Genomic DNA, 461,373 nt, shown 5'->3' on the forward strand with positions numbered 1-461,373 from the left:
CCTTCGGCACGTAATTTATCAATATAATTTACAAGCGTATTTTTAATCTCAGCATCAACACCGGGGCTTGACAGCGCTTCTTGCAGGTAAGCTATCTTTTTTACACCCGGCGCTTTAATTTCTTTACTGAACGATGGAACGGCAGTGCTTGATAAAGTGCCGTCATACTCATCATTACCGGCCATAACTTCCAATAAAAGCGCTGCATCCTCTACCGACCTGGTGATGGGACCAACCTGGTCAAACGACGAAGCATAAGCAATTATACCATGCCTTGAAATGCGTCCATAAGTTGGCTTTAAACCTACCAGTCCGCAAAACGCAGCCGGCTGCCTTACAGAGCCACCGGTATCGGTACCTATTGCAGCGTGGCACATATTTGCCTGAACCGCCACCGCCGAGCCACCTGATGACCCGCCTGAAACCCTGGTTTCGTCAGCGTGGTTTTTTACCGGGCCGAAATACGAATTCTCATTAGCCGCGCCCATGCCAAACTCATCGCAATTGCAGCGTCCAATTATCACCGCATCTTCGGCCAATAAGCGCTCAACTATAGTTGATGAGTAAACAGAAGTAAAATCTTTTAAAATTTTTGAGGAGGCCGTTACTTTATGCCCTTTGTAGCAGATGTTGTCCTTTATGGCAATAACCATACCGGCCAGCTTGCCGGCAGTACCTTGCCCAATACGGGCATCAATTTCTATTGCTCTGGTAAGCGCTTCATTTTCAAATACTTCATTAAAAGCATTTAAATGCGAATTTGCTGTAATGTTAGCTATGTAGCCTTGTACCAGTTTTTCGACCGTAATTTTTCCAATTGCAATCTCGCTCTTTATCTCGCCTAACGAGGTATAAGATTTAGTCATGGGCCTAAAATAAAAAACTTATCCGTTGAATGTATAAATAATCAACAGATAAGTTCATATTATAAAACATTGATATAGCCAGTGCCGGATCTGCCGGACCGTTTTACAACTTAAACTTTTGGTTTTTCTTCGGTATTGCTTGTTGAACCTGAAGTTGTTGTAGTTGTGCCTTCGCCGTTTTGTGCATCCTTAAATTCTTTCATGCCTTTGCCTAAACCTTTCATTAGTTCAGGAATTTTTTTACCGCCAAACAGTATTAAAATTGCAATGATGATCAGAATAATTTCTGGTGCGCCTAATCCACCCATGATTTTTTATGTTTAATTATGATTAATATTCTTATTTCGTGTTCTTTGTAATTTCAGGTGTTTCGTGCTCTGAAACTTCTGAATGTGTTACCGGCTCATGTTTTGTAAAATCGATAGTATGCTTTTCAGCAACAGTTTCAGTAGCTACCTCTTTATGCTCTTCAGCTACAGGGCTATCACTTGTTGTAAGGTGACTATCATTTACCGGTATGGTATTTTCAACAGGTGTAAAACCTTCGGGATAAGAAGGGAGTTCTTTTTGAGCAGCTTCATGCTCCGCAGCCTGTTCATTTAGTTTGGTTTCTTCTCTCTTTTCCTCGTAGCTATTTATCTGGTTGTTTATTTCGCGTTTAACCCCTTCAGAGGCATCTTTAAAGTCACGGATTCCCTTCCCAAGGCCACGCGCAATTTCGGGTAGCTTTTCGCCGCCAAAAAGCAACAGGGCAACAAATACTATAAGGACCATTTCTGATGAACCAATGTTCAAAAATCCCAATACTAAGCTATGCATACGGATTATTAATTAAGCCTACAAATATAGGTAATTTAAAATTTATAAAGTCCAAACTAATTTGGTGCGAGCCAAATTTTAGGATTAACTGCGGTAATTCCCTTATATAACGAAAAACTTACAATAGCCTCACCTGTTGATGAATCAGTAGCAACCGTGCCTATAACCTGTTTGGTGCTTACTTTTTGCCCGGCCCTAACACTTACTGATTTAAGGTTGGAGTATGCAGTAAAATACTCACCATGCTTTATTACTACCAGGTAGGTTCCGCTTACGTCTTTAACATTTGACACCTCGCCCTGGAACACCGCCCTTACCGAAGCACCGGGATTTGTTTTAATATCCCAGCCAAGGCTTTCATTTTTTATCCGGGTTTCATCGTAATAAATTCCGAAACCCTGCTTAACGCTTCCGTTTGTAACCGGCCAAGGCAGCGCTCCCCTGTTATCTAAAAAGTCGCTCGATAATTTAGCAGCCTCAGGAGTTGCATTTAAAACCTCGCTGGTGCTTGAGTTTTTAGTTATCGTTCTTACCTTAGGTACTACCGCCACATCCTTGTTCTCGGCTTTAGCTTTTGCAGCAGCGGCAGCAGCAGCCCGTGCAGCGGCTCTTGCTTCTTCTTCGGCCTTGCGCCTTGCTTCTTCAATCTCCCTCCGAATGGTAGCTGCAATTTCCTTATTTTTCTTAGCTATTTTCTTTTGAATATCCTGCTGTTGCTGCTTTAACAGCCCCTCATGCTGTGAAAGATCGGCTACAACCTGTACCTGTGCATTTTTTTCAGCACCCAGGGTCTTCTTTTCCTTTTCCTGGTCTACAAGCAGGTTGTTTTTTTCTTTTTTATTCTTATCAAGCTCATTTATCTTAACATGCAGCTCGGTTTGTGTTTCCTGGATGTAGCCTGCCTGGCGTTCCCTGTATGTCCCTATTTGCTGTAAATATTTTAAACGTTTATATGCCTGGTTAAAGTCTTTAGCTGCAAAAATAAACATCAGCTTATTATAGGCGCTTTGGTTTCGATAAGTGAACAGCACCATTGCTGCATATTCCTTTTTAAGCTGATCAAGCTGTGATTGTAAATTATGTACGAAATTATTGCTCTCCGAGATCTGGTTATCCAGGTTTCTTACCTCGGAGTTTATATTGCTGATCTTTTGTTCGCGGATGCTGATCTGCTGCTTTAATAAGGTAAGCTGCTTTAAAGTAGTTTTTTTATTGTTTGCCGTTTCCTGGTATTCATGGTTAAGCTGTTCCAATTGTTGTGTTAATGCTTCACGCTGGCGTTTTAATTCAGCGCTGCTTTGTGCATGTACGCTAAATGCTGCAAAAACTAAAACCAAAAAGAATACTGCTTTAAAAAATCTCATTTACTTTTACTAATTGTTAATCTGCAGGTTGATATCTCGACGGAATACTGAACGGATATTCCTGCGGCTGATCAAAGTCTGCTTTTGTATAATGCAAATTAACTTGTATTTTTTTATCTTTTACTACAGAAGCCATATCTATTTGCGAAGGCATGACCCTATTGGTAGCCTGGATAAAGGCGCTGTTTGTAACCTGCAATGTTTGCGCAGCGCTTTGGTTTGCCAAATTTGTTTGGGTGGTTTTCATATCCGGGCCCAATATAAGCTTATAAATTACATCGTTTAAATTACCGCTTAAAGTGGTATTGCCGTTGGCCGAAAGAAATTCCGCATCCTCAGTTAGTAGCTCAGGTATAGCGTTACCTATCAGTATTGATTCCAGCGTTTTATAATTAACCTGTTTACCTGCAAATTTATTTAGGTAGCTAAAAGGCTTGCGCACATATAAGCTTTGCAAGCGGTTAATCAGCATAATGCTGTCGGGCGTTATTACTGCCCTGGCAACTTCAATACCTGCAATAGCAGTAACCGAAACCCAAATCTTTTTATCTTTCTGGATCCTGATGTTCAGGGTAACGTCATTGCTGCTGCCACTGATATCGAGTTTGGTTTTGGCCTTACCCGAAAATGTATTAAAATTGGTTTGTTTAGCCCTTATAACCGTTAATTTGGCTGCTTTGGTATCAACCGGTTTAATGGCCGCCGTACTATCGGCAACTACTCTTTTAACTATAACCTGCTTACGGCTTTTACAGCTAAAAACAAGCAACAGGCAACAAATTGTTATCAATTTTATATAACCATTGGCAAATGAAGCCCTGCTATATAAAGTATTATTCAATGTATTTCTTTTCATTTATTTTCCGTTCCAAAACCGGCGACTTATCGCCTTTGTCCTTAGCTTTCTTCCAATTGTCAACTGCTCCGTCAACATCCCCTAAATAAAACAGGATATCGCCGTAATGTTCTATTTTTCCGGCGCTTTTAGTTGTATCGTTTGCCAGTGCTTTGTCTATCCATGTTTTAGCACCCTTATAATCTTTTTGTTTAAATAATACCCAGGCGTAAGTATCTTCAAACGATGCATTATTTGGCTGTAATTCATTTGAACGCTTTGACATTTTTTCTGCCTTGTCCAACTGTTCACCGGTTAACGATAGGTAATAAGCATAATTGTTTAAAGTAAATGCGTTGTCGGCATTATAGGTTAAAGCCTTATCATACGCCTCATAAGCACTTTTATTATCTTTTAAATCATGATAACAATCGCCCAGTGATGAAAAGCTTTGCGAAAGTAGGTCCTTATCCTGAAGTTCTAATGAAGTTGCATTTTTAATGTAACCCACGGCCTTATGGTAATCTTTTTTCTGCAGCCAGGCAACACCAACAAGATAATTCATCCAGGCCTGGTTAGGAAAAAGCGATAGTGAATTTTCTCCGTCTTTTATTGCGCCTTCAATATCATTGTCACCCAGCTCAATGCGGACCAGCTGTTCCTGTACTTCATAAACCTGGCTATTTAACGCAACCGACTTTTGGTACATTGCCTTGGCATCTTTCAATTTTTCATTTTGCAGCAGCATATCGCCATAAATGGCATAAGCTTTAGCATCCTGAGGATGTGCAACAGTAAGTATGCGGCTTAGCTCAAGCGCGCTGGCTTTGGCATTAGGATCAGGGAATTGAGGAAGATACCCTAAAACGATCTTTATTTTTTGTTCGATGTCCAGGTCAGGAATGGCAAAGGCCAATGTTAGTTCGTTATAACTGGCTTCAACATTTTTTTTATCCCTGTAAACATCCGCAAGGGCCAAATGGACCAAACCGCTATTGGGTTTTATTTTTTCGGCAGATAGTAAAACTTTAAGCGCTTTATCAGTAAAATTATTTGAGCTGTAAAGCTGTGCCAAAAACAGGTAATATTTTATTTGCGATGGGTCAGCGGTTATCATTTGCTCCAGCTGCTGCGCTGCAAGATCCACTTTACCTTGTTTAAGGTAAATTTTTTGGCGGTTGGCCAGCAGGTCATCAGTTGGACCGGTTAACTCTTCAATTTTATCATATACCTTTAAAGCATCATCATACTTATTCAGATAAAAAAATGCATTTGCCTTATCATAATAATAATCGGGCTTATCCGGGTGAATCCTTATTAATTCATTAAATACGTTGTCCAGCTTATCAATGCCATTGTTTTTTTCATAACAATCAGCCAGGGCTGTCCAATACCATTCATTATCCGGATTAACGGTTACCGCTTTTTCAAGCAGGGTTTGGGCATCGGCATAATTATTTTTTGTTTTTTTAAGGATAGCCAGCTCGTACAATGATGCGTCATTTGCAGGATCTAACTGGGTAACCCGCTCAAAAAGTTCAGAAGCAAGGGTGGTATTTTCAATTGTTTTTGCACTAAGGGCCGAAAAGAAGAGCTGCTTTACCATTGCGCTGTCGGTTGCTGTCATAGGTCTTCCTGCTACAACAACTATTTTGCTTTTATTTTGAGCAAGTGTGGTTAGCGTCAAGAAGCAAGAGACAAGAATCAAGAAAGCGCGGGTAAGCCGTATCCTGTTACAGTTACTAATACTTCTGCTGCTTGTTTGTTCGTTTCTCATCTAATCCTATTTCTATCTTGATTCCTGATTCTAAAAGTCTTGATTCTTCACTAAACTCCCGTATGTCCGTAACCGCCTGCTCCTCTTGTAGTTTCAGTTAATAGCTCAACCAGCTCCCAGCTAACCTGTTCATGCCGTGCAACTATCATTTGCGCTATCCTGTCGCCGGTATTGATCTCAAAATGCTGATCTGAATAATTTATCAGCAGCACCTTAATTTCACCGCGATAATCAGCATCAATAGTCCCCGGCGAATTTACTATCCCTATACCATGTTTAAAAGCTAACCCGCTTCTCGGGCGGATCTGCGCTTCAAAACCTACTGGTAATTCAATATATAACCCTGTTGGGACTAATTTACGCTCCATTGGTTTAAGCGAAATTATTTCTTCCAAATCAGCGCGAAGATCCATGCCTGCGGCATGCAAAGTTTCGTAAGCAGGCAAGCTATTTTTTGACTTATTAATTATTCTGATGTTCATCGCTTATTGAATATTGCCTTAAGTTCTTTCTTCTCTGTATAAAAAGCACCTGCTACAAATAACAGTAACAGCCCATTACCTGCAAATATATTACGTTTAAATACATAGAAAGATAAATAAACGAATACAACTGAAATAATAATATAAGCCAGGTTCTTTTTTAAATTATACGGGATAGGATAATTTTTTTGTCCCCATAAATAGGATAGTACCATCATGGTTGCGTAAGCTGTTAAGGAGATCCAGGCAGATGCCATGTAACTATATTTAGGAATAAATATTACGTTGAGGATAATGGTAAGGATTGCGCCTACCCCGGATATATAAAGGCCGTATTTGGTTTGATCAGATAGTTTATACCACACAGAAAGATTCATGTAGATCCCCAGGCTTACGTACCCAAAAAGCAACAATGGCACTACCCGTAAACCAGACCAATACAAAGCGGTTTGCGTAGCATCCCTGCCTTTTATAAAGTATTTAAGCAGATCAATATTAGCTACCAGCGCCACAAATATCATACACACCGCAATTACAAAATAATTCATAATACGGGCATATGTTTGATTTGCGTTTTTGCTGTTAGCATGGCTAAAAAAGAAAGGTTCGGCGCCCAGCCTGAAGGCATTAACAAATATGCTAAGGAAAATAGATATTTTGGCACAGGCCACATAAATCCCCACTTGTGTTGCGCTTTCCTTTACCGGAAGTAATTTTCCTAACAATATTTTATCAAGGTTTTCATTAATGAGGAATGAAAAATTTGCAATTAGTACCGGCCAGCTATACAGCAACATTTCGGCAAACAAAACGCGGTTGAATCTGGGCCTTAGTTTAACAAGTTCGGGCAGCAGCATTAATAAGGTTATTATACTGGCAATGAGGTTCGAAAGAAATACATAACCAAGCCAGCCATGTTTAAACCATGGGGTTATTAGCGCAGTGCCCGGCAAGTTATGTTTAACCACGTAAGGCAGCACATAAATAAAGGCCAGATTAAGCCCAACAAAAATGATGATATTGAACAGCTTAATGGCTCCGTACCTGCCCGGCCGGCCATCAGCCCTGATCTTGGCAAACGGAATTACACATAGGGCGTCAATTACCAAAATCCCAATAAAGTACCTTGTATATTGTACATATTCGGTAAAAGGAGTGTTAGGGTCTATTTGGATCCATCTTGTAATTAAACCGCTTAGCGGGAATGTAACGAGCAGGAATATAACTGATACAGTAAGGATAGCGCCAAAAGAATTATTATATACAACATTCTTATCATCTGGCCTTTTATTAAGATACCTAAAAAAGGTAGTTTCCATGCCAAATGCCAGCAATGCATTAAGCATAGACGCATAACTGTACATATTGCCAAATATGCCATATACTTTGGTAGAGTATGCACGGGTGTAAACCGGGGTAAGGAAAAAGTTAAGCACCCGGCCGGCTATTGTACTTAAGCCATATAAGGCCGTTTGCCCGGCGAATTTTTTAGCGGTTGACAATACTTAGATGATATTAATTTAAAGCTTATAGCTGTTGCCGGCTATTTTTTTACTACTTCAAAATTACGATAGTTTTTCAATTCGCCCTCATTGGTTTCAACAGAAGTTACAGTGGAGTGCTCTGAGCCTTCATTGCACCATTCCAAAAACATTTCAAGCGAAAGATTATCGCCCTCAGCAGCTATGAACACATCACCATTGGGTTCATTTTTTACAGTGCCCTTTACACCGATCTGGTCGGCAACAGCTTTTGCAGCAGCCCTGAAAGAAACGCCCTGCACGCTGCCTTTTATTATTATATCGAGGTGTTTCATGATTAGTTGATTGGGTTGACTGAGTTAGATTAAGTTGATTGGGTTGAAAAATCCAAAATTAGCAATTAAGAAAGTTGATTGGTTTGATTTTCTTAAATAAGTTGAATTTATTGGAATTGTACTTTAATAACTCAATCAACCACTCACTTAATCAACTAAATCAACCTCTTCACCCTTGTGTCTGGTGTAATTTTCAGGCCATCAAGGCCGGTTATCAGGTTTAAGCCGGGGGTTTTGCCGGGTTCAATAGTGCCATTTTCATCATCAATGCCTAAATATTTAGCACCGTTAAGGGTCCCCCACTCTATTAAAAGCTGTGTGCTTATTGACGGGAACTTAGCCTGTATGGTGCGCATTTCGCTTAAAATGCATAATTTATTGTTTGATGCCAGACTATCGGTACCCAGGGTAATGTTGTATCCCTGGCCTATAAATAATTCAATTTTTGGTAGCATGCCTTCAATATACAGGTTAGCATTCGGGCAAAAACAAAAATGGATCTTACGATCGAACCGTTTGATGAAATATATATCTTTTAAATTGGTACAGGTATTATGCACCAGTAAAATTTCTTGCTTCGTGGTTAACAATGGCAATATTGACTGAAGAGAATTGCGTGCCTGCGGTTTAAAATGGGAAATATCCATTCCAAAATGCGCATATAGGTCATTAAAGTTGCCAAGCTTATACCTGTAAAACTTATTTTCGTCCTCGCATTCCTGGTTATGAATACTGATGAGGTTATGCCCGCTATCACTATATTTTTGGATCAGCTTAAACAACTCCTTTGATACCGAATATGGCGCATGCGGAGTTATTGAACAAGGCAATGGCTTAAATTCATTCAATAAGGAGAATGCATTATCAAATACTTCTGTTGCCCTGCCGGGTAAAAAGCCAAAAGTTTCAATAAAGCTATGGTAATATAATTTACTGTTTTTCTTGATATCGATAGTGCTGTTAGTGTTTGAGATATCGCCAACGGCAACAATACCATTCTCAAACATTTCATTGTCAGCCCTGGTGGCAGCATCCAATACAAGAGCACTATCGGCGCCGCGGTTTTTTTGAAGGTCAATAATAAAATTAACCAAACCGGTGCGTTGTTTAACTTTTTCCTTTAGGTGTGAGAGTTCAAGATGGCAATGGGTGTTAATAAAACCGGGGCAAATAATGCCGCTAACCTGTTCAACAGGGGCATTATAAGTTTCAGGCAATAAACTGGGATCAATAACGGCTGTTATCTTCCCAAAATCATCAACAGTAACTATTCCATTCTTAATTGGATCGGCACAAACAGGGTAAACGTAATCGGCTTTAAAACTTTTCATTCAAGTATTTAGTAACACTTCGCGCAAAATTCTTTAACTAATCCAACTATACCTAATACACTTAACTTTTAGTTATTGTTTTTAAATATAAAAGAATGTCATTTAAAAAAAGATAGTTTTTTTTATTTAGTACTTTTGCATCGTGATTAATACAAAAGGAAAAATTGACATCCGCAGCCTAAGCCTGAGCGCTTTACAGGAACATTTTATCCGAATGGAGGAAAAAGGGTTCAGGGCAAAACAAGTTTATGAATGGCTATGGAAGAAATCATGCTTTTCTTTCGACGAGATGAGTAATATTTCAAAAGAACTGCGCACTAAACTTAATGAAAATTTTATTATCAACAACGTTAAAATTCATAACTCACAGTTCAGCGCGGATAAAACTATAAAAAATTCTTTTATTTTACACGATACTCATTTAATTGAAGGCGTTTTAATTCCAACTCCCGGCCGCATGACTGCCTGTGTATCATCACAAGTGGGCTGCAGCTTAACCTGTAAATTTTGTGCTACAGGATACATGGATCGCAAACGCAACCTGAACCCGGATGAAATATATGACCAGGTAGTGCTTATTGATAAGCAGGCCAGGGAAAATTACGGGATCCCGCTTTCAAATATTGTTTACATGGGTATGGGTGAGCCATTATTGAATTATAAGAATGTACTGGACTCTGTTGAAAAGATAACGTCGGAAGAAGGGCTTAACATGGCGGCCAAAAGAATAACGGTGTCAACTGCCGGCATCGCCAAAATGATAAAAAAATTGGGCGATGACCAGGTAAAATTTAACCTGGCGCTATCACTACATGCCGCTAACGACGAAAAGCGGAATACCATAATGCCTATAAACGAGCAAAACTCGTTAAAGGCGTTGGCCGAGGCTTTGAAATATTACTACGCAAAAACCAAAAACCCGGTAACATACGAATATATTATTTTTGATGGCTTTAATGATAATATTGAAGATGCTGCCGAGCTTGCCCAGTTTTGCAAACACCTGCCCTGCAAGGTTAATATTATTGAATATAACCCCATATCAATGGCTGCGTTTGTTAATGCGGGCGAAGATAAGGTAGAAGCATTTGCTGATTACCTGAAAAAACAAGGCGTGAATGTGCATTTACGCCGCAGCCGGGGCAAAGATATTGATGCTGCTTGCGGACAGCTGGCGATAAAGGAAGAAGCTAAAGCTTGATGTGCGGATGTTTAAGCCAACTATACAAGCTATGGCCATAATAACTTAAAACATGAACCTGCAACGCAGTTACCTGGCTGATTTTGTTTCACTATTATTTCCTGAACTTTGCGCTGCCTGCCGGGAAAGCCTGGTAATAAACGAGCATTTGCTTTGTACTGATTGCCGCTATAACTTACCTTATACCAATTTCCATTTACAGCCCGATAATATTGTTGCCCGGCAGTTTTGGGGTAAAATTAAGCTGGAAGCCGCCTTTGCATTGTTTTACTTTAATAAAGGCGGAAAAATCCAAAACCTGATGCACCAGTTTAAATATAATGGCATGCACCAAATTGGTAACCTGTTAGGGAACATAGCTGCAGAACAGGTGATTAAAAACGATTTGTTTACTACAGTAGACTTTATAATTCCTGTTCCGCTGCATACAAAAAGATTAAAGGACCGCGGTTACAACCAAAGCGCCTGCTTTGCCGAAGGATTGGCTGATAAAATGAATGCTGTTGTTGAAGATAATAATTTGGTAAGGGCAAAATCTACCGAAACCCAAACCCATAAGTCGCGCTTTGCAAGGTTTGAGAACATGCAGGAAGTTTTTGCAGTTAATAATCCTGAAAAGCTAATAAATAAACATGTTTTATTGGTTGACGATGTTATTACAACCGGATCAACGCTTGAGGCTTGTGGTGAACAATTACTTAAAATTGAAGGATTGAGGCTGAGTATAGCTACAATTGCTTATGCGGAATAGTTCATAGTTGATGGTTCATAGCCGGAAAGAGGGCTCCCAACTAATCTCTGGTCTCTAACCTCTAATCACACTTTCTGATAAGCGCTCAATTTTTCGAATAAATTCTTCGGATCGAATGGTTTAAGGATATAATCGTTCATGCCGGCATCTTCAATCTGGTTTCTTTCGCTGCTTAACATTGATGCCGTAAGGGCAATGATGGGTAACTGCTGAAAGTAAGGCTCCTGCATCGCACGGATCAGCTGGGTAGCTTCAATGCCTCCCATTTCGGGCATGTAAACATCCATCAAAACAACATCATAATTTTGATTGTTCGTTATCTTTTCAACGGCTTGTAAGCCATTTTCAGCAAAATCGGCACGTGCCCCCCACCTGGTGAGTACTTTGTTAATTAAAAGCCTGTTTATGTTGTTATCATCAACAACCAGCACATTTATATTTAATTCAGTTTCCAATTGTTTAAATTTAGTAGCTGTAAATTATAAGCCCTTATACGTTATAACATTCAAAAGGTTATGAAAAGATTGTGGATAGACGCAACATTTGCGTCTATCCACGTGCACCTAATCTATTTCTGAATGTTTTATACGATAAAGCGGGTAATCGTGCATAAGCTTATGCACTTTTTTCCGTACTTTTTTCAAATTGTCCTCATTTTCAGGGTCATTAATAACCTGGTCTATCAACTCAACAATATCTTCCATTTGTTTTTCCTTCATCTCACGTGTTGAAATTGCAGCCGTACCTACACGGATACCGGAAGTAACAAATGGTGATTTATCATCATAAGGCACCATGTTTTTATTCACGGTGATATCGGCAGCCACTAAAGCATTCTCGGCAGCCTTACCTGTAATATTTTTATTGCGAAGGTCGATCAATATCAAGTGATTATCAGTACCGCCCGAAACAATTTCATACCCCCTGTCGGTAAATGCTTTAGCCATTGCTGCGCCATTCTTTTTTACCTGTACTATGTATTTCATATAGTCATCGCTCAAAGCTTCGCCAAATGCAATAGCTTTTGCAGCAATAATATGCTCAAGCGGACCACCTTGTGTACCCGGAAAAACAGCCATGTCCAATAAAGCCGACATCATCCTGATCTCGCCTTTTGGAGTTTTAAGTCCCCACGGGTTTTCGAAATCTTTTCCTAAAAGGATCATTCCACCGCGAGGGCCGCGTAAGGTTTTATGGGTTGTTGTGGTAACAATATGGCAATGCGGTAGCGGGTCGTTCAATAAGCCACGAGCTATAAGGCCTGCAGGATGCGAGATATCAGCCAATACCAAAGCACCAACTTCGTCAGCCACTTTACGGATAAATTCATAATCCCAATCGCGTGAGTAAGCCGAAGCGCCACAGATGATTAGCTTTGGTTTTTGTTCTAGAGCTACTTTTTTAAGCTGCTCATAATCAACCAGGCCTGTTTCTTTCTTCACCCCATAAAAATGAGGCTCATATAACTTACCTGAAAAGTTTACTGCGGAGCCATGTGTTAAATGACCGCCATGCGACAGATCAAAGCCTAAAATTTTATCTCCCGGTTTCAAAACCGCCAGCATAACTGCGGCATTAGCCTGTGCACCTGAATGCGGCTGAACATTTGCCCACTCGGCGTTAAACAATTGTTTGGCTCTGTCAATAGCTATAGTTTCAATTTCATCAACAACCTGGCAGCCACCATAGTAGCGTTTCCCTGGTAATCCTTCGGCATATTTGTTAGTAGCTACCGATCCGGCTGCTTCCATAACCTGCCTGCTTACAAAATTTTCAGATGCGATTAGCTCTATGCCTTCTTCCTGGCGTTCCTGCTCCTCATCCAATAGCTTAAAAATTAGTTTATCTCTTTTCATGGTGTGGTTAAATCGGGGCAAAGGTAGGAAAAAGAGATTAGAGATTGGAGGTTAGAGATTAGTTGAAAATTGAAAAAATTAAAAATGTAATATTTCTAAATACAATTCCATTCCATGGATACAAATTATTGCTCTGTTTGTTTCTTTAGGTAAGTTATGTACCCGTTTATCATCCTCATGCATTCTTCACAATCTTGCTTTAAGGTTTCCACAGTTTGCTCATCTATAAATTGATTATCAGATGCAATAATCAGGTGATCAATTGTTTCTGCAGCTGAACCGCGGGCATTAATCAAAAATCTGGAAGCATCATTATAATGGAATCTGCCATGCCCTTCAGCAATATTATTCCCTATTGATCTTGATGACCGAATAATCTGGTCTGTTAATCTGAATTTTTCTTCATTTGGAAATGTTTTAACCAACACAGTTATATTATTCCTTAAAATCCTTGCCTTTTTCCAAACTTCAAGGTCAGTAAATGCACCCATTATATTATATTCTTTTCTAACTAAACTCTTATCTCTAACCTCTAATCTCTGCTTTAGCACTTATCCAAAAATTATTATATCCCAACCCTACCTGGATCTCTATCAGTTCCTGTTGCAGCATTTCGAGCACCGCTAAAAAATTATAAACAAAATGCACCTTGTTTTCCGACTGACCGGCAATGGCTTTAAAATCCATCATTTTGTTTATCCGCAATAAATCGCTGATGGTCTTCTTTTGCTGCTCAATGGTGTATGGATATTGTACAACTGTGTGTGTTACTTCTTCGGTACGGTTAAGGAAACGTTTCATCAACCGGCCATAAACCATCATTAATTTATAAAGATTTAATTCTGAAAGTTCTTCACCCGGCAGTGCAACAGCTTCGGTTTGTTCTATATCAAATTTTATATTACCCCGCTTCTCCTGCATAAACCGCTCATCTTCCAGCGGATGCAGTTCTTCACACACCTCTTTGAATTTTTTATATTCAATCAGTTTACGGATCAGATCTTCCTTTGTGTCAGTTTGATTGCCATCATCTTCGGCTTCGTATCGCGGCAGCAGCATTTTAGCCTTGATCCGCATCAGCGTAGCCGCCACAATAATAAATTCGCTGGCCAGCTCCATGTTAAGGCTGGTCATTTGATGGATATAGTTTAAAAAATCATCTGTGATCCTTGCAATAGGAATATCATGGATCTCGAGCTCATCCCGCTCGATAAAAAAAAGCAACAGGTCAAACGGCCCTTCAAACTGGGGCAACTTTATTTCAAAATTTTCTTCGACCATCATTGGTTCAAAAATAGGTAAAAAGTAAGGGTTGTAAAAGTTGGAAATGTTGTAGGAGTTGAAATTGTGGTTAATACTTTGAAATTAACCCGAATATGGTAATTCTCTTGGCATATTGGTGCGTATGCTGCCCCCACTAAAAATGCTGTCCTTCCGTCATTATCAACATCTCTTATTTAATGTTCAATAATTATTCAAAAAGTTTAGCTATTAATTTATAATAAATTGCCGTACTTTGTAAGTTAAATATTTAAGGACTTAAATGCAGGTACCAGCAGGCCATTTACTTCAAAAAATCAATACCCCGTCTGATCTAAAACAGCTTAAAGAGGATGAACTTAAACAGGTTTGCCAGGAGTTGCGTCAATATATTATTGATGTGGTTTCGGTAAACGGCGGGCATTTTGCAGCCAGTTTAGGTGTTGTTGAATTAACAGTTGCACTACAATATGTTTTAAATACGCCTTATGATCAATTAGTATGGGACGTTGGTCACCAGGCTTACGGACATAAAATACTAACCGGCCGCCGGGATCTTTTTCACACCAACAGGGTGCATGGCGGCCTAAGCGGGTTCCCAAAACGTTCAGAAAGCGAGTACGATACTTTTGGCGTTGGCCATTCATCAACTTCAATTTCCGCCGCCTTGGGTATGGCTGTAGCTTCGCATTATAAAGGCGAAACTGACAGGCAACATGTCGCGGTAATTGGCGATGGCTCCATGACGGCAGGGATGGCTTTTGAGGCGTTGAACCATGCGGGGATTGAAAACTCAAACCTGCTGGTTATACTGAACGACAACAACATGTCTATCGACCCAAATGTCGGGGCTTTAAAGGAATATTTAACTGACATTACCACATCAAAGCCTTACAACCGTTTCAGGGACGATATTGCACATATACTTGCCAAAATATCGGCAATAGGGCCTGATGCTTTTAAGATTGCCCAAAAACTGGAAAAAAGCATTAAAGGCACACTGCTTAAAAAAAGCAACTTTTTTGAAGCGCTTAAATTCAGATATTTCGGCCCCATTGACGGGCATGATGTGGAACACCTGGTAAAAGTATTACGTGATCTGCGTAATATTCCCGGGCCCAAGATTTTACATTGTGTTACAGTAAAAGGCAAGGGCTATGCCTTAGCCGAAAAAGACCAAACCAAGTGGCACGCCCCCGGCTTGTTCGATAAGATAACCGGCGAAATAAAAAAATCAAAATCAGATAAACCTCAACCGCCAAAATACCAGGATGTATTTGGACATACGATTATTGAGCTTGCGGAGCAAAACCCTAAAATAATGGGAATAACGCCTGCTATGCCTTCAGGATGTTCATTAAACCTGATGATGAAGGCGATGCCTAACCGCGCCTTTGATGTGGGTATAGCCGAACAGCACGCCGTAACATTTTCGGCAGGCCTGGCTTCACAGGGATTAATTCCGTTTTGCAATATATACTCCAGCTTTATGCAAAGGGCTTATGACCAGGTGATACATGATGTGGCTATACAGAACCTTAACGTGGTATTTTGCCTTGACAGGGCCGGTGTTGCCGGCGCAGACGGACCAACACATCACGGTGCTTATGACCTTGCCTTTATGCGTTGCATCCCTAATATGACGGTTTCGGCGCCAATGAATGAAGAGGAATTGAGAAACCTGATGTTTACTGCACAACAGGACGACATGGGACCTTTTGTTATAAGATATCCGCGCGGTAATGGTGTTATGGTTGACTGGCAACGGCCTTTAAAACCTATAAAAGTAGGTAAGGGGCGTAAGATCTGTGATGGCGAAGAGGTGGCTATACTATCAATAGGACATATTGGCAATGAAGCTGTAAAAGCTACAGCCGAGTTAAATGCAGAAGGCTATTATCCTGCTCATTACGACCTGCGTTTTGTGAAACCTTTAGACGAGACCTTATTACATGAGGTATTTACAAAGTTTAACAAGGTAATTACCGTTGAAGATGGTTGTCTTGAAGGCGGCATGGGAAGTGCAGTACTTGAGTTTATGGCCGATAATAATTATCAATCACAGGTTGTACGTTTAGGGATCCCCGATCAGATTATTGAACACGGTGAACAACCCGAGCTATGGGCTGAATGCGGTTATGATGCCGGCAGCATAGCGGCAAAAGTGAAAAGTTTAGGCATAAAGCAAAATAAGCATATTATAGCTTCATGATGTGCGGATTTCGGATGTGCGAATATGCAGATGAAGAAATTTGATGATTTGATGATGTGTCGATTGAAGATAATAAAATCATTTTAGTGCACTAGTAAATCAGATATGCGTTTTTTTTCATCCGCACATCTGCATATTTGCACATCCGCACATCATCTTCCCCTCATCCGCACATCTCCTCAATGAGCTTTATAGCTCGCCAAATCGTTATACAAGCTGCGGAATGAGCTGCGGAGCCCGAGGGTTATCATTGTGGTTTTATTGTTAAACTGGCTGTTCTTTTCATTCCTTAACAGGCCGCCAAGCTCAATCCGTAAGTTATATTTAGGATTTAGCAAATAACCTGCTTTCCCTTCTATATAAACCATATTGGTAGTAAGCCCCTGCCCTATATAATTACCATAAACCCGTACAGGATTATTATAATTCTGGAATGGGTCTTTCCCGTAATTTAGCCCGTTAACATCCAATCCGTAATGACCATAATCAACCTCTCCTGAAAAATCAAATCTTTTGTAGGAGTAATTTAACAAGCCAACCACCTCTCTGAAATTAGCGCCCCATGGATGGCCTAACGGTTCACCATTTTCGGTATAACTGATGATCGGGCTGGTTTCAGAATAGGTATAAGGTTTTGAATTATTGTTTTCAAGCAGCCAGTTCAGCCCTTTTACATTGAAAAGATCAGTTCCTCTTAAACCCAGCTGCCAGCTATATTTATTACGAAAACTGCCCTTACTTGAGAAAAAGTTTGAGGATTCAAATTCATCCAGCGCAAACTGGCCGTACGCTGTAACACCGTCTGTGATTTTATATTTACTGGTAAAACCGATCAATGCATTATCAGGCGAGCCATTTAATGCTTCAACCGGCCTTAAAAATATTATCGGATTTATGTATGAAACATCAAAGGGGCGTGAGTGCCCCGCTTCATCCTTACTATACCATATAACCGCATCAAAAAGTCCAACTGAAAACCTGTTACTCACATTCCAATCTAAGTAATGAAAAACCCCACCTTTTTTTCGGTCGTTTCCATTGGCATCCAAGTCAATAGGGTCATTAAAACTGGCCCACATTACCATATATCTTACATTACCCAGGGTTGCTGTTAGCTTAAAAAACGGATATGGCGAAGCAGCATCTGATAACAACAAAGAGCGATAACCATCACCAATAAAAGTTTTATCGCGCCCGGCAGAAATATTTAAAAACTTTATTGGCGTGTATGATGCCGTTGCGGTTATATAATCCCAATCATAACCATTGCTGCGATAAGTTTTGGCATACGCCTGCCCTGGCACAATACCTACCTGGTTTATATAGGTAGAAAGGTATTCAGGAAGCACAGCACTGTTTTCATAACCAGCCACACTATAATAGAACTTGGTGCCAACTGTCCCTCCAAATTGTACGCCCAATGAAGTTGTGCTTGTGGTTAATTTACCGGAAAAGTCTCTTCCGATACTAAAGTCAGGTAACAGATCTGCATAAAACGTGGAATTTTTACCTTTTACATCAATCAAATGCTCATTAAAAAGTTTCCGGTAAAGCCAGCTATGCTGTTTGCCATCAGAGCCGTAATTCATCAATGAATCATAATGATGTTTTAATAATGAATCGTCTGTAAAAAATGGCTTTAAAGAACTATGCTGCCTTGTTTTTGTAGAATAAATATCATCATTAAGTTTTTGATAAAACTGGTAAGAATATGGCTGGTATATTGATTGCGAATGGGCCACGCCAAGTATAGAAAATAGGAATAGTAAAATGCTAAATATTTTCTTCATAATGCAGTCTCTAATTATTCAAAATAATTAAGTGTTTTAAATCCGCCCTTTTTTAAATAATCGTCTTTTTTTACCAGATGCAGATCAGATTGCATCATATCACTTACCAATGCCTGTAAATTATATTTGGGCACCCAGCCCAGTTTTTCTTTTGCTTTGGTTGCATCACCAATTAACAGATCAACCTCTGTTGGCCTGAAATATTTAGGATCAATCTTAACCACGGTTTGCCCAAACTTTAAAGCTTCGGCATTCAGCCCTAATTCTTCAACCTTTTGCTGATCGATATCAATGATCACACCGCGCTCGTTTTCATCTTTTCCGCTAAACTCAACCTCAATACCCAGCTCGTTGAATGCCATTTTTATGAACTCTCTAACCGTAGTGGTAACCCCGGTAGCAATAACAAAATCTTCAGGCGTATCATGCTGCAGCATCAACCACATGGCTTCAATATAATCTTTTGCATGCCCCCAATCGCGCTGGGCCGATAGGTTACCAACATACAGGCAATCCTGCAAACCCATAGCAATTTTCGAAGCCGCACGGGTAATTTTACGGGTAACAAATGTTTCGCCGCGTACCGGGCTTTCATGGTTAAATAAGATGCCGTTACAGGCAAACATGTTATAAGCCTCGCGGTAGTTAACAATTATCCAGTAGCCATATAGTTTAGCCACTGCATAAGGCGACCTTGGATAAAATGGCGTGGTTTCACTTTGGGGAACAGCCTGTACCAAACCATACAACTCAGACGTTGAAGCCTGGTAAATACGGGTCTTTTTCTCCAATCCTAACAACCTTACGGCTTCCAATATTCTTAAAGTGCCGATACCATCTGCATTGGCTGTGTATTCGGGCGTATCAAAACTCACTTTAACATGGCTTTGCGCTGCCAGGTTATAGATCTCATCAGGCTGAATTTCCTGAACCAGCCTGATTAGGTTGGTTGAATCGGTTAAATCGCCGTAATGAAGCTTCAATTTCACATTAGGCTCATGCGGATCGTGATACAAATGATCAATCCGGTCCGTGTTAAATAATGACGATCTTCTTTTTACACCATGTACCTCGTAGCCTTTTTTTAGCAAAAACTCTGCTAAATAAGCGCCATCCTGTCCGGTAATCCCTGTTATTAAAGCAACTTTCATTAAAAATATCCTCTAATATTTATACAATTACAATAATATCCAATTTAATTGTAAAAGTGGCTATTTGAAGAGATGTAGAGTGATTTTTTTGTTGGACGCTTGATTAAGATTTAAGAGATTTAATTGTAAATTTGGATATGGACGTGAAAACAGAAAAGATAGAATTAGCTAAACGCTTACTCGAAACCGAGGATGAAGCTATATTGATTCAAATAAAAGAAGTTTTCGAAAATCATGATAGAGATTTTTGGATTGAATTGCCTGAACATGTAAAAGCGGGAATTGCAAGGGGACAAAAACAAGCCGCTGAAGGTAAGCTTACCCCGCATGACGAGGTTATGAAAAAATATGCCAAGTATTTATGAGCCTCGGAGTATCCTGGTCTGATGAAGCTATTGAAACCTTTGATAGCATCGTTTTATTCATTGAAGAAAAATAGGGAGAAAAGCATACGAAAATATTTGTGAGTCACACTAATAGAATCCTCAATTTAATTTCCAGCCAACCGTACATGTACAAATCTTTTATTGGCACTAATGTGAGGCAAGCGGTTATCAGTCCTCAAACTTCGATATATTATGAAATACATGAAGAGTTTATAACATTATTATTCTTTTGGGATAACAGGCAAGAGCCTATTTTGTAGATTCTGCTTCGGGACTATTATTTCAAATATAATTACTATGAAAATTGTGCCGGTGGTTCGAAAAATCGTATTAAAAGAAATTGACGAGAGTTATGAGGATATGCTTTATTGGCTATCGAAAACACCGCAGGAACGTATGGCTGAAGTGACCAGATTACGTTCACATTTTTTAAAGCCAGGACAGCGTTTAGATAAAACGGTGGTAATAAAAAGGCAATTACATCCATGACGCTCGATAAAGATTTTGAAGAGGATAATTAACTTTTTATTAAAAAGTCAAAAAAAAGTTTTCTGGTTGGGCCAAAAAATTCCTTATATTTTTCTGAATCTAATGTATAACTCTTGTCGTTATTGCAGTAATAGCATGCCAATACGCAATTAGATGGCCTATATCCCAAATCGTTGTTCATTTTATCAATTTCTAATATTGGCCCTCTAAATCCATGCCCGATTTTTCTCTTTTTTAATTTTTCCTTTTCCATTAATTCTCTTATGTCAAATATTGAAGTCTCACAGTAGTAACATTTAAAATCTTGTTTATTAAGTTGATTTATAAACCACTCCATAAACTTATATTTAGATTGAAAACCCTCAATATGTTTTTGTGACGTATAAAGTTTTAAAACCCTTATCTTTTCGTTTTCTATGAAGTCTGTTCTATTCATTAAGGTAATTGCCGATTAATAGATTCGAAACGTAATTATAGTGCTTTTCCTTACCTTTACCTTACAATGATTCCATCTACCTTAAATAAATATAACGAAAAATTTCAGCAGGCGCTTGCTCAACTTAACCCGGAGCAATTGGCTGCCGTTAATAAAATGGATGGCCCTGTTTTGGTTATTGCCGGTCCGGGAACAGGTAAAACGCAGATCCTGGCCGCCCGGATTGGTAAAATATTAACCGAAACCGATGCCAGCGCACATGAAATTTTATGTCTTACCTATACTGATGCCGGCGCGGTAGCCATGCGCAAAAGGCTTTTTGAATTTATTGGCCCCGATGCTTACCGCGTTAATATTTATACTTTCCATGCTTTTTGTAATGAGATTATACAGGAGAACCTTGATTATTTTGGCAAGCTCAACATGGAAGCATTATCCGACCTGGAATCGGCTATGCTTTTCAGGGAGTTGGTTGACGAGTTTTCAAACGATCATTTATTAAAGCGTTTTACCGGCGAGATCTATTTTGAAGCGCCAAGGTTAAAAAGCCTTTTCTCCACCATGAAAAGTGAGGGCTGGGATGAGAAGACTATTGAAAAAGCGGTAAATGAATATTTGGAAGATCTCCCAAACCGCGAAGCGTTCATCTATAAAAAAGCAAACATTAAAGCGGGCATAAAAGCCGGTGATCCTAAGCAAAAGGACATTGACAAGGCGCACGACCTGATGAAAAAACTACTTGCGGCCGTGAGCGAATATCGGAACTTCGATAAAAAAATGAAGGAAAAAGGCCGATATGATTATGACGACATGATCATTTGGGTACTTAATGCTTTCCGCGAAAATGAGGAACTGTTGCGCCGTTACCAGGAGCGTTACCAGTATATTTTAGTGGATGAGTTCCAGGATACCAGCGGATCGCAAAACGAGTTGTTAAAGTTCATCCTTAATTATTGGGAAACGCCTAACGTGTTTGTTGTAGGCGATGATGATCAGTCGATCTTTAAGTTTCAGGGGGCAAACATGAAGAACATCCTCGATTTTGCCAATGACTATGTGAACACGCTGCAAACTGTGGTATTGAAACACAACTACCGCTCTAACCAGCAAATTCTTGATATATCAAAAGCACTGATCAACAATAACCACGAACGCTTAACTGCTCAGCTGGCTTTGGATAAAAACCTGGAAGCCGCACATCCGCGTTTTGATGAACTGGCTGTTGCGCCCGTTATAAACGAATATGAAAACCCTGGCAAGGAATTGGTAGATATCGCCACAAAAATTAAACAACTACTTACAAACGGCACTGAACCTAGCGAAATTGCGGTGATATACCGGAACCACAGCCAGGTTGAAGAACTGATCCAATACCTGGATACACAAAACATTGCTGTTAACACCAAAAGGAAACTTGATATTTTCACCTTACCTTTTGGTGAAAAGATTATCAACATCATGCGTTACCTGGCCATGGAAATGGATTCGCCCTACAGCGGGGACGAGTTGCTGTTCGAGATAATGCACTATGATTTCTTCGACATCCCTCCCATTGAAATTGCCAAAGCAAGCGTTGCAGTAGCAAAGGAAAATTATGCTACTTCAAGGAATAATGAAGTTAAAACCTCACTGCGCCGTTATATCAGCGAGATAAAAGTGCCTGTTCAAACCGGGTTGTTTGATGAAGCAAAAAATCACCGGATGAAATTCCTGGTAAGCGATATTGATTACTTGCTAACCTATTCGGCAAGCAATACGTTACAGCAACTTTTTCAGCAGCTGATAGCTAAAATGGGGATTCTTAAATATATAATGCAACAACCAGATAAAGGCTGGTATATGCAGGTGCTCACTAATTTTTTTGATTTTTTGAAGGATGAAAGTCGTAAAAATCCGGAGATAAAACTGGCCGACTTGGTTGCTATCATCAAACTGATGAAGGAAAACAAGATCAGGCTTGCGCTTAACCAGGTTATATTTTCGGAGAACGGTATTAATTTTTTGACCGCCCATGGCTCAAAAGGATTGGAATTTGAGCACGTATTTTTAATTGGCTGCACAAAGAAGATCTGGGATGGCAAAGGTCGTAATTATGGTTTCAGCTACCCGGATACCTTAACACAAGCCACAGATGACGATATAGCGCAAAAAGAAGAATCGCGCAGGTTGTTTTATGTTGCTATCACCCGGGCAAAACAACACTTGTTTATCTCTTTCGCCAGCCAGGATAAAAACGGTAAGGACCAGGAAGCATCACAATTTGTAGGTGAAATTTTAGCAGATACAGATTTGCCGGTAAAACATCCGCAGGTAGATGCAGAAGCCATGATAGCTTTTACCGCATTGCAATTCAGCGAAGCCGATAAGCCAAAGGTTGAATTGCTCGACAGAAATTACATTAACCTTTTATTGCAGGATTATACGCTTTCAGTAACGCATTTAAGCAATTATCTGGATTGCCCGCTTAAGTTTTATTTTCAGTGTTTAATTAGAGTACCATCTGGAAAAAGCCCTTCGGCTACGTTTGGGCAAGCGGTACACTGGGCGTTGAATAAGGTTTTCAGGAACCTGAAAGATGATGGCAATGAGTTCCCGCTTACTGATGATTTTATGAAAGAGTTCCGCTGGTACATGTACCGCAACCGCGACTCGTTCACCAAAGAGGATTTTAAACTACGATTGGATTATGGCGAAAAGATCCTGCCTGCTTATTATAACCAAAACATAACCATTTGGAACAAAAATGCAGTTACCGAACGCAGCATAAAAAATGTTGAGGTTGCCGGTGTGCCTATAAAAGGGAACCTGGATAAGGTGGAGTTTAATGACAAACTAGTAACGGTTGTGGATTATAAAACAGGCAAGCTAAAATATGCCAAAGACAAATTTTTGCGACCAACTACCGATGAGCCAAATGGTGGTGATTATTGGCGACAAGCCGTTTTTTATAAAATTTTAATTGATAACGACTATTCCCTTGACTGGGAAGTGGTAAGCACCCTGTTTGAGTTTGTTGAACCTATTAGCGAAGGTGAATATCACAAAGAGAAAGTGGTGATAACATCTGAAGATACTGAAGAAGTAACTGAACAAATAACGACAGTTTATAAAAAAATAATGGCCCATGATTTTAATACCGGCTGCGGCAAAAAAGAATGCGACTGGTGCCATTTTGTAAAAAGTAATTTCAAACAAGTTGGGGATATTATGCAGGAGGAGAACGCGGATTAAACCATCACAAAAATCAATCATGAAAAAACTTTTACTTATTATTCCCGTGCTTTTTATTTTACAGGTATCGGCGCAAACCACCATTAAACAGGATGCGGCAATTAACCAAATGGTTGATGAAGTATCATCAAAAAACATTGAAGCAAACATCCGTAAGCTGGTGAGCTTTAAAAGCCGCCACACCCTGAGTGATACCACCAGCAAAACCGAGGGAAGTGGTGCAGCACGTAACTGGATAAAGGCCGAAATGGAGAAGTATGCGGCAGAATCGCAGGGCAGGATGACCGTTCAGTTTGATACATTCACCCAACCCAAAGGCGAACGGATTGATAAACCCGTGCATCTTAAAAACATACTGGCTACTTTAAAAGGAACCGACCCAAATGATACCAGGGTTTATATTGTATCCGGGCATTATGACTCACGGGTAAATGATGTGATGAATGCCAATGTTATTGAACCGGGCGCTAATGATGATGCTTCGGGATCGGCGGTATCAATGGAGCTGGCGCGGGTAATGAGCAAATGGTCGTTTCCGTCAACCATTATATTTATGTGTGTGGTGGGCGAAGAGCAGGGACTATATGGTTCAACAAATGTTGCCAAACGTGCAAAATCTGAAAAATGGAACGTTGATGCCATGCTGAATAACGATATTGTTGGCAATACCCACGGCATGGAAACCGATCTAAAAGATAACCGCAGTGTACGGGTATTTAGTGAGGGGGTCCCGTCAACTGCGGCAGGCAATGAAAAAGAGATCCGGAGTTTAATATCATTAGGTGGTGAGAATGACAGTCCATCGCGCGAGCTAGCCCGGTATATTAAGGAAACTGCTGAGCGCTACGTTGATCAGCTTGATGTAAAACTGATTTATCGCAGAGACCGTTTCCTTAGAGGCGGCGACCATGTACCTTTTTTACAGCAAGGGTTTACTGCGGTGCGTTTTACCGAAATGAATGAGGATTTCAACCGCCAGCACCAGGATATCCGCACCGAAAAGGATGTTGAATATGGCGATCTGCCCGATTTTGTTGATTTTAACTATGTACAAAAGGTAGCCCGAATGAATCTTTCCGTTTTGGCAAATCTGGCCTTTGCCCCTGCCGAACCAGAAAATGTTGGTATAGTTACCAGCGGTTTAACTAATAAAACAACCTTAAAATGGGAAACGCCAAAAGCAGGCAAAAAGCCGGCAGGCTATTATGTGCTAATGCGCGAAACTACAAGCCCCTACTGGGAAAAGAAATTTTATGTGGAAGGTGCCGGTTTAACGCTCAGCTACTCAAAAGATAATTACTTTTTTGCCGTACAATCTGTTGATGAAAAGGGGCATGAGAGCTTGCCGGTGTATCCGAAGCCCATCAGGTAGAGACGCAATACTTTGCGTCTAAGTTTATACAAGCCTAAAAATCTTCAAAGACGCAAAGTATTGCGTCTCTACAATCATTTCACACTCTTTTTCATCACAATAAAGTATCCGGCAATAAAAACCACCACTGCTATAATGAGGCTTATCCCGGTATCTTTTGTAAACAAGTCAATGGTAAGGTTCGGGTTTATGGGTGATGGGTGATCACCACCTTTGGGCTGCCCCTGGGATAAAGCACGCATGGCCATCATGGGGTGCGAGTAGGGAAAAAGATAAGCATATTCCCAATTGTTTGAAGCTAAAATACTGCCTGTTATAGTGCACACAAAACCAATACCCATGGGCTTTAAAAAGTCGCTGAATAAAAGGCTCAGTAAAAACTGGATGGAAAGAATGCCTAATGAGGCCAGGAAAAATTTTAAATAAAGTTGTGTTAAAATGCCGGCTACATTGTATTCACCAAACTTTAATTGCGGTTTAACCAACCCTAATAAATTACCAAAACCAAGGGTAAACACAACAAATAAAGCCAGGCAAAAGAATATAAGAAAGAATGCGTAAAAGTATTTGGCAGCATAAACTGATAGTTTTGGAATAGGCAGGCTAAACAAGGTTTTCCAGGTATCGGCCTTGTGCTCAACATTATTAACTGAATAAGCAATAAAAATTATCAGCATAGGCAACAGCAACAAGCCCATAATGCCCAATATAGCACCTGCCAATTGAAACCATAGTATCATTGCAGGTGTGTTGATCATACGGTCGGCTTTTACAAAAAAACCTATAAAAAGCATCAGGCAAAGCAGCAGTGGCAGTAAAACAGCGCTCCAAAAACCCATGGTTTTACGCGTTTTATAAAATTCAGACCGGAACGATAGTATAAATCCTTTCATATTGGCTTAGGCGTTTTGAGTGATGGCTAAAAATAATTTCTCCAGGTCCTGCTGTTGTTTGTTTATGCTGTATATGGTGTAGCCGTTTTGGTTCAGCAGTGCGTTTATTTCACCCATGTTTTCTTTCGAAGTAAAGGGAACAAACAAATGATGGTCATTAACTTCAGAAACTGCGAAGTTGTTCTTCTTTAAAAAATTAGCAGCTTCAACGGTGCGGTCGGCTTCAATTTGTATGGAAGGCTTATTTAACGCTTCCAACTCCTGGATACTTCCCTGGAACATGAGTTCGCCAAAATTAATGATTCCGACATGAGTAGCCATCTTTTGAATTTCGGCCAGTAAATGGCTCGATATAAAAACGGTTTTTTTATACTCTCCAGTAAGCTTCATTAAAAGCTCACGGATCTCTATTATTCCGTTAGGGTCAAGCCCGTTAGTGGGCTCATCAAGTATAAGCAGCTTCGGGTCTGACAGTAGTGCCAGGGCAATTCCCAGGCGTTGTTTCATACCCAATGAATATTGGCCTGCTTTTTTATGTGCGGCATCCTGTAAATGCACCAGGGTAAGCATCTCATCAACCCTTTTTTCTGGAATCTGTAATAATAATGCCCGGTTAAGCAGGTTTTCTTTCCCGGTAAGATGAAGATATATAGCAGGCTGCTCAATAAGCGAACCTATTTGCGACAGAATTTTTATGCGGTTGCTTTGCAGCTCGAGGTCAAAAATATTAATGCTGCCTTCCTGCGTTTTCAGCAGGTTAAGCAGCAATTTTATTGTAGTGGTTTTTCCGGCCCCGTTTGGGCCAAGGAAACCATATATACTTCCTTCCGGAACTTGTAGCGATAATGATTTGACAACTGTTTGATTGCCAAACGTAAAGGTTAGGTTATTGGTACTAATTACCATACTTTTTCTTTAGCTACAGCGCATACAGTTTTTACTAAACTAACACTTTTATAAAAAAGAGAGGTAGCATGGGCTGTAGTACCAACTATAGCTTCTCTTTTATGTTGAAACTGGTAACTAACACCCATTACAAGGGCAAACAATACCGGAACCAGTAATAAGATAAAAGGATTTGAGTTTTTAATAAGCGTTTTCATTGTGATTGCTTTTGATGATACAAAGAAATATCAAAAAAATGACCTGCTAAAAACATTTAGACCAACACACAGGATTCATAGATGAACAACTATATAAGCAATTCAGCCTGTTCGTCGGAGAATTCAGCCAGTTTATCGACAAAAGCCGATACTATATATAATATTAATACTTTAGCCCCCTGTAAATATTAATTTAGGTGTGATGAAAAGCCGTTGGCAAATATTCTGGCATGTATTTTTTTGGGTCGTAATGATCTCATTTTTAATTTTCATCTCTCAACTTGATGAAAAGAAAATAGATGTTAATGAGATTCTTGTAGTATTTGTCTTATTCCCTTTTATAAATATCACCCTGTTTTATATCAATTACCTGATTTTGCTACCCCGTTTTTTTCATAAAAAGCGATATACTGTTTACGTAATAATCATTGCTATAATTGTTGTCTTATTCGGACTTGGTAAATATGGCATCGGGCTTATTTTTAAACAATATGTACTGGTTCATGGTAATGGCCACGTAGTTGGTTTTGGCACATATTTTATAGGCACAGCGTTTACCAGCCTGTTCTTTTTATTTTTAAGCACCGCATTAAAATTTGCTATTGATTGGTTTTTAAACGAGCGCATTCAGCGGGATTTGGAAAACCAGCGTTTAAGCGCCGAACTGGCTTTTCTGAAATCGCAGATCAATCCGCATTTTCTGTTCAATTCATTGAACAGTATTTATTCGCTAGCTTATCAGCGGTCGGCAACTACGCCAGAGGCTATATTGAAGCTATCCGAAATTATGCGTTACATGCTTTATGAATGTAATGATAATAAGGTTGATTTGGCCAAAGAGCTTCAATACCTTCAAAATTATATCGACCTTCAAAAAATAAGGTTCAGCAATAAAGCCTATATTGATTATAAGGTTGAAGGGAAAATACAAAACCAGCAAATAGTACCGTTATTGCTTATAGCATTTATTGAAAATGCTTTTAAACACGGTGTTGCAAATAATCCGCTTACCCCTATCCGGCTATTAATTGACGTTGATGAGGAGCATTTGCATTTTTACATACAAAATAAAAAACACAATAATAACCGCGATGCCTCAGGCGGAATTGGTTTGAATAATGTTAAACGCAGGCTAAATTTGCTATATCCAAATAAATATAATTTGGATATAAACGATGAAACAGATACCTACACAGTTGAATTATCTTTAGTTTTATAAAATGATCAGATGCCTTATTGTTGATGACGAGCCTTTGGCACTGCATATACTGGAAGACTATATTTCAAAGATCCCGTTTTTGCAATTGGTTAAGGCCACAACAAACCCTATTGAAGCACTTACACTGGTACAGGAAAAACTTGTAGACCTTGTTTTTTTGGATGTACAAATGCCTGAGCTTACCGGGATCCAGTTTTTACGCATAGCAAACGGCAAGGCAAAAGTTATTTTAACTACAGCCTACCCGCAGTATGCCCTTGAAGGTTATGAGCTTGATGTAATTGACTATTTGCTTAAGCCAATAGCGTTTGATCGCTTTTTTAAATCGGTTCAAAAAGCGCAGGCTGTTTTACAACCCGCTGCGGCCCCTGTTCAATCCGAACCTGCTCCACAACAAAAACAGCAGGACCTGTTAAGCGATTTTATTTTTGTAAAAACAGAGCATAAAATCCAGAAAGTATACCTGAATAATATCCTTTTTATTGAAGGCCTGAAAGATTATATTTCGATATTCACTCCAGCCGAGCGGATCATCACCCTTCAAAATATGAAGAAGATGGAAGACGCGCTGCCCGAAAAGCATTTTATCCGCGTACACAAATCATACATCGTATCTATCAATAAGATTGATAGTATTGAACGCAGCCGCATTTTTATTGGCGATAAGGTGATACCGGTAGGCGATACTTACAGGGAAGAGTTTTTTAAGATAGTTGACGGGAAGAATATTTAGGCCAGGCCCCCCGGCCCCTTAAAGGGGGAGTGCCTATAACATTAAAGATTATTAAACCCGTTATAATTCCCCCTTTAGGGGGCTAGGGGCTACCTGGTTTAGCGCTTCCTTTATCCTTATCTCTGCTTCTTTAACCAATTCCTCTGCCGGTCTTCCGTTTGGCTCAATGGGTTCAAGTACCTCCCAGGTTGCTTTTGTGAATGTATTGAGCGGGTAAAATCCATTTTGAGTTAGCTTCCATGAGTTATTGATAGCTATGGGTACCAATAATGCTTCCGGGCATTTTTTCAGTATGGTTGCAATACCACCAACCTGGAATGGTTTTACTATTCCATTTTTTGAACGTGTGCCCTCCGGAAAAATAACAGTTGACCACTTATTTTCTTTCATCCGGGTAGCCAGTTTAACTAATTCGGTAACGGATTGCCGTGAATCATTACGGTCGATATTGGCGCCCCCGCCATATTTTAAGTTGTATGAGATAGATGGAATGCCTTTGGTGAGCTCAATTTTTGAGATGAATTTAGCGTGATACTTACGCAGGTAATAAATAAGCGGCGGAATATCTGCCAGGCTTTGGTGATTTGCCATAAAAATTATGGGGCGGCCAATCGGCAGGTTTTGTTTATTGATAAATATTACCCGGTTACCAGTCAGGTAAAAAGTCCGCAGAAGGCATAAGTTCAAAAAATCAACTACCTTTTTATGTGCTGCATAACCAAAAAGTTTATAAGCAATCCATTGTAACGGGTGAAAAATAAGTAGCGCCAGGAAAAACGCAACAATAGTAAGCGGCGATAAAATATATCCGAAAAGCTTTCTCATAAAGTTTTCAAAGTTAATTATTTCAGTTGAATGGTTGATTGAGTTAGATTAAGTTGAATGAGTTAAAAATAGTCCGAAAGTCGGGAAAGTCCGGAAAACCGTAAGAAGCTGCATATGCTTATACAAACTTAATCACTCACTTAACTTCTCCTCTAATATCAATAATTGCACTCTTAATACTGCCGCTACGGTCATTGCATCTGTAATGACACCATCGCAAACCATTTGATAAACTTCTGCAAAGGGTAGCTTATGAATTATTAACTGTTCGGTATCTTCAGGTTCGGCTTCAAATTGTTGCAGGTTACGGGCCAGGTAAAGAATGCTGAGTTCATCGCTTACAGAATTGGAAAGATGCAGGCGCTGGATCTCTGTCCACTTTGAGGCTTTAAGGCCGGTTTCTTCAAGCAGTTCGCGTTTTGCAGATTCGAGGGGGTCAGTACCAACGGGGCCACCTCCTTCGGGCATTTCCCAGCTGTATTGTCCCAATGCAAAGCGGAATTGGCCAACCAGGTAAGTGTTCAGCTCCTCGTCCAAAGGCAATACACCAATGGCTATATTTTTAAAATGGACTTTGCCGTAAATCCCGGGGTTGCCAGACGGGTTGATAACCTGGTATTCGGTTACATTGATCCACGGGTTATCATAAACAGCTTGGTCAGATGTTATTTGCCAGGGGTTTTCTTCGGGGTGGTACATAGGGTAAAAATGCTGAAAATATGTGAAATATAAACTTATAGTAATTATAATCAAACACCCATTTTTTGGTGTCAATTTGGCCTATAAAAAGTTCATTGAACTTTAAATTCAGTTGTTCTTTATATAGATTTACAGTGATGAATAACGACAGATATGATAATATAGAAATTGCTCCAAATTTTAGATTTTTTACATTTGTCAGTCAAGGTATACATGGTCGGTTAATCAAAGTTGTAACTTTTACTGATTTTCTAAGAGTAGAAAACACATTCAATTTATCGTTAGGTACTTTACTTCCTAATGGGAAAATAGACTATGATACTATTACAAATAATGGAGACCGTAATAAAATCTTGACAACCGTAGCCTTGATAATTGGCATTTTTATTCAGCAACATCGTGGAATCAGCGTATACGTTACAGGAAGTGATAAAAGGAGAACCTTGTTATACCAAAGAGCAATAACTTATGGGTATGAAGAGTTAATAGAACTTTTTAATATTTACGGTGATTTCTCTTCGGAATCGGAAGAGAGCAAATTTGAACCATTCGATAGTTCAAAAAATTATTCAGGTTTTCTAATCCAGGAGAAATAATCAGTGTGCCGATTCTTTTTTAAAAGATTTAAAATTCAATTCAGATTGTTTGCTGAATTTCTTTTCGATCTTATCCATTTTTTCAGGTCTATATTCAGGGCCAGTATATTTGTTAAGGTCCTCATTTATGACCAATGTCATCCCAAACGTATTTTCAATGTGCAGCTCTGTATTTTTCTTTTGGTCTTTCATCTTGAACTTTCTAATTGCCTCGCCACCCTTATCCACACAAATATAATCACAATTATTTAAAATAGTTCTCTCTAATAAGTCAAAGTTTTATCTCCCAAATGCCCAAATCAAAAACTTAGGCATGGCTTTGGCCCAGGTTTCAGTGTTGTGGGTGCCGCCTACCATTTCAATATACTGAACATCCGCAGGGCGGGTAAAGCCTTTATTTTCCAGTTCTTTTATCAGATCCACAGTATCATCAATAGAATCAATGATCCCGTTTTTGTTGCGGTCGCTGGTTTCATCTTTCGTGCCGGTCTGCAGCCAGATTTTGATATTGGGTTTAACAGCGGTGTCTTTTATTATGTTGTGCATAATCCGGTCACCTTCAGTATATCCTTTAGCAAGATCCTTGCTGCGCCACCAGAAAGAACCCGAGAATACACCAACCTTATCAAAAAGGTCCGGGTTATTCCAGGTTATATCCAATGCAGATAATCCACCTAAGGAAAATCCGGCATAGGCTGTTGAATTGAATTTCTCAATGCCTGTCAATTTGGTAATTGCAGGCAACAGCTCGGTTTTAATAAATGCTGTATATAATGCAGCCTTCGATCCCCTCTTTTTAAAATCAGGGTTGCCGGCAGTTCCGTATTCCAGCAGGCGTTCATCGCCGGCATGTATAGCGACAACCAATACAGGTTTTATCCTGTTAATACTGGTTAAATCCTGTAAGGTTTCTTTTAACTTAAGGTTTTCGGCTTCCTGCCCGTCATTCAGTAATAATAAATTCAGGGGTTCTGTTATTTCATTGTCTTCAGGCATTAGCAATGTGCATTCCACATCGCGCTTAAGCACATCAGACTTTATTGTTATATTATTTTCAGTGATAGTTATCTCCATCTCCTGCCAGCTCACGTACATCTCTATTTTAATTTAATTAAGGCCGCAAATTTACGGTTATCATTTTACAATCGGAAAATTTGGCGATTTGATGATCTGGAAATGATAAAAGCCCATCCTTTTACCCCTGAATTGCCTGATTTTCAAATCTTCAAATTAAAACCTTGAATTTTTCAAACAAACAAGTTATCTTACAATCATAAATAAACCCAAATACTTTGACAGAAAAATATCACCGCTGGTATTCACAAAATCTTGGACTTGATGTAGAGATGCTGGTTTTTGGCGACCGCGGCTACCCGGTTATACTTTTCCCTACTTCGCAGGGGAAGTACTACCAAAATAAAGATGAAGGGCTTATTGAAAGTGTGCGATGGTTTGTTGAAGAAGGCCTCGTAAAAATTTACTGCCCGGATAGCTTCGACTGGTTAACCTGGTACAATAAGAGTATTAGCCCGGCAGAGCGGGCACACCGTTATTCCTGGTATGATAAAATGCTTACTGATGAACTGGCGCCCTGGGCTATGTACGAAACCGGGGTTAGTAAAGTAGCTACTGCCGGCTGCAGTTTTGGCGGGTATCACGCGGCAAACTTTGCATTAAAGCACCCAGACAAAGTGGGCAACCTGTTTAGCATGAGCGGGGCCTTTGATATGAAGCAATTTACCGATGGCTTTTATAATGATGATGTGTTTTATAATAACCCGGTTGATTTTTTGCCGGGCAGTACCCAGCATGATCTGTGGCATATGAATATTATTCTCGGTACTGCGGAGCATGATATTTGCCTGGAAGATAACAAACGGATGTCAAACATTATGAACCAAAAGCATATTAACCATTGGTTGGATGTACGCCCATTTGCCAGCCATGACTGGCCGATATGGAAGGAGATGTTTCCGCATTATTTATCAACAATAAGATAGGTGATAGAGATTAGAGGCTGGAGATTAGAGATTAGGCAGCGACAGTATAGGAATAAAAGAAGCTAGAATTAAGAACCAGAAAAATACATAACTACCATGAAAAAAATAGGAATCTTATTCGGACAGGAAAAATCATTCCCGCAGGCATTTGTTGACCGCATCAATCAAAAGGCTGATAAAAATATAAGCGCTGAGTTCGTTCGCATTGATAAGGTGATGCAAGCCGAACCATTGGATTATGCAGTAATTGTTGACCGGATATCGCAGGATGTGCCTTTTTACAGGGCTATGCTTAAAAATGCAGCCATTTGCGGCACTGCGGTAATTAACAACCCGTTTTGGTGGAGCGCTGATGAAAAATTCTTTAACAATGCACTGGCGGTTAAAATTGGAGTGCCGGTACCAAAAACGGTGATCCTGCCATCGAAAGACCTACCGGATGATACTACCGATCTGTCATTCCGGAACCTGGCCTATCCTTTGGATTGGGAAGGAATTTTTAAATATGTGGGCTTTCCGGCCTATATGAAGCCTTTTGACGGCGGCGGCTGGAAAGAGGTTTACCAGATAAATAACCTTGACGAGCTTTGGGATAAATACAATAAAACCAAACAATATGTGATGATGCTGCAGGAGGAAATTATTTTTGAAGATTATTTCCGCTGTTACTGCATTGGCGGCAAGCATGTGCGCATTATGCAATATGAACCGCGTAATCCGCACCACCTCCGCTATGAGCATGGCAAGGCCCCGGCAGCTAAAAAACTATTGGAAACTGTAAAGAATTATGTAATTAAGCTCAACAAGTATTTGGGCTATGATTTTAATACGGTTGAATTTGCAATAAGAGATGGTGTACCTTATGCCATTGACTTTTGCAACCCCGCTCCTGATGCTGAAGTAACCAGCGTTGGTCAGGAAAATTTTGAATGGGTGGTTGAAACCGCGGCAGATTATGCCATTGAACGCGCCAAAAAGCAAAAAGACGATAGTGATAACCTTACCTGGGGTGAATATGTAAAAACAGGCGCCGCAGGTCATCACCTTTTATCATCAGAGAAAAAAGTAGAGAAAAAGGCGGAGAAAAAAGAAGTAAGCGCAGGTATTATTGACCATGATATTGCTGCGGATAAAAAAGTTGCAAAGCCTAAAAAGGCCGTGAAAAAATAACCCTTTGTCATTCTGAACGAGAGCGAGGAATCTTCTAAGCAAAGCACGAACGCTGTAAAAGTATGGCGCAGGCAGATCAAATGTATAAGATTCTTCACTGCATTCAGAATGACAAAAATGATGAACCAACCAATTATAAAAGGCTAAATAAAATGAACGAGTTTACCTTAGGTGTTGAAGAAGAATTTATGGTGATTGACCCTGTGAGCAGGGAGCTAAAATCGCATGAGCAAAAAATTGTTGACAGCGCCCAAAAGATCCATGAGGACCAGGTAAAGGCCGAAATGCACCAGGCAGTAGTTGAGGTGGGCACTCACATTTGCCACAATACGGATGAAGCCCGCAAGGAAGTGGGCAAGCTGCGAGGAACTGTTGCCCAATTAGCCGGCGATATTGGCTTACGCATAGGTGCTGCGGGCACGCACCCGTTTTCGCACTGGCAGCACCAGTTGATAACAGACCACCCAAGATATTTTGAGATTGTGGATGAACTACAGGAAGCAGCCCGCTCAAACCTTATTTTTGGACTGCATGTGCATGTGGGCATCCAATCCCGCGATATGGCCATTCATATTGCTAACCAGGTGAGGTATTTTTTACCTCACGTTTATGCATTATCAACCAACTCGCCATTTTGGGAAGGGCGCAATACCGGTTATAAATCATTCCGCACCAAGGTGTTTGATAAATTTCCGCGCACTGGCATTCCTGATTATTTCAGTAGCATTGAGGAGTATGATAATTATATAAAGCTGCTTGTAAAAACCAATTGTATTGATAATGCCAAAAAGATCTGGTGGGATATCCGCGTTCACCCGTTTTTTGAAACCATTGAGTTCCGCATTTGCGATTGCCCTATGCTGATTGATGAAACCATGACCTTTGTAGCACTCTTCCAGGCATTATGTGCTAAATTGTATAAGCTGCGCCTGCAAAACATGTCATTTATTAATTACAATCGCGCGCTCATCAACGAAAACAAATGGCGCGCAGCCCGGTATGGCATTGATGGTAAAATGATAGATTTTGGTAAAGAGATGGAAGTAAATACCCGGGGGTTAATACTGGAGCTGCTGGATTTTATTGACGATGTGGTTGATGACCTTGGCTGCCGCGAGGACCTGCAATATGTACATAAAATACTGGAGCATGGCACCGGAGCCGACAGGCAGTTAGCAGTTTACGCGCAAAATAATAACTTTGCAGATGTGGTTGACTATATTACGTCACAAACGTTAAAAGGAATTTAGTAAGAGAGATGATACAAACAGAAAAACCGGAAATTAAAGTTGCCATTCTTGACCTCTATGATGGGATAGCCAACGAAGGAATGCGCGGTTTCCGCGAGATCTTAGATAGATACAAGATAAAAACCGGGCTTAATTTAAGTTACGAGGTATTTGATATCCGTAAAAAAGTTGAAGTGCCCGGAACTGATTTTGATATTTATATTTCAAGCGGCGGCCCCGGTAGCCCGATAGATAGTGAAGGTACTGAATGGGAAAAGAAATATTTTCAGCTGATAGACAAGCTGGAAGATCATAATCTTTCAAACACCTCACAAAAAAAATATGGCTTTTTTGTTTGTCACTCGTTCCAGTTAATGTGCCGCAAGTACCAGCTTGGCGATATAAACATGCGGCGCTCAGCCTCTTTTGGGGTGCTGCCCGTTCATAAAACACATGCTGCAATAAATGAGCCTATATTTGATGGTTTGGCTGATCCTTTTTACTCGGTTGATTCCAGGCTTTGGCAGGTGATAAACCCCGACGAGAAGCGCTTTACTGAGCTGGGCATGCAATTGCTGGCCATTGAAAAAGAGAGGCCGCATGTTGATCTGCCCCGGGCTATGATGGCTATCCGTTTTAGCGATTACTTTTTTTCGACCCAGTTTCATCCAGAAGCTGATGCCAAAGGTGTAAAATCACTTTTGCTAAAGGAAGAAAAAAAGAAAGAGGTAGTAGCTGAGCACGGCCTTGATAAATACAATGAAATGCTTGACAGGATTGAGGATCCAGATAAAATAACACACACCCAAAATACGATGATCCCTAACTTTTTGGATCAGGCTGTTTTGAGTTTGCAGGAAGCCTTATAGCTTGTCATTGCGAGGAACGAAGCAATCGCATGCTATACAGGGCGACGTGAAAAGTTCGCGATTGCTTCGTTCCTCGCAATGACAAGAGAGTTAATTTAGTATATTCCTATGAACCCATCTGCCAGAAAAAACTACAACACCAATTTCACCAAAGAAAAATATAAAAACTTTCTAAGCGATCTGAATGCAGGTCTGCGCGAACCCATTGCTTTTCGCGTTGCTGAAACACCTATTTTTTTAACGGATGATTTTCGGGATAAACTGATCTTGGCAGGGGATAATATTGTTGATACTATCCTTCAGCCTGATTTCAAAGAAATAACAGAACGCGCCATTCCAGAAAAATGGCGGGTGGCTAATGAAAATAGCCACCCGCATTTTATTGCGCTTGATTTTGGAGTTTGTAAGGATGAAAACGGCAGCATTGTACCCAAATTGATAGAGTTACAGGGTTTCCCTTCACTATATGGTTTCCAGGTAAACCTGGCTGATACCTACAGGGATAATTTTGAGATCCCAAATGATCAAACTGTATATTTTAGCGGGCTTGATAAATCGTCCTACATCAACCTGTTAAAAAAAACTATTGTTGGCGATTTTGAGCCAGGTGAAGTTGTATTAATGGATGTTAATGCACCCGAACAAAAAACAGCGGTCGATTTTTATTTAACGGAAAAATTTATTGGTACTCCTGTTGTTTCATTAAGTGACTTAGAGCAGGAAGGCGATCAGCTTTTTTACCGGGTTAACGACGAAAAAAAACGGATCAGGCGGATCTATAACCGGTTGATATTTGATGAGATAGAGGGAGACCCAAAGGCGTTTGAAAAGGTTGTAGATATAAGGCAGCCGCTGGATGTGGAATGGATAACGCACCCAAACTGGTTTTATCGCGTCAGCAAGTTTACCATGCCATTTTTAAAGGGCGATTACATCCCTAAAACTCAATTTTTACACGATCTGAAAGAAATCCCCGCCGATTTGGAAAACTATGTGCTTAAACCGCTGTTTTCATTTGCAGGGCAAGGGGTAATAATAGACGTTGTAAAAAATGACATTCAAAATATAAAGGATCCGGAAAACTGGATCCTGCAGCAAAAGGTAAATTATGAGCCGGTAGTACAAGCACCCGATGGTGGTGTTAAGGTTGAAATAAGGTTATTATACCTTTGGCCAAATGGCGATAAAAAGCCTACTTTAGCCATAAACCTTGCCCGTTTAAGCAGAGGTAAAATGATAGGTGTACGCTATAACCAGGATTTTGACTGGGTAGGTGGTACAGTTGCGTTTATGGGAGTTAGTTAATTAGAGATTAGAGACTGGAGATTAGTTGAATGTGGTAAAGCGTAAGCATTGCCCGCTTAGTCATTTTCCTAATCTCTAATCTCCGGTCTCTAATCTCTAACGTTAAACCAAATACTATTTCGGTTGTCTCTAACGTATATATATAAATTGTATTAAATTTGTGACATGAATATCCAGGTAATTATAATAGCTATACTATTTGCAGCAGCAGTTTTTTATGTTTGCAGACTTGTTTATAAAAACTTGTTTACGAAAAAAAGCTGCGGAAGTAACTGTAAATGCGGCGTGGATTTTTCGGCTATTGAAGCCGGTAAATCAAGCAAATAAAATAAACCATTTATATCCTTATAAAAGCAAGATAGTATTTTATTTAATAGAATTTAATGTCCAATAAACAGGTTTTTCAAACTGATACCCCGGGTAGATGGATCCGTTTTAAGTGGCTTAGCCGCGTCATTATTATTGTACTGGTTGCCAGTGTTGTTGCTGCCGCAATTACGGTAACTTCAAAACAATACCCAAGTCTACCAAACTTAAATCCTGCCCCAAAAAAACTTACTAAAGAAGAGCTTGATCAATTAAAAAAATCCAAAAAATATAAAGATTTTAAAATTGATAAACGCCAGATTCAAAAACTGGCAATAGCGCGTCATTTACACCAGCTAAAGCGCCCCAATAACAAAGACCGGATAAATGCTGCCTTTTACAGGCCATGGGAAGCACAGGCCTATTATTCGCTTGCTGAGCATATTGCCAAACTGGACATGATTGTAAGCGAGGGCTTTTTTATAAAGCCCAAAAGCGATACCATTGTTGCCAATGTTGATACAGGGCTCATCAATCTGAATAAAAAATATAAAAAGCCTGTGTTGATGACGTTATCAAACTACGTTAATATTAACAATGCTAATGGCGGATATGATAGTAAAGATGTTGAGCGCATTATTAAAGTTAAAAAGCTTCGTGTTGAGTTTATACAAAGCATTGTTCGTCAGCTAAAAAGATTTAATTTCCAAGGCGTTAACCTTGATTTTGACGAAATTAAAGACCGCAACAGCAAAAATTATATTGCCTTTGAAAATGACCTGTACGCCATATTGCACCCTGCCGGCCTTTTGGTAACCCAAAACGTAATTCCGGACGATGAGCAATTTAACCTTGAGCGCCTGCAGCATGTAAACGACTTTTTGTTTGTTATGGCTATTGATCAGCATAACGAAAACAGCAATGCCGGCGATCTTTCAAACCAACACTGGGTTGAAAAAATACTAGATGATGTTTGTACCCGCATTCCAAGTGAAAAAGTAATATTAACTGTTGCAGGCGGTGCATATGACTGGCCCGAAGGCAGCATTGGCAAAGCGATAGGTTATCCGCAGGCCATAAGTGTTGCACAGGAAAATAAGAGCAAGATTACCTTCGACCCGATGTCGGCAAATCTTCATTATACCTATTTTGATGATGACAGTTTAGAACATACCGTATATTTTACAGATGCCGTTACTAATTTTAACATTATCCGCCAAGCTGATGACTGGGCTACTGGTGGTGTTGCTTTGTGGCGTTTAGGATCGGAAGATCCCCGTTTATGGACATTTTTTCAGAAGAATCTATCGATTGATTCATTAAGAAAAACAGGGATCGATGTAAAACGATTAACCACCGTAGGCTCAAACAATAAGATCAACTATGATGGTGACGGGGAAGTACTTGACCTGATAACCACTCCAACTACAGGGCTGATTGATGTGAGGATGGATACAACTAATTTTGTTATAATCAGCCAAAACTATCTCAGGTTACCAACCAAATATGTAATAAAGAAATATGGCTATGCACCTGGTAAAATAGTTTTAACGTTTGACGATGGCCCCGACCCTGATTATACACCCCGCATTTTAGATATTTTAAAACGTGAGCATGTACCCGCCGCATTTTTTGTAGTAGGCTCAATGGCCGAAAAAAATATCTCCATCCTCCGCAGGGAGTATGAAGAGGGGTATGAAATTGGGAATCATACTTTTTTCCACCCTGATATTTCTACTGTTAGCATACAAAGGGTAAATCTTGAGCTAAATGCCACCCGGAAGCTAATTGAATCGGTAACCGGCAGAAGCACCATATTGTTCCGGCCGCCATTTAATGCCGATGCCGAGCCGCAAACCCTTGCCGAGGTTATCCCGGTAGAGGAAAGCCGTAAACAAAGCTATATTAACATCGGTGAATCAATTGACCCATGGGATTGGCAGCCAGGCGTAACTGCTGACAGTATTATTGCCCGCACCATCAGGCAAAAAGATGCGGGGTCCATGCTATTGCTGCATGATGCCGGGGGCGACACCCGTGAAGAAACTATAAAGGCATTACCTGAAATTATACATTTTTTCAAAAGCCACGGTTATAAATTCACCACTATAGCCGCTGTTTTAGGCAAAACCAAGGATGATCTGATGCCGCCAATTAAAGACGATGCTAATTCAGGTGTGTTGGGTTCGTTATATAACCTGCTGATCCAGTTTTATTTTTACGGTAACTGGTTTTTACTTTACCTTTTTCTGTCCGCTATTTTTCTTGCCGTTGGCCGCGTGATACTTATTGGAGTACTCGCAGTAAGGCAATATAGCGATGACAAAAAAATAAACCGTACCGTTGTCGATCTATCCTCGCTGCCACCCGTAAGTATAATTGTGCCGGGCTATAATGAGGAGGTTACCGCTATAAAAACCATTCAAAGCTTACTTAAAACGGAGTATAATATATTTGAGATAATTTTTGTTGATGACGGATCAAAGGATAAAACCTTTGAGCTTGTTAACGATGCTTATGGAAAGCATCCTTTGGTTAAAGTATTAACAAAACCAAACGGAGGCAAGGCATCGGCATTAAACTTTGGCATTAGCCATGCCCAATATGAATTTGTAGTTTGTATTGATGCAGATACGCAGTTAAAAGACGATGCCATATATCATTTAATGACCTATTTTACTGATGATGAAATTGGTGCGGTTGCAGGTACGGTTAAAGTAGGCAATGAAAATAACCTGATTACCCGCTGGCAGTCTATCGAATATATTACTGCCCAAAATATGGATCGTCGCGCTTTTGACCTGATCAATAGCATCACGGTTGTTCCGGGCGCTATAGGAGCATTCCGCAAGTCGGCTATAGATAAAGCCGGCGGCTTTACTTATGATACCCTGGCCGAGGATTGCGACCTTACCATGCGCATATTAAAGCAAGGCTATATAGTTAAAAACTGTGCCGAAGCGATTGCTTATACTGAAGCTCCTGAAACGCTTAATGGTTTATTAAAGCAACGTTTTCGCTGGAGTTTTGGCGTAATACAAAGCTTTTGGAAAAACAAGGATGCACTTTTTAATAAAAAATATAAATTTTTTGGCATGGTTGGTATGCCGAACATCCTTGTCTTCCAAATCGTTTTGCCTTTATTCTCCCCCATTGCCGACCTGACAATGATATTTGGCTTAATGAGCGACAAACCCGGTAAGATCCTGATATTTTACGCAGCATTTGTAGTGGTAGATCTGATAGTAGCTATTATTGCATTCCGGATGGAAAAGGAAGACTACAAAAAACTCATATACATTATACCGCAACGCTTTATATGGCGCCAGCTGATGTATTATATATTATTCAAATCAATACGTAAAGCCTTAAAAGGCGAGCTTAGCGGCTGGGGCGCATTAAAGCGTACCGGGAATGTAATTATTAAGAAGGATGTGCCTGTTAACAGTGATTAGAGACTGGAGATCAGAGGTTAGTTGCACATCAAACTGTTTCTGGAGCATAGATAGGGACGATAAATCAGTTTATTTATGGAAACACCATTGCTTACTGTAATTGATATTAGCGGCAAAACAGCCGAAATCAGCGACTTATATAAAAACCTGCCGCTTACTTTTATTAATGACCATGTGATAAGGGTCAGTGTTATGACTCAGCCATTTTACTGGCATTTACATCCAAACTCCGATGAAAGTTTTTTAGTTATTGAAGGCTCCCTGCTTATTGACCTGGAAAATACCACGATAGAATTGTTACCCGGGCAATTATTTACTGTTCCAAAAAACACCAATCATCGTACAAGGCCGGGTGGGAGCAAGTCAGTAAATCTCACATTTGAGCTTAAGGACATAGAAACTATAAAGACCGATGATCCGGAATATATTACCGGATCTTAACCTGCCTGTCCGCGAACTAAGCCTTCTCTATCAAACATACAGCGTAGGCAACAACGCCTTCTTCGCGGCCTATAAAGCCCAGTTTTTCGTTTGTGGTGGCTTTTATGGAGATGTCATCAGCATCGATACCCGCTGCCTGGGCTATATTGGCTTGCATAGCAGGGATGTGCGGGTTTATTTTTGGCGCTTCAAGGCATACCATAGCATCAATATTATTTATTTCCCAGCCTTTTTCTCTTAACAGTTTCATTACGTGCTGTAGCAGCACCAGGCTGCTGATACCACGCCACCGTTCATCCGTATTTGAAAAATGGTGACCAATATCGCGCAGATTAGCTGCTCCTAACAATGCGTCGCAAATTGCGTGTAACAATACATCGGCATCCGAATGTCCAAAAGCACCTGAATGATGCTCTAAATTAACTCCGCCTAAAACAAAGGGATGCTGTTCTTTTAACTGGTGTACATCAAACCCAAATCCTACTCTTATTTTCCCCATTATCTTTTACGGGAGTTTTTATCACCGCCAAAGCTGGCTGATATGGTAAAACGTAAAGTATTTGCCAATGGACTATTTTGCTGACTGGCAGCAAGGTATGAAAAGTCGAAAGTGTAGCTATCATACTTTAAACCTATGCCGGTAGTTAAATAATGCGCTCCGCCTTTGCTGGCATTTTGATAAAAATAGCCTGCCCTTATTGCAAATAGCTGGTTATACCAGTATTCAAAACCGGGTGAAATGGTGATCTCTTTCAATTCTTCGCTAAAGCCGCCGGGGGCATCGGCAAATGAGCCAAAAATACCGGCAGGAACTGAAATATTATCATCCTTACCCTTTATAATATTTCCATCAGCGTCGCGTATTGGAGGGGTTGGCACTAAAAGCTTATTAAAATCAACTGTAAAGGTTATTTGGTTATAATCATCAAGGTTTATGGTGTTGGCCACGCCTATTTTTAAATTAGCAGGCAAAAAATATTTAGGACCGGCATCGCTATAGCTGATCTTTGAACCAATGTTTGAGATATTTGTACCAAAGGCAAAAATGGCATCCGTTCCAAACTCCTGTAACGGTTTGTGGTAATACAACGATATGCCTGCTGATAATGCATTACCCGCCTTGGCCTGCTGCCCGGATCCTGTTGCGAAATATGCGTTTGAGAGACTGGAATGGATAAAACCAACGGTTAACCCAAGCGAAAGGCTTTCGCCAAACTTACGGGCGAAAGAGGTGTTTATTAAAAATTCATTGGGCGTATAGGTACCCTGGTTATTCTGGCTATTGTCTGTAAGCTGGATGCTGCCATAATTAAAATAACGTAATGATGCGCCAATGGTATTTCGGTCATCAATCTTATGTGCATAACTTAAATAAGATAAACTGATGTCAGGGACCAATTGCCGCAGCCATGGGCTGTATGATAAAGAAACATTATCATTATTTTCAAGATAAGCCAGCTTGGCCGGGTTCCAGTAGTTGGCGTTCACATCAGGCGTTAATGCAACACCTGCATCTCCCATTGCTCCTGAGCGCGAATCGGGCGTAATATTTAAAAAAGGTACTGCCGTAGGTATAGCTGTTGAGTAATTTGAGCCATTGGAGCTTGTTTGTGACATTGCCAACACAGGCATTAAAACCGAGGCACTAACAATAAGGGCTTTGCTGTATAAAAACTTCATTTGAGAAATTTACGCTTACTTTTAAAGTAATAAATATATGCTAATTGCAATCTATTACGTACAAGTGTACAAATAAGTTTTCCACCAAAATATTTAATGAAAACGCAACTCATAGCTAAAGTTTTTCGTTTAAAAGGCGATAAAGTTTTAATTTCTTTTAAAGATTAGGGTTAAAAAATTAGCATTTTAGGCAAAATGTTTTAAATTTACCCTTTAAATTAACTGTAAGAACATGAAAGTATTTTTTACTAAAACTGCGATAGTACTGTTGGGCGTAGGCACGGCGTTGAGCAGCTGCAGTAAACATCAGCAATCTGAAAAAACCGGGATGGCTTATAACGACAAAACAAATGGTGGTTATGAGCGGTTCAGGCAAACACACCCCTCACCAGGACCTGGGCTTATCCCTATTGAAGGTGGTACTTTTGTGGTAGGTGGCAGTGCAGATCAGGATGTTACTTATGACTATAATAATGTAAAACGCAGGGTAACTATCCCTTCTTTTTACATGGATGAAACAGAAGTTGCCAACCAGGACTGGCTTGATTACCTGCACTGGATAAATATTACCTATCCGCAGGATCATGAATTGTATTACAATGCCATTCCGGATACATTGGTATGGCGCAAGCCCCTGTCTTATAATGAGCCCTATGTTGATAACTATTTAAGGCACCCGGCCTTCCAGGACTACCCGGTTGTGGGTGTTACCTGGGATCAGGCACAGGATTATTGCCAGTGGAGAACCGATCGTACAAACGAAAACATTTTGCGCGAACGTGGAAACCTGGTAGCATGGAAAGATATGGGTGGTACAGGCAAAGGTAAAAATGCTACCCCTGCCCCTACAAATAAAGAGCCTTTTAATACTGATGTATATTTAAACGGACAAATAAGAGGCGCCGGAGTTGACGGTAAAAAAATGTTGCCTGATTTGAGCCCTAATGCAAAAGCAGCAGTTGGCGCCAATGGTAAAGGCGGTGGCAAGGCCGTAAGGCCTGTACGCCTGGAGGACGGGATCTTAAAACAAGGTTATCGTTTACCATCAGAAGCTGAATGGGAATATGCAGCGCTTGCCCTAATAGGCAATACTCAATTTGAAAACATTGACGATAATAAAGTTTATCCATGGAATGGCTTAGGCGTAAGATCATCAAAAAAAGCTACCCGCGGCTTAATATTGGCCAACTTTAAACGTGGCCAGGGTGATAATGCCGGTGTTGGCGGATACCTGAATGATAAGGCAGATATTACTGCTCCTGTAAGGCAATATCCACCAAATGATTTTGGTTTGTATAACATGGCAGGAAACGTAAATGAATGGGTACAGGATACATACCGTCAAACCTCATTTGAAGAGTTCGATGATTTTAACCCGTTCCGTGGTAATGAGTTTACCAATAAAAGGTTAGCTGACCCTACAAAAGGCCTTTATGCTAAAGATAAATATGGCAAGCCCATTAAGGATCCATCAAAATCAAATAAAAAGATGAAGTACAGCGAGCTGATTGCCTTACAACAGGCACAGGCTACTGGAACTGATCCAAACGCAGCGCCCGGCACTGCCGCCGCCGCACCTGCAGGAACAGCTCCCGGTGCTCCTGGTGCTACCACAGCGGCTTCGGCTATACCTGGCCAAAAGAATGATTTAGCAGGCAAACCTTATAATGCAGATTACAGGGGTTATAATGATACTGTGAACACCGCATTATATGGCAAAACCACGTTGGTTAATGACCATTCAAAGGTTTACAAAGGTGGTTCATGGAATGACATGGCATTTTGGTTAAACCCTGCAACCCGCCGTTTTATGAATGAAGATGATGCAAGTGCCGAAGTTGGTTTCCGTTGCGCAATGACATTGGTTGGCGCTCCTGAAATTCACCCTGAAGGTAAACCACACTACAGCGTTAAAAAACCAAAGCCTTATAAAGCTACCCGATAACATTTGGGAAAATACTAAACAAAAAAAAGCGCTCCAAACGGAGCGCTTTTTTTTTGTTTGTCTTTGAGCTATCAAAACATCAATAAAACCTGCCCTTTTTCAACTTTATCACCGGGTTTTATTTTAACCGTTTTAACCACAACATCGGCTGCAGCTTTAATAATATTCTCCATTTTCATGGCTTCCAGCACAAAGAGGTTATCGCCCTTTTTAATTTCCATCCCTTCGGTAACAAAAACTTTAAGCACCATACCCGGCATCGGTGCTTTTACTTCGCTAACCTTTGCGGCATTTAAACTGCTCAAGCCCAATTTATCAAGCAAAATATCAAACTGGTCTTTTGCTGTAACGGTGTAAGTATTGTTATTTACTTTAATTTCCGCAGTTTTCTCAGCAATATTAAAGTTAACCACCTCTGCATTGTACGATTGCAGGTTATTTATTACGTGAAATGTAGAAGGATTTAATTGCTGGATATCAGCATTTATTTTTTCACCATTTATAAACAGCGCATCCCCATCTTTGGTTATATCATAGCTGTATTTGTCGTTCGCTTTTACCTGGAGCATATTTAGATTTGAGATGTTAGATATGAGATTTGAGATTACCAATTAATGATAAACATAATCAAAAAATCAGCGAAATCATGTTAATCATTAAAATCAGCGGTCCTTATTGCGTTAACACATACTGGATCATATTGGCGCCCATTTTAAGGGCCTTCAGGCGATTTTCCTGGGTATCATTAGCGTAGGTGCCATAATCTTCCCAACCGTTGCCTAAATCGCACTCATAGGTATAAAAACACACCAGCCTGCCTTTGTAGATCAGTCCGAAACCCTGGGCTCTTTTACCATCATGCTCATGAATTTTTGGCAAGCCGTTAGGGAAGGGAAATTTTTGATGATAGATAGGATGATTTAATGGCAGTTCTACAAAATCAAGCTCAGGGAAAACCTTTTTCATTTGCGGGCGGATAAACTGATCCAGTCCGTAGTTATCATCTATATGCAAAAAGCCACCGCCGGTTAAGTACTTCCTCAGGTTCCTAACATCCTGGTCTGAAAAGATAACGTTCCCGTGCCCGGTCATAAAAATAAAGGGATAGTTAAAAATCTCCGAGCTACCCACCTCCACCACTTCGTCTTCCTGCTGGAAATTGGTTTTTAAATTATCATTGCAGAATTTGATCAGGTTGGGCAGCGCTGTCCTGTCACCATACCAATCGCCGCCGCCGTTGTATTTTAGTTTGGCCATTTTGTAGGTGGGCGCGTTGAAGCTGCTGATCGCTATCAGTAAGACAAAAGCACCAATTGCACAAACAAGTTTTTTCATATAATCAGTTTAACCTATTCAACAGGATGGGTTTAAAGCAATAAGCATTCGAAACCCTAAATACCCCCCCCGTCATGCCGAATTTATTTCGGCACCCCACGGGACATTCCAGCAGGCATGGTGTACACTTAGCACGTGGGGTGCTGAAATAAATTCAGCATGACATATTTATTATTTCGAATATTCAAGGTTTAAATCTATCGTTATAAAACTCCCCTATTTAAAAAATTCACTTCAAAACAAGCTTCCAAAGCGGCTGTCTCTGTTCTTAAACGACTTTCCCCTAAAGTTATGGCTTTGAAATCATTTTTTAAAGCATCATTAATTTCTGTAGGCGTAAAATCACCTTCGGGGCCTATCAGTATTAAATAATTACCGTTTGTAACGAGTTCATTTTTGAGACCAGTTTTCTCACCTTTATCACAATGCGCTATAAACTTTTGCCCGGTAAACGGTTTTGCCAATAATTGGTTAAAAGTCATCGGCTCATTCAAAACCGGGTGGTATGCTTTTATAGATTGTTTTATTGCCGATGTTATAATTTTATTAAGCCGTTCAACCTTTGCCTCCTTGCGCTCCGATCGCTGGCAAATTATTAACGAAATTTCATCAATGCCTATCTCTGTGGCCTTCTCCAAAAACCACTCGGTACGTTCAATATTCTTTGTGGGGGCTATTGCTATATGCAAATAATGGTTCCGCTTATTAAATGCTGTGGTAATTGAATTTATTTGAAGGATGGTTCTTTTTGGATGGGCGTCCAATATGCTGGCAGCATAAAGGCCGCCCTTGCCATCAATTAATTGTACCTCATCGCCTTTTTCAAGCCGCATTACCCTTATGGCGTGCTTACTCTCCTCTTCATTAAGAAAATACTGCGGATGTGAGGGGTCTATATCAGGTGTATAAAAAAGCTGCATATTTGAGCAAAAAGCCGAAAGCGTAAAGCTAAAAGGTATAAATTAAATATCCGAATTTATGCCCGATTAATTACTCAACACTTTCGGCTATGGACTATGGTCAATCGTCTATGGACTCTCTTCTCAGTGTAAATCTACAGCATCTTCTTCATTTATCAGCAGTTCAAGCTTAACCGCTTCAATGTTTTGGTCTGATTTTTTGAGCACAGTGATGTTATAGCCGTTTGATTCTTTTTGTTCGCCAACGTCAGGGATCTTTCCAAAAATATCGCCTAACCAGCCTGATACCGTATCAAAGTCACCGTCTTCGGGTAGGTCATGCGGTAAATGCTCGTTTACGTCATATATGGGCGCAAGTGCATTTACAATAAACTCCCGGTCGTTCACTTTTTCAACTATGGGCTTTTCTTCATCATACTCGTCCTGGATCTCACCAACCAGCTCTTCAACAATATCTTCCAGTGTAACCATTCCGGCTGTACCGCCAAACTCATCAGATACAATAGCAATCTGGATGCGTTTTTGCTGCAGCTCGGCCATCAGGTCATTGATCTTCTTGGTTTCAGGAATAAAATAGGGCTTACGGATGATATCTTTTAATACGATACGTTCATTACGGGCAAGCAAGGGCAAAATATCCTTGGCATGAACTATTCCGATTATTTTATCAATAACATCATCATATACCGGCATGCGTGAGTAGCCTTCGGTTATGATCATTTGTACCAGTTCATCCTGTTCGGTATGGATTTCGACACCTGAGATCTTGGTACGGGGAACCATTATATTTTTAACTACACGTTCGTTAAAATCAAACACATTCTGGATCAGTTCATGCTCGTTTGAGTCAAGCGCACCGGTTTCTTTTCCCTGTTCGAGCAAGTATTGCAGCTCTTCAGAACTATGGCTTGTTTCGCCTTGTACCGGATTTATGCCGATAAGCTTTAATACAAAATTTGCAAAACCGTTTAACAGCCATATGATAGGCTTAAAAACAGCAAAGAAAACGCGCAGCGGTAAAGAAATGGCCATCACCGTACGTACCGATCTTTGGATAGCTATTGATTTAGGAGCCAGCTCGCCGAATACAATATGGAATACGGTGATAGATGCAAACGCTACAAAATGACTGGTATCAACAATAAGCCCCGATTGGATATTTAATCCAAAAAATAAGAAAACCCTCAGCATTAAAGCTGTTACCACCGACTGACCAACCCAACCCAAAGCAAGTGAAGCTATGGTAATACCTAACTGTGTAGCAGCAAGATAACCGTCCAGATTATGCATAATGGTGCGTGCAACCTTTGCCACCTGGCTACCCGATTTTGCTTTAAGTTCAATCTGCGATCCGCGCACACGTACCATAGCAAACTCCGCGGCCACAAAAAAGCCGTTAAGCAACACCAGGAAAAGGGTAAGGAAAAGATATAAACCGTTTATTTCAAGCTCGGGGCCCATATATTAATTATTGGTACACAGGAAAAGTAGACTTATACAATTCCATACTCTCAGTTATTACTTTATGTGCATATCGTAAGCCCAGCAAATGTTCAATAGTTACGTTTTTACCTTCCAGCTTTTTGTAATCCTTAAAAAAACGAACGATCTCTGTCATGGCATGCGGAGGCAGTTCTGCAAGGTCATTGATATAATTTACCGACATGTCGTTTTTTGCTACCGCAATGATCTTGTCATCCTGTTCACCATTATCAACCATGTGCATAACGCCTACTACCTTAGCTTCGATGATCGACATCGGGAAAACATCAATGGAGCAAAGAACAAGGATATCAAGCGGGTCATGATCATCGCAATAAGTTTGCGGGATAAAACCATAATTAGCAGGATACATTACAGAAGAAAACAAAACACGATCAAGCTTCAGCAAGCCTGATTCTTTATCAATTTCATATTTAGCCTTTGAACCTTTTGGTATTTCAATAATAGCGTTAACAATTTCAGGAACATTATTACCAGGAGAAACCTGGTGCCATGGATGTTGTGTACTCATTTAATTTTTTTATTTTAACTCCTTAACACTTCGCTTGGTTACCATTTGCTTTATAAAAGCTATAACCAGCGGGATTGTTGTAATTACTATCAACCCGATAATAATATACTCCATATAATCTTTTATCTGCGGATACTTTCTGCCCAGGAAATACCCGGTTAAGGTAAAAGTATTTACCCATGCAACACTGCCGATAATGTTATACAGTGTAAACTTTTTCAGATCAACTTTAACAACACCTGCAAAGATAGGTGCAAAAGTTCTAATTATTGGGAAAAATCTACCTAAAACCAATGCCATGCCGCCATATTTTGTGTAAAAATCTTCTGCAAGCTTTACATAACGTTGTTTAAAGAATATAGAATTGTTTTTGCTGAACAGTTTTGGCCCCGTTCGGTAACCAAACCAGTAGCCGGTATAGTTACCTAAAACCCCTGCTGCTATCAATGAAAATATGAGCGTATAGATGGATACGTTGAGCCTGCTGCTGGAGCATAAAAGGCCGGACATAAACAATAGATAGTCGCCCGGTAAAAAAAAACCGAAAAACAGGCCGGTTTCAGCAAATACAACAATAAGCAAAAAGTAAAACCCTAAGCTTATGATGGATTGAGCGTCCGTTAAATTTTGAAGGTATTCCCAAAAATTGTCCATTCACTATATCTGTAAAGCTACAAATATTATCTTAATTTGTAATACTTGTGTTACAGATTATATCAATTGTGAAATAAACCCGGGATAAATCCCAATAAGGATAGTTACCAATGCTGAAAAGCCAAGCACCAATTTGTAGTACACAGGGATATTAAGCTCGGCACGGTCAGCATCTCTAAAATACATGGCCACAATTACCCTGAAGTAATAGAAAATGCTGATGATGGCATTAACAACAGCTAAAATAACCAACCAGACCTGGTAATGCTTTAAAGCAGACGAGAACATAAAGAACTTACCTATGAAACCCGCAGTTAAAGGGATGCCCGCTAATGAAAGCATGGCAATAGTTAACACAAGGGCAAGGAAAGGATTCTTTTTTGAGAGGCCGTTAAAGCTTTCAAAGTTATCGCTGCCTGATTGTTGCTGAACCAGGATCAATGCGCCGAACGCTATAATAGATGCGATAGAATATGCGGTAGCATAAATTAATACGGAGCTTCCTGAACTTGCTCCTAACGCCACTATAGCAAACAGTAGGTAACCCGCATGCGAGATGCTTGAAAACGCCAGCATCCGTTTAAAGCTTTGCTGGTAAAGGGCAGTTATGTTGCCAATAAATAAGGTAACTATTGTAATTACCAGCAGTACCGGTACCCAAAAATCTGAAAGTGGTGCAAAGCAGGAAGAGAACAAACGTAAAAATGCTGCAAAGCCGGCTGTTTTTACTACTGTTGACATGAAGGCAGTAATAAGGGTTGGCGAGCCTTCATATACGTCGGGCGTCCAGAAATGGAAAGGTGCCGCACCAACTTTAAAACAAAGGCCTACAATAATCAGCAGGATGCCTGTGTAAAACATTGGCGTAATATCTTTTGCATGGGGATGTTCCAACACCCAGTCGCGGATAACTTCAAGGCTAAACGAGCCGGTTGCGCCATAAATAAGAGCAATACCAAACAATAAAAACCCTGTTGAAAAAGCGCCCATCAGGAAATACTTTAAAGCGGCCTCATTTGAAGCAAAATCGCTCTTTTTTATACCTGCCAGGATATACAAGCTTACCGACATGATCTCGATACCTATAAACAGCATGGTTAAGTTATAGAAAGAAACCATAACAATGATCCCTGCCAGCGAAAACAGGATAATGGCATAATACTCGGCAACATGACTGCTTATCCGCTCAAAATATCCTCTTGATAAAAAGATGATCAGGATTGTTGATATAATGGTAACTCCTGAAAATGCTATGGAGAAATTATCAAACAGCATCATGCCATGATAAATGGGCACCGCACTATCGTTCCATTGTGAAACTGCAAAACCCAAAGCTGCCAGCAAACCAATAATAGTAACCGGTAACAAAGCTTTTTGAGCCTTGTATAAACCTAGATACAGAAGTACGATAGGTAAAACGGATATGATAATTAACGTATTCATTATTTTAGTTGCGGAAATTTAGGATTCACTGTATTAAACAAGTGGTTAACCGCAGCTTCAGATATATGAAGAATTGGCTGCGGATAAATACCAATAATTATTATTAAAGCGCAAATGATAGAAAGCGCCAGTGTTTCTGAACCGCTAATATCGGTAAAAGTTACAGTTAAGGTATTTGTTGGGCCATGCATTACTTTTTTATACATGCGCAACATATAAACAGCGCCAAATATCATAGTTAAGCCTGCGGCGGTAACCATCCAGATATTCCATTGAAAAACACTGCTCAGTAATAAAAACTCGCCCACAAAACCATTGGTTAAAGGTAAAGCTACGGTACCAAGCACAATAATTAAAAATGCCACGGCAAACTTAGGCGCAACTTTAGCTATGCCACCCAGATTACTGATCTCGCGGGTATTTAAACGCCTGCTGATGATATCCCAAATAAAGAACATCCCGATAACGTTAATACCGTGGCTCAGCATCTGGATCATGGCGCCCTGCAGCCCTTCAATCGTCCATACAAAAATTCCGGCAGCTATCAGGCCAACGTGTGCTATTGATGAGTAAGCAACCAAACGCTTACCGTCGTTTTGTTTAAATGCGATGATGGAAGCATAACCAATTCCGATAACGGCCAGCATAATACACATACTTTGCCATTCAAAAAATCCTAAAGGCGCATTCGGGATCATCCAACGGATTACTCCGTAAATGCCCATTTTAAGCATGATGCCTGATAATAACATGGTACCCGCTGTTGGCGCTTCGGTATAGGTATCGGGCTGCCAGGTGTGCAAAGGGAATAATGGCATTTTAATGGCGAAGGCTAAAAAGAACGCCCAGAAAACAAATACCTGGCTGTGCGTATCAAGGCCGAGCTTATAAAACTCAAACAAGTCGTATGTTTTTGATGGCGTTTGCAGGTAGAGGTAGATGATTCCCACCAACATAAACAACGAGCCGGAAAAAGTATAAATGAAAAACTTAAGCGTAATCCGGATGCGGTTTTCGCCGCCCCATAATGAACAGATAAAGTAAATAGGGATCAGCGCTGCTTCCCATCCTACGTAAAATAAAAATCCGTCTAATGCAGTAAACACAACCAGTAACCCAGCCTGCATAAATAATATCAGCGCGTAAAAAGCGCCTGCATTTTTATATTGATGTTTGTACGTTGTTAAAATAATAAGTGGCACCAATACTGTGGTAAGCAATACCATCATCATGCTGATCCCATCAATACCCGCATTAAAATAGATACCTAATTTAGGAATCCAGGGCTCATCAACCACAAACTGGATAGCAGCATTGGGCACAAATCCTGATAATAAGAATAATGCTATTGCCAGCTCGGCAACAGAAAAAGTTAACGCCGCATGCTTAGCTGCATTGTTTTTAAACAATAAGACAGCAAGGGCTGCAATTACCGGTAAAAAAATTAAAATACTAACCGTCATTTTATGTTGTAAACGCTAATCGTTTTTTATGCTTTAATTAAAATGTACATTAATATGGAGATGATACCCACTACCATCATAAATATGTAAAACCCAACATTACCCGTTTGCAATAAGCGTAAGCCTTTGCTAGCCTCAATTGATCCCTTACCCAGCCCATTAACAAACCCATCAATACCTAAACGGTCAACAACTTTGTAAAAGAATACTGATAAAGCATCCAATGGCTTACGGATAACAGCATCATACAATTCATCTATATAAAACTTATGATATGATATATCAACCAGTGCCGGGCGCTCTTCCGTATCCTTAACCGGCACATGCGCATTTTTTATATATTTAACATAAGCATACAATATTGCCAGCAACGCGCCGCCGACTGATATGCACATTAAAGTAATTTCCGTGCTTTTTGACAGCTCAGGCACTACCAGCAGCGCGGTTGATTTTTCAAATACCGGCGCTAAAAAATGTTCGAGCCAATGATGACCGCCCAGTGCTTCGGGAACACCGATGAAACCACCAACTATTGATAAAATTGCCAGGATAACCAATGGAATGGTCATTGATGCCGGTGATTCATGTAAATGATGCTCCTGCTCATGTGTGCCGCGGAACTTACCGAAGAAGGTAAGGTACATCATGCGGAACATATAGAACGCGGTGAACATAGCGGTAACAACACCTATAACATACATTGGCGTGCTGTGCATGAAAGTATGCGCCAAAATTTCATCTTTTGAAAAGAAACCTGCAAACGGCGGGATCCCCGAAATAGCCAGCGTACCGATCATCATGGTGATAAAAGTTATTTTAAGCTTGCCGCTTAAGCCGCCCATATTGCGCATATCCTGTTCACCGCTTACTGCGTGAATTACAGAACCTGCACCAAGGAATAACAATGCCTTGAAAAATGCATGGGTTAATACGTGGAAAAACGCCCCGGTATAAGCGCCAACACCTAAACCTAAAAACATATAACCCAGCTGTGATACGGTTGAGTATGCCAGCACCTTCTTAATATCTGTTTGTGTTAATGCTATTAATGCTGCTAAAACGGCAGTTGTTAAACCAACCACAGCTATAATATGCATGGTAGCAGGTGCCAGTGTAAACAATATGTTTGAGCGGGCTATCATATAAACACCTGCCGTTACCATTGTTGCCGCGTGTATTAATGCAGATACAGGCGTTGGACCGGCCATAGCATCAGGCAACCAGGTAAATAGTGGCAGCTGTGCCGATTTACCTATTGCACCAACAAATAGCAGGATAGTGATTAACGTGTATGGCGCTGATGCAAAATCCTTTGTTCCGGCAAGTTTAAAAATATCAGCAAAGTTGGCGCTGCCAAATATTATCATTATAATGAATATGGCTATAATGAAACCCAAATCGCCAATCCGGTTCATGATGAATGCCTTTTTAGCGGCATCAGCATAATCTGGATTAGTGTACCAGAAACCGATAAGCAGGTAGGAACAAAGCCCCACTCCTTCCCAGCCAATGAACATAATAAGGTAGTTTGACCCCATTACCAGCAAAAGCATAAAGAAGATAAACAGGTTTAAATAAGCAAAGAACTTACCGAACCCGGCATCATCCTTCATATAACCCACAGAATACAGGTGGATCAAAAAGCCTACCCCCGTTATAATCAGCAGCATTAATGCGCTAAGCTGATCGATCAGAAATGCAAATGAGATCTTTACAGAACCCGCAGCGAACCAGTTAAAAAGGTCAACATTAATTGCCTTGTGCGTATCATTGATCTGTAAAAAGAGGCCTACACTTATACCAAAAGAAATTAATACCAATGAGCTACCGATAAAACCGATTACCGCTTTTGATAAGGTATTACGACCAATGCCGTTAATAATAAAACCGGCTAACGGTAAAATAGGAATAAGCCAGATATATTTGTCCATGTTAAATAGTTCTCTTTTAAATCTGCATGTCCGATACACCTATCGGAGTTTGCTTCGTACCTTGCAATGACGCGTTATTATTTAAATTCCGAAATCGAAAATCCGACTTCCGAAATCAATCTCCTACCATTTTAACCTGTTCAGCACATTGATATCTACAGAGTTTGTATTTCGATAGATCATTACAATGATTGCCAAACCTACGGCAACCTCTGCAGCTGCCAGCGCCATAATAAAGAACACAAAAACCTGCCCGGTTGCATCTCCCCTGTAAACAGAAAAGGCAGTAAGCAGCAGATTTACCGAGTTAAGCATCAGCTCAACCGACATAAATATTACGATAGCATTGCGGCGAATTAATACCCCGATAACCCCTATCGAAAAAATGATAGCACACAATAATATGTAGTGGTTAAGCGGTACGCCCTGTATAGTTTTTGTTAGTGTATCCATCAGGCTGTTTTAGGGTCTTTAGTTGCCAGTAAAACCGCACCCACCATTGCCGATAACAGCAATATGGACGACACTTCAAATGGCAGTAAATATTCGTTAAACAATATTTTTCCAAGGTTTTTTACTAAACCTAGGTTTGGGTCATTAAGTACTACAGGGTGTGATGTGCCCCACGCTTTTAATGCTGCAACAATAGTTATTAAAAAGCAGGCGCCGCCTACAAAACCAGCTATTTTAACCAGGTTTGATTTACGTGGTTCCGATTCTTTATTCAGGTTGATGAGCATCAGCGTGTATAAAAACAATACCAGGATTGCCCCCATATACACTATAAAGTTAACTACTGCCAAAAACTGGGCATTCATTAAAATATAATGGACGGTGAAGGTAGAAAAAGTGAGTATAAGGTATAAAATACTGTGTACAGGATTTTTTGCAGTAATAACCAGTATTGAAAAAAATACAGACAGAAATGCGATGAAGTAAAATGTACTCATGGTTTATATTTCAAAATACCTTTACCCCTTTAAAAGAGCTGGGCAAAGGTATAAAACTTCTTTATTGATTTAAGGGAGCTTCTACTAATTTGTCTTTACCGTAAATAAAATCTTTCCTTAAATAGTCTGAAGGCACATGCGGGCCATCCAAATAGATAGCTTCTTTAGGGCATGCTTCTTCACAAAGGCCGCAAAAAATGCAACGCAGCATATTTATTTCATATACGGCAGCATATTTTTCTTCGCGGTATAAATGTTCCTCGCCTTTCTGGCGCTCGGCAGCTATCATGGTAATGGCTTCTGCCGGGCATGATAATGCGCAAAGTCCACACGCTGTACAACGTTCCTTACCGTTCTCGTCACGTTTAAGCGAGTGCATGCCGCGGAAATTTTCAGAATATTCGCGTTTTTCCTCAGGATAGCTGATGGTTACAGGTTTCCTGAAAAAGTGTTTCATGGTAATTGCAAGGCCCTGTGCAATTGCAGGCAGATAAGCCCGCTCCAAAAAGTTGAGCGGCTTTGATTCAATTAATTTACGTTTATTAGTTAACGATTCCATCTGTATCCTCTTATTTAATAAATGTAATCCAAAGTCCTGTTACTATTATGTTGGCAATTGCCAATGGGATCAGGATCTTCCAGCCCAGGTCCATTAACTGATCGTAACGGAAACGGGGGATCGTCCAACGTACCCACATAAAAAAGAATATAAAAAGAAATACCTTGGCAAACATTACCGCAGTGCCAATAAGCGGACCAATTGCAGGGCCGGTATGTGCAAGCACCCAATCCATACCCGGGTAGTTGTAGCCGCCCCAATATAAAGTAGCCATTACTGCCGATGAAATGAACATGTTGATATATTCAGCAAACAGGTAAAAGCCCAGTTTCATTGATGAATACTCGGTATGATAACCACCAACCAACTCGGTTTCGCACTCGGGCAGGTCAAATGGTGTACGGTTTGTTTCGGCAAATGCACATATGATGAACAACAAAAAGCCAACCGGTTGGTAAAGCACATTCCAGTGCCAACCGTGTTGTTGTTCAGCAATTTCTTTAAGGCTTAATGTTCCGGTTACCATCAGCAAAGCGATGATAGAAAGGCCCATTGAAATTTCGTAGCTGATATTTTGTGACGCTGCGCGGATAGCGCCAAGCAACGAATATTTGTTATTTGATGCCCAGCCGCCTATCATTACGCCATAAACACCTAATGATACAACGCCAAATATATACAGGATGCCCACATTAATATCAGTAACCTGCAGCGGAATAACATATTTGCCTATGGTTATTTGCTGCCCCCACGGAATAACTGCCGACCCTATACAGGCCGTAAGAATAGCCAGTGAAGGACCCGCTATAAACAGGAACGGACTGGCATTGGTAGGGATAATTTCTTCCTTTAAAAACATCTTGCCACCGTCAGCCAGGGGCTGTAAGATCCCCCATGGACCTGCACGGTTAGGGCCCACCCTGTCCTGGAAAAATGCTGCTATTTTACGTTCAGCATAGGTAGAATACATGGCAATAACCAGGCTGATAGCAAAAATAATCACTATCAATACAAATTTAATTACTATATCTGCTACTCCCATTATAAGCGTGTGTCTCGTTCAAATTGTTCTTTATTGGCTTCCATTAATACCGGATTGGTTTTAACAACCGGCAATGGTTTAAAATCGTAGTGGTTGGAACTGATAACCGACTTGTTTGATACTTTACGCGGTCCTTCAATTACCCAATCAGCAGTTTTCTTTTTATCAAAGCGGCAGGTATTGCAAATAAATTCCTCAACCTCGCCATATTGATCTTTGCGCGCAGTTACGCGTAATACTTCTTCACCTTTATACCAAAGCGTAACCTTACCATTACAACCCGGATGGTCGCAATCACGATGTGCATCAACAGGCTTGGTAAACCAAACGCGGTTTTTAAAACGGAAGGTTTTATCTGTTAACGCCCCTACTGGGCATACGTCAATTACGTTTCCCGAAAAATCGTTATCAACTGCCGCAGTAATGTAGGTTGAGATCTCTGAATGATCTCCACGGTTTAGTATACCATGGATGCGGTGATCTGTGATCTGGTCGGCTGTGAAAACGCAGCGATAGCACAGGATACAACGAGTCATATGCAGCTGGATCTTATCGCCAATATCAATTTTCTCAAAAGTACGGCGGTCAAACTCGTAGCGGGTTTTTGCTGCGCCATGTTCAAAACCAAGGTTTTGCAGATCGCATTCACCTGCCTGGTCACAAATCGGACAATCAAGCGGGTGGTTAAGCAATAATATCTCAACAATGCCCTTACGCGCCTCAATTACCTCTGGTGAAGTGATATTTTGCACTTCCATTCCATCCATTACAGTGGTACGGCATGATGCTACCAGCTTTGGCATTGGGCGCGGATCTTTTTCCGATCCTTTGCTAACCTTAACCAAACAGGTACGGCATTTACCGCCGCTATCCTTTAGTTTGGAATAATAGCACATAGCAGGCGGAACAATATCGCCCCCTATTTGCCTTGCGGCATTAAGGATAGTTGTTCCTGGTTCTACTTCAACGGGGATTCCGTCTATTGTTACTTTCATTGACATTTATATGTAGTCAAACTTGTATTTATATTCTACTTTGTCATTGCGAGCGCAGCGTGGCAACCTCGTCGGATGCTTGGCTATTCGCCCTGTACAGTTCGCGGTTGCTTCGTTCCTCGCAATGACAGGAGGCAAAGCAATCTAACAACTTTCTTATGCTACCGTTTCTTCCTTCTTCGGCAACGGATCAGCGTAATGTGCCAGTCCAAAATTACGGGTTATAGCTTCGGCGCCATTGGTTACGTGCCACTCAAACTCATCCCTGAAATGGCGGATCGCACTGGCCACCGGCCATGCTGCTGCGTCACCCAGGGGACAAATAGTATTTCCTTCAATTTTTTTAGATACATCAACCAGCAGGTCCATGTCGCTCAATTTACCGTGACCATGCTCTAAACGGTGCAATACCTTCTCCATCCATCCTGTACCCTCGCGGCATGGCGAACATTGGCCGCAGCTTTCATGGTGATAAAAACGGGTAAAGTTCCAGGTATTGCGCACAATGCACTGATCTTCATCATAAGCAATAAATCCGCCCGATCCCATCATGGTACCACTAACAAAACCACCATCAGCCAATGATTCATAGCTCATCAGGCGGGGCTCGTTATTGATCGTTTTAAGGAACAGGTTAGCCGGAAGGATCGGTACTGATGAACCGCCCGCAACAACTGCTTTTAAACGTTTGCCATTGGCAATGCCACCGCAAAATTCGTCAGAATATAAAAACTCTTCAACCGGTAAGCCTAAGTCAATTTCATATACACCGGGGTTTTTAACATTACCACCAGCTGAAATTAATTTAGTACCTGTACTGCGGCCAATTCCTATTTTAGCATACTCGTCTGCACCGTCATTAATGATCGGTACAACGGCAGCAATAGATTCAACATTGTTTACTACTGTTGGGCAGCCATATAAACCTGCAATAGCAGGAAATGGCGGTTTAATGCGCGGGTTACCACGTTTACCTTCCAATGATTCAAGCAGGGCAGTTTCTTCACCGCAGATGTATGCACCACCACCCGGTTGTACGTACAGCTCCAGGTCATAACCTGTGCCTAATATATTTTTACCTAAAAATCCTTTTGCTTTTGCTTCCGCGATGGCTTTTTCAAGAATCCTGATCTGCGGCATCATTTCGCCGCGAACATAGATATATGATGTTTTTGCGCCTAAAGCAAAGCTTGCTACTATCATTCCCTCAATTAATAAGTGAGGGATATAGGTCATTAAATAACGATCTTTAAAAGTGCCGGGCTCCGATTCATCGGCATTGCAAACCAGGTAACGGGCAACACCTTCGGGCTTGGCCAAAAAGCTCCACTTCATCCCAGTAGGGAAACCTGCACCGCCACGACCGCGTAAGCCTGATTTTTTAACTTCTTCCACAATATCGTCAGGCGACATGGTTTTCAAAGCTTTTTCAACAGAAGCATAGCCACCTTTTGATCGGTATACATCAAAAGTATTGATGCCCGGTACATTTATATGTTCTAAAAGTAATTTACGTGCCATTGCTGCTTAATATATCTTTTTGGTCAGCTTGTAATAGTTAATATGTCTAATAATGCAGCTTGCAAAAGCTACCACAACAAGTAAGTTTAAAAATAACGGATTTTTATCAAAACCACCATTTCCGTAAGCAATCATGATTACGGTTGCAGCGAACAATGAATCTGTTATAATTAAAGATGACCTGCTCATTTAATTAATTATTTCCTTTTACTTTTAAATCTGCAATCAATTGATCAACAGAATGGTTGGTTAAGTTTTCGTAAAAAGTATACTCAGGACCAATTTGCAATACCGGGCCAAAGCCACAGGCTGCAAGGCATTCAACACCGCGCCAGCTAAACAGGCCATCGGCAGTAACTTCACCTTCCTTAACACCCAGCTTTTGCTCAATATAATCCATTATTTTACCAGCGCCTACAATTTCGCAAGGGCCTGTGCGGCAAACTTCCAATACGTATTTGCCTTGCGGGCGCATAAAGTACATGCTGTAAAATGTAGCTACTTCATACACTTCGATATCCTGGATCTTCAGATAATCGGCCACCTTATCCATTGCGTTTGAGCTTAACCAGCCATACTCGGCTTGTACCAAATGCAATATTGGCAGCAAAGCCGATTTTTGTTTCCCTGCGGGATAACGGCTTACTATATCATCAAACTGTTTTACCAGTTCCGGTGTAAATGTAACCGGCGCCTGCTGTTCGTCAACTCTAAGCATCTAACTCTCCGGCTATAACGTTTAAACTACTCATGTTAATAATCGCATCAGATAACAACATCCCACGGCTCATTGGCGCATACATCTGGTAATTGATAAAGCTTGGCCTGCGGAAATGCAAACGGTACGGTGAACGCCCGCCATCATTTACCAGGTAAAAGCCCAGCTCACCATTTGCACCTTCAACCGAATGATAAACCTCTGTTGTTGGGGTTGGCACCTCGCCCATCACAATTTTAAAGTGATAGATCAAAGCTTCCATGTTATTATAAACTTCCTCTTTTGGAGGCAGGTAAAATTCAGGTACATCAGCATGGAAAATATCTGTTGGTTCTTTTTCCAGCTTGGTAAGTGCTTGCTCAATTATGCGCAGGCTCTGCCACATTTCTTCGTTCCGTACTAAAAAGCGGCTGTAAACGTCGCCATTTTCACCAACCGGTACTTCAAATTCAAAATCTTCGTATGATGAGTACGGGTTCATCGCCCTAACATCATAGTCAACCCCGGCAGCACGCAGCAAAGGCCCGCTCCAGCTATAATTCAATGCATCTTCAGCTGTAACTGCTGCTACATCCTTAGTACGGTCAACAAAAATCCTATTTCGGTTAAATAACGATTCAAACTCCCTTAATGTAACCGGAAAATCCTTTAAAAACTTACGCAGTTTGCTAAAGGCAATGGCGTTAAAATTACGTTCGAAACCGCCAATGCGGCCAATATTTGTAGTTAGGCGCGATCCGCAAACCTCTTCGTAAATTTCATAAATGGCCTCGCGGTGTTCCATCATGTAAAGGAAACCTGTAAAAGCGCCGGTATCAACACCCAACACACCATTACAGATGATATGGTCGCTTATGCGGGCCAGCTCCATTACAATTACACGCAAATAATCAACACGCTTAGGGGTTTCAATCCCTAAAAGCTTTTCAACTGTCATGTGCCAGCCCATGTTGTTTATGGGCGACGAGCAGTAGTTTAACCTGTCGGTAAGTGGTGTGATCTGGTAAAAAGGCCTGTGCTCGGCAATTTTTTCAAAGGCACGGTGGATGTAACCAATTGTTGATACGCCGCTTACTATTCTTTCGCCATCAAGCTGAAGCACATTCTGGAACACACCGTGTGTTGCAGGGTGCGTTGGGCCCAGGTTTAGGGTCGAAAGTTCGTTTTGCGGATCGTTATCTGTATATACCGGATGGTTCTGCATTGTTATCTTCCAAAAAAGTAATCTTTCTTATCAACACGGTTAGGGTCTTCCAGCGGGAATTCCTTTCGCATCGGGAAAGCCGTCATATCGTCAACATTTAGTATCCTGCGTAAATCAGGGTGGCCGTCAAATATCACCCCGAAAAAATCGTAGGTTTCGCGTTCCATCCAGTTAGCGCCGTTCCATAAATTTGAAGCGGTAGGGATATGTACATCGCCATCGGCCAAAAATACTTTAAGGCGGATGCGCACATTATTAACCAAACTGTGCAAATGATAAATTACACCTGTTTGTTTTTCCTGTTCAGGATAATGTATAGCAGTTATATCTGTTAAAAAAATGAACTGAAGGATCGGGTCATTTTTTAAAAAGGATAAAATATCAATGATCTGTTCGCGGCTTGTTTCGAGGGTTAACAGCCCAAAAGGCTCCCCCACAACAGTAAACTGATCCTGAAACTTGTCGCTGATCTTTGTTAAAAGCTCTTCGTTTGTTATCTTACCCATTATTGTATTCCGTATGAGGCTAATAGTTTTTGGTATTGCGGCTCGTTTCTGCGGCGCAATGTCTCGCTTTTTACCAGTTCCTGGATTGCCATAAAGCCATCAATAATACCTTCGGGACGTGGCGGGCAACCGGGAACATATACGTCAACCGGGATCACCTCATCAATACCCTGCAAAACAGAATAAGTGTCAAAAATACCGCCGCTTGATGCACAGGCGCCAACTGCCATTACCCAGCGTGGCTCGGCCATTTGCAGGTAAACCTGGCGTAAAACCGGACCCATTTTTTTTGAGATCGTGCCCATTACCATTAACAGGTCGGCCTGGCGTGGCGAAAAACTTAAACGCTCGGCTCCAAATCTCGAAAGATCGTAATGCGAAGCCATGGTAGCCATAAACTCTATGCCGCAGCATGAAGTAGCAAATGGCAAAGGCCATAATGAATTTGCGCGCGCTAAACCTATGGCTTTATCAAGCGAGGTAGCAAAAAAACCTGCTCCTTCTACGCCTGCGGGGGCATCAACTAATTGAATATCACTCATGATCTATTTGATACAAAACCCATCCTTATTGAGTTGAAAAGTCTTTAGCAGATGGCCGGTAGTTTCAAAATAAGGATGAAACATTAAAGTCCGGCCTAAGAATTAAAGACATTTACAGTTAAACTATAAACATTACAAATTTACAACAATTTATAATGTAAGAGATACACTATGCAACAAGGTGAATATATTTAGAATTATTCTAAACAAGTTAGTCAGTGGTTATTGGGCAGTGGTCATTGGTGTCGCTTTAACTATATAGTGCTGCTTTTGCTATCCCTATTCTATTGTAACTACGTAATCTTCAAGCATGCAGCCCCTTCCAGACTTCCGGACTTTACTGACTTCCGGACTTTCCCGACTTAAACTAGTCCCAGTCCAGCGCGCCTTTTTTAATTACGTAGAAAAAGCCCAGTAAAAGGGTGCCCATAAAAATGAACATCTCTATCATACCGCTTTTACCCAGCTCCCTGAAATTTACTGCCCAGGGGTACATAAATATAACCTCCACATCAAACAGTACAAAAAGAATGGCCACCAAAAAGTATTTAATGGAGATTGGGGTACGGGCATTACCAATAACCTCAATACCCGACTCAAAGGGGGTAAGCTTGTCTTTGGTAACCCGCTTTGGGCCAATTTTATGGGTTACAAACATGGTGGTAACCACAAAACCTAAAGCTACCAGCATTTGAAAAATGATGGGCAAATAATTAACGGGCAAACTTTGTGCTTCCATGCTGCAAATATACAAATGGGATTATAATAAAAAAGCCTCCTGGTAAATCAGGGGGCTCCATTTTATATTTTAATTTTATTTACTTGCTTTTGCCGTTACTTTTTTTTTGGAAGTAATAGACGACCTGCGGATTTGTAGGGTCCATCTCTTTTGCTTTTGTATATAAATCTAAAGCTTTAGCAGTATCCTTTTCTTTATTTTCTGCAAAATTTCCTAAATAAGCGTAAGCTACTGCTAAGCTCTCTTTCTCTTGGTCCTTAATTGCAGGCTTTGATGCGATCAATTGCACATATTGCTCATAATATGGTTTTGCTAAACCTTTAATATCACTCCTGTCGCCTTTTTCCTCAAAGTCCTTAACATTTGCATGGTAATATATAATCGGTGCACTTGGTTTATCCTTCAGTTTGCGCTCTATATAAGTAAAAGCGGTATCAGCTTTGGCCAGTAAGGTTGTATCCGGCACTACAGTTTTAACAGTTTGCTGTTTTATAACTTGTGCTTTGTAGATCTGGTAATAGCTAAAACCTTCTTTAAAGTGATCATTAAGCGTTGCGTTTCTTGACCTTTGACCATAAATTCTGAAAGCTTCTGCCGCTTCTCCATAGTTTTTTAAGTTATAAAGTGTGTTGCCAATTTCACCATATAAGTCAACCTGACTTGTATCAACAGTCAATGCTTTACGCAAAGTCTGTACACCTATTGAATCTTTTTTCTCTGCTATTTGAGTTCTTGCCAGGTATAAATAATCATTAGGGATCAAACGTTTGGGGTCGGCTTCCTTAATCCATTTGGTTAATGCAGTCTCGGCTGCAGGATAATCTTTGTTTTCAAAAGCTGCATAACCCAAATAACGGTATGCCCTTAAGTTACTTTTAGCTGATGCTGAAAGATCGGTAGCAACTTTTTGCAAAGCAGCATTATCCTTTGTCCTGTAAAGGAAATCTGCATAACGCATCTGCGATTCTACCGAATAATCAGTAAGACTGATGAATTTTTTATAGCTATCTGCAGCTTGTTTAACTTTTGCATCATATTGGGTTGGGTCTTTCGGGGCCCAACGCAGGTATAACTCAGCCAGCTCGCGGTATGCTGGGCCGTAGTTAGGGTCTATAGCTAATGCGGCCTGGAATTGTTTTTCCGAATCTTCAAAGTTTTCTGCATTTTTCCACAAAACGCCTGTAGCTACATCTGCAGCAGCCAGTTTCGGATCAAGCGCTATAGCAGACGAATAGCTGGTATAAGCATCATTACTTTTTAATTGTGAACGGAAAGCATCGCCTAAAGCAACAAGCAATACAGCATCCTTAGGATTAACCGTTTTGCCTTTTGTTAAAACTGCTATGGCAGCATCTGCATCAGCAGGTGTTACCTTCGAACCATTAACTGTCATGCTGCTCCCATTAACCGGTAATAAATAGCTTAAGCCTACATATAAATAAGGGGTACTGCTTTTGCCGGCCAAAGCTATAGCCTGGTTAAAGTTTGAGGTTGCAGTACCGTTATCTTTTTCAACATGTGCTACTGCGCCCAAACCTACCAGGTTTAATGGCGATTTAGCGTTTACCGTAAGGCCTTTGCTAAATATGGCTTTTGCCGAATCGGCATAATCCTGTTTCAAATAAACCCAACCCAGGTAAAAATAGTTTTCATCTTTGTCTGCCTGTGTGGTTGTAAGGTTTTTAAGCATCGACTTTGCTTTCTGATACTGCTCCGCATCAATAGCCTTTTTGGCATCGGCTAAACTTTGTGCAAAAACCGATGATCCTAAAAACATCAAACCCAGCCCTGCGCCGGCTATTTTACTGATCATTTTCATCTTGAGTAAATTGTTTTTTAAAGACAGTGAAGCTTAAAAGGAAAAAGCTGTTTTAAGATAGCCCATCATTTAGAGACCCCACCGGATTAATAATTTATTTAGTTAGTTAATTACCCCACCTAAAGCGGAGCATTATTAGTTAGTTACAGCAAAATAGCCGCTACAATAATATAATTTTTTGACTAAAAAAACATATACAAGTTTAAACAACTTTGTACAAAACTATACTATTGCTTTATTTTTGAGACAATATTTATCTCCCTGCCGGGTATCTCATCCGGTAAAAGCCCCGATTTTAAAATTATCCGTTGCCCCTGGTCGCCGGCTATAAATGCAGCAAATTCCATACCCAAACCCATTTTTCCAGTAAAATTTAAAATATATAAATTCCTGGTAAGCGGATATTGTTTTAAAGCGATTGTTTGCTGCGACGGCGAAAAGTACTGCCCGGATCCATTTTTACTAATATCGTCCTTTACAGATACTATTTTAACTTTATTAACTGCGTCAGCATAATCTTTCTCCGGGTCATTAAGCCAGCTAAACCCTGTTATGCCTATTGCATTGGGGTGTTCGCTAACATATTTTATAACTTCCTTATTTGATTTTAGCGAGTAAATATTTTTTTGTTTAAGATCTTTATTACCTGAAAGTTCTTTTAAATACCTAACCAAACCAGAGTTAGGGTTATCAAAAACGATATCCTTATCGGTTTTAGTATTGCCATTAAGCATTTTTTTTATTTCGCTCAAGGTAATCGTGGTGTCATTGGAAGCCTGGTTCACAATTAAAGTAACTGCGTCAATAGCAAAACGGTTAACTATAGGCTTTATATTTTTGCTTGCCAAAGCTTTATTTTCTTCGGCGTTCATCTCCCGTGCAATAATCAGCACGCGCACACTATCAGAAAATAAAAGGTTTACAGCATTGTTTTCTGGGGCATATATTACTTTAGGATGCCCGTCTTTATACAATGCCCCAAAAATATAAAGTTCCTGGTCAACAATTGGTTTAAATGATTCATCAACCACAAATATTGTAGAACGGTCAACACCACCTACCGTCTTTGCCTTTTGTTTACAGCTTCCTAAAAGTGCAAGCAAAACCACGCAGATCCCTACTATTCTCAAACTATACTTCATCAGGCTTCTTTTTTATTAAGCGTGAAAAACGTAAAATACCATAAGCTATCAAAATCAATCCGAAAATCCAACGCTGGCTTTTAGAAAGATTTGGCAGCATTTGATCCCAAAAAATAACCATCAGGCCTAATGCTGTTACGCAAATAAAACCTGCAATGCCTAAAATAAGCAAAAACCGCCTTGCGGGCGATTTTTGCTCGTTATTGTTGAATAACATTTATCTTTTATTCTGAAAGTGCAAAAGAGATAGGAACACTGTATGCAACACGAACCGGACGTCCGTTTTGTATACCTGGCGACCATTTTGGTGAAGCTTTAATTACACGTGCAGCTTCTTCATCGCAACCATCGCCAATACCACGTGTTACGTGAATATCAGTTAATGAACCATCGCGCTCACAAACAAAGCTAACAATAACTTTACCTTGTGTGCCATTTTCTCTAGCTACGGCAGGGTACCTTATATTTTTACCTAAGTATCTTATAAAGGCATCCATACCACCCGGGAATACCGGAACCTGCTCTACTGAACTAAAGATCTTATTAGGGTCTTCCTCAGTAACTTTCTGATCAGATGTACCTACAGGTTCATCAATTACCACATCGGCGTTTTTGTCGCCTTTCAGGTTCTTTTGTCCCGGATCGGCAACTTTCAACTCCTCAATGGTAGGAGGTTTTTCTTTCACCTCAATATCCGGCTTCACAATCGGAGGCGGGAATTTAACCTGGTCAACCTTTGGTTTAGGCGGTTCAGGCGGAGGTGGCGGAGGTGGTTTCTTTAAATCAGGTGGCGGTGGCGAAAGCACCACGTTAGTGATCTTTATTTTTTCTTTTCCTTTGGGGATAAACCCTGAGATCATGTCGATAATGGTATTTGCAGATATAGCCACAACAAATATTATGATGCCTATAATAAGGGCTTTACGGGTATTACGCCCGTTGTCCTTCCTTAACTCGTAAGCTCCATATGCTTTGTTACGATCTGTAAAAACCACATCGATCCATTTCTGATCTAATATGTCTAACTTTGATCCAAACATTTTTTTTGGCTTTTAATATAAATTAACGTTCAAGTAATTAAAATATTACTGTAGTAAACCCTGTGCTTTCAATGCCTCAAGCTCTATCGGCATAATTTTTACAATAGCGCGCGATTTAACATTGGTTATGTTCAATTCATCAAGCACGTTAACCAGGTTTTCGTAAGTTGATTTATCGCTTGGCTTTATCAAAACTATCATGAAATTGTCTGGTGCGGCATGTGTTGAAGCAACATTGTTACCATTTTCAATCAAGGTTTTGCGCAGCTGCGTAGGGCCGTAACCATCAACAGTAGGGGCCGTCTTTCCAGCCTCGCCCATATACCACATTAATTTATTTTTCCCACCCAGCAAAATAGTCATAGTGCGGGTTGCTGCAACAGGTAACTGGTTTTTTATTTCCGAATTATCCGGCATGACCAAATCCATGGCCTTAGGTTTATTTAGCGTGGTGGTGAACATAAAGAAAGTGATCAGCAAGAAAGCCAAATCCACCATCGCGGTCAAATCGACACGCGTAGAGGCTTTTTTACTTCTTACCTTCCCGCCTTTATGTTTACCCCCGCCGGAGGTATCTAATTCTGCCATTTTTTTATTTTTTAGGTGCCGCTCTTAGCGACGTAATTAAATCAAACTTGAAAAGTTTCTGATGTCCTAACACACTGATAACCGTATTAATGGCAGGATACTGTTCTTTTCTGTCACCTTTTATAGCTATACTGTAGTCTTTACCATGTAAGGCTCTGTCAGCCTTACGGGCAGTAATGATCCAGTCAGATAATTCATTATTAATGGTAGTATCAGCTGGGATCCCCCTTTGCTCAAAATTTTTCAATTCTCCGCTCGGTGTGCTCAAAAATTGTTTTAACTGGCTCATTGGAACGCCAAATATTTCTGTATTTGAAAACCTGTTCACTTCTGCGGGTGTAAAATCAACTTTGTATTTCTCGCCCATCGTTTTTAAAGTCTCTGAACGCGTATCGGTGCCGCTGAAAGACAGGAAGATCTTATTTTGCTGACCGATAGATACCATCAACACGTTATCATCAGGTATTGTTATTTGGGCCTGCGAAGCAGGCACTTCTGCTTTTGACGGGTCCTCAACTTTTGGTTTTGCCGTTAATATGAAAAAGGTAAGCAACAGGAAGGCCACATCACACATGGCCGTCATATCTATTGCTGTGCTTTTCCTGGCAACTTTTACTCTTGGCATAATTTTTTGTTTTTAATGTAAAATGTATAAATTGATTATACTATCCCCGGTCAATCTCTCCGACCGGGGTAAAAACTAAGCAACAGCGTGTTGATTACTTATTTTTGTGTGATGCTGCAAATGTTTGTACAATACTGAAACCAGTTTCGTCAATTGCGTAAGTAAGATTATCAATTTTTGAAGTAAATACGTTGTACATTATAATTGAAATTGCCGATGTACTGATACCCAATGCAGTGTTAACCAATGCTTCAGAAATTGATGCTGATAAAGCAGTCTGGTTAGTTGCACCAGCTGCAGCCAGCTCACCGAACGCCTTGATCATACCAAATACTGTACCTAACAGACCTGATAATGTACCGATAGATACCAGGGTAGCAATGATTGTTAAGTTTTGCTCTAACATAGGCATTTCCAAAGCAGTTGCTTCTTCAATGTCTTTTTGAATAGCTAATGTTTTTTGATCAACGGTTAAATTGTCATCTGCTTCCATTTCACGGTATTTTTTCAAACCGGATTTAATTACGTTAGCAACAGAACCTTTTTGTTTGTCGCACTCGCCTTCTGCAGCAGTGATGTTACCTGAGTTAAGGGCGTTTTGTACTTTGTGTACAAATGCATCAACGTTGCCGGTACCAGATGCTTTACCGATAACAACAAAACGCTCGATAGAGAAAACGATAACCATTAACAGGTATGACATAATTACCGGTACTAAGTTACCCCCTCTGTAAATACGACCAAAAAAGTCACTTGGTGTACCTTTTTCTACGTCACCGTCAGCAAAGTGGCTTGGTTGGCCCAGTATAAAAATGAAAATTAAAATTGCAACTACGATACAGATCGGAATAGTTAAAGTTGCAAACATGCCTGATGATGAGCTTTCTTTTTTTACAGGACTAGTTGGTTTTGTTGGTGCGTTTGCCATTACTTTTAGTTTTTAGTTTTAGTTTTTAGTTTATGAATATAAGTTTGTTAAATGCAATACTATAAAGTGAATAACAAAAATAGAATTTAAATGAAATAAAAAAATATTTTATGGTATTCTTTACAAAATTTTAATTCAAGCTTCACGTGTTATGCACAATCGGTGCAATACATAACGATGAAAACTAAAAATTGTGTTTTGTACAAATAATATTTTGCAATAAAACCCATTTTTTTTAATAATAGCAAACAATAATTTATAAAATTTATGTTACCGATGCTGATGAAGCTGGTTATTTTGCTTTGTGAGGGTAAATGTAACTAAAACCTTAGGTTAAAAACAAATTTATTTGCATAGCTAATCCGGAGAGTTAAAATGCGCAACGCGAATTTATCCGCCGGCCTTTTTTATCTTATAACCATCTGTAGTTAACGGCGTTAAAACCCTGTTCTTAAAATCGCCCTGATCAATCTCTCTCAACCCTTTTGCAACACAACGTAAAGCGCGAAGCGTTTACGTTGTGTTTTGTTCCCTATTTTCTAAATATATAATGCTGTTTATAAAAATCATGTTACCTACACAGATACAGTAGCATTTGGAGCGGCGTTAATAATGTCGGCCTTGCAAAACGGGGCATACTGCTCAAAGTTTTTTATGAATGCTATTGCCAGGTTATTCGCCCTTTCGTCGTAGTTATCGGCATTTGTCCAGGTGTTCCTTGGGTCAAGCAGGTTGTCAGGTACATTAGGGCAGCTTATCGGCATTTGCAGGTTAAAAATTGGGTGCTCTCTATATTTTACATTATCCAGTTCGCCATTTAAAGCGGCCGAGATCATGGCGCGAGTGTATTTAAGCTTCATCCTTTTGCCTGTTCCGTAGGGACCACCAGTCCAGCCTGTGTTTATCAGCCATACCTTAACCTGGTGTTTTTTTATTTTATTGCCCAGTAATTCAGCATAAGCCACCGGGTTCAGCGGCAAAAACGCTTCGCCAAAGCATGCCGAAAAAGTAGCTTTAGGCTCAGTTATACCGGCTTCAGTGCCTGCAACCTTTGCCGTATAGCCCGAAATAAAGTGATACATGGCCTGTTCAGCGCTCAGTTTTGATACCGGCGGTAATATTCCAAAAGCATCTGCTGTTAAAAAGAATATATTTTTAGGCGAATCTCCTATTGATGGGATCACCGCATTACTAATATTATATAAAGGATAAGCAACGCGGGTATTTTCTGTTTTATCAATGTTTGAAAAATTAACCGTACGGCTGCCTTTTATAAAATTAATATTTTCAAGCAGCGAGCCAAATTTAATGGCGTTAAAGATCTGGGGTTCTTTTTCGGCGGTAAGATCAATGCATTTTGCATAGCAGCCACCTTCAAAGTTAAATATGGTGTAGTCGCTCCAGCCATGCTCATCATCACCTATAAGGTTGCGCTCAGGATCAGCCGAAAGGGTGGTTTTGCCGGTTCCCGATAAGCCAAAAAATATGGCCGTATCGCCTTTTGCTCCTGTGTTAGCCGAGCAATGCATTGAAAGCACCTTTTTTTCATGCGGCAGTATAAAGTTTAAAACCGAAAAGATTCCTTTCTTGATCTCGCCGGTATACCCGGTACCGCCAATAAGTATAATTTTTTTACTGAAGTTGATAATAGAAAAATTATGCTGCCGGGTTCCGTCAACTTCCGGATCGGCCTTAAAACCGGGTGCTGCTATTATTGTCCATTCAGGCACAGAAGCTGCATCAGCCACTTCCGGGCGCAAAAATAAGTGGTGAACAAACAGGTTTTGATAAGCGGTTTCGGTTACAACGCGGATATCGATATGATATTTTTCGTTTGCACAGGCGCTGCTGTCGCGTACAAATATGTCACGCCCGGCCAGGTAGGCGGTAACTTTTTCAAACAGGGCATCAAATTTATCAGCATCAAACTTAATATTTATTTTACCCCACCAAACGCTATCCCTGGTTATGTTGTCCTCAACAATAAAACGGTCCTTAGGCGACCGGCCTGTGAATTCGCCGGTATCAATTGCAAGGGCGCCGGTATCGGCCAAAACGCCCTCATTTCTTTTTAAAGCCGCTTCAACAAGTTCGGCAGCGTTTAATTGGTAAAAAACAGTCCTCGCCTGATCAAGCTGCAAATAGCTCAGATCAGGTAAATTGTTAGTACTCTTTCTCATTAAAATAGTAAAATTGGTTGCCGCAAAATTAGGAGTTTTACTATCTAAGAACCAAGAAAACAGGTGTATTTATTTACATAATGTATATTTTACACACTATTTAAACTATTGATATACAGATATTTAATTGTAGTAATTATTTTATTTCAATACACTAAGTTATTGATAGTGATTAGAGACCGGAGGTTAGAGAGTAGTTGAGGATTAGTATGCTCAAACATACGTAATGGCGAATTGCATTCGCCCACGAAGACAGGTAAGGCACTTATACATTAGTAAAATGGCGAAATAAAGGCAAACATTAATTATGGGATAAAGGGGGAATGCAATATGGGCATATGATGGCAAAACCATAAAATTGTTTTATACCCCACCAAGTCATTCCCAATGACTAATGACCAATGACTAATAACCAAACCCTATCCCCCGGCCTTTTTAGCTTTAAAGCCATCCGCAACCAGTAAGGTTAAAACTTTATCTCTGAAATCGCCCTGGATCAATATTTCACCATCCTTTACCGAGCCGCCAACACCGCATTTTGACTTTAGCTTTTTACCTATCAATTCCAGGTCGGCATCAGGGCCTACATATCCGGCAATCCGGGTAACCAGTTTACTGCCGCCTTTGCGATCGAGGTAAATTTTAAGATTTTGCTGTTGCGGCGGAAGCGCTTCAGTAGCTCCGCTCCCGCTTTCCTGGTATTGAAAATCCGGGTTGGTAGAATAAACTACACCTGTAAAATTCTTTTTTGACATGATTTTTATTTTGTAGAGACGTAATACTTTACGTCTCTGAATAATAATCCGAACAATTGGGGGCCGACAATTTTCCGGCTCTATTTAAAAGACGCGCCCACAATCACCTTCAGCGAGTGCGGTACCAGCATAACTTCGGCATCCGTACCTGCCATTTGCGGCTCGCCATCAAGATGTAAAGGCCCTGGCTCTACTCGTTTTACAATTATATGTTGTCCGCGTATTATTTCAACGTACTTTGTTTTATCGGTGGTTTTTAGCATCATCCGGATCCCCATCTCAAAAAACCGCCATAACGGAAATGGCTTTATCACGCAAACATCAAGCAAGCCATCCTGTACCGATGCATTCGGCGAGATATGGGCATCGTTGCCATATTGCGATGAATTGGCAAAGCTTAGCATAAACGCTTCGCGTTCGTAATCCTTACCGTCTATATTAAGGTTATAAATTTGAGGCTTATAGTTAATAACTTCTTTTATGGATGATTTTATATAAGTTATAAATCCCCGCTTTTTGGTATGCGAAAATACCTCGCTGATATGGGCGTCAAACCCCATGCCCGCCATATTAAAAAATGGCTGCCCGTTTAACTTTCCCGAATCAATGGCTATTGCTTTGCCTTTACCAAGCATTTCAATGGCTTTTTGGGTATCCATAGGGATATGCAGAAATCGCGCCAGGCCATTGCCCGACCCAAACGGAACTATCCCCAGCGTGGTATTGCTCCCTACAATGGCCGATGCCACTTCATTTACCGTACCATCACCACCAACTGCCACCACGAGGTCGAATTTATCTACAGCTTCTTTAGCAATTTGCCTGGCGTGCGCTACGCCATCGCTAAAAACAATTACTGGCTTAAATAAATTAGTATCCAGGTGTTTTTCGATGAGTTCCGGAACGCCGTCCTTTTTCTTCCCGCCAGATATAGGGTTTATAATAAATAACGCTTTCCGTTCCAACTAAATATGATTTCTGCCGGCAAAAGTAAATCTATTTTCGGCTTTGTAAAAATTGTTTTAATTTAGCGGCCTGAAAGTGGACTGATTTAATTGCCTCGTCCCGATAGCTATTGGGGGGCACCGGATTGCAACCACGTAAAAAAGTGCTAAAACCATGCTTCTTTTTACTCAATCCTTTAAATCTTGCTATTTCGTTAAAAGACGTAAAATGTTACGTCTCTGCAATTTTGATTTTAATTTAAAAATTAGCATATAAAAATCTATGTCATATTTATTCACCTCAGAATCCGTATCAGAAGGACATCCGGATAAAGTTGCCGACCAGATCTCGGACGCTTTGATAGATCATTTTTTAGCCTTTGACCCCGAATCAAAAGTTGCCTGCGAAACATTGGTTACAACTGGCCAGGTTTTTTTAGCCGGCGAAGTGAAATCAAAAGCTTATCTTGATGTTCAGAAAATAGCCCGAGAAGTAATCAACAAAATTGGTTATACCAAGGGCGAGTATATGTTTGACGGCAGTTCGTGCAGCGTACTTTCGGCCATTCATGAGCAATCGCCTGATATTAACCAGGGTGTTGACCGTACTGCAAAAGAAGAGCAGGGTGCCGGCGACCAGGGGATGATGTTTGGTTATGCCACTGTTGAAACTGATAACTATATGCCGCTGGCCCTTGATATTGCACACGCTTTATTAATTGAGCTTGCTGCCATCCGCCGCGAAAACAGTGATATAAAATACCTTCGCCCTGATGCAAAATCGCAGGTAACCCTTGAATATGATGATGATAATCAGCCTGTACGAATCGATGCGATAGTAATTTCGACCCAGCATGATGATTTTGATGAAGAAAAAGCTATGCTTGCCAAGATCAGCAGCGATATCATCAGTATCCTTATTCCCCGTGTAAAAGCAAAATATCCTAAATATGCTCACTTTTTTGGTGATGCTATTAAATATCACATTAACCCTACAGGCAAGTTTGTTATCGGGGGCCCGCATGGCGATACCGGTTTAACAGGCCGTAAAATTATTGTTGATACCTATGGTGGCAAAGGCGCACACGGTGGTGGAGCGTTTTCAGGTAAAGATCCTTCAAAGGTTGATCGTTCTGCCGCTTATGCAACCCGCCATATTGCTAAAAACCTGGTAGCTGCAGGTGTTGCCGATGAGGTATTGGTACAGGTATCATACGCTATAGGCGTTGCCCAGCCAATGGGGATCTACGTAAATACTTACGGAACAGGCAAGGTTGGCCTGCACGATGGCGAAATTGCTAAAAAGGTTGAAGCCATTTTTAACATGACCCCATATGCAATTGAAACCCGCTTTAAATTGCGCAACCCAATATACAGCGAAACCGCTGCTTATGGTCACTTTGGTCGCCCGAATGAGGTGGTAACCAAGTTATTCATCGGTCATGATGGTAAAGAGATCAAACGTGAAGTTGAACTGTTTACCTGGGAAAAACTTGATTATGTTGAAAAGGTGAAGCAAGCCTTTGGCTTGTAACATTTTCGATTTGAAAATTTGATGATGTGCTGATTTGAAGATTAATTTAATTTTCGGATCAGCACATTTTTTTTCTGGCTACCGCGAGTTTAGCGTAGCGTAACTCGTGGTGCGGCATTGCAGAAGCTTTCAGCTTCCTGGTAAAATGTTTTGATATTGAGTTTCTGAACTAATGTTCCTCTCAAAAATCTAATCACCCTAAGCAACTATCCTCATTTTTCTCTCCTTATACTTTTTCGTCCTTACTGCATTGCCACATACTAATGGATTACACCATTGCCTGTTTTTGTTCCTGGTTGTGTCCAGGTAAAACTTGCCACAATTGCATTTTTTAATATCATTAAAATTGGCCGACTGCAATAAAATAGTAGCTTGTTTTACAATTATCCACAATGGGGCCGCCAACTCTTCGTGGGTCTTAAACCACATCACCTGTAGTGTGTTGCCGTTTAGCTCAAAGCGGAGGTGTGTATTAGCCTCACCAACCATCTCATTAAAATAAGCTATCGCATCTTCGTGGATCTGCTTACTCCGCAGGGTACAGTTTATAAATTCATACACCGTTTCGCGGAGCTTTATTACCCGTTGCCAAACGTGGTTAGCTTCGTGTTCGTAACAATGGCCTTCAAGGTTCAGGCCATTATAGTCTTCAAGATCAATGATCTTAAATTCATTGCACCAGGCCAAAAAATCTTCATAGTTTTCAAGATACTCTTTGCGGTGAACGCCGCCGCGGTTGCGATAGGTGTTAATAAATTGCAGCACGGGAATGCCGCCTTCAAACGGAAATGGATCGGCCGGGTTTGTGGGCCATGAGCGTTCCGGTTTATACCGGATTTTTAGTGATTTATACATAATATTTATTTAGTCTATGAAAAAAGGTCGTTTTGGTCGTGTCCAAAGACACCCATAAAACGGGCAAAAGGCGTTTGGGTCATGTCTGAAAATACCCATAAAACGGGCAAAGTGCGTTTTGGTCGTGTCTAAAAAAGGCGTTAAACGGGCAAAAACCATTTAGGTCATTTGGTATAAAAATCACTGCATTGCCGCTTTAATGGCCGAAAAACAGTCTTTTCTGCGAATAAAACAGGGATTTTAAGAACACTTTACCAAGGAAATTATTTTGAAGTTTTAAAAAAGCCGGCAGGATTTAATAGGTTCTGTTGATTACTTCTTTTAAAGATCCGGCAAAAAAGGCTGGTTGATGAAATCGTTCAGCGTAGTACAAATATAAGAAATTATACTAATATAATTAGCAATAAATTTAAAGATTGATTTTCACTAAAGTTTCATTTTAGAGCATTGTGTGTTACGGTCTTTTTTTAAATTTATATTTCAAGTTTAAAAGATTGCCTCTCCACAAATTCCCCTTTTGACAATTTAATGGGTATCTTTTGTTCAGCAGTAAGCCCTATAGTTTCGCCGCTTTTTAAAGTAACATCGCTACTAATTATGTAAGACGTAATATTGAATATAAAGTCGAATAATTCCTCTAAACTTAGTTTTGAATCAACAATTTCAATTTCGTTTTTTTCAAATTCTTTTAAGCCATAAGTATAGGCACAATTTCCTGTCGACAATTTTCTAAGCCCAATGTAAATCCATAACGCAACAGGACTACCATTTTCTTTGAGTTCTTCAATATGGTCAAGATATTGGTTCCGGGGTATAAGTAGCGACTGAGTTCCCTGATATATTGCAATAGCATTAGATGTTAGTAAAATTGAGCCAAGAACTTTACTTAAAATCTTAAATCTTTCGATGGGGCTTTTTTGCGATGCCATTATTGATACGATGGCGTGCCCGGTATGAACTTCTAAATCTTTTAACGCTGACGGCCAATTATAGGCATATTGGGCCGTACCCTCTATGTCCCCCCAGGGTATTTCTACAGGCATGTTTGCTATGGCAATCGACTCCCCGCTTATAGTAAATGATGCCGCTTTGTCGTCCCCTTCTATATCTGTAACAGTAAGATTCCAAAATGTCTCTATATTATCAATAACTTTATCAAGCTGGTAACTATCACCACTCTTAAATATTGGCATAGCTAACAAAATATTACTCTGTTTGGATTCCTTTTTTTTCCGATCTTTCTTTAAAAAATCAAATAATGCCATTTAGATTGGATTTTTACCGGAAAGATACAAACATCCTTCCAGTTATTCATCCCCCCGCAGAGTCTCTCAAAGAGAGCCCCTGCGCAATGCTTTGCGATTAAGATAATCTCTCGCGATGATTGATGCCTACCTGCATACGAAGCGCAGGCTTCTCTTTAAGGCACCTCTACTATGACAGAAAATCCCCCTATTCATTTAAAACAATATCCGTTTTATTGAAAAAATTTCCGATTGATATGGCATCAGGTGATCTTTAATTTATATCAATAACACATATAACATGAAAACCAAATTATTCATCATTCCGATATTATTTACAGCAATTACCGGTTACCGTGTCAACAGCCAGCCATCGGCACAAAAAAACATTCCCAAATCTGCTTACTTCACCCTGAACATAAAAAAAGGAGATAAGCTAGCCAACATTTACTCCCGAACAATTGCTTTTACCGGCGATGACTTTGCCCCGTTAGTCTTCAGGGTAAGTGGAACAAGCACCTATGAAGTTTTAGACAACAACCCGCTCAAACCCAAATTCAACGAAACCGATCTGTACGACGGCAGGGACCCACACACTGGATGGTGCGAAATTGGCATCGACGGAAAAGGCAACTATGAGGGCCATATATTTACCAATACCAGCGCCAGCGGTTTAATGTACAGCTCGTTGATATGGGGACTAATTCCAACCAAAATAAAAGAAGGCGATTCATGGCAGGTGGATCTCACACAGCCCTGGGAGTTGGGCGGCATCGGCAAGCAAACGGTAACGGTTACAGCTATTGATGCCAGGCACAACACCATAACCCTAAAGCGCGAAGGCAGCAGCGAAGGATATTTTGATAACGATTTGAAACAAATTGAGGTTACCACAAAGGATACAAAAAAGGCAAAAATGAACCTCACTCCGGGTACTTCACATTGGACAGGCTATACCACCTTTCGAAACGGGATTGTTTTAAGCGATGAGCTTTTGGTAACCCGCCCTGTAACCCTGGCAACAGATAGCCTGCATTTTACAGGCAACCAGCGCGAGTATATTTTATTAAATGCCATGCCGGCAGAAGGTTTGTAACGATTCGTTTCCGCAGTGCTCTCAGAGAGAACCCTGCGGAAACGAAAATTGGATCTTTCAACAACTACAACTTTTGCAAACCCAATCCAACTTAATCAACTATTTTTCTTAACACAAAAAGTCTTAATTTCAGTTTTTAAAACTGTAAAGACATTAAATGAATACATCCATCAAAAGGGTCCGCTATAACCCACGCCGAAAAGCAGGAAATATTGGTGATAGTCCTGGTGCAATTGTTATACCGGAGGGTGCGGTAAACCCTCATATCTCCGTATTTTCGTACAATGCCAAGGAACTGATTACCAGCGAAGGAAAAAATATTAAAGTGGTACTTGATCAGTTCAAAAAATGCCAGGACCATACACATTGGATCCAGGTTAGAGGGCTTGGAGACGCAAAGCTGATTGAAGAGGTAGGCTCAATTTTAACCATTAATCCCCTGGTGCTGGAAGACATTACCAATATTCACCAGCGCCCTAAGTTTGATGAATATGACGATTATGTGTTTGCAGTAAGCCGCATGATAAGTTTTAGTAAGGATTATGAGCTTACCAATAACCAATTTTCGGCGCTGGTAAAGGATAACATTATCATCACCTTTGAAGAAACGCATGAAGAAAATTTCGAAGCCGTAAAAAACCGCCTTGCAGGCGGCAAAGGCTCCATCCGCACAGCCGGGGCGGGTTATATGTGTTATGCTTTGACTGATACTATTCTCGACCGTTATTTTGCATTACTGGCGCAACTGGGCGATTCATTAGACGAGGTTGAAGACCGGTTGTACGCCAACACCGATAAAACTGTAATGTACCAAACCCAACAGCTTAAACGCACCCTTATAGTCCTACGGCGCTCCTGCTGGCCCGAGCGCGACAAGATCAATGACATGCTGCGCACCGAAAGCCCTCTGATAAGCCCGGAAGTAAAGATGTTTTTAAAGGATGCCTACGACCATTGCATCCAGATAATGGACCTGATTGAGAGCTACAAGGAGATCACCTCCAGCATTATGGATATTTATCTCTCCATGGTAAGCAACCGCATGAACGAGATCATGAAAGTGCTCACCATTATCTCTGTAATATTTATCCCCCTAACCTTTGTTGCGGGCGTTTACGGCATGAACTTTTCAAGAGTCGACCCGGTAACCAACAAAGTAATGCCCGATAATCTGCCCGAACTTTACAACCCGCATGGCTATTTTTATGCACTGGGCGGTATGTTACTTATCGGCATTATCCAGGTTGTTATTTTTTGGAGAAAGGGATGGTTTAGTAAGCTGTGAGGAAGATGTGCGAATTTTTGATGTGCAAATGTGCGGACGAATTAAAATGGCAGCAATTAGCACATCATTTTTTCATTCGCACATCTGCATATCCGCACATTTGCACATTAATTTTTCTGCCCCAGCGAAAACCAATTACCCGAATCGTCTTTAAATAACGCTTCAAAGCCATAAAATTCCTGGGTTGGTTTTTTGGTAAATTCAACGCCTTTTGCGTTTAGCTCCTCGTAGGTTACCAGCAAGTTATCGCATTCAAACACGCCAAAGCCAAAAGTACCCTTGCTCACCAGGTTGCGCATTTGCTGTGCCGTTTCTTTAGTGAACATCATCCCCTCATCAATTGACATCAGGGAGATCTCCAGCTCAGGTTGCTGTGGCGGACAAACAGTAAGCCACCTCATTCCCGGCCCCATAGGTGCGTCAGTATGTACATTAAAGCCGAGCTTATTAACATAAAAATCAAAAGCGCTGTCCTGGTTCAGAACAAATACGCTAACATGGTTCATTTTTGTGATCATTTTTTTAGTCTTTTTGTTACCCCAAAAATGAGCACTTATTTATCCCCTCACTTCTCCAAAATTGCGATTGTAGCAGATAGTTATCAGATCAGTTTTTCCCTAATCTCTAATCAACTAACCTCTAATTAACTAACTACCCATCCCTTCTTCTCCGCAAAACAATTTGGAATAAATTTTAATGGTGCATTGGCAATCTCTGCCTGCCGCTGGTGCTGTATTGCCTGGTAAACGGCAGGCGTTTGTCCTACCATCCGCTTAAACAGCCCTGTAAATGAGGTCACACTTTCAAAGCCAACCGCATAACAAACATTGGCGGCAATCATATCGGTAGCCAAAAGTTGTTTAGCCTTTTCAATCCGCACAAATGAAAGATACTGGTGCGGTGTTTTATTATAAACAGAATGGAACACCCGGATAAAATGAAATTTGGAGAAAAAAGCCTCATCAGCAATGTTATCCAGGTCTATCCTATCGGCAAAATGATCGTCTATGAATAGCTTGGCATAAACTATGCGGCGGTAGAGGTATATTTTGGGATAGAGACCGGTTGACATTTTGAAATTATTGAATAGCTTAAATAGAGTCCTTAAATCTATTGAATCTTTGTCTACACAAAATCAGGTTCAAACAACATGCCTTTAGTTACTGATTTGAATCGAGTTTGAAAAAAATTCCCGGCCTTTTGTGCTTACACCTTCAGGTATAATAGTTGATACACTGTATAGCTTATTGCCGATGATAAACATAAACAAATCATAATTTTTCTTTTTCGAATCTGTTCCCGTTGAGTGGTAACTGGTAAACCCTTTCCAGGTACTAATACTAAAATCCTCAAGATTAACATCAGGCAAACTTTGGTTCATTCCTGTTTTTAGTTGTGCAGCAAATTCAGGAGTGGCTTTAATGGGCGCTAAGGCCACGGAATCAATCCCGGCAACCTGTACAAAATCAACAATGGTAAAAATATAAGCAATGCTGTCTTTATCCGATGCGATAAAACTTCCGGGCACAAGCTCTTTAGGATCTGTTGGAAATTTAACCGACACCCTGTTATCACCCTTATGGGTAACCCAGCCATCCTGTGCGTTAACTATACCTGCTGTAATTAACAGCGTGATCACCAGGGCATATATTTTTTTCATTCCTTAAATCTAAACAGAAATTTGTTAGTAATCAATTTCCCCAATCCGCACATCCAAAATCCGCACATCCGCACATCATTCCCCCCACTCCCATGTTAACCAAAAATCAATAATTCGTCAATTACTTGCATCTGTTTTAAAAATTCATTAAATAACCGTACCTTTGCGCAAAATTTAGAGGCGCATTTCAATGCAAAAAATAAGAAATATAGCGATCATCGCTCACGTTGACCACGGCAAGACTACCCTGGTTGACAAAATATTACACAGTTGTTCCATCTTTCGCGACAATGAACAGACAGGTGAACTGATCCTTGACAACAATGACCTGGAGCGCGAGCGAGGTATTACCATCGTTTCAAAAAACGTTTCGGTGATGTACAAAGATGTTAAGATCAACATTATTGATACCCCTGGTCACGCCGACTTTGGCGGCGAGGTTGAACGTGTATTAAAAATGGCCGATGGCGTTTTATTACTTTGCGATGCTTTTGAAGGCGCTATGCCTCAAACCCGTTTTGTAACGCAAAAGGCTTTGGCTTTAGGCTTAAAACCTATTGTGGTTGTAAACAAGGTAGATAAAGAAAACTGCCGTCCTGAAGAAGTTTACGAACAAATTTTCGAATTGTTCTTCAACCTTGAGGCAACTGAAGATCAGCTGGATTTCCCGGTTATCTACGGTTCTTCAAAACAAGGATGGATGAGCACCGACTGGAAAGAACCTACTGATAATATTTTCCCTTTAATGGATGCTATTTTAGCAAACATTCCTCCAGCCCCTATCAGCGAAGGCACATTACAAATGCAGATCACCTCTTTGGATTATTCTTCATTCGTAGGCCGTATCGCAATTGGCCGTGTGGCACGTGGCACCATTAAAGAAAACATGCCGGTGTCGTTAGTAAAACGCGATGGCACTATTCAAAAATCAAGAATAAAAGAACTTTATACTTTTGAAGGTTTGGGTAAAGTTAAAGCTACTTCGGTAAGCTCTGGCGATATTTGTGCCGTAGTTGGTATTGATGGTTTTGACATTGGCGATACCATTGCTGATTTTGAAAAACCGGAACAACTGGAAGTTATCCATATTGACGAGCCTACCATGAACATGCTGTTCACCATTAACACTTCACCGTTTTTTGGTAAAGAAGGCAAGTTTGTAACCTCACGCCACCTGCGCGATCGTTTATATAAAGAAATGGAAAAAAACCTGGCGCTTAAGGTTGTTGAAACCGAATCGCCTGATTCATACCTGGTTTATGGCCGTGGTATTCTCCATTTATCTGTATTGATCGAGACCATGCGCCGCGAAGGTTATGAGCTGCAGGTTGGTCAGCCACAAGTTATTGTTAAAGAAATTGACGGTGTTAAATGCGAACCGGTTGAAACTTTGATAGTTGACGTACCAGGCGAAGTTGCCGGTAAAGTTATCGAGCTGGTAACACAGCGCAAAGGTGACCTGCTTGTAATGGAGCCAAAAGGCGACTTGCAGCACCTTGAATTTGATATCCCAGCGCGTGGTATCATCGGTTTACGTAACAACGTATTAACTGCAACCGGTGGCGAGGCTATTATGGCACACCGTTTTAAATCATACGAGCCATGGAAGGGTACTATCCCGGGCCGCTTAAATGGTGTATTGGTATCAATGGATACCGGTAAAACCACTGCCTTTGCAATTGATAAATTACAGGATCGTGGTCGTTTCCATATTGATCCGGGAGTAGATATTTATGAAGGACAGGTTTTAGGCGAGCACATCCGCGATAACGATTTGGTTATTAACCTTACCAAAGGCAAGCAGTTAACCAACATGCGTGCATCAGGTAGCGATACCAACGTGCGTATTGCGCCTGCTATCAAATTCTCGCTTGAAGAATCAATGGAATACATCCAGGCCGACGAATACATTGAGGTTACCCCGCAAAGTATCCGCCTGCGTAAGATCTTCTTAAATGAAAATGAAAGAAGAATTAACGCTAAGAAGTTTGTAAATCAATAAGAAGAAAAGAATCAAGATACAAGAATCAAGAGCCAGGAAAGAACCTTTCACTGGCTCTTTTTATGTCTTGTTTGTTTATTCTTAACCGCTGGCTCTCAACTTTTGTCTTGATTCTTGTATCTTGGCTCCTGATTCTAATTTAAATATGCGATTCCCCAGTATTCCAGGTTTTGATCAGCAGGCATTTGAAAAGTATTTTAAAAATACCGGGTGGCTGTTTATGGGCCGTATAGGGAGCCTGCTGATAAAAATGATAGTTGGCATCTTTGTAGCCAATTATCTTCACAGGGAAAACAATGGCATTATCAGCGGTGGCATAACTTACATTTACCTATTTTCTGCAATAGCCACCCTCGGGCTTGATCAATTTATTGTTAAGGAACTGCATCAATTCCCTAAAAATCGCGATCAAATATTAGGCACATCATTTTGGATGAAGGTTTTTGCAGGTTTTGGTTGTATTCCCCTTATCTGGATCGCTTATCAAATTTATCCGGCAAAGGGAACGCCGTATAATTATCTGCTAATCTTCTCAACAATTGGTATAATCCAGGCATTTAATGTAATAGATTCCTATTTCCAGTCAGAAGTACAATCAAAATACATTATGCAGGTACAGGTTAGCGGTAACCTGATATCTGCAATTATAAAGCTGGCATTAATTTACTACAAAATGCCATTACTTTATTTTGTATATGCCTATGCGTTTGATTTTTTATTACTATCTGTTGGTTACTATTTTACCTATCAACGTAAAGGCCGTAGTATCTTTAACTGGAGTTTCAATAGCAAACTAGCTAAAACCCTGCTATCGCATTCGTGGCCTTTAATTATATCAGGTATTATGGTTTCATTATACATGAAAATCGACCTGATCATGATTCAAAATATAACAGGCCTTAAAGAAGCCGGAGCCTACGCCACAGTTGCTCAATTAAGTGAGGCATGGAACTTTATTCCTTCCATTATTGTAACTTCACTATTTCCTGCCATATTAAATGCCCGGAGAGATGACCCTGTGCGGTACAAAAAACGCATCCAAAACCTTTATGACCTGATGGTCTACCTGAGCGTACCAACAGCATTGGTAATAACCTTTACAGCGCCACTGATTTATAGATTATTACATTTCAAGCCTGAGTATTATTATGCGGCCTCTACATTATCAGTTCATATCTGGTCAGGTGTGTTTGTTTTTTTAGGAGCAGCAAGCGGTCAGTATTTAATTGCCGAAAACTTTAACAAGCTCACCTTTGTTCGTACAGGGTTTGGAGCCGTAGTTAACATAGTTTTAAATCTTATACTTATCCCAAAAATGGGAATGATGGGGGCAGCAATAGCAACACTCATAGCCTACGCCAGCTCAACAATGTTCATCATATTTATTCCAAAGGTTAGCCAGCAGGGCGTTATGATGCTTAAATCATTATTCTTCATTTCTTTATACGATAAATTTTTAAAAAAATGATTATATTTACCTGACTTTTAAATCTTTATCATGATAAGAAAAATTACCAATCTAATAATCTTTGCTTTAGCATTATCAACGCTGTATTCCTGCCAAAAACAGGCTGACGCCATTGATCACTTAAAAAAATCCTGTCTTTATGATGTAAAGATGGATTACTTTAAAAAATGGTCAAATACCTTTACTGAGATTGATACTTATAATTCCACAGGAGCAATCGCGTCCAAATCATTTATTTATCCTGTAGGTTATTTCCAGTTGAGTGCCAACTCTACCTACAATGTTTTGAGCAATAGTGTGCCATTAACCGGGGTGTGGGATATTACAGATAGCTGCAAGCTTTTGCTTGATAAGGGAACTCCGTTAGAAAGGCAATTTGATGTTTTGAAGCTTAGTACCGACTCACTTACGCTTCATCGTAAGGATAATAATATTGTTTACACCCAGCACTATGTTTCGTTTAGGTGTCCCGAAACTGCAAAATTATTGTTCAGATGGGATAATACCGTTATTGAAAGTGAATACTTTAATAGCTCAGGTGTATACTCAACCAGTGTTCAATATCCCGACGGATTTTTCACATTAAATGCAGATAATACCTATAACAGGATAAGCAACGGAGTTTCATTAAATGGGGTTTGGGAAATTAACGATGCATGCCAATTGGTATTAGACAAAAGCACATCAAATGAAAGATCATTCGAGGTACAAAAGGTTACTGCAGACTCCCTGGTGATATGGAGAAAAGATGTACCTAATGGCGTTAACTATTTACAGAGATATAAAAAGCACTAACTGTTATATTTAAAGAACAAGGTTCTCAGCGTTTTTGCAACTAACTGGTAACCTTGCTCTTCCAAATATTTATACACTTCGGAATTTGTAAGATTATTAAAATCTATCCTGTCCTCTACCAGGATAAACAAGGGCTTATATTTAAGCCAGTTATTTGATTTCAGAACCTGCAAATCAAACCCTTCCACATCAATTGTTAAAAAGTCAATTTTCTGTTCTTCGGGTACATATTTATCCAGCACCTCTGCAAGCGGCAGGGTTTCAATTTCAATCTCTTTAATTATTTTATATTTAGCTGAGGTATCATTTCTCTCCTGCGAAAGCTCTTTCGAGAAGCCGTTTAAAGCAGGTTCGTTAAAACAATAAAACAGCAGCTTCCCCTTTTTACTACTGATGCCGATGTTTAAATTGATATCTCTTCGTCTGAAAATATTAAAGGCTTTAATGGCTTTTGGAGTAGGTTCTATATTTATACCTTTCCAACCCTTTTTGTAGAAAAATAATGTATTTGAAAACCGGTAAGGATGGTGGGCGCCTACATCAATATAAAAGCCTTTATATTTTTTTCGGCCCTCAAAAAATGAATATAAAACCATATCCTCTCCCTCCTGTGAGTAAGAAGTTAATGATTGGAAATAATGAATGGGTAAATATTTTAAAAGCGCTTTCTTCAAACTAAACATTCCGCCAAATTAAAATAATCTTTACAGACTTGGAAATGATAAAGAGTATTAGGCGAGGCAAAAGCTTTTCCGATCAATAAAAAGGCTCATTTTAACTTTAAGTTATATATTTGATGTAATTTAATTGGGGAGCGCTATACTTAAATTTTTCCTGTCATAGGGTAGACTCAATAAAAATATTAATAAATAAATTCCCCGATGTTAATAGTTGCCTGTTTTTATTTATTTTCCTTTAAAAAAGTATCGGAACGCGAAAAAATGTTTTTTTAATAGGCCGTGTTATGATAGCTTTATATACTTTTTAACAGGAATCCTAATTGATAACTATTGAGCACATATACCCAAAAGCGTTTTATTTAGCTATGATAAAAAAAAGCACCCGTTATTTAACACTGCTGGTACTTTTTATATCGCTATGTTTTTGTGCCGATGCAGGTTATTTAAAGCCGGTGAAGGCTAACAGATCCGGCAAAAAATCTCCCATAAAAAGACCGGCTCCCGGGCATATTATCGCCTTTAAAATCCCACAACAAATAGGGTCCGAAGTAATTGATGAAACTAATCATTCTATTGGGATAGCGGTACACGCAGGTACAAACGTTACTGCATTGGTACCAACAATAACATTGGATCTTCCAACCTCTACCGTTAACCCAGGCTCGGGTGTTCCAAATAATTTTACAACTGCTCAACCTTACATAGTGGATGGGCTTACTTTCTATTCAGTAAATGTATTGCAGGCCAGAACGGCTACACCTATCTGTGCCGGAACACAAACAACAATACCTGGAGATCCTCCCACACCTGCGGGCATTCTCGGATGGGAAGTGCTTGATGCTGTCACAAATACATGGTCACCAGCCCCTGGCGCCAATACAAACCCTGATTATCAAACCGCAGTACTAACAAGTAACCTAAACGCGCCAAAGCTTTATACTTTCAGGCGAAGTATAACCGTAGGTGTGTTTGTAACCTGGGATTCATATACTGATCTAACAGTAAACCCAACAACGCCAATTACAGGCAATACAATAACAGCACCTCCAACGGTTACCTTTTGCGCAGGCGGCGACCCGGGAAATATTGCAGGCAATCCTGCGACTGGAGGTGACGGCACCACCTATAACTATCAATGGCAAATTTCAACAGATGGCACTAATTACAGTGATATTACCGGGGCCATTAGTCAGAGTTATGATCCACCTGCAATAACAGCCACAACATGGTATCAACGGGTTGTAACTTCGGGTACGTGTATTGCAAAATCAATTAGCATCCCGGTTAAAATAACTATACAAAATGCTTTGGCTAATAATACGATAACGCCCCCTTCCGTTGTCATCTTCTGTGCAAGCGGCGATCCCGGAAATATCGCAGGCGATCCGGTTACTGGAGGCGATGGCATTACCTATAATTATCAATGGCAGATTTCAACAGATGGTACTAACTACAATGATATTACCGGGGCCATTGGTCAGAGTTATGATCCAACGGCAATAACAGCCACAACGTGGTATCAACGTATTGTAACCTCCGGCGCGTGTATCACAAAGTCAATTAGTAACCCTGTTAAAATTACTGTGCAAAATGCTTTAGCTAATAATACGATAACGCCCCCTTTGATCAGCGTTTTTTGCGCAGGCGGCGACCCCGGCAATATTGCAGGTGATCCTGCCACAGGAGGCGACGGTATTACCTACAATTATCAATGGCAGATTTCTGCAGATGATATTAATTTCAGTGACATTACCGGGGCCATCGGCCAAAACTATGATCCGCCTGCAATAACAGCCACAACGTGGTATCAACGTATTGTAACCTCCGGCGCGTGTATCACAAAGTCAATTAGTAACTCCGTTAAAATTACTGTACAAAATGCTTTAGCTAATAATACGATAACGCCCCCTTCGGTCGTCATCTTTTGTGCCGGCGGAGATCCCGGAAATATTACGGGGGCCCCTGCCACAGGCGGGGACGACATTACCTATAATTATCAATGGCAGATTTCTACAGACGGTATTAATTTTAGTGACGTTACCGGGGCCATCGGCCAAAACTATGACCCGCCTGCAATAACAGCCACAACGTGGTATCAGCGTGCTGTAACTTCAGGGGCTTGTAATGTAAGATCATTTAGTAACCCGGTCAAAATAATCGTACAACCGCCTTTGGCAAATAATATTCTAACCCCACCGACGCCCAGCGCGTTTTGCGGATCGGGAATCCCTGGTGCTATTATTGGCAGCACACCAACAGGCGGCGACGGCCTCAACTATACTTATCAATGGGAAAGTTCTACAGATAACACAACTTTCAGTCCTGTTGCACTTAACGGTTCAGGTAAAGATTATACTCCGCCCTCTTTAAGTGTTACTATGTACTATCACCGCATCGTGGTCAAGTCGGGAACTTGCAGTATTCCCTTAATAAGCACTTCTGTCAAAATTAAAATAACCCCTCCGTTAACCGTTAATACAATTGGCTCTCCGTTAACAACAACATTTTGTACAAGCGTTGATCCGGCAATTATTCCAGGTGGCTTCCCTTCAGTTGGCGATGGGCCTAACACCTACATATACCAATGGCAAAGCTCATTAGATGGTATCAACTGGACAGATATTCCGGGCGCAAATTCAATTGATTATGATTCGCCGCCCATAAGTGTAACTACCTCTTTACGCCGTAACGTAACGTCTGGCGCCTGCACGGTTCCGTTATCAAGCAACATAGTAAAATTCACTATAATAAACAGCCCCCCCAATATATCCGCAAACCCGGTGGCGCCAATATGCTCAGGTAATAAAGCAACCATTTCTGTAGCTTCCCCTGATCCTGCCTTAACTTATTTTTGGTACACTACGCCCACTAAAGATTTTATTTTGTTTACCGGGCCGGTTTATATAACCGATCCTTTAACTGCCAGCCAAACTTTTTATGTAGAAGCTTCAAACGGTACCTGCTCAAGCCCTGTTTTAGCAAGCGCCACAGTAACGGTTAACCCTTTGCCTGCTGCACCCGCGCTGGTAACAAACCCTGTTTCCACCTGCCAGGGCGCAACGGCCGTGTTGACTATTTCAAACCCACAACCCGGGTATACTTATAATTGGTACACTACCGCTACAGGCGGAGCACCGGCATCAGCTAATACCACTTTTACAACGCAGTCCATTAATGCTAATACCACTTATTACGCCGAAGCAGTAAATAGTTCAGGTTGTGTTTCAGCAACCCGCACCCCGGTAAATGTTTCACCTATTCCGCTGGCGCAGGTAAAACTCACCGGAACTAATGTTTGCCCCGGCGAACCGGGTACTATCACGTCAGATAATACCGACCCTACTATCGATATAAACTGGTTTGCTACCCCAACAAGCACTGACATTTTGTACACCGGAAATAGTTTTATTACCCCGCCAGTTACAGCAAATACAACTTATTATGCCGAAGTTGCAAATAGCTGCGTTCCTGCCGTGCGTGCATCGGCACAGGTGCAGGTAATACAACAGTTACCCACTCCTGTGGTAAGCGTCGAGTCTGCAGTTGCACCCAACATAACATTCTGGTGGGTCTCTGTGACAGGGGCCACTGGCTATGAGGTAAGTACAGATAATGGCCAAACATTTACCGCTCCAAGCTCGGGCAGCAATGGTACAACACATACTGTTACAGGTTTACAGATAGGGCAAAGCGTTACCATTATAGTACGGGCAACCGGGGGATTTTCATGCCAGCTTAGCAGTAATTCAGCACCCGTAACCGGCACAGCCACCAATCCGCTTATCGATCAGATCTTTGTTGCCAATGCATTTACGCCAAATGGCGATGGCAAAAATGATGTTGTATATGTGCATAACGAAAATATAAAAAGCCTTAAGTTTTATGTTTATGACCAATGGGGCGAATTATTATACGTTTCGCAAAGTCAGCAAAACGGCTGGAATGGAACTTTTAAAGGAAAAACTGAGCCGGCAGGTGTGTATGTGTATTACCTGGAAGCCATTATGAACGATGGGCAACAGGTGAAGAAAAAAGGAACGATTACATTATTACGGTGAAGAAATTAATTCTATTCATATCATCAATTATACTCCAATTTGGATTGATCAGTGCTGTAAAAGCGCAGATAGATCCTCATTTTTCGCAATATTATGCTAATCCGCTGTGGCTAAACCCGGCGCTAACAGGAGTTATTGATGGCGATACCCGTATTAATGCCAATGTTAAAAACCAATGGACAGGCATCCCCAACGGCTATAAAACAAGTGCGCTTTCATTGGATTTCCGATCGGGTGAAAAGGCTGGCCTTGGTTTCAATATTTTAAACCAGTCGGCAGGTACTGCCGGGTATAATTATTTTGCGGCCTACGGTTCTTATGGATACGGTATAGCCATATCTGCCGATGGCACACAAAAGCTGCACTTTGGTATCCAGGCCGGTATAATTAACCGCAGCTTTGACCCCAGCAAGCTGCAGTTTGACGATCAGTATAATCCGATTATAGGCTACGACCCAAATACCCCCAGTTTTGAAGGTTTTGCAACAACCAGCGCAACCGTGTTTGATGCCAGCGCAGGCATATTTTATTATGACGGCGACCCTATCCACACCGCAAATGTATTTGCCGGCCTAAGTGTTGCACACCTTACCTCGCCAAAAGACCCGTTTACAACCGGGGCTATACAAAGCAGGCTGCCTGTTCGCTTTACCGCCCATGCGGGTGTTAAGATCAAAGCTTCTGACGATTGGGATGTTATTCCCCACGCTATTTATATCAGCCAGCAAACAAACACAGTAAAAGCATTGGGCGTTTATTCCGAATTAAAGTTTGAGGATGATAATGGACTGATACTCGGCGGCATGTACCGCATTGGCGATGCCGCAGTTGCCGATGTAGGCTATCACCTTAAAAACCTCGTTATCGGCCTAAGCTATGATTTTAATACATCTGCCCTGAAAAGCGCAACAAACGGACAGGGCGGTTTTGAGCTTTCGTTGGTCTATATTTTCCGCAAGAGCCCGGTTAACCCGGCTGCTGTTTGTCCTAAGTTTTAACATGTTCCCAATAATACATAAAGATAATTCTTTATTATAAATAAAATTCTTTATATTTGTACTAAGCATAAGCCTCCAGCTATTTCAAGCTTCAAAAGCGTCCGTTCGTCCGCTAAGCCCTTGGTCCCCGAACAAACGAACACCCAACAACCATAGCACTCAGGTCTTCTTATTAAATAGCAGACAAGGTCCTTTATAAAAAGGGTTATAGGAGGGATATTATCTAAAAAACTCATTTATTTTCCAGTAAAAAAAACAGCCGCATAGCTTATCACCTGGAAAATAACCAGCCTGTAATAAATAATTAAATTATACGAATACCCATAATTAAAGCCCAACAACTGGTTGTTACACCTGATCAGCTAAATTCTTACCTGGTAGAACTAAACAGTTAATAAGCCACAAACGGATAAGAAACCGGCAAAGAAATGGGTATAGTTTTCCAGGTGATTGATAGGCGGATAAAGTACCAGGAAAAAAGGAATGGCTAAACCGTCCGTCCGTTCGGGGGGCTATGGGTAAAAGAACGGACGGACGGATTTGTTATCCTAAATAGAAAATCCTGTTGAATCTGAATACTTTTACACCTCAACATGGCATACCTCTTAATACCCTGCATAAATAAATAAAACTTTACCCGTTTTAATTGCCAATAGTCTAAATTTGAACTCTGAACAATTAAGCAACACCATGCAACAATCTGCCATCAGCGATAATGTTAAAACTGCATACGACGAATTTTATCAAAAGCACGACGAGGCATGGCGGATGCTTGGCGCTAAATACAAGGCGCAGCATATTATTGATGTTTGCCGGGGCCGCATCTTTAAAAAAGTACTGGAAGTAGGCGCCGGAGATGGTAGTATCTTAAGGCTCCTTGCCGACCAGGATTTCGCGCCTGAATACCACGCAGTTGAGATCTCAGAAAGCGGTGTAGAGCATATCAAAATAAGGGATATAAAAGATCTGAGATCGGTTCAGTTGTTTGATGGCTACAAGCTGCCATTTGCCGATAATAGTTTCGATCTGATCATCCTTTCACATGTATTGGAGCATGTTGAGCATGAGCGCATTTTGCTGCGCGAGCTAAAACGGGTATCCCGCAATTATGTTATTGAGGTACCGTTAGATTATCGTACGGGGGTTGATACAAGGATAAAACACTTTCTTGCTTACGGGCATATCAATGTTTATACCCCAACCTCGCTGCGCTATTTATTAAGTACCGAAGGATTTGTTGTTGAGGATGACCTGACATCAATGATAGAACCCGAGGTAACCCGCTTTAATACCTATATCAACCAAAAGAAATCCAAAAGCGTTATTACCGATCTGAAGATCACAGCGGAGTACACCGTTAAAAACAGCCTTGGGAAAATTTTCGGTAAAAAGCTGAACGAACAATTAGCAAACGCTTATACCGTTCTTTGTAAAAAAGCCGACCAACATCTCGAAATATTCTGATCTGCCAATATAAATGCAAAACCTTGCCCCGATAGCCCTTTTTGTTTACAACCGGCCCGAGCATACGCGCCGCACTTTAAATTATTTGCAAAAAAATTTACTGGCGGATGAATCCCGGCTGTTCATATTTTCGGATGCCCCGAAAACGGATGATGACAAGGCAAAAGTTGAGCAGGTAAGGCAACTGATCAAAGAGGTATCGGGCTTTAAATCGGTTAAAATAATTCTTCGTAAAGAAAACCTGGGGCTTGCAAATTCCATCATCAGCGGCGTTACCCAACTGGTTAATGAATATGGCAAGATCATTGTTTTTGAGGATGACCTGCTTTCATCGCCCCACACCCTGCAATATTTTAATGAAGCCTTAACCCATTATGCCACTGAAGAAAAGGTAATGCACATTGGCGCCTACATGTATGAGCTGGCTGATAAAAAGCTGCCGCAAACCTTCTTCTTCCGCGCTGCTACCAGCTGGGGCTGGGCAACCTGGGCCCGTGCCTGGAAAGATTTTGAGGACGATGTGGACGTGCTGCTTAACCAGTTCGACAAACATAAAACCGACCAGTTTTCCATCAACGGCACCATGAATTTCTGGAAACAGCTGATTGGATTTAAGGCTGGCAAAAACGATTCGTGGGCCATCCGTTGGTACGCTTCTATATTTTTAAAAGGTGGTTTAACTTTAAATCCGTCCACCTCTCTTATTCAAAATATTGGTAACGATGGCAGCGGCGTACATTCAAATAAAGAGAGCATGTACCAGGTGCGCATAGCCAAAGCCGCCATCAAACATTTCCCAACCGAAATAAAAGAGGATCAGCAAGCTTATGCCGCAATCAGGCATTTCCTCAAAAACCGCAAAGGCAGCCTCCTAAAACGCGGACTAAGGTTTGTTAAGCAATTGCAGGCAAAGTATTTGGTGAAGAAATAGCACACCTTTCATTATTATTATTAAACTATGTCATTGCGAGCGATAGCGCGGCAACCTCGTAGCTATGCATTTACGCATTGCAAGGTCTACACTGTTCTATTCGCTTTGTATAGCTACGGGGTTGCTTCACTCGTACCTCGTTCGCAATGACAAAGGGGTGTTAGCTTTTTAGAGCTTCTATCTCCCCCAACGTCTTCGGCAAGTATTTACCAAGCAGCTTACTTCCTGTATCGGTTATCAAAAAGTTATCCTCAATCCTTATCCCGCCAAAATCGCGGTAGGTGTTCAGCACATCGTAATTGATAAAATCGTCATATTTATTTTCAGCTTGCCAGCGGTCAATCAGCTCGGGGATAATATAGATCCCCGGTTCAACCGTAAGCACAAACCCGGCTTCCAGCTCACGGCCTAAGCGCAATGATTTAAGCCCAAATATGGAGGTTTCTTTTTTAAGTGCATCAGTATAGCCAACATATTGCTCGCCAAGGTCTTCCATATCATGGGTATCCATCCCCAGCATATGGCCCAGGCCGCATTGAAAGAACATGGTATGCGCGCCTGCTTCAACGGCTTCGGCAGCATCCCCTTTCATAATGCCAACATCTGTTAACCCTTCAACCAGTTTCTGGCAGGCTGCCAGGTGAATATCCTTATAACGCACACCCGGCTTCAGCATGCCGATAGCATGATCCATGGAGTTCAGCACCACATTATATAATTCCTTTTGTCTATTGGTAAAGCTTTTGCCAACGGGAAAAGTACGGGTAAGGTCGCCGCCGTAATGCATGGCGTTTTCAGCGCCAATGTCGCTTAACACCATCCGGCCTTCCTGTAAAGTATTGCCGTAATAATGGGTGTGGAGCGTTTGTCCGTAAGTAGTGATGATTGCCGGGTAGCCTAAATGTGCGTTGTTTGCAATGGCAACTTCGTGAGCTTTGGCAACCAGCTCATATTCCTTAATGCCGGGGCGGGTATGTTTTATAACCGCCAGTTCCATATCAACACTAATGTTTACCGCTTTTTCCAGTTCAGCCACTTCAAGCGGCGTTTTTATTACACGCTGTGCAATTACAGCTTTTGTAAGCTTTACAGAAACGTATTTGGCAATATCAGCCAGGCTGGTGTTTAGCCAGGCTGCCAGCTTAATTTTATTTTCGGGGCGATAAGGCGGCAAAATACGCACCTGCCTGCCCGATGTCATGGCTTTATGAATGTAATGCGTTATCTGATCGTAAGATTTGGTTTGTGTAACCCCAACCATGCCTGCCATTTCACTAACAGTTGGCAGGGTGCCTGTCCAAACAATATCATCAATGGTCAGTTCATTACCGAAGATCACTTCTTCGCCTGTATCGGTATCAATAATGGCTGCCAGTCCGTGCGTATCCAGCCCGAAATAATAAAGAAAACTGCTATCCTGCCTAAACAGGTAGGTATTATCCTTATAATTCATGCTGCTATCCTCGTTACCCATTAACAGGATGATGCCGTCATGCCCAATATTTTGTTTTAAAACGTCTCTGCGATTTGTATAAACCTGTTTGTCAAAAAGGTGAAGTTCCATGCCACAAATATAGACACGATTAAAGAATTTTAGGGATTTTCAGGATGCTTAACAAATAAAAATTCAATCCTGTCAATCCCTCAAATCCCTAAATCGTGTTCATTTCAACTCTTTCATTATCTCCTCAATCGCCCTGTCAAGCTGCGGATCTTTATTTTCCAATCTGTCAGTAAAGCTGGTTTTCACATAAATATCCGGGCTTACACCGTTTTTCTCAATATCTTTTCCATCCAAAGTAAAACACCCCCATGCCGGGATGCGGTAAAATGAGCCGTCAACCAGGCCTTTCCCGCTGGTAAAAATTATCCAGCGGTAGGTTTCCGTACCAATTATCTTGCCCAGTCCCAAAGTTTTAAAGCCTTGTGCCGTCATTTCGCCATCGCTTAACGTTTGTTCATTCATCAAAAGTATTATCGGCTTTCCTGATGGGGCAAAATTGGGCTGCGGGCTCTTTTTCCCGTCACGATATTGCCATTGCAGGTATGGCTTTTGCGATAAAAACCTAAGCACGGCATCGTGTACATTACCACCGGTATTGTAACGCAGATCCAATATCAGCGCATCCTTTTTGTAGGCGTCATCAACCATATCCTCCAAAAATGTTTCCAGCGAACCGCTACCCATATCCTTCATGTATGAATAAGCTATCCGCCCCTTGCTTTTTTCGGTTACCGCGGCCCGGTTTGCATCTATCCAACTATCGTAAAGGTCATCAGTTAATGAATGGCTTTCTTCCGGGTGAAGTTTTGCCACTGCCTCTTTACCAGCACGGTCAAAAGTTAATTCTATCTCTTTATCCTGCGATGGCTTGGTAAAGTAAATATTCCTGTCTTGTTTTTCATCGACAAGCTGTCCGTTCACAGCTTTCAGGCGGTCGCCGGCCTTTACATCTATCCCAGCTTTGTCGGCATTGCTATTTTTTAGTACTGTTGCCACTTTGTAAGGGTCATCATTATCAAATATTACGCCTGTTTCCATGGTGGTATAGTTCAGGGTTTTATGCTCCTCGCTTCCGTTCGAGAAAAAGCCCTGGTGCGAGGAGTTAAGCTCGCCCAGCATATCATTCAGCAGGATCCGAAGATCTGCCCTGTTGTTTACATAGGGCAGGTAAACGCTGTAGCGGTCGTGCATTTTCTTCCAGTCGGTTCCGTGGAAATCGCCATCATAATAATTCTCTTCCAGCCCGGCCCAGGCTTCGTCAAACATCTGTTTAAATTCACCGGAAAGATTCCGGTCAAACTTATAGCCGATGTCTATTTTATCCATTTTGTTATTGTCGATATTCAGGGTGTATACATTGCCATCAGCCAAGGCATAAAATTTATCGCCTGCCGCAACAATATCATAGCCGCGCACATCATCGCTAACCTTTTCCGTTTTATTATCCTCAAATGGCTGGATGGTTGTTCGGTACAGCGCCCCTTTGCCTTCGGCATGATTGGACACAAAAAACACCAGCGTTTTTTCACCTTTCTGTATTACAATTGGCAATCGCTGGGTGCCAAAATCCGGGCTGATCTGCTCCAGCCGCTTCATAATATCGTCCGTATTGATCACAATATCCTCAGGTGGTTTTGGTACAGGCTGTTCAGACAACGGTTTTTTCTTTGTGTTTACTTTTTTGTCCTTATCCTTTTTATTATTTGTGCTGTCCTTCTTTTCTTCTTTGAACAACTCCCTTAATTTATCCATGCGAAATGCGTCATCAAACTTTTGAAGCGGCATCCGGTAAATGTGAGCATCGCCTCCGCCTGTAGGATACGCTGGTTGCGTACGTGCCGAAGTAAAATAAATATACTTCCCATCCGGCGACCAATATGGCTGGGTTTCCGTTACCCCGCTATTGGTAAGGTTTATTGTTTTGTTTGAGTTGATCCCATAAATAAATATATCCTGCTCAAAATTTCGATAAGCGGTATACGCCACATATTCCCCATTCGACGAAATAAAAGGTTGCGAATTTTCAAATCCCCAGATCTCATCAGTAGTAACTGTTTTAATTTCCAAACTTTTAAGGTCAATCAACCTCACCTCGTTCCTGCCACTCAAATAAACACCTTTGGTATGTTCTTTATTTACAGTTATTGCCCTGTTGCTTGCCTTATCGCTGGTTATTTGTTTTTCCTTCCCCGGCTTATCCGCAGCAATGGTGTACCAGTTAGTATAACCGCCAAGTGTCTGGCTAAACAACAGCGATTTATTATCAGGCAGCCATTTTACATCGGTAACCCGCTCGGTATTACCACGCTCAATCCTGCTTATAAATTTGCCTTCCACATCGCTCACAAAAAGCTCACCACGACTTACAAAAGCCATTTTCTTTCCATCTACCGATACATCCATCGCTTCAATTTTGCCCTTCACATCAAATTCGTTCTGTTTGCCAAGCACATCATTGCGCGAGATGGTGAAATTCAGTTTTTGTGTTTGCTTTGATGCCACATCATATATATAAAGCTGGTAATCTTTTTCAAACACCACCTTTTCGCCATTGGCGCTTACAAAAGGCCGTTTAATTGAGGTGGGATACTGGGTAAGGGCTGTTTTTTTACCATCAATAAATGTGTACAGGTTATATTCGCTATTGCCTTCGTCTGATACAAAATAGATATTACCTTTTTGGTCAAGTGATGCCCAAAAATCTTTACCTGCCCAGTCTGTATATTGTTTGTAGGCTTTGGTTTTAGGATTGTATGACTGGATATCCGGATTATACGCGCCTTTATAGTGCTTGCGCTGTTCAAAAATATAACTTTCCCAGGTGTTGCTAAAAAACAGCTCGCCGGTTTGCGGATGCTCAAACACGCCATGAATGGTATTAAAATAATTCCCAAAAACCCGGGTTGGCGTACCGCCATTCAAGCCAATTGTATATTCGCTGAACATGTTATACCTGTTGGATGTGAAATAGACCGACTTTGAATCCCAGCTCCATGAATCAACCTCATCGCTTGCGCTGTGAAAGGTAAGCTGTTTGATCTCACCACCGGCAATAGGCATCACGTATACATCATTATTACCAAACTGGTTTGATGAAAACGCCAGCCACTTTCCATCCGGAGATACCCGTGGCCTGGTTTCCTCGCCCTGCATGGCCGTTATTCTTGATGCAACGGGGTTGTTAATATCAGCCTTCCACAAATCGCCCTCGTAACTAAAAATTACGGTTTTACCATCAGGGGTAAGCGTTGGGTACGATGTAAAATAAGTTTCAGTGGCTTGTGCTTTGGCAAAGTTTTGGAGAAAGGCTATCGAAAATAACAGCAGGTAAATTTTTTTCATATGAATTACATTCAATTAATGTAAAGACGCAAGATTGATCGCGTCTGTGTCAGAAAATATAAATTTTTCGTTAAAGTACTATTTTACAGTCTTCGAAACAATATAAAGAATAGAGCTTTTTAAATATGAATGGGATTATCTGTGGTGTGCATAACATTCACGTGCAGGCCTGCGACCTGCACTGGTGGATGTCACCCCTTCGGGGCTTAGGAATATTTTCTTCTCAATTTCCTGGCCTTGAAAGGACCCAACACATCAGCACTGGGCAACGCCCTGTGATATATAAAATGTAAAAACTGCGAACTGCGCTGGCTGATGTCACCCCTTCGAGGCTTAGGAATATTTTCTTTTCGATTTCCCTGGCCCTGAAAGGGTCCAACACATCAGCGCAGGGCAACGCCCTGCGATACAGAGAACAGCAAAACGTTATTTTATCGCCTTTAAAACAATATAAGGCGATAACGATTTGCTCTCAACAGGCACAATCCTTGTAGCAATTTTACCCGCAACCCAAATAGCCTTCACTATTGCTTTTGCAACCTTGCTTTGTTCTGCCTTATTTTCCAGCCAAACAGTAAACCGGCCATGGTAATAAGCTTCAATTTCCTTTAGGCCCAATTGCTTGCAGCTATCTTTTAAAAGCTGCAGATCCATGCTGCTGATGTTGTGCTTATCGTAATTCTCCTTGTCGAATTTACGCTGCACCCAGCCGTTAACACTTTTAAAATTCGGCAGGGTGATAAACAATACACCGCCTGGCTTTAAAAATTGCAGGTGGGTTTCAATAATAGCTTTGGTATCATTAAAATGTTCTATCAATCCAAAAGAAAGCACCATATCGTAAAGTTTTTCGGGCTGGTAGCTAAACAGGTCGGCCTCAATAATATTGATATCACCGGGTTTCAGTCCGTTTTTTTCAAGCAGTTGATTGATTAGCTCCTGGTGGATATAATAATCAAACAGTGTGGTATCCAGCTTTTGATACTTTTTTAAATAAGTAGCATAATAACCCGGGAACCCACCCAGCTCAATAGCATTTTTAATGTTTTTTTCCGCGATCAGCTTAGCCAGGATATCACCAAAAACATAGTTCGGTTTTATATAAAATATAAGCCCTTTTCGCGATTCCCAAAAGGCCTTCCAGAATGAGCGGTCGGTTAAATTTTGTTCCATTAATTATAATTCGATGTCCGAATAAATTTATATTTCCTTTCCCCACCTCTTTCCGCCGCAGGCGAAGAGAGAGGTCGACCAGCGTAGCGTCGTCGGGTGAGTCAACTGTGCGCCATGCATTGACGCTAATATCGCGCGCTGAGTTTACTCACCCGGTCATTGCTGCGCTCGACCTGCCCTCTCTTCCGCAAGCGGTAAAGAGGGCAGAAAAAAATATATTATATATTCCCCCTCCAAAAATCCACGTCTTGGCAGAGATTATTTATTTCTTCTCCAATACCCTCGCCGGGTTCCCCACCGCCACACAATCAGCAGGCACATCTTTAGTAACTACAGATCCTGCACCAATTACCACATTATCACCAATAGTTACACCGCCAATAATACAAACATTAGCGCCAATATCCACATTGTTACCTATTCTCGGGCACGCACTAAAGCTGCCATCAGCCAGTTTTTTGTGGCCGATAGTGGTGCCATTCCGCAACACACAGTTTTCGCCTATAATTGTTCCCTTATTAACCACCAGCGCCTGCCCGTGATATAGCGACAAGCCTTTGCCGATAGTTAATTTGCGCGGCAGCTCAATCCCTAAATGCCATTCCACAAAAAAACGGTAAAGCATAAAATAAGGGAAGAATATGATTTTGGTGAGGGTATAACGGTTAAAAACCATTACCAAACGAAACATAAACAAAACCAATTGTGCTTTAAAATTTTGCCGGTTGGCGCTCCAATCCTGGAATAAATAAGCAAAAAAGTTCATTTTCTCTATGGTCGTTTTTTGTTGATTGATGGGAATGCACCAAAAATTGTAGCTATTTTTCTTTCTCTGTTATCTCTGTGCCTTCTCCGCGCCCTCTGTGGTTAATCCCCAGCCGCAAAGTACACAAAGCAACGCAGAAGCTTTTCAATCCCTTTCAAAAGTAAAGTTTTCATTTTAGAATTGTTATAATTGCTGCGATAAATAGCGCCACCACATGAAAGTAACTCTAATTAATACAGCTGATGCCGGGGGTGGCGCACCCGCAGCCTGTATGCGTTTGCTAAAAGCGCTTGAATTAAAGCAGGTTGATGTTAGGCTACAGGTACAGGATAAAAAGACAGGTGAGCCGCGTGTTGATAGTATCGCGGATAGTTCGTTCGGGAGACTTAAAGCAAAATTCAACTTTTTTTATGAGCGGTTACCGTTTATCTGGTTTAAGGCAAAGGATAAATCAGTACGCTTTGCATTTTCAACTGCGGATGCCGGGACTGATATCAGCAATCAGCCGGATATTTTAAGTGCTGATGTTTTGCACTTGCATTGGACAAATTCCGGTTATCTCTCCATAAAAAACCTAAAACAATTATTTGAATCGGGTAAACCAGTGGTATGGACACTGCACGACATGTGGGCTTTTACCGGCGGCTGCCATTATTCAGACGAATGTGATCACTATATTAATCAATGTGGCAATTGCTGGATGTTGCGTGATGCCAGCGACAGTGATCTTTCATTTAACGGATGGCTGCGTAAAAACGATATGCTAAAGACTGCAAAGAATGTGGTTTTTGTTACCTGCAGCCACTGGCTAGCTGATGTTGCCCGCACAAGCTTCCTGTTAAAAGGCTTTCGCATTGAAACTATCCCCAATCCTATTGATACCGCAATATTTTCGGCTAAGGACAATATTACTAACAGAACTAAATGGGGCATTAACCCAAAATCAAAGATAATCCTGTTTGGCGCCGCTAATATTATGGACAGGCGTAAAGGCCTCCCTTACCTGGTAGAGGCGTTGAATCACCTTAAAAATAATTATCCTGATGTACAGGACGTTGAGATAGTGATCTTTGGAAAAAATAAATCTTTTGATACCAGCCTGTTCCCTTTTAAGGTGTACGAAGTGGGCATCATTAGTTCACAAGCCGACCTTGCAGCGCTTTACAGCCTCGCTGACGTGTTTGTTTCGCCAGCGATAGAAGACAACCTGCCTAATACCGTTATGGAAGCACTGGCCTGCGCAACACCAGTGGTCGCCTTTAATACCGGCGGCATCCCTGACATGGTTGAGCATTTGCAAAACGGATACCTTGCGGAGTTTAAATCAGCAACTGATTTTGCTGCCGGCATCCATTATGCTTTAAAGCCTGAACATAAGGAAAATCTTGCGGCAAACGCCCGTCAAAAAGTATTGAATACTTTTACCAATGAAAAAGTTGCAGAGCAATATATGGCTGTTTATAATTCAATATTAAACAAATGACAGCCTTTGCACCCACCCTCTCCGTAATAACCATTGTTTACAACAACGCAAGGGATATTGAACGCACTATGCTTTCGGTGCTCAACCAAACCTATCCAAATATTGAATACATTGTTATTGATGGTAAATCAACTGACGGCACCATGCAAATCATCGAAAAATATAAAAGCCGCATTGCCAAGCTCATTAATGAAAAGGACGAGGGCATATATGATGCCATGAACAAGGGCCTGGCCATTGCCACCGGGGATTATGTAATATTTATGAATTCAGGCGATGAGTTTTTTGAACCTGTTACCGTTGAGAAAGTATTTGCCACAGCTCCCGATGCGGATATCTATTACGGAGAAACCGAAATGATAAACGATGAAAGACAAAGCCTTGGGCAACGTCGTCATATAGCGCCAAAACAATTTACCTGGCGCGGTTTCAAATACGGCATGAGCATAAGTCACCAGGCTATCTATATCCGCCGTTCCTTAACGGAACCCTACAATCGTAATTACCAACTAAGCGCCGACATCGATTGGATCATCCGTGCAGCAAAAAAAGCAAAAACAATAGTCAATGTAAACCGGTATGTTGCCAAATACCTGGTTGGCGGCATGTCAAAAACCAAACACCGCCAAAGCCTGCAGGAACGGTTTAATATTATGAAGCAATACTACGGCCTCATTCCTACCGTTTTAAATCACTTTGTCATCGCTTTTAATTTGGGCTGGTATTGGCTGAAGAACAAGCGGACGAATGATTGATTTAGGTTGAAAGGGTTGGAGTGGTTATAAAAGCGCAGGGCATCGTGGCCATCCTTAAATCCTAAAAATCATGGTTCAGACAAAAGAAAATCTAACAGAATCTTCAACAGAACCTTACCCGATGTCCGCATTCGAAATTGACAGGCAAACAATTGATGACCTGGGGATCTTTTCGGAGGCCGGGAGCGCAAACTCTGTTTTTTCTTTTTTCGATCACGTAAAAACCATAGGCGGCCAAAAAAAGCTGATGCAAATGATGGAAACGCCATCGCCCGATATTAAGGTACTTACCTCGCGCCGCAACTGTATTCGATTTTTTTATGATAATCCCTTAATATTCGATATTGACAGGCGAAGCCTTGACTTTATAGACCATTACCTTGGTTTTGGAGCCAAGCCTTTTAGCACCAATTATATAGATGCCGCTTTAAAAGGATTGAATTACAAGTTTAACACTGATAACAATTATTATGTGGTATCACAGGGTTTGAATGATGTAATCAAGCTGCTGCGGATCTTGTGGGTCGTTTATAAAGAATTATCCGGTAAAAAATGCCCGGTACATATCAACAGCATTGTTAATACCCTGGAAGAATTCCTGTTAAAGAAATCTATTGAAAAGATAATATTTTTGGATGCTGATAAAAACCTCAATTATTTCCAGGTTGCTAATTATGATACACTGTTCAGAAAAGAGGAGTTGCAGGCATTAAAAGAGGTAATTAATATTGTTTATGAGTTGGATGTTTACATAGCAGTTGCCAAAGCAGCTAAAATGCATAACTTTTGCTTCCCGGAATATTATACAGATAAGGGCGCCTTTGTAAGCATTGCCGGCCTATATCATCCGGCTATTAAAAATGCAGTTAAAAACAGTGTGCTGATTGAGCAGGAAAAGAACCTTATGTTTTTAACCGGTGCAAATATGGCAGGTAAGTCATCATTTTTAAAAGCGTTGAGCCTTTGCATATATCTTGCGCATATTGGTTTCCCTGTACCAGCCGCCAACATGCAGACAAATGTGTTTAACGGATTAATCACCACCATTAACCTGTCTGATAACATTGGTAACGGTTACAGTCATTATTACAGCGAGATAAAAAGGGTAAAGGAAACCGCTCAAAAAATTCTTGAACGCAATAACCTATTCATCATTTTTGACGAATTGTTCCGTGGGACCAATGTTAAAGATGCTTATGATGCATCACTTGCTACTATTAACGCGTTATCCGCCATCAAAAACAGCGTATTTTTAATTTCCACTCATATTGTTGAGATCGCATCAGCAATTAAACACTTGCCGAATATTTCATTTCAATATTTTATCGCCCGGATTGATAATGGCAAGCCTGTTTTTGAATATAAAATGAAAGAAGGTGTTTCTTCGGAAACACTTGGTTTTTATATTTTCAAGAATGAAGGAATTTTGGAGATCCTGGAAAAGGCGGCGAAGGGGTAGATTTTGGAATGATTGTTTTTGAACCATGATTTACCTGATTAAAGGATTCGAGATGGAGATTTGACAACTTTTAAAAAGTTGTCAAATCTAGTTTCCTTAAAATCATCAAATTATATATCCCGATAATCTTTAAATCCTATGAATCATAGTTTAAAAACCTTATGCTTTCCTAGCCGGTGATTTTTTTGGCTCAGGTGTCGGTTTCTGAGATTCTTCCTTCATTTTCTTTACTCCTGAAAAAGCAGCTCCGCCCAATGCCAGGATCAGCAATACTGAACCTGCAAGTGAAATCTTTTCGCCGGTATAATATGATGCCGGGTGGAAAACGAATTTAATTTCGTGGTTTCCTACCGGGATCTGTGCGGCACGTAAAACATAATCGGCGCGGAAGTATGGTTTTTCTACACCATCAATAAGCATGGTCCAGCCTTTTTCGTAATATATTTCAGAGAATACTGCAATTTTTGAGCTGGTAGCACCACTTTTATACACTAAAGTATCCGGACTATAGCTTACCAGTTTAATAGTACCGCTGGTATCAGCATCCAATTGCTTTTCATCTATCAGCTTTTTATAACGTTGATCAACAATTGCTTCGTCTTTTGGTGCAAAGCTGCTAATAGCCTGCATTTCCTGGTCGCTGTTTACCGCATATTTTACGCTTTTTACAAACCACGCATGTCCGCAAGCTGATGGGTTGGCCTGCATTGTTAAGTTCTGTGATTTATCAGTTGTAATAACATACTTTGTATTCAGCATATCCAGCACATCATGATTTGGCGGATTTTGCATGATCTGGCCATCCATCAATTCGTCATATCTTTTTAAGCGCGCTGCCGAGTAACCCCCAATTGATTTATGAAAAAACGGATTGAAAGTATCCGATTTCAAGGCTTCAAGCTGGGTAGCGTCAAATACGCGGAAATTAGGGTCGGTATCCCTCGAGATAAAATTATCAACTTCACGCGGTTTTACCTGGGCATCCTGCTTATCGGCAAAATTGGCTTCTTTCAAATAACGTTTATCTACCTGCCACATATCAATTACTATCAGGCCAAATAAAGCCAGTGACAATAAGGTAACACTCAGTTTTTGTTTGATGAATGCCCAAACTATCCCAAAAGTTAATACGATAAATATTAACGAGCGAATGGCATCTGCACGTTCAAGGCTTATTCTGTCGATAACAATTGCATTCGCTACCGTGTTAGCCATTGCAGCGTCGCCTTTAAGCGCCTGGGTAAGGTAAGTTATCCCCTGTTGAAAATCACTTGGCTTAAAGCTTAAAATAAGCGTTGGCAAAGCAATTAATACTAATACAATACCGCCAACAATATAAAGTGTAAGCTTTAGCTTTTTAAATATAACTTTCTTGTCTGTTGTATTTACTATCTCCTGGATCCCTAAAAATGCCAGGATCGGGAAACAAATGCTGGTAACAGCAATTATCGATTCAACCGTGCGGAATTTATTATAAAGCGGGAAATAGTTAAAGAACAGGTCAGATACATAAGGCCAGTTGCCACCGAAGGATAACAGCAAGGTTAATATTACGGTCCCCAGGATCCACCATTTCAACCTGCTTTTTACTATCAGTAAACCGAATAGGAACAGGAAGCAAATTACAGCGCCAAAGTAAAACGGACCACTGGTTGATGGCCTCTTTTCACCCCAATAGGTAAAAAGCCCGGGAAAACTATTAGAAATTTGTAGCGCATAAGTACTTGCCTGGTCTGCAGCAAGTCCTTTATCCGTAAATACTTTTGCCACCGCCGAATTTTGATCAAGCAGATTATTGTAAGTAGGGCCGCCGTATGCATTAGGAATCAAAAAAGTAAAACATTCGCCAACACCCTGACTGTACTGGTACGCATAATCTTTGCTTAAGCCATTTCCAGGTTCCTTGGTGTTTTTGGTTAAGTTTGATTGTCCCCTGTAGCTATCTTTACTATATTCTGCTGTGCTCCATAACAGCGATGCATTTATAGCCACAGCCAACAACGTAGCAACAGCCAAATAACCTATTGATTTTAAAAATGCCGGAGTAGTTTTTGCTTTAACAGCATGATACAATTCCATACCGATTAGTATCAATAAGGCCAAAAGCAGGTAATACGTCATCTGGATATGGTTGGCCCTTATTTCCATGGCCATAAAAAGCGCAGTTAATGCCCCGCCGGTTAAGTATTTGCCCCGTAGCGTTAATAAAATACTTGCTATTAAAGGCGCAAAAAATGCAATCGCAAACGCCTGGTTGGAGTGCCCCGCAACAAGCAGGATAATATTATAGGATGAAAAGGCAAATGCAAAAGCACCGGCAGCTGCCAGCCATGGATTTAGTTTTAAAACGATGAATAAAAAGTAGGTGCCAAATAATAGGATCAGCACGGTATCAATAGGGTTTGGAAAAATTGCTTTTAATGCGGAAATAACATGTGTGGTAATGTTATCAGGATAAGGTGCCCAGATCTGGAAAACAGGCATCCCGCCAAAAATTTGGTTCGTCCACAAAATAGTGATCCCTTTGTCCCTGTAATCATTAATTTCTTTTTGGGTGGATTGCGCGCCGGTTACGTCAGCCTGTCCTAATGTTTTACCCTGGAAAGCGGGTGTAAAATAAATAAAGCATATTACAAAGAATATTGCACCTACTAAAAAGTGAATGCCGTTCCGCTTAAACCAATTGTTCATCTAAATTTTTTAAAAGGTATAATATTAATTCCTCAAAAATAGAAATTAGAATGAGAAAGTAAATTATATGTTGCTGATTTATTGAGGAACGGTTATTTTGCTATAAAAAGCAAACCAGCAGGATCAGCACAGGAATACTGATCAAATAGGCTATTTTATCAACCTTATTAAATATTTCGTAGTTTTTGCGGATGGTAAAAAAGTTATAAACGGCCAAACAACCGATAACTACCCAAAAAAACCAGTGTAAATGATGGTGATTTGAAAACAGCGTATCAGCTGCAGAAACAACAACAAAGTTTGCGATGATCAAAAGAATTGACAAAGGGGTATTATTATGCCTCCGTCTGCGCTTAAATACTTCGTCGGTTATCATTAATTATTTTATTTCTTCGTAATCAATAAACTCGCCTTCCGAATCAGGAACCTTGTTTTTTTGGCCCTCGGGGATATAATCAACCTTCACCTTTGGATCGGCCTTGGTTTCGGTGCGATAATTTTGCTGGTGGTTTTGCTGCTGCTGGGCTTTGTTTACCACACTTTGAAACAGCATTGGAAGCAAAAAACGTGCTATAGCCTTTATTATATATAAAACAACTATTGCTAGTAACAGAAAATCTAATAGCCTACCCATATTTATTAAAAAATTAAGCCTACAAATATAATATTATAACGGCAAAATTGTTTGGTTATGATTTTAGATTGATGTGCGGATATGAAAATGTGCGGATGTGCGAATTAAATTATTTTATAATGACAATAAACTATTCATTAATCACATCCCATAATCAAAAACATCCGCACATCTGCATATCCACACATCCGCACATCCTTAAAACTTCTCCTCCATCATTTTTTCCAGTGCAAACATTTCATCGCGCAGCCTGGCAGCCATCAGGAAGTCCATATTTTTGGCAGCGGCAAGCATTTCTTTTTTAGTGTTCTCGATAGATTTTTTAAGATCGGGCTTGGTCATGTAGGCAACAATAGGATCCGCAGCCAACGAAACCATATCGGCTTCCACGTAAGCTTTTTGAACGCCGCCCTTAAAGTCCATCACCGAAGTTTGCTCCATTATTTCCTCACGGGATTTACCAATGGTTGTTGGTGTTATGCCATGCAGTGTATTGTAAGCTATCTGAATGTCGCGCCTGCGGTTGGTTTCATCCATCGTGATCTGCATCGAAGCTGTAATTTTATCTGCATACATAATCACCCTGCCCCTATCGTTACGTGCGGCACGCCCAATAGTTTGGATCAATGATTTTTCCGACCGCAAAAAGCCTTCCTTATCCGCATCCAAAATGGCTACCAGTGATACTTCAGGCAAATCTAATCCTTCCCGCAACAGGTTAATCCCTATCAGCACATCAAACTCGCCAAGGCGTAAACCCCTCAAGATTTCCACCCGTTCAAGCGTTTTAACTTCCGAGTGGATGTAGCGGCATTTAATCCCAAGCCTGTCCATATATTTCGCCAGCTCTTCGCTCATGCGCTTGGTAAGCGTGGTTACCAGCACACGGTCGCCCATTTTTATAGTCTTATCAACTTCTTCCAGCAAATCATCTACCTGGTTAATTACCGGGCGTACATCAATTACCGGATCAAGCAAACCCGTAGGGCGGATCACCTGCTCAACCACTACCCCGCCTGATTTTTCCAGCTCAAAATCGCCGGGGGTTGCGCTAACATATAGTGTTTGCGGCGCCAGTTGTTCAAATTCCTGAAAATTTAACGGGCGGTTATCCAGCGCCGCAGGCAGGCGGAAACCATAATCAACCAGCGAGATCTTCCGCGACCTGTCGCCCCCATACATCGCTCTTATTTGCGGTACGGTTACGTGGCTCTCATCAATCACCATTAAATAGTCCTCAGGGAAATAATCCAGCAAGCAGAATGGCCTTGCCCCGGGCAGTCGTCCGTCAAAAAACCGGGAATAATTTTCAATTCCCGAACAATAACCCAGCTCGCGGATCATCTCCAAATCGTAATTAACCCTTTCTTCCAGGCGTTTGGCTTCCAGGAAACGGCCATCGCCTATAAACTGCTTTTTGCGGGTTTCCAGCTCTTCCTGGATCGCCCAAATGGATTGGGTGAAACGCTCGCGCGGCGCAACATATAAATTAGCGGGATAAAGCACCATATGCGTCATTTTTTCGACGGTCTTTCCTGTTGAAACGTCAAAGCTGGTCAGTTCTTCTATATCATCTCCAAAAAAAGAGATGCGGTAGGCATAATCCATATAGGCCGGGAAAATATCCACCGTATCACCCTTAACCCTGAAGGTTCCGCGTTTAAAATCAGCGGTGGTACGCGAGTAAAGTATCTCAACCAACCGGTGCAAAAAAGCGTTCCGGCTAATCCGAGTGCCAACTGCAAACTTAAAAACCGATTCCTTAAAATCCTCCGGGTTCCCCATACCATAGATACAGGAGATGGACGATACCACGATAACATCCCTCCTGCCCGACATTAAAGCCGAGGTGGTACGCAAACGAAGTTTTTCGATCTCTTCATTTATCTGCAGGTCTTTTTCAATATAAGTATTAGTAGTTGGGATAAATGCTTCCGGCTGGTAATAGTCGTAATAGGAAACAAAGTAGTTTACCGCATTCTCCGGGAAAAACTGCTTAAACTCGCCGTACAACTGTGCGGCAAGCGTTTTATTATGACTTAATATTAAAGTAGGCTTTTGCGTTTGCGCAATAACATTAGCTACTGTAAAAGTTTTACCCGATCCAGTTACCCCAAGCAATGTTTGAAAAGGGTCGCCGTTATTTACACCTTCAACCAGCTGTCTGATAGCTTCGGGCTGGTCGCCGGTGGGTCTGTATTGAGAAGTGAGGCTGAAATCCATAGTGTTATGCAAAGTTAGTTATTAGTGATTAGAGATTAGTTAATCAGAGGTCAGTTTATCAGTTAACTCTTTAAACGTTTTTATGTCGGCATAATCTTAAACATAGCAAAATAAAGATATGTTAATGACAACCTTATGTCAGCAGTGATTTATAGATTTAATTTTCCTTAAATTTATAGTGCTATAACTAATCTCTAACCTCTGGTCAACTAATCACTAACCATGACTTTCATCCTCAACAAAACAAACACTATCGGCAACCAGTTCCTGGCCGAGCTGCGCGATGTTAACATTCAGCAGGATAAAGCCCGTTTCAGGCGTAACCAGGAAAAGCTGGGCGCAATCCTGGCTTATGAGATCAGCAAAACATTAACGTATACCGAAAAAGAAGTACAAACCCCATTAGGCATAGCTAATATAAACACACTTACCGAACAGCCTGTTTTGTGCACCATTTTACGGGCAGGACTGCCTTTTCACCAGGGGTTTATGCATTTTTTTGACGATGCCCCTTCAGCGTTCGTAACTGCATACCGTAAGGTAAAAAAGAACGGCACCTTTATTATTAATATTGATCATATCTCTGCACCCGACCTTGATGGCAAAACGCTTATAATGTGCGATACTATGCTTGCAACAGGCCAAAGCATAGTACAGGTTTGCAGAGAGCTAATGGCCCAATATACTATTAAAGAGCTGCACATAGCGGCAATTATTGCCAGCACCGAAGGTATAATCCACGTACGCGCCAACCTGCCCAAAGCAAAGCTATGGCTTTGCGCCATTGATGAAGAAATGACCAGCAAAGCGTACATAGTTCCCGGTTTGGGTGATGCCGGGGATCTGGCGTTTGGGGAGAAAGTGTGAGGATGATTTCGGAATTCGGATGTTCGATTTCGGATTTTTGGGTGGAAAATTGTATTGACCTGTATTGCAGGGGAGAATTACATTCATCCTTATTTTCATAATTCGGGGAACAAATCGATTTATACCTAACTTTGCATAGCTATGAATAAATCCGAAATCGAACATCCGAAATCCGAAATCAAAACATACAAGCACATCTTCTTCGATCTTGACCATACCATTTGGGATTTTGATAAAAATGCCGAGGAAACATTGTATGAGCTGTATGAGATCTACCGGTTAAACGAGATCGGTTTGCCTTCAGCATCGCTATTTATTGAAACCTACACCCGCAACAACCACCAGCTTTGGGCCGAATACCATACCGGGAAGATCACCAAAACCGAGCTGCGTGAAACCCGATTTAAAAGAACATTTATTGAACTGGGTGTGCACCCGGATGTATTGCCCATAGCTTTTGAGGATGATTATGTAAAGCTTTGTCCTACCAAAACCAACCTGTTCCCGCATGCGCATGAAACCCTGCAATACCTGCAGAACAAATATACGCTGCATTTAATATCCAATGGTTTCAAAGAGGCGTCAACCTTAAAAATTGGCAACACTAACATCGGCAGGTATTTTGATAAGGTTATTATCTCCGAGATCATAGGCATTAACAAACCCGATCCTGCAATTTTTCAACATGCACTGGATTTGGCAGGAGCCGAAAAACATGAAAGCATAATGATTGGCGACAGCCTGGAAGCAGACGTTTACGGCGCATTAAATTTTGGCATGGACGCTATTTATTTTAACCCGTTTAATGCGCCAAAGCCAAGTGATGTGCTTTTGCAGGTTACTCATTTAAAAGAGTTAACTTTATTGTTGTAAAATTATGGATCAAAACATAAAAGCAATAATTACCGGCGCTACGGGCATGGTGGGCGAAGGCGTATTACATGAATGCTTACAACATCCGCAAGTTTCTGAAGTTTTAATAATTAACAGGAAACCCAGCGGCATGGTACATCCTAAATTAAAGGAGATCATCCACACTGATTTTTTTGATCTGTCTGCAATTGAATCTCAGCTTAAAGGTTACAACGCCTGCTACTTTTGCCTGGGCGTTTCGTCTGTTGGGATGAAAGAGCCTGAATATTATAAAATGACCTATACCTTAACCATGCATGTTGCAGAAGCATTAAGCAGGTTAAATCCTGAAATGGTCTTCTGTTACGTATCGGGCGGCAGCACAGACAGCACCGAAAAAGGTCGTGTGATGTGGGCCAGGGTAAAAGGTAAAACTGAAAATGACTTAATGAAGCTGCCGTTTAAGCAGGTATTCAATTTCCGCCCGGGTTATATGCATCCTACAAAAGGTTTAAAAAATGTATTGCCTTATTATAAATACATGACCTGGTTATATCCATTTTTCCGTGCTGTATTACCCAACATGGTAAGTACACTGGCTGAACTTGGCCTGGCAATGATAAACGTTACCCGGTTTGGGTATGAAAAGCGTATTTTAGAAGTTAAGGATATAAAAATCGCGGCGCACCGCAATAAATAATTAAACCCGGAAGACTTACGAAGTTTTAAAAACTTCGTAAGTCTGAATCACTAATATCTACATCCCCGCCACCTGGTCTTCCAACTCCTGGTACCACTCGGCTCCATATTTGCGGATCAGCGGGGCTTTTAAAAATTCATGAACTCTTACCTTCAATTCATTACCAAATGAGCATGCAGGGCTGCAAATGCTCCACCTGTCGTAATTTAAAGCATCAAACTCAGGGTATTTGGTTATACGGATTGGATAAAGGTGACACGAGATCGGTTTTTTCCAGTCAATAGCGCCATGCTCGTATGCTTTTTCAATGGCACATTTGGTTATTCCGTTTTCAAATATCACGTAAGCACACTCTTTATTAACATCAACGCAGGGTGTGGTATAATCACCTTCAAAGTCTGTTACGTAGGTGCCCACCTTCTCAACTGTTGCAATTCCTTTGGCATTCATAAACGGCTTAACCTTTGGATATATTTCATCCAAAATATCAAGCTCGTCAGCGTTTAACGGCGCACCCGAGTCGCCTTCCAGGCAACAGGCACCTTTGCACTTATTTAAATTACAAACAAAATTTTCTTTTACTACATCTTCATGTACTAAAACATGGCCAACCTCTATCATTGTTATTTTTTTAGGGGATTTAAAGGATATTTTAAATTTTTAGCTCCTGTTAAATCCATTGTTATACTGCCCACCACCAATTCAACATGGGCTTTTACCGGGATCCTGTTGTTGTCATCAGTGATCCACAAATATAGTTTACTGCTTTTTCTGAATACACGCCCGGGGATAATTGTCGGGTTAAATTTTAAGCAGTTAAATTTTCCTATAGAACAATCCATCTTTTCTTTTCCGGCATAGGTTATCTCCATCGAATGGATCCCGTCCTCTAAAAAGTACTGTAAGTTAAATTTATCCCCAATGTGCAGCTTCGAAATATCAACGCTGCGGGCAAAATAATAGGCCGATAAAAAGTCAAATACCTTACCCTTCATAGGGAAAACACCTTTATCAGCCGTTATCTTCTCCGTGTTATGGTCGTACGTTACATGGTCACTATGCCTGTAGCTGGCTTCCTTACGGTTTTCGGTGTAAAAGTATGGCTCCAACGTTTTTTTATCAACGTAGCTTTCATAACGGTTCCGCACTTTGTAAAAAATATCAAAAGTGCCGGCTGTTTTACTATCTGCCACAATATGAAAGGCCGGATTATCGAACTTCTTGTCGCTTTCCAGTACTTTTATATTGGCTTCGGCGGCTGTAAAAAAACCATATTTTAATTTATAGCTTAATTCCTCACCTATCTTAAAAGAAGGCTCGCCAAGGTAATTCATATCCTGGCTAAATGATTTGGAAACCAAAACCGTTAAAAAGGATATGACCAGGATATATTTATTCATCTATTATAGTTATTAGCCCTTGGCCTTAAGTGCAATTAATTGTGTTTGTTTTGGTAATTGTTTAAGACTCTGACTATAAACTAAGCCAAAAGTAAAATAGTATGTTTAAAGGATGATATTCAGTAAATAAATATTGATTTTGTAGAGACGCAATACTTTGCGTCTCAGGAATAATGAACCTAATCCATCTGTCATAGTAGGAGACGCAAAGTATTGCGTCTCTACAAGTTCTAATCCCTCTTTTTATAAATTGGCACAGTTGAGCAGGGTTCGCCAAACATCAGGCTTTTTACCACCGGTGTAAGCTTTTTTGTTAACTCAACATAAGCAGATACCGGAACCGGGATATCACCGCAACCCTTTATAACTATTCGCTGATCGCGGTATTGTTCAACATCCATACCTGCTATACCTTTTACAAACAGCACGGTCTCCAGCACATCTGCATCACCAAAAACAACTTCTTTTGCGTATGGAGCAAGCCGGTTTGCCAGCAGCATGTAGGCCCATGCTGGTACTATGGCATCGGCTGTGCAGGTCACAGCTACATATTTACCCTCGTACTGAGCCCAGTCATGCCCTTTCACAAATTCCCTGAAATCCTTTTCCTTCAGTATCAGCTCCATGAAAAGGTTGTCCTTTATATCATATACAACCCTGTCACCTTCCGGGTAAAAAGCAGCGGGATCCAAAGTGACCAGGCCACTTTGCGCTACTTTATTTATTATGTTCTCTTGTATTTCCATGATTTTTTTACCAACGACACTCTCCGTTATTAATAATGTCCCTTTAAAGAAAGAATACTTAATATTACAATTTTATCATTTGGGAGTATTTCATAAACCAATCTGTGTTCACTGTTTATCCGCCTAGACCATTTTCCCGTAAGCTCATGTTTCAAAGGTTCCGGTTTCCCAATCCCTTCAAATGGATGTTCAATAATATCTGCTATCAGTTCATAAATCTTCTTTTGGACCTGTTTATTTCCTGAATTCTTCCAAAAAGTCAAATCTTTGAGCGCTTTACTGGAATAGATTATTTCCATAGGTCCTCTAATCGGATTTTAGTCCCTTTTCCCTCTGCTACTTCTTTGCTTCCTTCTAAAACTTTGGCTACAAATTCAGGGTTATAAGGGCTTTTTTCCTGCCTTTCAAATGGTACATCCAAAGCTATTGCCAATTTCTCAAACAGGCTGGCCTGCTCTTCTGATTTCGGGTGTATGGTTATTGTTTCCATATTTTCAATATTGAAATTTTTCTGCTTCTACCCTGTTTTGCCTTTATTAATGTTCCTATCAACGAAGCAACCTTAAATTCTTAGTATTACTTGTTGAAAACAGCTACAAAAAGAGCAAAAAAAATCCGGGAGTAGCAATAACGCTATCCCGGATACAAAATTACTTTATTTTTTCTTATAAGAACTTAGCTCTGTAATCTTTTACATTCGCCTTATCTTTCAAGGCATCAAATATTTGCGGTTCTGAGCGTTGTAACAGCGCCTGGCTTAATTGTTCCTTCTCTCTTACTGCATTTGTAAACGGCGCCGGGTTAATAAAGCTGTCAACACTAAATACAAATACTCCCTGCTGGCCTTCAACCGGTTTTGATAGTTTATTTGGCTGTGAACCAAAAACAGTACCTATAACTTTATATTCAGCTGATGAGCCCGGAATTACAGGGTTTGCAAAAACAATGTTCTGCAAAGGATTAACCTTAGCACCTGATTTTTGAGCAACCTGGTCAATTGATGTTGAACCATTTAACGCCGATTGCAGTTTATCAGTTAATAACTTGCCTTTAACTTTATTTTTAACCAGTGGCTCAATCTGTTTTTTAACAGCATCAAGCGATAGCTGACCTTTAGGTTTAATTTGCAATAAATGTGCAACAATGTATTGATCGCCGGTAATGTAAACTTTGTCAGAAAAATCACCTTTTTCAGCACCAAAAGCCCATTTAACAATATCGCGGCCGCTTTCAACACCCGGAAAAGATGCTGCTACCCCATTTACATCAGTTGCAATTTTTGTTTTCAGCCCTTCTTTTTTAGCCACTTCATCAAAATTCTCTTTTGTTAAGTTACCTAAAAATCCTTGCGCTTTACTGTATACAGCTGTTTGTGTAGCGCTGCTTGCCTTTAAAGGCACGTCAACAAGTGCAACCTTTACCACTTTTGATGATCCTTTCTGATCCTCTATCTCGATCAGGTGAACGCCATATTGTGAAGCAACAACTTTCAGCTCGCCTTTTTTGCCGCTAAACACTGCATCCTCCAAAACAGGGGGCAGTGCGCCACGTGCAAATGTTCCAAGGTCTCCGCCTTTTACAGCTGTGTTTTTATCAATAGAAAACATGTTTGCAAGGTCTGCAAATGATTTTCCGCCCGCAATCAATTTTTTAAGCGAGTCGGCCTTAGCCATTGCTTTATCAAGGCCAATTGATTTATCATCAATAACTATATGGCGTGCTTTTACTGAATCAGGTTCAGTATGCGAATCAACAAGTTTTGCAATTTTATAGCTTCCGCCTGTTAAGTAAGGACCATACATAAAACCTTTAGATGCGGTAAACATTACCGAGTCAAGCTTTGGATCCAGACGGCCTTTATGCAAATAGGTAAGCGGCACTTTTGTTTCTGAATTTATCTGTACAAAAAGCGAATCGTTTGTTGATGCTTTAAACTCAGTCGCTAATTTCTCAGCCTGTAGTTTAATAGCTGCCGAGTCGGCTTTTGATGGCGATGCATTAAAGCTTACGTAATCAAAAGTCCTTAATTCCTGTGGTGCTTTAAACTCGCCTTTATGCTCATCATAATAGCTTTGATAATCGGCATCGGTAACAGTAACCTTATTATCAGGTACTGATGCGTAGTCAAGCGTAACATATTTGAAATTAGCAAGCTTATTTTTGGCCTGGTAATCCTCTTTGGCATCAAGCGAGTTAACATATAGTCCGGTAGTAACCAGCGCAATATATTTTTGATTTAATTTATTATTTGCCAGATTCCCGATGAAATCTTTCCATTGCTGTCTTAAAGGGTCATCTGCCTTTGCTGCCTGTAAATTAGTTTTGAAGGTATTAAACCTGTTTATATCTACTTTACCAGTTTGCGGATCGCCAAAGGCCTGCACTATCTGCGGGTCTGGATTATTTCCGTTAACCATTGAGTTAACTTCATCATCACCAACCACTAAACCAAGTTTCTCAACTTCCTTTTTCAGAATCAACTGGCTAATAGTTTGGTTCCAGGTAGTTTCCTGTACGTAAGCCGTTATCTGCGGCGTTAAATTACTCTGACCTGATTGCTGTTTAAACTGAGCGCTGTTCTGCTCAAACTTTTTGTTGTACTCATCATAAGCAACTTTTTCGCCGCCTACTTCGCCCAGCAAGTTACGGTCATCCCTAAAAAATGATCCACCCGATCTAACAACTTCGCCCACAATAAATGCAAGCAGTGCAAATCCAATAAAAAATGCGAGAATCTTCCCCATTCGTTCCCGCAAAAAACCCATAATACCCATATACCTGTAAAATTATTTTATATTCTCAAAAGAGGGCGCAAGATACAATTTTTAGTAAAATTCTATAACACAAAATTTTGTGTATTTAATTATTAAAAAAATAGTGGATTCTATCTTAAAAGCAACCCGGTTTATAATTCCTATTTTTAAAAATAATTCCGAAATCGAAATTCCCGACTTCTGAAATTATCTTAGCCCTCTTTAGGTCTCAGCCCAAGGGGGGAGGCTTTTACAATTCCGAAATCGAAATTCCCGACTTCTGAAATCCCTTCTTATTTCACATCTTTTTCGTTCACATGAAACGCCCCTGTCATTTCTACAATATGCCATGGATAAAAAGTTTCATTACTGTCAAAACCTATCCCGTCCACTACGTCGCCCTTAGGTGATACAATTTCAACAGCCTTTGTTGAATACATTTTTTTTGTATTCATATCGTATATTAACTCTTCCGATTTAAAGACCTGCCCCTGCGCATTGGTAGCCACTACATTTTTGCGAAACTCAATTATATTCTCCTTATCGCGTTGAACGGCATAATCAGAAACTATATTTCCCGATTCTTTTAAATCTGCATCATAAAAAATAATCTTAACGCCCTTGGGCATTTCTTTATAAGGCTTGGGCGTATCGGCATATTCAATCATTAAAGGGGCTGTCATGTGCGCTTTAACTTTTGCCGAGTCACTGTAAATCACATCCACCCCGGTTGACCGTGATATTGGTTTATTTTCTTCTTTTGATGCTATTTTCTGAATGTCATTCAATGAATTTTCACAAGCGCTTATTAGCAGCATGCAAATAAACAGTGCCGGCAAATACAGATGTAATAACTTAATTGTCTGGCTATTCATAGCTGTGAGAATCAAGAATCGCGAAAGAATAGAGAGTTAAGATACCAGAATCAGGATAAAAAAAATGCAAACCGGCTAATTCCATGTTAGAATATATGTTTTTCATTTCTTTTTATCGATAAAACCAATTTTCCTGGCTCTTGATTCCTGATTTCCTGAATCTAAATAACGGCTTATTGGAACTTATATTTCTGGAACCACTTATCGTTAAGTGTAAAACCTAAATGTATATTAACATAGTTTTCCTTAACCAGTCCGTTATCTAAAGTACCGCGCTTACCTATCTCGGCCGATAGATTTACTTTATAGAATGTTGAAAGCGTTTGTGATGGTGACAGTGGCAAACCCAAACCAAAGGTAACAGCATACCTGTTAATATTGGTATTGTTTAAATTCAGATAGGTTTGATCATATATAAACCCTAAACGATAATCAACCCTTGCAAAATAATTACGCAAGGCATTAGCATTGGGAGTATACTGGCCACCAACATTAAATGTTTTGCTATTTTGGAAACCGGCATTAGTACCACCTATAGTAAGGTTACTCCAATTACCCATGGTAAAATCGGCCCCTACCAGGTAATGATTATCATACTGATATGATACGCCGAAATGATTGATCTGCGGCAGCTTTATTTTAGTTTTACTGCTCTGCTTGTTCACTATTGAATCGGCCGGAGTATTTTCATTGCCGCTGCTGTCATAAGTATACTGACTTACAATGTACGATGCTGTATTACTTATAGAATTGCCGGTTGATGCTGAATAACCGAAAGTAAGGTGCTTTACATTGTTGTCAAAATCAAATGAATATTGTAATCCGATATCGTAATTTAAACCACTAATGCTGTTACTTTGCTCAATTCTTGAATTTAATGTACCGTACAGGTTTGGAATTTCGGTTGAGCTGGTTTGTATCAAATTACCAAATATATAGGATGCGTTAGCCCCAATATAAAAATGTTTGGTAATGCCGATACCATAACCCAAATAAGCTTTAGATAAACCGCCATCGCCCTTATAAAGATAATTTACCGCATTGGTGTCTGCCGGTGAACCTGAGCCAAGGTTTGACCTTGTTTGTTTATAGTTGTAGCCCATTTCGCTGTAAGGCATTAAACCAAAGCTTAGTGCTGAGCGTCTGCTTACAGGCACGGCAAAGTTAATGTGGCTTAGCCTGAAATTAGCATTGCTTACACTGGTTTGCCCGGTTTGGCTTAAGTTAACTATGTTTGAATACAAACCTACATCAATAGTGGTATAATTAATAAATCCGTACGAAGCAGGATTAAGCACGTTGATAGTGTTAAAATTATTGATCTTATTTATAGCCGTAGCTATACCGCCCATAGCCCTGTTTTGCGGCAATATTGAAGGATCGATATCACCTAATCCATACCTGGAATAAGGTGAACTGGTAGTGGCCGTTGATTGCGCCTTTGCGCCAAATGCAGAAACAGCAAGTAAAATTATTATAAAAAACCTGGTATATTTAATCATTATTAGTTTGTATGGCTGCGTTTAATCCTTTTAGAACCAAGTGAGGTTCAATTTTTATATAGGGGGCAAAGATGCTATTTTTTAGCAGGGTATCAAAAAAAATACTATCGCCTCCGCTAAGTACAATATTCAGTTCTTCTTCGTTTTTTTTATAGCTTTCAATAAAGCCTTCCAATTCATATTTTATTCCATTCTGTACACCCGATAGTATTGCCGATGTTGTATCATTACCACTTTTAGCGTTAAAATTTTCATCGGCATTAATTAAAGGTAACCCGGCTGTGTAATTATTTAATGCCTTATAACGCATTTTTAAACCTGGTGATATGCTACCGCCAAAATAATTACCTGCTGCATCCACCCAATCATACGTTATACAAGTGCCCCCATCTATCACCATATTGCTTTTATCGGGATATAAGTAATATGCGCCTATAACTGCTGCCAGCCTGTCGAGCCCGAGGGTTTGGGGAGTTAAATAATGGTTAGTTATGCCACTTGTCATCCCCGCATTAAAATATATTAACGGAATTTTTTGCGCTAATATGCTTTGCCACTCCTCCCGGTCTTTTTTTACTGATGAAATTATGGCCTTGTTAACAGCATAATCGCTCAGGATATTATTTATTATGGTTGGATCTACCGGTTTATATTGCCAGCTATGGAGCATTTGGTTATGCCTAAAAACAGCAATTTTTGTGTACGTGTTGCCAATATCTATTACCAGTGTTGCTTCCATTTTTTAGTCTTGAGCCGGAGTCTTAAGTCTCAAGTCAAAAAACGAATGACCAATGACTAATGACCGATGACTAACTATACCTTCACCAGTGATAATATCGATTCAAAAATAGCCAGCCCATCCTCGTTAGCAACCAGCGCATCTGATGCACGTTCAGGGTGCGGCATAAACCCAAACACGTTACGGTTGATATTAGTAATGCCTGCAATGTTATCCAATGATCCGTTAGGATTTGATTCGGAAGTGATCATACCCGCCTCATCGCAATATTTAAACAACACCAGGTCATTATCATAAAGTGATTTTAAAACATCAGTATCGGCAAAATAATTGCCTTCGCCATGGGCTATAGGGATCTTTAATGCTCTTTCCGGGTCTATCTGCGCAGTAATTAATGAGTTCGAAGTTTGTGCCTTCATATAAATATTACGGCAAATAAATTTACGGTTCTCATTGTGCAGCAATGCTCCCTGTAAAAGGCCTGCTTCGGTTAAAACCTGGAACCCATTGCAGATACCCAAAACGTAACCGCCTTTTGCTGCAAACTGGATTACTTCGTGCATAATAGGCGAAAAGCGGGCTATAGCGCCTGAACGAAGATAATCGCCGAAGGAAAATCCGCCTGGTAAAACAATAAACTCAGCGCCTTGCAGGTCGTGGTCTTTATGCCATAATCGAACCACTTGCTGGCCCATTATTTTTTCCAATACGTAGATGATATCTTCATCACAATTAGATCCCGGAAATATAACTACTCCAAATTTCATTAATTTGATTTTTTGTGTAATAATGATACAAAACTAATATAACAGCCGTGATTTGAACGAATGTAAAAGTTAAAATTTGTTAAACTGAAAATAGATGACGCTGATTAGCAGCAATAAATACAGCGATTCATAAAACCATTTGTTTTTTGCATACAGAAAATAATAAGAAAAAAACACGGTGCACGGAACTGCACACAACAAAAAATGGTTTAAATTAAATGGTGTTTTTACATAAAAAGATAAACCTGTGATTAAAAAAACAACAAACAACAGCTGAAAAGATTTACGGATCTGTACATAGCTCCTAAAAAAGTTTTGTTGCAGCTTAACAAAACAAAGAGCCAGTATTACAATAACCGGAACAAGTACCAGGAAGCTTAAATAGTGAATATCAATACTATTTGGAAACTTTGTGGCCAATGGCAACCAAATGCTGTAGAACTGCCCCAGGTTATCATTCATATAATAATACACTGCCAAGAAAAAGAATATGGTAGCGTAGCCAACAATACCAGCTAAAATTTCGCGCCAGTTTAACGGTCTGAAAATAATGAGTGCTATCCAAACCACTAAAAAAAGATAGATGAAGGGAAGGTATATGATTGAACCTATGGCAACTATCAGCCCCAGGTCATAGGCAGAAGATTTTGCATCATTACTTTTATAAAAGCTAAACAGCTTAAACAACATCCATATGATTAAGAAATTGCATAATAAAGGGGGGCTTAATACCAAAAAAGGTGTAAACAAACCCGTTATTGTAATGTACATTAAAGCAGGCAAAAATGTAGGCTTGCCCAGTAAATTATAATGATTAACCAGGTGATTTAATAACAAGGCCTGTGCAAATACAACAATACCTGCAAGTAAAACATTAAAAGAGGTTGAAGCAGGATTAAGATACTCGCCGGGAACTATCATTAACCTTGCAACCGGCTCGGCAAAGGCAAACGCTGTTTTAGCAGGGGCTGTAATTAAATAGCCCGCCCGCGAAACGAACAATATTACTGCAAGCCATAAAATATTAAGCGGATTGAGCGCTTTAAAAAAACTGATCATTAAAGCCTTTTATTTGCGGGGCAAAATTAGCATAAATGTGGTTAGGATAAAACTAAGAATGATAATAGCTATGTTGAACGTTCATTAAATCGTTTATATTTGGCTATGCCTGACAATAAACCGCCTGTCACCGGGAAATATATCGACCCTTTAGTTGATTTTGCCTTCAAGAAAATATTTGGCAGCGAGCCGAATAAAGACCTGTTAATCGCTTTTTTAAATGAAGTGTTCCGGGGTAGAAAGCATATTGCTGATTTAGTTTACAATAAGAATGAGCACCCAGGCGATTTGAAGGATGAAGGTGCTGCCATATTTGATCTGCTTTGTACCGGAGCAAACGGCGACAAATTTTTAATTGAAGTGCAACGTGGAAGGCAGGGAAACTTTAAGGAAAGAGCCTTATTTTATACATCCCGGCTCATCAGCGATCAGGCCCCAAAAGGCAGGCGCAGTGAATGGGCATATAGCCTTACAGAGGTTTACCTGGTTGCTTTATTGGAAGATTTTACTTTACAAATAAGCGATGGAAAAGAATACCTGCATGATATTTGTTTGTGTAACAGGGAAACTGGTGAAATATTTTACGATAAGCTGGGTTATATTTATTTAGAATTGAATAAATTTGTAAAAGAGGATGTCGACCTTGTGACCGACTTAGACAAATGGCTCTATGTCTTAAAAAACATGAGCCGGATGGATAAGATCCCAGCATACTTACGAAAGCCTATATTTGAGAAACTGTTCAGTATTGCTGAATATACTAATTTGACAAAGGAGGAAAAAACCATGTACGATAGCAGCTTAAAATATAAGTGGGACAATAAGAATGTGCTTGACTATGCCAAAGAGGAAGGCATACAGGAAGGTATTGAAAGGGGTATTGAAAAAGGCAAACTGGAAGAAGCCATGGAAATTGCCCTTACCCTAAAGAAAATGGGATTTTCTGTTGAAGACATAGCCAACATTACACGATTATCTGTTGAAGAAATAAAAAAACTATAATTATCACAAAAGGTTGAACCTAAACTGCAATTGAGCCTTTTGCGTAACGCTTTACCATATCATCCACAATCTGCGCCGTTTCATCGGGGAAGTCTACCTCAACCCATTTATCATCGCTTAACCAGTTATTTATGCGGTAAATAAACTGGTCATCTATTTCGTTAATTACTGGTACGCCAAGTTTTGAAGCGGCTAGAGCATTGCATTGCTGTTCATATTGGCCCTTCATGGGAATCATCAATACTTTTTTCTGCAAAAACAGTGCTTCCGCAGGGCCTTCAAAGCCACCACCTGTCAACAGGCCTTCGCAACTGGCCAGGCTATTGTTAAAATCCTGGTTGTTTACCGGGAATATTTCAACATTACCTTCCTGGTAATGTGTTTTTTGCCGTTTGGAAAAAATTTGCCATTGCTTATTGGTTTTGTTAAGCAGTTTGGTAAGCAGTTTATCATCGTATGCCGGCAGGTAAACAGTATAATGACCAAGGTTTGAAGTCTTCATATTCCTGATCTCGCTTCGGATCACGGGTGTATGAATAAAATCAGCATACCGCTCAAAATGAAACCCGATATGATGCGATGTTGGTGAATAATATTTTAGCAGCCACTCTGCGTAGCTCCATTTAGCAGGCCTGGGCGTGTTTGGCGAAACAAATGAGCATTGATGACTTAACGATACCGAAGGTATTTTTTGCAGCCTGCACGCCCATGCGCTCACCGGCTCAAAATCATTTATAATAAGGTCATATTGTTTTAAAGGCAGGCTGCGGATATCACGCCAAAGGCGCGGCAAATTCATCAGTTTAAAGGTTGCCCAATTATCAACACCACCATTGGTGCCAAAAACGAAGCTAAAACCGTGAAATTTATACTTAAGGGGCTGGGCCAGGGTAACTTCGGCTTCAGTGCCGCTAACTAACAGATCAACTTCACCATATTGCTGTAACAGTGGTACAATTTCGCGTGCCCGGCTTATATGGCCGTTACCTGTTCCCTGTATAGCGTAAAGTATTTTCATGGTTAGTTGTAAAGGTTGCAGATGTTGTAGGGGTTGAAAGCGTTAAATTTTGATTTACGCAAACTCGTTAAAATTTTGAATACTTTGTGATAAAATTGATGACAAATAAAATTTTAATTATGTAACCCGTAAAGCTAACGTTTACAACACTTACAACTTTTAAAACATTTTCAACAGGGACTTAATCTTGTTCCTGCTTAAAACGTTCTAATAAGAGATTAACATCCAGCCTGGCATCCAAGTCCTCAATATCCGTTTTGTCATCCTCGTCCGCATCCGTGTTGAAGTTTTCAGGCTCGTATTTAAATATGGTCCAGCTTTTGTTATTATACTCAAGAGCTGTAAGGCTTTCAACCCAGTCGCCTGAGTTTAAATAAAGAACCGAGCCTGTTTTTTCGGTAGATTCCATTTCTCTTATTTCGGCATGATGGATATGCCCGCAAATTACGTACTGGTAATTTTTATCAACTGCCAGGTCGGCGGCAGTTTGTTCAAACTGGTTAATAAATTTTACGGCTTCTTTAAACCGGGCCTTTACTTTTTGCGAAAAGCTCATTTTTTGGCGGCCCATAGCTGTAAGAAGCCAGTTAGTTAAACTGTTGATGATGATCAGCGTATCATAACCTACCGCGCCTAATTTTGCCAGCCATTTGGAATGTTGCATAGTTACGTCAAACACATCACCATGAAAGATCCACGCTTTTTTTCCGTCGATATTTAATACTACCTTGTTAAGCAGCTGAAACGATCCCAGGTTAAAATCAGCAAACTTACGCAGCATTTCATCATGGTTACCGGTTAAATAATAAACAGGCACACCTTCGGTTACAAACTTTAAGATCCGGCGCACCACCTTCATGTGCGTTTCGGGCCAATACGATTTACTGAACTGCCATATATCAATAATATCGCCGTTTAAAATAAGTATTTTCGGCTTTATGCTCTTTAAGTATTTGAGCAGTTCTTTAGCGTGGCATCCGTAAGTGCCTAAATGCACGTCAGATATAACAACAATATCAACTTCGCGTTTTGCCATTAAAATTGGGGGGATACTTTTCCATCCGGTAAATTATACCGGTAAAATTTCAGAGAATTGAACAAGCAACGATTAATCTTCTTCGTCGTCGTCATTAACTTTTAGTTCAAAAGGACTCAGGTAGAATACTACTACTAAAAATAGTAAACTTCCCAGTACCATATAAGCTAACTCAAAATGCATTTTCTACAATTTTTACAAATATCCGTAAAGCAGATTATTTAATTGTTAAGACCAAGTTAAATGTAAAAGGTTTCACATTTAACTAAATTTTTTTTCAACACGCTTCAATTGCTTTAAATGATGATAAAGATGGATGCGAATAAATTTAAACCACTGCTCCGCTGTAAGCATCCCCAGGCGCGGATGTTTGTAGCGGAAGTTTGGGGATGAATCTTTTATTAATGGCGATGTATCATCAATACGTTTTCGGCATTTTATCAGCAGGTTTTTTGCGTCTTCCTTACTAATCTTTTCAACCGGCATTTTAGCTGCTAAAGCCGCTGACATTTTTAACCTTACCGGAAAAACGCCGGCAAGCATCATAAAACGGCCCATAAAATTTAATCCTTCTTTAGTTGGTGGGCAGTTGCCATGCGTACAACGCTCCAAAGCAATGCACGAGCCTAAAGTAGCTTTCATAATATGCGAATACACCTCAGCGTATGACCATCCGCCGCCCGGCGGCGTTTCGGTAAAACGCTCATCAGGTATGGTATCCAGCATAGCCCGGTAATCATCTAATGCCGCATCAATGGCTCTGCGCTCTTTGGCAATATTCATAATAATAAAGGTAAGAGTTTTATTTAACCCTTATGTAATTTTACAAGCTTCCCCGCATCCCTGTCAGGTAATCTTTATTTATACTTACCGGTAATCTGCCGGTTGGGTTTAACTGCCTTGTTATCACTTTTACTGCCGACCGCTGCAAATCATCTGTCATTTGATAGCAGGCAATTAATGCACCGCATTTTTCAATACCGGGCAAATCGGCAATAGTATAAGCATTTGCAAAAACACTTATTACTGTGTTATTGTGCGCGGCAATATCGCTTATAAATTGTTTAACGCTACTGCTGTAATCCAGTTTGCTTGCAGGGCGTAAACGGGTATCATTTATACTCACATAAACCTGGTCATAACCTTTAAGGGCTGCCAGCAGTGTTTTTAATTCGGCCTGAGGCGCGTTTTTACCAACAGTGAACAAGGTATTATAAGTATACCATTTTGCCAGGTCCCGTTGAAAAACGGTTGTTTGCGTTACGCCCACGCTTACTATAGCTGTTTTTAATAAAGGGATCATTTGTAATGCAGTGGCATTGCCTTTTACAAGCGTTACTGCCGCATCACTTAATTGCTGAACAAGGTTATTTGCAGCAGGCCTGTTTAAATCTTCTGTTAAATGAGTAAGGTTGGTTTCCTGGTAATTGTTTAAACCCGCCCAATACTTGGCTGCAAGCACCTTTTTAACGCGGGCATTAAATTCTTCTATCGGGATCTTCCCTTTGCGGATAGCCTTACGGATCTTTTTTATAGCTCTTTTGGAGTCTGCTGATAATTCAATAATATCATTACCCGCCAAAAAAGCTTTAACATCAGCTTTACCATCCGGAAAATATTTCAATACGGCCTTCATCTCCATTGCATCTGATACTACCAGGCCTTTAAACCGCAATGAATCTTTTAAAATCCCGGTTACAATTGGTCTTGATAAAGTAGACGGTAAATTTTTTGTGGTATCTAAAGCAGGGATATCCATATGGGCCACCATTACTCCACTTATGCCGGCATTTATTGCCTCGCGGAAGGGATATTCTTCCAGCGAGTCTAACCGTTGGCGTGTAAAGGGCAATAGGGGCAAATCAAGGTGCGAATCAACATTGGTATCGCCGTGGCCCGGAAAGTGCTTGGCTGTTGTTAAAAGGCCTTCATCTTGCATCCCTTTAAAATAAGCTATGCCCTTGGCAGCCACATTATACTTATTATCACCAAATGAGCGGTAATTAATTACGGGATTATTAGGGTTATTGTTAACATCCATATCTGGGCCAAAGTTCATTTGCATCCCCAGGCGCTTAAAATCATATGCTACCTGCTGTCCCATTTTATAAATAAGGGAATTATCCTGTATGGCGCCAAGCGTCATCTGGTACGGATAGGATATGGTTGAATCAAGCCGCATACCAATACCCCATTCGCCATCCATTGCAATAAGCAAAGGTACCTGGGCCAGTTTCTGATAGCGGTTTATCAGGTTAGCCTGCCTTACCGGACCACCCTGAAAAAATACAAGCCCGCCTACCTGTTCGTCTGCTATCACCTTTGCAACAGAATCTTCATAAGCCTGCCCCAGGTTGGTATGTGCGCGAACAAAAAACAATTGTGCTATCTTTTTCTTGCGGCTCAATTTCTTAAAAACGGAGTCAACCCAGTGGTTCTGATGATCTAATGACTGGATATAGCTTTCCTTTTGCGCAAAAACATTTAACGCAATAAGGTTGATGATAATAATTAAAGAATATTTCAATCGTTGTTTAACAAATCGCATAGCCAAAAGTAGTTAAATATGATTTCGGGGCATTATTTTAACCAGCTAAATTGTTCCGGAATAAAAAATATGACATAAAAAACAATTCCAAATAAACCTTTGTATTGTTTTTTACTCTATTCTATTATTAAAACGAAAAACACAATGAAAAAAATTATCTTCTTTGCTATATGCCTGCTGGCTGCAGGTTCAGTAAGTGCACAAGGCTATTACTATGGTCATCGCCGCCCGGTAAAGCGTTCGGCTCCGCGCAATCAGTCAAATGATTTTTATCGTGTAAGAGTTGGTGTGGCCGGTGGTTTCAATTTTGCCGATGCAGTTGATTCTTATAATTCAAATTATTCTACAGGCTCTATAACTGCTTTTCATGTGGGTTTAACACTAGATGTGCCTATTGCCTATCCTGTATCATTTGCACCAGAAGTATTATACTCGCAAAAAGGTTATTCAGCCCAAACCACTGATGGTAATTTAACCCAGCGCAGTAATTTTATTGATGTGCCGCTATTGGCTAAATTCAGGTTATCACCAAATTTTAATTTTGTAGTTGGTCCGCAAATTTCATTTCCAATATCAACAACAAACACTTATGATGATGGGTTTAACATAACCGCAAAAGATCATTACAGCACCACTAATGACAGAACCGTATTAGATGGTGTTATAGGAGTTGGCTTTGATATAAACCCGAATGTTGAGCTGCGCGCCAGATACACCATTGATTTTCAACAAACTGATGATAATGCCTATTATATTCCGGGTTACCGTAACGAGGTTTTCCAATTGGGTATAGGCTTTAAGTTTCAGTAACAGGTAAGCACAATCTTACATATTATCAAAGGCCGGGCAATTAATTGCCCGGCCTTTTTATTACACATTTTTACTTTTGTAACATTTTTGTTTCAATGTTTTATCTGTAGCTTTGAACCCGTAATTAATTTTATGCCTGAAAATATATTCGTTTTTGAAACAAGAGAAGTTAACTACCTAAAACCCTATCTTGATAAAGCAAAATCCTTAGGGTTTAATGTTACTGTAACCGATAATTCATACCTTGAAAACAACAAGCTTTTTAAGGAATTTATTGATGTATACAAACATTATAGCGTTAATCCGCCTGAATTTGAGATTGCCTGCTTTGCACGCTATTTCGCAATTGCATCCATTTTAAAAAACGATGATCCCTTTTTGCTTACCGATACCGATGTATACGTCACCAAAGCATTCCGGGATCTGCAGGGGCATAATTTTAAAGGGACATTTGTTGGCAGTGAAGGGTTTTATGAAAAAGGTTCAGAAGGGCAAATTTCTCCGCATTGCACCATATGGAACAGGGATCTGCTTATTGATTTTATTGATTTTATCCTTAATACCTACAAAAAGAATCACGAAAATGATTTCCTTGAAAATTATTATCAGTCGCAAAAAGAAAAACACGCCTATACTTCTGTATCCGATATGAACCTGATCTACTTGTGGATCCAGGCGAATAATGTTCCATATGTCAATTCAAATTCTACAAAATTTGAGTTCGGGATCGATCATAATCTTTCTTCACTTTTATGTGCTGATGATGAATTTGAGGCTTTTGCAGGAAGGAAATTTTTAAAGGTAAGAAATGACAAAATCACCTGTTTCTTAAAGTCGGGCAAGGAGCAAAATATGGCGTTATTACATTTCCAGGGAGCATATAAACCAATATTACAAAGATTTTACTTAAAGCGCTATGCAAAGTTTATACACTTTACCTTACGGAATAATTATATCCATAACCGAAAAAAAATCAGCAATTAATACATAAAGCACTATCATCAACCATGGTCATAAAGCTGCATTTCTAAATGCCGATTTAAACCACCTTTTTACTTTTTTAGGTATTGAATTTTGTTTGCGCCTTATTTCTTCAATATTAAAATGAGCATTCATGATAAACAGATCAGCTTGCTTTTCGGGCACTATAAATGAAGGGTCTGTTATTTCCTTAATTTCAGATAAATGAACATTACTAAATACATGGTCATCGTTAACAGTATTGGTAGCACCCGATCCGTAACCAATATTTGAAATTAAATTTTCATTGGGGATAATGGTAAGCCCGTTGTTAAAAAAATTAATAAAATCAAGCGGATACGCCCATGAATTAATTTTACCTTCCTTTACATCATTAAAAATATTTACCCAGCATTCAACAACCAGCGGGTCAGGATAAATATTCTGAAGCTTTTCCTCTATTTCGTAATTGTTATATTTTTCAAGATTTATATCGTAATCTTTCCATACCCTTCTCCAGCTGGCCCACCCCCAAACATGTGTGCGGTTTGAAAAATAATAGCTGCAATCGCCCCATTTTTTACCCTGCTGTAAATTACAACCAGTTATATGCCTAATCCGGGTATCATCGCGGTATTTTTCTAAAAGTGTATCGCAGAATTTAAAAAAGCTATTTGCGGGCAAACAATCATCCTCAAGTATAATTCCCTCCTCCTCGTTATCAAAAAACCAGGTTATCGCCGCAGATACACCATCACGGCAGCCTGCATTTTTTTTATTAAAATGCGTTTTTACTTCGCACTTCCAATCAATATTTTTTACAATTGCCCGCGTTTGTTTACATAATAATATATCATCATCATTACCAGGCCTTGGAGCATCAGCTGCCACATATAAGCGGGCAGGTTTTGCAGTTCTGATTTGTTCAAATACCTTCCGGGTAGTATCGGGCCGGTTAAATATTAAAAATAATACAGCCGACTTTGTTTGATAAGGGGATTTTTCAAAAAGGTGCATATTAATAAGTTTATTTCAAGAACTCAAACTTGAGCAGAATAGTTTACTCATCAGCGTAACAATCTGGATAGAAATGGGTTTGAAAAAAGATTGTTACAATAGGCCTCAACAATAAATGACACAAGTTACGTTAATGGTTATTGGTTATGGATCTGGCCAGATTCGCCGACTTAATTTATATATTTGGCCGAACATCTTAAAAGAAACATGGGACTTAATTTTATAAAGAGGATAACTCAAATCAGGAATATATTAAATATTGTACTTAGAAAAATTGACGATGATAAAGGGATCAAGGTAACCCAGTTTTACGCCGACCATTTATTTAATAATCCCAAATATGATTCTCCAAAACGATTGAATAAACACGAATACCAGGTTTTTTCACAAAATGGAGAAGATGGTATTATCCAGGAAATATTTAACAGGATTGGCTATACCAATAAATACTTTATTGAATTTGGTGTTGAGAATGGTCTGGAGTGCAATTCAACCAATTTACTTCATAAAGGATGGAGCGGCCTTTGGATTGAAGGAAGCGACGAGTATTGCAAACAGATCTCCCAACGTTTTAAGGACCTGATTGACAGTGGTAATTTAAAAATTCAAAACGCATTTATAAATGCCGAAAACATTCAATCACTTTTTGATAAGGCCGATGCACCTCTTGAACCGGATCTGTTATCAATAGATATTGATTATAACGATTACTATATCTGGAAGGCTATAACAAAGTATAAACCACGCGTATTAGTTATTGAATATAACTCCATATTCAGGCCCGATACTCATTTTGTTGTGAAGTATAATGCAAACAGGATGTGGGATAAAACCAGCCATTTTGGAGCTTCTTTACTGGCGTTGGAGCAGTTGGGAATTGAGAAGGATTATTGCCTGGTAGGATGCGTATTTACAGGCAGCAATGCCTTTTTTGTGCGAAAAGACCTTGTAGGCGACCTGTTTGAATCTCCTTATACCGCTGAAAACCATTATGAACCCAACCGCGACTTTTTGAATTACAAAGCCGGGCATCCTAAAAACCACATTCCGGATTAACGTGTATAATTCAAATTAGGGTCTTAATAATACCAGTTGAACAGAAAAAGTGAATGTAACTATCACCCTCTCATCTTGACTCTTATTATCTTGACTCCTGATTCTTGTTATCTTGATTCTTTCACCCCGCAAAAGTCTGCATATCAATCAGTCTGCGGTATAGTCCATTGTTTTCAATCAACTCGAGGTGATTACCCTGCTCAACAACCGTCCCGCTTTCAAGCACAATAATTGTATCGGCATTTTGGATGGTGCTTAGCCTGTGGGCAATAATTAATGAGGTGCGGTTCTTCATCAGGTTGTTTAATGCTTCCTGCACCAGCTTTTCCGATTCGGTGTCCAGCGCTGAAGTTGCCTCATCAAGCAACAAAATCGGGGGATTATTTAAAACAGCCCGGGCTATGCAGATCCGCTGCCGCTGCCCGCCTGAAAGCTTCGTACCCCGGTCGCCGATATTGGTTTCGTAACCCTTTTCAGTCTCGATAATAAAATTGTGTGCATTGGCAATTCTGGCTGCATCCTTAACCTGCTCAAGGGTAACATTGGTTTTGCCAAAGGCAATGTTATTAAAAATAGAGTCGTTAAATAAAATCGACTCCTGGTTAACCACTCCAAGCAGCGCCCTAAGTGATTGCGCTGTAAAACCATTTATATTTTGCCCGTCAATTAAGATCTCGCCCGATTGCGGCTCTATAAAATGCGGCACCAGGTCCATCAGCGTTGATTTACCACCACCCGACGGGCCTACGAGTGCAACCGTTTTCCCCTTGGGGATACTTAGGTTAACGTTATTTAAGATCTGCCTGTCGCCGTAGGCAAAAGATACATTTTTAAATTCAATGCTTTCATTAAACCCGCTAAGGTTTTTAGCGTTTGGCGCATCCTTTATTGCCGGTTTCTCATCTATAAGTGCCAGCACTCGCTCACCTGCGGCAATACCTGAATGGATATTGCTGAACGAATCAGATATGGCTTTTGCCGGGCGCATCAGCTGCGAAAAAATGGCAATATATGCAATAAAGTGACCGCCATCCAGGTCGGATTTTTTATTTAGAATTAAATATCCGCCGTAAAGCACAATACACGAGATCATGGTAATTGCCAATGTTTCAGAAACCGGTGAAGCAGATTGCTGCCGTTTGGCCATTGAGCGTAAAATTTTTGAATATTTGGTATTCTCATCATTAAAACGCTTTTTAATAAAATCAGTAGCATTAAATGCTTTAATGATCCGGATGCCTTGTAATGATTCATCAAGGTAACTGATCATATTCCCGTACGTTTGCTGGGCAGCTACAGCCTGGGCTTTAAGCTTTTTTACAATTTTTGAAATTATAAAAGCAGATACAGGCACTACTAAAAGCGAACCCAATGTTAAACTTACAGAAATCTTAAAAAGCAAAACCAAAAAAACTATCATTTGGAATGGCTCTTTAAAAACCACCTGTAATGTAGCGGTAACTGAAAACTGTACAACCTGTACATCCGAAGCTATTTTTGAAATGATATCACCTTTGCGCTGGTTATTAAAATAGCCTAAATGCATATCCATCACATTATTAAAAACCGACTTGCGAAGATTTAATAATGTATGTAAACGTAGGTTTTCCATAGTGCGCGCGCCAAGGTAACGGAACAGGTTTCCCAAAACCATGGTAATAATTATAACCGTGCATATAAACTTTAATGCCCCCCATTGCCCCTGGCTGTGTATAAAAGTGTTCATGTAATATTTAAACCACCCGGTAATATCAAGCAATGCAGGTTGCTTTACTACTACAACCGCCGCTGTTTTACAGGTGTCGGTTATAAAAAGGGTATTCATCAGCGGGATAAGTAATGGGTATACCATTGAGCTGAAAACAACATATAATAAAGTAAACAGGATGTACGGTATGGCAAACTTTTCAATTGGTTTGGCAAATGATAGCAGCCGGAAATATGTCTTCATTAAAGGAATATAATATATAAAAATGCAAATCTAACAGTAATTAATTAATTACTGTTATTTGCTATAGCAATGCCAAAACTGCCTGCCAAACATTAGCTAAATTAACTTTATCAATACAGGGATAGGGCTCCGTTTCAGCAGTTTCAAATATACAGTTCCAGTTACAGTAATAGCATTCCATTTTTTGGTAAACACAAACCGGACAGTTTTCAAAATATGCCGGATATGGTGCAAACCGTTCAAAATGTCCGCCCCCAAGGATACAAACCGATGGCGTTTTTGTGGCAACGGCTATATGGATGGCGCTGGTTTCATTTGCTATTACTAAAGCAGCGCTGCCAATAAGTTCTATCAATTGAGGTAACGTTGTTTTACCAATTAAATTATTCACGCTTTGCAACGGCAGGTTTTCTTCAAGGTAATTGCCAATCTGTATATCCCCGGGGCCACCTGCCAGGTAAATTTGCTGCGGGCTATGCTGCTTTAACATTTTTATCAGGGCCAGAAAATCTTCTCTCCGCCAGCTTCGCTTAAAGATCCCCGCTCCAGGAAAAATAACTATGCCATTATTATCATTTTTTTCAACCGGGATAAATAGTGAGTTTATAGAAAGCGATTCGCCCAAAACATTTTCAAAAAAGAATTTTGAGCGCTCAAATTCAAAATGCACAGTTTCGGGCAGTATAAGTTTAGTGGTGTAAAACGTATCGGTTTTTGTTTTGTATTTCGCTAATATACCTTCGGTATTGCTTTCAAAACCAATAATTTGTTTTGCAGCTGTTAGTGCAGCCAAACCATCCGTAATTAAAAGCCGGGTTGATGATGGCTGCAAAACAACCTCATAATTATTCTTAAAAAGCCGCCAGCCAAGTTTTAGTAGTTTCAACGGCGCTTCATAAAGCTCGTATTGTTTTATAAAGTAAAACCTATACATGTAAGCAGCATCGTATTTTAAAGCCACATCCTGCCATAAGGTATTGCCAAGCAGATCTATCTTATAATCTCTAAACTTCTCCGATTGCTTTATTACCTCAATAAAATTCCTGAAGACGATGTAATCCCCTATCGCATCTGTTTTTATGATCAATAGTCTTTTTTGAGATGTTCTTAAGCCGCCGAAAAACTTAAACAGCCGGGAAAGCCTGAATATAATAAAGCGCGTTATCCTGAATAAGTTCCTGTTTTTTATAACCATACAATCAATTAGTCAGTATAATTACTGTTTTTGTATTTACTGGGGTTAAGCATCATCTTAAATTTTCTGAAAACATATCTCCCCCATATTTGAGGCCCGTGATATTTTAAAATCAGGGCCGCCTGGTCTTTTTTAAAGATCTTATCAATTTTAACAGATGAAATGCCGGTGTGATTAAAGTTGGCAATAGTAAGATCAATAAATTCAAAATAAAGACCTTTATCAGCCCAGCATTGCATGTTCAGCAAATGATCGGCAGTTATTGGGTATTTGGTATTGTACTTATACTTTTTAAATACCGCAGCCGGATAAACAATTGCCTGGTGACAAATGGTATCTTTAGCGTGCTTATAAGCATCAACAGGCCCCGGCGTTGGTTTCCCGTTTATTAAAACCCTGCCATAATAAACAGCCGCTTTGTCTTTTAACTGGTAAAGCAGATCAGAAAACTCAGGAAAAACCTCATCATCGGCCCCAATAAAATATACCCACTCGCCGGTTACATATTCAAGCGCTTTGTTCATTGCATAATAAATACCATCATCCGGTTCGCTTTTCCAGAAGGCAATTTTATCGGCATTGGAATTTAAAATATCTACAGTGCCATCATTACTTTTGCCGTCAATAACTATTATCTCTAAAAACGGGTATGTTTGCTTATAAAAGCTATTGAGGCAGCGTTGCAGAACAGCAGCGGCATTAAATGTTACTATAATTACAGAAACTTTAGGAGTATTTACAGCAACAGTCATATAAGCACATATTTACAAATACGGCAAATATAAGTAATCAGAAAATGATAATTGGGGAAGGAAAAAGTTTAACAACAGCAGGCGATGGCCCGGCGCGCATATCAATAATAATAGTTACTTACAATGCTGCAAACGACCTGCAAAAATGCCTCAATAGTATTTATGAACAACAATACCCTGCTATTGATATTATTGTGATTGACGGCAAAAGCACCGATGGCACGATAGAAATATTACAGAACAATACTTCCCGTATCCATACGTGGATCAGCGAAGAAGACGGCGGTATTTACGATGCAATGAACAAGGCTTTAAAATATATTACAGGGCAATGGGTATATTTTTTAGGATCGGATGATGAACTCCGACCCGATTTTTCAAAGCTGGCTTATGAACTAACCGATTTAAATGCCATTTATTATGCAAATGTTATTCATAACGGCTTAAAACGCTCTGAAGAGATAACGCCATATTATATGGCTAAGGTAGGAATCTATCACCAGGCTATTATTTACCCTGCAACCATTTTTAAAAAGCGTCAATATAATTTAAAGTATAGAGTAGCGGCCGATTATGCTTTAAATATGCAGTGCTTTAAGGATCCTGCTTTTCATTATATCTACAAAGATTATATCATATGCAATTATAATCATACAGGGATCTCAGCAACCGTGGTTGATCAGCCTTTTGAAAACGACAAAGCAACGCTAATACTCACAAACTTCGGTTTTAAAATATGGGCGAGGTTTATGTTCAGGCAGTTTAAAGCAGTATTTTCAAAAGGGAAGAAAAAAGATATTACTCACCAGTAAGACATTCATCATATAGCTTTAAGTATTGCCTCGCCGTTGTTTGCCAGTCGAATTGTTCAGCATGGGCTATTGTTCGTGCCGATAGGTCTTTGTCATGAAATTCTTTTAATCCCTTTGATAAAACATCCTGCATATGTTCGGGTTCAAAGCTGTCAAAATAAAAGGCAGCATCGCCGCCTATTTCAGGCAATGAGGTGTATTTTGATAAAAAAACCGGTTTCCCAAAGTGCATAGCCTCAATAACGGGTAAGCCAAAACCTTCCGCAAGTGATGGAAAAACAAATGCTTTACAGTTTTTGTAGTACCAGGCTTTGTCATACTCGCTTATAGTACCTGTTATTTTTACCCTGTCGGCACACCCATGTTTCTGCGCCTCTTCCATTATCGTATCCTTATAAGGCGTTTCCACACCCGAAATTACCAGCTCATAATCGTTCTCTTTCAATAATGCCGGCAATACATGAAAGTTCTTTTTAGCTGCTATAAATCCAATGGTAAATAAAAATGGCTTTTGGGGCAAATAAGCCGGAACATGATCTTCAGGAACATGAAGTTTATCCGCTCCGTTATAAATTACACTTAGTTTTTCTTTTGCCTCGGGGAAATAGGTTAAAATATCATTCGCCACAAAGTTTGATATCGTTACAATTTTATCGCATACGGCTATATATCCTCTTAATTTTTCAATATGTGAGGCCACTTTTTTATCCGATTTTCTTTTTTCGTGGATGGGGTTAATGTCATGTATGGTCAATATCTTTTTGCCGCTTACCTTTTGCGGCTTTAACCTGCAATACTGATCAGTAAAGTGAACCAGCTCGTATTTGCTGTTACCCGGAAAAATTAATTTATGCAGCTTGGATAAATTAACCAAACCTACCTCACCGGTAAAAGTATATATCGACCTTGTATGCACATAATAAGTAAAATCAAACCGGTTATTATTTTGAGTTAATAAGGCCTCACCCAAACTTTTCCCAAATGAGAAAAAACCCGAGTTAGGGTACTTCATTGAATCAAAAGTGACTAAAACAGATTCCTTCATACTTTAAAAATTACCAGAACGGCAAATATAGCTTTCTATTGTAAGTTATAATTGGGGGGATTAAGTTTGATTGGTTGATTAAGTTAGCTGTGAATTTATCCCAAACTCAATCAACCGTTCACTTAATCAACCTAATCAACTATTTTCCGCCAAATACATTATATTTTTGTTCCTTTATATTCACATAAAATGCAAAGCGCTACTAACAACATTAAACCGCATTATACTGATTTTCGTTCAGTTGCACGCGCTTTAACTATTGTTGAAAATGATTTACCAGGCACTGATGAGCTTTTAAAAAGTTTAACATTCACAAAAAGCTCGCCAATTATAGGCATTACCGGGCCACCGGGTGCAGGTAAAAGCACATTGGTAAATTCACTGATCAGCGGATTGCTTACTACCGGTAATAAGATTGCGGTTTTGGCTATTGACCCTACTTCGCCGTTTAACTTTGGCTCGTTACTAGGCGACCGAATCCGCATGGCGCCGCATTTTAACCATCCCGGTGTTTTTATCCGCTCCTTAGCCACACGGGGCTCACTTGGGGGGCTTTCGGCAAAAGCTATTGAAATGACGGACGTTTTACGGGCTGCGGAGTTTGATTATATATTGGTAGAAACTGTTGGGGTTGGTCAGTCGGAAATTGAGATTGCCGGGCTTGCAGATATTACATTGTTGGTTTTGGTACCCGAAAGCGGCGACGAGATCCAAAACATTAAATCGGGCCTGATGGAAATTGCCGATGCTTTTATTGTTAATAAAAGCGATCGGGCCGATGCCGATCTTTTCGTCAATAATTTAAAGAAGATCCAAAACAAGGAAACGCAGCTACCTGTTTTTAAAACTGTTGCTTCAAAAAGCGAAGGCATTAACGAAGTAATAAACTTTATCCATTCCAAATCTGAAGTAAAAAACTCACGCAAAGAACTTTTGCTTGCTGAAAAGGCCTATCAGCTCATTCAACAAAAACGCATGGCCGGCATCAACAAAAAAAAGCTTCAGCAAGATATTGCCAAAGCGTTAAATAAACCGGGGTTTAATTTGTATGAATTCGTGAAGGATTTTTGATTTCGGATGTTCGATTTCGGAATTTTGAATGCGGAAATCAGAATGATTTAAATTTGGAATAAATGAATTCTAAAAATAAATCCGAAATCGAACAGCCGAAATCCGAAATACCTCACCCATTCATTATCTCCTCAATATGCTCCGCCTCTACAGGTATATCGGCCATCAAATCAATATTACCATCGGCGGTAATTAATATATTGTTCTCTATTCTTATACCCAGGCCTTCCGCTGCTATATATATACCTGGTTCGCATGTTAAAATATTGCCAACTTCAAATGATTTATAGCGACTGGCAAAATCATGCACATCCAAACCCAAATGATGCGAGGTGCCGTGCATAAAGTATTTTTTATAAGCCGGAACGTTAGGGTCCTGTTTTGCCACATCGTGTTTAGTCAACAAGCCTAAGCCAATCAACTCATCTGTCATTATCTTTCCTACTTCCTCGTGGTAGTCATTCAAAACAGTGCCTGCAACAATCATCTTTGTGGCCGCACGCATCACCCGCAACACCGCATCATAAACGTCGCGCTGGCGTTTGGTAAAGCGCCCGTTTACCGGTACCGAGCGACTCATATCTGCATTATAGTTGGCATACTCGGCGCCAAAATCAAAAAGTATTACATCCCCGTCTTTACAAACCTGGTTATTGTCTACATAATGAAGCACTATAGCATTTTTACCCGATGCAATAATAGGATTGTAAGCATGCCCTGTGGCACGCTGCCTTAAAAATTCGTGCGTTATTTCAGCTTCAATTTCATATTCGGTAACGCCTGGCTGTGTAAATTTAAGTACCCGTATAAAGGCATCACGTGTAATTTCACATGCTTTTTTTGTCAGATCTATTTCTGTGGCTGATTTTACAACCCGCAGGTCGCGCAAAATGAGTGCGGAGCGTTCATACTTATGCAAAGGGTACTTGGCACGTAATGATTCAAATACTCTGAGATCCCTATAAGGCACCGCATGTACGTACCTGTCGTTCTCGTTTGTATTTATATATATGTGTTCAGCATAGTTAATTATTGTTTGTAAAATAACATCGAACTCACTAAGCCAATAAACGTTTTTTATACCCGACGCCAATTTCGCTTCTTCCTTTGTGTACTTATGACCCTCCCAAATTGCTATATGTTCATTGGTTTGTCTTAAAAATAGTACTTCTTTGTATAGCGGATTAGGACACTCAGGAAATAATATCAAAATGCTCTGTTCCTGATCAATGCCGGTTAAGTAGAAAAAATCAGGGTTTTGTTTAAAAAGAAAACTTTGATCCCCGCTTCTTGGAAATTCATCATTTGCGTTAAAAATAGCTATAGAACAGGGTTTTAGTCGTAAAACGAAATTTTTTCTATTTTTGGTAAACACCTCATTATTAATAGGAAGATATTTCATCTTTTAATTTTTATTAATTTTTTAAAAACATTTTTTTTCCTTTATTTGTATAATAATTACAAAATTTGGAACGGTGTTTGGTTACAAATTCAAACATAATTACTATTTTTGAAAAAAATCACAATTAAAATCGTTTAATCTTAAAACTATGAACTATTCTACATTAAAGAAAACAGTCGTCTTATCATTTGTTTCCTTGATGGCAGTTGGCTTAGCATCAGCTCAAACCGACTCCACAAAGAAAACTTCTGACGCTGCTACTACTGCCAAGGTATTTGGTGGTACAGGACAGTACAACACATGGAGTATTGGAATTAATGGTGGTCTAACATCAGGCCTTGTTCCTTTCCTTAACAACTCAACTAATCATTTTAAAGGATCTTTAGGTTACGGGCTAACTATTAAGGATCAGTTATCACACTTCTTTGCCTTGCAGTTAGATTACTACGGCGGTAAAGTAAAAGGTGATGATGTTGCCAATCAGGGTAAATCTGGTTCAACAGCTACAAAATTTGGTGCTTCATATTTCGAAACTAAATTTAACCAGGTATCAATAAGCGGTGTTGTTAATTTTGGAAGCGTTAGCTTTTTACACCGTGCAAATGCAGTTAACTTTTACGGTTCTGCAGGTCTTGGTTTAGATTTCTACAAACCAGCTTATGCTATCACTCCTGGTGCTGAAGCTCCGGAAGCAGCATTTACTCAAACTAACACTATTAAAGAATTAGCTGCACCGGTTGGCGTTGGCGCTAAATTCAAACTTTCTGATGCGTTAGCTTTAAACTTGGGTTACACAGTTACCTTTGTTAAAGGTTACAACTTCTCAGGTTTCAACACTTACAATACTTTTGATCACTATGCATATACTTATGCAGGTTTAGAGTACACTTTCGGTCCAAAATCAAAAGCGAACTTAGAGTGGGTAAACCCGGTTGCTATGATGTATGATGAATTATATGATGCAGCATTACGCCAGGAAGTTGAAGCTTTAAAAGGCCGTGTTACAAATGTTGAAACTGCTGTTAACGACCTGAAAAAAGATTCAGATGGTGACGGTGTTTCTGATCAGTTTGACAAATGCCCTAACACTCCTGCTGGTAGCATAGTTGATGGTTCTGGTTGCCCAATTGTATTCCCTAAACCGGATACTATTAAGGCTGCTGTTGCCCCTGCTGCTGCTGCTTACTCAAACATCCAGTTTGAATTTGACAGCTCAGTATTGAAAACTTCATCATACCCGGTATTAGATGCTACATCTGCTGATATGAGGTCTAACTCAAGCACACTTACTTTAGCTGGTTATGCTTCATCTGAAGGTACTGCAGCTCACAACCTGCGTTTATCTAAAGACCGTGCTAACTCTGTAAAAACTTACTTAGTTAACTCAGGTGTTGATGCAAAACGCTTAAAAGTTAAAGGATTTGGCGAGACTCATCCAATAGCTGACAACTCAACTGAAGATGGCCGCGTTGCTAACCGTCGTGTTGAATTCCACAAATAATTTTAATTAAATTATTATAATAAAAGGCTTCCCATATTGGGAAGCCTTTTTTGTTGGGTTATAAAGCTAAAGCAGAAAGCTTAAAGACCAAAGCTTCATTAGCTTCTGATTTAATCATTGGTTTGTATACTCCTGCCGTCGCCTTTTCTCGCTTTCACCTTTTTGCTTTCGGCTTTACGCTTTATTGCCTTTCGCTTTTTTTGCTTTCGGCTTTAAGCTTTCCTATATTTGTTTATGTATTTTTTCAGAAAAAAAGATCCAAACAGGCCTACAAACTTTAACCTTAAAGTGATGCACACTATTAATGCCATCGCTATTATAATGTTCCTGCTGGGGATAATCTGGACATTGATCAAGCTGTTCATATTAAAAAAATGAACCGGTTTATAGCTGCAATAAAATCAATTAATTACCTATCTCTTCTCTGCATTTTACCTTAACAATTAATATTTATGAAAACTATAATTAATACCCAAAATGCCCCCGCACCTATAGGCCCGTACAATCAGGCTGTAGCAGCAGGAAACTTTATATTTCTTTCGGGCCAGATAGCCCTGAACCCCGCTAATGGCCAATTAATAACAGATGATATTAAAATCGAAACCAGGCAGGTAATGGAAAACATTAAAGCTATTTTAGCCGAAGCAGGTATTGACTTCAGCAATATTGTTAAAACGAGTATTTTTTTAACAGACATGCAGAACTTTGCACAGGTTAACGAGGTTTACGGAACATATTTTAAAGATGATTTCCCTGCCCGCGAAACAGTACAGGTTGCAGGCCTGCCTAAAGGTGTTAATGTTGAGATCACTGTTACAGCTTTTAAATAATTGATCTGATAATTTGAAAATTCAGTAGCGTCGAAATCCATGATGCAGTATTGAATTTTCATATTACCACATCTTCAAATCTTTAACCATCACTAATTGAATACCCAAGTATTTGAAACCCCCATTGAGTATCTAAAAGGCGTAGGCCTTAGTCGTGCAGAGATCTTGAAAAAAGAACTGCGGGTATTCAATTTTAGTGACCTTTTAAGCTATTTCCCTTATAAATATATTGACCGTACCCGGTTTTATAAAATAAAGGATATTCAGCCCGATTTGCCCTATGTACAGGTATTAGCACGCTTAACACATAAAGAAATAATTGGCGACAAGCGTACAAGCCGCCTGGTTGCTCAGGCACAGGATGATACCGGTGTAATAGAGCTGGTATGGTTCCAGGGGATCAAGTGGATTGAGAAAACGCTTATCCCAGGCAAGGTATATGTGTTATTTGGCAAGCCCACGTTTTTTAATGGGAAAGCCCAGATGGCCCACCCTGAAATGGAACTGTATAGTACTGATGTACAACAGCGCAAAGGAAATTTAACATTACAACCGGCTTATAACTCTACCGAAAAATTAAAACAATATTCGTTAGATAGTAAAGGAATTCTGAAGCTTGTAGCTGCATTATTGGAGCAGCAGCTAAAAGAGATCCATGAAAATCTGCCTTTATATATTATTAACCGGTTTAAATTGACCGGCCGCGCCGAAGCTTATAAAAACATTCATTTTCCTGAAGACGCCGCAAAGCTCAATGAGGCTCAGCATCGCTTAAAGTTCGAAGAGCTGTTTTTTTTACAGCTTAAGCTCTTAAAAAACAAACTGCTTCACAGTCAAAAATTCAAGGGCAATGTTTTTGAAAGTGTTGGCAATACCTTTAATGAATTTTATCATCATAAATTACCTTTCCCTTTAACAAATGCACAAAAGCGCGTTTTAAAAGAGATAAGGCAGGATACCCAGCGGGGTGTGCAAATGAACCGCCTTTTACAGGGCGATGTGGGCAGCGGAAAAACTGTTGTTGCCTTAATGAGCATGCTGATTGCTATTGACAACGGCTTTCAAACCTGCATTATGGCTCCTACCGAAATTTTAGCTAACCAGCATTATCAAACCATAAAAGAGCTGGTTGGTGATGACTTTATTGAGGTGGGTTTACTAACAGGCTCAACCAAACAAAAAGACAGAAAGGTTTTACATGAGCAACTGGAAAACGGGCAGCTTAAAATATTAATCGGCACACATGCACTTATTGAAGATAAGGTGCAATATAAAAACCTGGGCTTCGTGGTGATTGACGAGCAGCACCGTTTTGGTGTTGAGCAAAGGGCAAAATTATGGCGCAAAAACACCATTCCGCCGCATATTTTGGTTATGACAGCTACCCCTATCCCACGTACACTTGCCATGACGCTGTACGGCGACCTTGATATTTCTGTAATTGACGAGTTGCCGGCCGGGCGCAAGCCTATTCAAACCGTTCACTTTTATGAAAACCAGCGGTTAAGGATGTTTGGTTTTATGAAACAGGAAATTGCCAAAGGCAGGCAGGTATATGTGGTTTACCCGCTGATCCAGGAAAGCGAGAAGCTCGACCTTAAAAACCTGATGGACGGCATAGAGGTGATGGCGCATGAGTTCCCCCTGCCCGATTACCGGATAAGCATTGTACACGGAAAGATGAAAGCCGCAGACAAGCAATTTGAAATGAACCGCTTTATAAAAGGTGAAACACAAATAATGGTGGCAACAACCGTTATTGAAGTAGGTGTAAATATTCCAAATGCCTCTGTAATGATCATTGAAAATGCCGAGCGTTTTGGCCTGTCGCAATTGCACCAGTTAAGGGGGCGCGTTGGTCGGGGCGCCGAACAGTCGTTTTGTATACTAATGAGCAGCCACAAGCTCAGCCATGACGGCAGGATAAGGCTTAATACTATGGTTAAAACCAATAACGGTTTTGAAATAGCAGAAACCGATCTGCAATTACGCGGCCCCGGTAATATTGAAGGTACCCAGCAAAGCGGCGTGCTCGATTTAAAGGTTGCTAACCTGGTTACAGACCAGGAACTGCTGATCCAGGCGCGTAAATGTGTTGAAGGCATTTTTGAAAAAGATCCGCAGCTGACGGCACCCGAAAACCTGATTCTGCACCAATCGTTCAAATCAAAAAAAGATGGATTGAGCTGGGATAAGATCTCCTGATCTACTTTTAGATTTGCGAAGTTTTTAAAGCTTCGCAAATCTGAATTTTCTTCTTATTGCTGTTAGTTAAAGGTGCAATAAACTAAGAACAGCCAAGGAATGATCCATGCCCTGCAGCAGGGCAATAGGCAGGCGCGCAACCAATTTGGTAATTACCATCACTGCAATGGGTATATCCACTTACGCCGCCGGTAACTTGTTTTAATTCGTTTTTGGTTAATTCATTTTTGAGGCTAAGTTTGCCTACTGATTTTTTTTCCTTCTTCATGAGAATAATTGGTTTAGTTTATTAAATGTAGGGATATATTTATTAATTACAAATATTATTTAATAAATAATTATTATCGCCTCGCTATAAATAAAACACTTAATTATTGCGCTAATTAACAGGCAATGCAGGAATAACATTTCACAATTCGCATCTTTAAGATTTACGAAGTTTTGAAACGGCGAAGCCCTCCAAAAGGCCGCTGAAAAAAACATATCCGGGTTAAACTTTGTAAATCTGACTTCCTAAATCATATATTTACCGAACAACTTAACAACAATGAAAATAAAACTTACCCTCCTATCTGCCCTGATTTTAATAAGCGGCTTACTAAAAGCCCAGGACTCATTAATGATCAGGAAGATCTATGATGAAGAACTGGTTAACGGCCAATGCTATGGTAATCTTCATTACCTGTGCAAAAATATTGGCCAGCGTATAAGCGGATCAGCAAATGCCCAAAAAGCAGTTGAATGGGGTAAAAAACTAATGGAAAGCTATGGTTTCGACCGTGTTTTTCTACAGCCGGTAATGGTGCCGCATTGGGTGCGCGGCGCTAAAGAGGAAGGAGCAATAATTAAAGGCGACACTAAGATCAGTGTGCATATTGCCGCCTTAGGCATGTCGGTAGCTACTCCTCAAAATGGTGTAACAGCACCAGTTATAGAAGTGCATAGCTTAAAAGAACTTGAAACACTTGGTAAAGATGTTATTAAAGGAAAGATCGTGTTCTTTAACCGCCCGTTTGATCCAAAATTTATTGAAACGCTATGGGCTTACGGAACAGCCGGCGACCAACGCAATGCCGGCCCTGCTGTAGCAGCAAAATACGGTGCAGTTGGTGTAATTGTACGTTCATTAACTGAAAGTCTTGATAATTTCCCACATACGGGAGCAACATCGGTTGTAAAAGATGGTGTAAATATCCCTGCTGCGGCCATTTCAACTATTGACGCCAATAAATTAAGCACCATGCTTAAAATGCGGTCGTTACCTGCCGTTAAGTTCTATTTTAAACAGAGCTGTAAAACGCTGCCTGATGCACCTTCATTCAACGTAGTGGGCGAAATGAAAGGAACCGAAAACCCTAATAAATTTATAACAGTTGGCGGCCACCTCGATTCATGGGATTTAGCCGAAGGTGCGCACGATGATGGTACGGGTGTAATGCAATCTGTTGAAGCCCTGCGCTTGCTTAAGGTTTTAGGATATAAACCCAAAAACTCTATCAGGGCTGTATTTTTTATAAATGAAGAAAACGGCGACAGAGGCGGTATAAAATATGCCGAACTTGCTGCAGAAAATAAAGAAGAGCATATTGCCGCCATAGAATCAGACCTGGGTGGCTTTACGCCAAGGGGTTTTACATTTGAAGGGGCATCTCCAGCATGGATCCAGAATATTAATGGCAAATGGGGTAAACTACTGGCGCCTTATGGCTCAGGCACCCTTGCTGCCGGCGGCGGTGGTAGTGATATCGGCCCTTTAATTGAAAAACAGAAAGGCGTTATATTGATTGGCTATTTACCCGATTCGCAACGCTATTTTGATGTGCACCACACGCCAAATGATGTTTTTGAGAACGTAAATAAACGTGAGCTTGAATTGGGTGCCGCTTCAATGGCCTCATTGATCTATTTGATAGATATGCACGGTTTTAATTAATAATAGCAGACCAGATGTATTCCTTTACTGCTTTTTGCCTGTTATAGTACCATTTGAAAAATTTGTGTCAAAAGTAACAGGGGCATAAGGGTGTGTGGAAAAACCATTTCCCGATGAAAATGCTGTGTTGGAGCTAAGATCCAGCACAGCGCTAAACCAGGGGCCGTAAAAGGCATCACTTGGATTTGGTTGATTATTAAATCCTGCTATTATCAAATTTATCTGGCTTTGAATACATCCTGATCCCCCGACAGCATCATAAGACCATGTTGCGTTAGAAGCATCAAATTGAATGGTTCTGTTGGGGATAAACGGATTGGGGGTGGCTGTTGTAATAATGCCATTTTTATCAACAATGTACGTCCAATAGGCATCGGTGCCATTCCAGGTTAGTGAGCCGGTGGCTGTCAGTCCAATGGTATCAATGGTTTTCAAGGTGAGGGTCCAGGTACCGCTTACGGGAGATGATGGCTGGGCTTCTGTAGGATTATTGCGACCATAGCTTTTTCCGGTCCACGTTCCGCTCCATGTCCCGATAAATAATGGTAAAATGCTGGAAATATTTTTGATCTTCACCGGCACGGGAATTTTTGTATAGTTAGATGCCAGGGGTGTATATACATTTAAAACAAGTGACGATCCAACAAGGCTAACTTTGCTATTTAAAAAAGCCGGTTTAACACTAACCATAATGGTAGCGCCCGATCCGGCTGCTAATGATCCTGTCCCATTTGTAAAACTAAGAAATCCGCCAAGCGCCCCATCATCTGCTATGGTATAATTCAATATGCTGCCCTGCGGGCCTGTATTAGTAATGATAAACGACTGGGTACAATTGTTGGGTAATAAAATGGTAAGCGGAGTTTGGGTAATGGTTACAATTGGCGGAACAACCGGGGGTGGATTTTTTTTAGTAGTATCCGAATTATTGTTTGATGATTTGTTTTGGCCATTGTTATCCTTTTGACAGGAATTTATTATAAACAATCCAAATAATATTAAGAGGATCAGTACCTGCTTTTTCATCTTTAAGGGGTATTCTTATATCAATTTCACTAATTAGCTCATTACAGCGTTAAAATATTAGTTTATTAATAAGCTGATATAAAATTAGTTATAAAACGGCCTTGCATCAAGGTACCCAAACGGATACTATGCGGTGCGTTATAAACTGCTGCCGTGGGTTAAAATATCTATAAAAATGATTCATCTTACTCGCTGATTGTGTCTTTACATTATTTTACAAATTGTAAATTTGCGGCACTAAAAAAAATAATTAGTGTCAGAAGAAGGCAATAGTCAACCCAAACCAGATTCCTTTGCGGCGTTACGCTATAAAGATTTCCGCTCCTATCTCGGGATGCGTTTTTTCTTCACATTCGCCTACCAGATGCAGGCTGTAATTATTGGCTTTTACATTTATCAGCTTACAAAAAGTGCATTTGCATTAGGCTTGGTTGGTCTGTGCGAAGCCATACCTGCTATTGGCATTGCCATGTATGGCGGTTACGTAGCCGATAAATCTGAAAAGAGAAAAATGCTGCTCACCATATCGTGCCTGGTATTTTTTGCTTCCATTGTAATGTTTATTGTTACTATGAAAAGCATGAGCCCTTACCTGCACAAAGGCTGGATAGTCCCCATCATATATTTTATGATATTTTTAAATGGATTGGCCCGCGCCTTTTATGGCCCGGCAACCTTTACCATATATGCGCAAAGCATCCCCAAAGAACTTTACCCTAACGGAAGTACCTGGAGCAGCTCAAGCTGGCAGATCGCTTCAATCCTTGGCCCTGCGGCAGGTGGATTAATTTATGGGTTTTATGGAATAACTATTGCTTTTAGTGTTATAATTGTTATCCTGTTACTTTCAATTATACTTATCTACCTGTTACGCTCATATCCCCCTGTATTTATACCTAAAGAGGATATATGGACAAGCCTAAAAGAAGGTTTATCCTTTGTGTTTAACAGTAAAATGCTCATCTGGGCAATGAGCCTTGACCTATTCTCTGTTTTTTTTGGTGGAGCAGTGGCTCTTTTACCTGTATTTGCCAATGATATTCTTAAAGTTGGCTCCGAAGGTCTGGGGATAATGCGTGCTACTTCATCGCTGGGCGCAGTTTTAACCATGCTGGCAATGGCCAGGTTCTCACCTATGGGCAAGCCCTGGCGTAACCTGTTGATTGCGGTTACAGGCTTTGGCTTATCCATTATATGCTTTGGCCTGTCACGCAGCTTCTACTTGTCGCTCGTGTTCCTGTTTACTGAGGGTGCTTTTGATAGCATCAGCGTTATTATAAGGGGTACCATTATGCAGCTATTGACGCCTGATCATATGCGTGGCAGGGTATCGGCGGTAAATTCTATGTTTATCGGTTCGTCAAATGAGATAGGCGCCTTTGAATCAGGCACCGCCGCAAAATTATTAGGAACCGTTACTTCGGTTTTATTTGGCGGTACCATGACGCTGGCTATCGTTACCATCACTTTCTTTAAAACTAAAAAGCTAATCCCATTATCCCTAAACCAGATCCAGACCCCGGAAGCGGTTGCAACTGAATAACAATTTCGCGTATAATTCTTATCTTATAGATTAAGCTATCTTTTTGGCATTCTTTCTGTTACATAACCTTTATTAAAAACCAACGTAAAAGGCATGTAGAGTCTGTGCATGTTTATTATTTTATGTCCAGCCATATTTTAATTGCCATTATAACCAAACAACCTGCTGATAAGAAAATTGGTAATGTTATATCCCTTCCTAAAATCTTTTGCTTTGCGTTTAGCACTGTTATTCAGCATTTTATCATTGCTCAATAGTGGGATAAATGCTCAAAACAAAGTAGTAAAATTTTCATCGCTCACTATTGAAAACGGCCTTTCACAGAGCGATGTAAAATGCATTCTAAAGGATCACCTGGGTTTCATGTGGTTTTCAACTGACGACGGGTTAAACCGTTATGACGGCTATACATTTACAGTTTACAGGCATAATCCAAAGGATCTCCACTCCCTGCCTACTAATAACATCACTTGTATTCTTGAAGACAGGGAAGGCCGTATATGGATAGGCAGTGCCGGCGGCTTAACCGAATACAATCAAAACACCAACTCTTTTACTACCCTAATTTCAAAAAGAGATGATGAAAGTACCTTATCAAGCCCGGATGTAAACACCATTTTACAGGATAGTAAAGGCAACCTATGGGTGGGCACTTACTCAGGCCTGAACCTGCTTGATGCGAAAACGAAAAAATTTAAGAGATTTTTTTATACCAAAAATCACGATGATATAGCAAACCACCATATTAATTCAATAATTGAAGATAATGAGGGTGATTTATGGTTGGGCACCGGCGGGGGACTGGTACAGTTTAATTACAATACAGGCTTTACAAAGCTTTATCTGCATGACGATAAAAATAGCTTAAGTAATAACCAGGTAAACGCCCTGTTGAAAAACACCGACGGAAATTTATACATTGGCACGGCTGGCAACGGTCTTGATTTGCTCCATATCAAAACAAAAACATTTACCAATTTTTCACATCAGCCCGGCAATGCTAACTCATTAGTTAATAATAACGTATTTGCTTTAACACAAGGTGCTGGCAAAAAAATATGGGTTGGCACAGAGGATGGCCTCGACCTGTTTGATGAAAACAAAGGGATATTTACAAAATATATCAGTGACAATAGGTCAACGGCCAGCGAAAATAACTCTATAAACTATATCTATAATAACGGTGGCATCTTATGGCTTGGAACTTATGAAGCAGGCGTAAGGTTTTATGATACCAATTTATCAATGTTTGATTATTTTCATAAAGATCTTTTTGGCGTTGATGGATTGAGCAATAATATAGTTACCTCGTTTGCCGAAACTGAGAAAGGGTACTGGATTGGTACCGACGGTGGCGGTTTAAATTTTTTAAACTCATCAACACAAAAATTCACACATTATCTTCCTCAGCCGGGAAATAAAAACTCAGTTAGTGGTAAGCATGTAATTAAATTATTGAATGATGTCCAAAAAAACCTTTGGATAGGATATTATGGTGCAGGGCTTGATTTAATGAACCCCCGAACCAAAACCTTTACACACTATACAGTTGGCAACAAGCCAGATCAGGTAAGCGGCGCAAATGTTTTTGCCCTTGCCGAAGATAAAAGCGGAAATATTTGGGTGGGCATGGATGGAGTTGGGATAAACGTTATCAGCCACTCAAAAGTGATAAAGCGGTATCAATACACCTCGGCTGATACTACTCACTCTTTGTCAAATAATGATGTAGAAACTATATACAGAGATAGGGAAGATAACATTTGGGTGGGTACCTATGCCGGGCTAAATCTTTACAACCCGGCTACTGACAATTTTACCCATTTTAAACCTTATAACAGCGGCCTGTCAAGTAATGTTATCATTTCGATATTTGAAGATACAAAAGGAAACATTTGGGTTGGCACTTTAGGAGGTGGCCTTAATTTGTACGATAAGCATAAAAAAACCTTTTCGGCTCATATTTTTCCTGACGGATCGAACTATTCAATAATTAACAGCATTACCGAGGATGATAATGGTTTTATGTGGGTTAGTACCAACGCTGGTATTATAAGTTTTAAACCCAACACAAACCAGTTTAAAAAATATACCATTTCAAATAACTTACAGGGTTATGAGTTTTTTATAGGTTCGGGGCTGAAGGCTGGCAATGGCGAATTGCTTTTTGGCGGGCATAACGGGTTTAACATAATTGACCCTTATAAATTGGCCCTGAATAAAAGTAAACATGGTGTTGTATTTACTGATTTTCAGCTATTCAATAAAAATGTACCTATTGGAGAAAATTCTGTTCTTAAAAAGTCCATTACCCAAACTAAAGAGATCAGGCTTAATTATGAGCAATCTGTTTTTACTATTGAATTCAGCGACTTAAATTACACGCTGCCTGAAATGAATTCATATGCGTACAAGCTGGATGGATTTGAAAAAAGCTGGAATTATGTAGGTTCGCAAAGAAAGGCTACCTATACCAATCTGAACCCCGGGGAATATACGTTTAAGGTAAAGGCCGCCAATAGCGATGGCATTTGGAATAATATTCCTACAATCATCAAAATTATTATTGTACCTCCTTTTTATATGACCTGGTGGTTCAGGATCGCAATGTTTCTTATAATTTGTTTGTTCATTTACAGCTATTACCGTTATCGGATATACGCTATAAAGGCTCAGAAAAAAGTACTGCAAAAACTAGTTAAAGAGCAAACAGCCGAAGTAGTTAAACAATCGGAAGAACTGCAATCGCAATCGGAAGAATTACAAACGCTGAATGAAGAACTGCAGTCGCAATCAGAAGAACTGCAATCACAATCAGACTATTTACAGGTGCTGAATGATGAGCTTCAGGAGCAAAAAGAACAAGAGCTGCAGGCACGCAAAGAAGCTGAAAAGGCTAATAAAGCCAAAAGTGTTTTTCTGGCTACTATGAGCCATGAGATAAGGACACCTATGAACGGCGTACTGGGGATGACATCGCTGCTTTGTGAAACACCATTAAATACCGAGCAACGTGAATATGCCGACATTATTCGTGTTAGCGGTGAAAACCTGCTGAATGTAATTAATGATATCCTAGATTTTTCAAAGATAGAATCGGGCCAGATGGAACTCGATAATCACGAGTTTGACCTGAGGCATTGCATTGAAGACGCACTGGACCTTTTTTCGGAATCGGCTGCTAAAAAAGAGGTAAACCTGCTCTATTATATATCAGAGAACGTGCCTGAAAAGTTGATTGGCGATCAGTTACGCATAAGGCAGATCTTGCTAAACCTGGTAAGCAATGCCATTAAATTTACCAGTAAGGGCGAGATACTGATTGAGGTAAGCCTGCTTGAAAAAGATGGTAGCACCCTAAACCTTGGCTTTAAAATTAAAGATACCGGGATTGGCATACCCGGCGAAAAACTTAAACGCCTGTTTAAAGCATTTTCGCAGGTGGATGCTTCAACTACCCGCCTGCATGGCGGAACCGGCTTAGGCCTGGCAATATGTGAACGATTGGTTGAACTGATGGGTGGCAGTATTGCTATTGAAAGTGAACAAGGAAAAGGCACATCAGTAATATTTAATATAAAAAGCACCAAAGATGAGGAGGCAACGGCGGCTACTAATGCCTGTAACATATCCGGTGCTGTTGGTAACCGTGTTTTGATAATTAATCAAAGCATTAAAGCGCTCGGTCTTTTAGAAGATCAGCTAAAGAAATGGAAACTGACGCCTGTTTGCGCCTCAACTGCTAACGAAGCGTTAAAGGATTTAACTGATGATGAAAAATTCGACCTGGTAATAACCGGCACCAATATTCCCGGTACAGATACCCTTGAGCTAACAAAGGCCATTAAAAATATCGACAAAAATATCCCTGTTATCCTGGTATGCTCTGTACTCGAAAAAAATAAAATCACTGATAAGTCTGTTAAAATATTATTAAAGCCTGTTAAGCAACAGCAATTATGCAATATGATACAAGCTGAACTGCTGCACGGTCAGCCTGTATCATCAGAAAAAACAACTACCACTTTACTTTCTGAGCAATTTGCCCAGAAGTTCCCAATGAACATATTGATTGCGGAAGATAATTTGATCAATCAAAAACTTATTACAAAAGTTATAAATAAACTGGGTTATAATCCGCAGGTGGTTAATAATGGAAACCAGGTACTGGAAATAATTACCCATGACTTTTTTGATATTATATTGATGGATGTACAGATGCCTGAACTTGATGGCCTGGAAACTACCCGCATCATCCGAAAAAGCGAGCTAAAACAACCTTATATTATTGCTATGACAGCCAGTGCAATGGCCGAAGATAAAGCCGCCTGCGTAGATGCAGGGATGAATCACTTTATTTCAAAACCTATCAGCATTCAGGAGCTTGTTAAAGTTTTGGAGCGCTCATACATTGAAAAAGAAGTTGATCATAACGTGTAATAAAATGGATTGTCATTGCGAGGTACGAAGCAATCGCATGCTATACAGAGCGACCGGAAAAATGTAGAACTTGCATGACCGATGTGCATGCGTGCGGTTGCCGCGCTGCGCTCGCAATGACAACGGAGGTGATTACGAAAATTATTCCCCCTGGAACTCCTCATCAATACTCCCCCTCAAATCATACAGCAGCCACTGTTTTTTGGCGATAGATTGTGTTTTTGATTTAAGCAGCTTTATAAAATCATTTACCCCTACCGGTTCGTTACCATTACCGTGAATCAAAACTATGCTGCCGGCCTGCGGCTGTTGCCCCTTGGCAAGCCATGCATCCGTACCTATTGGGATCAACCCAAAATCAGTGATCTCAAATACCAGCTTTTGATCAGACACAAGCCCCGGGAAGCGAAAAAACACAGAAGGTAATAAGCCGTTTTTAAGCATAGCTATCTCGGTTTCCATCACTTCATAATTAATATTTGTGCCGGCCTCCAGTAAAAAGTTCTGTTTTAGCGGTAACGTTGTACTTACCCGGTGATTAAAAGAGTGATTTATCCAGGTAATATAAATTTCATGATCCTGCTGCATCTTTTTAAGCCAATCCAAATCCTGAGGGTGCTGCCGCATCCATATGCCGGTAATCGATAATGCTACAGGCACCGGATGCTCTACTTTTTTAAATTCAGCTATAATATCAGTAAAGATCCTTTTATCCAATGGCTTGTGCGATGGGCAAAGGTCGGCAGTTAAGCTTATCCCGGTTTGCTTTGGCATTCCGCTTTCAATGCCGGCATCCTGAATGTTTACCGATTGTTTTTCGGCCTTTTGCAGCGCTTTTATATAAGGTGTTGATTTAAAGAAAATCCTTGCCTCATCCAGCGTCATCGGCTTAACCTCGTAAAAGCCGGATTCATCAATTTTAGTTTCCAGCGTTTGCGGGTTCACCAACAAAAAATAGCTTTTATTATCGTTATCAAATTCGCGGATGATCATCCAGTCCTGCGGCGCATGTTTGGCCCAGCCATAATAAACCCGGTAATTGGTAATTTTAGTGTAATTGGCCTGGGCAATGGCTAGTTGTTGAAAGCAAACTAAGCTGAGAACTATTAAAATAAGACGTTTTATATAATCAGGATCCATTTTTATCGGTGTTCCAGTTTTTACCTGTTACAATTGCAAGTATAACCAACAATGCCAGGAAAAAGATTTGCATATAAAAGAATATCTCCGAAATACGGCTAAATGGATCAGGCTGAAGAGGAACGACAGCTGGTTGATGAGAAGGTAATGCTGAAAGTGGCGGATAAACTGTCCACCCCTTAAATTGGCTTACTGTTTTCGACATTTGAGTAACCGAACCCACAAATGTGGATACCTCCATATTAATAAAAAAAAGGGCTGTCAATAATATGAGATTCTGAAGCCTCCTCTTATACCGGTAAAATGCCTCTTTAATTATATAAACAATAAAAATTAGCAGAAAAACTGGTAAACTTATAATAGATCCTGAAGAAACCACATAGGTATCATGAAGATTTATATCAAATTGAGTCCTCCCAAAGAAAATAACTAATAAGTGTACCAATAAAATTGAAGCAATTAGTATGGCAAGCTCAATAAGGAAAGGCTTCAATTTCATTATGTGAATATAAGCTTATCCCTTAGTATTTTAAAATTGATTGAACCACATCACTGCTAAAATTCAGATTTAGTCTTTAAGTTTGCATACACAAGATTTTCTATTTGGAAACTGTTCACAAATTGAAAATCAAACAATAAATCCGAATTCGAACATCCGAAATCCGAAATCAAATGACTCGTCTATCTGTCAACATCAATAAAATAGCTACCCTGCGTAACTCGCGCGGCGGCAATAACCCCGATCTTATCCAGGTTGCTAAAGACTGTGAACGTTTTGGCGCACAGGGAATAACTGTACACCCCCGCCCCGATGAAAGGCATATCCGTTACCAGGATGTTTTTGATCTGAAGAAAATCGTTACAACTGAGTTTAATATCGAAGGCAATTGCCAGGAGCAAAAATTCATTGAACTTGTATTGGCCAATAAACCTGAACAGGTTACGCTTGTACCAGATATTTTAGGACAGATCACCTCCAACCATGGCTGGGACACCATTACCAACCAGCAATATTTAACTGATATAATAAAGGTATTTAAAAATGCCGGCATCAGGGTTTCTATATTTGTTGACCCGGTTGATGAAATGGTTGAAGGCGCTGCCAAAACCGGGACCGACCGCATTGAGCTTTATACCGAAGCCTATGCCCATCAGTACCAACACAATAAAGAACTTGCAATAGCGCCTTATGTAAAGGCGGCAGAAGTAGCTAAAAAATTGGGCTTGGGCATTAATGCAGGGCATGACCTCGACCTGCAAAACCTTAAATATTTTTCAGAAAATATTCCGGGCCTGGATGAGGTAAGCATCGGGCACGCGCTTATCAGCGATGCCTTATATTATGGGTTAGAGAATACTATTCAAATGTATTTGCGCTGTTTAGGTCTGAATTGATAATTGATATAAAAAATGGCCGGCATTTAAATTAAATGCCGGCCATTTTGTTAAAAAAGCTTACCAGAAAAAATATTCTGATTACACTGTTTCTTGTTAGGCATCATTACAGCAAATCAAATACTGTGCTGTCTGGCAGTATTGGATTTCATTAGGCGTGTAAGTACACCCGTAAGTTAACAGCGCTGGCAGAGGTCCGCAAGTACATCCGGGCGGCAGTTGTAATTTTCCACCATTTACATTTTTCATTTCATTCCTGGTCAGTTTTTTCATTTGGTTTAGTACATAAGTCGTTTTGACCCTGGTTTTGATATCGGTACAGGGTTCGGCTACCGTAGAGAGCTCTTTCAGTTTAAATGGTAATTAAAATATTGAATACACCTTTTTAACTGTGCTATATAATTTGCTTAAAATCTGTTGCTTTTTTATTTGTGATTAATGGTTAAGGTTAATTAACCCAAGATATACAAAAACAAGGGAACGAAGAAATAAATGTTTAAACATTTTCTAATCAGGCAATAAATATGAAATTTTTATTGGCGCATAGCAATAATATTTTGTAACAGGGTTTAAATTCCATACTAAACTCAAATCACGGGTTAGCCGATAAATCATCGGCATGAATCCCGTACTACATCTTACTGTAAAATCCCTAACATTAGGTTAACGTAATTGATACTCATTATCTAAAATTGTACCTTTGCACCAAAATAACTGACCACCCATTTGATGAAGTTGAATATTGATTACCAGGAAAAATTCCAGTCGCGTCATATAGCTCCAAACGAAGCTGATACCGCACAAATGTTAAAAGCTGTTGGCGTAAATTCATTGGATGAATTGATCGCTCAAACTATTCCGGAAAAGATAAGATTGAAAGCACCGCTTAATCTTCCACCGGCAAAAAGCGAGTTTGATTATTTAAACACGCTGAAACAAACCGCGTCAAAAAACAAAGTATTTAAATCACTTATTGGCCAGGGTTATTATGATGTTATAGTGCCGGGAGTTATCCAGCGTAACATCCTTGAAAACCCAGGTTGGTACACCCAATATACCCCCTACCAGGCCGAAATTGCACAAGGCCGGCTACAGGCATTGTTAAACTTCCAAACCATGGTAGTTGATCTAACCGGGATGGAAATTGCCAATGCATCACTGCTTGACGAAGGCACAGCCGCTGCTGAAGCTATGTTTATGCAATACAGCCTGCGCAAAAATCAAAATGCAAATGTATTTTTTGTATCTGAGGAAGTGTTCCCGCAAACTATTGATATTTTAAAGACCCGTGCACAGCCTTATGGCATTGAATTATTAATTGGCGATCACCAAACCGTTGAACTAACCGACAATATGTTTGGCGCTATAGTTCAGTACCCTGCAGGTAACGGTGCAGTCTATAATTATACCGACTATGCTGCAAAGGCACACGAAAAAGGCATTAAGCTTACTGTAGTTGCCGATATAATGAGCCTGGTACTGTTAACTCCTCCAGGCGAATGGGGTGCTGACATTGTTGTTGGCTCAACCCAGCGCTTTGGCGTACCAATGGGTTTTGGTGGCCCGCACGCAGCATTTTTTGCCACTAAAGAAGAATACAAACGTTCTATCCCCGGCCGCATAATCGGGGTTACTATTGATAGCGCAGGCAATTATGCCTTGCGAATGGCATTGCAAACGCGCGAGCAGCATATCCGTAGGGATAAGGCTACTTCAAACATTTGTACCGCGCAGGCATTGCTGGCAATTATGGCCGGTATGTATGCCGTTTACCATGGCCCTGCCGGTGTTAAGCTCATTGCTGAAAGGATCCACGGCTTAACTGTTTTACTGGCTGAGTCATTAAAGCAATTGGATTATGAGCAACTTAACGAAGCTTATTTTGATACACTGAAATTTGATTTGGGTGTATTGGCAAGCCCGGTTCATGCGGAGGCTATCAACAACCAGATGAACTTTAACTATAAAGGTTCGGTTGTTACCATTTCTGTTGATGAAACAACATCTCCTGAAGATATCAAAACCATTGTTCGCTTTTTTGCCCGCGTGAAAGGCAAAACACTGAATGATGTAAGCTTTGATGAGCTTAAGGCAAACCTTATCACGGTTATCCCGGCTGATCTGCAACGTAAATCAGCTTACTTAACCCACGCATTATTTAACTCGCACCATTCTGAGCATGAAATGCTGCGTTATATTAAATCGCTGGAGGCAAAAGATCTTTCACTTTGCCATTCAATGATCGCTTTGGGCTCATGCACAATGAAGCTTAATGCTACCACAGAGATGGTTCCTGTAACCTGGGCCGAATTCAGCAAGATGCACCCCTTTGCACCAACCGACCAGGTAGGTGGCTATATGCAACTTTTTGATGAGCTGAATAACTGGCTGAGCGAAATCACAGGCTTCGCAGCCATGAGCTTACAGCCAAATGCAGGCGCACAAGGCGAGTATGCCGGTTTAATGGTGATCCGTGCTTATCATAACGATCGTGGCGACAGTCACCGTAATATCGCTTTAATCCCCTCATCAGCACACGGCACCAACCCTGCATCAGCAGCAATGGCCGGGATGAAGATTGTTGTGGTTAGATGTGATGATAACGGGAACATTGACGTTGCCGATCTGAAAGCAAAAGCCGAACAATATAAAAATGAGCTTTCATGTTTGATGGTTACTTATCCATCAACCCACGGCGTTTTTGAAGAGTCGATCATCGAGATCTGCGAGATTATCCATGCAAATGGCGGCCAGGTTTATATGGATGGCGCAAACATGAACGCGCAGGTAGGCTTAACAAGCCCGGCTAATATTGGTGCTGATGTTTGCCACCTTAACTTGCATAAAACATTCTGCATTCCGCATGGCGGTGGCGGTCCTGGTATGGGCCCTATCGGCGTAGCAAAACACCTGGTTCCTTACTTACCGGGACATGCGGTTGTTGATATTGACAAAGGCAAATCAATCCACGCCGTATCATCTGCGCCTTGGGGATCAGCTTCAATCCTGATCATCTCACATGCTTATATAGCTATGATGGGCAGCGATGGCTTAACCAATGCAACCCGTTACGCCATATTGAATGCTAACTATATAAAAACCCGCTTACAGCATCACTACCCTGTGTTATACACAGGCGCCAATGGCCGTTGTGCGCACGAAATGATCCTGGATTGCCGTTCATTCAAGAGTTTCGGCATTGAGGTTACCGATATTGCCAAACGCTTAATGGACTATGGTTTCCATGCGCCAACCGTATCATTCCCTGTTGCCGGTACCGTTATGGTTGAGCCAACCGAATCAGAACCAAAGCATGAGCTTGATCGTTTTTGCGATGCCATGATCTCCATCCGTCATGAAATTGACAATGTAGAAAAAGGCCTGTCCGACAAAACTGACAACCCGCTTAAAAATGCACCGCACACCGCATCGGTAATTACCGCTAACGAATGGGAGCATCCGTACAGCCGTCAAAAAGCGGCATTCCCGCTGCCTTACGTTGCTGCTTATAAATTCTGGCCATCGGTTGGTCGTGTAAACGATACTTATGGCGACAGGACACTGATCTGTAGCTGCCCGCCTTTAACAGACTACGAGTTTGAAGAAAGTGAAATAACAACCCCGGAATACGGAACGTGAGATTGATGTGCCGATTTCTGATGTGCGAATATGCGGATGAAATTGACTGATGTTTATAAAATAAGAAAGCCGTTGGATGATTTATCCGGCGGCTTTTTTTGTGCTGCTTAAACTTTTCTTCAACAAAAAACGAGCTAAATAGATAGTCGGGACTAATAGTTTATTAATCTCTTTTGGGATAGGGATTATTTTACTTCTTTATATTAAATTCAAATGAGGTAATCCATAAAAACCCTTAAATTTAGTATTGAATTATCGACCACCTTATTAACAACGCAAATGTTTGAAAAATTTACCAAATTAGTAGAGGCCTTTCTAAAAGCAGCTAAAATTCCAGAATCCGATTCAAATAAAATAATTTTTCTAATTCTATTAATTGGCTTTGTTTCAACATTAATCGTACAATTTTGGAAATTAATAAAATACATTTTCCTCAAACGAAATCAACGAATACTTAATCGTGATTTACATCCATTTTATACCCCATCTGATGTATACAACCGCACAAAATATTACATAGCACCTAATTATCAAAACGTTAGCCCTTCAGAAGATGACGAACCTGGAAGAAAATATATTGCGTCGGCGAAAGAAAAATTAATTTCGTTATTTCTCGAAAATGTATTTCCTCTTGGCAAAGTTGACAATAAGCACTTTTTAATTCTCGCTGATTCAGGCATGGGAAAAACAGCTTTTTTAATCAATCTTTACGTTTCTTACAAGAATAAATGGCAAAATCCATTAGGTATAAAAAAATATGATATTAAATTATTTCCGGTTTGGCATCAAGATACTTTTGAATCGATTGCAAAAATTTCCGACCCGCCAAACACAATTCTATTGCTAGATGCATTTGATGAAGACATCAAGGCAAGTAAAGATTATAAAAAAAGACTTACTGAAATAGTAAACAAGACGACTAAATTTCGTTTTATAATAATAACATCAAGAACGCAATTTTTCCCATCCCAAAAGGAAGAGCCTCATGAAACAGGCTATTTTACCGGCGGAGATAAAGGAGAATATAAGTTCCAGAAGCTCTACTTGTCTGTTTTTGATGATAAGGATGTGGATAAATATCTCAGGATGAGATTTTCAGTAATAAGTTATGATTATGATAGAGCAGCATTGGTAGCAGCAAAATGCCCAAATCTCGTTGTGCGGCCGATGTTACTTAGTTTTATAGACGATTTAATAAAGGCAGATCATGAATTCACTTACTCGTATCAAGTTTACCAAGAAATGATTAAATATTGGCTTATAAGAGAATCTAAAAAAAATGGAATAAAACAACGTTTTGGTACAAGCCAAAATTTTAAGGATGAGTTGTATAACTTTTCACAAAAACTTGCTGTAAATATTTATATTAACAGAGAAATCAGAAATGGGCTTTATATTTCATCAGCACAAGATAGTTTTACTATTGGCTCAATAAATCTGACAGAATTTGATAATCAATATATACTTACAGATGTCGAAATAAGAAGTAAGTCGCTTTTGAATAGAAATGCAGCCGGGGAATATAAATTCTCTCATAAGTCTATTTTGGAGTACTTCCTAGCGAGAGAGTTTTTTAAGGTTCCTGATTTCTATCTGACATTTGACTTTGGAGGCATGGATACTGCGAAAATATTTTTTGAAGAAATGTATCTCAATCAACTTAGAAGTAACACAAAAGGAGAGTTTAAATTTGCTTCAGGTTTTTCGACAAAGATCAAAACTCAGGAATTAGCAAATTTAACTGTCCACGACTTCGAAAGCATTGATTATCTATGCATTTATTCTGCTGACAAAATAGAATTTAAATTTCTAAAACATTTCAAAAATCTAAAACGACTAATACTATTTGATGTTTATTTTAAAAATATTTACATGTTGTATCAAATTCTAAAGAATTACGATATTATGTTAAATAAAAACAAAATTGAAAAAGTTGATTGGATTGAAGAAATACTTAACTTACAAGAGTTTAAACAGCTATTTGCGATTCGGAGTTACACTTTGAAATTCGAGAATGAAAAAATGCAATTTTTCTCAGAAACCTGGCTCCTGGATCCAGGATTTTTCTTCTATGTCAAGCAGTTTGCATTGTTAGTTAAAGCAAAAGAAGTCCATCAATCTGCCGAACAGGACGTAAAGAAATTGCAAAGAGTGTTAGAAACGGGGACAGAGGAAGAAAAGCTGACTTTTGAATCGAGACATGGACCTATTGAAGAGCTTATATTGAAGCAAAACGTGAGAGACGAGAAATTAGCCCTAATAGAAACACAATTAGAATTAGTTTATAAATATAACAATAGTGATAGAACTGCTTTTTCTCGATTTTATGATTGGATTGAAAAAATTAAATTAGGAGATAAAGATTCATTAAAAAAAATAGAAGCGTTTAAAGGTTTTATTCTAAGGGCAGGGGTTTTAAAAACAATCTTACCAGATTGCTTAACAGATTGCTAAAGAAAATAACATGAGGAGTTATCTAAATCACGAATAAGTATTATCGATGCAATTATGTACCATTGAACATTATTGTAGTATTAACATTAACACAGCAAAATAATATCCCAATAAAAAACCCCGGCTAACTAAATAACCGGGGTTTTCTTATTCCCCCTTTAGGGTGTTAGGGGGCCTTTATTTTACTTCTTCAAAGTCAACATCTGTAACAGTGTCGGCATTGCCTTCTGCATGTGGTGCACCTGCACCGCCTTCTGCACCTGGCTGAGCCTGTCCTGCATCACCTGCCGCTTTGTACATCTCTTCTGATGCTACGTTCCAGGCATTGCTTAATTCAGCTTGTGCTGTATCAATATCGGCAAAGTTTTTAGCTGCATAAGCTTCTTTCAACTTTGTTAAACCTTCTTCGATAGGGCCTTTTTTGTCAGCTGAAATTTTGTCACCATATTCTTTCAATTGTTTTTCTGTTGAGAAGATCAGGGCGTCGGCAGCGTTCAGTTTTTCAACTTCTTCTTTTGCCTTTTTGTCAGAATCAGCATTTGCTTCAGCTTCGTCCTTCATTTTCTTGATCTCGGCATCGGTTAAACCCGAAGATGCTTCAATACGGATCTTCTGCTCTTTACCGGTAGCTTTATCTTTTGCAGATACATGCAAGATCCCGTTGGCATCAATATCAAAAGTTACTTCAACCTGTGGTACGCCACGCGGAGCCGGTGGTATTCCATCCAAATGGAACCTGCCAATTGTACGGTTACCCGATGCAATAGGGCGCTCACCCTGTAATATATGGATCTCTACTGATGGCTGGCTATCAGACGCAGTTGAGAAAACTTCAGATTTTTTGGTAGGGATAGTAGTGTTAGCTTCAATAAGCTTGGTCATTACACCACCCATAGTTTCAATACCTAATGAAAGCGGGGTAACATCTAACAACAATACATCCTTTACCTCACCTGTTAATACACCACCCTGGATAGCTGCACCTATTGCAACCACTTCGTCAGGGTTAACACCTTTTGAAGGCGCTTTGCCAAAGAATTTTTCAACAGCTTCCTGTATCGCAGGGATACGGGTTGAACCACCTACTAAAATTACTTCGTCAATATCAGAAGTGCTTAAACCTGCATTTTTCAATGCTGATTTACAAGGTTCTATAGTACGTTTTATTAAGCTATCAGCCAGCTGCTCAAATTTAGCACGGGTTAAAGTTTTAACAAGGTGCTTAGGCACACCGTCAGAAGCGGTAACGTATGGTAAGTTAATTTCAGTTTGAGCTGAGCTCGATAACTCGATCTTAGCTTTTTCAGCAGATTCTTTTAAACGCTGTAAAGCCATTGGATCTTTACGCAGATCAACACCTTCGTCGCTTTTAAACTCATCAGCCATCCAGTCGATAATTACCTGGTCAAAATCATCACCACCAAGGTGTGTATCGCCATCAGTTGATTTTACTTCGAAAACGCCATCACCTAATTCAAGGATTGATACGTCATGTGTACCGCCACCGCAATCAAATACGGCAATTTTCATATCCTTGTGCGTTTTGTCAAGGCCATAAGCCAGGGCAGCAGCAGTAGGTTCGTTTATTATACGGCGTACTTTTAAGCCTGCAATTTCACCTGCTTCTTTAGTAGCCTGGCGCTGTGCATCATTAAAATAAGCCGGTACGGTAATAACCGCTTCAGTAACTTCATGACCCAAAAAGTCTTCAGCTGTTTTCTTCATTTTTTGAAGGATCATTGCTGAAATTTCCTGTGGGGTATACATGCGGTCGCCAATTTCAACACGCGGAGTGTTGTTATCGCCTTTAACCACTTTGTAAGGCACGCGTGATGCTTCTTTAGTAACCTCGTTAAACTGGTTACCCATAAAGCGTTTTATTGAATAAATAGTTCTTGTTGGATTAGTGATTGCCTGACGTTTAGCCGGATCACCCACTTTACGCTCGCCATTGTCAACAAAAGCCACTACAGACGGCGTAGTACGTTTACCCTCGCTGTTGGCAATAACTACAGGCTCGTTACCTTCCATTACTGCAACGCAGGAGTTAGTTGTTCCTAAGTCGATTCCAATTATTTTAGACATATGATTATATTTTCTTGATTGATTATTTGTATTACAACCTATTTAACAAGGGTTGTGCCAATTTAGGTTTGGCAGAAAAATTAAGGTGAAAGAGGAAAGGGAAAAGGCAAAAGGTAAAAATTAGTCAGTAAAGTGCATTCAAACGGTGACAGGTTGGCAGAAAATATATTTTGACAAACATTGGACTATGCAGGCAAATAAAGTGCCTGTACCGGCTTTTAGTATTATTTGCTAATCCGGTACAAGTAATATAAATTAAGGAGTGACAACTGAACTGGCGCTAATTCAAACACTGATCTGCCGAAATAACACAAAGGGTTGAAACGGGGCAGGTATACAGCCCGGGGCAGCATCCCAGGGTCCAGTACTTTGCCTTGTTTCCTGCTATAGCGCACCCTATTCCGATACCGCCTTTAACAGCTTTCATTTCATATTTTGTAAGAGGCTCTCCAAAATTGATTTTCATATCTGATGATTTAATTTTGGCCCAGGTATTATGGCACAAGGCTTGGTACCTTTATGGCACAGTGACACATAAAACATAAATAAAATTACTGCCGGCTAACCCGGCAGTAATTACAATGGCCTAATTAAGCAACACCATGGCAGGGATCACTTGGTGGTTCACATTTATGTGTCGAACCAGGGCATTCAGTCAGGCCGGTGCAACAGCCTTGTGAATACGCCTCGCCATTTTGGCCCTGTGCTGCACAGCCGGGGAATTTACCGCCCATAACAGCTTTCATTTCCTTTTTAGAAAGTGGTTTTCCTAAGTTAGATTTCATAATTATTTCGGTTTAGTTCTTGGCCCTGGTTTAAAGGTACAGGACTCGATACCTTGAGGTCAGTTATAGTACATCTTCAATAAAAATAAAGTAAAATGGCCTTTGCAAATACATACCTATAGGGCTGTGATTGTGTTTAGGTTAATATAAAGCTACACATACTTATCTGATAAAACAAAATTTCGTTTCTCACTTAACTAAGGTGAAGCACACAGAAAACTTAACAGATATTCAAGCCTCAATAATAATATCTATATTTATGATATAATTAAACGCCTCTGTTACTTAACACACTAAACCGGCAGACCACCTTGCCTGGAATTGTATAACAATAGCCAAATCCACATGGCTAACCTTTCAATTAAAAAAATTGAACCAGTTTTTTATTGTTATTAAATTCAAAAATCAAATGTTTTATATCGAATCAGAACGGTTACGGATGATCCCGTTAACACATGAATTATTGCAGTTGCTGCATACTAACAGGCAGACTATGGAACTTGCTTTGGGTTTAAATATCTCAAATCCGCAAATAAGCGATTTTTATAAAAAAGAGATCAACGATGCTATGGTGAACTTCTGGCTACCCAAAACACTGGCAAATCCGCAAGCCTATAAATGGTACACCAATTGGGAGATTATATTAAAAAGCGACAACATATCTGTAGGCGGTTTAGGTTTTAACGGTGAGCCAAATGAAAAAGGCGAAGCAGAAACCGGCTATATGATAAATGAGCAACATCAAAATAAAGGCTATGCAACCGAGGCACTGCAATTATTATCAGGCTGGGCTTTTAGCCGGGAAAATGTCAAAGCAATTATTGTGCATACCTATCAGGATAATTTACCTTCCAGAAGGATCCTTTCCAAATGTGGCTTTGAGGAAGTTGAGAAAGATAATGATGGATTGTTAACCTATAGCTTAAAAAAGGGGATGTCATAAATCCTCAATCTCGCCATTGTCGATAACATTTAACCAAAAACGCCCCACTCAAAATGAGCGGGGCATTTTTATATCCTTAAAAGGGATTAATTATTCGCCTTTTTCAGCATTTTCTTCGTTTGCAGCTGGTGCTTCAGGAGTTTCAGCAGCAGGAGTCTCGGCTACAGGTGCTTCAGCAACTGGCGCCTCAGCAATAGGAGTTTCAGCAACCGGTGCAACTTCAACAGCTTTTTCTTCAGCAGGTGCAGCAGTTTTAGCAGCAGGCTCAGCAGTTTTTGCTTTTGCAGAACCACCACGGCGACGTGTTGATTTCTTCTCAGTTTTAACTACATCATTACCGTAAACTGTGTTGTAATCTACTAACTCGATCATTGCCATTTCAGCGTTATCACCTAAACGATTTTCCAATTTGATGATACGAGTGTAACCACCCGGACGGCTAGCAATTTTCTCAGCTATTTCGCGGAACAGGATGCTAACAGCATCTTTATCCTGCAGATAGCTAAATACTGTACGGCGTGAGTGTGTAGTATCGCTTTTTGATTTTGTAAGAATTGGCTCAACATATCCGCGTAAAGCTTTCGCTTTAGCTAATGTTGTAGTAATACGCTTGTGTAAGATAAGCGAGGTGGCCATGTTACTCATCATCGCCTTGCGGTGACTGTTAGTACGGCCTAAATGGTTAACTTTTTTTCCGTGTCTCATTGTATTTTGTTGTTTGTGGCACGTGCATACCGTCGGACGGCGTTATATCGTCAAGTCCTCGGAATTATGCAAATACTCAGTTGTTAATTTGAGTGGTGCGTAGTGAGATCGCCTCAGTACACTGCTCTATTGTTATAAAAAAAATTAGCGATTAAAGTTCAGAACTGATCTCTAATCGCTAATCTCTAAATTATTCTTCGTCTAACTTAAATTTTGACAGGTTCATACCAAAAGATAAGCCTTTTGATTTAACCAGGTCCTGAATTTCAGTCAATGACTTTTTACCAAAGTTTCTGAACTTAAGCATGTCAGCAACATCATACGAAACTAAATCAGCCAGGCTGCGGATGTCAGCAGCTTTAAGGCAATTTAATGCACGTACAGAAAGGTCAAGATCAACCAGTTCAGTTTTAAGGATCTTACGCATATGTAAAATTTCTTCGTCAACTTCTTTGGTTTCTTCTTTAGCCTGTGCTTCAAGCATCATGTTCTCATCGCTGAACAACATAAAGTGCTGGATAAGAATCTTAGCAGCTTCTTTAAGTGCATCTTCAGGATGAATAGAGCCGTCAGTGGTAATATCCAGAACTAATTTTTCATAGTCTGTTTTTTGTTCCACACGATAGTTCTCGATAGTATATTTAACGTTCTTAATAGGCGTGTAAATAGAATCGATAGCTATTACACCTACATTAGCGTCAGGGTTTTTGTTTTCTTCGCTAGCAACATAGCCACGGCCTTTGCTAACGGTAAGCTCAATTTCAAGCGTTACTGATGAATCCATGTTACAGATCACAAGATCCGGATTTAAAACAGTAAAGTTATTTGAGAATTTAGTGATATCACCCGCACTAAAAGCATCCTGGCCATTAATGATAACAAATATCTTTTCGCTGTCGCCAGATTCACCTGATTTTTTAAACCTCACCTGTTTTAGGTTAAGTATAATTTCGGTTACATCTTCAACAACACCTTTTATGGTTGAAAACTCATGCATCACTCCTGAAAAACGAACTGAAGTGATCGCATAACCTTCAAGTGATGAAAGTAAGATACGACGAAGAGCATTACCAATGGTTACACCGAAGCCTGGTTCTAACGGACGAAACTCAAACGTGCCATCAAAATCAGTTGATTTCTGCATGATAACCTTGTCTGGTTTTTGAAATGCTAAAATTGCCATTTATATCCTTTATTTATTGTTTACTAATTGAAATGATTTAAACCACAAAAGATTGGCAGAATCTGCCAATCATAATGCGGATAAGTATCGTTATTATTTTGAGTACAACTCGACGATTAAGTTTTCCTTGATGTTTTCAGGGATCTCATCGCGATTTGGATAGTTTAGGAATTTGCCTGTTAAATTGGCAGCATCCCACTCAAGCCAGCTGTATTTGTTAATTCTGCGACCTGCCACTGAATTTGCAATTGTCTCTAATGATTTTGATTTTTCGCGAACCGCGATAACATCACCTGCTCTTAAAGCATAAGATGCAATATTTACAACCTCGCCGTTAACAGTGATGTGCTTGTGGCCAACTAACTGGCGTGCACCTGAACGGGTTGGAGAAATACCTAAACGGTAAACTGCATTATCTAAACGGGCTTCTAAAAATTTCAGCAAGTTTTCACCTGTGATACCTTCTTTAGCAGAAGCACGGTGAAACAAGTTTTCGAACTGACGTTCTAACACACCATAAGTGTATTTAACTTTCTGTTTTTCCATCAACTGGGTTGAATACTCTGATTGCTTTCCTCTTCTTTTGGAAGCACCATGCATGCCCGGTGGATAATTTTTTCTTTCTAACGCTTTATCCGGACCGAAGATCGGTTCGCGGAAACGGCGCGCAATTTTGGATTTTGGTCCTGTATATCTAGCCATTTTTGTGTGGTTTTTAAAGTATCAAACAGCCTGTAGCTGTCGAATCTTAGCTTTAAAAAAATTGTTAATTAAACTCTTCTCCTTTTTGAAGGGCGGCAACCGTTATGCGGAAGCGGTGTAATATCTTTTATTGTGGTTACTTCAATACCTGCAGTTTGCAAAGTACGGATAGCTGATTCACGACCAGCGCCCGGGCCTTTTACAAATACTTCAACCTTGCGTAAGCCTAAATCATAAGCTACTTTACCGCAATCGCCGGCAGCTTGTCCTGCAGCATATGGTGTATTCTTTTTTGAACCTTTGAAACCCATTTTACCTGCAGACGACCATGAAATAGCCTGGCCTGTTTTGTTGGTAAGGGTGATAATGATGTTGTTAAAAGTAGCGTTGATATGTGCTTCGCCAACCGACTCGACAATTACAACACGCTTTTTGGTTACTTTTTTGCTCTTAGCCATTTTCTTGTTTAATTACTGATTTAATGAATTACTGAATTAGCGAATAATTCGGACTCATAAATCATTTTATAATTTACTTATTCCTGGTGATTTCCGGCTTCAACTAATCTCTGCCCTCTAACCACCAATCAACTATTTAGTAGCTTTCTTCTTGTTAGCAACTGTTTTACGTTTTCCTTTACGGGTACGTGAGTTGTTTTTAGTACGCTGACCACGCAAAGGCAATCCTTTACGGTGACGGGTACCACGGTAGCAACCTATATCCATTAAACGCTTAATGTTCAGTTGAACTTCTGAACGCAAAGAGCCTTCAACTTTTATCTGATCATTAATTATACCACGAATTGTAGCTAATTGCTCATCATTCCAGTCTTGAACTTTTGTATTGAAATCAATACCTGCTTCAGTCAAAATTCTTTGAGCTGTTGAACGGCCAATGCCATAAATGTAGGTCAGGCCAATCTCGCCTCTTTTATTCTTTGGTAAATCAATACCTGAAATCCTTGCCATATTTTTTGTTTGTATTTTTACGTAATAACCGAACGGCGGGCCACCGTTGTACGGATTACTACAATTCCTTTAATTATCCCTGACGTTGTTTGTACTTCGGATTCTTTTTGTTGATCACATAAAGTTTCCCGTTGCGGCGGATGATCTTGCAATCAACACTGCGTTTTTTAATGGATGCTCTAACTTTCATCTCGTTTATTATTTATATCTATAGGTTATTCTACCTTTTGTTAAATCATACGGGCTCATCTCCAATTTAACCCTGTCGCCAGGTAATATCTTGATGTAGTGCATCCGCATTTTTCCGGAAATATGCGCAATAATCTCATGACCATTTTCCAGTTCAACCCTGAACATTGCATTTGATAATGCTTCCCGAATTGTTCCGTCCTGTTCAATCGATGATTGTTTAGCCATATTTTACTGATTATTACTTAATTATCCGCCCTAAAACCGGGATGCAAAATTAATAAAAATATTTTAATTATTTTCTTTTTCTTTTAAAACATTATCTACGTAAGAAAATGTCGAAAGTATATCGGGTTGTCCCTTCCTGATAGCTACCGTATGCTCATAATGAGCAGATGGCTTGCCATCAATGGTTGATACGGTCCATCCATCATCCCAAAACTTAACCCTGGCTTTACCGGCGTTAATCATAGGCTCAATGGCTATCACCATTCCTTCCTCTAATTTAACACCTGCTCCGCGCTTACCATAGTTAGGCACCTCGGGTTTTTCATGCAGCTCTAAACCTACACCATGCCCCACCAGTTCCTTTACTACACCATAACCATGCTTTTCAGCATGCTCCTGTACCGCGTAACCTATATCTCCTATACGCATTCCGGCTACCGCTTTCTCAACACCTAAGTCAAGGCATTCCCTGGTAACGCGCATCAGATCCTTAGCGGTGCTGCTAACTTCGCCAATGGCGAAAGTAAAGGCAGAGTCGCCAAAATATTTATTCAGGATCACCCCGCAATCAACCGATACTACATCGCCCTCAACAAGCACATGCTTGCCTGGGAAACCATGTACTACCTGGTCATTCATCGAAATACACAATGAATACGGGAAGCCATGATAATTTAAAAATGCAGGAACACCTCCGTTATCACGGATAAAAGTTTCTGCAAGTTTATCTAATTCAATGGTTTTAATACCTGGGCGGATAACTTTCGCTATCTCCCCAAGTGTTTTGGAAACAAGTAAAGAACTTTCTCTTATCAGTTCTATCTCTTCGACAGACTTATAATGAATCTTTGACATGTTAAATTATATAACAGGCTGGCTCGTTCCACCTGCTGATGGGATAGCCGTACGCCCTTTAACTCTTCCGCTTTTCATCAAGCCATCATAATGACGCATCAATAAATGGCTTTCTATTTGCTGTAAAGTATCTAATACAACCTGCACAAGAATAATTAATGAAGTACCACCAAAAAACCGTGCAAATGAACTGCTGATGTGGATCATACTTGCAAATGCTGGTATAATAGCTACAATAGCCAGCGCAATAGCGCCCGGTAAAGTTATCCTTGAAATTACAGCGTCTAAAAACGCTCCGGTTGCCCGTCCTGGTTTAATACCCGGAACAAAGCCGCCGTTCTTTTTCATATCCTCTGCCATTTGATTAGGATTAACCGTAATAGCCGTATAGAAGAAAGTGAACAGGATAATTAGTACAGCAAACAATAAATTATGTGCCCATGAGGTATAGTCAGATAATGACATTAATATGCTGTTTGATGCTGCATTAGGAAAAAACTGTGCTACCGTTGACGGTATAAACATTAAGGCTTGTGCAAATATTATCGGCATTACACCGGCAGCAGTTACCTTTAACGGAATATACTGGCGCACACCACCATATTGTTTGTTACCAACAATACGTTTTGCGTACTGAACAGCAACTTTCCTGGTACCCTGTACAATAAGCACAGTAAACATTACCACACCTATCAGGGCCAAAATTTCAACAATAAAGGTAACTAAACCACCCGCACCAACAGTACGTGATTGGAATTCAGTAAGGAATGCACCCGGAAGCGCCGAAATAATACCCACCATAATGATGAGTGAAATACCATTTCCAATACCTTTATCAGTAATTTTTTCACCAAGCCACATCACAAACATAGTACCTGAAGTTAACACGAACATATTCAGAATTGTGAAATATGGGTTTACTAAAAGCATTTGATCAGGTGAAATCTGCGATTTCAAATAACCAATAGCCTGCAGTGCAGTAATACCGATGGTAAGATAGCGCGTCCACTGGTTGATCTTGTTTCTGCCGCTTTCGCCTTCTTTCTGAAGTTTGGCGAAATATGGAACAGCAATACCTAATAATTGCACCACAATGGAAGCCGAAATATAAGGCATTACACCTAACGCAAAAATTGAGGCCCGTGAAAACGATCCTCCGGCAAACATATTGAGTAAACCTGTTATGCCTTCATTGCCTTGCTGGTGGCTAAGCAAATTAGCGTTAACACCCGGCAGAACTACGTATGAGCCTACACGATATATAAAAAGAAATAAGAGTGTGTTCAAAATACGCACTCTTAAATCATCGATTTTCCAAATATTGGATAATGTGGTGAAAAATTTCTTCATCGAAAAATTATAGCTTAACTATTGTACCACCTGCTGCTTCAATAGCTTTTTGCGCTGTAGCAGTAAATGCATGTGCTTTAACTTCTAATTTGGCTTTCAATTCGCCACGGCCTAAAATTTTAACAAGGTCGTTACGTGATGCTAAACCATGTTCTTTCAGTGTATCAAAATCAACTGATGATAAAGTAAATTTTTCAGTTAATGCTTGTAACACATCAAGGTTAACGCCAACATACTCAACACGGTTAGGATTTTTAAATCCTACCTTAGGCACACGGCGCTGTAAAGGCATCTGGCCACCTTCAAAACCAACTTTTGTGCTGGTACCTGAACGTGATCCGGCACCTTTATGGCCACGGGTTGATGTTCCGCCACGGCCTGAACCAGTACCACGGCCAATTCTTTTTCTATTTTTAGTAGAACCTTCTGCAGGTTTAAGATTGCTTAAATTCATGATATTAAATATTTTCTACCGCTACCAGGTGATTAACTTTTTTAACCATACCGATGATAGCTGCAGTAGCTTCAACTTCTACACTGTGGTTGATCTTTCTTAAGCCCAGGGCCTCAACCGTACGTTTTTGGCGCTCACTTCTATCGATCACGCTTTTAATCTGGGTTATTTTGATTTTTGCCATGACTGATTATCCGTTAAATACTTTACCTAAACTAACGCCACGGTGCTGAGCTACAGTATAAGCATCACGTAATTGTGATAATGCCGATACAGTTGCTTTAACCACGTTGTGCGGGTTTGATGAACCTTTTGATTTTGCCAATACGTTGTGGATCCCTGCTGACTCTAATACAGCACGCATCGCACCACCGGCAATTACACCGGTACCGTTTGCTGCAGGTTTTATGAAAACAAAACCTCCTGAAAATTTACCTATTTGCTCATGCGGTACAGTACCGTTAATGATAGGAACTTTTACAAGGTTCTTTTTAGCATCATCAATACCTTTTGCAATAGCTTCTGTAACCTCTTTAGCTTTACCTAAACCATAACCTACAACACCATTCTCATCACCCACTACCACAATGGCACTGAAGCTGAAAGTACGGCCGCCTTTGGTTACTTTGGCTACACGCTGTATGCTTACCAAGCGGTCTTTTAATTCGATCTCGCTTGTTTTTACTCTTTTTATGTTGATTGTTGACATTTCTCTTTTCGATTAAAAGTTTAAACCACCTTCACGTGCACCTTCAGCCAGTGATTTAACACGACCATGGTACAAATAACCGTTCCTGTCGAAAACCACATCTTTAATGCCTGCTGCAATAGCTTTTGAAGCAACCAGTTTACCAACGGCAACTGACTGATCAATTTTAGTACCGTCTGCTGCAGTAAAATCTTTTGATAATGATGAGGCCGACACTAGTGTCTTTCCGCTTACATCGTCAATGATCTGCGCATAAATACCTTTATTGCTTCTGTATACTGACAGACGAGGGCGTGCTGAAGAACCTGAAAGGCGCTTCCTGATCCCCATCTTAATTCTGTCTCTTCTTGATAATTTTGCTCTAGCTCCCATGACGATTATTTTTTAGATGCTGATTTACCTGCTTTTCTTCTCAATACTTCGCCAACAAACTTGATACCTTTACCCTTGTAAGGTTCTGGTGCACGTAACGAGCGTATTTTTGCTGCTACCTGGCCTATAAGTTGTTTATCAATTGACTCTAAAATGATAGTGGGGTTTTTACCCTTATCAGCAGTTGTTGAAACTTTTATTTCTTTTGGTAATTCAAAAACATAGTGGTGAGAATATCCCAAAACTAAATCTAATGTATTACCTGTATTGGTTGCACGGTAACCCACACCCACTAATTCCTGCTCAATCTTGTAACCGGTGGTTACGCCTACAACCATGTTGTTAATTAGCGCACGATACAAACCATGTAACGCTTTGTGGCGTTTTTGATCAGAAGGGCGTTTTACAACCAGATTTCCTTCTTCCTGTTCAACAGTGATATCACTGTCAACAGCCTGTTGCAACTCACCTTTAGGGCCTTTTACTGTAACAACATTATCTGCCGATACATTAATAGTTACTCCCTGTGGTAGTGCTATAGGTGATTTTCCTACTCTTGACATTGCTTAATTTCCTCCTATTAATATACGTAGCATAAAACCTCACCACCAACATTCTGTGCGCGGGCTTCTTTATCGGTCATTACACCTTTTGAAGTCGACAGGATGGCAATACCTAAACCATTTAATACTCTTGGCAAGTTATCCATGCCTGCGTATTTCCTCAAACCTGGTTTACTGATGCGTGCAATGCTGCGGATAGCAGAAATTTTAGTTATCGGATGGTATTTCAAAGCCACCTTTATAGTGCCTTGAGGACCGTTATCTTCAAACTTAAAATTAGCAATGTAACCTTTATCGAAAAGCACCTTAGTGATTTCCTTTTTCAGATTTGATGCAGGAATTTCAACAACCCGATGGTTGGCCTTAATAGCATTCCTTACTCTTGTAAGATAATCTGCGATTGGATCTGTATTCATTTTATTGTTTTATGATAGTGGTTTCCTTTTTTGGACCTTCTATCGGTTAATCTTATATCGGATTTCGGATGTTCTATTTCGGATGTTCTATTTCGGATTTAACCCAAATTCGAATTTCCAAATTCCAATTTATTTTCTGTTCTGCGATATTCAAATTCCGAAATCGTAATTCCGAAATCCGAAATCAAATTACCAGCTTGCTTTCTTTATTCCGGGGATCTTACCAGCCAGGGCCATATCACGGAATGTTACACGTGATATACCAAACTGACGCATGTATCCGCGCGGACGGCCTGTTAATTTACAACGGTTATGTAATTTAACCGGTGACGATCCTTTTGGTAAAGCATCTAAAGCTACATAGTTTCCTTCAGCTTTAAGGGCCGCTCTTTTTTCAGCGTATTTTGCTACTAACTTAGCACGTTTAACTTCACGTGCTTTTACACCTTCTTTAGCCATTAGTATTTTGATTTTTAAATGGTAATCCAAATTGTTTCAACAACTCCAATGCTTCAACATCGTTTGTTGCAGAGGTTACAAAGGTAATATCCATTCCCTGGATTTTATTGATCTTGTCAATATTGATCTCCGGGAAAATAATTTGTTCAGATACACCTAAAGTATAGTTTCCGCGTCCGTCAAAACCTTTATCGTTAATGCCTTTGAAATCACGGATACGTGGTAAAGCAACAGCAATTAAACGGTCAAGAAATTCATACATTGTATTATCACGTAAGGTAACACGTACGCCGATAGGCATGTTTTTACGTAACTTAAAGTTTGAAATATCTTTTTTAGATTTTGAAGAAACAGCCTGCTGACCGGTAATAGTGGTAAGCTCGGTAATTGTACTTTCAATAAGCTTTTTATCAGTAGTAGCACCACCAACACCCTGGTTGATAGCAATTTTTTCAAGCTTAGGAACCTGCATTACGCTTTTGTACTGAAATTTATCTTTCAGTGCAGTACGAATTTCGTCCTTATACTTTGTTTTTAATCTTGGTACGTATTCCATTAGTTAATTTCCTCTCCTGATATTTTTGCAAACCTTACTAATTTACCGGCATCATTTTTTCTACGGCCAACGCGGGTTGGTTTTCCTGATTTAGGATCAACCAGCATCAGGTTTGAAATAGCTATAGCAGCTTCCTGCTTAACAATTCCACCGTTTGGTTTTGCTGCATTAGGCTTAGTATGTTTTGATACCATATTGGCACCTTCAACAATAGCTCTGCCTTTTTCTAATATTACTTCTAATATCTTACCTTCTGATCCTTTTGAATCTCCGGCTATAACCTTTACCAGGTCACCTTTTTTAACCTTTAACTTGGTAGGTTGTGTGTGTTGTTTCTTTTCCATTATTACAATACCTCCGGTGCTAATGATACAATTTTCATAAATTGTTTTTCACGTAACTCTCTTGCTACCGGGCCGAAGATACGTGTACCTCTTGGCTCATCCTGGTTGTTTAACAAAACCGCGGCATTGTCGTCAAAACGGATATAAGAACCATCTTTTCTGCGGATCTCTTTCTTAGTTCTAACAACTACGGCTTTTGAAACAGTACCTTTTTTAACGTTGCCTGATGGCAAAGCACTTTTTACGGTAACTACTATCTTATCGCCAATTGATGCATACCTTTTACCGGTACCACCTAACACACGGATCACTAAAACTTCTTTAGCACCGCTGTTATCAGCTACATTTAATCTTGATTCCTGTTGTACCATCTTATTTAGCCCTTTCTAAAATTTGAACTAATCTCCAGTTTTTGTTTTTGCTCAGCGGGCGTGTTTCCATAATCAATACGGTATCGCCTACACCACAGGTATTGGCTTCATCATGAGCCATAAATTTGGTAGTTTTCTTAACGAACTTACCATAAATTGGGTGTTTCACCTTACGTTCCACAGCAACTACAATAGATTTTTCCATCTTGCTGCTTACCACCAGGCCGGTACGTGTTTTTCTTAAATTTCTTTCCATTTTTCTCGACGCTTAAAAATTATTCAGAAGCTGACGCCGCTTTGCGCTTTGTTAATTCAGTATTTAAACGGGCGATGTCCTTACGTACCCTTGTGATACGGGTAGGGTTTTCAATAGCAGAAACCGCATGTGCAAATTTCAGTTTGGTGAGTGTTCCTCTTTCCTCGCTGACCCTGGCAACCAATTCTTCAGTTGACAACTCTAAAATCTCTGAGTTTTTCATTTTCTTTAACTGTTTGTTGTAATATTGAAGAGGTTGTAAAGATTATGCTGCTGTATTAACTATAACTAATTTTACAACACTTTACAACATTCAAATTTTATTTATGCTTCTACGTAATCTCTACGTACTATAAATCTTGTTTGCACAGGCAACTTTTGTGCTGCCAGGCGCAGTGCTTCTTTAGCAACGTCTAAAGGCACACCTTCGGCTTCAAAAATGATCCTTCCGGGGCGTACTACCGCTACCCAGTATTCCGGAGCACCTTTACCTTTACCCATACGTACTTCCGCTGGTTTTTTGGTTACAGGCTTGTCAGGAAATATCCTGATCCACACCTGGCCTTCACGTTTCATAAAACGTGTTACAGCAATACGTGCAGCTTCGATCTGGCGGCTGGTGATCCAGGCCGGCTCGAGTGATTTTATACCGAAAGATCCGAATGAAAGCTCAGCGCCACGACTGGCGTTACCTTTCATTTTGCCTTTTTGCATCTTTCTGAACTTCGTTCTTTTTGGCTGTAGCATTTTCTTAAGCTTTTATATCTTAACGATATATTTTTCTACTAATATTATTATCTCTTTCCTGGACCACCCGGGCGGTTTCCGCCTGGACGATTACCGCCGCCTTGTCCACCTGGACGATTTCCCTGGCCACCCGGGCGATTTCCGCCTGGTGCACCCGGTCCGCCACGGCGATCACCGCCTGGTTTCCTGTCGCCTCTGCGTTCACCGCCACGTTCGCCACCTCTTTCATTGCCGCCACGACCGCCGAAGCCTGCCGCGCCGCCTTCAGGGCGTCCGCCTTTACCGCTTGCGCTGCTCGCACCACCAATGTTTGGTGATAAGTCGCGTTTGCCGTAAACCTCGCCTTTGCAAATCCAAACCTTAACACCTATTTTTCCATAAGTGGTTAAAGCTTCAGCTAATGCATAGTCAATGTCTGCGCGGAAAGTATGTAGTGGAATTCTTCCTTCTTTATATTGTTCTGTACGTGCCATTTCAGCGCCACCTAAACGGCCTGATGTCATCACCTTTATTCCTTCAGCACCCATTCTCATGGTTGAAGCAATAGTGGTTTTCATGGCACGACGGAATGAAATACGTGCTTCAAGTTGTTTTGCTATACCTTCTGCAACTAATTGTGCATCAAGTTCAGGGCGTTTGATCTCGAAGATGTTGATCTGAACTTCCTTTTTAGTAAGTTTCTTTAACTCTTCTTTGATCTTATCAACTTCCTGGCCACCTTTACCTATAACAATACCCGGACGGGCAGTGTGTATAGTTACAGTGATACGTTTTAATGTGCGTTCAATAACTACCTTTGATACACCACCTTTTGAGATACGTGCTGAAAGATATTTACGGATCTTTTCGTCTTCAACTAATTTGTCGGCATAATGATTGCCACCGAACCAATTAGAATCCCAACCTCTGATGATTCCTAATCTGTTACCTATTGGATGTGCTTTCTGTCCCATTTCAAATTAATTGTTGTCGTTTTTACTATCTACGATCAGGTGTACGTGGTTTGAGCGTTTGCGGATACGGTATCCTCTTCCTTGCGGAGCAGGGCGTAACCTTTTTAACTGACGACCACCGCCTACTGAAACCTCTTTTACATACAGGTTGCTTTCTTCAACACGTTTGCCTTCGTTTTTTGCTTCCCAGTTTTTGATGGCTGATAACAAAAGCTTTTCAACGCGTATCGCAGCTTCCTTATTTAAAAATTTTAGGGTATATATCGCTTTCTCAACGTTCATACCACGGATCAGGTCAACCACCAAACGCATTTTACGTGGTGAAGTTGGGCAGTTCTGTAACTTGGCAACAGATGCACCACCAACCTGCGCTTTCGCAGCTTCCTTTTTCTGTCTGATTAGTACAGACTTTTTAATTTTAGTTGTTGCTTCCATGCCTTATTTTTTCTTTTCTGCGTGACCACGGAATGTACGGGTTGGTGCAAACTCTCCCAGCTTGTGTCCAACCATGTTTTCTGTTACGTACACAGGGATAAATTTATTACCGTTGTGTACTGCGAATGTATGACCAACGAAATCCGGAGAGATCATGGAGCGTCTTGACCATGTTTTTACAACCGATTTCTTATTTGAATCATTCAGAACCATAACTTTCTTGTCAAGGTTATGATCGATGTAAGGTCCTTTTCTAATTGAACGTGCCATTGTTATTTCTTCCTTCTTTCAATGATATAACGATCCGATGTTTTCTTTTTGTCACGAGTTTTGTAGCCTTTTGCTAATAAACCTTTGCGTGAACGTGGGTGACCACCTGAGGCTCTGCCCTCGCCACCACCCATAGGGTGATCTACCGGGTTCATGGCTACACCACGAACTCTCGGCCTGCGGCCTAACCAGCGGTTACGGCCAGCCTTACCTAATACAGCGTTTGCTTTTTCGCCATTTGAAACGGTACCGATAGTTGCCAAACAAGTTGACAGGATCATACGGGTTTCGCCTGAAGGCAATTTGATGATAGCATATTTACCATCGCGTGCTGAAAGCTGTGCATAAGTACCGGCGCTACGTGCTATGGTACCACCCTGGCCAGGGTTTAATTCAATGTTATGAATAATAGAGCCCAATGGGATATTTTTCAAAGGCATTGTATTACCTACTTCAGGAGTTGCTGTTTCGCCTGATACAACAGTTTGTCCAACTGTTAATCCTTCAGGAGCAATCATGTATCTTTTTTCACCGTCAACAAAATGTAGCAGGGCTATACGGGCTGAACGGTTAGGATCATACTCAATAGTTGCAACCTTTGCCGGAATGTCAAATTTATTACGTTTGAAATCAATCAACCTGTATGCTTGTTTATGACCACCACCCATGTAGCGCATAGTCATTTTACCGCTGTTATTACGCCCGCCTGATCTTGTGTTGGCTGATACAACCAACGACTTCTCAGGAACGTTTGTTGTTATATCTGAGTTAGATACATCAACTCTGAAGCGGGTACCCGGCGTAACCGGTTTAAATCTTTTAACTGCCATCTTCTTATTTATATACCGCTATAAAAATCTATTGTTTCTCCGTCTTTCAACGTAATGACCGCTTTTTTATAAGTTGCAGCGCGGCCACTAACGGCGCCTGCCTTAGTATTGCGGGTCTTCAGTTTTCCAACGTATTTCATAGTGTTTACAGCTTTCACGGTAACACCATACATAGCCTCAACGGCTCCTTTGATCTGAATTTTGTTAGCTCTGTGATCAACTTTGAAAGCATAACGATTAAGCTTCTCTGTTAATTGAGTTACTTTTTCAGTAAGTAAGGGTTTCTTTAAAATTTCCATAATTACTTAGCTAATGCTTCCTCCAAAGTTTTAAGAGCACCTGTGGTTAAGATCAGCTTGCCTGCATTTAACACATCATAAGTGTTTAGCTGGTTTGCCAGGATAACCTTAGTTCTTTTCAGGTTTCTGCTTGATAAATAAACATTGTTATTTGCAGCGCCTAATACTAAAAGTGTTTTTACATCACTAACATTAAGATCTGCGGTAAGCTGTATGTAGCTTTTGGTTTTGATCGAGTCAAAAGTAAAGTCTTCTACAACTACTATGCTGCTGTCTTTTGCTTTGTATGATAAAGCAGAGTTACGTGCCAGTGATTTAAGTTTCTTGTTTAACTTGAAACTGTAATCGCGCGGCTGCGGACCGAATACACGGCCACCACCATTAAACAATGGTGATTTTACACTACCTGCACGGGCACCACCGGTACCTTTTTGCTTATATAATTTGCGGGTTGAACCTGCAATTTCGTTACGCTGTTTTGATTTGTGTGTACCCTGACGCTGATTAGCTAAATACTGCTTAACATCAAGATAAATTGCGTGATCGTTTGGTTCAATACCGAATACGGATTCAGGAAGTTGCACCTTGGCACCTGTTTCTTTACCTGATACATTTACTACGTTAACTTCCATCTTATTTATCCACTATTACGAATGAACCCTTAGCTCCTGGGATGGAACCTTTAACAACCAACAGATTTTGCTCTGCGAAAACTTTCACAACTTGCAAATTCTGAATTTTAACACGTTCATTTCCCATCTGCCCAGCCATACGCATACCTTTAAATACGCGAGAAGGCCATGATGAAGCTCCCAATGAACCCGGTGCACGTAAACGATTGTGCTGACCGTGAGTTTGCATACCCACACCACCAAAACCGTGACGCTTTACCACACCCTGGAAACCTTTACCTTTTGAAGTACCAACCACATCCACAAAATCACCGATCTCAAAAATCTCAACAGTAACAGTGTCACCTAATGATTTTTCATCCTCGAAAGTTTTGAATTCAACCAGTTTACGTTTTGGTGTAGTACCGGCTTTTTGGAAGTGGCCTTTTAAAGGACCTGTAGTGTGCTTGTCTTTTTTCTCACCGTATGCAAGCTGAATAGCTGCATATCCATCTGTTTCAACAGATCTGATCTGTGTTACCACGCAAGGGCCAGCTTCGATTACTGTGCAGGGAATATTTTTTCCTGCTTCATCGAAAATGCTGGTCATTCCTACTTTTTTACCAATAATTCCTGACATTTTATTTTTTTGTTTTTGTCCATCGAAGCAGTAGGGCTTCGTTCAAGACATGTTATTCCCCCGTAAGGGACGGCAAAGATAGGAATTTTACATTAATTGCCAAATAGTTAACAAGTTATTTTTTTATAAATTATTTTGAGGCAGGTTTTTAGGGGAAATAGTTGATTAAGTGAGGTGTGATGGAGAGAAAAAGAGTTCTTTTAATTATGTGTCGTATCCAGCCGATGAATAATTTCATTAATTATCCATTTACGAAGTTTTAAAAACTTCGTAAATCTGAAATTTCCAACTCCCTGTATTACTATTTAAGGCTTTTAATTCTGATCAGTAATTGTTCTTCTGCTATAGTGCTTAATGACGATTTATCATATATTGACAACAGGAAAATCTCTTCATTCATAAATCTTACATGAGTAATTACCCTGGCCCCGCCAGATTTACCCTTATTTTTTGAGGATATGCTCATGCGTATTTTATAACAGTTGTTACCAATGGATTCTCCTGACCTTGGGTTTTCATTCAAGAGGTTGATAATTGCTTCTAAATCTTTTTTTAAAGAGCCATGCTTTTTTAAAAGTTTTTTAAACTCCCGCTCAAAAAACGGGGTGAAATTAATACTAAAGCTCATTTAACAATTGGTCGATCGTTTTGGCTTTAACCTTTCCTTGTTGGTGCAGGTTTACAAACTCAATGGCCTCATCAAACTCTTTTAAAAATTTCTTATCCTTTCGCGATAGTTTTTCTGTGACATGAGTTAGGCTTCTGTCCTCCTTTGAATTTGAGTCACTAATAATTACTTTCCCCCCTAACTGTTCAATCAAATCTGACAGTGTCTTTTCGATCTTTTCCGGAATTTCAATAGTGAGCGTTGTCATATAACAAAATTAAGACAATTACCTTGAATAATAAAAAGTTTAGACTCATTCAACTCACCAAATTTTGAAAACTTAGTAAGTTTCCCTATATTCAGCCATCACTTAACTGGCTGACACAAAATGAAATCCCCCATCAAAATCGTTATCGCCCTATTATTAACCACTGCGCTATTCGGCTGCAAAGAAACCCCAACAAAAAACAACCGCCTTGGCAATGCTACCCGCGAGGACAAAAACGGCTGGATCTACATACATCTTGCAGGCTCCCCTGCCGATATCGGGTATCAGCACGGCTTTTTAGTTGCCAAAGAAATTGATACCTTAATAAAGGTGATGCAATATTACTTGCCAACCACCAGTGGTAAGGACTGGGCCTTTTACCGCTCGGCCTCACAGCGTTTTTTATGGAAAAAGATTGACAAGGAATACCAGGATGAAATAAAAGGCATTGCCGAAGGCCTGCAGGCAAAGGGCATGAAATATGACACACTGGATATTACTGCCCTAAATGCCAATATCGAACTGGCGCAATACTATGTTGCCGGGCTGAATAATAAAGTTAAACCCGGCAGCGGGGATAATAAAGCCCCAGGCAATTGCAGCGCATTTATTGCTACAGGCAGCTTTACAAAAGATCATAAAATTGTGATAGGCCATAACAACTGGACAGATTATATTGTTGGCGAACGCTGGAATGTTATTGCTGCTATTAAACCCGAAAAAGGCAACCATATGCTGATGGATGTAGCTCCGGGCTTTATCCATAGCGGCGATGATTTTGTGGTAACCAACAGCGGCATCTTAATTACTGAAACCACCATTACCGGCTTTAAAGGTTTTGATACTACCCGCACACCTGAATTTGTACGTGCCCGCAAGGCTGCACAATATGCCCGCAGCATTGATGATGTGGTAAAAATAATGACTACAGATAATAACGGCGGCTATGCTAACGACTGGCTGATCGGCGATACCAAAACCAACGAGGTAGCCAAGCTTGAGCTGGGCCTTAAGAACTATAAAGTATGGCGTTCAAAGGATACAGCTATTATCGGGTCAAATTTCCCAAGCGATCCTAAGCTGATAAAAGAAGAAACCACATTTGATGTGAACAACAAAGAAAATTCACCAAATGCCCGCAGGTTGCGGATGGAGAAATTAGTTGCTGTTGATTATAAAGGAAAGCTGGATGATGAAAACGGCAAAACAATTGAAGGTGATACCTATGATGCATTGCACAGCAAAAACGCCTACAACCGCTGTGTAATTGATGGCCATGTTGATGAAGATCCTGTAGGAGTTCCTGAATGGAGTGAAGGTCCGTTTTACCCGATGGGCGCTGTGCAGGGAAAAGTTAGCAGCACAGCACTGGCTAAAAAGATGGAGCTATGGGCACATATGGGCCATCCCGGAGGCGCCGATTTTTTAGCTGATCCGTTCTTCAAAAAACATCCGGAGTATTTTAAAACACAGGGTAAATATTTAAGGGATATGAAAGCTTATCCGTGGACATTGTTTAGTGCTACTAATTAATTTTAGCCGGTATACTAATTAAGTTGCCGTTAAAATACTTAGTTTAAATGCGTTAACAAACGTTTGTGCAGTCTTTAATGAGCTGATTAAATAGTCATTTCTTAACTTGAGGTAAAATTAACCAGTAAATTTTAATTAAACCTTAAATTATGAAAAAGTATCAGCTACATTATTGGCTATGTTTTGTTATGGCTTTTTTATTTGCCTGTAAAAAAGATGCACATCAACCTGCATCAAAAAATTCACCGCTTACAGATAGTACAACACTGAAAACACAGTTTCTTGGAGGCACTTCGCTTGACGTTCCTATGGGTGGCAACGCATTTGTAACTACACTGGCTTCAGGAGGGGCTGAAACGGTAACCTCAAATACACTCTCAAACTGGACCAGTCCGAATAGTATTTTCTCTGCCTACTTTCGACTGAGCAACACAGGTACTTTAACTGTAAAAATGAAAGCCAAAGTGCCATCAGGAAATAGCAAGGTTAAGCTTACAATTAATGGTATGGCATTTACTGTATCATTATCAGGTTCAGCCTATTCAACCTTTAATGTCGGAACCGTAAATATTAGCAGTCCAGGTTATGTAAAAGTAAACTTCCAGGGCGTAAGCAAAACCGGTTCCTATTATGCGGATGTGTCCGATTTAATTATTAGCGGAACTTCGGTTGCATCAAACGTAGCTTTTGCTAATGATTCTACAAATTTTTACTGGTCGCGCAGGGGGCCATCGGTACATTTAGGTTACACTGCTCCTGCCAATTCGCAATGGTTTTATAATGAAGTTACTGTTCCTGTTGGCCAGGATCCTGTTGGCTCTTATTTTATGGCCAATGGTTTTAATGAAGGATATTTTGGAATGCAGGTAAACTCATCAACCGAACGCCGTATTTTGTTTTCTGTGTGGAACCCGACAGTGGGAACTACAACCAGTACAAGGGCCGGAACGGGTGTTGTGGTTCAAACCTTTTCAGGAGAAGGCAATGGCGGACAAGCGTATCTTGATTATAATTGGGTAGCCGGCAATACCTATAAATTTTTAACCGAAGCTGTGCCCGATGCTTCCGGTAATACTACCTTTTCTTCATGGTTTTATGCGCCTGAAGTTGGCTCTTGGAAATTCATCACCTCGTGGTTAAGGCCGTCTACCAATACCTATTTGGCCGGATTATATTCATTTCTAGAGAATTTCAACGATACGAACGGGTATCTGGGCAGGAAAGGTAATTTTGGTAACCAATGGGTAATGAGTTCAACCGGTATCTGGACAGAGTTAACCAGCGCTTATTTTGACGGCGATGCTACAGCCAATAACCAGCAAAGGATGGATTACGCAGGTGGCCTTGCAAGTGGAAAGTTCTATTTGCAAAACGGAGGTTTCTTTGCAAATTATGTAACCCTTAATCAAACATTTACCCGCGCGGCAACTGGCACACCACCAAGCATCAATTTTTCAACGCTACCATAGGCTTATTTTAAATGGTTGCGGCTCCTTATTATAATTTACAGTTATTAGCTGTACCATAAATACACTTACGCCCTTCTGCTGATATAGCAGAAGGGCGTAAATATTTCTGATTGGTATTTCCTGAAATCAATTTCCCTATTCTGTCATCAACCTTCTTATTAACTCCGCGCTTTGTTTATTTCCTTCTTCAAGTCTGCCGTCAAAAAATGCTTGTACTTCATTAAATTGCTTCTTGTAGCCCTGCATATCGCCATGACCAATAATAGATGACCACTCCCTTACTGCAGAGTGAAATTCCAGGTCATCTCCCCTGATCGTTTTATCATATAAAGCAGTTACTATCGATTCTTCCAGCAGTTCTTCATTTTTAAAAAGATACTCGGCTATGCCAAGTCGTAATCGGAAAGGCGGGGTTTGGCAGATAAGGTTATCATAAGGATTAACACCCAAATGATACCAGGCATCAACCATGCTTAAGATACTTAAATGCGAATTAGGTTTTTGCTGCTCGGGCTTTTGCGAAAGAGAAAATTCCTTCATCACCGAATCGTTCAGCATAATAGGTTTGCGACTTTCGTGAAATACAAAATCACGGGCACGGTAAAGCCTTGCCCTGAACACTTCCTCTTCTTCTTTTATCATCAGTTTAAAAAGTTCCGACTCTGATACCGCATAACGCTTTACCTGTTGCCTTGCGTAAGGGTTCAATATGGCCAGGCCTGCATAAACGTGTGCCTTATAGCTAAAGATGCGCAATGTGGTCAGGATCTTCACGTTATCAATACCACCTATATATGAAGCATTTTCCCAGGGAAAAAAGCCAGCCTCTTTCCAGGCGGTGCCCATGCTCTCAAAGCCTACGTGTGTTACGGCCTGTGTATCGGCAACTATCCTGTCATGCTCATGGTAATCGTTCATCTCAACAATGTCTGACCCTATTGACGTAAAAAGATCCAGCATCCGTTGGTATGCGTCATCATCCGCACGATGGCGGATCAGGATCAGTGTTTGCCCTTTAGGCTTAAAGCCCGGGCCGTGCATTCCATGGAAAGTAATGATCTGTGCATCCGCAGGCAGGTATTTTTCAAATGTGGTGATCTCCGGGGTTTTAACAGATGTTTGCCCGGCTACTATTGCCCCATATTTAGTTGATGAACCACATTCGGCAACAACCTGCAGCATCTTATCAGCTTCAACAGAGTAGATGATCAGGTCGCTGATCCGCGATACCTCCAGCCCGCTAACCATAATTTTAATATGATAAGGAGCAAGCTCTTCTTCCAGCCTGTTACGGTTCTCGGGCAGGTCGCAGCCGCAAACCTGGTATCCTGCATCTGCAAAAGCTTTGGCGTATAAACGCCCCATATCTCCTAAGCCTATAATGCCTATATTCATGCTGCTAATATAAGTATGAGTAGCAAAATTCCGTAGTAAACCTTACATTCGCTTTTATAAAAGGGCATTTTAATACAATAAAAACATTAAAAGCCCTGTTTTGTTAATATTGTTGAACCAAATTTATACCATGAACAAGATTTTTATTGTAAGATTATTCACCATTATTACGCTGATTCTCCCTGGCGCTGCACCTGTTTTTTCAAACAACAATAAAAACTTCGTCGCTGTGCATAAAACACTTATGCAAATCCCTGCCGCTAAACCGGCGCCTATTGCAGTAAAGCAAGCCCCGGCTTACCGGCTGCTTCACAGAAAGCCCACAAAAGAAGATACGATCCTTATGCGTGATAAAACATTGGGCGGACAGTATAAATATCTTTTAACTAAAACATATCACGTCCAGGAGCCCTTTATAACCTCATTTTATAAAAATTTAAAGGATACAATAAATGTTGAGCGCCGTAAACGGCAGGAGGCAGAAACAAAGCTTGCTGCTGAAACTAAAACTACCGGCGATCTGCAAACTAATGTAAGTGAAAAAGAAAAATCACTGGCACAATCAAATGCCAGGGTTAATTCGGTAAACTTTTTGGGTATTTATATTGATAAGTCTGTTTATAACCTTATAATGTGGGGCCTGGTGATTGCATTGGGCGCTACAGCTGCGGTAGTGATAGTTCGTTCGGGAAGCCACAGCCGAGAGGCCAGGTACAGGATAAACCTTTATAACGAGCTTGAGGAAGAGTTTAAAACATACAAAGCAAAAGCTAACGAAAAGGAAAAGAAACTTGCCCGCGAACTGCAAACCGAGCGGAATAAGGTAGATGAATTGATGGGAAGATCATAAGCAAACCGGGATGAAAGCCTACCTGTTTGGATGGAATCCGCTGAAATGGCCGTGGGAAGATCTTGATAACGATATTAAAAAGCTTTCGCAATCAGGAAACCTCAAAGATAACTGGAGTGTGGTTAGCCATAAATCAATACAACCAGGAGACAGGGCATACATTGTAAGAGTGGGAGTTGAGCCAAAAGGAATTTTTGCTTCGGGTTTTATTTCGTCGCAGCCTTATCAGGCATTTCGGAAAGGCAGAACATATTATCGGATTGAAATTATGCTTGATGTTTTACTCAACCCGGGTAAAGAGCAAATTCTTGCTATGGAGATTTTAAAAACAGGCAACCTGGCTGAACAAAACTGGACGCCGCAGGCTTCGGGCATATCTATAAGGCCACAATTGGTTGATGAGTTAGAAAGCGTTTGGCTTAACTTTTTAGGCACGAAAGAGGAATTTAATCTTTAAATATCTCAATTATGATGACCGCCCACGATCCTTTTGGCAACAGGATAACTTTCGGAGAAGAAATCACGGCGATTGTAACATAATAACGCATTAGGCAATCTAAAGATCGTTATGATCTCAAAATACCAACTATATCTTATCGCCATAGTTTTTGTAATGGCAGGCTGCACCAGGACATCTAACAATGCAGGGTCGGTTAGAAAGCTAAAATCGCTGTTAGATAAAAACGAATATTTTAAGCTTGATGCCAAATTTAAATTACTAACAGATAGCATTGATGATGATAACCGGCTGTATTTTAAATCATACCTGGATAACGCTTTTAACCGTAACAATGAATGCATTAAAGACATTGATTCACTTTTAAAACAACCTGCCCTTAAATTACCGGATTCGGTAAAGTCGGCTTTAAAGAGATTACAGGGTGATAGTTATTTTAAAACATATCAATATGCAAAAGCAGCCCAATGCGATAGTAATATCCTGAAACAGTATAAGCATGCATTGCATAAAGATGATATTGACGATATTAGCAATGATCTTTTGATCCGTAATGCGCTTAAAAACATACCGGCGCAGCAAACCCTTATAAAAAATAACACCACCATACCCTGGAAGAAGGACAAGATCGGCTTGATTGAAATTCCTTTTACCGCACATGAGCAAAATTTTGATGCCATATTTGATACCCGGGCCAATATTTCTTCAATTACCCAAACGTATGCTAAGAAATTAGGGTTGCATATTTTGGATGTTTCCTATAATGAAGGCAGCGGCGCTACAGGCCTGCAGTTTAAAACAGGGATGGGTATTGCTGACAGCCTTTATATTGGAGACGTATTAGTGAAGAATGTGGTTTTCCAGGTAATGCCGGATAGCATCCTTTATATTGCCCCGGTAAAATTTCAGCTCAATGTAATTATAGGGTTCCCGGTTATTGAGCAATTACGGGAAGTACATATTTTCAGCAATGGAAAAATGACTATCCCATTAACTCCTGCCGAAAGCGATCTGCACAATTTTGCACTCGATGGCCTCGATCCGGTTATAGCATTAAAATCAGGCAATGACACCCTATCCTTTCATTTTGATTCAGGTGCGAGCAGTTCTGTGCTGTATGCTGCTTACTTTGAAAAGTATAAAGCCCGTGTTATAAAAGCAGGCACCCAAAAAACCGTTGGATTTGGCGGTGCAGGAGGTGCACAAAAAAAGAAGGTTTATGTATTACCCAAATTCAATTTAACACTGGGCAGCAAAAGCGTAGTTGTTGACAATGTTAGCGTACTTACAAAACCGATAACTCCCGGCGAAAAATTTTATGGCAACATAGGCCAGGATTTTACAAACAAATTCAGCGAAGTGATCTACAATTTTAAGGACATGTATATTAATGGTAAATAACTGCCTGCAATTATAGGGTCCTGACCAGGCTCGGTGGCTAAGCCTCCTGCATCAATACTTAATATTGTATTTATACAATCGGTGTATATTTGCGTGCGATGGTATCATCGCAACTATCATTCATAAATTATGCCCTTAAAAAAACGCAATCCGCGTATCCGGCCGGTCTTTAAAGTATCAGCCATTGATGATCAGGAAAAGTTTAAACCATTACCTCCTCCAACCGGAAGTTATCCCTACAGGCTTGATATTGAAGAGATTTTACCCGGAATCGATCAACATCAACTTGTTTTTCACATGGCGGGAGATACCGGCAGCCTGCGTTCGCCTGGTTTTCAGAAATTGGTAGCTAATGAAATGACACGGCAATACGACAATGAATCAACAACAGCAGATAAACCGCAATTTTTATTTCATTTGGGTGATGTAGTTTATAATTTCGGACAGGCGTCACAATATTACGATCAATTTTTTTCTCCGTATAAAAACTACCCTGCACCCGTATTCGCCATTCCCGGGAATCATGATGCCGATGTTGACCCCTTAAACACTGAAAAACCACAAAGCCTGGACGCTTTCAGAGCAGTGTTTTGTAATACAGCGGTAAAACCAATAGCTCTCGCAGGTGATACCAACCGCAAAACAAACATACAACCAAACCTATACTGGACGCTCCGTACACCTTTAGCTGATATTATTGGTTTGTATAGCAATGTCCCAAAGTTTGGAACAGTAACTGATGAACAGAAAAATTGGTTTGTCAACGAGTTAAAAACACTTTCCCCTGATAAAAAAGCATTGATTGTATGCATTCACCATGCGCCTTACTCTGCTGATATAAATCATGGCTCCAGCCTGCACATGCAGCGGTTATTGAATGAAGCATTTGCTGCCGCCAATGTGTTGCCTGATATCGTATTTAGCGGCCATGTGCACAATTATCAGCGGTTTAATAAAACCTATCCCAACGGAAAGGTAGTTCCGTTTATAGTAGCCGGTGCCGGTGGCTATTCAGACTTGCATGAATTGGCTGAACCCAACGACCCGCAATTTCCGGATGAAAACAGCCTGCTTAACGATGTTGAATTAAAAAACTACTGCGATGAAGCACACGGTTTTTTGAAGATCAAACTCTCAAAAGAAAAAGGGGGTATTATTTTATCGGGGGAGTATTATACTATCCCGCATATTGGTTTAGAAAACGCAGGCGCTACTTTGTATGATTCTTTTACGGTAAGCATTAATTAAAGCTATTTAGAATTTCAAAATAAATAGATTAGAATCATAAAAATATGGGATCCTGCCTGTTATCCCAAAAGAATAACACTTCAATATAAGTATCTCCAACCCGATAAAACATTGAACAGTTTTTATGGACAAAAGCTTTCCGAACTGTTTGCGCTTTGTTTACTGCCTGGAAAATTAAAGGAAATTTGCTAATTATCTCCGTCACTTTGTAAGCGCGTCTTCTAAATTCCTTTAATTCTTTTTCGCTCCACTTGGCCATTATTTGTTCACCGATGCACTCAAATGTATCATCTGCCTCATCAGAAAAAATTACGTCGAAGTGCATTAATCAGCGGGATATTTCTTCTTAAATTCTTCAAATGTAACAAATCGTCCTGCAACAATATCGGCTTCGCCACGAGCAATTCCCGCTAACACGTGTGGGGGAAGCTCCCCTTCATCATCTTTGACAAAAGAAATTTCCAACGCTTCTAAAAAAGCTTTCATAAACTTTTCCTGTTCATCTGTAGGGTATATCACATAAGCTGCCATAAATCAAATTTAGATAAAAATCTAATCTCTACCAAAAAAGCCAACTCTTTCGAAATGGCTTTTTAATTTATCCTGAATCTTGATTCTTATCTCTTGATTCTAAAATATCGATCTTCCGGTACTATCACACCTTGATCTCAACTTCAACACCGCTTGGCAATTCAAGCTTCATTAAAGCATCAACAGTTTTTGAATTTGAACTGTAGATATCCAATAAGCGTTTGTATGAGCATAATTGAAATTGCTCACGTGCTTTTTTGTTTACGTGCGGTGAACGCAATACTGTGAAAATTTTCTTTTCAGTTGGTAAAGGAAGCGGTCCGCTTACTACAGCGCCTGTCGGCTTTACTGTCTTTACGATCTTTTCAGCTGATTTATCAACCAGGTTGTAATCGTACGATTTTAATTTAATTCTGATCCTTTGGCTCATTTTGTTTTTTTTGTGATGATCTCACCGATTAAGAATGATTTCACCGATTTGTTAATTATCACGCCTAAGAGCTATTTAATAGGCTATGATCGTTTATTTAAAAAGTTGATTGGCAACTAATCTCTAATCACCAATCAACTAATCTCTATTTACGCGTTCGCAGCAGCTTTTTTGCCTCTTGCTTTGGCAACTACTTCTTCCTGTACGTTACGTGGTGCTTCAGCATAGTGATCAAACTCCATGGTTGAAGTAGCACGGCCCGAAGTGATGGTACGTAACTGGGTTACATAACCAAACATTTCTGAAAGTGGTACAGTAGCTTTAATTACCTGTGCACCTGCGCGTGAATCCATACCTAACAGCTGGCCACGACGACGGTTCATGTCACCGATAACATCACCCATGTTTTCTTCAGGGGTTAAGATCTCGATCTTCATGATCGGCTCAAGTAACATTGGTTTACATTTTGGCAACGCCTCGCGGTAAGCAGATTTTGCAGCTATCTCGAAAGATAACGCATCTGAATCGACTGCGTGGAATGAACCATCAATTAAACGTACTTTTAAGCTGGTTAACGGGTAACCGGCCAATACACCATTTGCCATTGAAGCAGCAAAGCCTTTTTCAACAGATGGAATAAATTCACGTGGGATTGAACCACCGCTAATTTCATTCACAAACTGTAAGCCTTCTTTGCCTTCGTCATTTGGTGAAAGGATAACCTGGATATCGGCAAATTTACCGCGACCACCGGTTTGTTTCTTATAAGTTTCGCGGTGCTGTATAGTACCGGTAATTGATTCTTTGTATGCTACTTGTGGCGCACCCTGGTTAACCTCTACTTTAAACTCACGTTTTAAGCGGTCCATGATGATATCTAAGTGAAGCTCGCCCATACCTGAAATTACAGTCTGGCCGGTTTCTTCATCAGATCTTACACGGAAAGTTGGATCTTCTTCAGATAATTTACCTAAAGCCATACCCAATTTATCTACGTCAGCCTGTGTTTTAGGCTCAATAGCTAAACCGATAACCGGCTCAGGGAAGTTCATTGATTCAAGAACGATAGGATGTTTCTCATCACAAAGGGTATCACCTGTTTTAATATCTTTAAAGCCTACTACCGCAGCAATATCACCTGCACCTACATTAGGGATAGGGTTTTGCTTGTTAGCATGCATCTGGAAGATACGGGAAATACGCTCTTTGTTGCCTGAACGCATGTTATGTACATATGAACCAGCCTCAAGGTTACCTGAGTACACGCGAATAAAGCACAAACGACCTACGAAAGGATCGGTTGCAATTTTAAACGCTAATGCTGCAAATGGCTCTTTTTCTGATGGCTGACGAATAATTTCTTCGCCGGTATCAGGATTAGTACCCACAATGCCATCCACGTCCATAGGTGAAGGAAGTAATTCCATCACATAATCAAGCATGGTTTGAACACCTTTGTTTTTGAATGATGAACCGCAAACCATAGGAACGATCTTTGCATCTAAAACAGCTTTACGTAAAGCGTCAAGCACTTCGCGTTCAGTAATTGTTTCAGGAGCGTCAAAGAATTTCTCCATCAGGCTCTCATCATAATCAGCTACTGATTCAAGAAGTTTTTCTCTCCACTCAGTTGCTTCTTCAATCATATCCTCAGGGATAGGCACTTCAGTAAAGGTCATCCCTTTATCATGCTCATTCCAAACAATACCTTTCCAGTTAATTAAATCAACAACACCTTTAAAGTTCTCTTCAGCACCAATTGGCAACTGTAAAGGAACAGCGTTGCTGCCTAACATACTTTTTACCTGTTTTACAACATTTAAAAAGTCGGCGCCTGAACGGTCCATTTTATTAACGAAACCTATACGGGCAACGTTGTAGTTATTTGCAAGTCTCCAGTTGGTTTCTGATTGCGGCTCAACACCGTCAACAGCTGAAAATAAGAAAACCAAACCATCCAATACACGTAATGAACGATTTACCTCAACGGTAAAATCCACGTGTCCCGGGGTATCAATAATATTGATGTGGTATTGGTGACCTCTGTATTTCCAGTCGATAGTAGTAGCAGCCGAAGTAATGGTAATACCACGCTCCTGCTCCTGTGCCATCCAGTCCATTGTAGCTGCACCTTCGTGAACCTCGCCAATTTTATGGCTAAAGCCAGAGTAGTACAGTATACGCTCTGTAGTTGTAGTTTTACCAGCATCAATGTGAGCGGCAATACCTATATTTCTTGTATATCTTAGATCTCTTGACATTATCTTTTTTTGATTTCTCTGATTATTTAATGATTACACCGATCTGCAATCATAACAAAATCGGCGTAATCCAATATTAAATCGGTGTAATCTTATTAATTAGAAACGGAAATGTGAGAACGCTTTGTTAGCCTCAGCCATTTTGTGCGTATCTTCTTTCTTTTTCACTGCTGCACCTTCACCTTTAGCTGCTGAGATGATCTCGCCTGCTAATTTCTCCATCATGGTTTTTTCACCACGACGACGGGCATAGTTGATCAGCCATTTCATACCTAAAGCTACTTTACGTTCCGGACGAACTTCTGTAGGCACCTGGAAGTTTGCACCACCAACACGACGGCTTTTTACTTCAACAGCAGGCATTACATTGTTTAAAGCTTTTTTCCAGGTATCCAACCCGTTTTCGCTGGTTTTCTTTTCAACAATATCAACAGCATTATAGAATATGGCGTATGCGGTTGATTTTTTACCGTCATACATCATGTTATTTACAAACCTGGTTACCAGAACATCATTGAATCTTGGATCAGGAAGAAGGATTCTTTTTTTTGGTTTTGACTTTCTCATTGTTACTATCCTCCTTTAATTATTTCTTTTTACCTTTTGTTGGCGCTGCTGCTACTTGACCCGGTTTAGGGCGCTTAGTTCCGTATTTTGAACGGCGTTGGTTACGACCGGCTACACCTGATGTATCTAATGCACCACGGATGATGTGGTAACGTACACCTGGTAAATCCTTAACACGACCACCACGGATCAAAACAATAGAGTGTTCCTGTAAGTTGTGACCTTCACCAGGGATGTAAGCATTTACTTCTTTTCCGTTGGTAAGGCGCACACGGGCCACTTTACGCATTGCTGAGTTTGGTTTTTTAGGGGTAGTGGTATACACGCGTGTGCATACTCCTCTTCGCTGTGGACAGCTGTCCAACGCTGGTGACTTACTCTTGTCAACCAGAGCTACTCTACCTTTTCTAACTAATTGTTGAATAGTAGGCATTCTTCCTTTTTTTGTTTATTTGTTTTTAACCCGGTTTTCGGGACTGCAAAAGTACGGACTTATTTTTTGATTTTCAATAGGTTATTGAAAAAAGTTTGAGGGGTTAAGTAATAAAGGTTGAAAGGGTTATAGATGTTGAAGTTGCTGACTATGGTTATGGATTTAGAATTATTTGCTTCCGGGGTATTCTAAAATCTTTTTATCCTTCTAATCTTAGCCTAAACATACGGTTTAATCTTAATTAAATCTGCGTTAGTCAATTTGCAGAATGAAGATTTCAGTCATTAAATTTTCAGCCATCTTTAGTTTGCTGCATTTTAAATTAACGCTTTAAAGCCATCCTGAATTTAGCCGGGGTGACTTGATAGTGTAACCGGAAGGATCTAATCAGGTGTGTTGCATCTGTGAAACCGGAAAGATGGGCAATTTCATTAATCTGCCCTTTTGTTTTGAAAAGCAACCCCATAGCTTTTTGCAGACGCATTTTTAACTGGTATTCTCCGAAAGTCAACCCTTCCTTTTCTTTGAATGCCCTTGCTAAATACATTGGATGGACAAAAACTCTTTCTGCCACCGAGCGAATTGTATGATGAACATTAAATTCATTTTCGAGTATATCCTTAACTTTAGCCATCCACACCAGGTGGGAAGAAACTTTCATTTTTACGTTTGCAGACAGCCAACTGAATATGTATTCATCTGCTATAACGGCATCTTCATATTTACAAAAAGCAAACATCGCCTTATAAAGATATTCTAAAACACCCGTTTCATAAACAACTGAAACCATTGGCAGAGAACAAGATAGTTCATGTTTTTCCAGCAGCTCTTTTTTGAACTCAACATTAAAGCACCTGCCGCCCTGCCTGAGAAACTGGTTGGCGTGCCTGTAGCCGGAAGGACGAAACAAGATTTGGCCGGGGAGGACCAGTTTATTTTCTTTTTCGTTTATCTCGTGATAATTACCGTTAATCAACAACGACAAGTAAGGGTTTTCATGATAATGCTCGGCTAACTCCGTAAGGGGCTCATACCGGGTAACATTAATCTTACAAGATCCGTTTTCCTGATTCTGTGCTTCGGTTCCGAAATAATTCCCCGCTAGTAATAAAACTGGCATACTTGTTATCTATATTGAACGTAACTAATTCTGAATATCATTTTTAAAATATCATCTAAAAAACGATAAAAATAAATTAAAAATATAAATACTGTAAACCCCGGTTTTATGAATTGTAGCATTCGTCCCTTAAATACGCTATTTTATATAGCTTTTAACATCATGACCCTGACTGTTAAGTGAAGCTGTATTCTCAATTAATAGTTTTACTGCAGCAGCATTTATCCGCTGGTATGAAACGGTTTTCCACTTATTAATGTTCTTTTCAAATTCAACATCAAATATAACTTTAGATAGGTCCCTTATCAGGCAATAATTAGCAAACGGATGTGAATTTTCATAACTACTGTGATCAGATTCATTTATAAAAAACTCCATTGTATGGTAAACAGACTGTTTCAGCAAGCTTAATTCAACCAGTTTGGCCCTGTATTCCAAATCTGCTCCTCCTAAGTGAGGAAACAGTTTTGAATCTGCAAAATGACGGCCCTCATGCGCTAAAAGGTCAACCAAAAAATCTTCACTTTTAACATCATATGCTTTGCTAACCGCAAAAATGGCCGAACTGGTTGTCCACCCCCCGGGATAATTTTTTCCAAGAGTGGCATATTCTTCCCAACCGAGGCTAATGAAACCATCCATAAATACTACCGGTGCCTGTATCTTTTCCTTTTGTATCTGAAATTCATAAGTGGTGTCTCTTTCCTTACGCCACACAAGCAAATCGTATAGTTTACCTGTTTTTCCAAATCCACTGGTATAAAGGCCGTTTGTCCGGATGTATTTGGTCATATATAAATCCAGGGTATCAACCGGTAATTCACTGTGGACAATTTTCAAATGATATTTCTCCGCCAGGAAAGTACTTATGTTTCTTATAATGAGTGTGTCATAATTTTTATCTTCATTTTTCAGCGATAATCTCCAGTAATCCCTGAAAAATTTGACCAGACTATCTATTGGGGATTTTCTTTCTATCAGGTAGCTGCTTTTATCCTCTTTGTATTTGAAGCGGTTATAAAAATTCTTTATAAACTCTTTATCTTTTTGAGTAATTAATTCAGCGCTGTCCGCTTTTAAAATAGTAAGGGCAGCATTAATGTTAGCCTGTAAAGCATATCCATATATTTTCTTATAATTTATCTTTACGCTATCAACTTTAGACGACTGTGCGAAAGATGAATAAAAGATAAATAACAGGCCGGTTATAAAAAATATTTTGATAAATATGAATGAACGGATATGGTGCATTGTGTTAATAATTATATCTGGCAAATTACGCCTAAAATCACAAACAGAAATAGTATCAGATTAACCTTTTTTGAAAGGCTAAAAGAAGCTTACAACTTTTGTTGGATAGTAATAAATGGTAGCAATTGAGCAAAAGACATCAGATGTCCCTAAATTCAGCATAAAATATAACCTGCACAATCATTCAATCAAAAAAATCAGCAGTCAAAAAAAAGAGTCCCGGATCTCCCCGTGGCTCTCTATACAACCTCACTTATCTTATCTTAAACAATCTTTAATTAATAACCGTGACGGTAGTAATGATGGTGATGACCTCCATATCCGCCTTCTACATAACAACCTGAAGTTACTGATACTATGGCGCTTATTAAAAGTGCAAATGCTACAAATTTCTTTTTCATGGCTTTAAGTTTTAATATCAACATCCTTAATTGGGGCGTTTGCATGTTTGATACATTTAAAACGAAAAGGATTAACCGGCATGTGTTTATTTATATGATTATGTTTGAAGAGTGAGGGGATGAAGCGTTAAAAATTATCCTAAAATCCTTCAAACCCAAAAAATACTGGTCAAAATTTGCATTTATATAAGCACTTATATAAATTGCGCCATGAATTTATATCAAAGTTTGGGATACCTGGTATTGGGCAGCCGGTTACGGCGGCTGAGCGAGGGTTTCCTGGCAGAAATTAACCGGGCTTACCAAAATGAGGGGATCGACTTTGATGCCAGCTGGTTCCCGGTGTTTTACTTATTATCGAAAAATAATTCCCTATCTATAAAGGAGTTAAGCGAGCAAACCGAGGTTTCGCACCCGGCAGCAAGTCAGCTTATAACTAATCTTAAAAACAAAAAGCTGGTAACCAGCGCTACCTGTGCCGATGATGGCCGCAGGCAGCTGGTGCAGCTAACAGATAGTGGCAGGGAACTGCTTACGCAGATCTTACCAATTTGGGATGCCATATTATTAGCTATGGATGATGTACTTTCAAATGATGAGGCTTGCAAACAGCTATTGCCGAGTATCAGTGCGTTAGAGAATGCGTTCCGCTCGGCCAACCTTGCTGATAGGATCAGCGATAAACTGAATATAGAATTAAAAGCCGAAGCACATGAGTAACATTTTTAACTATGGCAGCAGCCATTTAACTATCGGCACCTGCCTTGACATTGCAAGCGGGAAAGTTAAAGGTGTTATCGATACTGAAGCAGCTGAAAAGATCCGGTCATCATGGCGCGAGGTTGAAAAAATAGTTCATGCGCAGCACCCTGTTTACGGGATAAATACAGGTTTCGGGCCATTATGCGATACCCGGATTTCGGAAGCTGATACTTCCCTGCTGCAAAGCAACCTTTTAAAAAGTCATAGCGTTGGTGTGGGCAATCCCATCCCGCAGGAAATAGCAAAGCTGATGATGATCAGCAAGGTGCAGGCGTTAACACAGGGCTTTTCAGGTATCGCGTTAGCAACACTTGAACGCATTATCTGGCATATTGATAATAATATTACCCCTATAGTGCCCGAAAAAGGTTCTGTTGGCGCTTCCGGTGATCTTGCCCCCTTAGCCCACCTGTTTTTGCCCTTGATAGGTTTTGGCGAGGTTTATGAAAATGGCGAGCGCTTACCCGCAGCTAAAGTATTAGCAAAGCATAATTTACAGCCACTAATTCTTGGGCCAAAAGAAGGACTTGCCTTAATAAACGGCACACAATTTATCCTGGCATTTGCCATAAAAGCAGTGCAGCGTTTAAATGATGCCTTGAACCGCGCCGATTTAATCGGTGCGATATCGCTGGAAGGGCTGATGGGCTCCGCTCGTCCATTCGATGAAAGGCTGCACCAGTTGCGCCCTTATAAAGGCACTAAACTGGTTGCCAAACGCCTGCATACCTTATTAAAAGATTCGGAGATCTGCAACTCGCATGTTAATTGCGACAGGGTGCAGGACCCCTACTCGCTGCGTTGTATGCCACAGGTACATGGCGCATCACGCAATGCCTGGCTACATCTGAAAGAATTGACAGAGATCGAATTGAATTCGGTTACCGATAACCCCATTGTTTTTAATGCTGAAGATACCATCAGCGGGGGTAATTTCCACGGGCAGCCTTTAGCCATGGTGCTTGATTATGCCACGATCGCGACAGCAGAATTGGGTAATATTGCCGACAGACGCTGTTACTTAATGAGCGAAGGAAGGTACGGCCTACCGAAACTATTAACCAATAATGCGGGCTTAAACTCTGGTTTAATGATCCCGCAATACACAACGGCGGCATTGGTTACCGAAAATAAAACATTATGTTTCCCGGCAAGTGCAGATAGCGTGCCTACCTCATTAGGGCAGGAGGACCATGTTTCCATGGGCTCTATCAGCGGGCGCAAGCTAAACCAGGTGATTGATAACCTGGAATATATCCAGGCTATTGAGTTGCTTTATGCTTCGCAGGCAATGGATTTCAGGCGACCGCTTAAATCAACTCCTGTTGTGGAAGCCTGCCATGCACTGGTGCGTGAACGGGTACCACATATTGGAGACGACAGGATCTTTGCCGATGATATTAACGCCTTACATCAGATAGTTACCGATGGCACATTTTTAACAATTGCCAACAATACAGCAATAGCTCACCATATTAATTTGAACGATGACGAATTCGGAATTTATTAAAACCTACGCAACTCACCCGGTGTACAAGGCGCCGCGCGGGATGCAGCTGCATGCTAAAAGCTGGCAAACAGAGGCCCCATTACGGATGCTGCTCAACAACCTTGACGGGCAGGTTGCCGAAAACCCGGATGAACTGGTAGTTTATGGCGGCATAGGCCAGGCTGCCCGGAACCCGGAAGCATTGCGCAAAATAATTGAACTGCTGCTTGAGCTGGATGAACACCATTCGTTACTGGTGCAATCGGGTAAGCCTGTGGGCATTATCCGGAGCCACCCGGAAGCCCCGCGTGTGCTGATTGCCAACAGCAATTTAGTGCCTGCCTGGGCAAATTGGGAGCACTTTAATGAGCTAAGGTCAAAAGGCCTGATGATGTATGGGCAAATGACTGCCGGCAGCTGGATCTATATTGGTACACAAGGTATTTTACAGGGCACCTACGAAACATTTGTAGAAGCAGGCCGCCAGCATTTTAATAATGACCTTACCGGTAAGCTGATCGTTAGCGCAGGCATTGGCGGCATGGGTGGTGCACAGCCACTAGCCGCAACCATGGCAGGCGCTGTATTTTTAGGGGCAGATGTTGATGAAACCCGCATTCAGAAACGACTGGACAGCCAATACATCGATAAAATGACCCACAGCTACGAAGAAGCAATTACCTGGGTTAAAGATGCAATGGCAAAAGGCGAAACGTTATCGGTAGGATTAGTGAGCGATGCCGGCGATATGCTGGAAAGACTGTTGAAGGACAATTTTATTCCCGATATGCTTACCGACCAAACCTCGGCCCACGATCCGCTGAATGGTTATATCCCAAATGGCTTATCATTAACACTGGCATCAGTATTAAGAAAAACTGATCCCATCGAATATAAAAGGCTCTCTTTAGCCAGCATGGCCAGGCATGTAGGCCTAATGCTGCAATTACAAAAACGCGGCGCAATAACCTTTGATTATGGCAACAACCTGCGCGAATTTGCAAGGCAGGGCGGTGAAGAAGATGCATTTAACTTCCCCGGCTTTACCCCGGCTTATATCCGTCCGCTCTTTTGCGAGGGCAAGGGGCCGTTCAGGTGGGTAGCCTTATCAGGCGATCCGGAAGATATTTTCACAACCGACCGTGCCCTGATGGAGTTGTTCCCGGATGATAAGCCATTGATAAAATGGCTTAAAAATGCACAGGAAAAGATCTCGTTTCAGGGTTTGCCCGCACGCATTTGCTGGCTGGGCATGGGCGACAGGGAAAAAGCTGGTTTAATGTTTAACGAACTTGTAAAAACTGGTAAAGTAAAAGGCCCGATAGTAATAGGCCGTGACCATTTGGACTGTGGCTCGGTAGCATCGCCAAACCGGGAAACGGAATCGATGAAAGATGGTTCGGATGCGGTATCAGACTGGCCGTTACTTAACCTGATGGCTAACACGGCAGGTGGCGCAACATGGGTATCATTCCACCATGGTGGCGGTGTGGGTATGGGTTATTCGCAGCATGCTGGCATGGTTGTTTTAGCTGATGGAACAGACAGGGCGACAACCTGTTTAAGTAGGGTGCTTTATAATGACCCTGCAATGGGCATTTTCAGACATGCGGATGCGGGATATGATAAGGCAGAAGAATGGGCGGAGAGATTTGATTTGAAAGTTTGGTAAGAGAGAAGAGGTGAAAGGTAAAAGCTGAAAGGCGAAAGGTAAAATATACATCTTTGTCATTGCGAGGAACGAAGCAACCGCGGACTTTACAGAGCGAACAAAAAAGTGTAAAACCTGCAAAGCGTAATTGCAACTTTCGCGGTTGCCACGCTGCGCTCGCAATGACAAAATTTATAAATATTAGGTATCAATGAAAATACTCCACGGCCCCTTTACTCAAATCCTGCCCCTAACTGGCTTGCCTTTAAAGGGCGCTTTGAAGGATTATCAGCTCCAAATCATTCCTGATGGCGGGATTATGGTTGAAAACGGATTGATACTAGCTGTTGGCGATTTTGAAACATTGCGCAAACAAAACCTATCGGCACAAATAAATGAAACTAAAGGTGATAGCGTGCTGCTACCAGGCTTTATTGATTGCCATACCCATATTTGTTTTGCCGGCAGCAGGGCTAAAGATTACGCCATGCGGATCCAGGGAAAAACTTACCTGGAGATTGCCAAAGCAGGCGGCGGCATCTGGGATTCCGTCAACCAAACCCGTGCAGCTGATGAAGCATTATTAACCGAACTATTATTAAAAAGAATTGAGCGCCATTTAGCTGAAGGGGTTACCACCATTGAGGTTAAAAGCGGCTATGGCTTATCTGTTGAACAGGAACTGAAACAGCTGAGAGCCATCAAAGCGGCATCAACCCAAACAAAAGCCAGCCTGGTTGCTACCTGCTTAGCAGCGCACATGGTTCCGAAAGATTTTAATGGGAGTCAAAGTGAGTATTTGAAGCATGTTTTAACCGATCTGCTTCCCATCATCAAAAAAGAAGACCTGGCTAACCGGGTTGATATCTTTATTGAGGAAAGCGCTTTTAATGCCGAAAATGCTACCATCTACCTAACCAAAGCCAAACAAATGGGTTTTGACATAACTGTTCATGCCGACCAGTTTACAACAAGCGGCAGTAAAGTAGCCGTAAATGTTGGCGCTGTTTCTGCCGATCATTTGGAAGCCAGCCGTGATGAAGAAATAAAATTATTAGGCAATTCAAATACCGTAGCAGTAACTTTACCCGGCGCATCGCTGGGTTTGGGGATGCCTTATGCACCTGCACGGAAGCTGCTTGATGCCGGAGCTTGCCTTGCCATTGCCAGCGACTGGAACCCAGGCTCTGCCCCCATGGGCGACCTGCTGATGCAAGCTGCCGTAATGAGCGCTGCTGAAAAGCTGAGCGCTGCCGAGGTATTTGCCGGATTAACTTATCGCGCTGCAAAGGCTTTGAATTTAACAGACCGGGGGATATTGGCTGCTGGAATGCGGGCAGATTTACAGGTGTATCCTACCAACGACTACAAGGAAATTCTATATCATCAGGGAAAGCTTAGATCACAGATTGTACGCTGATGTTTTTGATGAAACAGATTATAAAATATTTGAGGCTAGATTTGACAACTTTTGAAAAGTTGTCAAATCTTCCCATCTAACCAAACCAATGACTAATAACAACTGACCAATGACCAAATTAATCGAATGCGTTCCAAATTTCTCCGAAGGTGTAAACCTTGATATTATTAAACAGATCACCAACGAGGTTGAATCTGTTGAGGGTGTAAGGTTGCTGAATGTTGACCCGGGTAAGGCCACCAACCGTACAGTGGTAACTTTTGTGGGCGAACCGGCAAAGGTTATTGAGGCTGCTTTTTTGGCAATAAAAAAGGCCGGTGAGCTGATTGATATGAGTAAGCATAAGGGCGAACACCCAAGGATGGGCGCAACAGATGTTTGTCCGCTGATCCCTATTGCCAATATCAGCATGGAAGAAACCGCGGAATATGCAAAGCAATTAGCCAAGCGGGTTGGTGAGGAATTGGGCATCCCTGCTTACTTATATGAACATGCCCAGGCCGATAAAAAGCGTAATAACCTGTCGGTGATCCGGGCGGGTGAATATGAAGGCTTTTTTAAGAAGATAAAATTACCGGAGTGGAAACCTGATTTCGGTCCTGCGGAATTTGATGCCAAACGCGGGGCAACCGTAATTGGTGCGCGCGATTTTTTGATCGCCTACAACGTAAATTTAAATACCACCAGTACCCGAAGGGCAAATTCTATCGCCTTTGATGTACGCGAAGCAGGCCGGGTAATGCGCGAGGGCGACCCTGTAAACGGCAAGATAATAAACGATGAAAACGGCAAGCCAAAATCAATCCCAGGTTCATTAAAGTCGGTAAAGGCTATAGGCTGGTATATTGAGGAGTATGGCATAGCGCAGATCTCCATGAACCTCACCAATATTGAAGTTACCCCTTTACACATAGCATTTGATGAAGTTTGCACCAAAGCAGCCGAGCGCGGCATGCGGGTAACCGGCAGTGAGCTGGTAGGCCTGATCCCCTTAAAAGCAATGCTTGATGCCGGAAAATACTTCCTGCTAAAACAACAACGTTCAGTTGGGGTAAGTGAGAAAGAGCTGATCAAGATCGCCATAAAATCAATGGGTTTATCGGAGCTATCGCCTTTTGTTCCCGAAGAAAGGATCATTGAATATTTACTGAAAGACAAAGCATCATCCAAACTGGCCTCTATGACCTTGGTTGAGTTTGCTGATGAAACAGCGAGTGAAAGTCCGGCGCCGGGTGGTGGTTCAATATCTGCCTATATCGGTGCTTTAGGCGCGGCATTGGCAACCATGGTGGCAAACCTTTCATCGCACAAAAAAGGCTGGGACAACCGCTGGGAAGAGTTCAGCAGCTGGGCGGAAAAAGGGCAACAGTATAAAGATGAGCTGATAAGATTGGTTGATTTGGATACCACCGCTTTTAATAAAATAATGGAAGCGTTCAGTTTGTCAAAAGCTACAGAAGAAGAAAAAGCCGCAAGGGATAAAGCCATCCAGGATGCTACCCATTATGCCATTGAAATTCCTTTTAAAGTAATGCAGGCGGCATACGGCAGCTTAACAGTTATAAAAGCTATGGCCGAAACCGGTAATCCAAACTCCGTAACCGATGCCGGTGTGGCAGCACTTTGCGCCCGCAGCGCAGTGATAGGTGCTTTTATGAATGTGAAGATCAATGCATCCGGCTATAAGGATAAGGATTATGTTGCTAAGGTTATTACTGATGGCAGTGAATTAGAGCAGAAAGCTGTTGAGTTGGAGGGGGAGGTTATTGCACTGGTGAATAGCAAGATTGTTTAATTTAATGTGAGGTCGATATAATTAATAATGGAACATGTTGATTGTCAGTCATTTACAACCACCCGATCCCTGGTAAATAGTTAAACAATTGATAACCAGCATGTTTCACAGCGTTCCGCGTGTTCCGCGTGTAAAAATGGAACGCTTTGCCGGCTGTGTAACCTGCCGGCAGTATTCCCTTTAAAGGGCCTGCATCACTATCAGTCTGCTAAATGTGTGGAAGGAATTTCCCGAAAATTACTTAATTATTTGATAATCAATACATTAATTAGTTGTAAAAACAAAAGTAATTGATAATGAGCGTGTTTCACAGCGTTCCGGGTGTTCCGTGTAAAAATGGAACGCTTTGCCAGCATTGCCGAGGTCCCACACCCGACAACACGGTATTCATGTTTATCTCTATTCTACCGACGTTTAACCCCGGGTGATTATCTTAACTTTAATTTGATGATTTGACAATTAGATGATTTGAAAATGGGTAGCTTTATAAGGATAATGAAGCAGCAAATTTTCAAATCATCTAATCATCTAATCTTCAAATTACTATTCCTCATACTATTCATTTCCTGCAACACAAATTCCACATCCACCAAAAAAACAATCTTCAACATTAACCTTGATGAAGGCCTGAGCTCGCTCGATCCGGCATTTGCACGGAACCAGTTCAGTATCTGGATGGATAACCAGATTTATAACGGGTTGGTTCAGATTGACGACAGCCTTAAAACCAGGCCCTGTATTGCCAAAAGCTGGGAGATCTCTGCCGATGGCCTTTCTTATACCTTTCATTTACGTAAAGATGTGCATTTTCATGACGATCCGTTGTTTGCAAACGGGCAGGGCCGTATTGTTGTAGCTAATGATTTTGTTTACAGTTTCCACAGGCTTATTGATCCGAAAGTGGCATCATCGGGCTCGTGGATCTTTAGCGACAAGGTATGTGACAATCCCTTTATTGCTGTAAATGACAGCACCTTTCGCATCAAGCTAAGGCAGCCCTTCCCGCCGCTGTTAAGCATGCTTACCGCGCAATATTGCTCGGTTGTGCCGCATGAGGTGGTTGATCATTACTGGAAGGATTTCAGGCAGCACCCTATCGGTACCGGCCCTTTTAAGTTTAAATACTGGAAAGAGGGCCAGGTGATGGTTTTACTGAAGAATGAAAAGTATTGGGAAAAAGATAAAGACGGAAGTCCCCTGCCCCATTTAGATGCGGTGAGAGCAACCTTTATCGGCGACAAGCAAACCGCCTTTATGGAATTCATTAGTAAAAAGCTTGATTTTTTAAATGACATTGACGGCAGCTATCGCGATGATATCCTCACCAAAGCAGGCGCTATCACTCAAAAATATAAAGGAAAATTCACTTTAAACACCGGGCCATTCCTCAACACCATTTACCTGGGGATATTGGTCGACAGCAGCCTGGCAATAGTAAAGTCGTCGCCATTGCGAAAGTTAAAAATAAGGCAGGCCATTAACTATGCTATCGACAAAGAAAAAATGATCAAATACCTGCGCAACAGCATGGGCACTCCCGGCACAGCGGGCTTTATCCCCATGGGCATGCCTGGCTTTGATGCGGCAAAGGTTAAAGGGTACAGCTACAATCCTGAAAAATCAAGACAGCTGTTAAAAGAGGCCGGCTATCCAAATTGCAAAGGCCTGCCTGAAATTGTGCTGCATACCACCGTAGGTTACCGCGGACTGATAGAATATGTACAAGGCCAACTGGACAGAGTGGGCATTAAAACCAGCGTTGAAATAACGCAGGGTGCCAGTCTGCGCGAGCTGGTATCAAAAAATGGCGTCAACTTTTTTTACGGCACCTGGATAGCCGATTACCCTGACGCTGAAAATTACTTATCCGTATTTTACTCAAAAAACAAGATCCCTTTTGGCCCCAATTATACAGGCTTTAACAATAAACAGTTCGATGCCCTTTTTGAGCAGGCTTACCATGAAGTAAACGATGAAAAACGCTTCTCTATTTACCGGCAAATGGATAACCTGGTTATGCAACAATCGCCTGTGGTGATATTGTATTATGATAAGCGGGTTAACCTTTATCAAAATAACATATCAGGCTACAGCGTTAACGGGCAAAATTTGCTGGTGCTGAAAAGGGTGGTGAAGGCCCCCTAGCCCCCTGAAGGGGGAACTTTTGATTAGCTGGCTAACAATTCTAAGTTTCATTCATCCGCATACCGCAGCACATCAGCGGTTACAGATACAGACTGGCCATCATTAGTAACATCCGGCTTATTGATAACAACAGCATTGCCCCCTACAGTCCGGGCATAGTTTTTTAACTCCGCCTTTAATCGGTCTTCGTCATAATTCGGGCTTGTTAAACGGCCGATAACCTTGTAGAGTTTTTTAACATCGTGCACTGAATAATAAATTTCCACATCTGATTTTACGGGCATGTACCTATCACCAAAATAAGATACGGATGCACAGGATGAGAGCAGGAAGGATAATCCCAAAATGATAAGCTGGTAACGTTTCATAAGTTTAAGGTTTTATATTTAACTTATGACTATGAAGTTGCTATCGGGTTTAAAAAAGGTTATGTAATGATACTATTACATAAACAACAAAAAAGCCTCCCCAAAAATGAGAAGGCTATTTTTTAGCTTAAAGCAGAAAGGTGAAACCTGAAAGCTGCTTTCTGCTTTGGTCTTTAAGCTTACGACGCCATTTGCTTCCTGATGATATTCAATGCGCCGCCAGCTTTAAACCACTCAATTTGCTGAGCGTTATAAGTATGGTTTACCGGGAATGATTCTGTTGAACCATCTTTATGGTGCAATACAACGGTTAATTGCTTATCAGGTGTAAAGGTTGTTAAACCAGTGATGTCGATGATATCATCCTCCTGGATCTTATCATAATCGTTGGCATCGACAAAGGTGATGCCCAGCATACCTTGTTTTTTCAGGTTGGTTTCGTGGATCCGGGCAAATGATTTTACCAGTATGGCGCGTACGCCAAGGTGACGCGGCTCCATAGCAGCATGCTCGCGTGATGAACCTTCGCCATAGTTCTCATCGCCTACAACAATTGAACCTATGCCATGCGCCTTGTAATCGCGCTGGGTGGCAGGTACCGGGCCGTATTCGCCTGTTAGTTCGTTCTTAACACTATCAGCAGTATTGTTAAAATAGTTGATAGCGCCAATCAGCATATTGTTTGAAATATTATCCAAATGACCACGGAACTTTAACCACGGGCCAGCCATGGAGATATGATCGGTAGTACATTTGCCTTTAGCTTTAATCAACAGCTTTAAGCCGGTAATATCAGTACCTTCCCATGCTGAAAACGGATCAAGCAATTGTAAACGTGATGATCTTGGATCAACCTTAACCTCAACGCTGCTGCCATCTTCGGCAGGTGCCTGGTAGCCGGCATCTTCAACAGCATAACCTTTTAAAGGCATTTCAATGCCCTGAGGCTCGTCAAACTTAACCTGCTCGCCATTGGTATTGGTAAGGGTGTCAGTTAATGGGTTAAAAGTTAAATCGCCTGCTATTGCAAATGCGGTAACAATTTCTGGTGATGCCACAAAAGCGTGGGTATTAGGGTTACCATCCTGGCGTTTTGCAAAGTTGCGGTTAAACGATGTGATGATAGAGTTCTTGCGGGTAGGATCGTCAGTATGACGTGCCCACTGGCCAATACACGGACCGCAAGCGTTAGCCAATACCACACCGCCCATGCTCTCGAAAGTACCTAAGTAACCATCGCGCTCAACAGTGTATCTAACTAGCTCAGAACCCGGAGTAATAGTAAACTCAGCTTTAGTGGTTAAATGTTTATCAATTGCCTGCTTAGCGATAGAAGCCGAACGGGTAATATCTTCGTACGATGAATTGGTACATGAACCAATCAAACCAACTTCTAACTTGGTAGGCCAGCCATTTTCTTTAACCGCTGTTGCAAATTTAGAAATAGGCCATGCCAGATCCGGGGTGAACGGACCGTTTACGTGTGGTTCAAGCTCACTAAGATTTATTTCGATAACCTGGTCAAAATATTGCTCAGGGTTAGCGTAAACTTCAGGGTCGCCTGTTAAATGTTCTGCAACTGCATTGGCAAGTTCGGCAATATCGGCACGTTTGGTACCGCTAAGGTAAGTCGCAGCTTTTTCATCATATCCAAAGATTGATGTGGTTGCGCCAATTTCGGCACCCATGTTACAGATGGTACCTTTACCGGTTGCAGAAAGCGAACGTGCACCTTCGCCAAAATATTCAACAATGGCGCCTGTACCACCTTTTACGGTAAGTATTCCCGCTACTTTCAGGATAACGTCTTTTGCTGATGTCCAGCCTGATAATTTACCGGTTAATTTAACACCAATCAGCTTAGGGAATTTTAGCTCCCATGGTAGGCCCGCCATCACATCACAAGCATCGGCACCGCCAACACCAATAGCAACCATACCCAAACCACCTGCGTTAGGTGTGTGCGAGTCGGTACCTATCATCATACCGCCGGGGAATGCATAGTTCTCTAAAACAACCTGGTGAATAATACCTGCACCCGGTTTCCAGAAACCCAGGCCATATTTATCAGATACCGAAGCCAGGAAGTCATAAACTTCTTTATTTACATCTTTTGCAGTGCTCAAATCTTCATCAGCGCCAATTTTGGCCTGGATCAGGTGATCGCAATGTACCGTAGAAGGCACAGCAACCTGAGGACGGCCCGCCTGCATAAACTGCAAAAGCGCCATTTGTGCGGTAGCATCCTGCATCGCCACACGGTCTGGTGCAAAGTCAACATAATCAACCCCGCGGCCAAGTGCCTTATGGGCATCGCCTTCGCTCAAGTGGGCGTATAATATTTTTTCGGTTAAAGTAAGGTGTTTACCGGTTGCTTTACGGGCAGCAGCCACGCGGGTGCTGTAGCGGTCGTAAACCTTTTTGATCATATCTAAATCAAAAGCCATTGTATTTGATCTTTAGGTGAAAAGTAAAAGAATAGACATTAGCCAGTTACCAGCTTGTCAATGCGGCGAATTTACAAAAAATGCAGGTAAAAGGAAGTCAGGCGAATGCACAATTGTTATTTGGAGGGGTTCTAAATAGAGATTAGTGATTGGAGGTTAGAGATTAGGTGGGGTTAGCAGGAGTTGATTGAGTTAGATTAGGTTGAATGAGTTCACACATATCTGACATCTAAAATATTTTTAGATATTCTAAATTTTAATTACTTTTGATAAAAAGAAACATGATGGTAATTATAAGCTATACCAAGCTTAGAGATTTTTTTGACATACATGCAGATGCAAAAGACGCTTTAAATAACTGGTATAGGTTGGTCTCACAAGCAGATTGGGCAAACTATCACGAAATAAAAGCTATGTTTAATTCAGTAGATGCTGTTGGTAATGATCGGTTTGTGTTTGATATACGTGGTAACAATTACAGAATAGTTGCTATGATATTTTTTGATGTGAGAACAGTTTACGTTCGGTTTGTTGGTACACACAAGGAGTATGACAGGATTGATTGCTCAGCAATTTAATAATTGAGCACCATTTACTGCCTTTGGATATAGGCAGTATTTCAATAATCTTTTTATCAACGGGACTGATGAGCAAGATAAATAATGAAGCCGATTACAACCATGTAATGGCAAAAATTGATAGCCTGATGGCTAAGGGTAGTGATAAGGTATCTAAAGATGAGTTGGCAGAAATTCGTTCGCTCGCCTTATCGGCACAAGCATATGAGCAAACTAAATATGTGATTGATGCCCCAACCACATTAACAGGCATGATTGAGATGCGGATGTTTGAAATGAGATTGAAGCAAAAGGACCTTGCAAAAAAATTAAAGGTAAGTGATGCCAAACTTTCTCTTATTATGAACGGCAAACAAAAACCAGGAATTGATTTTTTAAAAGCTGTGCATACCGAATTAAAAATTGATGCCGATTTTATTCTGGAGCACGCCTAATATGCCTTGTAAAAGCAATACGCCAATCCTTCCCCCTTTAGGGGGCCAGGGGGCAAAAACTATACCCCTCCCTGCTCCAAACTTCCAACGCTCTTGGCAAAGCATATTCCATCCGTTCCTTTGCCTTTAAGCTGTCATGAAACAATACAATATCTCCGCTTTTAGTGTTTTTTATAACATTATCCAGGCATTGCTCCGGTGTAACATTAATATCAAAATCGGCAGACAATATATTCCACATAATAAATTCCAAACCGGGTTTAGCTTCTTTAAGCAGCTTTACCTGTGATTTTTTTGCCCGTCCGTAGGGTGGGCGAAAGAGTTTGGTATCCAGTAATTTGTCAGCCTTTAAAAAATTATCAAGGTAGATTTCATCTTCTGTATCCCAGCCTTTTAAGTGATTGTAGGTATGATTGCCTATGGCATGGCCTTCCTTTTTTACCTGCTCAAATATGTCCGGATGTTTGCGTACATTATCCCCGATACAAAAAAATGTAGCTTTGGCATTGTACTGTTTTAAAATATTTAAAACAAATGGTGTAACAATCGGTATGGGTCCATCGTCAAAAGTGAGATAAATGCACCGGGAACTGCGGTTTGCATCCCATATTAAATTGGGGTATAGCTTTTTAAGCAGCCATGGTGTTTTTACCAGATACATTTTAGACGTGAGATTTTAGATACGAGATATGAGACAAAAGATATATGTTGGTATTATTGCCAAATATTATCTCAAATCTAACATCTCAAATCTCATATCTCAAATTATATTCAGAATAACCTTATGACACAACGGATATTAAAATTAAAAGGGGTAAGTATTTTAAGCATTGCATGCCTAACCTTACTGAGTTTTACAGTAAAGGCGCAACGGGTTATAAGCCTTCAGCAGGCGGTTGATCTTACTTTAGCTAATAACCTAACCATTAAGCAGGCGGTAATTAATGAAAGTTTAGCAAATGCAGATTATCAGCAATCAAAATACAACATGTTGCCAACTGTAACTGCTAATCCACAAGCTTCTTATAATTTTGGCCGCAGCCCTAACTTAACAACTTACACCTACAGCAGTCAGTCGTTTTTATACGTTAACGGGCAAGCCTCTGTAGCTGTAACACTTTTCCAGGGGGGACAACTGCGGAACCAGATCCTGCAAAATAAATTACAGCTTGATGTTAATAAAAGCAGTACAGCCAAAGTTAAAAACGACCTGCTTTTAAACGTCGTTACCGATTATTTAACCATACTTACAGACCAGGATCTTGTGATTGCTGCAAAGCAGCAAATTGATCTGGCCAAAATAACTTTAGACAGGGCTCAGAAAAACTTCGACCAACAAAATGCTACCATGGCTGACCTGGCCCAGGCCAAAGCGCAGGTTTCAACAGCCGAGCTTAATTTAACAAATGCCCAAAACCAGGTGGACCTGGCTATCCTGATCCTGAAACAATACATGGAGATGGATCCTGCAACAGAGATCGCTGTTGAAAAACCGGATATCAGTAAATTAACAAATATCCGAACCCTGTATGATGCTACAGAAGTAATTAAAACGGCCTTTACCATAAACCCGGATATCCGCATTGCTGAACTGCAGCAGCAAACATCGGCACAGGCCATAAAAGTTGCTAAGGCGGCTTATTACCCTACTGTGTCATTATTTGGTGGGTTAGGTTCAAATTACTCAAACCAGGTAAAGCAAAAGCTTCTTGGCCAAACAGCCGGATCATACCAGTTGGTAGGTATAGTTGATGGCACCAATCAGCAAGTTTTCACTCCTGTAAAAATACCACAGCCAATTTATTCAGCTAACTACCCATTCTTTACCCAGGTTAGCGATAACTTCAACCAATCAATTGGACTAAGCGTTCAGATTCCCATTTTTAATCACTTCAGTGCACGTACTTCTGTACGTAAGGCAAAGCTGAATTATCAAAATGCCGAACTTGCCACACAAATAGCAAAAAACAATTTAAGTAAAACAATTATACAGGCGGTGCTTGATCTGGAAGCTGCTGAAAAGAGCTATTTATCCTCAAAGCAAACTTTCGATTCTAACAAAGAAGCATTAAACATTACCAAACAGCGTTACGATGCCGGTTTTGTAAACACACTGGATTATAATACGGCAGTAACCAATTTCAATAAATCACAAAACGATATGATTGCGGCACAGTACCAAATGATATTCAGAAGCAAAGTAATTGATTATTACATTGGTAATCCGATAACTCTTTAGAGGTGCGGATGTGCAAATTACAGATGTGCGAATGAGTTAATAAGTCCGAAAGTCTGAAAGCAAAAATTAGAAATTTCAAATAAAAGAATAGAATAAATAAATCCGAAATCGAAATTCCGAAATCCGAAATACTAAATAAATCATGGGAAAAACTACAAAATATATTCTGATCTCATTAGGCGCACTAATCGTTCTGCTTATTGTGCTTAAGGCAGCCGGCGTTATTGGTAAACCTCAAAAAACACAGGTAGCAACCGAAAAGGCTGCCAATCGTGATATAAATGAGTCGGTATCAGCAAGCGGAAAAATAAAGCCACATGTTGAAGTAAAAATAAGCCCTGAGGTTTCGGGTGAGGTTGTTGAATTGCCAATAAAGGAGGGCGATGTGGTTAAAAAAGGCCAGTTGCTTTGCAAGATCCGTCCGGACATTTTAAAGTCTGGCTATGACCGTGCAGTGGCTTCCTACAATACGCAGAAGGCAAGCGTTGGTAATTCAAGCCAGATGCTTAAACAAGCCGAAGCTACCTTTGCAAACCAGGCATCAATTTACAAACGCGATCAGGCCCTATACAACAACAAGGTATTAACCGCCGCCGAATTTGATGCTGCTAAAGCAAATTACGAAGGTGCAAAAGCTTCTCTCGAAGCTGCAAAGCAAAATGTAATAGGCTCAACTTATGGCCTTGCCCAGTCACAGGCATCGGTTAAAGAAGCACAGGACAACCTGGCTAAAACTACCATTTACTCGCCTGTTGATGGTGTTGTTTCAAAATTATCCATCCAGATTGGCGAACGTGTATTAGGTACCCAGCAGTTTGCCGGTACCGAGATCATGACGATATCAGACTTAAGCCAGCTTGATGTAAATGTTGATGTAAATGAGAATGATATTAACCGCATAAAACTTGGCGATTCATCAAAAATTGAGGTGGATGCCTTTTATGGTAAAACATTTGGCGGCAAAGTAATTGAAATAGGAAGCTCAGCTAACGTGGTAGGTACCAATGCCGACCAGGTTACCAACTTTACAGTTAAAGTTAGAATAAGCGCTGATTCATACAAAGCACTATTGGTTAAAACAGCAAGCAACCAGGTACCTTTTCGTCCGGGATTAACGGCTACGGTTGATATAAATACCAATCATACCAACTCATTATCGGTACCTATTCAATCGGTAACTACACGCCAGGAAAAAAAGGATAGTACCGGCGTGAAAAAACAGGATGATGATAAATCCAAACCTGCAATAAGTGAACCGGTAAAAGAATATGTTTTTGTTTACAAAGCCGGTAAAGTAAAACAAGTGCGGGTAACTACCGGCATCCAGGATGATACAAACATCCAGATCTTATCGGGCTTACAAAACGGGGATGAAGTGGTTTCTGCACCGTTTGCAACCATTTCAAAACTCTTGAAAGATAATATGGAAGTAGAAAAGGTAGATAAGAGCAAGCTGTTTGTACCAACGGGGAACTAGTGGACAATTGGCAGTGAGCAGTTGGCAGTTTGAAAATTTGCAGAAGCATCCTTAAGCGTCCCTTACTACAAACTACCTACCAGGAACTACAAACTACTTCACAATATTTCACTAAATTTGTCCTGCCAAATAAACCTGGCGGGACATTTTTTTGTTGATGAGTAGTAAAAAGAAAACAATCGCCGTTGTGGGCGGAGGGAGCTGGGCCACGGCCAACGTTAAGATACTTACCGATAACAGCACCGAAAAAGAGATTTTTTGGTGGATGAGAAATGAGCTTGCCGTTCAGCATCTTCAAAAGTTCAGGCATAATCCTAACTACCTGAGCTCGGTTGAAATAAGTGTGCCCGCTCAAAATATTTCTACCAACCTGAAAAGCGTTATCAACCAGGCCGAATTTGTTTTGCTTAATGTACCCGCCGCTTTTTTAAAGGAAGCATTGAAAGGTATAACTCCTGCCGACCTTGCTGGCAAAAAGATAGTATCGGCTATAAAAGGAATAGTGCCGGATGAAAACCAGATCATCGGGGAGTTTTTAAACCAGCATTACAATATTCCGTTTGATCGTTTTATAGTTATAAGCGGACCATGCCATGCAGAGGAAGTAGCACTGGAAAAACTATCTTATCTTACTATAGCATCACGCGACCATAAGCTTGCAGCTGAGTTTGCTGGCATGTTTAACACAAGATACATTAAAACCATTGTGTCTGACGATATTTACGGTACCGAATATGGCGCTGTGTTAAAAAACATATTTGCAATTGCCAGTGGCATTTGCCATGGTGTTGGTTATGGCGACAATTTCCAGGCGGTGTTAATAGCAAATGCCATCCGCGAGCTAAAACGCTTTGTTGACGCTGTACACCCAATAAACCGGGATATAATGGAATCAGCCTACCTTGGCGACTTACTTGTTACCGCTTATTCGCAGTTTAGCCGGAACCGTACTTTTGGCAATATGATTGGCAAGGGATATACTGTTACATCTGCACAGCTGGAAATGAATATGATAGCCGAAGGATATTATGCAGTAAATTGTCTACAACAGGTTAACAAACAATACAAAGTAAGCATGCCCATTTGTGATGCTGTTTATGCTATTTTATACGAAAAAAGGCCACCTGCCCAGGAAATGAAACATTTGGCAGAGCATTTGAGTTAATATATTAAATTAACTTGAAAAATCATGAAGAACGTAATTAAAGTAGCGCTGGTTGCCGCAGGCATTTTCGCATTTGCAAACAGCAATGCACAAACCCACAAAGACTCAACCCTGGGTCACAAGATAGGTACCACAGCAAAAAAGGTTGGTAATAAAACATCTCAGATAGCTGCAAGCGGTGCAGCGGCTGTTGTTGATAAAAAATATGAAGGCAAATGTGGCCCCAATGGTCAAACTGTTTATATAAATGAACATTCGCATTATTACTACATCAATAAAAAAGGACACCGGGTATATCTCAAAAAATCACAATTGATGGATAAGAAAATGTAAATTTTTCTTATATTAAACACCTGTTTGTCAATCGGCAAACAGGTGTTTAATCCTATATACTATGAATAAATATGCTTTAACATTTGTACATGTGGCCTGTGCATTGGTATTGCTTATTGTAGCCTGTTCAGGTCCTGCAAAAAACAAACTGCAAGGCAGCTGGAAATCAAAAGACGGAGCTACAAAGCTTAAAATAACCGATAAGGGTTTTATCATGGATGATGGTGAAGCTATAGCCGAAGATTACTTTGTAAAAGGCGATACCATTTTCACTTCCTTTGAAGGCAATAAGCCTTATACCACCTTTTTGGTTCAGAAACTTGATGACCATTATCTTAAACTAATGGGGCCGGATTCTGTTGCAATGGAGTTTAGCCGGTAAAATTTGATGTGCGGATTATGAATGTGCAAATGTGCGGATGAGAATACAATGTGCAGATTTCGAATGTGCAAATGTGCGGATGAGAATACGAGGTTCTAACATCTCCATATTGGCACATTCACACATCAACCTCATTCGCACATCCGCATATTTGCACATCCGCACATCCAGAAAATGCAAAAACCCCCAATCTTACGAATGAGGGTTTGCAAACAAACTAACTAAACTAAACTTGTGCCCGAACCACCAGGCACTCTATGAAAAACTAAACTAAACTTAAAATCTTCTTTTGCGTTCGCCACGGTCTTCACGGCGTTTGCCTGAGAAGTCACGGAAGCCACCACCTGCAGAACCATTTCTTTCTCCGCCATTGCTGCCTCTATAACCGCCTTCACGCCTTTCGCCGCCACCGCTTCTTTCACGGTTGTAACCGCCTTCTCTGCGTTGGTAACCGCCACCGCCGCCTTCGCGACGTTCGCTGCTGCCTTCACCGGATACTTCTATCCTTACAGGGCGACCTTTAAACTCAGCTTCTTTAAAGCCACCCATTACTTTTTCTACGTCAGCATGAGGTACCTCGAAGAACGAGTAAACACCTTTAACATCTATCTTACCTACAGTGCGTCCGCTTATTTTTGATTGGTTGCAGATGTAACCCAGCAAATCGCCGCGGTTAAATTCATCAACAGAACCTAAGTTTATAAACAAACGGGTGTATTCAGATTTACCGGCGCCTTCACCACGAGGGGCACGTTCACCATCTCTTTCAAAACGACGGCCTTCTTCAAGCGGCGCATTCAGATCAGGTGCATTTTTGTAATAATCAAGGAAACGGTTAAATTCAATTGATGCAAAGCGTTTGATGAAATCCTCTTTGGTCATGTCCTTAAACTCTTCCATTATACGTGGCAAGTATTGCTCAATCTGCTCATCGTTCACAGTAACATTATGTACTTTATGAACAATAGAGAATAATTGTTTCTCGCATACATCAAAGCCTGTAGGAATCTCTGCTTTAACAAATTTCTTTCCTAATCCGCGTTCAATCTGGCGGATCTTTCCTAATTCCTTAGCGTTGATGATAGAGATTGATACACCTGTTTTACCTGCACGGGCTGTACGACCGCTACGGTGAGTGTAATTTTCAACCTCATCAGGCAAACTGTAGTTAATAACGTGTGTAACATCATTAACGTCAATACCTCGGGCAGCAACGTCAGTAGCAATTAATAATTGCAGGCTGCGGTCGCGGTAGCGTTTCATTACCTTATCACGTTGTTGTTGTGAAAGATCACCGTGTAAAGAATCGGCATTGTAACCGTCTTTCAGCAATGCTTCAGCAATATCCTGTGTTTCAATTTTGGTACGGCAAAATACGATACCAAAAATATCAGGGTTAAAATCAACAATACGTTTAAAAGCGGCATACTTATCACGGGCACGTACTATATAGTACTCATGCTCAATGTTAGCATTACCTGTATTTTTTGTGCCCATGGTAAGCTCAAATGGCTCATTCATGTACTTTTTCGCTATACGGCGAACTTCAGTAGGCATGGTGGCTGAAAACAGCCATGTTTTTTTAGTGTCCGGCGTGGTAGATAAAATACTGTCAATGTCTTCCTGGAAGCCCATGTTTAACATCTCATCAGCTTCATCTAACACAACAAACTTAACCTGTGTAAAGTCAATCGCTTTACGGTTAATGATATCAAGCATACGGCCAGGAGTAGCAACAACAATTTGCACACCGCGTTTTATCTGGCGTAACTGGTCAGAAATACTCGCTCCACCATAAACGGCAACAACATTAACGTTGCCCATTTTTTTGGAGTAATTCTTTATGTCATTCGTGATCTGTAAACAAAGTTCACGTGTTGGGCACAATACAAGTGCTTGCGGATAATTTTCTTCGAAGTCCAGCAGTTCTAATAGCGGTAGTCCGAAGGCAGCAGTTTTACCAGTGCCGGTTTGGGCTAATCCGACAAAATCGTTGCTGCCTGTTAACAATACCGGAATTGACTGTTCCTGGATTGGCGTAGGATTTTCAAATCCTAACTCAGAGATGGCATTAACAATATCATGACGGATTCCCAGATTAATAAATGGGTTCATGAATTTAAATAACGAATTTGACTACATCGCCAAATCGGGCGCAAAGGTATCCATTATTATTTACAATTCAAATACCTATTTTGAAATTTATGATAATGATATTTTATCAGCTTAAAACGCTACTTTTTAGCCAATTATCTTATCTTTATTGAAAGTTTACCTTATACACCATGAAATTAAGAATCGCCATTCTTCTCATTTTAAGCATTTTCATTAAATTTAGCTTTGCGCAGGACGCCGAAAAAGCAATGGACACCACCATGTATGGTAAAAATGCAGCGGTAGGTAAATATGCTGATATCCGGGGCTTTAAAATGTATTATGAAACTTATGGCAAAGGTGAACCGCTACTGATCATCCACGGAAACGGCGGTTCTATAAATAATTTTGTATACCAAATCCCCTACTTTGCTAAAAACTACCAGGTAATAATAGCCGATAGCCGCGCACAGGGAAAATCAGTTGACCATACCGATTCATTAAGCTACGAAATGATAACTGATGATCTGAATGCCTTGCTGGATAAGCTAAACTTAAAACAATGTTACGTGATAGGCTGGAGCGATGGCGGCATTGAAGGCTTGATGCTTGCTATTCATCATCCTGATAAAGTAAAAAAACTAGCAGTAACAGGCGCCAATTTATGGCCGGATACCAGTGCGGTTGATCCCTTTGTTTACAACTACGCTTTAAAGATGAATTTGAAAGGGCAGGACACTATTAAAAAGATGAAAAATGTGACACCAGAAATGAAGAATCAACTTAAGCTGCTGCATCTGTTAACTTATGAGCCGCATATTAAATTGGAAGATGTTAAAAAAATAGCCTGCCCAACCCTCGTAATTGGCGGCGACCATGATGTGATCCGGACAAAACATACCATGCTAATTGCCGAAACAATTCCTAATTCTTATTTATGGATCTTGCCAAACTCAGGCCACTCAACACCTATCTATTATAAAGACATATTTAACCAGGTTGTGGGTGCCTTTTTTACCAAACCATATCGGAAAATCGATGGATATGGGAGGTTTAATTGAGATTAGTTGATTGGATTGATTAAGTGAGTGGTTGATTAGGGTGAAAATAGTTCCAACCTCTAACATAACAATCTTTGAAGCTTACTAATTTTATTCGTAAATTTGATTGAACAATAGGATTGATAGTATGGAAGATACAGCATTAAAGATTGATTTACATGACAAGATAGATCATGCAGATAAAAATCAGTTAAAAGAACTGTATGGTTTAATAGTAAACTATTTTAATAGCAGTGAATCGGTTGAAGAGTGGGATTTGCTTTCTGAATCCCAAAAAAAATTACTTAATAAAAGCCTTGAGCAAGCTGATGCAGGCTTAGGTACTCCATTAAAAGAAATTAATCAAAGACTAAGAGCTAAGTATGGGTTAAATGGCTAAAGAAGTTATTTTAACCCCTATTGCTCAAATCAACTACGAGGACATTATCGAATACCTTTTAAATAACTGGGGTTTACGTGTAACCAATAATTTTATCGACCGCTTTGAAAAGATATCTGAATTATTAGTAGAAAATCCGGAAATATTTCCATTTATCAATAAAGCCCAGCAAATACAAAAGTGTGTACTGACAAAGCATAATATCATTTATTTTAAAAACACGCGTGTTGCAATCAAAATATTAACAGTTTTTGATACCCGTCAAAATCCTGATAAGTTATCTTCAATTATTTAGATAAAATGATTGAGGATAGAAACAACAACCTAATCTAACCCCATCAACTCTTCCCCCCCTACCTCAACCTATCTGCAGATTTAACCAGCTTTTCATCGGCTTTTATACCACGGATAGCAAGCAAGATAAGCAGCATGCTTAATGAGGAGAGAAAAAGGCCTATTCCCCAGTTATGGGTATCGATCTGGATGCTGCCCATTATTTTTTTTGCCGTTTGCGACAGCCAGAAACTATAGCCAACAATTACCAATAAAGCGCTATAGCATAGCGCTATCTGCTGCTTGCGGTTTTTATATAAAAATATAATAACCAAAGGTATTAAGGCCAAAATAGCTGTAGCAATGGTAAGGCCGGTAAAAAATTCGGTATGGGTATTTTGTCCGTTCACATCCTGGTAAACACCGGTAACCATAAGGGTAATGGGTTTGCCACCAACATAAATATTATGCACCAATGGAAAAAGAAACAAGGCAAACAGCGCAAGGCTGGCTAGCAACAGGTAAATGCTTTGTAGTCGTTGTAACATATTACTGATTTATACAACAAAGATAGATAAGAGTCAAGACATTTAGAGTCAGGAATCAAGATAAAAACAATATAAGCCAATTATTGGAGTTATCTTCTTGTTTCCTGATTCTGGCTCTCAATTCTTATCTATTATGGATTCAATTAAATACTGTACATTTAATTATTAATTTAACCTCTGATTAAACCATTACTATGAGTGATTCTTTAGCGTCATTACAACCCAGGGATGTGCAGATTGACGATATGCTGTTAAAAAAGACCTTTCTTGAGCACCTTAACTACATCTACTTTGGCAAGCATCACCTGATTGACTTCTTTAGTGAAGTTAAAGAAATTGCCAAGCTAAATGTTTTAAAACATGCTATCCAGGAAGGCATTGACGACACACAAAGCCAGATAGTACAAATGGATGAAATATATTCGGCAATAGCTGAAACCCCATCTAAAACAAGTACATTGGGTATAAAGGCAATGACCCTTGAGGCCTACATTACAACTATTAAGGCCGGCAAAACACCGCTTGAAAAAGATGTGTTTATCCTTTTTTATTTACAACAAATAGAAGGCATAGAGATTACTTATTTTAAAGTTTTGAAGAACCTGGCCAAAGCTATAGGATACAGCAATACCTTTTTAGATCAGCCTTTTGATATGGCCGTTGAGAATAAGATCCTGTTTGAACAGATTTATAAGGAGTATATTAGTTAAATGGATTTTCAGACTTACGAAGTTTTAAAACGGCGTAGCCCTCAACGAGGCAATTAAAAAATAAACACACCGAGTTAAACTTCGTAAGTCTTATTCCTACAACATTCCAACTTCCTCACTACCTTTGCCGCGTGACCAAACAACGCTATTTTATCGAACTTTCATATGATGGAACCAACTATCATGGCTGGCAGATCCAGCAAAATGCGGTTAGCGTTCAGGAAATATTAAATAAATGTCTATCCACCGTTTTGCGCCAGCCCATTGAAACATTAGGCTGCGGACGAACAGATACCGGTGTACATGCGAAGGAATTTTTTGCGCATTTTGATTTTGAGTCCATGGACCATAGACTATGGACTATGGACGAAACGAATACAATTTTAAGGAGTTTAAATTCCATTCTTCCCAAAGACATCGCCATAAAAAACATCTTTCCTGTTGCTACTGAAGCCCATGCCCGGTTTGATGCTACCCTACGTAGTTACGAATACCATATCCATTTTCATAAAGATCCGTTTAAAAATGGCTATTCCTGGGAGTTGCGGGATAAACCGGATGTTGACTTAATGAACAAAGCTGCCGCCATAATTATGGAATACAAGGATTTTAGCTGTTTCAGTAAATCAAATACACAGGTGAAAACCAATATATGTAAAATAACAAATGCCGAATGGGAGGTTAAGGGCTATGGAATAATATTCCATATCTCTGCCGACCGTTTTTTGCGTAATATGGTACGTGCCATAGTGGGTACATTGATGATGGTTGGCCGTAAAGAAATTGAGCCCCATGCGGTAAGATCGATCATCGAAAGCAAAAATCGCAGCAATGCAGGTATGTCTGTACCGGCAGGAGGATTATACTTAACCAAGGTATGTTATCCATTTGTTGGTGAAAGGTAAAAGGATATAGGCGAAAGGATAATTTCGGATATCGGATGTTCGATTTCGGATTTATTAATATGATATTTGAAAAAATTATAAAACCAAATGGGGTAACGAATTCCGAAATGGAAATTCCGAATTCCGAAACACAAAAAGGATGAGCCAGGTTACCGGTAAAGCGCTTGATTGGAAACTGCTAAGGCGGGTAATGCATTACGTTAAGCCGTATAATGTTACATTTATTATTGCTGCATTTTTAACGATATTTTTAGCGGTCAGCGCATTGGTGCAGCCTATCCTGATCCAAAAAACGCTTGACGATTATATTTTAAAAGACAATTACAGCGGCTTGATCTTTATGGTTGAGCTAATGATAGCCCAGCTTGTTATTCAAACTGCCGCCCAGTATTATCAAACCTATTTAACCAACTCTCTTGGACAATCCGTTATCCGCGACTTGAGGATAGATATATTTAATCACATCACCAGCCTCCGCTTAAAATATTTCGACCGCACACCTATCGGGATGCTGATCACCCGCACGGTATCAGACCTGGAAACTATCGCTGATATTTTTTCAGAAGGGTTGATCTCCATAATGGGCGATCTGCTGCTGGTTGTAGCAGTTATAGGTTTTATGATATTTAAAGACTGGAAGCTTGCGCTTATCACGCTTATCCCGATGCCATTTTTATTCCTGTCCACCTATGTTTTTAAAGAAGCGATAAAATCATCATTCCAGGAAGTACGCACACAGGTTGCTCAACTGAATACCTTTTTAGCCGAACACATTTCGGGGATCAGCATTATTCAATTTTTTGCCCGTGAAGACCAGGAGATGCGGAAATTTAAAGCGGTAAACAAAAAATACAGGGATGCCAATATCCGGTCAAATTGGTACTATTCTATATTTTTCCCGGTTGTTGAGATCTTGTTTGCCTGCTGCATGGGGTTAATGGTATGGTACGGGTGTAAAAGGATCTTGAACGATCAGCAATTAAAAGCTATCTCGGCATCGCCAAATGGGATAACACCGGGCATTATCTTAGAGTTTATAGTTTATTTAAATATACTTTTCAGGCCGATCCGCCAGCTGGCAGATAAATTTAACACTCTGCAAATGGGTATGGTTGGCGCCGACCGTATTTTTAAAGTTTTGGATACCGATGAGGTAGCCATTAACACCGGCAAATTAAAGCCCGCCACTTTACAGGGTGAAATAGAATTTAACAACGTTTGGTTTGCTTATAACGATGAGAACTGGGTTTTAAAAGATATTAGCTTTCATTTGCAGCCAGGCAAAACACTGGCATTAGTTGGCGCAACCGGGGCCGGTAAATCATCAACCATAAATATCCTGAACCGTTTTTATGAAATTAGTAAAGGCGAGGTTAAGGTTGATGGCGTAGATATAAGGGAATATGATGTTGACTACCTGCGCTCGCACATAGCAACCGTAATCCAGGATGTTTTTTTGTTTACCGATACCATTGCCAACAACATCAGCTTGAATAACCCGGAGATAACCCGTGAGCAGATCATTGCGGCAGCAAAAGATGTTGGCGCACATGAATTTATTGAACGCCTGCCGGGTGGCTATGATTATAACGTTATGGAAAGGGGCTCAACCCTATCCGCAGGACAATCGCAGTTAATTTCGTTTATCAGGGCATTGGTGTACAACCCCACAATCCTTGTGCTGGATGAAGCCACCTCATCTGTTGACACTGAGACAGAGATCCTGATCCAAAACGCCATCAGCAAGCTTATGCAGGGCCGCACGGCCATTGTAATTGCCCACCGCCTGTCAACCATTCAAAATGCGGACAAGATAATTGTTCTTGATCATGGCGAAATAAAAGAAAGCGGCACTCACCAGGAGTTATTGCGTATTGAGGAGGGTTATTATCGCAAACTGTATGATCTGCAGTTTAATTCGGCAGGGATTGTGAAGGAATAATTATAGCTGTCGTGGTTTATACTCCCTTAGTTGGCGCTTTCTTTATAGGTTCAACGGGCTGCTCCTCTTTCTCATGTTTTTTAGCGATATCTCCGCTATGTGGCTTATCTGCGTTGTATTCCCTATCTTCTTTCCTCACCTTACTCTTACTACCCTTATCAACCGGTTTATGTGTTGATGATGGTTTATCTATTGCGTTTACTGGCTTTGTCATGGAGGAATAACAAATGGAGATCTATTTAGTTTGTCTGAACCATGATTCACTTGATTTTAGGATTGAAAGATTTTAAAATCTGCATCATGAAATCTTTTAATCCTTTAATCATGGTTCAAAAATAAAAAAGGCCTCTCTTTTCAGAGAAGCCTTTCAATATAAAATTCTTATAAAATTACTGAGCTGACAACGCTGCCGCGCCGCTCACAATTTCGGTAAGTTCGGTAGTAATTGCTGCCTGGCGTGCCTGGTTGTAGGCAAGCTTAAGCGCCTTTAATAGGTCACCTGCATTTTCAGTAGCCTTATCCATTGCAGTCATACGTGCGCCGTGCTCAGATGCATTTGAATCAAGCACTGCTTTGTACAATTGGGTCTTTATGTTTTTCGGGATCAGCTGTTCAACAATTGCTTCCTGCGATGGCTCAAGGATATAGTCAACCTGGGTTTGGCTGGCAGCCTTATCAGTAGTTTTAATATCCTTTTTAGCATCTTCCTTTTTCTCAGGTTTTGGCACAGGTAACAGCTGTTCAACTGTTAGGATCTGCATAGCCGCATTTTTGAATTGATTGTAAACCAATTCAACACGGTCATACTCGCCTTTCAAAAAGCCATCCATAATACTTTGGGTAATTACAGATGTATTTGCAAAGTTCAGGTCAAGATACAGGTCATTGTTATTACCAATAACGTTGTATTTACGCCTTTGATAAAACTCCTGGCTTTTTTTACCTATGGCAACAATTGATACATTGCCTGCCCTTAGCTGCTCGATGTACTTTTCGGCTATCAGGTTGTTAGCAGCCTTTATAACGTTAGCGTTAAAAGCACCGGCCAAACCACGGTTTGATGAAACCACAACTACCAATACCTTATTTGGCTCTCGCTGTTGTAAAAACGGCGATGAACCATCCTCTAAACTTGCAGACAAGTTTGCCAGCAGCTCTTTCAGCTTATTGGCATAAGGGCGTAATTGTACAATAGCGTTGGTTGCCCGTTTCAACTTAGCCGCCGAAACCATTTTCATAGCTTTGGTGATCTGCTGCGTTGAGCTTACGGACTTAATCCTGTTTCTTACTTCTTTTAAATTAGCCATTCTTTAGATGTGCAAATTTTTGATGTGCAGATGTGCAAATTAAATTTGCGTAAAATTTATTTATCAAATGTACGGCTATGCAATCATCTGCACATTTACATATCCGCACATTCGCACATTAATATTTCCCTGTCAGTTCCTTAGCAACTGTTTCCAGTACGCCTGTAATTGTATCATCAAACTTACCTGCTTTTAGAGCAGCTAATGTTTCAGGATGACGCACTTCTAACTGGCTTGTAAATTCTGCTTCAAACTCACGGATCTTGTTTACAGGTACGTTACGCATCAGGTTTTTAGTACCTAAGTAAATAACCGCTACTTGTTTTTCAACGGTTACCGGTGAGTATTGGCCTTGTTTCAGGATCTCAACGTTACGGGCACCTTTATCAAGTACTGTTTTTGTTGAAGCATCCAAATCAGAACCGAATTTTGAGAAAGCCTCAAGTTCGCGATATTGTGCCTGGTCAAGTTTTAATGTACCCGCAACTTTCTTCATTGATTTGATCTGCGCGTTACCACCCACACGAGATACCGAGATACCTACGTTAATAGCCGGACGAACACCTGCGTTAAACAAGTTTGACTCAAGGAAGATCTGACCATCAGTAATCGAAATTACGTTGGTTGGGATATATGCTGATACGTCACCTGCCTGTGTTTCGATGATAGGCAATGCGGTTAATGAACCGCCACCTTTTACAATACCGCGGATAGACTCAGGCAGATCATTCATCGCCTGGGCAATTGAATCATTCTGGTTGATCTTAGCGGCACGCTCTAATAAACGACTGTGCAGGTAAAACACGTCACCAGGGTAAGCCTCACGGCCCGGTGGACGACGTAATAATAAGGATACTTCACGGTAAGCAACCGCTTGCTTTGAAAGATCATCATAAATGATCAAAGCAGGGCGACCTGTATCGCGGAAGTACTCGCCAATGGCAGCGCCTGCAAACGGAGCAAAAAATTGCATGGTAGCAGAGTCTGACGCATTAGCTGCAACAATGATAGAATACGGCATAGCGCCTTTTTCTTCAAGCGTGCGTACAATGTTTGCCACTGTTGAAGCTTTTTGGCCGCAGGCAACATAAATACATATTACCGGTTTGCCGGCTTCATAAAATTCTTTCTGGTTGATGATGGTATCGATACAAACAGCTGTTTTACCTGTCTGGCGGTCACCGATTACCAGCTCACGTTGTCCGCGGCCGATAGGGATCATTGCATCAATAGCTTTGATACCTGTTTGTAACGGCTCGGTTACCGGCTGGCGATAGATAACACCCGGTGCTTTACGCTCCAAAGGCATTTCATAAGTTTCGCCTGTAATTGGGCCTTTACCGTCTATCGGGGTACCCAAGGTATCAACAACACGGCCAAGCATGCCTTCGCCTACGTTGATAGAAGCAATCCTGTTAGTACGTTTAACGGTATCACCTTCTTTAATATCATCGGATTTACCTAACAATACAACACCCACGTTATCTTCTTCAAGGTTAAGTACGATACCCTGTAACCCGGTACCAAACTCAACCAGCTCACCTGATTGTACTTTTGTTAATCCATAAACGCGTGCAATACCGTCACCCACCTGGAGTACAGTACCCACTTCTTCTAATTCAGATTCTGACTTGAAGCCTGCTAATTGCTGACGCAAAATTGCTGATACTTCGTCTGGTCTTACCTCTACCATTTTTTATTTATTTTAGAGTTTTATTTTTTAATTTTTAACCGGAATTACCCTGTGGGCAAATTCTTTTTTCAATTTATGTAAATCGCTTGCAATGCTGGTATCTATCTGCCTGTCGCCAACTGTTAAAACAAACCCGCCTATTAATGCCGGGTCAACTTTAGCGTCAAGCTTTACAGTACCACCGGTTGCCGCTACTATATCAGCTATCATTTTTTGCTTATTAGCGTCTGACAAGGTTGTTGCAGATACTACAGAAGCGTGAATGATATGCTTTTTAATATCATAAAGATTAATAAACTCGCCTGCGGTGGCATATAAAACCTCGCCACGGCTTTTGTTCACCATCAGTTTAAAAAAAGCAAGGCTGGCCTTATTTACCTTCGAAGCAAAAATCTCGTCGAGTATTTTTACCTTTTTTGAGTGAGATACTATAGGATTAGCCAAAACCGCCTTTAATTCAGGGTTTGCCTTTAAAGTGTGCAGGAAAAGCTCCATATCGCCTTTAATTGGCTCAACCAATTTTTGCTCTTCTGCAAGATCAATTATGGCTTTTGCGTACCTGGCTGCTACTGTTAATTCTGACATTTCTTTTTATTTCGGATTTCGGATGTTCGATTTCGGAATTGTTGTATTTAAGATTTCTTATTGGATAGAGGATGTTAAATTTCAATTTCTTAAATCCGAAATCGAACATCCGAAATCCGATATTAACTTAATTTCACTTCCTTTAAAAGATCCTTAACCAGTTCGTCTTGTTTTTTCTGATCTTCAAACTGCTTGCGCAATACTTTCTCGGCAATTTCCAATGAAAGTGATGCTACCTGGTTTTTAACGTCAGCCATAGCAATAGCTTTCTGGTTATTGATCTCGATGCGGGCAAGCTCAATCTGGCGTGAGCCTTCTTTATGTGCTGCATCTTTAGCATCGCTGATGATCTGGTTTTTTACTTTAGTAGCCTCTGATAAAATAGCATCACGCTCAGCACGGGCGCCTTTTAACAAAGCTTCGTTCTCGCTGGTTAAACGTGCCATTTCTTCTTTAACTGCTTCAGCTCTTGATAGTGCAGTTTCGATAGATTGCTCACGCTCATTTACGGCGGCTAAGATGGGTTTCCAGGCAAATTTACCCAGTAAGAACAACAGGATCAGGAATGATAGCGTTGTCCAGAAAATTAAACCTACTTCAGGTGTAACTAATTCCATTATATTTATTTATTACTGTATGATACTTTTTAATGAATCTTAAAACATTCCCGGAACCAACCGTTCCGGGATGTTTTGTTTTCTCTCAAGGGCCGAAAAAATTAGCCCAATAATGAAACTACCACGGCAAATAATGCAACACCTTCAACAAGGGCCGCAGCAATGATCATGTTAGTTTGAATTTTAGAAATAGCTTCAGGCTGGCGTGCAATAGCTTCTACAGCTTTTCCACCAATCTGTCCGATGCCGATACCAGCACCAATAGCAGCTAAACCTGCACCGATAGGACCATAGCTTCCTGTCATTTGTTTTAAATTTAAAGTGTATATATAAGAATAATTAATTTTAAATCACTTCATGATCGTGATGCTCCTGTATAGCCATCCCGATAAACAGGGAAGCAAGCATCGTAAAAATATAAGCCTGTAAGAACGCAACCAGCACTTCAATGGCATCAATAAATACCACGAACACCACTGATACAGGGGAGATCCACAAGCTGTTAAATATAAATATTAAGGATACAAGGCTCAATACAATAATGTGGCCGGCTGTTATGTTAGCAAACAAACGGATCATTAATGCAATTGGCTTTGAAAATATAGAAACAATTTCTACCGGGATCATGATAATGAATAACCACCATGGGTTAGGTACAAATATGTGTTTCCAGTAATGTTTGTTAGCCTTTAAGTTTACAACCAAAAGTATAATAACTGATAATACCAGGGTAACTGCAATATTACCGGTTAGGTTATAACCACCCGGGAAGAAGGGGATCATCCCGAAAATATTATTGATCAATATAAAAAAGAATATGGTAAGCAATAAAGACATGTATGCTTTATACTTAACACCAATATTTGGCAGGGCAATATCATCACGAATAAACAGGATCAAAGGCTCCATCCATGACTGGATCCCTTTAGGGGCTTTACCCACACGTTTTTTATAAGTTGATGATATGCTGAAGAATACAAGCAAAAGAATGATCCCTGTCATCCACATGCTGGCAACGTTTTGGGTAATGGAAAAATCCCAAACCTTTTTGTTATTAACAGCGTCTATTTGCTTATCGGCAGTAACAACCTTTATTTTATTATTTACCAGCATATAATTATAATACTTGCCGGCATACACCGTACCCTGCGGCTGTAGGTTTGCTGATGAAAATATTTCCAACCCTTTATCGGTATAAAGTATTACCGGAAGCGGGATGTAAGATTTTCCAAACATATGCCATTCGTGTTTGTCGGCAATATGTTCCAATATAGTTTCTTTAGGGTCGAACTTTTTTTCAGCACCTTCAGGCTTGGTTTCCTGAGATAGCGCTTTGGTCGGAAATGCCCCCAGCGTTAAAAAAAACGCACAAATTAATGATATGTTAAAAATTTTTGATTTCAAAATCGAGCCGTTTATCATCTAAATGAAGTTTTCTACCTTAAAATTTTGTGCCGCAAGGTACGTAACAAAATATAAACTTCAAAGGCTGTATTTAAGAAATATATGTAAAAAAAATCGCCTATAAAAACATACTTATTTACCTTGTTTTTTGCCAGGAAAACCAGCACAAAAATAAGGCATGACAGGATCTTGACAACGGTTGCGCCCATAAATGCCTCTGAGAACATGGTAGGATACATTTGGCGCACAACCAGGATGCCGGTTACTACCAAAAGTGTTAATCCTGATAAAAAAAAGAAGATAAGCCAGAAGTCGGGCATTATCATATCAGCATGTCCGTAGTTCTTTAAATAATATGGAGGTATGCCAATAATAAAGGTAAACCATAAAAAAAATAATAATGCCTGGTAAATTTTCATGAGCGCTGGGCTATAATGTGCTTAGTCTTTTATCGACCTTATAACAAGGTACAAAGATATAAAAACCCCGGTAAGTGCCAGTGCTGCTGTTACCCACTTTGTATGATGATTTGCCGATTCATCTATTTTATAGCCTGCAAAAGAAAATATGCCTATTATAGCAATCATCTGGAATGCTATCCCCATAAATTTACCATAGCTATTTCCCGGATCACCATTCTCATTGCTTTCCTTTTGTTCATTTTTGGCCATATGCAAATTTATTAAACCTATTGCATAATTGTTATTAAATTAGCGAGGCTTTTACAACCACCTTTACTTTGAATCGAATTTCTAAATTTCAAGCATTAAAACAAATCAGGGTACTGCTGTTTGCTATGGTAATTATCATAGCAGGGTGTTCTCTTGAAAAAAAGAGCGGGTTTAACCGCACCATGCAAAACCTTACTGCCCATTATAATATACTTTTTAATGCTAAAGAGATCCTTAGGCTAAAGCAGGTGAGTTATGAATCGTCATTTGTTGATAATTATAACGAGATTTTAAGTGTTTACCCTGATACTATCACCCAGTCAGGGACACCCGATAAGGACCTTGAAGAAGCTATAGTTAAGGGAAACAAAATAATAAACATTAAAGAGCAAAGCCATTACCAGGGCGATGCCTACCTGGTTTTAGGAAAGGCCAATTTTCTTGAAGGCAATTACTTTAACGCAACAGAGTTTTTAAATTATGTTATCAAATCGTTCCCGGCACGTTTAGACCTGGAACAGGATGCCCTTATTTGGAAAGCCCGGTCGTTGATGTATCTGAATGAACTGCCACAGGCTAAAATAGCTATTGACAGCGCTATCCAGATCATCGACCCCAAAAAAAACAAACACCTTATTGCTGATATTTATGCCACCAAACTTCAATATGATATTAATGCGCAGGAATATGCCGATGGTGAAGAAATGGCCAAACAAGCCATAAGTCATTGCAGCAACAAGATGCAGCGCCTGCGCTGGACCTTTATTTTAAGCCAATTGCAGGAGCTTAATCAAAAACCGGCAGATGCTATTACCAACTATAGTAAAATAGCGAGCAGCAATGTATCCTTCGAGATGGCTTTTAACGCCAGCTTAAACCGGATAAGGATTGAGGATGCACGCAATGGCGTTAAAACCAGCCGCACAGAACGTTTGCTTGCCCTTTTAAAAGAACCCAATAATAAAGAGTTTAAGGATCAGATCTATTTCCAGGTAGCCGAGCTGCAAATGGTTGATAAAAATATTGACGGCGCAATTAAAAACTACAAGCTATCAGTTAGGAACAGCGTTAAGAATCAAAGTCAAAAGGGGCTCTCCTACCTGCGCCTGGCTACCATCTACTTTAAAAACAAGGCGGATTACCTTACTTCGAAAAAATATTATGACAGCACGCTAACCACCTTGCCGGTTAATTACCCGGGATATCAATCGATAAAAAAAACGAATGCTAACCTGCAGATCCTGGCAGACGGATACCAAACCATTGCCCGCGAAGATACATTACAGGCATTAGCCAAAATGGATGAGAAAACCAGGGGAACAGTGATTGATAAAATGGTTAGCGATAAAACTTTGCAGCAACAGGCAGATTTGAATGCGGCAAATGCTGCCGCAGCAGCCGCTAATAACGTTACTGACCCGTCGGGTCCACGTTCGGGCAGGGCAAATGCGGCAAATACCTTTTATTTTTATAACTCCAATGCAGTTAGCCAGGGTTATGGTGATTTTAAACGAAAATGGGGCGACCGTAAGCTGGAAGATAACTGGCGCCGGAGCAGCCGCTCAAACAGTGATATAACGGCAAATTCAGTAAACACAACCGGTATAGATCCTGATGCGCCTATAAGCGGGCAGCCGGGAGCTAAACCTAAAACAGCAACCGCAGGCGGTTACCGTGCGGAGTTGATACAGGGGCTGCCACTTACACCCGAATTGCTTGCGCAATCAAATCTTAAAATTTATCATGCCTATATAGATATTGCTAACTTTTACCGCGATATTTTAGGCGATAAAAAGGAAGCGATTGCCATTTATGAAAACATTCTTCGCCGTTTTCCAAATGATCCTAATAAGGTATCTATCTATTATAATTTATACAGGCTCTATAGCGATGTAGATAAATCAAAATCTGACCAGTATAAAAACATACTCTTAAAGGAATATGCTGATACGCCGTTTGCCAAAATAATTTCGGACCCGGACTATGCTAAAAAGCTGGAAGACGAAAATGCAGAATTTACCCAGGCCTATAACCGGGTATTTGATCTTTATGCGCAAAAAAAATATCCTGATGTTATTACAGGTGTGCCGCAATTAGTTAAACAATACCCGGGTAATAAACTTTCGGCCCAACTGTATTACCTTAAAACAATTGCTGAGGGGCATAATGAAAAGTTAGCTCCATTTACTGATAGTCTTCAACAAATAACGAAAACTTTCCCGGACGATAAATTAGTTACACCTTTAATTAACCGGCAGCTTGCTTATATAAACACTAACCTTACCGAACTGCAGGCCAGGCCCGTGATACTTACGGATGATAACCCACAGGAGATCCCGTTTACCCTTGACCAGGCCTTGCATGAAGAAACTGCTTACCGGCCCGTGGTTGACCCAAATGCGATTAACCAGCCACAGGTTAGAATTGAAAGGCAACAGCAAATAGCAATAGAGAAGCCGAAGCAAGCTCCACCTAAAATTGCACCCACTATATTGACGCCTATTAAACAACCAGCAGTAATAACAAAGCAGGTTCAGCAAATTACACCACCGGTTGAGCAGGCGGTACAACAAAATATTGTTATAACACCTACTACAAATAACCAGGAAGTTAAAGCGGACGTGATCACTTCTGTATTTACCATGCATGACAGTACCAACTATTACTTTGCGGTAAATGTTAAAAGCGGCACAACTAATTTGGCCTCATCGCGTTTTGGTTTCGGACAGTTTATAAGAGCTAACTATTCCGGTAAGGGGATTAAACATCAGCTTTTACCGGTAGGTACCGATAACCAGGTAATATATGTGGGCCGTTTTTCAACACTTGCTGATGCCAAAAAATATGCCCGCGAAGTTATCCCGCTGTTACCCGATATTATGAAGGTGCCAAAGGATAAATACAGCTTTTTTATTATATCACAGGAAAATCTGAATAAATTAGCCGACGCAAAACTATTGGATAGTTATTTAGACTATTACCAGAAAAACTTCTAACCACTATGATCATTAAACTTGCACCACAAGATATACGAAGATATAATTGGTACATATGGAAAACCGTTATTTGCTTTTTAGCGCTTTTTGCTTTAATGCTTGTGGTAACCTATTTTGGTTTATTTGGCCAGCTGCCACCATTTAGACTTATTGAAAACCCTAAAAGCTTCCAGGCTTCTGAAGTGCTTTCTGCAGATAAAACAGTTTTAGGCACCTACTATGTGCAAAACCGCTCAAGCGTAAATTACTCACAGCTATCGCCTAACGTGGTTAACGCGTTGATAGCCACCGAAGATGTTCGTTTTTATGAGCATTCAGGTATTGATTTTCAACGCTTGCCGGGCATTGTGTTTTTTACGTTGATAGGGAAAAAACAGGGTGCCAGCACCATTACTCAGCAATTGGCAAAAAATCTTTTCTCGGGCCAGATCTCGCATAACCCTTTTGTACGCTTTACCCAAAAGCTTAAAGAGTGGATAATGGCTATACAGCTCGAGCGGCGCTACACTAAACAGGAAATAGTTACCATGTACTTAAACACGGTCGACTTTGGTGCTTATAATACTTGGGGTATTAAATCTGCGGCACGGACCTATTTTAATGTTACTCCTGATAAACTTACACCTGATCAGGCTGCAATGCTGGTAGGGATGCTTAAAGGTACCGGCGTTTATTCTCCAATACGCCATCCTGACAGGGCATTAAACCGCCGTAACCTTATTTTGGGACTGATGGAAGGCCAGGGATTTTTAAGCAGCGGTCAACTGGCTGAGCTAAAAGAAAAACCGTTGGGGCTTAATTTCACTCAAATCACCCATAATGACGGGCCTGCACCCTATTTCAGGGCAGTGCTAAAGCAAGAGATCCAAAAGATCTTTAAAGATCAGAACATTACAAAATCAGACGGTACGCCTTATGATCTTGACCGCGATGGCTTAAAGATCTACACAACGCTCGATGCTACTATGCAGCAATATGCTGAGCAGGCACAGCGTGATTATATGCCTACCCTGCAGGGTGAATTTAATTCACAGTGGAAAGGTGTTAACAGGGCAAAAAGCATTAAAAACTATAAGCTGCTGCTTGACCAGGGCATGTTCAGGTCTGACAGGTACAAAGAATTGCAATTGCAGGGAAAATCAGAAGAGGAGATCAGGCAGAATTTTGATACGCCCGACAGCCTGGAGCTTTTTACATGGAGGGGTAATATTGATACGGTGATGAAACCTATCGATTCCATTGTATACAGTAAAATGATGCTCCGTAACTCCATGATGAGCATGGACCCAACCACGGGCTATGTAAAAGCGTGGGTAGGCGGCACCAACTTTGAACATTTCAAGTACGACCAGGTAAAGCTTGGGACCCGGCAGGTAGGTTCAACAGCTAAGCCGTTTACTTATTCGGTAGCTATTGAAAACGGGTTTTCACCATGTCAGGAAGTGGATAACGTGCCGGTAACCATAACCGGGTATGGATCAGAACCATGGACGCCTAAACAATCATCATCCGATTGGCTACAGGGTTCAATAACGCTGCGAAAAGCTTTGGGCTGGTCGCAGAACTACGTTGCGGCTTATGTTATGAACGAGGTAAAGCCGATCCCGGTGATGGAACTGATCAAAAAAATGGGGGTAACCAGCGAGGTGCCTGCTTACCCATCAATAGCATTAGGTTCGTTTAACGCATCTGTATATGATATGACGGGCGCTTATTCTGTATTTGCCAACCACGGAACATGGACTGAGCCTACTTACTTATTACGCATTGAAGATAAAAATGGCAACGTAATATATACGCATACCCCAAAAGTTGTACAGGCTATGGATGCGCAAACCGCTTATGTGATGACCTATATGCTAAAAGGCGTAATTGAAGACGGTACAGGCTCAAGGCTGATCCGCACATATGGTTTTCATAATCCTGTTGGCGGCAAAACGGGTACTACCCAGGACAACTCCGACGGCTGGTTCATGGGCATCACCCCGCAGCTGGTTACCGGCGTATGGACAGGTTGCGAAGACCGCGATATCCATTTCCGCTCAACAAGGCTTGGCGAGGGCGCTAACTCAGCCTTACCTATTTTTGCCGGGTTTATGAAAAGAGTATATGATAATCCCGCTCTTGGTATTAAAAGAAATGTTGATTTTGATGCACCAAAAGGCGGTGTAAGCATTGTAATGGATTGTAACGCGTATAAACAGCAACAACAAGGGACTGGGGAAGTGGATAAAAAATTAGGATTTTAAATACCGCGCCTCCCGTAATTGTGAGGAACGAAGCAACCTCTGCACTCGCTAATCATGAACAGGAAGGATATATTGAGGCCTAACAGTTGACTAACTTTACGTTTACCATAAAATCAAGTTCCATGAGTGTCCTTTGCAGAGGTTGCTTCGTTCCTCGCAATGACGCTTGTTATATTACTAAGTAAACTTCAGACTTACGAAGTTTTAAAAACTTCGTAAGTCTTTTCACTAAGTGAACTAATGACTACAGTATTCGATTATAGATCTAAATTAAAAAACATCCCTCATAAACCGGGTATTTACCAGTTTTGGGATGAGGAGAAGGAGCTGATCTATATTGGTAAGGCTAAGAATCTGCGCAACCGGGTTACCAGCTACTTCAATAAGGATAACCACGTAAATGCCAAAACAAAGGTGCTGGTATCAAAGATCAGGAATATCACTTTTACTATTGTAGATACTGAAGTTGATGCCTGGCTGCTGGAAAACAGCCTGATAAAAAAGCACCAGCCTCGATATAATGTGATGCTGAAGGATGATAAAACCTATCCCTGGATTATCATTAAAAATGAACATTTCCCCCGCATATTTTACACAAGGCGTATTGTTCGCGATGGATCAAAGTACCTTGGACCTTATGCCTCGGTAAGTATGATGCACAATATCCTGGGGCTTATAAAAGAAACCTTCCCGCTGCGTACCTGTAACCTGGCGCTTACCCGCGAGAATATTGATAAGGGGAAGTTTAAGGTTTGTTTGGAGTACCAGTTGGGCAATTGCAAAGGCCCCTGCCAAAACTACCAGACAGAGGATGACTATGACAATAGCATTAATGAAATAACCGACATTTTAAACGGAAAAATTGGCGCTGTGCTCCGTAACCTTAAAGCTGATATGGAGAAGGCCATAAGTGAAATGAATTATGAGCATGCGCATCGTTTAAAAAGAAAATTCGAGCTGCTGGATAATTACCAAAGTAAATCAACCGTGGTAAATTCGTCAATAACTGATGTGGATGTTTTCAGCATCGCATCAGAAGAGAAATACGCCTTTGTTAACTATTTAAAGGTAATGAACGGCACCATCATCCAAACGCAAACCATCGAATTGAAAAAACGACTGGATGAAAGTGATGAAGAACTGTTAACGCTGGCCATTTCGGAGTTCAGGAGCAGGTATGATAGCCATTCGAAAGAGATCATTGTACCTTTTGATATAGACCTGGACGATGCTAAAATAAAATTCACCGTACCCAAGCTTGGAGAAAAAAAGAAACTGCTTGATCTTTCGCAAAAGAATGTCCATTTCTTTAAAAGGGATAAGATGGATCAGTACGAAAAACTGAACCCTGAGATAAGAACGGAAAGGCTGCTTACTCAAATGATGAAGGACCTGCGGATGAATCAGCTGCCGAGGCATATTGAATGCTTTGACAACTCCAATTTCCAGGGAAAATATCCGGTATCGGCAATTGTGGTTTTTAGGGACGCCAAGCCTTCAAAAAAGGATTACCGCCATTTTAATGTAAAGACCGTTGAAGGCCCGGATGATTTTGCTACCATGGAAGAGGCCGTTCACCGCCGTTATAGACGCATGCTTGACGAAGGAACCGAACTACCTCAATTGATAGTTATTGACGGCGGTAAAGGTCAATTATCATCAGCATTAAAAAGCCTCAAGCTATTAGGTATTGATAAGCAGGTAACCGTAATTGGTATTGCCAAAAGATTGGAAGAATTGTATTACCCCGGTGACCAATATCCATTATACCTCGATAAAAAATCAGAAACGTTAAAAGTTATTCAGCAATTAAGGGACGAAGCACACCGTTTCGGCATAACTTTTCACCGTAAAAAACGCGATAAGGGCACCCTGGTAACTGAGCTTGAACTAATTGAAGGCATAGGCAAAACCACTGCGGAAAAGTTGCTTAAATATTTCAAATCTGTTAAAAAAGTACGTGCGGCAACCGAAGTTGAATTACAGGAAGTTGTGAATATGAAACAGGCGAAAGCGATAATTACATATTTTACCGTTAGTGATCAGAGGTTAGAGACCAGAGATTAGTTTTAAAAACTTCTTTGCGCCCTTGCTGATATAACATGTCGTAAGCTTTCAGCTTACACAAAAACCTTACATCAAAATATTTAACATGGAAGCTAAAAGCTTCCGCAATGCCGCACCACAGGTTACGCGCTACGCTAAACCCGTGGCAGCGTAAGTCTCTAAATAAAAAGGCCCTGCAAAATTTGCAAGGCCTTCCATATATCATTTAAGAACTAATCTCTGGTCACTAACCTCTAATCACTCCAATCAATACGACCACAAATTAAGTTCCCAATCCATAAGGGTTTTCTTCATCCGCTCCGATTCGTACAGCCGGTCTATACCGCTTGCATAATCTTTTATACGTTCGTCCTTATCGTTTGATTCTTTTACAATATAACTCGTGAAGATCCTTTTTACAAAGGCATCGTCAAAGCTTAGCCCGGTAGCATCGCTGCTGCGGCTAACAATTTCTTTGGTTGCCAGTATATGTCTTGCATCAGGGAAATAAATCCAAAATGCCGGCTGATAATCTTCAGTGGTTCCAATTTTTATCTTGATCATTGGAGCAATACCAACAATGCGTGGTTCAAAAATTGACCGCTGCCTGTCAAATACCCAATCTTCCTTAATCCTGAACTTTACAATGCTATCAGCATTAAATTCTCCAGCTTGTACGGTTGAACCGGTTTTGTTGCCGTTTGCATCAAATTTATCAACCACACTGCTATCTGCCATTTTGCTCCTGGCCTTTCCCTGTGCCAGCGGAACTAAAAATTTGTCGCCTCCCGGATCCTCTTTGCTGGCAATTGGATCATAAGCTGTTAATTCGCCTGCGTCAATAGCATTCAGTAAAACGTCAATTAAACGCTGTTTTGGCGAAGCCAGGTAGGCATTCATCTTTTCGCGGATATCAATTTCACGCCACACACGCTTTGCAAATGCAACATCCGATTCCCTTAAATTAGGATACGGGGTTACTTTAGCGCTTAAAATATTGGTCTTTTTAAAATAGCCGTCTAATGGCGCTTCAAAAGGCTTTACTGGGCCTGCTTTTTTTGTAGTATCAACACCTATTGGTTTTGCACTTGTAGTAGCATTAGGGTTTACTGCTGCAGGTTGTTGTTGCTGAACTGTTTGCGCAGGTGGTGTAGCAGCTGCCTTTTTCTTGCGCTTTCTTTGTGCATAAGTTGATATGCAGGCTAAACAAAGTAAAACAACTAAAATCTTTTTCATAATTCTTTTAATTAGCAGTTAATACAATCGGGTCTAGTCCTCGTTGTGTACCATCAGGGCCAACAGCAATAATCTCTTTAAATACAACAGTTGTACCGGGTGAAACACCATTCATTGCTGAGCGCATAGCGCCTGATAATTCGCCTCCCGTAGTTGATAATATAATAGCATCCTGGCGCGGTTTAGCAATCAATAAAGTAAAACGCGTAACATTAAATTTAGCATCAAAATCAAAGCCTTCAAGTTTTGCAAAAAGCCTGTCCTGCGCTCTTATGTTAGCTGCACTGGTGTTGCCACCACTTTTACCTGCAAACTGGGGTTTAGGATCAGGGATCCGTTTAGTACGGAACAACGAGGATCCGAGGTTTGTTAATTTTCCTGATACCATGCCCGAAACATTAATAGTTGCAGTCCCTATGCTGGTTACAGTAGCAGTGTAATGCCCATCAGATCCGCTTAAGCTGCCACCACTCATGGTAACGCGTAAATCGCTTTTTGCGACACCCGGTGCCGAAACTGAAACAGGGTTCGGTACGCCAATATATAAAACGTTCATTTTATCCGGCGATACCACTGCTGATGGTTTTGCAACCATGTAAGTTTGCGGTGGTGTATGATATGTTTGTAATTTACCGTCGTTATCTTTAAAGCTTATATCTGCGCTCCATGTGTGAAGACCTTCGGAACTTGTGCTCCCTGTATATTTACCTTTTCCTGCATCAACTGCAACAGGTGAACCGCCTACAGTTATATTTGGTGATAAGTGCGAATCATAAGCAGTAAGAAAAACTTCTGCTGTGTATGGCTGACCAATAAGTACATAACTTGTCGGCGCTACTGCTACAGCGTTAAATTTATCCAGGTTTACCTGTGCTTGTTCTGCTTCGCCCAATATTTTTTTAACAACTTCGTTTTCAGCATTTTTATTGTCAGTTTGGATCTTGGCAAGCGTGGTCATTGTAGCACCTAATGGTATACCATCTCCAAAATAAGCCTCTTCCCATGATTTGTGAGGACCCTGTCCTGCGGTTGAAGGTGGATCAACGGCATCAAGAGAAAAATTTACGCCGGCTCTTTCTTTATCATTCTTTAACAAAGCAAGTAAACTAGCCCGGGTTTCATTAATCTTTTGGCGTAATTCTTCGCCTTTTTTCTGGGTTATCATTATCCTTGGCGAAACATCCAGGTTATCCCGTGCCTCAACGTCATTAGTAGTGGTGTTTATACCGCCGCCTTCAGCAGTCAATTGCTCCCGTAAAGCCTGGATATAATCATTCAGGGCTTTTGCAACAGTTGTAGCCTTCTTAGCCCGGTCATATATAGGCTGTGCCCTATCATGCTGTTCCTTAAGTTTACTTTTTTCAAAAGCAGAATATGTATCGTTAATTCCCTTATCTACGTTAGATGTTGACGTATCCAGGCTATTTTTTATATTCTTAAACGCATCGAGTAAGTTATCCGGTACACTTAAAGCCACAAGGCCTAAAAGCACCAGGTAAAGGATACCCATCATTCGTTGTCTTGGGGTTTGTTTACCTCCAGCCATTTGTCTTAAATGTTATGTTTTTTATTAAATAAAATTTATAAGCCTTAATTAACACGTGGCTGATTCATTGCTGAAAGCATATTGCCGTATATTGAATTTAATGTCGACAGGTTTTTAGCTAAGCGGTTAACTTCTTCCTTAAACTGCTTTGAATCATTTGCTGACGCATTAAAATCCTGAATAGTTGACGACATTTCCTGGTAAAACTTATTCATTGATTTTAAATGATTACTTGAATCCTGCAGCTCCAGCTCATAAACAGCATTTAAGGCTGTTAAATTCTTGGCCATTTTGTTGATCTGCTCATGGTATGATTTTGAATCGACATTTGAGTCGGCCATTTCTGCCAGGTTTGCTGAGGCTTTTTCAAATGCATTGTTTAAGTTATCATAACTTGCTGATGCCTGCTTAATTTTATTGGTGAAAGCAATGGTTGCATCGCCGGCATCGGTAACACGTGAAATAGAATTCACTTTGTCGCCAAATGTTCTTAAGCCGTTTGCAAGACTGTTTATTAGTTCCGGACCAATTTTAGCTTCGCTCAGCATGGCATCTAAAGCGGCTGTATTTGAAAAGCTATCGCCCATTGGTACTGCTTTTCTTACTGTTGCCTGTGGCAGCTCGCCATCATAATCTTCGTCCAGTTCAGGGTAAGCACGCCTCCAGTCAAGTTCTTTCTCTTCCCTCTGAAATCCTAAAAGGAAGAACAAAATGGCTTCTGCCGATAGCCCCCCTGCAATAAACCAGGTAGCGCCCGGCCAGTGCAATATTTTAAACATCAAGCCCACAATAACCACTGTTGCGCCCCATGATACGATATTATTAATTCCGTAAGGTTGTTTCTTCCCAGCCATAGTAATTTGAAAAAGATTAGATATTGTTTTTTATTTGGTTTTTATGTAATTATCGTTTATCCCTGAGGTCGCGCCCAAGGAAAGAAGTTACGCAGCGGAAACCTATGTATGATTTTGCGGTATCCTGGTACTCATAAGTACGTGTTGAGTTTTGAAGAAAATAGCCAATATCCTTCCATGAACCGCCACGTACTACTTTACGTTTCAGTACTTCAGGGTCACTGGCTTTAGCTTCATAATTAAAAGTAGGTGCAAGATCATGCACAAACGTTGATGCAGATTCGTCAAATGCCGACATGGTCCATTCAGCCACATTTCCAGCCATATTATACAAGCCATAATCATTAGGGAAATACGACTTAACATTTACAGTGTAAGCCCCGCCATCATCGGTATAGTTACCTCTGCCGGGTTTAAAATTAGCCAGTAAGCATCCCTTTGCATTTTTTGCATACGGGCCGCCCCATGGGTAATCAGTTCCTATCCTTCCGCCGCGTGATGCATATTCAAACTGAGATTCAGTAGGAAGTTCGTAACGTGCGCGGTGGGGTAGTTTCCTTGAGTCTTTATAAGCTTCGTTATAACGTGTGCGCCATACGGTAAACGCACGCGCCTGGCGCCAGGTTACACCCACCACAGGGTAATTACGGAAAGCCGGGTGAGAAAAATAGGCCTCGGTCATGGGCTCATTGGCTGCGTATGAAAAATCACTCAGCCAAACAAGCGTATCCGGGTAAACCGGTACAGTATCCCTTAGTATGAAATCTGAACGTTTTTTGGTTTTATCATTCTTATAATCGGATGCGTTACGCAAAACCATTAAAGCAAAATTATATTTCAGCAAACGTACATCCAGTTCGTCGCGGTCAAAAACGCGGTCATCACCCTGGTAATACATTCCCTGCAACTTTGAAGCATTAGCTGCAGCTCCTTTACCCTTACGATTGCTCATTACCGGGTATTTTTTCACATAATCCCAATTGATATATTTCTTGCCGCTTGGGCTTGGTGTTGCCCCCTTGCCTGCTTTCATATAATATTTATCGTCGCTGATATAATTGGTGATAGCGATCGAGTCGCGCACCCAATTTACAAACTGGCGATACTGGCTATTTGAAATTTCGGTTTGGTCCATAAAAAATGGAGCCACTGTAACTTGTTTGGTTTGTGCTATTTGAGAAAAGGTGATATCCTGGTCTGTTTGCCCCATCAGGAATGAACCTCCAGGTATGTAAACCATACCATATGGCACCTCTGCACGAAATGAACGTTGCGGAACCCCGGTAAGTTCTCCCCTGTCACCACCTTTGCCACAGCCACTTAGAACGCCAACTGCCAAAACCCCTAATAAAAAGTATAATTGTTTCATCTTAAAAATCAATGTAAGCTATATAAATATAACACAATGTAACCCCCGAATATATTAATTTTGACGGATTATATTACAAAAAACATTTTTTATCAATCAAAGCTACTGTATTTATAGTTGAAATAGCATAAACCAATAGCTAATAAAAGCATGATTATAATTAATTAGCCGAATACAATTATGCTAATTAGTTTGCTTTTTTACGAAAGTTTATAGAAAATAGTTGCAACAAGGTTAAATAAATTCCACTAAGTTAACCAAATAGTTTGGCAAATCCAGTAAGTGATTGGTTAAGTGCCTGGTATCCAATATTTATCCCATAAGTTAAATAAATGATTAACCTGCACGTAAACACGGAAAATGATTTAACCAAACCTCATTTCGAGACAATACCTGGCATCGCTTTAGGTTATTCCTGTGTTTTTAACAATCAATACTTACAGAGGCGTAAGTTATTTCATCTTTTCAGCGCAGATACATACAAGAAACGCCCCGAAATATCAGGGCGTTTTTTGTATATCTGCATCAAATAAATATCCGGTTATTTATTAACCTGTTTTACATATTGTTCAATTGCCATAGTCATGGAAGGGGCGCCCGGCGTTGGAGCTGGGATATCCATTATAAGGCCTGCTTCCAAAACAGCCTTGTGGGTTGTAGCACCAAAAGCAGCTATCCTGGTGTTGTTTTGTTTAAAATCTGGAAAGTTTTTATACAGCGACTGGATACTTGACGGGCTGAAAAAAGCAATTACATCATAAAATACCTCGGCAAGGTCTGAAAGATCACTGCAAACAGTGCGAAAAAGTACCGCTGGTGTGAAATTATAGCCGTTCTCCAGCAAAAACTTTTGAGTTTCTTCTGCCGCAACATCCGAACATGGATAAAGGAATTTTTCGCTGGAATGTTTTTTTAATACCTCAGCAAGATCAGATGCGGTTTGTTTCCCAAAAAAGATCTTTCTTTTACGGTACTGAATATATTTTTGAAGATACAGGGCAATGGTTTCCGACAGGCAGAAATATTTCATTTCTACCGGAACCTCAAAACGCATTTCTTCACAGATCCTGAAAAAGTGATCGGCCGAGTTACGGCTGGTGAAAATTACCGCGCTAAAGTCAGCCAGCGTAATTTTTTCCTTCCTGAAATCTTTCGCCGGCACGCCTTCAACATGAATAAATGATCTGAAATCAATTTTCAAGTTGAGCTTTTTAGCAAGCTCGGCGTAAGGGTTCTTATCGTTTTCTGGCTTAGGCAAAGTAACTAAAATGCTTTTAACCTTTTTCTTTCTCTCTTCCAAATTCAAATCGTGTAACAACCTTAAATTATATATTAAGCGCTTTAATTAAAATTAAAATGGGGCAAATTTCGAGGGCACAAAGATAGATAAATAAATAAAATTTATGAAATCGAATGTTAGAAATGATATTTACACTGTTGCGCAGGTACTGCCATGCAAATATTATAGCTATTGATGCCAGCGTAAAAATCAATAGCCCGGGTATAAACCTGCTTGATATTAAACTAAGACAGATGGCTACCGATAAAAGAACAAAAGCTATATTAAAATAAGTAAGATTTAATATAGCTACATACTCGCTCACCACTTTGTTTACATCAAAAACAAAGCCTATAAATTTCAATACAAAAAATTTAAGGGCAAATAATAAGCTGATAAATACAGAAATTGAAATAAAACGCTGGAAACCGCTAACCGGTAAAATAACTTTATAAAAAACGGTAATCTGGTATAAAACAAGGCCAAAAGTTAAACTGAACAATACAAACAAGCCAATAAATGCCCACGAATTGATCATCCCGCCTTCTTTATCCAGTTGCGTTTGTTTACTGTAAAATGATTGGATAACCATTTTAAGATCCTTACCTAAAAAAATATTGAGCAGGGCAGTATATATCAGTAAACAAATAATAATTGCAATAAGCCATGAGTCACGATAAATGCGCATTACGCCGGTGTTCAGCTGGCTATCAGCCTTTAATGGGATATTTAAAATGGATTTTATATCATCAAATGGATTTTTTTCCGCCGCAAGCATGAACTGGCTTTTGCGCAATGAATCGGGCTTTAGCCAAATCATGGCTAATGAGTCGGCTACGAACTGATTGCGTTTTTCTTTAGCTATAGCGGTAGAGTCAGGTGCGGGAACAGAAACCGGAGGAGCCGCTGTTATGTTGCTGTCTTTTTTTGCAGGCACTGAATCTGGTTGTGCGGTAGCCGCAAGGCAACAAATTACTATTAATAAAAAGCCAAATACAATAAACCTCATTTTATAAATAAACGCCTGCCTTATAATGCTGCAAAATTACCTTAATAATTGGTTGTTTTACAACAGCATAATTAAATTAGCGTTAAATTACTTACTTCGCATTGTTTTTACCTCACCCTGCCTCTGCAAAGAAGAGCGGTCTTAAACATTTGTTAAGTCCTTTCCTTTGGTGAAAGGGTTAAGTGAGGTACTTAAATTATGCTTTTTTAACACTTATGAATACTAATCCAATAAACTTAGCCGTCAGGTTTTTATTAGAGATAGCCATGCTGATTATATTAGGTTGCTGGGGTTGGCACACATCCGCCGGTTGGATGCGATATGCAGCGGCTTTGATCCTCCCGGTAATAGCTGCCACGCTATGGGGTGTGTTCCGCATACAAAATGACCCTAAACCCGCGCCAGTTGAAGTACCAGGGATAGTGCGGTTATTATTGGAATGGGTATTATTTGGCAGTGCAATTTTTGCATTATTTAGCCTGGGGTATTTTACCCTGGGAATTGTAATGACCATAATTGTAAAGCTACATTACATCGTGTCATATGATCGTACCTGGGCTATGCTGCAGAATAAGCCCTATATGGGCTTTATTAACAAATAATCTCTTTTCTGTGCCAGTATATTGAAATGTTTGGCTGAGCACCTTTATTAGTGTAATATTGACAAATATAAGTCTGTAGAAAATTAATAAATGGATTTACCTTTATCAGCATATAATCAAACTATATAAAAACCACCGCTATAATTGATTTAATGAAAAGTAAAACAAACAGAAAAATTGGGGTATCTATCTTATGCGGCCTTATTTGCCTTAGTACCTTATGTTCATTCTATACATTAACAAAAAAAGCCTCCGGAACAAAAGAGGGCGACGAAACACCAAAGATTGTAAATATTGTAAATTTTATCCGCTTACTTGAGCCGCGCGACCCTAATATTACGGAGGATGTATTGTATCAAACCGTGGTAAAACAGGTTGAGATCATGAAAAAATATAACCTCGGCGGAACCTTCCTGCTACAATATGATGCACTGATTGACAAAAGATATCAGAAATTGTTAGCCGGACTGCCAAAATCATCGTTTGAAATAGGTGCCTGGTGGGAAATTCCTCAGCCATTGGTTGAAAAGGCAGGCCTTAAATGGCGGGGGCGGTATCCCTGGGACTGGAGAGCAAATATTGGGTTTTCCACTGGTTATACGCCTAAGGAAAGGGAGAAACTGATAGATGTTTACATGAAAGATTTTAAAAAGGTGTTTGGCTACTATCCCAAATCAGTTGCGTCATGGTTTATTGATGCTTACAGCCTAAATTACATGTATGAAAAATATCATATCGTAGCTTCAGCAAACTGTAAAGACCAATATGGTACTGATGGCTATACACTATGGGGCGGGTACTGGAACCAGGCCTATTATCCGAGTAAAATAAACTCGTATATGCCGGCTCAGCATGCTGAAAATCAGATCCCTGTTCCTATCTTCAGAATGCTGGGCAGTGATCCTATCCGCCAGTACGATAACGGCCTTGGTACTACAAGGCAAGGTGTAGTTACCCTTGAACCTGTTTATAAATTCGGGGGCGGTGATTCCACCTGGGTAAACTGGTTCTTTAAAGCCTTTACCGACAATAGTGCACTTGGATTTAATTATACGCAGGCAGGGCAGGAAAATTCTTTCACCTGGGATGCAATGGCAAAAGGAATGGAGATCCAAATGCCATTAATTGCAAAATTACGGGATGAACACAAAATTAGGGTAGAGACGCTGGAAGCATCGGGCCTGTGGTTCAAAAAAAATTACCAGGTTACACCGGCTACTTCCTTTACAGTAGATAAAGACTTAGAAGGCAGCGATCTGAAAACTGTATGGTTTAACAGCAGGTTCTACCGCATAAATATGTTATGGGAAAATGGGAGCCTGCGGATCCGTGATTTGCATTTGTTTGATGAAAACTTTCCTTCTGTATATGAATCAAAGGTGGCAACGTCAAATGAATGTACATTTTTCACCCTTCCCATAGTTGATGGTTATATTTGGAGCAAACCCGACCAAATTGCAGGGATGCGGATTAAAGCAATTGTGAACGGAAAAGAGGTATTGCTAACGGGACATGATCCGAAATTTACGAACACGGCAAAGGGCACCCTCCATGTATCATGGCCACTATCAACTGTAGAAGGTTCATTAGAAATTGATTTAACAGAAAAACTGGTGACGATAAGTTTAGCAAGCAAATCGCCATGCGACTGGTTTTTTGATCTGAATGCCGCAGCCAACGCACAACTGCCTTTTAAAAAAATAAACCAGACGCACGTAGATTGCCGCTTTGAAAATACAAACTATAAACTAAAGGCAATTAAAGGCGCCTTTTCCAGCCCCGGTAACGGAACGATTTTAAGACTAAAACCCGGGATGAATAAAATTATATTAAATCTTGCCGATGTAACAAGGACCTAATTAAGGATCCATTAAAAAACATTACTTAAAAAATCATTCATCACATTATCAATATTTAAATGTTTTATAGCGTAGTTGCGTGCATTTTCTCTCTTTTTGTCAACCGAATTATCCAGGTTCATGTTATGTATTAAGTTTGATAATACCTTGTGGTTGTCCGGTTCAATAATGTATCCTAAATCATGGTCGTTAATCAAATCAAACAAGGAAGTTCCTGCTGCCGTTGTAACAATAGGCACCCCTCCTATAGCCAAAATTGAAGCTAATTTCGATGGCATTACCAAATCGCTGGCGTTTCCTTTCTGAAGCACTAAATGAAAGTCGGCCATGTTTAAAAATTCATTAAATAATTCTTTATCCTGCACAGGTAAAAAATCAATATTAACCAAACCCTTATCTTTAGCTGTTTGCATCAGTTTATCTTTATAAGGCCCTGAACCACAAATTATAAATTTAATTTTTTTATTGTCTATTAAATCCATGGCCGTTAAAAGCATATTTTCCAGGCCCTGTTTTTCACCAATGGCTCCGGAATATAAAAATACAATATCATCAGGTTGATAGCCCCACTTTACTTTAAGCATTTGAGGCGAGCTAAGCGGGTAAAAAAACAAAGTGTCTACCCAGTTCGGAAAATAAATTACATCCTTATCAATCTTAAATTTTATTTTGTTGATCATTCCGGGCGAGATCCCGCTCACATAATCTGCCTGGTTAATGATATTCTTTTCAACCTTATATATATAGTCGAAAAGTTTTTTACTTGCCAGCATGTTTAATCCCTGCGCAGCTTCGATCTGCATATCCTGAATGTGGTAGATCAATTTACCCCCCATTTTCTTTTTGATAAGCATTCCAAGGTAACCTAAATGAAATGGCGGTGCCACAGTTATGATTAAGTCATGCTTTTTTTTTGTAAGCACAAACATCCATGCAATCCACGACATGGAAGTCCAATAGGAAAAATCCTGTATAAGCCGCTTTTTACCTGTCGGTTTAGAAGGGATATAAAGAGGACACCGGTAAATAGTAAGTGACCCACTAGCTTCCGGGTAAGTCACCTCTTCTTTTTTAAACCATCCGTTTTTATAAGGAGGCTGAATTTTCCAGTGCGGATAATAAGGATAAGTAGTAATTACAGTGCAATGAAAGCCTTTATTAGCAAGCCAATGCATCATTTCACCATTTACTTTACCAATGCCCGTAGGCTCAGGTGAGAAATTGTGACTTATTAGAAGTACCGTTTTTTTCTGTAGCTCTGGGCTAGCCTTAAATTCTGACATAATGTTTTGTTTAGGGCGTTAAAAGACAAACTCGAAGGATTTATCCGAAACGAAATATTTATCGAATCTTTAAATCACAGTTAAAAAACCATCGCGAATCAGTACTTTTTTACTGATTTTGGCTTTTTGGATTAATACTTTAAAAATAAACAATTTCCATTACAAATGCAAATATGTTACCTTTTTAATAAAATATTTGTTAATACTTTAAAAATATAATAAAATATATGATATATACCGTGATTTGTTCCTGGTGGGTATAAAAGCAAAAATTACCTTTTTAATAAAATATTAGTTAATTTTTTAAACTAAATGAAATATTGGAAATTCTATGCTTGTTTTAGTGGCATAAGAATAAAAGCAACGAAGTTTTATTGCCGGTTACCTGGTTGGAAAACTTATAGGATGAGCCACGCTAAAACGCCATCCGATGGCAGGATGAATAGCCAGGAAGGGAAACCCGGGGAAAAATATATTTCAGGGAATTATTATAATTCTATAAATGTTAAAATAAATTTGAAATAAGCCCTCTGTAAATTCAGCTTCAATTTTCAGGATAAGTTTTTTTCCTTGATTTTGCAATAGATCTGGGTAAAGTATGACATTTTTAATATTGCAAACGCCAAGCCACGATAGCCATCGCGAAACCCTCCCATTAAAAAGAAACTTCCTAAAAAATACACCGGCCCTATAAAAATACTTTTCATCAATCTATATTTTAATTTTTGTTTCCATGTTAGCTTGCTATAAGTTTCTGGATCGTTAACTGTTTTCAGAAATCTTTCTGCTTCCCATGCAGCATAATCATTGTGCTTAATAACATAATGTGAAATTCCTCTAAAATCTTTATGATCAATTTCGCTCTGTATAACTCCAACATTCCCTTCAAGCACTGGGTATTCATGAACTTCCATGTCAAGCTTGCTCCATTTATCTTCGTCAATTCTTTCATATTCTCCTGCTTCAACTTTAAACAAGGCAAGTTTTTTTAATGGATAGCCGCCTTTAAGCTTCTTGTCTAAAAAATACCGGGTATAATTTAACCAATAACCAACCTTGTCGTTTTTTTTAAGGCACTTTCTTACCTCCCGTTTAAAATCATCGGTCAAATATTCATCGGCATCCAAAAATAAAACCCATTCGGTTTTAGGTTTATGGTTCCTTAAAAACCAGTTTCTCTTTTTGGGAAACTTTCCGTCCCAAACAAAATCAACCACCCCGACATTGAATTTTTTTGCAATATCCCTGGTTGAGTCGGTACTGGAAGAGTCAATTAAAACTATCCGGGAGGCAAAATCAGTTCCAATTGCAGCAAGACAACCGGGTAAATTTGTTTCTTCATTTTTTGCCGGAATGGCAATCGTTAAATCAAGCATTGAAATTTTTAATAAGGTAAATTAATCCATAGATTGATAATGTAACAAAACCGGAAAAATCAATTATCCGCTATGATCCTCTTTTTTATTGGCTTGCAAGGATGCCCGGCACAAACCATCCACGGTGGCATATTTTTATTAACTACGGCCCTGGCGCCTATCACACAACCATCACCCACAACAATACCGGGGTGTATGAAAGCATCGGCGGCCACCCATACATCATCGCCAATAATTATAGGCATGGTTATAAGCGGAAATCCCTTTCGGGTGTAATCATGAGTGCCTGCACAAATATGTGCGCCTTGTGAAATAACTGCTTTCTTTCCAATAGTAATCTTTCCCTGGGAGTAGAGAATAACCCCGTTAGCTACACCGCATTGATCTCCTAAAACTAAATTCCAGGGCGCCCAAACTTTCACTTTGGGGTAAATATGAACCCCTTCTCCTACCTCTGCCCCAAATGAACGAAGGAGGAAAGACCTCCAACTAAAAAAAGGTTTCGGAGAATATTGAAAAAACAAAACGTTTACAACATTCCATAACACTCTTCCTATTCGATTTTTTACAGAGAATGAAGGGCCGGTATAAGTATCTGTATTAATCATGATCCGGTTTTAAATTTCGTGATATATGGCAGTAATTACTAAGCATAATGGTAACTTATTGATTTAAAAATTGTCAATCATTTCTGATTTGTTAACAAGAACCAGTGAACGTAAAACATTACAAAATTTTTGAGCGGCAGGCGTGCTTTCAAAGTTATTATGGTAAACCTCCCATGCATTATCAGACATATTTTTCTTTTCCCCACCACTTAAATTCAGCCACTTTTCAATTATTTCTTTTGTACCATCAAAGGTATCTGAACTAACTATTCCTCCGTTCTTAATTTCCCGCCATATGTTTACCTGGTCAGAAATCAATACTGGCTTACTGCATGCAAGTGCTTCTGCAACGGCAATCCCAAAATTTTCCTGGTGGCTGGGTAACACAAATGCATCACAACCGTAATATGCGCCCCACTTGGCATTACCTGTTAACATCCCCGTAAAAAATATGTTGTTTTTTGAAAATGTATTTTTATTTGCCATTTTTTGTATTCTTTCCCCGAAAACCGTTTCCAGGCCGGGGCCAGCAATCACCAATTTCGGCATTCCGGGGTATTGCTCTCCCAAAGCTGTATAAACCTCAATCAATATATCAACACCTTTTTTTTCATGAAGCCGGCTTAAAAAAAGAAAATATGGCTGCCCGACTAACTTAGGGCAATGCTGACTAAAAGCGGCGGCCATATCGCTGTTATAAGCCGGTGGAGCTGCAATGCCATAACTTACATTATAAACATTTTTGGGGTGATAAGGCATGAACGTTTCGCGCGCCAGCAACAGTTCTGCCTCACAAGTAAATAGCAAGCCATCAACGTTATTTACCACTTTATTCTCAATTAGCTTCCAATAGATCCAGTTTCTAACTGCTTTAATTTTCCGCTCCTTTGCCCGTTGGAAATACGGGTCGAGCATTCCATGCGGCATTATTAAAACAACCGGCAATTTAACTCCTGGCCTTCTTTTTAACGCTCTTATCACCTTATGAGTAGCATAACTATGATATTGCCATAATCCCCTGATAATAACCACATCAAACCTGTTCATATTATCGGTAAGCCATGGAATTAATTCTTTTGAATAATGCCATGCCCCCTCACTATGTCCTAAAGCATGAATTTTGAAACTGTCCTTACCCAAATAAGCTGAATCAGGTGGATCCAGGCAAACCACTTCTCCAAATACATCCATGTTGCGTAAGTCCTTATCAATATTACGGACTCCCTGTGAAGGGCCGCCACTTACAGGGTTCATACTATCTATTATATGGAGAATATTCATAATCGTATATAGTTATTCTTTTTAATTGCCAGCTATACTCTATTTATAAGTTACCCGAACAGACCTGTTTATATAATTCATAATACATACCGGCAATTTTATTAGCATCATATTTAAGCCTGTTTATTTTACCGTTGCAAATTAATTTTGCTCTTAATGAATCATCATTAATTATCTTCATAATTCCCGAACGAATATCTTCAGTATTAAAAGGGTCTACAAGCAAAGCTGCGTTACCGGCCACCTCCGGCATTGAAGAAATATTGCTGGTAATTACAACTCTTTCAACAGCATTTGCCTCAACTATTGGCATTCCAAAACCTTCAGATGTGGATATAAATGTCAAAATATCACATTCCCGGTATTTTTCCAGGATTCTTTCGTTGGATATATTGTATTCATTTGAGTAGTCAATATTACCATCAAGTAAGGCAGTCACATACTTGTCAGGCAATTTTCCAACAATGGTTAAATGGCAGTTGATGCCTTTAATGGCTTCAATTAATCTTAATAAGTTCTTGTTATCACCGGTGCCAATGTGCAATATTACAGGCTTTTCTCTATTAAATTCCTTTGGATAGGGCTGGTAAATAGGGCTTACAGCAACAGGAATTACGTGGATCTTTTCAGACAGGATCCCTGTATAAGATATAATTTCACTCTTCGTAACTTCTGAAACGGCTGTTATCAGCGTGGCTTTTTTTACAGGCGCCGAGAGATATAACCACTGAACTATTTTTTTTGAGATCCCCGTTTTCCTTAACATCATTCTACAATCATGGATAGTTAGTATTACCCTGTTCCTGTTCATAAAAAGATTAAGAAAATGAGTTTCGCCGGTAATATGATTAACGTCCCTCTTCTGGCGTAATGCCGCCTGTATAATATTTATAAATTTACTGTAATAACCATCGTTCAAACATTTGGATATATAAACCCTGGATTCAATTTTATCCGACAACCGTTTTCTAACATCATCAAAAATGAATTCAAGGCTAAAACTAAATCCTTTTCGGGGCTTACGTTGAAAATAGTTAACTCTAATTTTATTATCCATTAGCAGTGCATTGTCGCCGGGTTTCTAACCTATTAAAAAACTTCTTACATCTATTATCTATGCTATTGGTTTCGCTTTTGAATTGCATCTATAGAGGCAATTGCTTAACCAGGCTCTCATTTAAACTAGTCTTAAGTCAAATTTGTCTTTTTCTGACTTAGAACTTAAGACTTTTGACTCAAGACTAAGTGTCAATCCATATATGACGCTACACTAGTATCCTCATCAATTTTTCGTTATATTCAAGCAAAAAACAACATGATTTCCATCAAAAAAGCACAATGAAATTATTGCCAGTAAACAGTCCTTAAATTAATAATAATAATGTATAATTAATTGTTTATTATTATATTTTCAATCAATAACCATTTTTACTACAATAGAGGCATTTATAACGAAAATTTTAAACTTCTTTACACTGAAGGTTTGATCATGTGAGGATCAGTAACAGCATTTATAACTTATTCGCAACTAATAATTACAATAATTCTTAAAAGCTATGAAACGTGTATACCTTGAAAACAACTGGAAAGAAAACTGGAAGTATTCTTATCCATACGATCTCCTTGAAATCTATAACGAAAAGAAAGAAAATTTAGGCTATGCCTACGCGTATGAGATAAGACGCGACAGCACCATAGCACTAATAAAAAGTGTTATAAACAAAGGCGACACCATTTTAGATGTAGCAGCAGCACAGGGGAATTTCTCCTTAATTCTGGCCGAAGCTGGTTATAACGTAACCTGGAATGACATAAGAGAAGACCTCTCTGAATATGTGGAAATGAAAAGAGAAGCCGGAAAAATTGAATATAAGCCCGGCAATGCCTTTGAAGTACAATTTGATAAACTTTTTGATTTAGTGCTGGCTACGGAAATAATTGAACATGTGGCTCACCCCGATGAATTTCTTTCAAACCTTGCCAGGTTGGTTAAACCCCAGGGGTATGTAGTGATTTCAACACCGTTGGGATCATACTTTAAAAATAAGCTTCCGAAGTTTAGCGAATTTGATGATCCAAGTATTTTTGAATCAAAACAGTTTGGCCCAAACTCCAATGATCATATATTCCTTTTTCACCTGGATGAAATCCCGGCGCTTGCAAAAAAAGCTGGGTTGGAGATAGTTTCTATAAAATATCACACTAATTCTTTAACCAACGGGCACATTAAATTAAGCCCTTTATTAAAGCTATTGCCTAAAAAGCTTGTGTTTAGTATTGAAGCGTTAACACAGAAATTTCCGCTATTTATTGGCAAACGCATCCATACCAATTTTGCAATACTTTTTAAAAAAATTGGATAAAAATTTCGGCTAATTTTTTAAATTATTTTCCCTGAGGGGGCAATACAGTATCTTCTTTTGCCTGGTTTTTTGTTGACGCGATGGAAAGGCCGGCGGCAACTATGCTGAAGCCCAAACCTGTTGGCTGGCTCCATTGCCCCTGGGGCAGGGTTAAAAGACAAAAACTTAATAACATCCAGGGTAAAATATCACCTATAGACAGCCTCCTATAACTTGCAATTGCAATTTTAACGCTAACGCTTATTCGAATTACAATAGCTGCAAGGCCTAAAACAATTCCTAATTCGCCAATCAATCTGCCCCACTCTCCCTCTGCAACCAAAAACTGATTCTTACCTACAAGCAATGTACTTCCAACATTAGTGCCCATACCTATCCCGTACCCAAAAAACGGGAGCTGACCTGATGAATAAATTGCTCCAAGAAGTCCACCGACATAACGGTCGCCAATAACCCCTTTTAAACCTCCTTCGGTTTCATTTGCGCTTGTAAAACGCGCAACAAAAGCATCAGATGCCGTTTGAAAAAGGCTTAACTGGCTAAGTAAAAAAAAGACAGTTATAATACTTATTGAAGCAATAATTAAACGCCCCATGTATTTAGGCTTTCGGGAAACTGCTAACATTGCAAAACCAAGTGTAATAGCTATGGTAAAAAAAAGTCCACGACTAATTGAAAGCGGGATTGACATTAATAATGAAAATGATGCAACTACTAATAGTGACTTGCTGATGTACTTATTTTGGTTGAGCCAAAAGTAAATTATAAAACAAGCAGCATAGCCAAAAAAAAGAGAGGTCCCATTGGTAAAAGAAAATGTTGCCGGCGGCCTAAGGTAACCTAAAGCACCACTAAATCCAGCTCCTGCCATATCGCCGCCAACACCCCTGTTAACCCAGGCTGATTGCGGGCTGTAGAACTGGAGCATTATTAATAGAGTCATGGGTATGGTTAACCAAACCAAAAATCTTCCAATTTTTAATACATCCTCCCTGTCAAATACACTGCCGATAACAAATATAACCGGGAAATGAACTAGGAGTGTCCGGACGCCAAATAAAGCCACGAAAAAATTCCCATGTCCCAATAAAATAGCGGCAAAAAACCCAACCATACTTACTGCAAACATGGCGGTAATAAAAAAGTTTAGCTTTAAAAAGCCATGCTTCCATGCCATAAAAAAAAGCCATATCGCCACCGGATCGCGGATCAGCAAAAGGGGCGTTGCTAAACCCGGCAATACCCATTTCCTTAATGCTCCTTCAAATATCAGCAGGACAAAATACACCCATACACCTTTTTTAAGCTGGTTTAATGCCTTAACTGTTGTGGCTCCGCCCAGTTCAGGCAAAACTACTTGTGTGCTAGTTTGTACCGAAGTGTTGTATGATGTGTTCAATATTTATATTTAAAAATTCCTTTACTCAGATAACGCTTTTATTGAATCGATAATATTCTTTCCATAATTCTCCCAGGTGTAAGTTTGCGCATGTAGTTTTGCCTTTGCACTCATACGGGGTATTTCGTCCCTGTTTTCTAAAAACCATGTTATTTTTTCAGCAATACATTCCGGCGAACGGATCGGGATAAGAAAGCCGGTTTCGCCTTCAATAATTAAGTCTTCACCGCCGGTATTTGGTGTTATTATAATTGGCAAACCCTGGCTCATCGCTTCCTGCATTACCAAAGCCCTGCCTTCAACAATGGATGGAAGACAAAACACGTCACAGGTACGCATTAAAGCCAATACTTCTTTGTGCGGCCTCCCCGGTTCATATGCAAATCCGGCATATTCGTTCCTGTAAAATTCAATCGGCGCCTGTAATGAACCCATTACCACCAGCTCAACTTCCTTTGTATTCAGCAGCCTCATGGCAGCAAACAGATCTCCAAGGCCCTTGCGCTGTCCCATTGATCCTGCAAACAATACTCTTAAAGGCCGGTTGTGCGATCTAATCTCTTTGCTGTTATCATTGTTTGTTATTTCCGGCGTCCCAAAAGGAGACAAAACAACTTTTTTGCTAGCCGCCCAGTCTGGTATTGAATTTTTTACAAAATGCGATGGAACAACTACCATGTCAGCCAATTCTAACTCCCTGATTTTCCGGTTAAGCTTATCCTGGGAATCGCTTATCCCGCCGCCAAGTGTTGACGCCCAGGCAGGCAGGCGTTCCGCTTCTTCTAAAAAAAGTTTTCTCCCCGTTTCCCAATACGCAATTGGTAAATCGTATATACACTTAATGTTATGTTGTTTTGCGTATTTAAAAGTTTCTAACGCACCATCTTCATAGGCATATGCAGCTCTTTTAATGTTGTTATCAGTTTTTTTAAAGTTCCCGGCTACATAACTATCAAAGGTGCGATAACATTGATCAACACTAAAAATGCCCGTTTCAGATAATAACAATGATTCTGCTTTCATTTTTTTTGAAAGGATCCGGCCGACTTCCCGCCATGGAAACATTTTGGTGTAAGGACGTAAGGATGAATCAAATTTCCTTTTTTTTAGTTCGGCAAATAATTTAACGTTAGCCAACTTATCCAACGGCGACCCGGGAAAAGCAGCAATAGAGGTAAAAAAAGCATCGAGTATCCCGGCTTCCACCAGACTTTTTGCAACCGATCTTACATTAGCGTTTGAAGTTGGATGTGATAATGTAATTTTCATTGGACGGCCTGTTTTTTTGTTAAATTTAACAGCATGTTTTTACCAAAGCCCTTTATTTTACTATTAAGTTTATAATAAGACTCCGGAAAAACTCCATAACCATTTTTATACAACCAAACAAAAAACCGGCTTTTTTTTGTGTCCGAAAGCTCTAACAGCGCTGTAATTAACGGTATTTTTTCCTGGTCGGTATAGATACTCCATCCCAGGCAGTTTGATTGGTTGATCGCAAATTTTTCACGCGCGCTTTTTACAACAGCTAAATTCCATCCCCTGGTTTCAAATGCCGGTTCAATTACTTCATCAAAGATACTCCTTATCCCATCAATTTCTTCCAGCTTCCTTTTTTGCCGCACCTTACCGGTATCCGTCCATACTCTATAACTTGCCAGTACCTTTTCAGAATACAGGTTTCCGTACCCGGCTGCAGCTAATTGTGCCGATAAATAATAGTCCTCGGCAAAATTTATCTTAGAGGAAATATACCCAACTGTCTCTAGTGCTTTTTTTCTAAACATAATAATATTAGCGGTCACTCTATAACCGCTTAATGACGCCTTTAAAGCAACCTCGCCATTCACAAATCCCGATTTACGGATCAACTTTCTTTCTTTTAAAAAATTGTTGTTTTTATCAATCTCATTAACGGCGGCGTGCGCATATCCAGCCTCCGGATATTTGTATAACTCTTCAGATAATAGCTTGATATAATCAGGCGACAATAAATCATCAGAATCAAGCCTGATTATAAAGTCACCGGTTGCTTGCCTTAAACAGAAGTTGGTGTTTTTAGAAATTCCAAGATTTTGGGGTTGATTTATTACTTTAAGAATGCTTATTTCTTCGCTTAATTTATCAAGAGTTTCTTTGGTACCGTCAGTACTGCAATCATTTGAAACAATTATTTCGAAGGGTGATACTGTTTGATTGAGCGCACTTCTTATAGATTGTTCAACAAAAAGCTCCTGGTTAAAAGTTGGAATACATACAGAGATCCTTAAATTGCTCATAAAATATTTTGATGTTTTAAATCGCCTGCGTTAGCCCTTGCTGTTAAAAAGGTTCTCTTTTACATCTGTAAATTTCACTTTCAGATAATCAAAATAATTGGAATTAAATAAACCAGCCACAAAATTCCTCCAAAATGACACTCTCCATTCAGTAATTGTAGCAATAAAATAAACAGCGATAGTAACTGATAATATCAGGCAAAGTTGATGTAAAGTATTGGCTTTGTTATAAGGGAAGAGAAATGCAAACAGGAACAACAATGGAACATGAAATAAATAAAGCGTATAGGTACAATTGCCAACAGTTTTTATGGAGTGAAATAACTTTCCCAGCCCTCTATTTGATAAAAAGTTAGAGAGAACTTCGGAAATGCCAAAAAAAGAGTAAATATTTACCGCAACCAGGATACAAAAAATATAATCATTCCGATAATTCCAGGAAAAGAATAAGTTGGTACCCAAAAGCCTGTCGCCCTTAACTATGATAAAGGGAAAGTGTCCGGGGAAAAGCATGTTAAAAAAAATCAAAGCGAGTGTTACTAAAAAAACCACACCCGAAATTTTTGCGCCAATCAATTTATTTCGTGAGCAATAATATAACAAACTCCCGGCAAGCCACGCAGGAAACAGTATCAAAATCTTAAGCCCTGCTAGCAGCGCTACAAGAGTAAATACTATGAATTTATATTTCCTTTTAATAAGGAGTATACTACCCATTAATAAATAATAAAAAAACTCATAATTGACAGACCAAAATGGCCCGTTAAATGGTGGTGTGCTACATAAATTCCATGACTGCGTCATGAACATTAAATTCACTAAAAAACGTATAAATAAATGATCCCCACCTTCAATATCTGCTATTGCCGCATGTTTAAAATAAACCATAAAGGCAAAAACAAAATATGTAAATATTAAAGAAGGAATTATTACTGAATAAAGCCTTCCAATACGCGCAATTAAAAATGTTTTGAAAGTTAACCCCGGCCTACTTGCAGACATGGTTATCAAAAACCCTGACAAAACAAAAAAAACGATTACAAAAAAATGAGCGGCATTATAGGATAACCAAAAATTCGACCTGTTTCCCGGAACAAAAAAGGCCTGTGTATTACCAATTTTTTCGGACGAAAAATGATAAATAAAAACGTACGTAGCCGCAACAATTCTAATAACTTCTAAATATGCAGAACTTACTTTATTCATGTTCGCACTTGTTTGTAATTACGCCTGGATTAAACTAATGTTTATTTTGTTTAATGGAAAAATTAAGACACTAGTAAATAAGCTAAATCAATGGTAAATGATGTTGTTACTCAAACCGAAGATACAAAGAATATCCTATTTTAAAAAATTCAATTACAATTAACGTCGAAATGAAGAAAAAAACGATAAAAAATTATATTTAAACGCTTATCATGTTAAAAAATGTTTAATTATTCGTTAGTTATGATACAAATATCGAAATTGCAACAAATAATGCGTAGCTTTATGAGAAGTTACCTGTGTTTTTTGTGTTTATGAATAATATAATAGCATGAAAAGAATAAAAGGCCTCGACTCTGTTCGATTTATTTGCGCATTAATTGTTTTATTTGGACATTTCGGATTTCCTTTTATTACTTTGTTAAGCAAGACCAGCGGCAATGCTTTTTTAAAAATTATCGCGATTACAATTTCTTTGGCCTTTAATGGACCGGCCGCAGTGATTATCTTTTTTATAATCAGTGGCTTTTGTATTCATTATCCTTTCAGAGACAGTAAAACTATTAGCTTACCGCCATATTATACAAGGCGCCTGTTACGGATTGGAATTCCCGCTTTAATTGCTTTTGCGTTATCTTATATACTGAAGATTGAATTAAAACCACCGGAGTTCGGAGTTTTCTGGAGTATATTTTGTGAGATAGCTTATTACCTGATTTACCCCGTCCTATTCTATATCAGCAAAATCGTCAAGTGGAGATACATGATTTTGGCGGCCTACATTATATCATGGCTGCTTATATTCACTCATCTAGATATTTTAAAAAACGGGCATAATGGCTATCCTGTATTTGGGTCATTAAATTGGGTTATAGGATTGCCTTGCTGGTTACTGGGATGCTGGCTTTCAGTAAATTATCTAAGATTCAGGAGTATATCCACAAACAGGATTTGGATCATGAGGTTATGTATAATATCATTTTTTATAATCCTTAACATTGTTAGGTTTCATGTTCACCTGTTTATTGCCAGCAACTGTATCACTTTAAATTTATTTGCATTAATAGCCTGTGCCTGGTTAGGATTTGAAATAATGCATTACAAGGTAAAAGAACCACCTCGGATTTTAGAATATAGTGGTAAATGGAGTTATTCATTATACCTTACACATCCGGCAACAAGCGGATTCCTTGTTTACATTGGTTTTGGAGCGTTAATGAGCAAATATGTGGGCTTGTTACTTATTATATCACTAATTTTTGCATATCTTTTTTATCTTATTATAGAAAAGCCATCGCACAGGTTTAGCATCTTTATTAGCTCAAGGTTTTCAAAAAAGCCACAGCCATCTTTAGCTACCGTTAAAGGTGTTGAGCAATAATTATTACAGATTCATAGAATTTAAAATATTCCTGTTATATATTTCCTCTTTCCAGTTTAAACATTCTGTATAACCGGCAGCACATTTTGGATGGTTTTTTCTATCCATGTGTAAACATGGATGACAGGCAACGACAGAATCAACAACCTTACCTTTAAAAACCGGGGATATTATCCTTGACTTTAACACTTCAGTAATTAATACAGTACACTTTTTTGATGCGGATTGCAATAAATGTGATGGAAAACTATCTGTACTGATCGTCCACTTTGCCGCATATGAAAGCTTTATAATATCTCCCGGCTCTTCATAAAAAAAAACTGTTTTCAAACCGGCTTCTTTAAAGCTTTCAGCTTCATTATCCTTATAAAAAAATGCATAGTAAGCACCGGGGAGAAATTGTTTAGCCCACCAAACCGGTATAAACTGACGACTTGTACCGGTTGGAAATATTATTAAATTATAACATAGATCTGCAGGTATTTCTAATTTAGGCGAGGTTGGTACCGCTCCTCCCAATTTTGCAAGCGTAATATCATAGTCCGTTTTCAATTGCGCAACAAAGGCGGCATAACTTATACTTCTAATCTTCTTTAGCCCTATTATTTCTAAGTAACCCTGGTAAACTTCAATCCATTTTGAAGAAGGAACCTGGATTATCCCTAATGAATCCGCAACACTAAACAACATCAAATTGATATAGTCTTTCAATTGCTTTTTTTTCTTATCTCGATAAACGGCGCGTTGGTAAGGGGAAATAAACTTGTTGCCTCTTAATATGGGCTTTACCAAATCTTTCAAGCCTAATGACGAATAGCTATATTTCATTACAGCATCTTTTTGGGTAACAATAGTCAGCCTGTCGCCAAAAACAAACTCAGCCAAATTTTTAAAAAGATAAGGGATCTTAATTTCAAACTTGTATTCCGGCAATAAAGCTGCGGCAGAATAAAAGCTTACCAAACGCATCCATATATCTCCGTTTCCTCCTTTTACAGAATCGATTTCAATTGATTTATATTTCATTAGGGACAACCATTTTTATTTTATCCGGTATTTTGTTTGAATTATTGCAGGTTCATTACACTTAAATTTAATGTATTTGACCTGCTGTCTATAGCAAATTTCTACGTTGGGCGACGAGATAAATAATTTCGCTTTCTTATATAGAATTGAGACAGATACTTAAATAAATTAACCCACAAAAAACGTTGTTTTTCCAAAGCAATTCCGATAATGATCGATACGGTCAATACCACTGAGAACGGCAGCCACAGGTCAACAACTTTATTGAATTTATGATGAAAGACCGTGCTCCATAAAATCAACAGGGGATTATGTAATACATATAAAGGAAAAGTAAGGTTCGCAATAGTTCTAAGCTGTTTTGATTGTTTAAAAACTATACGGCTGGAGGGTATCAACCAAAGACCCAAACCAATAAAGAAACCAACTATCCAATCACTTATAAATTGGCTGGCAAAATATAATGGCGGCTTTCCAATTTTGAATGGAAGTGGCGAAATATATTTAACAACCAGGAATACTATGATAAAGCTAAGCAGAACCAGTAACCATGAAAATAATGAACTAAGTTTGGGGCTACGGATGCGATATGCAAAATAACCAGTTAGCCAAATTGGCATCATTAAAAGTATTTTTGGCCCGGCAACTAAACAGGCGAATACAGGTAACAGGTAAGAGCGCCACCCCGTTTTACGATAAAACCAAAGACCAAAAATCACATAGTACCAAAATTCAAAACTTAATGACCAAAGGGGGCCATTCATTGCCGGCGCAGCTGAAAAAAACCAAATTTCATTAAGAAACAGCCCTGATATAATATACCTGAGCAAAGGGTTGTTCCTTGAAAAATACGAATGCATTTCGGGATTAATATTACTAACAATTATTTCGCAAATTGCAGTAATGAGTAAAGCAGGTAATACTACTGAACTTAATTTGCTGAAACGGGCTTGCATATACTGCATGCCCCCCCGATTGGTTTCTGTTGTAGTGTAAGCAATTACATACCCGGATAATACAAAAAATATAACGACTGCCAGATGTGCTAAATCATCTATTTTATATAAAACTGTTAAAGGGCGAAACCAAAGATAAAGAATGTGAAAAACAAAAACCATTAAAGCAGCTAATATCCTTAGTCCATCCAGAACAACTCCGTCGAATCCTGTAATCGCTCGCGGTGAATTAATAGTTGGGGCCTTTGTCATAATAAATCCTGGTTATCAGTTCATAAATCTTAGTCTTGGTATTTTCACTTCTTATTATATAACTGCGGGTTTAAACTTGGGTCGTTGTACATCTTCAACTGCCGGTAAACCTTAAACCCTAATGTTCCTTTTTCCAATTGATGCAAAACATCTGTTAAGCAAACAGACAAATCTTTTATCTGCTGCTCCAGTATAGCAACCTTTTCTTTACAATTAAACCTATGCGCCTCCGTTGCGCTTGGCCTCACCGCTTCTTCAAGCATATGGTATTTTTTTAAGGCCATAATTGATAGCCTGTCAATCATCATTCCGGGGGTTTCAGAATGAAGTTTTTCAGCCATTAAAACATTGTTAGTTTTTAACCAGGTAAGGATCCATTCATCAATACTTTCCATAGAATTATTCCTCTGCTGATTATAATGATCAATATTTCTTTTAGCTTCTACCATTCGCACAGGATCGATATCTTTTATTCTTGCAATATCCTCTTCGTGCCATAATTGATAATTCCAATAATTATTTTCAACAATGAATTTTATCGGCAATTTTTCTTCAGTAAAATGTTTATTTGTGTGCCACTCATAAATATTTTCAGCCTGAAGATTAACTATTTCATTTACTGTTAGTATCATAAGCATTTATTAAACTTAAAAATGATTTGGCTATGTAATTCACTCCCCACTTGTATGGATCTCTATTGAATAAGAAGTCCTCATTATACTTTTTTATATCGGCATCATATTCAGGAATATAATCACTCCCCGGAATAAGGACCTCCAGGCTATGATATCGCATTGCTGCATATACACCGCTTTTCCCAATGTGCTCTTTCGGTGTACAGGAAATACCTAAATCCATTATTTGAAAAAGTTGCGATACGTTTTCAGGTGATTGCTCTCCCAATTGAAAAAAAGATATTTTATTGCTGAATAACTCCTTTAACCTGCTAAACTCCTTTATTCCCTCTTCACTAATTCTACCAAAAGACAGGAATAGCAAGTTTGGATTCTTTTGTGCAGCTAAATTTAATTGGGAGTTTAATGCTTCTTCTAATTTAGCCTGAGGGTAGAGGCTTCCAAAGATCCCGATAACCCTATATTCTTTATCGTTTTTGCCATCTATTTGCAGTAGTTCGTTTATCTCACTTAAAAAACTGCTATTCTTTTTTGCTAATGGGATGTTACTAAATAAAGGCAGGATCTCTGCTGTAATATTACTATCATCCAATATCATTTTATATAAACCATTGCTTGTAGTAATAACAGGCGGTTTTAAGGCCCATACAATAGATATAATAATTTCCCTTTGTAAAAAACCATAAATCTTGTGCTTTAATGGAGATAGCTTGGTTATACCTGTCCAGATCTCATGAAACATAATGTGCCAGCGCCTGCCTTTTCCCAAATTTGATAATTGGTTGCCCAGGCCAAAAGGCAAACCCTTTGGATGATACCCAAATATCACAAATTGAAGACTTAACCATTCCGGGTCAAAATCATCAATGTATTGTTTCGCGTTGTTTATCCTGTCTTTTACTGTCCATACAGAAGGCAGTCGTAATACAGGCAGCTCAATGCCGTCGCCGTCCTGGCTTCCAATAAATTTATTTAAAATATGTTTATCATTAATAGCTAATACAGATACAATATGCCCCTGTCTTATTAGTTCAGAGGCCAGGCAGCGTGAATAATCACCAACGCCATCTTTGCCCGGTTCAAGGGAGGTACATATAAATAAGATCTTCATTTTCGCTCTCCTATTTTCTTTGCCGGTATGCCAGCCCAAATTTCATATGATGGGATTGATTTAGTTACAACCGCCCCCGCTGCAACAATTGACCCTGCTCCAATTTCGACCCCTTTTAATACAACCACATTACAACCCAGCCAAACGTCCTCACCAATTTCAATGGGTATTTCCAGGCCTGCCTGGTCCCTAAAAAGTTTATTTGGCAAAATTCCATGGTCATGATCTATGAATTTGCACCCGGATGCAATTAATGAATTATCACCAACCGTAATGCCTTTACGGATGTTAAACTCGCACCCCGCTCCTATAAAAACATTGTTTCCAATCCTGATGGATAGCTCCTTTTTCCAAACTCCATCATATTTGAAAGATATATTCGGTTCTAAAGAACATTTTTCGCCAATTGTAACCTGGTGAGGCCAGGTAACAAATAGTTTTGGCAAAATAGTGCCAGATCCAACTTTCATCCCCTGAACCGAAAAAAAAAGTCTTCTTAAAAACCCAATGAACCCATTGTAATATCTGATCCGAAGCAAAAAAAAACTTTGTTGTATTATGTACTTCATCCTTCTTAGTGAAAAAGCCTTTTGTAGCTGCCTGAATAACTTATGTTTTTATTTCTGATTTTTTTTAAAGCTGCCGGGGCGCCAAAATAAATCCCATAGGGTTCTGTTGACGAAGTTAATAGGGACATTGCCCCCAATACCGAACCTGTTTTTAATGTACAGCTTTTCAAAACCAAAGCATTGTATCCAATAAATACGTAATCTTCAATAATTATTGCACCAGTCAATCCCCTGGCTCCCTCGTCGTTTAAATCATGACTTGCCGTAATTAAACTCACTTTAGGGGAGATCGATACATTACTGCCAATTTCTATCCCACCCCTGTTATCTATATGGCAAAACTGGTTAATTGTACTATTTTCTTTAATAGAAAATAATCCCGGTGAATTAAAATGACAGCCCAAATGAATACTGGAGCCTTTTCCTATTTTGAAATTCATTATACTTTTATAATATGCCAGTCTTACAAAATGGAAAGGGATATAGGCAATTATAAAATTGCAAAACCAAATTTTAAATTCCGACAAAATATATTTGATGCGTCTCAAAATAGTTGTGATATTAATTCCTTTTATAAAACCGGCCAATTAACGCGGCCGTTTTGATTGACAGTTGCTTTAATTTAATATAACCATCCCCATAACATTTGACAGGAGATTTCACATTAAGCCAAAATTCACGGTCTGCATTACCGGGAGCATTTCCTCTAAATGCGGAGGTCATGTAATTTTTTTGCCATGGTTTTGGCGTCCCAATTGCATGCGACATGGTAAACCCGCCACCTATAAAGTCCATGCCCTCCGGGCCCATTTCGCTGATAGGAGATTCACAACACATTGCAGCAATGTTTAACGCATCCTGGTCATGTGCAAAAAACAAATTGGATCTATCTTTTGAATGTGCAAATTGATTTACATTGAGTGAGTAATGTTCTGATGCGACCTTTATAATATCTTTCCAAACGTGGATGAATTCAATATTTTCTCGTAGTACGGCACAAAACCCGCTATTAATATACGAGCCAATATTATGGGTAATCTTTCTGTTGCTTTTGAACACTACCTGCTCCCATCCTTTTCTAATAGGGTGAGATGAAGGCATATCATTACTTATAATTTCGTGTACCAATGAAACCCCATAGTTCATCCACGTTTCATAGAATGTCCATTTACATTTAATTACAATATCCGGATCAAAATAAATAACGCCACTGAGATCCCTGTTTATTTTTTCGAAAAGAAACAGCATGAATGTTGGCTTATAGTTGGCCAAATGAAATTCAGTATCAATGGGCAGAAAGTGCAAAGTAATTTCCTGGTTTAGTTCAAAAGTAGCTGCACCAACCCACCCTAATTCCGGGTTTTCCTTTACAGAAGCCCATGGGGGTACCGCTCCTTTATAGCCCACATAAATTTCTCCGCGATAGCCATTTTTGTAAGCTGAATTAACTAACGCCGCCAGCCCAAAATGGTAATCCTTTTCAAAAAGTGTACATATTACAATTGCCATCAGTTAAATTATCTATTCCTTATAAAACGTGCCGGGCAACCTGCCCAGATCTGGTATGCTGGTATTGATTTATTAACAACTGAGCCCGCCCCAATTACGCTTCCCTTCCCAATGGTTACCCCTTTAAGAATAACACAGTGCGTTCCTATCCACACGTCATCTTCCACTAAAATTTCCTCAAATACACATGGTTGTTTATTTATTAATGAATGATTGTTAATCTCATGGCCTGTATCAACAAAAGTTGTATTACTTGCAATTAAACAATCATCCCCAATTATTACCCTGGTGCTGCAGTTAAATTCACAGCCGTTACCTACAAAAACGCGCGCTCCTATGGTTATGTAATTACTGTCTGAAAAGGGCTGAGTAATTTTAAAAACCACGTTGTCTTCTATTTCGCATTTCTTTCCTAAGGTTACTTTATTAGGCCATGCACATTCAACCTTGCCAAGGTTTGCACCATCAGATATACGCATACCTAAAAACCGAAAATATTTAATTCTTAAAAACATCTTCGCCCTTCGGATTTTATGAACTAGCAGAGCTGAATAAGTTTGCTTCATTCTGTAAGTTTAGTTTTAGTGTTATAGATTTGATAGAAAAAATAAATTAATATAATAATGTAGCCCACTAAAAAATCAACAATTGAAAACATCAGGACATTTTTAGTTTTTGAAAGGTCCATCGTAAAAATAAGCACCAATTGAAACAGAACATTTATCGTAATATTGATCGAGGGTTTTAATACCCATCCCCGTGAAACCACAATAGTATAAGTAATTCCCGCCAGCATTGCCAGGCAACTTGAAATGGTGATCATTAGAACTTCTGTTTTTAAGCCACCATACCCGCTGCCCAAGATCCATAATACTTCATTAGGAAAGATCATTACTATGCCAACTATAATAATTGAAATAAAAATAAGGGCGGTCTGAATTTGTATAAACCGGGAAAGCAGAATTTTTCGATCTTGTTTTAAACGTGCAAAACGCGGCACAATCAATGTAGTAAACAACGTGGTAACTACCGTTAATATAGTTGTTAAACGCCCCAAGGCGCCAATGTGCGCTATTGCTACAGTTGAACCAAAGATGGAAATCAGCCAGATAGTGATTTGCCCAGATACACAGAAGTAAATTGCTCCGGGTAATGTTCGTTTCACAATTGAGAGTATTTCCTTCTTAACTACAGGGTTACTCTCCTGTGCCGGGTCTGCATATTTAGCAGACATCTTTCTAAGTTGAAAATTCGCCCAGATACGGGGGATGCCATTTCCCAATATTGCAATGAATGTCCATGGAAACAATAGCAATGAACCCGTTATCAATATAAACCGGCCAATACCAGTGGCAACCTGGTTTTTTTGCAGCCGTTTTATATCCTGGTGCAGTTTCGAGGCTGTTTCAAGTAAACTATCTGATAATGCTGCAAAAAATGCAGGAATCATCGATAGGATTATCAATACTGAAAATAATATACTTGCTCCGTGATGAACTAATAAATAAAATAAAATTGGCATTGAAACTAACAGGCTCACTATGCCAAATTTTTTCCTTAGCTCTAAGCCGGTGTTAAGTACCACCCCTAGTTTCTGACGGTCTTGCCAAACCTTACCGCCGTGTGCCATTACCCCTGTAGAGATCCCGCCATCAGCCAGCACCGTCATGGTACCCAGCATTGTATTGGCTAACGTATATAAGGCATATTCCTTTGTAGGCAAGAGCCTGATGATTAATATCCCACTTAATAAACCAACAAATTGAACAACAATTTGCGCCCCGCCAGTGATAGAAATAAGTTTAACCCACTCAATTGCCTTCGCATATTTTGGCGCTTTATTTTTCAAACTATGGGTTAGTTCGCTCATAGGGTAGTGATTCTTATTATATTATGGGGCAGTCAACATCATTTCTTTTTATATAGCCTTTGCAAAAAACCTTTTTTAGGTTTATCATCCGAATAATAGCCGTATCCATAGCCATAACCGTAACCATAGCCGTAGCCATAACCATAGCCACCAGTGTCGGGATCAACAGCGTTAAAAATTATATTCAGGTTTTTAAATACATCCGTTTGCTTTAATTCATCAATTAGCTGAACCTGGCTTTTTAGGGTATAGTTATATCTTACAATGTAAAATGTAACATTGGCCCACTTTGCTAAAATATGAGCGTCAGTTACCAGGCCTACAGGCGGCGCATCAAGCAAAACATAATCATATTCTTTTTTTAGCTCAGCAATCAAAGCTTCAATACGCCCGTTCAATAATAGTTCAGCCGGGTTTGGAGGGGTCGGGCCGCTGGTGATAATGGAATAATTTTCCTGTTGTGGTATTGTTTTTATAATACTATTATAGTCCGCTTTACCTATCAAATAATTCGAAATTCCTGTTTTGTTATCTATTTTCAGTGCCGTATTAAGCTTCGGCTTGCGTAAATCCAGCTCAAGAATTATTACTTTTTTTCCGGTTGATGCCAGGCTTGCCCCTAAATTCAATGAAATAAATGATTTCCCTTCGCCACTTACAGACGAGGTGAACAAAAATACTTTTTGCCCAGGTTCAGAAGCTATGTACTGAAGATTTGAGCGCAAGGCCCTGATCTGCTCTGCGAGCATAGAACGCGGTTTAGCTACAACTATAAGCGGATCTGAATCATCAGGCGCTACCGAAATATCAGCCAATATCGGCGTATTTGTATATTTTTTAATGTCTGTACGTTTTCTAACCCTTACATTTAAAGCCTCTTTACCCGCAATTACTGAAAAAGGTAAAAATAAGCCCAACAACAAGAAAGTTAAATACAAAGTTGTTTTAACCGGCTTAATTGGAATATAACTACCACGTGCTTTATTAATGGTTCTGCTATCTGCAGTTGTAGACGCTAGTGATAAAGCCGTCTCCTCGCGTTTTTGAAGCAGGTAGGTAAACAGGTTATTTTTTATTGATTGCTCGCGCATTACATCAACCAGCCCGCGTTCTTTTAAAGGCACACTCCTTATTATAGCATCGTTTGCATTACTTTGCATTGATAACTGGTGTAGTGTATTTGCTAACCCTGACTTTAAGTTTTGCAGGGTTTGGGAAGTAGTTTGCTTTAATACTTTTATATTATCGGTAATTGAACTAATAAGCGGGTTAGATTCAGGTACTGATTTTAACAGGGTTTGTTTTTTAATCTGGGCATCGCCTAATTGCTGTACCAAAGCAAGCATAGTTGGGTCACTTACGCCAAGCATAGCCGGTACTTTAGCCGATCCGTTATCAGGGCTATTTAAATAACTTTCCAGGTTATTTAATGTGCCCATTTGAATTTTCAATTCACTAATTGCAGCATCGTTAGCTTGTACGGCAGCTAAAAAAGCGGTTGATTCAGCGCTTATATCCGTTATTTTGTTAGCTGATTTATAAACCTGCACGTTTTTTTCTACCGCATTAAGCTCAACAGCAAGCGTATCTATTCTTCCTTTAAGAAATGTAAGTTGGTTTGCTGTAGTAACATTTTTATCTTCAATGCCCGCCTGGTTATATACCTCAACCAGTTTGTTGAGGATATCTTTACCCCGTTCTACATTCGCATCTTCCATTGAGATCGTCAAAACTGTAGCTTCTTTTGTTGCCGGATCAATTTTTAAACTGTTAATGTATGATTGCGCAACATTTTCAACAGAGTTAAAATTAACCTGGAACAAAGTATTATCAGCTTTAGCGTTTCTTGCAATGATGATAAGCAGCCCGGCTTCAGTTTGAACGGGACTATTTATAGGGATAGTTTTTCCGTTAAATTCCGCCTCGCTATTGTTGATTATTTTAAGCGGCCATGGCTTTATATAGCTGTTTATGTTCTCCTTTAAAAGATCAACCTTAAAGCCAATATTGTTGTATAAAACTATTTTTGACAGGTTATTTTGGATGTAATAGGACGTTTGAATACCTAATGAACTTATTACTTTTTCCATTAATGTATTTGATTTGAGGATCTGTATCTCATTATCAATTACTTTAGCAGAGGAGTTCAGGTTTAGCTGCTGGAGCAAGTCTTTATCATTGTTTGAGCTGCTTTTATCATCTTTTATTAAAATATCGGTATGCACAACATATTGAGGAATTTGCGCCCGGATGTACACATAGCCTAATGATAAAAAAACAACAACACTTAAAACAAACCATTTCCAGTTGCGGATATATTTGTGTAAAAATTCTCTTATGTTGATCTCGCGTCCACTCCCCTGTCCAAATAATTCGTTATTTTGATTCATGTTAATCTCGCTTGTGTTACTTCCTGGATATAAGAATTATTAGAGACAACAAACTTATTCCTACAGGAATATAAGTAAGAAACCTATCGTTACGCTGCGCCTTATATTTAGAAGGTTTAACGTAAACAATATCGTGGGCATGCAGATAGTAGTAGGGAGAGCTAAAAAGCGCTCTGTCACCTAAATTCACGTAGCCAAATTCTTTTTTACCATTAACCTCCCTGATGATTTGAATGCTATCCCTTCTGCCTGTTACAGTTAAATCACCAGCCATCCCTATCGCATCGGTAAGTGAAATCATTTCATTGGGTATATTATACACATCCGGCCTGGCTACTTCACCTAAAACCAATATTTTAAAGTTTAAAAATCTAACTGAAACTATCGGGTTAGTTAAATAAGGCTTTAACAACACCTTTAATGTATCGGCTAATTGCGAAGTGGTGAGCCCGCCTGCTTTAACAACGCCAATTACCGGTACCTCAATTTTGCCCGAGCGATCAACAAGGTAGCCGGGCACTGAAGATTGACCAGCCCCTGTTGAAGAGTTTCCGTTACCTGAACCACCTGAGCTGGTACTGCCTCCTCCGCTACTATATGGATTAAAGTAAATGCTCGCCTCAGGAGTTATTGAGCTTACATAAATTGATAATATATCGCCGGCCTGTATTTTGGGAATATAAGCTTCTGCAATAGAGATACTGTCCTGCAGGTTATTTCCCTTTTGAAAATAAACAAGTTTTTTTTCATTGCCGCATGCCGAAAAGAAAATTACAAGCACACATAGTATAAATAGTTTTTCAAAAGCGTATTTTATCATGAAGGCCTTAAGTTTTAAAATTTCAGTTTAACATGCCGGTGATTAATAATTTTATTTTATATATAATTCTTTGAAAGCCATTTTTAAGATCCCTGCAACTAATAATAAAACCCATTGTTAAATTTATCATTTCGCAGAAATTTGCACTATAAATTGCTTATTTAATCTTTCAAAGGTAAATATATTATTAATAATGTAATTATAACGATAAAAGTTGAAAAAATTTGCAAAAAATAATAATGAATGTTGCGATTTTGAATAATAAAGCCTCAGGGGCTCTATACACCACAGGAGATGCGTTTTAATTCTCGTATTTGTAAAATAAAGCCCTGGCTTTTCGGCCCCGGTTTCAATACGCATTCTTCTCTCCTTTGCTAATATTCCAGACAGTTAAGAAAATTATTTTGAGATCAAGCAGAAAAGACCAATTTTCAAGGTACCATACATCTGCTTCTATGCGTTGCAGCATAGCTTCAGTAGTTCGCGTTTCTCCCCTGTGACCTTGCACCTGCGCCCAGCCCGTAATACCTGGCTTTAAAAAATGCCGCACCATATACCTGTCAATTAATTGAGCGTATTGGTTAGTATGCTTTACCATGTGTGGTCTTGGGCCTACAACAGACATGTTTCCAATTAAAACATTAAAAAATTGAGGCAGCTCATCAATACTGGTCCGCCGCATAAAGGCGCCAATCTTAGTTACACGGTGATCGGTTTGTGATGCTTGTTTTTCGTCCGATTCGTCGTTTACTTTCATGCTTCTGAATTTGTAGCAAATAAAAGTCCTGTTATCCCGCCCTGATCTTAACTGTTTAAAAAGCACCGGACCTTTTGAACTCGCTTTTATTAAAAGCGCTATTATCGGAAAGAACCAGCTAAAAATAAAAATCAAAACAAATAACGAAAACCCTATATCAAATGCCCTTTTAAAAAAACGGTTAAGTACATTTTCAAGCGGTTCAGGCCTAACAGATATCACCGGAATATGGCCAAAGCTCTGTACCGTTAACTGCTTCATACCGTATTCATAGTACGGCGGTACAAACCTTAAACGAATAAGATTTTTATCTGCATCAATTAATAATTGTTGAATTTTAATGGTTTCAGTAACCGGAAGTGTAAAAAAAATTTCATCAGTTTTATTGTTTAATACATAATTAATACAATCCATTGTATGCCCCAGGTACTTTTCCTTATCTGTAATCCGTTCAGGATTATCATCAAAAAAACCTAATAATTTATACCCGCGATCTTTATTCTGATTAAAAAAATTATGGAGATCAATACCAGTATTACCGTATCCTATAATTATCACATTCCGGGAATTGAATAAGGTGCTTCGTTTACTTTTGCGGATACTTAAAAAAATAAGCTTCCATGACCAGAGTAAAAAGCCAAATAAAATGGCAGAGTAAAATACGTACCCACGTGTAATAAAATAGGCATTGGCGCCAACCATAATATTTATGCCACATAATAAAGCAATAAATAAAAGATGCGTTTTTAGAACATTGCGAAATGTACTTATCGAATCCTCCGCTAAAATATTTTCATACAACCCAATTATATTAGCCGACAGGAGCCACGTAAGGTTAAAAATCAAGACTATTTGTATATACTTTTGATTATTTACATCTATAAAATGTATGCTATTTCCCAGGTAGTATGGTACCACCATACTAACATTGAGTATAAAATAATCGGTGGTAAGATTGATTGCCTTTATAAATGTACTGTAGCGATTAACCATTTAATGATATAAGTGTCAAAAAATAAATTAAAGAAATCAAATACTATTTATCCTGTGGTTAGTGTGTTTTTCTGTACTTAACACACCAAATTCGAATACTTTCAACAAAAAAGTATTAAAAATTTCACTTTTACCAAATAAATTTGGCTTAATATTGAAATTTCTTTGAATAATTTAAATAAAAACAACTAAAATATGGCGTTAAAACTATTTTAACCTATTTTTAACGTAATTTTTATATAACTCCAAGACTAATTGCACGCAAAGTAACAAATAATCCTGATAATTAATAAAGTTTCGTAAAAAATACATTAAAAACAATAAAAATTCAGGCCCAACTGAGAACCAGCTTGGTTGAATATTGTTTATTATACACTATTTATTGTTTTTTTGAAGGGGAACTAAAGAGTTAGTGCCGGGGGCTGGCAATACAAATGAGGTAAAACAAGTCATTAACTAATACTTAAACTAGTTACGTGAGCTTATTGACTACTATAGAGAAACCTTTTTTGGGCTTTTAAATAATCTAAATATTGAAAACTATCAGGAATTAGTATTCTTTCCTTTTTTGAAATTTCAATAGCACAACTAATACATTTGCCAGAAAAAGCAATGCAACTATTATTAACATAAAATAAGTATTACTTTGGTTTATAAATTGGTTTGTAAAGATAAAAACTAAAACGTAAATAATTCACAAAAAGTTCACAAACAAATAAATAAGTTATTAACAAGTCCAAAATTTCTTTTGTCAGGGACCTGAAGCTTCCATTTAGTCTGTTTTTTAACAATTTTATTTATAATTGAAAGGAGGTTAGGCAGTTAATATATTGCTAAAAAGTAAATAGTTTATCTATCTTCCTCAAAATACATTAAATTAAAATAGATATTAACCTAAATTATAAAACAAGCCGTTTATCCGAATATTTCAATTGCTAAACAGATTTATTTAATGGCTAGGTAGCTACTAATGGACACTTTTTTACTACTCCTGTGTACTGTCTCCAAATGGGCGATTCAATAGTCTCTATTTCTAGATCGAGATTAGTGTACGCTGTTATTTTGTTTAAAGAAACAATGAAAGATTGATGAGTACGGACAAATAAATTTGCCGCCCCCCAGAGTTGTAATTGATTGTTTAAGGTGTAAAAAAGGCAATTGCTTCCGGAAATTTCAATATAATCTTTGCAGCTTTCTACATACAGCACATCTTCTAAAAAATCTTGATCGTTGTAATTTTAAAAGAGTTTAACTATTACAGTTCGGGTGTAAGTTTAAAAATATTTCGTACTTTTAAGGAAGTGTTAAAGTAATAAAATGATCTATCAATCCTTTAAGCCTTCGCCTTTTGTACAGGAATTTGTAGATCATTACCTGTTGCTTCATTTTGATTTTAAGAAACTAACTGCAAGTCCGACTAAATTATATTATCCGCATGCTGAACAATGCCTCACTTTTAATCCTAAAGGCAGTTTAACATCAATCAACCTGCAAACAGGAGATAAACTATACCGGAGCTATAGTTATTTTAATCAGCAGCAAACCTCTTCATATCAATTATACTTTGACGAGGATTACCTGATGCTTAAAGTGGTTTTTCAACCGGGAGCTTTGTTCCGGTTACTGGGGATCCCACTTTCCGCGTTTGAAAACCAATATATTGATGCAGAATCAGTAATACCCAGCGAGGTCCGCCTGGTGAATGAACAATTAGCCAATGCCGGCAACTATACAACAATGATTCAAATTGTTGAACGATATATAGCAGATAAAATCAAAACCGTTAAACGTGACAAACATCCTTTAGACAAAATCAATGAATTGATGAATGTCCAAAGCGCTAATTTTTCGTTGGACTGGGTAGCGGGGCAGGCTTGTTTGTCCACCAGGCAATTAGAAAGGAAGTTTCTGGAACGTATCGGGGTTAGCCCCCAAACCTATTACCGAATCATCAGGTTCAATAAAGCCTTTAAAATGAAGGAGCAGCAGCCGGGATTAAGCTGGTTTATTATTGCCATTACCTGCGGTTACACTGATCTTCAGCATCTCATCAAAGATTTCAAGCAATTTGCAAGAACTACGCCAACGGCCTTATTGCAGGAAGAAGCCAATGCCATTCAGCATCAATTTAAGTTAATTTAAAAGATGTCGTTTTTATACACCTAAACCGTTTTGCATTCTGTGCATTTTTACATCATGAAAATACAGAGATTCAAATCCATTGCTTTGATACTTTTAATATCAGGCTTTTATTTCAATACTATGGCGCAGACAAAGGAAGAACAAACGATCAGAAAATTAGAAGGACTGGAAAGCCAGGCTGTTTTAAAAGGCGATATTGCGGCTTTATTAAATACGTATTGGTCACCAGAGCTGGTCGTCAATAACCCCGCCAACATCGTGGTGACCAGGCCGCAGATTGTAGAGCTCATCAAATCAGGTAAGATAGCTTACACCATTTTTGAAAAATTTATTGAAAAGATTTCCATTATTGGCAATACAGCAATCGTGATGGGCCGCGAAGAAGTGAAACCTGAAAAAGCAACAGATCACGCCGGTAAAACAGTAATCAGAAGATACACCAATATCTGGATGAAGCTTGATGATAAATGGGAACTGGTGGGCAGGCAGGCAACCATATCATCTGTTCAATAAGCCAATGTCTTCGCTTTTGTTGATGTTATCACCATAAATGTTCGGAAGATTATTATAATGATTAAACCCCTTCCCTATAGGAGGGTTACGGTAGAGTTGTGTATTTGAAGCGAGGAGTGGCAGCACTTGCTCATCAATCTGTAAAAGCTCCATAAACTCCCGTCTCTTCCTTCTCCGGGGAAGGACCCGCACAACACTCAGTCTTCTTTTTACTTTTCTGAACAATGGTGGCGTTGTCACCAACAAGGGCTGCATTAATATCCTTAACGGTTACAAAATTTTGAACACTCCAAAACAATTATCTATAAATATAAATCAACGAAGGTTAATGCAAACAAAATTCATAAACATTAAAACATTTACCATGAAAACACGACGTTATTTATCCTTATTATCAATCATTTGCCTATCGCTCTTATTGGTTAAGTGTGGTAAAGACGGAGCCATAGGCCCCCAGGGCAATGCCGGTGATAAAGGCCCGGTTGGAGCTGTTGGTCCCGCTGGGCCGGCCGGGGCAAATGGCATTGCGGGCAGTGTTATTTATAGTGGCAATACCGCCCCAGCAGCCGACAAAGGCAACGCCGGCGATTTTTATCTCAACACAGCTACCGGCTTATTATATGGCCCTAAAACAACCGCAGGCTGGGGTACAGGCTTTTCATTAAAAGGACCTGCGGGGACAACAGGTGCTACAGGAGCAACCGGTGCTGCGGGCGCAACGGGTACCACAGGGAGCACTACCTTAAGCGGTGCAGGTTTGCCTGCAAGCAGCCTGGGTAACAATGGTGATTATTACCTTGACAAAACAAACTATCTGTTATATGGCCCTAAAACGGCTTCTGAATGGGGCATACCTATAAATTTACAAGGCCCGGCCGGGCCACAGGGGCCCGAAGGGAATGCCAATGTAAAAACTGATGTATTTACGGTATCTACTGGTGCCTGGGTATATAGTGATCCTTTTTTTGTGGGAATCGCACCAGGTGCCTCAGCCAGACAGCCATCTATACATTACGACCGTGCAAATGCTTTGATCACTACTGATCTGTTAAACACGGGCATGATACTGGTTTATTTCCAGTCGACACCAATGTATTCAGAAATAGAGTGGCAGCCACTGCCTTTTTATTTTATACCTGGTGGAACTGGGGATTATACCTATAATTGGGCCTATATAACCTCTGTTGGTAATGTAAGGTTGGAGTTTTATTTTACTGCACTTAATAGTACTCCACCTGACGTAGCTTCTTATAGTTTGCCTACAACAAAATATAAGGTTATAACCGTAAGCGGCACACTCCTGGGCTCCATCCACCAAAACCATATTAATCTTAACAATTACAATGAGGTAAGCAGGTTCCTGGGCGTTCGGTAGCGGGGATAAAACCACAGGTCAAAAAACATACAAACGAGCGCCTGTTTAAACTAATTTAAAAATAATCTATATGAAAAAGATAATGATTTTAGCAATAGGCATTGCAATCAGCTTTGCCGCATGCAAAAAAAGCGGGGTTCAGTCAACCCCGCCTATTAAAATTACTAATACCGGTTGTATGGTAACAAATCATCTAGTCGATAGAGGGCCGTTTGACGGCAGAACTTATTATTATTATTATGATAAGAATAACCAAATGACAAACTATGCGCATTATAATAACACCCAGCCCGGGTATCCTATCCTAAGAGATACTATATTCTACTCATCCCCGGGTGCTGTAAGTAATGTAAGTCTCGAAGTTGGTGGGGCCAGGTCAAGCCAGTACTTTCCGTCTACAACCCTCTACCAGTATGGCAATGTAACGGGGCTTCTGCCGGCTTCGGAAAAGACATTCGGAACACCGGAGCAAGATTATAAGCCGGGCGATATAATTAATTCTCCAATCGCTTATTATGGGTATAGCCTTGATTTCGATAAGCAAAACCGGCTATATTATGTGGAGCGGCTTACGCTTAACGGTTCTGGCAGGGTTAAGATGGATATTTTTTATAATGATAAAAACAATGTTATAAAGATGGTAATTGAAAACATCACGGGCGTACGCGGTACCACAACAATAACGGTATCCGCTTATGATGACAAGCCCAACCCTTATGTAAATATGCCTTATTGGAAATTAGCCTTAGCACCAGACTGGGTTGACCCTTATGATGTGGAATCACTTCTGACAGCACTCAGCCAAAATAACCCGATGGATTTTACGCTTAATGCTACCTACATCGGATCAGCAACGTACATATATAGCAGAACCATGACTTATACCTATAATGACAAGGGCTTGCCCATGACCAGGAGCAATATCCAAAACCAAACAGGGCAGGTTGGTAGCAATTATACTTTTTCTGAAACATATGCATATAGCTGTAAATAACACACCAGGAAACATACACACATTAAAAGCCCGTTCACTATCCTAACCTTCCATAAAGGCCGTTAGAATAGTTACATTTAATCACTATATGACCAATTAGGAATTCCGAACCGGGTATTTATTGTAGATTTATTTAAATGAATTAATACAATAAATGATACAATTTTTAAATTACCTTAATAATGTTACCCCGCTTTCAGATAACGCACAATCAGCCATAATTAGTAAATTAAAAAAAGCTAAGTATAGTAAAAACCATATTCTCATTAAAGAATTATCAAGATGCGAACATTTGTTTTTTATTGAAAAAGGATTAGCCCGGGCCTATTATTTTAAGGATGGAAAGGAAATTACCGATTGGTTTGGTTTAGAAAACAGTGTTATAGGCCCGGTAGTACGACACTTTCCTACTAAAACAGGAATGCATTCTGTTGAACTATTAGAGGATACAACTGTTATCTCCATTAGTTTTTATGATTTGCAGGAACTGTATGATAAATACCATGAAATTGAACGGTTAGGCAGATTAATTGCGATACAAACCATCCTTGTATTACAACAAAAAATTGATGCTATACAATTTTTAACTGCCAAACAACGCTACCGTGACTTTATAAAAGCTTATCCAGATCTTTTGCAGAAAGTTTCTTTAGGATATATAGCCTCGTATCTTGGAATGAATCAGGTTACACTTAGCAGGATCAGAAAAAGCAAAAGTTAATTTTTTAGCAATTGCTAAAAGAAGTCGCTCAGTAAATCAGTTCCTTTGTGAATAAACAGGCTACAATTGAACATAGGAATTTTCACTTACGGAACGCGGGGCGATATACAGCCATATATTGCTTTGGCATTAGGACTTATTGACAAAGACCACCAGGTAATTATTGCAGCCCCTGAAAATTTCAAGGAATTAGTTGAGGGTTTTGGCATTGCCTTTCATCCATTGCATGGTAACGCCGAGGAGGGAATGAACTCACCCGAAGGGCAAAGCGTATTACAAACCGAGAACACCATTAAGCTGATGAAGTATTTTTTTAAAGTACTTCATGAAATAAGGGTTCCGTTGCGCAAAAGCTATATTGAAGGAATTAACAAAATAGATTTTATTATAGCAAATGCTGCAACACTGCCAATTACGTATGCAATAGCGGAAAAGCAAAATAAAAGAATTGCGTTAACCTATTTTATGCCACCAGTTGTCCCTACGACTGAGTTCCCACTAGGTGACTTCGACTTCCTTAATTTCCCCTGGTATAATAAGCTGACTTATAAGCTGGCACATGTTTTTTTCTGGAAATTTGTAAAGAGAGAAACCAACGAATTCAGACAAGAATTAGGCCTGCCTGCTTTAAAGGAAAACCTTATAGATTATATTGGTAAACAAAAACCACTGGACTTATATTGCTTAAGCCCAAGCCTGATCCCTCAACCCAAAGATTGGGATGATAACCATAAAATAACCGGCTTTTTAACTGTTCCTGAAAAAAGAATAGCAGGTCATTTTCCGGATGAGAGCCCAATCGAATTAAATAATTGGTTACAGCAAGGCGATAAACCCATATATATGGGTTTTGGCAGTAATGGCGTTGGCAATACAGAAAAGTTTATAAATATCTTAAATACGATTCTGAACAAAACCAATGAACGGATCATATTTTGCACAGGGTGGTCGCTTTTTAAAAACTTACCCCAACATAAGAACCTGTTCGTAACAAAATATGTAAACCATGAGGCTGTTTTACCAAAATGTAAGGTGGGGATATTTCATGGTGGTGCAGGCACGCTGGCTGCTATGTTGCGGCACAACCTGCCGGTAATTATTATTTCATTTTATACCGACCAGCCAACCTGGGGGAAAATAATAGAACGGATGAAACTAGGCGTTCACATCCCTGTAAAAAAACTCAATGCCGATAAGCTAATTTCCGCTTTAACAAAAGTTCAGTCATCTGAAATAAAGAATTGCGTAGCAATTATCGGCCAGCAAATCAGAAATGAAACCGGGCTTGAAAATGCGGTGAATGAAATTGAAAAGTACTTTAATGAAACTCTTCCTTAAAATAAAAAGGATAGAGGAAATTCGCTGGCGTATACTTAATAATAGTACGACAATGATTTTTCATCTAAATTAGAACTAAAAAACCGGCCTGGACCGGTTCTTTAGTTCTAATTTCAAATTACCAACCTGCATTTTGTTTAAGCTGGCCCTGGCTTATCTGGATATCTTTTGGTGGGATAGGCCAAACATTGTCCCTGGCCGGAACAAAATTACGGGCGGGCCAAACAACAGAGCCGTTGGCCCCGTGTAATGGCTTGGCATAGGCAAGCTGCGCATCGCCCCAGCGAACCAGGTCAAAATTCCTGTCACTCCATTCACCTGCAAGCTCGCAACGACGCTCGTGCTTTAAATTAGCCATGGTTGCACCCGATATAGGGGCTAAACCTGCTCTCTGGCGGATTAAATTGATCTCGGCATCACCACTTTTGCTCTGCATAATTTCAGCTTCGGCCTTGAATAATATTACTTCAGCATAACGTAACAAGGGTACATTTAAATCGGTTGATGGTTCATCACCATTAGGACTTATATGAATACCACCCGCATAACTGAAAGGCTCCATATATTTATTAAATTGGTAGCCGGTTAAGCTGTTACTCTTTCCGCCGATGGGATAAGTATAAGTTTGCCCGAAATACTGAAAGGTATCGCCTTGTTTAAGAATGGTTGTCTGCAACCTTTTATCGCCAGTTTCAAATTCGTCAACAAGTTCTTTAGTTGGCTGGAAATAGCCAAAACCATTATACAAACCCCATCCTTTATTTTCCAGCATCGCACCTGGCAATATGCTCTGTCCGTTTGAACTGCTGGCCACCGACCAAATATATTCTGAACTATAGTTATTGGCAATTTTAAATACATCTGCATAGTTACCTAACAATTGATGTTTACCGCTTAAAATTACTGAGTCGGCATATTTTTCCGCATTGGCATAATCTTTAGCATGCAGGTATGCTTTTGCCAGGTAGGCCCATGCTGCAGTTTTGTGTGCTCTCCCATAATCGGCAGGGGCAAGCTTGTCAAAATACGGTAAAAGAGAGGCGGCCTTTTTAAGGTCAGATATGATATAAGCATAGTTATCCTTTACAGATGCCGGCTGCAAAGGAAATGCAATTGGGTTAGCCCTGTTCTGTAAAGGTGCGCCTTGTGTGTTGCTTCCATAAAGATCGGCAATTTCCAGGTGCATGGTGGCATGAACAAAATATGCCTGCCCAAGAATAAAGTTTTTAGCTGCCTGATCCATGTTTATAGCCGGAACATTATTAATAATATCATTAGCTCTTTTCATTACTACAAAATGTAATGACCATGGCGCGTAAATACTGCCTTCGTTTCCGGTACAAACAAAGTTTTTTATATTTTGCCTGTCAGAAGATGTACGGCCTACAACCATGTCATCGCTTGCGTTTATAAACCAAAAGAAACCGCGCCCATACATATCTTCACTGTTACTTTGCAATTCATACAAACCATTGGCAGCTTGCTGGGCATCACTGGCTGTTTTCCAAAAGTTGGCCGTGGTTGGCGTACCCGTTGGCTTAATGTTATCCAGGGTGCCCTTTTTGCAACCTTGCACTGCCATTAAAATTATAATACTTAAAATGGTGCAGGTATATATATTCTTAAATTTCATGACTCTTTTATTTTAAAATCCTTTACTTGGTAAATTATAATCCAACATTAACACCTAATAAAACTATTCTTGACGGCGGATAAAGCCCCAGATCAACTCCGTTCTGGCCAATGCCTATTTCCGGGTCAAGGCCTGTGTATTTAGTAAATGTTACCAGGTTTTGCGCGTCAACATATAGCCTTAAACTGCGGATTCCCATTTTATTGCAAAAATTCTTGTTTACAGTATAACCGAGTGTTGCATTTTTAATCCGCATATACGCTCCGCTTTCAACATAAAAATCCGATACATTACTAAAATTACCATTCGGGTCGCTAGCTGATAATCTTGGGATATTGGTATTGGTGTTAGTAGGTGTCCAGGCATTTTTTGCTGCAGCTAACAGGTTGTAGTTTTGTATAGATGCGTTTAACCCAGTGTATTTAACGCCATTAAAGAGCTTGTTACCTGCTACTCCTTGTAAAAATATGCTGAGGTCAAACGAGGCATAGGTAAGGTTAGCTGTAAACCCGTAATTAAATTTGGGGAAGGGTGTGCCCAAATAAACTTTATCGCTTGTATTAAGCTTTCCGTCGCCGTTAACATCAACAAATTTTATATCTCCGGGCTTTGCATTTGGTTGGATCAGTGTGCCATCAGGCGCCTTGTAATTATTTACCTCGGCCTGTGACTGGAATAACCCAGCTGTGCGGTATCCGAAAAAAGAATAAAGCGGGTATCCTTGAACCAGTTGCACAGGCACCAGGTTGTCCCTTACTGTTGGATTACCCAATATGGTTTCCTGGCCCGGTAAAATATCATTTATCTTATTTTTAATGTACGAACCGTTGAGTGAAAGGTTATAATGTAAATTCCCTGTACTGCCTTGATATTTAACCGCTAATTCGATCCCTTTATTTTGGATCTCACCTCCGTTAACAAATGGTGGATTTGATACGCCGTAAACAGCAGCTACTGGTGGTTGAAACAAAAATTGAGTATTCTTTTTTACAAAAGCATCAACAGTAACATCTAATTGGCCGTTCAGCATGCCTAAATCTAAGCCAATATCTGTTTGTGCTGCCTTTTCCCAGCGTAAATTTGGGTTTGAAATTCCTCCTACTGCTGCACCTGTAATAATAGCTGCGGGGCTACCCAAATAACCCGAAGTCTTAGTTAAAGAAACGGAAGTAGGGAAATTTGGCAAACCCGCCAGGTTACCTGACTGGCCATAACTAGCCCTCAGCTTGGCAAATGAGATTATGCTTTCTGTTGGAAAAAAAGGCTCTTTACTAATGATCCATCCTGCGGATACCCCGGGGTAGTTTTCTGACCGGTATTTGCTGCTTAACTGCGAGGTTGCATCCCTCCGTATAATACCATTAATAAGGTATCTCTCTTTATATTCATAACCAACCCTGCCAATATAGGAGATGAGGGCATTTTCATTTTTTTGTCCCTGTAAGGGGATGCCGGTTGGTGCAAGGGTTCCATTTATAATATACCGGGATGAAGGGTCTTCACTTAAATAATTATCGGTATTAACACTAAAAAATTCCTGCGTATCGTCCTGGTAGGTATAACCCGCCAGGGCTGTTATATGGTGGTTATTGCCAATCGTTTTGTCGTACGTAAGAGTTTGCTCTGCTAAAACAGTAATAAAATTATTATCTTCCTGGAACAGCGAATTATCGAAAAACTTCTTGCCTGGCTCTAAAATCCTGGTACCGAAATTTTTAATTGTTTCCAGGTTTTTGTTAACCCCCAGGTTTGATCTGAATTTAAAATCTTTTAAGAATTTAATTTCAACATATGGGTTTATGTTAAGGCTGGTTACAGCATCACTATTATCCAATCGTTTAAGATAAGCTACCGGGTTAATCACATCGCCATATGAGCCTGCATATTGTGCTGGTACACCGCCAAAACTTCCATCTGCATTATAAATAGATGCATTGGGAGGATAAAATATAGCGGATAGTATTGCACCTGTGTAATCACTTGTAGTATTTGCGCCTTGTCCGTTGTTGTACGAGAAAGAGGCGCTCTCCCCTATTTTAAGCCAGTCTTTAATTTTATGATCAGAGTTGAACCTGAAATTGTACCTTTCTGAATGAGTATTCAGCAAAATAGCATCGTTTCTTCTGTAACCGCCTGAAACATAAAAGTTAGATTTCTCACTACCGCCACTTAAATTCAGGTTATAATCCTGTACATAACCAGTTCTGAAAAGCGCATTGGGCCAATTAGTCCTGGTGATACGCGAATCGGGGTTTACCTGTGCATTAAACGCATCCAGCCTGGGTAAGCCAGCGTTATCATAAGCTTGATTAATAGCATCCGCATATTGTGCCGCATTTAATGCATGCAAAATCTTTTCGGCATTTTGCAGGCCAGCTTTTGCGGTAATATCAACATTTGTTTTTCCTTGTTTACCGCGCTTGGTAGTTATTAATATTACCCCGCCGGCAGCTTTTGCACCATAAATGGCAGCATATGAATCTTTTAATACTTCGATAGATTCTACATCGCTAGGGTCTATCGGGCCACCGTTGTAAATTGTTCCATCCACAACTGTTAGCGGGCCCTCGTTATTAAATGAGCTTTGTCCGCGCACCCTGATGCTGGGCAAGGCTGTTGGATCGCCCCCTTCATTTAATACAGTTACACCGGCTACCTGGCCCTGCAGCATTTCAGTAACCGAACCTACAGAACGGTCTTTAACATTTGCAACTTTTAAAGACCCAACCGCCCCGGTAATATCTGCCTTTTTTTGAGTGCCATAACCTACAACTACTACCGTTGATAATCCGGTCATATCACTTTCCAGGGTTACATTAAGCGGCGAATGATCTGCAACTATTGTTTGTGTTTTATACCCAACATAGGTAAATATCAAGGCATCCCCTTCTTCTATTGTTATTTTGAAATTCCCGTTTATATCGGTAGAGACTGCCGCATTTGAAGCTTTGCTGCGAACAACCACGCCAGGTAGGGGGCCATCTTTGTCTGTTACCATACCTGTTATAACTACCTTGCTTACCACCGGTAAAACTTTTTTACGGGAAATAATGATAGTACCGTACTTTTCCCTGTATTCCACAGCTGTGTGGCTGGTTAAAGCATCAAGTACATACTTTAAAGATTTATTGATAAACTGACTTTCCTTTACTTTTACCTGCGCCACATCCTCAAGTTTGTAATTAAAAGACACATTATTTACCGCTTTTTTTAATTTTTCCAGTGAAACATCCAGGGTTTCATTAGCAAACTTTACCGTTACCGGCTGATCAGTAATTGAATTTTTTTGTTCTGCCAAAGCCCTCCGCGGCATTGATACTGTTAAAACAGTTAAGAGCAATAAAACTGTACTCATTAACTTTCTCAAAATCTGAGTTAGAGGTTTTTCCATATATTTGTTTTTTTAATAGTGATTAGTAGCTGCCCGCTTGTTTTAGTTTTGGCAGTTACCTGTAATTAGCCAATGCTTGTTGACAGCAGGCATTGGTTTTCTCTTTATATATCATTTAATATTTACTGTATTACCTTGCAGTTTATATGATCTGCCATCAATAACCTGTAGTATATCCACCACCTGTTTAATTGTAAGTTTATTTGGAAACCTAACCGAGTAATGCTGCCTATTGGGTTTTGTACCCAGGTATCTGAAATTAATATTATACCTGTTTTGGAGGTAAATGGCTACCTCTTTAAATGTAGCGTCATCTAAAATAAGTTCATCACTCATCCAGCTGAGCGAGTGGCTATCAGCAACTTCCTGTTTTATAAAACTTTGATTTTGTTTATTGTAAATTAACAATTGCCGGGGGGTATACATACCCAATGTGTGGGTTTGATCGTGCGCTTCAACCTTACCGCTTTTAACGAAAAGCTGGATATCAGATAGTTCTTTATAAAATTTAATATTGAATGATGTACCTAATACCTGGGTAGTAACTTTGTCCGTGTGAACTAAAAATGGTTTTAAAGCGTCGTGTTCCACTTCAAAAAAAGCTTCACCATCCAATAAAAATACTTCACGTTTTTTGTCACTAAATTTAACCGGAAATTTAATTGTAGTGCCAGCATTTAGTTTCACCACTGTATTGTCCGGCAATACCACCTGGGTCATTTGGCCTTTGGGCGCAGTAACCGTTTGGTAGGCTATTATATCGCTGGTATTATGATTGAAGAATCTCCCTGAATATAAAACGCCGCCTAAAACTGCCAGCACCAAAGCAGCCGCAACTTTCAGCCATATCATATTCAGTTGTCTAACCTTCGCAGGAACCGCGGTCTGCATTTCTATTCGTTCCCATAGTGCTTGCTTTAATCCGTCTTTAAACGGTTTAAGATCCGTTTCGGAATCAAATTCATGCATCCTTGCCTTCAGCAAGGCTAATTCTTCGTCGGTGCATTTACCTGAATGGAATTTTTTTAGAAGCTTTTTAATTTCCTGTTCGTTCACTTATTTGGCTATATACCTAATAAGTGACAGGTAAGCGGCAGTTGTACTATAAGAAATGAAAAAAAAATATCAGCAGTAAAAATTCTTTGAAATTATCGAAAGGAATAACATTATAATATTGATGAACAGATTTTTTAAGCCGGGCTAAGGCTCCACTGATCTGATTACGTACTGTTTGATGCGAGATCCCTAATTCTGTTGCTATTTGCTGCCCGTTCATATCCTGCTCCCTGCTGCACAAATAAACCTGGCGCATTTTTTCGGGCATATTATTTACTTCAGCACTTATTAACCTGCTCAATTCTGAAATGCTTATTTTTTGAGTAGTGCTGTCTTCGTAATTTTCTTTTTCTTCTGTAATAATATCTAAAGATACCGGCTGCTGCTTTTGTTTTTTATACCATCTGAATACCATATAGTTTACAGAAACAATGAGATAAGCAGCCAGTGACCCATTAAGCTGTATGGTGTTACGGTTCTTCCATAACGACAGGAATAATTCCTGGACCATATCCATGGCCTCATCTTCGTCATCTGTTTTTTTTAGTGCAATAGCTATTAATTTATCGGCATAACGCTCATATATTTCTTTGAATGCACAATGATTTCCACTTTGCAATTCGAGCATTAACTGAACGTCCGAATATTGTTTCATAACACTAATTTACCAGGCCAAAGTAAAAGTTACTATATTAAACTAAATTTAAATATATATTATCACTTTCAAAATTATTGTAAATTAACACTTTGCATAACTGAATATTCTCTCTGGTTCGCTTTAAGACAACAGAGTGAAGCTAATTTAGCTACCTTTATCCCCGATGGCAGGAATGTAATTAATTGTTGATTTTCAAATAGTTAAAAACATAAAGTAACAAATAAGTAACATCACCAGTGAGATAAACTCCCATAAATCATGAAAAAGTAGCCCTAAGTTCGCTTTTAAATTTCCCGTCAATCTGAAAGTAAAAGATGAATATTTTATATTATACGGTCTAATTGTACATCCGCATTAAGAACGTTGCTAAAATAAGATCAGTTCTTGCGCTGGCTTGAGACATACACATAACACGGCATCGCTTAAACAACCGACAGCAGTAAGCAGAAAACTGTCAAGGGTGGTGCTGCCAAAAAAACACACCGCACCATTTACATGCCCTTTACTGTTTTCTGCGGTGCTAATTTTGTGACTGCGATGTGTTGCCTTTTCTTTTTAAAACAAAGGCGGCTATGTTATTAGGTACGAATTTCATTGCCGCCAAATCCAAGGGAGGCTGGCGGAGAATGAAATGTAGCGTGATAACGTGATGTAATGAACCGCTTACCGTTTCACCTGGCGCAAAGTGAGTACCTTGGGTTAGTGAACAGTTGTCAGCTTCATGTGGTAAAGGGAGCCGACACTGTTAAAATGTTGATAGCGTTCTAAATTCCTGTTATCCCATTCAGGAATTAATCGATTTCAAAAATAATTAATACTTTAATTCTTAATTTCTATCCCAGATAAAGTTATAAGAGCCAATGATTGAAACGGAACTAACCAATGGGAGCTCATCGCAACGATCATTGATGTTTTCCGTAAATTTTTTAAATGCAGGTAAGCTGCTTAATTCTTTACTAACTTGTTCATTCTCATGATGAGCAATATGAACAAAGGTAACACCATCTTCGAGCTTGACGGTAGTGTATCGAAGACCTTCAATTTGTTTCTCATGCAATTGTTTGTAAACCTCTTTAACGAATTGTTCGTTCTCTGCAACTTTGTTTGCTTTTATCCTGTAGCGGACTAATACCTTTTTCATTTTATTGATCTTAATTGTTAGTGAGTAAATTATGATTGCTGTGCTTTTCTTTCTGTCATTCTTTATGATAGCTTTATTTGTGAGTAAATAATTTAGCTCAACATTTCTTTCATGCCAAATGCAGTTAGATAACTTTCGTATTGCTCCTTAACAGTTTTGTTTGCTATTTCAGCAAAGCTTCCGCTTGCCGGGTCAACAACTGTTCTTAAAGGCCGTTTGCCTTTAGGCGTATCAATTAACTTTACAATTGCATCGGCAACCAATTGAGGATTTGGTTTTAAGTTTTCAAACATTTGCTTAAAACCTGCTATAATTTGTTCGGGAACTTTTGCTAAGTCGCCATATCCAGCAACTACTGTAGTATCTGAACCTGTTGCAACTTTCCCCCAAACTTCGGTGGGAAACGGACCAGGTTGAATCATCACCGCATCTACACCCAAAGGTTTTACTTCATAATGTAAGCCCTCTGTTAACCCTTCAACTGCGAACTTAGCACCATTGTAAACTGTTGTAAAAGGAAAAGAGAAACGACCTCCAACGCTTGAAATGTTTACAATTAAGCCTTCGCCTTGCTTACGCATATAAGGCAAAGCTGCTCTAATGATTCTCCAAGGTCCTGTTACAGCTACATTGAGCATTCTATCCAAATCATCTTCGGTAAATGATTCAGCAATTCCGACTGCGGAGATTCCTGCATTATTTACTACCACATCAATTCTACCTTCTTTTTTAATGATAGTGGCAATTGCATCTGTTACCTGTTTTCCATTTGTAACATCTACTTCTAACACCTCAATGTTTTCTTGCTGAACCAATGCCTTTGCTTTTTCAGCATTACGACCTTTTGTTTCACGCATTGTAGCATATACTTTGTGCCCTAAAGTTGCACAAGTGTTAGCTGTGAGCCAACCAAAACCGCTATTTGTTCCCGTAATTAAAATGACTTTTTTTTCCATGATTGTTTTTTTTGAACAATTTTAATTTGTTTGATTTTTATGACTACAAATGTATGTGCAATACCACACCCTAATAGTGTGTAAATCAGACATTCTATGGTGTTGTTTAGGACAATCAAGTGTTTTACCTTTACCAAAAAAACCGAATGAAACAACTTGCAATCCTTTTACCCAATAGAGCAACCGCATCAAGCAGTTTAATTTTAACTATTGAAGTGATCGAAAGGGCCAATGAGTACTTTATTGAAAGAGGAAAGGGCGCTGTTTTTAAAACTACTTTGATAGGTGATGCAAAAGAAAATATTGTAAAACATGGTTCTTTTTCGATGCACCAGGATAGGAGCTTTGACGAAGTGATGAAAACAGATATGATTATTGTGCCGTCTCTCGGTGACAACATTGAGACATCATTAAAACAGAATAAAAGAATGATTGATTGGGTAAAAAGTCAATATAAAGAAGGTTCTGAAGTGGCGAGTTTATGTACCGGCGCGTTTATACTTGCATCTGCCGGATTATTGAATGGGAAACAATGTTCAACGCATTGGCGTACTGCCGAAGTTTTTAAAAGGTTGTACCCGGAAGTTAATCTTACAATTGAAAAAATAATTACTGAGGAACATGGAGTTTATACTTCAGGTGGGGCTATTTTCTCCATGAATTTAATACTACATATTATTGAAAAATATTATGATAGAGAAACTGCAATTTATTGTGCTAAGATTTCCGGAGTTGACCTGGACAGGAATAATCAGTCGGATTTTATAATTTTCTCAGGACAAAAAAATCATAAAGATGACGAGATAAAAAAAGCACAATTATTTATTGAAAAAAATATTGGCAATAAAATTATTGTAGAGGAACTCTCTGCAAAAGTTTCTATTGACAGGCGAACTTTTGATAGAAGATTTAAGAAGGCTACAGGAAACAGTCCGTTTGAATATATGCAACGAATAAAAGTAGAAGCCGCAAAAAAAAGTTTTGAATCAACAAGGAAGAATGTTAATGAAGTAATGTATGATGTTGGCTATTCTGATTTGAAGGCGTTCAGAAATATTTTCAAGAAAATTACTGGGTTATCTCCATTAGAGTATCGCAATAAATATAATAAAGAATCTGTAGTTTCTTAATAGATTTTATGATTAGTTGGGGCTGTGGAGGGTATCGTCACTCAAATTGCTCTTTTTATAATCCCTACAAAATAGCCACTATTGCTGGATAGAATACTGCCGTGAGCTATGTACCTTTGCCCAATGGCCGGCATCTACATCCATATTCCTTTTTGTAAACAAGCATGTCATTATTGCGATTTTCATTTTAGCACCTCGTTAAAATATAAGGACGAACTTTTACAGGCGTTAATAAAAGAAATTAACCTGCAAAAAGCTTACTTGAGTAACGATACTATTGAAACCATTTATTTTGGTGGCGGCACGCCGTCACTACTAAGTGCCAATGAACTCAACCTGCTTATCGGCACAATTACCAGCCTGCATACTGTCTCGGCAGACGCCGAAATTACCATAGAGGCTAACCCTGACGACCTGGACAAAGCTAAGCTGCAGGCGCTGCGTCAAACAGATATCAACCGGTTCAGCATTGGGATCCAGTCGTTTTTTGATGACGATTTGGAGTGGATGAACAGGGTACATCGTGCCGGTGAGGCTGAAGCTTCGGTAAAAAGAGCCCAGGATATCGGGTTCGAAAATATAACAGTCGATCTTATTTATGGCTATCCATTACTAAATGATACAAAATGGAAGCACAACCTGGATAAGGTATTTGAGCTGGGCATTCCGCATGTATCCTCCTACTCCATGACGGTTGAGCCCCAAACCGCGCTTGCATCATTCATCAAAAAGAAAAAGCAGGCCGCAATGGATGATCAGCAAAGCGCAGAACAGTTTATTTTACTGATGGATGCTATGCAAACCAACGGCTTTGAGCATTACGAAATCTCGAATTTTTGCAAACCGGGGCATTATTCAAAACATAATTCAAATTATTGGAAAGGTGTAAAATACCTGGGCATAGGCCCATCAGCCCATTCCTACAATGGCGAAACCAGGCAATGGAACATTGCTAATAATGCTAAATATATGCAGGCTTTAGAAAAAGCCGAAATACCCGCTGAAACGGAACTGCTTACCGAAACCGACCGTTTAAACGAATATATTATGACCTCCCTGCGCACCATGTGGGGCCTCGACCTGAAAAAACTAAACAACATTGCCAAAGGAGCCGACGGACAGCTAAACAAAGCCGCTCAGCGTTATTTTGAAAATGGATGGATAGAGCAGAAGGAAGAAGTAATCTATCTAACCTCAACCGGAAAGTTATACGCGGACAACATAGCTGCTGAATTGTTTTTCTGAAATTAGCGGTTGTACTTCAGTCTTTAGTCCACTACATACTAAGCTATTTCCTGCAAACCATCCCCCGCCTGCTGTAAACGCCTCCGTAACGGGCGACACATACGTATATAATCCTGATCTGGTTTAAAACTACTTAAAACTTAAGGCTATACGAATTACCTTAATGTATAAAACCACATGCAATAAGACCCCGTATCTTCTCCAAACAATATTTATCCAAAATCATGAAAAAATTAATAATCGCGGCCTTTGCTTTAGCAGCTATTGCAATTGCGCCAAAAGCAAATGCACAAACTAAAATGGTTGGCGGTGCAGCAATGTATCCAACTAAAAACATTATTGAAAATGCAGTAAACTCGAATGATCACAAAACATTGGTTGCCGCAGTTAAAGCTGCAGGCCTGGTAGAAACTTTAGAAAGCACCGGTCCTTTTACCGTATTTGCACCAACAGATGAAGCATTTGGCAAACTGCCCGCCGGAACAGTTGATAACCTGGTAAAACCTGAGAACAAGGCTACCTTAACCAAAATTTTGACTTATCATGTAGTTGCAGGCCGTTTAAGCGCAAAAGACTTATGGATGCAGGTAAAAGCTGGTAACGGCAAGGCTGAACTAAAAACTGTTCAGGGTGGTACATTAACTGTAATGGCAAATGGCAAAAAATTATACCTTGTTGATGAAAAAGGCGGCAAATCATGGATAACCATTGCCGATGTATTTCAAAGCAATGGCGTGATACATGTAGTGAATACCGTGTTAATGCCTAATTAAGTTGGCAATTAAAGGCTGACTTGACATAAAACGTTGAATTACTTATGCAAAAAGCTGTCCTGACGGGGCAGTTTTTTGTTTAAAGTATATATTCAATTATGTTCAACCGCAGCTGCTATGAACTATGAACCATCAACTATGAACTCCTCCTCAAATTGTCAGAAAATTATCAAAAACAAAATCAAGCATTTACATGTTTTCAGGTTTATTTATTTTTGCTTGTTAAATAATTGTGAACATGAGCTTGATTTTAACCCCTATTGACAGCGTTGACGATATTACAAAGGATGATTTTATTAATAATTATTTAAACCTGCGAAAGCCGCTTATTATCCGCAAGGCTACTGAAAGCTGGCCCGCGCTGCAAAAATGGACCTTTGATTACCTGAAAGAAACCATTGGCGACCAGGTGGTTCCTTTATATGACAGTTCAAAGGCTGATCCTTCAAAACCCATTAACGCCTCAGCTGCCGAGATGAGGTTTGGTGATTATATTGATCTGATACAGAGTGAGCCTACAGATTTACGAATCTTTTTGTTTGATCCAATAAAACATGCACCTCAGCTATTAAATGATTACCGCTCGCCTACCAACTTAATGGGAGGCTTCCTGGATAAATATCCCAATATGTTTTTTGGGGGAGCCGGATCAGTAACCTTTTTGCATTATGATATTGACCTTGCCCATATTTTCCATACGCATTTTAATGGCCGCAAACATGTTATTTTGTTCGACCAAAAGTGGAGCGAACGCCTTTACTGTATCCCGTTTGCAACTTATGCTTTGGAGGATTATGACATTGAAAAGCCTGATTTTAAAAAATTCCCTGCACTGGATGGTGTTGAGGGGCAAGAAGCCTTTTTAGAGCATGGCGATACGCTGTTTATGCCAACGGGCTATTGGCACTGGATGAAATACCTTGATGGTTCGTTCTCCATTTCATTACGTGCATGGGATAAATCATGGGCCATTAAAGCCAAAAGCCTTTACAACTTACTCATCCAACGCAAGTTTGACGACCTGATGAAGAAAAACTTTAAACTGAAGTATATGGAATGGAAAGAAGAGCTGGCAGTTAAGCGCGCAAATAAGGCATTACAGGAGAGTGAGCTGGCCTAACCTAATATTTTTAACAATTTATTAATACACTTCGGCAATTAATTTCGTTATTTTGTTAACTTTCCGATAAATAAGTTTTTGTTTTAGCTTATATTAATAGGGAATCAAAACAAAATATGAGCTTTATCCTCCGCCCGATAGATACTGTAGAAACCATTAGCCCCGCAGATTTCACAGCCAACTACTTAAAGCCGCGCCGTCCGCTGGTTATAAAAGGGTTAACCAACAACTGGCCCGCTCGCGAAAAGTGGACGCCGGAATATTTAAAAAGTGTTGTTGGTAGCAAAGTAGTCCCGCTTTATGATAATTCAAAAGCCGATCCTTCAAAACCAATCAATTCATCAGCTGCTGAAATGCCGTTTGATAAATATATAGACCTGATAATGTCAGAGCCTACTGAGCTGCGGATCTTCTTTTTCAATATTTTTAAGCAGGCTCCACAATTACTGGATGATATTGCCTTCCCTAAGGAATTGATGGGCGGTTTTCTAGAAAGCATGCCTTCTATGTTCTTCGGCGGATCAAACTCAGTTACTTTTTTACATTACGATATTGATCTTCCGCATATATTTCATACCCATTTTGGAGGTAAAAAACATGTGATCCTGTTCGAAAATAAATGGAAGCGCCGATTATACTGCATCCCAAATGCAACTTATGCTTTGGAGGATTATGATGTATTAAACCCCGACATTAAAAAATTTCCTGCCCTTGACGGCGTGGAAGGTATAGAAGTGTTTTTAGAGCATGGCGATACCCTGTTTATGCCCACAGGCTACTGGCATTGGATGAAGTACCTGGAAGGCGGCTACTCTTTAAGCCTGCGGGCTTGGGATGCATCTATAAGCCGCAAAGCAGCCAGCATATATAACCTGGCCATAAAAGGCGGTTTAGACAGCGTTTTAAAAATGGCCTTTAAAGCTAATTATGCACAATACCGCGAAAAAATTGCGGTTAAATGGGCTAACAGGGAACTGGCATCGGGAAAACCGTATTAAATAAAAAGAGATTAAGCAGACATATTCAAATTGCCTGCTAAAAATTATTAGTTAAATTTGCCTTATGAAAACAAGCTTAAAAACTGCATTGTTCTTAATTGTATTTGGCTTGATGGTGGTTAGCACCATACCTGTTAAAGCCCAATGCTCACAATGTGCAGCCCAGGTTGAAACAAATACCAAAAATGGCGGGAACGCTGCAAAGGGCTTAAATAAAGGCATTATATTTTTATTAGGCGCTCCTTACCTTGCGGTTGCTGCTGTTGGATTAATCTGGTACAAAAAATATCGCCGTAAAAATGTTGATATGAACATGCGCGATGAAAAGCTGCATTTGAATTAAGAAGGTTCATAGTTGATGGTTCATAGATCATGGCCATGATGCCGGGTTGTTACTTCCTAAGTTCCATCTTCTTTCCTGCTATGAACCATGAACTATTATCCATGAACTATTAACTATGGCGCAAACACCAAAATCATGGGCAATGCTGCATACCAAATGCCCGCGTTGCAGGCGTGGTGATATGTTTAGCGGGGGCATGTACAACTTCGGTTCAAATAAAATTCACGATCGCTGCCCGCACTGCAATTTACATTTTGAAATAGAGCCGGGATACTTTTATGCAGCCATGTATGTAAGCTATGCCTTAAACGTAATGGAAGCTTTTGGCATAGTGGCAATTACCTGGGCAGTTACCAGGAATGCCGATTCGCCCTGGCTTTATACAGGTGTAATATTATTAGGATGTTTGTTGCTTTCGCCAATAAATTTCAGATATTCACGTGTTTTACTTTTATATTGGCTCTCCCCTAAAATAAATTATCAGCCACATTTAGATACCGATGATACAACGCCATACCTTTGATTTTTTAACAGAGCTGGTTGAAAACAATAACCGCGAATGGTTCCAGGCTAACAAAGAACGTTACGATGCAGCCCGCGAAAATGTAATTGAATTTACAACAGCGCTTATAAAGCTGATGCATAAAATAGACCCCGGAATTGACGCCGGGCTCGACAGCAAAAAATGCGTGATGCGCATTTACCGCGATATCCGTTTCAGCAAAAATAAAACACCTTACAAAAATAATTTTGGCGTTAGCATACCTACAAGGGGCCTTAAGCTTGGCGGTGCTGAATACTACCTGCATATTACACCGGATAAATCATTTATTGCCGGTGGGTACTGGATGCCCGAGGCCGGTCATTTAAAATCTATAAGGCAGGAGATTGACTATAACGGGCACGACCTAAAAAAAATAATTGACGATCCCGGATTTATTAAGTTATTTGGCGACTTTAGAAAACAGGATCAGCTAAAGAGCGTTCCGAGAGATTATAGCGCCGATAACGAAAATATCGAATTATTGAAGCTTAAAAGTTTTATAGCACAACGCCAAATTAAAAACGAGGAACTGCTAAAAGAAAATGCCGCCGAAACAGTAGCAGCAATATGCAGCAGGATCTATCCGTTAAATGTGTTTTTAAACAGTGCCATTGCTTAATTTATTTTACTAACTATAATGAAGACCAGATACATTTTATTCGCAGCCCTATTCTGTTTAGCACTACACTCCTGTGTGGTTATGTCGCCCAAAAAATATAAGGCTTTGGTAGCCGAGCGCGATTCACTTTCAATGCGTGCAAATTCACTTTTTGATACAGTAGCCATGCTACGTGCCGATACCATGCGCCTGCACCGCGAAATAAGGGAAGCCCAGGGCAATTATGATGCGCTTAAGGGTAGTTATAATAGCCTGAATGATAAATACGGGGCTCTTAACAATAATTTTACTGCCAGCTCTTCAAAAGTAAATGAGCTGTCGTCAAATCTAAAAAAGAGAGAAGCCCGCTTAAAGGAAGTGGAGGATGCCTTGCGTAAACGCGATGAAGCTACCAATGCTTTAAGGGATAAATTACAAAAAGCATTGCTTGGGTTCCAGCAAAATGGGTTATCAGTTGATATCAGGAACGGAAAGGTTTATGTTTCACTAACTGATAAGTTGCTGTTCCCATCGGGCAGTATTGTAATTGATGCGCGTGGTAAACAAGCTTTAGAACAATTGGCTGTTGTGCTTAACAAAGAAACTGATATTAATATTGCTGTTGAAGGGCATACCGATGATAAAAAGGTAATTAACCTTGGCCAGATAAAAGACAACTGGGACTTGAGCGTACTCCGTTCCACCTCTGTATGCCGTTACCTGACTGAAATTGAAAAGATAGACCCGAAAAGGCTTACTGCTACCGGCAAAAGCGAATACCAACCGGTTGATACCGGCAATACCACCGAAGCCCGGGCCAAAAACCGAAGGATCGAGATCATCCTTAGCCCTAAGCTGGATGAGTTGTACAATTTGATAAAGCAGTAACACGAACACGATTTAAGGATTTATGGGATGCCATGATGTAGTAATCGTGAAATCCCTTAAATCCTTAAATCGTGTTCAAAATATCTCAGAAAGGGCTGATGAACGATTTAAAATCGGATAAAAGTACATCCTTATGTGAAAGTAAAGCCTCTCCCGGTGCTAAGCCCCAGTCAATGTTTAAAGTTGGGTCGTTCCAAATTACGCCAAGCTCCGAAGCTTTGTCGTAGTAATTATTTACTTTATATGCAAAAGTAGTATTGTCTTCTAAAACAGAAAAACCGTGTAAAAAGCCTGCAGGGACCCAGAACTGTAGTTGATTATCACCGCTTAGCTCTATTGAAAAATGCTTGCCGTAGGTAGGCGATGCTTTGCGAATATCAACGGCAACATCCAAAACCCTGCCGGTTATAACGCGCACCAGCTTCCCCTGTGCAAATGGATCAGCCTGCCCATGCAGCGCCCTTACCGTACCTTTACGCGAAAAGGATTGATTATCCTGGATAAAATCAACTGCGATACCTGCCTCTTTATATTTAGCCTGGTTATAGCTTTCGAAAAAATAACCCCTGTCGTCACTAAATACGCTGGGGTCAATTATCAGCAATCCTTCAATATCAGTTTTTGTAACTTTCATTTTTAGTCAACGGTTTTCATAAGAGTATTGAATATCACAAATTGATTTTCAAATTCCTGGTTGTGAATCTCCTGCAACCGATGCAGGTGTTTATTATAAAAATGATTAAAATCTTCAATTGTTTCAGCACTATACTGAATGCAATAAGTAACGCCTTCGTTAGGCGAATCAATAACATTAAGCACCTGGTATGATTTAAAATGCCCGGTTTCCATTACAGCTGGAATATACACCTGCTGCATCCAGGTAAGCCATTTTTCGTGGATAGCTTCGTCCACAATTACGGTATCGTTAAATATGATCATCGGAACAAAGGTAAGGTTTTGGGTTGAATTGTTGATTGAGTTGATTAGGTTAGATTAAGTATTAGTATAAAAATTTACGATGATTCGTTTACCAATGACACAATGACTAATGATTAATTAAGAAGCTGTTTCATTTTTATCCCCTCTTAACAACCTGAAACGCCTGCGGGCCTCGTTTATATACAGGCTACCTGCATAGTCTGTGATTATTTTTTGATAATAAACCCTGGCTTTTTCTTTATCGCCCAGCTGGTTTTCATAAATATCGCCCAGCATAAAAACGGCATCGTCTGCCCAAAGGTCAAAGCTGTGCTCTTCGGCAATCTTTTTTAGGAGCGGCACTGCATCAGTATAATTTTTTTGCTGAATGAACAGGCGCGCTTTAGCCATTAAAATATCATCGGTAAGTGAGTTACCCGGGTACTTTACATCAATACTATCAAGTGTAATTAAAGCTTTATCGGGCTGTTCGGCAAATATCAGCAGATCTGCCCGTGCATAAATTTTCAGTGCCGCCCCACTGGAATCAGCTGTAATATTATCAGATATCAGCAACGAAAGGTTTAAAGCATCATTAGCTATCAGTTGTGATGTTGCTGCTTTCAGCACATCAAGCTGCCCTTTTGCCCAGGTAAAATCGCCCGTATACCAGGCCAGCTTGGCATTGCGATATTTGGCATCCTGGCCGATGGTTGAATTGGGGAAATCTTTTTCAACCTGGCTGTACAGCAACGTTGCATCCCAGGGCTGGTTGTTTAACAGCATAACATCGCCCAGGTCGAGCTTACAGTCTGCCAACAAAGCTGGCTTAATACCGGGGATATTAATAGTTTCTTCCAGCAACTTTTGGGCATCGCCCAACATGTGTAATTTGTAGGCTTGCAGGTTAGCAAGTTTCTGCATGGCAAAAGCAGTGTTGGCATTTTTGCCAAACTCAGTTAACAGATCATTATAATCTTTCTCGAGGCTCAGCAGATCTTCTTTAACATACTTACCTGATGTTACCCTCAAATTTTTAGTATTTATCAGCTCAATTTTTGATGGGATGTATAATTGCTGTTCTTTCCCCTTAGCAACCAGGTACTCATACCCGCGGATGGCAGCATCATAAGCTTCGTTAGCGGTAAGTGTGCGACATAGTTCAAAAATATTGCTCCCGTCGTCATTTTGCCGCCGGCTTAGGGCAAGTGCCTGGTTCAATGCCTGGTCAAATTGCTTTTGCTGGAGAAATTGCCACGTAAGCAATTCGGGATATAAGGTTTGCTGCGGATCTTTCTGGATGCGTTTCAGCAAGGCTGCTTTAAGTATGTCATAGTCGGCCTGGCCCTCAAACAAACCCGACAATGTATTTTCGGCCTGGGTTATAAAAGGCGGGTTTGTGGGCAGAAAGTTCAGGTATTCTTCAACCAATGCCACCTTATCTCTTTTATACCGGTAAAGGTTTATCAGCTCATATGAAAATAACTGGTCACTCTGCAACAGCTTACGCCCCTGCAAAAAGATCCTGATAGCATAATCAACATTAGCATTCTGATAAAACAACGAGGCAAGCATAGCTATCTGCCCCTGGTCGGGCGGCAGGTTTTTAATCAGGTCATCATATATTATATTGGCCTTGTCAATGGCCCCCTGCTGCGTATAAGCTGCGCCTAACATTATATTGTATTGATGATCTTCGGGATGCTTCCGCATCATTTTTTTTGTGATGCTTATAGCGTCATCAAACTTTTTTACCCCAAGCAGGCTATTTACATAAACAGTAAAAAATGCTTCGTTATTTTGTTTATATAGTTTCTGGTATATATCAAGTGCCTTTTGCGGGTCGCCATTGGCAGCATATTGTTTTGCCAATAACAAATCATTGTCTTGTGCAAACAGCTTAGAACAAACTATTGATAATATTAATAAACACAGAAATAACCGCTTCATTAATCCAAAATTAAGTTTTTAATTTGATGATTTTGCAATTTGAAGACGAAAGGCGATGTGCAGATGTGCGAATTTCGGATGTGCGGATAATTAAAAATTATATATCTGTAGATCTCTTCATCAAACATTGTTTTTCATCCGCACATTTGCAGATCTGCACATCCGCACATTAACCAGTAAAATTGTAGTGACAGTTTGAATTGCTAAAGTTAATTGTATAATTTAACCTGATTAAATACCACGAAGTACAAACCAATGTTAAAGCATTTTAGAATACTACTGTTAATTTATGCAATAACTGTTTTGTGTGCCTGTAAGCAAAAAGCGGCACCGATACCCGTAATTGACTTTTTCAGAACCCCCGAAAAAGTTTCGTACAGGATATCGCCGGATGGTAAATACATATCCTATTTAAAACCCTATAAGGATAAACAAAACCTCTTTATCCAGTCTCTTGAAGATGGTAAAGAAAGGATGGCAACCTCATTCACTGATTATTCAATCAGGGGTGATTACTTTTGGACCTATAACAACGAGATAGTTTTTTTTCAGGATATCATCACCGTTGATGAAATAAGGATGTTTGCCCTGGATGTTTCCACTTTAAAAACGCAGGTTATTATTTCGCCAAAAAAAGTACGCATTGCCATGATTGGCCGTGATAAGCATGAGCCAGATGTTGTAACGATCAGGATGAATAAGCGTGATTCGGCAAATTTTGATATCTACAAATTAAATATTAAAACTAAAGAGCTAAACCCTTACCTGGTAAATCCGGGTAATATAACACAATGGTTCCCAGATGCTGACGGCAAGATCCGCCTGGTAAGAGCGTCTGACGGGGTTGACGAAACCATACTTTACCGGCCTAATGATAAAGCACCTTTTAAACCAATTATAGCTAATAACTTTAAAACATCCGTTAAACCCATAGCCTTTACAGGTGTGGGGAATTATTTTTTGGCGTTATCAAATGTAAATCGTGATAAATCAGCACTGGTTGAAATTAATGCGGAGGATGGTAAAGAACACAAAGTGATATTTGCTTCAAATAATGCAGATATCCAGGATTATCAATATTCAAAAAACAAACACAAAATTGAGCTCGTAACGTGGGATGCGGCAAAGCCTCAAAAGCACTTTTTAGATCCTGAAATAAAACTTATCTACGATAAATTATCAACAGAGCTCAAAGGAAATGAAATTAATATTGCTGACAGGGATAGCGCTGAAAATAAGTTCATAATTATTACCTATACCGACCGTAACCCTGGCTCATACTACCTATATGAAAAAAACATAGGCAAGCTAACAAAGTTAGGTGATATAAACCCCGACCTTAAGCCGGATGAGTTATGCACCATGCAACCTATATCCTATAAAGCGAGCGACGGAATGACTATAAATGGTTATCTTACTTTACCATTGGGGTCTGCTACCACAAATTTACCATTGGTTGTAATGCCGCACGATGGGCCTTTTGGTCATAACGGTTGGGGATATAACCCGGAAGTGCAGTTTTTAGCCAACCGCGGATATGCCGTTTTCCTGGTTAATTACCGTGGATCAACCGGTTTTGGAAAAGCCTTTTATAGTGCCGGTTTTAAAGAAGTAGGAGGTAAAATACAGCAGGATATTACTGACGGTGTAAACTGGCTTATTCAAAACAAAACGGCAAACCCTAAAAAGATAGCGATTTTTGGTGGTGGCTTTGGCGGCTTCTCAGCCCTGTATGGGGTGTCGTTTCATCCGGATATGTACAATTGCGCAATAGTGCAGCATGGCCTCATTAACTTTTTCACTTATATTAAAGACGCCCCTCCTTTTCTTAAACCCCTGGTGCAAATGACGTATGAAAGGGTTGGTAACCCCGAAACAGATGCAAACCAGCTAAGGGCCATATCACCGGTATTCAACATAAGTAAAATCAGGGTACCTTTACTCATCTTTCAGGGCGCCAGAGACGACCGCGCAAACATCAGCGAGCTAAACCAGTTTGTACGCGAGCTGCAAAAACAAAATGGAAACGATAAGGTAAAATATTTTTTAAAGCCGAGAGAACGTACTTTTTTCAGAAGTCAGACAAACAGGATGGAGATGTATGCCGAAATAGAAAAATTTCTGGATGAAAATATGCGGGTGAAACCTTAACCCTGTTTTTATGAAAAAACAGGATAATACTTACCGGAAAAATTTTTCACTGACCATCATTTTCCTGGTCCTTATTTCTGTAACTTTTATAATTGCTCTTTTTGTATCCTATAACCTTAATGTTAATTACGTTGAGAATGAGTTTGCATCAAAAAAAATTGATGTGCAGGAACAAACTATGAAGCCTTATAATAACCTTTTTCAAAACAAAATACCCGAAATCACCTCGTACCAGGGCTTCCTGGATTCAGCTTCTGCTGCAAAGTATGCTGATTCAGTGTTTCATAACTATAATTTTGTCAGGCGCATCGTTTTTTATGATGTGCAAATAGGCAATCAAAAAAACAGTACTGTTATTAAAAACAAATTGGGTATTTCAATAAATGCAATCTATCAATACTGGCCTAAAGACGGTAAAGTACTTGGGTTAAGGATATGGAATACTGCAGATGAGCCCGACTTTGATCAGATGGCTTCAAAGCTGAGCAATTATATAACTTTATCTGATACCGCGCACGGATCATCACAGGATGAAATATTCAGATCGTTTTACGATGTTAAGCCCGGCAAGATCAGCTACTCAAATATTTTGCGCCGCGAGGATGTGAAAATATTACGCGCATTGCAGAAACATCCAAACTCGTCGTCATTCGCCAAACAAAATATGATGACGTTTTTTCTTACCCCCGATTTGCTAAAAGTTAAAAACACGCATAAGGAGCTATACCGGGATGTTACCATACAGCCGGTTGTATATGACCCCCCTGATAATCAGGCAGGCAACCTGATAACCGAGGCGCCTTTGCCTGGTGCTTTTTCTGATTATAAATTATACTTTAAGTCGGGCCCTGATTATCTTACTACCGAAATTAACCGCAGGTTTATGCCAATAGCTGCTTTGGTGCTGTTAATTTATTGCTTTTTGGTACTTATAGGCTGGCTTATTTATCGCAACTTGAGCATTAACATAAAGCTGTTTAAATTACAATACGATTTTATAAATAACTTTACTCATGAGTTTAAAACGCCGGTAAGCGTTATAAAAATTGCGGGCTCAAACCTTAGCGGTGATAGTGAGCTGAGCGAAAGGCAGCGTAAGCAATATGGCAGAATTTTAAATGAAGAAGCCGATAAGCTTAATGAGCTGATGAATAAACTTTTGTCATTTACACAGCTGGAAAATAAATCTATCAATATAAAAAGGGAAGAAATTGATATTGAGAACTTTGTTAAAGGCTATATGGAGACATTCAGGTTAAAATATCCTGATTTTAAAATTAGCTATAACGTTCATGGTGTTGATCCCTTATACACTGATCCGGTATTTTTGGGGAGTATTTTCCAAAACCTGATAGAAAATGCCTATAAGTATTCGCACCCTCAAAAAAAGGAGCTTTATATAAATGTGAGCCATTCAAAGCGGAATATTATATTTTCTTTCAGGGATAGAGGGATTGGGATCCAAAAGGATGAGCTGACCAATGTATTTAAGAAATTTTACAGGGTAGAGAACCAGTATAATCAGAACGGAAGTGCGGGCCTGGGTTTGGCTTTTTGTAAAGAACTGGTTAATTTTATGGGTGGAGAAATAATTGTTAACAGCAAGGTAAACGAAGGTTCGGAGTTTATAGTTACCTTACCTTATGAAAATTAGATTATGAATAAAGAAATAAAAATTGCGCTGGTTGAAGATGATGAAAACCTGCGTTTCCTGGTGGCAGAGCGCTTACAATCTGAAGGGTACAAAGTATTGGAAGCCGCCAACGGCGACGATGCCGAAAAAGTAATTTTACAGGAACAACCCGATATTGTTTTGCTCGACTGGATGTTACCCGGTAAGCAAGGATCCGATGTTTGTACAAACATCAGAAAAAAAGGATTTGATAACCTGGTAATTATGATGACCGCTAAAGGACAGGATGTTGACAAAATACAGGCTTACAATTTTGGGGTATCTGATTATATCATTAAGCCATTTAACATGGATGTTTTGGTGGCGATGATTGATAATAAGATCAAATTTTCATTAAACAGTGAGAAAACAGAATCGTACAAGTTTGCCAATATGGAGCATTTGCCAAATACCCATTTACTGATAAGGGATGGCCGTAAAATAGAGCTTACCATATTGGAGAACCGCATCCTGCTGTATTTCTTAAAAAACAAAAACAAGGTAATTAACCGCGAAGAGCTAATGATGGAGGTTTGGGGATACAATGCCGATGTAAATACACGGACCCTTGATATGCACATAGTAAGGCTCCGCAAAAAGATAGAATCAAACCCTGATTCGCCGCAGTATTTACAAACAGTTAGAGGGATTGGGTATAAATTTGTTTATAACGGGTAGGTAACTTATTTTGAGGAGAAAGACTTACGAAGTTTTAAAAACTTCGTAAGTCTGATTATCCCGCTATTTATACACTTTCGATATTATAAAATCACCAAAAAAAGTCCTCTCTTCAATAGTTTTATAACCATGCACCCCAAATTGCCTATCCACATCAGGCAATTTTGATGCCTCTATATTGCAAAGGATCTTAAAAAATAAAAACATCGATCTTAACAAAACATTCTGCCACCATTTGCCTGTTAACTGAAAATCAGCATTGAGCCATAACCCGCCAGGCTTGAGTAAATTGTGAAGGTGGTTAAATACTTTTTCGGTAGTTTGTTCAGTAAAATTATCAAACAAAAAAGGGGTTATTACTACATCAAATTTTGTATCCGGGGTTACATTTTCAACTGCATCATTAATAAAAGTAACTTTATTGCTGCCTGTATTTCTTTTTTTTGATAAAGCCATCATATCAGCAGCAACCTCCACATAGGTTATTTGCAAGCCGGATGGATGGATCTTTGTTAATTCCTCCAATATCCAGCCCGTCCCCCCTCCTGCTATCAAAACTACTGCATTAGCCGGAACATATTGCAGCAGGTAAACCTGGGCATTAATCAAAGCACGCCCATAAACCATGCGCGAAAGCCTGTCATAAAACCATGCTGAATTATTATAGTTAGCGGGCATTTGTTCTATTTACGAGCTAATCAGGCAACTATCTAACTTAATCAACCATTCACCTAATCAACTTAATCAACCAATTCTTATCTTTAAACAACCTTTACTCAGCAAATATGAAAGTATTATTTATAAGGATCAGTTTTTTAGCCATTTTACTGTTAAGTGTTAATAATTTATCAGCCCAGCAAACAAAACCTGATGATAAATATAACCGGCAGGAAGTAATGATAACCATGCGCGATGGCGTTAAGCTGCACACCGTTGTCTTTTTGCCAAAGGGGCAAACGGAAAAGTTGCCGTTTTTAATTTTACGCACACCCTATGGTGTTAACGGTTATCCGAGTCCTGAAAAAGATGGTTACATTAAGGATATGGCTGACGAGGGTTACATTTTTGTTTTCCAGGACATAAGAGGCAGGTACCTATCGGAAGGTAAATATGCCATGATGCGATTTAGCCGTGATAAAACCAAGCCTAAAGCTATTGATGAAAGCAGCGATACTTATGATACTATCGACTGGCTTTTGAAGAATATACCCGACAATAACGGCAGAGCTGGCATGTACGGCATCTCGTATGATGGGTGGACAACAATTATTGCAGCCAGCGACCCGCATCCTGCCTTAAAGGCTGTTTCGGAACAAGCAACGCCATCAGACATGTTTATGAATGATGATTTACACCATAACGGGGCATTTCGTTTAAGCTATGCTTTTGAATATGCTTTTATGGAGGAGATCTCAAAAACAGACTCGCTTTACCAGTTTGGCAATTATGATACTTACGATTGGTATTTAAAATTGGGGCCTTTATCAAACATGAACAAAAAATATGTTCATGGTAAATTGCCAAGCTGGAACGACTTTACCACTCATCCAAATTATGACGCTTACTGGAAAGAGGAAGCACTGCCGTCAAGACTTGACTATCCGCGCCTGGCTATCCAGCACGTGAGCGGCTGGTGGGACCAGGAAGATATGGTAGGGCCGCAGGATGCTTATAAGGCTTTGGAGAAAAGAGATACCAGCCACCGGAATTTTATTGTGCTTGGACCCTGGCGGCATGGCGGTTGGGCCGGCGGCGAGGGCCGGAGCCTGGGAAATATAAAATTTGACGAACCAACTGCTACTTATTTTAGGAAAGAGATCCAGGCTAAATGGTTTGCCTGGTATTTAAAGGATAAAGGCGATGGCAAATTTGCAGAAGCTATATCCTTCCAAACAGGTTCAAACAAATGGAAAAATTATTCAGCCTGGCCGCCTAAGGAGTCGACGGCGAAAAACATTTATTTCCACAGTAATGGCAAGCTCTCATTCGATAAGCCATCGGGTACAGAAGCAAAGCCGTTTGACAGTTATGTATCAGATCCATCAAAACCGGTTCCTTATCGTGCCCGGCCTATTGAAGAAACTTATGGCCCAGGTTCGCGCTGGTACACCTGGCTTACTGATGATCAGCGTTTTGTTGATGGCCGCCCTGATGTTCTAAGTTGGCAGACTGATACGCTTACACAGGACGTTACCATAACAGGCAACGTGGCGGCAAAACTTTATGCAGCAACATCCGGCAGCGACGCCGACTGGGTGGTAAAACTGATAGATGTATATCCTGAAAATTATAAAAAAGAACTTAAAATGTCAGGGTATCAGTTAATGATAGCAGATGATGTGTTTAGGGGGAGATTCAGGAACAGTTTTTCAAAACCGGAGGCTATTACTCTCAATAAAGTTGAATTATATACTATTGACCTGCATGGAGCAGACCATGTGTTTAAGAAGGGACATAAAATAATGGTTCAGGTACAAAGCACCTGGTTCCCGATAATTGACCGGAACCCGCAAAAGTATGTACCCAACATTTTTGAGGCAAAAGAAAGTGATTATCAAACAGCAACTCAAAAGGTGTTTCACTCTTTACAATTTGCCAGCAGTATTGAATTGCCTGTTGTGGAGTAAGTTGGCAATTTTAGATTTGACAACTTTTAAAAGTTGTCAAATCTCTTCTATAAGAAACCCCAAACCCAGCTAAACAGCAGCACCAACAGGTATTGCAGTATCAGCACGCCATCCATATAAAAAAAGTAGTAATACTCGTTCTTTTCCCATTTAGATTTGAAGATGAGCCAGCCTGTTAATACAACAGAAACCGTTAACGCCAAAAAATCGTGATCGATGCCGTGGTTTTTAAAAAGGAGCAATAAAACAACATAGCCGCCTAATAACACCTGGCAAAACAGGTAAGCATTTTTTTCGCCCAATACGGTTGGCACTGTTTTCAGGCCCGATTTACGGTCGTCAAATAGATCACGGATATCAAACGGGATAGTGAGCGCGGCTATAAACAAAAACCGTTTGGCAATAAGTATGGTAGTATCGCGCAGGGAGATACTTGTTAAATGAAAATGCTGTGCCTCCAATACCGGCAACAGCACAATGCTCATTGTCCAAACCAGCGCTATCATAAACTGTTTTAGCCATGGGATGTGCCTCAGTCCAAATTTGTGATCACCGATAGTGAATAAAGGAATGCTGTAAAAAAAAGAAATGATCCCCAAAAAGATAAGCAGGAGCCTCGATTCCATCGACAGCAATATAAACAGCGGGGCCAATGAAAGCAACGATACAATGGTAAAGGTAACCATTAGCCTGTAGTGGGAGAAGAACCAGCGCACACGCAAATACGGCGATTTAAGCGGATCACCGGTTTTGGTAGCTAATATACTGAAGTTGTAAATACCCAGTGTTGAGGTAAACAACAGACCGATTACCGGGAACACTATTTTTGCCCCAATTAAATAAAAGGTAAGCAGCCCCTGTGCAACTGCACATAGCGACATGAAAATATTACTGAAGAGCAGAAAATCAAAAACAGAATAAAATGTTTTCTTCATTTTCAATAGTTAGTGGCCGGGCTAAGTAGTGCTGTGTCTTTTTAAAGTAGGATCTGTTCCGGTTTTTAATTCAAATATCGTAATCTCTGGCAATATTCCAACACGTCCTCTAAAACCTAAGAAGCCATAACCTACATTTACATACAATTGCTGTGGCCCCTGGTGGTAATGCCCAGCCCATTCGTTATAAATATACTCGATAGGGCTCCATTGAAAATGCTCTGTTCTTATGCCCATTTGCATTCCGTGCGTATGGCCCGAAAACATGGCATCAATTTGCGGGTACTGCGGCAATATCTGTGCCCGCCAATGTGAGGGATCGTGCGAGAGCAATAATTTTACAGGCAGGTCATCTGTATTTTTTACAGCAAGGTCCATACGGCCATATTTGGGAAAGCGGCTCAGCTCGCCCCAGTTTTCAATACCCAGAATCCCTATTTCTTCACCGTCAACTTTTAAGCGGCGGTTCTCATTCATCAGCAGGTCCCAGCCCATTGTTTTGTGGGTGGCTATTAGCTCGTCTAAATTTTTACGTTTGGCTCCTGCACTTGACCACCAGGCATAGTCGCCATAATCATGGTTGCCCAGGGATGAGTAAACGCCAAGCGGGGCCTTTACCTTGCTAAAAATATCCATGTAATCCTTCACCTCATCAGTAATGGCATTTACAAGGTCGCCGGTAAAAAATACAAAGTCGGCTTTTTCGCGAATCAGCATTTCAACCCCGCCAAGTACTGCTTTTTTATTGAAAAAACTACCTGAATGGATATCCGAGATCTGCCCCAGCTTTATACCGTCAAACGCTTTTGGCAAATTTGGAAGATAAAGCTTGCGTCGGATTATATGGTAATCATATAAGCCGCTTTTCATGTTAAGCTTTACAGCGGCCAGCGGAATGGCGCCTGCCAATAAGCCTGCTTTCATTAAAAATTCAGAGCGGGGGATAGCCGGCAAGGGTGCACGCGATAAAGATGGATCTGACAGGGGTGCTGGCGATAAGGGCGTATGCGATACGCCTCTATGGGATACGCGATTTTTTATAACCAGGATCAGCCGCCGGATATCATCAATCAATAAAAATGGGATGAAAGAGATCTTGAATAAAAAGATCACAAAAAACAGCATAACAAATGCCAGCCTTACTACCAGGCCCATCTTTACAAAAACAACAAATATTAAGCCTGTTATCAGTAAAACGGATACGATCCAATACCAGATCACAAAAGATCTTTTTTGCAGGAACAGCCATTTTTTTGAAACACCTTTTAACCCGCTTAAAACATACAGATCAATCAGTAAAAGTGCCGCTACAAAGAAAATGATGTGCAGGGTTTGTCCCTTCATTATACAGGATAAAATTTACAGGATTAATAACGATCGTCATCTATGTCCAGATCGTCCTCATCGGGCTGCAAATTAAACAAACTATTAAACATATCAGAGAAAGCGAAGCCATTATCTAAAAACCCTTTGTTCAATTGAGAGAATTCCGATAAACCATGCAAAACAAATTCCATCAATAGCAGGTCCTGGTTCTCCGTCAAGCGCGGGTGGAACTTTTTAACCAAAGCCTTTAAGCCGGTAACTGAATTTAAGTTCTTTTTATATTCCTGCTGTGGCAACTCATCAACTAACGACAGGTTATTGCCATCGCTAAACCAGTTGATAATTTCGGCATAAGGATTTGGCGCTTTTGCTTTTTTTGATTTTTCGGGATCAGGGAAAAATTGCAGCATCAAAGTTTTGATGGCTTTGCCGATTAATATATTGGCCACTTTACCAGGGCCTTCCAATTCCCCTTCATATACCAGCTCTATCTTACCGGTGATAGCAGGGATAACGCCCAGGAAATCAGAAATACGAACAAAGGTACTTGCTTCATGGTTGATGAGCATTCGCCTTTCTGCGTTACTAACCAGGTTCTCGAATGCTGATATAGTTAAACGCGCTGAAACGCCCGATTTTTTGTCGATATATTCTGAGTTACGGGCCTCAAAGGCTATTTGCTCAACCAAATCCTTTACAAGGCCGTCTGCTTCAACGGTAGCACGTTGCTCATCCGTAAGGGATGCTTCCTGCTGGGTTATTTTGCGGGAGATCTCCACTGAACGTGGGTAGTGCGTTAAGATCTGGCTTTCAATACGATCTTTTAATGGTGTTACGATAGAGCCCCGATTGGTATAATCCTCGGGATTTGCGGTAAACACAAACTGGATATCGAGCGGTAAACGCAGTTTAAACCCACGGATCTGGATATCCCTTTCCTGCAGGATATTAAACAACGATACCTGGATGCGCGCTTGCAAATCGGGAAGCTCATTGATAACAAAGATCCCCCTGTGTGCACGCGGGATCAACCCAAAATGAATAACCCGCTCATCCGAGTAGGTCAATTTCATTGTGGCGGCTTTAATAGGGTCAACATCGCCAATTAAATCAGCTACTGTAACATCAGGTGTAGCCAGCTTTTCAGTGTAGCGCTCAGAGCGGTGCACCCAGGCAATTGGCGTATCATCGCCCTTAGCCAATACTTCATGATGCCCGAACCATGAGATCGGCGCTAAAGGATCGTCATATAACTCAGATCCTTCAATATAGGGCATCCACTCATCCAGTAAATTTACCAGTAAACGGGCTATGCGGGTTTTTGCTTGTCCGCGCAATCCCAACAGCAAAATATTGTGACGTGAGAGTATGGCAGTTTGCAGGTCGGGAATTACCGTATCTTCAAAACCAACAATCCCTTCAAAACCGCCTTCGCCTTTTTGCAACTGTTTTATCAGGTTTTCGCGTAATTCATCCTTAACCGACCGGCTTTTATAATCCGTTTTTTTTAACTGGCCCAGGGTTGTTATATCTTTTTTATTGTTAGTCATTGGTCATTGTGTCGTTAGTCATTGGTACCTGTTCGATGGTAAAATCGTGTATAAGGCCAGTGGATTGTTTTATTTGTATTACTTAATTCGCACATCTGCATATTTGCACATCCGCACATCATCTAACAGTCTTACGCCTGTTCCTGATATAGTCTTCAAAAATATATTCGCCCAGGCCGTTTAGCGAGCTGTAAAACGCTTTGCCACCGTTTGTTTCGGTAAACTTACGTACAAACTGCTGCAGGTAGGGGTCTTTAGCTATCATGAATGTGGTTATAGGAATTTTAAGCCGTTTGCATTGTGCCGCCATGTTCAGGGTTTTATTTACCACCTTCCTGTCGAGCCCGATGCTGTTCTTATAGTATTTTGTGCCTTCTTTTAAGCAGGTTGGCTTGCCATCGGTAATCATAAAGATCTGCTTGTTGTGGGTTTTACGCCTGCGCAGCAAATCAGTAGCCAGCTCCAACCCGGCATAGGTATTGGTATGATAGGGGCCTACCTGTAAATAAGGCAGATCCTTTAAGGTTATCGGCCATGCATCATTACCAAAAACCACAATATCCAAAGTATCCTTAGGGTATTTGGTGCGGATCAGCTCTGCAAGGGCCATAGCAACCTTTTTTGCCGGGGTGATCCTGTCCTCGCCATAAAGGATCATGGAGTGCGAGATATCAATCATCAGCACGGTAGAAGTAAGGGTTTTATAGTCCATTTCCTCCACTTCCAGGTCGCGCTCGGTCATCATAAAATCGCCGATCCCGTGGTTAACCTGTGCATTGTGGATAGACTGGGTCATATTGATCTGGTCCAGGCTATCGCCAAACTCGAACTCCCGGCGCTCCGCATTCTTCTCATCACCCTGGCCCGATTGCGGCGAACGGTGATTTCCCTTGCCTGATTTTTTGAGCTTACCAAAGATCTCCTCCAGCGCTGATTCGCGGATACTTTGTTCCGTTTTTGCGGTGATCTTAAACTCGCCATTTTGCTCTTCCTCGGTCAGGTAGCCTTTTTGTTTCAGGTCATCAATAAAATTACCCATACCATATTCATCATTGGTAAGGTTATATTGCTTATCCAGCTCATTCATCCAGGCCAAAGCTTCGCCTGCATCGCCTGCCGTATAGTTAAGCAATTCCAAAAATAACTTTAGTAATTCCTCAAATCCGCCTTTTTGGATCTGACTGGGTTTAAACTTCGAAAATTCAAATCCGCGCATAGGGTACCCTTTCTGATATAAAATAACGGATTATTTTTCTTAAAAGTTTTAGAAAGGTGGTTTTAGACAGAATTGTTATGAAAGAATGACAAATGCCCCCTAACCCCCTAAAGAGGGAATACAAACTTATACAGTCGCGCAGCTTCTGCCGAATGCCTGTGTTAGACGACGATGGGCCGTGGTTTTTAAAATCTTTTAGCTAAACTTTCGTCATAAACGGGGTTAGCCCCTCTATGCCCTGCAACAAAAGAGCCCACATAACAGGCTTTCTCAATCAGCTGCTGCATGGGTTCATTTTTTAACAGGCCCGAAACAAATGCCGCAAGGAAAGCATCACCCGCACCAACAGTATCCACTACTGATACCGGGCAACCTGGGTGTTCGTAAAATTCATAGTCATGCCATGCCATTGCGCCATGTTCGCCGCGGGTAACACAGATGGTTTTTGGGTGATATTTTTTCTGAAACTCTATAATATTTTCTTTTATATGGTTGTTGCTGCCACCAATTAATAGAGCTGCTTCGTCTTCGTTCATCTTTATTACATTAGCACCTGCAACCAGCGTTTCAATAGTTGATAAAGTGTAATGAGGCGCACGCAGGTTTACATCAAATACTTTTAAAGCTGTGGTTTCCTGCAATAAATTCAGCAGGGTGTCTTTGGTTTTTGCTTCACGACAGGCCAGGCTGCCGTAAACAATGGCAGATGCCTGTTCAGCGGCCTTGGTAAGTGCAGACTCGGTTTGGATATTATCCCACGATACCGGTTCGGGGATGATATAAGTAGCTATTCCGTCTTTATCCAATTGCACCGTGACCTCGCAGGTCGGCAGCTTTTCATCAACCTGGATCAGATCGCTGTATAGGCCATTTGCTTTTAAAAACTCCACAAGGCCATCTCCCGATGCATCCTTACCAACCCTGCTGGCAAATAAAACATTCATGCGTTGCTGTACCAAATGGCGCGCAACATTCATAGGGGCGCCACCGGCAATTTTTTCATCGCCAAAGGCATCCCATAATATTTCGCCGAAGCAGAGTATGTTGTTCATAGAGGTGAAAGCTGAAAGGCCAAAGCTAAAAGGTTTTTTGGTTAAATTTGTTTTATGAGAAAAATTGCGCTTTCTTGATAAATGCCGCCTAATACAACAGCAGATTGTAACGAATACACAAAAACCACGTCTTATCTTTAAATGGTCGAGATCTTTCATAATATCCGTAAAGTACACCAGTTCATAAAACCTTGTGATGAGCTGGCGGATCATATTGAATTTTTCTCTGAGTCAGCACCACCTGTTCCTGAAAATCATTTTGGCGATAAAATAGTTCCGCAATTTAAAAGCGTAAAAATGTTCCCCAGCTATACGCCTACCTTTTGGTTTAACCTGGGTACCCCCTATTACTTAAACGTAGCCAATAAACAATATCTAATAAAGGGAGAAGATGACATTTTGGTGCTAAGAGATACCAGTGTTGAGAAATTCAAACAACCAACCGATCATATCTTTACCGTTAAATTTTTGCCCGGCGGTCTCGAAGCTGTTTTGGGCATTAGCCAGGTTAGCCTCATAGGGAAGGTAATTAATCTGAATACCATCTTGCCACCTGCGTTGATCCAAAAAATTAAGCAGCCTATGCATTTAGAAGAAAGGGCAGCCATGATGAAGAATTTTCTTTTGACCCGTTTTAAAAATAAAGGCAAAGATCATTACTTACAATTTGTACATGATTGCATTGAAAACTATGATTCGGCAGATATGCAGCTAAATACATCTGAAATGGCCGAGAAAATGTTTGTAACCTCAAAAACCATTAACCGTTATTTTAACAAGGTGGTTGGCACATCGCCCAAAAACTATTTCACCATATTGCGTACCCGCACCGCTTTAACAGCCTATGTAAATCAAAAGTGTGTTTTTACGCCTTATGATTTTGGGTACTATGATATGAGCCATTTTTATAAAGATGTGGTTAAGTTTACCGGGCAAAAGCTTACTGCTAACAGCATAAAGTAAAAGCAGGCTGATCAGGCCTCCGCTAATTCTTTCAAAATATTCTCAGCGCCCTGGATCGTCTTTTTATACCTTTTAAAAACCCATGTGGTAAACCAACGAAAGAATGGAAATGCAACAACATACCACATCCATAGCCTGGTTACTTTAAACAGATCCACCCCATCAATAAGCTTACACATAACAGGCAATATGGTGAGCATAAGCACGGCCCCCAAATAAAAGGTTAGTTTTTGAACAAACACAAATTGTATTTTACCTTTTGAATAATCTGATAATGCCTGTTTTAAATTATTATTTGAAATGTTAATTGAGCTTAACTTATTAACCGCCCTAAGAGATAGCAGGGCCAACAGCAATGAAATTACGGCAGAAGCCACGCCGCAAACTTGTAGATACCAGATACCAAGTTGTTGAAAGTTTATAAATATAAATAAAGCCGTTGCCACACAAACCAACGAACCTATAATTTCCGGAACTATTATCTTACCGATTTTGCTTCTGTAATTTACTTGTGTCATTTTTATAATTAGTGAATCTGTTAATTTTTTTTGTTTTTCAATCTCTGCGGACATTTCGCCCCAAATGGTTTTCATTTCTTCCAATTCCATGGTTTTATTTCTTTAATTAATCTGGGTTATCAGCTTTTGTTTAATTCTCCCCAGCCGGGTACCTACATTGGTAGTGCTAAACCCGGTTATGCCTGCTATTTCATCGTATGATTTTCCTTCAAGGTACAACAGGATAATGCCTTTTTCTATGGTATCCAATTTCTTTATCTGGCTATACAAAATTTCAACTTGCTCTTCTTTTAGCGTATCATTTAGGTCTGGTTTATTCAGGAGCAATTCATCTATCGGGATATAACTTCCTTTCCTTTTCTCTTTATTTAAATGAGCTATAGCTGTATTTAAAGCAATGCGGTACATCCAGGTACTGATCTTTGATTCACTCCTAAAAGAACCGAAAGATTTCCAAAGCTGGTAAACGATCTCCTGGTAAAGATCCTGCTCATCTTCCCTGCTATTGGTATATACCTTGGTAACCTTATAAATAAGTCCGGCGTTTTCTTTTATAACTTTTATAAATTTTTCTTTACTATTCATTGAAAAACCGGACTACTCTTAATTAGTATGGAAAGTGGCTGAAAAATCACAGCAAAAACAAATTATTTTACAAATGAAGATAAAGCTTTATTCAATTTATAATTGGGGATTCTTCGCTATAATGGCATTCGGTAAAGGATTTATAACAATTTAGCGTATTGAAAGCTGTGTTTTAGAAATCAGCGTCTTAAAAATTTGCAAATTAACTTATAAGTGAATATCTTTACATTGGAAATATGGGATGATGAAGCAAATAAATGTACATTTTATACTGTACGGAAGGAAGATGCGGAGGAGAATGAAACTGACAAGTTCTTTAAAAAGTATGATGCAAATCCTGAATCAAAGAGAGCAGCCCAGGAATTACTAAGTTTCGTTCTGGATAGTATAGGTGAAGATCATGGAGCAATCGATGCTTTATTTAACAGATTTGAAAATGAAGTTATTGGATTACCCAATAAAGGCAAGGTTAATGTAAGTGGCGTAGTTTTCCTTTATCCAAATTTTCCGTTAAGATTATATGCCCTAAGAATAGGTGATCGCAACGATTTGGTCATTTTGTTTAATGGCGGGTTAAAATCTGCGCAAACAAACCAAGGCAGTAAGGATCTTAATATAAAATGGATAGAGGCTTGCCAATATGCAAAACGTATTGAAGAAGCTTTACGGGATGGGGAAATAATTATTAATTATGAAAAAAGAAAAATTCTTTCGGATAATGGCAACGAAGAGATTTTCTTATAAAACTACTTAGTATGAGAAGTAAGGTTGCTGAAAAAATACAAAAGGAAACCCCCGAAGAAGTTAGAATTTTCGTACGTCAATATACGGATATCGTTTTACGAATAAACCAAATTTTGAAAGCAAAAGGTTATACGCAAAAAGATCTGGCCGAAAAAATGAAGAAAAAACCTTCAGAAATTAATAAGTGGCTAAAAGGCAGTCATAATTTAACACTCAAAACCCTGGCTAAATTGGAAGCAGAATTAGGTGAGCCCATTATATATACTTCTAGGGAACAGGTTGTTTAAGATTGTCCGTTTTTTACTAAAAATCCTTCTTTGAATGCTTTTACTTTGATGAAAAAATAAACGATCATCATGACAAAGCAGATCCTACTTATATTCTTCTTCATAATTTCTTTCCGGCTGGCCTCATTTGCTCAGCAAAAGGAAAGCTATACCCCAAAAATTGAACCTTGCGATTGTATATTTAAGGCCGACAGCAGCTTGAAAACCCGCTGTGCTTATTTAGTTGTACCCGAAAACAGGAATAAACCAAATGGCAAAACTGTAAAGCTGCCTTTTATATATGTTGAAAGCAACAATCCCAACAAGCAAAAAGACCCTGTGCTATATACTGCAGGCGGACCTGGTGCAAGCTCGTTGCGTGGTGTGAGTTTTATTCATTATCGCCGGTTTATTAAAAACAGGGATTATATTGCTTTTGAGCAACGTGGCACAACCTACGCAAAGCCTTGCCTTTCGTGCGATGGGATCAGCGAAGCGGTAAAAAACGCCTATCGCAAAAACCTGCCTTTAGACAGTACCCTCGTAGCGGAGGCCAAAAACTGCCGTAAAAAGCTGATTGCAGATGGGAATGATCTTTCAGCCTATAATACCATTGAAAATGCGGCAGATATAGAAGACCTACGCCGCGCTTTAAAAATAGACTCCATAAATTTGATAGGCATCTCCTACAGCGGCGGGCTTATGCTTACCGTTCTACGCAACTATCCGCAGCATATCCGATCTGTGATCCTTGATTCGGCGCTTCCGGGTTTTGTGAATTATGAAGAGGATGCCTTATTCAGCATTAACCAATCTTTTAATAAGGTGTTTGGCAATTGTGAGCGAGATTCAAGCACTAATCCATTATACAATAACATAAAGCAGCGGTTTCAACAGTATTTCACATCTATAGGTGATAAAGTGTTTACTTTAAAATACCTGGAAAAAGGTGCAGCCGACAGCATCAGCATAAAATACAGGCGCAGTGACATCATTGACTTTTTGATGGATAAGCTTACCAGCAATGCCGAGCTGAAAAATGTGCCCTACATGGTTACCCAATTTATTGCCGGCAATCAAAATATATATATGACTGCTTATTTCGATAACATCTTTAATACCGGCAAAAGCAATACACTGGGCATGCGTTATTCCATGTATTGCTCTGAACAGATCAACTTTGCAGACCAGTATCTGATTGATAAGCAAAATGAGATCTTCCCCTACCTTGCTGGTTACCGCTTTAATAATGTTGACCACCCGTTATGTAATTGCTGGAATGTAAAGAGTGTTACCGGCATTGCCAAAACTCCTGTATATTCAAATATTCCGGCTTTGCTCTCAACCGGGGATACCGATCCGTATTGTCCGGCATTTTATAATGATGTTATTCATCATTTTATGCCCAACAGTCAGCGGGTGTTGTTTACTGATAAAACCCATGGGCCTGCATTGAATTCAAGGGAAGGCGATGTTTTGATAGCGCAGTTTCTTGATCATCCTTATCAGCCAGTACAGGTTGACGGGAAGAAAATAACTACGTGGTAAGTGGCGATAATTAGTGAGTCGGTGAATTAGTGATTTAAAGGTTTTTTTATGAAAGTATTTATAACCCTTATATTTTCTATCATTTGTGTATCTGCATTCTCCCAAAAAAGAGATAACCGGATAGTAATAGGCACTATTGATACAGTTTATTCAAAGATCCTGAATGAAAAGCGGACGCTGATGATCCATGTGCCGCAGGGTAATAAAGACGAGCGCTACCCGGTTTTGTATTTGCTTGATGGGGAGGATCATTTTTACTCGGCCGTTGGTATTGTAAAGCAAATGGCAGGTGTAATCCCGGATATGATAATTGTAGGGATCGCCAATACTGTCCGCGACAGGGATCTTACACCAACTCACGTAAAAACAAACAACGGACAGGATAATTTATCAGGCGGCGGTGAAAACTTTACCCGATTTATTGCAGATGAATTATTCCCGTATGTTGATGCACATTATCCAACGGCGCCATACCGGGTTTTAAGCGGGCACTCATTAGGCGGCTTAACAGTTGTAAATATTTTACTTAACCATACCAAAATGTTTAATGCCTATATAGCCATTGAACCAAGCCTATGGTGGGATAGTAAAAAGTTATTGAAACAGGCACAGCAACAATTAGCATCAATTGATCTCTCTAAAAAATCGTTGTTCGTAGCCATTGCCAACAACATGCCGCCTGGTGTTGATACCATTAGCGTAATGAAGGATACGCTTAACAGCAATACGCAGGTAACCCGCTCGGTATTACCATTTGTTAAAGCTTTAAAAGATGCCAAACCCAAAAGCCTGCGATGGGGCTACAAGTTTTATCCTAATGAGCGCCACGGCACCGTTGAGCTTAACGCCGAGTACGATGCATTGCGTTACCTGTTTAACTATTACCCCTTCAGGAGCAGTCAATTTGACGAGCACCCTAAATTGAATGTAGATTCCGTACTTGCCGCTCATTTTAAAATGCTTTCGGATAATTTTGGTTATACTGAACTCCCGCCGGAATCATTGGTAAACAGCCTGGCTTACCATTGCTGGGAGCTTAATAAACCCAAAGAAGCCTTTTCGCTTTTTAAAAGAAACGTCGATAATCACCCGCAAAGCGCTAATGCATTTGACAGTCTTGGTGATTTTTATGCCGGAACCGGGGATAAACAAAAAGCAATTGAAGCTTACGGCAGGTCATTGAGCTTGCAGGAAACTGTGGATACGAGAAGGAAGCTGGAAGAATTAAAGGCGAAGAAGTGAAGTGGAAATATCAGACTTACGAAGTTTTAAAACGGCAACGCCTTCAATGAGGCCGTTAAAAAACAAACAAACTCGAATTAAACTTCTTAAGTCTTTGTTCATGAAACAACCTAAAAGTGATAATAAGGCGATACCATTACATAAACAATAACACCTGTTATTGTTACATAAAGCCAGATAGGGAATGTCCATCTAACCAGTTTTTTATGTTTTTCAACCTGCATTTGCAAGCCGCGGTAAAAGCTTAACAAGATAAGTGGTAAAACGCCTGCTGCCAGTATGATGTGCGAGATCAATATGGTTAGGTAAACCGTTCGAAGTCCGCCAACCGCATTTCTTTCAACGTCTGACAATACGCCATCACCATCCAGGTCACCAAATACTGTTTCTTTTTTCATCAGGTAATGGAACGTAATGTACGATACCAGGAAAAGCGACGACAGGCAAAAGGCTAATATATTTATCCGTTTGTGCATTATAATATTGCGCTGCCTGATAAAATATAAGGAGAGTAACAACAGCAAACTGCATGTACCATTAAGTATAGCATTAAGCTTTGGCAGATAAAGCGTAAATGAAGGTGTAACATCAGGCACAGGCAAAATTTTCCTGTTAAGGATCACCACTACAGCAAACACAAATATGGATACTGCTGCTACAAAACGGAATATAAATTTATCTGTCATGTTTTTGAGATTCAAGAATCAGGAAGTCGAGAGGCAAGATAGCAGTTAATGTCATCCATAGTACCCTGGTTATCTCCTGATCCAATTTATTGCCTGATTTTATTTATTTATCTTATTTCTTGACTCTTGACATCTTGGCTCCTGCTTCTATCTTCCTTCTAATACAAAGGCGTATCGTTCTTTCGCAGCTCGTCAGATATCAATACTTTAATTTCGTCATTCAGTCGTTCAGCTTCTAATGTTGATGCGCCTGTATAGTACCCCCTGATGCGTCTGTCGCGGTCAATTAATATCACCTGATCGCTGTAAACAAAATCATTAGAGCCTGTTTGCAAAGCGTTTACTAAAAGGCCTTTGCGGGCCATGTTATATATAGTGCTTGTATCGCCGGTTAAAAACAATCTTTTTGAAGAAAGGTCTTTAAAGCCCGCAGCATATTTTTTTAAAGCCGCAACATTATCATGCTTCGGATCAACTGTTATGGATAAAAAATACACCATCTTATTCCTGGTATAAAAGGAATCGATAGCATTAACATTCCTGTTCATCAACCCGCAAACCGAAGGGCAGCCTGTATAAAAAAAGTTTACTACCAGTATTTTGTTGTCAAGGGTTTTAAGCGATACTGCTTTCCCATTCTGATCGGTTAAATTGAAATCGGGAATGGTATGGTAGATGGTATCCTGAACATCTTTTCCGTTAACCTTATGCGTGGTTTTGGCTACCTGTTTAGGGCCAAAAACGGCGAGCGGTTTATACCTGTTTTTACCGTGAGCGGTTAGTAAATAATATAAAAATCCTGGTACTACTAAAACGAGTACCAGGATCGTGATCTTTTTCAGTATGCCGGCTTTCTTCATTACAGCCTTAGGTCAATCCAATAGTGGCTCTCGTTTGTAAGTACCAATATTAAACCGATTATAAAAAGAATCGGGACTATAATAGCCAGGGCAAGGCCTACTTTTTCAAACTTTAAGTGCATAAAGTATGCAACTATATAAAATGCCTTAAATAAAGTTAAAACAATATAAATAGGGTTTATCCAGTGCGATGGCCAATGGTAAGTAGGAGCCAGCCAAAGTGCTATAATAAACTCAATACAGGTTATACCTAATAATATGAAAAACACTTTCCATATTCTACCCCTGGTCATTGTATCATGCTCTTCGTGCGCGGCACCATCTGCATGGATATGTGTAGTTTCTGATGACATATATAAATAGGGTTAAATTATCAAACTAAGTAAAAAAACGTAAATACAAACACCCACACCAAATCTACAAAGTGCCAGTAAAGGCCAACCTTTTCGATCATTAAATAGCTGCCGCGTTTTTGATAGGTGCCTAACAACACATTAACGGTTATTATAATGTTAATGACAACACCTGAAAATACGTGGAAGCCGTGGAAGCCTGTTATGGTAAAGAATAAGTTTGCAAACTGGTGCGATGACATTTGCTGCTGAGCCAGCGTAACGTTAGCCCCATGTTGCCAAAATTCCTTTAGGGTCTCTGCGTTCGGTATAGCTGACCACCAAAAACCTTCGCTATGCAGGTGATTCCACTCCAATGCCTGGCAGCTTAAGAACATAAGGCCACCAATAATAGTACCTATCATCCACCACACAACTTCTTTTTTTGCGTTGCGGTGCCCGGCCTCAACAGCCAGTACCATAGTAACAGAGCTCATGATGAGGATAAAGGTCATTAAACCCACAAAAACCAGGGGAGCGCCATGTTCAATCGATGTTCCGGGAACTGATTGAAATACTAAAGAAGGCGACGGCCAGGTTGGGGCGCTAAAACGTAATGCTCCATAAGAGATCAGTAATGACGAAAAGGTAAACGCATCCGAAAGGAGGAAAAACCACATCATCATTTTACCATACTCTACGTCAAAAGGCGATTTGCCTCCAGACCATGGTGTTGATTTTACCTCATCAACTTGTTGTGTTACTGCTGTACTCATTTGTACTTGGATAATTGTTTTAATTTTGGTTCAAAAGTAAAAAAACATACAGATAAATCCACATAATATCGAGAAAATGCCAAAAAATAGACGCCATTTCCATCTTAAATATATTCTTTACCTGCGGTATGTTTCTATAAGTGGCTAATACAGTATTAAGTAATACCAATAAGCCGGCAATAATGTGTAGCAAATGCATCCCGCAAAACACATAAAGAAACGTGCGTGATGCATTTGGATCTGTAAAGTATATACCCATTTTATAGGTCAATACATAACAGGCATAAACCTGCACTGCGAAAAAAGCAATGCCTAAAAAAAATGTAACCCATAAAAAAAGTTGCTGCCTGGCAATTTGCAATCCTTTTGCCGCCTTTGAAGCCATAAACAGGGTTATACTGCTTATAATTATAACTAGGGTACTGTATAAAAACGGCTGTGGTATTTGTACATTAAGTCCATGTCCCTTTCCTCCGCTGTAAACTATAAAGCCACTGGATAAAGCCGCAAAAAACATAAACGAAGTGAATATAAAAATCCACATGGTAAACTTTTTGGCTCCCAGGTTTAATTTTTCTTCTTGTCGTTGTATCTGAGCCATCATTTCACCTTTCCTATAAAATCAAATAAAAACATTAACTGCACTATTGGTAGATAAAAAAACGACCCATACATCAAATATTTCGCTTCTTTTATCTGACGGGTGCGTAAAAGCATTAGAGCCAGATAAAAAAACAACCAGCTGCATACCAATGAAACCCCGCCTACATAATAACCGCCATACCCATAATAAGTCGGTAATAAACTAACCGGTATTAATATTGCTGTAGATGCAAAGGTAAATAATGCACTGGTTAAATTTCTTTGTCCCGACGGCAGTAATCTAAAGCCCGCAAGTTTATAATCATCATCAAGCACCCAGGCTATGGCCCAAAAATGCGGAAACTGCCATACAAACTGGATCCCGAACAATATTAAAGCTATCGTATCAATTTGAGGGTGTGCGGCCACATAACCAATAAGCGGCGGTAAAGCGCCTGGGATAGCACCCACAAACACTGCGATTGGCGATTTACGCTTTAAAGGTGTATATACAAATGCATACAGGATCACTGAAAATACCGAAAGATAACCAGCCGTTAAATTAAGCTTGCCAAGCAAAATGGTGCCGGCAATACCCATAAATAAACCCATTACCAAACCCTGTCCGGTGGTCATACGTCCGGCAGGTATGGGCCTGTCCATGGTGCGTTTCATCAGCTTATCGAGGTCTTTCTCTATTATTTCGTTAAAGCAGTTGGCGGCAGCAGTTACCAAAAAGCCACCGGCAATAAGCATCAGCCAGTTGCTCCATACAATTTCACCATTAACTTTACTCCCTATTAAAAATGATATGGAAGCCGAAAACACCACCAAAAAGGTGAGCCTTAGTTTTATCAGCTTTGAAAAATCACTCCAGATCATTGTTGAACCCCTCCTTTAACCGACTGATATAAATTTAACATCAGGTAAAATTGTGCGCTGAAAACCAATGTTGCCAGCAATACGTGCGCCGCTTGTGCAACTGGCGGTAATGCCCAATAGGATAATAAAATCCCGGTAACAATTTGCAGCATTATCATCAAAAATACAAAACTCATTATTTGTTGCTGTATGGAATGACGGTTAAATGTACGACGCATTAAAGCATACAATACAATGTTAGCTACCAATACCAATATAGCTACATCCCTGTGCTGTGTAAAAATAACGCCGGCGTTGCTTATCCAGTCATCGCGATAACCGCCCTGTAAATGGCCGGCAACTGCGTCAATTTTTTCTCTAACCTCACTGCCAAAAGCAATTTGTACAATGCTTATTACTAAAGCCAGCAACGTTGCAATATGCGTTACCGGGTTAACACTAAGCTTTGGCCTGCCATAAACCCGCGCCAAATGGTAAGTAATTATACTTAAAGCCAATATGGCCAATGCAAGCAGCATATGTACTGTAACTATCCATGCAACCAGGTTTGTTGATACAACTATCGAGCCCAGCCATCCCTGGAAACCTACCAGTATCACATTCAGAACACTTAATACAGGTATCAGTTTATTTTCGCTGCGATAACTAAACGCTAAAATCGCAGTTAACAATAAAAAGATCCCTGAAACAGCACCCAAAAGCCGGTTGATATATTCCGTCCAGGTTTTAGCCACGTTAAATTCTTCGGGAACCAATATTGATCTGTCCTGGCGGATGCGTTTTGCCAAATCGCTGTAGCCAAACACATCCAATGTTTTAGCAAAACGTTGATTTTTAGCTAAACGGCCGGCGACATACTTCTGCTTATAATCTTTTGGTAATTCCGAGCTGCTTGTTGGCGGTATATACCTTCCAAAGCACTTAGGCCAATCGGGGCATCCCATTCCTGAACCAGTACTACGTACAACTCCGCCGGCAAGTATCAGTATAAATAGCAGAATTATAGTAGCGAGGTTGATTTTTTGGAACCGGATTTTCGACGTGGATGTCCTCATTTATTTTAAGCTGAAAGCCAATAGCACAAAGCAGAAAGCTGATAGTAGCCTCCACAACATGCCTGCTCCAGGTGTTGTCAGTGTATTTTAAAAATTTAGGGTACCTGTTGTGGAAATATTTCCGGTACAGATACCCTAAAAGATCAGATCGGTAATAAAATTATTTTACCGCTTCGTTAGCTTTTTGTGCATTTGTCCATTTGGTATGTTCTTCCAAACCACCTGGATTATCTTCAAAGTCATGAGGCAGATTTGAGCTCATGGTTTGTGAAAACGGTACGTTTTGCGGTATAAAATCTGTATCGTGACCTGGCTTGCTGTAATCATACGGCCAGCGGTAAACGGTTGGTATTTCACCATCCCAGTTGCCGTGAATATGCTCAATTGGCGCTGTCCACTCCAATGTATTGGCATTCCATGGATTTTGAACGGTTTTCTTACCCCAGAAAATAGAATGAACAAAATTGTATGCGAAAGCTAACTGAGCAATACCCGCCATAATAGCTGCCCAGGTTATAAATACGTTTACTGTTAACCAGCGTTTCATTGATTCAAACTCGGTGAACGCATAGTAACGACGGGGTACACCGTCAAGTCCCATAAAGTGCATCGGGAAAAACACCAGGTAAGCACCAATAAAGGTTAACCAAAAGTGCAGATAGCCTAAACGCTCATCCATCATCCTACGGTACATTTTAGGGAACCAATGGTAAACACCGGCAAGCATCCCGAATATAGCCGCCGACCCCATTACAAGGTGGAAGTGGGCAATAACGAAATAAGTATCATGCAAATTAATATCCAGCGCAGCGTTACCCAGGAAGATCCCGGTTAAACCACCAGAGATAAAGAATGAAACCATCCCGATAGCAAAAAGCATAGCCGGCGTAAAGCGGATATTACCACGCCACAATGTAGCCAGCCAGTTAAAGGTTTTAACCGCCGACGGCACCGCGATAATTAATGTTGTGATCATGAACACACCGCCCAGGAACGGATTCATACCCGTTACAAACATGTGGTGACCCCAAACTATAAATGATAATACGGCAATACCTATTAAAGAGTAAACCATTGCATGATAACCAAAGATAGGCTTACGTGAGTTTACCGCCAATACTTCGGATGAAAGACCCATTGCAGGCATAATAACGATATATACCTCAGGGTGGCCCAGGAACCAGAACAAGTGCTGGAACAATATCGGACTACCACCTTCAAAAGGCATTACCTTTCCGTTCAATACAATGTCAGAAAGATAAAAGCTTGTACCAAAGCTGCGGTCGAATATCAATAATACCACACCGGCAACCAGTACAGGGAATGATAATACACCCAATACAGCAGTAAGGAATAAAGCCCATACAGTTAAAGGCATCTTCCATAGATCCATACCTTTAGTACGCATGTTTAATACAGTACTGATATAGTTAATACCGCCCATTAGCTGTGAGGCAATGAATAATACCATACTGATCAGCCATAAGGTCATACCCATATCTGAACCGGGCATAGATTTTGGCAATGCTGATAATGGCGGATAAATTGTCCAGCCACCGCTTGCAGGTCCTTTTTGAACAAGGAAAGATGATAACATGATCAAACTGGCAATAAAGAAGAACCAATAAGAAAGCATATTAACAAATGGAGACGCCATATCACGTGCACCAACCTGAAGAGGGATCAATAAGTTTGCAAAGGTTCCGCTCAATCCGGCAGTTAATACAAAAAATACCATGATGGTACCATGTATAGTAACCAATGACATATAAAAATCAGGGCTGATCCTTCCGTTAGGGGCGAAACGGCCTAATAATGTTTCCAGTATAGGGAATGATTTATCCGGGTAAGCAAGCTGGATCCTGAATAAGATAGATAAGGTCATTGCAATAAATGCCATAATGATCCCTGTAACAAGGAACTGCTTGGCAATATATTTATGATCCTGGCTAAATACGTATGTATTCAGAAAAGTTGCTTTATGGTGGTGTTCGTGACCTTCTTCGTGATGTACAACTCCGTGATCGTGAACTGCTAATGTTGACATAATCGTTACTCTTATATTAATTGTTTAACGCTAACCTGTTTGATGCTGCATTTACCTGCGCTGCTGGTTTTGCATCAGCAAAATGCAATTCCTTCTTTAACGGGTCAGATAAATATGGTTTTTGTTTTGCTATCCAGTCCTGGTATTCAGCTTGTGTAACAACGCGCACTACTTTCTGCATGTTGTAATGGGCTCCTCCGCATATTTTGTTGCAATAAAGCAGGTATTCAAAATTAGGATTATCGGTTTTTCTCCGCATTTCGGCCGTGGTAATAGTTGGCACAAATTTGAAGAAAGTAGGCAAGCCTGGTACTGCGTTTTGCTGCAACCTGAAGTGCGGCATATAAACACTATGTATTACATCCTGTGCGTGAATGTTTAGTCGTATTGACTGATGAACAGGCAATACTAAAGTATCAGCCGAAATATCATCAAGACTATTGCGGTCTTTAAAATCAACACCTAATTTGTTTAATGCTGTGGTTAACCTGAAATTAAGCGACCCAAGTTTTCCATCGGCACCCGGATAACGAAGCTCCCAGGCAAACTGATGACCAGTAACATCGATATTTAAATCGCCTTTTTGCTGACTGCTGTCCTCAACCCTTTGCCAGGTAAAAAATCCAAACACAACCAATATGGTTAAAACCGCTGCAGGAATAATTGTCCAGATCTTTTCAATCAGGTTATTGTGCGGTAAAAAGTAAGCTTTACGTTTATCAGAACCACGGTAAACAAATGCGAAGCCAAAAAGGCAGATCTGTGTTATTACAAATACTATCAGCGTAAGTATAGTAGTAGTAGTAAACATACTGTCGATATCGCCGCCATGAGCAGATGCTGCTTCAGGTAGCTTCATGCTTCCCTGCACAGTTAATGACCAGTAAGCGCCGTACATTCCTGTTATAAGGAATAAAGCACAGCAAACGCCCATAATGCCATTCCAGTTCAAGCCTTTTTTACCCTGCATTTTTTGGGTAAGGTCATAAACCCTTAATATTTTACCCAGTATGGCAACACAAAGTGAAGCTACAAAAAATAGTAATACGTAATAGCCAACTCCTGTCCACATGGCGCTCTTATCAACAGTAGCGGTATCAGCCGCCGCTGTTGCCTGCGCCATTAACTGGTTTGTGCCAAACAGCACGAACGCTGCAAAAAGCGATAGTGTTTTTTTAGAATTTATTAGTTGTTTGAATCCCATTTTAATGGTTGTTTGGTATTCTTTTATTTAGTGCAAAAATAACAATTATTACAAATGATGGTGAAGGCTCTCTTCAAGCAGCGGGTGTTTTTTAGGAACCAGCGATTTAAACTTGCTTAACGCACTTGATACCATAAATATGAACAAGCCTATGAAACCTACAAATAAACATATTTCAATAGGGCCTATCTCTACCGCCCAGCTTGATTGCGGGCCCACGGTACCTGGCATAATCATTTGCCAGTAATCAAGCCAGTGGCCACATATTAATATAATACAAGCTACTTTTAACACACTAACCTTACGTTTTGAATCGCGTGACATTAAGGTTAACAGCGGTGTAAGGAAGTTCACAATAATGTTTAACCAAAACCATGGCTTAAACTGCGGCTCCCACCTTCTGTAAAAATAAGCGGCCTCTTCAGGGATGTTTGCATACCAGGTTAACAGGAATTGTGCAAACCACAGGTAAGTCCAGAATACAGAGAAACCAAACATTAGCTGACCTAAGTTGTGCAAATGGTCTTCAGTTACCCATTGCATGTAACCGGCTTCACGTAAAAGGATCAGTGTTAAAGTGATAACTGATAAACCACCAACCCAAAGGGCGGCAAAGTTATACCAGCCAAACATGGTTGAAAACCAGTGTGCCTCTAACGACATGATGGTGTCAAAAGCAAATAACGGAACGGTAAACCCAAATATTAAAAGGAATATAACCGATACCTTAAAGCTTTTGTTATAGTTAAACATACCGCCAAGCTCATCCTCATTGTTTGAGTATTTTACCAATAAGCGGCCTAACCAGCTATAGCTTCCTAAATAAATAACCAAACGGATCAGGAAGAAAGGAATATTTAAGTAACCTGATTTTGCTGTAATTATAGCATCATAATTTTCATTACCTTTAATGGTTACGCCTTTAAGAGCCCAAAGTTTATACAGGTAAGGAATTGAAGTCATTTTACCTTCCTCATTAGGGCCGGTATGTGTAATAAATAAACCAGCGCATATAATAGCAAGTAATATAATACCTGCGTAAGGCAATACTTTAGCAAATGCCTGCGGAACACGAAGCACTGCTGTTGACCAGCCTGCCTGTGCTACATACTGCACAGCGCAAAAGAAAATACCGCAAATGCAAACGCATGAAAGGTAATAACCGTTAAGCAGCAAGTTTGCAAATGTGCGTTCACCCGCGCCTGATGCAAAGCCAAAGATTAATCCAACCAGACCAATAACGATCATGATCAGGCTCCAGGTTCTGGCCCTGCCTTTAAATTCAAATTGCTCGTCGAAACTATGAGAATTGTTCATTAATAATAGCTTATAAAGTTTGTAAATGGTGAACGTACATAATTACTTTCCAGCGTTCTTTAGGCTCAAGCTGTGAAGCGTATGAACCCATTGCGTTTACACCATAAGTAATAGTATGATAAATTTTACCGTCTGTCAGATCTTTCATTGCGCCGCCGCGTGATGATTGTCCTTTTGAATATGATGGAGGAGCCGGGAAACCGTGCGCTACCACCAAACCATCGCCCTGCCCGCTTACGCCGTGGCATGGTGAGCAAAAATGCTCAAACAAGATCTTGCCATCGGCATAGTTTGCCTGCGTTTGCGGCAATGTGCTTTTTACTTCAAGTCCTGATTTTTCGTATCCGTCCTTATTGTTCGGGTAGTCAAATCGTACAAAACCTAATGGAGTAGTACCTGCCGGTGGAACCTGTGCAGTTTTACCATCCTTAAAGTTGTCATTTTTCTGGTCGGGGTCGTATGCGATGTGCTCATACATATTGGGAGCGTATTCCCATCCGGTACTTCTTTTATCCTTGCAAGATGTAACTATAATCGTTGCAACGATAGTAATAACCGTTATGCCCAATATTTTAATTTTATTCATAGCTAACATATTTTCTATCGTTATGCTTAACTTCTACTGCGCCTGCTTCTTTTAATAAATTAGTGATGTCCTCGTGCGGGATATTTCCCTTTGCGTCAATGGCTATAACAAACCTGTCATCGGTAGCTCTTAAATCCATTACCCTTGGTGTACGGCCCGGAAACAGGTGGGTCGCGTAAAAGAAGGTAAGTGTCATCCCAAATGCTGTAAATAATACAGTCCACTCAAAAGTGATTGGAATAAAATCTGGGATGGCAAAGGCGGGTTTACCACCAATGTTCATAGGCCAATCCTGTACAAGCATGTAATATGCCATGCTGAATATGGTTGTACCACCCAGGCAGCCAAACATAAATGCTGCATAACCTAAACGAGAATCCTTTATACCAAGCTTCCTTTCAATACCGTGGATAGGCATTGGTGTGTAAACATCGTAAATAGGAACGCTGTTTTTCTGTAGTGTATCAATCCCGTTCATCATTTCATCGGGATCTGCAAAAAGGCCTAAAATATATTTCGTGCTGCTCATTTTTATCTTTTTTGGTAATCAGTAATATCAACGCTGTCAAACGATGTTAATGATTCTTTATAATACTCCACCTGTTCAGGCTCTAAATGACCTCCATCTATCAATTTCTTCTTAGCCTGCTCGCTGCTGCTCTTCAAGATCAGTTTCACTTCGGCCATTGCAATTGAAGGCAATACACGGATGAATAACAAGAACATGGTAAAGAATAAACCGATTGAACCAACAAACACACTTACGTCAACCCAGGTTGGATAAAACATTGCCCAGCTTGATGGTACAAAATCACGGTGCAGGGAGATAACGATAATTACGAAACGCTCAAACCACATCCCGATGTTTACCACGATAGACAATACCCATGAAATTGGAATATTTGTACGGATCTTTTTAAACCACATCAGCTGGGTCATCAGTACGTTACAACCGTACATCATACAACCTGCCCACCAGTATGGCCCTATAAACCTGTTTAAGAAAGTATATTGCTCATATTCGCCTCCTGAGTAGTAAGCGATAAAGAACTCGGTTAGGTAAGCCACACCAACAATTGATCCGGTTAAAAGGATGATCTTATTCATCGCTTCAATGTGGAACATGGTGATGTAATTCTCTAAACCTAATACTTTACGGGTTACCAGCAACAGAGTTTGCACCATGGCAAAACCTGAGAAGATAGCTCCCGCAACGAAGTATGGAGGGAATATAGTGGTGTGCCATCCCGGTTCAAGGGAGGTAGCAAAGTCCATTGATACAATGGTGTGTACTGATAGTACCAGCGGGGTTGAAATACCTGCCAGTATCAAACATACCGTCTCAAAACGCTGCCATGTTTTTACCGAACCAGTCCAGCCGAAAGACAATACAGAATAAATCTTTCTGCGGATGCCTGTAGCACGGTCGCGGATGGTTGCAAGGTCAGGCAATAAACCTGTGTACCAGAATACTAATGATACGGAAAAGTAAGTTGAGATCGCAAATACGTCCCATACCAGCGGTGAGTTAAAGTTAACCCATATTGAACCGAACTGATTTGGCAGCGGCAAAGGCCAGTATGCCAACCATGGGCGGCCCATGTGTGATACTACATATGTGGCGGCGCAAATTACCGCAAAGATCGTCATCGCCTCGGCAGACCTGTTGATGGAGTTACGCCAGTTTTGACGGAACAGTAATAAGATTGCCGAGATAAGCGTTCCGGCGTGACCAATACCTACCCACCACACGAAACCGGTGATATCCCAGGCCCAGCCTACTGTTTTGTTTAATCCCCATGAACCTATACCATACCAAAATGTATAACTCACGGCAAATACCCAAAGGCATGCACCTAACGACGCTACGGAAAAACCAATCCACCACGCTTTGCCGGGCATATTTTCAACAGGGCGAAGTACATCATTTGTAATTTGGGCGTACGTGATGTTTTTTCCCGTAATTAACGGTTCCCTGATTATCGATTCACTATGAGATGCCATATTTTAAAATCTCTCTTGTAATTAATTAAGCCTCTTGTTCAGATATGTTTCTAATTTTTGTTTGGTAACCAACACCTGGTTTTACGTTTAGTTCTTCTAAAACGTAGTAAGTTCTTTCGCTCCTTAAAGCTTTTGAAACTTCAGATTCAGGATCGTTAACATTACCAAACACGATAGCGTTAGCCGAGCATGTTTGCTGGCAAGCCATTTTAATATCACCGTCTTTAAGCGGGCGTTTTTCAATTTTAGCTTTAAGCTTGCCTGCCTGGATGCGCTGGATACACATTGAGCATTTTTCCATAACCCCACGGAAACGAGTAGTAACATCAGGATTAAGGACTAATTGTGTATGCTCGTTATTCAGGTAGTTATCAAAACGAGAATCGTTCCAATAGTTAAACCAGTTAAAACGGCGCACTTTGTACGGACAGTTGTTAGCGCAGTAACGGGTACCCACACAACGGTTGTAAGCCATGTGGTTTAAGCCTTCAGATGAGTGAACAGTTGCTAATACCGGGCAAACAGTTTCGCATGGTGCATGCTCACAGTGCTGGCAAAGCATCGGCTGGTAAACAACCTTTACGTGGTCAAGGTCTTCAAGCTTAGCAATTTCATGCTCTCTTGTAACACCGCCATCACCATTGTCATTAAAGCTGTAGTAACGGTCAATACGGATCCAGTGCATTTCGCGGCGTCTCCTTACTTCATCTTTACCTACAACCGGAACGTTGTTCTCGGCGCTACAAGCTACCACGCAGGCACCGCAACCTGTACAAGCGTTAAGGTCAATCGCCATAACCCAATCATAAGCAGGGCGATCATATTTTTGCCAGAAAAGATCTGGTTTATCATATTCTTTATGTCCTTCACCTTTACCAGTACCCGTTGCAGGGTTTTTAAGGTATTCAGTGAATGATGCTTCTTTTATAATACTGTTACGCCCTTCTATAGAGTGGTGTGTTTGTGTTTGTGCCAGTGGCGAATTTTCGCCTGTTGCGGTTAATGTTGCAGTAGCGCTTGTTTGCAGTGTTCCGTTGCGTAAGCTGTGGAAAGGGAAAGCGTTTTTACCAACATTAATACCAACCGGACCAACAACTGTACGGCCGTAACCAACAGCAACTGATATAGTACCCTGTGCCTGGCCTGGCTGTGATAATACAGGCAATGCTATTGAATAGCCGTTTGCATCTATTTTAACAACGTCACCATCCTGCAGACCTTTCTTCTTCATATCAGAAGGAGACATTGCTGCAAAGTTATCCCAGGTTACTTTTGAAACCGGATCGGGTAATTCCTGCAACCACGGGTTATTGGCGCGTTTACCATCGCGCATTGCTACGGTTTGATAAAGCTGTAATTCTGTTTTATCGCCTGCAAGCAGGTTGCTGTGGTCTATTATAGTTTGTGCAACTGCATTTAGGTCTTTACTGAATGTGTAAGAACCTGCAGTTACAGGGGCTGCTTTAACAAAGCCGGTTTGTAAAAGGGTTTCCCATCCGCTCTGGCCTGATAATCCGCCTTTAGCTAACAGGTTTTTATCCCAGTTGTTCCTTACGTAAGTATAGTAATCCTTAGCAGGAATATCACTCCATTTCATCAGGCTTTGCTCAGCCTGGCGGGTGTCATAAACAGGGTTAATAGTTGGCTGTAATACAGTATAATATCCTGATAGCGCATTGTCATCACCCCACGATTCCAGGTAATGATGATTTGGAGCCACGATATTACAAAGTGCAGAAGTTTCATCAGCATTTGAAGCGAAAGATACTCTTAAGCCTACTTTCTTCAATCCATCGGTAAAATCTTTGCTGCTGTAATAATCATAAGCCGGGTTAGCATTCAAAAAGAATACCGCGTCAACCTGGCCACTTTTCATATCGCTTACCAATTCGGCAAATTCAGCATCGTTACCTGCATATTGTAATGATGGATTGTCAAGATCAATTGTAGTTCCGTAGCTGCCCAGTAATGAGTTGATAGCATTAACCAAAACCTGTGTAGCCACATCATTCGAACCAGCAACAACCAGCGCTTTACCTTTAGCTGCAACCAATTCTTTAGCTGCTATGGTGATTGCATTTTCAGCAACTTTATTACCTATTGCTTTTGTGCCTGCTAATGTTGATCCTGATATTGCGTTGTATAAAGCAACCAGCGCCAAACCTTCTTCTGACGGTTTAACAGGGATCCTTACGTCAGCATTTGAACCAGTAAGGCTCATACCAGATTCAAACTGGATATGGCGCGACATTTTTTTACTTTCGAGCGATTTGTTGTTCCTGTTTGAAACGTACTGCCTGGTAAACTCTTCTGGAGAAATCCAGGTACCCAGGAAATCAGCGCCAAAACTTACAATTATATCGGCTTTATCAAAGTTGTAGTGCGGCAATACTGCTTTACCAAAACTGTTTTGATTTGCCTGGATAATACCGGTATATGATACCGCATCGTAATTGATATGTTTTGCAGCAGGGAATTGCTTAATAAAATCAGCAATAACACCCAAAGTTGAAGGGCTGCTAACTGTTGACGATACAATGCGGATCTTTTTACCTGATGCTTTAATGTTTAGCAGTTCTCTAACTACAAAATCATCAACCTGCGCCCATCCGCTGTCACCACCATTTTTCAGAGGGTTTTTCAAACGGTTAACATCATATAGGTCAAGCACTGATGCCTGCGCCTGCGCGCTTGCACCACCCTTTGCTATAATGTCATTCGGGTGACCTTCAATTTTGATCGGACGGCCCTCGCGGGTTTTAACTAAAATAGCCTGTCCTTCGTAAGTTGAAGTATAGTAGTTAGGAATCCCCGGGGTAACTTCCTCGGGTTTTATTAAATAAGGTATTGATTTATGAACCGGCACTTTCTGACAAGCAGCCAGGGTTACAGCACCAACGCCAAAGCCCAGCGCTTTCAAAAAATCGCGTCGCGGAGATTTGCCTTCCAAACCACCAACGGTTAAAACTTCTTCGATAGGAATAGGCTCCGCAAATTCGTGTTTATTTAATTCAACAAATTCCGGGGTTTTGTTCAGCTCTTCTAAACCTTTCCAGTATTTTTTATTGCTATCCATTTAAGCTATATAAACTGTAATGCTACGTTTTAATAATATTAATAATGGCACTTACCGCACTCGATACCACCCATTAATGCGGCGGTAACCTTTTTGCCGTCTTTCAGCAAATCATGCACCTGCTGTAAGTTCTCGTAATAAGCGTTACCCTTCATGTTAACATCTGTGCGTTTGTGGCACTGGATACACCATTTCATGGTAAGCGGCGAATATTGATAAACCTCTTTCATTTCCTGGATCGGCCCATGGCAGGTCTGGCATTTTAAGCCGGCAACCTTAACGTGCTGCGAGTGGTTGAAATAAGCAAAGTCTGGCAGGTTATGAATCCGCACCCATTGCATAGGTTTTGTTTTTGTGCTGTCGTATTTCTGAGTTTGAGGATCATATCCTAATGCATCATAGATCTTATGGATTTCAGGCGACTCGGTTTTAACAACCTTGTGGCAGTTCATACATACGTTTAATGACGGGATTGAAGCATTTTTTGATTTGTATGCACCTGAGTGGCAATACTGGCAATCAATTTTCATTGCACCTGCATGCAGATCATGTGGGAATTTAATTGGCTGCACCGGCTGGTACCCCTGGTGAACGTTAGTGGTCCACATGGTAACCCAAGTCCAGCTACCTAAAGCAAGCGTACCGCAGATGAGTACAAAGAAAACAAGTTTCTTATTTTTCGCAAGCTTCTTTAAGCCGGCTAAACGGTCAACAGGCTCGCCTTCAACTTCCTCTTCTTCTAAAACTATACCGTCTTTATTTTTTAGTAACAAACGCTCAAGCGTTGCAATTACCCTGTTTAATACCAATATAATAATAAAGGCAAGGATAATTACACCTAATAGCGAATAGATAACCACATCACTTGGGCCGCTTTCGGCAGCTGCCTGACCTGGAGCTCCTGCCCCTGGTTTTGGTGCAGCCTGCAAAGTTTTCCAGTCACTACGTACATAAGTAATAATGTTGGTTACATCTGCATCACTAAGTTCCGGAAAAACAGTCATGCTTTTCTGTTCAAACTTATTGAAGATGGCAAGAGCCTTAGGGTTTTTAGCCGTAATTAAAGCCTGGTTGTTCTGGATCCATTTGACAAGGTATTTATCATCTGTTTCTTCAGTTAACTGGGGGCCTAAAGCCGGACCGGTTAAGATCTGGTCAACCTTGTGGCACGATGTACATTTAGCCTTAAACAGGGCCTCGCCCTTAGCGGCATCCCCCTGCGCATGGGCTTGCAGACCCAAAAAGGCAAAACAGGCAATCAGTAAAACCGACCGTGAGAATTGTTTAAAAATCAATGAGAAACTCCTCATAAAGCGTATTTATACTAAATAATTTTATTGTTAATGATTGATATTCACGAAGAAATGTATGTATAACCCGAAATTTTCAGTCACAAAAGTAAAATTTATTACAGTATGAGTGACAAATAAATGACACCAATATCTAATTTATAATTGTTCTAAATAAGTTTTTATTGTGTCTTAAACCGTTAAAAATCCCTAATTATAGTGTCTGTTTTACAACAATGGTTAACAACTTACTACTCAAAAGTTTACATAGGTTTTGCAAAAGATAAATCTTTTTAGCAGATGTTGAGGGGATAAAAGGTTGGAGGGTTGATCATCTTTCGTTTTTATTCGCTGCCGGGGCTTTAGCGCAGCATAATTTGTAGATAGACACGGCTGAAGCTCTTAACTTCGTAACAATAAAGAAGCTGTTACGTCTAAACCGTTGGCTCGATCAATTCATTTCTTGCGACCAAAGTACAATTAAAAATCCTCAATCAATTCCTTTGCTGGTTTTTGTGAAAGTCCAAAATAAAATTTCTGCCCAGCGTGGTAATTCTCCCGAAGCTCAAAATTTTCAAATGCCGGCCCACCAGGAATATTGGTATACGTGCTTTTGTCAGGATTTTCAGCGCCCCAGTACTTTGCCCTTCCATTCACCCTCACCTGCAGCGACGGATCATATCCCGTGTATAATTTAATGGCTATAAGTTACCAAAAAATATATTGCCGTGTTTAGCACAGCGATTGAATTATTACGACAAATACTTCCCTACAATAGGCATCCTCCTGCCCATGCCAAAGGCTTTGGGCGATACTCTTAATATTGGCGGGGTTTGGTAACGTTTATGCTCAGCAAGATTAACCAGGCGAATAACACGGCGAACGGTGTTTTCATCGTAACCCATTTTTATGATCTCGCCCGATGAGCAACGGTTTTCTACGTACTCAAAAATTATCTTATCCAGTATATCATATTCAGGCAGCGAGTCGGTATCTTTTTGATCTGGCCTTAACTCGGCTGATGGTGGCTTGATAATGGAATTTTCCGGGATGATCTCTTTATCCCGATTAATGTGTCTTGCCAATTCAAATACCTGGGTTTTATAAACATCGCCAATAACTGAAATACCGCCGCACATATCACCATATAAAGTACCATAGCCAACCGCCGCCTCACTTTTATTAGAGGTATTTAATAAAATATAGCCAAACTTATTACACATAGCCATCAGCAATACTGCCCTGCTGCGCGACTGGATATTCTCTTCGGCAATATTAAACGGCAGGTTTTTGAACTGCGGATTTAAGGTTGATTCAAAAGCGTCGGTAATGTTTCCAATAGCAATAGTTTCACTTAAACAACCCAGATTACTCACCAGATCCTCCGCATCTTTAATTGAATGATCGCTTGAAAAATGAGAAGGTAATAATACCGCCATAACATTTTTCGGCCCCAATGCTTCGACGGCCAATGCGCAAACTACTGCAGAATCTATTCCTCCGGATAAACCCAATATGGCCTGCTTAAATCCCGATTTATAAAAGTAATCTTTTATCCCTAAAATAATCCCTTTGTGAATTTGCTCAATATCACTCTGCCGTTCAACCTTAAGTGTTGTAGGGTGTTCAAAGGTTATAACTCCTTTATTATCTAAAGTATAATAGGCAACGCTTTCTTCAAAGTATGGCAACTCGTCAATGAGCTTACCGGTATTATCAAAAATCAATGATCCGCCGTCAAAAATTAACTCGGTTTGTGCACCCACCTGATTTACGTATAACAGGGGTAATTGATACCTTTCGGCATTGTCGCTCAAAATTGCTATCCGCTCCTCATCATGGTTATAGGCAAAAGGTGAGGCTGCAATATTTATCATCACATCGGGCTTTTGCGCTATCAAAATATCCATTGGGCGGGTTACATACAACGGGTTTTCGATGGTGTTCCACAAGTCTTCACAAATAGTTAACGCTATGCGGTGCCCTTTAAATTCAATGCAGTTAAACTCTGTTGATGGCTCAAAATAACGGTACTCATCAAAAATGTCATAATTGGGCAGCAGGGCTTTATTGGCAACAGCCTTCACTTTACCTTCTTCAATAAAATAAGCGGAATTATTTAAATCTTTCCCTTCTGTCCGGTTATTTGGCGTGGGCAAACCTATTATACAGGCAATCCCGTAACATTCTTTTGCTATTTTTTGTGCCGATGCTTCGCACAGATCAATAAACTCATCAAACTCCAAAAAGTCGCGGGATGGGTAGCCGCAAACGCACAGCTCGGCAAATACCACCAGGTCGGCGCCATTGGTCCGGGCCTTTTGAATGTGCTCAATAATTTTAGCAGTATTTGATTCAAAGTTTCCGATATGATAATTAAGCTGGGCTAACGCGATCTTCATTTATAAAATTTTCTGGTTGATAAATAACAAACGGTTTAATTCCGTTGATTGCATATTTAAATGCAAATAAAAATTATTTTTGCTCAAAGCACAAACAATGACTGTTTTAAACCCCAAAAAGGTATTTCATTTATTCTTTTTAGTAGCTATAGCTGTAAGCGCATGCAAAAACCACAAACGAATTGATGTTAGCAATATACATGTTGATGTTAAGATCGAGCGCTTCGATAAAGAATTTGACGCTATGCGTACAATGCCAATGGGCCCGCAAGTTGCTTATTTGCAAAAAAAATACGGTGTATTTTACCATGATTTTATAGGCCTGATCTTACAGGACCCTGACGTAAACACAAAGGATACAACCTATTTTAAATTATTGAGGCAGGTTTTCGCAAACCAGGCTTATAACGATCTTAAACATGATGTGGATTCTGTTTATAATTATAAAGATGGCCTTGATAAACAAAATGAAGAGCTAACCGACGCTTTCAGGCATATTAAATACTATTTCCCAAAGCAGCAGCTGCCAAAATTATACGCCTATTATTCGGGTTTTGAGGCGCAAAAAATTATAGGTAACCGTTACCTCGGCATTGGGCTCGATCTTTTTTTAGGGAGTGATTCCCGGTTCTACCCGTCGCTTACCAATGCTTACCCTCACTATTTATCAAGGTTTTTTAATAAGGAAAATATAACGCCAAGGGTTGTTGAAGTGGTTGTTAGGGAAAATATGTTCCCGGAGAGTGACAGCAGCAAAACCCTGCTTTCAAAAATGATCTATAACGGAAAGATCATGTATTTTATGGACCAGGTTATGCCTGATGTTGGGGATAGCACTAAAATAGGTTATACCAGCATACAAATAAAATGGTGTGAAGATTTTAAATCAAAGATCTGGGCTTATTTTTTAGATGAGAATTTGCTGTATGAAAGCGATTATCCTAAAATTCAGAAATATTTTAATGAAGCTCCGTTTACTCCCGGCCTGGGCGAAAAGAATGAGTCGGCACCAAAGCTGGCTATTTGGACAGGCTGGCAAATTGTAAAACAGTACATGGATAAACATCCGGAAGTTACCCTGCCGGCGCTAATGGCTGATGCGGATCCACAAAAGATCCTGAACGAATCAAAGTATAAGGGAAAGTAGTGGAAGGTTGAAGAAGTTAGCAGTTTTGAGTAGGCAGTAAGCAGTAAGGGTTTCGCAAACAAAAACTTACCACGTCGTCCTTGCGAGGGATAGCGAAGCAATCCCTCGCGAGGACATTCAATGAAGTTTCATTCAAAAGTACCTCTATTGTTTTAAGCTATTGAAAGGATCACCCTTTGGCTTTTGCCTTCTTGATTTGCGAGTTCAGAGGTTGCTTCGTTCAGCAATGACGCATGGAAAAGCTTACTTCAATATCGCGAATACAGATTTCAATGCTAATAAAACACCAATGATCAGTATGATGTTTGAAATTATTGAAGAGTAATGAAAATCAGCGAAACGCAGGTAAACACCTACTATACCTATCACTATTGCAACTACCATTAATTTATAGTGACCTTCTGCGTTAGCGTTTTCTGTTGAATTCATTTCGTTTTGTATTTAATTTGGCGCAAATATAATTGTTTAACTAAAAATTTAAACGCATTTTACAATTTTAATTTAAAGGCCATATGTATTTACACCTGCCTGATCTTTTTATACCTGTATTTGCCTTTTATCATATAATTTAAAAACGTGCCTTTTGAGCCTGCAATTTCCATTTCCTTAAAAACTTCGGGAGGTACGCCTATATAATCATATACTGCGCCTGAAGTATAAGTTATCCGCAGCGATGATTCCTCTTCATTGTATTTCATATTTGCAACAACCGATGAAGGCATATTGTAAGATTTAAGAGCCATGATGCAAGACGCAAGAGAAGAATGTTTAATTATATTGATTTGCTTCTTCTTGATTCTTGACTTTTTGCTTCCTGACTCTTTATTACTAAAACGTGGCTTGTGCTTTTTTAATGGTTTTTTCCAAATCGATACCTTTACCCAATACACCTTTAAAAAGATCGCCGGTTTCTTTAAGGCGGTCGATAGAATTAAAAATGGTAAAGTCTTTCATGGTAAGGCCGGGTCTTACTTCATCCCAGTGCAGCGGCATAGATACGGTTGCGCCAACTTTCGGGCGGAGGGAGTAAGGGCCCGCAATAGTAGCGCCCGGGCGGTTCTGAAAAAAATCGAGATACATTTTTCCATGCCGTGCCGCTACCATTCTTTCCAAAGTAGTGTAGCCAGGCAATTGCTTATGCACTATGTCTACAACAATGCGGGCAAACATCTGCGTTTGGTCATAATCATATTTAGCTCCAGTCGGGATGTAAATATGCATTCCCGTTGATCCCGACGTTTTACAGAACGAGGGGACATCAATAGCATCCAATACTTTCTTAACCTCCTGCGCCGCTTCAATAACCTGGTCGAAGGTATTTTTATCGGGATCGAGGTCTATCACACAATAATCCGGGTCATCCGGCGACTGTACGCGGCTAAACCAGGGGTTTATTTCAATACACCCTAATGATGCCATCCATAACAGGCTGGCCTCGTCGGTTCCTACAAGGTATTCTTTATGCTCGCCCTCGCCATTTGTGTAGGGGAAGGTTTTGGCCCAATCAGGCGCTTTATCTTTCACATCTTTTTGGTAAAAGCTTGGCCCATGGATCCCGCCCGGGAAGCGATTTAAAGACATCGGCCTATCCTTTAAATAAGGCAGCATATATTCGGCAACCTGGTAATAGTAGTTAAACAGATCCCTTTTGGTTACCTTATCTTCCGGCCAGTAAACCTTGCTCAAATGAGTAAAGCTTAAATCATGCCCGCAAATTTTGCGCACCTGTGTTTCGTCTTTAGGGTTTAATAAGGTCTTTCTTTCCTTATCTTTTGGTGGTTTTATGGCACTTGCATGAGTGTCTTTCTTTTCTGCTGTTTCCATAACATCATTAGTATGTGTTGCCGCTTCTCTAATAACATCTTTAGCTTTTTTGTCAATCCGCATCCCCTGAAATGAGGGATGCCTGAATACGCCATCGCTGGTAACTTCACTATAAGTAACCTCGCAAACCAGTTCAGGCTTTAACCAGGTAGCTTTCGCTTTGGGTGGATTGGGCCTGAAACGGGAAGGTTTATTTACATCAGGGATGGTATCAAACGGACTTTTATCAGTTATCAATGGCTTAAACTGAGCCATCATTTCCTTTTGCACCTTGTCGCTAAAACCCGTGCCCACCTTGCCTGCATATTGCAAAATTCCGCTTTCATAAACGCCAAGCAACAATGAGCTGAACTGCTTTGAAGTGTCAGCATTTTTAGTATAACCTGAAATAATTACTTCCTGGCGCTTATGCACTTTTATTTTTAACCATTCTTTAGAGCGCAGATCGGGCGAGTAAATGCTGCTTGCTTTTTTGGCGATGATACCTTCCAATCCCATACGGGTTGCAGCATTAAAAAAATCAATGCCACCGGCATCAAATACTTTGCTTATCCGCATCCGGTCGTCATCAATAGGGAGTACGGCCTTTAATATAGCCTGGCGCTGGGTTAGAGGCAAGCCCATTAAGTTTTTGCCTTCGTACCAAAGTATATCAAATACATAATAAACCAATTCGCCATCAGCTTCGCTGCGCCAGTTTTGCAGATCGCCAAAGTTGGAGATGCCTTTTTCATTCAGTACCAGGATCTCGCCATCCAAAACAGCATTGATCTCCTGTTTTTTCAGCAGGTCATAGATCGGGTAAAATTTTTCATTAAATGTTTTATTATTGCGCGACAGGAGGTCTACCTCACCTTTATTAATAAATGCCAGCGTCCGGTAACCATCCCACTTAACTTCGTACAGCCAATCCGGATCATCAAAAGGTTCATCAACCAAAGTTGCCAGCATCGGTTTTATCTTTTTGGGGATGGGTGATTTTGGCGCGGCTTTTATAAACGCCTCAACATCGGCCCCAGCCTCATCCACCAGTGAAACATTGGGGTCTTCACCCACCATTTCCTCAACTGGTTTCGCCTGGGCTTTTTTTTTACTTTTTGGTTTAGTCTTTTTTACATCTTCCTCATGCCCGTGCTGCCAGACCTTTTCGCTGGTTTTCTCCATCCCCTCGATGGTTTTGCCTGATAGCACAGATTTATCCTCTTTGGTAATATCTTTTGCCGATGCAAAATCGTCGTTATGTTTAATTAGCAGCCAGGCGTTTTCGCCCATGCCATGGGTTTTTACCAGCGCAAATTCACCTTTCAGTTTTTCACCGTGCAACTTTATTTTTACCGAGCCAGATTTTAGCTGGGCCAGCAAAGCTTTTTCCTGCGCCTTTTTACCTTTTATTTCATCAATGGGTTCATAAGTACCTTCATCCCAAACAATAACAGTACCGCCGCCATATTCTCCCTCGGGTATAATGCCTTCAAAATTGCGGTAGTCATAAGGATGATCTTCCACCATCATGGCCAGTCGTTTTGTTTTAGGGTCGGTTGACGGGCCTTTGGGTACAGCCCAGCTTTTTAATACGCCATCCATTTCCAGCCTGAAATCATAATGCAGTCGTGATGCATCGTGTTTTTGGATCACGAATGTCAGCTTATCCTTATCCCTGCTTTTGCCTGCTTTAGGCTCGGCAGTTTTGGTAAAGTCGCGCTTCTCCGCATATTTTTCCAGGCTCATAACAGCAGGTTTATTTATGCAGATAAGCTTCCACCGCTTTTGCAGAAGAGCCAACAGCCTTAATGGCCGACTTTAATTTTTCGGGGGTGATACCAAATCTTTTAGACCAGTATTCAATTTCATAATACTCACCCGCATTGATCAGGTCCCTGTCGGGGCTTCCTGTTTTTGTTTTATCATCCATGATAAATAATAATTGGTTTAACAGTTAAACAATGATGGAGCGGTATTGGTTTTCTTAGAAGGAAATATTATTAAATAAACCGGGCGAACTGCTGTAGAAAGCAGTTCGCCCGTTTTATTTAGGTTTTTGCTAAAGCAGCGGGCCTTTTGCTTCTGTAATGCCTTACCAGCATCCAGATCCCAAATCCTGCAATTATTAGCACCCACAAATTTGCAAGGCCGAGTAACAATTCTTCAAATATTACCCATCCGTTTTCAATAGCCCCGATCAATCGTTTAAAAAATGGGAGGTTGTAAGCTGACGGATCATCATTAACCACGGTTTCTTTGTAAATGGTATTGCTTTGATAAAAACTTAAAGTAACAATGCTGTTTTTGACTTCATCATCAATTTGGCGGTTGTCAATTTGCTGGTCAACCATGTCATCTTTTAAAAGCAACACGTTGGCTGGATTCTTTATAATGATCTTTCCCCGTTTTTGCTGGCTTACCAACTCCTTACGGCTTTGAAGCTTGAGCTTTGCAGCAAGATAATCCAGCGATTTATCTGAGATATCCAATTGACGGTTATTAACATAGATCCCCATGCGTCCGACCTCATTCATGAAGTCGTTAAGCTTGTCTGTAGGGATTTTTACAGTAATATAGGCAGTGGTATTAAAGGCAGTTACTCTTATAACAGAATCATCACCTTTGCGAATATCCATACTGCGAAGCTCGGAAGAGCCAACCTGGTGGTGCATTAACAGGCCGTGATAACTGGCGGTAAGAGTGGTAATGTGTTCGCTGGTTTGTTGCACGTTTTTTACTTTAAAACGCATATCGGCGGTCTTTACCAGTTTAGGAGCTGCCAAGGTAGCTGAATCTGCTACTTTAACGGAGTCAGCACTACTACTATTGTTGACAAATTCTTCAGAGCCATGCTGTCCCTTACAAGCGCCCAGTAAAACAAGGCCTGCCAGCAGCGGGATTAGGATTTTTGATTTCATAATAATAAGATTTAATTTGTTTTTTGGTACTTATTGATACTGAAAATTAGATAAGGTAACCCTGTTTATTATTTGATTATCAGTTAATTACGACAATTTTAAATGAAAAAAGGCCATAAAAGTTGCCCATCGCGAAGCTGAGCGCTTCGGCGATACGCAACCATGGTGTAACGCTGTGCTAATCCTGCAACCGCGTTTTGATTAATTGATTAGCTTTTGACTAAAGCAATCGGCCTTTTCTTTTTGATATATTTCACCAGCATCCATACGCCGAAACCTATGGGGAAGATAACCCATGCATTTGCCAGGGCAACAAGCAGCGAAACAAATACATCCCACCCGTTTTCAAACGACATGCTCAGTTGTTTGGATACCGGCGGATTATAAGCTGAAAGATCATTATTGGCTATTATTTCGCGGGTCACAACATTGCTTTCATAAAAACTTAAAATAACAATGCTGTTTTTTACAGAATCATCAGTCCGGCGGTTATTAATTTGCCGGTCAACCATATTGTTTTTGAAGGCCAGCAGATCATCAGGGCTTTTCGCGGTATTAGTTTCCTTTTTATCCTGGGCTATCCGTTCATTTTGGTTTTTAAGTTTAAGCTGGGTAGAAAGATAATCAAGAGATTTATCTGTTATATCCATCCGGCTGTTATTAATGTAGATCCCCATTTTTGAAACCTGCAGCATAAAGCTTTCCAGATTTGCCGGGGGAATTTTTACCGTCATTTCGGCTGTTGTATTAACAACGGTCACTCTCATAACAGAATCACTACTTCTTTTAATATCGGCGCTATTTTCAGAAGTTGAATTAATGGTGTGGTGAATTACCATTCCGTTGAGGCTTGTAGCAAGTGCCGCAATTTGCTCACTGGTTTGCTGCACCTTTTTTACTTTAAAGTGGATGTCGGCCTTTTTTACCAGTTTCGACCCTGTTTGGAGCGTATCTTTTTTTAGGGCGACTGCTTTTTCTTTGCTTACAGCATCCCCCACCGTATCGGCAGATTCGCTTTTGTTTACACCCTTACATGCGCCCAGCAGAACAAGGCCTGCCAGCAGCGGGATTAAGATTTTTGATTTCATAATAATAAAATTTAATTTGTTTGTTTTTTGGTACTTATTGATACCGGATAATGGCATAAGGTGACCCTTATTAGCCATTTGGTTTTTAATAGGTTAGGATGGATTTGATTTATGAAGCTGAAAGCTTCCCAAATGCCACACCACGAGTTACGCTGCGCTAAACTCGCGGTAGCATTTAATTATTTTTTTTTATCTTGTAATTCCTATTACCGGCTTATGTTAAAAAACTACATCAAAACCTCATTCAGGTATTTCCTTAACCACAAGGCATTTTCATCAATCAATATTATTGGCTTAAGCACCGGCATTTGCGTTTGCTTTTTTGCTTTGCTATATGTGCAGTTTGAACTAAGCAGGGATAGTTATAATAAAAAGGCAGATAATATTTATCGACTGGTAACCGATATTAAAACCCCGGTTGGCATGAATTACGAAAGCACCTCGGCGCCGATGGCGCCGGCCATGCAGGCAGCCTTTCCGGAGGTAAAAATTGCCACGAGGGTTTTTATGGATGATATGATCCTGCAGAGCAACCCTGATAATGCTGCCAAAGAAGAGGTTGCATACGTAGATGCCTCTGTATTTTCGGTTTTCAGCTGGCAGCTGCTGCGTGGCGATGCTAAACATTTGTTTGATGCTCCCTGCAATGTGGTACTTACCGAAACTGCCGCCAAACACTATTTCGGCAACGCCGACCCGGTTGGTAAAACCATGCTGATAAACGGCAAGACAAACGCAGCGGTAACCGGCATAATGAAGGATATTCCTTACAACGCGCATTTCAGGGTAAGTATGTTTTTTTCAATGACTACCCTGATGGATGCGCACAGCAGCTGGAATACCAACTGGAGACGTTTTGGCTTTTATACCTACCTGCTGTTAAAGCCCGGTACCGACGCGGCAAAGCTCCAGGCAAAATTCCCTGCCTTTATCAATGCAAATATTGACCAAAGTCAGTCGAAACATAGCCTGGCGATAGAACCGCTAAAAAAGGTTTACCTGTATGGCAAACCGCGCGGGCATCGTACCGGGAGTTCGGAGAGTGGCAACATTGGCAATATTTATATTTTTTCGATAGTCGCCGCGTTCGTTCTGTTTATTGCCTGCTTCAATTTTATCAACCTTACTACTGCATTCTCATTAAAACGTGCCAGGGAAATTGGTGTACGAAAAGTTTTGGGTGCGTCCAAAAAACAGCTCATCGTACAGTTTTTTATGGATGCGATATTGCTATGCTTACTGGCGTTTGTAATTGCATTGGTATTGGCTATTGTTTTATTGCCATTCTTCAACCAGCTTACCGGTACCATTATTACTATCGGCGTTTTTGAAAACTGGTATTACATCAGCTTACTGTTTGGTATCGCAATATTGGTAGGGTTGCTATCTGGCATTTACCCTGCGTTGTTTTTATCCGGCTTTAAGCCTATTAGTAGCCTTAAGGGAGAGCTTGCATCGGGCAATGGGGGCGTTATGCTCCGTAAAACGCTGGTAATAGCACAGTTTGCAATTTCCATCATCCTTATTATATCAACAATAGTAGTTTATAACCAGCTGGATTTTATGCAGAACCAGCAGCTGGGCTTTAAAAAAGATCACCACATGGTGATTGATTACCAGTTTAACGGCGACATAAACGATCACCCGGACCTGGTAAAACAACAGCTTGGCGCCATCGCGGGTGTAAACAGCGTTTCCTTTTCTTCCAGTGTACCGGGTACGTCTAATAACGTGTTTCCTACGCTGATTGCAAATTCCGAAAATCTTTACCAGGACGTGTTAGCAGATGCTTATTATTTCGACGGTGATTTTTTGAACCAGTATGGGGTAAAGGTTATTGCTGGCCGCGGCTTCAATAAACAATTTGCTTTGGATGAAAAAGCGATGCTTATAAACGAAGCGATGGTGAAAAAGATGGGCTATAAAACCCCCGGTGAAGCACTTGGGAAGCGATTTAAACAATTCGTATCCGACGGTACTATTGTTGGCGTTGTGCAGGATTTTCATTTCCATTCATCACAGGAGCTGGTGCAGCCTTTAACTATCCGTCCGATAATAGGTTATTTTACCTGTATTACGCTCGATATAACATCGGCCCACATGCAACAAACGATAGCCCAAGTAGAAAAACAATGGAAGCAGCTGGCACAAGGCTTACCCCTGATCTACTTTTTCGAAGATGAGGCATACAATAAGCAATATATATCCCAACAGCGTTTCGGCAGCTTGTTTGTTTGCTTTTCGGTATTAGCTATACTGATCTCATGCCTGGGCTTACTGGGCCTTTCAGCATTCAGCACGGCACAGCGTAAAAAAGAGATCGGCATCCGTAAAGTACTGGGGGCTTCGGTTACAAGCATAGCGGCATTGCTTTCTAAAGATTTTGTAAGGCTGGTATTTATAGCGCTCATTGTTGCCTCACCCTTGGCCTGGTGGGCCATGCATAGCTGGCTGCAAGGTTTTGCCTATCGCATTCAAATCAGCTGGTGGGTGTTTGTGCTTTCAGGTTCAGCAGCGCTGCTGATTGCTTTGTTTACGGTAAGCTTTCAATCGGTGAAAGCAGCGTTGGTGAATCCTGTTAAAAGTTTGAAGAGTGAGTGAGGTCTTCATCATGTCATTGCGAGGTACGAAGCAATCGCGAACTATACAGGGCGAATAGAAAGGTATATAACTTGCATTGGCGGTTGTGTACTGCGTGCGATTGCTGCGCTTCGCTCGCAATGACATAGGGTGAACTATTCACTCTCCCTTAAACTTCAACCCTATCTGCTCCCTTGCCTTATCCAGCATAGCAATCATCTGTCTTGACATTTCGTGGCTGATGATGGGGCTTTCAGTTTTCCCTTCGTTTATTAATTGGCAGAAGTGTTCAATTTCGTAGTTAAGGCCACCGGCGGTAAAGGGTTCGTTTAGCTCAACTGTGCGACCATCAAGGTAGCTGATAGTGGCGCTTTGGGGGTTCCACCAGTTTTTATGGATGGTAACATGACCAATGGTTCCGCAGATCAAGGCATCACCCTTACCGTGCAGATCAAAACCGGCATAAAGCTGGGCATAGCCATTGGTATGCAGGGTTTGAAATATAGCAAACATATCAATGCCCGTTTCGCCAAAGCGACCCATAGTTTGTACCTGTTGGGTTTCGCCCAGCCAGTCGACAGCTAAAAATGCTTCGTAAATACCAATCCCCATTATTGCGCCGCCGGCAAGCTCGTGGCTGAAGTTCGGATGATCCCGCGGAATATCAGCAACTGATGATCCGGCCCTTACATAACCAACCGGACCAATAGGATCGGTAATTAAGTACTCCTTTAAACTGCGGTACAAAGGGAAGAACGGAGGCTTCATGCCCTCCATAAAAATCAGGCCTTTTAATTTGGCTGCTTCAAGTACAGGATTTAAGATAGAAAGATTAATAGCGGCAGGCTTTTCGCACAGCACATGTTTACCGGCATTAAAAGCAGCAAAACAGTATTCCGCATGGCTATCGGGCAGTGTAGCAATATAAACGGCATCAATATCGCTTGCGAGCAACTCATCAACTGTTTTACAGGCATGGCCGCCATATTGCTCAACAAAGCTGTTAACAGATTCTTCCCTGCGCGACCATAACGACACCAGTTCTGTACCGGGCACAGCTTTAAGTCCCTGTACAAAACGGTGCGCAATGCGCCCGCAACCTATGATGCCCCATTTTATCATTTATTTAAAAAACGTAGAGACGCAATACATTGCGTCTCTGATTGTGTTTGATAATATTGAATTCGGAGACACAAAGTATTGTGTCTCTACAATCTATTGATACTGTATATAAATCGGGTGCGGCTTGTAAATCTTTAGTATCTCCTCGGGCGTTAGCATGTGATGGGGCGGCGACCACGAGTCGTTTTTATAAAACAATTTGAAGCCGGTAAACTGTACCGGGTCATGATAAATATAATCGCGGTAAGTACCTGTCTTTAAATCGGGCGGGCCGAAACCGTCCATATCCATTACGAACTGGATTTCGGGGTGAAGCTTAATGTTTTGATAATTGGTCAGCATTTTACGGGTAAAACGGTGCACAATAAAAATTTTGGGCGGCAGGTTATATTTTTTTACCTCGTTGGCCAAGTAAGCCGAAACATAGTTAACCTCAGCTGCATCATAACTACCTATTTTTTTGCCGGGATGGATGCCATCATGCATAGCAAATTCGGGGTCGATACCGCAATGTACATTAGGCATTCGCCAATATTTTTCCAGCTTGGGCAGCTCCGCACGGATATTGCTCAACGCTACCTGTATATCCAGGAAAAGTATGGCATGGGCCCTTTTAGCGAGGCGCACTGCGCTATCTATTTTTTTCTCAGGCATTCGGTTTATATACATGTTGTCCTTACCGGGAAAACCGGCGGCCACCACCGCTATGTAATGCAGCGCTGGTTGCACAGGTGTTTGCGGATCGGCTTTCTCCCAATGCTTTACTTCTCCATGCAGTTTGGCCAGCATTTCGTCTGGCGGCAGTTCGCCCAGGATGCCCATTTTTTTGGCGGACAGGTTACCATAATAGGCTATAACGCGCTTAAAGGGTAAAATAGCACCAGGCAAAGGGTAAGGCGCCTTTTTTACGGGCCATTTCCCGGTAGTATCGCCGTTGGCCAGTTTTTTCATCAACGAATCGTAGAGTTTTTTATCTATCGGCGGATAAACTACCGGAGCGGCAACAGTATCTTCCTTCGCAGCTGCGGCAACTTTTTTAGTGGTGTCTTTAGCGGCTGCGGGAGCCTTGTCCTTTGGCGCCGACTGGCTGCAACCAGAAAACAGCATTAATGAGGTTAGCACAAATGCAGCAGATAGAATAATGTTTTTCACTTTCATTTAACAGATTTTTGTATGTAACAGGGTTTTGCAAAGTAACAGCTTTTTTAAAGTTGGATGGGTTAAAATTATCAACAATTTGCCAGCTTGCAATTGGCGCTGTGCAGTTTGCAGTTTTTGTGATTTGCTTTAACTAATCTCTGATCTCCGGCCTCTAATCACTAAGCGAAGCTTTAAAGAATTTTCCAAATACGCCCAAAGGTAATTTTGAGCCTGCAGTGGCCTGCAGGTAAAGTTCACCAGTTTCCAGGTTTTGGACTTGCGGATAAGCACTTTTTATCAGGTTTTCAATAATAACTGAAGAAAAGCCTAATGAGTATGTGTTCAATATCAGGAAATGCTCATCGGGGTCGAGCAGTTGCATTACATCTCCCATCATTTCATTAATGTTATCTTCCAGCTTCCATTTTTCACCATTGGGGCCGTGGCCATAAGCAGGCGGGTCAAGGATGATCCCGTTGTATTTTTTTCCGCGTTTCAGCTCGCGTTTTACAAACTTCAACGCATCCTCAACCACCCAGCGGATATTACTTAAGCTTGATAGCTCCTGGTTTTCATTGGCCCAGGTAACCACTTGTTTAATGGAATCAACGTGAGTTGTATCAGCGCCTGCTGCCTGAGCTATAAGTGAAGCGCCACCAGTATAGGCAAACAAATTGAGCACCTTAGGCTCGGGGGTTTTAAATTTTTTTATGTTTTGGGTGATATAGTCCCAGTTAACCGCCTGCTCCGGGAAGATGCCCAGGTGCTTAAACGAGGTTAATGCCAGCCTGAATTTTATACTTGCTTCCGGGTTTTTGTATTCAATATGCCAGCGGTCGGGTGTGGCCGGGTTCTTTTTTAACCACTCCCCGGATGTTGCTGAGCGTCCCTTAAATTTAATATGGTGCAGGCGTTGCCACTCTGCATTGCTTAAAGCTTTGCTCCAAACTGCCTGCGGCTCGGGACGGATCAGGATCACATTGCCAAAACGTTCCAGCTTTTCAAAGTCACCGCAATCAATCAGTTCGTAATCTTTCCAGTGGGTGGGTGTGAGGAGTTGGATCATGGTTTTGAGTCCGAAAGTCGGAAAGACCGAAAGTCCGGAAGATGTTTTTAGTTACTAATTTGTCCGAAAGCTGCAAATTTATATAAATCTTACCGATCTTCTATCTTTCTTTCGGACTTCCGGTCTTTCCGACTTTCGGACTTCCTACAATTTCTCCTTTGCAGCCTGCATAAACTTGCTGGCAAATACAAATGAGTTCAGTTCTTTATTATCCGTATGAGCAATTTCATGGTTTGAGCCCTCCCACCATTTTTTCCCTTCGTGCAAAAACACAATATGATCGCCAATTCCCATAACCGAGTTCATATCATGCGTAACAATAACAGTAGTTATCTTATATTCCTCGGTAAGTTCATTGATCAGCTCATCTATCAGGATGGATGTTTTGGGGTCGAGGCCTGAGTTGGGTTCGTCAACAAACAGGTATTTTGGCTGCATGGAGATTGCCCTCGCTATACCTACCCTCTTTTTCATTCCCCCCGAAAGTTCGGATGGATACAACTTATTTTTCCCTGCCAGATTAACCCTTTCAAGGCAAAAATTAGCTCGCTCAAGTTTCTCTTCCTTTGATTGCTTTGTAAAAAGATTTAAGGGGAACATGATATTCTCTTCCACCGTCATGGAATCAAACAATGCGGAATTTTGAAAAAGCATACCTATTTCGGTACGGATTGGCACACGCTGCGTGAAATCCATTTCCGTAAAATTCTCATCGTTAAAAAACACCTGTCCTTTTGTAGGATCGTGCAAACCGACAATACATTTAAGCAGGGTGGTTTTTCCTGAACCTGAACCACCAATGATGAGGTTATTTTTGCCTGCGGTAAACTTTGCACTAATGCCTTTCAGCACTTCGTTTTCTCCAAATGTTTTATAAATGTCCTTTACCTCGATCATAGCATTAAACGTGTTATAACCAGATCGGCAAATAAGATCATTACGCAACTGTATACAACACCTTTAGTTGCCGATTGCCCCACTTCTAATGCACCGCCTGATGTATAAAAACCCTGGTAAGCACAAATTGAAGCTATGATAAAGCCAAAAACAACAGCTTTAACAAGTGCCACTCTAACGGTAAGGCCTTCAAAGTCGCTGTGGACACCGGCAATATAATCAGCAGGGCTAACATCACCTGATACTAAACAGGCAATCCAGCCACCTGTAATACCTAATGCAATGGATGCAATAACCAGCAAAGGCACCATAGTCATCCCGGCAATAATTTTAGGGGCAATAAGATAACCCGGTGCATTAACGCCCATAATTTCAAGGGCGTCAATTTGTTCGGTAACGCGCATGGTACCAATTTGTGATGCAATGCTTGAACCTACCCGGCCTGCCAAAACCAATGATGATATAGTAGGACTAAACTCAAGTATGGTTGAATCTCGGGCAATGCTACCGGCAATACTGCGCGGCACCAGCGGACTGGATAACTGGAAAGCAACCTGGATAGTGGTAGCTGCACCTATAAACAGGGATATGATACTGATGATCCCCAATGAGCCAATGCCTACAGATACCATTTCGCGCATAACCTCGGCCCAATAAACTTTGAACTTTTCGGGTTTGCGGAAACTTAAATGCAGTAAGAGTATATATTTTCCTAAGCTGTGAAACATTTAAATATTTAAAATTGGGCTAAAAATACGTTTTTAAGCAATACAGTGCATTAAGCATTACTTCCTTAATTAATATTATGCCTTTTTTGTGATAAAATTATTGGTTGTATAATTGTTATTACAACTAAATAACAAACAGTTAGTTTTGAGTAATATTACATTTGGAACACTATAGCAGAAAAATACGGTATAAATGAAACACATCCATCATTCCTTAAGGCAATTCATTTTATCAGCTATTGATTTCTTTTATTCACCATTTAAAAAAATTATTCCCTTACAAACATTCAGGTATGCGGCAGCGGGTGGTGCAAATACTTTGTTTGACATTAGTCTTTTTTCGATAGGTTATAACCTGGTTTTTAAAAAGCACAATTTTGATATCGACCATTTTACTTTAAGTCCGCACATTGCATCGCTGGTATTTGCTTTTTGCTTTAGTTTGCCAACTGGGTTTTATCTTAACCGGTATGTGGTGTTCCAGGAATCGGGGCTGAAAGGCAGGAGTCAGCTTGTTAGGTATTTGACAGTTGTTTTTATATGTGTTATTTTCAATTACTTGTTGTTAAAATTATTTGTCGATTATTTTGGCTGGTACCCTACTCCGTCAAAAATTTTAACAACAGCTTTGGTTATTATTTTTAGCTATAGCAGCCAAACCTATTTCTTCTTTAGGACCAAGGCTCAGGAATAGGTTTCCCGATGCAGGGTCCGCTTTGTGAAAACCTATAGAAACATTCTTTTTGCTGTCATGAGTTTAGTACAGTGTAACTTGCGGTAAAGCATTAGCAAGCTTTCAGCTTCCAACTACTTTTTTCACCGCCCTTTTGCCCCGCTTTACCGAAAATTTAACCAGCTTTACCAAAAGCAATAATCGGTCTTTTGATATATAAATTAGATTTGATGTATAATAACATTGGGATTTTTAGATATTATTGTTTGCAGTATTAACATATAACATTTCAGCTTCAAACATTAAATAAAGAAACAAATGAAAAACGCGCTAATAACAGCATCAACAAAAGGCATGGGCAGGGCAATAGCAATAGCTTTCGCAAAGGAAGGGATTAACCTGGCCATTTGCTCAAGGCACAGCGAGGATCTTGTAGCCTTTAAAGATGAGTTATCAGCTATCAACCCCAATATAAAGATCTTTACCGCTGTAGTGGACGTGAGCGTAAAACAACAGCTACAGGATTTTGCGAGGGCAGCAGAACAGCACCTGGGATTTATCAGCATAATTGTAAACAACGCTGGCATTTATGAACACTCCAGCATATTGGATGATGCAGACGACACACTTGATAAACATGTAAATACCAACCTGATGCCTGCTTACGAATTGTATCGTTATTTTGGTAAAACCATGATAGCAGCACGCGAGGGCCACATCTTCACCATTTGCTCCGTGGCTTCATTAAACCCTATTGCTGAGGCAGGTACATACAGTGTAACAAAGTTTGCGCTGCTAGGTCTTAATAAAGTAATGCGGACCGAGATGCAACAATACGGGGTAAAAGTAACCGCCATTATACCCGGCTCAACATTAACAGATTCATGGAAGGGCATGGAGGTGGATAAAGATAAAATGGTATTACCAGAAGACATTTCATCGGCTATTGTAAATATTTATAAAATGAGCGCCGGGGCTAATGTTGACGAAATTGTAATAAAACCGGCATTCGGTCAAATATAAATCAACTCTAAAAACAAAATAAAATGAACAAAAAACTATATCGTGATGAATACCACAAAGTATTTGGTGGTGTTTGTTCGGGCCTGGCAGAATACTTTGAGATGGATGTTACTGTTATGCGCCTGCTATTTGCTTTCACCTTTTTTATAATGGGTGTGGGTTTTGGTACTTACATTATTTTATGGATAGTTTTACCAAGAAAGGGTTTCATGTATAATAATTACAATAATCCAACAGTCGACTATACCGTTCCGCCGCAACAACCTGCCGGGCAGTTTAATAACCCGCAACAAAGTGGTAATCTTTTCGGTAGCAATCCGTTTGGCGATAATACTTATGGCAGCAATCCATTCAGTAGTAACCCAACAGAAAATATTGCACCAAAACAAAAATCACATGCTGGTATTATAATAGGTTTGGTACTCATTGTTATTGGGGCAGCAATCCTAGTTGATGAGTATGATCTGATCCCCGATTTTGACTTTGGTAAGTTATGGCCAATAGTATTGGTTATAGTAGGCGGTTCGCTCATTATATCCGGTCAAAAAAGAGAAGAATGGCGTAAAAAGGACTTGAACGAAACAGCCGAAAAAGAAGACCCGGCCGTTGAAGATCCGGCAACGCCAACAACCGATAACACCCCAACTGTTTAATTAAGCTCCCTAACGGGCTAACCTTAAAATAATATTAAGATGAAAAACGATAAAATAATTCCGGGTGTTATCCTGGTACTTATAGGAGCAGCTATCCTGCTGGGTAATTTTGGATACCTGCATTTCCGTTTGTATAATATATTTCACCTTTGGCCAATATTTTTAGTTATTGCCGGTGTAAACCTTGTATTTGCCCATAACAAAACAATTTGGGCAACAATTATAAAAATAACTGTATTGGTTGTTGGCATTGGTTTATTATTCTTTGGAAATTTTGGCGAACGTTATAACTTTTGGCCCCGTCATAATTTCAGCTTTCATAGCGATGATTTTGATGACAACAATAACAACAACAGCGATGATAATGATGATGATGGTAACGACAGCACTAAAACGGATTTTAAAATGAGCGGAAACGGGGCCTTTAATGCGCCTTTTAATGCCGCTACCAAGCTTGCACGCTTAAATATAAGCGGGGGTGGAACAGCTTATAAAATAACCGATACTACCAACCAGTTATTTAGCGCCTCAACCAGGGACGATAGCGGCCGGTATGATTTTTCGACCAATAAAGATGATTCTATTTATGTAGTTAATTTTAAAATGAAAGATCATAAAGGCTTTCATTTTGATTCGGACAAGAATGAAGCGCAAATGCGGTTAAATCAAAATCCGGTCTGGGATATAAATGTAGAAACAGGGGCTGCCAGTGTTGATTTCGATCTTTCAAAGTTTAAAGTGCGGTCGCTTAAATTACATGGCGGTGCTGCTGCATTTACCATAAAATTAGGCACCCCTTTGCTCCTTACAAATGTTGATATTTCAACCGGCGTTTCAGGGGTAGATGTTAAGATTCCTGAAAATGCAGCCTGCAGCATTGAAACTGATTCGGGCTTGTCTGATAATCATTTTGACGGATTTAATAAAACCAGTGATAATAATTACGAAACCCCAGGTTTTGCATCAGCCAAAAACAAAATACATATCCACATTAGCGGAGGCCTGTCTGACTTTAAAGTTAGCAGGTACTAAGTAGCGTTGTAAAGTTAAAAAGCTGAAAGGCTGTAATGTTGAAATAAACATTACAGCCTTTCAGCTTTTTACAGGTTTTAACCTAACTTTGATAAGCATGGAACCTTCCAACAATACAACATTTCAACCTTCCAATACGTACTTCCTTGTCATCAGTGGCAAACCCCAAGGGCCATTCAGCGTTGAGCAGTTAAAAGAACGTAAAATAAAACCAGGCGATTTTTTAAAAACCGCCGATATGGACGATTATAAGGAAGCTCATGAAATTGCCGAATTGCGCCAGCTTTTAGGTTTTAACCGCGAGGCGCTTGTTCCCCAGTATTTTGGCAGTTTTGATCAGCGGCTGATGGCTTCTGCACTCGATTGGTTTTTTGTTGCGGGCGTATGTATTGTATTGGCATTTATATTATCCCTGTTTGTTAAGGATCAGGCTACGCGCCTTGCAGTAGTATTCAGTCTTTTTGGTGTTATACCCTTAGTAAAACTTATCTATCATATAATTATGGAATGCTCTGTAAAGCAGGCAACTTATGGCAAGCAGATCCTGAAAATAAAAGTTGGCGATATGCAGGGTTACCGCATAAGCCCGGGCCGGGCTATCGGCAGAAACCTCGCCAAGTTATTTTCAGTGCTCACCCTTTTTATAGGATACCTGTTCAGCTTTTTTAATAAGCAACAGCAATGCCTTCATGATATGATTGCAAGTACCTTGGTGATGAAGGACAGGCTTTTTTGAAGAGTTCATAGCAAAAGGTGCAGCAGCCATGAACTATGAACCATCAACTATGAACTCTTTAAAAACTAAAGCTTTACTACATAAGTTTTGGCAAGCATATCATGCAATGCCTGGCGGTGTTCACTAAAAAATATGGATAAAAAGCCGGTATAAAGTATAAGGATAGACACTGCCTTGCCCACACTCCGTAACAGTGCATTTAAGTAGCCGAGCCTCATGCCATCAATATCAACCACCACTATGCGGCATAATTTTTTGCCAAGGCTGCCTTTCATGGGTGATGCCTCGCAAATTGAATTATAAAGAATTAACGTAAGGCTGAAGCTGAGCTGTAATATTAATAAAACACGTGGTTCTTTTATTAAAGCTTCGTATGATTGTATAACAGGAATTATCTTTTGTAATGCCAATACTTTCACAACAAAGCTGGTTAAATACGAAACAACCAGGTAATCAAAAATCCAGGCTAAAAACCTCCATCCAAACGAGGCCAGGTTATCCCCGGTAGGTAAATAGATCCCTCTCGATTCAAAATATGGATAAAATTCAGGCAGATCACAAGCATCCTGCCAGCTCTCGGCTAATGGCGACAGAATTCTTGTATGCACGTCAAGGTCCATTTCTGTTAATTCATCATAACTAAAGGGGCCGCTTTGCTCGTTGTCTACTAAAATATAATATTGGTTATTCATGTTTAATCAAGTACCGTTCAGGGTATAAAAATAACAGGTTATTTTGTTCTTTTATTATTGTATGATAAAAGAACAGCAATGGTTGTAAAGTTAAAACGATTAATAGCAAAGCCCTTAAATTTTGTGGTTTTTTATCCGGAAAATTATAAGCCGGACAAAACAACAAACTATGTGTTAAATAAAATGTTTATTTTTATTGAACAAGGATGATTTGAGCCTGACCATCAAAAAATCAACCGTAAAATCAACACAGGTGCGTCAAAAGACCATGAGTATGCCGGTACCCCACAATGAAAAGGAACGTTTAAGGGCCCTGCATAATTATGGAATATTAGATACCCTAAGCGAAACTGAATTTGACCGTCTTACTGAACTGGCAGCCATAATATGTGATGCTCCGGTTTCGCTGGTATCGCTTATTGACGAAAAACGGCAATGGTTTAAATCAACAGTGGGTATTGATGCAAAGGAAACCTCGCGCGACCTTGCTTTTTGCGCGTACACCATTATGGATACCTGCATTTTTGAAGTAGAGGATGCCACCAAAGACGAGCGTTTTAAAAATAACGCTTTAGTTACCGGTGGCCCTGGTATCCGCTTTTATGCGGGGTATCCCCTGGTTGATCCGCAGGGTTATGCGCTGGGTTCATTATGTGTGATAGATAGCCAGCCAAAAGTATTAACCGGTAAACAAAAAAGAGCGCTTAAACTGCTGGCAGATGAGGTGATTTCTCTTATAGTTGAGCGAAGATTAAGGGAGGAACTACGAAATTTTGAAAAGCTATTCATCCTCTCAAATGATTTGGTTTTTGTTGGCGGGATAGATGGCTTTTTTAAAAAGATAAACCCTGCTTTTACAAAAATATTTGGCTGGAGCGAAGAATACCTTTTAAATACATCATCCTTCGAGTTTTACCACCCTGATGACATTGAAAACACCGTAAAAGAACTGCAAAAATTAGCCGGAGGGAAAGACACTGCTAACTTTTTACAGCGCTTTAAAACCATCACCGGCGAATACAAGACTATTGAGTGGACATCTACCCCTGAACCATCAACAGGGAATATATTCGGGATAGGCCGTGACGTCTCCGAGTTAATATTAAAAGAGCGGCAGCTCGCCGCCAGCGAAGAAAAACAAAGGGTGTTTTTTGAGAACTCACTTGGCATGATGTTTACGCATGATATGAAAGGTAAGTTCTTATCCATAAACAATGCGGGTGCAGCAGTTTTAGGATATGCCAGGGACGAAATAATGAAAATGACTTTGTATGATGTTAGCCCGCTGGATCGTCGCCATGCTGTTGATGCCTACCTTATTAATATTAAAGAAGCAGGAAATTTACAGGGGCAAACTTCAAGCCTGCAACGGGATGGATCTATACGAATATGGTTATACAATAATGTATTAGAAAATAGCACTAACGGCGAGCCTTATGTAATTGTTAATGGTATGGACATTACTAACAGGCACCAGTTGGAAAAAGATTTAAAGCGTACCGGTCATATGCTTGAGCAAACCAACCAGGTTGCACGGGTTGGCGGCTGGGAGTATGATGTTGAAAAAGAAAGTATTTACTGGTCGTCTGTTACCAAAGAGATCCATGGTGTTGACCCCGGTTATGAGCCTGACCTGGCATCAGTACTTAATTTTTATCCCGATGAAAAAACCCGCGAAAAGATACGGAGTACGCTTAACCTGGCTATTAATGAAGGTAAACCGTGGAGCGAAGAGCGGCAGATAGTTACAGCAAAGGGTGATAAAATTTGGGTAAGATCAATTGGTAATGCTGAATTTGAAAACGGCTTTTGTAAACGGATTTACGGTACTTTTCAGGATATCAATGATTATAAATCGGGCGAACTTGCCCTACAAAGATCGCTTGAAACCCAGGAAAAATTAAACCTGGTACTGCTTGAACAACTTGAGCTTATTCAACAGCAGGATAAAACGATAGAAAAGATCAGGGAATTTAAATTCTTGGCCGATTCAATTCCACAGATGATCTGGACTGCCAATCCGGATGGGAACTTTGACTATTACAATAAGCATTGGTTTGATTTTACCGGGATGACCTTTGAAGAAACTATGGAAAAGGGATGGGAACCGGTGCTGCACCCTGAAGGGTTTAAAAAACATTTGAAGGCATGGGATGAATCCCTGCTGATGGGCATACCCTACCAGGCGGAGATACGATTTAAAAGAGCAGCAGACGGGATCAATAAATGGCATTTATGCCAGGCGTTGCCAATGAAAAATGAGCAAGGAAAAATTGTAAAATGGTTTGGCTCATGTACCGATATTGATGAATATAAAAGAGCGCTCGACCTCGAAAACCGCATAAGCCAGTTTGAGGATTTTAATCGTATCGTAGCACATAATTTACGCGGGCCTGCAGGGAGCATTGATATGATACTGGATCTGATGGCAGAATCAAATTCGGAAGAAGAAAGATCTGATTATTTAAAAATGCTGAAACAATCCAGTTCCACTCTTATTGAAACACTGAATGAATTGATGAAAGTGCTTGAGGTAAGAAATAATCAGGATTTGCCTTATGATAATTGCGATCTTGAAGAGCTCACAATCAATGTAGAAAAGATGTTAACCGGGCAGATAGTTTCAAAAAACGCAATTATCAATACCGATTTCCGAGTGCCTGCAATGAAGTTTCCAAAAATGTACCTCGAAAGTATATTTTATAATATGATTAGCAATGCGTTAAAATACAGCAAGACAGATGTACCGCCTGTTATAAATATCACCTCGGCCATAACCGAAGGTAGGGTTACGCTAGCCTTTAGCGATAACGGGCTGGGGATAGACCTGAAGCGGCACGCAAACAATATATTTAAACTCAACCACGTGTTCCATACCGGGTATGATAGCAAGGGCGTTGGGTTATTTATGACCAAAACACAAATAGAAACCTTTGGTGGCAACATAAGCGTTGAAAGTGAGCCGGGAGCCGGGACAACATTTACCATTGTATTTTAATTGTGCCGTGGATCTGTCCCAAAAGACATAAAAAAATTCAGCTTTCCAGGCTAATTTATAAACGAAACAAATAGAGAATTAAATGTGCTAAAGCATCAATAAGGGCCTTATCTTTACTTAATTTATGGCAGCATTCCTACTCAAATCAAACCGAAACATTATACTGATCACAGTTTTAGCTTTATTGATATTTTTAGGCGGGACATTCATGCTTCATACAGTTCCGCTATCAGTTAAAAATAAAATTGCCAATGGTTTGCTGGCTGATTTTGTGATCACGTTTCCTGTGCTTTTCTATTTTATAATAGTACGCCCATTAAAACTTTCAGCCAAGCGGATGCTTCTTGTTGTCAGCTTATGCTGCGGGGTTGCTTACCTTGTATTACCTCAACAGCAAAAGGAATACATACTGCAGATCCGTAAGCTTACCGCTGTAGCCGAACTCCTCTTTATTATTTATGCTGTTACTAAGTTTAATAAATTAAGAAAAGCTTATAAAGCCAATCAACTTATATTAACCGATCCTATTTATAATTTGCGCACCGCAATGGCCGAAGTTATGGGCGAATCAGTAGCTGTGAAAGTAATAGCGTCGGAGTTAGCTGTACTCAGGTATGGTTTGCTTTTTTGGAGGAAGGAAACACCGGCATTAAAAGCAAGCCGCTCTTTCAGTACTCACAAAGAGTTTGGTTATGTTGCTATCTGGTGTATTTTACTACTGGCAGTTATGGTAGAAATTACAGCATTTCATTTTTTATTAATGAAATGGAGCCATATGGCCGCTAATATAGTTACCATCCTGTCGCTTTACGGTGTTATTTTCTTTGTTGCTGATCTGTCTGCAGTTATTAAAAGAAAGGTATTGATAAACGACGAACAGATAATTTTACGTACAGGATTACGCTGGCGGGCTTGCACTAATTTAAACAACATTAGCGCTGCGGAGAAAATTACCAATGATCATCATTCGGCAGATCTCTTTTTCAAGGGCGGCATAGCCAAAAAAGGCGGCAATCTGCTTATCACGTTTAAAGAACCCATTAAGATTGATAAACTGTACGGCGCAAGTAAAGAAGCCAGCTCTATCTTAATGAATATTGATGATTTTGAATTATTTGCGCAAGCGATCAAAAAAAGGGCATGATCCTAAAACCATGCCCTCGTATATTTTACCTTTAAGCTTTTACCTCAATTAGTATCTGTAATACTCAGGTTTAAACGGACCATCAACAGTTACGCCAATGTACTCAGCCTGATCCTGGTCTAAAACTTCCAGCTCAACGCCAATTTTGGCAAGGTGTAAGCGGGCAACTTTTTCGTCAAGGTGTTTTGGCAGGGTATAAACCTTGTTTTCGTATTGTGCGCCATTATTCCAAAGCTCTAATTGAGCTAAAGTTTGGTTGGTGAACGAGTTGCTCATTACAAAACTTGGGTGACCGGTTGCACAACCTAAATTCACCAAACGGCCTTCCGCTAAAATAATGACATCATTACCATCAATGGTATATTTATCAACCTGTGGCTTAATTTCAATTTTGGTATTACCATAAGTACCGTTTAACCAGGCCATGTCAATTTCATTGTCAAAGTGGCCAATGTTACAAACGATGGCTTTGTCTTTCAGCGCTCGGAAATGCTCTTCACGAACGATGTTTTTGTTACCTGTTGCAGTAACAACAATATCAGCTTCTTTTATAGCAGTGCCAAGCTTTTTAACTTCAAAGCCTTCCATTGCTGCCTGTAAAGCGCAGATAGGGTCAATTTCAGTTACTATAACACGTACACCCGAATTGCGCAATGAATCGGCAGAACCTTTACCCACGTCACCATAACCGCAAACAACAGCCACTTTACCGGCCATCATTACATCAGTAGCACGGCGGATGGCATCAACCAATGATTCGCGGCAACCATATTTATTATCAAATTTTGATTTGGTTACTGAATCATTTACATTGATAGCAGGCATTGGCAGCGTACCGGCTTTAACACGCTCATATAAGCGGTGTACACCTGTAGTAGTTTCTTCTGATAAACCTTTAATACCGGCAACAAGCTCGGGATATTTATCTAAAACCATATTGGTTAAATCGCCCCCATCATCCAATATCATGTTCAATGGCTTGCGGGCTTCGCCAAAAAATAAGGTTTGCTCAATACACCAGTCAAACTCTTCAGCATTCATACCTTTCCAGGCATAAACTGAGGTACCTGCAGCAGCAATTGCAGCGGCGGCATGATCCTGGGTTGAGAAAATGTTACATGACGACCAGGTAACTTCAGCGCCCAGTTCGATCAATGTTTCGATCAATACGGCGGTTTGGATGGTCATGTGCAGGCAGCCTGCAATACGGGCGCCTTTCAATGCTTTTGATGGGCCGTACTCTTTACGTAAGGCCATTAAGCCCGGCATTTCTGCTTCGGCTAATTCAATCTCTTTCCGGCCCCATTGGGCTAATGAAAAGTCTTTTACTTTGTACTTGGTGTAAACGGTCTCTACTGATGACATAGTTTTTAAGTTTTTTTTGCAAAGGTAACTGATAGGTTTATCAAAATGAAATTTGGTTGATTAAGCTAACTACATAAGCAGCTGATCACGCCAGTTTATGACATAAGAATTGCCATAGCGCCCTTATTCACCAAAGCAAGTAAGGGCATTATTCGTCACAAGGAATAATGCACCATTAACAATCAGTAGTACTTAATCAATTGATGCTTCAAGAACCTTCTGTTCGTGCCTGGGCAATTTATTGGCTTGAGCCGGCTTATTGGTTTGAGACATGGAAAGGCTTCCATTGTAAACGGCACCGTTTTCAACAGTAAGGGTTTGGGTCAATATCTCGCCTGTAACTTTACCGGTGGCTTTAATTTCGAGGGTATTTGTTTGGATGTTGCCATTTACAGTGCCGTAAACAACCATTTCTTTGGTGATAATATTACCCAGTACCGATCCTTTTTCGCCCAGTATCAGGCCTTCATCAACCGTTACATCGCCGGTTATCTGCCCGTCAATCCGGGTATATGCGGGTGCTTTAAGGTTTCCGTCAAAAACAGACCCCTCACTTATCAATGTTGATATGGATTGCAAATCCAATGCGACTTTCTCTTTTTTTGAAAATAATGCCATGGTTTGTTCCGGTTATTAATTATTAAGTGTCAGAAATTTTATAGGGTTTATTGCTTTACCATTTTTGCGCACTTCATAATGCAAATGGTTACCTGTTGAGTGCCCTGTTGAACCCACCTCGCCAATTTTTTGGCCAACGGTAACTTCCTGCCCCACTTTCACAGAAATGCGCGAAAGATGCCCGTATAATGTTTCAAAATTATTAGCGTGCTCTATTCGTACGCAATTGCCATAGCCCCCATAGCGCCCGGCAAAAACAACTTTGCCTGTAGCAGTACATTTGGCTTCATCACCACGGTTGCCTTTGAAATCAATACCCGGGTGAAATTCCGCGCTTGCCGAGTTAAATGGATCGCTGCGGTAGCCAAAATACGAGGTTAGTGAACTAACCCGCGGGTAGCCCATTGGCGTAAAGGCTACAGTATGTACCAGGCGATTTAAATATTCGTCGTATAACGAGTATGTTTCTTCGTCAGTAAGCTTAGCAGCTTCGGCATTGCCATTACCGCCAACCGCGCCAATTGCAAACCCTTTTAAACCACGTTTTTTAAGATAATCATTTATGGTTTTAAGCTTTACCTCGATTGATTGGATATAGCTTTGGGCAGTGTTTGCTTTCTTTTCCTGGATATCCGGCGCGGGAACTTCACCCTTAAGTTTTATAAGCTGCGCTACAAGGTGCTGTTTTTCTTCTTCCTGCTCCTGGTTTTTATGGCTCAAGTAAATTACAGACAAGGTAAGGGTGGTAATTACCGCTAAAACACCAAGCAGGTAATGTTTAATCCGGCTGATATGTTTTGTTTTGATCTGTAATGTTTGAGAACCTTCTTTATTCTTATTTACAATAATAACTGTACTTACGTCAGACGGTTTCAATTTCATCGTAATTATTTAATTAGGGACGGCAAGGTAAGTAATAGGGTTAAAAAAACAAAATGATGTTTTTGTTAAAACTATGCTATAATGAACCATTTTTTCAGCACCCAGCCGGTTTTAATACCCTTATGAAACGTCAGTAAATTGTTATTATTCTTATTTTTAAATTTTAACTGCTAATCATTTGTTATTTTTGTTTTGAAATTTAGAAAAAGAGAAAGATGTATCCAGAATATTTAGTAACCCCAATGCGGGAAGAACTTACAAGGGTTGGCTTTGAAGAGTTGAAAGATGCTGATGCAGTTACCAAAGCCATTGAAAGCGAAGGTACCGTGTTTGTAATGGTTAATTCTGTTTGCGGTTGTGCTGCTGCTAATGCGCGCCCCGCTGCACGTATGGCCGCGCAAAGCGAAAAACATCCTGACAGGCTGGTAACAGTTTTTGCAGGTATGGAAGCTGATGCTGTTAATAAAGCGCGTGCTTATATGTTGCCTTATCCACCGTCATCACCTGCTATGGCTTTATTTAAAGACGGCAAGCTGGTTCATATTATTGAGCGCCATCAAATTGAAGGTCGCCCGGCACAAATGATTGCCGATAACCTTATTGGTGCGTTTGAGCAGTATTGCTAAAGAATTTTTATACCTATAAAATAAAACCCGGCGTGCGATTGTGAGCCGGGTTTTTGTTTGTAATGGCAAATTTACTGAGACTTACAAAGCCCCCTTTATCTACGCCCGTACTGCAATGCATACGGAATAGGTGTTGGCTTTTTTTTCATGATGTTATCAGGGGTAACGTACACAAGTTCAAGCTTGCGGCCGCCATCCTTCTGAAAATATGCTATCCGCAAGGGGTAAAAGCCTTTTTTTAACGGAACGATGTATGACCGCTCTACATCATCGCCGTGCAGGCCGTCGAGATCAATTATCAGCTTGTCGCCAAGATATACCTTTGAACCGTCGTCTGATGACATTCCGAAAATGTAATAGCCTTCCTGCTTAATTTCAAATTGCCCGTCAATAACCACTGCAAAATTATTTTGACGGGGTAGCTTATCTATACTGAAAGTGCTGTCGGCTATACCTTCCTTAACAGGTGTTAAAGTTTTAAAATCGGGCAGCTTGTCCCATTCGCCCTCGTAATAGGCATAATTAAAGCCGCCGGGCTTATAATTTTTCCTGAGCGGCGTAGCTGCCAGGTAGGAACCTTCTTTAAATTCACCGGTAGTTGTTTTGTCGAATTTAGGGCGCCCTGTAACCTTCCGGAAGGTAATTGTCGCGGGGCCCGACAATTCTAACTCGGGCCTTACAAGCGGCGATGTCATTGAAGGTTGTGAGCCATCCAGTGTATAATGTACCTTTGTGGTATCATCAAAATACCAAATCTTTATCGGTTTATCCTTTAACACAATGCCGCTGGTTGGATGGAACATTATGGGCTTTCCGCCATAGTCACTATTGGCAAATCTTAAGCCGTCGTAAAAATTTTTTAACCTTACTGTACCGTGAGATTCATTGGGATACGCGTTTACTACCCACTTAAAACCGGCAGGCGCATCTTTTTTTAGCAGGCTGTCCATCGGGTTAATGTTCATCTCCTTCATGCCCTGTCCTTCGCGGCCGCCTATGTAAAGCGTTTTTCCTTTATTTGCCAGCGAAGGCAATTTCTCTTTAACTTGCTTAAGCATTATGCCATTGTCCCACCAGTAGCTTGGGTCGCCTGCAATGTAATTGGTGAAAAGGTGCGGCTCATTTAACAGGGCATAGGTAACAAACACGCCGCCGAATGAATGGCCGAAAAGTGTATTATCGCCACCAGCAGGGTAAGTTTTATCGATATAGGGTATTAGCTCGTCCTTAAAAAATTTGAGGAATTTGTCTGCGGAGCCTGATGTTTTGTTACCGTTGGAATGGGTCGGTAAAAAATCTTTATCGCGGTCGGTATTTAACACGCCGATGATGATTGTTGGCGGCATGCTGTGCTCGTTTTCAATAAAACGCTGTATATCGTATCCTAATTTTATATTCCAGTCGTCAAGGATGTAAAGCACATCATATTTATCGGTACTGCCGGGCTTATACTTTTCGGGCAAAACAACCTGGATAACCCTTTTTTCATTTAATATAGCCGAGTTGATAGAATCGCGCTTACCGGGCATGTCTTGCGCATAGGTGCGGCCAAAAAGGCTAAATATTAATGCAATGGCTAAAAAAAGGCGGGATCTATTATTCATGATGATACGCATTTTGATTAAAGATAAGACTGCAAATGGATACAAATGGTTACAGCAGAAAAATTTTTATAAATATAAAAAAGCGGACTGTGTGCACACAGTCCGCAGGTTATCGCGAACAGAGCGAATGCAATTCGCCCCTACGTCTGAATTTATCTACTCACTCCTTAAACTCTTTATCGGGTTAATCAAAGCCGCTTTTATGGCCTGGAAGCTTACGGTTGCTAAAGCTATTAATATGATCAAGCCACCTGATAAAACAAACACCCACCATTGTACCGGTGTGTGGTAGGCAAAGCCCTGAAGCCATTTATTCATTGCATACCAGGCTATGGGCGATGCAATAAGCAAGGCAATAATTACCAGCACTAAAAACTCTGATGACAATAGCGTGAACAGGGACCTTACGCTGGCACCCAATATTTTCCGGATCCCGATTTCCTTAACCCGTTGCTCGGCAGTAAACATAGCCAAACCAAGTAAGCCCAGGCACGAAATAAAAATAGCCAGCATCGCGAATGCGTTGGCCAGCTTACCCACTATCTGCTCACTAATATAAAGATTTTTATATTCTTCATCTGAAAAAGAATAAGTGAATGGAAACGACGGGTTAATTTGCTTACTCAGAGTTTCCAGGCTGGCTAATGCCTCTTTGGTTTTACCCGGCTCTGTGCGGATCAGTAAATTGCCATAATTATCATTTTTTCCCAGCCATAGGACCAACGGGATGATCGGCTCATGCATGGAATTAATGTGAAAATCTTTGAGCACACCAATGATCTTGCCTTTTTGCCCCCAAAGCGCTAATGGTTGCCCAATCGGGTTGGTATACCCTATCCTTTCTGCTGCTGTTTCGTTAATGATATAACCTGCAGTATCTGTCGGGAAATCTTTGGAAAAATCACGCCCGGCCAGCAGGTTTAATTTCAGGGTGTTTACAAAGTCATATCCAACCGCATTTTGTGCAAAACGGATACTGACGTTGGGATCTTTCCCTGTCCATTCAACACCAACCGTACCATTACCAATTATAGTGGGGTTTGACCCTGAAACTGTTATTGATTTTATCCCCGGCATTTTTAAAGCTTCAGATTTAAAAACCGTATATTGTGATTTAAGCTCCCCTTCTACCGGCATATAAACCAGGTTTTCGCGGTCATAGCCCAGGTTCCTGGATTGGATAAAATTCATTTGCCTGGCAACAATAACAGTCCCGATAATCATGATAACGGAAAGTACGAACTGAAATACTACAAGTCCTTTACGAAATAATGTGGTGCCGGAATCTAATTTAAGTGCGCCTTTTAAAACTTTAACCGGGTTAAATGATGAAAGAAATAAGGCCGGGTAGCTGCCTGATACCAGGCCGGTAACCAGCGTGATACCTGCCAGTTTTAGCCAAAAATCGACCTGATCAAATGGTAATCCGATCTGCTTTTGGGTTACCTGGTTAAACAAAGGCAACAGCAATATCAACAATCCTAATGCAACAATAACCGCTAATGAAGTTACCAGCAATGATTCGCCGATAAATTGCTTGATCAAAACAGAACGCACGGCCCCAACTACCTTACGGATCCCTATCTCCCGTGCACGTTTAACAGAACGGGCGGTGGTAAGGTTCATGAAGTTTATACAGGCTATTAATAAAATAAAAATAGCCACGATGCTAAACAGTTGTACATACTCAATCCTGCCCGTGTCAAATTTAGTGCCGGCAAAATTACCATGTAAATACTTTTCATCAAATCGTTGTATGTCAAGTTGCGTGGTAAAAACCCCTTTCTTTTGGCCTGTATCGTAATTATCTAAAAAGTGAGTTATCTTTTTTTCAAACAATACCGGGTTAGCACCTGCATGAAACATTACGGTTGTTTGCGGCCAGTTGTTGCCCCATTCTGTTGCCCCCGGGTTTTCTATCAGGAAAGCATTCCAGTTAATTACATATTCAAATTTCGCGAAGGTATTGACGGGCAGGTTTTCAAATACGGCGCTTACCGTAAAATCTTTCTTATTTTCAAAACGGATAGTTTTGCCTATGGCCGCCTGCGGACTGCCATAAAAACTCTCAGCCATTTTTCGCGAAATGGCTAAACTTAACGGTGAGCTTAACGCGGTTTGTACACTGCCCTGAACAAGTGGGTAGCTGAACATCTTAAAAAAGTCGGCATCTGCCGCAGCTCCCTGTAATTTTAATATCTTATCCCGGGTCATAAAGGTATTTGTCTCCTTGTATACCGCATTAACAGCATACTCCACCTCAGGAAATACCTTTTTCATCTCTGCTGCCAATACCCCTGGTGTGCTATACTGCCCCGAAATTTTATGGTCAAAGTACCGCCGCTCATATACATTATACAAACGGGATCTATTTTTATGAAAAGCATCAACACTTAATTCATTTTGCACCCAAAGCATGATCAGCAAGCTGCAGGCCAACCCAACCGAAAGGCCGGCCATGTTAATAAAAGTATGCGCCTTATTATTAATAAGATTGCGCCAGGCGATTTTTAAATAATTCTTTATCATAATATTTAGTTCATGGTTGATAGCCGAGGCTCTTTTAACTAATCTCTGGTCTCTAACCTCTAATCACTCATTTTTAGTTCGTGGTTCATAGCCGAAGCATTTTTTAACTGGTCTCTGACCTCTAATCACTCGGAACGCAGACTTTTTATCGGATTTATCAACGCCGCTTTTATTGCCTGGAAGCTTATGGTTGCTAACGCGATGAGGATGATTAAAACTCCCGAAAGCGCAAAGATCCACCACTGTACAGGTGTATGATAGGCGAAGGACCGAAGCCAATAGTCCATTGCATATGAGGCAACGGGGATAGCAATTAATAATGCAATTACCACAAGCCATAAAAACTCGGCCGATAGCAATGCAAATAATGATGTTACGCTTGCGCCAAGGATCTTGCGAATTCCTATTTCCTGTACCCTTTGTTCTGCAGTAAACATAGCAAGGCCTAATAACCCTAAACAGGATATAAAAATAGCCAGGAATGCAAATGCATCAGAGAGCTTGCTTACAATCTGCTCGCTGTCATACAGCTTGTTGTATTCATCGTCTGAAAACGTATAGGAGAACTGGAAGTTAGGGTTCAATTCTTTTGAAAGTTTTCTCAAACTGGCCAAAGCTTCTTTGGTTTTTCCGGGTTGGGTTCTTACCAGCGCAATTCCACTGCCTGCCTTTTCTCCGTAATACAATATCAAAGGTTTAATTTTATCATGCAGCGAACTGAAATGAAAATCCTTCACAACACCAATTATCTTCCCTTTGTTGCCCCAAATGGTTAAAGCTCTGCCTATTGGGCTTGTATATCCTAATCTTCTTACAGCCTCCTCGTTAACAACATAACCTGCAGAGTCAGTGGCAAAATCCTTTGAAAAATCACGACCGGCAACCATTTTTAATTTCATGGTGCTGATAAAATCATATCCAACAGCCGCATTGCTAAAGGATACATTGGTGTTAGGGTCCTTTCCGTCCCATTCAACATTAACCGTGGAATTGCTTATTGCCGTAGGCGCGTTACTGCTTAGGGTTATTGATTTTATGCCGGGCATTTTAAGCGCTTCATTTTTAAACACTTCATAATTTTTGCCAAGATCTCCCTCCAAAGGAACATAGACAAGGTTATCCCTGTTGAACCCAAGATTGATGGACTGGATGTAGTTAACCTGCCGCGAAACAATAACGGTACCTATTATTAATACCACAGAAAGCACAAACTGGAACACCACCAGGCCTTTACGAAACATTGTGGTGCCCGAATCGAGCTTCAGTGTTCCTTTTAACACCTTAACCGGGTTAAATGACGACAGGAACAGGGCCGGATAGCTCCCCGAAACTATCCCGGTAACCAATGTAATGACCAGCAACTTTAACCAGAATGTTAGCTGGTTAAAGGGCAGCTCAATTTGTTTTTGGGTGATCTGGTTAAAAACAGGCAATAAAGCGGTCAGCATAACCAGGGAAACCATTACTGCTATGGTGGTTAGCAATACCGATTCGCTGATGAACTGTTTAATGAGCACGCTTCGTAAGGCGCCTACAACTTTCCTGACACCTATTTCTTTTGCCCTTTTAACCGAACGTGCGGTAGTAAGGTTCATGAAATTGATACAGGCTATCAGCAGGATGAACAGGGCTACAATGCTGAATAAGTGTACATAGCCAATTCTGCCACCATCAACTTTTCCGTTGGTAAAATTGCCGTGCAGGTAAACTTCGTCAAACAGTTGCAGGCCAAGTTCCTGGGTAAAAGTTCCTTTTTTTTCACCTTTATCCAGGTTCTCTAAAAAGTGTGTGATCTTTTTATCAACCAGGCTGGGGTTGGCATCGGCCTGTAATTGAACATAGGTATATGGTGTGTTATTACCCCATTTTTTTGCCCATGGGTTATCCTGTAAAAATGAGAACCAATTGATTAGATAATCGAATTTTATAGAAGAATTTGCGCCAACATTTTCAAATACTGAGGTAACCACAAAATCCTTTTGGTTATCGGAACGGACTGTTTTACCCATTGCCTGCCGGGGGCTGCCGAAAAAATCAACTGCCATTTTTTGTGATATGGCTATCCCTGAAGGATTGCTTAAAGCGGTTTGCGTGTTGCCTTGTATTAATGGGAAGCTGAACATTTTAAAGAAGTCCACATCAGCCGATCCCCCCTCTATTTTAAAAACTTTATCCCCAACCTTAAAAGTATGCTGTTCATAAAAAACGGCATTGGTTGCGTACGTTATTTCAGGGATCTGCCGCTTCATCTCGGCGGCTAAAACACCGGGTGTATAATACTGGGTGTTTACTTTATTATCATAATACTGACGCTCATATACCTGGTATAAGCGGGACCCGTTTTTATGAAACGCATCCACATCCTGCTCGTTTTGTATCCAAAGCAAAATAAGCAAACTGCAGGCAAGCCCAATAGAAAGACCCGCCATATTAATAAACGTATGGGCCTTGTTCCTCGCCAGGTTACGAAAGGCCACTTTTAAATAGTTCTTTATCATGTTTTAGTTCATTGGTTCACTTGTTCAATAGTTCATTGGTGCCTGCGGGTTTATGGTTGATAGTTCATGGTACATAGTCGAAGTATTGTTTAACTAATCTCTAACCTCTAATCACTCTGAGCGCAAACTCTTCACCGGGTTCATCAGGGCTGCTTTAATACTTTGGTAACTTACTGTAAGCAAGGTTATGATGATAGCTCCTGCCCCGGTTAATGCAAATACCCACCATGATAATTCAGTACGGTAAGTGTAGTGCTGCAGCCAGTTATACATAAAATAATGTGCTGTGGGTACAGCAATTAATAGCGAGATTATCACCAGCGCCACAAAATCGGCTGACATTAATCGCCACAGGCCAAAAACTGTTGCACCCAATACCTTGCGTACACCTAATTCCTTGGTGCGCTGCTCGGCCACAAAAGATGCCATGCCAAACAAACCTAAACAGCTGATAAAAATAGCCAGTATTGCAAAGGCGCTTGCCAGCTCACCTATCCGCTCTTCGTTAGCGAATTTTTTGGCGTATTCGTCGTCAGCAAATTTGTAAGTAAATGGAACTGATGGGGAATAGTTTTTGCAAACCGCTTCAATTTTGCTGAGTGCCTTATGAGCGCTTATTTGGGGGTTGATCTTTATAAGTACATCATCGAAAGAGCCCTGCCTAAGGTAAAAAATGGTTTGTTTAGCAGGCTCATATGGCGATTCCATCACCATATCCTTTGCTACACCAATTACGGTCAGGAACCTTTTCCCAACCTTTACTATTTCTCCAACCGGATTTTTAAGTCCCATGTATTTAACGGCGGCTTCGTTTAATACAATGGTTAATGAATCGGTAATCAACTGGCTGGAAAAGTCCCTTCCGTCAGCAAACTTCCAGCCCACTGTTTTGCCATATTGGGAGGTAACGCCTATATAGCCGAAAGAGGAAACCATAGCAGGGTCCTTCCCTTTCCAGTCAAGGTCGCCACGGTCGTTATTTATCCCGGTTGTGGAGCTTGATGATTCCGCCACTTCTGTTATTGCACCCGATTTCAGCAGATCTGCCCTTAACGGATTAAATTGCTTATGCAGGTCGTCATTTGTTGTTTCAATATTAACCAGGCCATCCCTACTATATCCAACGGGGCGATTTTTGGCAAACTCGATCTGCTTAAAAACGATAATGGTGCCGATGATTAAAACAACTGACACTGTAAACTGCAATACCACCAGCACCTTACGCGGAAGAGCTGCAAAGCGCCCGGCTTTAAAAGTACCTTTCAATACTTTATCCGGCTTGAAGGATGACAGGTACAGGGCAGGATAGCTGCCGGCAATTAATCCTGTAAATAAAGTAAAACCTGCGCCGGCCATCCAAAACAGCGGGCTACTCCACAAAATGGCCATATTTTTATTTGCCACATTGTTAAAAAACGGCAAAATAAGTACAGCGAGTATGATTGAGAATGTAAATGCCAGTACCGCAATAAGTAACGATTCGCAAAAGAACTGGCTGATCAGCTGCCCTCTTAAAGACCCGATGGCTTTACGGATGCCTACTTCTTTTGCCCTTTTTTCGCTGCGTGCGGTGCTCAGGTTCATAAAATTGATACAGGCCAGCATGAGTACAAACACACCAATAATGCCAAACAGCCACACATATTGAATAGCGCCCCCTGTGTTTATACCATTCTTAAACTCCGAATATAAATGCCATTTGCTCATAGGCTGCAAAAACATCGCGGGTTTGGTTCGCGCCTGGTCTGCTCCGATCCTGTTCAGCTTAATGTTTTTTATCTTTTCAGAGAGCTTAGCCATGTCGGCATGGTCAGCTATCTGCACATACATAAATAATGAGTTGTCACTCCAGTCGGTCAGCGACCTTCCATTACCTGGAGCGTTTATGTAATAGTCCCATGGCCCTATAAATGCAACATCGTGAAAAGTAGTGTTACGCGGCAGATCCTCATAAACTCCCAAAACGTTAAAGCTGTCTTTATTATCAAGCTTTACGGTTTTGTTTATAGGGTCAGTATCCCCAAATAATGCTTGGGCTACTGATTGCGAGATCAGCATAGAAGAATATCCTTTCAATCCGTTGCGGGTACCCTTAAGCATCCTGAGCGAAAACATTTCCGGGCCTTCAGCACCCATAAAAGCGCCAGGGTACGATATTTTTTTATCCCCTATATTTAAAATGTGCTTCTCGGTGAAGGAGGTCATTGCAATGTGCTTAAAATCACTGCCGTAATTTTTGCGCATTTCTGCATCCAGCGGCAGCGGAATGGTTGAGCCCGTGTACACGGTACCATTATAAACGTCCTTCTCCATTACCTCTGCAATACGGTCATAGTTCTGGTGATATTTATTGAATGACAGCTCATCCCAGATCCATAATCCTATCAACATAGCTACGGCCATCCCCATGGCAAGGCCGCCAATGTTGATCAAAGAGGAAACCTTGTTTTTAATGAGGTTTCTCCAGGCGATTTTTAAATAGTTCTCTATCATGTTATTTAGTTCATGGTTGATAATTCATGGTTCATAGCCGAAGCTTTTTTAACTAATCTCTGATCTCTAGTCTCTAATCACTCACTTTTAGTTCATAGCCGGAGCTTGTTGCAATCTTGGTTTGGCGCATAGGGCGAATGCAATTCGCCCCTACATTTGAAACTGCCAACTCCCTACTCACTTCTAAGGCTCTTTATCGGGTTTACCAATGCCGCCTTAATTGCATGGAAACTAACCGTTGCCATAGCGATTAAAATTATCAGGCCACCTGCCAGGCCAACCATCCACCATTGCATAGTTGTATGGTAGGCAAATCCTTGCAGCCATTTACTCATGGTATACCACGTAACTGGCGAAGCAATCAGCAATGAAATTAACACCAGTATTAAAAACTCCGACGATAATAACGCAAACAGCGAGCTTACTCTTGCTCCTAATACTTTGCGGATACTAATTTCTTTAACGCGCTGTTCAGCGGTAAACATAACCAAACCTAAAAGGCCCAGGCACGAAATAAAAATGCCAATGGACGCAAAATAATTGCAAAGCTTATTTACCACCTGTTCGCTGTTGTACAATTTGGCATATTCCTGGTCAGAAAACCGGTACGAAAATGTGAAGTCGGGGTTAAGCTCTCTGCCTATCTTTTCGAGGCCTGCTATTATTTGCTTTGTTTTACCGGCTTCAATACGGACCAGTATTGTGCCCCACTTTTGATTATCAGCCAGGCGGATAATCAGTGGCGCAATAGCATCGTGCAATGAGTTGAAATGGAAATCTTTCAGCACGCCTACAATCTGGCCTTTACGGTCGTCCAATGATAAAGCGCGGCCGACTGCATCTTGATAGCCCATTTTTTTAGCGGCGGCCTCGTTTACCAGGTAGTTTGCCGAATCGGCAAATTCTTTTGAGAAATCGCGCCCGCCGGTTAATTGCAACTTCATCGTTTTCACAAAATCATATCCGACTGAGGCATCAGAAAATGACACGGGCTGATTTGGGTCTTTGCCTTCCCAGGTAATATCGCTCTTTGAATGGCCGATTACCGTGGGCGACTCTTTCATTTTTGAGATAGACTGCACGCCGGGCATCTTCGATGCCTCGTTTTTAAACAAATCGTAATTTTTGATCAAATCACCTTCTAAAGGGACATAAAGCAGGTTTTCGCGATTATACCCCAGGTTTTTATTCTGTATATAATTCATCTGCCCCGAAACCACTATAGTGCCTATTATAAGAATGATAGATAGTGTAAACTGAAAAACAACCAGCCCTTTTCTGAAAAACGTTGCGCCCCGGCCAAATTTAAGGCTGCCCTTTAACACCTGAACCGGGTTTAACGATGAGAGGAAAATAGCGGGGTATCCACCCGATAGTAACCCGGTTAATACCAGCACTCCTGCCAAAGCAAGCCAGAAAACTGGCTGCCCCGGTTGTATTGCAATCTGCTTCCCGGTGATACTGTTAAACTCAGGCAATAACAATACAACTATCATAATCGCTATAATCATTGATACAAACGAAAGGAGCAGCGCCTCGCTCATAAATTGGCCTATTAAGCTTATCCTGGCTGCGCCCATAACTTTCCGCACGCCAACTTCCCGGGCCCGCTTTATTGAACGGGCGGTAGCCAGGTTCATAAAATTAATGCAGGCAATAAGTAAAATAACAATAGCTACCAAACTAAAAATGCTTACATATTCAATCCTGCCGCCATCGGTTATTCCATTTTTAAATGTCGAGTGCAGGTATTTTTCAGTATAGGGCTGCAATGCAAGTTCAGTGCGGAGCCCTGTTGTAGCCGGCCTGTAAAGGCTGAGAAAATCTTTAATTTTAGCGGCTGCTTTATGAGGGTCGGCGCCGGGGCGCAGCTGTATATAAGTAGCCGGGCTGGCGCTGTTCCAGTTATTTACCCATGTATTTTCTATAATAAAAGCCTTCCAGCTTTTCAAAAAATCAAATTGCTGCGATGAGTTGGCCGGTAAGTTTTCAAAAACTGCCGTAACCACTAAATTATCCTTATTTTCATAACGGATAGCTTTCCCGATGGCATTATCAACCGAGCCAAAAAAAGCTTCGGCCATTTTACGGGAAATTACCAGGCCGTTGGCGGCAGTCAAAGCACTTCCGGGCGTTCCTTGTAAAAGCGGATAGCTAAACATCTTCAAAAAATCGGCCCCGGCATAGGTTCCATCCATTTTAAGCACTTTATTGCCTGCCTCAAACGTAAAAGAACGATTTTGTTCCAGACCGCTGGCATATTGAATCTCCGGCACCTTTTTTTTCAACTCATCGGCCAGTAAACCTTGAGTAACGTAGCTGGCGTCAGTTACGCCCTGTTGTATATTGCGTTCATATACCTGGTATAATTGCGGTCCGTTGGCGTGAAAGCCATCTACGCCACGCTCGTCCTGCACCCAGAGCAAAATAAGCAGGCTGCAAGCCAGGCCAACTGATAAACCGCCGACGTTAATAAATGTATGTGTCTTGCTCTTTACCAGGTTACGCCAGGCAATTTTTAAATAGTTCTTTATCATTTTAGTTCATGGTTAATGGTTCATAGTTCATTGCCGGAATTGGATTGCATTGTGATCAGGGCGAATGCAATTCGCCCCTACAGTTGCTACTGCCAACCGCCCACTAACAACTGCCTACTCACTTCTAAGGCTCTTTATCGGGTTAACGATGGCTACTTTTATAGATTCATAACTAACCGTTACCCACGAAATAATTAATGCAGCCATGGAGGACAGGACGAACACCGCCCACCCGATATTGATATGATAGGCAAAGCCTTCCAGCCAATAGTTAACCGCAAACCACGAAAGCGGTATTGCTATAACTATGGCTATCAATATCAACCTGGTAAATCCGGTCGACAACAGATAAACGATATTCAGCAGCGAAGCGCCTAAAACCTTGCGCACGCCTATCTCGCGGGTGCGCTGCTCGGCCATAAATGCCGACAAGCCATACAAACCCAGGCATGAAATAAAGATGGCCAGCCCTGCAAACAGGTTAAATATACTGCCCATTTTTTGCTCGCCTTTGTACATCCGTGCCAAATCCTGGTCCAGGAAATCATATTTAAACGGATAAGCGGGATTAAGACTGCGACTTATTTGTTCAAGGGCTTTTATAGTTGCCTCTGTGGTTTTGGGTTGGGTTCGCAAAATTATGTAACCACCATACTTATTAAACTTTAATGCCAGCGGCTCAATGGCCTGCTGAATGGGTTTAAAATTAAAATCCTTAACTACACCTATAATATAGCCTTTGTTTTCATTAAAAGACAGCGGCTTGCCTATTGCGTTGTCGGGTTTAAGCCCCATTACAGCCAGCATTTTTTCGTTCACAACATAGTTATTCGAGTCGGTTTTAAATGCACTTGAAAAACCACGGCCTTTCAGTATTTTCATTTTAAATACCGAAATAAAATCCTCGTTAACATCCATCGACGGGATAACTATTTGTGATTTTGGGTCTTTGCCCTCCCATTTTACATTAAGCGAGCCGGCTATAAGATTGATGGGCAAATCGTTAACAATAGCAAAGTTGGCAGTAAGTGGGTTACGCTTAAGTTCAGCTTTCAATGCCTGTTGTTTGTTCCACATATCGCCATTCATCGGCATATACAGCAGGTTAGCTTTTTCAAAACCCGGGTTGCGGTTCTGGATGAATTTTAACTGGTTGTAGATAGTAAAGGTGCCTACAAGCAGCAAAATAGAAACGGCGAATTGTATTACCACCAGCGTGTTGCGTAAGGTAAGATTGCCGCCCATCGACCTCATGTTACCCTTAAGCACTTTAACCGGGTTAAAGCCTGAAAGGAACAAAGCGGGGTAGCTGCCCGAAATAAGCCCGGTGAGAGCGGCAATACCAAGCAGGCTCAGCCAAAGTTTTGCATCCAGAAAATTTATGGCGAGCTGCTTATCGGCCAGGTTGTTAAACACCGGTAAAAACAGGTAAACCATTGCCAATGCCAGCAGTAAAGCGAAAAACGAGATCAAAACAGATTCGCTTAAAAACTGCAGGATGAGCTGCCCGCGGATAGCTCCGGATACTTTACGCAGCCCAATTTCCCTTGCCCTGCGGGCTGAACGCGCAGTGGCCAGGTTCATGAAGTTGATACAGGCCACTACCAGCACCAAAATAGCAACGATAAAGAAAATTGTAACGTATTGCGAGTTTCCATGTCCTTCCAAATCAACCTGCAAAGGGGCTGCAAGGTGAATTGCAGTTAGGGGCTGCAATTGAAAAATTATTTTTTGATCAGGCTGATGCGCTTTATAAATCGCATTCATCTTTTGATTGAACTTTAAAAAAGCCACCGATGAGGGAACAAAGCTTTTATCAAGTACCACGTAACTATAAAAATTAAAATTGCTCCATGTATTGTTCTTCAAGTCATCAGTGCTTTGAACGATAGACGACATAGGCAAAAGAAAATCAAACTGGAGGTGAGAGTTGGCAGGAATATTGGCCAAAACGCCGGTAACCACTACGTTGCTGCCATTGTCTTTGCGCAGCACTTTGCCTATAGCGTCTTCCTGCCCGAAATACTTTTTGGCCATATCCTGCGTAAGCAGCACGCCATCAATGCGGTTTAAAGCTGTTGCAGGGTCGCCCTTAACCAATTGGAATGAGAAGACCTGAAAAAAAGTAGAATCGACATAAAACACGCGCTTTTCCTCAAACTTCCTGGCGCCCACCTCGAATAAACTGCTGGAAAGATGGCTTAGCCGCACAGTATTTTTTATTTCGGGCATTTGCGCTTTCAGGCCGGCGGGCATGCCAGCGGTATTTACAGCTGCTTTAAAACCGCTGGCATCGCAGGTTATCCGGTAGGTTTGATCTGCGTTTTTGTGAAAGCGATCGTAGCTTAACTCATTCTGCACCCAAAGCAATATCAATATACTTGAAGCCATACCGATGGCCAGGCCAGATAAATTGATAAACGAATAGGCTTTATGCCTGATTATATTGCGCCATGCAATTTTTAAATAGTTTCTTATCATGGTGTTTGGTCATTAGTCATTGTGTCATTAGTCATTGGTGGGTTTCATCAATAGGTTACTGATCGCCTTTACAGATCAAGAGATCAGACAATGACCTAATGACCAGTGACTAATGACTATTCCGTTTTCAAACTACTCACCGGGTTCATCAGCGCTGCTTTAATGCTTTGGTAACTCACGGTGAGTATGGTAATAATAATAGCGCCCGCAGCGGTACCTGTAAAGATCCACCAGGACAGGTCAGCCCGGTATTTGTAATCCTGCAACCAGCCATGCATAAAGTAGTAAGCTGTAGGTATGGCTATCAGCAATGAAATACTTACCAGGATTATAAAATCAACAGACATTAAGCGCCATAAACTGAATACCGAGGCGCCCAGCACTTTTCGTACGCCGATCTCTTTGGTGCGTTGTTCGGCCATGAACGATGCCATTCCGAATAAGCCCATACAACTGATGAAGATAGCCAGTAAGGTAAAAAAGCCGGCAAGCTTGCCTACACGCTCTTCGGTAGCAAACTTTTTAGCGTATTCGTCATCTGTAAACTTGTAATCGAACGGGCTTCCGGGATCGTATCTTTTAAATACCGCTTCTATTTTAGCCAGGGCCTCATGTGTGCTCACTTTGGGATTTAGGCGAAGATCAACCAGGTTTCCTACGCCATTGTCCAATATAAATATGCTGGGTTTTACAGGCTCATAAGGCGATGACATTACCATATCCTTTACTACCCCTACAACTGTATATTTTTTACCCCAATCAATTATTTCACCTACCGGACGTTTAAAGTTCATAAATTTTGCAGCCGACTCATTCAGGATCATCGCTGATGAATCGCTCAAATATTCTCTTGAAAAATCGCGCCCGTCTAAAACTTTCCATTTTGCAACCTTACCAAATTCAGGCGATAGCAGGATGGTTGCAAAATCGTCCTGCAAATCAGGCGCCTTACCCCTCCATTTCAATCCGCTGTTGTTTGAATAAACATCAGTTAAGGGGCTTCCTGACTCGGCCATCTCCATAACTGCGCCGCTTTGTAGCAGGTCGTTACGCACAGCAGCAAAACTTTTGTGGATGCCGTCGCTTTTCATTGCCATTTGTACCAGCCCGGTGCGCTCATAACCTACCGGCCTGTTCTTGGTGAACTGCACTTGCCTGAAAACTATAACGGTACCAATAATTAAGGTAACTGAAACCGTAAACTGTAATACCACCAGCACCTTGCGTGGTATGGCAGCAAACCGGCCCGCCTTAAACGTGCCTTTTAATACCTTAACCGGCTGAAAAGACGACAAGTAAAATGCCGGGTAGCTGCCTGCTATTAAACCCGTGAGCAGGCTAAAGCCTATGCCCATTATCCAAAAACCAGGGCTGGCCCAAAGGATAACCATGGTTTTATCGGCCACCTGGTTAAACCACGGGAGTATCAATAACACGATCACTATAGAAAACAGGAACGCAAATACAACCACCATTAACGACTCGCTGAAAAACTGGCCGATAAGCTGGATCCGCAGCGACCCAACGGTTTTACGGATGCCAACCTCTTTTGCCCTCTTTTCTGACCGGGCGGTGCTTAGGTTCATGAAGTTAATACAGGCCAGCAATAATACAAACACACCAATAATGCCAAACATCCATACAAATTGGATGGCGCCACCTGTGTTAATGCCATCCTTAAATTCCGAATATAAATGCCATTTATTCATGGGATGTAAAAATACTACCGGCTTAAAGGATGCACCTACATTATCGCCCTGAGCGGCAATATTTGTTGCCTTAAGTTTTTTTATCCGGGCATCAACCTTATCTATACCCGCATTATCGTTTAATTGCGCAAAAATCTGGAATGAGTTATTTCCCCATCGGGTTGAAGCATCTTTTACCCATGGCTGGCTGGTCCTGAACAGATCCCATGGAATTATAAATCTCAATTCATTAAAGCTTGTGTTATGGGGCAAGTCTTCATAAACCCCGGTAACCCTAACCAATTCCTTATTATCAAGCTTAATGGTTTTATCCATCGGATCGTCGTTCCCAAAAATGGCTTTTGCCACTTTAGCCGAAAGCATAATGGATGATGGATCTGTTAAGCCCTTCCTTGTTCCTTTAAGCATTTTTAAGGTAAGCAAATCCGGCGCCTCAGACTGCATAAAGCTACCCTGCTGGGTTATTTTTTTATCGCCATAAGCCAGTATGTGATCATAATTCCAGCTTGACAGTACCACGTACTTAAAATCATTGCGATAATCCTTACTCAGCATAGTGCCTAATGGTATAGGCATAGCAGTTTGGCTGCCCACCTTGCCGTTAAATGTTTGATGTTGCCATACCTGCACTATCTTATCGTGATTTTGAAAGTATTTATCATATGACAGTTCATCCCAAATCCACAGGCCGATAAGCATTGCTACAGCTATGCCAACCGATAAACCGGTTACATTAATAAATGTATGCGCCTTGTTCTTTAAAAGGTTGCGCCAGGCAATTTTTAAATAGTTTTTTATCATGGTGTTAGTTCATTTGTTCAATGGTTCATTAGTTTATTGGTGTTTTGTGCTTGATAGTTCATAGTCAGGTGATTTTTCTTGCCTAATCTCTGATCTCCAGTCTCTAATCACTACTATATTAGTCATTGGTAGTTTCGTCATTCGGTTACTGGTCGCCTTTACAAATCAAGAGATCAAACAATGACCTAATGACTAATGACACAATGACTAATGACTAATGACCTACTACCTACTCTTTTTCCCCTCACCCCATTAGGGGGATTTTTAATTTAATGCTGACGGGGGCTTAAGCTCAATTCCATTGCTATACAATAGTTTACAAAAATCATATCCCCCGGTTTGCTTATAAGTAATAAAAGACATGCCATTTGCGTAAATAAATAATTATCAACAAGTTACATATAACTATCTTTCAAATATTGTTCGCATTCGTACAGTTTGCGTGCGTTTTTGACGTGCTCTGCCAACGTTGTATATAAAAAAATTAAAAAACTTTTGCGGCTGTAACTTATTTGCGTGCTTCCCGTCATAGTTTTTATAATTAAAAACTTCATAATTTAGCTTAGTATTAAAACACAACTGACCCATATTTTATTAACAGCTCTAAATTTTATTCATCAATATGATTACAACAAAAACTCTTTCGGCATTTGTATTTTCAGGCCTTTTTATGGGTTTGACAATATCTGCAGCTTATGCGCAGAATGCGAAACCCGAGGATCCCAAATTAAAGATCTATAGGGCTACACCTCCAAAAATTAACGACCTGGTACATACTAAGCTCGATGTACGCTTTGATTACAAAAAGCGATACATGTATGGCAAGGAATGGGTTACTTTAAAGCCGCATTTTTACCCTACAGATAGCCTGAGGCTTGATGCAAAAGGCATGGACCTTAAAACCATTGCTGTTGTTAAAAACGGTAAAAACATACCGCTGAAATTTAAGTATGATGACAGCCTAACGGTTAACATTCAGCTGGATAAGGTTTATCATAACAACGAGAGCTATACCATTTATATTGATTATACCTCAAAACCAAATGAGCTGCATGTTAAAGGCAGCGCCGCTATTAATGATGCCAAAGGTTTGTATTTTATAAATCCTGATGGCACAGAAAAGGGTAAACCAACACAGATCTGGACACAGGGTGAAACTGAAAGCTCATCGTGCTGGTTTCCTACCATTGATAAGCCCGGGCAAAAAACTACCGACGAGATCAGCATGACCGTTCCGGCTAAATATGTTACCTTATCAAACGGCAGGCTGGCTGCACAGAAAGTTAATGGCGATGGTACCCGTACCGATACCTGGAAACAGGAGCTGCCGCACTCGCCATACCTGTTTATGATGGCCGTTGGCGACTTTAAAATTTATAAGGATAAATGGCGCAACAAAGAGGTAAACTATTACCTGGAGGCAAAATATGCGCCTTATGCCAAACAGATCTTCGGGATGACACCTGAACTGATAGAGTTTTATTCAACAACACTAGGGGTTGATTTCCCATGGTATAAATATTCGCAAATTGTGGTGCGTGATTATGTGAGTGGCGCGATGGAAAACACATCGGCAACCTTGCATGGTGAATATGTACAGGAAACCCCGCGCGAATTGATTGATGCAGGTTATGATGCCGGCCGCAGTACCATTGCGCATGAGCTGTTTCACCAGTGGTTTGGAGATTTGGTTACCGCCGAAAGCTGGAGCAACCTTACCGTAAACGAATCGTTTGCCGACTTTAGCGAAATGCTTTGGGCCGAACACAAATATGGCCAGGACGAAGCTGATGCGCACAGCCTTGACGCTATGCAAAACTATTTGAACTCGCCTGATGCTAAAACCAAAAACCTGGTGCGTTTTTATTATGGCGATAAAGAAGATGTTTTTGACGTGGTAACCTACCAAAAAGGCGGTCGTATTTTAAACATGCTGCGTAACTATTTGGGTAAGGACGCATTTTATAAAGGCCTGAACATCTACCTGAAAACCAACCAGTTTAAAAACGGCGAGGCCCAGCAATTACGTTTAGCCGAGGAAGAAGCCAGCGGACTTGATTTGAACTGGTTCTTTAATCAATGGTATTATGGTGCAGGTAACCCTGAGCTAAACATCAGCTATAAATATGATGATGCTACAAAAACAGAAACTGTTTACTTGCAGCAAACCCAGGAAGGCCAAACTTTTAAATTACCTATGGCTATTGATATTTATGCTAACGGCAAAAAGAACAGGTACAAAGTTTGGATGAACGATAAGGCAGATACGCTTACCTTCCCATCGGCAACAAAACCCGACCTGGTAAATGTTGACGGCGACAAAACTTTACTTACCAAAAAAACCGACAATAAAACGCTTGACGAATTTGCTTTCCAATACTTTAATGCGCCTTTATATCTTGACAGGTTTGAAGCAATAACTTTTGCCGCAGGCCACCAAACAGATAAAGCCGGACAAAAAGTTTTGCTGGCTGCCTTAAAGGACAAATACTTTGGCTTGCGCATTAAGGCAATTAAGGCATTAAGTATGAGCAATGATGACATCCACAACGCTGCCTTGCCAATATTAACATCATTAGCGCAAACTGATGAAAACACATTGGTTCGTGCTGCTGCAATAGCCAAGCTTGGCGCATTAAAAGCATCAGGCAATTTAACTTTGTTTAAACAGGCTTTAAGCAGTCAGTCATATGCTGTACAGGGTGCGGCTTTGAACGCAATTGCCTTATTAGAGCCCGCACAGTCATTGACATTGGCTAAAGGATTTGAGCAGGATAATAAAGGTGCATTAACCCAGGCTATTGTAACTACTTATGCTACCAATGGCAGCAGCGAACAATGGCCATATGTTTATGGTAAATTTATGGATGCCAGCCCGCAGGGCAGGTTTGGCCTGATCCGCAGCTTTGCCGCATTGACAGGCAGGGTTGATAAACCTGAATATGCACTTCAGGGCATTGGTGCAATTAAGGATATGGGCATTAAATACAAACAATTTGGCGTTGGCCCATTTGTTACCGGTTTATTAACTTCTATAAAAACAGAACGTACAAAACTTAATGATACCGCCGGTGCAACAGCCGTAGATGATGCTATTAAGGCAGTTAATGATGCTAAGTAATGTTAGTTGATTGAGTTGATTAGGTTAGATTGAGTTGAATAAGTTAAGGTTTTAGAATATAGAACCTAATCAACTCAATCCAACCTAATCAACCATTTAACTAATAATTTTAACATTTTCTCGGGGAAAATTAACGTGATTTAACATTTCTGTTAATTACATTTGTTACTAAAGACGCAAAGTGTCGCGTTTCTAAATAAACCGTCATGAAAAAGATAGTACTTGCATGTATATTGTTGAGCGGTGCTTACCAGTTAAAGGCACAGCAGCTACAGGTTAAACCTGCTGATAGTTTGGCTAACGCGATAAAGAGATCGATCAAACTGCAGACGGATTCATGGAAGCTTTTAACGCCTACCTTAAAAGGGAATGAAACGCTGGCTTTAAATACCAGCAAATTAAACTACACCGACCTTAAAACTAACTACTTCCACGAAAATATGCCGGTAGCTGTTTTGGAAGGAAACTCAAAAATGCCTGTTGTAAAATTAGATGGATATGATAACATGCCAGTAAAATGGATCTCCCATGTTGACCAGGGTATTTTTCAGCAAAAAACACTTCAGGGCTCACCTGCCTTCAAATCTCCGGTAATACTTTCTCCGGTTCCGCAAAAGTGAGGTTTGCTTTAGCAGATTCTTTTAATGCTTCACGGATAATTTTTCCCTGTTCCCTTTGTTCAACTACCTGGTTAAAGCTTTCTTCATAATCGGGGTGATTGGTGTGCATTACCCTATCCCAAAAGTTTAAATATAAGCCGTAATTACATTTAACCAGCCTGTGGTGCATGTTGTGATGGGTTGATGTGTTATGCCATTTAAAGATCTTATGGCTGGCAAACCCTTTAGGGAAAACTTCATAGCCCAAATGCCCTGCAACATTTAACAGCAGAGAGTAAATCCCGAATATTGCTATGGCCGAAGCGTGGTGCGGAATGGTAAATGCAATAAGCGGGATAATGCCAACCTCTACCACGGCCTCAACCGGGTGGAAGGCATAAGCTGCAAACGGAGTTGGGTTGATGGATAAATGGTGCGTTTTATGCACCCATCTAAAAAGTGGCTTCCAGTGCATTAAACGGTGAGTCCAGTAAAAATAGGTATCGTGCAAAAGGATCATCAGCACAATGCTGAAAAAATAATATACATACCCGTACTTATTGAGCGGCGCATAAACAAGCGTTAAGCCTTTAGCGCCTGCCAGTATCGTCAGCGTTATTATGGCGCCGAATATCAGTACGGTAAAAAAGGAATATTTTATTTCGCGGAAGATGTGTTGCTTACCAGGATACCGCTGCTGAATTTTTGAATACCAGTAACGTTTATTTTTCCATACATAAAAAAACAGGTAAAACGTACCGGTGAACAGCAAATAGCGAATGCTTATATTAAACAGTACTTTTAAAGTATCATATGAATAAAGCGATTGCATATTATAACTAACGTTAAAAACTAAAAATCCTTATTCAACAGTTTTTCCAATTCGGCAAAGCTGATGTTCATTTTAACCCGGCCCTGCTTGGCGTATGAGATCTCACCGGTTTCTTCTGATACTATTATGGCTGTGGCATCATTTGCTTCGGTTACCCCGATCCCTGCCCGGTGGCGTAAACCAAATTGTGTTGGCAGGTCGGTTTTTTCGGTAAGCGGCAAGATACAGCTGGCCGATTTTATTTTGTTTTCTGCAATAACAACCGCGCCGTCATGCAAGGGACTATTTTTTTGAAAGATGCTCTCCAGTAAACGCTTTGAGATCTTTGATTCAATCAATTCACAACTGTTCTGGTAAAATTGCTCATCATAGTACTTTGCAAAAACTATTAAAGCGCCAGTACGGGTTTGCTTAAAGCTTTTGCAGGCATCAACTATTGGCTTTATGCGGGCATAGTTATCCTTTTCAATTTGTGCTTTGCCAAAAAAATACTGCCACCAGGCTTTATTGCGCTGCAAAGAGGCATTTTTACCTACCAGGAGCAAAAATCGCCTGATCTCCTGTTGAAAAAGTACAATTACGGCTATAATCCCAACATCAGCTACTTTTTTAAGGATTCCGGCGAGCAGGGGCATTTTCTCTCCGGGTACAATAAAATAAAGAATGTATATTAGTGTAAGCCCTATAAATATATTGGCTGCAATGGTACCCCGGATAAGGTTATACAACTGGTATATTATAATGGCCAGCAGTAAAATGTCCAGTATGGAAAATGGTGTAATTTTTAAGAGGCCGAAATCAAACGATTGCATTTAGCTAAGGTAAGTGTTTTAGTCCGAAAGTCGGAAAAGTCCGGAAGTCCGAAAGAAGAATAAGTTTGTCCCTCCATCTATTTTCCTCATCCACACATCAAAAATCCGCACATCCTCCCTTTATCCCAAAAACGGCCCGCCGGGTACGCCCCAGCCCCATTCGGGCATTGGGATGTTTGGATCTTCGGCAACCTCGTCAGTATTTGAGTTGATAACTGCTATGCGGGTACCCCATTCAAGGTAGGCCATAAATGCCGAGCGGAATTCAGGGTCGGTGGGCAATGCCAGCTCATCCGCAGTTTCAAGCAGCAGCTCCATCCAGCGTTTGCGGTGCTTTTCGGTAAGGTATTTTTGAAGGTGCTTCTTTATCATTTCAAAATGACTGCCTTCTGATTCACTATAAACCCTCGGCCCGCCCAATACCTCAGCAACAAAATGCGCCACATGCAGCCTGTGCTGTGCCGACATGTGTTTAAAAACCGGCTCCAGGATCTCGTCCTGCAGAACCTTGTCATAAAACTTATCGAAAAGGGTTACAAATACGGGCATTCCGCCGGCCCATTCATAAAGCGTTGGAACTTTTGGGGTGTCGTTAGCTGCCATGTTGTTAGTGTTGTAATGTTTAAAGGTTGGAAAGTTATTTGAAAAAATTCCTTATTCAAAATTAATAACTAATCTCTGGTCTCTAACCTCTAATCACTTTCTCTTTTTTCTTCGGGAACACCAATGATGCCACAACACTTATCACCAGGATGGCTAAGATTATTAACAGGGATCTGCCTGTGGTAAGCCCTATTCTATCCACATAATTTGCGGCAAGCATTTTCAGCCCGATAAAGGCCAGCAATACGGCAAGGCCCACTTTTAAATAATGGAACTTATCAATAATATTAACCAGTAAAAAAAACATGGAACGCAGGCCCAGTATGGCAAATATGTTGGAGAAGAAAACGATATAAGCATCCTTGGTTATTGAAAATATAGCCGGGATTGAATCAACCGCAAAAACAAGATCAGTAACCTCGATGATAAGCAGCACTAAAAACAATGGTGTTATCAGCTTTTTACGATCTATTTTCACAAAAAACTTATCGCCCTCAAACTTCGGATGCACCGCAAAAAACCGGGAGGCCAGTTTTACTATTTTATGATTCTCCGGGTCGATGTTTTTTTCCTGGTTCCGGTTAACAAACATGCTGACACCAGTATACACCAAAAACGCACCAAACAGGTAAAGGATCCAATGAAAATGGGTGATAAGAGTAGAACCCAGGAATATGAAAGCAAACCGCATTAATACAGCACCAACGATCCCCCAAAAAAGCACCTTATGATAATATTTCGGGTTAACGCCAAAAGCTGTAAAAACCAGTACGATAACAAATATATTATCAACTGATAATGCATATTCTACCACATACCCGGTAATAAACTCAAGGCCAAGGTTTTTGCGGTAAAGCTCAATGCTGCCGGCAAAATCATTAGGGTTAAGCTTAAGGTGATGAAAGTTATTCTTGTTGATCTGCTGCAACGCGGCAAAACTATTAATATGATGCAGCAGGTGGCCGAAATTTAAGATAAGCACATAAAAACCCAGTGCCAGCGCTATCCATACCGCGCTCATAATGCCCGCCTGTTTAAGGCTTACCGGTTTGTCGGTTTTGGCAAACAGGCCCAGGTCCATTGCCAGCATTATTAAAATGAATACAATAAAACCCGAAATAAAAATTAATTCGCTGCTCATTATTTATTGCGTTCGGTTGTAAACCTCACAAGCTGTTCCAGCCCTGTACGCGCCTCGCCACCAGGAAAGGTATTTAAGATCTCAAAAGCCTCGTCCTGGTATTTCTTCATTTGCGTTTCGGCATATTGCAATCCGCCGGTTTCTTTTACAAAGCTGATGATCCGGGCAATTTTTTCAGGGTCGTCATTATGATTTTTAACCAGGTTTATCATTTGCTTTTTAACATCAGGCTTGCTGTTGTTAAGCGCATAGATAAGCGGCAGGGTAACCTTTTTTTCCTTTATATCAATCCCCAATGGCTTACCAACATCATCCGTACCAAAATCAAACATATCATCCTTTATCTGGAAAGCTATGCCTATCTTTTCGCCAAAAAGACGCATCTTTTCAATTGTTTCATCATCCGCACCGGCTGATGCAGCACCACACTCGCAGCAGCTGGCTATTAAACTGGCCGTTTTTTGGCGGATCACCTCGTAATACACCTTCTCCTCAATATCCATCCTCCGCACCTTCTCCACCTGTAACAACTCGCCTTCGATCATCTGCTCCATAGCGGTTGACACTATTTTGAGGAACCGGTAGTCGTCATTCTTCATGGAGAGCAGCAAGCCTTTTGACAGCAGGAAATCGCCTACTAAAACGGCTATCTTATTTTTCCATAAAGCGTTGATTGAGAAAAAGCTACGCCGCTGGTAAGAGTTATCAACCACATCATCATGGATAAGGGTGGCTGTGTGCAGCAACTCAACAAGTGCAGCGCCCCGGTGGGTGGATTCATTGATGCCCCCGCAAATGCTGGCCGAAAAAAACACGAACATAGGCCTGATCTGCTTGCCCTTACGCTTAACAATATAATGAGTAATACGATCAAGCAACGGAACCGAGCTTTGCATAGAAGCTTTAAACTTCCCCTCAAAAACATCAATATCAGCCGCAATAGGTTTTTTAATCTCGTTGATGCTCAGCATTAAAATACACGCTTTTTTAAGTGTTGCGCCGCTTAACCGGCAGTCCCCACAAACATAAGGAAAAAGTTGATGGTTCATAGTTGATGGTTCATAGTATATTCCTTTATGAAAAGTTGATGACACGCCAATTGTTTTTTATGTAAAACGGGGCTTTCTACCTGGTTTTTCTACCAGCTATGAACTATGAACCATCAACTATTAACCCTTCCTCATTAAACCTTTTACAACAAATTCACTCTATTACTATAACAACATTAAAGAGGAAAGATGTAAGATAATAAGTTGATGATTGTTTTTGTATAAGTTGCGTTTTCATGAAGCGTCTGCGGGTTACCGCGGGCGTTTTTTTGTTGGGGTGATAATCGAAACCGGCCACTACCCTTCGATCTCCTTAAAACCTCCCGAAAATCTCCTAAACTGCCCGGGTCTATGAAAAAAATACATTTTGGTCATGTCTAAAATGCGGTCAAAAACGGGCAAAGTGCGTTTTGGTCATGTCTAAAAACAGGTAAAAAACGGGCAAAGTGGCTTTTGGTCGTGTCTTAAAATAGCGTAAAACGGGCAAAACGCGTTTTTGTCATTACTAATTTTTATATTTAAAAGTCTGTAAATCAAATAAATATACAAAAATAGCGCTAAAAAAAAGAATTCATTCCGAAAATTTGAAGATTTTAAAAAATATCCGGAGTTTATTGAGGATCCGTTTATACGATATTTTAAAGCGTTTTTGGGCTTTGATAAAAATACGGATTTTTAGAGAGATTAGCAAGAGTAATGTTATTACTACGGCAAAACCGGTCGAACTAAATCGTTCGGTTTGTATTGGCTATCCGCGCAATTATTTTACATTTGCAATCCCCAAATAAGGGAGAGGTGTCTGAGTGGTCGAAAGAGCACGCCTGGAAAGTGTGTATACTTCAAAAGGGTATCGAGGGTTCGAATCCCTCCCTCTCCGCTGAAAGTTGAGTAGTGCTTAAAATCACTCAACTTTTATCGTTTTTTTACAAAGGCTGTCTTAATTCAAGACGGCCTTTGTTATTTTTGATAATCAAAAGTACAACAGAATATAATCTAGACGCATGGTACCAAGCTTATCCGAAGTCAAACAATTGGTTGATCAATTAGCGTCAAAAATCCAAGCTCCACAATTTCTTTTATCCACCTATTAAAAGAGCAATCCTGCCGGCGATTGTACAAAACTGATAAAGAACTTATTTGAATGCAGAATCAAGACTTATTGATAATTGTCACAATGATATTTTAACAAATGTCCTCTTAACCCGAACGAGGTCAATCTACCTTTGACTTATTAAAAAAAAATGAAATGAAAAAACTAATTTTGATCACAGGATTTGCCATCATTTCCATGGCTGCCTACAGTAAAAATGTTAAGGTTGCAATTGTAGCCGATAAGCCCTTTAAAAATAATTTAAAGAACCTTTCAATTGTTAGTGCTAACAACAACACGCCTCAGGATTCCTCAGCATTGAAGGTGGTTAACAGCTTCTTTGATAAATTCAAGAAAGGTGCTACACCAGACGAACTGGCAGCCTGTTTTGACGAACAAGCTGAGTATTTTATTCCTGGCGATACCAAAAATGTATCCTGGATCGGTAAAAGGGTCGGCAGAGCTGCCATCAAAGAAAGTTTCCGCTTACTTAAATCGAACATTCAACCTGAAAAGCTGATCTTCACTGATATACTGGCTAAAGGCGACCGTGTGGTTATTCTCGGATACCTTGAATCCCGCATGAAAAAAAATAATAAGCAAATGAAGTCTGAGTTCAGTATTGATATTGTCGTCAAAAATGGCCTGCTTACCCGTTATCACCTCCTGGAGGATTCTTTCGAAGTTTCTGATAAGGCCAGACTTTAATAACTCCAAAAAATGGTCACCATTTTTAAATTTTGGTAGCACATCCTAACAATCGTAAGGGTGTCCTGCGTAAACACATAATAAAAACTACTAAATCAAAGGGGGGCGGCTTCTATTTAGATGCCGCCTTTCCCATTAATATGGTATCAATAATTGACTATAGTAACAAAATGATTCATTTGGGAAGCTGTACCAATGCAGCTTAACCGGCATGTTCGTTTGAAACCTGTATAGTTGGAGTGTTTTTTTTTCCGGTCTGTTTTCGGACACGACTGAGCGTTTCACGCGTAAGTCCCAGGAAAGATGCGATCATGTATAAAGGGATTCGATTGTATAGCGTTGGATATTGCTGAACAAAGTTTTCGTATCGCACCTCAGCAGATTCGCTGATATTGCTGTATATCCGGTTCTGGTGAGCTTCGAAATTCCTCGCTGTGAGGTTATCGATAATCTGCTTAAAGTTGGGTGCGGCTTCGAGAAGAGAATCCCATTTTTCCTTTGTGAACCGGATCAATTCGCTATCCTCAAGCGCTTCTATATAACAAAGTGAAGGCTGTCCGGATATAAAGCTTGTAAAATCGGAGATCCACCAGTTCTCGATAGCAAACCTCATGACATATTCTTCCCCGTCCGCACTTAGCCGGAACAAACAGAAACTTCCCTTAACAACAAAACCGATATAATCGCTAACCTCACCTTCTTCAAGCAGGTATTGATTTTTTCGGATTCTTTTCTGTACCGAAGCATTTGCAAGCAACTCCAATTCCTGGGTTGTCAATGTTCCTTTTTCACGGAGATATTCTACAAATGATGCAAACATTTGAGCGGCTTTTTAACAAAGCTATTCAAATGGCATCAAATTCTTTTGATCTTAGCACTAATATGTTGCTAAAATGACGCTAAAGCGAATCACTTGTTAACGGCGGAGGACCATTTTTGCTGCCTGAAGGCTACCATACTGGTGAGGGCTGCTCCGACAGCTACGAGACTGCCCAACAGGTAATTCACCTGCCCTCCGAAGGTGTCATAAAAGTAACCGCCTGCGCCGGGTCCGGTCATTATTCCGAGTTGAATGATCGCCACCAATGCCCCTCCTCCGCTTTCTGCCTCGTCAGGAACGACCCTTGTGATCCAAATATTCCATCCGGTCTGCAACATTCCAAAAAATAGCACCCATAAGGCGACCAAACAAAAAACCACAATAGCTTTGTGCTCAAAAACAACGATCAGATCGACGATGCAGCCCAGGATCAGCGTAGCAAAAAACAGCGTTCTGTGCATGCTTTTTTCCAGGGGAAATCGGCCCAAAGTGGTCCCGCCCATGTTTGCAGGTGTAATTTCCCATAGTTTTTAAAAATTACGGGCGGTATTTTTATGCCGCCCGCAGGATGATTATTTCATTAAATTGATATTGGTAAGTCCGCCATCTGATAAAATTTCTGTTCCGACGATAAAAGCGGAATCATCTGATGCCAGGAAAGCGGCAGCTTTGCCGATGTCACCAGGTGTGCCCATCCTGCCAACCGGGGTTATATCAACCCACATTTTCTTGACAAAATCCACCTGTTCATCCGGAACGATCTTTCCAAATACCGGGGTGTCGATTGATCCCGGAGACAATGTGTTCACTCTGATCCGTCTTGAAAGAAGGTCAAGTGATAAGCCCTTAGCAAGGGAAATCACGGCGGCTTTGGCAGCGCCGTAGATGGTCATGCCAGGAGCGGCACGGTGAGCGGCACTTGACCCGATAAGGATAATGGATGCTCCGTCATTCAGGTAAGGCAACGCCTTTTTCACGGAAAAATATGTGCTTTTAAGATTAAGGTCCATGTAGAGGTCATAGTTCTCCTCGGTCACCTCATTTATTCCTGACATAGGCTGCCCGTCAACGATACCACCGGCATTAACGACAAGTATATCGATCTTACCGAATCTTTCGACCGTTATCCTGAACACATTCTCCAGGTCATCCAGATTGGTCACATCTCCTTTTAATCCGATGAATCCTTCACCCAATTGTTTTGCCGCGCTGTCAAGTGTGGCCTGGTTCCTTCCTGTGATTACACCATTCGCACCTTCGTTCTTTAATGCTTCGGCTACGCCGAATCCTATCCCGCTATTACCTCCGGTAACCACGGCAACTTTGTTTTTTAACTTCATCTTTTGTTATCAGTTTTTGCACAAAGTTGAAGAGTTCCTCATAGGAGAAAAAAGACATTTGTAACTAAATCACTGTGACAAATGTCAATTATTTAAACTCAAATTGGGGCCGGTACCAGCTGAAAAACCTCAGCCATTGTCATTGATATTTATCAATATCGGTGAACGGTAACTGACAGGCAAATACTATACAAGCCTGACAAAAAGAGGTCATCAGGTTGTTAAGAAAACACAAAGAGTTTGAAAAAACTCTGACAGACCATCCATTCGACGATTTTGCAAGCATTAGAATCGATTATTACAAAGAACTTGTTGCACAAGGAAAATGGGTGGTTGTTGGCATGTGAAAAATATCCTACCTACCAATCATTAAATTCAATCAGATTCTATTTTTGACTATTAAGTATCTCTTTAACATCTTCTAAAATCCTCTCAAGGTGTTCTAATAGATTCCCGTTCACCCCGCAAGAAAACAAAAGCCTGCAAGTTGCAGGCTTTTATTTTTAAGGTTACCCCCGATTATACCTTTTTCGGAAAGTTAAGTTTATATAACTTATCAAGTTCCAATTTATACTTCCAATCATATTTAAATATCGGCAAGGAGATTTGCAAGTTTTGCAATTTCTGTATATACCATTCAAGGTATTGCTTAAGTCCAAATTGATAAAAATCTAACCACGTTTTATAATTTTCAGGCATCGGCCGCGGCGGACCAAAAAGCTGACCTGCAAAAACTTTATCACCTATTTTCCAATGTGAAATGTGGGGCTGTTCCGGCAGCTCCAATTCATCTTTATATCTGGCCATTATATAACTCGCCCGTTCTTCACTTCTATTCCACCAATTCAATACGCTATCAGCGTTCCAATTCAAATTGCCGTCAAAGTAATAGCTCCCGAAGGGGTCGCAAAGAGCCGCCGATAACGTCTCATCCAATTCTTTTTCATTAAATGGCTGTTTAAAAATCACTTCATGGTAATCTTCATCGCCGCTGACGTTATCTATAGCCTCTACCTGTCCTGTACCACAGTTATCAGTAAAAGTTGTATAAATAGGCCCGGGGGTGTTAAGCCAATTTATATTAGTAAAATCACCGTCTTTGTTCAAATGCTTTACCAAATCTAATTTCAGCTCAAGCGCATTAAAATCGAGCTGAGGTTGGAAAATTAATTTTTCTATTTGTAGTTCGGGTAAAAACATTTTTGCAGGATTTAATTCAAATATATTCAATCGTCCATTTATATTTTTCAGTTCATCCAAAAATGACAAGAAAGCTATCATGGGTCCGAATCTCTCCCTCTACACAAAATCTAAATCGCAGGACCCCTCCGGTCACCTGCGAACGACGAAAAAAAAATCCCCCCAAATAGCTTATAATCAGTTAACTACTCCATATTTAAAACTATTTCACGAAAACCCGACCGTTTTGCCGGGCTAAATCGTCAAAAGATAAAACCAAACAAAATGGAAAATCTAAAAGACAAAGTAGCCGTTGTATTTGCGGCATCGGGCGAAATTGCAGGAGCAGTAGCCCGTTCATTCGCCAAACATGGAGCAAAGGTGTATGTCACCGCCCGGAACCTGGATGTTGTAAAGGCCCTGGCCCAGGAGATCAAAGCGAGCGGCGGACGCGCAGAAGCCGCCAAAGTGGACGCACTGAACGAGACCGAAATAGACGGCTTTTTAAAAAATGTCATCTCGGACAATGGCAAACTGGATGTAGTATTCAACGGAATCGCGGTTGATTATAGTGAGATGGGAGGCCGTCCCTCTACGGCTGTGGCTACTTTGGAACAATTTATGGCCCCTATGAAAAAGATCTGTGGTTCACAATTCCTTACGTCGAGGGTAGCGGCGAAGTATATGATGGAAACCCGGTCAGAGGGGACTGTCTTACTGCTCACTGCTGCATTATCAAGATCTAAGCTTGCGAATTTGGCGGGCATCACGGCCGCCAGTGCAGCTGTTGAAGGGATGACACGGGTGATGGCTGCTGAATGGGGCGGAGATGGCATTAAGGTGATCTGTATTTGCCCAGGCGCCATAATGGAAACAAGAAGAATCTCCAGCTGGATCGATGCTACTGCAAAACAGTATGGAATACCGCTGGAGCAGTTGATTACACAATACAAGGCCTTCGACATATTAAAGACGAGTCCGACATTGAAGCAAGTAGGCGAAACGGCTGCTTTTCTTGCCTCTGAAACCGGGGTAGTTTTCAACAGCCATATTGTTGATGTAGATTGCGGCAAGCTGAACATTTTATAATATATTAGCGATAGCAGTCTTCCGGCGGAAGGCTGCTACCTTCGTTTTAATCTGTCAATGAACTGAATAAATGGAAAGAGAAGAAGTCCTCAAATGTGCTATAGCCGGAGATATAAATGCATTCCAAACACTGTTTGCTGAATTTCAGAACCAGTTGAAATCTTACCTGTACCGTTTGCTTACCGACAGAGATGATGTAGAAGACCTGACACATGATACCTTTATCAAAGCATTTACTAATATATCGACCTTCAACCAGAACTCTTCGCTAAAAACATGGGTATTCAAGATCGCCACCAACCTTGCCTACGATCATTTACGAAAATTAAAAAGATGGCAGGCAGATGCCCAGGATCGGGCGGCAGATCTGGCCATAAGTTCGGAAGAAATCAGGCAGGTATTTTGGATGGTTCACAATACGTCGCCTGCCGGGGCCTACGAAATGAAAGAGCATATCGATTACTGTTTCACATGTATTTCAAAGACCTTGCCGATTGAAAATCAGGTAGCGCTGATCTTAAAGAATATGTACGATTTCCAGATAAAGGAAATTTGTATTATCCTCGAAAAGACGGAAGGCGTGATAAAACACCTGTTGAATGATGCCAGGAATACAATGACAGATATTTTCGAGCACAGGTGCGCGTTAATCAACCAGGAAGGCGTCTGCCACCAATGCAGCCATATAAATGAAATATTCAATCCTAAGCAGAACCAGCAGGAAGAACTGATGAAGCTGGAATTGGTAAAAGTCTCAAAGAAATATAACAGAGAGCAGCTTTTTACATTGCGAACATTCCTGGCAAAGGCTATCGATCCCCTGCATGCTGCGGGTACCGACCTCCACGAGGAAATCATGAGGTGTCTCAGGACGGCAATTGGTGAAAAAAGTGATTTTTTTGACCGGAATCCGGGTGACGCAGAGTGATCCGCTTCCATGGAACGATCGCGGAAATCGTCTTGCATATAGCGGGGTGAATGGGAATCGAGCTATAATAATCACTTTAAACGATTGTATATCATCAAAAAAGTTCGACACTTTGCGCGGTCAAGCAGAGGATGCTTAACCAGGCAGGGGAGTGACATTAAGATGTCCAATCTAATTTCCTTTTAATTGTTCTTTTAATTCCAGATCTCCATCATTCAGTAAATCAAAAACAGTTTTTCCATCACCATTTGGGATATCTTTATCCGCACCGGATTGAATTAAGATCTTTACGCATTCCAAATAATCACGCAGGTTATTTGTAGCATCGCTCTTTAATCCATGAACTGCCCAAAAAAGCGGGGTAGCTTTAAAATCTATACACCGTTTATTGATTTCCGCTTTTTCCTGTACAAGCCGGCCAACAACTTTATCTCTTCCGCACCATGCTGCCCAGTGTAATGCGGTGCCACCATGACATCCTGCATGATCAATATTGGCTCCTTTTTCAATGTAAAGAATTGCAACCTGGTCTGCGTGCAGGCTTGCCGCGGCGGTTAGCGGTGTATCCTGTTTTTCTATCAATCCGTTGCCGTTAACGTTCGCCCCGTGTTCTAAGAATATTGTTGCGATTCTAACCGCTTCCTCATCGGTATATTTTCCGGAAAACACACCGTCACAAATTCTGTGCAAGGGATGCGCTTTTGTAGTGTTCACACTATCATATGGAATGCCTTCATTAGCAAGATCCGGATTATTTGAAAGTGCTTGTTCAATGCCTTTGTAATCCTTACTGTCGATGAGCTTTTTCATTTTTTTATTCTTCAATTTTTTGCTTGCATAAAAGTGGGATAAATAATACAAACTAAAAATTGATTATGGTCAATAAATCAAATCACCTCCAATCCTACCGCATTCAAGATATACTGGATCAGCAGCTGCTGGTCAAGTACCGCCAGGCGGGGTTACCATATCATTCCAGCGTCATAAATCATTTTTTTAGTAAATTTAGTTGACCAATTTAGTCAACTTGGTTTACCTTTACATCGATAAATCAGTAGAAATGAAAACAACAAATCAACTCATCAATTTAGTGCATAAAATATTTCTTATGTCACTTCTTCTTGTGCTAGGATTGAATTCTGTATCCGCACAAAATGATTGGAAACTGAGTACCGAAAAGGACGGTATAAAAATATACACCAGCATATTGCCCGATTCAAAAATCAAAGCTATTAAAGTGGAAGCTAACTTCGATGCAACGCCATCACAGTTGGTTGCCCTTGTCATGGACGTTAACACTGCCCCGGATTGGGTATACCACGTTAAGTCGGCTAAACTGGTTAAGCAGGTATCGCCTACAGAGCTTTACTATTATTCAGAGGTTAGTTTACCCTGGCCTGTAGCAAACCGGGACTTTGTAGCCCATTTAACAGTTAGCCAGGATCCGGGCACAAAAGTAGTTACGATTGATGGCCCGGCAATACCCGGCATTATTCCGATAAAAAAAGGCATTGTAAGGATCGAAAATTCTATCGGCAAATGGATCATCACGCCCCTTGGACAAAATCAGGTACATGTTGAATATTCTATCCACGTAGACCCCGGAGGCGCTCTCCCTGCATGGCTGGTTAATATTTTTGCTACAGAAGCGCCTGTGAAAATTTTCAAAAGCCTGAAAATACAATTAACAAAGCCCGACTACAAAAATACTGTCTTTGCGTTTGTAAAAAATTAACCCGGGAACGTTTTAACTTTTAACGTTCTGTAGCCTAACGATCCTGCTTGATTAAGCAGGATCGCTTGTATTATAAGGGATTCTCCTATCCTAATTTCATCTTAATGTCAGCTGATCACGGCAGCGTCACAATACAGTAAAATATGTTTTTTTTGGTAAACTAAGTTGACTAGTTTAGTCAACTTAGTTTACCTTTGTACTGTCAAATCAGTAATCATGAAAACGCAATGTATCAACTTCGACCAAACACTTTCAGGCATAACTAGTCTAGTAATCACCAGTGTAAAGAGCTTTAAACTGAATAAGCTTTTTTTAGCATCCAATTTTCCAACCGACAAGGTAGGGTATTACTTGCTTCCGCTGGCTAAACAAATTTTCAAAGACAGTTTCATGGGTGCAGATATGGAGATGGGAATACTTTTGATTTTCATGAAAGACTATTTTTTATCTGCCGCTAATATCATCAGGAATAATGCTGTAACTAACCTGTTCAAAAAAATTAAAGGCAGCAAAAGAAACGGTACAGTGTTAGCTTCTGAAATAATTTACAATCATCCGCAAGCTGCCTGAAACCTCAATTACACTTTAATATTATGAAAACGGACCATATTTACAAAATAATTAAAAGCACGCTGATACTTTTATTCCTAACGTTATCAACCACGTTGATGGCCCAGCAGACCATCATTAAGGGAGTAGTTACAGATCTGCGTACCCACGAAACCATGCCGGCTGTAAGTGTTTCTTTTGACGGTACCAGCATAGGCGGCACTACAGATGTTCAGGGCAATTACAGAATTAGTACCGACGGAAATTATAACCGCATCAAGGTTTCATTTATAGGGTATAAAACCTTTTATAAGGATATTACCCCTGGCAGTGCGCAAACTATAAACATCTCTTTAAGCGAAGACCGGAGAACATTAAATGAGGTAGTTATAAAAAGCGGTAAAAAAACCAGGTATACCAATAAGAACAATCCCGCTGTGGAACTGATCCGCAAGGTGATTGCTCACAAGGATCAAAACAGACTGGAAAATTTCGACTATGCTGAATATCAGCAATACGAAAGAATGATATTTTCATTGAGTGATCTTTCTGAAAAGTTTAAACAGAAACGGATCTTTAAGAATTATCAATTCTTGTTTATGGAGCAGGACTCCAATGCAATTGGCGGAAAAAACCTGCTGCCGGTGTACATGGAAGAAAAACTTTCTGACAACTACTTTCGCAAATCACCATATGTTAAAAAACAAGTGGTCCAGGCCAACAAGCAGGTTAAGTACGATGAGAACTTTGTAGATAATGAGGGGCTTAAGGCATACTTTAACCGCATGTACATGGATATTGAGATCTACGATAATAATATTCCGTTATTGGGTAACCAGTTGCTGAGCCCAATTGCCAATGGCGCACCATCGTTCTACAAATTCTTTATTACCGATACCATCAAAGATGTGAGCCCGCAATTGATCGAGTTGAGTTTTACCCCGCGTAATACTACCGATATGCTTTTTGATGGTAAGATCTACATTACGATGGATGGCAACTATGCGGTACAAAAAGCGGTATTGTCGGTAAATAAACACATCAACCTCAACTTTGTGCGCCAAATGCAAACCACCCTGGCTTTTGAAAAAACAGAAGGCGGACGCTACCGGCTGAGCCAGAGCGATTTGAAGATAGACTTTGGGCTGAACAAAAATAAAGGTGGTGGTGTGTATGGCGAGCGTGTGGTGATCATCAATAACTTTGCAGTTAACAAACCACGCCCGCAGGAGACTTATTCAGGTCCTGCGCAAATGATCGCCTACAATGCGACAGAAAAAGGGGATGAATTTTGGAAAGCTAATCGTCCTGATACCCTGAAACCGGGACAGGCAGACATCTATAAGAATATTGACAGCCTGCAAACCATCCCATCCTTTAAACGGACAATGAAGCTGGTTACACTTTTTGTGGCAGGGTACGATAATTTAGGGCCTTTTGAAATAGGGCCGGTAAATACCTTTTACAATTTTAACCCGGTAGAAGGTTTCAGACTGAGATTAGGCGGACGTACAACTACAGAACTGAGCAAACGGTATTACTTCGAGACCTATGGCGCATATGGTTTTAAGGATGAAAAATTTAAATATTTTTTCAGCGGCACGTATTCCCTGAATAATAAATCGATCTATTCCTTCCCGCAGGACTATATAAGAGCCAGCGTACAGCGCGACACCAAGATCCCGGGCCAGGAACTTCAGTTTGTACAGGAGGATAACTTCCTGCTCTCATTTAAGCGTGGTGATCACGGCATTTATACCTATAACGATATCTTTAGGCTTGATTATGTGCATGAGTATTTGAACCATTTCTCCTACAAGTTTGAGCTAAAGGCCTGGAACCAGGCGCCAACAGGATCATTATATTTTCAGAACATTATTGCGGGACAGCCAAATACTATAAATAGCCTGCAAACCACTGAATTGTCAATGGAGTTGCGGTACGCACCTCATGAAAAATTTTACCAGGGTAAATTATACCGTACCCCGATCCCTGACAAGTACCCTATCTTTACCCTGCGGTACCAGGAAGGGATCAAAGGACTTTTTAAGGGCGATTACAATTATCAGAATGTTACCGGTAACATCACCAAACGCTTTTATCTTTCACAACTGGGTTTTGCAGATGTTTCGGCAGAGGGCGGGTATATCTTTAATAAGCTGCCTTATCCGTTACTGGATATCCAGCATGCCAACCAAAGCTATGCATTGCAATTGCAATCATATAACCTGATGAATTACCTGGAATTTGTTAGTGACCACTATGCCAGCATCAATATTGATCAGCATTTTAACGGGTTCTTTTTTAACAAGGTGCCATTGTTACAATCATTGAAGTTAAGGGAAGTAGTATCATTCAAATCAGTATGGGGTGGCGTAAGGCAGGAAAATAACCCGGCCAATGATCCCAACTTATTGCAATATCCGGTGGGCGGCAGTGGCAAACCAATAACTTATACGCTAAACAACGGCCCTTATATGGAAGCAAGCGCAGGTATTGAGAATATCTTTAAGCTGTTGCGTTTAGACCTGGTTAGAAGGCTTACTTACCTTGATCACCCTGACGCGCCAAAATGGGGTGTAAGGGCTTTTGTTAAATTTCAATTCTGATCACCTTAAATTCTATGTGCAATTTAATTGTATAAAAATCGTTAAACTTGTAAACCTGGTTGACTTTATTGGTCAGCCTGGTTTACTTAAATTGATAAACTAAAATTATTATAAAGGCCTATTATTAATCCCTACTTAAACATTAATATTAAAGATCATGTTAAACGAGGAAGCAACCAGAATGACGAGCAGGCTATTATACCTTTTGAAACGACTTTCGGATGAATGGTATTGTACAAAACTTTGCCATGCTAACCTGGAAGGCTTTAATAATTCGCATATCCCATTGTTTATGAGTATAGGCACCACAGGAATTTCCAATAGTAAGCTTGCGGCAAATTTAAGTATAACCAAACAGGCAGCCAGCAAGGTGATTAAAGAACTGGAAGAACTAAAACTCGTAAGGAGTGAAAAATGCAGTACTGACGGGCGTTCAATGATGTTATATTTAACAGGTGACGGGATCCGCTTTTATGAGCATATTAAAAATCAAATGACAGAGCTGGAACATGAGTACAAGAAAGTGGTTGGCGCCAGGAACTATGAAACCGCTATCAATGTAATGCTGAAACTTGTTGAATACCACGAACATCTGAACCACGAACACCTGAGCAAAGCGGTGCTGAATTGAATTTCAGGCTAAAGCTGCCACAGGCCTTGATCTTTGCCAGCCTTATTGTCAATGGTTCACACTCAGGCCTAAGGCATCCAAAATATACTGGATCAGCAGCGGTTGGTCCAATACCGCTAAGTGGCCGGCATTTAGCACTTTTAACCAGCTCAGCAGCCCGCCATTTTGTTCAAAACCGAGCACTTGCTTATTATCAGGGCTTCGCCATTGTTTGGTGACCGCCATCTTAAACTCAGCCGCGGCAATACCATCCAGTTTGTTCAGCCATTCGCCGGTGCCCAGGAAATTGCAGTCCTTGGCATCATTAAGGCCCGAGATAACTAAAATACGTTGTTTAGCGCCGCCTTCAATCACCGTGCCTTCCAATAATTCTTTAACTATATGCGCAAAACTGTCGTTCACCTGCGGCGTATAGTTTTTGGATACCACCTCCGACCAGTTTTGGGTTACCGTTGTACCCGGGCCAACAGCTGGCGCATGCACCGCTTTGCGGAAATCATCGTCGTTAAGATATTTCATAACCGGGTCGAAGGATGGGTCAGCAGTTTGTGCAATATTAGCCATATAACAACCGCTCAGCGTTTCTATTTCAAAGTTGACAGTTGGGAGGCTAACATTTTTATCCAATATTTCCTTTTGTTCGGCAGAGATCAGGCCATGATTGAACGCATAAGCGGTGTTAGTAGCCATCTGCACCCAGGGGTCAACCCAGGCATCAAGCAGCACGGTGCCGCATAAATTAAGTTTGGCGCCGCCCGGTTTAGTATTGCCTTCAACAATCAGTTTGGCAAGCAGTGGCAGATAAGTACCGGCGTATGATTCACCCGCAAGCACGATGGGGTTCTTAGCTATCTCAGGGTGTTTGGTCAAAAAATTCAAAAGCGACTGGTAATACTGTTCCATCCCCTGCTCAACGGTTTTGGGTGCGTCTTCATCCCTGGCGAACGAGATGGTTACAGTTAGCGGGTGTTCAAAAACCAGGTAATTGGCATACTGGTTCCAGGCATGGGCGCGGGGCGTTAAAACCATAGCCGGGTCAGTCCCTTCGACCATTGATATTTCATAAGGCCCATTTTCGAGGAAGAAACCCCAAAAGCTGCTTGAACCAGGTCCGCCATTTGTCCAGATAATTGTGGGCCGTTTGGCGTAGTCACCGGTGCCTGCAAACCAATAGAATAATCCTTCATCCGGTCCCACCGGATTCGCGCTTCCTGTAACGGGCGAATATCCTGCAAACTGAACGCCTTCTACTTTATGTCCAGATGTTTTTAAACCAGGTAAGGTGAGTACTCGGTCATCCGTAATTGCCGAAACAGGCATTCTATCTTTCATGATCTCGATTTAAGTTGCTATAAATATACAGATATTTTAAATGCGAGCTATGGATGGTTTTTTTCTTAGAGCAGGAGGGTTCGAATCCCTCTGGCTCCACTTTTGCCCTTTACGGGTTGGTGGTGACAACGGCAGCAAATGAATAAACGTTAGCCATTGTGTCGCTATGAAACTTTAATGCTATATTCGGGTAGAAAAATGAGATGTTTGACAACGACCTCGAATATAAAATAATCAAAGCAGATGCTTCAATTTCTCACTTTGTTGAAAGGTTTTGGATGCTTGCCAATCATTCGGACAACGATAAAGAAATTGTAGTTATCCCGGATGGCAGAATAGACATTTTGTTCTCTTGTTCAACAACAGAGCCTTTCCACATTACCCTGATGGGCCTGGAAAGTGAACCTACACAAACTACTTTCCCAAAAAAGACTTTATTTTTTGCCGTCAATCTTAAATTGCTGGCTATTGAATACTTGCTTAACACCAGCATTTCAAATTTAGTAAATCAGGCTCTGCAGTTACCGCCTGACTTCTGGGGAATTACACGAGATGACTTAAATGATTTTTATAAATTTTGTGAAAAGATTTCCAACAAAATAAAAACACTTTTGCCACAGGAAACAGACAACCGGAAACAAAAACTTTTTGAATTAATATACGCATCAAACGGCTCACTCACCGTTAAGGCATTATCCGAAAAAGTATATTGGACCAGCCGGCAGATCAATCGTTATTTTAACCAGCAATTTGGACTTTCATTAAAAGCTTATTGTAATATTTTAAGATTCAGGGCCTCATTTCAACATATTAAAGAAGGTAAGCTTTTCCCAGAGCAAAATTTTACAGACCAGGCCCATTTTATAAAGGAAATAAAAAGGCTTTCGGGTGTAACGCCAAAAGAATTATTCAAAAACAAAAACGACCGATTTATACAATTCTCTGCCCTACCCCCAAAGTAGCTTTGCATCATAATTAAAATTGTAATTATGATGATCCAAAATAAAAAGATAGCCATTGTTGGCGGCGGACCTGGCGGCTTGACTCTTGCAAGGCTTTTACAGCTCAAAGGAGCAGATGTAAAAGTGTATGAAAGAGATATCAATAAAGATGTAAGGGTGCAGGGCGGTGCCCTTGACCTTCATGCCGAATCGGGTTTAGCTGCATTAAAAAAAGCTGGTTTGATGGACGCATTTAAAGCCAACTACAGGCCAGGAGCAGATAAAATCCGTATAACAGATAACCAGGCAAAAATTCATTTAGACCAACACACAGAAGAATCAACTGAAACATTTGGCCACAAAAATCATAGGCCTGAAATTGACCGGGGGCCTTTGAGAGAGATCTTATTGAGCTCATTACAGCCGGATACGGTTGTTTGGGACAGCCGTATTGTATCTATAGAACCCATCCAAAGCGCCTGGAAATTAGTTTTCGAAAATGGTAGTTCCACCGTGGCAGATCTTGTAATAGGGGCTGATGGCGCAAATAGCAGGATCAGGCCATTTGTTACGGATATCAAGCCTTTTTGGACAGGCATAACGATGCTGGAAGGCTCAATAAAAGATGCGGAAAAAACAGCGCCCATTATTCATAAACTATTGAAAGGAGGTAAGATCTTTGCTCTCGGAAACGAAAAAACTTTAATAGTAAGCTCAAAAGGCGACGGTAGCTTTGGCTTTGCAACAGCTTGCAAAACAAGTGAATTTTGGTATAAAAAAAGCGGGATGGACTTTACAGATAATACGCAGGTATTGGCCTGGTTTAAAAAGGAATTTTCAGAATGGGGCAGCATTTGGTGGGAATTGTTTAGCAATGAAAAAACACTTTTCATTCCACGGCCACAATACTGTATGCCATTAGATCAAAAATGGGAAGCAAAATCAAACATAACACTTATAGGCGACGCAGCCCATTGGATGCCACCATTTGCCGGCGAAGGCGTAAATATGGCAATGTTAGACGCGCTGGAATTGAGCGAAAGCCTTACAGATCAAGCACTTGATAACACACAAACCGCTATTGCAAATTATGAAAAACAGATGTTTGCAAGATTTGCCAAAATAGGACAGGCAACATTATTTAATACCGAATGGATGCACAAGCCCAAAGCACTTGAAAATATGCTGACCATGTTTAGCAGGAATATTCTGAAACAGGCCACGTTTATTGGTAAGATGTGGGCAAGTGTTACTTTAATTCCATTAATCCGTAAAGCAGTGGGGCTTTCTCCAGGGCAAAACGCGTTGACATAAACAGTCAATATTTTGGTAATAACGGGTTGTTTGGTAACTTTAATTAGTACATTTAAAATGTTATCCCATTATAAATTAATAGTTTGCGATGTCACTTAGTTTGAGATTATGAAAACACCGAATTACACAAACGGGCACTAAAAATTACAAACAGGGATAATATAATATGGTTAATTGAAGCTATGAAAAATTCCGACATCACCGATCCGCAATTTCTTCAGGCTGTTGAAGCGATAGACTCCGGCAATATTAATGAACTCGAAGGCATAATTTCCAAACATCCACGGTTGGTAAAGGAAAGATTGCGCACAACGGAGGCCGGTTATTTTAAAGATCCTTACCTGCTTTGGTTTGTTGCTGATAATCCCATTCGCAATGATAAGCTCCCTACTAATATTGTAGAAGTAACCCGTGTACTTATACAAGCGGTAAAACACGGGGCACCCAATACTTATCATAGTCAAATTGACTACGCTTTAGGGCTAATAGCCACCGGACGGATCCAGCGCGAATGTGGCGTACAGATAGCCATGATGGATTTGCTGATAAATGCCGGCGCAACTCCCGGCGACTGTATTGGAGCCTTAGCACATGGCAATATCGAAGCTGCTCAACATTTAATTAACCGTGGCGGTAAACTAACCCTGCCTGCGGCAGTTTGTTTGGAACGCATGGACGATATTCATCGTTTAGGGGCCGGAGCAAGTGCCGGTGAAAAATTAACGGCGCTATCGGCGGCAGCATTCTACGGCAAGGCGGATATGATAAAACTTTTATTGAAGATGGGCGCTAATCCTAACGGCTACCCCGAAAGTAATTGCGGCTTCCATAGTCATGCTACACCATTACACCAGGCCGTTTCTTCTGGTTCACTGGATGCCGTAAAGCTATTGGTTGAAGCAGGAGCAAAACTTGAAGTTCCGGACAAAGTTTATGACGGATCACCTTTAGGATGGGCAAAACACATGCAAACCGATGACTATTATGATGAAGCAGGCAGAATGAATTTTGTCGAAATAGAAGCGTATTTAGAGAAAAGGAAATAATAAAAGGATAGCACGAAGGGTTTGGTGCACACCGTGATTCAAACCTCCAGGGTATTTTTTATGCACGCCCTCGTTGGCGTGCATAAAAAACCTTGATGAATTTTGTTAAAACTTATAAGCCAATGTTGTTAACAACTGGCGCGGGGCAATTGGCGTAATGCTATAATTATCATGGATCAGATAATTCAATGTATTGGTAACATTAGTTACACTTGCCAATAGCGAGAACTTTTTATAAGTATATCCGGCAGAAAGGTCAAGTGTTGTAAAGCCGCCAACGGGAACCAGCCGGCTGTAGGCTTGTATTTGCTGAACCGCGTTGTTGTAGCCCGCCATCCTCCTGCCTGTATAAAATGCTGTTGCTCCAACCTTAAACCCTTTTAGGGTTGGATTGCCAAATGTATAGAACAGGGTTGCATTAGCCGTACTTACCGGGCTGATAACTAATCGCTCGCCCAATATAGGCGATCCTTTTAAACCCGACACTTTTGTATAGCGTGCATTGTTGTAAGAATAGCCCATAATAAAGTAAAAATTCTTTGAAATATGGCCCGTTACATCAACATCAAAACCATCACTGGTAGTTTCTCCGTTAAGTTGTTTAAGGGTGTTATCACTGTTAATGGAGCCATCGGCTTTAAAGGGCGCTACCACAGCCAGGTTGCTGTTAATAATACGGTACACGCTCAAGTTAGCAATGATCTTGCCGTCAAACAATTCATTTTTTAAACCTGCTTCATACTGGTTCACCAGCGATGGCTTAAGGCCCTGCCCTGTGTTTACATCTGTGCCGCTATTAACCATAAAGTTATTGCTGTAGCTTATATATACCGAGCTTGTACTAACGGGCTGGTATATGAACGCTACTTTTGGTGAAAATGCACGATCATACCGGGTTATAGCCGTTCCATTGCCTGAAATTTGTTTTTGCAGGTATTGAATATTGGTTTGATAGGTTTGCTGCCATGACCACCGGATCCCTGCCAATACTTTAATTTTATCTGTAAGGCTCACCAGGTCCTGCACATAAGTGCCTAAACGATATACTGGGGCCGTAGTGCGCGCTGTATCTGTAGCGTTTGGAATATCGGTACGCTGAGTATATTTATTCAGGTCAATAGTATTTATCTTATCATAAACATAAGTGCTGATATTTTTGCCGGCAACGCTGTAGCCATTGGTAACGTTTACAACTTTGGTAACATCGGTTCCAACTAATATTTGATGGCTTATTGAGCCGGTTTTAAATTTACCGGTTAAATTTACCTGGCCGGTGTAGTCATTTTCAATAGTTTTTGCGCGGGCCAGTCCCCTGTTCCATTCGCCTGTTGCGCTTACCGTATTGGGCAAGCTGGCCTGGTACGAGTCTATGTGGGTCCCCTGCCCGGATATAATAGCATTTAAGTGCCAGTTATCATTAAACTGGTGGTTTAAAGTGGCCATACCAGAAAACTGATCCATATGGCTATATGCCCATGAAGTGTTGATGTATTGTGAGCGTGGCACCATTGTAGGAATTGCCTGGCCATTATTTAAAGATCCTATGCCAAAATCGGGGGTCAGGCTTTCTTTTAAATAATCGCCCTCAACCAGCAGGGTTGTTTTTTTTCCGAGGTTAAATAATAAAGAAGGATTTACATATTTCCGCTCGGTATAAACGTGGTTGCGGTAGCTGCCGTCGTTTTCATAAACCCCGATCAGTCTAAAGGCCACATCTTGACTAAGGGGCCCATAAATGTCAACACTGGGCTTAAACATATTGTAACTTCCGTACCGCATGGAAACCTCGCCGCCACTCTCAAATTGCGGCTTTTTTGTAACCATATTAATAATAAGGCCGCCAGATACGTTACCATAAAGCAGTGCCGCACTTCCTTTTAATACCTCTACAGATTCCAGCGTACTTGCTTCAGGAAAACCGGCAGTATTGGTTAATACACCATCCTTAAAAATGCTGCTTGATGCGCCGGTTATACCAATACTGTATCCACGGGCAGAAAACGTTTCACCTACGCCGCCTCGTGTTTGCGTTAACGAAACACCACTTACATTTTTAATGGCATCACCCAAACGGTTAATCTGCTGGTCTTCAATAACCCGGCTGCTTACCGTTCCGGTACTTTGAGGAAGATCAAGGGCGCGAATATTCGCTTTATCCAATGATACAGGCTTAGGCGTTCTATTTGCACTAATAACTACCTCATTAAGCTTCGCCGAATTTTCGGTTAATGTAAAATTTACTGTAGCTGTTTTTGAGGCCAGCACGGTAACCGGCTTTTCCTGGCTTTGTGTTCCAACAAATGAAACCACCAAAGTGTAGCTCCCGGGCTTAATATTACTGATAACAAAGCTACCATCGTCCCTGGTACTGGTCGTTCTGTTTAGTTCCTTTACAGATACGGTTACAAATGCTGCTGGCTGGCCATCAGATGTTTTAACTATCCCTGAAATTTTGCCGGTTGCAAGGTCGTCGTCTGCTTTAACGATGTTGCAAACTAACACCAGCATCAAAAAAAAGAATGTAGTAGATAAGTTGTATATTATTTTCACGCTTTATTTAGATTAAGTCTAATTAAGCGCAAAGATATAATCACAATCTGAATTATAAAATATTATTTATAATTAGTTTAAATAAGCGTTGCAAATATTAATGCACCCGCTTCAAAAGATGCATAATATTCTATTAACTAATCTTATAAAGAACGACTGAAGGCTTTTTATTCATTATTTTAATTATTGTTGGTTTTGTAGGCTGCAAGCCCGCTGTTTAAATACTTTAAATAATTCTGTGGGTCAAAATCAGCACCCTGCGGCGGCACCAGGGGCAGCTGTGTACCCGGATCAAGCAATACATAAAAAGGCTGCGAATTTGCCTGGAATCTGCTGGTTTGCAAATAGCTCCATTTATTGCCTATTGTTTTAATACTTCTGCCTTCGGGCGTTGTAGTTTCTTCATTAGCGGCCAGGGTTGTTTTATCGTCTACATATAACTGGATCAGCACATAATCCCCGGTAATGGTTTGGTAAACTTGCTTATCTGTCCAAACGTTGGCTTCCATTTTCCGGCAGTTTACGCAGGCATGGCCGGTAAAATCTATCATAACAGGCTTATGTACCTTTTTTGCGAAGGCCAGGCCTTCATCATAATCAAAAAACGGATTGAAGCCTTTGGGCTTGTCGAACAAAGCCGCATATTTATGAGGCTGATCATCAGCCTGTAGGCTGCTACCTGTATTATTGTTCCCACCGGGCGAATAAAGGTCGAAATCCTGCGTTGCCTGCGGAGGGAGGAATGCCGAGATTGATTTTAGCGGGGCTCCCCACAAACCCGGTACCATATACATGGTAAATGATAATACAATGATAGCCAGGAATAGCCTTGGCACCGAAATGTAAGGCAGCGGACTATCATGCGAGAATGTTAATTTCCCCAGCAGATAAAATCCCATTAAAGCAAATATCACTATCCAAAGCACCAGGAATATTTCCCGGTCAAACCAATGCCAGTGATAGGCCAGGTCGACATTGGAAAGGAACTTTAACGCCAGAGCAAGTTCAAGAAAACCTAAAGTTACCTTAACACTATTAAGCCAGCCGCCAGACTGCGGCAGCGATTTGAGAAGGCTCGGAAACAAAGCAAAAATTACAAACGGGATTGCAAGAGCAAGCGCAAAACCGAACATGCCGATTGCAGGCCCCAGCAGCGCACCGCTTGTAGCAGCCTGTACCAGCAAGGTACCTATTATAGGGCCTGTGCAACTGAAAGAAACCAGTGCCAGCGTTGCTGCCATAAAGAATAATCCGGCAAGGCCACCCTTATCCGAGTTTTGATCCATTTTGTTTACCCATGAATTAGGTAAAGTGATCTCAAATGCTCCTAAAAATGAGGCTGCAAAAGCTACGATCAGCAAAAAGAAACCGAAATTAAAGATGCCGTTGGTCGACAGGCTGTTTAATGCATCTGCCCCGAAAATTATGGTAACCAGCAATCCCATCACCACATAAATGGCTATAATGCTGATGCCATAGATAATGGCTTTTGCTACAGCGCTGCCTTTTTTATCGCCTGATTTTGTAAAATAGCTCACCGTTAACGGAAGCATCGGAAAAATACAGGGCATTAACAGTGCTGCAAAGCCCCCTCCAATCCCGGCCAGGAAAATGGCCCATAACGATTTGTTTTCCTGTTTCTTAGCTACAGCTTTTGCCTGTTTCACTGTAACGGGCTTTTCAATTTTTGGCCTGGCAGGATCCGGTGTTGAAGGACTAAACTGCACCCCTGCCGAGGATACCGAATCCTGCGCTTTAACATGGTTAAAAGCAAACAACATTCCAAAAGCCAGGAACATTAATAGCAACAATTTATGTTTGTTAAGTATCATAATTTATAATAAATTTTAATTTGGCACCTTCATTATTTTAACCTGTTCCACAATTCCTGTGGCTAAAAGCTGGTCTTTTAGCAGCTGCACCTGTTCAAAATCATTTGTGCGGAATGACAATAAAAAGATCCGTGAATTGCCATATGATGTGCGGTTCACGATATTATAAGGCAGAAAATTAAATTCGTCATCATAACTGCGCATATCTGAAAGCCATTTTACCGGCGCTACTACAATTTCGAGCTTATAAAGGCAAGTTGCAGGATCCCTGGTAACCGGTTTTTCTGCCAGCGTACCTTCATGTTTTACCGCACATGAAAACAGCATAAAACTATATACAAGGCAAAGGCATAGCCCGGGGTAGCCCCAAATCCGCATCTTTTTCATTTAAAAAATTGATTTATTTTACCTGTACACTAAACTCAAGGTTATCAGGAGGCAGGCATTGATGATCGTTACAGGTCATGTACTCTAGCGTGCCTTTTACGGTGGCCTGTCCTGTTTTTAATTTTATTTTTTGCTGAAAAACAACCTCGTGTTCAAAAAAGCTCACATCCATGCTAAACACCTTTTCATTCCTGGTTATGGGGGTTGGTTCTACAGTTTTGCCTATCAGCGTATATGATGCCGACGGCGGGAAAGCTATAGTGGTTTTTACAGGGCCGCCATCTTTTACAAATTGCGAATACAGGTGCCAGCCATCATCAATAGTGGCCTTAATAAAAACCACGGCTTCGTTATTACCGGTTTTTTTTGCGCCATAGCTCCAGTGTACCGGTGTAAGGATCTGCGCTTTTGCGGCTACAGCAAACAGTAATAGTATTACTGCGGATGTGATTATTTTTTTCATTTGTTTAGCTTTTTTATTTGATGATATTTTTATTGAACTACCGGTTGCGGTAAACGACCTATAGGATGATAACCCGTAAACTCCGTATCGGTAGAAACATAGCCTTCTTTTACCGGCTCTTCCTTTACCAGGTCTGTACTCAGGTATTTTTTATTGCTATCGCATAACAGTGTTACTACCACAGCATCCGCGCCCAGCTTTTCTTTTAGTTTAATGGCTCCAATAACATTTGCTCCTGATGAGATGCCTACCGCCAGTCCCAATTGCCTTGATAGCTTTTGCGCCATAATAATAGCATCGCCATCATTGGCCTGCACCACTTCATCCAGTTCGCCAAGGTTTACAATGGCAGGTATAAACTCATCTGAGATTCCCTGTATGCGATGGCTGCCTACTTTATAACCTGTTGTAAGCGTAGGGCTTTCGGCCGGCTCAAGCGGGTGGATCTTTATACCAGGAGCCATACTTTTAAGATATTTGCCTGTACCCATTACCGTACCACCTGTGCCTACGCCTGCAACAAACGCATCCGGGGTTTTACCTATGCTTTTTAGCTGCTGCCAAATTTCGGGGCCAGTTGTGCGTTCATGCGCTTCAGCGTTATACTGGTTTTCAAACTGCCGGGGCAAAAAATATTTGTCCGCGCTTTTATGCAGGTACTCTGCTAATGCTATGCTGCCCTTAAACCCACCATCCGCTTTGCTTACCGGGTGCACTTTGGCGCCCAGGCTCCTGATGATATCAAACCGCTCCTTACTCAGCCACTCGGGCATCATGATCATTACTTCATGCCCCAGCGCTCTTCCAATGGCCGCGAAAGAAATACCTGTATTACCCGAGGTTGCCTCCACTATTATGTCTGCCGGTTTTATTGTATTGTTTTTATAAGCCTGGTACATTATATAAAGCGCCATACGATCCTTTACACTGCCGGTAAGGTTGTAATGTTCACATTTAACGTAAATATTTCCTGTTGCTCCTTTATACTCATATTGTAATTCAAGCATTGGGGTATTACCTACCAGGAACCACAAATGCCTGAATTTTTTTTCGAGCGTGGCTGATAGGTTTGTTGAAATTGTATCCACTTCTGTTTCCATTTTTAAAGCTTTAATTTCAATAAAATTGCGAATTACCAATTTTAAACACAATACTTTCAAATAATTCCGTAAATTTTATGCTATATTTATCTTTTATTGTAATATTTTACAGCTTTAAATATCTAAGCGCTTTTAAACAGGATTATTTTCAGTTCACTTTTTACCCGTATAATATGAGCACATCAGAATTAGACCCCACAGATGTTGAAATACTAAAGCTTTTGCAAAAGGACGCCTCTTTAACAAATAAGGAGATCTCCTATAAGCTGCACAAATCAATAGCCACCATACATGAAAGAATAAGGCGTTTAAAAGAACAAGGCTATATTCTGCGTACGGTTGCTATCCTCGACAAAAAGAAGATCAATAAAACCCTGATCGCTTTTAGCCAGGTACTTTTGAATGACCATACCGCTGATACCTTAAGTACCTTTGAACGCGAAATACTCAAATTCCCCGAGGTTATGGAATGCTTTCAAATGACCGGCACTTTTGATTTCATCCTCCGGGTAGCTACCCGGGATATGGAGGAATACCATCATTTTTACCGAAAGCTGGGCACATTGCCCCGCATCACCTCCGTGCAAAGCTTTTTTGTACTGTCAGAAACTAAAAGCGATACCGCTTATCCTTTGTAATAATTAACATTTTAAAAAAGAAACTGCCACAGCTATGCAGCAGTTCAGCATTGAATTATTTATTAAATAACTCCTTTAGTTTATTGTTCAGGTCATCGCCGCGTAGGTTTTTACCAACTATCTTTCCGTCGGGGCCAATCAGGAAATTCTGGGGGATAGCCTGTACAGAGTATAGTTGCGCCACCTCATTTTTCCACGACTTCAGGTCTGATACCTGCGTCCATGTTAAATGATCGTCATGAATGGCTTTTAACCATTTGTCTTTTGCACCAGGCTGATCAAGCGATACGCCGAGTACGGTGAACCCTTTGGCTTTGTAGGTATTAAATGCAACAACCACATTGGGGTTTTCGGCCCGGCATGGCCCGCACCAGCTGGCCCAAAAATCAACCAAAACATATTTGCCCTTAAAATCATGCAATGATATGGCTGTGCCTGCGGTGTCTGCCTGTGTAAAGTCGGGGGCAACAGCACCAACTGCAGTTTTTTTCATTTTTTCAATATCTGCAGCATAATCAACACCCATTTTGGTTGAGCGCACACTTGCCGAAAGTGAATTATAAACAGGCTCAACCTCAGTAACATCAGGTACCGAACCTGCATAGTTTTTTAGCGCAAACATGCTCATTAACGAGTTTGGGTTGGCTTTTATAAATGCCAGGTAAACGGCTTTTTGCTCTTTTTCAATAGCATCGCTTCTTTTTTCAATATCGTCGCTAAATTCTTTTGTTTTTCTTTTTTCGGGCGATGCTGCCTGGTAGTCTTTATTCAGCGCTTTCATTTTTTCACTTGCCGGCTCCAATGCAATCTTCAATTTGGTGTTATCTGCATTTATGGAGCCGCCAGTAATTTTAGCGTTGTTTATAGAATCAGGGCTAACTACCGAGATGTTCCCGGCTTCTAAATAAAGGTCAATATACCCTACATCATTTGAACGGATCCCGGTGCCTTTTTTATTCACTATTAAGTAAGCGCTTTTAGGCTCGCTTAAGGGGCCGCTAAAGGTAAAAACACCGTTGTTTATAGTGGTTGAATCTGTTTGCCTGCCCGCGTCATTGCTATACATTAAGTAAGCTTTTGCCGGCGCCGATAATTGGCCTACCTTGCCGTTCAAGGTGTAAGTGGCGGTTTGTGCCAGTAATACCGAGGGCGTTATAATAACTATAGCTGCCCCTAAAAAAAGTTTAATATTTTTCATTTTTTGTGTTTAATTAATGTTTTGTAACTCATAAATTTCAGTATAACCGATATTAACAACACTCATTCCGATGAAATCCGTAAATTTTCTGTTATTTAATGGATTTAGTCATCTATTTTACAGTTTCAACTGGTCTACTTTGTTATTACTGTATGTTTTTCCGGTGGCATTAATCAGTTTTTAAATATTGACGCTACCTTTTGATCCCGCTGATCTTCTTCGTTATAAGCGAATCTGCCAACGATCCTGCCATCAGGGTCGATGAGAATAGTTGTTGGGTATTCGGTAACCGCGAATTGTTTTTGCGATACGTTGTTGGCTTTGTCGTCAACCATTTGCAGCCAGGGTAATTCACTTTTAACAATATCTTTTGTCCAGGCTTCATTATTGGATTCTGTTGCAATGCCTAATATCTCGAAGCCTTTATCATGGTATTTTCCATACAATTCTTTAAGGCGGGGGAAAGCTTGATGGCATGGGCCGCACCAGCTTCCCCAAAAGTCTATCAGTACATATTTACCTTTAAGCGAGCTGAATTTCATGGGGTTGTTTTTGGGATCGTTAAGCGTAAAATCATTAACCGTGCTGCCTATGGCTGATTGTTTACGGCCGGATATATTATCCTCGATACTTTGGGCGAAGAATCCTTTTTTGAATTTAGGCGATAGCGAACCATATAACTGTTCCAATTCAGCAAGCGTAAGGTCGCGGCAGATATTATCCAGTAGCATAACTGAAGCAAAGGACGATGGATTTTGCCGGATAATACTTTCAGCTACCTTGTTAGATTCTTTTTTATTATCAGCCATGAATGCATAATAGTCCTTTATCATTGATTTATACTTTTGAGTTGATGTATCCACCTTATCACTATCTACATAGGCTTTACCATATTTTGAATATAACTTATCCATCATGGCAGTTTCCAAGGGCTTTGATTTTGCATTAAAGCTATCATAAACATCCTGCGCGGCCGAGCCGGTTATTTTTGAGTTGGTAAAATTGTCCATATCGGCAGCCAGGTGAATAACAGAAGGATGATCGACCAGGATCCCAAAAGGGGAATAGCCATGTTTGGTCCTTATTTCGAAACTGCTATAAAACATATAGCGCGTAGGTTCCTTAAATGGCCTGGTAAATGAAAATTTACCATTGGCTATTATGGTACTATCGTGCTTTTCCTTAAGCACATTGTTGTAGATGTGAACGTATTCACCATTGTATCTGGCATCAGCTGTTCCTTCAATTACAATATTATTTGCACCGGTATTTTGGGCGCCCACTTTGTTTATAGCTGCTATCAGTGCAATAAATAATATTAGTTTTTTTATCGTTCTCATAATTATTTATCAAAAATAGAAGCCAGCATTTTGTCCATATCTTCTTCAGTACCGCCATAGCTATCACCGTAACGACCTAATATTTTCCCATCGGGGCCTATTAATATCTTGGTTGGGATGGAGGCTATTCCATATTGCTGGTCAAGATCATCCGGATTAGGGATATGCTTCATTATCATGTCCATTTTAAGCCCGCGTAATACGTTGTGCCAAATGCCTACTTTGTCTTTGGCAACGGCAGCATTCCATACGGCCACTTTCCCGTCATCATCGGCAATGCCTATAACATCAAAGCCTTTGCTTTTATATTTATTATAAAGATCGATCATGTGCGGATTGCTTTTGCGGCATGGCACACACCAGCTTGCCCAAAAATCAAGCATTACATATTTACCTTTAAAATCGGCCAATGAAAGCGGTTTGCCGTTAATATCTGCTTTTGTAAATACCGGCGCCATTGCACCAGGCGAACCTGCTTCAATCTTTTTAATGTGATCCATCAGTTCCTTTGCATCGGCTGTAGCCTTTAATTCATCATTAAAAGCATTGTAAACCTGCCTGGTTGAATCAAGGCTCATGCTTGAAACATAGTATTTCATCATATCCAGTGTAACATATGAGTTTGGATGATCGGTAAAAAACTGGTAGGTTATCTTTTTTATTCGGGCGTTGTATGGCTCAAACTGGTCATGTATGGCGGCTGCTTTTTCATGATCCTTTTCATTCATAAAAGCCACTTCAATAGGTTTCATTTCCTCGCGGATAGGTGCTATCTTACTGTTCAGGTCTTCGTACTCCGTTTGGGTTCTCGAGCCTGCTATGATTAAGGTTTTTACATCCAGCGGGTCGCCGGTAATTGTTAGGGCAGTTGGCTCAATATATAACTCCCGCATCCTGTCTTCCTCCTTGTTACGCGGTATAACCTCTCCCGCTTTTTTAAAAATAATGCGTGCGCTAACCGGGTGAGGTACATTACCTGTAAGCGTAAATTGATTGTTTGTTACCGGTTTTGTTTCATGCATATATTTTCCGCCTTCGCCTTCATAATAAAACGTTACTGAATCGGCATGGGCACCGGTTAAAGTGCCTTTAATTGTGAATGGCTTACTTACACTTGCAGTTTGGGCAAAGGTGTGCTGTAATACAAAGAGCAGAGCAGCAGTGCAAAATATTTTAGTTGTTCTCATAGTTTTTAATTTTAAAAGGTTAGTTACCGTATATTTCTTTCAGTTTTTCATCAATTTTAGTCTCATCCCCACTATAAACCAATATCTTCCCTTCCCTATCAAGCAATACATAAAAAGGGATGAAGGTGGTCATGTACAAGCTTGCAACTTTGGCAGGCATCATTTTTATCGGGAATTCATCTTTGATTTGTGTCCAGGGCATCTTTTCTTCATCCATGGCCTTTGTCCAATCCTTCATTTTTGAATCGAGCGACATGCTCACGATATCAAACCCTTTGTCATGATACTTTTGATAAACAGATTTCCAGTGCGGGATAGCATGGCGACAGGGATGGCACCAGCTTGCCCACATGTCTATCATCAGGTATTTGCCGCGGTTTTCTGATAAAGTAAATTTTGAGCTATCGCGTTTAAGTAAAGTAAAATCAGGCGCTGTGCTGCCGGGTTGCACAGCTTTAAGCAGGGTCCGGTACCTTGAAAGGGTTTCATAATAAGGCGACTCTTTTGCCGCACTGGTGAATTTGTTCAGCATAGCGTCCATCTCCGCATAAGACATAGTGCCTTTTACCCACTTATATAAATCATCGAACATGTAGATCCCCGCCACAGCCGATGGATCCTTTGCCACGTATGCGTCTATCTTTTGTTTTTGCCAAACGTGTAGCAGCCTTTCAACTGAGTCCAGTTCATCCCTCACCCTGTACTGTGCATCGATATCACTGCCAGCTGCCTTAAACTTTTTGTCTAATTCAGCAAAAACAGGCTCATATTGTTTTTGGCCGGGATCATGTTCATACGCCATCCAGTCGTCATAGTTTTTTGAACCGGTTTCGGTAAAGTTTACTACACCGGCCCCTTTGCCCATACCATATGCCGAATAATCATAATGCCTGGCGCCCGTAGTGTCTGCGGTAACATTTACCGGGCCATTCTCAACAAAAACACTAAATTTCCAGTTCCCCGGTTCAAGACTGATAATTACCATTTGAGGGGAGTTAAGGCTGCCCTTTAAGTCAAATATGCCGTTATTTATAGTGGCACTGTCCACAATCTTTTCCGTGCGGTTTCCTTCGTTATAAGTAGCCAGCTTAGCCGTGCCTGATGTTATCCCTTTTACAGTCCCCTTAACATCATATTTCGCTTGCGCTAATGAAGGATTTTTAGCAAACAGGATCCCAAATGCTATTGCAATAACATTGCATACTATTTTTTTCGTTTTCATGATTGATTATAGATTTTAGTAAACAGGGTAATACCTGCCCGGCGTAAACCGGGCACGTATTACCTGTACATTTTTCACAATTCGCCGTAGATCTGTTTTAATTTGGCATCTATTTTCGCTTCATCTCCGCTGTAAACCAAAATCTTCCCTTCCTTATCAAGCAATACATAAAAAGGAATAAAAGTGGTCATATACAGGCTGCCGACTTTGGCAGGCATGTTCTTTACAGGGAATTCATCATCAACCTGGGCCCAGGGCATTTTTTCCTCGTCCATTGCCTTTGTCCAGTCTTTCCACCTGTTATCATCTGAAACGCTTAGGATCTCAAAGCCTTTATCATGGTATTTTTGATAAACGGTTTTCCAGTGCGGGATGGCCTGGCGGCAGGGGTGGCACCAGCTTGCCCAAAAATCTATCATCAAATATTTCCCGCGGGTTGATGATAAAGTAAATTTGGTGCTGTCTCGCTTTAGCAAGGTAAAATCAGGAGCTACAGCGCCAGGTTGTACTGCTTTAAGCATAGTTCTTGACTTCACCAGGCTTGCATAATAAGTAGATGCTTTTGCCTCGCCTGTATATTTGTTCAGCATGCTGTCGAGCGAGCCGTAAGTCATGGTGCCTTTAACAAACATATACAGCTGATTGAACATATAAATTCCGGCCACCGATGACGGCTCTTTAGCTACATATTCGTCTATCTTCTTTTTTTGCCATACCTGCAGCAGTTTTTGTACCGAGTCCATCTGATCCCTTACCCTATACTCCGCGTCGATATCCTTGCCTGCCGCTTTAAACTTTTTCTCTAACGCTGCAAAAGCGGGCTCATATTGCTTTTGGCCGGGGTCATTTTGATACTTCATCCAGTCATCATAATTTTTTGAGCCCGTTTCGGTAAAGTTTTTCACCATTGCTCCTTTGCCCATACCATAGGCTGTATAATCATAATGTGTTGAGCCGGTTGTATCGGCCGTAACAGATATTGGTGAATTTTCAACAAATACATTAAAGCTCCAGTTGCCGGGCTCAAGGGTTACCGTCATCATTTTCGGCACGCCTATATCGCCTTTTAACTCAAATTTTCCATTGGCAATAATGCCGCTGTCAATGGTTTTTGAGGTTCGGTCGTCTTCGTTTTGGTAAATTAGTTTTACAGTTCCTGACGGTACCCCTTTTATAGTACCGTTTATAACATATTGCTTTTGTGCCGCCAGTTTACAATTAACAAACGCGAACATTGCAACAAATGCCACCAGGCCTATCAGCATATACTTTTTCATGATATTTAAATTTGTTAAGCAGAGTTTATTAAACATTAAGGGTTTTGTATGATATTACCGTTTGTGATTATTTCACTATTGGGTATAGGTAATATTAATTGTTTAACCGATGTTAGCGCCGGCTGGATGGTTTGCGCCGTAGCAAGCGGCAGCCTGCGCAATGCAAACCAATCCTGCCCGTTCTCTGAAAAAAAGTTTTTTATTTCTTCCTTTACAACCAGCTCCTGTAATTGTGCAGGGGTAGCAGCTGCATCAACATCAGCAACATTGGTAACACCCGCATGGCCTTCTACCGTTTTCAACAGGTTTTTTGCTATTGTAAGATCGCCCCCTGATAAGGTAATAGCTTCTGCCTGTAACAGGTAAGCTTCTGTTAGCCTAAACGCGTAACTGGTTTCAGATAGCGGTGTTTGAACAGGGTTGCCGGTATCGCCGGAGTAATATTTTGTTAATTCATTTATGTTGCCATAAGCACCACCATAAACGGTGCCGCCCTGGTCATCCCTATATAACCATCCATTGCGCGGATCATTTGTTAACAAGGTAACAAATGAGGCAGAAGCCGGGTACTGGCCGTAATACTGGTTATACTGGTATTTATAGGTTTCGGTAGAGAATTGCTGTAAACCTAAGATCACCTCGGTACTTGAAAAACCTTTTGAAAGAAAGAGATCCTTAACATTGGGTTCAAGCGTAAAGCCGCCATTGGCTATAACATCACTGGTAAGGCTTATTACTTTGGCATAATCGCCGGCTGCTCCCCTGTTTATCAGCACACGGGCCTCCAATATTTTTGCTGCCGACGCATTAGCATAATAAGCGGTTGTATTTACTTTGGGCAGGTCGGGTATAGCAGCATCAAGATCGGCCAATATGGCTGTATAGGTTTGTGCCACCGTTGAGCGGGGAAGATTAATATTTGTAGAAGTTACAAATTCATCGCGTAAAATAATCCCGTATTTACTGGTAGGGTCATAATACTGCCCAAAATAAAGCAGCAATTCACTATCGCCAAAAGCACGCAGAAATTTAGCTTCGGCTATCATTTGTTTTTTTGCTGCAGCAGGTATAGTTGTTACCGGGGCAACATTTTTAAGAAAGCCATTTGCTGCATTCACTAACTGGTAGCCGTAAGTCCACATTGCACCTACGCCATAATTTTGTGAATTAAGGGTAAGCGAATAAACGCCGTCATCGCCGCTTGAATTGCTTAACGAGCCGGCCATTTCTGAAGGAAAAACTTCATTTACATCCATCCACCTTACTGATGGAACCAGGTTATTATCCACCCCGCTGTTGGCAAAACGGTAATAAACGCCGTTTAAAACAGTTGAGGCGCTTTTTGTATCAACAATAACATTCCCGTCAACTTCTGAAGTTGTTGGAAATACATTCAGTTCTTTTTTGCACGACCACAGGAATGAGATCGCGAAAACTATCAAAATGTATTTTATATTTTTATGTTTCATTTTACTGCATATTAAATTGTGAAAACTAAAACCCAGCCTTTAGGCCTAATGAGAATGCCCTTACCGTTGGATAATTACTTACATCAAAGTAACCTCCCTGTACACTGTAGGGATCATCAGATGTTTCAGGGTCATTTCCGGGATACTTGGTTATAGTAAATAAGTTGGTTCCCGAAGCAAATAATGTTACACTTTTAAATCCCGCTTTATCCATCCATGCTGTTTTACTAAAGCGATAGTTAAAGGTTAGCGTACGTAATTTTAAATAGGATGAATTGAACAGATCCTGTTGATTTTTGTAGTAAAAACCATCGTCATTATTCAATACTAATCGTGGCTGGTTGGTATTGGTATTAGTAGGTGTGTATCTGTTCAGCATAGATACGTTAGCATTTGAGCTGCCAACAAATTCAGCACTTGATACATGGTCGCCCCACAGCAACTTGCCACCCTGGGAAAATGTGAAATAAAACTGCAGGTCGAAGTTTTTGTAAGTAAAGCCCTGGGTAATACCTCCATAATATTTAGGGGCCGCGCTACCAATAATGGTATTGAAGTCTGGATAATTACCAAAAGTTCCAAAAGGCATTAATTTATACATCGGATCTCCTATACCAAGATAGGGGAAGAAAGCAGCAGTGCCTCCCAATTGCTTCTTATAAGCATCCAGCTGCGCCTGCGTTTTTATAATACCGGTAACAGTAAGCCCCGTTATTAAACCCAATGGCTTGCCTTGTATAAGCGTTGTGTTACCGTACTCCATGCCGGTTAAATCGCCAATTTGGGTAAGGTCGGCACTGGCGTTTAATTTTGTTATTACCGAATTGTTCCAGGTCACATTAAAGCCTGCATTCCATTTAAAATTCCTGGTACGGATAATATCGCCGCCAATGCTTACTTCAACACCTGTATTTTTTAGCCCAACGGCATTGCTGAGCAATGAGCTATAGGAACTGCTTGGAGCAATTGGCAGTGACAGCAAATCACCGCTGGTTTGCCTGTTATAATAATCAACTGTTGCAGTTAACCTGTTATTAAATAGTGATATATCCAAACCACCATCAGCTTCCCTGGTAGTTTCCCATTTAATATCCTTGTTGCCTAATTGGGTAGGTACAAGGGCGCTAACACCACCATATGATAATGGGCTATAAAGGGTTCGGTACATTTGGTCGCCAATGTTTTGCGTTCCGGTTAAACCATAACTAGCCCTTATTTTTATATCATCTATCCATTTAACATCTTTCAGAAAGTTTTCCTGCGATACGCGCCAGGCAATTGCACCTGAAGGGAAGTAGCTGAATTTATTACCGGGGCCAAGCTTCGAAGATCCGTCAGTACGGCCGGTAAATGTTAAAAGGTATTTATCCATCAGGCTGTAGTTAGCCCTTAAATAAAACGACAGTAAGTAGCTCTGCGGAGCCGAAGGATCATCGCCCCTTACCAGCAAAGGCGATACGGCTGATGAAAGGCTGGTCAGCACATTATCATTTGGGTAACCTGTTGCAGTAGCACTAAAAAAGCTAGTTTTACGGGTTTCGTATGATTGGCCTGCTAATACGGTAAGATTATTGTTTTTATTAAGCTGCTTGTTATAGGTTAATGTGTTTTCTAAGATCCAGTCGGTTGAGCGGCTGTTCGAGTTACTGCCTATCCCGCCATTATTGGCAACACTGCCGTAAAAACTACCTATCTCCACAAAGCTTGGCGTAAAGTTACGCTGGTTGTAGGTTTGTGAATTAAGCGATAGGGCACTTTTGAACTGTAGATCCTTTGTAATATCATATATACCTGACACGGTACCTAATAAACTGAATGTTTTTGAATTGTTTGTAGCTTTAAGCAAAGCGGCAGGGTTTTGGAAACCCAGGTAAGAGTAGCCTACATTTGAAAAATTTACCAAATTGCCACTCGCATCATATGGCGAATAATCAGGCCTGGCTTTAAGCGCCTGGTCAAAAGCGCCGTCGCCTATATTCTGGTTAACATAGCCCAATATCAGGTTGGTAATGAACCTGAATTTGGGGCCGATTTCATTTTCAAGGTTTATTTTTCCTGATATGCGGTGATAGTCGGTATTATCAACTACGCCAGGTGTAGCGTTATAAGATATCGAACTAAAATATTTTGACGAATTACCGCCGCCCTGTACAGAAACCTCCGCATTATGTGAAAGCGTTGTACGGGTAACTTCCTTTATCCAATCGGTATTGGCGGTGCCAAAAAACGAAGAAGGGTTATTTAATATGGCGGTTGTATTTGCAGGGAAAGTTTTTTTACCAGCAGCCATACGTGAGTCCTTATCATTTTGCGCCGCCTCAGTTATTAATGTTCTGTATTGCTGGGCGTTTAAAACGGTAGGTGTTATGGGTGTGCTAACTGTGCTGTAATAGCTTGCCGTAATAGCAGGCTTCATATCTTTTTTGCCCCGCTTGGTAGTAATAATTACTACGCCGTTGGCGCCCTTTGAGCCGTAGATGGCTGTAGATGAAGCATCTTTTAATATAGTAATAGATTCAATATCATCTGTATTTAATCCTCCAAGGCTATTTAACCCGTTTATAAAAGAAGTTGACAGACCTGTGCTTACGCCTCCCGCACCGGTAACATCGTTACCAACCGGGCTGCTTACATCATAACCAGGTGTTTGATAATTACTTCCTACCTGTACCGGAATGCCGTCAATTACATATAAAGGGTCGTTACCACCAAGGATTGAGCTTGAACCGCGAATCCTGATCCGGACCGCGCCACCTGGCGAACCGTCGCTTTTGGTAACCTGTACGCCTGCTGCTTTACCTGCCAGCGCATTGTCAATAGTTGCGAATGGGACATCCTCAATATCTTTGGCATTTATTGTTGATACGGCACCGGTAAGGTCCTTTCTTTGGGTTGAGCCGTAACCAACTACAACAACATCCTGCAAACTGGCAACATCCTTTTCAAGTTTTACTTTGATGGCAGACATGTCGCCTTTAACTATAACTTCCTGGGTTTTGTAACCTATATAGGTGAATATCAGGATGTCGTTTTCATTTACTCCTTTTAAAACAAAAGCGCCATACTCATTGGTAGTGGTAACCCGGGTGGTTCCTTTTACCCTAACTGAAACACCTGCCAAAGCACCGTTTTCATTCGTAACAATACCCAGAATGTCCTTTGCGGGCGCCATCATAATCATTACCTTCTCCACAAACGATTCTTCTTTTTTCTTTAAAACAACGTTGTTTTCAATTATTTTAAAGCTAAGTGGGAGATCTTTAAAACAGATAGAGAGGGCCTGGTCTAACGATACATTGTTTACCTGGATACTAACCCTGGCATTTTTCACATCCTTAGTATCATAAAAAAAGGAATAGCCGGTTTGCCTTTTGATGGACTTTAAAATCTTTGCTAACGGCGCATTATTTTCATTCAAATTTATCTGGCTGTAGCCTTTGGCGCTTGCCTGCACCAGGACTACTATTAATAGAAAAGTGGTTATTTTCATCGCCAGTATTACTTTAGGGGGTAGCAATCCGCCAAATGGCAGGATCACTTTAGTAAAAGCATTTAATTTCATTACTTTTGTAAAGTTTTGGGTTAATACATCTAATAGTTGTCCAAATTATTTTCCGCCCCGATTGTATCGGGACAGAGGGTTGACCCAGATATTTTCCGCAGGAGTAGTTCCAAGTACTTCTGCGGTTTTTCATTCCGGTTACCCGTTCGGTGGTTTATTACTGTTGCTGTAAGTTTTTCCTCATATCTTTCTTTTGTTTAAGTGTTTAATTATAGTTTAGTTAATTATGGTGATACAATTATTTTTTTTCCATCGATACTAAAATGAACATTAGCATAATTTAACAGGTCGAGCGCCTGTAATACGGTAAGGTTGCGGTGGATCTCGCCTGAGAATAACCGCTCCTGCACGTTGCCTTCAAATACTACATCAACATTATACCAGCGGGCAAACTGGCGCATTATAGTTTGGATATCGGCATTTTCAAATTGAAAGAACCCGTTTTTCCAGGCAACCGCTTCATCGGTGTTAGCATTTTTAATTACGGTAATATTTTTACCTGCGGTAACAGTTTTAGCAATTTGCGACTGCTCGCCGGGTACAAGCAAAGCTGTTCCGCCTTCAGCTGATACCCTCACACTTCCTTCAAGCAGGGTGGTTTTAATCTCTTTTTCGTCGTTGTAGGCATTTATATTGAAATGGGTACCCAATACTTCAACCGTTTGCCCTTTAGATATTACATGAAATGGCATGTTCTTATTATGGGCTACTTCAAAATAAGCTTCGCCGGTTAACATCACCGTACGCAGCTTACCTGAAAACGCCGCAGGGAAACGTAATGATGAGTTTGCATCAAGATAAACCCTGCTGCTATCGGGCAGTACAACCATGTACTGGCCGCCACGCGGTGTGGTAATGGTATTAAATGCTGTATCGGTGCCTTTTACAGCTTGCGCCACGTTATAGATGATCTGCCCGTTGGCCGTTTTATTTATTTGCGTGCCGCCCTGTTGAGCCAGCAAGCCATTTTTTGCATTTGTTAGAATGATCCGGTTACCATTGGCTAACGTAAGGATGGCTTTGTTACCACCAGAGGCAATATCATTTGGCTTGTGGCGAAAAGCTGAAAATAGATTACCGTCATTTTTTTGCGCATAAAATAATAAACCCGCCGAAAAAGCTATAAGTACAACTGCGGCGGCGGTTAGGCGATAATAAAGTTTAAATGTTTTTGCAGCCGGCTTTTGCTGATGCAGATCTATTTTATTTTTAAGCTCCGCTTTGATTTGATTTTTAAGGAACTCTGTTTCCTCGGGATTAAGCATTTCAGTAACATCGGGCCTGGCATCGAATAAATTATAGTAGGCAGTGAGGTATGCTTTTTCCTGTTCAGACGCCTGGCCTGTGCGGTATTTTTTTAACAATAGCAGAAATTTTCTCTTTTCCATTTAGCGGTATATATGCCGTTTAATACATGACCGCCGAGTTGGAAAAAGTCCCACGGGTTTTTAAAATATTTTTCGGGAGGTGTGGTTTTTCTTTTTTAATGGCACGGGAACTCTTTTTTAAGATTATTACAGCATATTTACAAAACAGGTCCTTTTACTATTTATGATTGAATAATAGTGTGCCATTAGTCACAACCAATATTATTGATCTTAAAACCAGTTAGAATAATTGGATAACTACCGATCTTCTGTTTTTCAGATGGATTATTTGGAAAGAAGTTTTAATTGACGGGTGATATTTGTAACATCTATTTAATTGAAGGATCAAAAGGCAGATTTCAATAGACATTTACAAGATGGAAATTTATACAACCTTTCGCATTTTTTATATCTTATTGAGATATACATTTAGTAGTTGCATCCTTTTTTTATTATCAACGACCATATGCACAGCCCAGCGTGTTACTTTTAATAAGGGTGGTACAGAAAGCAAAAACTACTATGAAGAAATTCCTTATGAACTTGTAAACGGTGTTATATTTTTAACACCGGAAATTAACGGTATAAAACGAAAATTTATTTTTGATACCGGGGCCCCTGTACAAATCACTCCCGAACTGTTTAATGAGCTAAAGCCCGAAGTTATTAATCATACTGAAATAACTGATGCCACCGGAAAAAAAGCCTCATTAAATATTGTCTCCTTAACAACGCTTAAACTTAATAACCTTTCTTTTACCGGGATCCCGGCTTTGGTGTCCGGCAGCAGTTTATATAAATGCTGGCATATTGATGGCGTAATAGGCAGTAATTTGCTTCGTAAATCCATTGTACAGATCATACCTGCAAAGCATATTATTATTTTAACGGACGATGAAACAAAACTATCTATTAATAAGAAAATGCAGACGCCGCTTATTACAGGTGAACCACAAAGCTTTCCCTATTTTAATATGCAGGTGGCGAATAAAAAGACCATGATGGTGGGTTTTGACACAGGCAGCCCTAACTTTTTAAGAATAACAGCGACTGACGCTAATCGGTTTAAAAACGATGATGCATTTGAAAAGATCTCGGCCGGTTATGGAATTAATCATATGAGTCTTTTGGGTTTACAAATACCGGATAGTTTGTATCGGCTGAAAATTTCGTCCTTAAGTATAGCAGGTGGGACATTTACTAACGCAGTTACAGAAACCAGTAAGTCAAGGAGCACCCGGATAGGCACAAAAATATTAGACTATGGTATTGTAACCATCGACTTTATACATCATCTTTTTTATTTTGAACTGACAACCGATACTATCAACCTGGGTGAAAAGCTATGGCCCTTAAAACCTATAGTAGCAGATGATAAACTGGTAGTAGGTGTGGTATGGGAAAAGCTTAAAGACCAGGTAAAATCTGGTGATCAAATTATGGCTATTGATGATGAATCTTGCCAAACTATTGATCTTTGCGACTGGCTAAGTGGTAAAGTGGAAAGGATGATGGACAAACAAACCGCAACCCTTACCATAAAAGATAAGCAAGGGAACATTAAAAAAATCAGCATAACAAAAGAATGATTCGAGTCGCTCATTTGTACCCTGGTAAAAGAAATGGGTGATGTCTTGCCTGCCTTGGAAATTTAAAAATGAAAAAAGCAGTAAGGTCTATAATTCTTCGGAAGACCAGTATTTGATTGATGTTTTTTAACAAGAAGAATTGGTTAAAGGACAGTAATGACACGGCCTTGTTGATCGAACCTCAAGCGCCATTAAAAGTAAAAACTTACAGGAGGTACGAATTTTATCTTTTCACAGCATACAATTATCACATAATAACACTCACCATTTTATAAGGCTGACTTTTAAACAAAGCACATTGCGCCTTTTAAACAAAACGACTGATCAATTTTACAGCGAATTTTGTTGCATCAAATTTTTAATAAGATGACAATAAATTCAAATAGTGAAAAAACAGTGCTTGTAACCGGCGGCTCGGGTTTCATCGCAGTACATTGTATCCTTCAGCTTTTAAATGCCGGATACAATGTAAGAACAACAGTCCGGTCGCTCACCCGCGAAGCCGAAGTACGGGCAATGCTGAAGGAAGGCGGCGCCGGGCAAGGAAATCGTTTGTCTTTTATCGAAGCCGACCTGGCCGCTGATACAAACTGGCCCGAAGCCCTTGCCGGCTGTACCTATGTATTGCATGTGGCTTCGCCAACCCCTTTAAAAAATTATTCACACGAGGATGAAATGATCATCCCTGCCCGTGAAGGTGTGCTTAGGGTATTACGTGCGGCACGTGATGTCGGTGTAAAACGCGTGGTGCTAACATCGGCATTCGGTGCCATTGCTTTTGGTCACCAGCCGCAGACCGCACCATTTAGCGAAACGGATTGGACGGACCTAAGCGGCAAGGTACCTACCTATCAAAAATCAAAAACACTGGCTGAACGGGCGGCCTGGGATTTCATCGCCCGGGAAGGTGGCGGTCTCGAACTTTCTGTGGTTAACCCAGTAGCGGTTTTGGGGCCGGTATTAGGTGCAGACTATTCACATTCTATCCATATTATTCAACGGCTCATGAAAGATAAGGCCCCAGGCAGTCCAAAAATAAATTGCGGGTTTGTGGATGTGCGCGATGTGGCGGACCTGCATCTGCGGGCAATGACCGATCCGGCTGCCAACGGCGAGCGATTCCTGGCCACCGCTGGTGAAAGTATTTGGCTTGTTGACATCGCAAGGGTGTTGAAACGGCGCATGGGCAATTCAGCTGAGCATATCAAAGTGAAAGAGTTGCCGAACTGGCTGCTGCACGTAGCTGCCTTATGGGATCCGGCGGTAAAAGTGCTCGTTCCGATGCTGGGAAAGGTAATGAACTCCACCAGTAAAAAGGCTATACGAATGCTGGGCTGGTCGCCCCGTTCTACTGAGGAAGCCATCGTAGCCACTGCGGAAAGCCTGGTCCGCTTGGGGTTGGTAAATAAATAATTCCTTAATTTTACAGAAATGAAAAACCTGGAGAACGCTAGTGTGGCACAAGTCTTTATATCCTGTAAAAAGGAAAAGCACTACAGCCGGGAGGTGATCCTTCCACAGCCAGCCCTGGTACGTGTGCTATCTGGCGAGGTGAGGATCGCTTCAGCCGACCGCGTTTTCAATTTTTTCGCAGGCGATACAGTGTTGTTGCCCCGAAATCAACTGGGGCGACTAAGTAAGCTGCCTTTAAACGGAGAGCCCTGCGTAGTGGTATCTATTTTATTTCATCCTGAGAAACTCAGGCAACATTATGCAGATCGTCAGATTGCATCTTCACAACAGCACGCACCTGAACTTATGGTTTGGGAAGATCATCCTTTGCTGGAAAGCCTTTTTAATTCACTGTTACCTTATTTTAAATTAGCGGATGCCTTACCTGCGGACATTGCCGCGTTTAAAATAGAGGAAGCGATCCGCGTATTGCGTACCATTAATCAAAATGCAGATCAGTTGCTTGGCCAGTTTGAAGAACCAGGCAAATTGGACCTAGTGGACTTTATGGAGAAGAACTATATGTTTAATCTTTCTTTAGAAAAGTTCGGATACTTAACCGGCAGAAGCCTGACGACCTATAAAAAAGATTTTAAAAAGGCTTTTAAAAGTACCCCTGGAAAGTGGCTCACACAAAAGCGATTGGAATTGGCTCACTACCAGATCTTCGAAAAAAAAAGAAAGCCATCGGATGTTTATTTTGATGTTGGCTTTGAGAACCTGTCGCATTTCTCATTCGCTTTTAAAAAACAATTCGGATATAATCCCACCAGCTTATTAACCTGTTAGCTAAAAACCTGCGCCATCATCAGCAGAAAAAGTGTGCCGTTAAAAGAGAAAGCCCATAGAAATTATAAGCTACCTATTAAATTTTTGTAGGCGCCGCGCCAAATTGCTTTTTAAAAGCAAAAGAGAAGTGCGACAGATCTTCAAACCCCAGGTCAAGGTAAATATCGGATGCTGTTTTACCTTTTTCCCTGATCAGATAATACGCTTCCTGCAACCTCCGTTGCAATAACCAGCGGCCTGGTGTTAAATGGAACAACTTGTCAAAATCCCGCTTGAAGGTGGCCAGGCTCCTGCCTGTGAGATATGCAAACTGGTTAAGATCGACGTTAAAATGAAAATTCCTGTTCATAAAGGCCTCAAGGTCTATTTTCCCCGGCTCACTGAAATCGAATAAGATGTCTTTAATTTCGGGATCTGCTTTTAACAGCAGCAGGACTGCCTCTCTCAATTTCAAAGCAACCAAGCCGGCATCATCTTCCCTGTTAAGCTGCATATACGATGACAGTGAATCAAAGTAGCTTTTATACAAGGGCTGAGGTTCCAGGTAAATAACCGCATTGCCATTGATATGCTTTTCAGATTCATATCCGGTTTCCATACTGAAACTCCGTAAAAAAGGCTGATCAAAGTGAATCGAAAACGACTTGAACTCTCCTCCATTCGGCGGGAGTTTGTTAAACTTCATCAGGCGGTTGCGCCTGCCGAGCCTAAAATCTCCGGGGTTAAAAATATATTCCCTGTTACCATCATTCATGATCATCGTCCCCGATACCTGGTAGCTGAATACAAACTCAGGTATAAACTGCTCTCCACCCTTGCTACGGGTGGCGTAGCAGGAATAAGCTATTGGTGACGGCTTTTTATTGAGTTGAGGCATTATTCAAATCTATCAATTTTCCTGATCACAGGCATCAGTAGACATGCTTACCGGCAGCCATTTTTCCATTTCTTCGCTTCTTGCTATATCGGCTTGTTTTACCCTTGCTATAGCATCGCTTCCCAACAGCAGGTGTACCGGCGGTTCCGGGTTGTCGGCCAGGTCTATCATCACTTTTGCCACTTTTGCAGGGTCGCCCGTTGGGATAAAGTCACTGCTTTTAAACATTTTCATGCGGATACCGACGGTGTTTTCATAGCCATCTACTTCCGGCGCACAGGCCATAGAGGCCATCATACGGGTACGCAAACCGCCCGGCTCAACACTTGTTACCCATATGCCCAGCGGCTTAACCTCCTTAGCCAGCGCCTCGCTAAAACCGCCCAAACCAAATTTTGCTGCCTGGTATACGGTCAGTCCAGGGCTACCTACCCTGCCTCCTATTGAGCTGATCTGTATTATCCTGCCTGAACGTTGCTTACGCATGCAGGGTAACACCGCATGGGTTATTGCTATCGGCGCATACAAATTGGTTTCTAATTGGTTGCGCACCTGTTCATCGCTATAAGCCTCGGCCGCGCCTATGATGCCAAACCCGGCGTTATTGACAAGCACATCAATACGGCCGAATTTTTTGATCGTATTTTCAACTGCGGCAATGATCTGCGCCTTATTGGTGACATCCAACATTAGCGGATAAATATTACCAGGGTACTTCTCTGCAAGATCTTTTAATTGTTCCGGATTGCGGGCCGTTGCGGCCACCAGGTCGCCGTCGGCTAATACTGCTGCTGTCAGATCCCTTCCCAACCCGCGGGAACTGCCTGTTATTAACCAAACTTTTGACATAATTTAAATTTTTAATTTTAATCAAAGTTCGGTTTAATGCGATGACGCCGCTTTGTTAAAACGTTCATGTTACTTTGTTAAAACGTTCATCACTATTTTTTAGAATAGCTTAATAATGAACCTGCTGGTGCATAGCTCAATAGGTATCGCACCTACGGAGCGAAAAATGATTGTTTGCTATGTTTCTACCAATATTTCGCTCCTAAGGAGCGTGTTTTTGAGTAGTAACTATGAACGAAAAACAATATCAATATTTCGTTCTTAAGGATTGTGTTTTTGAGTAAGAACTATGAGCGGCTTAACAGTACAAGTGTAGTTATGATGCATTTATCTGCTATAAGATAGGTTGATCTGTTTTAAGCAGCCGCTTAGATAGTGTTCATTAATATCACTAACGAGACCAGCAGCAGCGAAGCACGGAGCTGTGCAACAGCTTTGCCCAATTGGTTTTGAACAGTTTTACGTGAGATATCCAATAGTTCAGCAATTTCGCTGGTTGACAGGTCCTGCTGATAGCGCATGCGAAATATTTGTTGCTGGGATTGGGTTAGTGTATCAATCAGCGCTTCATAGGCTTTCATGAATTCCTTTCGCAGCAGCTCCGCATCTGTTTGGTCGCGCGAGGTTTTTAGCTGTAAAAGTAACTCAGGTACAGGGGTAAACCTGCGTTCCTTTTCCATCCAATTGAATACCTTATTTTTTGTAGCGGTAAATAAATAAGCAGGCAGGTTATCGATATTGTTTTCCTCCCTTTTTAACCATAGCTGCAAAAAAATATCCTGGGTAATGTCTTTGGCCTGGGCCGGGTCCTGTAAGCGCTTAAACGCCGCAGTATAGATTTCTTTCCAATACTTTTCATAAAGCGCGTCAAAAGCTTCAGTACTGCCGTCTTTTAATTTCAAAAGCAATAATTTATCCTGAACCTTGTCGTCCTCGCCTATAAACATCCGATCAGCATTGTTAAAATCAAATTTAACAAAAATGAAACATTAAATTAAGCCGAATACAACATTTGTAACTTTTTTATCATATAATATTATTACGATAAAAATTAACAGCAACAACATTAGCAATTTGGGAATCTACAGCAAAGCAATTATTGCATATGATTTTTTACACATGCAATAATTTTATAACCAACCATGTGCCGACTTACAAAAAATCAGACCCTGCATGGCCATTAATCCATTACCTTTCATACACCGGTGGTGCAGATCAGGATATTCCTTAAAAACCTAAGCCACCTCCTGGTAAGATGGCAATGAAAAGAAGAAACTGCTGCCTTCACCAATGGCACTTTCAACCCATATAACGCCTTGTTGCGCTTCAATAAAATCTTTGGAAATGGCCAAACCCAGACCGGAACCTGATTTATTCTGCCCATCTGTAGGTACCTGGAAGTATCTTTCAAACAGGCGTTCACGGTATTGTTCATCAATGCCTTTACCAAAGTCTCTAACTGCAAAAACAACCTGTTCATCCTTTTCTCGAAGCTCAATAACAACTTTAGATTTTTCACCGCTATATCTTAACGCATTGGATAAAAAGTTAACCAATACCCAGGCTGTTTTTTCCATATCCACCTGTACTTTTGGAAGACTTGATGGTGCTTTTACCTGTAAACTGATCCCTTTTTGTTCTGCCTGGAACTTGACTGAGTTAAGCGCATAGTTTACAATTTCCAAAGGATCTGAAAGCACGAAATTTAGCTGGATATTACCTGTTTCAACCTGCGAGAGATCGAGCAACTCGCTGGTGATCTTCAATAAACGGTCACTGTCATCTTTTATATGTTCCACCAATTCCATTTGCTGCGCATTAACCGGGCCAATCCGATCGTCCTGCAACAGCTTCAAACTCATTTTAATAGACGAAATCGGTGTTTTCAATTCGTGTGAGATGGTTGCAATAAAATTGGTTTTAGCCTCGTCACGCTCTTTAAATTCAGTTATGTTACGGAGCAAATAAACGCGTCCAACTGATTTGCTGCCGAAACTCACTACATCTTCCGGCTTTGGGTCAAGGTTAGGAATTACAATTTCACGGCTATCCAACTGGAAGTACGACTCCTTACCATTAAGGGCTATCTTAAATGATTTTATAGTTTTATTTTCAATGATTGATTTAAACAGGTCATTTGTTCCGGTAAATTTATTTACGTTTTGGCCCACCAGTTTTTTTTCTTTGAGATTTAAGATCTCTTCTGCTACCGTATTAATAAACAAGATCTCATCTTTTTCATTTAAGCCAATTATAGCATCCTGCATTTGCTCTATAATAGTATCAATCCGTTGTTTTTCAGACAATACCGTAGCCAGGTTACTATTTTCCCATTCTTTTAACCGGTCGGTCATTTCATTGAACGCGGACGATACATCGGCAAACTCGTCGTTAGCGCTGAAATTTAGCCGCTGATTATAATTTTTTTGACTGATCTCCCTGATCCCATCCACCAGTTTCTTTAAAGGGTCAGCTATAAATCCCGGGAAGTTGACACTAAAGCTGAAGAGCACCAAAAAGGTAAATGTGCCAACCAGGCCCAAAAGAACGGTCGCTTTATTTACTGAAGCCTGCGCACGTTCATTTTTACGTACAATGGCCTTCATGTTTAACAATTCTACCTGCCTTAGCTGCGCCCTGGCATGGTATTGTGCATTATCCAGCGCTGCAGCACTTAGTACACCAGGCGCCTGCAATATGTTAAATGCCTTTCTTAAACCGGCAGTGGCCTCAGCCTCTCCCTTTTCTGTAATATTATGTTCCTGCAGCACCAATTGGCTGTTAAAATCTTTAATCGCTTTGTTATTTAATGGAAGTTTGTTTTCATCCAGCACAGTACGCATTTCGCGTGCAAAACTTAATGACTCGTAATTATTTTTCAGGATCACCTTGGCGCTGTCTGATATTTCATGAATATAAAATATAGCTACAACTCCGAAAGAGAGAACGATAAGGAAAAGAAACCCAAATCCTAACCGTAATTTATTTTTGATTTTCATATTATTGATTTTTAATTTCTACTGGTCATGATAAAATAACCAGGTCGGTAGCTGTTTCCGCTATTTTCTTTAATAATTCATTAAACACTGCTGTCCTCAAAATAACCTGGAACAGGCTTAGGTGAGGTTTGCCAATACAAATAGTTGTTACTTCCCGTTCTTCAGCAATGGCCATGATCGTTTGAGTAACATTGTCGCTTTTTATTTTTACCACCTCGCCCCCAAGTTCTGTTGCCAGTTTAAAATTATTGATGAGGTGGCGTTGCTTATCCAGTTTAATACGATTGCCGCTTTCGCTGCTGCTTTGCACATATAAAACTATCCATGGAGATCGGTAATATGAGGCAAGGCGCGCTGTTTTCCTGATCACTACCTTTGCTGTTTCCGCGTTGGATGAGATACAGGCAAGAAACTTTTCAGGTCGCAATTTGATCTGTTTGGGGATCTCAATATCTATCTTCCGTTCAACATGGTGTGCCACTTCTTTCAGCGCAAGCTCCCGCAGCTGAAGGATCTTATCGGGCTGGAAGAAATTTTGTAAGGCAATATCAACTTTACTTTTGTCATAGATCTTTCCTTCCTTCAACCTGTCGATGAGCTCATCGGCGGTAAGATCAATGTTAACAATTTCGTCTGTCAGCTCCAGTACTTTATCAGGAATACGCTCGGTAATGGGGGTCCCGGTAATTTCTTCAATCTCCTGGTTCATGCTTTCCAGGTGCTGAATATTAACGGCCGAAATAACACTTATGCCTGCTTCCAAAATATCCAGCACATCCTGCCAGCGTTTACCGTTCTTGCTGCCTTCCACATTAGTGTGTGCCAGTTCATCAACAATCACAACCTCGGGGTGCCGGTTCAAAATGGCAGAAAGGTCCATTTCTTCCATTTCTTTCCCTTTATAGAAGATTTTCCTTCGGGGGATAATGGGCAAACCGGCTAATAAACTATGTGTTTCGGCACGATTGTGCGTTTCTATATAACCAATTTGTATATCGATGCCATTACGTAAAAGTGCATGGGCCTCCTGCAGCATCCGGTAGGTTTTACCAACGCCGGCACTCATGCCGATATAGATCTTAAACTTTCCCCGCCGTGATTTTTTTACCAGTTCGATAAAAGTTTTAACCTCGTCATTCTTTTCTTCCGTTTTCATCGTAATTAAAATGAAACTGCTAAGCTGGTTGTAATTAATGGATTATTTGCAACGTAAACATTGTCTTTCAAAAATATTTTGTCTTTACTATTATAGGTTTTTCCTTCTAACCTTATTACGGCATTTGGAAAGGGTATGTAATCCACATTTAATGAATAACCCATTGTATTAAAGCCATCGGTGGTTTGGGTATTGATAAAAATTCCATGCTGATCTTTATAATACTCAACCCTGCCTGCAACAGCCCATTGCTTATCCAATAAATAACGGGCTATAAATACCGGGGCTATAATGTTATTTGTGCTTGCTGCGGCATGTACTTTTTGCTGCGTGCCATAATCTATACCCCCAGTAATACCAAATTTAGAGGTTAGTTGTATGATTGCATAAAGATCATGGTAAAATCTCTTTACACTGGCAGAATCGGGTCCTTCAGTACCCAGATAGTTGCTGTAATTCAGTGTGAAATTTGCTGATGGTTTCCAGGTTAATTGTACACCGCCGGCAGGGCTATTATTTGCATCCCGCCGCTGCATCCGTTGCCAGCCATTTAAAAACAGCGCAACCGCGGTAAACTTCCCATCAGCGGTGTTGTAGGTGATTTTAGCGTCTGATTCATAATAAGGCGTATTATCTGAAACTATTCCACGGGTTAGTACCCAGCAGTCTTTTCCAACTGCGCTTTCAAAGCCAATATGCGATGAAAAAACACCTGCATCCAGCCACAGATCGGCTTTTTTTGAAAGCTTGATCCCGGCATTGGCTTCATAAATATTTTTTAATACGCCGGGCTCCGCAGCCAGGTTTGCATTTGCATATGTTCCGGCCATAAGGGCAAAATTGGCACGGATATTATCATTTAAATAAGCGGCTTTTATAAAGCCAAGGTTAAGGGCTACTTCGTTAGTCCGGTTATAAGCATATACAAAAGGTGGCCGGTTATGATCTGCCGGCTTGTTAAAATCGTAACTGTAGTATAATTCTGCATAGCCGCTTATGGTAAGCTTAGCGGTATGCGAAGTATCCTGTGCTTTAACTATTGCCATTGTTAAAACCAGGATAATTATTAATATAATTCTTCTCATTGTTTAGTTAACATAAAGCAGAAAGCTGGCCATAAGGTCAAATAGCCGACTTTCTGCCGTAGACAGGTTATTTCAGTTGGTCAAGCGCTACGTTTAATTTTAGCACATTAACTTTTGGGGGGCCAAATAAGCCTAACAAAGGGGCTTCAATATGGCTATCAACCAATGCAGCAATTTTTTGCTCATCAAGCTTTCTGAATTTTGCCACTCGTTTTATCTGTATTTTTACAGCCTCGGGCGACAGGTCCGGATCCAGACCGCTACCGGATGCGGTAACCAGATCGGCAGGGATCTCGCTGCGCTTAAGGTAAGGATGGTATTTTAAAAGTGTGTCTATTCTATTAGAAACATCTTTCAGGTAATCAGGGTTGCTTGGCCCTTTATTGGAACCTCCGGATCCGACTGCATTATAAGCCACAGCTGAGGGCCTGCCCCAAAAATATTGGGGTTTGGTGAAGCTTTGCCCTACATTGGCATAGCCAACTACTTTACCGTTCACCACTACTGTTTCTCCGTTGCCGGCACCTTTTGAAAGCTTCCCGGCCAACATGATAGAAACCGGGTAGATAACACATAATACTATAGTAAGTACGATGGTGATCCTTATTGATGGAATAATATACTTTTTCATTGTATTAATATTAAATGATGTGTGCAACAATAAGATCAATTAACTTGATCCCTATAAATGGCGCTATAACACCACCAACCCCGTAAATCATCAGGTTACGGCGTAACAAGGCGCTTGCTCCTATTGGTTTGTATTCAACCCCTCTGAGTGCCAGCGGGATCAGCATAGGGATGATAATAGCGTTAAATATAACCGCCGACAAGATTGCCGATTCAGGACTGTGCAGCCCCATTATATTGATGCTCTGCAAGGCAGGGATAGAAGCCATAAACAAAGCAGGCACGATGGCAAAATATTTGGCCACGTCATTTGCTATTGAAAATGTGGTAAGCGTTCCTCTTGTGATCAGTAATTGTTTTCCAATTTCAACAATCTCGATCAGCTTGGTTGGGTCATTATCCAAATCCACCATATTACCGGCTTCTTTTGCTGCCTGGGTACCGCTGTTCATGGCAACGCCAACATCAGCTTGTGCAAGGGCCGGGGCATCATTGGTACCGTCACCCATCATAGCCACAAGCTTACCGCTGTTTTGCTCAAGCTTAATGTAGTTCATCTTATCCTCGGGCTTAGCTTCGGCAATATAATCGTCAACACCAGCCTTTTCAGCAATAAACTTGGCGGTTAAAGGATTATCACCGGTAACCATTACAGTTTTAACACCCATTTTACGCAAGCGCTCAAAACGTTCGGCAATGCCGGTTTTAATGATATCCTGCAATTCAACAACACCAAGAATTTTTTCGTTTTGCGAAACTACAAGGGGTGTACCACCATTGGAAGCAATGATCTTTACCCTTTCATCAACTTCATCAGGGAAAGGGTTGCCTGCCTTCAGCGCGATATTTTTGATGGAATCAGACGCCCCTTTACGGATGCGTAAGCCATCAGGCGTATTGATCCCGCTCGACCTTGTTTCCGCAGTAAATTTCACAAATTCTGAATTTGCAGGGGCAACAGGTAATTTAAAATGACCGGCTGCTAACTCTACGATAGATTTACCTTCGGGTGTTTCATCTGCTAAAGACCCCAATACGCAGGCTGTTATTAAATCATCGGGCGCGATGCCTGTGGCAGGCCAAAAGTGCGTTGCCTTACGGTTACCTATAGTAATGGTACCTGTTTTGTCAAGTAAAAGCACATCAATATCACCAGCTGTTTCAACTGCCTTGCCCGATTTAGTGATCACATTAGCTCTTAAGGCCCTGTCCATACCGGCAATCCCAATGGCTGATAAAAGGCCGCCAATAGTGGTTGGGATCAAACATACAAACAGTGAGATCAGGGCTGCAATGGTAATAGGCGTATTTGCATAATTTGCAAACGGCTGCAGCGTAACGCAAACAATAATGAATATCAGCGTAAAGCTGGCAAGCAAAATGGTTAAAGCAATCTCGTTTGGTGTTTTTTGGCGCGAGGCACCCTCAACCAAAGCAATCATCTTATCCAAAAAGCTTTCGCCCGGCTGGGTAGATACCATTACTTTTATTTCGTCAGACAATACCTTGGTACCACCTGTTACTGATGATTTATCACCACCTGATTCGCGGATCACCGGTGCTGACTCGCCTGTTATGGCCGATTCATCGATAGTGGCAATCCCTTCTATGATCTCGCCATCAGTTGGGATCGTGTCACCTGTTTCACAGACAAACACATCACCTTTGCGTAAATCGCTCGAAGATTTAACTACTATGCTTCCATCTTCCATAACAACCTTTGCAGGAGTTTCCTGGCGGGTTTTGCGTAAGCTATCGGCTTGTGCCTTTCCGCGTGCTTCGGCAATAGCTTCGGCAAAATTGGCGAAAAGCACGGTTAAAAGCAGGATAACAAATATGGATAAGTTATACCCAAATGATCCCTGGTCATGGTGCGAAAAGCTGTAAATGCTTACCACCGCCATTACCAATGTACCTATCTCCACGGTAAACATCACCGGATTGTGAATCATCACCCTGGGATCCAGTTTAATGAATGATTCTTTTAAGGCAGTTTGAACCTGGGCTGATTCAAATAATTTATTTGATTGATTTTTCATTGTTCTGATTTATCTGTTACTTAAGCATGGAAAAATGTTCTGCCAATGGGCCAAGCGCAAGCGCCGGGAAGTACGACAAAGCGTTTAGTACTACGATGACGGCAAAAGTCATTATTCCAAAAGTGAGCGTATCGATTTTTAAAGTACCGGCTGATTCCGGGATGAACTTCTTCTGTGCAAGTAAGCCTGCAATGGCTACCGGGCCGATGATCGGCAGGAAGCGACCTAACAGGATCACTATACCGGTTGTTACGTTCCAGAAGATGTTACCATCGCCTAAACCCTCGAAACCTGAACCATTATTGGCGTTTGATGAGGTGTATTCATACAACATCTCCGAAAAGCCGTGGTATTTAGGGTTGTTGAGCCAGGTGGATGGCTTTACAGCCCAATCAATATTGGCATGGGCAGTAACCATATAGCTGGCGAGCGCTGTTCCTGCCATAATAAGGAACGGACTTAGCAGTGTTATCAGGGCTGCAATCTTTACCTCCCGCGCCTCGACCTTATGGCCAAGGAACTCAGGGGTTCGACCAACCATAAGGCCAGATATAAACACCGCAATAATTACATATATAAAGTAGTTCATAAGGCCTACACCGCAGCCGCCGAAGAAGCCGTTAACCATCATGGCGAGTAATTGCCATAAACCGGTAAGGGCCATTGTACTATCGTGCATGCCATTAACAGAACCCGTTGAGGTTACGGTGGTTAGCACGCTCCAGTAAGCCGTTGCTGTTGGCCCAATGCGGACTTCCTTGCCCTCCATAGCTCCCGCTGCCTGGCTGATGCCCATTTTTGCGATCAGCGGGTTGCCCCCCAGCTCGCTGGTTATTGTCGGGATCATAAACATCATCACGCCGAACATCATCACCCCAAACATCATCCAGCCTAATTTTTTACGGCGGATAAAGAAACCAAATGCCAGGATCATGGCTACCGGTATAATAAACTGGGCAATAATTTCGGTCATGTTGGTCAGGTAGTTCGGATTTTCGAGCGGATGGGCAGAGTTAGCACCAAACCAGCCGCCGCCGTTTGTGCCCAAATGCTTAATAGCTATCATTTGTGCAGCCGGTCCGCGCGACATATTTACGGTATCACCCTGTAACGAAATAAATTTATCCTTGCCTGCGTAGCTGCTTGGTGTACCGTTAAAGGTTAAAATTAACGCGATAACGATTGACACAGGCAACAACACACGTGTGATGGATTTTAAAAAGAAGTTCCAGAAGTTACCAAGGTCGGTAGCTGTTTTATCCCTGAAGGCTTTGAATATGGCAACCGCACAAGCCATCCCTGTAGCGGCGCTTACAAAGTGCAGGAACATAAAGATGAAATGCTGGGTAAGATAAGTGGCGCCGCTTTCGCCAGAGTAGTGCTGCAGGTTACAGTTGGCCACAAAGCTGATGATGGTGTTAAATGCCGTATCAGCCGACTGCCCAACGTTCCCATCTGGATTAAGAGGCAGCTTATCCTGGTATATCAACACAAAAAAGCCATATACCAGCCATAAAATATTGATAGAGATCATGGCTTTGAGGAACTGTTTCCAGTTCATCGGCTCATTAGGGTTGATTCCGGATAGTTTAAAAATGCCTTTTTCTACCGGCTTCAAAAAATCCGTCCATATTTTTTCCCCGGCATACATTTTTGCCAGGTACCTGCCAAGCGGAATTGCGATCAGCATCGTGATGGCAAACGAGGCAATAATTCCAAGTAATTCAGTGTTCATTGTCTTTTACAATTAAAATTTTTCGGGTTTAAGCAGTACATATATCATGTATATGAAAACTGCAATTGCTACGATGAATAGGGCTAACATAATTTTTAGATTTTTTCGAAATAGTCAATGGATTTGAAAATGAGCCAACAGCCAATTAGCAGGGCGATGAAAAGAATGATAGTGTTCATAGTCTTATAGTTTTACAGACATTGGCAAAGGGTATACCACCAATTTGATTTATTTATTCAAGCTACTTATTATCAGCTAATTAACATAGTATAAATTACAGAAAAATTGAAAACACAGGTAAAATAACCTATCAAAATGATAGGGTTTATTATCAAAAAGGCTAGGGGACGCCATGATTTACTGTTGTTTGTTTATAGGTTATGCTTGCACATCATAACCGGCAAATTAAGGCAGGCCTGCGACCTGCGGCTTTTGCATGTTGCCCATTCAGGGCTTTGATTTGTGGATAGAGCTTCCATTTCCCGGCCCTGAATGGGCCTAATAAACCAGCGCAGGTCAAAGGCTTGCGATAGGGAGCGTGTTAAGCCTAAACGCGTTCCTTTCCGACGGTGTGCTGTGGGGACACAGCACGGGGAGGGCTGGCGGTGGTAGCCCGGCAATAAAAATCAGCCCACAAAAAAAACCCGCATAGCGGGGCTTTTCTCGAACAGGGTAGTTCAATTATATAGTCAATTGTAGTAAATTATTAATTAAAGGTTGGCATGGGCCATTGCTCCATTTTGCTGAAAATAAAGGTACTTGAGCTTATATTGGTTTGAAAGCTTATCATAAGCTATCAGATCTGCATCCTGTTTAAAATTATTTTGAATGCTGTATCTGAACGCTGTTTGTGTGGGAAAGCTGTTCCAAAGGTTTTCAATGGTTAGTTTTTGTACCGGTTGCTGTAAGTTTATGCTATAAAAATAAGTTTCTACGGGCGAGTATCCTTTTCCCTGCTGGGTTAGCTTATCTTTCTTATAAAGCGTAAAGCCGGCAGTATCCACTATACTGTAAGCCTCATTGTGAAAGAAGCGAAAATCGTGGCTGTGCATTCTGTACCCGAATATTTCACTTTTAGCCAGCGTCAACTTTTTACCCTGGTAAACAAGGTTAATGTTTTTTCCATCCAGGAATTCGTTGAGCTGCATTTTATCGGTTGGCGATAAGGTGTAGGTTAATTTGTTTGATCTGTAATCCTGTTCTGTCAAATAAACGCCGGTAGTTCCGTTTGAAGTTTGTGCCTGTAAACGCAGTGCCGATAAACTTATTATTGCTATTGCAGCAATTGTTTTAATTGAATTTTTCATTTTATATTTATTTAAGTATGCGGGGTATAAATTTTGCCGGTTTTTTAATAAAAGCCGGGCGGCAAAACCCGGCTCTTTTATTCAACCTTAACTTACCTAAACAATGAAGGGTAAGTTAGTGCTGTGCTTAATTATTATCTTTATTTACCTGATATAGGTGAGTATATGCCATTGAAATGCCACACCGGTAACAATATTGAAAATACGAGTTAAATAACTGGAAATCAATTATTTAATTTAATTATAGACCTGCTATTTTTTCATTTTTGCTCATTATGATAAAGGCCTATTATCATAATGAGGAAGCATTTATTATTTCACATTTTTCATAAAAAAAGCCGCAGGCAATCTTTCAATCTTGCTGCGGCTTAATTTTTTTGTCATCCTGAACGAAGTGAAGGATCTTATCCGTGAGAAAGGTATCCATTTGACATGTCGCCGACCTACTTTTCCGCCGTGAACATCGCGTGCTGAAGATCCTTCACTTCGTTCAGGATGACAAAATTGCTTTGTGTATCTGCTTGTTAAAAGCGCACCAGCAATGCAGCTATAAACCTTGTTTCTGATGGCACCAAATCCGGTTTAAAATCTGATGGTACCGGGGTTGTATTATAACCATCGGGCGAGGTTACACCTCCATGGCCTGCAAAGTAAGGCACACTGGCATGGCGATGAACCATCTCTAAACGAAATGTTAGGTAATCGTTTGGCATGATGTCAAACGTTGTAGAATAGTCATAACCATGAAACTGGTCACCAGGGTTTGCGCTAAACGGATGTGAGCCTGTTGCCCCTGTGTTAATTGCCGGAATAGGATTAGCATCGCCGGTTGGATACAATACCAGGTAACGTCCTGGGTTATTGATCACGCCGCCGCCAATTGTCCAGCCATAATGGCCTTTACCAAATATTACGCGGTTGTATGCCATACCACTCGCAAAATATTGGGCCGGTCCTTTAACCGGGTCGGCATGAAAACCATTTACCCCATCACCTTTTTCAAAGCCAATATCTCCCGTAACTGAAAATGCCATGCTGTTTATAAAGCTATTTTTGTTGGTGCTTTTAAAATACCGGACCTCAATGCTGTTGTCAGAGTGGAAGCGTTTTCTGCCGGGTTTGTCCTGGGTATCAGCGCCATAGTAGGTATTTGTTAAACCCTGGAACCATTCAACCGGGCGCCATAAAATCTGGCCGCCTATTCCCGGCTGGCTGTTAAACATACCATACGATTGCCAGCCGTTTATCAACCATGGCTCAATTTTCAGCTTATCAGAAACGAAGATCTGCACCCTTATCCCATTAAAGAACCATGGCGTATTATCTGAAGTAAATGACGGCTGGTAAGCCCAGTTCTCGGCATTATAATAAGAGAACAAACCAACGTATGACATAAAGATCCCTGCGTCAACGTTAATACCATGCAGCACATTAAAGTGGTAGCCAGCGTTTGCTTCGCTTAAGTAGCGATAAGCCGTCGCCTGGTCAAATTGCCCCCGGGTAACGCTCAAATCATTACGGGGAACTACTGTTGATCGCGTACCAAATTGAGTAAGTATGGTCGCCCTAACATTATCATAATGAAAATCACCGCCAAATGCGGCAGTGGATATTTCAAACTCGTGATCATGAGCCAATGCGGTTGATCCCACAACCGTATGGTCAATAGGGTTATTGTTTGATGCGGTGTAGTTTACATCAAGTAAAATACGGCCGGTAAAATATTTTGAATCAAGCAGGGCGCTGTGCCTGCGGTCGTTTCCATTTAGCCAGGTAAAATCACCAAATGCAAATGGTTCGCTTACAGCCTTAACTGTGTCTTTTTTTACCGCAGTATCGGCTTTTATAAATGATGGAACCTTAACCTCCTGATTTTTGTTGGAGGCAAGAACAGGCTGACTTTGGGAGTATGCATAAGTTAGCGATACCCCTAAAGTAATTGACAATAAAACTTTTTTCATTTTTTAATAATTTGGATGTTAATTTATCCGGAGCAGCGGTGTTTGGCTGATCCCGGATATGTTTTTGGATTAAAATCAAATGATCCTGATCCGTGCCAATAAAGGCAATCGTTATTCCAGCTTTTATTTTATTTTAATAAGTAAATGTTTATCAATTGATTATAAAAAAAAGAACCGACTGTATTAAGCCGGTTCACAAAAAGATTCTCATTTCGTTCGGGTCATTTTCTCAAAATGATCAATTTAAAAGGAGGTGGTATTCTTCAATCTTTCGGTACAGCGTAGCAAGGCCAATCCCCAGGATCCTTGCGGCTTCTGTTTTATTTCCTTTCGCATATTTTAAGATCCGGTTGATGTGGTGTTTCTCCACGCTATCAAGGTCAAGCGCCATAAGGTCATAGTAGCCGCCATTGTGGAATTCATAAGGTAATAGCTTAGGTGTCAGGATCGGTTCATCCATCAAAATGATCACCCGTTCAATCACATTTTTTAATTCCCTGATATTTCCGTTCCACTTATGCTGATTCAAGAGTTTGAAAAAGCGCTCATCAACCTCAGGCACCTTCTTTTTCACTTTCCCTGCATAAATTTTTATGAAGTGGTGGGCAAGTGTTTCTATATCCCCGGTTCTTTCCCTTAGTGGCGGCAGAACAATTGAAAAGCCAGACAAACGGTAATACAGGTCAAGGCGAAAGTGACTTTCTTCTGCCTCTTTTTGCAGGTCACGGTTGGTTGCCGCGATAAGGCGAATATCAACTTTAGTCATTTTTGTTTCGCCAACTTTTATAAAGGTGCCGTTTTCCAATACCCTTAAAAGCTTAGCCTGCAAATCAAGGCTCATTTCTCCTAATTCATCCAAAAAAATGGTGCCGCCGCTGGCTTCCTCAAACAGGCCTTTTTTATCTTTTAAAGCACCTGTAAAAGCCCCGGCCTTATAGCCAAACAATTCACTCTCCAGCAATTCCTTGCTGAATGCGCTGCAGTTAACGGCCACAAAGGGTTTATCTTTTCTTAAACTTTCCTGGTGAATGGCTTCTGCAAAAACCTCCTTCCCGGTGCCGGTTTCACCAAGCAAAAGCACGGTAGCATCAGTTTTGGAAACCTTTTTAGCCAGCTCAACGGCCTCTATTATTGCCGGGGACTGACCTAAAACTATCGGAAATCCTCTTTGTTCTTCAATCTGCTGCTCCAGCTTATTTAACCGGAATTGCAGATTAGCCTTATCAAGAGCCTTACTAACCAGGGGGATAATTTTTTCGTTATCGTCGCCTTTTGTTAAATAGTCAAAGGCGCCGTTCTTAATCGCCAAAACGCCATCGCTTATTGAACCGAATGCCGTGAGGTTAATTATTTCAATATAAGGTTTGATCTGTTTTATTTTCTTTACAAGCTCCACACCATTGGCATCAGGCAACTTTACATCGCTTAATACAACCCTGATATCCTCCTGCTCTATCATGCGGATGCCGCCTTTAGCATTAGCTGCCTGTAAAACATGGTAGCCCTCCATTTCAAGTATGCGTGCAAGCAAGGCGCTGAGTTTAACCTCATCATCAATTATTAATATGTTTGATTTCATTTTTGTACTTATTTGGATTATTGATCAGCATCAGCGGGAGCGCATCCAGCAGTTTGATATATAAATTGATGCCATTCTTTATTTCCTCCAGGAAAATATATTCATCGGAAGAATGCGACCGCGCAGAATCACCGGGCCCGATCTTTACTGAAGGGATTGACAGCCATGCCTGGTCGGATGTTGTTGGCGAGCTATAAGTTTTACATCCTATAGCTATTCCTGTTTTTACTATTGGGTGATCAAAAGGCACCGATGACGCACCCAATGAACCCGGCCGTACGCTGAGTTCAGCAGACACTGCATTTTTTATCGTATTTAATATATACTCCTGTGTATAGGTATCGTCATTGCGAATATCCACGGTAAACTCACACTTGCCCGGCACAATATTATGCTGCATTCCGGCCTTTATAGTGGTTACCGTCATTTTCACCGGGCTTAAACCTTCCAGTTGTTGGGGGAACTGGTAGTTTCTGAACCAATCAAGGTCCTTCATGCATTTGTAGATAGCATTCTCGCCTTCTTCTCTTGCTGCATGGCCGGAACGCCCTGTACTAACGCAATCAATAACCAAATTTCCTTTTTCAGCCACGGCCATCTGTAAAAGGGTAGGCTCACCTACAATGGCAAGCTCCAATTTACCCAATAAAGGCAAAATTGACTTGATCCCGTTCTGGCCCGAATTTTCTTCTTCTGCAGTTAACGCCAAACAAATATTAAATCCCAGGCCCTGGTAGCTATAAAAGTGCAGGAAAGTAGCAACTAACGATACCAGGCATCCCCCGGCATCATTACTGCCCAGCCCATATAAACGCCCGCCTATGATCTCCGGGCAAAAAGGATCATTGGTATAGCCGTCGTTCGGTTTAACCGTATCAATATGAGAATTCAGCAAAATTGTTGGCTTTGACGGATCATAAAACTTATTATAACTCCATAAATTATTCCCTTTCCGCTTACACTTTATCGAATAGCTTGCCAGGTATTCCTGGATCAGGTCCGCTGCTTCTGTTTCTAGTCCGCTGAATGAGGGTGTTTTAATAAGCCTTTGCAATAAGGAAACCGACTCACTGAATAGCAGGTTGCTTAATGGCATTCTTTCGCGAACCGTTGAAAGTTCTCTTGCTTTGAAATTTTTAATCATCATAATTTTTCAGTTTAATTTTGGATCAAACATCATTGCGGTGCAAAGACAATTGCACCTGTTCTTACTTTGCAAAACATCATAACTTACGCAGCTTTTACAGCCATCCCAAAAAGTCGGCTCCTGTGCAATTTCGCCATAGGTAACCGGCTCGAAACCCAGGCGGGTATTCAGCTTCATGATAGCCGAACCGGAGGTGATGCTGAACACTTTTGCCAGGGGATACCTGCTTCTTGACAGCTCAAATATTTGCGTTTTGATAAGGGAGGCTACCCCCTGGTTGCGGTGATCAGGAGATACGATCAGGCCGCTGTTAGAGACAAACTTTTCATTGTCCCAGGTTTCAATATAGGAGAAACCCACCCATTCGCCACTTTCTGTAACGGCTACAATAGCCTTCCCGGCGTCAATCTTTTCTATTATAGCGGCTACCGATCTTTTTGATATTCCGGAGCCCCGTACAATAGCGGAACTTTCCATCTCATGAATAATCTGGTCAGCAAAAACTACGTCAGACGGTATTGCCGACCTTATAATAATTCGTTCATCTTCCATTTCTTTTAGTTTATTTCAGTTAAAACCTTGAAAGTTTTTTAACTGTAAATATTCATATACCAAAAGAATGCCTATTGTGCCAGGCTATCCGGAATTGGGCTTTTAAATCATTTAAATGCAGTTTTTATTCATTGGGAGATTATTAACGCATAAAAAAAACCTCTCAAAATGAAAGGCTTTTTTCCCGAATTTATCCGTTTAGAGAATTAATAAACTGAGTGATGATCCATAGTGCTGCCGGTAAAATGTTCCAGGTAGCCATTCTCATTTACCGACAGGTTACTCATGGCTTTTACAGTTACCGGTTTTTTCTTTTTCGGGCCGATTAATGGGAGTACTATAATAGCTAATAAGGCGCTTACTTTTAGTACGATATAAAATGCTGTCATTATATAATGTTTAAATATATTTATGAAAATTGACTTCTGAGATACCATTAGCCAGGAACATGCCACGGTTTATTAAATTCCAATTAACTTCATCTATAAGATAAAAACGCAGTTTATTTTTTAAAAGAGGACGGTTCATTTTTTAAAACCTTTCATTTTGATGGTATGGAATTATCAAAATGATAGTGTTCAACATATTTAATGCCGGTTAACAATAACCTTAATTTTTATTGGGAATGGTAACAGGTGTGATTGAAGTTAATAAATACCTAAACTGATCCGCAAACAAGTAATAGTAAAATGCCTTAGATTTATCAGCTGCAATTAATCTTTTTGATAATAATTAATTGCCTTAATTTGCTCAACACATTCACAATAATTTTCACGATCAATGAAATCACTTACAGATATAAAAGACCTTGTTTTAAAAGGAGATCTGAAAAAGTTATTTAGTAAAGATTCAAAAGAAAAATTTCATCCTTCGGAAATAGCTACGCTGCTAAATTCGGTATCGCTTAGTGAAGCCCGGGGAATATTTGATTCTTTTGTTGAAGAAAGGCAGGTTAACGTTTTCCCTTTCCTGGGGCCTTATCTGCAAAACCAGCTGATCAAAAATGCACCCGTTCAACAAAAGAGTTATATTCTAAATCACCTGAGTTCTGTTGATCGTTATGCCTTTTTAATGAGCTTAAAGGGCATTCAGCGGTCGGCTTTGCTGGTTCATTTGGATGATCATAACAGAAAAGCTACCGAAGTAATGCTAGGTTACTCACCGCAGAGCGTAGGTAAATTATTAAATACCAAATTTGTTACCCTTAGAAAAGAAATGACGATTGCCCAGGCTATCGATTATTTACAAAAGAACCAGCCCGATTCAGATAGTGCAAATGTATTATATGTGGTGGATGAAAAAGGGGAACTGATTGATGATATCCCGGTAAGGAGACTGGTCTTAAACGATTCTAAAAAACGAATTGAAGATATAATGGATCATCAATTTATCTGTCTGCAAGTTAATGATCCAATAGGTGAAGCCATCGGTAAATTTGAACAATATGACCGAAACGTTTTACCTGTAGTTACTGCTGAAAACCAGCTTTTAGGGATCGTTACCATTGATGATATTATAGATGCAGCCCAACAACGTGATACCAGGGAAATGCAGAAATTCGGGGGTGTTGAATCTCTTGAATACCCTTATGTAAAAACACCATTATTTTCCCTGATCCGAAAACGCGCAGGATGGTTAATTATCCTCTTTCTGAGTGAAATGCTTACCGCTACAGCAATGGGACATTTTGAAAAAGAGATAGAATTAGCTGTTGTCCTGGCCTTGTTTGTTCCATTGGTAATTTCGAGCGGAGGTAATTGCGGCTCACAGGCGGCCACATTAATTATCCGCGCAATGGCCGTGCGTGAACTTACTGTAAGAGATTGGTGGTATGTGATGAAGAAGGAGCTGTTTTCGGGATTAATTTTAGGAATAATTTTAGGCAGCATCGGTTTTTTGCGGATTATAACATGGCAGTATTTGCACTGGTACGATTACGGCGCTAAATTTTTACTGATGGGAAGCACCATTTTCTTTTCATTGATCGGCATTGTAATGTGGGGAACCTTAAGCGGTTCCATGATCCCGATATTACTTAAACGGCTTAAATTCGACCCGGCTACTTCCTCAGCGCCTTTTGTAGCTACCCTTGTTGATGTGACCGGGCTAATTATTTATTTTAGTATTGCCTCTATCATTTATTTAAAATAACACTTTATTTATAATTAACAGAATTAACATTTCCAGCCGTGTCGTTATTGCATTGTCATTAAGTCAAGAGAATGTTGGCTATAACTAACCACATGGCAACGTCCAATAGCCCCACCTAAACGGCATAGCCCTCATGAATGCCTATTAAAAATAAACAACTGTGAATAATCCTCCCCGGTAGGGAGGACTTGAAAAAAATAAACGCGGGCGAAACTAAAGTCTCCCCTACCGGGGGAGATTTAGAGGGGGCTACAAAGCTTTTGGGGAGAATCACGCTTGTGTTATCTCTTAGCTTAATGACATTGCCAGCCATCGTTTTAAATTGCCCCTTTTTTGCCGCAGCTTGATGTTAGAGCATTGGTTGTATAATCCATATTAATGAGGTTCATTATACAATTGCTTTTAGTGTAAACATACCACTATAATACTTACGGTAACCATACCCTAAAAGAAGGTTAGGCACAAGCAGAAAAACTCCCATTAGCCAGCCGGACGGTACTAAAATAGTATGAAACAATAATACATTTAAGCTGATGGGGAAAAGCACAACCGCGAAGAACGGAGCATAACGGTTAAACAATAAAGATAAGCCACCTGTTATTTGTATGATTTTTTGCATGGGGTAAAAGTAACCGGTACCCTTAAGTCCGGCAATAAAAGCCCCGGCTTTGCCTGTATGCAATGGCTGATAGGGTATAAAATGCAGAAAGTAATCTAGACCGAATACCAGGTAAAGGAATCCAAGTAAAATGCGGGATATTAATACTGTAGTTTTCACAGAGCGTTATTGTTAATATTAATTTATTCAAAACTTACCAATTAGACGGACATTTTCAAATATTGGCTTCTCAATTAATAAAATAAATATTTTTAACGGGCATGGAAATTATGCGCAATCAAAATTTCTTTTGGTTGATAACCTCCATAAATGCATCCCTGAATTTGTCACTCACCGGGATCCGCTTATCGGCAATAGAAATATGATTATCTTCAATTTTACTAAGCTGTTCATAATTAATTATATAAGAGTTATGAACCCTGATAAACGGCGACTTCAGTTGGCCCTCAATATCTTTTAACCGGCGGTATATCAATAATTGTTCATCGCCGGTTACCAGTCTTACATAGTCTTTTTCTCCTTCAAAATACAGGATCTCCTTTAGTACTATTTTTCTTAATACTTTACCTGATTTTACGAAAAAATAACCTTGTACCGGTTCTGCATCCGGAGCCTGTTCCGGTTCTTTTTTTGAGAAATACTGTTCTATTTTTTGTACTGACGACAGGAAACGTTTTAAGGTAATCGGTTTTAGAAGGTAATCGATAGTTTGAAAAGTATAGCTTTCCAATGCATGTTCTGAATAAGCTGTGGTAAAAACAATTTTGGTTTGGGGTGGCAATATGCCCGCCAGTTCCATACCGGTTAGCTGCGGCATGTTAATGTCCAAAAAAATAAAATCAACCTGGTTTTTCTTTAAAAACGCCAATGCTTCCAATGCGTCATAACACTTGGCTTTTAGCCGCCATGATGTGCTTTGTTTAATAAGCAGCTCCAGCAGATCTACAGCGTCAGGCTCATCATCAATAATTATACAGCTTAAATTCATAGAAGTGGTATTTTTAAAAATGCACGGTATAACTCCCCGGTTTTATCAATAGTTAGTTCAAAATTTGAGCCATATAACATGGTGAGCCTTTTAGTCAGATTAGCTATCCCAAATCCATTAGCCTGGCTGGTCATAGATCTGAGTTTACGATTGCTGGTTTTAAAAAACAGGTAGCCATCTTTTTGAATCAGTGAAATAGTTATCTGATTTTTTTTGCTTGACTTATCTATCCCATGCTTGAAAATATTTTCCACAAAGGTCATTAGCAACATCGGCGGAATACGGAGTTCGGGATTGTAAGCTTTTTCAAAATCAATGACAGCTCCATGCCTGATCCGGATTTTTTCAAGTTCCATATAGTTTTCAATAAACTCCACTTCAGTGGTTACCGGCACTACGTCTTTCGGGCTTTCATCAACAAAATAACGCATGATGTCTGACAGGCGCTCTATTAAACCTGCCGACCGGGGATCAACCTTGTAAACCTTATAGTAAATGTTGTTGAGGGTGTTGAACAGAAAATGAGGCTGTACCTGCGATTTGAGTAAATTGAGCTCGGCCTGGCTTTTTTGCAGCATTATTTCTTCCGTTTGTTGCTTCAGGGTAAAATATGCAATAGAGATCCGAAAAACCAGGCTGAGAATATAGATCAGAATTCCACCCGGAACATAATTAAGCAATGTAAAAAAGCTTACCGGGACTGTTTTTATCAATAAAAAATGGCGGTAAAGCACTATAGTGGCATAGCCCCGCAAAACCCCTGTTATAACCAGGAAAAGCACCACCAGCAGGCCGTAACAAACAAACTTTCTTTTCTGATAAAACACCGGGTACAGCACCAGGATATTCCCATAGATAATGATCGCGTAGGATGCTGTGTTGACAATAGTGTATAGCTCTGATTTCAGGAAGCCATCCATCGGCAGCAGCGAAAAAAAGATCAACAATAATACGGCTAGCCAGATCAGTACCTGGAGCTGAACAATACCCGGTCCGTGCCTCCATATCTTCATATTCAAAAATACCAAGCTTTTTGGTTTCCGGGTACTGTTTTATGCCGTTGAGGTATTTTTCTCGACAAATACCTTAAAAATTCAGGTAACTGGTTATAAAGGCGCTAAAACTCCTCCCGTCGAATAAACAACCAGCTCCGTTAGAAATAAAAACAACTGTGTCGAAAAGATTATTGAAGGCGGTTTGCAAAAAGCAGTTTTGATCATCAAAAATCAAAGTCATGAAAAAAATTAAAAACGTAATCCTGCTTTTAGCAGCAGTAATCATTTCTTCTTCAGTCTATTCCCAAACTCCAAAACCAAGGGTAAGCCTGCCGGATTCAGTAACCGGGAGGTTCAGCGGTGCTACCATCACTATTCATTACAGCCGTCCATCAGTAAGAGGAAGAACAATTTGGGGCGGGTTAGTTCCTTATGATAAAGTATGGCGGGCGGGAGCTAATGAGGCCACAACTTTTGAAACCGATAAGGATCTTAAAATAGGCAAAAAACTATTGCCCGCCGGCAAATACGGTTTTTTCCTGGTCCCTAAAGAAAATGCACAATGGATTGCTGTTTTTAATAAAGTACCCAAACAGTGGGGCGCCTTCAAGTATGACGAAACCCAGGATCAGCTTCGCGTAAATGTAAACACCGCGCCATTACAGAATGCACAGGAAATTTTGATCTATAAAATCACTGCTAAAGGGTTTTCATTAGACTGGGATAAGTTGTCAGTTTTCATCCCTATACATTAAAAATCATAAACCGACCCCACATAATGAAATTATTTCAAATAAAATTAATAGCAATTATTTTAATGCTTTTGAGTGTTACTTCTGCTCTGTATGCTCAAAATATTGGAAAAATAACCGGCATTGTAAAGGATTCCCAAACGCAGGAAGTTATCTCTTTCGCCACCGTAGCTTTAACAGACCAAAATACCAAAGCTAATGTTAAAGGCACACAAACAGATTTGAACGGCAGTTTTGTGATGGATAATTTACCTGCCGGTACCTTTACAATCCGGTTAAGTTTTGTTGGCTATGATCCGGTTGTTAAAGAAAATATTGTGCTCGACCCGTCAGCCGGGATTTTAAATTTAGGCGAGATCAGTATGAATGCGGCAAAAAGCAAAATGCTGAATGAAGTAACAGTTAGCGCAAAAAAAGCCACGCTGCAAAATAGCGCCGGCAAGAAAGTGTTTGCTGTAAATCAAAGCCTGGTGAGCCAGGGTGGCACCGCGGCAGACCTTTTACAAAATGTACCCACGCTGCAAATTGATGTAAATGGTAACGTTAGCCTGCGCGGATCAACCGGGGTTAAGGTATTGATTGATGGCAAACCCTCCCTTATCGCCGGCGGCGATATTACACAAATTCTTCAATCTACCCCTGCCAGCTCTATTGAAACGGTAGAGGTAATTGCCAACCCATCAGCTAAATATGATGCCGAAGGACAGGGAATTATCAACATTGTGCTTAAGAAAAACAGCAAGCCGGGTTTTAACGGATCAGTAGCCCTGGCTGCAGGTACCCGGAAGAACTATAACGGCAGTGCGAATTTAAGCTATCAAACAAGCAAGGCTAATCTTTATGGAAATTACAGCCTTCGGGATGGTAATACATATAGTAACGGCTTCCAGTATCTGACCTTTTTAAACCCAACCGATGCCACTGTTTTTTCAAATCAGCTATTTCCTTCCACTACCAGTAATAAGATCCAAAATTTAAAAACCGGGATTGATTATTCATTATCGCCAAAAAGCATATTAAGTGTTTCAGGGAGCCTTAACCTGCGCAATACTCACCGCGATGAGCTTTTGGATTTAGATTACCTGGATGCAAACAGGGTTCCTATCCAATCAAGCCGTCAAAACAACACAACCAATAGTAATGGAAAAAGCTATGAGCTGGACCTTGATTACAGCCAGCATTTTAAAAAGCCTAAAGAAGAATTGACCTTCAATTTTGCTTATTCACATGGCACATCCAGGAATTTGCAGGTTTATCAAAGCCATTCAAACATTATAAACGAGCGTGGGCCCGATCCCGATCCGTTGGAAAGTGATATATGGAACAATGGCGCCAATTACAATATCCAGGCCGATTATATATTGCCTGCAGGTAAAACCGGGCAAATATCTGCCGGTTACCGCAGCCAGATCAGTTTGGGTAATAACAATCAGTATGCCTATAACCTTAGCAACACAGGCGCTGAGCCTATTTATTCATTTACTAATCTTTTCGGCAGCAATCAACAGGTTCATGCTATTTATTTAAATTATCAGAACCAGGTTAAGAACTTTAGTTATGAGGTAGGTTTAAGAGCTGAAGACACCCATTTAAACGCTACCTATCAAGGCTACGATGCAAACAACTCGTTATATAGTACACCTATAAGCGTTCCAAGTAAAGGATTGTACCCCAGTGTTTTCTTAACGCAAAAACTGCAAAACAATCAGCAGCTGCAATTTAGCTTTACCAACAGGGTAACACGGCCCACCCCAAGAGAACTTAACCCTTCAACAGATTTTTCTGACCCTACTAATTATGAAACGGGTAATCCGCATTTGATCCCCGAAAGCATCAATTCCTTAGAACTGGGCTACAACAAAATCTGGCAAAATATATCATTTACATCCAGCCTTTATTACAGCAGGCTTAATAACGTAATTAAACACATAGAAAGCGACCCGGTTGATGGACTTATTATTACAACCGCTCAAAATTTAAAGCACTCCACTACAACAGGGCTTGAATTGATCGGTCATTTTGATTTAATTAAAGCATGGGATTTTACAGCTAACGCGAATATTTTTGAGCGCAAAAACGATGCCGCCCCCCAATATGGAATTGCTGCAAATAGCGGCCTGAGCTGGAATGCAAACATTACAAATAATGTATCGCTTGTAAAAAACCTTTCGGTACAAATCCGTGCAGATTACCGCGCGGCCGACATAATTGTACAGGATAGGAACCGCCCTGCCTTTGGACTGGATGCAGGCGCCAGGTATGATTTTCCTGGGAACAAAGCTTCGTTAAGCTTTAACAGTATTGACATTTTTAACAGCCGTAAATGGGCGTTTTTAAGGAGCAGTGACGACTTACTTTTAGATTTTGAGCGCCTCAGAATAAGTTCAAGGGGCACTTTTACGTTTACTTATCGTTTTGGTAAAAGTGGTATTAACTCCAAACCGCCAAAGAAAAAGGAAGACAAGCCGGATAAGCGGATTGATGATGCTTCTTAAACAGTAAAAAAACTGGATAAATAATTCTAAAGATCTTCCTTCAATCGTTCTTGGGGTCAGTTAATAGTTAATAAAAATCAGGCATTGAGAAGGAAATGCCTGATTTACTGATAAGCTTCATCCATACCGTAATATTGTCCCTTTCAAACCCTTAATTGTCCATTTGATTTTATTATTGATGGATTCTCCGGGAATTAAAGCGAAATTTATACATGTTTAAAGCCTATCATATTAAATGGGGGATCTTACTATCCATTGCTTTCGCAATAACTGGGTTTTTACAAAAATCGGAACATTTTAAATTTGATCAACTTTATATTTTAGGAGAATATATCGCCTTTTCTCTTTGCAATGTATTCGGTTGTTGGTTTATTCATCATTATTTTATCCTTCATTCTTTTAAAAATTTCGGCAACATAACCAAGGGGCTGATCAGTAATATAATTGCCATTTGTACTGTATTATGCTTAGATTATCTCCTATCCCGGCTTAATAAAATGCCATTACTGAGTAACACATCCGGATTTGGTACTATCCATGATGTATTCATTAATCTTACTGCTTCTTCTTTTATCAGCGTATTAATCTATTTTATCATCTATAATATCCAGATCAATATCACACTGCAAAAATCAAAACTGGAAAATGAATTACTCAAACAAGCGCAATTAAGGGCCCAGCTTTTATCGTTACAACAACAGGTAAGCCCGCATTTTTTGTTTAATTCATTAAGTACTTTAAAAACAATTGCGCCAGATCATGAAACTAAAACCTATGTTGTACAGCTGGCTAATGTTTACCGGTACCTGCTGAATTTTAACGAGCATCACCTGGCCAGCGTAAAAGATGAGATCGCTTTTATGAAATCGTACCTGTACATATTGCAGGAGCGGTTTGAACAGGCACTACAAATTTCTATTGATGTTCCTGATGGATTTCTAAGCTTTTATATACCCCCGCTTTCGCTTCAGCTGCTTATTGAAAATGCCATAAAGCATAATATAGTATCCCCCGAACAGCCATTATTTATCCGGATCTACACCGATCAAACGCCTGCGTTAACCATTGAAAATAGCTATCAGCCAAAACTATCGGTGGAAGAAAGTACAGGGAAAGGTCTGCAAAATATAAAAGACCGCTATCAGCTGCTGGCAGGCAAACAAATCAACGTTTACAAAAACGACGAGCTATTTAAAGTAACTTTACCATTGATGCAGCATGAACGTATTAATTATTGAAGATGAGATTAAAACAGCTAAGGAATTAAAAAGCCTAATTGAAGCAATTGATAGTGATATCAGGGTAATTGCCATCCTGCATTCCGTTAGTTCCGCAGTTCAATGGTTTAAAGAAAATCCATCGCCTGATCTGATCTTTTCAGACATTCAGCTTGGTGATGGACTTAGTTTTGACATTTACCGGGATGTGAAGGTGAACGCGCCCGTAATTTTCTGCACCGCGTTTGATGAGTACGCCATCCGGGCTTTTGAAGCCAACAGTATTGATTACCTGTTAAAACCTATTGATGAAACCATGCTGGAACAAAGCCTGGGGAAATATCATCGTTTTAAAGAACTGTTTGAAAATCAGCAAGCGCAGTACCAGGAAAAGCTAGTCAAGTTATTGCGCCAGATGGACACAAAATATAAGCAGTCTATCCTGGTTTATTTTAAGGATAAAATGATTCCTGTAAAAACCGGCGAGATCCGTTTTATCTATGCCGAAAACGGTTTAGTATATATTCATACCGGGCCTGATCAATTCACCAGCCAGCATACCATGGACCAACTGGAAGCCATGCTGAACCCGCAGCAGTTTTTTAAGGCTAACCGTCAATTCATTATTAACAGGGATACTATTCAAAATGTGGAGCATTATTTTAATCGCCGGCTGTTTGTTAAATTGAACTGTGATACCCCTGATAAGATCATCGTAAGTAAAATAAAAGCGAATGATTTCCTGCAATGGATAGAGGCCTGAATTACCGCATACTATCTCCCTGCCCATTTAACCTATAATTTCCCGCCGATCAATTCTGGCCATTGGTTGCCGTTTTTGTCAGTTTCGATTCCCTTTTTGTGCCGTTCAATGTAAAAATCCTGACACATAGCTATTTCGGGGGTAATTTCGGGAAATTAAGAGCAGGACATGCGTGGTTCAGAGATAGGGCATCTTCTATATTATTTACACATCAAATTTTATGAAACAAATTTCATTGATCAGCATTTTACTGCTGTTATTTATAAGCCGGTCATTTTCGCAAACTGCCAAAGAAGCCATGACGAAAAAGATGGCGGATTCCATTAAAATGGTTTACCTCAGTGCTGCCGCTATTAAATACCCAATTCTGAGGCAGGCTTCTGTTTCCACTGATATTATGGGCGGCGGGGATATTACCGGCAAGCTCAATGGGAATGATTTATTTAAGGCAAAAGTTCAGCTTACCCGCATAAGGGCAAGCTTCAACCTGCCCATTGCCCAATGGGGCAAAAACAGCCTGACTGCAAACATCAGCTACCTGCATCAGCACATTGACCTGAGCCAGGTTACCAGCTATAACTCCCAGATACCGGTATACAACTCAGCTATTAATACCACAACGGTAGGGCTTACAGCCAGCTATACCAGGATGGATACTTTGTTTAACCACCCGGTGATCTATTCCGCAAGTATTACAGGGCTTACTGATGAGCTATCCAGGGTAAGAAGTGTTAATGAGATTGTCGGGATCAATATTCCGTTTAAGCGTACGGCTACCACTTCGTTTTCAGCAGGGTTGTATTATATTAATAATCCAATGTCCCCTACTCATGTTCTGCCTTTTTTTAGTTACTGGCATCAATTCCAAACCGGCAATATTCAATTGTTTGTTGATTTGCCAACCCGCGTTTTACTGAAAAAGCAATTATCAGCAAAAAGTTGGATCTCATTTGGAACTGAACTGGGTGGCAGCCAATCCTTTTTAACTTTAAGCCCGCCTTTACCGCATGATGCCGTCAGTTCAACGCTGGAGCTTAAAGCCGGACCGGCCTTTGAATACATGCTTACTAAAAAGATCATCCTGGGTGTTAGCGGCGGCATGTCGTCAACGTTGTCATCCCGGGTATTCAAAAAAGGCGACAGCCCGTCTGATTATTTTATAAACAGCAGTAATGGTTCAGTTCCCTATATCAATTTTTCTATTTCAGTTCTGCCGTTTTTGAAAGCAATTAGCAGGTAGAACCTCTTATTAACAAATACGCAATGAAACAAGTTGAAATATTTAAAACCAACATTTGCAATGCCAATCAATCCGATCAGGTTATTCAATTGCTTTCGGAGCGATTTCAGGAATACAAAGCAAACTTTGACCTGGACGACTGCGACCAGATCCTGCGGATCGAAACCGCTTTTGGGGTGATTAACAATGCAAAAATCAAACAATTGTTAGCAAGCGCAGGATATTTCTGCCAGGAGCTACCGGATTAGTAATTTAAAATCTTATAGCCATTTAAGGTGCATAAGACGGATCAATATGAGATTGACCGGGTTTAGTTGATTGTCATTTATAATGACCAGGCGCTTCGGGGTGAGATCCGGAGCGCTATTTTTTAATTATCTTAAGTGATTGGGCTGTTTGCAAAATTCAGCGCCCCACTATGACAAACCCTTAAGCATCGTTTATTTTTTATCCCACAGCCTGTTGGTAACCACCTGTTCCAGTACCTGGTCACGGTAGCTGCGGCTCAATGGGATGCGAAAGGACTGCATAAAGATCTCGTTACCTTCAATCACTTCTATTTTGCGGATAGATACCATATAGGATTTATGTACCCGCATAAAAGAACTATTATCAAAACTTTGCTCCAGGTTCTTCAGGTTAATTAAGGTTATGTATTTGCCCTTAGTGGTAAAAATATTGACATAGTTTTGCATGCTCTCCAAATAAAGCACATCATCAAAAAAGATCTTTTCGTATTTATTGCCGCATTTAATAAAAAAAAAGTCATCCACAGGCACCGGCTTTTGCGGGTTTGTATTTGAAGAAAAAGCAAGGAAACGCTGATAATCCCGTGCCTTGTTAACTGCCATAAAAAACCTGTCGAAAGTGATCGGCTTTAATAAATAATCCAGCACATTTAATTTAAAACCCTCCAGCGCAAAATTCGGGAAGGCAGTGGTAAGGATTACCATTGGTGGATTTTTAGTAACTCTCAGAAAATCCAGTCCGCTCATTTTGGGCATTTGGATATCCAGGAATACCAGGTCTACCTGGTGGCTTTCCAAAAATCCGATCAGTTGAACCGGGTTTTCGCAAGTCCCCTCCAGGTG

422 protein-coding genes and 1 tRNA gene (2 of these 423 only partly in view) are annotated in these 461,373 nt (G+C 40.4%); 142 read left to right on the plus strand and 281 right to left on the minus strand.

Features of this window, described 5'->3' with window-relative positions; genetic code table 11:
• From gatA to BUE31_RS20085, 10 genes are all read right to left on the minus strand, one after another.
• Positions 1–866, minus strand: the 5' portion of a protein-coding gene (gene gatA, locus BUE31_RS20040; protein WP_073405625.1) for an Asp-tRNA(Asn)/Glu-tRNA(Gln) amidotransferase subunit GatA. Its footprint begins 559 nt before the window's first position; 866 of the gene's 1,425 nt are visible here — the first part of the coding sequence; it begins with the start codon at positions 864–866; its stop codon lies beyond the left edge, outside the window.
• Positions 867–976: 110 nt separating this feature from the next.
• Positions 977–1,174 carry a twin-arginine translocase TatA/TatE family subunit gene (tatA, locus tag BUE31_RS20045; protein ID WP_073405626.1) on the minus strand — a complete coding sequence of 66 codons (198 nt, stop codon included), beginning with the start codon at positions 1,172–1,174 and terminating at the stop codon, positions 977–979.
• A gap of 31 nt (positions 1,175–1,205) precedes the next feature.
• Positions 1,206–1,685: a Sec-independent protein translocase subunit TatA/TatB gene (locus tag BUE31_RS30580; protein WP_083620146.1), complete on the minus strand. Its 480-nt coding sequence runs from the start codon at positions 1,683–1,685 to the stop codon at positions 1,206–1,208.
• A gap of 56 nt (positions 1,686–1,741) precedes the next feature.
• Positions 1,742–3,049: a murein hydrolase activator EnvC family protein gene (locus BUE31_RS20055; RefSeq protein ID WP_073405627.1), complete on the minus strand. Its 1,308-nt coding sequence runs from the start codon at positions 3,047–3,049 to the stop codon at positions 1,742–1,744.
• Positions 3,050–3,065: 16 nt separating this feature from the next.
• Positions 3,066–3,905, minus strand: a complete 840-nt coding sequence (locus BUE31_RS20060; RefSeq protein WP_083620149.1) for a lipoprotein insertase outer membrane protein LolB1 — start codon at positions 3,903–3,905, stop codon at positions 3,066–3,068.
• Positions 3,883–5,511: a tetratricopeptide repeat protein gene (locus BUE31_RS20065; protein WP_159440718.1), complete on the minus strand. Its 1,629-nt coding sequence runs from the start codon at positions 5,509–5,511 to the stop codon at positions 3,883–3,885. The genes BUE31_RS20060 and BUE31_RS20065 overlap by 23 nt, the downstream gene beginning before the upstream one ends.
• Positions 5,512–5,711: 200 nt before the next feature.
• Positions 5,712–6,143 carry a dUTP diphosphatase gene (gene dut / locus BUE31_RS20070; protein ID WP_073405629.1) on the minus strand — a complete coding sequence of 144 codons (432 nt, stop codon included), beginning with the start codon at positions 6,141–6,143 and terminating at the stop codon, positions 5,712–5,714.
• Positions 6,140–7,645: an oligosaccharide flippase family protein gene (locus tag BUE31_RS20075; RefSeq protein ID WP_073405630.1), complete on the minus strand. Its 1,506-nt coding sequence runs from the start codon at positions 7,643–7,645 to the stop codon at positions 6,140–6,142. The genes dut and BUE31_RS20075 overlap by 4 nt, the downstream gene beginning before the upstream one ends.
• A 41-nt stretch (positions 7,646–7,686) precedes the next feature.
• Complete coding sequence (locus BUE31_RS20080; protein WP_073405631.1) at positions 7,687–7,959, minus strand: acylphosphatase; 273 nt, start codon at positions 7,957–7,959, stop codon at positions 7,687–7,689.
• Between the two features lie 155 nt (positions 7,960–8,114).
• Positions 8,115–9,290 carry an amidohydrolase family protein gene (locus BUE31_RS20085; RefSeq protein WP_073405632.1) on the minus strand — a complete coding sequence of 392 codons (1,176 nt, stop codon included), beginning with the start codon at positions 9,288–9,290 and terminating at the stop codon, positions 8,115–8,117.
• A gap of 142 nt (positions 9,291–9,432) precedes the next feature.
• On the opposite strand from BUE31_RS20085, the gene rlmN reads away from it, so the two are divergent.
• Together rlmN and BUE31_RS20095 are read left to right on the plus strand one after the other, a co-directional pair.
• Positions 9,433–10,491, plus strand: coding sequence for a dual-specificity RNA methyltransferase RlmN (rlmN, locus tag BUE31_RS20090; protein ID WP_073405633.1), 1,059 nt, complete (start codon positions 9,433–9,435; stop codon positions 10,489–10,491).
• Between the two features lie 52 nt (positions 10,492–10,543).
• Positions 10,544–11,242 carry a ComF family protein gene (locus tag BUE31_RS20095; RefSeq protein WP_073405634.1) on the plus strand — a complete coding sequence of 233 codons (699 nt, stop codon included), beginning with the start codon at positions 10,544–10,546 and terminating at the stop codon, positions 11,240–11,242.
• Positions 11,243–11,307: 65 nt separating this feature from the next.
• Here the strand turns inward: BUE31_RS20095 and BUE31_RS20100 are convergent, their stop codons facing one another.
• From BUE31_RS20100 to BUE31_RS20115, 4 genes are all read right to left on the minus strand, one after another.
• Positions 11,308–11,697, minus strand: coding sequence for a response regulator (locus BUE31_RS20100; protein WP_073405635.1), 390 nt, complete (start codon positions 11,695–11,697; stop codon positions 11,308–11,310).
• Positions 11,698–11,805: 108 nt separating this feature from the next.
• The gene (gene glyA, locus BUE31_RS20105; RefSeq protein ID WP_073405636.1) at positions 11,806–13,098 is read right to left on the minus strand and encodes a serine hydroxymethyltransferase; all 1,293 of its coding nucleotides are present in this window, start codon (positions 13,096–13,098) and stop codon (positions 11,806–11,808) included.
• Between the two features lie 125 nt (positions 13,099–13,223).
• Positions 13,224–13,649, minus strand: coding sequence for a four helix bundle protein (locus BUE31_RS20110; protein WP_200801960.1), 426 nt, complete (start codon positions 13,647–13,649; stop codon positions 13,224–13,226).
• Positions 13,624–14,379, minus strand: a complete 756-nt coding sequence (locus BUE31_RS20115) for a segregation and condensation protein A (protein WP_073406095.1) — start codon at positions 14,377–14,379, stop codon at positions 13,624–13,626. The genes BUE31_RS20110 and BUE31_RS20115 overlap by 26 nt, the downstream gene beginning before the upstream one ends.
• 262 nt (positions 14,380–14,641) lie before the next feature.
• Here BUE31_RS20115 and dxs point away from each other — a divergent pair, with 262 nt between their 5' ends.
• Positions 14,642–16,570: a 1-deoxy-D-xylulose-5-phosphate synthase gene (gene dxs, locus BUE31_RS20120; RefSeq protein ID WP_073405638.1), complete on the plus strand. Its 1,929-nt coding sequence runs from the start codon at positions 14,642–14,644 to the stop codon at positions 16,568–16,570.
• A gap of 179 nt (positions 16,571–16,749) precedes the next feature.
• On the opposite strand, the gene BUE31_RS20125 is transcribed toward dxs, so the two are convergent.
• Complete coding sequence (locus tag BUE31_RS20125) at positions 16,750–18,360, minus strand: gliding motility protein RemB (RefSeq protein ID WP_073405639.1); 1,611 nt, start codon at positions 18,358–18,360, stop codon at positions 16,750–16,752.
• A gap of 14 nt (positions 18,361–18,374) precedes the next feature.
• Positions 18,375–19,511 (minus strand): GDP-mannose 4,6-dehydratase, encoded by a 1,137-nt coding sequence (gene gmd / locus BUE31_RS20130; RefSeq protein ID WP_073405640.1) that lies wholly within the window; start codon positions 19,509–19,511, stop codon positions 18,375–18,377.
• Positions 19,512–19,654: 143 nt separating this feature from the next.
• Between gmd and BUE31_RS20135 the strand changes: the two genes are divergently transcribed.
• Both BUE31_RS20135 and BUE31_RS20140 read left to right on the plus strand, forming a co-directional pair.
• Positions 19,655–19,876 carry a hypothetical protein gene (locus BUE31_RS20135; protein ID WP_234997876.1) on the plus strand — a complete coding sequence of 74 codons (222 nt, stop codon included), beginning with the start codon at positions 19,655–19,657 and terminating at the stop codon, positions 19,874–19,876.
• Positions 19,877–20,194: 318 nt separating this feature from the next.
• On the plus strand, positions 20,195–20,386 hold the full coding sequence (locus tag BUE31_RS20140) for a hypothetical protein (protein ID WP_143167196.1): 192 nt from the start codon (positions 20,195–20,197) through the stop codon (positions 20,384–20,386).
• Between the two features lie 28 nt (positions 20,387–20,414).
• Here BUE31_RS20140 and BUE31_RS20145 read toward each other — a convergent pair whose 3' ends face one another.
• Positions 20,415–20,822, minus strand: coding sequence for a hypothetical protein (locus tag BUE31_RS20145; protein ID WP_073405643.1), 408 nt, complete (start codon positions 20,820–20,822; stop codon positions 20,415–20,417).
• A 66-nt stretch (positions 20,823–20,888) separates the two neighbouring features.
• Between BUE31_RS20145 and BUE31_RS20150 the strand changes: the two genes are divergently transcribed.
• Positions 20,889–24,053, plus strand: a complete 3,165-nt coding sequence (locus BUE31_RS20150; RefSeq protein ID WP_073405644.1) for an ATP-dependent helicase — start codon at positions 20,889–20,891, stop codon at positions 24,051–24,053.
• A gap of 19 nt (positions 24,054–24,072) precedes the next feature.
• Entirely contained in the window at positions 24,073–25,425 is a 1,353-nt protein-coding gene (locus tag BUE31_RS20155) for a M28 family peptidase (protein ID WP_073405645.1), read from the plus strand.
• A 74-nt stretch (positions 25,426–25,499) separates the two neighbouring features.
• Here BUE31_RS20155 and BUE31_RS20160 read toward each other — a convergent pair whose 3' ends face one another.
• Genes BUE31_RS20160 through BUE31_RS20170 form a run of 3 tightly spaced genes read right to left on the minus strand, consistent with a single transcriptional unit; the run spans position 25,500 to position 27,421 of the window.
• Positions 25,500–26,318 carry an ABC transporter permease gene (locus BUE31_RS20160; protein ID WP_073405646.1) on the minus strand — a complete coding sequence of 273 codons (819 nt, stop codon included), beginning with the start codon at positions 26,316–26,318 and terminating at the stop codon, positions 25,500–25,502.
• A gap of 6 nt (positions 26,319–26,324) precedes the next feature.
• Complete coding sequence (locus BUE31_RS20165) at positions 26,325–27,224, minus strand: ABC transporter ATP-binding protein (protein ID WP_073405647.1); 900 nt, start codon at positions 27,222–27,224, stop codon at positions 26,325–26,327.
• Positions 27,218–27,421 carry a hypothetical protein gene (locus BUE31_RS20170; RefSeq protein ID WP_073405648.1) on the minus strand — a complete coding sequence of 68 codons (204 nt, stop codon included), beginning with the start codon at positions 27,419–27,421 and terminating at the stop codon, positions 27,218–27,220. The genes BUE31_RS20165 and BUE31_RS20170 overlap by 7 nt, the downstream gene beginning before the upstream one ends.
• Positions 27,422–27,671: 250 nt before the next feature.
• Between BUE31_RS20170 and BUE31_RS20175 the strand changes: the two genes are divergently transcribed.
• Together BUE31_RS20175 and BUE31_RS20180 are read left to right on the plus strand one after the other, a co-directional pair.
• The gene (locus BUE31_RS20175; protein WP_234997877.1) at positions 27,672–28,640 is read left to right on the plus strand and encodes a sensor histidine kinase; all 969 of its coding nucleotides are present in this window, start codon (positions 27,672–27,674) and stop codon (positions 28,638–28,640) included.
• A 1-nt stretch (position 28,641) separates the two neighbouring features.
• Entirely contained in the window at positions 28,642–29,373 is a 732-nt protein-coding gene (locus tag BUE31_RS20180; protein WP_073405650.1) for a LytR/AlgR family response regulator transcription factor, read from the plus strand.
• 60 nt (positions 29,374–29,433) lie between these two features.
• Here the strand turns inward: BUE31_RS20180 and BUE31_RS20185 are convergent, their stop codons facing one another.
• Positions 29,434–30,198, minus strand: coding sequence for a lysophospholipid acyltransferase family protein (locus BUE31_RS20185; RefSeq protein ID WP_073405651.1), 765 nt, complete (start codon positions 30,196–30,198; stop codon positions 29,434–29,436).
• A 132-nt stretch (positions 30,199–30,330) separates the two neighbouring features.
• On the minus strand, positions 30,331–30,897 hold the full coding sequence (locus BUE31_RS20190) for an NUDIX domain-containing protein (RefSeq protein ID WP_073405652.1): 567 nt from the start codon (positions 30,895–30,897) through the stop codon (positions 30,331–30,333).
• A 137-nt stretch (positions 30,898–31,034) separates the two neighbouring features.
• On the opposite strand from BUE31_RS20190, the gene BUE31_RS20195 reads away from it, so the two are divergent.
• Positions 31,035–31,493 (plus strand): DUF6934 family protein, encoded by a 459-nt coding sequence (locus BUE31_RS20195; protein ID WP_073405653.1) that lies wholly within the window; start codon positions 31,035–31,037, stop codon positions 31,491–31,493.
• Here the strand turns inward: BUE31_RS20195 and BUE31_RS20200 are convergent, their stop codons facing one another.
• Both BUE31_RS20200 and BUE31_RS20205 read right to left on the minus strand, forming a co-directional pair.
• Positions 31,494–31,685, minus strand: a complete 192-nt coding sequence (locus BUE31_RS20200) for a hypothetical protein (RefSeq protein ID WP_143167197.1) — start codon at positions 31,683–31,685, stop codon at positions 31,494–31,496.
• An 87-nt stretch (positions 31,686–31,772) separates the two neighbouring features.
• Entirely contained in the window at positions 31,773–32,588 is an 816-nt protein-coding gene (locus tag BUE31_RS20205) for an alpha/beta hydrolase (RefSeq protein ID WP_073405655.1), read from the minus strand.
• Positions 32,589–32,785: 197 nt separating this feature from the next.
• Here BUE31_RS20205 and BUE31_RS20210 point away from each other — a divergent pair, with 197 nt between their 5' ends.
• The 8 genes from BUE31_RS20210 to BUE31_RS20245 all read left to right on the plus strand — a co-directional run bounded on the left by BUE31_RS20210 (position 32,786) and on the right by BUE31_RS20245 (position 42,268).
• The gene (locus tag BUE31_RS20210; RefSeq protein ID WP_073405656.1) at positions 32,786–33,493 is read left to right on the plus strand and encodes an esterase family protein; all 708 of its coding nucleotides are present in this window, start codon (positions 32,786–32,788) and stop codon (positions 33,491–33,493) included.
• A 96-nt stretch (positions 33,494–33,589) separates the two neighbouring features.
• The gene (locus tag BUE31_RS20215; RefSeq protein ID WP_073405657.1) at positions 33,590–34,663 is read left to right on the plus strand and encodes an ATP-grasp domain-containing protein; all 1,074 of its coding nucleotides are present in this window, start codon (positions 33,590–33,592) and stop codon (positions 34,661–34,663) included.
• A gap of 62 nt (positions 34,664–34,725) precedes the next feature.
• Complete coding sequence (locus tag BUE31_RS20220) at positions 34,726–35,913, plus strand: carboxylate-amine ligase (protein ID WP_234997878.1); 1,188 nt, start codon at positions 34,726–34,728, stop codon at positions 35,911–35,913.
• Positions 35,914–35,921: 8 nt separating this feature from the next.
• Complete coding sequence (locus BUE31_RS20225; RefSeq protein ID WP_073405658.1) at positions 35,922–36,761, plus strand: type 1 glutamine amidotransferase; 840 nt, start codon at positions 35,922–35,924, stop codon at positions 36,759–36,761.
• A gap of 108 nt (positions 36,762–36,869) precedes the next feature.
• On the plus strand, positions 36,870–38,066 hold the full coding sequence (locus tag BUE31_RS20230; protein ID WP_073405659.1) for a hypothetical protein: 1,197 nt from the start codon (positions 36,870–36,872) through the stop codon (positions 38,064–38,066).
• Positions 38,067–38,231: 165 nt separating this feature from the next.
• Positions 38,232–38,393, plus strand: a complete 162-nt coding sequence (locus tag BUE31_RS20235; RefSeq protein ID WP_073405660.1) for a FeoB-associated Cys-rich membrane protein — start codon at positions 38,232–38,234, stop codon at positions 38,391–38,393.
• Positions 38,394–38,449: 56 nt separating this feature from the next.
• On the plus strand, positions 38,450–41,827 hold the full coding sequence (locus BUE31_RS20240) for a glycosyltransferase (RefSeq protein WP_073405661.1): 3,378 nt from the start codon (positions 38,450–38,452) through the stop codon (positions 41,825–41,827).
• 75 nt (positions 41,828–41,902) lie between these two features.
• Positions 41,903–42,268 (plus strand): cupin domain-containing protein, encoded by a 366-nt coding sequence (locus BUE31_RS20245; protein ID WP_073405662.1) that lies wholly within the window; start codon positions 41,903–41,905, stop codon positions 42,266–42,268.
• A gap of 16 nt (positions 42,269–42,284) precedes the next feature.
• Here the strand turns inward: BUE31_RS20245 and ispF are convergent, their stop codons facing one another.
• Positions 42,285–42,767 carry a 2-C-methyl-D-erythritol 2,4-cyclodiphosphate synthase gene (ispF, locus tag BUE31_RS20250; protein ID WP_073405663.1) on the minus strand — a complete coding sequence of 161 codons (483 nt, stop codon included), beginning with the start codon at positions 42,765–42,767 and terminating at the stop codon, positions 42,285–42,287.
• Complete coding sequence (porV, locus tag BUE31_RS20255; protein ID WP_073405664.1) at positions 42,767–43,948, minus strand: type IX secretion system outer membrane channel protein PorV; 1,182 nt, start codon at positions 43,946–43,948, stop codon at positions 42,767–42,769. Before porV ends, ispF begins: the two co-directional genes overlap by 1 nt.
• A 232-nt stretch (positions 43,949–44,180) precedes the next feature.
• Here porV and BUE31_RS20260 point away from each other — a divergent pair, with 232 nt between their 5' ends.
• Positions 44,181–45,893, plus strand: a complete 1,713-nt coding sequence (locus tag BUE31_RS20260) for an SUMF1/EgtB/PvdO family nonheme iron enzyme (protein WP_073405665.1) — start codon at positions 44,181–44,183, stop codon at positions 45,891–45,893.
• A 71-nt stretch (positions 45,894–45,964) separates the two neighbouring features.
• Here BUE31_RS20260 and BUE31_RS20265 read toward each other — a convergent pair whose 3' ends face one another.
• The 30 genes from BUE31_RS20265 to BUE31_RS20415 form a co-directional block, all read right to left on the minus strand.
• Positions 45,965–46,462, minus strand: a complete 498-nt coding sequence (locus tag BUE31_RS20265) for an acyl-CoA carboxylase biotin carboxyl carrier protein subunit (protein ID WP_073405666.1) — start codon at positions 46,460–46,462, stop codon at positions 45,965–45,967.
• Positions 46,463–46,565: 103 nt separating this feature from the next.
• A complete protein-coding gene (locus BUE31_RS20270) occupies positions 46,566–47,228 on the minus strand; it encodes a DUF4159 domain-containing protein (RefSeq protein ID WP_073405667.1) in 663 nt (220 codons plus the stop codon).
• A gap of 203 nt (positions 47,229–47,431) precedes the next feature.
• Positions 47,432–48,148 (minus strand): 16S rRNA (uracil(1498)-N(3))-methyltransferase, encoded by a 717-nt coding sequence (locus BUE31_RS20275; protein WP_073405668.1) that lies wholly within the window; start codon positions 48,146–48,148, stop codon positions 47,432–47,434.
• A gap of 123 nt (positions 48,149–48,271) precedes the next feature.
• Complete coding sequence (locus tag BUE31_RS20280) at positions 48,272–49,609, minus strand: hemolysin family protein (RefSeq protein ID WP_073405669.1); 1,338 nt, start codon at positions 49,607–49,609, stop codon at positions 48,272–48,274.
• Between the two features lie 7 nt (positions 49,610–49,616).
• Complete coding sequence (locus tag BUE31_RS20285; protein ID WP_073405670.1) at positions 49,617–50,162, minus strand: inorganic diphosphatase; 546 nt, start codon at positions 50,160–50,162, stop codon at positions 49,617–49,619.
• Positions 50,163–50,171: 9 nt separating this feature from the next.
• The gene (locus tag BUE31_RS20290; protein ID WP_073405671.1) at positions 50,172–50,816 is read right to left on the minus strand and encodes a DedA family protein; all 645 of its coding nucleotides are present in this window, start codon (positions 50,814–50,816) and stop codon (positions 50,172–50,174) included.
• Positions 50,817–50,873: 57 nt separating this feature from the next.
• On the minus strand, positions 50,874–52,259 hold the full coding sequence (locus tag BUE31_RS20295) for an NADH-quinone oxidoreductase subunit N (protein ID WP_073405672.1): 1,386 nt from the start codon (positions 52,257–52,259) through the stop codon (positions 50,874–50,876).
• Positions 52,259–53,722 carry a complex I subunit 4 family protein gene (locus BUE31_RS20300; protein WP_073405673.1) on the minus strand — a complete coding sequence of 488 codons (1,464 nt, stop codon included), beginning with the start codon at positions 53,720–53,722 and terminating at the stop codon, positions 52,259–52,261. Before BUE31_RS20300 ends, BUE31_RS20295 begins: the two co-directional genes overlap by 1 nt.
• A gap of 26 nt (positions 53,723–53,748) precedes the next feature.
• Entirely contained in the window at positions 53,749–55,653 is a 1,905-nt protein-coding gene (gene nuoL / locus BUE31_RS20305) for an NADH-quinone oxidoreductase subunit L (RefSeq protein ID WP_073405674.1), read from the minus strand.
• Between the two features lie 123 nt (positions 55,654–55,776).
• Entirely contained in the window at positions 55,777–56,106 is a 330-nt protein-coding gene (gene nuoK, locus BUE31_RS20310) for an NADH-quinone oxidoreductase subunit NuoK (RefSeq protein WP_073405675.1), read from the minus strand.
• Entirely contained in the window at positions 56,106–56,603 is a 498-nt protein-coding gene (locus BUE31_RS20315; protein ID WP_073405676.1) for an NADH-quinone oxidoreductase subunit J family protein, read from the minus strand. The genes nuoK and BUE31_RS20315 overlap by 1 nt, the downstream gene beginning before the upstream one ends.
• A gap of 61 nt (positions 56,604–56,664) precedes the next feature.
• On the minus strand, positions 56,665–57,162 hold the full coding sequence (locus BUE31_RS20320) for a NuoI/complex I 23 kDa subunit family protein (protein ID WP_073405677.1): 498 nt from the start codon (positions 57,160–57,162) through the stop codon (positions 56,665–56,667).
• Positions 57,163–57,172: 10 nt separating this feature from the next.
• Positions 57,173–58,204: an NADH-quinone oxidoreductase subunit NuoH gene (gene nuoH, locus BUE31_RS20325; RefSeq protein WP_073405678.1), complete on the minus strand. Its 1,032-nt coding sequence runs from the start codon at positions 58,202–58,204 to the stop codon at positions 57,173–57,175.
• Positions 58,204–59,199: an NADH-quinone oxidoreductase subunit G gene (locus BUE31_RS20330; protein WP_410504009.1), complete on the minus strand. Its 996-nt coding sequence runs from the start codon at positions 59,197–59,199 to the stop codon at positions 58,204–58,206. Before BUE31_RS20330 ends, nuoH begins: the two co-directional genes overlap by 1 nt.
• A 156-nt stretch (positions 59,200–59,355) precedes the next feature.
• Positions 59,356–60,720 (minus strand): NADH-quinone oxidoreductase subunit NuoF, encoded by a 1,365-nt coding sequence (gene nuoF, locus BUE31_RS20335; protein ID WP_073405680.1) that lies wholly within the window; start codon positions 60,718–60,720, stop codon positions 59,356–59,358.
• Between the two features lie 193 nt (positions 60,721–60,913).
• Positions 60,914–61,438, minus strand: coding sequence for an NADH-quinone oxidoreductase subunit NuoE family protein (gene nuoE / locus BUE31_RS20345; protein ID WP_073405682.1), 525 nt, complete (start codon positions 61,436–61,438; stop codon positions 60,914–60,916).
• Positions 61,431–62,642, minus strand: coding sequence for an NADH-quinone oxidoreductase subunit D (locus tag BUE31_RS20350; RefSeq protein WP_073405683.1), 1,212 nt, complete (start codon positions 62,640–62,642; stop codon positions 61,431–61,433). Before BUE31_RS20350 ends, nuoE begins: the two co-directional genes overlap by 8 nt.
• Before the next feature lie 2 nt (positions 62,643–62,644).
• On the minus strand, positions 62,645–63,148 hold the full coding sequence (locus BUE31_RS20355; protein WP_073405684.1) for an NADH-quinone oxidoreductase subunit C: 504 nt from the start codon (positions 63,146–63,148) through the stop codon (positions 62,645–62,647).
• A complete protein-coding gene (locus BUE31_RS20360) occupies positions 63,148–63,690 on the minus strand; it encodes an NADH-quinone oxidoreductase subunit B (RefSeq protein ID WP_073405685.1) in 543 nt (180 codons plus the stop codon). Before BUE31_RS20360 ends, BUE31_RS20355 begins: the two co-directional genes overlap by 1 nt.
• Positions 63,691–64,057: 367 nt before the next feature.
• On the minus strand, positions 64,058–64,429 hold the full coding sequence (locus BUE31_RS20365) for an NADH-quinone oxidoreductase subunit A (protein ID WP_073405686.1): 372 nt from the start codon (positions 64,427–64,429) through the stop codon (positions 64,058–64,060).
• A 79-nt stretch (positions 64,430–64,508) separates the two neighbouring features.
• Positions 64,509–66,242, minus strand: a complete 1,734-nt coding sequence (locus BUE31_RS20370; protein ID WP_234997879.1) for a tetratricopeptide repeat protein — start codon at positions 66,240–66,242, stop codon at positions 64,509–64,511.
• Positions 66,243–66,475: 233 nt separating this feature from the next.
• A complete protein-coding gene (locus BUE31_RS20375) occupies positions 66,476–67,390 on the minus strand; it encodes a PstS family phosphate ABC transporter substrate-binding protein (RefSeq protein WP_083620154.1) in 915 nt (304 codons plus the stop codon).
• Complete coding sequence (locus BUE31_RS20380; protein ID WP_073405689.1) at positions 67,380–67,607, minus strand: hypothetical protein; 228 nt, start codon at positions 67,605–67,607, stop codon at positions 67,380–67,382. Before BUE31_RS20380 ends, BUE31_RS20375 begins: the two co-directional genes overlap by 11 nt.
• A 7-nt stretch (positions 67,608–67,614) precedes the next feature.
• The gene (locus BUE31_RS20385; protein ID WP_073405690.1) at positions 67,615–68,430 is read right to left on the minus strand and encodes an energy transducer TonB; all 816 of its coding nucleotides are present in this window, start codon (positions 68,428–68,430) and stop codon (positions 67,615–67,617) included.
• Between the two features lie 45 nt (positions 68,431–68,475).
• The gene (locus tag BUE31_RS20390; protein ID WP_073405691.1) at positions 68,476–69,018 is read right to left on the minus strand and encodes an ExbD/TolR family protein; all 543 of its coding nucleotides are present in this window, start codon (positions 69,016–69,018) and stop codon (positions 68,476–68,478) included.
• A 4-nt stretch (positions 69,019–69,022) separates the two neighbouring features.
• Positions 69,023–69,643 (minus strand): ExbD/TolR family protein, encoded by a 621-nt coding sequence (locus tag BUE31_RS20395; protein WP_073405692.1) that lies wholly within the window; start codon positions 69,641–69,643, stop codon positions 69,023–69,025.
• Positions 69,644–69,737: 94 nt separating this feature from the next.
• Positions 69,738–70,571, minus strand: coding sequence for a MotA/TolQ/ExbB proton channel family protein (locus BUE31_RS20400; RefSeq protein WP_073405693.1), 834 nt, complete (start codon positions 70,569–70,571; stop codon positions 69,738–69,740).
• A gap of 575 nt (positions 70,572–71,146) precedes the next feature.
• Positions 71,147–72,751, minus strand: coding sequence for a phosphoenolpyruvate carboxykinase (ATP) (gene pckA / locus BUE31_RS20405; protein WP_073405694.1), 1,605 nt, complete (start codon positions 72,749–72,751; stop codon positions 71,147–71,149).
• Positions 72,752–73,170: 419 nt separating this feature from the next.
• Positions 73,171–73,506, minus strand: coding sequence for a translation initiation factor (locus tag BUE31_RS20410; RefSeq protein WP_073405695.1), 336 nt, complete (start codon positions 73,504–73,506; stop codon positions 73,171–73,173).
• 80 nt (positions 73,507–73,586) lie between these two features.
• On the minus strand, positions 73,587–74,471 hold the full coding sequence (locus BUE31_RS20415; protein WP_073405696.1) for a diacylglycerol/lipid kinase family protein: 885 nt from the start codon (positions 74,469–74,471) through the stop codon (positions 73,587–73,589).
• 262 nt (positions 74,472–74,733) lie between these two features.
• Here BUE31_RS20415 and metK point away from each other — a divergent pair, with 262 nt between their 5' ends.
• Positions 74,734–75,984 carry a methionine adenosyltransferase gene (gene metK, locus BUE31_RS20420; protein WP_073405697.1) on the plus strand — a complete coding sequence of 417 codons (1,251 nt, stop codon included), beginning with the start codon at positions 74,734–74,736 and terminating at the stop codon, positions 75,982–75,984.
• 198 nt (positions 75,985–76,182) lie between these two features.
• Here the strand turns inward: metK and BUE31_RS20425 are convergent, their stop codons facing one another.
• Entirely contained in the window at positions 76,183–76,839 is a 657-nt protein-coding gene (locus tag BUE31_RS20425) for a CGNR zinc finger domain-containing protein (RefSeq protein ID WP_073405698.1), read from the minus strand.
• Positions 76,840–77,312: 473 nt separating this feature from the next.
• A complete protein-coding gene (locus tag BUE31_RS20430; protein WP_073405699.1) occupies positions 77,313–78,104 on the minus strand; it encodes a DUF4261 domain-containing protein in 792 nt (263 codons plus the stop codon).
• A gap of 280 nt (positions 78,105–78,384) precedes the next feature.
• On the opposite strand from BUE31_RS20430, the gene BUE31_RS20435 reads away from it, so the two are divergent.
• Positions 78,385–79,179 carry a hypothetical protein gene (locus tag BUE31_RS20435; RefSeq protein ID WP_073405700.1) on the plus strand — a complete coding sequence of 265 codons (795 nt, stop codon included), beginning with the start codon at positions 78,385–78,387 and terminating at the stop codon, positions 79,177–79,179.
• Between the two features lie 157 nt (positions 79,180–79,336).
• Positions 79,337–80,464: a magnesium/cobalt transporter CorA gene (corA, locus tag BUE31_RS20440; protein WP_073405701.1), complete on the plus strand. Its 1,128-nt coding sequence runs from the start codon at positions 79,337–79,339 to the stop codon at positions 80,462–80,464.
• A gap of 107 nt (positions 80,465–80,571) precedes the next feature.
• On the opposite strand, the gene BUE31_RS20445 is transcribed toward corA, so the two are convergent.
• The 3 genes from BUE31_RS20445 to BUE31_RS20455 all read right to left on the minus strand — a co-directional run bounded on the left by BUE31_RS20445 (position 80,572) and on the right by BUE31_RS20455 (position 82,124).
• A complete protein-coding gene (locus tag BUE31_RS20445) occupies positions 80,572–80,982 on the minus strand; it encodes a VOC family protein (protein ID WP_073405702.1) in 411 nt (136 codons plus the stop codon).
• Positions 80,983–81,107: 125 nt separating this feature from the next.
• Entirely contained in the window at positions 81,108–81,536 is a 429-nt protein-coding gene (locus BUE31_RS20450) for a helix-turn-helix domain-containing protein (protein WP_073405703.1), read from the minus strand.
• An 84-nt stretch (positions 81,537–81,620) separates the two neighbouring features.
• Positions 81,621–82,124, minus strand: a complete 504-nt coding sequence (locus BUE31_RS20455) for a hypothetical protein (protein WP_073405704.1) — start codon at positions 82,122–82,124, stop codon at positions 81,621–81,623.
• A 190-nt stretch (positions 82,125–82,314) separates the two neighbouring features.
• Here BUE31_RS20455 and typA point away from each other — a divergent pair, with 190 nt between their 5' ends.
• From typA to BUE31_RS20470, 3 genes are all read left to right on the plus strand, one after another.
• A complete protein-coding gene (gene typA, locus BUE31_RS20460; RefSeq protein WP_073405705.1) occupies positions 82,315–84,126 on the plus strand; it encodes a translational GTPase TypA in 1,812 nt (603 codons plus the stop codon).
• Positions 84,127–84,271: 145 nt separating this feature from the next.
• Positions 84,272–85,594 carry a flippase gene (locus BUE31_RS20465; RefSeq protein ID WP_073405706.1) on the plus strand — a complete coding sequence of 441 codons (1,323 nt, stop codon included), beginning with the start codon at positions 84,272–84,274 and terminating at the stop codon, positions 85,592–85,594.
• 30 nt (positions 85,595–85,624) lie between these two features.
• Complete coding sequence (locus tag BUE31_RS20470) at positions 85,625–86,389, plus strand: hypothetical protein (RefSeq protein ID WP_073405707.1); 765 nt, start codon at positions 85,625–85,627, stop codon at positions 86,387–86,389.
• On the opposite strand, the gene BUE31_RS20475 is transcribed toward BUE31_RS20470, so the two are convergent.
• Entirely contained in the window at positions 86,386–87,072 is a 687-nt protein-coding gene (locus BUE31_RS20475) for an FkbM family methyltransferase (protein ID WP_073405708.1), read from the minus strand. The genes BUE31_RS20470 and BUE31_RS20475 overlap by 4 nt on opposite strands.
• A 362-nt stretch (positions 87,073–87,434) precedes the next feature.
• On the opposite strand from BUE31_RS20475, the gene BUE31_RS20480 reads away from it, so the two are divergent.
• The 4 genes from BUE31_RS20480 to BUE31_RS20495 all read left to right on the plus strand — a co-directional run bounded on the left by BUE31_RS20480 (position 87,435) and on the right by BUE31_RS20495 (position 94,520).
• Positions 87,435–91,127 carry an Ig-like domain-containing protein gene (locus tag BUE31_RS20480; RefSeq protein ID WP_143167198.1) on the plus strand — a complete coding sequence of 1,231 codons (3,693 nt, stop codon included), beginning with the start codon at positions 87,435–87,437 and terminating at the stop codon, positions 91,125–91,127.
• Complete coding sequence (locus BUE31_RS20485; protein ID WP_073405710.1) at positions 91,124–92,125, plus strand: PorP/SprF family type IX secretion system membrane protein; 1,002 nt, start codon at positions 91,124–91,126, stop codon at positions 92,123–92,125. Before BUE31_RS20480 ends, BUE31_RS20485 begins: the two co-directional genes overlap by 4 nt.
• A gap of 663 nt (positions 92,126–92,788) precedes the next feature.
• Positions 92,789–93,589: a class I SAM-dependent methyltransferase gene (locus tag BUE31_RS20490; RefSeq protein WP_234997880.1), complete on the plus strand. Its 801-nt coding sequence runs from the start codon at positions 92,789–92,791 to the stop codon at positions 93,587–93,589.
• A 13-nt stretch (positions 93,590–93,602) separates the two neighbouring features.
• Positions 93,603–94,520, plus strand: a complete 918-nt coding sequence (locus tag BUE31_RS20495) for a glycosyltransferase family A protein (RefSeq protein WP_073405712.1) — start codon at positions 93,603–93,605, stop codon at positions 94,518–94,520.
• A 160-nt stretch (positions 94,521–94,680) separates the two neighbouring features.
• Here the strand turns inward: BUE31_RS20495 and BUE31_RS20500 are convergent, their stop codons facing one another.
• The 4 genes from BUE31_RS20500 to BUE31_RS20515 all read right to left on the minus strand — a co-directional run bounded on the left by BUE31_RS20500 (position 94,681) and on the right by BUE31_RS20515 (position 101,305).
• Complete coding sequence (locus BUE31_RS20500; protein ID WP_073405713.1) at positions 94,681–96,084, minus strand: aminopeptidase P family protein; 1,404 nt, start codon at positions 96,082–96,084, stop codon at positions 94,681–94,683.
• A gap of 99 nt (positions 96,085–96,183) precedes the next feature.
• Positions 96,184–99,366 carry a S41 family peptidase gene (locus BUE31_RS20505; RefSeq protein ID WP_073405714.1) on the minus strand — a complete coding sequence of 1,061 codons (3,183 nt, stop codon included), beginning with the start codon at positions 99,364–99,366 and terminating at the stop codon, positions 96,184–96,186.
• A gap of 426 nt (positions 99,367–99,792) precedes the next feature.
• Positions 99,793–100,539 (minus strand): class I SAM-dependent methyltransferase, encoded by a 747-nt coding sequence (locus BUE31_RS20510; RefSeq protein WP_073405715.1) that lies wholly within the window; start codon positions 100,537–100,539, stop codon positions 99,793–99,795.
• 262 nt (positions 100,540–100,801) lie between these two features.
• On the minus strand, positions 100,802–101,305 hold the full coding sequence (locus BUE31_RS20515) for a serine acetyltransferase (protein ID WP_073405716.1): 504 nt from the start codon (positions 101,303–101,305) through the stop codon (positions 100,802–100,804).
• Between the two features lie 214 nt (positions 101,306–101,519).
• Here BUE31_RS20515 and BUE31_RS20520 point away from each other — a divergent pair, with 214 nt between their 5' ends.
• From BUE31_RS20520 to BUE31_RS20530, 3 genes are all read left to right on the plus strand, one after another.
• Entirely contained in the window at positions 101,520–102,788 is a 1,269-nt protein-coding gene (locus BUE31_RS20520; protein ID WP_073405717.1) for a glycosyltransferase, read from the plus strand.
• Positions 102,785–103,543 (plus strand): glycosyltransferase family 2 protein, encoded by a 759-nt coding sequence (locus tag BUE31_RS20525; RefSeq protein WP_073405718.1) that lies wholly within the window; start codon positions 102,785–102,787, stop codon positions 103,541–103,543. The genes BUE31_RS20520 and BUE31_RS20525 overlap by 4 nt, the downstream gene beginning before the upstream one ends.
• A gap of 70 nt (positions 103,544–103,613) precedes the next feature.
• Entirely contained in the window at positions 103,614–105,002 is a 1,389-nt protein-coding gene (locus tag BUE31_RS20530; protein ID WP_083620159.1) for a MutS-related protein, read from the plus strand.
• A 159-nt stretch (positions 105,003–105,161) separates the two neighbouring features.
• Here BUE31_RS20530 and BUE31_RS20535 read toward each other — a convergent pair whose 3' ends face one another.
• The 4 genes from BUE31_RS20535 to uvrB all read right to left on the minus strand — a co-directional run bounded on the left by BUE31_RS20535 (position 105,162) and on the right by uvrB (position 110,550).
• The gene (locus BUE31_RS20535) at positions 105,162–107,693 is read right to left on the minus strand and encodes a glycosyltransferase family protein (RefSeq protein ID WP_073405720.1); all 2,532 of its coding nucleotides are present in this window, start codon (positions 107,691–107,693) and stop codon (positions 105,162–105,164) included.
• Between the two features lie 100 nt (positions 107,694–107,793).
• The gene (locus BUE31_RS20540; protein ID WP_073405721.1) at positions 107,794–108,069 is read right to left on the minus strand and encodes a hypothetical protein; all 276 of its coding nucleotides are present in this window, start codon (positions 108,067–108,069) and stop codon (positions 107,794–107,796) included.
• A 3-nt stretch (positions 108,070–108,072) separates the two neighbouring features.
• A complete protein-coding gene (locus tag BUE31_RS20545) occupies positions 108,073–108,327 on the minus strand; it encodes a DUF4834 family protein (RefSeq protein WP_073405722.1) in 255 nt (84 codons plus the stop codon).
• Positions 108,328–108,525: 198 nt separating this feature from the next.
• Positions 108,526–110,550, minus strand: coding sequence for an excinuclease ABC subunit UvrB (gene uvrB / locus BUE31_RS20550; RefSeq protein ID WP_073405723.1), 2,025 nt, complete (start codon positions 110,548–110,550; stop codon positions 108,526–108,528).
• Positions 110,551–110,772: 222 nt separating this feature from the next.
• On the opposite strand from uvrB, the gene upp reads away from it, so the two are divergent.
• From upp to BUE31_RS20565, 3 genes are all read left to right on the plus strand, one after another.
• Positions 110,773–111,417: a uracil phosphoribosyltransferase gene (gene upp / locus BUE31_RS20555; RefSeq protein WP_073405724.1), complete on the plus strand. Its 645-nt coding sequence runs from the start codon at positions 110,773–110,775 to the stop codon at positions 111,415–111,417.
• 141 nt (positions 111,418–111,558) lie between these two features.
• On the plus strand, positions 111,559–112,290 hold the full coding sequence (locus tag BUE31_RS20560; RefSeq protein ID WP_073405725.1) for a YjjG family noncanonical pyrimidine nucleotidase: 732 nt from the start codon (positions 111,559–111,561) through the stop codon (positions 112,288–112,290).
• A 4-nt stretch (positions 112,291–112,294) separates the two neighbouring features.
• Entirely contained in the window at positions 112,295–112,969 is a 675-nt protein-coding gene (locus BUE31_RS20565) for an NAD-dependent epimerase/dehydratase family protein (RefSeq protein ID WP_073405726.1), read from the plus strand.
• Between the two features lie 57 nt (positions 112,970–113,026).
• Here the strand turns inward: BUE31_RS20565 and BUE31_RS20570 are convergent, their stop codons facing one another.
• From BUE31_RS20570 to BUE31_RS20620, 11 genes are all read right to left on the minus strand, one after another.
• The gene (locus BUE31_RS20570) at positions 113,027–113,590 is read right to left on the minus strand and encodes a DUF3109 family protein (protein ID WP_073405727.1); all 564 of its coding nucleotides are present in this window, start codon (positions 113,588–113,590) and stop codon (positions 113,027–113,029) included.
• Between the two features lie 2 nt (positions 113,591–113,592).
• Positions 113,593–114,369 (minus strand): DUF3108 domain-containing protein, encoded by a 777-nt coding sequence (locus BUE31_RS20575; protein ID WP_073405728.1) that lies wholly within the window; start codon positions 114,367–114,369, stop codon positions 113,593–113,595.
• 230 nt (positions 114,370–114,599) lie between these two features.
• Positions 114,600–115,115 carry a DUF2480 family protein gene (locus tag BUE31_RS20580; RefSeq protein ID WP_073405729.1) on the minus strand — a complete coding sequence of 172 codons (516 nt, stop codon included), beginning with the start codon at positions 115,113–115,115 and terminating at the stop codon, positions 114,600–114,602.
• A gap of 29 nt (positions 115,116–115,144) precedes the next feature.
• Positions 115,145–115,414 (minus strand): Txe/YoeB family addiction module toxin, encoded by a 270-nt coding sequence (locus BUE31_RS20585; RefSeq protein WP_073405730.1) that lies wholly within the window; start codon positions 115,412–115,414, stop codon positions 115,145–115,147.
• Positions 115,405–115,605, minus strand: a complete 201-nt coding sequence (locus BUE31_RS20590) for a DUF2683 family protein (protein ID WP_073405731.1) — start codon at positions 115,603–115,605, stop codon at positions 115,405–115,407. The genes BUE31_RS20585 and BUE31_RS20590 overlap by 10 nt, the downstream gene beginning before the upstream one ends.
• A gap of 175 nt (positions 115,606–115,780) precedes the next feature.
• Complete coding sequence (locus BUE31_RS20595; protein ID WP_073405732.1) at positions 115,781–117,889, minus strand: peptidylprolyl isomerase; 2,109 nt, start codon at positions 117,887–117,889, stop codon at positions 115,781–115,783.
• A gap of 272 nt (positions 117,890–118,161) precedes the next feature.
• Positions 118,162–118,743, minus strand: a complete 582-nt coding sequence (gene lptC / locus BUE31_RS20600) for an LPS export ABC transporter periplasmic protein LptC (protein WP_083620162.1) — start codon at positions 118,741–118,743, stop codon at positions 118,162–118,164.
• 173 nt (positions 118,744–118,916) lie between these two features.
• On the minus strand, positions 118,917–120,245 hold the full coding sequence (locus BUE31_RS20605) for a hypothetical protein (protein ID WP_073405733.1): 1,329 nt from the start codon (positions 120,243–120,245) through the stop codon (positions 118,917–118,919).
• Positions 120,238–120,984, minus strand: coding sequence for a type III pantothenate kinase (locus tag BUE31_RS20610; RefSeq protein ID WP_073405734.1), 747 nt, complete (start codon positions 120,982–120,984; stop codon positions 120,238–120,240). Before BUE31_RS20610 ends, BUE31_RS20605 begins: the two co-directional genes overlap by 8 nt.
• Positions 120,985–121,058: 74 nt before the next feature.
• A complete protein-coding gene (gene purQ / locus BUE31_RS20615; protein ID WP_073405735.1) occupies positions 121,059–121,751 on the minus strand; it encodes a phosphoribosylformylglycinamidine synthase subunit PurQ in 693 nt (230 codons plus the stop codon).
• A gap of 69 nt (positions 121,752–121,820) precedes the next feature.
• Positions 121,821–122,810, minus strand: a complete 990-nt coding sequence (locus BUE31_RS20620; RefSeq protein ID WP_073405736.1) for a DUF6427 family protein — start codon at positions 122,808–122,810, stop codon at positions 121,821–121,823.
• Between the two features lie 105 nt (positions 122,811–122,915).
• On the opposite strand from BUE31_RS20620, the gene BUE31_RS20625 reads away from it, so the two are divergent.
• Entirely contained in the window at positions 122,916–123,812 is an 897-nt protein-coding gene (locus BUE31_RS20625) for an Rpn family recombination-promoting nuclease/putative transposase (protein WP_073405737.1), read from the plus strand.
• 19 nt (positions 123,813–123,831) lie between these two features.
• Here BUE31_RS20625 and BUE31_RS20630 read toward each other — a convergent pair whose 3' ends face one another.
• The 4 genes from BUE31_RS20630 to BUE31_RS20645 form a co-directional block, all read right to left on the minus strand.
• Positions 123,832–124,830 carry a glycosyltransferase family protein gene (locus BUE31_RS20630; protein WP_073405738.1) on the minus strand — a complete coding sequence of 333 codons (999 nt, stop codon included), beginning with the start codon at positions 124,828–124,830 and terminating at the stop codon, positions 123,832–123,834.
• 181 nt (positions 124,831–125,011) lie between these two features.
• Positions 125,012–125,866, minus strand: coding sequence for a UDP-2,3-diacylglucosamine diphosphatase (locus BUE31_RS20635; protein WP_073405739.1), 855 nt, complete (start codon positions 125,864–125,866; stop codon positions 125,012–125,014).
• A 261-nt stretch (positions 125,867–126,127) separates the two neighbouring features.
• A complete protein-coding gene (locus tag BUE31_RS20640; RefSeq protein ID WP_073405740.1) occupies positions 126,128–126,649 on the minus strand; it encodes a DinB family protein in 522 nt (173 codons plus the stop codon).
• 40 nt (positions 126,650–126,689) lie between these two features.
• Positions 126,690–128,414: a glycoside hydrolase family 3 protein gene (locus BUE31_RS20645; RefSeq protein ID WP_073405741.1), complete on the minus strand. Its 1,725-nt coding sequence runs from the start codon at positions 128,412–128,414 to the stop codon at positions 126,690–126,692.
• 144 nt (positions 128,415–128,558) lie between these two features.
• On the opposite strand from BUE31_RS20645, the gene BUE31_RS20650 reads away from it, so the two are divergent.
• Together BUE31_RS20650 and BUE31_RS20655 are read left to right on the plus strand one after the other, a co-directional pair.
• Positions 128,559–129,224 (plus strand): porin family protein, encoded by a 666-nt coding sequence (locus BUE31_RS20650; protein WP_083620164.1) that lies wholly within the window; start codon positions 128,559–128,561, stop codon positions 129,222–129,224.
• Positions 129,225–129,356: 132 nt separating this feature from the next.
• Positions 129,357–130,208, plus strand: coding sequence for a hypothetical protein (locus BUE31_RS20655; protein ID WP_073405743.1), 852 nt, complete (start codon positions 129,357–129,359; stop codon positions 130,206–130,208).
• Between the two features lie 27 nt (positions 130,209–130,235).
• On the opposite strand, the gene BUE31_RS20660 is transcribed toward BUE31_RS20655, so the two are convergent.
• Entirely contained in the window at positions 130,236–131,201 is a 966-nt protein-coding gene (locus tag BUE31_RS20660) for a nucleotide-diphospho-sugar transferase (protein WP_073405744.1), read from the minus strand.
• Positions 131,202–131,408: 207 nt separating this feature from the next.
• On the opposite strand from BUE31_RS20660, the gene BUE31_RS20665 reads away from it, so the two are divergent.
• Positions 131,409–132,257, plus strand: a complete 849-nt coding sequence (locus tag BUE31_RS20665) for a hypothetical protein (RefSeq protein ID WP_073405745.1) — start codon at positions 131,409–131,411, stop codon at positions 132,255–132,257.
• Between the two features lie 121 nt (positions 132,258–132,378).
• Here BUE31_RS20665 and BUE31_RS20670 read toward each other — a convergent pair whose 3' ends face one another.
• From BUE31_RS20670 to BUE31_RS20680, 3 genes are all read right to left on the minus strand, one after another.
• Positions 132,379–134,208 carry an ABC transporter ATP-binding protein gene (locus BUE31_RS20670; RefSeq protein ID WP_073405746.1) on the minus strand — a complete coding sequence of 610 codons (1,830 nt, stop codon included), beginning with the start codon at positions 134,206–134,208 and terminating at the stop codon, positions 132,379–132,381.
• A gap of 61 nt (positions 134,209–134,269) precedes the next feature.
• The gene (locus BUE31_RS20675) at positions 134,270–135,403 is read right to left on the minus strand and encodes a glycosyltransferase family 9 protein (protein WP_073405747.1); all 1,134 of its coding nucleotides are present in this window, start codon (positions 135,401–135,403) and stop codon (positions 134,270–134,272) included.
• Positions 135,404–135,411: 8 nt separating this feature from the next.
• Entirely contained in the window at positions 135,412–136,155 is a 744-nt protein-coding gene (locus BUE31_RS20680) for a glycosyltransferase family 2 protein (RefSeq protein ID WP_073405748.1), read from the minus strand.
• A 44-nt stretch (positions 136,156–136,199) separates the two neighbouring features.
• Here BUE31_RS20680 and BUE31_RS20685 point away from each other — a divergent pair, with 44 nt between their 5' ends.
• Positions 136,200–136,967, plus strand: a complete 768-nt coding sequence (locus tag BUE31_RS20685) for a glycosyltransferase family 2 protein (RefSeq protein WP_073405749.1) — start codon at positions 136,200–136,202, stop codon at positions 136,965–136,967.
• Here BUE31_RS20685 and BUE31_RS20690 read toward each other — a convergent pair.
• The gene (locus BUE31_RS20690) at positions 136,954–138,012 is read right to left on the minus strand and encodes a glycosyltransferase family 4 protein (protein WP_073405750.1); all 1,059 of its coding nucleotides are present in this window, start codon (positions 138,010–138,012) and stop codon (positions 136,954–136,956) included. The two genes, BUE31_RS20685 and BUE31_RS20690, sit on opposite strands and share 14 nt — an antisense overlap.
• A 189-nt stretch (positions 138,013–138,201) precedes the next feature.
• Between BUE31_RS20690 and meaB the strand changes: the two genes are divergently transcribed.
• Complete coding sequence (gene meaB / locus BUE31_RS20695; protein ID WP_073405751.1) at positions 138,202–139,083, plus strand: methylmalonyl Co-A mutase-associated GTPase MeaB; 882 nt, start codon at positions 138,202–138,204, stop codon at positions 139,081–139,083.
• A 112-nt stretch (positions 139,084–139,195) separates the two neighbouring features.
• Here meaB and BUE31_RS20700 read toward each other — a convergent pair whose 3' ends face one another.
• Positions 139,196–140,485: an aminopeptidase P N-terminal domain-containing protein gene (locus BUE31_RS20700; protein WP_073405752.1), complete on the minus strand. Its 1,290-nt coding sequence runs from the start codon at positions 140,483–140,485 to the stop codon at positions 139,196–139,198.
• A 148-nt stretch (positions 140,486–140,633) separates the two neighbouring features.
• Here BUE31_RS20700 and BUE31_RS20705 point away from each other — a divergent pair, with 148 nt between their 5' ends.
• The 4 genes from BUE31_RS20705 (at position 140,634) to recG (ending at position 145,021) form a co-directional block, all read left to right on the plus strand.
• A complete protein-coding gene (locus BUE31_RS20705) occupies positions 140,634–141,986 on the plus strand; it encodes an OmpA family protein (protein ID WP_073405753.1) in 1,353 nt (450 codons plus the stop codon).
• Between the two features lie 234 nt (positions 141,987–142,220).
• The gene (locus BUE31_RS31610; protein ID WP_317042443.1) at positions 142,221–142,364 is read left to right on the plus strand and encodes a DUF6728 family protein; all 144 of its coding nucleotides are present in this window, start codon (positions 142,221–142,223) and stop codon (positions 142,362–142,364) included.
• A 74-nt stretch (positions 142,365–142,438) separates the two neighbouring features.
• On the plus strand, positions 142,439–142,816 hold the full coding sequence (locus BUE31_RS20710) for a RidA family protein (protein ID WP_073405754.1): 378 nt from the start codon (positions 142,439–142,441) through the stop codon (positions 142,814–142,816).
• Between the two features lie 96 nt (positions 142,817–142,912).
• Positions 142,913–145,021, plus strand: a complete 2,109-nt coding sequence (recG, locus tag BUE31_RS20715) for an ATP-dependent DNA helicase RecG (protein WP_073405755.1) — start codon at positions 142,913–142,915, stop codon at positions 145,019–145,021.
• A gap of 82 nt (positions 145,022–145,103) precedes the next feature.
• Here recG and BUE31_RS20720 read toward each other — a convergent pair whose 3' ends face one another.
• Positions 145,104–145,289, minus strand: a complete 186-nt coding sequence (locus tag BUE31_RS20720) for a bacteriocin (protein ID WP_073405756.1) — start codon at positions 145,287–145,289, stop codon at positions 145,104–145,106.
• A 279-nt stretch (positions 145,290–145,568) separates the two neighbouring features.
• Between BUE31_RS20720 and BUE31_RS20725 the strand changes: the two genes are divergently transcribed.
• The gene (locus BUE31_RS20725) at positions 145,569–146,954 is read left to right on the plus strand and encodes a M20/M25/M40 family metallo-hydrolase (protein WP_073405757.1); all 1,386 of its coding nucleotides are present in this window, start codon (positions 145,569–145,571) and stop codon (positions 146,952–146,954) included.
• Positions 146,955–146,978: 24 nt separating this feature from the next.
• Here the strand turns inward: BUE31_RS20725 and BUE31_RS20730 are convergent, their stop codons facing one another.
• The gene (locus BUE31_RS20730) at positions 146,979–147,980 is read right to left on the minus strand and encodes a hypothetical protein (RefSeq protein WP_073405758.1); all 1,002 of its coding nucleotides are present in this window, start codon (positions 147,978–147,980) and stop codon (positions 146,979–146,981) included.
• 253 nt (positions 147,981–148,233) lie between these two features.
• Between BUE31_RS20730 and BUE31_RS20735 the strand changes: the two genes are divergently transcribed.
• Entirely contained in the window at positions 148,234–149,523 is a 1,290-nt protein-coding gene (locus BUE31_RS20735; protein ID WP_073405759.1) for an MFS transporter, read from the plus strand.
• Between the two features lie 213 nt (positions 149,524–149,736).
• Complete coding sequence (locus BUE31_RS20740; RefSeq protein ID WP_159440720.1) at positions 149,737–153,963, plus strand: hybrid sensor histidine kinase/response regulator; 4,227 nt, start codon at positions 149,737–149,739, stop codon at positions 153,961–153,963.
• A 141-nt stretch (positions 153,964–154,104) separates the two neighbouring features.
• On the opposite strand, the gene BUE31_RS20745 is transcribed toward BUE31_RS20740, so the two are convergent.
• Both BUE31_RS20745 and BUE31_RS30770 read right to left on the minus strand, forming a co-directional pair.
• The gene (locus BUE31_RS20745; RefSeq protein WP_234997882.1) at positions 154,105–155,103 is read right to left on the minus strand and encodes a polysaccharide deacetylase family protein; all 999 of its coding nucleotides are present in this window, start codon (positions 155,101–155,103) and stop codon (positions 154,105–154,107) included.
• On the minus strand, positions 155,093–155,344 hold the full coding sequence (locus BUE31_RS30770) for a hypothetical protein (RefSeq protein WP_143167199.1): 252 nt from the start codon (positions 155,342–155,344) through the stop codon (positions 155,093–155,095). Before BUE31_RS30770 ends, BUE31_RS20745 begins: the two co-directional genes overlap by 11 nt.
• Before the next feature lie 431 nt (positions 155,345–155,775).
• Between BUE31_RS30770 and BUE31_RS20755 the strand changes: the two genes are divergently transcribed.
• Positions 155,776–156,498 carry a pyridoxine 5'-phosphate synthase gene (locus BUE31_RS20755; RefSeq protein WP_073405762.1) on the plus strand — a complete coding sequence of 241 codons (723 nt, stop codon included), beginning with the start codon at positions 155,776–155,778 and terminating at the stop codon, positions 156,496–156,498.
• Positions 156,499–156,594: 96 nt separating this feature from the next.
• Here BUE31_RS20755 and BUE31_RS31705 read toward each other — a convergent pair whose 3' ends face one another.
• The gene (locus BUE31_RS31705) at positions 156,595–156,771 is read right to left on the minus strand and encodes a bacteriocin-like protein (RefSeq protein WP_410504010.1); all 177 of its coding nucleotides are present in this window, start codon (positions 156,769–156,771) and stop codon (positions 156,595–156,597) included.
• A 456-nt stretch (positions 156,772–157,227) separates the two neighbouring features.
• Here BUE31_RS31705 and gcvP point away from each other — a divergent pair, with 456 nt between their 5' ends.
• Both gcvP and BUE31_RS20765 read left to right on the plus strand, forming a co-directional pair.
• On the plus strand, positions 157,228–160,137 hold the full coding sequence (gcvP, locus tag BUE31_RS20760; protein WP_073405763.1) for an aminomethyl-transferring glycine dehydrogenase: 2,910 nt from the start codon (positions 157,228–157,230) through the stop codon (positions 160,135–160,137).
• 279 nt (positions 160,138–160,416) lie between these two features.
• On the plus strand, positions 160,417–162,591 hold the full coding sequence (locus BUE31_RS20765) for an NACHT domain-containing protein (RefSeq protein WP_073405764.1): 2,175 nt from the start codon (positions 160,417–160,419) through the stop codon (positions 162,589–162,591).
• A 177-nt stretch (positions 162,592–162,768) separates the two neighbouring features.
• Here BUE31_RS20765 and dnaK read toward each other — a convergent pair whose 3' ends face one another.
• The 3 genes from dnaK to BUE31_RS20780 form a co-directional block, all read right to left on the minus strand.
• The gene (gene dnaK / locus BUE31_RS20770; protein WP_255376679.1) at positions 162,769–164,718 is read right to left on the minus strand and encodes a molecular chaperone DnaK; all 1,950 of its coding nucleotides are present in this window, start codon (positions 164,716–164,718) and stop codon (positions 162,769–162,771) included.
• 238 nt (positions 164,719–164,956) lie between these two features.
• The gene (locus tag BUE31_RS20775; RefSeq protein ID WP_143167200.1) at positions 164,957–165,142 is read right to left on the minus strand and encodes a hypothetical protein; all 186 of its coding nucleotides are present in this window, start codon (positions 165,140–165,142) and stop codon (positions 164,957–164,959) included.
• A gap of 124 nt (positions 165,143–165,266) precedes the next feature.
• Positions 165,267–165,461, minus strand: coding sequence for a hypothetical protein (locus tag BUE31_RS20780; RefSeq protein ID WP_073405767.1), 195 nt, complete (start codon positions 165,459–165,461; stop codon positions 165,267–165,269).
• Positions 165,462–165,870: 409 nt separating this feature from the next.
• On the opposite strand from BUE31_RS20780, the gene BUE31_RS20785 reads away from it, so the two are divergent.
• The gene (locus BUE31_RS20785; RefSeq protein WP_143167201.1) at positions 165,871–166,404 is read left to right on the plus strand and encodes a GNAT family N-acetyltransferase; all 534 of its coding nucleotides are present in this window, start codon (positions 165,871–165,873) and stop codon (positions 166,402–166,404) included.
• A gap of 90 nt (positions 166,405–166,494) precedes the next feature.
• On the opposite strand, the gene rplQ is transcribed toward BUE31_RS20785, so the two are convergent.
• The 31 genes from rplQ to BUE31_RS20940 all read right to left on the minus strand — a co-directional run bounded on the left by rplQ (position 166,495) and on the right by BUE31_RS20940 (position 182,744).
• Positions 166,495–167,109, minus strand: coding sequence for a 50S ribosomal protein L17 (gene rplQ / locus BUE31_RS20790; RefSeq protein WP_073405769.1), 615 nt, complete (start codon positions 167,107–167,109; stop codon positions 166,495–166,497).
• A gap of 190 nt (positions 167,110–167,299) precedes the next feature.
• Entirely contained in the window at positions 167,300–168,292 is a 993-nt protein-coding gene (locus BUE31_RS20795) for a DNA-directed RNA polymerase subunit alpha (RefSeq protein WP_073405770.1), read from the minus strand.
• Positions 168,293–168,385: 93 nt separating this feature from the next.
• Positions 168,386–168,994 (minus strand): 30S ribosomal protein S4, encoded by a 609-nt coding sequence (rpsD, locus tag BUE31_RS20800; RefSeq protein WP_073405771.1) that lies wholly within the window; start codon positions 168,992–168,994, stop codon positions 168,386–168,388.
• A 68-nt stretch (positions 168,995–169,062) separates the two neighbouring features.
• Positions 169,063–169,452, minus strand: coding sequence for a 30S ribosomal protein S11 (gene rpsK, locus BUE31_RS20805; protein WP_073405772.1), 390 nt, complete (start codon positions 169,450–169,452; stop codon positions 169,063–169,065).
• A gap of 132 nt (positions 169,453–169,584) precedes the next feature.
• Entirely contained in the window at positions 169,585–169,962 is a 378-nt protein-coding gene (gene rpsM, locus BUE31_RS20810) for a 30S ribosomal protein S13 (protein WP_073405773.1), read from the minus strand.
• 73 nt (positions 169,963–170,035) lie between these two features.
• Positions 170,036–170,152, minus strand: coding sequence for a 50S ribosomal protein L36 (rpmJ, locus tag BUE31_RS20815; protein ID WP_073405774.1), 117 nt, complete (start codon positions 170,150–170,152; stop codon positions 170,036–170,038).
• Between the two features lie 8 nt (positions 170,153–170,160).
• On the minus strand, positions 170,161–170,379 hold the full coding sequence (gene infA, locus BUE31_RS20820; RefSeq protein WP_022833270.1) for a translation initiation factor IF-1: 219 nt from the start codon (positions 170,377–170,379) through the stop codon (positions 170,161–170,163).
• A gap of 63 nt (positions 170,380–170,442) precedes the next feature.
• Entirely contained in the window at positions 170,443–171,234 is a 792-nt protein-coding gene (map, locus tag BUE31_RS20825; RefSeq protein WP_073405775.1) for a type I methionyl aminopeptidase, read from the minus strand.
• Between the two features lie 6 nt (positions 171,235–171,240).
• Positions 171,241–172,584 carry a preprotein translocase subunit SecY gene (gene secY / locus BUE31_RS20830; protein ID WP_073405776.1) on the minus strand — a complete coding sequence of 448 codons (1,344 nt, stop codon included), beginning with the start codon at positions 172,582–172,584 and terminating at the stop codon, positions 171,241–171,243.
• Positions 172,585–172,591: 7 nt separating this feature from the next.
• Positions 172,592–173,038: a 50S ribosomal protein L15 gene (rplO, locus tag BUE31_RS20835; protein WP_073405777.1), complete on the minus strand. Its 447-nt coding sequence runs from the start codon at positions 173,036–173,038 to the stop codon at positions 172,592–172,594.
• 4 nt (positions 173,039–173,042) lie between these two features.
• Entirely contained in the window at positions 173,043–173,222 is a 180-nt protein-coding gene (gene rpmD / locus BUE31_RS20840) for a 50S ribosomal protein L30 (protein WP_073405778.1), read from the minus strand.
• A 6-nt stretch (positions 173,223–173,228) separates the two neighbouring features.
• A complete protein-coding gene (gene rpsE, locus BUE31_RS20845) occupies positions 173,229–173,747 on the minus strand; it encodes a 30S ribosomal protein S5 (protein WP_073405779.1) in 519 nt (172 codons plus the stop codon).
• Positions 173,748–173,759: 12 nt separating this feature from the next.
• Entirely contained in the window at positions 173,760–174,119 is a 360-nt protein-coding gene (gene rplR, locus BUE31_RS20850; protein ID WP_073405780.1) for a 50S ribosomal protein L18, read from the minus strand.
• 5 nt (positions 174,120–174,124) lie between these two features.
• Positions 174,125–174,682, minus strand: coding sequence for a 50S ribosomal protein L6 (gene rplF, locus BUE31_RS20855; protein WP_073405781.1), 558 nt, complete (start codon positions 174,680–174,682; stop codon positions 174,125–174,127).
• A gap of 17 nt (positions 174,683–174,699) precedes the next feature.
• Entirely contained in the window at positions 174,700–175,098 is a 399-nt protein-coding gene (rpsH, locus tag BUE31_RS20860) for a 30S ribosomal protein S8 (protein WP_073405782.1), read from the minus strand.
• A 189-nt stretch (positions 175,099–175,287) separates the two neighbouring features.
• Positions 175,288–175,557, minus strand: a complete 270-nt coding sequence (rpsN, locus tag BUE31_RS20865; protein WP_073405783.1) for a 30S ribosomal protein S14 — start codon at positions 175,555–175,557, stop codon at positions 175,288–175,290.
• Positions 175,550–176,113, minus strand: a complete 564-nt coding sequence (gene rplE / locus BUE31_RS20870) for a 50S ribosomal protein L5 (RefSeq protein ID WP_073405784.1) — start codon at positions 176,111–176,113, stop codon at positions 175,550–175,552. The genes rpsN and rplE overlap by 8 nt, the downstream gene beginning before the upstream one ends.
• Positions 176,113–176,457 (minus strand): 50S ribosomal protein L24, encoded by a 345-nt coding sequence (rplX, locus tag BUE31_RS20875; protein ID WP_073405785.1) that lies wholly within the window; start codon positions 176,455–176,457, stop codon positions 176,113–176,115. The genes rplE and rplX overlap by 1 nt, the downstream gene beginning before the upstream one ends.
• A 2-nt stretch (positions 176,458–176,459) precedes the next feature.
• On the minus strand, positions 176,460–176,828 hold the full coding sequence (rplN, locus tag BUE31_RS20880) for a 50S ribosomal protein L14 (protein WP_073405786.1): 369 nt from the start codon (positions 176,826–176,828) through the stop codon (positions 176,460–176,462).
• A 1-nt stretch (position 176,829) separates the two neighbouring features.
• Positions 176,830–177,084, minus strand: coding sequence for a 30S ribosomal protein S17 (rpsQ, locus tag BUE31_RS20885; protein WP_073405787.1), 255 nt, complete (start codon positions 177,082–177,084; stop codon positions 176,830–176,832).
• Between the two features lie 19 nt (positions 177,085–177,103).
• Positions 177,104–177,307, minus strand: a complete 204-nt coding sequence (gene rpmC, locus BUE31_RS20890) for a 50S ribosomal protein L29 (protein ID WP_073405788.1) — start codon at positions 177,305–177,307, stop codon at positions 177,104–177,106.
• Positions 177,308–177,408: 101 nt separating this feature from the next.
• A complete protein-coding gene (gene rplP / locus BUE31_RS20895; RefSeq protein WP_073405789.1) occupies positions 177,409–177,831 on the minus strand; it encodes a 50S ribosomal protein L16 in 423 nt (140 codons plus the stop codon).
• A 47-nt stretch (positions 177,832–177,878) separates the two neighbouring features.
• On the minus strand, positions 177,879–178,784 hold the full coding sequence (rpsC, locus tag BUE31_RS20900) for a 30S ribosomal protein S3 (RefSeq protein WP_073405790.1): 906 nt from the start codon (positions 178,782–178,784) through the stop codon (positions 177,879–177,881).
• Between the two features lie 6 nt (positions 178,785–178,790).
• Positions 178,791–179,219 (minus strand): 50S ribosomal protein L22, encoded by a 429-nt coding sequence (gene rplV / locus BUE31_RS20905; RefSeq protein ID WP_073405791.1) that lies wholly within the window; start codon positions 179,217–179,219, stop codon positions 178,791–178,793.
• Between the two features lie 3 nt (positions 179,220–179,222).
• Positions 179,223–179,489: a 30S ribosomal protein S19 gene (gene rpsS / locus BUE31_RS20910; RefSeq protein WP_073405792.1), complete on the minus strand. Its 267-nt coding sequence runs from the start codon at positions 179,487–179,489 to the stop codon at positions 179,223–179,225.
• 2 nt (positions 179,490–179,491) lie between these two features.
• Positions 179,492–180,319, minus strand: coding sequence for a 50S ribosomal protein L2 (gene rplB, locus BUE31_RS20915; RefSeq protein ID WP_073405793.1), 828 nt, complete (start codon positions 180,317–180,319; stop codon positions 179,492–179,494).
• Positions 180,320–180,327: 8 nt separating this feature from the next.
• Positions 180,328–180,618 (minus strand): 50S ribosomal protein L23, encoded by a 291-nt coding sequence (gene rplW, locus BUE31_RS20920; protein WP_073405794.1) that lies wholly within the window; start codon positions 180,616–180,618, stop codon positions 180,328–180,330.
• Between the two features lie 2 nt (positions 180,619–180,620).
• Positions 180,621–181,250, minus strand: coding sequence for a 50S ribosomal protein L4 (gene rplD, locus BUE31_RS20925; protein ID WP_073405795.1), 630 nt, complete (start codon positions 181,248–181,250; stop codon positions 180,621–180,623).
• Position 181,251: 1 nt separating this feature from the next.
• Complete coding sequence (rplC, locus tag BUE31_RS20930; RefSeq protein WP_073405796.1) at positions 181,252–181,869, minus strand: 50S ribosomal protein L3; 618 nt, start codon at positions 181,867–181,869, stop codon at positions 181,252–181,254.
• 301 nt (positions 181,870–182,170) lie between these two features.
• The gene (locus tag BUE31_RS31710; protein WP_410504012.1) at positions 182,171–182,335 is read right to left on the minus strand and encodes a hypothetical protein; all 165 of its coding nucleotides are present in this window, start codon (positions 182,333–182,335) and stop codon (positions 182,171–182,173) included.
• A gap of 151 nt (positions 182,336–182,486) precedes the next feature.
• Positions 182,487–182,744: a BRCT domain-containing protein gene (locus tag BUE31_RS20940; RefSeq protein ID WP_073405798.1), complete on the minus strand. Its 258-nt coding sequence runs from the start codon at positions 182,742–182,744 to the stop codon at positions 182,487–182,489.
• 120 nt (positions 182,745–182,864) lie between these two features.
• Here BUE31_RS20940 and BUE31_RS20945 point away from each other — a divergent pair, with 120 nt between their 5' ends.
• Together BUE31_RS20945 and BUE31_RS20950 are read left to right on the plus strand one after the other, a co-directional pair.
• Positions 182,865–184,277, plus strand: a complete 1,413-nt coding sequence (locus tag BUE31_RS20945; RefSeq protein WP_083620167.1) for a C45 family autoproteolytic acyltransferase/hydolase — start codon at positions 182,865–182,867, stop codon at positions 184,275–184,277.
• 149 nt (positions 184,278–184,426) lie between these two features.
• Complete coding sequence (locus BUE31_RS20950; RefSeq protein WP_083620169.1) at positions 184,427–185,746, plus strand: DUF3472 domain-containing protein; 1,320 nt, start codon at positions 184,427–184,429, stop codon at positions 185,744–185,746.
• 135 nt (positions 185,747–185,881) lie between these two features.
• Here BUE31_RS20950 and BUE31_RS20955 read toward each other — a convergent pair whose 3' ends face one another.
• Positions 185,882–187,141, minus strand: a complete 1,260-nt coding sequence (locus BUE31_RS20955) for a prephenate dehydrogenase (protein WP_073405799.1) — start codon at positions 187,139–187,141, stop codon at positions 185,882–185,884.
• A gap of 130 nt (positions 187,142–187,271) precedes the next feature.
• Between BUE31_RS20955 and BUE31_RS20960 the strand changes: the two genes are divergently transcribed.
• The 4 genes from BUE31_RS20960 to BUE31_RS20975 all read left to right on the plus strand — a co-directional run bounded on the left by BUE31_RS20960 (position 187,272) and on the right by BUE31_RS20975 (position 191,097).
• Positions 187,272–187,991, plus strand: a complete 720-nt coding sequence (locus BUE31_RS20960; RefSeq protein ID WP_073405800.1) for a hypothetical protein — start codon at positions 187,272–187,274, stop codon at positions 187,989–187,991.
• Positions 187,992–188,001: 10 nt separating this feature from the next.
• Positions 188,002–188,448, plus strand: a complete 447-nt coding sequence (locus BUE31_RS20965; protein ID WP_073405801.1) for a hypothetical protein — start codon at positions 188,002–188,004, stop codon at positions 188,446–188,448.
• Positions 188,449–188,559: 111 nt separating this feature from the next.
• Complete coding sequence (locus BUE31_RS20970; RefSeq protein WP_083620172.1) at positions 188,560–189,849, plus strand: retroviral-like aspartic protease family protein; 1,290 nt, start codon at positions 188,560–188,562, stop codon at positions 189,847–189,849.
• Between the two features lie 129 nt (positions 189,850–189,978).
• Positions 189,979–191,097 (plus strand): metallophosphoesterase family protein, encoded by a 1,119-nt coding sequence (locus tag BUE31_RS20975; protein ID WP_073405803.1) that lies wholly within the window; start codon positions 189,979–189,981, stop codon positions 191,095–191,097.
• A gap of 34 nt (positions 191,098–191,131) precedes the next feature.
• On the opposite strand, the gene BUE31_RS20980 is transcribed toward BUE31_RS20975, so the two are convergent.
• From BUE31_RS20980 to BUE31_RS31150, 9 genes are all read right to left on the minus strand, one after another.
• Positions 191,132–191,422 carry a type II toxin-antitoxin system RelE/ParE family toxin gene (locus BUE31_RS20980; protein ID WP_073405804.1) on the minus strand — a complete coding sequence of 97 codons (291 nt, stop codon included), beginning with the start codon at positions 191,420–191,422 and terminating at the stop codon, positions 191,132–191,134.
• Positions 191,422–191,628, minus strand: a complete 207-nt coding sequence (locus BUE31_RS20985) for a DUF2683 family protein (protein ID WP_073405805.1) — start codon at positions 191,626–191,628, stop codon at positions 191,422–191,424. The genes BUE31_RS20980 and BUE31_RS20985 overlap by 1 nt, the downstream gene beginning before the upstream one ends.
• A gap of 124 nt (positions 191,629–191,752) precedes the next feature.
• Positions 191,753–192,058, minus strand: coding sequence for a 30S ribosomal protein S10 (gene rpsJ, locus BUE31_RS20990; RefSeq protein WP_022830652.1), 306 nt, complete (start codon positions 192,056–192,058; stop codon positions 191,753–191,755).
• Positions 192,059–192,207: 149 nt separating this feature from the next.
• Complete coding sequence (gene fusA / locus BUE31_RS20995) at positions 192,208–194,319, minus strand: elongation factor G (RefSeq protein ID WP_073405806.1); 2,112 nt, start codon at positions 194,317–194,319, stop codon at positions 192,208–192,210.
• A 99-nt stretch (positions 194,320–194,418) separates the two neighbouring features.
• Positions 194,419–194,886 carry a 30S ribosomal protein S7 gene (gene rpsG, locus BUE31_RS21000; RefSeq protein WP_073405807.1) on the minus strand — a complete coding sequence of 156 codons (468 nt, stop codon included), beginning with the start codon at positions 194,884–194,886 and terminating at the stop codon, positions 194,419–194,421.
• A gap of 19 nt (positions 194,887–194,905) precedes the next feature.
• Positions 194,906–195,319 carry a 30S ribosomal protein S12 gene (gene rpsL / locus BUE31_RS21005; protein WP_073405808.1) on the minus strand — a complete coding sequence of 138 codons (414 nt, stop codon included), beginning with the start codon at positions 195,317–195,319 and terminating at the stop codon, positions 194,906–194,908.
• 322 nt (positions 195,320–195,641) lie between these two features.
• Positions 195,642–196,439 (minus strand): helix-turn-helix transcriptional regulator, encoded by a 798-nt coding sequence (locus BUE31_RS21010; RefSeq protein WP_073405809.1) that lies wholly within the window; start codon positions 196,437–196,439, stop codon positions 195,642–195,644.
• A gap of 138 nt (positions 196,440–196,577) precedes the next feature.
• A complete protein-coding gene (locus BUE31_RS21015; RefSeq protein WP_073405810.1) occupies positions 196,578–197,690 on the minus strand; it encodes a hypothetical protein in 1,113 nt (370 codons plus the stop codon).
• A gap of 278 nt (positions 197,691–197,968) precedes the next feature.
• The gene (locus BUE31_RS31150) at positions 197,969–198,136 is read right to left on the minus strand and encodes a hypothetical protein (protein WP_159440721.1); all 168 of its coding nucleotides are present in this window, start codon (positions 198,134–198,136) and stop codon (positions 197,969–197,971) included.
• Positions 198,137–198,301: 165 nt separating this feature from the next.
• Here BUE31_RS31150 and BUE31_RS21025 point away from each other — a divergent pair, with 165 nt between their 5' ends.
• The 6 genes from BUE31_RS21025 to BUE31_RS21050 all read left to right on the plus strand — a co-directional run bounded on the left by BUE31_RS21025 (position 198,302) and on the right by BUE31_RS21050 (position 207,353).
• Positions 198,302–198,811 carry a MarR family winged helix-turn-helix transcriptional regulator gene (locus tag BUE31_RS21025; protein WP_073405812.1) on the plus strand — a complete coding sequence of 170 codons (510 nt, stop codon included), beginning with the start codon at positions 198,302–198,304 and terminating at the stop codon, positions 198,809–198,811.
• Positions 198,804–200,363 (plus strand): histidine ammonia-lyase, encoded by a 1,560-nt coding sequence (hutH, locus tag BUE31_RS21030; protein WP_073405813.1) that lies wholly within the window; start codon positions 198,804–198,806, stop codon positions 200,361–200,363. Before BUE31_RS21025 ends, hutH begins: the two co-directional genes overlap by 8 nt.
• Positions 200,341–202,014, plus strand: coding sequence for a urocanate hydratase (gene hutU / locus BUE31_RS21035; protein WP_073405814.1), 1,674 nt, complete (start codon positions 200,341–200,343; stop codon positions 202,012–202,014). Before hutH ends, hutU begins: the two co-directional genes overlap by 23 nt.
• Positions 202,015–202,204: 190 nt before the next feature.
• Positions 202,205–203,413: an imidazolonepropionase gene (hutI, locus tag BUE31_RS21040; protein WP_073405815.1), complete on the plus strand. Its 1,209-nt coding sequence runs from the start codon at positions 202,205–202,207 to the stop codon at positions 203,411–203,413.
• A gap of 109 nt (positions 203,414–203,522) precedes the next feature.
• A complete protein-coding gene (gene ftcD, locus BUE31_RS21045; RefSeq protein ID WP_073405816.1) occupies positions 203,523–205,208 on the plus strand; it encodes a glutamate formimidoyltransferase in 1,686 nt (561 codons plus the stop codon).
• Between the two features lie 495 nt (positions 205,209–205,703).
• On the plus strand, positions 205,704–207,353 hold the full coding sequence (locus tag BUE31_RS21050) for an ABC transporter substrate-binding protein (RefSeq protein ID WP_073406101.1): 1,650 nt from the start codon (positions 205,704–205,706) through the stop codon (positions 207,351–207,353).
• 47 nt (positions 207,354–207,400) lie between these two features.
• On the opposite strand, the gene BUE31_RS21055 is transcribed toward BUE31_RS21050, so the two are convergent.
• Positions 207,401–207,721 (minus strand): hypothetical protein, encoded by a 321-nt coding sequence (locus BUE31_RS21055; RefSeq protein WP_073405817.1) that lies wholly within the window; start codon positions 207,719–207,721, stop codon positions 207,401–207,403.
• A 179-nt stretch (positions 207,722–207,900) separates the two neighbouring features.
• Positions 207,901–210,168 (minus strand): aconitate hydratase, encoded by a 2,268-nt coding sequence (locus BUE31_RS21060; RefSeq protein WP_073405818.1) that lies wholly within the window; start codon positions 210,166–210,168, stop codon positions 207,901–207,903.
• 281 nt (positions 210,169–210,449) lie between these two features.
• On the opposite strand from BUE31_RS21060, the gene BUE31_RS21065 reads away from it, so the two are divergent.
• Both BUE31_RS21065 and BUE31_RS21070 read left to right on the plus strand, forming a co-directional pair.
• Positions 210,450–210,746, plus strand: coding sequence for a type II toxin-antitoxin system HigB family toxin (locus BUE31_RS21065; RefSeq protein WP_234997883.1), 297 nt, complete (start codon positions 210,450–210,452; stop codon positions 210,744–210,746).
• Positions 210,747–210,814: 68 nt separating this feature from the next.
• The gene (locus BUE31_RS21070) at positions 210,815–211,180 is read left to right on the plus strand and encodes a helix-turn-helix domain-containing protein (protein ID WP_073406103.1); all 366 of its coding nucleotides are present in this window, start codon (positions 210,815–210,817) and stop codon (positions 211,178–211,180) included.
• A 37-nt stretch (positions 211,181–211,217) separates the two neighbouring features.
• Here the strand turns inward: BUE31_RS21070 and BUE31_RS21075 are convergent, their stop codons facing one another.
• A complete protein-coding gene (locus BUE31_RS21075) occupies positions 211,218–211,841 on the minus strand; it encodes a polysaccharide deacetylase family protein (RefSeq protein ID WP_073405819.1) in 624 nt (207 codons plus the stop codon).
• A 123-nt stretch (positions 211,842–211,964) separates the two neighbouring features.
• On the opposite strand from BUE31_RS21075, the gene BUE31_RS21080 reads away from it, so the two are divergent.
• From BUE31_RS21080 to BUE31_RS21100, 5 genes are all read left to right on the plus strand, one after another.
• Positions 211,965–213,419 (plus strand): TolC family protein, encoded by a 1,455-nt coding sequence (locus BUE31_RS21080; protein WP_073405820.1) that lies wholly within the window; start codon positions 211,965–211,967, stop codon positions 213,417–213,419.
• Between the two features lie 142 nt (positions 213,420–213,561).
• A complete protein-coding gene (locus BUE31_RS21085) occupies positions 213,562–214,896 on the plus strand; it encodes an efflux RND transporter periplasmic adaptor subunit (protein ID WP_073405821.1) in 1,335 nt (444 codons plus the stop codon).
• A 157-nt stretch (positions 214,897–215,053) separates the two neighbouring features.
• Positions 215,054–216,061: an NAD(P)H-dependent glycerol-3-phosphate dehydrogenase gene (locus tag BUE31_RS21090; RefSeq protein ID WP_073405822.1), complete on the plus strand. Its 1,008-nt coding sequence runs from the start codon at positions 215,054–215,056 to the stop codon at positions 216,059–216,061.
• A gap of 24 nt (positions 216,062–216,085) precedes the next feature.
• Entirely contained in the window at positions 216,086–216,394 is a 309-nt protein-coding gene (locus BUE31_RS21095; RefSeq protein WP_073405823.1) for a hypothetical protein, read from the plus strand.
• 61 nt (positions 216,395–216,455) lie between these two features.
• Positions 216,456–216,776 carry a hypothetical protein gene (locus BUE31_RS21100; protein ID WP_073405824.1) on the plus strand — a complete coding sequence of 107 codons (321 nt, stop codon included), beginning with the start codon at positions 216,456–216,458 and terminating at the stop codon, positions 216,774–216,776.
• Positions 216,777–217,052: 276 nt separating this feature from the next.
• Here the strand turns inward: BUE31_RS21100 and BUE31_RS21105 are convergent, their stop codons facing one another.
• On the minus strand, positions 217,053–218,891 hold the full coding sequence (locus BUE31_RS21105) for a DEAD/DEAH box helicase (protein ID WP_073405825.1): 1,839 nt from the start codon (positions 218,889–218,891) through the stop codon (positions 217,053–217,055).
• Positions 218,892–219,061: 170 nt separating this feature from the next.
• On the opposite strand from BUE31_RS21105, the gene BUE31_RS21110 reads away from it, so the two are divergent.
• The 3 genes from BUE31_RS21110 to BUE31_RS21120 all read left to right on the plus strand — a co-directional run bounded on the left by BUE31_RS21110 (position 219,062) and on the right by BUE31_RS21120 (position 220,605).
• Positions 219,062–219,931, plus strand: coding sequence for an alpha/beta fold hydrolase (locus tag BUE31_RS21110; RefSeq protein ID WP_073405826.1), 870 nt, complete (start codon positions 219,062–219,064; stop codon positions 219,929–219,931).
• A gap of 127 nt (positions 219,932–220,058) precedes the next feature.
• Positions 220,059–220,310, plus strand: coding sequence for a hypothetical protein (locus BUE31_RS21115; RefSeq protein ID WP_073405827.1), 252 nt, complete (start codon positions 220,059–220,061; stop codon positions 220,308–220,310).
• A complete protein-coding gene (locus BUE31_RS21120; protein ID WP_073405828.1) occupies positions 220,303–220,605 on the plus strand; it encodes a type II toxin-antitoxin system RelE/ParE family toxin in 303 nt (100 codons plus the stop codon). The genes BUE31_RS21115 and BUE31_RS21120 overlap by 8 nt, the downstream gene beginning before the upstream one ends.
• Before the next feature lie 58 nt (positions 220,606–220,663).
• On the opposite strand, the gene BUE31_RS21125 is transcribed toward BUE31_RS21120, so the two are convergent.
• A complete protein-coding gene (locus BUE31_RS21125) occupies positions 220,664–221,131 on the minus strand; it encodes a DUF4293 domain-containing protein (RefSeq protein ID WP_073405829.1) in 468 nt (155 codons plus the stop codon).
• A 194-nt stretch (positions 221,132–221,325) separates the two neighbouring features.
• Here BUE31_RS21125 and BUE31_RS21130 point away from each other — a divergent pair, with 194 nt between their 5' ends.
• From BUE31_RS21130 to BUE31_RS21140, 3 genes are all read left to right on the plus strand, one after another.
• Positions 221,326–221,841, plus strand: coding sequence for a DUF892 family protein (locus tag BUE31_RS21130; RefSeq protein WP_073405830.1), 516 nt, complete (start codon positions 221,326–221,328; stop codon positions 221,839–221,841).
• Positions 221,842–221,972: 131 nt separating this feature from the next.
• Complete coding sequence (truA, locus tag BUE31_RS21135) at positions 221,973–222,746, plus strand: tRNA pseudouridine(38-40) synthase TruA (protein WP_073405831.1); 774 nt, start codon at positions 221,973–221,975, stop codon at positions 222,744–222,746.
• A 139-nt stretch (positions 222,747–222,885) separates the two neighbouring features.
• Entirely contained in the window at positions 222,886–224,688 is a 1,803-nt protein-coding gene (locus BUE31_RS21140) for an ABC transporter ATP-binding protein (RefSeq protein ID WP_073405832.1), read from the plus strand.
• A gap of 16 nt (positions 224,689–224,704) precedes the next feature.
• On the opposite strand, the gene BUE31_RS21145 is transcribed toward BUE31_RS21140, so the two are convergent.
• From BUE31_RS21145 to BUE31_RS21185, 9 genes are all read right to left on the minus strand, one after another.
• Positions 224,705–224,902 (minus strand): hypothetical protein, encoded by a 198-nt coding sequence (locus BUE31_RS21145; RefSeq protein WP_073405833.1) that lies wholly within the window; start codon positions 224,900–224,902, stop codon positions 224,705–224,707.
• Between the two features lie 175 nt (positions 224,903–225,077).
• Complete coding sequence (gene atpG / locus BUE31_RS21150; protein WP_073405834.1) at positions 225,078–225,995, minus strand: ATP synthase F1 subunit gamma; 918 nt, start codon at positions 225,993–225,995, stop codon at positions 225,078–225,080.
• Positions 225,996–226,113: 118 nt separating this feature from the next.
• Positions 226,114–227,688, minus strand: a complete 1,575-nt coding sequence (gene atpA, locus BUE31_RS21155) for a F0F1 ATP synthase subunit alpha (protein WP_073405835.1) — start codon at positions 227,686–227,688, stop codon at positions 226,114–226,116.
• A 27-nt stretch (positions 227,689–227,715) separates the two neighbouring features.
• Entirely contained in the window at positions 227,716–228,273 is a 558-nt protein-coding gene (gene atpH, locus BUE31_RS21160) for an ATP synthase F1 subunit delta (RefSeq protein ID WP_073405836.1), read from the minus strand.
• Positions 228,274–228,395: 122 nt separating this feature from the next.
• On the minus strand, positions 228,396–228,890 hold the full coding sequence (gene atpF / locus BUE31_RS21165) for a F0F1 ATP synthase subunit B (RefSeq protein WP_073405837.1): 495 nt from the start codon (positions 228,888–228,890) through the stop codon (positions 228,396–228,398).
• 101 nt (positions 228,891–228,991) lie between these two features.
• On the minus strand, positions 228,992–229,195 hold the full coding sequence (gene atpE, locus BUE31_RS21170; RefSeq protein ID WP_073405838.1) for an ATP synthase F0 subunit C: 204 nt from the start codon (positions 229,193–229,195) through the stop codon (positions 228,992–228,994).
• A gap of 40 nt (positions 229,196–229,235) precedes the next feature.
• On the minus strand, positions 229,236–230,294 hold the full coding sequence (gene atpB, locus BUE31_RS21175) for a F0F1 ATP synthase subunit A (protein ID WP_234997884.1): 1,059 nt from the start codon (positions 230,292–230,294) through the stop codon (positions 229,236–229,238).
• Positions 230,295–230,326: 32 nt separating this feature from the next.
• Positions 230,327–230,713 (minus strand): hypothetical protein, encoded by a 387-nt coding sequence (locus tag BUE31_RS21180; protein ID WP_073405840.1) that lies wholly within the window; start codon positions 230,711–230,713, stop codon positions 230,327–230,329.
• A gap of 21 nt (positions 230,714–230,734) precedes the next feature.
• Positions 230,735–230,965 carry an AtpZ/AtpI family protein gene (locus tag BUE31_RS21185; RefSeq protein ID WP_073405841.1) on the minus strand — a complete coding sequence of 77 codons (231 nt, stop codon included), beginning with the start codon at positions 230,963–230,965 and terminating at the stop codon, positions 230,735–230,737.
• Positions 230,966–231,147: 182 nt separating this feature from the next.
• Here BUE31_RS21185 and BUE31_RS21190 point away from each other — a divergent pair, with 182 nt between their 5' ends.
• The 3 genes from BUE31_RS21190 (at position 231,148) to uvrC (ending at position 238,277) form a co-directional block, all read left to right on the plus strand.
• The gene (locus BUE31_RS21190) at positions 231,148–233,961 is read left to right on the plus strand and encodes a type IX secretion system periplasmic lipoprotein PorW/SprE (RefSeq protein ID WP_159440722.1); all 2,814 of its coding nucleotides are present in this window, start codon (positions 231,148–231,150) and stop codon (positions 233,959–233,961) included.
• 5 nt (positions 233,962–233,966) lie between these two features.
• Complete coding sequence (locus tag BUE31_RS21195) at positions 233,967–236,210, plus strand: transglycosylase domain-containing protein (RefSeq protein WP_073405843.1); 2,244 nt, start codon at positions 233,967–233,969, stop codon at positions 236,208–236,210.
• A 240-nt stretch (positions 236,211–236,450) separates the two neighbouring features.
• The gene (uvrC, locus tag BUE31_RS21200; protein WP_073405844.1) at positions 236,451–238,277 is read left to right on the plus strand and encodes an excinuclease ABC subunit UvrC; all 1,827 of its coding nucleotides are present in this window, start codon (positions 236,451–236,453) and stop codon (positions 238,275–238,277) included.
• Positions 238,278–238,523: 246 nt separating this feature from the next.
• Here the strand turns inward: uvrC and gldN are convergent, their stop codons facing one another.
• The 6 genes from gldN to BUE31_RS21230 all read right to left on the minus strand — a co-directional run bounded on the left by gldN (position 238,524) and on the right by BUE31_RS21230 (position 245,549).
• Positions 238,524–239,492, minus strand: a complete 969-nt coding sequence (gldN, locus tag BUE31_RS21205) for a type IX secretion system ring subunit PorN/GldN (RefSeq protein ID WP_073405845.1) — start codon at positions 239,490–239,492, stop codon at positions 238,524–238,526.
• A gap of 7 nt (positions 239,493–239,499) precedes the next feature.
• A complete protein-coding gene (gene gldM, locus BUE31_RS21210; protein ID WP_073405846.1) occupies positions 239,500–241,038 on the minus strand; it encodes a type IX secretion system motor protein PorM/GldM in 1,539 nt (512 codons plus the stop codon).
• A gap of 44 nt (positions 241,039–241,082) precedes the next feature.
• On the minus strand, positions 241,083–241,892 hold the full coding sequence (gene gldL / locus BUE31_RS21215; protein ID WP_073405847.1) for a type IX secretion system motor protein PorL/GldL: 810 nt from the start codon (positions 241,890–241,892) through the stop codon (positions 241,083–241,085).
• A gap of 49 nt (positions 241,893–241,941) precedes the next feature.
• The gene (locus BUE31_RS21220) at positions 241,942–243,261 is read right to left on the minus strand and encodes a T9SS ring complex lipoprotein PorK/GldK (protein WP_073405848.1); all 1,320 of its coding nucleotides are present in this window, start codon (positions 243,259–243,261) and stop codon (positions 241,942–241,944) included.
• A 541-nt stretch (positions 243,262–243,802) separates the two neighbouring features.
• Entirely contained in the window at positions 243,803–244,561 is a 759-nt protein-coding gene (locus tag BUE31_RS21225) for a uroporphyrinogen-III synthase (protein WP_410504013.1), read from the minus strand.
• Positions 244,562–244,586: 25 nt separating this feature from the next.
• Positions 244,587–245,549, minus strand: coding sequence for a DUF4271 domain-containing protein (locus tag BUE31_RS21230; RefSeq protein WP_073405850.1), 963 nt, complete (start codon positions 245,547–245,549; stop codon positions 244,587–244,589).
• Positions 245,550–245,764: 215 nt separating this feature from the next.
• On the opposite strand from BUE31_RS21230, the gene BUE31_RS21235 reads away from it, so the two are divergent.
• Positions 245,765–246,151, plus strand: a complete 387-nt coding sequence (locus BUE31_RS21235; RefSeq protein ID WP_073405851.1) for a YrdB family protein — start codon at positions 245,765–245,767, stop codon at positions 246,149–246,151.
• 152 nt (positions 246,152–246,303) lie between these two features.
• Positions 246,304–248,010: a hypothetical protein gene (locus tag BUE31_RS21240; RefSeq protein WP_073405852.1), complete on the plus strand. Its 1,707-nt coding sequence runs from the start codon at positions 246,304–246,306 to the stop codon at positions 248,008–248,010.
• A gap of 11 nt (positions 248,011–248,021) precedes the next feature.
• Here the strand turns inward: BUE31_RS21240 and BUE31_RS21245 are convergent, their stop codons facing one another.
• The 5 genes from BUE31_RS21245 to BUE31_RS21265 all read right to left on the minus strand — a co-directional run bounded on the left by BUE31_RS21245 (position 248,022) and on the right by BUE31_RS21265 (position 253,615).
• The gene (locus BUE31_RS21245) at positions 248,022–249,293 is read right to left on the minus strand and encodes a WcaI family glycosyltransferase (RefSeq protein WP_073405853.1); all 1,272 of its coding nucleotides are present in this window, start codon (positions 249,291–249,293) and stop codon (positions 248,022–248,024) included.
• A gap of 551 nt (positions 249,294–249,844) precedes the next feature.
• On the minus strand, positions 249,845–250,669 hold the full coding sequence (locus BUE31_RS21250; protein WP_073405854.1) for a glycosyltransferase family 2 protein: 825 nt from the start codon (positions 250,667–250,669) through the stop codon (positions 249,845–249,847).
• A gap of 59 nt (positions 250,670–250,728) precedes the next feature.
• Positions 250,729–251,277, minus strand: a complete 549-nt coding sequence (locus BUE31_RS21255) for a WcaF family extracellular polysaccharide biosynthesis acetyltransferase (RefSeq protein WP_073405855.1) — start codon at positions 251,275–251,277, stop codon at positions 250,729–250,731.
• Positions 251,278–251,340: 63 nt separating this feature from the next.
• On the minus strand, positions 251,341–252,558 hold the full coding sequence (locus BUE31_RS21260) for a glycosyltransferase (RefSeq protein ID WP_073405856.1): 1,218 nt from the start codon (positions 252,556–252,558) through the stop codon (positions 251,341–251,343).
• 43 nt (positions 252,559–252,601) lie between these two features.
• A complete protein-coding gene (locus BUE31_RS21265; protein WP_073405857.1) occupies positions 252,602–253,615 on the minus strand; it encodes a glycosyltransferase family 4 protein in 1,014 nt (337 codons plus the stop codon).
• 499 nt (positions 253,616–254,114) lie between these two features.
• Between BUE31_RS21265 and BUE31_RS21270 the strand changes: the two genes are divergently transcribed.
• Positions 254,115–254,921 (plus strand): class I SAM-dependent methyltransferase, encoded by an 807-nt coding sequence (locus BUE31_RS21270; protein WP_073405858.1) that lies wholly within the window; start codon positions 254,115–254,117, stop codon positions 254,919–254,921.
• A 22-nt stretch (positions 254,922–254,943) separates the two neighbouring features.
• On the opposite strand, the gene BUE31_RS21275 is transcribed toward BUE31_RS21270, so the two are convergent.
• The 4 genes from BUE31_RS21275 to BUE31_RS21290 are packed head-to-tail and all read right to left on the minus strand — an operon-like array spanning position 254,944 to position 259,805.
• Positions 254,944–256,320, minus strand: coding sequence for a hypothetical protein (locus BUE31_RS21275; protein WP_200801961.1), 1,377 nt, complete (start codon positions 256,318–256,320; stop codon positions 254,944–254,946).
• A gap of 21 nt (positions 256,321–256,341) precedes the next feature.
• On the minus strand, positions 256,342–257,589 hold the full coding sequence (locus BUE31_RS21280) for a glycosyltransferase family 4 protein (protein WP_073405859.1): 1,248 nt from the start codon (positions 257,587–257,589) through the stop codon (positions 256,342–256,344).
• Positions 257,586–258,599: a glycosyltransferase family 2 protein gene (locus tag BUE31_RS21285; RefSeq protein ID WP_073405860.1), complete on the minus strand. Its 1,014-nt coding sequence runs from the start codon at positions 258,597–258,599 to the stop codon at positions 257,586–257,588. The genes BUE31_RS21280 and BUE31_RS21285 overlap by 4 nt, the downstream gene beginning before the upstream one ends.
• A gap of 30 nt (positions 258,600–258,629) precedes the next feature.
• Complete coding sequence (locus BUE31_RS21290; RefSeq protein WP_073405861.1) at positions 258,630–259,805, minus strand: acyltransferase family protein; 1,176 nt, start codon at positions 259,803–259,805, stop codon at positions 258,630–258,632.
• Between the two features lie 331 nt (positions 259,806–260,136).
• Between BUE31_RS21290 and BUE31_RS21295 the strand changes: the two genes are divergently transcribed.
• Complete coding sequence (locus BUE31_RS21295) at positions 260,137–261,186, plus strand: acyltransferase family protein (protein WP_073405862.1); 1,050 nt, start codon at positions 260,137–260,139, stop codon at positions 261,184–261,186.
• Positions 261,187–261,189: 3 nt separating this feature from the next.
• Here BUE31_RS21295 and BUE31_RS21300 read toward each other — a convergent pair whose 3' ends face one another.
• From BUE31_RS21300 to BUE31_RS31715, 13 genes are all read right to left on the minus strand, one after another.
• Positions 261,190–262,212, minus strand: coding sequence for a hypothetical protein (locus BUE31_RS21300; RefSeq protein WP_073405863.1), 1,023 nt, complete (start codon positions 262,210–262,212; stop codon positions 261,190–261,192).
• Between the two features lie 101 nt (positions 262,213–262,313).
• Positions 262,314–263,420, minus strand: a complete 1,107-nt coding sequence (locus tag BUE31_RS21305) for an acyltransferase family protein (protein WP_073405864.1) — start codon at positions 263,418–263,420, stop codon at positions 262,314–262,316.
• Positions 263,421–263,464: 44 nt separating this feature from the next.
• Entirely contained in the window at positions 263,465–264,052 is a 588-nt protein-coding gene (locus BUE31_RS21310; RefSeq protein ID WP_159440723.1) for a DUF4254 domain-containing protein, read from the minus strand.
• Complete coding sequence (locus BUE31_RS21315) at positions 264,033–265,166, minus strand: glycosyltransferase family protein (protein ID WP_073405866.1); 1,134 nt, start codon at positions 265,164–265,166, stop codon at positions 264,033–264,035. The genes BUE31_RS21310 and BUE31_RS21315 overlap by 20 nt, the downstream gene beginning before the upstream one ends.
• Entirely contained in the window at positions 265,163–265,636 is a 474-nt protein-coding gene (locus BUE31_RS21320; protein WP_234997885.1) for an acyltransferase, read from the minus strand. Before BUE31_RS21320 ends, BUE31_RS21315 begins: the two co-directional genes overlap by 4 nt.
• A 104-nt stretch (positions 265,637–265,740) precedes the next feature.
• Positions 265,741–266,175, minus strand: coding sequence for an acyltransferase (locus tag BUE31_RS21325; RefSeq protein ID WP_143167202.1), 435 nt, complete (start codon positions 266,173–266,175; stop codon positions 265,741–265,743).
• A gap of 121 nt (positions 266,176–266,296) precedes the next feature.
• On the minus strand, positions 266,297–267,244 hold the full coding sequence (locus BUE31_RS21330; protein ID WP_073405868.1) for a hypothetical protein: 948 nt from the start codon (positions 267,242–267,244) through the stop codon (positions 266,297–266,299).
• Positions 267,245–267,252: 8 nt separating this feature from the next.
• The gene (locus tag BUE31_RS31465; RefSeq protein ID WP_073405869.1) at positions 267,253–267,810 is read right to left on the minus strand and encodes an acyltransferase; all 558 of its coding nucleotides are present in this window, start codon (positions 267,808–267,810) and stop codon (positions 267,253–267,255) included.
• Positions 267,807–269,114: a lipopolysaccharide biosynthesis protein gene (locus BUE31_RS21340; RefSeq protein ID WP_073405870.1), complete on the minus strand. Its 1,308-nt coding sequence runs from the start codon at positions 269,112–269,114 to the stop codon at positions 267,807–267,809. Before BUE31_RS21340 ends, BUE31_RS31465 begins: the two co-directional genes overlap by 4 nt.
• Positions 269,115–269,152: 38 nt before the next feature.
• A complete protein-coding gene (locus BUE31_RS21345; protein WP_073405871.1) occupies positions 269,153–271,504 on the minus strand; it encodes a GumC family protein in 2,352 nt (783 codons plus the stop codon).
• Between the two features lie 16 nt (positions 271,505–271,520).
• On the minus strand, positions 271,521–272,324 hold the full coding sequence (locus BUE31_RS21350) for a polysaccharide biosynthesis/export family protein (protein WP_073405872.1): 804 nt from the start codon (positions 272,322–272,324) through the stop codon (positions 271,521–271,523).
• A gap of 349 nt (positions 272,325–272,673) precedes the next feature.
• Positions 272,674–274,074: an undecaprenyl-phosphate glucose phosphotransferase gene (locus tag BUE31_RS21360; protein WP_073405874.1), complete on the minus strand. Its 1,401-nt coding sequence runs from the start codon at positions 274,072–274,074 to the stop codon at positions 272,674–272,676.
• Between the two features lie 956 nt (positions 274,075–275,030).
• Entirely contained in the window at positions 275,031–275,282 is a 252-nt protein-coding gene (locus BUE31_RS31715) for a LytTR family transcriptional regulator DNA-binding domain-containing protein (RefSeq protein WP_073405875.1), read from the minus strand.
• 109 nt (positions 275,283–275,391) lie between these two features.
• On the opposite strand from BUE31_RS31715, the gene BUE31_RS21370 reads away from it, so the two are divergent.
• The 6 genes from BUE31_RS21370 (at position 275,392) to BUE31_RS21395 (ending at position 281,157) form a co-directional block, all read left to right on the plus strand.
• A complete protein-coding gene (locus tag BUE31_RS21370; protein WP_073405876.1) occupies positions 275,392–276,216 on the plus strand; it encodes a helix-turn-helix domain-containing protein in 825 nt (274 codons plus the stop codon).
• A gap of 54 nt (positions 276,217–276,270) precedes the next feature.
• The gene (locus BUE31_RS21375; protein WP_073405877.1) at positions 276,271–276,729 is read left to right on the plus strand and encodes a nuclear transport factor 2 family protein; all 459 of its coding nucleotides are present in this window, start codon (positions 276,271–276,273) and stop codon (positions 276,727–276,729) included.
• A 364-nt stretch (positions 276,730–277,093) separates the two neighbouring features.
• Positions 277,094–278,104, plus strand: a complete 1,011-nt coding sequence (locus BUE31_RS31155; protein ID WP_159440724.1) for a collagen-like protein — start codon at positions 277,094–277,096, stop codon at positions 278,102–278,104.
• A gap of 70 nt (positions 278,105–278,174) precedes the next feature.
• Positions 278,175–279,098: a hypothetical protein gene (locus BUE31_RS21385; RefSeq protein WP_073405879.1), complete on the plus strand. Its 924-nt coding sequence runs from the start codon at positions 278,175–278,177 to the stop codon at positions 279,096–279,098.
• A 154-nt stretch (positions 279,099–279,252) separates the two neighbouring features.
• Positions 279,253–279,819: a Crp/Fnr family transcriptional regulator gene (locus tag BUE31_RS21390; RefSeq protein WP_073405880.1), complete on the plus strand. Its 567-nt coding sequence runs from the start codon at positions 279,253–279,255 to the stop codon at positions 279,817–279,819.
• A gap of 66 nt (positions 279,820–279,885) precedes the next feature.
• The gene (locus BUE31_RS21395) at positions 279,886–281,157 is read left to right on the plus strand and encodes a glycosyltransferase (RefSeq protein ID WP_073405881.1); all 1,272 of its coding nucleotides are present in this window, start codon (positions 279,886–279,888) and stop codon (positions 281,155–281,157) included.
• Positions 281,158–281,275: 118 nt separating this feature from the next.
• Here the strand turns inward: BUE31_RS21395 and BUE31_RS21400 are convergent, their stop codons facing one another.
• From BUE31_RS21400 to BUE31_RS21425, 6 genes are all read right to left on the minus strand, one after another.
• Positions 281,276–282,790: a RagB/SusD family nutrient uptake outer membrane protein gene (locus tag BUE31_RS21400; RefSeq protein WP_073405882.1), complete on the minus strand. Its 1,515-nt coding sequence runs from the start codon at positions 282,788–282,790 to the stop codon at positions 281,276–281,278.
• 34 nt (positions 282,791–282,824) lie between these two features.
• Positions 282,825–286,145, minus strand: a complete 3,321-nt coding sequence (locus BUE31_RS21405) for a SusC/RagA family TonB-linked outer membrane protein (RefSeq protein ID WP_159440725.1) — start codon at positions 286,143–286,145, stop codon at positions 282,825–282,827.
• 147 nt (positions 286,146–286,292) lie between these two features.
• Positions 286,293–287,237, minus strand: a complete 945-nt coding sequence (locus tag BUE31_RS21410; protein ID WP_073405884.1) for a FecR family protein — start codon at positions 287,235–287,237, stop codon at positions 286,293–286,295.
• A gap of 46 nt (positions 287,238–287,283) precedes the next feature.
• Entirely contained in the window at positions 287,284–287,892 is a 609-nt protein-coding gene (locus tag BUE31_RS21415; protein WP_073405885.1) for an RNA polymerase sigma factor, read from the minus strand.
• Between the two features lie 829 nt (positions 287,893–288,721).
• Positions 288,722–289,036 (minus strand): hypothetical protein, encoded by a 315-nt coding sequence (locus BUE31_RS21420; RefSeq protein ID WP_073405886.1) that lies wholly within the window; start codon positions 289,034–289,036, stop codon positions 288,722–288,724.
• A gap of 92 nt (positions 289,037–289,128) precedes the next feature.
• Positions 289,129–289,992, minus strand: coding sequence for an SDR family oxidoreductase (locus BUE31_RS21425; RefSeq protein ID WP_073405887.1), 864 nt, complete (start codon positions 289,990–289,992; stop codon positions 289,129–289,131).
• A gap of 146 nt (positions 289,993–290,138) precedes the next feature.
• On the opposite strand from BUE31_RS21425, the gene BUE31_RS21430 reads away from it, so the two are divergent.
• The 9 genes from BUE31_RS21430 to BUE31_RS21470 all read left to right on the plus strand — a co-directional run bounded on the left by BUE31_RS21430 (position 290,139) and on the right by BUE31_RS21470 (position 297,631).
• Positions 290,139–291,122 carry a GlxA family transcriptional regulator gene (locus BUE31_RS21430; RefSeq protein WP_073405888.1) on the plus strand — a complete coding sequence of 328 codons (984 nt, stop codon included), beginning with the start codon at positions 290,139–290,141 and terminating at the stop codon, positions 291,120–291,122.
• Positions 291,123–291,245: 123 nt separating this feature from the next.
• A complete protein-coding gene (hemW, locus tag BUE31_RS21435) occupies positions 291,246–292,367 on the plus strand; it encodes a radical SAM family heme chaperone HemW (RefSeq protein ID WP_073405889.1) in 1,122 nt (373 codons plus the stop codon).
• 224 nt (positions 292,368–292,591) lie between these two features.
• Positions 292,592–293,140: a fasciclin domain-containing protein gene (locus BUE31_RS21440; protein ID WP_073405890.1), complete on the plus strand. Its 549-nt coding sequence runs from the start codon at positions 292,592–292,594 to the stop codon at positions 293,138–293,140.
• Positions 293,141–293,378: 238 nt separating this feature from the next.
• Positions 293,379–294,260 carry a cupin-like domain-containing protein gene (locus tag BUE31_RS21445; RefSeq protein WP_073405891.1) on the plus strand — a complete coding sequence of 294 codons (882 nt, stop codon included), beginning with the start codon at positions 293,379–293,381 and terminating at the stop codon, positions 294,258–294,260.
• A 116-nt stretch (positions 294,261–294,376) separates the two neighbouring features.
• Positions 294,377–295,258: a cupin-like domain-containing protein gene (locus BUE31_RS21450; protein WP_073405892.1), complete on the plus strand. Its 882-nt coding sequence runs from the start codon at positions 294,377–294,379 to the stop codon at positions 295,256–295,258.
• 64 nt (positions 295,259–295,322) lie between these two features.
• Positions 295,323–295,601 (plus strand): hypothetical protein, encoded by a 279-nt coding sequence (locus tag BUE31_RS21455; RefSeq protein ID WP_073405893.1) that lies wholly within the window; start codon positions 295,323–295,325, stop codon positions 295,599–295,601.
• Between the two features lie 115 nt (positions 295,602–295,716).
• Positions 295,717–296,124 carry a DUF983 domain-containing protein gene (locus tag BUE31_RS21460; protein ID WP_073405894.1) on the plus strand — a complete coding sequence of 136 codons (408 nt, stop codon included), beginning with the start codon at positions 295,717–295,719 and terminating at the stop codon, positions 296,122–296,124.
• Complete coding sequence (locus BUE31_RS21465; RefSeq protein ID WP_073405895.1) at positions 296,102–296,764, plus strand: DUF2461 domain-containing protein; 663 nt, start codon at positions 296,102–296,104, stop codon at positions 296,762–296,764. Before BUE31_RS21460 ends, BUE31_RS21465 begins: the two co-directional genes overlap by 23 nt.
• Positions 296,765–296,782: 18 nt before the next feature.
• Positions 296,783–297,631, plus strand: a complete 849-nt coding sequence (locus BUE31_RS21470; protein ID WP_073405896.1) for an OmpA family protein — start codon at positions 296,783–296,785, stop codon at positions 297,629–297,631.
• Positions 297,632–297,716: 85 nt separating this feature from the next.
• Here the strand turns inward: BUE31_RS21470 and rfbC are convergent, their stop codons facing one another.
• The 3 genes from rfbC to BUE31_RS21485 form a co-directional block, all read right to left on the minus strand.
• Positions 297,717–298,265 carry a dTDP-4-dehydrorhamnose 3,5-epimerase gene (gene rfbC / locus BUE31_RS21475; protein ID WP_073405897.1) on the minus strand — a complete coding sequence of 183 codons (549 nt, stop codon included), beginning with the start codon at positions 298,263–298,265 and terminating at the stop codon, positions 297,717–297,719.
• Positions 298,266–298,267: 2 nt separating this feature from the next.
• On the minus strand, positions 298,268–298,570 hold the full coding sequence (locus BUE31_RS21480) for a DUF4286 family protein (RefSeq protein ID WP_073405898.1): 303 nt from the start codon (positions 298,568–298,570) through the stop codon (positions 298,268–298,270).
• 117 nt (positions 298,571–298,687) lie between these two features.
• On the minus strand, positions 298,688–300,499 hold the full coding sequence (locus BUE31_RS21485) for a tetratricopeptide repeat protein (protein WP_073405899.1): 1,812 nt from the start codon (positions 300,497–300,499) through the stop codon (positions 298,688–298,690).
• Positions 300,500–300,754: 255 nt separating this feature from the next.
• On the opposite strand from BUE31_RS21485, the gene BUE31_RS21490 reads away from it, so the two are divergent.
• Genes BUE31_RS21490 through BUE31_RS21500 form a run of 3 tightly spaced genes read left to right on the plus strand, consistent with a single transcriptional unit; the run spans position 300,755 to position 305,000 of the window.
• Positions 300,755–302,650 carry an alpha/beta hydrolase family protein gene (locus tag BUE31_RS21490; protein ID WP_073405900.1) on the plus strand — a complete coding sequence of 632 codons (1,896 nt, stop codon included), beginning with the start codon at positions 300,755–300,757 and terminating at the stop codon, positions 302,648–302,650.
• A 10-nt stretch (positions 302,651–302,660) separates the two neighbouring features.
• Positions 302,661–304,304, plus strand: a complete 1,644-nt coding sequence (locus BUE31_RS21495; RefSeq protein WP_073405901.1) for a sensor histidine kinase — start codon at positions 302,661–302,663, stop codon at positions 304,302–304,304.
• A 3-nt stretch (positions 304,305–304,307) separates the two neighbouring features.
• Positions 304,308–305,000 carry a response regulator transcription factor gene (locus BUE31_RS21500; RefSeq protein ID WP_073405902.1) on the plus strand — a complete coding sequence of 231 codons (693 nt, stop codon included), beginning with the start codon at positions 304,308–304,310 and terminating at the stop codon, positions 304,998–305,000.
• Positions 305,001–305,063: 63 nt separating this feature from the next.
• Here BUE31_RS21500 and BUE31_RS21505 read toward each other — a convergent pair whose 3' ends face one another.
• Positions 305,064–305,678 (minus strand): class I SAM-dependent methyltransferase, encoded by a 615-nt coding sequence (locus BUE31_RS21505; RefSeq protein ID WP_073405903.1) that lies wholly within the window; start codon positions 305,676–305,678, stop codon positions 305,064–305,066.
• Between the two features lie 107 nt (positions 305,679–305,785).
• Here BUE31_RS21505 and BUE31_RS21510 point away from each other — a divergent pair, with 107 nt between their 5' ends.
• Positions 305,786–307,627, plus strand: a complete 1,842-nt coding sequence (locus BUE31_RS21510) for a CocE/NonD family hydrolase (protein WP_073405904.1) — start codon at positions 305,786–305,788, stop codon at positions 307,625–307,627.
• A gap of 47 nt (positions 307,628–307,674) precedes the next feature.
• On the opposite strand, the gene BUE31_RS21515 is transcribed toward BUE31_RS21510, so the two are convergent.
• The 5 genes from BUE31_RS21515 to BUE31_RS21535 all read right to left on the minus strand — a co-directional run bounded on the left by BUE31_RS21515 (position 307,675) and on the right by BUE31_RS21535 (position 313,706).
• Complete coding sequence (locus BUE31_RS21515) at positions 307,675–308,562, minus strand: UbiA family prenyltransferase (protein ID WP_073405905.1); 888 nt, start codon at positions 308,560–308,562, stop codon at positions 307,675–307,677.
• Positions 308,563–308,583: 21 nt separating this feature from the next.
• A complete protein-coding gene (locus BUE31_RS21520) occupies positions 308,584–309,906 on the minus strand; it encodes a metallophosphoesterase (RefSeq protein ID WP_073405906.1) in 1,323 nt (440 codons plus the stop codon).
• 23 nt (positions 309,907–309,929) lie between these two features.
• Positions 309,930–311,438 (minus strand): sigma 54-interacting transcriptional regulator, encoded by a 1,509-nt coding sequence (locus tag BUE31_RS21525; RefSeq protein WP_073405907.1) that lies wholly within the window; start codon positions 311,436–311,438, stop codon positions 309,930–309,932.
• 118 nt (positions 311,439–311,556) lie between these two features.
• Positions 311,557–312,654 (minus strand): vWA domain-containing protein, encoded by a 1,098-nt coding sequence (locus tag BUE31_RS21530; protein WP_073405908.1) that lies wholly within the window; start codon positions 312,652–312,654, stop codon positions 311,557–311,559.
• A 185-nt stretch (positions 312,655–312,839) separates the two neighbouring features.
• Positions 312,840–313,706, minus strand: a complete 867-nt coding sequence (locus tag BUE31_RS21535) for a carbohydrate kinase family protein (protein ID WP_073405909.1) — start codon at positions 313,704–313,706, stop codon at positions 312,840–312,842.
• A 141-nt stretch (positions 313,707–313,847) separates the two neighbouring features.
• Here BUE31_RS21535 and BUE31_RS21540 point away from each other — a divergent pair, with 141 nt between their 5' ends.
• Complete coding sequence (locus BUE31_RS21540) at positions 313,848–314,669, plus strand: helix-turn-helix domain-containing protein (protein WP_073405910.1); 822 nt, start codon at positions 313,848–313,850, stop codon at positions 314,667–314,669.
• 11 nt (positions 314,670–314,680) lie between these two features.
• Here the strand turns inward: BUE31_RS21540 and BUE31_RS21545 are convergent, their stop codons facing one another.
• Together BUE31_RS21545 and BUE31_RS21550 are read right to left on the minus strand one after the other, a co-directional pair.
• A complete protein-coding gene (locus tag BUE31_RS21545; RefSeq protein WP_073405911.1) occupies positions 314,681–315,277 on the minus strand; it encodes a hypothetical protein in 597 nt (198 codons plus the stop codon).
• A 12-nt stretch (positions 315,278–315,289) separates the two neighbouring features.
• On the minus strand, positions 315,290–315,772 hold the full coding sequence (locus BUE31_RS21550) for an RNA polymerase sigma factor (RefSeq protein ID WP_073405912.1): 483 nt from the start codon (positions 315,770–315,772) through the stop codon (positions 315,290–315,292).
• A 213-nt stretch (positions 315,773–315,985) separates the two neighbouring features.
• On the opposite strand from BUE31_RS21550, the gene BUE31_RS21555 reads away from it, so the two are divergent.
• From BUE31_RS21555 to BUE31_RS21570, 4 genes are all read left to right on the plus strand, one after another.
• Positions 315,986–316,516, plus strand: coding sequence for a hypothetical protein (locus BUE31_RS21555; protein ID WP_073405913.1), 531 nt, complete (start codon positions 315,986–315,988; stop codon positions 316,514–316,516).
• Between the two features lie 11 nt (positions 316,517–316,527).
• Positions 316,528–316,803 (plus strand): helix-turn-helix domain-containing protein, encoded by a 276-nt coding sequence (locus BUE31_RS21560; RefSeq protein WP_073405914.1) that lies wholly within the window; start codon positions 316,528–316,530, stop codon positions 316,801–316,803.
• A gap of 69 nt (positions 316,804–316,872) precedes the next feature.
• Positions 316,873–318,330 (plus strand): alpha/beta fold hydrolase, encoded by a 1,458-nt coding sequence (locus BUE31_RS21565; protein ID WP_073405915.1) that lies wholly within the window; start codon positions 316,873–316,875, stop codon positions 318,328–318,330.
• Positions 318,331–318,378: 48 nt separating this feature from the next.
• On the plus strand, positions 318,379–319,572 hold the full coding sequence (locus BUE31_RS21570; protein WP_073405916.1) for an alpha/beta hydrolase-fold protein: 1,194 nt from the start codon (positions 318,379–318,381) through the stop codon (positions 319,570–319,572).
• A 110-nt stretch (positions 319,573–319,682) separates the two neighbouring features.
• On the opposite strand, the gene BUE31_RS21575 is transcribed toward BUE31_RS21570, so the two are convergent.
• From BUE31_RS21575 to BUE31_RS21650, 16 genes are all read right to left on the minus strand, one after another.
• A complete protein-coding gene (locus BUE31_RS21575) occupies positions 319,683–320,258 on the minus strand; it encodes a DUF420 domain-containing protein (RefSeq protein WP_073405917.1) in 576 nt (191 codons plus the stop codon).
• Between the two features lie 158 nt (positions 320,259–320,416).
• Entirely contained in the window at positions 320,417–321,118 is a 702-nt protein-coding gene (locus BUE31_RS21580; RefSeq protein WP_073405918.1) for an SCO family protein, read from the minus strand.
• On the minus strand, positions 321,118–321,471 hold the full coding sequence (locus BUE31_RS21585) for a cytochrome C oxidase subunit IV family protein (RefSeq protein ID WP_073405919.1): 354 nt from the start codon (positions 321,469–321,471) through the stop codon (positions 321,118–321,120). The genes BUE31_RS21580 and BUE31_RS21585 overlap by 1 nt, the downstream gene beginning before the upstream one ends.
• Before the next feature lie 20 nt (positions 321,472–321,491).
• Complete coding sequence (locus tag BUE31_RS21590; protein ID WP_073405920.1) at positions 321,492–322,226, minus strand: cytochrome c oxidase subunit 3; 735 nt, start codon at positions 322,224–322,226, stop codon at positions 321,492–321,494.
• Positions 322,227–322,245: 19 nt separating this feature from the next.
• Positions 322,246–322,830: a cytochrome c oxidase subunit 3 gene (locus BUE31_RS21595; protein WP_073405921.1), complete on the minus strand. Its 585-nt coding sequence runs from the start codon at positions 322,828–322,830 to the stop codon at positions 322,246–322,248.
• Positions 322,827–323,690: a heme o synthase gene (gene cyoE / locus BUE31_RS21600; RefSeq protein WP_073405922.1), complete on the minus strand. Its 864-nt coding sequence runs from the start codon at positions 323,688–323,690 to the stop codon at positions 322,827–322,829. The genes BUE31_RS21595 and cyoE overlap by 4 nt, the downstream gene beginning before the upstream one ends.
• Complete coding sequence (locus BUE31_RS21605) at positions 323,687–324,745, minus strand: COX15/CtaA family protein (protein WP_073405923.1); 1,059 nt, start codon at positions 324,743–324,745, stop codon at positions 323,687–323,689. The genes cyoE and BUE31_RS21605 overlap by 4 nt, the downstream gene beginning before the upstream one ends.
• Positions 324,746–324,905: 160 nt before the next feature.
• Positions 324,906–326,792: a cytochrome c oxidase subunit I gene (locus tag BUE31_RS21610; RefSeq protein WP_073405924.1), complete on the minus strand. Its 1,887-nt coding sequence runs from the start codon at positions 326,790–326,792 to the stop codon at positions 324,906–324,908.
• A 16-nt stretch (positions 326,793–326,808) separates the two neighbouring features.
• Positions 326,809–327,996, minus strand: a complete 1,188-nt coding sequence (locus BUE31_RS21615) for a cytochrome c oxidase subunit II (protein WP_073405925.1) — start codon at positions 327,994–327,996, stop codon at positions 326,809–326,811.
• Between the two features lie 48 nt (positions 327,997–328,044).
• A complete protein-coding gene (locus tag BUE31_RS21620) occupies positions 328,045–329,313 on the minus strand; it encodes a quinol:cytochrome C oxidoreductase (protein WP_073405926.1) in 1,269 nt (422 codons plus the stop codon).
• Positions 329,314–329,323: 10 nt separating this feature from the next.
• Positions 329,324–329,899, minus strand: coding sequence for a c-type cytochrome (locus BUE31_RS21625; RefSeq protein WP_317042444.1), 576 nt, complete (start codon positions 329,897–329,899; stop codon positions 329,324–329,326).
• A complete protein-coding gene (locus BUE31_RS21630; protein ID WP_073405928.1) occupies positions 329,892–330,428 on the minus strand; it encodes a DUF3341 domain-containing protein in 537 nt (178 codons plus the stop codon). Before BUE31_RS21630 ends, BUE31_RS21625 begins: the two co-directional genes overlap by 8 nt.
• 2 nt (positions 330,429–330,430) lie before the next feature.
• The gene (nrfD, locus tag BUE31_RS21635) at positions 330,431–331,903 is read right to left on the minus strand and encodes an NrfD/PsrC family molybdoenzyme membrane anchor subunit (protein ID WP_073405929.1); all 1,473 of its coding nucleotides are present in this window, start codon (positions 331,901–331,903) and stop codon (positions 330,431–330,433) included.
• A 25-nt stretch (positions 331,904–331,928) separates the two neighbouring features.
• On the minus strand, positions 331,929–334,979 hold the full coding sequence (locus BUE31_RS21640) for a TAT-variant-translocated molybdopterin oxidoreductase (RefSeq protein WP_073405930.1): 3,051 nt from the start codon (positions 334,977–334,979) through the stop codon (positions 331,929–331,931).
• Positions 334,980–335,017: 38 nt separating this feature from the next.
• Positions 335,018–336,289: a c-type cytochrome gene (locus BUE31_RS21645; RefSeq protein WP_073405931.1), complete on the minus strand. Its 1,272-nt coding sequence runs from the start codon at positions 336,287–336,289 to the stop codon at positions 335,018–335,020.
• A gap of 731 nt (positions 336,290–337,020) precedes the next feature.
• Positions 337,021–338,670 carry an NAD+ synthase gene (locus BUE31_RS21650; RefSeq protein ID WP_073405932.1) on the minus strand — a complete coding sequence of 550 codons (1,650 nt, stop codon included), beginning with the start codon at positions 338,668–338,670 and terminating at the stop codon, positions 337,021–337,023.
• A gap of 97 nt (positions 338,671–338,767) precedes the next feature.
• Between BUE31_RS21650 and BUE31_RS21655 the strand changes: the two genes are divergently transcribed.
• Positions 338,768–339,817: a gliding motility lipoprotein GldB gene (locus tag BUE31_RS21655; protein WP_073405933.1), complete on the plus strand. Its 1,050-nt coding sequence runs from the start codon at positions 338,768–338,770 to the stop codon at positions 339,815–339,817.
• A gap of 243 nt (positions 339,818–340,060) precedes the next feature.
• Here the strand turns inward: BUE31_RS21655 and BUE31_RS21660 are convergent, their stop codons facing one another.
• From BUE31_RS21660 to BUE31_RS21685, 6 genes are all read right to left on the minus strand, one after another.
• A complete protein-coding gene (locus tag BUE31_RS21660; protein WP_073405934.1) occupies positions 340,061–340,246 on the minus strand; it encodes a hypothetical protein in 186 nt (61 codons plus the stop codon).
• Positions 340,247–340,335: 89 nt separating this feature from the next.
• A complete protein-coding gene (locus tag BUE31_RS21665) occupies positions 340,336–340,560 on the minus strand; it encodes a KTSC domain-containing protein (RefSeq protein WP_200801962.1) in 225 nt (74 codons plus the stop codon).
• An 85-nt stretch (positions 340,561–340,645) separates the two neighbouring features.
• The gene (ligD, locus tag BUE31_RS21670; RefSeq protein WP_073405935.1) at positions 340,646–343,369 is read right to left on the minus strand and encodes a DNA ligase D; all 2,724 of its coding nucleotides are present in this window, start codon (positions 343,367–343,369) and stop codon (positions 340,646–340,648) included.
• A 10-nt stretch (positions 343,370–343,379) separates the two neighbouring features.
• A complete protein-coding gene (locus tag BUE31_RS21675) occupies positions 343,380–343,553 on the minus strand; it encodes a DUF3606 domain-containing protein (RefSeq protein WP_143167204.1) in 174 nt (57 codons plus the stop codon).
• Positions 343,554–343,671: 118 nt separating this feature from the next.
• The gene (locus tag BUE31_RS21680) at positions 343,672–344,541 is read right to left on the minus strand and encodes a DUF4349 domain-containing protein (protein WP_073405937.1); all 870 of its coding nucleotides are present in this window, start codon (positions 344,539–344,541) and stop codon (positions 343,672–343,674) included.
• A 209-nt stretch (positions 344,542–344,750) separates the two neighbouring features.
• Positions 344,751–345,629, minus strand: a complete 879-nt coding sequence (locus tag BUE31_RS21685) for a DUF4349 domain-containing protein (RefSeq protein ID WP_159440726.1) — start codon at positions 345,627–345,629, stop codon at positions 344,751–344,753.
• A 216-nt stretch (positions 345,630–345,845) separates the two neighbouring features.
• Between BUE31_RS21685 and BUE31_RS21690 the strand changes: the two genes are divergently transcribed.
• Positions 345,846–348,230, plus strand: coding sequence for an FtsX-like permease family protein (locus BUE31_RS21690; protein ID WP_073406107.1), 2,385 nt, complete (start codon positions 345,846–345,848; stop codon positions 348,228–348,230).
• Between the two features lie 138 nt (positions 348,231–348,368).
• On the opposite strand, the gene BUE31_RS21695 is transcribed toward BUE31_RS21690, so the two are convergent.
• The 5 genes from BUE31_RS21695 to BUE31_RS21715 all read right to left on the minus strand — a co-directional run bounded on the left by BUE31_RS21695 (position 348,369) and on the right by BUE31_RS21715 (position 353,162).
• Positions 348,369–349,331: a Gfo/Idh/MocA family protein gene (locus tag BUE31_RS21695; RefSeq protein WP_073405939.1), complete on the minus strand. Its 963-nt coding sequence runs from the start codon at positions 349,329–349,331 to the stop codon at positions 348,369–348,371.
• A gap of 93 nt (positions 349,332–349,424) precedes the next feature.
• Entirely contained in the window at positions 349,425–350,489 is a 1,065-nt protein-coding gene (locus tag BUE31_RS21700) for a hypothetical protein (protein WP_073405940.1), read from the minus strand.
• A 154-nt stretch (positions 350,490–350,643) separates the two neighbouring features.
• Positions 350,644–351,537 carry a class I SAM-dependent methyltransferase gene (locus BUE31_RS21705; RefSeq protein WP_073405941.1) on the minus strand — a complete coding sequence of 298 codons (894 nt, stop codon included), beginning with the start codon at positions 351,535–351,537 and terminating at the stop codon, positions 350,644–350,646.
• A 144-nt stretch (positions 351,538–351,681) separates the two neighbouring features.
• A complete protein-coding gene (locus BUE31_RS21710; protein ID WP_073405942.1) occupies positions 351,682–352,434 on the minus strand; it encodes an ABC transporter ATP-binding protein in 753 nt (250 codons plus the stop codon).
• Positions 352,431–353,162, minus strand: coding sequence for an MlaE family ABC transporter permease (locus BUE31_RS21715; protein WP_073405943.1), 732 nt, complete (start codon positions 353,160–353,162; stop codon positions 352,431–352,433). Before BUE31_RS21715 ends, BUE31_RS21710 begins: the two co-directional genes overlap by 4 nt.
• A 193-nt stretch (positions 353,163–353,355) precedes the next feature.
• Here BUE31_RS21715 and BUE31_RS21720 point away from each other — a divergent pair, with 193 nt between their 5' ends.
• From BUE31_RS21720 to BUE31_RS21740, 5 genes are all read left to right on the plus strand, one after another.
• Positions 353,356–353,856 carry a GtrA family protein gene (locus BUE31_RS21720; protein WP_073405944.1) on the plus strand — a complete coding sequence of 167 codons (501 nt, stop codon included), beginning with the start codon at positions 353,356–353,358 and terminating at the stop codon, positions 353,854–353,856.
• Positions 353,857–354,153: 297 nt separating this feature from the next.
• Positions 354,154–354,858 carry an SDR family oxidoreductase gene (locus BUE31_RS21725; protein WP_073405945.1) on the plus strand — a complete coding sequence of 235 codons (705 nt, stop codon included), beginning with the start codon at positions 354,154–354,156 and terminating at the stop codon, positions 354,856–354,858.
• Between the two features lie 23 nt (positions 354,859–354,881).
• Entirely contained in the window at positions 354,882–355,511 is a 630-nt protein-coding gene (locus BUE31_RS21730) for a PspC domain-containing protein (RefSeq protein ID WP_073405946.1), read from the plus strand.
• A 39-nt stretch (positions 355,512–355,550) separates the two neighbouring features.
• Positions 355,551–356,543, plus strand: coding sequence for a LiaI-LiaF-like domain-containing protein (locus BUE31_RS21735; RefSeq protein WP_073405947.1), 993 nt, complete (start codon positions 355,551–355,553; stop codon positions 356,541–356,543).
• Between the two features lie 97 nt (positions 356,544–356,640).
• Complete coding sequence (locus BUE31_RS21740) at positions 356,641–357,279, plus strand: RDD family protein (protein ID WP_073405948.1); 639 nt, start codon at positions 356,641–356,643, stop codon at positions 357,277–357,279.
• Positions 357,280–357,344: 65 nt separating this feature from the next.
• Here the strand turns inward: BUE31_RS21740 and BUE31_RS21745 are convergent, their stop codons facing one another.
• Entirely contained in the window at positions 357,345–357,971 is a 627-nt protein-coding gene (locus BUE31_RS21745) for an RDD family protein (RefSeq protein ID WP_073405949.1), read from the minus strand.
• A 196-nt stretch (positions 357,972–358,167) separates the two neighbouring features.
• Between BUE31_RS21745 and BUE31_RS21750 the strand changes: the two genes are divergently transcribed.
• Together BUE31_RS21750 and BUE31_RS21755 are read left to right on the plus strand one after the other, a co-directional pair.
• Positions 358,168–360,969, plus strand: a complete 2,802-nt coding sequence (locus BUE31_RS21750; protein WP_073405950.1) for a sensor histidine kinase — start codon at positions 358,168–358,170, stop codon at positions 360,967–360,969.
• A 124-nt stretch (positions 360,970–361,093) separates the two neighbouring features.
• Positions 361,094–362,113 (plus strand): hypothetical protein, encoded by a 1,020-nt coding sequence (locus BUE31_RS21755; RefSeq protein WP_073405951.1) that lies wholly within the window; start codon positions 361,094–361,096, stop codon positions 362,111–362,113.
• Between the two features lie 48 nt (positions 362,114–362,161).
• Here the strand turns inward: BUE31_RS21755 and ahcY are convergent, their stop codons facing one another.
• From ahcY to BUE31_RS21770, 3 genes are all read right to left on the minus strand, one after another.
• Positions 362,162–363,478: an adenosylhomocysteinase gene (gene ahcY, locus BUE31_RS21760; RefSeq protein WP_073405952.1), complete on the minus strand. Its 1,317-nt coding sequence runs from the start codon at positions 363,476–363,478 to the stop codon at positions 362,162–362,164.
• 192 nt (positions 363,479–363,670) lie between these two features.
• Positions 363,671–364,096, minus strand: a complete 426-nt coding sequence (locus BUE31_RS21765) for a bactofilin family protein (protein ID WP_073405953.1) — start codon at positions 364,094–364,096, stop codon at positions 363,671–363,673.
• A gap of 15 nt (positions 364,097–364,111) precedes the next feature.
• A complete protein-coding gene (locus BUE31_RS21770) occupies positions 364,112–364,978 on the minus strand; it encodes a M23 family metallopeptidase (protein WP_073405954.1) in 867 nt (288 codons plus the stop codon).
• A 215-nt stretch (positions 364,979–365,193) separates the two neighbouring features.
• Here BUE31_RS21770 and BUE31_RS21775 point away from each other — a divergent pair, with 215 nt between their 5' ends.
• On the plus strand, positions 365,194–365,604 hold the full coding sequence (locus BUE31_RS21775) for a BrxA/BrxB family bacilliredoxin (protein ID WP_073405955.1): 411 nt from the start codon (positions 365,194–365,196) through the stop codon (positions 365,602–365,604).
• Between the two features lie 95 nt (positions 365,605–365,699).
• Here BUE31_RS21775 and BUE31_RS21780 read toward each other — a convergent pair whose 3' ends face one another.
• From BUE31_RS21780 to BUE31_RS21810, 7 genes are all read right to left on the minus strand, one after another.
• Positions 365,700–367,208, minus strand: a complete 1,509-nt coding sequence (locus BUE31_RS21780; RefSeq protein WP_073405956.1) for a PA14 domain-containing protein — start codon at positions 367,206–367,208, stop codon at positions 365,700–365,702.
• Positions 367,209–367,364: 156 nt separating this feature from the next.
• Positions 367,365–369,737, minus strand: coding sequence for an ABC transporter permease (locus tag BUE31_RS21785; RefSeq protein WP_073405957.1), 2,373 nt, complete (start codon positions 369,735–369,737; stop codon positions 367,365–367,367).
• Positions 369,738–369,862: 125 nt separating this feature from the next.
• Positions 369,863–372,235, minus strand: coding sequence for an ABC transporter permease (locus BUE31_RS21790; RefSeq protein ID WP_073405958.1), 2,373 nt, complete (start codon positions 372,233–372,235; stop codon positions 369,863–369,865).
• Positions 372,236–372,346: 111 nt separating this feature from the next.
• Positions 372,347–374,728 carry an ABC transporter permease gene (locus BUE31_RS21795; protein WP_073405959.1) on the minus strand — a complete coding sequence of 794 codons (2,382 nt, stop codon included), beginning with the start codon at positions 374,726–374,728 and terminating at the stop codon, positions 372,347–372,349.
• A 173-nt stretch (positions 374,729–374,901) separates the two neighbouring features.
• The gene (locus BUE31_RS21800) at positions 374,902–377,265 is read right to left on the minus strand and encodes an ABC transporter permease (RefSeq protein WP_073405960.1); all 2,364 of its coding nucleotides are present in this window, start codon (positions 377,263–377,265) and stop codon (positions 374,902–374,904) included.
• 114 nt (positions 377,266–377,379) lie between these two features.
• Positions 377,380–379,746, minus strand: coding sequence for an ABC transporter permease (locus tag BUE31_RS21805; protein ID WP_073405961.1), 2,367 nt, complete (start codon positions 379,744–379,746; stop codon positions 377,380–377,382).
• 116 nt (positions 379,747–379,862) lie between these two features.
• Complete coding sequence (locus tag BUE31_RS21810; protein ID WP_073405962.1) at positions 379,863–382,256, minus strand: ABC transporter permease; 2,394 nt, start codon at positions 382,254–382,256, stop codon at positions 379,863–379,865.
• Between the two features lie 622 nt (positions 382,257–382,878).
• On the opposite strand from BUE31_RS21810, the gene BUE31_RS21820 reads away from it, so the two are divergent.
• Positions 382,879–385,377, plus strand: a complete 2,499-nt coding sequence (locus tag BUE31_RS21820; protein WP_073405964.1) for a M1 family metallopeptidase — start codon at positions 382,879–382,881, stop codon at positions 385,375–385,377.
• 206 nt (positions 385,378–385,583) lie between these two features.
• Complete coding sequence (locus tag BUE31_RS21825) at positions 385,584–385,997, plus strand: hypothetical protein (protein ID WP_143167205.1); 414 nt, start codon at positions 385,584–385,586, stop codon at positions 385,995–385,997.
• Here BUE31_RS21825 and BUE31_RS21830 read toward each other — a convergent pair.
• From BUE31_RS21830 to BUE31_RS21850, 5 genes are all read right to left on the minus strand, one after another.
• Positions 385,957–386,808: a sterol desaturase family protein gene (locus BUE31_RS21830; protein ID WP_073405966.1), complete on the minus strand. Its 852-nt coding sequence runs from the start codon at positions 386,806–386,808 to the stop codon at positions 385,957–385,959. The two genes, BUE31_RS21825 and BUE31_RS21830, sit on opposite strands and share 41 nt — an antisense overlap.
• Positions 386,809–386,828: 20 nt before the next feature.
• On the minus strand, positions 386,829–387,620 hold the full coding sequence (gene cdaA, locus BUE31_RS21835) for a diadenylate cyclase CdaA (protein WP_073405967.1): 792 nt from the start codon (positions 387,618–387,620) through the stop codon (positions 386,829–386,831).
• 120 nt (positions 387,621–387,740) lie between these two features.
• The gene (locus BUE31_RS21840) at positions 387,741–388,223 is read right to left on the minus strand and encodes a group II truncated hemoglobin (protein WP_073405968.1); all 483 of its coding nucleotides are present in this window, start codon (positions 388,221–388,223) and stop codon (positions 387,741–387,743) included.
• 82 nt (positions 388,224–388,305) lie between these two features.
• Positions 388,306–389,364, minus strand: a complete 1,059-nt coding sequence (locus BUE31_RS21845; protein WP_073405969.1) for a TerC/Alx family metal homeostasis membrane protein — start codon at positions 389,362–389,364, stop codon at positions 388,306–388,308.
• Positions 389,364–390,335 (minus strand): polyprenyl synthetase family protein, encoded by a 972-nt coding sequence (locus tag BUE31_RS21850; RefSeq protein WP_073406108.1) that lies wholly within the window; start codon positions 390,333–390,335, stop codon positions 389,364–389,366. The genes BUE31_RS21845 and BUE31_RS21850 overlap by 1 nt, the downstream gene beginning before the upstream one ends.
• Before the next feature lie 867 nt (positions 390,336–391,202).
• Here BUE31_RS21850 and BUE31_RS21855 point away from each other — a divergent pair.
• Positions 391,203–391,290, plus strand: a tRNA-Ser gene (locus BUE31_RS21855).
• Between the two features lie 369 nt (positions 391,291–391,659).
• A complete protein-coding gene (locus BUE31_RS21860) occupies positions 391,660–392,211 on the plus strand; it encodes a nuclear transport factor 2 family protein (protein ID WP_073405970.1) in 552 nt (183 codons plus the stop codon).
• A gap of 202 nt (positions 392,212–392,413) precedes the next feature.
• Here the strand turns inward: BUE31_RS21860 and BUE31_RS21865 are convergent, their stop codons facing one another.
• From BUE31_RS21865 to BUE31_RS21880, 4 genes are all read right to left on the minus strand, one after another.
• Positions 392,414–393,031, minus strand: a complete 618-nt coding sequence (locus BUE31_RS21865) for a Crp/Fnr family transcriptional regulator (RefSeq protein ID WP_073405971.1) — start codon at positions 393,029–393,031, stop codon at positions 392,414–392,416.
• 89 nt (positions 393,032–393,120) lie between these two features.
• Positions 393,121–393,492 (minus strand): MFS transporter, encoded by a 372-nt coding sequence (locus BUE31_RS21870; protein WP_159440727.1) that lies wholly within the window; start codon positions 393,490–393,492, stop codon positions 393,121–393,123.
• A 111-nt stretch (positions 393,493–393,603) separates the two neighbouring features.
• Positions 393,604–394,371 (minus strand): SDR family NAD(P)-dependent oxidoreductase, encoded by a 768-nt coding sequence (locus BUE31_RS21875; RefSeq protein WP_073405973.1) that lies wholly within the window; start codon positions 394,369–394,371, stop codon positions 393,604–393,606.
• A 519-nt stretch (positions 394,372–394,890) separates the two neighbouring features.
• Positions 394,891–395,631, minus strand: a complete 741-nt coding sequence (locus BUE31_RS21880; protein ID WP_143167206.1) for a hypothetical protein — start codon at positions 395,629–395,631, stop codon at positions 394,891–394,893.
• A gap of 204 nt (positions 395,632–395,835) precedes the next feature.
• On the opposite strand from BUE31_RS21880, the gene BUE31_RS21885 reads away from it, so the two are divergent.
• Positions 395,836–396,639, plus strand: a complete 804-nt coding sequence (locus BUE31_RS21885; protein WP_073405975.1) for an SDR family NAD(P)-dependent oxidoreductase — start codon at positions 395,836–395,838, stop codon at positions 396,637–396,639.
• 70 nt (positions 396,640–396,709) lie between these two features.
• Positions 396,710–397,567 (plus strand): RNA polymerase sigma factor, encoded by an 858-nt coding sequence (locus BUE31_RS21890; RefSeq protein ID WP_073405976.1) that lies wholly within the window; start codon positions 396,710–396,712, stop codon positions 397,565–397,567.
• A gap of 171 nt (positions 397,568–397,738) precedes the next feature.
• Here the strand turns inward: BUE31_RS21890 and BUE31_RS21895 are convergent, their stop codons facing one another.
• The gene (locus BUE31_RS21895; protein WP_143167207.1) at positions 397,739–398,377 is read right to left on the minus strand and encodes an ankyrin repeat domain-containing protein; all 639 of its coding nucleotides are present in this window, start codon (positions 398,375–398,377) and stop codon (positions 397,739–397,741) included.
• Between the two features lie 298 nt (positions 398,378–398,675).
• Between BUE31_RS21895 and BUE31_RS21900 the strand changes: the two genes are divergently transcribed.
• The 4 genes from BUE31_RS21900 to BUE31_RS21915 all read left to right on the plus strand — a co-directional run bounded on the left by BUE31_RS21900 (position 398,676) and on the right by BUE31_RS21915 (position 403,091).
• A complete protein-coding gene (locus BUE31_RS21900) occupies positions 398,676–399,302 on the plus strand; it encodes an START domain-containing protein (RefSeq protein ID WP_073406109.1) in 627 nt (208 codons plus the stop codon).
• Between the two features lie 216 nt (positions 399,303–399,518).
• Positions 399,519–399,872, plus strand: a complete 354-nt coding sequence (locus BUE31_RS21905) for a hypothetical protein (RefSeq protein WP_073405978.1) — start codon at positions 399,519–399,521, stop codon at positions 399,870–399,872.
• 23 nt (positions 399,873–399,895) lie between these two features.
• Positions 399,896–402,460, plus strand: coding sequence for a DUF5686 and carboxypeptidase-like regulatory domain-containing protein (locus BUE31_RS21910; protein WP_073405979.1), 2,565 nt, complete (start codon positions 399,896–399,898; stop codon positions 402,458–402,460).
• 157 nt (positions 402,461–402,617) lie between these two features.
• Positions 402,618–403,091 carry a MarR family winged helix-turn-helix transcriptional regulator gene (locus tag BUE31_RS21915; RefSeq protein ID WP_073405980.1) on the plus strand — a complete coding sequence of 158 codons (474 nt, stop codon included), beginning with the start codon at positions 402,618–402,620 and terminating at the stop codon, positions 403,089–403,091.
• A 48-nt stretch (positions 403,092–403,139) separates the two neighbouring features.
• Here the strand turns inward: BUE31_RS21915 and BUE31_RS21920 are convergent, their stop codons facing one another.
• A complete protein-coding gene (locus tag BUE31_RS21920) occupies positions 403,140–404,423 on the minus strand; it encodes a S10 family serine carboxypeptidase-like protein (RefSeq protein WP_083620188.1) in 1,284 nt (427 codons plus the stop codon).
• Positions 404,424–404,626: 203 nt separating this feature from the next.
• Between BUE31_RS21920 and BUE31_RS21925 the strand changes: the two genes are divergently transcribed.
• From BUE31_RS21925 to BUE31_RS21935, 3 genes are all read left to right on the plus strand, one after another.
• On the plus strand, positions 404,627–405,385 hold the full coding sequence (locus BUE31_RS21925) for a helix-turn-helix domain-containing protein (protein WP_073405982.1): 759 nt from the start codon (positions 404,627–404,629) through the stop codon (positions 405,383–405,385).
• A 27-nt stretch (positions 405,386–405,412) separates the two neighbouring features.
• Complete coding sequence (locus tag BUE31_RS21930) at positions 405,413–406,678, plus strand: FAD-dependent oxidoreductase (RefSeq protein WP_073405983.1); 1,266 nt, start codon at positions 405,413–405,415, stop codon at positions 406,676–406,678.
• 182 nt (positions 406,679–406,860) lie between these two features.
• Positions 406,861–407,724 (plus strand): ankyrin repeat domain-containing protein, encoded by an 864-nt coding sequence (locus tag BUE31_RS21935; RefSeq protein WP_073405984.1) that lies wholly within the window; start codon positions 406,861–406,863, stop codon positions 407,722–407,724.
• 105 nt (positions 407,725–407,829) lie between these two features.
• Here BUE31_RS21935 and BUE31_RS21940 read toward each other — a convergent pair whose 3' ends face one another.
• The 5 genes from BUE31_RS21940 to BUE31_RS21960 all read right to left on the minus strand — a co-directional run bounded on the left by BUE31_RS21940 (position 407,830) and on the right by BUE31_RS21960 (position 414,056).
• Complete coding sequence (locus BUE31_RS21940) at positions 407,830–410,274, minus strand: TonB-dependent receptor (RefSeq protein WP_234997886.1); 2,445 nt, start codon at positions 410,272–410,274, stop codon at positions 407,830–407,832.
• Positions 410,275–410,453: 179 nt separating this feature from the next.
• Positions 410,454–412,106, minus strand: a complete 1,653-nt coding sequence (locus BUE31_RS21945; RefSeq protein ID WP_073405986.1) for a protein-disulfide reductase DsbD family protein — start codon at positions 412,104–412,106, stop codon at positions 410,454–410,456.
• Between the two features lie 15 nt (positions 412,107–412,121).
• Entirely contained in the window at positions 412,122–412,493 is a 372-nt protein-coding gene (locus BUE31_RS21950; RefSeq protein WP_073405987.1) for a hypothetical protein, read from the minus strand.
• 13 nt (positions 412,494–412,506) lie between these two features.
• Positions 412,507–412,956: a protein-disulfide reductase DsbD domain-containing protein gene (locus BUE31_RS21955; RefSeq protein WP_073405988.1), complete on the minus strand. Its 450-nt coding sequence runs from the start codon at positions 412,954–412,956 to the stop codon at positions 412,507–412,509.
• A gap of 29 nt (positions 412,957–412,985) precedes the next feature.
• Entirely contained in the window at positions 412,986–414,056 is a 1,071-nt protein-coding gene (locus tag BUE31_RS21960) for a PLP-dependent cysteine synthase family protein (protein ID WP_073406110.1), read from the minus strand.
• 173 nt (positions 414,057–414,229) lie between these two features.
• On the opposite strand from BUE31_RS21960, the gene BUE31_RS21965 reads away from it, so the two are divergent.
• Positions 414,230–414,694, plus strand: a complete 465-nt coding sequence (locus BUE31_RS21965) for an Lrp/AsnC family transcriptional regulator (RefSeq protein ID WP_073406111.1) — start codon at positions 414,230–414,232, stop codon at positions 414,692–414,694.
• 55 nt (positions 414,695–414,749) lie between these two features.
• Here BUE31_RS21965 and BUE31_RS21970 read toward each other — a convergent pair whose 3' ends face one another.
• The 8 genes from BUE31_RS21970 to BUE31_RS22005 form a co-directional block, all read right to left on the minus strand.
• Positions 414,750–415,892, minus strand: a complete 1,143-nt coding sequence (locus BUE31_RS21970; RefSeq protein WP_073405989.1) for a TlpA disulfide reductase family protein — start codon at positions 415,890–415,892, stop codon at positions 414,750–414,752.
• A 173-nt stretch (positions 415,893–416,065) separates the two neighbouring features.
• Positions 416,066–417,232, minus strand: coding sequence for a TlpA disulfide reductase family protein (locus tag BUE31_RS21975; RefSeq protein ID WP_073405990.1), 1,167 nt, complete (start codon positions 417,230–417,232; stop codon positions 416,066–416,068).
• Positions 417,233–417,234: 2 nt separating this feature from the next.
• Positions 417,235–418,419, minus strand: coding sequence for a TlpA disulfide reductase family protein (locus BUE31_RS21980; RefSeq protein ID WP_073405991.1), 1,185 nt, complete (start codon positions 418,417–418,419; stop codon positions 417,235–417,237).
• Positions 418,420–418,438: 19 nt separating this feature from the next.
• Positions 418,439–419,641, minus strand: a complete 1,203-nt coding sequence (locus tag BUE31_RS21985) for a TlpA disulfide reductase family protein (RefSeq protein ID WP_073405992.1) — start codon at positions 419,639–419,641, stop codon at positions 418,439–418,441.
• A gap of 74 nt (positions 419,642–419,715) precedes the next feature.
• Positions 419,716–420,918 (minus strand): TlpA disulfide reductase family protein, encoded by a 1,203-nt coding sequence (locus BUE31_RS21990; RefSeq protein ID WP_159440728.1) that lies wholly within the window; start codon positions 420,916–420,918, stop codon positions 419,716–419,718.
• Positions 420,919–420,953: 35 nt separating this feature from the next.
• Positions 420,954–422,387, minus strand: coding sequence for a RagB/SusD family nutrient uptake outer membrane protein (locus BUE31_RS21995; RefSeq protein ID WP_073405994.1), 1,434 nt, complete (start codon positions 422,385–422,387; stop codon positions 420,954–420,956).
• Positions 422,388–422,412: 25 nt separating this feature from the next.
• Positions 422,413–425,949 (minus strand): TonB-dependent receptor, encoded by a 3,537-nt coding sequence (locus BUE31_RS22000; RefSeq protein ID WP_083620190.1) that lies wholly within the window; start codon positions 425,947–425,949, stop codon positions 422,413–422,415.
• A gap of 224 nt (positions 425,950–426,173) precedes the next feature.
• Positions 426,174–427,337, minus strand: coding sequence for a FecR family protein (locus BUE31_RS22005; protein WP_073405995.1), 1,164 nt, complete (start codon positions 427,335–427,337; stop codon positions 426,174–426,176).
• A 356-nt stretch (positions 427,338–427,693) separates the two neighbouring features.
• Between BUE31_RS22005 and BUE31_RS22010 the strand changes: the two genes are divergently transcribed.
• From BUE31_RS22010 to BUE31_RS22020, 3 genes are all read left to right on the plus strand, one after another.
• Positions 427,694–428,905, plus strand: coding sequence for a retropepsin-like aspartic protease (locus tag BUE31_RS22010; protein WP_073405996.1), 1,212 nt, complete (start codon positions 427,694–427,696; stop codon positions 428,903–428,905).
• Between the two features lie 366 nt (positions 428,906–429,271).
• A complete protein-coding gene (locus tag BUE31_RS22015; RefSeq protein WP_073405997.1) occupies positions 429,272–430,318 on the plus strand; it encodes an SDR family oxidoreductase in 1,047 nt (348 codons plus the stop codon).
• Between the two features lie 18 nt (positions 430,319–430,336).
• The gene (locus BUE31_RS22020) at positions 430,337–431,146 is read left to right on the plus strand and encodes a helix-turn-helix domain-containing protein (RefSeq protein ID WP_073405998.1); all 810 of its coding nucleotides are present in this window, start codon (positions 430,337–430,339) and stop codon (positions 431,144–431,146) included.
• A gap of 76 nt (positions 431,147–431,222) precedes the next feature.
• On the opposite strand, the gene BUE31_RS22025 is transcribed toward BUE31_RS22020, so the two are convergent.
• From BUE31_RS22025 to BUE31_RS22100, 16 genes are all read right to left on the minus strand, one after another.
• Positions 431,223–432,023, minus strand: a complete 801-nt coding sequence (locus tag BUE31_RS22025; protein WP_073405999.1) for a helix-turn-helix domain-containing protein — start codon at positions 432,021–432,023, stop codon at positions 431,223–431,225.
• A gap of 12 nt (positions 432,024–432,035) precedes the next feature.
• Entirely contained in the window at positions 432,036–432,872 is an 837-nt protein-coding gene (locus BUE31_RS22030) for an SDR family NAD(P)-dependent oxidoreductase (RefSeq protein WP_073406000.1), read from the minus strand.
• 368 nt (positions 432,873–433,240) lie between these two features.
• Complete coding sequence (locus BUE31_RS22035) at positions 433,241–433,819, minus strand: RNA polymerase sigma factor (RefSeq protein WP_073406001.1); 579 nt, start codon at positions 433,817–433,819, stop codon at positions 433,241–433,243.
• 288 nt (positions 433,820–434,107) lie between these two features.
• The gene (locus tag BUE31_RS22040) at positions 434,108–435,871 is read right to left on the minus strand and encodes a HAMP domain-containing sensor histidine kinase (protein ID WP_073406002.1); all 1,764 of its coding nucleotides are present in this window, start codon (positions 435,869–435,871) and stop codon (positions 434,108–434,110) included.
• 25 nt (positions 435,872–435,896) lie between these two features.
• Entirely contained in the window at positions 435,897–437,027 is a 1,131-nt protein-coding gene (locus BUE31_RS22045; RefSeq protein WP_073406003.1) for a sensor protein KdpD, read from the minus strand.
• 5 nt (positions 437,028–437,032) lie between these two features.
• The gene (locus tag BUE31_RS22050; protein WP_073406004.1) at positions 437,033–438,112 is read right to left on the minus strand and encodes a porin; all 1,080 of its coding nucleotides are present in this window, start codon (positions 438,110–438,112) and stop codon (positions 437,033–437,035) included.
• 67 nt (positions 438,113–438,179) lie between these two features.
• A complete protein-coding gene (locus BUE31_RS22055) occupies positions 438,180–438,743 on the minus strand; it encodes a K(+)-transporting ATPase subunit C (protein ID WP_073406005.1) in 564 nt (187 codons plus the stop codon).
• A gap of 10 nt (positions 438,744–438,753) precedes the next feature.
• Complete coding sequence (gene kdpB / locus BUE31_RS22060) at positions 438,754–440,781, minus strand: potassium-transporting ATPase subunit KdpB (protein WP_073406006.1); 2,028 nt, start codon at positions 440,779–440,781, stop codon at positions 438,754–438,756.
• A 16-nt stretch (positions 440,782–440,797) separates the two neighbouring features.
• Complete coding sequence (gene kdpA / locus BUE31_RS22065; RefSeq protein ID WP_073406007.1) at positions 440,798–442,516, minus strand: potassium-transporting ATPase subunit KdpA; 1,719 nt, start codon at positions 442,514–442,516, stop codon at positions 440,798–440,800.
• Positions 442,517–442,528: 12 nt separating this feature from the next.
• Positions 442,529–442,606: a potassium-transporting ATPase subunit F gene (locus tag BUE31_RS31720; protein WP_073406113.1), complete on the minus strand. Its 78-nt coding sequence runs from the start codon at positions 442,604–442,606 to the stop codon at positions 442,529–442,531.
• Between the two features lie 620 nt (positions 442,607–443,226).
• On the minus strand, positions 443,227–443,823 hold the full coding sequence (locus BUE31_RS22075) for a hypothetical protein (protein ID WP_073406008.1): 597 nt from the start codon (positions 443,821–443,823) through the stop codon (positions 443,227–443,229).
• A gap of 524 nt (positions 443,824–444,347) precedes the next feature.
• On the minus strand, positions 444,348–445,784 hold the full coding sequence (locus BUE31_RS22080; protein ID WP_083620193.1) for an outer membrane beta-barrel protein: 1,437 nt from the start codon (positions 445,782–445,784) through the stop codon (positions 444,348–444,350).
• A gap of 238 nt (positions 445,785–446,022) precedes the next feature.
• Entirely contained in the window at positions 446,023–447,363 is a 1,341-nt protein-coding gene (locus BUE31_RS22085) for a sigma-54-dependent transcriptional regulator (protein ID WP_073406009.1), read from the minus strand.
• A complete protein-coding gene (locus BUE31_RS22090) occupies positions 447,338–448,510 on the minus strand; it encodes a M20 family metallo-hydrolase (RefSeq protein WP_317042445.1) in 1,173 nt (390 codons plus the stop codon). Before BUE31_RS22090 ends, BUE31_RS22085 begins: the two co-directional genes overlap by 26 nt.
• Positions 448,511–448,516: 6 nt before the next feature.
• Positions 448,517–449,062 carry a GNAT family N-acetyltransferase gene (locus tag BUE31_RS22095; protein ID WP_073406010.1) on the minus strand — a complete coding sequence of 182 codons (546 nt, stop codon included), beginning with the start codon at positions 449,060–449,062 and terminating at the stop codon, positions 448,517–448,519.
• 206 nt (positions 449,063–449,268) lie between these two features.
• Positions 449,269–449,451 (minus strand): hypothetical protein, encoded by a 183-nt coding sequence (locus BUE31_RS22100; protein ID WP_073406011.1) that lies wholly within the window; start codon positions 449,449–449,451, stop codon positions 449,269–449,271.
• 391 nt (positions 449,452–449,842) lie between these two features.
• On the opposite strand from BUE31_RS22100, the gene mgtE reads away from it, so the two are divergent.
• On the plus strand, positions 449,843–451,213 hold the full coding sequence (gene mgtE / locus BUE31_RS22105) for a magnesium transporter (RefSeq protein ID WP_073406012.1): 1,371 nt from the start codon (positions 449,843–449,845) through the stop codon (positions 451,211–451,213).
• 388 nt (positions 451,214–451,601) lie between these two features.
• On the opposite strand, the gene BUE31_RS22110 is transcribed toward mgtE, so the two are convergent.
• From BUE31_RS22110 to BUE31_RS22120, 3 genes are all read right to left on the minus strand, one after another.
• Positions 451,602–451,991, minus strand: a complete 390-nt coding sequence (locus BUE31_RS22110; protein ID WP_073406013.1) for a hypothetical protein — start codon at positions 451,989–451,991, stop codon at positions 451,602–451,604.
• A 118-nt stretch (positions 451,992–452,109) separates the two neighbouring features.
• The gene (locus BUE31_RS22115; RefSeq protein WP_073406014.1) at positions 452,110–452,820 is read right to left on the minus strand and encodes a LytR/AlgR family response regulator transcription factor; all 711 of its coding nucleotides are present in this window, start codon (positions 452,818–452,820) and stop codon (positions 452,110–452,112) included.
• Positions 452,817–453,833, minus strand: coding sequence for a sensor histidine kinase (locus tag BUE31_RS22120; RefSeq protein WP_073406015.1), 1,017 nt, complete (start codon positions 453,831–453,833; stop codon positions 452,817–452,819). The genes BUE31_RS22115 and BUE31_RS22120 overlap by 4 nt, the downstream gene beginning before the upstream one ends.
• 221 nt (positions 453,834–454,054) lie before the next feature.
• On the opposite strand from BUE31_RS22120, the gene BUE31_RS22125 reads away from it, so the two are divergent.
• From BUE31_RS22125 to BUE31_RS22150, 6 genes are all read left to right on the plus strand, one after another.
• Entirely contained in the window at positions 454,055–454,570 is a 516-nt protein-coding gene (locus BUE31_RS22125) for a DUF2911 domain-containing protein (protein WP_200801963.1), read from the plus strand.
• A 23-nt stretch (positions 454,571–454,593) separates the two neighbouring features.
• The gene (locus BUE31_RS22130) at positions 454,594–457,062 is read left to right on the plus strand and encodes a TonB-dependent receptor (RefSeq protein WP_073406017.1); all 2,469 of its coding nucleotides are present in this window, start codon (positions 454,594–454,596) and stop codon (positions 457,060–457,062) included.
• A 497-nt stretch (positions 457,063–457,559) separates the two neighbouring features.
• Positions 457,560–458,300 (plus strand): sensor histidine kinase, encoded by a 741-nt coding sequence (locus tag BUE31_RS22135; RefSeq protein ID WP_159440729.1) that lies wholly within the window; start codon positions 457,560–457,562, stop codon positions 458,298–458,300.
• The gene (locus BUE31_RS22140; RefSeq protein ID WP_073406019.1) at positions 458,281–459,042 is read left to right on the plus strand and encodes a LytR/AlgR family response regulator transcription factor; all 762 of its coding nucleotides are present in this window, start codon (positions 458,281–458,283) and stop codon (positions 459,040–459,042) included. The genes BUE31_RS22135 and BUE31_RS22140 overlap by 20 nt, the downstream gene beginning before the upstream one ends.
• 220 nt (positions 459,043–459,262) lie before the next feature.
• Positions 459,263–460,282, plus strand: coding sequence for a hypothetical protein (locus tag BUE31_RS22145; RefSeq protein WP_073406020.1), 1,020 nt, complete (start codon positions 459,263–459,265; stop codon positions 460,280–460,282).
• Positions 460,283–460,305: 23 nt separating this feature from the next.
• The gene (locus tag BUE31_RS22150) at positions 460,306–460,530 is read left to right on the plus strand and encodes a hypothetical protein (protein WP_073406021.1); all 225 of its coding nucleotides are present in this window, start codon (positions 460,306–460,308) and stop codon (positions 460,528–460,530) included.
• A gap of 192 nt (positions 460,531–460,722) precedes the next feature.
• Here BUE31_RS22150 and BUE31_RS22155 read toward each other — a convergent pair whose 3' ends face one another.
• A protein-coding gene (locus tag BUE31_RS22155; protein ID WP_073406022.1) for a LytR/AlgR family response regulator transcription factor crosses the window boundary here: on the minus strand, positions 460,723–461,373 show its 3' portion. The gene runs 84 nt beyond the window's last position; 651 of the gene's 735 nt are visible here — the last part of the coding sequence; the start codon falls outside the window, past its right edge; it ends in the stop codon at positions 460,723–460,725.

Origin of the sequence: Mucilaginibacter sp. OK098 (assembly GCF_900142915.1) — a bacterium.
Classification (GTDB): domain Bacteria; phylum Bacteroidota; class Bacteroidia; order Sphingobacteriales; family Sphingobacteriaceae; genus Mucilaginibacter.

What these genes read in the sequence shown, in the direction of transcription:
- tatA (WP_073405626.1), bottom strand. Translation starts at nt 1,174, where the DNA reads ATGGGTGGATTAGGCGCACCAGAAATTATTCTGATCATCATTGCAATT.
- BUE31_RS30580 (WP_083620146.1), bottom strand. Translation starts at nt 1,685, where the DNA reads ATGCATAGCTTAGTATTGGGATTTTTGAACATTGGTTCATCAGAAATG.
- BUE31_RS20055 (WP_073405627.1), bottom strand. Translation starts at nt 3,049, where the DNA reads ATGAGATTTTTTAAAGCAGTATTCTTTTTGGTTTTAGTTTTTGCAGCA.
- BUE31_RS20060 (WP_083620149.1), bottom strand. Translation starts at nt 3,905, where the DNA reads ATGAAAAGAAATACATTGAATAATACTTTATATAGCAGGGCTTCATTT.
- BUE31_RS20065 (WP_159440718.1), bottom strand. Translation starts at nt 5,511, where the DNA reads ATGACAGCAACCGACAGCGCAATGGTAAAGCAGCTCTTCTTTTCGGCC.
- dut (WP_073405629.1), bottom strand. Translation starts at nt 6,143, where the DNA reads ATGAACATCAGAATAATTAATAAGTCAAAAAATAGCTTGCCTGCTTAC.
- BUE31_RS20080 (WP_073405631.1), bottom strand. Translation starts at nt 7,959, where the DNA reads ATGAAACACCTCGATATAATAATAAAAGGCAGCGTGCAGGGCGTTTCT.
- BUE31_RS20085 (WP_073405632.1), bottom strand. Translation starts at nt 9,290, where the DNA reads ATGAAAAGTTTTAAAGCCGATTACGTTTACCCTGTTTGTGCCGATCCA.
- BUE31_RS20095 (WP_073405634.1), top strand. Translation starts at nt 10,544, where the DNA reads ATGAACCTGCAACGCAGTTACCTGGCTGATTTTGTTTCACTATTATTT.
- glyA (WP_073405636.1), bottom strand. Translation starts at nt 13,098, where the DNA reads ATGAAAAGAGATAAACTAATTTTTAAGCTATTGGATGAGGAGCAGGAA.
- BUE31_RS20115 (WP_073406095.1), bottom strand. Translation starts at nt 14,379, where the DNA reads ATGGTCGAAGAAAATTTTGAAATAAAGTTGCCCCAGTTTGAAGGGCCG.
- dxs (WP_073405638.1), top strand. Translation starts at nt 14,642, where the DNA reads ATGCAGGTACCAGCAGGCCATTTACTTCAAAAAATCAATACCCCGTCT.
- BUE31_RS20125 (WP_073405639.1), bottom strand. Translation starts at nt 18,360, where the DNA reads ATGAAGAAAATATTTAGCATTTTACTATTCCTATTTTCTATACTTGGC.
- gmd (WP_073405640.1), bottom strand. Translation starts at nt 19,511, where the DNA reads ATGAAAGTTGCTTTAATAACAGGGATTACCGGACAGGATGGCGCTTAT.
- BUE31_RS20140 (WP_143167196.1), top strand. Translation starts at nt 20,195, where the DNA reads ATGAAAATTGTGCCGGTGGTTCGAAAAATCGTATTAAAAGAAATTGAC.
- BUE31_RS20145 (WP_073405643.1), bottom strand. Translation starts at nt 20,822, where the DNA reads ATGAATAGAACAGACTTCATAGAAAACGAAAAGATAAGGGTTTTAAAA.
- BUE31_RS20150 (WP_073405644.1), top strand. Translation starts at nt 20,889, where the DNA reads ATGATTCCATCTACCTTAAATAAATATAACGAAAAATTTCAGCAGGCG.
- BUE31_RS20155 (WP_073405645.1), top strand. Translation starts at nt 24,073, where the DNA reads ATGAAAAAACTTTTACTTATTATTCCCGTGCTTTTTATTTTACAGGTA.
- BUE31_RS20160 (WP_073405646.1), bottom strand. Translation starts at nt 26,318, where the DNA reads ATGAAAGGATTTATACTATCGTTCCGGTCTGAATTTTATAAAACGCGT.
- BUE31_RS20165 (WP_073405647.1), bottom strand. Translation starts at nt 27,224, where the DNA reads ATGGTAATTAGTACCAATAACCTAACCTTTACGTTTGGCAATCAAACA.
- BUE31_RS20170 (WP_073405648.1), bottom strand. Translation starts at nt 27,421, where the DNA reads ATGAAAACGCTTATTAAAAACTCAAATCCTTTTATCTTATTACTGGTT.
- BUE31_RS20175 (WP_234997877.1), top strand. Translation starts at nt 27,672, where the DNA reads ATGATCTCATTTTTAATTTTCATCTCTCAACTTGATGAAAAGAAAATA.
- BUE31_RS20180 (WP_073405650.1), top strand. Translation starts at nt 28,642, where the DNA reads ATGATCAGATGCCTTATTGTTGATGACGAGCCTTTGGCACTGCATATA.
- BUE31_RS20185 (WP_073405651.1), bottom strand. Translation starts at nt 30,198, where the DNA reads ATGAGAAAGCTTTTCGGATATATTTTATCGCCGCTTACTATTGTTGCG.
- BUE31_RS20190 (WP_073405652.1), bottom strand. Translation starts at nt 30,897, where the DNA reads ATGTACCACCCCGAAGAAAACCCCTGGCAAATAACATCTGACCAAGCT.
- BUE31_RS20195 (WP_073405653.1), top strand. Translation starts at nt 31,035, where the DNA reads ATGAATAACGACAGATATGATAATATAGAAATTGCTCCAAATTTTAGA.
- BUE31_RS20200 (WP_143167197.1), bottom strand. Translation starts at nt 31,685, where the DNA reads ATGAAAGACCAAAAGAAAAATACAGAGCTGCACATTGAAAATACGTTT.
- BUE31_RS20205 (WP_073405655.1), bottom strand. Translation starts at nt 32,588, where the DNA reads ATGTACGTGAGCTGGCAGGAGATGGAGATAACTATCACTGAAAATAAT.
- BUE31_RS20215 (WP_073405657.1), top strand. Translation starts at nt 33,590, where the DNA reads ATGAAAAAAATAGGAATCTTATTCGGACAGGAAAAATCATTCCCGCAG.
- BUE31_RS20220 (WP_234997878.1), top strand. Translation starts at nt 34,726, where the DNA reads ATGGCGCAGGCAGATCAAATGTATAAGATTCTTCACTGCATTCAGAAT.
- BUE31_RS20225 (WP_073405658.1), top strand. Translation starts at nt 35,922, where the DNA reads ATGATACAAACAGAAAAACCGGAAATTAAAGTTGCCATTCTTGACCTC.
- BUE31_RS20230 (WP_073405659.1), top strand. Translation starts at nt 36,870, where the DNA reads ATGAACCCATCTGCCAGAAAAAACTACAACACCAATTTCACCAAAGAA.
- BUE31_RS20235 (WP_073405660.1), top strand. Translation starts at nt 38,232, where the DNA reads ATGAATATCCAGGTAATTATAATAGCTATACTATTTGCAGCAGCAGTT.
- BUE31_RS20240 (WP_073405661.1), top strand. Translation starts at nt 38,450, where the DNA reads ATGTCCAATAAACAGGTTTTTCAAACTGATACCCCGGGTAGATGGATC.
- BUE31_RS20245 (WP_073405662.1), top strand. Translation starts at nt 41,903, where the DNA reads ATGGAAACACCATTGCTTACTGTAATTGATATTAGCGGCAAAACAGCC.
- ispF (WP_073405663.1), bottom strand. Translation starts at nt 42,767, where the DNA reads ATGGGGAAAATAAGAGTAGGATTTGGGTTTGATGTACACCAGTTAAAA.
- porV (WP_073405664.1), bottom strand. Translation starts at nt 43,948, where the DNA reads ATGAAGTTTTTATACAGCAAAGCCCTTATTGTTAGTGCCTCGGTTTTA.
- BUE31_RS20260 (WP_073405665.1), top strand. Translation starts at nt 44,181, where the DNA reads ATGAAAGTATTTTTTACTAAAACTGCGATAGTACTGTTGGGCGTAGGC.
- BUE31_RS20265 (WP_073405666.1), bottom strand. Translation starts at nt 46,462, where the DNA reads ATGCTCCAGGTAAAAGCGAACGACAAATACAGCTATGATATAACCAAA.
- BUE31_RS20270 (WP_073405667.1), bottom strand. Translation starts at nt 47,228, where the DNA reads ATGAAAAAACTTGTTTGTGCAATTGGTGCTTTTGTCTTACTGATAGCG.
- BUE31_RS20275 (WP_073405668.1), bottom strand. Translation starts at nt 48,148, where the DNA reads ATGCAGCTTTTTTATACACCTGATATAGACCCCTCACATCCGCAGTAT.
- BUE31_RS20280 (WP_073405669.1), bottom strand. Translation starts at nt 49,609, where the DNA reads ATGGGCCCCGAGCTTGAAATAAACGGTTTATATCTTTTCCTTACCCTT.
- BUE31_RS20285 (WP_073405670.1), bottom strand. Translation starts at nt 50,162, where the DNA reads ATGAGTACACAACATCCATGGCACCAGGTTTCTCCTGGTAATAATGTT.
- BUE31_RS20290 (WP_073405671.1), bottom strand. Translation starts at nt 50,816, where the DNA reads ATGGACAATTTTTGGGAATACCTTCAAAATTTAACGGACGCTCAATCC.
- BUE31_RS20295 (WP_073405672.1), bottom strand. Translation starts at nt 52,259, where the DNA reads ATGAATACGTTAATTATCATATCCGTTTTACCTATCGTACTTCTGTAT.
- BUE31_RS20300 (WP_073405673.1), bottom strand. Translation starts at nt 53,722, where the DNA reads ATGACGGTTAGTATTTTAATTTTTTTACCGGTAATTGCAGCCCTTGCT.
- nuoL (WP_073405674.1), bottom strand. Translation starts at nt 55,653, where the DNA reads ATGGACAAATATATCTGGCTTATTCCTATTTTACCGTTAGCCGGTTTT.
- nuoK (WP_073405675.1), bottom strand. Translation starts at nt 56,106, where the DNA reads ATGGATACACTAACAAAAACTATACAGGGCGTACCGCTTAACCACTAC.
- BUE31_RS20315 (WP_073405676.1), bottom strand. Translation starts at nt 56,603, where the DNA reads ATGAGTACATTTTACTTCATCGCATTTCTGTCTGTATTTTTTTCAATA.
- BUE31_RS20320 (WP_073405677.1), bottom strand. Translation starts at nt 57,162, where the DNA reads ATGGAATCGTTAACTAATAAACGTAAATTAATTGAATCAAAGCCGCTC.
- nuoH (WP_073405678.1), bottom strand. Translation starts at nt 58,204, where the DNA reads ATGGGAGTAGCAGATATAGTAATTAAATTTGTATTGATAGTGATTATT.
- BUE31_RS20330 (WP_410504009.1), bottom strand. Translation starts at nt 59,199, where the DNA reads ATGAAAGTAACAATAGACGGAATCCCCGTTGAAGTAGAACCAGGAACA.
- nuoF (WP_073405680.1), bottom strand. Translation starts at nt 60,720, where the DNA reads ATGGCACGTAAATTACTTTTAGAACATATAAATGTACCGGGCATCAAT.
- nuoE (WP_073405682.1), bottom strand. Translation starts at nt 61,438, where the DNA reads ATGCTTAGAGTTGACGAACAGCAGGCGCCGGTTACATTTACACCGGAA.
- BUE31_RS20350 (WP_073405683.1), bottom strand. Translation starts at nt 62,642, where the DNA reads ATGCAGAACCATCCGGTATATACAGATAACGATCCGCAAAACGAACTT.
- BUE31_RS20355 (WP_073405684.1), bottom strand. Translation starts at nt 63,148, where the DNA reads ATGGGTAAGATAACAAACGAAGAGCTTTTAACAAAGATCAGCGACAAG.
- BUE31_RS20360 (WP_073405685.1), bottom strand. Translation starts at nt 63,690, where the DNA reads ATGAGTGATATTCAATTAGTTGATGCCCCCGCAGGCGTAGAAGGAGCA.
- BUE31_RS20365 (WP_073405686.1), bottom strand. Translation starts at nt 64,429, where the DNA reads ATGGAAGCACAAAGTTTGCCCGTTAATTATTTGCCCATCATTTTTCAA.
- BUE31_RS20370 (WP_234997879.1), bottom strand. Translation starts at nt 66,242, where the DNA reads ATGATCAGTAAAATAGCCGGCGCAGGGCTGGGTTTGATGTTTTTAGGA.
- BUE31_RS20375 (WP_083620154.1), bottom strand. Translation starts at nt 67,390, where the DNA reads ATGAAGTATAGTTTGAGAATAGTAGGGATCTGCGTGGTTTTGCTTGCA.
- BUE31_RS20380 (WP_073405689.1), bottom strand. Translation starts at nt 67,607, where the DNA reads ATGTTATTCAACAATAACGAGCAAAAATCGCCCGCAAGGCGGTTTTTG.
- BUE31_RS20385 (WP_073405690.1), bottom strand. Translation starts at nt 68,430, where the DNA reads ATGTTTGGATCAAAGTTAGACATATTAGATCAGAAATGGATCGATGTG.
- BUE31_RS20390 (WP_073405691.1), bottom strand. Translation starts at nt 69,018, where the DNA reads ATGGCAGAATTAGATACCTCCGGCGGGGGTAAACATAAAGGCGGGAAG.
- BUE31_RS20395 (WP_073405692.1), bottom strand. Translation starts at nt 69,643, where the DNA reads ATGCCAAGAGTAAAAGTTGCCAGGAAAAGCACAGCAATAGATATGACG.
- BUE31_RS20400 (WP_073405693.1), bottom strand. Translation starts at nt 70,571, where the DNA reads ATGGCAAACGCACCAACAAAACCAACTAGTCCTGTAAAAAAAGAAAGC.
- pckA (WP_073405694.1), bottom strand. Translation starts at nt 72,751, where the DNA reads ATGAGAAAGAGTACTAACAATTTACCTGATCTGAGCTATTTGCAGCTT.
- BUE31_RS20410 (WP_073405695.1), bottom strand. Translation starts at nt 73,506, where the DNA reads ATGTCAAAAAAGAATTTTACAGGTGTAGTTTATTCTACCAACCCGGAT.
- metK (WP_073405697.1), top strand. Translation starts at nt 74,734, where the DNA reads ATGTCATATTTATTCACCTCAGAATCCGTATCAGAAGGACATCCGGAT.
- BUE31_RS20425 (WP_073405698.1), bottom strand. Translation starts at nt 76,839, where the DNA reads ATGTATAAATCACTAAAAATCCGGTATAAACCGGAACGCTCATGGCCC.
- BUE31_RS20430 (WP_073405699.1), bottom strand. Translation starts at nt 78,104, where the DNA reads ATGGCATTATTTGATTTTTTAAAGAAAGATCGGAAAAAAAAGGAATCC.
- BUE31_RS20435 (WP_073405700.1), top strand. Translation starts at nt 78,385, where the DNA reads ATGAAAACCAAATTATTCATCATTCCGATATTATTTACAGCAATTACC.
- corA (WP_073405701.1), top strand. Translation starts at nt 79,337, where the DNA reads ATGAATACATCCATCAAAAGGGTCCGCTATAACCCACGCCGAAAAGCA.
- BUE31_RS20445 (WP_073405702.1), bottom strand. Translation starts at nt 80,982, where the DNA reads ATGATCACAAAAATGAACCATGTTAGCGTATTTGTTCTGAACCAGGAC.
- BUE31_RS20450 (WP_073405703.1), bottom strand. Translation starts at nt 81,536, where the DNA reads ATGTCAACCGGTCTCTATCCCAAAATATACCTCTACCGCCGCATAGTT.
- BUE31_RS20455 (WP_073405704.1), bottom strand. Translation starts at nt 82,124, where the DNA reads ATGAAAAAAATATATGCCCTGGTGATCACGCTGTTAATTACAGCAGGT.
- typA (WP_073405705.1), top strand. Translation starts at nt 82,315, where the DNA reads ATGCAAAAAATAAGAAATATAGCGATCATCGCTCACGTTGACCACGGC.
- BUE31_RS20465 (WP_073405706.1), top strand. Translation starts at nt 84,272, where the DNA reads ATGCGATTCCCCAGTATTCCAGGTTTTGATCAGCAGGCATTTGAAAAG.
- BUE31_RS20470 (WP_073405707.1), top strand. Translation starts at nt 85,625, where the DNA reads ATGATAAGAAAAATTACCAATCTAATAATCTTTGCTTTAGCATTATCA.
- BUE31_RS20475 (WP_073405708.1), bottom strand. Translation starts at nt 87,072, where the DNA reads ATGTTTAGTTTGAAGAAAGCGCTTTTAAAATATTTACCCATTCATTAT.
- BUE31_RS20480 (WP_143167198.1), top strand. Translation starts at nt 87,435, where the DNA reads ATGATAAAAAAAAGCACCCGTTATTTAACACTGCTGGTACTTTTTATA.
- BUE31_RS20495 (WP_073405712.1), top strand. Translation starts at nt 93,603, where the DNA reads ATGCAAAACCTTGCCCCGATAGCCCTTTTTGTTTACAACCGGCCCGAG.
- BUE31_RS20500 (WP_073405713.1), bottom strand. Translation starts at nt 96,084, where the DNA reads ATGGAACTTCACCTTTTTGACAAACAGGTTTATACAAATCGCAGAGAC.
- BUE31_RS20505 (WP_073405714.1), bottom strand. Translation starts at nt 99,366, where the DNA reads ATGAAAAAAATTTACCTGCTGTTATTTTCGATAGCCTTTCTCCAAAAC.
- BUE31_RS20510 (WP_073405715.1), bottom strand. Translation starts at nt 100,539, where the DNA reads ATGGAACAAAATTTAACCGACCGCTCATTCTGGAAGGCCTTTTGGGAA.
- BUE31_RS20515 (WP_073405716.1), bottom strand. Translation starts at nt 101,305, where the DNA reads ATGAACTTTTTTGCTTATTTATTCCAGGATTGGAGCGCCAACCGGCAA.
- BUE31_RS20520 (WP_073405717.1), top strand. Translation starts at nt 101,520, where the DNA reads ATGAAAGTAACTCTAATTAATACAGCTGATGCCGGGGGTGGCGCACCC.
- BUE31_RS20525 (WP_073405718.1), top strand. Translation starts at nt 102,785, where the DNA reads ATGACAGCCTTTGCACCCACCCTCTCCGTAATAACCATTGTTTACAAC.
- BUE31_RS20530 (WP_083620159.1), top strand. Translation starts at nt 103,614, where the DNA reads ATGGTTCAGACAAAAGAAAATCTAACAGAATCTTCAACAGAACCTTAC.
- BUE31_RS20535 (WP_073405720.1), bottom strand. Translation starts at nt 107,693, where the DNA reads ATGAACAATTGGTTTAAGCGGAACGGCATTCACTTTTTAGTAGGTGCA.
- BUE31_RS20540 (WP_073405721.1), bottom strand. Translation starts at nt 108,069, where the DNA reads ATGATAACCGACGAAGTATTTAAGCGCAGACGGAGGCATAATAATACC.
- BUE31_RS20545 (WP_073405722.1), bottom strand. Translation starts at nt 108,327, where the DNA reads ATGGGTAGGCTATTAGATTTTCTGTTACTAGCAATAGTTGTTTTATAT.
- uvrB (WP_073405723.1), bottom strand. Translation starts at nt 110,550, where the DNA reads ATGGATTTCAGCCTCACTTCTCAATACAGACCCACCGGCGACCAGCCC.
- upp (WP_073405724.1), top strand. Translation starts at nt 110,773, where the DNA reads ATGACTTTCATCCTCAACAAAACAAACACTATCGGCAACCAGTTCCTG.
- BUE31_RS20560 (WP_073405725.1), top strand. Translation starts at nt 111,559, where the DNA reads ATGAATAAATCCGAAATCGAACATCCGAAATCCGAAATCAAAACATAC.
- BUE31_RS20565 (WP_073405726.1), top strand. Translation starts at nt 112,295, where the DNA reads ATGGATCAAAACATAAAAGCAATAATTACCGGCGCTACGGGCATGGTG.
- BUE31_RS20570 (WP_073405727.1), bottom strand. Translation starts at nt 113,590, where the DNA reads ATGATAGAGGTTGGCCATGTTTTAGTACATGAAGATGTAGTAAAAGAA.
- BUE31_RS20575 (WP_073405728.1), bottom strand. Translation starts at nt 114,369, where the DNA reads ATGAATAAATATATCCTGGTCATATCCTTTTTAACGGTTTTGGTTTCC.
- BUE31_RS20580 (WP_073405729.1), bottom strand. Translation starts at nt 115,115, where the DNA reads ATGGAAATACAAGAGAACATAATAAATAAAGTAGCGCAAAGTGGCCTG.
- BUE31_RS20585 (WP_073405730.1), bottom strand. Translation starts at nt 115,414, where the DNA reads ATGGAAATAATCTATTCCAGTAAAGCGCTCAAAGATTTGACTTTTTGG.
- BUE31_RS20590 (WP_073405731.1), bottom strand. Translation starts at nt 115,605, where the DNA reads ATGGAAACAATAACCATACACCCGAAATCAGAAGAGCAGGCCAGCCTG.
- BUE31_RS20595 (WP_073405732.1), bottom strand. Translation starts at nt 117,889, where the DNA reads ATGGGTATTATGGGTTTTTTGCGGGAACGAATGGGGAAGATTCTCGCA.
- lptC (WP_083620162.1), bottom strand. Translation starts at nt 118,743, where the DNA reads ATGAATAGCCAGACAATTAAGTTATTACATCTGTATTTGCCGGCACTG.
- BUE31_RS20605 (WP_073405733.1), bottom strand. Translation starts at nt 120,245, where the DNA reads ATGATTAAATATACCAGGTTTTTTATAATAATTTTACTTGCTGTTTCT.
- BUE31_RS20610 (WP_073405734.1), bottom strand. Translation starts at nt 120,984, where the DNA reads ATGGAAGCAACACTGGTAATAGATATTGGCAACACGTACACAAAAATT.
- purQ (WP_073405735.1), bottom strand. Translation starts at nt 121,751, where the DNA reads ATGAAATTTGGAGTAGTTATATTTCCGGGATCTAATTGTGATGAAGAT.
- BUE31_RS20620 (WP_073405736.1), bottom strand. Translation starts at nt 122,810, where the DNA reads ATGATCAGTTTTTTTAAAGCGCTCAATCCGCTTAATATTTTATGGCTT.
- BUE31_RS20625 (WP_073405737.1), top strand. Translation starts at nt 122,916, where the DNA reads ATGCCTGACAATAAACCGCCTGTCACCGGGAAATATATCGACCCTTTA.
- BUE31_RS20630 (WP_073405738.1), bottom strand. Translation starts at nt 124,830, where the DNA reads ATGAAAATACTTTACGCTATACAGGGAACAGGTAACGGCCATATAAGC.
- BUE31_RS20635 (WP_073405739.1), bottom strand. Translation starts at nt 125,866, where the DNA reads ATGGCAAAACGCGAAGTTGATATTGTTGTTATATCTGACGTGCATTTA.
- BUE31_RS20640 (WP_073405740.1), bottom strand. Translation starts at nt 126,649, where the DNA reads ATGAATATTGCCAAAGAGCGCAGAGCCATTGATGCGGCATTAGATGAT.
- BUE31_RS20645 (WP_073405741.1), bottom strand. Translation starts at nt 128,414, where the DNA reads ATGCGATTTGTTAAACAACGATTGAAATATTCTTTAATTATTATCATC.
- BUE31_RS20650 (WP_083620164.1), top strand. Translation starts at nt 128,559, where the DNA reads ATGAAAAAAATTATCTTCTTTGCTATATGCCTGCTGGCTGCAGGTTCA.
- BUE31_RS20655 (WP_073405743.1), top strand. Translation starts at nt 129,357, where the DNA reads ATGCCTGAAAATATATTCGTTTTTGAAACAAGAGAAGTTAACTACCTA.
- BUE31_RS20660 (WP_073405744.1), bottom strand. Translation starts at nt 131,201, where the DNA reads ATGCACCTTTTTGAAAAATCCCCTTATCAAACAAAGTCGGCTGTATTA.
- BUE31_RS20665 (WP_073405745.1), top strand. Translation starts at nt 131,409, where the DNA reads ATGGGACTTAATTTTATAAAGAGGATAACTCAAATCAGGAATATATTA.
- BUE31_RS20670 (WP_073405746.1), bottom strand. Translation starts at nt 134,208, where the DNA reads ATGAAGACATATTTCCGGCTGCTATCATTTGCCAAACCAATTGAAAAG.
- BUE31_RS20675 (WP_073405747.1), bottom strand. Translation starts at nt 135,403, where the DNA reads ATGGTTATAAAAAACAGGAACTTATTCAGGATAACGCGCTTTATTATA.
- BUE31_RS20680 (WP_073405748.1), bottom strand. Translation starts at nt 136,155, where the DNA reads ATGACTGTTGCTGTAAATACTCCTAAAGTTTCTGTAATTATAGTAACA.
- BUE31_RS20685 (WP_073405749.1), top strand. Translation starts at nt 136,200, where the DNA reads ATGATAATTGGGGAAGGAAAAAGTTTAACAACAGCAGGCGATGGCCCG.
- BUE31_RS20690 (WP_073405750.1), bottom strand. Translation starts at nt 138,012, where the DNA reads ATGAAGGAATCTGTTTTAGTCACTTTTGATTCAATGAAGTACCCTAAC.
- meaB (WP_073405751.1), top strand. Translation starts at nt 138,202, where the DNA reads ATGCAAAGCGCTACTAACAACATTAAACCGCATTATACTGATTTTCGT.
- BUE31_RS20700 (WP_073405752.1), bottom strand. Translation starts at nt 140,485, where the DNA reads ATGAAATATCTTCCTATTAATAATGAGGTGTTTACCAAAAATAGAAAA.
- BUE31_RS20705 (WP_073405753.1), top strand. Translation starts at nt 140,634, where the DNA reads ATGAACTATTCTACATTAAAGAAAACAGTCGTCTTATCATTTGTTTCC.
- BUE31_RS31610 (WP_317042443.1), top strand. Translation starts at nt 142,221, where the DNA reads ATGTATTTTTTCAGAAAAAAAGATCCAAACAGGCCTACAAACTTTAAC.
- BUE31_RS20710 (WP_073405754.1), top strand. Translation starts at nt 142,439, where the DNA reads ATGAAAACTATAATTAATACCCAAAATGCCCCCGCACCTATAGGCCCG.
- BUE31_RS20720 (WP_073405756.1), bottom strand. Translation starts at nt 145,289, where the DNA reads ATGAAGAAGGAAAAAAAATCAGTAGGCAAACTTAGCCTCAAAAATGAA.
- BUE31_RS20725 (WP_073405757.1), top strand. Translation starts at nt 145,569, where the DNA reads ATGAAAATAAAACTTACCCTCCTATCTGCCCTGATTTTAATAAGCGGC.
- BUE31_RS20730 (WP_073405758.1), bottom strand. Translation starts at nt 147,980, where the DNA reads ATGAAAAAGCAGGTACTGATCCTCTTAATATTATTTGGATTGTTTATA.
- BUE31_RS20745 (WP_234997882.1), bottom strand. Translation starts at nt 155,103, where the DNA reads ATGGATCCTGATTATATAAAACGTCTTATTTTAATAGTTCTCAGCTTA.
- BUE31_RS30770 (WP_143167199.1), bottom strand. Translation starts at nt 155,344, where the DNA reads ATGGAGGTATCCACATTTGTGGGTTCGGTTACTCAAATGTCGAAAACA.
- BUE31_RS20755 (WP_073405762.1), top strand. Translation starts at nt 155,776, where the DNA reads ATGACTCGTCTATCTGTCAACATCAATAAAATAGCTACCCTGCGTAAC.
- BUE31_RS31705 (WP_410504010.1), bottom strand. Translation starts at nt 156,771, where the DNA reads ATGAAAAAACTGACCAGGAATGAAATGAAAAATGTAAATGGTGGAAAA.
- gcvP (WP_073405763.1), top strand. Translation starts at nt 157,228, where the DNA reads ATGAAGTTGAATATTGATTACCAGGAAAAATTCCAGTCGCGTCATATA.
- BUE31_RS20765 (WP_073405764.1), top strand. Translation starts at nt 160,417, where the DNA reads ATGTTTGAAAAATTTACCAAATTAGTAGAGGCCTTTCTAAAAGCAGCT.
- BUE31_RS20775 (WP_143167200.1), bottom strand. Translation starts at nt 165,142, where the DNA reads ATGAAAATCAATTTTGGAGAGCCTCTTACAAAATATGAAATGAAAGCT.
- BUE31_RS20780 (WP_073405767.1), bottom strand. Translation starts at nt 165,461, where the DNA reads ATGAAATCTAACTTAGGAAAACCACTTTCTAAAAAGGAAATGAAAGCT.
- BUE31_RS20785 (WP_143167201.1), top strand. Translation starts at nt 165,871, where the DNA reads ATGTTTTATATCGAATCAGAACGGTTACGGATGATCCCGTTAACACAT.
- rplQ (WP_073405769.1), bottom strand. Translation starts at nt 167,109, where the DNA reads ATGAGACACGGAAAAAAAGTTAACCATTTAGGCCGTACTAACAGTCAC.
- BUE31_RS20795 (WP_073405770.1), bottom strand. Translation starts at nt 168,292, where the DNA reads ATGGCAATTTTAGCATTTCAAAAACCAGACAAGGTTATCATGCAGAAA.
- rpsD (WP_073405771.1), bottom strand. Translation starts at nt 168,994, where the DNA reads ATGGCTAGATATACAGGACCAAAATCCAAAATTGCGCGCCGTTTCCGC.
- rpsK (WP_073405772.1), bottom strand. Translation starts at nt 169,452, where the DNA reads ATGGCTAAGAGCAAAAAAGTAACCAAAAAGCGTGTTGTAATTGTCGAG.
- rpsM (WP_073405773.1), bottom strand. Translation starts at nt 169,962, where the DNA reads ATGGCAAGGATTTCAGGTATTGATTTACCAAAGAATAAAAGAGGCGAG.
- rpmJ (WP_073405774.1), bottom strand. Translation starts at nt 170,152, where the DNA reads ATGAAAGTTAGAGCATCCATTAAAAAACGCAGTGTTGATTGCAAGATC.
- infA (WP_022833270.1), bottom strand. Translation starts at nt 170,379, where the DNA reads ATGGCTAAACAATCATCGATTGAACAGGACGGAACAATTCGGGAAGCA.
- map (WP_073405775.1), bottom strand. Translation starts at nt 171,234, where the DNA reads ATGTCAAAGATTCATTATAAGTCTGTCGAAGAGATAGAACTGATAAGA.
- secY (WP_073405776.1), bottom strand. Translation starts at nt 172,584, where the DNA reads ATGAAGAAATTTTTCACCACATTATCCAATATTTGGAAAATCGATGAT.
- rplO (WP_073405777.1), bottom strand. Translation starts at nt 173,038, where the DNA reads ATGAATTTAAGCAATCTTAAACCTGCAGAAGGTTCTACTAAAAATAGA.
- rpmD (WP_073405778.1), bottom strand. Translation starts at nt 173,222, where the DNA reads ATGGCAAAAATCAAAATAACCCAGATTAAAAGCGTGATCGATAGAAGT.
- rpsE (WP_073405779.1), bottom strand. Translation starts at nt 173,747, where the DNA reads ATGTCAACAATCAACATAAAAAGAGTAAAAACAAGCGAGATCGAATTA.
- rplR (WP_073405780.1), bottom strand. Translation starts at nt 174,119, where the DNA reads ATGGGAGCTAGAGCAAAATTATCAAGAAGAGACAGAATTAAGATGGGG.
- rplF (WP_073405781.1), bottom strand. Translation starts at nt 174,682, where the DNA reads ATGTCAAGAGTAGGAAAATCACCTATAGCACTACCACAGGGAGTAACT.
- rpsH (WP_073405782.1), bottom strand. Translation starts at nt 175,098, where the DNA reads ATGAATACAGATCCAATCGCAGATTATCTTACAAGAGTAAGGAATGCT.
- rpsN (WP_073405783.1), bottom strand. Translation starts at nt 175,557, where the DNA reads ATGGCTAAAGAAGGTGTAAAAGCACGTGAAGTTAAACGTGCTAAGTTA.
- rplE (WP_073405784.1), bottom strand. Translation starts at nt 176,113, where the DNA reads ATGGAATACGTACCAAGATTAAAAACAAAGTATAAGGACGAAATTCGT.
- rplX (WP_073405785.1), bottom strand. Translation starts at nt 176,457, where the DNA reads ATGGAAAAGAAACAACACACACAACCTACCAAGTTAAAGGTTAAAAAA.
- rplN (WP_073405786.1), bottom strand. Translation starts at nt 176,828, where the DNA reads ATGGTACAACAGGAATCAAGATTAAATGTAGCTGATAACAGCGGTGCT.
- rpsQ (WP_073405787.1), bottom strand. Translation starts at nt 177,084, where the DNA reads ATGGAAAGAAATTTAAGAAAAACACGTACCGGCCTGGTGGTAAGCAGC.
- rpmC (WP_073405788.1), bottom strand. Translation starts at nt 177,307, where the DNA reads ATGAAAAACTCAGAGATTTTAGAGTTGTCAACTGAAGAATTGGTTGCC.
- rplP (WP_073405789.1), bottom strand. Translation starts at nt 177,831, where the DNA reads ATGCTACAGCCAAAAAGAACGAAGTTCAGAAAGATGCAAAAAGGCAAA.
- rpsC (WP_073405790.1), bottom strand. Translation starts at nt 178,784, where the DNA reads ATGGGACAGAAAGCACATCCAATAGGTAACAGATTAGGAATCATCAGA.
- rplV (WP_073405791.1), bottom strand. Translation starts at nt 179,219, where the DNA reads ATGGAAGCAACAACTAAAATTAAAAAGTCTGTACTAATCAGACAGAAA.
- rpsS (WP_073405792.1), bottom strand. Translation starts at nt 179,489, where the DNA reads ATGGCACGTTCAATTAGAAAAGGACCTTACATCGATCATAACCTTGAC.
- rplB (WP_073405793.1), bottom strand. Translation starts at nt 180,319, where the DNA reads ATGGCAGTTAAAAGATTTAAACCGGTTACGCCGGGTACCCGCTTCAGA.
- rplW (WP_073405794.1), bottom strand. Translation starts at nt 180,618, where the DNA reads ATGGAAATTTTAAAGAAACCCTTACTTACTGAAAAAGTAACTCAATTA.
- rplD (WP_073405795.1), bottom strand. Translation starts at nt 181,250, where the DNA reads ATGGAAGTTAACGTAGTAAATGTATCAGGTAAAGAAACAGGTGCCAAG.
- rplC (WP_073405796.1), bottom strand. Translation starts at nt 181,869, where the DNA reads ATGTCAGGAATTATTGGTAAAAAAGTAGGAATGACCAGCATTTTCGAT.
- BUE31_RS31710 (WP_410504012.1), bottom strand. Translation starts at nt 182,335, where the DNA reads ATGAGCATATCCTCAAAAAATAAGGGTAAATCTGGCGGGGCCAGGGTA.
- BUE31_RS20940 (WP_073405798.1), bottom strand. Translation starts at nt 182,744, where the DNA reads ATGACAACGCTCACTATTGAAATTCCGGAAAAGATCGAAAAGACACTG.
- BUE31_RS20945 (WP_083620167.1), top strand. Translation starts at nt 182,865, where the DNA reads ATGAAATCCCCCATCAAAATCGTTATCGCCCTATTATTAACCACTGCG.
- BUE31_RS20950 (WP_083620169.1), top strand. Translation starts at nt 184,427, where the DNA reads ATGAAAAAGTATCAGCTACATTATTGGCTATGTTTTGTTATGGCTTTT.
- BUE31_RS20955 (WP_073405799.1), bottom strand. Translation starts at nt 187,141, where the DNA reads ATGAATATAGGCATTATAGGCTTAGGAGATATGGGGCGTTTATACGCC.
- BUE31_RS20960 (WP_073405800.1), top strand. Translation starts at nt 187,272, where the DNA reads ATGAACAAGATTTTTATTGTAAGATTATTCACCATTATTACGCTGATT.
- BUE31_RS20965 (WP_073405801.1), top strand. Translation starts at nt 188,002, where the DNA reads ATGAAAGCCTACCTGTTTGGATGGAATCCGCTGAAATGGCCGTGGGAA.
- BUE31_RS20970 (WP_083620172.1), top strand. Translation starts at nt 188,560, where the DNA reads ATGATCTCAAAATACCAACTATATCTTATCGCCATAGTTTTTGTAATG.
- BUE31_RS20975 (WP_073405803.1), top strand. Translation starts at nt 189,979, where the DNA reads ATGCCCTTAAAAAAACGCAATCCGCGTATCCGGCCGGTCTTTAAAGTA.
- BUE31_RS20980 (WP_073405804.1), bottom strand. Translation starts at nt 191,422, where the DNA reads ATGCACTTCGACGTAATTTTTTCTGATGAGGCAGATGATACATTTGAG.
- BUE31_RS20985 (WP_073405805.1), bottom strand. Translation starts at nt 191,628, where the DNA reads ATGGCAGCTTATGTGATATACCCTACAGATGAACAGGAAAAGTTTATG.
- rpsJ (WP_022830652.1), bottom strand. Translation starts at nt 192,058, where the DNA reads ATGAGCCAAAGGATCAGAATTAAATTAAAATCGTACGATTACAACCTG.
- fusA (WP_073405806.1), bottom strand. Translation starts at nt 194,319, where the DNA reads ATGTCAAGAGATCTAAGATATACAAGAAATATAGGTATTGCCGCTCAC.
- rpsG (WP_073405807.1), bottom strand. Translation starts at nt 194,886, where the DNA reads ATGAGAAAGTCAAAACCAAAAAAAAGAATCCTTCTTCCTGATCCAAGA.
- rpsL (WP_073405808.1), bottom strand. Translation starts at nt 195,319, where the DNA reads ATGCCTACTATTCAACAATTAGTTAGAAAAGGTAGAGTAGCTCTGGTT.
- BUE31_RS21010 (WP_073405809.1), bottom strand. Translation starts at nt 196,439, where the DNA reads ATGCCAGTTTTATTACTAGCGGGGAATTATTTCGGAACCGAAGCACAG.
- BUE31_RS21015 (WP_073405810.1), bottom strand. Translation starts at nt 197,690, where the DNA reads ATGCACCATATCCGTTCATTCATATTTATCAAAATATTTTTTATAACC.
- BUE31_RS31150 (WP_159440721.1), bottom strand. Translation starts at nt 198,136, where the DNA reads ATGCAAACGCCCCAATTAAGGATGTTGATATTAAAACTTAAAGCCATG.
- BUE31_RS21025 (WP_073405812.1), top strand. Translation starts at nt 198,302, where the DNA reads ATGAATTTATATCAAAGTTTGGGATACCTGGTATTGGGCAGCCGGTTA.
- hutH (WP_073405813.1), top strand. Translation starts at nt 198,804, where the DNA reads ATGAGTAACATTTTTAACTATGGCAGCAGCCATTTAACTATCGGCACC.
- hutU (WP_073405814.1), top strand. Translation starts at nt 200,341, where the DNA reads ATGACGAATTCGGAATTTATTAAAACCTACGCAACTCACCCGGTGTAC.
- hutI (WP_073405815.1), top strand. Translation starts at nt 202,205, where the DNA reads ATGAAAATACTCCACGGCCCCTTTACTCAAATCCTGCCCCTAACTGGC.
- ftcD (WP_073405816.1), top strand. Translation starts at nt 203,523, where the DNA reads ATGACCAAATTAATCGAATGCGTTCCAAATTTCTCCGAAGGTGTAAAC.
- BUE31_RS21050 (WP_073406101.1), top strand. Translation starts at nt 205,704, where the DNA reads ATGAAGCAGCAAATTTTCAAATCATCTAATCATCTAATCTTCAAATTA.
- BUE31_RS21055 (WP_073405817.1), bottom strand. Translation starts at nt 207,721, where the DNA reads ATGAAACGTTACCAGCTTATCATTTTGGGATTATCCTTCCTGCTCTCA.
- BUE31_RS21060 (WP_073405818.1), bottom strand. Translation starts at nt 210,168, where the DNA reads ATGGCTTTTGATTTAGATATGATCAAAAAGGTTTACGACCGCTACAGC.
- BUE31_RS21065 (WP_234997883.1), top strand. Translation starts at nt 210,450, where the DNA reads ATGATGGTAATTATAAGCTATACCAAGCTTAGAGATTTTTTTGACATA.
- BUE31_RS21070 (WP_073406103.1), top strand. Translation starts at nt 210,815, where the DNA reads ATGAGCAAGATAAATAATGAAGCCGATTACAACCATGTAATGGCAAAA.
- BUE31_RS21075 (WP_073405819.1), bottom strand. Translation starts at nt 211,841, where the DNA reads ATGTATCTGGTAAAAACACCATGGCTGCTTAAAAAGCTATACCCCAAT.
- BUE31_RS21080 (WP_073405820.1), top strand. Translation starts at nt 211,965, where the DNA reads ATGACACAACGGATATTAAAATTAAAAGGGGTAAGTATTTTAAGCATT.
- BUE31_RS21085 (WP_073405821.1), top strand. Translation starts at nt 213,562, where the DNA reads ATGGGAAAAACTACAAAATATATTCTGATCTCATTAGGCGCACTAATC.
- BUE31_RS21090 (WP_073405822.1), top strand. Translation starts at nt 215,054, where the DNA reads ATGAGTAGTAAAAAGAAAACAATCGCCGTTGTGGGCGGAGGGAGCTGG.
- BUE31_RS21095 (WP_073405823.1), top strand. Translation starts at nt 216,086, where the DNA reads ATGAAGAACGTAATTAAAGTAGCGCTGGTTGCCGCAGGCATTTTCGCA.
- BUE31_RS21100 (WP_073405824.1), top strand. Translation starts at nt 216,456, where the DNA reads ATGAATAAATATGCTTTAACATTTGTACATGTGGCCTGTGCATTGGTA.
- BUE31_RS21105 (WP_073405825.1), bottom strand. Translation starts at nt 218,891, where the DNA reads ATGAACCCATTTATTAATCTGGGAATCCGTCATGATATTGTTAATGCC.
- BUE31_RS21110 (WP_073405826.1), top strand. Translation starts at nt 219,062, where the DNA reads ATGAAATTAAGAATCGCCATTCTTCTCATTTTAAGCATTTTCATTAAA.
- BUE31_RS21115 (WP_073405827.1), top strand. Translation starts at nt 220,059, where the DNA reads ATGGAAGATACAGCATTAAAGATTGATTTACATGACAAGATAGATCAT.
- BUE31_RS21120 (WP_073405828.1), top strand. Translation starts at nt 220,303, where the DNA reads ATGGCTAAAGAAGTTATTTTAACCCCTATTGCTCAAATCAACTACGAG.
- BUE31_RS21125 (WP_073405829.1), bottom strand. Translation starts at nt 221,131, where the DNA reads ATGTTACAACGACTACAAAGCATTTACCTGTTGCTAGCCAGCCTTGCG.
- BUE31_RS21130 (WP_073405830.1), top strand. Translation starts at nt 221,326, where the DNA reads ATGAGTGATTCTTTAGCGTCATTACAACCCAGGGATGTGCAGATTGAC.
- BUE31_RS21140 (WP_073405832.1), top strand. Translation starts at nt 222,886, where the DNA reads ATGAGCCAGGTTACCGGTAAAGCGCTTGATTGGAAACTGCTAAGGCGG.
- BUE31_RS21145 (WP_073405833.1), bottom strand. Translation starts at nt 224,902, where the DNA reads ATGACAAAGCCAGTAAACGCAATAGATAAACCATCATCAACACATAAA.
- atpG (WP_073405834.1), bottom strand. Translation starts at nt 225,995, where the DNA reads ATGGCTAATTTAAAAGAAGTAAGAAACAGGATTAAGTCCGTAAGCTCA.
- atpA (WP_073405835.1), bottom strand. Translation starts at nt 227,688, where the DNA reads ATGGTAGAGGTAAGACCAGACGAAGTATCAGCAATTTTGCGTCAGCAA.
- atpH (WP_073405836.1), bottom strand. Translation starts at nt 228,273, where the DNA reads ATGTCAGAATTAACAGTAGCAGCCAGGTACGCAAAAGCCATAATTGAT.
- atpF (WP_073405837.1), bottom strand. Translation starts at nt 228,890, where the DNA reads ATGGAATTAGTTACACCTGAAGTAGGTTTAATTTTCTGGACAACGCTA.
- atpE (WP_073405838.1), bottom strand. Translation starts at nt 229,195, where the DNA reads ATGACAGGAAGCTATGGTCCTATCGGTGCAGGTTTAGCTGCTATTGGT.
- BUE31_RS21180 (WP_073405840.1), bottom strand. Translation starts at nt 230,713, where the DNA reads ATGAAAATTTACCAGGCATTATTATTTTTTTTATGGTTTACCTTTATT.
- BUE31_RS21185 (WP_073405841.1), bottom strand. Translation starts at nt 230,965, where the DNA reads ATGGCCAAAAATGAACAAAAGGAAAGCAATGAGAATGGTGATCCGGGA.
- BUE31_RS21190 (WP_159440722.1), top strand. Translation starts at nt 231,148, where the DNA reads ATGCAAAACCTTACTGCCCATTATAATATACTTTTTAATGCTAAAGAG.
- BUE31_RS21195 (WP_073405843.1), top strand. Translation starts at nt 233,967, where the DNA reads ATGATCATTAAACTTGCACCACAAGATATACGAAGATATAATTGGTAC.
- uvrC (WP_073405844.1), top strand. Translation starts at nt 236,451, where the DNA reads ATGACTACAGTATTCGATTATAGATCTAAATTAAAAAACATCCCTCAT.
- gldN (WP_073405845.1), bottom strand. Translation starts at nt 239,492, where the DNA reads ATGAAAAAGATTTTAGTTGTTTTACTTTGTTTAGCCTGCATATCAACT.
- gldM (WP_073405846.1), bottom strand. Translation starts at nt 241,038, where the DNA reads ATGGCTGGAGGTAAACAAACCCCAAGACAACGAATGATGGGTATCCTT.
- gldL (WP_073405847.1), bottom strand. Translation starts at nt 241,892, where the DNA reads ATGGCTGGGAAGAAACAACCTTACGGAATTAATAATATCGTATCATGG.
- BUE31_RS21220 (WP_073405848.1), bottom strand. Translation starts at nt 243,261, where the DNA reads ATGAAACAATTATACTTTTTATTAGGGGTTTTGGCAGTTGGCGTTCTA.
- BUE31_RS21230 (WP_073405850.1), bottom strand. Translation starts at nt 245,549, where the DNA reads ATGAGGTTTATTGTATTTGGCTTTTTATTAATAGTAATTTGTTGCCTT.
- BUE31_RS21235 (WP_073405851.1), top strand. Translation starts at nt 245,765, where the DNA reads ATGAATACTAATCCAATAAACTTAGCCGTCAGGTTTTTATTAGAGATA.
- BUE31_RS21240 (WP_073405852.1), top strand. Translation starts at nt 246,304, where the DNA reads ATGAAAAGTAAAACAAACAGAAAAATTGGGGTATCTATCTTATGCGGC.
- BUE31_RS21245 (WP_073405853.1), bottom strand. Translation starts at nt 249,293, where the DNA reads ATGTCAGAATTTAAGGCTAGCCCAGAGCTACAGAAAAAAACGGTACTT.
- BUE31_RS21250 (WP_073405854.1), bottom strand. Translation starts at nt 250,669, where the DNA reads ATGCTTGATTTAACGATTGCCATTCCGGCAAAAAATGAAGAAACAAAT.
- BUE31_RS21255 (WP_073405855.1), bottom strand. Translation starts at nt 251,277, where the DNA reads ATGATTAATACAGATACTTATACCGGCCCTTCATTCTCTGTAAAAAAT.
- BUE31_RS21260 (WP_073405856.1), bottom strand. Translation starts at nt 252,558, where the DNA reads ATGAATATTCTCCATATAATAGATAGTATGAACCCTGTAAGTGGCGGC.
- BUE31_RS21265 (WP_073405857.1), bottom strand. Translation starts at nt 253,615, where the DNA reads ATGGATAATAAAATTAGAGTTAACTATTTTCAACGTAAGCCCCGAAAA.
- BUE31_RS21270 (WP_073405858.1), top strand. Translation starts at nt 254,115, where the DNA reads ATGAAACGTGTATACCTTGAAAACAACTGGAAAGAAAACTGGAAGTAT.
- BUE31_RS21280 (WP_073405859.1), bottom strand. Translation starts at nt 257,589, where the DNA reads ATGAAAATTACATTATCACATCCAACTTCAAACGCTAATGTAAGATCG.
- BUE31_RS21285 (WP_073405860.1), bottom strand. Translation starts at nt 258,599, where the DNA reads ATGAGCAATTTAAGGATCTCTGTATGTATTCCAACTTTTAACCAGGAG.
- BUE31_RS21290 (WP_073405861.1), bottom strand. Translation starts at nt 259,805, where the DNA reads ATGAATAAAGTAAGTTCTGCATATTTAGAAGTTATTAGAATTGTTGCG.
- BUE31_RS21295 (WP_073405862.1), top strand. Translation starts at nt 260,137, where the DNA reads ATGAAAAGAATAAAAGGCCTCGACTCTGTTCGATTTATTTGCGCATTA.
- BUE31_RS21300 (WP_073405863.1), bottom strand. Translation starts at nt 262,212, where the DNA reads ATGAAATATAAATCAATTGAAATCGATTCTGTAAAAGGAGGAAACGGA.
- BUE31_RS21305 (WP_073405864.1), bottom strand. Translation starts at nt 263,420, where the DNA reads ATGACAAAGGCCCCAACTATTAATTCACCGCGAGCGATTACAGGATTC.
- BUE31_RS21310 (WP_159440723.1), bottom strand. Translation starts at nt 264,052, where the DNA reads ATGATACTAACAGTAAATGAAATAGTTAATCTTCAGGCTGAAAATATT.
- BUE31_RS21315 (WP_073405866.1), bottom strand. Translation starts at nt 265,166, where the DNA reads ATGAAGATCTTATTTATATGTACCTCCCTTGAACCGGGCAAAGATGGC.
- BUE31_RS21320 (WP_234997885.1), bottom strand. Translation starts at nt 265,636, where the DNA reads ATGAAAGTTGGATCTGGCACTATTTTGCCAAAACTATTTGTTACCTGG.
- BUE31_RS21325 (WP_143167202.1), bottom strand. Translation starts at nt 266,175, where the DNA reads ATGAATTTCAAAATAGGAAAAGGCTCCAGTATTCATTTGGGCTGTCAT.
- BUE31_RS21330 (WP_073405868.1), bottom strand. Translation starts at nt 267,244, where the DNA reads ATGGCAATTGTAATATGTACACTTTTTGAAAAGGATTACCATTTTGGG.
- BUE31_RS31465 (WP_073405869.1), bottom strand. Translation starts at nt 267,810, where the DNA reads ATGAAGCAAACTTATTCAGCTCTGCTAGTTCATAAAATCCGAAGGGCG.
- BUE31_RS21340 (WP_073405870.1), bottom strand. Translation starts at nt 269,114, where the DNA reads ATGAGCGAACTAACCCATAGTTTGAAAAATAAAGCGCCAAAATATGCG.
- BUE31_RS21345 (WP_073405871.1), bottom strand. Translation starts at nt 271,504, where the DNA reads ATGAATCAAAATAACGAATTATTTGGACAGGGGAGTGGACGCGAGATC.
- BUE31_RS21350 (WP_073405872.1), bottom strand. Translation starts at nt 272,324, where the DNA reads ATGATAAAATACGCTTTTGAAAAACTATTTATACTATGTGTGCTTGTA.
- BUE31_RS21360 (WP_073405874.1), bottom strand. Translation starts at nt 274,074, where the DNA reads ATGGTTAATCGCTACAGTACATTTATAAAGGCAATCAATCTTACCACC.
- BUE31_RS21370 (WP_073405876.1), top strand. Translation starts at nt 275,392, where the DNA reads ATGATCTATCAATCCTTTAAGCCTTCGCCTTTTGTACAGGAATTTGTA.
- BUE31_RS21375 (WP_073405877.1), top strand. Translation starts at nt 276,271, where the DNA reads ATGAAAATACAGAGATTCAAATCCATTGCTTTGATACTTTTAATATCA.
- BUE31_RS31155 (WP_159440724.1), top strand. Translation starts at nt 277,094, where the DNA reads ATGAAAACACGACGTTATTTATCCTTATTATCAATCATTTGCCTATCG.
- BUE31_RS21385 (WP_073405879.1), top strand. Translation starts at nt 278,175, where the DNA reads ATGAAAAAGATAATGATTTTAGCAATAGGCATTGCAATCAGCTTTGCC.
- BUE31_RS21390 (WP_073405880.1), top strand. Translation starts at nt 279,253, where the DNA reads ATGATACAATTTTTAAATTACCTTAATAATGTTACCCCGCTTTCAGAT.
- BUE31_RS21400 (WP_073405882.1), bottom strand. Translation starts at nt 282,790, where the DNA reads ATGAAATTTAAGAATATATATACCTGCACCATTTTAAGTATTATAATT.
- BUE31_RS21405 (WP_159440725.1), bottom strand. Translation starts at nt 286,145, where the DNA reads ATGAGTACAGTTTTATTGCTCTTAACTGTTTTAACAGTATCAATGCCG.
- BUE31_RS21415 (WP_073405885.1), bottom strand. Translation starts at nt 287,892, where the DNA reads ATGAAACAATATTCGGACGTTCAGTTAATGCTCGAATTGCAAAGTGGA.
- BUE31_RS21420 (WP_073405886.1), bottom strand. Translation starts at nt 289,036, where the DNA reads ATGAAAAAGGTATTAGTCCGCTACAGGATAAAAGCAAACAAAGTTGCA.
- BUE31_RS21425 (WP_073405887.1), bottom strand. Translation starts at nt 289,992, where the DNA reads ATGGAAAAAAAAGTCATTTTAATTACGGGAACAAATAGCGGTTTTGGT.
- BUE31_RS21430 (WP_073405888.1), top strand. Translation starts at nt 290,139, where the DNA reads ATGAAACAACTTGCAATCCTTTTACCCAATAGAGCAACCGCATCAAGC.
- hemW (WP_073405889.1), top strand. Translation starts at nt 291,246, where the DNA reads ATGGCCGGCATCTACATCCATATTCCTTTTTGTAAACAAGCATGTCAT.
- BUE31_RS21440 (WP_073405890.1), top strand. Translation starts at nt 292,592, where the DNA reads ATGAAAAAATTAATAATCGCGGCCTTTGCTTTAGCAGCTATTGCAATT.
- BUE31_RS21445 (WP_073405891.1), top strand. Translation starts at nt 293,379, where the DNA reads ATGAGCTTGATTTTAACCCCTATTGACAGCGTTGACGATATTACAAAG.
- BUE31_RS21450 (WP_073405892.1), top strand. Translation starts at nt 294,377, where the DNA reads ATGAGCTTTATCCTCCGCCCGATAGATACTGTAGAAACCATTAGCCCC.
- BUE31_RS21455 (WP_073405893.1), top strand. Translation starts at nt 295,323, where the DNA reads ATGAAAACAAGCTTAAAAACTGCATTGTTCTTAATTGTATTTGGCTTG.
- BUE31_RS21460 (WP_073405894.1), top strand. Translation starts at nt 295,717, where the DNA reads ATGGCGCAAACACCAAAATCATGGGCAATGCTGCATACCAAATGCCCG.
- BUE31_RS21465 (WP_073405895.1), top strand. Translation starts at nt 296,102, where the DNA reads ATGATACAACGCCATACCTTTGATTTTTTAACAGAGCTGGTTGAAAAC.
- BUE31_RS21470 (WP_073405896.1), top strand. Translation starts at nt 296,783, where the DNA reads ATGAAGACCAGATACATTTTATTCGCAGCCCTATTCTGTTTAGCACTA.
- rfbC (WP_073405897.1), bottom strand. Translation starts at nt 298,265, where the DNA reads ATGAAAGTTACAAAAACTGATATTGAAGGATTGCTGATAATTGACCCC.
- BUE31_RS21480 (WP_073405898.1), bottom strand. Translation starts at nt 298,570, where the DNA reads ATGATCATATTTAACGATACCGTAATTGTGGACGAAGCTATCCACGAA.
- BUE31_RS21485 (WP_073405899.1), bottom strand. Translation starts at nt 300,499, where the DNA reads ATGAAGCGGTTATTTCTGTGTTTATTAATATTATCAATAGTTTGTTCT.
- BUE31_RS21490 (WP_073405900.1), top strand. Translation starts at nt 300,755, where the DNA reads ATGTTAAAGCATTTTAGAATACTACTGTTAATTTATGCAATAACTGTT.
- BUE31_RS21495 (WP_073405901.1), top strand. Translation starts at nt 302,661, where the DNA reads ATGAAAAAACAGGATAATACTTACCGGAAAAATTTTTCACTGACCATC.
- BUE31_RS21500 (WP_073405902.1), top strand. Translation starts at nt 304,308, where the DNA reads ATGAATAAAGAAATAAAAATTGCGCTGGTTGAAGATGATGAAAACCTG.
- BUE31_RS21505 (WP_073405903.1), bottom strand. Translation starts at nt 305,678, where the DNA reads ATGCCCGCTAACTATAATAATTCAGCATGGTTTTATGACAGGCTTTCG.
- BUE31_RS21510 (WP_073405904.1), top strand. Translation starts at nt 305,786, where the DNA reads ATGAAAGTATTATTTATAAGGATCAGTTTTTTAGCCATTTTACTGTTA.
- BUE31_RS21515 (WP_073405905.1), bottom strand. Translation starts at nt 308,562, where the DNA reads ATGAAGAAAACATTTTATTCTGTTTTTGATTTTCTGCTCTTCAGTAAT.
- BUE31_RS21520 (WP_073405906.1), bottom strand. Translation starts at nt 309,906, where the DNA reads ATGAAGGGACAAACCCTGCACATCATTTTCTTTGTAGCGGCACTTTTA.
- BUE31_RS21525 (WP_073405907.1), bottom strand. Translation starts at nt 311,438, where the DNA reads ATGACTAACAATAAAAAAGATATAACAACCCTGGGCCAGTTAAAAAAA.
- BUE31_RS21530 (WP_073405908.1), bottom strand. Translation starts at nt 312,654, where the DNA reads ATGCGCGGATTTGAATTTTCGAAGTTTAAACCCAGTCAGATCCAAAAA.
- BUE31_RS21535 (WP_073405909.1), bottom strand. Translation starts at nt 313,706, where the DNA reads ATGAACAACATACTCTGCTTCGGCGAAATATTATGGGATGCCTTTGGC.
- BUE31_RS21540 (WP_073405910.1), top strand. Translation starts at nt 313,848, where the DNA reads ATGGTCGAGATCTTTCATAATATCCGTAAAGTACACCAGTTCATAAAA.
- BUE31_RS21545 (WP_073405911.1), bottom strand. Translation starts at nt 315,277, where the DNA reads ATGGAATTGGAAGAAATGAAAACCATTTGGGGCGAAATGTCCGCAGAG.
- BUE31_RS21550 (WP_073405912.1), bottom strand. Translation starts at nt 315,772, where the DNA reads ATGAATAGTAAAGAAAAATTTATAAAAGTTATAAAAGAAAACGCCGGA.
- BUE31_RS21560 (WP_073405914.1), top strand. Translation starts at nt 316,528, where the DNA reads ATGAGAAGTAAGGTTGCTGAAAAAATACAAAAGGAAACCCCCGAAGAA.
- BUE31_RS21565 (WP_073405915.1), top strand. Translation starts at nt 316,873, where the DNA reads ATGACAAAGCAGATCCTACTTATATTCTTCTTCATAATTTCTTTCCGG.
- BUE31_RS21570 (WP_073405916.1), top strand. Translation starts at nt 318,379, where the DNA reads ATGAAAGTATTTATAACCCTTATATTTTCTATCATTTGTGTATCTGCA.
- BUE31_RS21575 (WP_073405917.1), bottom strand. Translation starts at nt 320,258, where the DNA reads ATGACAGATAAATTTATATTCCGTTTTGTAGCAGCAGTATCCATATTT.
- BUE31_RS21580 (WP_073405918.1), bottom strand. Translation starts at nt 321,118, where the DNA reads ATGAAGAAAGCCGGCATACTGAAAAAGATCACGATCCTGGTACTCGTT.
- BUE31_RS21585 (WP_073405919.1), bottom strand. Translation starts at nt 321,471, where the DNA reads ATGTCATCAGAAACTACACATATCCATGCAGATGGTGCCGCGCACGAA.
- BUE31_RS21590 (WP_073405920.1), bottom strand. Translation starts at nt 322,226, where the DNA reads ATGAGTACAGCAGTAACACAACAAGTTGATGAGGTAAAATCAACACCA.
- BUE31_RS21595 (WP_073405921.1), bottom strand. Translation starts at nt 322,830, where the DNA reads ATGATGGCTCAGATACAACGACAAGAAGAAAAATTAAACCTGGGAGCC.
- cyoE (WP_073405922.1), bottom strand. Translation starts at nt 323,690, where the DNA reads ATGATCTGGAGTGATTTTTCAAAGCTGATAAAACTAAGGCTCACCTTT.
- BUE31_RS21605 (WP_073405923.1), bottom strand. Translation starts at nt 324,745, where the DNA reads ATGAGGACATCCACGTCGAAAATCCGGTTCCAAAAAATCAACCTCGCT.
- BUE31_RS21610 (WP_073405924.1), bottom strand. Translation starts at nt 326,792, where the DNA reads ATGTCAACATTAGCAGTTCACGATCACGGAGTTGTACATCACGAAGAA.
- BUE31_RS21615 (WP_073405925.1), bottom strand. Translation starts at nt 327,996, where the DNA reads ATGGGATTCAAACAACTAATAAATTCTAAAAAAACACTATCGCTTTTT.
- BUE31_RS21620 (WP_073405926.1), bottom strand. Translation starts at nt 329,313, where the DNA reads ATGAACAATTCTCATAGTTTCGACGAGCAATTTGAATTTAAAGGCAGG.
- BUE31_RS21625 (WP_317042444.1), bottom strand. Translation starts at nt 329,899, where the DNA reads ATGAATAAAATTAAAATATTGGGCATAACGGTTATTACTATCGTTGCA.
- BUE31_RS21630 (WP_073405928.1), bottom strand. Translation starts at nt 330,428, where the DNA reads ATGAGCAGCACGAAATATATTTTAGGCCTTTTTGCAGATCCCGATGAA.
- nrfD (WP_073405929.1), bottom strand. Translation starts at nt 331,903, where the DNA reads ATGGCATCTCATAGTGAATCGATAATCAGGGAACCGTTAATTACGGGA.
- BUE31_RS21640 (WP_073405930.1), bottom strand. Translation starts at nt 334,979, where the DNA reads ATGGATAGCAATAAAAAATACTGGAAAGGTTTAGAAGAGCTGAACAAA.
- BUE31_RS21645 (WP_073405931.1), bottom strand. Translation starts at nt 336,289, where the DNA reads ATGAGGAGTTTCTCATTGATTTTTAAACAATTCTCACGGTCGGTTTTA.
- BUE31_RS21650 (WP_073405932.1), bottom strand. Translation starts at nt 338,670, where the DNA reads ATGAAGATCGCGTTAGCCCAGCTTAATTATCATATCGGAAACTTTGAA.
- BUE31_RS21655 (WP_073405933.1), top strand. Translation starts at nt 338,768, where the DNA reads ATGACTGTTTTAAACCCCAAAAAGGTATTTCATTTATTCTTTTTAGTA.
- BUE31_RS21660 (WP_073405934.1), bottom strand. Translation starts at nt 340,246, where the DNA reads ATGAATTCAACAGAAAACGCTAACGCAGAAGGTCACTATAAATTAATG.
- BUE31_RS21665 (WP_200801962.1), bottom strand. Translation starts at nt 340,560, where the DNA reads ATGGCTCTTAAATCTTACAATATGCCTTCATCGGTTGTTGCAAATATG.
- ligD (WP_073405935.1), bottom strand. Translation starts at nt 343,369, where the DNA reads ATGAGCCTGGAAAAATATGCGGAGAAGCGCGACTTTACCAAAACTGCC.
- BUE31_RS21675 (WP_143167204.1), bottom strand. Translation starts at nt 343,553, where the DNA reads ATGGATGATAAAACAAAAACAGGAAGCCCCGACAGGGACCTGATCAAT.
- BUE31_RS21680 (WP_073405937.1), bottom strand. Translation starts at nt 344,541, where the DNA reads ATGAAATCAAAAATCCTAATCCCGCTGCTGGCAGGCCTTGTTTTACTG.
- BUE31_RS21685 (WP_159440726.1), bottom strand. Translation starts at nt 345,629, where the DNA reads ATGAAATCAAAAATCTTAATCCCGCTGCTGGCAGGCCTTGTTCTGCTG.
- BUE31_RS21690 (WP_073406107.1), top strand. Translation starts at nt 345,846, where the DNA reads ATGTTAAAAAACTACATCAAAACCTCATTCAGGTATTTCCTTAACCAC.
- BUE31_RS21695 (WP_073405939.1), bottom strand. Translation starts at nt 349,331, where the DNA reads ATGATAAAATGGGGCATCATAGGTTGCGGGCGCATTGCGCACCGTTTT.
- BUE31_RS21700 (WP_073405940.1), bottom strand. Translation starts at nt 350,489, where the DNA reads ATGAAAGTGAAAAACATTATTCTATCTGCTGCATTTGTGCTAACCTCA.
- BUE31_RS21705 (WP_073405941.1), bottom strand. Translation starts at nt 351,537, where the DNA reads ATGATCCAACTCCTCACACCCACCCACTGGAAAGATTACGAACTGATT.
- BUE31_RS21710 (WP_073405942.1), bottom strand. Translation starts at nt 352,434, where the DNA reads ATGATCGAGGTAAAGGACATTTATAAAACATTTGGAGAAAACGAAGTG.
- BUE31_RS21715 (WP_073405943.1), bottom strand. Translation starts at nt 353,162, where the DNA reads ATGTTTCACAGCTTAGGAAAATATATACTCTTACTGCATTTAAGTTTC.
- BUE31_RS21720 (WP_073405944.1), top strand. Translation starts at nt 353,356, where the DNA reads ATGAAACACATCCATCATTCCTTAAGGCAATTCATTTTATCAGCTATT.
- BUE31_RS21725 (WP_073405945.1), top strand. Translation starts at nt 354,154, where the DNA reads ATGAAAAACGCGCTAATAACAGCATCAACAAAAGGCATGGGCAGGGCA.
- BUE31_RS21730 (WP_073405946.1), top strand. Translation starts at nt 354,882, where the DNA reads ATGAACAAAAAACTATATCGTGATGAATACCACAAAGTATTTGGTGGT.
- BUE31_RS21735 (WP_073405947.1), top strand. Translation starts at nt 355,551, where the DNA reads ATGAAAAACGATAAAATAATTCCGGGTGTTATCCTGGTACTTATAGGA.
- BUE31_RS21740 (WP_073405948.1), top strand. Translation starts at nt 356,641, where the DNA reads ATGGAACCTTCCAACAATACAACATTTCAACCTTCCAATACGTACTTC.
- BUE31_RS21745 (WP_073405949.1), bottom strand. Translation starts at nt 357,971, where the DNA reads ATGAATAACCAATATTATATTTTAGTAGACAACGAGCAAAGCGGCCCC.
- BUE31_RS21755 (WP_073405951.1), top strand. Translation starts at nt 361,094, where the DNA reads ATGGCAGCATTCCTACTCAAATCAAACCGAAACATTATACTGATCACA.
- ahcY (WP_073405952.1), bottom strand. Translation starts at nt 363,478, where the DNA reads ATGTCATCAGTAGAGACCGTTTACACCAAGTACAAAGTAAAAGACTTT.
- BUE31_RS21765 (WP_073405953.1), bottom strand. Translation starts at nt 364,096, where the DNA reads ATGGCATTATTTTCAAAAAAAGAGAAAGTCGCATTGGATTTGCAATCC.
- BUE31_RS21770 (WP_073405954.1), bottom strand. Translation starts at nt 364,978, where the DNA reads ATGAAATTGAAACCGTCTGACGTAAGTACAGTTATTATTGTAAATAAG.
- BUE31_RS21775 (WP_073405955.1), top strand. Translation starts at nt 365,194, where the DNA reads ATGTATCCAGAATATTTAGTAACCCCAATGCGGGAAGAACTTACAAGG.
- BUE31_RS21780 (WP_073405956.1), bottom strand. Translation starts at nt 367,208, where the DNA reads ATGAATAATAGATCCCGCCTTTTTTTAGCCATTGCATTAATATTTAGC.
- BUE31_RS21785 (WP_073405957.1), bottom strand. Translation starts at nt 369,737, where the DNA reads ATGATAAAGAATTATTTAAAAATCGCCTGGCGCAATCTTATTAATAAT.
- BUE31_RS21790 (WP_073405958.1), bottom strand. Translation starts at nt 372,235, where the DNA reads ATGATAAAGAACTATTTAAAAGTGGCCTTTCGTAACCTGGCGAGGAAC.
- BUE31_RS21795 (WP_073405959.1), bottom strand. Translation starts at nt 374,728, where the DNA reads ATGATAGAGAACTATTTAAAAATCGCCTGGAGAAACCTCATTAAAAAC.
- BUE31_RS21800 (WP_073405960.1), bottom strand. Translation starts at nt 377,265, where the DNA reads ATGATAAAGAACTATTTAAAAATTGCCTGGCGTAACCTGGTAAAGAGC.
- BUE31_RS21805 (WP_073405961.1), bottom strand. Translation starts at nt 379,746, where the DNA reads ATGATAAGAAACTATTTAAAAATTGCATGGCGCAATATAATCAGGCAT.
- BUE31_RS21810 (WP_073405962.1), bottom strand. Translation starts at nt 382,256, where the DNA reads ATGATAAAAAACTATTTAAAAATTGCCTGGCGCAACCTTTTAAAGAAC.
- BUE31_RS21820 (WP_073405964.1), top strand. Translation starts at nt 382,879, where the DNA reads ATGATTACAACAAAAACTCTTTCGGCATTTGTATTTTCAGGCCTTTTT.
- BUE31_RS21825 (WP_143167205.1), top strand. Translation starts at nt 385,584, where the DNA reads ATGAAAAAGATAGTACTTGCATGTATATTGTTGAGCGGTGCTTACCAG.
- BUE31_RS21830 (WP_073405966.1), bottom strand. Translation starts at nt 386,808, where the DNA reads ATGCAATCGCTTTATTCATATGATACTTTAAAAGTACTGTTTAATATA.
- cdaA (WP_073405967.1), bottom strand. Translation starts at nt 387,620, where the DNA reads ATGCAATCGTTTGATTTCGGCCTCTTAAAAATTACACCATTTTCCATA.
- BUE31_RS21840 (WP_073405968.1), bottom strand. Translation starts at nt 388,223, where the DNA reads ATGGCAGCTAACGACACCCCAAAAGTTCCAACGCTTTATGAATGGGCC.
- BUE31_RS21845 (WP_073405969.1), bottom strand. Translation starts at nt 389,364, where the DNA reads ATGAGCAGCGAATTAATTTTTATTTCGGGTTTTATTGTATTCATTTTA.
- BUE31_RS21850 (WP_073406108.1), bottom strand. Translation starts at nt 390,335, where the DNA reads ATGCTGAGCATCAACGAGATTAAAAAACCTATTGCGGCTGATATTGAT.
- BUE31_RS21860 (WP_073405970.1), top strand. Translation starts at nt 391,660, where the DNA reads ATGAAAAAACTAATTTTGATCACAGGATTTGCCATCATTTCCATGGCT.
- BUE31_RS21865 (WP_073405971.1), bottom strand. Translation starts at nt 393,031, where the DNA reads ATGTTTGCATCATTTGTAGAATATCTCCGTGAAAAAGGAACATTGACA.
- BUE31_RS21870 (WP_159440727.1), bottom strand. Translation starts at nt 393,492, where the DNA reads ATGCACAGAACGCTGTTTTTTGCTACGCTGATCCTGGGCTGCATCGTC.
- BUE31_RS21875 (WP_073405973.1), bottom strand. Translation starts at nt 394,371, where the DNA reads ATGAAGTTAAAAAACAAAGTTGCCGTGGTTACCGGAGGTAATAGCGGG.
- BUE31_RS21885 (WP_073405975.1), top strand. Translation starts at nt 395,836, where the DNA reads ATGGAAAATCTAAAAGACAAAGTAGCCGTTGTATTTGCGGCATCGGGC.
- BUE31_RS21890 (WP_073405976.1), top strand. Translation starts at nt 396,710, where the DNA reads ATGGAAAGAGAAGAAGTCCTCAAATGTGCTATAGCCGGAGATATAAAT.
- BUE31_RS21895 (WP_143167207.1), bottom strand. Translation starts at nt 398,377, where the DNA reads ATGAAAAAGCTCATCGACAGTAAGGATTACAAAGGCATTGAACAAGCA.
- BUE31_RS21900 (WP_073406109.1), top strand. Translation starts at nt 398,676, where the DNA reads ATGTCACTTCTTCTTGTGCTAGGATTGAATTCTGTATCCGCACAAAAT.
- BUE31_RS21905 (WP_073405978.1), top strand. Translation starts at nt 399,519, where the DNA reads ATGAAAACGCAATGTATCAACTTCGACCAAACACTTTCAGGCATAACT.
- BUE31_RS21910 (WP_073405979.1), top strand. Translation starts at nt 399,896, where the DNA reads ATGAAAACGGACCATATTTACAAAATAATTAAAAGCACGCTGATACTT.
- BUE31_RS21915 (WP_073405980.1), top strand. Translation starts at nt 402,618, where the DNA reads ATGTTAAACGAGGAAGCAACCAGAATGACGAGCAGGCTATTATACCTT.
- BUE31_RS21920 (WP_083620188.1), bottom strand. Translation starts at nt 404,423, where the DNA reads ATGAAAGATAGAATGCCTGTTTCGGCAATTACGGATGACCGAGTACTC.
- BUE31_RS21925 (WP_073405982.1), top strand. Translation starts at nt 404,627, where the DNA reads ATGTTTGACAACGACCTCGAATATAAAATAATCAAAGCAGATGCTTCA.
- BUE31_RS21930 (WP_073405983.1), top strand. Translation starts at nt 405,413, where the DNA reads ATGATGATCCAAAATAAAAAGATAGCCATTGTTGGCGGCGGACCTGGC.
- BUE31_RS21935 (WP_073405984.1), top strand. Translation starts at nt 406,861, where the DNA reads ATGAAAAATTCCGACATCACCGATCCGCAATTTCTTCAGGCTGTTGAA.
- BUE31_RS21945 (WP_073405986.1), bottom strand. Translation starts at nt 412,106, where the DNA reads ATGATACTTAACAAACATAAATTGTTGCTATTAATGTTCCTGGCTTTT.
- BUE31_RS21950 (WP_073405987.1), bottom strand. Translation starts at nt 412,493, where the DNA reads ATGAAAAAGATGCGGATTTGGGGCTACCCCGGGCTATGCCTTTGCCTT.
- BUE31_RS21955 (WP_073405988.1), bottom strand. Translation starts at nt 412,956, where the DNA reads ATGAAAAAAATAATCACATCCGCAGTAATACTATTACTGTTTGCTGTA.
- BUE31_RS21960 (WP_073406110.1), bottom strand. Translation starts at nt 414,056, where the DNA reads ATGGAAACAGAAGTGGATACAATTTCAACAAACCTATCAGCCACGCTC.
- BUE31_RS21965 (WP_073406111.1), top strand. Translation starts at nt 414,230, where the DNA reads ATGAGCACATCAGAATTAGACCCCACAGATGTTGAAATACTAAAGCTT.
- BUE31_RS21970 (WP_073405989.1), bottom strand. Translation starts at nt 415,892, where the DNA reads ATGAAAAATATTAAACTTTTTTTAGGGGCAGCTATAGTTATTATAACG.
- BUE31_RS21975 (WP_073405990.1), bottom strand. Translation starts at nt 417,232, where the DNA reads ATGAGAACGATAAAAAAACTAATATTATTTATTGCACTGATAGCAGCT.
- BUE31_RS21980 (WP_073405991.1), bottom strand. Translation starts at nt 418,419, where the DNA reads ATGAGAACAACTAAAATATTTTGCACTGCTGCTCTGCTCTTTGTATTA.
- BUE31_RS21985 (WP_073405992.1), bottom strand. Translation starts at nt 419,641, where the DNA reads ATGAAAACGAAAAAAATAGTATGCAATGTTATTGCAATAGCATTTGGG.
- BUE31_RS21990 (WP_159440728.1), bottom strand. Translation starts at nt 420,918, where the DNA reads ATGAAAAAGTATATGCTGATAGGCCTGGTGGCATTTGTTGCAATGTTC.
- BUE31_RS21995 (WP_073405994.1), bottom strand. Translation starts at nt 422,387, where the DNA reads ATGAAACATAAAAATATAAAATACATTTTGATAGTTTTCGCGATCTCA.
- BUE31_RS22000 (WP_083620190.1), bottom strand. Translation starts at nt 425,949, where the DNA reads ATGAAATTAAATGCTTTTACTAAAGTGATCCTGCCATTTGGCGGATTG.
- BUE31_RS22005 (WP_073405995.1), bottom strand. Translation starts at nt 427,337, where the DNA reads ATGGAAAAGAGAAAATTTCTGCTATTGTTAAAAAAATACCGCACAGGC.
- BUE31_RS22010 (WP_073405996.1), top strand. Translation starts at nt 427,694, where the DNA reads ATGGAAATTTATACAACCTTTCGCATTTTTTATATCTTATTGAGATAT.
- BUE31_RS22015 (WP_073405997.1), top strand. Translation starts at nt 429,272, where the DNA reads ATGACAATAAATTCAAATAGTGAAAAAACAGTGCTTGTAACCGGCGGC.
- BUE31_RS22020 (WP_073405998.1), top strand. Translation starts at nt 430,337, where the DNA reads ATGAAAAACCTGGAGAACGCTAGTGTGGCACAAGTCTTTATATCCTGT.
- BUE31_RS22025 (WP_073405999.1), bottom strand. Translation starts at nt 432,023, where the DNA reads ATGCCTCAACTCAATAAAAAGCCGTCACCAATAGCTTATTCCTGCTAC.
- BUE31_RS22030 (WP_073406000.1), bottom strand. Translation starts at nt 432,872, where the DNA reads ATGTCAAAAGTTTGGTTAATAACAGGCAGTTCCCGCGGGTTGGGAAGG.
- BUE31_RS22035 (WP_073406001.1), bottom strand. Translation starts at nt 433,819, where the DNA reads ATGTTTATAGGCGAGGACGACAAGGTTCAGGATAAATTATTGCTTTTG.
- BUE31_RS22040 (WP_073406002.1), bottom strand. Translation starts at nt 435,871, where the DNA reads ATGAAAATCAAAAATAAATTACGGTTAGGATTTGGGTTTCTTTTCCTT.
- BUE31_RS22045 (WP_073406003.1), bottom strand. Translation starts at nt 437,027, where the DNA reads ATGAAAACGGAAGAAAAGAATGACGAGGTTAAAACTTTTATCGAACTG.
- BUE31_RS22050 (WP_073406004.1), bottom strand. Translation starts at nt 438,112, where the DNA reads ATGAGAAGAATTATATTAATAATTATCCTGGTTTTAACAATGGCAATA.
- BUE31_RS22055 (WP_073406005.1), bottom strand. Translation starts at nt 438,743, where the DNA reads ATGAAAAAGTATATTATTCCATCAATAAGGATCACCATCGTACTTACT.
- kdpB (WP_073406006.1), bottom strand. Translation starts at nt 440,781, where the DNA reads ATGAAAAATCAATCAAATAAATTATTTGAATCAGCCCAGGTTCAAACT.
- kdpA (WP_073406007.1), bottom strand. Translation starts at nt 442,516, where the DNA reads ATGAACACTGAATTACTTGGAATTATTGCCTCGTTTGCCATCACGATG.
- BUE31_RS31720 (WP_073406113.1), bottom strand. Translation starts at nt 442,606, where the DNA reads ATGTTAGCCCTATTCATCGTAGCAATTGCAGTTTTCATATACATGATA.
- BUE31_RS22075 (WP_073406008.1), bottom strand. Translation starts at nt 443,823, where the DNA reads ATGAAAAATTCAATTAAAACAATTGCTGCAATAGCAATAATAAGTTTA.
- BUE31_RS22080 (WP_083620193.1), bottom strand. Translation starts at nt 445,784, where the DNA reads ATGAAAAAAGTTTTATTGTCAATTACTTTAGGGGTATCGCTAACTTAT.
- BUE31_RS22085 (WP_073406009.1), bottom strand. Translation starts at nt 447,363, where the DNA reads ATGAAATCAAACATATTAATAATTGATGATGAGGTTAAACTCAGCGCC.
- BUE31_RS22090 (WP_317042445.1), bottom strand. Translation starts at nt 448,510, where the DNA reads ATGATGATTAAAAATTTCAAAGCAAGAGAACTTTCAACGGTTCGCGAA.
- BUE31_RS22095 (WP_073406010.1), bottom strand. Translation starts at nt 449,062, where the DNA reads ATGGAAGATGAACGAATTATTATAAGGTCGGCAATACCGTCTGACGTA.
- BUE31_RS22100 (WP_073406011.1), bottom strand. Translation starts at nt 449,451, where the DNA reads ATGACAGCATTTTATATCGTACTAAAAGTAAGCGCCTTATTAGCTATT.
- mgtE (WP_073406012.1), top strand. Translation starts at nt 449,843, where the DNA reads ATGAAATCACTTACAGATATAAAAGACCTTGTTTTAAAAGGAGATCTG.
- BUE31_RS22115 (WP_073406014.1), bottom strand. Translation starts at nt 452,820, where the DNA reads ATGAATTTAAGCTGTATAATTATTGATGATGAGCCTGACGCTGTAGAT.
- BUE31_RS22120 (WP_073406015.1), bottom strand. Translation starts at nt 453,833, where the DNA reads ATGAAGATATGGAGGCACGGACCGGGTATTGTTCAGCTCCAGGTACTG.
- BUE31_RS22125 (WP_200801963.1), top strand. Translation starts at nt 454,055, where the DNA reads ATGAAAAAAATTAAAAACGTAATCCTGCTTTTAGCAGCAGTAATCATT.
- BUE31_RS22130 (WP_073406017.1), top strand. Translation starts at nt 454,594, where the DNA reads ATGAAATTATTTCAAATAAAATTAATAGCAATTATTTTAATGCTTTTG.
- BUE31_RS22135 (WP_159440729.1), top strand. Translation starts at nt 457,560, where the DNA reads ATGCCATTACTGAGTAACACATCCGGATTTGGTACTATCCATGATGTA.
- BUE31_RS22140 (WP_073406019.1), top strand. Translation starts at nt 458,281, where the DNA reads ATGAACGTATTAATTATTGAAGATGAGATTAAAACAGCTAAGGAATTA.
- BUE31_RS22145 (WP_073406020.1), top strand. Translation starts at nt 459,263, where the DNA reads ATGAAACAAATTTCATTGATCAGCATTTTACTGCTGTTATTTATAAGC.
- BUE31_RS22150 (WP_073406021.1), top strand. Translation starts at nt 460,306, where the DNA reads ATGAAACAAGTTGAAATATTTAAAACCAACATTTGCAATGCCAATCAA.